This window comes from Pulveribacter sp. (assembly GCF_032079985.1).
GTDB lineage: Bacteria > Pseudomonadota > Gammaproteobacteria > Burkholderiales > Burkholderiaceae_C > Melaminivora.
The window spans coordinates 274,038-723,688 of record NZ_DAMATK010000002.1 but is presented as its reverse complement, the minus strand read 5'-3'; the positions used below and the strand labels follow the sequence as shown (position 1 = coordinate 723,688).

Genomic DNA, 449,651 nt, shown 5'->3' with positions numbered 1-449,651 from the left:
CTGACGGGCTCCCGCCGGCCCCACGCTTCGTCATGCCTTTGCCCGCCTCGCGCCTGCGCCACCTGTGCGCCTGGTCCCTCCTTGCCCTGCTGTTCGTCCTCGCCTGGGATGCGTCGGGCCTGGACGTGCCCCTGGCGCGCCTGGCCGGCACGCCCGAGGGCTTTGCCTGGCGCAGCCAGCCGATGTTCGTGCTGGCCCTGCACGAGGTGCCGCGCGCCATCAGCAGCGTGCTGCTGCTGGCGCTGCTGGTCGGCGCGGCCTGGCCCTGGGGGCCGCTGCGCCGCTGGCCGGCGGCCGACCGCTGGCAACTGGCCCTGTCCATCGCGCTGGCCATGGCCGCCGTCACGCTGCTCAAGCGGGCCAGCGCCACCAGCTGCCCCTGGGACCTGGCCGAGTTCGGCGGCGCCGTGCTCTATGTCTCGCACTGGGCCTGGGGCGTGCGCGATGGCGGCGGCGGGCACTGCTTTCCCGCCGGCCATGCCTCGGCCGCGTTTGCCTTCGTGGCCGGCTGGTTCGCCGTGCGCCGGGCCGCGCCGCGCTGGAGCACGCGCTGGCTGGCCGGAGCGCTGGCCGCGGGCCTGGTGCTGGGGCTGGCGCAGCAGCTGCGTGGCGCGCACTACATGAGCCACACGCTGTGGACGGCGTGGATCTGCTGGTCCGTGGGCCTGGCCACCGAGGTGCTGGCGCAGGGGCTGCACGCGCGGCGCAGCGCGCTGGCGCGCCTGAACGAAGCCTGAACGCCGCCTTCAGGTGTTTTTCAGGCGGCCCGCACACCATGCAGGGCCATGGCTTCTTCGCTCGTTTCCCTGCCTCTCTTTTCCGATTCCAAGCCTGCTGCCGCGCTGGCCGAAGGGCTGCGTCGCATCGATGCCTGGATGGCCCGGCCGATGTCGCCCCAGCAGATCGCGCTGCGCCTGGCGGTCTACCTGATGCTGGTGGCGAATGCGCCGCTGTGGCTGCAGCTGTCGCGCATCGGCGGCGCGCCCAGCCTGTACATGCGCTCTGCACTGGCACTGGCGGTGCTGCTGGTGTGCGGCACGGTGGCGATCCTGGCGCTCGCTGCCTGGACGCGGGGCATGCGCGGCCTGTGGTGGCTGGTGGCGGCCGTGGCGGCGCTGGCGCAGTACTACATGCTGACCTACAGCGTGGTGATGGACCCCGGCATGGCCGCCAACGTGCTGCAGACCGATGTGCACGAGGTAGCCGACCTGCTCAGTCTGCGCCTGCTGCTGACCGTGCTGGCCGTGCTGCTGCTGCCCACCTGGTGGCTGCTGCGCGTGCGCATTCCGGCCATGCGACCGCTGCGGCAGGTGGGACGTAACCTGGTGATGCTGGCCCTGGCCGCCGCCGTGGCCACGGCCACCGTGGCTGTGGGCTCGCGCGACCTGGCGCCGCTGATGCGCAACCACCCGCAGCTGCGCTACCTGATGAACCCGCTGGCGCCGCTGTATTCGACGGCGGTGTCGGCCCTGCGCCCAGTGTTTGCGCGCAGCAGCGTGCTGGTGCCCATGGGCGCTGGCGCGGCGCTGGGGCCCAGCCACGCCGCCGGCGCGCGGCCGCCGCTGCTGGTGCTGGTGGTGGGCGAGACGGCGCGGGCTGACCACTTCGGCATCAACGGCTACGGCCGTGACACCACGCCCGAGCTGGCGCGCCGCGGCGTGCTGTCCTGGGGCAACGTGCGCTCGTGCGGCACCAGCACGCTGGCCTCGCTGCCGTGCATGTTCTCACCGCTGGGCAAGGAAGCCTTCGAGGCGCGCAGTAGCGAGTACGAGAACCTGCTGGACGTGGTGCAGGCCGCGGGCATGGCCGTGCTGTGGGTGGACAACCAGTCCGGCTGCAAGGGCGTGTGCGAGCGCGTGCCGCACGCCCAGGCCGTGGACGGCCTGCAGCCCGAGCTGCGCAGCCGGCTGTGCGACGCCAGCGGCGAGTGCCGCGACGAGGCCCTGCTGGCCGGCCTGGACGAGCGCCTGGCGGCGCTGCCGGCGCAGCGACGCGCGCAGGGCGTGCTGCTGGTGCTGCACCAGATGGGCAGCCACGGCCCGGCGTACTACAAGCGCTCGGCCCCCGGCGCCAAGCGCTTCACGCCCGAGTGCCGCACCGAGGTGCTGTCCGACTGCGCCCATGGCGAGCTGGTCAACGCCTATGACAACACCATTGCTGCTACCGACGCCTTCCTGGGCCACACCATCGACTGGCTGGGCACGCGCTCGGGCGACTACGACACCGGGCTGCTGTACTTGAGCGACCACGGCGAGTCGCTGGGCGAGTACGGCCTGTTCCTGCACGGCATGCCCTACGGAGTGGCGCCGGACGGGCAAAAGCACGTGCCCATGGTGGCCTGGCTGGGGGCGCCGCTGGCGGCGCGGCAGTCGCTGTCGCTGGACTGCCTGCGCGCCGGGCTGGCCGAGCCTTTGAGCCACGACAACCTGTACCACACCGTGCTGGGCGCGCTGGACGTGCGCTCGCCCAGCTACCAGCCGGCGCTGGATGCCTGGGCGGGCTGCCGCCGCCCGGCGGCCTGATTGATGGTCAAAACGGCCTCCAGCGCTTGCTGGTCAAGCGCTGGCAGCTATTGTTTTGATAGTTCTCAGGCGGCCGGCTTCTTCTCGCGCGGCAGGCGGCCCATCAGGTAGAACTCCGGGTTGGGCTGCATGCCGGCAAAGCTGGCCATGCGGTTGGACAGGCCGAAGAACGCCGTGATGGCGGCGATGTCCCAGATGTCCTCATCGTCGAAACCGTGTGGGTACAGCGCCTCGAAGTCGGCGTCCTCGATCTCGTGCGCGCGCAGGCAGACCTTCATGGCGAAGTCCAGCATGGCCTTTTGGCGCGGCGGGATGTCGGCCTTGCGGTGATTCACGGCCACCTGGTCGGCCACCAGGGGGTTTTTCTCGTAGATGCGCAGGATGGCGCCGTGCGCCACCACGCAGTACAGGCACTGGTTGGCGGCGCTGGTGGCGGTGACGATCATCTCGCGCTCGCCCTTGGTCAGGCTGCCTTCCTCCTTGAGCATCAGCGCGTCGTGGTAGGCGAAGAAGGCGCGCCACTCCGCCGGCCGGCGCGCGAACGCCAGGAACACGTTGGGGATGAAGCCGGCCTTGTCCTGCACCTCCAGGATGCGGGCGCGGATGTCTTCGGGCAGGGTGTTCAGGTCGGGGAAGGGGTAGCGCTCGGCCATGGGGGTCTCCTCGTCAAGGCGTGTTGTTGGATGCGCCCAGCATAGCCGCGGGCCAGAGTGCGCGCTGCCCGGCCACGAAGGCGTCCATGGCCTCGCCCAGCGTGGCCAGGCCGGTGTTGCCGGGCTCCAGCTTCTGCAGCGCCAGCTGCGTGGCCTCCAGCGTGGACAGCTGGTGCGGCGCATGGGCCTTGCGGATGGCGTAGCGCGACGCGGGCACGCCGTGCAGCGCCAGGCGCGGCAGGCGCTGCAGCGCGGGGTTGGCCCAGAGCATCTTGCGGCTCTTGCGCCAGGTGGCGTCCAGCACCACCAGGCGCAGGCGCGCGGGCTCGGCCAGCCAGTCGGCCGGCAGCGGCGGCGCGGGGGCGGCGGGCAGCGGCCCGCCGGGCGGCGCGGGCGGGTACAGCAGCAGCGCGCGGCGCGGCGCGGCGCGGTCGGCGTCGTTCCACGGCTCGGCCAAGGCCTGCGCCAGTGCCTGCGGCTCGAACGCCTCGCCCACCAGCACGCGGCTGTGCGGCAGGCACAGGTGCAGCAGCCGCCCGGTGCCCTTGGCGTGGCCCACCTCCAGCGGGTGCATGAGGATCAGCACCTGCGCCTGGTGCCGCGCCGGGCGCGCGAGGGCGCACAGGCAGGCGCTGGCGGGGCGCTGGCAGCGCGGGCAGGTGGCGCGCCTGGGAGGGGCGCTGGTGGGATCCATGGGCAGGGCTGGAGCAGGGTTTTGCGCAGCGGGGTGCGCTTTCTGTTGATTCAAAAATGATAGCTGCCAGCGCTTGTCAATCAAGCGTTGGAGCCTGTTTTTATCAGAACTACTGGTAGCGCGACCGCGACGGTCGGGGCGCGCCGGCGGCATTGTCGGGCGTGCCGCCACTATCCTCGCGCCTTCCGCGCCGGAGTTGCTGGCGCCGAGCACAACAACCACATCCGAGGGCTCTTTCCATGCAACCTACCAAAACCGCGCTGGCGGTGGGCGCCGCCGTCGCCACCGCAGCCGTCGCCTACGCCGGCGCGACCTGGTACAGCGGCCGCCAGGCCGAGCAGGCCTACCACCAGGCCATCACCGACCTGAGCGCCTTCATCGGCCCGCAGGCGATCGCCGCGCAGGAGTACCGCCGGGGCTTCTTCTCGTCCGAAGGCCGGCTGACGCTGCAGTGGACACCCGCCACGCAGGACGGCGAGGACGAGGACCAGGCGGCGACGGCGCCGCCCGCGCCCGTGCGCCTGGTGGTGACCAGCCAGGTGCGCCACGGGCCGCTGGCCGGCGCCCGGCTGGCCGCCGCCGCGGTGGAGACACGCTTTGCTCTGGAGGGGCTGGACGAGCACACACGCCAGGCCCTCTCGAACATGCAGGGCCTCCAACTCACGGCCGTGCGCCACTTCGGCGGCGCCAGCGACCTGCGGCTGCGCCTGCCTGCGGGCGAGGTCGTGGTCGACGGGACCGCGCTGCGCTGGCAGGAGCTGACAGGCGAGGGCAGCCTGGACAGCAGCGGCAAGCGCGTGTCCGCCCGCATGGCGTGGCCCGAATGGTCGTTCGACTCGCTGTCCGCCACCGCAGCCGCCGGCGACGAAGAAGACCCCGAGGCCCGCCCCGAGCGCTTTGCCATCACCCTGCGGGGCATGACCAGCACGTTCGAGGGCGAGATGATCGACGGCCTGTGGGGCCTGGGCCCCGGCAAGGCCCGGCTGCAGGTGGGCAGCCTGCAAACGCGCAGCGCCGGCGCCGTGGATGCCCCGGTGCGCACGGTCCTGGACTTGCGCGAGCTTGAGGCGGAATCGGATATCGTGACCGACCAGGCCACGCTGGGGTACTCCACGCGCGCCCAGGTGGTGGGCAGCATCGGGCCGATCCAGTTCGACTCGCTGAAGCTGCACGAGCAGTACCAGCGGGTGGACATCGAAGCCCTGCGGGGGCTGATGCGTGCCTTTGCGCCGGGCCAGCAAGAGGCGGGCGAAGCGGGGGGCTACACGCTGGTGGATGCCGCGCCCCGCCTGATCGCCGCCCTGCCGTCGTACCGGATGCAGATCGAGGCCACCACGCAGGGCCAGACGGGGCGGCTGGAGTACGGCGCGCAGGTCAATAGCGCGCCCCCGGTCGAGCAACTGGCGGGCGGTGCCTGGCTGCCGGCGCTGCTGCAAGGCGGCGCACTGGATGCCAGCATGCAGCTGCCCAAGGCATGGGTAGGCCCGCTGATGGGCGCCACCGGCAGGCCTGCACCCAGCGACGAAGAACTGCAGCAGCTGTTGGCGGCCGCCGAGTCGTCGGGCTACGTGCGGCTGGAGGGCGAGCAGATCAGCGGCTCCCTGGCGCTGCAGGGCGGGCGGTGGACGCTCAACGGCAAGCCCTTCGCCGGCCCGCAGCTGCACTGAGTGCTACCCGGCCTGCCCCTGGAGAAAGGGGCAGGGCGAGCGGGGGCGGCTTTACAGCTGGCCCGCCCGTTGGCGGGCGATGGCGTCGGCCACGCCCGCGCCATAGGCCGGGTCGGCCTGGGTGCAGTGGGCGATGTGCTTGTCGATGATGTGCTGCGACACGCCGGCGATGTTGCGCGCGGTGTTCTCGCACAGCAGGCGCTGCTTTTCGAGCGTCATCAGGCGGAACAGGTCGCCTGGCTGGGTGAAGTAGTCGCTGTCGTCCTCACGGTAGTTCCAGCGGCTGGCGTCGCCATAAAGCTTCTCGACGGGCTCGGCGTACTCGGGCTGCTCCTGCCACGCGCCCCGGGTGTTGGGTTCATAGGCGATGGTGCGGCCGAAGTTGCCGTCCACGCGCATGGCGCCGTCGCGGTGGTAGTGGTTGACCGGGCAGCGCGGCGCGTTCACCGGGATCTGGTGGTGGTTCACGCCCAGGCGGTAGCGGGCCGCGTCGGCGTAAGAGAACAGGCGCGACTGCAGCATCCGGTCGGGCGAGGGGCCGATGCCGGGCACCAGGTTGCTGGGCGCGAACGATGCCTGCTCGACTTCGGCGTAGTAGTTGTCGGGGTTGCGGTTGAGCTCCATCACACCCACTTCTATGAGCGGGAAGTCCTTCTTGCTCCACACCTTGGTCAGGTCGAACGGGTGGAAGCGGTAGGTCTGCGCCTCTTCCTCGGTCATGATCTGTACGCACAGCTTCCACTTCGGAAAGTCGCCGCGGTCGATGGCCGCCAGCAGGTCGCGCTGGCTGCTTTCGCGATCCACCGCGACCACGGCGGCGGCCTCGGCGTCGGACAGATTCTCGATGCCCTGCTGGCAGACCCAGTGGAACTTCACGTAGTGGCGTTCGCCGGCGTGGTTGATGAGGCTGTAGGTGTGCGAGCCGAAACCGTGCATGTGGCGGTAACCGCGCGGAATGCCGCGGTCGCTCATGACGATGGTGATCTGGTGCAGCGCCTCGGGCAGGCCGGTCCAGAAGTCCCAGTTGTTCTCGGGTGAGCGCAGGTTGGTGTACGGATCGCGCTTGACGGCCTTGTTCAGGTCAGGGAACTTAAGCGGGTCGCGGAAGAAGAACACCGGCGTGTTGTTGCCCACCAGGTCCCAGTTGCCTTCCTCGGTGTACATCTTCACGGCGAAGCCGCGGATGTCGCGCTCGGCGTCCGCCGCGCCGCGCTCGCCGGCCACGGTGGAAAAGCGGGCGAACAGCTGCGTCTGCTTGCCGAGGTCGGAGAACACCTTGGCGCGGGTGTAGCGCGTGATGTCGCCGGTGACGGTGAAGGTGCCGTAGGCGCCCGAGCCCTTGGCGTGCATGCGCCGCTCGGGGATCACCTCGCGGTGGAAGTGGGCGAGCTTTTCCAGGTGCCACAGGTCCTGCAGCAGCATGGGGCCGCGCGGGCCGGCGGTCAGCGAGTCCTGGTTGTTGGCAACGGGCGCGCCGGCGGCGGTGGTGAGGCGGTGGCTCATGGGTGAACTCCTTTTGATGGTGGCCGATCCATTCAATAGCTATATTGCTATCAATGCGTTTTTATTATTGTTTTGAACTATTGAATGGGCAAGGGCTCGGCCATTGCTTTTATGCAAGGCGGCAATAGCTTGCGGGGATCAACCCACCAGGAGCTTTTGCACCAGGTCAGCGGCGGTGGAGGCGCCGTACTTGCGCATCAGCCGCGCGCGGTAGATCTCCACCGTGCGGTGGCTGATGTCCAGCGCACGGCCGATCTCCTTGCTGGTCATGCCGTCCAGCAGCCGGGCGGCCACTTCGCGCTCGCGCGCGGTGAGTTCGGCGCGCACCGGTCGCTCGGCGCTCAGGTCTTCGAAGGACCAGATGCCTGAGGCGTGCGGCTGTTCGCGGTTGAGCGCGCGGCCGGAGACGTGGCACCAGAAAATCTCGCCGCAGGCGCGCTTCATGAGGCGGTTGTCGGCGTAGTGGCCCTTGGCGTTCAGGATGGGCTCCATGCGCTTGCCCAGGCGCTCGTATTCGTCGGCCGATGGATAGAGGACGCGGAAGGACTGGCCGATGAGCAGCTCGCGCGAGGCGCCGAACATCTCGCACACGTGGCGGTTGCAGTCCACCATGATGCGGTTGCTCGAGATCACGAGGCCTACGGGAGCCATCTCGAAGGCCAGGCGGTAGTCGGCAATGTCCATGGATATGCTTAGGGAATACTACTTAGGATTGTACGTAGTATCGTAGCGCATCCGTTGCATACATCAGGAGACATTCAGTGAACAAGCTCTACCCTTCGGCCACCGAGGCGCTTGCGGGCGTCGTACAGGATGGCCAGATGCTGGCCGTCGGCGGCTTCGGCCTGTGCGGCATTCCCGAGGCGCTGATCGAAGCCCTCAAGGACAGTGGCGTCAAGGACCTCACGGTGGTGTCCAACAACGCCGGCGTGGACGGCTTCGGGCTGGGCAAGCTGCTGGAGACGCGCCAGATCAAGAAGATGATCAGCTCCTACGTGGGCGAGAACAAGGAGTTCGAGCGCCAGTTCCTGGCCGGCGAGCTGGAGCTGGAGTTCACCCCCCAGGGCACGCTGGCCGAGAAGCTGCGCGCCGGCGGCGCCGGTATCCCCGCCTTCTTCACCAAGACCGGCGTGGGCACCGTCGTGGCCGAGGGCAAGGAGCTGCGCGAGTTCGACGGCCAGACCTACGTGATGGAGCGCTCGCTGGTGCCCGACGTGTCCCTGGTCAAGGCCTGGCGCGCCGACAAGAGCGGCAATCTGCAGTTTCGCCTGACGGCGCGCAACTTCAACCCGGCCGCCGCCACCGCCGGCAAGGTCTGCATCGTCGAGGTCGAGGAGGTCGTCGAAACCGGCCAGATTGCGCCCGACGACGTGCATCTGCCCGGCATCTACGTGCACCGCATCGTGCACAACCCGCATCCCGAGAAGCGCATCGAAAAGCGCACGCTCACCGAGAAGAAGTAACAAGGAGACAGCAATGCCCTGGACCCAAGACCAGATGGCCGCGCGCGCGGCACAGGAACTCGAGGACGGCTTCTACGTGAACCTCGGCATCGGCATTCCCACGCTGGTGGCCAACCATACCGGCGACAAGGAGGTGTGGCTGCAGTCGGAAAACGGCATGCTGGGCATCGGCGCTTTTCCGACCGAGGACGAGGTGGACGCCGACCTGATCAACGCCGGCAAGCAGACCGTCACCACCATCCCCGGCTCGGCCATCTTCGGCTCGGACCAGTCGTTCGCCATGATCCGCGGCGGCAAGATCAACCTGTCCATCCTGGGCGCCATGCAGGTCAGCCAAAAGGGCGACCTGGCCAACTGGATGATCCCCGGCAAGATGGTCAAGGGCATGGGCGGCGCCATGGATCTGGTGGCCGGCGTGCCCCGCGTGATCGTGCTGATGGAGCACGTGGCGAAGAAGAAGGACGGCACGACCGACCTGAAGATACTGCCCGAGTGCTCGCTGCCGCTGACTGGCGTGGGCGTGGTCGACCGCATCATCACCGACCTGGGCGTGATGGACGTCACCCCCGAGGGCCTGAAGCTGGTGGAGCTGGCCCCGGGCGTGGAGTTCGACGAGATCCAGTCCAAGACGGGCGTGCCGCTGCTGCGCTGAGCACGCACCGGCGCCGCCAGTTACCAGAAGCCGGGCTTTGCCCGGCTTTTTGCCTTTTCATCGGACCGTGGCCGCGCGCAAAGGGCCGTATAGTCCGACACGGCAACACTTGATTACATTCTTTCGCACGCATGTTCGCTTCCGATTCCAGCCCTGACGGCGACGCTGCGCTGCAGCCACCCGAGGACAACAGCCACTACCTGCGTGCCGTCACCGACATGGCCGACCACTGCCACGTGACGACGCAGGAGGCCCTGTACACCGACCGCGGCATCAAGCTGGTGGACAAGGACGTGCGCGTGGACAGCGCCCTGTACGACCGCCTGGTGCGCTACAAGCTGCGCGGCCACATCGACGACCACCTGGCCGTGCAGGACATGGTCAGCGTGTCCTCGCTGGTACAGGAGGCTGCCGCCCAGTGCGAGCAGGACACGCTGGCCTATTTGCTGGTGCACACGCTGGACGCCATGGCCGTGGAGCGCCTGCTGGCCCCCGTGCGTTCGCTAGTGCTGCCGCACGCGCTGGCCTTCAAGCTCACCGTGATGCGCGAGCAGCACCGCGACCTGTACATCCACAGCGTGCGCATGATGCTGGTCAGCGTCTACCTGGGCCTGAAAAGCGGCATGAGCGAGCGCGAATGCGTGCACCTGGTCGCCGCGGCGCTGCTGCACGACATCGGCACGCTGCATCTGGACCCCATCTGGCATGACAGCGGCACGCGCGTGACCGGCGCCGGGCGCAAGGAGCTGATGGCCCATCCCATCACGGCGGCTCTCATCGTGCAGGCGCAGAACCTCTATCCGCGCAGCGTGCCCCAGGCCATCCTGGAGCACCATGAGTGCATGGACGGCAGCGGCTACCCGCGCGGGCTGCAGGGCGAGCAGATCTCACCCATGGGGCAGATCCTGCTGGTGGCCGAGGTCGCCTCCGCCTTCTTCGAGAAATACGCCAACGAGGCGGCCGCGCAGCGCCTGTCGCTCACCTTGCGCATGAGCCACCGCAAATTCCCCGCCGCCCTGGTGGCCTGCCTGCTGCCGGCGCTGAACATCCGCGCCGTGCAGGCCTCCCTGCAGGTCACGTCCGCCCAGGTGCATGCCCTGGTCGAGCTGCTGTCGCAGACGTTCGCCGACTGGCAGGCGCGCTGCGGCACGCTGGCGCCGGCGCTGCTGGCCGCCGGCAGCGGCCAGGCCTGTGCCTTCGTCACCCAGCGGCTGGCAACGCTGCAAAAGACGCTGTTCGAGGCCGGCTCTCACCCCCAGCAGCAGGCCGAGGCCCTGGCCTATCTGGAAGGCGACGAACAGGGCCTGGCTGAACTGGCCCTGCTCGGGCGCGAGGCGCTGTGGCAGCTGCAGAGCATCATCGACGCCACCCACAGCCGCTGGCCGCAACTGCACGAGGGCAGAGGCCCCGGGGACCAGGCCGTGGCGCAGTGGGGCGGGGCGTTCACGCAGCGCATGGCGCAGGCCGAACTGACCCAGGCCGCGTAGCAGCACACCCCAGCCTCGGGCTGGGGAGCCACGCAGTGGTTTGATACTGTATATTTAAACAGTATCGAGGCCACTGCCATGAATGCACTTCCCTCCAGCCTGCCCCTTCCGTCCCTGCCCGGCCTGTGGCGCGGCCAGGATTGTCTGGGCGCGCCGCAGCGCGTGGTGGCCAGCGGCCATGCCGCGCTGGACGCGGAGCTGCCCGCCGGCGGCTGGCCGCTGGGGGCGCTGACCGAAGTTTTGCTGGAGCCGGCCGCCCACGCCGAATGGGCGCTGGTGCTGCCCGCCCTGGCGGCGCGGCTGCAGGGCAGCGCCGGCCGCGCCGTGCTGGCGGCCCCGCCGCTGGAGCCCTTCACGCCCGCACTGCAGGCCGCCGGGGTGCCGGCCGGGCGGCTGTGCTGCATCTGGCCTCATGACGCAACTGCCGCCGCCTGGGCCTGCGAGCAGGCGCTGCGCTGCCGCGACGTCAGCGCCGTGCTGGCCTGGCTGCCCCAGGCGCCGCCGTCCGTGCTGCGCCGGCTGCAACTGGTGGCAGCGCAGCATCAGCAGCTGCTATGGGTGTTCCGCGGCAGCCGCCAGGACCGGCAGGCGGCATCGCCCGCGCCCCTGCGGTTGTGGCTGGAACGCGCGCAGCACCGCCACCTGCTGGTGCACCTGCTCAAGCGCCGCGGCCCGCCCATGGGGCGGCCGGTGGCGCTGCCCGCCAGCAGCGCGCTGCTGGCCGAGGTGCTGGCCGCCCAGGCCCGGCGGCGCCAGCAGCTGCAGCAGGACGCTGCCGTCCTGCAATCACCCGCACGTCCCGCAGCTCTCGCCCTGGTGGCCGATCGCCATGTGCTGGCTGGCCTGGCTGCTGCCCACGCCTGAGCCGGGCCTGCCGGCTGGCGCCCAGGCCTGGTGGGCGCTGCGCTTCACACCCCGGGCGGCGCTGCTGGAGGAGGCGCTGGTGCTGGAGGTCTCCAGCACCGCCCGCCTGTGGGGCGGCATGGCGGCGCTGCGCGCCCGGCTGCGCCAGGCCGCGCCCGAACACGAGGGCCCTCAACTCTGGGCCGAGGCGGCCACCGCCTGGCAGGCGCTGGCCCTGCTGCGTCTGCAGTGCGCCGGCCGGCCGCTGCCGAGGCGCCTGCCGCACGACCTACCGGTGGACACCCTCAGCGCCCTGCGCCCGCACGCCCAGGCCCTGGCGCACCTGGGCTGCCGCACCTGGGGCGCGCTGCGCGAACTGCCCCGCGCTGGGCTGGCGCGGCGCTTCGGTCAGCCCTGCCTGCAGGCGCTGGACGCCGCCTGGGGCGAGGCCGACCCGGGCTGGCAATGGCTGACCCTGCCCGAGCACTTCACCCTGCAGGTCGAGCTGCCGGCCCTGGCGGAGTCCGCCTCCGCGCTGCTGTGGACCGGCCAGCGCCTGCTGGACGCCCTGCAGGGCTGGCTGCAGGCGCGCCAGCAGGGCGTGCTGGAGCTGGAGCTGGCCTGGCACCACGACCTGCGCCGCGTCGACGGCGTGGTGCTGCCGCCCTGGCAGGCGCTGCGGCTGCGCACCGCCGAGCCGCTGCAGGACACGGCCCACCTGCGCCGTTTGCTGGCCGAGCACCTGGCCCACCAGCGCCTGGCCGCGCCCGTGGACCGGCTGGCCCTGCGCAGCCTGCAGACAGCCCCGCTGGCACCGGCCAGCCACAGCCTGCTGGCGCCGGCGCAGGGCGAGGGCGCCGCGGCCGGGGCCGAACCCTGGCACCAGCTGGTCGAGCGCCTGTCCGCCCGCCTGGGCGCCGCCAGCGTGCAGCTGCCCGTGGCCGGGGACGACCACCGGCCCGAGCGCATGCAGCGCTGGCAGCCAGCCCTGAGCCCAGCCGCCGCAAGCCGGGCAGGGCGGGGCGACGGCTCCGCGGCCGGCGCCGCCCGTGCCGCACTGTGGCCGCCCTGGCTGCTGCGCCCGCCCCGGCCGCTGGCCCAGCAGGGCGACCGCCCCTGCCTGCGCGGGCAGGCGCTGCGCCTGCTGGCCGGTCCCGAGCGGGTGGAGAGCGGCTGGTGGGAGGGCGCGGCCGAGCAGGGCGACGGCCAGGGTCTGGTGCGGCGCGACTACTTCGTGGCGCACAACGACGCGGCGGGCTGGGTCTGGATCTACCGCGACCGCGCCAGCGGCGGCTGGTTTTTGCACGGGGTGTACGCATGAGGCCCGCGCCGCCCCCGCTGCCCGCCTATGTCGAGCTGCACGCGCTGAGCTGCTTTTCCTTCCAGCGCGGGGCCTCGCACCCGCACGAGCTGGTGCAGCGCGCCCAGGCCCTGGGCTACGGCGCGCTGGCGCTGACGGATGAATGCTCCGTCGCCGGCCTGGTGCGCGCCCACGTCGCCGCGCGCGAGGCCGGGCTCAAGCTGATCGCCGGCAGCGAATTCCTGTGGGACGGCGTGCGCGTCGTGGCCCTGGCGCGCGACCTGCAGGGCTGGGGCGGACTGTGCGAATTCATCACCGCCGCCCGCGCCGGCGCCCGGCCGGGGCAGGGCGGCTACCGCGTGGACGCGCACTCGCCCTGGGCGCTGCTGGCCGGCTGCGAGATCTTGCTGGCCCCGCAGCGCGAGGCGCTGCCGGACGCTTCTGATTTGATAGCTGCCAGCGCTTGTCTGGAGCGCGTTGCAGCCGTTTTTGGCATGAAATGCTGGATCGCCGTGGAGCTGCACTTGGCCGGCGACGACGCCCTGTGGCTGCACACCCTGGAGCAGTCTGGCGCGCGCCTGGGCCTGCCGCTGGTGGCGGCCGGCGACGTGCAGCTGCACGCGCGCAGCCGCAAGCCCCTGCACGACGTGATGACCGCCGTGCGCCTGGGCCGCAGCGTGGCCGAGTGCGGCCGCGAGCTGGCCGCCCACGCCGAGAGGCGCCTGCGCCCGCGCAGCCAGCTGGCCGGCATCTACCCGCCCGCGCTGCTGGCCGCCACGCTGGAGGTGGCCGGGCGCTGCAACTTCAGCCTGCATGAGATCCGCTACCGCTACCCGAAGGAAAGCGTGCTGCCCGGCATGACCGCCGCGCAGACCCTGGCTTGGTTGACCCAGGAGGGCGCCCGCTCCCGCTATCCCACGGGCGTGCCCGAGAAGGTGCGCGAGACCATCGCGCGCGAGCTGGCGCTGATCGAGGAGTGCGGCTACGAGATGTACTTCCTGACCGTGCACGACATCGTGCGCTACGCGCGCAGCGAGGGCATCTTGTGCCAGGGACGCGGCTCGGCGGCCAACTCGGCCGTGTGCTACTGCCTGGGCATCACGGCGGTGGACCCGGAGCACTCGCAGCTGCTGTTCGAGCGCTTCATCAGCCGAGAGCGCGGCGAGCCGCCGGACATCGACGTGGACTTCGAGCACGAACGGCGCGAGAAGGTCATCCAGTACATCTACAGCCGCTACGGACGCGAGCGTGCCGCGCTGACGGCCGTGGTCATCAGCTACCGCTCACGCAGCGCACTGCGCGACGTGGGCAAGGCGCTGGGCGTGGCGCCGGCGCTGATCGACGCCTTTGCCAAGGACCACCACTGGTTTGACGACCTGCGCGCCGTGGAGCACCTGCAGGCGCTGGCGCAGCAGCTGGACCAGCCGCTGCCCCCGCGCCAGGCCACGCTGTGGCTGGAGCTGGCGCGCGAGCTGCGCGGCATGCCGCGCCACCTGAGCCAGCACGTGGGCGGCTTCGTGCTGACCGAGGACCGCCTGACCCGGCTGGTGCCCGTGCAGCCCGCCACCATGGAGCAGCGCTCCATCATCCAGTGGGACAAGGACGACCTGGACGAGGTCAAGCTGCTGAAGGTGGACGTGCTGGCCCTGGGCATGCTCACCGCCCTGCGCCGCGCGCTGGACGCCCGGGCGGCGCTGCGCGGCCCCCTCTGGGGCCTGGCCGACATCCCGCAGGAAGACCCCGCCACCTACCGCATGGTCTGCGCGGCCGACACCGTGGGCGTGTTCCAGATCGAGAGCCGCGCCCAGATGGGCATGCTGCCGCGCCTGCAGCCGCGCACGTTCTACGACCTGGTGGTGCAGGTGGCCATCGTGCGGCCCGGGCCCATCCAGGGCGGCATGGTGCACCCGTACCTGCAGGCGCGCACGCATCAGCGCGCCCTCGCCCGGGCCGGGCACAGCGGCCCGTATCCGCTGGAATTTCCGCAACTGGCGCACGTGCTGGAGCGCACCCTGGGCGTGCCCATCTTCCAGGAGCAGGTCATGCAGATCGCCATCGCCGCGGCCGGCTTCACGCCGGGCGAGGCCGACGAGCTGCGCCGCTCCATGGCCGCCTGGCGGCGCAAGGGCGGGGTACACCGCTTCGAGGACAAGCTCAAGAGCGGCATGGCCGAACGCGGCTATCCGCCGGAATTCGCCGAGCGGCTGTTCCAGCAGATCCTGGGCTTTGGCGAATACGGCTTTCCCGAAAGCCACGCCGCCAGCTTCGCGTCCCTCGTGTACGCCAGCGCCTGGCTCAAGTGCCACGAGCCGGCCTGCTTTCTGATGGGGCTGCTCAACGCCCAGCCCATGGGTTTTTATCCGCCGGCGCAACTGGTGCAGGACGCGCGCCGCCACGGCGTGCGCGTGCTGCCCGTGGACGTGCTGGCCAGCGATGTGGACAGCACGCTGGAGTTGCCCCTGGAGCCGCTGCCGCACGCTGCATCCGATGACCCCGCGGCGCCCCAGCCCGCCGTGCGCCTGGGTCTGCGCCTGGTCGCGCGCCTGCCCCTGCCGGCGGCCGAGCGGCTGGTGCAGGCGCGCCGCCAGGGCGGCCCTTTTTCCAGCACCGAAGACCTGGCCCTGCGCGCCGGGCTGGCGCGCACCGACCTGCAGGCCCTGGCCGCGGCCGACGCGCTGCGCGCCCTGTCGGGCCACCGGCGCCAGCAGATGTGGGACGCTGCCGCGCACCAGCCGCCCCCGCCGCTCTTGCGCAGCGCGCCGCTGCGCGAGGCCACCCTGGCCCTGCCCGCCGCGCCCGAGGGCGAGGACATCACCTTCGACTACGCCGCTACTGGCCTCACGCTGCGCCGCCACCCGCTGGCCCTGCTGCGCCCGCAGCTGGAACGCCTGCGCGTGCGCACGGCGCTGCAGCTGCGCGCCGTGCCGCACGGCCCGCTGGTGCGCGCCTGCGGCATCGTCACCGTGCGCCAGCGCCCGGGCTCGGCCAAGGGCACGATGTTCGTCACGCTCGAGGACGAGACCGGCCCGGTCAACGTCATCGTCTGGCCGCACATGGTGGAGCGCTGGCGCACACCCCTGCTGCAGTCCCGCCTGCTGGCCGTGCAGGGCCGCTGGCAGCGCCACCAGGAGCCGGATTCGGACACGCCAGTGTGCACACTGGTGGCCGAGCGCATGCGCGACTGCACGGCGCTGCTGGGGCGGCTGGCGCAGGCGCTGGATGGCAGCCGGGACTTTCATTGAGTTTGAAGGCAAATTGGCCTCAAACCCTTGCTGGGAGAGCGCGGGCAGCTATGCTTTTTGACAACCGCTGTGCGGCGGCACGCGGCGCGAAAGCACCGGCAAGCGCCAGGGCCGTGCCTTGCGCCGCGAAAGCCGCCGCGGGTAAGCTGGCCGCTGGACCACTCACCGAGGAACCTGATGGGCACCGAAGAAATCCGCGCCATTCTCACCATCTGCCTGCTGGCTTCGTATGCCGACGGCGACAAGCACGATCGCGAGCGCGAGCAGATCCGCCAGGTGGCCCAGGGCCTGGCGCAGGACCAGCAGGTCAACCTGCCCGGTCTGTACCAGGACGTGCTGATGCGCCGGGTGCAGTTGGCCGACGTGCTGCCCCGGCTGGCCAGCGAGCAGTCGCGCCAGCTGGCCTACGAGATGGCGGTCTGCGTCTGCGAGGCCGATGGCCAGATCAGTGCGCCGGAGCAGGCCTTTCTGGCGCAGCTGCGCGACGCCCTGGGACAGTCGACGTCCGCCGGATTCGCCGCGCAGGCCGATGCCTTGGCCACCGCACCGCTGCAGACACCCTCAGTCGCCGTGCCGGAGTGGGCGCCGGTGGGCCAGCCGGCGCCGCACCCGGGCGCCGCCGATGCGCTGGCGAGCGAGCCGGCCGCGCGCCGCACGGGCACGCTGCCTGCCGCCGAGATGGACCGCAAGATCCTCAACGCCTCCATCCTCAACGGCGCCATCGAACTGCTGCCCGAAAACCTGTCCACGCTGGCCATCATTCCGCTGCAGATGCGGCTGGTCTACCAGATCGGCCAGAGCTACGGCTACGAGCTGGACCGCGGCCACATCAAGGACCTGCTGGCGGCCTTGGGCGTGGGCCTGACGTCGCAATACCTGGAAGAGGCCGGGCGCAAACTGCTCGGCGGCCTGCTGGGCAAGGCCGGCAAGGGCCTGCTGGGCGGCCTGGGGCGCCAGGCGGTGAGCAGCGGCATGAGCTTTGCGTCCACCTACGCGCTCGGCCACGTGGCCAACCAGTACTACGCCGGCGGCCGCACCCTGAGCACGCAGATGCTGCGCGACGCCTATCAGCACGTGATGGCCGACGGCCGCCAGCTGCAGACCCGGTACCTGCCGCAGATGCAGGAGACGGCCCGGGGTTTGAACACCGCGAAGATCATGCAGATGGTGCGGGGCGGCTGAGGCTGATTCGAGCGCGCACGTAAAAAAAGCCCGCTATCTTTTGGATAGCGGGCTTTTTAATTTGGTGCCGGAGACATGAATCGAACACGCGACCTTCTCATTACGAATGAGCTGCTCTACCGACTGAGCTACACCGGCGAAGACTCAGATTATATACCGCCGTGGTAGCTCGTCACGCGTTCGACCTCGTTTTTCGAGCCCAGGATGACGCTCACGCGCTGGTGCAGCTGGGTGGGCTGCACATCCAGGATGCGCTCCTTGCCGTTGGTGGCGGCGCCGCCAGCCTGCTCGACCAGCCAGCCCATGGGGTTAGCCTCGTACATCAGGCGCAGTTTGCCGGGCTTGCCCGGCTCGCGCTTGTCCCAGGGGTACATGAAGATGCCGCCGCGCATCAGGATGCGGTGCACGTCGGCCACCATGCTGGCGATCCAGCGCATGTTGAAGTTCTTAGCCCTAGGGCCTTCCTCGCCGGCCAGGCACTCGTCGATGTAGCGGCGCACCGGCGCGTCCCAGTGGCGCATGTTGCTCATGTTGATGGCGAATTCCTTCGTGTCCTCGGGGATGCGCACGTTCTCGCGCGTGAGCACGAACGAGCCCTGCTCGCGGTCCAGCGTGAACATGGCCACGCCGTCGCCCACGGTGAGCACCAGCGTGGTCTGCGGGCCGTAGATGCAGTAGCCGGCCGCCACCTGGGCCGAGCCCGGCTGCAGGAAGTCGCCCACCTGCACGCCCGGGTGGTCTTCGGGCTTCTTCAGCACGCTGAAGATGGTGCCGATGCTGACGTTCACGTCGATGTTGGACGAGCCGTCCAGCGGGTCGAACAGCAGCAGGTATTCGCCCTGCGGATAGCGGTTGGGCACGACGTAGATGCCCTCCATCTCCTCGCTGGCCATGGCCGCCAGGTGGCCGCCCCATTCGTTGGCCTCGATCAGCGTCTCGTTGGCGATGATGTCCAGCTTCTTTTGCACCTCGCCCTGCACGTTCTCGGTGCTGGCGGAGCCCATCACGTCGCCCAGTTCACCCTTGTTCACGGCCAGAGCGATGCGCTTGCAGGCGCGCGCCACCACCTCCAGCAGCAGGCGCAGCTGCGGCGGGATGCGGCCGTGGTCGCGCTGCTGCTCGACGAGGTAGCGGGTCAGGCTGATGCGTTCGGTCATTGCGGTGGTCCTCCCTTGGGTCATTACTGGATGGTCAATCGGCCAGGGCGCGGGTCACGACCTCGCGCACGTCGTTCGACAGGGCGGCGTGGCCGGAGACGCGGGCGATCGCCTCGCGCGCGGCGCCGCGGTAGGGCTCGGCCAGCTTGCTCCAGCGGTCCAGCGAGCGGGCCAGGCGCGCGGCGACCTGCGGGTTGATCGCGTCCAGCGCCAGCACCTGCTCGGCCCAGAAGGCGTAGCCGGCGCCGTCGGCGCGATGAAAGCCGCCTGGGTTGCCGTTGCAGTAGCTGAAGATCACGCTGCGCGCCCGGTTGGGGTTCTTCAGCGAGAAGTCCGGGTGCTGCATGAGCGCGCGCACGGCGGGCAGGGCGCCGCCAGCGCGGTCGGGCGTGGCCGCCTGCAGTGCGAACCATTTGTCGATGACCAGCGCGTCGTCCTTGAACAGCGCATGGAAGCGCTGCAGCGCCGGCGCCGCCAGCGCGTGGCCGCTGCTGACCAGGGCCGCCAGGGCGTTGAAGCGGTCGGTCATGTTGCCGGCCGACTTGAAGCGCTGATAGGCCTTGCCGGGCCAGACGGGATCGCCGCTGGCCTGCGAGGCCAGGCACAGCATGGACAGCGCCGCGCCGGCCAGCGCGCGGCGGCCGGCGGACAGCGGGTCGGGCCGGTAGGCGCCGGTGTCCTGGTGCGTCTCGAAGGCCCATTCCCAGTCGGCCTGCAGGGCGGTGGCCAGTTCCAGGCGCAGCGCCTCGCGCACGGCGTGCACGCGCTGCGGGTCGACGACTTCCAGCTGCTCGGCGATGTAGGCCTCGGACGGCAGGCTCAGCACCAGTTCCTTGAAGGCCGCGTCCAGCTGCGGGTGGCGCAGAACGCCCCGCAGCGCCTGCACGATGGCGGGCGGCAGCAGTTGTTGGTCAAAACCGGCTCCGGCGCCCGTCCCATCTGCGCCAGCAGCTATTGCTTTGATAGCAACGCGTAGCAACAGGCGCTGGCCGGCCTCCCAGCGGTTGAACGGGTCGCTGTCGTGCGCGAGCAGCATCAGCAGGTCCTCGTCGCGGTACTCGCACTCCAGCACCACCGGCGCGCTGAACGCGCGCAGCAGCGAGGGCACGGGCGGCTGGGCGACGTTCACGAAGGTCAATGTCTGCTGCGCCTCGTGCAGCACAATGGTGCGCTCGGTGCCCCCGGGCTGCTCCTCGCCCTGCAGCTGCAGGGGGAGGGCGGCACCTTGCGGGTCCAGCAGGCCCAGGGCCACCGGGATGACGAAGGGCTGCTTGTCCGGCTGGCCGGGCGTGGCCGGGCAGCTTTGCGACAGCTGCAGGGTGTAGGTCTGCGCGGCGGCGTCATAGTGACCCACGGCCTGCACGCGCGGCGTGCCGGCCTGGCTGTACCAGCGCTTGAACTGTTCCAGACGGTTGCTGAGCTCGCTGCCGGGGTTGGCGTCGGCCATGGCGGCCGCGAAGTCGTCGCAGGTCACGGCCTGGCCGTCGTGGCGCTCGAAGTACAGCTTCATGCCGCGCGCGAAGCCTTCGCGCCCGACCAGGTTGTGCTGCATGCGCACCACCTCGGCACCCTTTTCGTAGATGGTGACGGTGTAGAAGTTGTTGATCTCGACGTAGCTGTCCGGGCGCACCGGGTGGGCCATGGGGCCGGCGTCCTCGGGGAACTGCACGGTGCGCAGCACGCGCACGTCCTCGATGCGCTTGACGGCGCGCGCCGACGGGCTGCCGGCCATGTCCATCGAGAACTCCTGGTCGCGGAAGACCGTCAGGCCTTCCTTGAGCGACAGCTGGAACCAGTCGCGGCAGGTGACGCGGTTGCCCGTCCAGTTGTGGAAGTACTCGTGGCCCACCACCGACTCGATGTTGGCGAAGTCCACGTCCGTGGCCGTCGCCTGGCTGGCCAGCACGTACTTGGTGTTGAAGACGTTCAGGCCCTTGTTCTCCATCGCGCCCATGTTGAAGTCGCTGGTAGCGACGATCATGAAGCGCTCCAGATCGAGCGGCAGGTTGAAGCGAGCCTCGTCCCAGGCGATCGAAGCCATCAGCGAGTTCATGGCGTGCTCGGTCTTGCCCAGGTCGCCGGCGCGCACGTAGATCTGCAGCAGGTGCTCCTGGCCGCCGCGGCTGGTGATCTTTTGCTCGCGCGCCACCAGCTTGCCGGCCACCAGGGCGAACAGGTAGCTGGGCTTCTTGTGCGGGTCCACCCAGCGGGCGAAGTGGCGGCCGTCCTCCAGCTCGCCGTGCTCCACCAGGTTGCCGTTGGACAGCAGCACCGGGTAGTCGGCCCGGGGAGCGCGCAGCAGCACGCTGAACGTGGCCATCACGTCCGGACGGTCCAGGAAGTAGGTGATGCGCCGAAAGCCCTCGGCCTCGCATTGGGTGAAGAACGTGCCCTGGCTGACATACAGGCCCGACAGCTGCGTGTTCTTGGCCGGCTGGCAGGTGGTGAAGATCTCCAGCTCAAAGGGCTCGGGGCCTTCGGGCAGGTTCTCCAGCACCAGCTGGCCATCCTCGATCTTGAATGAGCTGCCGGCGCCGTTGACCTGCACGCGCGCCAGGTTCAGCTCCTCGCCATCCAGGCGCAGAGGCTGGGCCGGCACGTCGGGGTTGCGGCGCAGGCGCATGCGGTTGAGCACGCGGGTCTTGGCCGGGTCCAGGTCGAACGTGAGGTCCACCGTGTCGATCCAGTACGGCGGCGCGGCATAGTCCAGGCGCCGGATGGCGGTGGCTTGTCCTTCTCTCATCATCATGGCAATAGCTTTCAACCATGCCGCACCGCGCCACAGGGGGCGGGCTGGCGGCATGAAGGGGTTACAGGCCCTGCTTGAGGGAGGCTTCGATGAACACGTCCAGGTCGCCGTCCAGCACCTTCTGCGTGGCGGAGACCTCGACGTTGGTGCGCAGGTCCTTGATGCGGCTGTTGTCCAGCACGTAGCTGCGGATCTGGTGGCCCCAGCCCACGTCGGTCTTGGTGTCCTCCAGCGCCTGCTGGGCCTGCATGCGCTTGCTCATCTCCAGCTCGTAAAGCTTTGAGCGCAGGCGCTGCCAGGCCACGTCGCGGTTGCTGTGCTGGCTGCGCCCGTCCTGACACTGCACGACGATGCCGGTGGGGATGTGCGTCAGGCGCACGGCCGAATCGGTCTTGTTGATGTGCTGGCCGCCCGCGCCGGAGGCGCGATAGGTGTCGGTGCGCACGTCGGCCGGGTTGATGTCGATCTCGATGGAGTCGTCGATCTCCGGGTAGACAAACAGCGATGCGAACGAGGTGTGGCGCCCGCCCGAGCTGTCGAACGGGCTCTTGCGCACCAGGCGGTGCACGCCGGTCTCGGTGCGCAGCAGGCCGTAGGCGTACTCACCCTCGATGTGGATGGTCGCGCCCTTGATGCCGGCGATGTCGCCGGGCGTTTCCTCGTCCACCGTGGCCTTGAAGCCCTTGCGCTCGGCGTACTTCAGGTACTGGCGCAGCAGCATGCCGGCCCAGTCGCAGGCCTCGGTGCCGCCGGCGCCGGCCTGGATGTCGATATAGCAGTTCAGCGGGTCGGCCTCGCGCCCGAACATGCGGCGGAATTCGAGCTCTTCGATCAGCGGCTGCAGCTTGGCCGTCTCGGCCTCGATGGTGGCCAGGCCGGCTTCATCGCCTTCCTCGCGGCTCATCTCATACAGCTCGCTGTTGTCGGCCAACTCCGCGGTGAGCTTTTGCAGCGTCAGCACCACGGCGTCGAGCGACTTCTTTTCCTTGCCCAGCTCCTGGGCCTTCTTCGGGTCGTTCCAGACGTCCGGGTCTTCCAGCGAGGCGTTTACCGTGCGCAGGCGTTCGTATTTGGCATCGTAGTCAAAGATACCTCCGTAACTCTTGCGTGCGCTCGGTCAGGTCTTCGAGGGTGTTGCCGATCTGGTTGATGTGTTCTGCTTCCATGGTGAATCCGTCCTGTGTGTGTTCTGCAAAGAAATAACAGGCGATTTTCTCATGGAGCCCGCGCCCCCCTCCGGGCAGGGGAAAGGCACAAAAATGATAGCTGCCGGCGCTTGCCTGGCAAGCGCTGCGGGCCGATTTGGCTTAAATCTGGGAGACGAAGTCCTCGATCAGCTTCGCCACCACCTGCGGCTGGTCGTGGTGCAGCATGTGGCCGGCGTCGTGCACCGTGGCCGTGCGCACGTCGCGCACGTGCGTCAGGCGCTGGTGGTAGTCGGCCAGGGTGTACTTGTCCTTCCACCACTGGCCCAGGCTGTCGCCCTCGGCCTGCACGGACAGCACGGGCGCTTCGATGGCAGCGTACAGCGCCAGGGCCTCGTCCACGCGGAACAGGTGCGGGTTGACGATCTTGTGGGCGTCGTCGCCCAGGATGGCCCAGCGGCCGTCGGCGCCGGGCGCGGCCCATTCCCGCGCCAGCCAGGCGGCCTTGCCGGCGGGCAGGCGGGGGTTGGTCTTCATCAGGCGCTGAGCCACGCCGTTCGCGTCGTCGTAGGTTTTCAGGGCCAGCTCGCCGCGCTCGTGCTGGCGGATTTCCTCCATCCACTGGGCGTAGCGGCGCGGGGCCTGGTCTGGCCGGGTGGCGGGCAGGCCGAAGCCCTCGAGGTTGACCAGGCGGCGGATGCGCGCGGGCCGGATGCCGGCGTAGAACATGGCCACGTTGCCGCCCATGCTGTGGCCCACCAGGTCCACGGGCTGCTCGCCGGCGTAGTGGTCCAGCAGCTGGTCCAGGTCGGCCAGATAGTCGGCGAAGGCGTAGTGGTCGCAGGGCGCGGCCGGGCGGGTGTGGCCGAAGCCGCGCCAGTCGGGGGCGATGACCTGGCGGCCGGCGGCGAAGGCGTCGCTGAAGGCGTCGGCCACGAACTGCCAGGACGCGCCCACGTCCATCCAGCCGTGCACCAGCACCAGCGGCGGCTGGCCGGTCCGGGGCGCGCCCCACAGGCGTACGTGGTAGTCAAGGTGGCGGATGCGCACGGTTTCGGTGCGCGCGGGGCGAAGAGGCTGGTACATGGCGCCGGATTATTTGCGCTGGGCGGGCGGTGCCCAGTCGTGCCTGGGACAGAAAGGGCGCGGCGCGGCCTGCACGCCGGCGCGCGCGTCCGTACACTCGGGCGCTGTTTTTTTGCCGGAGCCTGCTGCATGAATACCGTTCCCCTCGGCCACAGCGATTTGCGGGTCACCTCCATCTGCCTGGGCACCATGACCTTCGGCGAGCAGGTGGACGAGCGCGATGCCCACGCCATCCTGGACCGGGCGCTGGAGCGCGGGGTGAACTTTCTGGACACGGCGGAGATGTACGCCGTGCCCGCGCGCGAGGCCACCTATGGCGCCACCGAGACCATCCTGGGCCGCTGGTTCGCCGCGCGTCCCGGCGCGCGTCAGCGCGTGGTGCTGGCCAGCAAGGTGGCCGGCCCCTCGCGCGGCATGCCGTGGATCCGGCAAGGGCAGGGCATGACGGCGGCCGACATCGCCGCCTCGTGCGAGGCCAGCCTGCGCCGGCTGCAAACCGACGTGATCGACCTGTACCAGATCCACTGGCCCGAGCGGCACGTGCCGGCCTTCGGCCAGCTGTACTACGACCCGGCCAAGGAGACCAGCCAGACGCCCATCCATGAGCAGCTCGAAGCCCTGGCGCAACTGGTGCGCGCCGGCAAGGTGCGCCACATCGGCCTGTCCAACGAAACGCCCTGGGGTGTGCACGAGTTCGTGCGTCTGGCCGAGCAGCATGGCTTGCCGCGCGTGGTCTCGGTGCAAAACCCCTATGGGCTGCTCAACCGCAGCTGGGACAACGCCATGGACGAGAGCTGCCAGCGCCTGGGGGTGCCGCTGCTGGCGTATTCGCCGCTGGGCTTCGGCCTGCTGACGGGCAAGTACGACCAGCACGCGCCCGCCGACCCGGGTGCGCCGCAGGGCGCGCGCATCGCCCGCTACGAATCGGTGCGCAAGCAGCGCTGGGGCCGGCCGGAGGCGCTGGCCGCAGCCCGCCGCTACAACCAGCTGGCGCGCGACCATGGCCTGACACCCACGCAGCTGGCGCTGGCGTTTTGCTACCGCAGCTGGCGCGTGGCCAGCACCATCATCGGGGTAACCACGCTGGCCCAGCTGGACGAGAACCTGGACGCCTGGAGCGTGCAGCTGTCGCCCGAACTGCTGGCCGAGGTCGACGCCATCCGCTGGCAGCTGCGCGACCCGGCGCAGTGAGAATGGGAATGAAAAACGGCTCCAGCGCCCGCCAGACAAGCGCTGGCAGCTATCAAATTTGAAAAGTATCCATGGCGAAGAAGGACAAGTCCGCCCACGTCAGCGAGACGCCCGCCACGCAGCTGCTGCGCCAGCACGGCGTGGCGTTCACCGAGCACCCCTATGACTACGTGGAGCACGGCGGCTCGGCCGAGTCGGCGCGCCAGCTGGGGCTGGATGAGCACATGGTGGTCAAGACGCTGGTCATGCAGGACCAGGACGCGCGCCCGCTGATCGTGCTGATGCACGGCGACCGCACGGTGTCCACCAAGAACCTGGCGCGCCAGATCGGCGCCAAGAGCGTGCAGCCGTGCACGCCCGAAGTGGCCCAGCGCCACAGCGGCTACCAGGTGGGTGGCACCTCGCCGTTCGGCACGCGCAAGGCCATGCAGGTGTTCATCGAAGAGAGCATCCTGGCGCTGCCGCGCATCGCCATCAATGGCGGGCGGCGCGGCTTTCTGGTGCAGCTCGATCCGCAGGCCTGCGTGCAGCTGCTGGCTGCGCGGCCGGTGCAGTGCGCGCTGGCACAATGACCCGCCGCTTTTTTCAGACCCAAGCTCCTCCACCGTGAATTCCATCCTCCTCACCCTGGCCGCCACCGTGGCCGCCTACCTGCTGGGCTCGCTGTCGTTTGCCGTCATCGTCAGCCGGCTGATGGGCCTGAACGATCCGCGCACCTATGGCAGCAAGAACCCCGGCGCCACCAACGTGCTGCGCTCGGGCAACAAGGCGGCGGCGGTGGTCACGCTGCTGTTCGACGCGCTCAAGGGCTGGCTGCCGGTGGTGCTGGTGCGCTGGTACGGCCAGCCGTATGGCCTGGAGGAGGGCACCATGGCGCTGGTCGGCCTGGCCGCCTTCGTGGGCCATCTGTGGCCGGTGTTCTTCCGCTTCCAGGGCGGCAAGGGTGTGGCCACGGCCGCCGGCGTGCTGCTGGGCATCAGCGTCTGGCTGGGTCTGGCCACGCTGGCCACCTGGGTCATCATCGCGGCCTTCTTCCGCTACTCCTCGCTGGCCTCGCTGGTGGCGGCGGTGTTCGCGCCGTTCTTCTACGTGCTGGGCGCCGGCATGGCCTGGTACAGCGACGCGCGTGTGGGCCTGGCGATCGCCGTCATGTCCGGCCTGCTGGCCTGGCGGCACAAGGACAACATCGGCCGCCTGATCAAGGGCACGGAATCGCGCCTGGGTGCCAAGAAAAAATAGGTCGGCCTACAGCGTGTGGGTGCGCTGGGCCGCATACAGGCCCAGGCGCACCATGGTGCGGTGGTTCAGCTCCAGCGTGACGGCCGAGCGCGCCAGCGCCGCCTGGATGCGCGGGCCGCTGGCGCCCTGCGTCTGGTACAGCCGGGGCGCGGCCAGCGGCTCGCCGTGCGCGTCCAGCACGCTGGCCACCAAAGGGGCATTGGGGCGCTCGCTGCGGCGCAGCACCACGGCGGCCTCGCCGTTGTCCAGGCGCACGAAGGTGCCGGGCGGGCACAGGCCCACGGTGCGCACCAGCGTGTGGCTGACCTCGTCGCGGCCGTTGCCTTCCTCGCCCACGATGGCGCGCACGGAGTCGGTGGCGCTGCGTCCGGCGCGCGACTTGCGCGGGCTGATCATGGCGGCGTAGCGGTCAATGGTGCCCAGCACGCGCGCCAGGCGCTGGGCCGGCGGCAGGCTGACCAGGGGCGTCTGCTCGGGCAGCGGCGCGTGGTGCAGCGCCACCACCTGCAGCCACAGCGCGTCGCCGATGCCCAGGCGGCCCAGCAGCTCGCACCCCGCCTGGGGGTGCTGCGCCACGGCCTGCTGCTGCTCGGCCGTGAGGGGCTCGCGCTGCGCGGCCAGCTGGTCCTGCAGCGCCGTCATGCCGATGTTCATGGTGAAGGCGGCGCCCACCAGGCTGGCGCGCTCGTGCGCGGGCAGGGCCAGCTCGCCCGCCAGGATGTGGCACAGCGCAGCGCACACCAGCGCGTGCGAGCCGCTGTAGCCCACCGTGGAGGTGGTGGCCAGCTGGAACATCAGGTACAGCGCCGCGTCGATGTCGTGGGCCACCAGGTCGGCTAGCCAGCGGTCGCACTGGCGCAGCTTGGCAGGCAGGCCCTGCACGTCGGCCGGGCGCGCCAGCAGCGTGCAGGCGAGCGCCTCCAGGTCGGACCACTGGCCCAGCAGGTCTTCGTACTCGCTGTCCGGCGGATCGCCGGCGCGGGGCTTAGTCGCGGAAGTTGTCAAAGGTCAGCGGCAGGTCGGCCACTTCCTTGCGGATCAGGGCCATGGCGGCCTGCAGGTCGTCGCGCTTGGCGCCGGTCACGCGCACCTTCTCTTCCTGGATGGCGGCCTGCAGCTTGAGCTTGCTTTCCTTGATGAGCTTCTGGATTTTCTTGGCCTGCTCGGAGTCGATGCCGTTGCGCACCTTGACCACCTGCTTGAGCTTGTCGCCACCGATCTTGGTGGGTTTTTGCACGTCCAAAAAGCGCACGTCCACGCTGCGCTTGGTGAGCTTGCCGCGCAGGATGTCCTCGACCTGCTGCAGCTGGAATTCGGCGTCGCCGAACAGGATGATTTCCTTGTCCTTCAGCTCAACGGCGGCGGATGTGCCCTTGAAGTCGAAGCGCGTGCCGATCTCCTTGGCGGTGTTCTCCACGGCGTTCTTCACTTCGACGAAATTGGCTTCACAGACGGTATCAAAAGAGGGCATGGCGGCTCGGGGACAACGGTGGCGGGGCCCGCGCGGCAAAGGGGCGGGTGCGACAATCCGGTGAATGTTAGTCGAGAAAAACGTGTCCCTTCAGGGCAGCAACACCTTCGGCATCGCGGCGCGCGCGCAGGCGCTGGTGCGGGTGCGCTCGGTGCAGGACATCCAGGATGTGCTGGCCGATCCGCTGCTGGCGCGCCAGCCGAAATTCGTGCTGGGCGGGGGCAGCAACATCGTGCTCACGGGCGACGTGCAGCCGCTGGTGCTGAAGATGGAGATCAAGGGCCTGCGCCTGCTGCAGGAGACCGACAAGGCCTGGATCGTGGAGGCCGGCGCGGGAGAGTCCTGGCACGGCACGGTGGCCTGGACGCTGGCCCAGGGCTGGCCCGGGCTGGAGAACCTGGCGCTGATCCCCGGCACCGTGGGCGCCGCGCCGGTGCAGAACATCGGCGCCTACGGTGTGGAGCTGCAGGACCGCTTCCATTCGCTGCGCGCGGTCGACCTGGAGACGGGCGAGCCGTTCGAGCTGAACGCGTCGCAGTGCGCCTTCGGCTACCGCGACTCGGTGTTCAAGCACCGCGCTCCGGTGCCCGGCGGCATGGGCCTGGCCGGGCGCGCCGTCATCACGCACGTACGCTTCTGGCTATCCAAGGACTGGCGGCCCGAGCTGGGCTACCTGGACCTGGAGAAGAAGCGCCAGGAGTCGGGCGTGCAGCAGCCCAGCGCGCAGCAGATCTTCGAGTGGGTGTGCGAGGTGCGCCGCGCCAAGCTGCCCGACCCGGCCGTGGTGGGCAACGCCGGCAGCTTCTTCAAGAATCCCACCGTCACGCCCGAGCAGTGCCAGGACATCATCGCCCGCGAGCCCAAGGTGGTGCACTACGTGCTGCCCGACGGGCGCTTCAAGCTGGCCGCCGGCTGGCTGATCGACGCCTGTGGCTGGCGCGGCAAGAGCGTGGGCAAGGCGGGCGTGTACGACCGCCAGGCGCTGGTGCTGGTCAACCGCGGCACGCCCGAGGACAGCGTCACCGGCGGCGAGGTGATGACGCTGGCGCGCGCCATCCAGACCAGCGTGTACGAGCGCTTCGGCATCCGGCTGGAGCCGGAGCCGGTGGTCGTCTGAGACTCCTGTTTTGATAGCTGCCAGCGCTTGTCCAGCAAGCGCTGGAGGCCAAAAAGGCTTGAAACCCCGGGGTTACATGGACGCGGCCAGCATGGCGCGGTAGTCGTCGGCACTGGCCAGGCGCGGGTTGGTGGTGTGGCAGTGGTCGGCCATGGCGCCGCGGATCACATCGTCGAACAGGGACTCGGTCACGCCCAGGGCGGCCAGGCCGGTGGGCAGGCCCAGGCGGGCGGTCATGTCCTTGACGGCTTCGGCCACGTCGCCGCCGCTTGGCAAGCCCATGGCATGGGCCATGCGCTCCAGGCGGCGGTCCTTCTTCAGGCTGTCGGCCTCGGCGTTGAAGCGGATCACGGCGGGCAGGAAGACGGCGTTCAGCGTGCCGTGGTGCAGCCCGGGGTTCAGCCCGCCCAGGCTGTGGCTGAGCGAGTGCACGCAGCCCAACCCCTTTTGGAAGGCCATGGCGCCCTGCATGCTGGCGCTCATCATGTTCAGGCGGGCGTCCTTGTCGGAGCCGTCGCGCGTGGCGGCCTCGATGTGGTGCCAGCCGCGCTCCAGGCCGTCCAGCGCAATGCCGTCGGCCGGCGGATTGAAGGCGGCGGACATGAAGGTCTCCATGCAGTGCGCGATGGCGTCCATGCCGGTGGCGGCCGTCAGGCGCGGCGGCAGGCCCAGCGTCAGGCCGGGGTCGCAGATGGCGGTGCGCGGCACCAGGTGCCAGGAGTGAAAGCCCAGCTTGCGGTGGTCGTCCACGATGATGATGGCGCCGCGCGCGACCTCGCTGCCGGTGCCGCTGGTGGTGGGCACGGCGATCAGCGGCGCTACCGCCTGAGTGATGCGCGCCGAGCCGCCTTCGATGGTGGCGTAGGTGGTCAGCGGCCCCTCGTGCGTGGCGGCGATGGCGATGCCCTTGGCGCAGTCGATGGCGGAGCCGCCGCCCACGGCGATCAGGCCGTCGCAGCGCTGTTCGCGGTACAGCTGCACCGCGGCGCGCACGGCGGCCTCGGTCGGGTTGGAGGGGGTCTGGTCGAACACCGCGACGGGCAGGCCTTCCAGCGCATCGAGCGCCGGCTGCAGCACGCCGGCCGCGCGCACGCCCGGGTCGGTCACCACCAGGGGGCGGGTGATGCCCACGCGGGCGCATTCCTGCGTCAGCAGGCGCACGGCGCCGAATTCGAACTGGATCTGGGTGACGTAGTTGATGAAAGCCATGGCAGCGGAGAGAACGGGTTGCAATTACGATGAGCCGCAACCCTACAACCAGGAGGCACCCATGACCATGAAAAAAACCCTCGCCGTACTGGCTTTGGCCGTCGCCGGCGCGACAGGCGCCAACGCCCAGTGCCTGGACGACGCGCAGGTGGGCGCGCTGGCCGCGCGCTATGCGGACAAGGCGCCGGCGGCCAACTTCGCCGCGGCGCTGTCGGACGCCGACGGCGCCTGCACCAGGAAGCGCTTCAACGCCCAGCTGGCCACGCGGCTGGGCAAGGTCGTGGGATACAAGGCGGGCCTCACCAACCCGGCGGTGCAAAAGCGCTTCAACACCGACCAGCCGGTGTGGGGCGTGTTGTACGAGGGCATGGTGCAGCCCAGCGGCTTCGCCACGCCCGCGCGCTTTGGCGCCCGCCCGCTGTACGAGGCCGACATGCTGGTGCGCGTGAAGGACGCGGCGATCAACCATGCGCGCACGCCGTACGAGGTGCTGCAGCACATCGACCAGGTCATCCCCTTCATCGAGCTGCCCGACCTGATCGTGGAAAAGCCGGGCGAGCTCAACGGCGCCGGCGTGGCCGCCATCAACGTGGGCGCACGCCTGGGCGTGGCCGGCGAGCCCATCGCCGTGCCGGCCACCCGCGGCGAGCGCTACCGCCTGCTGGATGCGCTGGAGCGCATGGAGGTGCAGCTCACCAACCAAAATGGCGAGCTGCTGGCCAGCGGCAAGGGCGGCGACATCCTGGGCCACCCACTGAACGCCGTGGTGTGGCTCGCCCAGGCGCTGCAAAAGGAGAACATCACCCTCAAGGCCGGCGACCTGGTCAGCCTGGGCTCGTTCTCGCCGCTGCTGCCCCCGAAACCCGGCCTGGGCGTGACGGCCAACTACGTCGGCCTGCCCGGCGCCAAGCCGGTGCAGGTGAGCTTCCAGTGAGCGGCGGCGCGGCGAACAACCAACCGCCGGGCCTGGAGGCCCACGCGCGCCTGCTCACGCCGCAGATGCGCAGCGTGCTGGAGCGCATGGCCCGCCTGGGCCGCCCGCCGCTGCACACCCTGGCCCCGGCCGAGGCGCGCGCCGCCTACCAGGCCGGCGCCGAGGTGCTGGAAGTGCCGCGCGCCGAGCTGGCGCGCGTGCAGGACCTGCACATCCCCGCGCGCGACGGCGCCCGGCTGCCGGCGCGGCTGTATGCGCCCTCGGTTGAAGCCGGCCTGCCGCTCTTGCTGTACCTGCACGGCGGCGGTTTCACCATCGGCAGCGTGGCCACGCACGACGTGCTGTGCCGCGAGCTGGCGCGGCTGGCCGGCTGCATGGTGGTGTCGCTGGACTACCGCCTGGCGCCGGAGTACCGATTTCCCACCGCCGTGCACGACAGCTGGGACGCGTTGCAGTGGCTGGCCGCCCAGGCTGCGCCCTTGGGCGCGGACGCATCGCGCCTGGCAGTGGGCGGCGACAGCGCGGGCGGCACGCTGGCTGCCGTCAGCGCTCTGCTGGCGCGCGATGCGGGCCTGGCGCTGGCGCTGCAGCTGCTGATCTACCCCGGCACCACGGCCCGCCAGGACACGCCCTCGCACACCCGCTTCGCCCACGGCCTGGTGCTGGAGCGGCCGGCCATCGCCTGGTTCTTCGAGCAGTACGTGGGCCACGGGCCCGAGCGCGAGGACTGGCGCTTCGCCCCGCTGCTGGCGCCCGAGCTGGAAGGGGCGGCCCCCGCCTGGGTCGGCCTGGCCGAACTGGACCCGCTGGTGGATGAGGGCGTGGAATACGCCGACCGCCTGCGCGCCGCCGGCGTGCCGGTGGATATCGAGATCTACCGCGGCGTGACGCACGAGTTCATCAAGATGGGCCGGGCCCTGCCCGAGGCGCGCCAGTTCCACCAGGACGCGGCGCGCGCCCTGCGCCAGGCCTTCGCCGCCGACTGACTTTTCTTTTCCTTTCTCTTTAGTTATGCAACGCCAAGACTTCCGCTGCTTTCACCGCCTGCGCGTGCGCTGGGCCGAGGTGGACCCCCAGAAGATCGTCTTCAACGCCCATTACCTGACCTATGCCGACTGCGCCGTGACCGAGTACTGGCGCGCCCTGGCCTTGCCCTACGAGGCCAGCATGCACGTGCTGGGCGGCGAGGTCTATCTGAAGAAGGCCGGCGTGGAATACCACGCCTCGGCGCGGCTGGAGGACATCCTGGACGTGGGCATCCGCTGCACGCGCATCGGCAGCAGCTCCATGGTGTTCGGCGTGGGCATATTCGCCGGCGACCGGCTGCTGGTCAGCATCGAGCTGATCTACGTCTTCGCCGATCCGGCCACGCAGACCAAGCGCCCCGTGCCGCCGGCGCTGCGCGCCATCATCGAGCACTACGAGGCCGGCGGCACCATGGTGGAGCTGCGTACCGGCGACTGGGACACGCTGGGGCGCGATGCCACCGCCCTGCGCCTGGCCGTCTTCGTGCAGGAGCAGGGGATCGACCCGGCCATCGAGATCGACGACCAGGACGCGCTGGCCGTGCACGCCGTGGCCTACAACCGCCTGGGCCTGCCCGTGGCCACAGGCAGGCTGCTGCCCGCCGTGGATGGCCAGGGGCGCATTGGCCGCATGGCGGTGGACCGCGTGGTGCGCGGCCAGCGCTGGGGCCGTGCCGTGCTGGACGCGCTGATGCAGGCCGCCCGCGAGCGCGGCGACAGCCACGCCACGCTGCACGCCCAGCGCAGCGCCGAGGACTTCTACCGCCGCGCCGGCTTTGCCGTGCAGGGCGAGCCGTTCGAGGAAGCCGGCATCGCCCACATCACCATGTTGCGCGCCCTGCAGTAACTATGGTTTTGATAGCTGCCTGCGCTTGATGGGCGGGCGCTGGAGGCTGTTTTGCCCCTTATTTGGTCAGATGTCTTCCAGCAGTGCGTAGGGCAGGGCGGCCAGCGCCAGGGGCGCTCCGTCCACCACCAGCGGCTTGTCCGCCGCGGCAATCTGCATGGACACCAGCGCATCCACGCCGCCGGCCGGGCTGGCGGCGGCCTGCACCACCTGGCCCACGGGCTGCTCGGCATCGTCCTGCGCGAAGACCTCGGCGCCTACCTCCAAGGCCGACGGCGCGTGCACCAGGAAGGCACGGCGCTTGAGCGTGCCGCGGAATTGGCTGCGCGCCACCACCTCCTGGCCGGGGTAGCAGCCCTTCTTGAAGTTCACGCCACCCACCGATTCGTAGTTCAGCATCTGCGGCACGAAGGCCTCCACCACCGGGGCGCTGAGCGTAGCCACGCCGGTGCGCACCTCGCCCCACAGCCACAGCTCGGGCGCCAGCGGCGCGGCTTGCGGGGCCGGGCTGCCGGCGGGCGCCAGCCACAGCGCGCGCGGCTGGCCGTCGGCCGGGTACAGGGCGACCACGCTGGCGCCCTCCGCCTGTGCCAGCGTCCAGGGCGGGCTGCCTGCCGGCAGCAGGGCGGTGGCGGCGTCGCCGGCCAGGCCCAGCAGCTGGAAGTCGGCCGTGGCGTCGCTGAGCTTGGCCTTGGCCCGCAGCACGAACATGGACAGGCGCTTGAGCGTGGGGGCCAGCAGGTCGCGGCTGCACACCAGCAGCACCTCATCGGTGCTGCGCTTGAAGCCGATGAAGCTGGCCAGCATGCGGCCCTTGGGATTGAGCAGCGCGGCCAGGCGCGCGTGCTGCAGGTCCAGCAGGGCGAAGTCCTGCGTCAGCTGGCCGTGCAGAAAGGTGGCGGCATCCGCTCCCGCCACACGGATCACCCCCAGGTGGGGCAGCGGCGCGGCCCCGGCGGGCAGCAGCGCGGGGACAGGGGTCGAAGCGTTGGGCACGGGCTGGAAGGAGGTCATGGGTCAATTATCATGGCCGGCTCCCCCGCCTTCCGCCAACGCTGCCTTTCCCCCTGATACCTGTGCGCCGCCTGCTCGTCCTGCTGCTCGTCATCGTGATCGCCGCGGGCGCCGCCGCCGCCTGGTGGCTGAACGCGCCTCTGCCCCAGCGCGCCGGCAGCGCCCCCGCCGGCCAGCCGCTGGAGCTGGAGATCGAGCCCGGCACCACCCCGCGCGGCGTGGCCCGGGCGGCGGTGAAGGCGGGCCTGCAGACCAGCCCCGAGCTGCTGTACTGGTGGTTCCGCCTGTCCGGCAAGGACCGGGGCATCAAGGCCGGCAACTACGAAATCCCCGCCGGCACCTCACCCTACGCGCTGCTGCGAAAACTGGTGCGCGGCGAGGAGGCCCTGCGCGCCGTGACACTGGTGGAGGGCTGGACCTTCCGCCAGGTGCGCCAGGCCCTGGCCCGCGCCGAGCAGCTGCGCCCGGACACCGCCAGCCAGAGCGAGCAGGAGATCATGGCCGCCCTGGGCCGGCCCGGCGTGGCGGCGGAGGGGCGCTTCTTTCCCGATACCTACACGTACGCCAAGGGCAGCAGCGACTTAGGCTTGCTGCGCCGCGCCCTGCACGCCATGGACCGCCGCCTGGAGGCCGCCTGGGCCCAACGCGACCCGCGCACACCACTCAAATCCGCCGAGCAGGCGCTCATCCTGGCCAGCATCGTGGAAAAGGAAACCGGCCGCGCCGAGGACCGCGCGCAGATCGCCGGCGTGTTCAGCAACCGCCTGCGCGCGGGCATGCTGCTGCAGACCGACCCCACTGTCATCTACGGCCTGGGCGAGAAGTTCGACGGCAACCTGCGCCGGCGCGACCTGACCACCGACACGCCCTACAACACCTACACCCGCGCCGGCCTGCCGCCCACGCCGATTGCCATGCCCGGCAAGGCCTCGCTGCTGGCCGCCGTGCAGCCCGAGGACACACGCGCGCTGTACTTCGTTGCCCGGGGCGACGGCTCCAGCCACTTCAGCAATTCGCTGGACGAGCACAACCGGGCGGTGAACAAATACCAGCGAGGCCGGCCATGACGGCGGGCCTGTTCATCACGTTCGAGGGCATCGATGGCGCCGGCAAGTCCTCCCACATCGACGCACTGGCCCGCGCCTTTGCCGATGCCGGTCGCACCGTGGTCGTGACGCGCGAGCCCGGCGGCACGCCGCTGGCGGAAAAGCTGCGCGAGCTGCTGCTGCACGACGCCATGGACGCGCTGACCGAGACGCTGCTGGTGTTCGCCGCCCGGCGCGACCACCTGGCGCGGGTGATCGTCCCGGCCCTGGCGCGCGGCGAGGTGGTGCTGTGCGACCGCTTCACCGACGCCACCTTCGCCTACCAGGGCGCGGGGCGCGGCTACGACTGGCAGGTGCTATCGCAAATGGAGCAGCTAGCGCAGACCGGGCTTGGGCTGGAGCCTGATTTGATGCTCAATCCGCAGCTGACCTTGTGGTTCGACCTGCCGCCCGAGCTGGCGGCCCGGCGCCTGGCCGCGGCGCGCGCGCCCGACCGTTTCGAGGCCCAGCCGGTGGAGTTCTTCACCCGCGTGGCGCAGGGCTATGCCCGCCGCGCCGCCGAGGCCGGCCCGCGCTTCGCCCGCATCGACGCGGACCGCCCGCGGGAGCATGTGGCCGCGCAGATGCTGCAGCAGGTGGCCGCGCGCGGCTGGCTGGCCGGGCAGGGGGCGGCGGCATGAGCGGCCAGACAGCCATCGCGCCGTGGATCGCCCAGCAGCGCGACCAGCTGCTGGCCCAGCGCGGCCACGCCTGGCTGCTGCACGGCCCGGCCGGCCTGGGCCAGTACGAGCTGGCGCTGGAGCTGGTGCGCGCCTGGCTGTGCGACGCGCCCACGCCCCAGGGCGCCTGCGGCCAGTGCGCCAGCTGCCACGGCATCGCCGTGCGCACCCATGCCGATCTGTGCGTGCTGATGCCCGAGACGCAGATGCTGGAGCTGGGCTGGCCCCTGCCCGAAAAGGCCCAGGCCGACATCGACGACAAGAAGCGCAAGGCGAGCCGCGAGATCCGCGTGGAAGCCATGCGCGACGCCGTGGAGTTCGCCCAGCGCACCAGCGCACGGGGCCGCGGCAAAGCGGTGCTGGTCTATCCGGCCGAGCAGATGAACCACGTGACGGCCAATGCGCTGCTGAAGACGCTGGAGGAGCCGCCCGGCGACGTGCGTTTCGTGCTGGCCACGGGCGCGGCGCACCAGCTGCTGTCCACCATCCGCAGCCGCTGCCTGGCCCACACCATGGCCTGGCCCGAGAGCGGGCAGATGCTGCAGTGGCTGGCCGGGCAGGGCGTGGAGGATGGGGCCGCACAGGCCTGGCTGCGTGCCGCCGGCGAGCGCCCGCACGAGGCGCTGGCCCTGGCGCAGTCCGCGCGCAGCCCGGCTGCCTGGGCGCTGATCCCCAAGGCACTGGCGCGAGGCGATGCCTCGGCGCTGGCCGATTTCTCCGGGCCGCAGGCCGTGGAGGTGCTGCAAAAGCTCTGCCACGACCTGCTGGCGCGCGCCCTGGGCGCCGCGCCGCGCTACTTTGCCGCCGCCGACCTGCCGCCCGCGGCCAGCGTGGCCGCGCTCACGCGCTGGTGGCGGGCCCTGGTGCAGCACGCCCGCACGGCCGACCACCCTTTCAGCGCGGGGCTGATGCTGGACGCCCTGGCAGCGCAGGCGCGCCAGGCCATAAACTCGCGGCAGTAACCGATCCTGCCCCTTAGAGCCTGTTCAATGTCTTTTCATAGCGCCCGCAAGGCAGCAAACAGCCGCAATCAAGGCGCCCGCCGCAGCCCATGCCCGGTGCCTGGGCAAGGTGGGCAACGCGGAGTGCGGCTGTTTGCTGCCTTGCCCGAAGGGTTGCCCCGCAAAAGTGGCGCCTGCCGCGTTGCAAATCCTCGCCGGGCCACCAGCCCGGCTGCGGTTTGCGCCTTGCACTCGCCACTTTTGCGGGGCAACGGGCACTATGAAAAGACATTGAACAGGCTCTTACCCCCAAGCGTTGAAAGCCGCCGCCCATGAGCAGTCCCTCCACCGCGCCGCGCCCGAGCGTGATGCAGCTGAACATCAAGGAAAAGGCCGCGCTGTACGCGGCCTACATTCCTTTCTTCGAGGAGGGCGGCATCTTCGTGCCCACCCAGCGCGAATACCGCCTGGGCGACGATGTGTACGTGCTGCTGACCCTGCCCGATGATCCGCAGCGCTACCCCATCGCCGGGCGCGTGGCCTGGGTCACGCCGGCGCGGGCGGCCGGCAACCGGACGCAGGGCGTGGGCATACAGTTTCCCAAAGATGACAAGTCGCGCCAGCTGCGCCTGAAGATCGAGGAGATCCTGGGCAGCAGCCTGGGCTCGGACCGGGCCACGCAGACCATTTGATCCTTCGCCCCGCACCACGGGCCGACCGCGCGCCGGTCGGCCTTTCGTTTTTTTCGCCGCCACAGCCATGTTCGTCGATTCGCACTGTCACCTGAACTTTCCCGAGCTGCGCCAGGATCTGCCGCGCATCCGCCAGGCCATGGCCGAGGCGCAGGTGGATCGCGCCCTGTGCATCTGCACGACGATGGAAGAATTTGCCGACGTGCACGCTCTGGCCACCGGCCACGACAACTTCTGGGCCACCGTGGGCGTGCACCCCGACACCGAGGACATGACCGAGCCCACGGTGCAGGACTTGGTCGAACGCGCCCGCCTGCCGCGCGTGGTGGCCATCGGCGAGACGGGGCTGGACTACTACGGCATGGAAGACCGCAAGGGCGGGCGCAGCATTGCCGACCTGGAGTGGCAGCGCGAGCGTTTTCGTACTCACATCCGCGCCGCGCGCGAGGTGGGCATGCCGCTGGTCATCCACACCCGCAGCGCGTCGGATGACACGCTGGCCATCCTGCGGGAGGAGGGCGAGGACGGCACGAGCAACCGCGCCGGCGGCGTGTTTCACTGCTTCACCGAGACCGCCCAGGTGGCCCGCGCGGCGCTGGAGCTGGGCTACTACATCTCGTTTTCCGGCATCCTGACCTTCAAGAACGCGCAGGAGCTGCGCGATGTGGCCGCCTTCGTGCCCATGGACCGGCTCTTGATCGAGACCGACAGCCCCTACCTGGCGCCCGTGCCCTACCGCGGCAAGACCAACAGCCCGGCCTACGTGCCCTTCGTTGCGCAGCAGCTGGCGCAGATCAAGGGATTGGCGGTGGAGACGGTTGCAGATGCAACCAGCCGCAACTTCGAGCAACTCTTTTTATCGCGCGCGACGCAGGAGGCAGCATGAACACCGCGCGCCGCACCCTGCTGGCCGCCGCCCTGGCGCTGACCGCCGCCGGCTGCGCCCATGCTGGCGCCTATGACGACTTCTTCCGCGCCATCGAGCTGGACAACGGTGCGCAGGTGGCCTCGCTGCTGCGCCGCGGCTTCGATCCCAACACGCGCACCGCGAAGCGCGAGCCGGCCCTCGTCGTGGCCCTGCACAAGGACTCGGTGCAGGCAGCGGCCGTGCTGCTGCAATCGCGCGGGCTGGACGTGAACGCGCGCAACCCCAAGGGCGAGACGGCGCTGATGATGGCCGCCATACGCGGCAACCTGCCGGCCGCGCGCGCCTTGATCGCCCGCGATGCGGACGTGAACCAGCAGGGCTGGACGCCGCTGCACTACGCCGCCAGCAGCACCTCGGACGACGCACCCGCCATGGTCACGCTGCTGCTGGAGCACCACGCCTATATCGACGCCGCATCGCCCAACGGCACCACGCCGCTGATGATGGCCGTGCGCAACGGCCTGGCCGACACGGCGCGGCTGCTGGTGCGCGAGGGCGCCGACCCGACCCTGAGGAACGAGCGCGGCATGACGGCCGTGGACTTCGCCCGCCAGGCCGAGCGCGAGGACATGGTGGAGCTGGTGGCCCAGGCCATCCGGCGGCGCCAGCCCAGCCGGGGGAAATGGTAAAGCCACCGACTGAAAATATCAGTCAAATCGGCCTCAAACGCTTGAACAACAAGCGCTGACAGCTCTCTTTTTGATAGTAATCAGCCGGCCGGCCGCGCCTGCAGGCGGGCGTACAGGCCGCCCAGCGCCAGCAGTTCGCCGTGCGTGCCCTGCTCGGCGATGCGCCCGCGCTCCATGACGACCACGCGGTCGGCGTGCTCGATGGTGGACAGGCGGTGGGCGATCACCAGCGTGGTGCGCCCTCGCATCAGGCGCTGCAGGGCGTCCTGCACCAGGCGCTCGGACTCGGTGTCCAGCGCCGAGGTGGCCTCGTCCAGGATGAGGATGGGCGCGTCCTTGTACAGCGCGCGGGCGATCGCCAGGCGCTGGCGCTGCCCGCCCGACAGCTGGGTGGCGTTATGCCCCACCACGGTGTGCATGCCCTGCGCCAGCGTGGCCACGTGCTGCGCCAGGTTGGCGGCGGCCAGGCAGTCCTGCACGCGCTGCTCGTCCACCGGCATACCCAGAGCCACGTTGGCGGCGATGCTGTCGTTGAACATCACCACGTCCTGGCTGACCAGGGCGAACTGCGCGCGCAGCGAGGCCAGGTCCCAGTCGCGCACCGGCACGCCGTCCAGCAGCACGGCGCCGGAGGCCGGTTCCAGAAAGCGCGGCAGCAGGTTGACCAGCGTGGTCTTGCCCGCGCCTGAGGGCCCGACCAGGGCCACCACCTCGCCCGGGCGGATGGCCAGGCTCACGCCGGCCAGGGCCGGCGCGTGCGCGTCGGTGAAGGACACGTGCACGTCCTGCAGCTCGATCGCTCCTTGGGCGCGCTCGGCTCGGTGGCTGCCGCTGCTCTCGGGCTCGGCCTGGCTGAGCAGCGCCAGGCCCCGCTCCAGCGCCGCCACGCCGCGCGTGATGGGGTTGGCCACGTCCGCCATGCGGCGAATCGGCGCGATCAGCATCAGCATGGCCGCGATGAACGAGGCAAATCCGCCCACGGTCACGTCGCCCGCGCCGCTGGCGCGGCTTTGCCACAGGGCAATGCAGATCACGGCGGACAGGGCGCAGGCGGCCAGCAGCTGGGTGGTGGGCGTCATCGCCGCCGAGGAAATGGTGGACTTGATGGCCAGCTTGCGCAGTTGCTGGCTGAGCACGCCGAAGCGCCCGGCCTGCTGCTGCTGCGCGCCGTGCAGGCGCACCATGCGGTGGGCCAGCACGTTCTCCTCGACCACATAGGCCAGGTCGTCGGTGGCCTGCTGGCTGGTCTTGGTGATGCGGTACAGGCGGCGCGACAGGGTCTTCATGATCCAGGCCACGCCCGGCACCATGACGGCCACGATCAGCGTCAGCTGCCAGTTCAGATAGATCAGGTAGCCCAGCAGCGCCACCAGCGTGAAGCCGTCGCGCGACACGCCCATGAGCGCCTGCACCAGCGCCGTGAAGCCGGCCTGCACCTCGTACACCACCGTGTTGGAGAGGGCGCTGGCCGATTGCCGGCCGAACAGCTCCATGCGCGCCACCATCAGCCGCTCGAACAGGGCCGTGCGCAGGCGCAGCATGCCCTCGTTGGCGATGCGCGCCAGCGCGTACTGGCCGGTGAACTGCGCCACGCCGCGCACCAGGAAGACGCCGATGATGGTCACCGGCACCGCCCACAGCGGCAGCGACTGGTCGGTGAAGCCCTGGTCGAGCAGGGGCTTCAGCAGGGCAGGGATGAGCGGCTCGGTGGCGGCGCCCACCAGCGTGGCCAGCACCGCCAGGCCCCAGGCCAGTCGCTGGTGGCCAAAATACACGTGCAGGCGCTTCAGGCGCGCCAGCAGCGACGGCGCAGGCGCGGCAGGGGCCGGCGCGGCGCTATGATTCTTTTCTTGCATGAGGGGCGGATTCTACGGACCGGCGCCGGCACAGTTTGTCACGCCACAGGCGGCCTGATGTGTAACATGACGGGCTTCGTTGTCCGGCCCCTGGCCCTTGACGGTGCTTCATTCTTCATTCGATGGATGCCCTGACGCCCATGCGCATTGACCGCTTTCCCTCTTCCCCTTCCTCCCCCCGCAGTCCCTTGTCTTCCCTCTCCTCGGCCGTGACCCGCCGCGGCGCCGCCGTGGCAATGGGCAGCGCCTGCGCCCTGCCGGCGCTGGCGCAGTTCCGGGTGGAAATCACCGGCGTCGGCCTGACGCAGCTGCCCATCGCCATCGCGCCGCTGCGCGGCGAGGCGCAGGCACCGCAGAAGATCTCGGCCATCGTTCAGGCTGACCTGGAACGCAGCGGTGGCTTCGTCGGCGTGGATGCCTCGGGTGTGGCGCTGGACGAGTCCTCCCGCCCCGACCTGGCCCTGTGGCGCCAGCGCAAAGCCGATGCGCTCAGCTCCGGCAGCATCACGCGCTTAGCGGACGGCCGCTTCGATGTGCGCTTTCGCCTGTGGGACGTGGTCAAGGCGCAGGATCTGGGCGGCCAGAGCTTCGTCGTCACCCAGGCCGATCTGCGGCTGGTGGCGCACCGCATTGCCGATTTCATCTACGAGAAGCTGACCGGCGAGCGCGGCGTGTTCTCCACGCGCATTGCCTACGTGACCAAGGTCGGCGCGCGCTACAGCCTGTGGGTGGCCGATGCGGACGGAGAGAACGCCCAGTCCGCCCTGTCCAGCCCCGAACCCATCATCTCGCCGGCCTGGTCGCCCACGGGCGCGCAGGTGGCCTACGTGTCGTTCGAGTCGCGCAAGCCCGTGGTGTACGTGCACGACGTGGCCAGCGGCCGCCGGCGGCTGATCGCCAACTTCCGCGGCTCCAACAGCGCGCCGGCCTGGTCGCCCGATGGCAGCCAGCTGGCTGTGACGCTGAGCCGCGACGGCGGCTCGCAGCTGTACACCATCGACGCCGGCGGCGGCCAGCCGCGTCGGCTGATGCAAAGCAGCGGCATCGACACCGAGCCTGTCTTCTCCAGCGACGGGCGCAGCATTTACTTCGTGAGCGACCGCGGCGGCTCGCCGCAGATCTATCGCGTGAACGCCGGCGGGGGCAACGCCGAGCGCGTGACCTTCCAGGGGTCCTACAACATTTCTCCGTCCATCAGCCCGGACGGCCAGTGGTTGGCCTACATCTCGCGCGTCGGCGGTGGCTACAAACTTCACGTCATGGACCTGAAGTCAGGCACCGTGACGGCAGTGACGGATACCAACGCGGACGAAAATCCCAGCTTTGCGCCCAACAGCCGGCTGATCGTTTACGCCACCCAGCAGCAGGGCCGCGATGCCCTCATGACCACTACGCTGGACGGCAAGATCAAGGCCCGCCTGGCGGGGCGGGGCGGCGACATCCGCGAGCCCGACTGGGGACCGTTCCAGAAATAAACAACCAGAACATTCACACCCCTTCCGTTCCACCGAACTACTGCTCTTCAGGAGAGTCCACATGCTTCAATTCCCTTTCAAACGCGTTTCCGCTGCCCTGGCCATTGCCGCTCTGATGGCTGGCTGCAGCTCCGGCGTCAAGCTCGACGATGTGCCGGTGGAGGATCGCGGTGCCACGTCTACGGCTCCCGGCTCCGGCGCCAACTCCGGCTCCACCGGCCAGAGCGGCGTCGCTCCCGTGGATCTGACCCAGTCCGGCCGTGAAGGGGAAGGCCCCGTGGGCGTCGCCCGCGTCATCTACTTCGACTTCGACAGCTTCGTGGTCAAGCCTGAATTCCAGTCCGCACTGGACCAGCATGCTCGCTTCCTGAAGAGCTCGTCGGCCCGCAAGGTCATGATCGAGGGCCACACCGACGAGCGCGGCGGCCGCGAATACAACCTGGCCCTGGGCCAAAAGCGCGCTGAGGCAGTTCGCCGTTCGCTGGCGCTGCTGGGCGTGCCCGACACACAGATGGAAGCCGTGAGCTTCGGCAAGGAAAAGCCCGCTGCAGTGGGCCATAGCGAGGACGCGCACGCGCAAAACCGCCGCGCCGAGCTGTCGTACCGCTGATGGCAGCGCCCTGGCAAACCTCGCGGCGCCCGCGCGCCGCGGCCCTGGCCGCCGTTTTCGCGGCCACGCTGGCGTGGGCCGGGCCCAGTTACGCCCTGTTCGAGGATGACGAGGCGCGCCGCGCCATCCTGGAGCTGCGCCAGCGTGTCGACGCGCTGACGCAGGCCAGCCAGCGCGCGGGCGAGCGTTCCGGCGACGAGGTCTCGCAGCTGCGCCGCAGCCTGCTGGACCTGCAGTCGCAGATCGAGGCCCTGCGCACTGAACAGGCCATGCTGCGTGGCCAGAACGAACAGTTGATGCGCGACGTGGGCGAGCTGCAGCGGCGGCAAAAGGACATGGCCCAGGGCGTCGACGAGCGTCTGCGCCAGTTCGAGCCCACCAAGGTCACGGTGGATGGCCGGGAGTTCCAGGCCGATCCGGCGGAGAAGCGCGACTTCGAAGCCGCCCTGGCGATCTTCCGCGCCGGCCGCTTTGCCGATTCGGTGCCGGCGTTCGGGTCCTTCCTGCGGCAATACCCGCAGTCGGGCTACGCTCCATCGGCACGCTTTTGGCTGGGCAATGCCCAATACGCCACGCGCGACTACAAGGAGGCGATCAACAACTTCAAGGCCTTGCTTGCGGCTGCGCCTGATCATGCGCGCGCCCCGGAGGCAGCCCTGTCGATCGCCAATTGCCAGATCGAGCTGAAGGACACGCGCGCTGCGCGCAAGACGCTGGAAGACCTCATCCGCACCTACCCGCAGTCCGAGGCCGCAACCGCTGCCAAGGAGCGGCTGGCACGGCTGAAGTGAGTGGACTGGCCCTGCCCCTTCCCATCCTGTCCGACGAAGCGGATGCCGAGCGCCGCTTCGGCGGGCTGGCACGCCTGTACGGAGTAGCGGGCGCTGCTGCCATTCGCCGTGCTCACGTCGCCGTGGTCGGCATAGGCGGCGTGGGCTCCTGGGCGGCCGAGGCCTTGGCTCGCAGCGGCGTTGCACAACTGACGCTGATCGACCTGGACCACGTGGCGGAATCCAACGTCAACCGCCAGGTGCATGCCCTGTCCACCACGCTGGGCCAGTCCAAGGTACAGGCCATGGCCGAGCGCATTGCGCTCATCCACCCGGGCTGCCGGGTGCATGGTGTGGAGGACTTCGCCGAACCCGGCAACTGGCCGGCCATTCTGCCGCCGGGCGTGCAGGCCGTCATTGACGCCTGCGACCAGGTGAAGGCCAAGACGGCCATGGCCGCCTGGGCTTTGAAAACGCGTATGCCCTTCCTCACCGTAGGAGCTGCCGGCGGCAAGCGCCACGGCCACCGGGTGGAGGTGGGCGACCTGGCCGAAACCACCCATGACCCGCTGCTGGCCCAGCTACGCTACCGCCTGCGCCGCGAGCATGGCGCGGCACAAGGCGGCAAGCGCATCGGAGTGACCTGCGTCTTCAGCCGCGAAGCCGTGGCGCCGCCGCATGCCTCGTGCGAGCTGGACGCTGGCGATGGAACGCTGAACTGTCACGGCTACGGCTCCACCGTCGCTGTCACGGCTAGCTTCGGCCTGTGCGCGGCCGGCTGGCTGCTGGATCGCATCGCCCTGTCCGCCCCGGCGGCATAAAAAAGCAAGCTATACTCCAAGGCTTCGCTGGAGCTGCAGCGAGCCTTGTTAAATAGGCCGTGGGTCGTTAGCTCAGCCGGTAGAGCAGCGGACTTTTAATCCGTTGGTCGCAGGTTCGAATCCTGCACGACCCACCAACCATTCATTCAGATCAAGCACTTGCACCCTATGGGGCGCAAGTGCTTTTTGTTCGCGCCTCAGCCAAGCGTGGCGTTCTCCTTGCGGCTGCCGGGGACTTCGATCTGCATCTCAAGCAGCATCTGCGCCATGCCTTTGCCCATGGGATCGTTGCGTAGCGACGATGGGCCGCCCCCGTCGAGCGCCTGGTCCATGACGAAGTTCAGGGCGTGCAGCCCCGGGACTTCGTAGCGGTTGATCCGCCCCTTGACCAGGTGGCCCAACTGCGCACGGACCCTCGCCGCGCTCAAGGTCTCCTTCAGAAAACCGTAGTCCTGCGGATCGCGCGCGAAGATTGCCACGTTGGAGGTGTCGCCCTTGTCGCCCGAGCGCCCATGGGCCAGCTGCAGCAGCATTAAGGTCGAAGACTCCGCCGCGCACGATGGGCTGGCCATGCCCTCGCTGTCCACAGAGCGAACATAAGGCAGAGGCGGCGCGCCATCGCAGCGAATGGAGACGCCGTGCCGCTGCCCGCCAAGGATGACGGCAGGCGCTGCAAGTGCGCTCTTGGGGACCAGGCAGGTATACAGCCGCGACAGCGGCTCCACCACCGGTCTGCTGTTGGTGGTGAGGGCGCTGCCGCTGGTGGTTCCTGGTGCGAAGGAGACACCTGGACTGCGGGATTCCCGCGAAAAGAGCTCTAAAGCCTCCTTCGACGGGTGAGTGACTGAAAGCCGGGCAATGGCCTCCCTCAGCGAAGCATGGTTTTGCGCATGCGGCCCGTATGCGTCCTCGGCGCCGATCACCGTCGCGGCGGATTTCGTGAAATCGGCGTATCCACGTGCCTGAAGCAGGTGACTCGTCCTCTCCAGGAGGGCGTCGCTGGTGCGCCTTGCCTTTCTTACGGCGTCAACGCCGAAGACGCACACCTGGGCCGTGCAGCGGTAGCCCTGCTGGTAGCTGGCCGATAGCTTGTAGGTAGCGGGAGCCGGCGTGCCCAGGGCGCCGTGGACGCGGATGCGATCCTTGCCAGCCGCGCTCACGGTGACCTGCGTGAAGTCGCAGACCACGTCGGGCAGCACGTAATGGGCAGGGTCGCCGACTTCGTAGAGGACTTGCTCGCTTACGGCCATTGGATCGATCAAGCCGCCGGTGCCGGCAGGCTTGCTGAGCTCGAAGGAGCCGTCTGGATGGCAGATGGCGAAGGGGTAGCCGATGTTCTCCCAGTCGGGCACGCGCTCCCAGTCGGTAAAGATTCCTCCCGTGGCCTGCGCGCCGCACTCCAGCACGTGCCCGGCCAGCGATCCCGCGGCAAGCAGATCGAATTGATCCGCCCGCCAGCCGAACTCGTGCATCAGGATGCCCAGCGTGGCTGCACTGTCCACGATCCGCCCGGTGACCACGATGTCGGCGCCGAGTTCCAGGGCGCGGGCAATGGGTACCGCACCCAGATAGGCGTTGGCGCTGTCGATCGACGCCGGCATCTGCTCGCCCGTATAGAAGTCGGGCGTTTCTTGCGCACGAAGGCTTTCGACCAAGTGCATGCAGTCGTCGCCTTCCACATAGGCCACCCGCAGGAACAGGTTGTGCTCCCTCAGGTGCCGCTCGATCGCGGCAGCGCACGCGGCCGGATTCAAGCCGCCCGCGTTGGCCACCAGGCGTATGCCTTTCTCGGCGCAGGTGGGGGCGATCTGCGGCAGCACATAGTCCACGAACTCCGCTGCATATCCCAGCGCCGGATCACCGCGCCGGGCTTGCGAGAAGCCCGAAAGCGTCATCTCCGCCAAATAGTCGAACACCAGATATTGCATCCCCGGAACATGCATGAGCTGCGTGGGCCCCAGGATGCTGTCGCCAATGAAGGCGGATGCGCCGCCGATGATGACGGACTCGGATTTATGCTTCATTGCCATCAATCGAAAGAAACGCCCAGGGACTGGATGAGCTTGCCGTTGCTCTCCGACTCGCTGCGGATGAACTGACCGAATTGGGCCGGCGTGCTGCCGACAGGCTCGGTGCTGATCGAGGCCAGCTTCTTCACGAGTTCAGGGTCCTTTAGCACCTCGGCGGTAGTTGCAGCTAGGCGCTCCACGATGGGCTGGGGCGTTTTGGCAGGCGCGAGCAGGCCGGCCCAGGCGTAGGCCACCATGTCGGGGTAGCCGGCTTCGCGCATGGTCGGGATGTCGGGCAGTACCGGCGATCGGTTCTCGCCCGTCACGGCCAGGGCCTTTAGCTTGCCGCTCTTGATGTGCGGGCCCATCGCCGAGACGGCATCGAACATGAACCCGACCCGGTCGGATAGCAGGTCCGAGACGGCGTCCGTCGTGCCCTTGTAGGGAACATGCTGGGTGGCCGTCATGCCTGCAGCCCTGACGAAGCGCTCGCTCAGAATGTGGGCGGCCGAGCCCATGCCGCTGCTGGCGTAGGTGAGCGGCGCCGCGCTGTCGTTGCCCAGAGAGGCCAGCTGCCTCGGCGCGCCTGCCGCTGGCCTGGCAGTCACCAGCACCAGCGAGGTCTTGGTCAGCTGGGTGACCGGGGCCAGATCCGTTGGAGCGAAAGGCAACTTCTTGTACAGCGCGAAGTTGTTGGCATAGGCTCCTATGACGATCAGCAGGGAGTATCCATCGGGTGCAGCCTTGGCCACGATGTCGGTGCCGATGATGCTGTTGCCGCCCGGCTTGTTGTCGACGACGAAGGGCTGGCCGAGCTTGTCCGCGACTCGCCGCATGACCTCTCGCGCAATGATGTCCGTATTGCCGCCCGCGGAGTAGGGCACCACAACCCGCACCGGGCGCTGCGGGTAGGCCGCGTTGGCCTCTGCAGCCGCAGAGGGCGCCCAGGCTATTGCCAGGGCCGCTGCGGCAGCGCAGAGCAGCTTTTGGGGCGAGGGAAAACGGGCAAGGTCTTTCATCGTGTCTCCTTGGTTGGTGTCCGTTTCATTATGGGAAGCGGTCTTGTGGGCCGCTATGCCTGAAAATGGTTTATCGCGATAACCAATTGGAATCAGTCTGCTCACTTCATGAACATCAACGACCTGCTCTGGTTCAAATGCGTGGCAGACAAAGGCAGCGTTCACCGCGCGGCTGCCGAGCTGGGGATCAGCCAGCCGGCCCTCTCCAAGGCCATCCGGCGCATTGAGGTTGCCCTGGGCCTGACGCTGTTCGAGCGCAGCGCACGCGGCATGCTGCTCACGCAGGCGGGCGCCGTGCTTCACCGCCGCGCCCTCGAGCTATCGGACTGGTCGGCCGGCGTGGCCGCCGATGTGTCAGGGCTTAAGACGGGCGATGTCCGCATCCTGCGCGTAGGCGTCGTCCCGGCACTGCTGCACTCCCTGCTGCTGCCCGCTGCCCGAACCCTCATGCAGCAGAAAGCTGCGCGGCTCTCAATCCGTGTCCAGCTGAGCGACGCCCTGGCCCAGTTGCTGGAAAACGGCGAGATCGATTACGCGATTGCTGCCATGAATGACGGTTTCGCGAACCAGTTCAGTCACCAGGTTTTGGGCCTGCAGCGCAGCTACGTCGTGGGACGCAAGGGACATCCGCTGCTCAAGCGGCCCTTTGAAGCGGCTGAACTGGCGCGGCAGGGCTGGGTCATGTCTCCCAAGCACATCTTGCTGCGGCAGTGGATAGACAGGTTCCTGCAAGACACGGCCGGTATCGAGGTGCGGCCCATGGTGGAGGTCGACGCCACCCCGACGGTGCTGGCCCCTTTATTGGTATACACGGACCTGCTCACCGTGCTGACCGAGGATGCACTGCACTCCCCGGCGTGCCGCAAGCTGCGCGCTTTGCCCGTGCCCGCGCCGACCTGGGATCTCAACATTGCCTTACTCTGGCGCCGGACTGCGCCCTTCGGGCCGCTGATGGAGGAGTTCCGAACGCTGGTCACCCGGGCAGCACGCTTTTCAGGCGTGGACGCAAAAGGCCCGTAGCTACGGCAGCTGCGGATTGCGATAGTCGCGTATCAGGGCCACCGTGGCCTGCACCTCGGCACTGAATTGCGTGATCGCCTCCTCCAGCCGCGCGATGTAGGCCTCGTCCCGGGGGATGCGGCGCACGATCAGGCGAGCGTTGGTGGGGAAGGCCGGATTGAAGCTCACGAAGTCCCACCATTTGCGCCCCGTGATCCACATCGAACCTTGTATCTGCGCGGTGTAGCCCGGCGGCTCGGCGGGCAGGGCCAGATAGTCGGCGTGGGTACGCTCGCGTGGGCATTTGATCTCCACGCCGCCGTCATCATCCACCAGGCCATCGGGCGAAACCCCGCAGGGCAAGTGTTCATGCAGGCAGAAGCCTACTTCGGTGACGAAGTTGCCCGTCAGCGCCTCGTACTCAGCGCGTGCCACAGGTTCGCGCTCCACGCCGGTTTCCATGGCCAGCGTGGTGAAGGTGTCCAGCGGCTGTCCTGTGATGATCTCCAGCGCCAGCTGCGTGGCATAGGCCTTGCGTGTCAGGCCCCGACCGGCCGCCAGCACGTCGGCAAAGCGGCTGCCCGTGGCCTTGCCCAGGCGTAGGGTGGTCCATTCGGTGCTGCCTTGTGGCGCATTACTGACCTGCATCGGTATCGGCTGTGGCACGCTGTGCGATCGCCTTCAACTCGGCATGGCGCGTGGCCAGGGCCAGGCGATCGCCTTGCGCGGCGTTCTGCCAGAAGGCCTTGTAGCTGTCCAGGCCGGCCTGGGCGGCTTCCATGGCAGCGTCCAGCAGGCGTTGTGGCGGCTCGGGCATTCCGGGATCGTCGTCCTCGGGATCCAGGTAGGACTCCGGGTCCATGGCCATGGTGGGTACGACGAACTGCTGAAACAGCGCCGTGCGAAAGGCAATGGACTGCGCCTTGGTCACCGCCTTGTCGCCTGCGTCCATGGCCTCGCCGAAGCACTCGCTGAGCACGAAGGAGCCGTCCTCGGCCGCAAACCTGAAGGTGCCCTTGAGCGTGCAAAAGCGGATGGCCCGCCCGTCCTTGGGATCACCCCGGAAGCGCTCGTAAATGTTCAACTCCGAATACGAAGGCGTGACGGTGATGCCATGCTTGACCAGCAGGGGCGACAGCTCGTTCATCGCGGATTCGATGCCCCGGAAGCTGTAGCCCTGCTGCACGTTGCGCTGCAGCTTGGCGATACCCGTGGTAGCGATATCCTTCATCACGCCGAGGACTGCGTCCTGAATTCTGCTCATGCGGCATCTCTTGCGGTTGGACTGCGACAGGAGCAAACGTAGTGCTCAGGCAGCGCGACGCTTGTAGGCCAACCGGTATTGCGCGGGCAGGCCTGGGGCGGTGGCCGCGACAGCGCGGCCCGCTCCTACCCGGATGCTGGCGCTGGCCCGACCGCACACAGGTGGGCAATTGGCCACCCTTGGGCCATGTTTTCAAGGAGGTACGCCATGCAGATCAAGAGCATTCCCGGCTCCGAGCCCGCCGACACCCCGGAAGAAGCTACCGCCCAGGCGGACACGGCGGCCGAGGCCAACGAGGTACTGAGCGCCGAGCAGGACGTGGCCGATGGCGTGGACGACATTACCGCCCATCCGTTCGATGACATTCCCGTTGACGGCCCGCTGAATTTCGACGACGGCACCGACATGGCTCGTCCCCGGGGCGATACGCGCCGCACTGGCGGCACGTGGGACGACGAGGGTGCTGACAGCGGCGAGCTTGGCCCGCCTTCAGAGATCATGTCCGACCGGGTCGAGCCCAGCGACAAGCGTTAGCGACCTGCTTGCTGGCCTGTTTTGACCATCTGCATGGCCGAGCCAAGCAGCGCTGAAACCTCGGTCATGTTGCTGGGCACGATGAGCGTGGTGGTCGCGTCGGCGGCGACCTTGCTATAGGCCTCGACCGCCTTTTCGGCGACACGCAGCTGCACTGCCTGTTCGCCCGCAGGCTGGCGGATGGCGGCGGCGACGCGTTCGATGGCTTGCGCTGTAGCTGCCGCCACAGTCAGCAGGGCTGTGGCTTCGCCCTGGGCGTTGTTGATGGCGGCCTGTTTCTCGCCTTCTGAACGCGCGATGAACGCCTCGCGCTCGCCGGTGGCGATGTTGATCTGCTCCTGTCTGCGGCCCTCGGAGGCCGCGATGAGTGCGCGCTTTTCGCGCTCGGCGGTAATCTGGGCCTGCATGGCACGCAGGATCTCGGCCGGCGGCGTCAGGTCCTTGATCTCGTAACGCAGCACCTTCACGCCCCAATTCAAGGCTGCCTCGTCGATGGCAGAGACCACCTGGGCATTGATCATGTCGCGCTCCTCGAAGGTCTTGTCCAGCTCCAGACGGCCGATGACACTGCGCAGCGACGTCTGCGCCAGCTGCGTGACAGCCATGATGTAGTTGGACGAGCCGTAGCTGGCGCGCATGGGATCGGTCACCTGGAAGTAAAGGATGCCGTCCACCTGCAGCTGGGTGTTGTCCCGCGTGATGCAGACCTGGCTGGGCACGTCCAGCGGGATTTCCTTCAAGCTGTGCTTGTAGGCAATGCGGTCGATGAACGGAATGATGAACTTCGGCCCAGGCGACAACGTGCCGGCGTACTTGCCCAGGCGCTCCTTCACCCAGGCGTGCTGCTGCGGGACGATCTGCACCGAGCGGATGATGAAGATCACGGCGATCACGAACAGGACAATGGCGACTTCCATGGCGGCTTTCTCGCAAGTTAAAAAACAGGTCAGGGGGCGGACGCCTATAGCGGATCGACCAATAGCCGGTTGCCCACCAGCTCGGCCACCCGATGCGGCCCGGTGGAGGGGGTGATGCCGGCGCGGTGCACCGCCGTCCAGCTGGCGCCGCGGTAGCGCACGATGGCGGTGCCGTCGGGCAGCCAGGCGTCGATCTGCACTGTCTCGCCGACATCCAGATTGACGCTGCGGTCAGCGCGGGCTGAAGGTTCGCCCGGGCGGCTGCGGCGCATGAAGTACGCGGCCAGCACGGTGGTCGCGCCCACCACGGCGCTCACCAGCACCTGTATCGTTGCCGACAAGCCGGCGTGCGCGGCGAGGGCGCCGGCGGCCAGGCCGATGGCCAGCATCAGCAGATAAAAGGTGCCTGTGAGCAGCTCGGCCGCAACAACTGCACCGACCATAAGCCACCACACAGTGGATGCATCCAGGTTCACCAGGCCTCTCCTTGAGATGGTTGATATCGGGCGTGCACAGGTTTGCACGCGGTTACGGTGATTCTGTGCGAAATGTCCGGGGCTTCACAGCGCCGACAGGCATATTCCGTACACTTCGCGCCTTTCACGTTTTTCCACCCGCATGCCGGAGGCAGCGCATGAAGTTTCGCTTTCCCATCGTCATCATCGACGAGGACTACCGCTCCGAGAACACCTCCGGCTTGGGGATCCGCGCCCTGGCGCAGGCCATCGAGGCCGAGGGTTTTGAAGTCCTGGGAGTGACCAGCTATGGCGACCTGTCGCAGTTCGCCCAGCAGCAAAGCCGCGCCAGCGCCTTCATCCTGTCCATCGACGACGAAGAGTTCACGCTGGGCACGGGGCACGATCCCATCGTGCACAGCCTGCGCCACTTCATCGGCGAGGTGCGCCGCAAGAACACCGAAGTGCCGATCTACGTGCACGGCGAGACCAAGACCGCGCGCCACCTGCCCAATGACATCCTGCGCGAGCTGCACGGTTTCATCCACATGTTCGAGGACACGCCCGAATTCGTGGCACGCCACATCATCCGTGAGGCCAAGAGCTACCTGGAGGGCGTGCAGCCGCCGTTTTTCAAGGCGCTGCTGGACTACGCCGAAGACGGCTCCTACAGCTGGCACTGCCCCGGCCACTCGGGCGGCGTGGCCTTCCTGAAGAGCCCGGTAGGCCAGATGTACCACCAGTTTTATGGCGAGAACATGCTGCGCGCCGACGTCTGCAACGCGGTGGAGGAGCTGGGCCAGCTGCTGGACCACAACGGCGCCATCGGCGAGAGCGAGCGCAACGCCGCGCGCATCTTCAACGCCGACCATTGCTTCTTCGTGACCAACGGCACGTCCACGTCCAACAAGATGGTGTGGCACCACACCGTGGCGCCGGGCGACGTGGTGGTGGTGGACCGCAACTGCCACAAGTCCATCCTGCACAGCATCATCATGACCGGGGCCGTCCCCGTCTTCCTGAAGCCCACACGCAACCACTTCGGCATCATCGGGCCGATCCCGCAAAGCGAGTTCGAGCCCGCCACCATCCAGGCCAAGATCCGCGCCAACCCGCTGCTCAAGGGCGTGGACGCCAAGACCGTCAAGCCGCGTGTGCTGACGCTCACGCAGTCCACCTACGACGGCGTGCTCTACAACACCGAAACCATCAAGGGCATGCTCGACGGCTACGTCGAGAACCTGCACTTCGACGAGGCCTGGCTGCCGCACGCCGCCTTTCACCCGTTCTACGGCAGCTACCACGCCATGGGCAAGAAGCGCGCACGGCCCAAGCAGTCGGTGGTGTACGCCACGCAGTCCATCCACAAGCTGCTGGCCGGCATCAGCCAGGCCAGCCACGTGCTGGTGCAGGACAGCCAGACCACCAAGCTGGACCGCCACCTGTTCAACGAGGCGTACCTGATGCACACCTCGACCAGCCCGCAATACAGCATCATCGCCAGCTGCGATGTGGCCGCCGCCATGATGGAGCCGCCCGGCGGCACCGCGCTGGTCGAGGAGAGCCTGGTCGAGGCGCTGGACTTCCGCCGCGCCATGCGCAAGGTGGAGGACGAGTTCGGCAAGGACGACTGGTGGTTCACGGTCTGGGGGCCGGACAAGCTGGTGGACGAGGGCCTGGGCCGCGCCGAGGACTGGATCATCCGCGGCGACAGCAAGGGCAAGAAAAACAACCCGAGCAAGTGGCACGGCTTCGGCCCGCTGGCTGACGGCTTCAACATGCTGGACCCGATCAAGTCCACGATCGTCACGCCCGGCCTGAATCTGGACGGCAAGTTCGATAAGACCGGCATTCCCGCGTCCATCGTGACCAAGTACCTGGCCGAGCACGGCGTGGTGGTCGAGAAGACGGGCCTGTACAGCTTCTTCATCATGTTCACCATCGGCATCACCAAGGGCCGCTGGAACACGCTGCTGGCCGCGCTGCAGCAATTCAAGGACGACTACGAGAAGAATCAGCCCATGTGGCGCATCCTCCCGGAGTTCTGCGCCCAGCACAAACGCTATGAGCGCATGGGCCTCAAGGACCTGTGCCAGCACGTGCACCAGCTCTACGCCAAGTACGACATCGCCCGCCTGACGACGGAGATGTACCTGAGCGACCTGACGCCCGCCATGAAGCCCAGCGACGCCTACGCCCACATCGCGCAGCGCAGGACCGAGCGCGTGGCCATCGACGAGCTGGAGGGGCGCATCACCACCAGCCTGATCACGCCGTACCCGCCCGGCATCCCGCTGCTCATCCCCGGCGAGGTGTTCAACAAGAAGATCGTCGACTACCTCAAGTTCTCGCGCGAGTTCTCCAAGCTCTGCCCGGGCTTTGAGACAGACATCCACGGCCTGGTGGAGATCGAGGACGAGGAAGGCCACGTGCGCTACTACGCCGACTGCGTGGCCGCCGAGAAGACCGAGATCCCCAAGTCGCGCAGCAACGCCGGCAAGGGCAAGAAGCTGGTGCAGGTCGGCGACGACGGGCCCTACAGCCGCATCATCTGAGGGCGCCGCCCGCGCAAGCGCCGCAGCGCAGTCCATTCAGCCGCCGCCGGCCTTGCCGGGGCGGCTTTTTGCTACCTTGTTGATAGCTGTTCGCGCTTGTCGGGCAAGGGCTGGAGGCCGTTTTGCCTTGTATCTGCCGCCGTGCCCGAGCCGGGCGGCGCATCGGCCCGCACGCGCCAGAAACGCGCGAAGCGCGGCAGGCCGCTGCCGGCGTGCGTGCCGTTGTAGCGGTAGGTCACGGTCGTGCCCACCGGCGGCGGCGCGCGGCGCTGGGCGTCGCTCAGGCCGCTGCCCAGGCGCAGCGTCTGGCCGCCGGGCAGGCGGACCAGCAGCGCGCCGGTCATGCCCCGGTACTTGCCCCGGCCCGGTTCGTGGCCGATGACCACGGCCTCGGCGTCCTCATGCGATTTCAGCTTGAGCAGATCGTCGCTGCGCCCGCCGCGGTAGGGCGCATCGGCGCGGCGCAGCATCAGGCCCTCGGCGCCGGCGCGCTCGTGCGTGCGCAGCTGCGCCATCAGCTCGCCGTGGCTGGCGACGCGCCACTGCACAACGGCTTGCACCCAGGGCTGGCCCAGCGCGGCCACGTGGCGCTGCAGCGCTGGCAGCCGCGTGGTGAAGTCGCCCGGGTGGCCCGGCAGGTCGAACACCATGTAGCGCAGCGCACGCCATTGACTGTCCACCGGTACGGCCTGCGCCACGGCCGACTGCGCGGCGGCGAACTGGCCGCGCCCGGCCCACAGCTCGCCGTCCATCGGCACCGCGGGCCAGCCGGCCGTGAACCAGGCCGGGGCGCGGATCGGGAGCCCCTGGCGGCTGAGCAGCTGCTGCCCGTCCCACACGGCGCGCACGCCGTCGTATTTTTCGCTGACCCAGTAGGCGGACAGATCCACAGCCGGGTGGTAGTGCTGCGCCAGCGTCACCGCGGGCGCCTGCGCTCCTGCGCCCGGGGACCAGGCGCCCCAGACGCCCACGGCGGCCCAGCGGGCTATCAAAAACCATAGCTGCCAGCGCTTGACTGGCGGGCGCCGGAGGTGGAAAAGACCATAAAAAATCCCGCAGCCGCGGGGCGCGGTCTGCAGGAGAGGCGGGGAGGGCGGCATCGGCAGAGTCTGCACGGCCGCGCCGGTTCGCTCAGACCTGGTCGGCCGACAGGCCCGCCGTCTGGCTGAAGCCGCCGTCCACGTAGGTGATCTCGGCCGTCACACCGCTGGCCAGGTCGGACAGCAAAAAGGCCGCGACGTTGCCCACGTCCTCGATGGTCACGTTGCGGCGCAGCGGCGCGGCGTCGGCCACGCGGCCCAGCAGCTTGCCGAAGTCCTTGATGCCGCTGGCGGCCAGCGTCTTGATGGGGCCGGCGCTGATGCCGTTCACGCGGATGGCGCGGCCGTCCTCGGTGCGGCCCACGGCTTCAGCCAGGTAGCGCACGGATGCCTCCAGGCTGGCCTTGGCCAGGCCCATGGTGTTGTAGTTGGGAATGGAGCGCAGCGCGCCCAGGTACGACAGCGTCAGCAGCGCGGACTTGTCGTTCAGGTAGGGCAGGGCCGCCTTGGCCAGGGCCGGGAAGCTGTAGGCGCTGATGTCGTGCGCGATGCGAAAACCTTCGCGCGACAGGCCGTCCAGGAAGTTGCCGGCGATCGCCTCGCGCGGAGCGAAGCCGATGCTGTGCACGAAGCCGTCGAACTTGCCCCAGGTCTGGCCCAGCTGCGAGAACATGGCGTCGATCTGTGCGTCGTCGGCCACGTCGCAATCAAACACCATCGTGGAGTTGAACTCCGCGGCGAATTCGGTGATCCGGTCCTTGAAGCGCTCGCCCACGTAGCTGAAGGCCAGTTCGGCGCCCTGCTGGTGGCAGGCCCGGGCGATGCCATAGGCGATGGAACGGTTGGACAGCACGCCCGTGACGAGCAGCTTTTTGCCGGCGAGGAAACCCATTGTTGTTCTCTCCAGAAGGTGTGTTTCAGTGATGCAGAATTGTCGCATGCGGTATTGGCTGACCTGCTTCGTACTGATGACCTGCGGGCTGCTGTCCGCGCCCGCCGCGTGGAGTGCCCACGCCTACGCCATGTGGGGCCAGCCGCAGCTGCCGCCGGACTTTGCGTACCTGCCCTATGTGAACCCCGACGCGCCCAAGGGCGGTGAGCTGCGCCTGGTGAGCAACCTGCGCGTATCCACCTTCGACAAGTACAACCCGTTCACCATCCGTGGTAACGCGCCGGCCTACCTGGCCTCGCTGATGTTCGACACGCTGCTGACCGGCTCCATGGACGAGACGGCCACCGGCTATGGCCTGCTGGCCGAGGACGTGAGCGTGGCTGGCGACGGCCTGTCCGCCACCTTCCGCCTGCGGCCCGAGGCGCGTTTCCACGACGGCAAGCCGGTGCTGGCGGCCGACGTCAAGCACAGCTTCGACACACTGATGGGCCCCTTCACCTCGCCCGGCTACAAGACCATGCTGGCGGACGTGGCCGAGGTTCAGGTCCTGGACGAACGCACGGTGCGCTACCGCTTCAGGGCGCCCAACCGCGAGCTGCCCCTGACCGTGGGCGGACTGCCGGTATTCAGCCGCGAGTGGGGCCAGGGCAAGCCCTTCGACCAGGTGGTGATGGACATTCCCATCGGCAGCGGCCCGTATCGCATCGGCCCGGTGAACTTCGGCAAGGACATCACCTACGTGCGCGACCCCGATTACTGGGCGCGCGACCTGCCGGTGCGCCGTGGCACGGCCAACTTCGATCGCATCCTGGTCAAGATCTACAAGGACAGCACGGCGCGGCTGGAGGCGCTCAAGGCCGGCGAATTCGACCTGATGCGCTTTTTCAGTGCCGGCGACTGGGCGCGGCGCGTGAATGGCAAGAAGTTCGACACCGGCGAGCTGGTCAAGGGCGAGTTCGCCAACAAGCTGCCGCTGGGCTTTCAGAGCTTCGTGCTGAACACCCGCCGCCCCCTGTTGGCTGATCACCGCGTGCGCGAGGCGCTGGGCCTGGCGTTCGACTTCGAGTGGATGAGCCGGCGCCTGTTCTACGGCGCCTACCAGCGTGTGCGCGGCCTGTTCGGCAACACCATGTGCGAAACGCACGGCGAGCCCACGCCCGAGGAAGTCGCGCTGCTAGCGCCCTTTCGCGCGCAGCTGCCGGCCACCGTGTTCGGCCCGATGGCCGAGCCGCCCACCACCGACGGTGCCACCACGCTGCGGGACAACCTGCGCCGCGCGCAGGAACTGCTGAAGGACGCCGGCTGGGAATTCAAGGACGGCGCCTTGCGCAACGCGGCCGGCGAGCCCTTCGTGCTGGAATACATGGACAGCAACGAAGGCGGCATCCGCACCCTGTCGGCCTGGATGCGCAACCTGGAGAAGCTGGGCATCACGCTCAGGTTCCGCTCGGTGGACTTCGCGCTGTACCAGCAGCGACTGCAGAAGTTCGACTTCGACATCACCACCATCGCCTACCAGGGCACCAACAACCCGGGCCAGGAGTTCGCCGACCTGTTCGGCAGCCAGGCGGCCGACCAGGAGGACTCGGGCAACTTCCCCGGCGTGAAGAACCCGGCCGTGGACGCGGCCATTGCCGCCATGGTCTCGGCCAAGACCCTGGAGCAGATGCTGCCCGCCTGCCACGCGCTGGACCGCATCATTGCGCACGAGCATTATTTGATCCCGCAGTGGTCCGCCGGCACCCACCGCATGGCCTTCAATGCCTGGCGCCTGGCGCGGCCCGACGTGGTGCCGCCGTATTCGCCTGGCGAGATGTGGGCGGTGGAAACATGGTGGTCGAAAAAACCATAGCTGCCCGCGCATGCCTGGCGCGGGCTGGAGCCCGATTTGACTGAATATATTGTCTGCCCATGAAAGCCCTGGAGCACACCATACCGCCGCCGCTGGTGGGCATTGCCTGCGCGCTGCTGACCTGGGCGCTGGCCGCTGCCGTGCCGGCCTGGCGCGGGGACGGCGGCTGGCGCCTGCCGCTGGTCGCGGTGTGCCTGGCCTTGGGACTGGCGCTGGATGGGTGGGCCCTGCTGGTGTTCAGGCGCCACCGCACCACGCCCAACCCCTTTGCGCCCGAGCGCTCGCGCACGGTGGTGCAGAGCGGGCCGTACCGCTTCACGCGCAACCCCATGTACCTGGGCATGGCCGTGCTGCTGCTGGCGCTGTGCCTGTGGCTGGGCAGCGCGCTGTCGCTGCTGGCCATCGCCGTGTTCGTGGCCTATATCACGCGCTTTCAGATCCAGCCCGAGGAGCGGACGCTGGCGGACAAATTCGGCGCGCCGTACCAGGACTATTGCCGCCGCGTGCGGCGCTGGCTGTGACAATCGCCCCTCGCACGCTGGCCTGCCCGTTCTAAATGTTCGCCTACATCCTCAAACGCCTGCTGCTCATGCTGCCCACGCTGCTGGGCGTGCTGCTGCTGACCTTCGTGGTCATCCAGTTCGTGCCCGGCGGTCCGGTGGAGCAGTACCTGGCCGAAGCCAAGGCCGGCATGGGCGCCGGCGGCGGCGCACGGGAGGGCGGTGGCATGGCCTACCGCGGCGCGCAGGGCGTGGACCCGAAGCGCCTGGAGCAGATCAAGCAGCTCTACGGCTTCGACAAGCCGGCGCACGAGCGCTTCGTGCAGATGCTGGGCCAGTTCGCGCGCTTCGACCTCGGGCGCAGCTTCTTCCAGAACAAGGACGTGTGGCAGCTCATCAAGGAGAAGCTGCCTGTGTCCATCAGCTTGGGGCTGTGGACCTTCTTCATCAGCTACCTGGTCGCCGTGCCGCTGGGCGTGGCCAAGGCGGTGCGCGCGGGCTCGCGCTTCGACTTCGTTACCACGCTCGTCATCCTGGTGGGCTATGCCATCCCGGGCTTTGTGCTGGGCGTGGCGCTGTTGGTCATCTTCGGCGGGCAGCTGCAGTGGTTTCCGCTGCGCGGACTGACCTCGTCCAACTGGGACGAGCTGAGCTGGGGTGCGCGCATCGTGGATTACCTGTGGCACATCGCGCTGCCCGTGACGGCCATGGTCGCCGGCAGCTTCGCCGTCACGGCCATGCTCACGAAGAACGCCTTTCTGGAGGAGATCCGCAAGCAGTACGTGCTGACGGCGCGCGCCAAGGGCCTGTCCGAGCGCCAGGTGCTCTACAAGCACGTCTTCCGCAACGCATTGATCCCCATCGTTACCGGCTTTCCGGCCGCCTTCATCGGCGCCTTCTTCGCCGGCTCGCTGCTGATCGAGACGCTGTTCTCGCTGGACGGCCTGGGCCTGCTCAGCTACGAGAGCGTGATCCGCCGCGACTACCCCGTGGTGTTGGGCACTTTGTTCCTGTTCACCCTCATCGGGCTGGTGACCAAGCTCATCTCCGACCTGTGCTATGTGTGGGTGGACCCGCGGGTGAAGTTCGATTGACGAGGATGCCGAGCAAGCCTTCCCTGTCCCCCGCGCGCCGCGCTTGGCGGCGCTTTTGCGCCAACCGTCTGGGCCTGTGGAGCCTGGTGCTGTTCTGCACCCTGGTGGTGCTCAGCCTGGCCGCCGAAGTCATCAGCAGCGACCGGCCGCTGGTCGTGCGCTACGAGGGGCAGCTCTATTTCCCGCTGCTCCAGGACTACCCCGAGACCACTTTCGGCGGCGACTTTCCCACGCCGGCGGATTACCTCGACCCCTTCGTGCGCGAGCGCATCACGCAGGGGGGCAACTGGGCGCTGTACCCGCTGAACCATTACGGGCCCGGCACGCTGAACTATTTCAGCCCGGAGCCCAACCCCTCGCCGCCCTCGCGCGAGAACTGGCTGGGCACGGACGACCGGGGCCGTGACATGCTGGCGCAGCTCATCTACGGCTTTCGCGTCAGCGTGCTGTTTGCCCTGGCGCTGACGGCGGTGGGGGTGCTGCTGGGCGTGGCGGCGGGGGCGGTACAGGGCTTCTTCGGCGGCAAGACTGATCTGGCCTTTCAGCGCTTCATCGAGATATGGGGCTCCATGCCCGAGCTGTATTTGCTCATCATCTTCAGCGCCGTGTTCGCGCCCAGCATTGCGCTGCTGCTGGTGCTGCTCAGCCTGTTTGGCTGGATGGGACTGTCGGACTACGTGCGCGCCGAGTTTTTGCGCAACCGCCAGCTGGACTACGTCAAGGCCGCGCGCGCCCTGGGCGTGCCCAGCCGGCAGATCATCTGGCGCCACATCCTGCCCAACAGCATGACGCCGGTGGTCACCTTCCTGCCGTTTCGCATGGGCGCGGCCATCCTGGCGCTGACCTCTCTGGATTTTCTGGGCCTGGGCGTGCCGCCGGGCACTCCCAGCCTGGGCGAGCTGCTGAGCCAGGGCAAGAACAACATCGACGCATGGTGGATCTCGCTGTCCACCTTCGCGGTGCTGGTGACCACACTGCTGCTGCTCACCTTCATGGGTGACGCGCTGCGCGACGCCCTGGATCCCCGTAAACAATGAGCCCTGTCATCCCGCCATCTCCTGAGCACAGTTCAGCGCCGCTGCTGCAGGTGCGTGATCTGCGCGTCGCCTTCGGCGGCAAGCAGGTGGTGCATGGCGTCAGTTTCGACGTGCACGCGGGCGAGAAGCTGGCGCTGGTGGGCGAGTCGGGCTCGGGCAAGACGGTGACGGCGCTGTCGCTGCTGCGCCTGAGCGGCGATGCCCAGCTGTCCGGCAGTGCGCTGCTGCAGGGCCAGGGCGATCTGCTGCAGCTGTCCGAGCGGCAGTTGCGCGGCGTGCGTGGGGGCGACATCGCCATGGTCTTCCAGGAGCCCATGACGGCGCTCAACCCGCTCATGCCGGTGGGCGAGCAGGTGGCCGAGGTTTTGATGCTAAAACAGGCGCTAACCCGCTCCCAGTCAGCGCAGGCAGCTATCGAACTGCTAGCGTCCACGGGCATTCCCGAGCCCGCGCGCCGCGCCGCCAGCTTTGCCCACCAGCTGTCGGGCGGGCAGCGCCAGCGCGCCATGATCGCCATGGCCCTGGCCAGCCGGCCGCGCCTGCTGCTGGCCGATGAGCCCACCACGGCGCTGGACGTGACGCTGCGCGGGCAGATCCTGGAGCTGCTGTCCGATCTCCAGCGCCAGACGGGCATGGCCGTGCTGCTCATCACCCACGACCTGCAGCTGGTGCGCCGCTTCGCCGACCGTGTGGCCGTCATGGAGCACGGCCACCTGGTGGAGCAGGGCGCCGTGGGCGAGGTGTTCGCCGCGCCGCAGCACGACTACACGCGCCGGCTGATCCACAGCGCCCCGCAGCGCGATGTGCATGAGGAGCCCGAGGTGCCGGGCCAGCCACCCGCCGCGCAGGCGAGCGGCCTGCGCGTGGCTTACCCGGTGCCGCTGCCGGGCGTGCGCGGGTGGTTCCGCAAAGGCGAATTCGTCGCCGTGAAGGACGTGGCCCTGCGCCTGCCGCAGGCGCGTACCCTGGGCGTGGTGGGCGAATCCGGCTCGGGCAAGTCCACACTGGCGCAGGCGCTGCTGGGCCTGCTGCCGGCCAGCGGCGAGCTGCAGGTGGCCGGCCAGTCCTGGCAGCAGCCCGCGCAGCACAACGGTGCGCACAACCAGCAGCTGCGCCGCCAGGTGCAGGTGGTGTTCCAGGATCCGTTCTCCTCGCTGTCGCCGCGCCTGACCGTGGCCGAGATCGTCGGCGAAGGCCTGCGCGTGCACGAGCCGTCGTTGGCTGCTCCGCAGCAGCGCGAGCGCGTGCAGGCCATGCTGGTCGAGGTGGGCCTGACCGAGGCGCAGTTCCCCGGCCTGCTGGAGCGCTATCCACATGAATTCTCCGGCGGCCAGCGCCAGCGCCTGGCCATCGCCCGCGCCCTCATCGTCCAGCCGCGCCTGCTGGTGCTGGATGAGCCCACCAGCGCGCTGGACGTGACCATCCAGCAGCAGGTGCTGGCGCTGCTGCAGCGGCTGCAGCGGGAGCGGGCGCTGTCGTATCTGCTCATCACCCACGACGTGGCCGTGGTGGCCGCCATGGCGCACGAGGTGCTGGTGATGAAGGACGGCGAGGTGGTGGAGGCCGGCGACGTACGGCAGGTGCTGCAACAGCCGCGTCACCCTTATACCCAGCGCCTGGTGGCCGCGGCCACGCTACAGGCGGAGTCATCGCTCCCCCTTTCCCCCTAACCCCATGCCTCGCTTTGCCGCCAACCTGTCCATGCTCTACGCCGAGCATGACTTCCTGGACCGTTTCGCCGCCGCCGCTCGCGACGGCTTCGCCGGGGTCGAGTACCTCTTTCCCTACGATTGGCCGGCTCAGGCCATCGCCGAGCAACTGGCTGCGCACGGGTTGGCGCAGGTGCTGTTCAACGCGCCGCCGGGCGACTGGGCCGCCGGCGAGCGCGGCCTGGCCTGCCTGCCGGGGCGCGAGGCCGAGTTCCAGGACGGCATCGTCCGCGCGCTGGACTACGCCCGGCAGCTGAACTGCGAGCGCGTGCACGTCATGGCCGGCCTGGCACCGGCGGGTGTGCCCCACGAGCAGTTGCACCAGACCTACGTGCAGCGCCTGCGCTGGGCTGCGGCGCAGGCAGCCGCGCAGGGCGTTCGCCTGCTGATCGAACCCATCAACGGCCGCGACATGCCAGGCTACTTCCTGCAGCGGCAGGCCCAGGCGCACGCGCTTGTGCAGGAGATCGGCGCGCCCGACGTGCGGGTGCAGCTGGACCTGTACCACCTGCAGATCATGGAAGGCGACGTGACCACGGCGCTGCGCCGCGACCTGCCCACGGGCCGCGTTGGGCACCTGCAGATCGCCGGCGTGCCCGATCGCGGCGAGCCGGACCAGGGCGAACTGAACGGCCCCTACCTCTTCGGCGTGATCGACGAGCTGGCCACCGGCTGTGGCTGGGACGGCTGGGTGGGCTGCGAGTACCGCCCGCGCGACACCCGCCCCGGCGGCACCCAGCGCGGGCTGGCCTGGATGCGCCGCTGGTTGCAAGGCAAAAGCGGCTCTGGTCCGCTTCAATAAAGCGCGAGCAGCTATGCTTTAAGGAGCAGTGGTGGTTAGTGCAGCACCAGTACTGGCACGCTGCACAGGCGCAGCAGCGCCGTGGTGGTGCTGCCCACGATGAGCTGGCGGATGCGCGAGTGCCCGTAGGCGCCCAGCACCAGCAGCGCGTCGCTGCGCTCTTCCATGAGGGCAGGGATGGTCTCTTCGGGCGCGCCGGGAACGATTTGCGTGCCCACCTCGAAGCCCGCCGCGGTCAGCAGCGCCTGCGCCTCGTCCAGGCACTGGCGCGCCTGGGCCGTGGGCTCGCCGGCCATCGCCAGCAGGGCCGGCATGCCGCGCAGCAGCGGGCTGCGCGCCACGGCCTGCACGGCGCGGTGGGCGGTGGCGCTGCCGTCGTAGGCCACCACGAAGCTGCGCGGCGCGGTGAATTCGGTGCGCGTGACCACCAGGACGGGTTGGCGCACCTGGCGCACCACGCTTTCCACGCGATGGTCCAGGCGCAGCTTGCGCGCGCTGGTGGCGGGGCGGTTGCTGCCCAGTACGAACAGGCGGGCGCCGGGCTCGTGCTCCAGCAACACGTCGGTCAGCTCGCCGTGGCGCAGCAGCACCTGCAGCGCGGGCACCGATTCTTCGGGCACGCGGGTGCGCGCCTGCTCCAGCATGTGGCGCGCAGCCTGCTGGGCCAGCTGGGTGCGTTCCTCGTCCAGCGCGTTCAGGCGCTGCAGCAGCAGGTCCTGCGCGCCCATGCCGATCACGCCGCTGTAATCACCCACGGGGGGCAGGGGCTCGGGCTGCTGCAGGGCGTGCAGCAGCGCCAGCGGCGCGCCCAGCCGCTGCGTGGCCCAGATGGCGCCGTCCACCACGGCAGGGGTACTGGCCAGTCCGTCCAGGCAGGCGAAGACGGTGTTGGGCAAAGGGGCGGTGTTGTCGGTCATGGCGGCCTCGGCTCTCGGACGGTCAGGTTCGCCAGTGTGGCACCGGGGCGCGGGTGCGCCAAGCCGGCATGGCCCCGTCAGGGCCGGGGCGGCTCATCGGGCGGCGAGAACAGATCCCAGATGGCCATGAACAGCGCCGCGATCACCGGCCCGATGACGAAGCCGGTCAGCCCGAACAGCGCCATGCCGCCCAGGGTGGAGATCAGCACCACGTAGTCGGGCATCTTGGTGTCCTTGCCCACCAGCAGCGGGCGCAGCAGGTTGTCCACCAAGCCGATCACGCCCACGCCGTAGGCCGTGAGGATGAGGCCCTGCGTGGTCGCGCCGGTGGCCATGAAATAGATGGCCACCGGCCCCCAGATCAGCCCCGCCCCCACAGCGGGCAGCAGCGACAGAAAGGCCATCAGCACGCCCCACATCACCGGCCCCTGGATGCCCAGCAGCCAGAAGATCAGCCCGCCTAAAGCGCCCTGGGCCGCGGCCACGACGATGTTGCCCTTGACGGTGGCGCGGATCACGGTGGTGAACTTGCCCGACAGCTCGCGCTTGTGCTCGTCGTCCAGCGGGACAGCCCGGCGCAGCCGCGCGGCCAGGCGGGGGCCGTCGCGCAGCAGGAAGAACAGCAGGTACAGCATGACACCAAAGCTGACGATGAACTGCAGGGTGTTCTGCCCCACGTCCAGCGCCTTGGTGGCCAGGAACTGGCTGGCCTGTGCGCCGACGGAGGTCAGGCGCTCCTGCACCTCGGCCATGGAGGTCAGGTGCAGGCGGTCCAGCAGCGACAGCGCCCAGGCCGGCAGGGCAGACAGCACTTGCTGCACGTAAGCGCCGTAGTTCATCTGCCCGGAGCGCAGGCGCTCGTAGGTGACGCTGGCCTCCTGCACCAGCGACACTCCGATCAGCGCCACCGGCAGGATGACCATCACCAGGCACAGACACAGCGTCAGGAAGGCCGCCAGGTTGCGCCGCCGCGGCATGCGCGCCAATAGGCGCCGGTGCAGTGGGTTGAACAGGATGGCCAGCACCACGCCCCAGAAGACGGCACCATGGAAGGGCCACAGCACGGCGCCAAAGGCCAGCGTGACGGCGATGAGCAGCACGAGCAAAGTGCGGTTGTGGATGACAGGGGCGATCATGGGCGGTGCGAAGCCATAGGGAGGCCAGAATGTAAGCCAGCCGCACAGCTGCAAGCAGTGGCGACCGTCCCGGCTCTGCCAGACCATCGGTGGCACAATGATGCCCGCACCAAGGCCCTTCCCCTGCCACAGTCGCGTCCGCCAACCGGTTCAGCCGTGCCGCGGAAGGTTTGTCAACCAGCTAAAGCTTCCCCGGAGGGAAGCGGAGGTCAGCGCAGATATGAGCGAACCCACGTCCGTCTACCAAGCCTACCAGGGCAATACCTATCTCTTCGGCGGCAATGCGTCGTATGTCGAGGAGATGTACGAAAGCTATCTTGCCAACCCTGGCAGCGTGCCAGACTCCTGGCGGGAGTACTTTGATGCATTGCAGCATGTGCCCGCGGTGGACGGTAGCGACGCACGCGACGTGCCGCACCTTCCCGTCATCAACGCGTTTGCCGAACGCGCCAAACAGGGCGGTACACAGGTCGTGGTGGCCACCGGCGCTGACTCCGAACTGGGCAGGAAGCGTGTGGGCGTGCAGCAGCTCATCGCCGCTTACCGCAACGTCGGCGCCCGCTGGGCCGACCTCGATCCCCTCAAGCGCCAGGAGCGGCCCAGCATTCCCGAGCTGGAGCCGTCCTTCTACGGCTTCACGGACGCCGACCAAGAGACGGTGTTCAACGTCGGCAATACCTTCTTCGGCAAGGAAAGCCTGTCGCTGCGCGAGCTGATCAACGCGCTGCGCGAAACGTACTGCGGCACCATCGGCGCCGAGTACATGTACATCACGGACCAGAACCAGAAGCGCTGGTGGCAGCAAAAGCTGGAGTCCATCCGCACCAAGCCCCAGTTCGACGCCGAGAAGAAAAAGCGCATTCTGGAGCGCCTGACGGCTGCTGAAGGCCTGGAGCGCTTCCTGCATACCAAGTACGTGGGACAAAAGCGCTTCTCGCTGGAAGGCGGCGAGAGCTTCATCGCTGCCATGGACGAGCTGATCAGCTCGGCCGGCGCCCGCGGCGTGCAGGAGCTGGTGATCGGCATGGCCCACCGCGGCCGCCTGAACGTGCTGGTCAACACCCTGGGCAAGATGCCCAAGGACCTGTTCGCCGAGTTCGAGCACACCGCTCCCGAAGACCTGCCCGCCGGCGACGTGAAATACCACCAGGGCTTTTCCTCGGACGTGTCCACCTCCGGCGGTCCGGTGCACCTTTCCCTGGCCTTCAACCCCTCGCACCTGGAAATCGTCAACCCGGTGGTCGAGGGCTCGGTGCGCTCGCGCATGGACCGCCGCGGCGACCCCCAGGGCAAGCAGGTGCTGCCCGTGCTGGTGCACGGCGACGCGGCTTTCGCCGGCCAGGGCGTGAACCAGGAGACGCTGGCGCTGTCGGAGACGCGCGGCTACCACACCGGCGGCACGGTGCACATCATCATCAACAACCAGATCGGCTTCACCACCTCCGATCCCCGCGACCTGCGTTCCACGCTGTACTGCACCGACATCGTGAAGATGATCGAGTCGCCCGTGCTGCACGTGAACGGCGACGACCCCGAAGCCGTCTGCCTGGCGATGCAGCTGGCGCTCGAGTACCGCATGGAGTTCTCGCGCGATGTGGTGGTGGACATCGTGTGCTATCGCAAGCTGGGCCACAACGAGCAGGACACCCCCATGCTCACCCAGCCGCTGATGTACAAGAAGATCGCGCAGCACCCCGGCACCCGCAAACTCTATGCCGACAAGCTGGCCGCGCAGGGCCTGGGCGAGACGCTGGGCGACGACATGGCCAAGGCCTATCGCGCCGCCATGGAAGAAGGCAAGCACACGGTCGACCCGGTGCTGACCGACTTCAAGCGCAAGTACGCAGTGGACTGGAGCCCGTTCCTGAACAAGGCCTGGACCGATGCCGGCGATACGGCCATTCCGCTGGCCGAGTGGAAGCGCCTGGCCGAGCGCATCACTACCGTGCCCGAGACGGTGTCCCCGCACACTCTGGTCAAGAAGGTGCTGGACGACCGCGCCGCCATGGGCCGCGGTGAGGTCAACGTGGACTGGGGCATGGGCGAACACATGGCCTTCGCTTCGCTCGTGGCCTCCGGCTATCCCATCCGCCTGTCGGGCGAGGACAGCGGTCGTGGCACCTTCACGCACCGCCACGCCGTCATCCACGACCAAAAGCGCGAGAAGTGGGACGAAGGCACCTATGTGCCGCTGCAGAACGTGGCCGAGAACCAGGCACCGTTCGTCGTCATCGACTCCATCCTGTCCGAGGAGGCCGTGCTGGCCTTCGAGTACGGCTACGCGTCCAACGATCCCAACACCCTGGTGGTCTGGGAGGCGCAGTTCGGCGACTTTGCCAACGGCGCACAGGTCGTGATCGACCAGTTCATCGCCTCCGGCGAGGTCAAGTGGGGCCGCATTAATGGCCTCACGTTGATGCTGCCACACGGCTATGAAGGCCAGGGCCCGGAGCACAGCTCGGCCCGCCTGGAGCGCTTTATGCAGCTGGCCGCCGAGGCCAACATGCAGATCGTGCAGCCCACCACGGCCAGCCAGATCTTCCACGTGCTGCGCCGCCAGATGGTGCGCAACCTGAGGAAGCCTCTGGTCATCATGACGCCGAAGTCGCTGCTGCGGAACAAAGATGCGACCTCGCCCCTGGCCGAGTTCACCGAAGGCGCTTTCCGCACTGTGCTGGGCGAGCAGGACCAGGCCATCGCCAATAACGCGGCCAAGGTCAAGCGCGTCATCGCCTGTTCGGGCAAGGTCTATTACGACCTGGTGAAAAAGCGTGCCGAGAAGGAAGCCACCGATGTGGCCATCGTGCGCATCGAGCAGCTGTACCCCTTCCCGCACAAGGCCTTCGGCGCCGAGCTGAAAAAGTACCCCAAGGCCACCGAGATCGTGTGGTGCCAGGACGAGCCGCAGAACCAGGGCGCCTGGTTCTTCATCCAGCACAACATCCACGAGAACATGCAGGATGGCCAGAAACTGGGCTACGCCGGCCGCGCCGCCTCCGCCTCGCCGGCGGTGGGCTACGCGCATCTGCACCAGGACCAGCAAAAGGCCCTGGTGGAGGCCGCCTTCGCCAAGCTCAAGGGTTTTGTTCTGACCAAGTAAGGCCAAGCAACAACCACGCGCTCAGTACAAAACCCTGAACAGGAAGAATTTCAAAATGGCAATCGTAGAAGTCAAGGTCCCCCAGTTGTCCGAATCCGTGGCCGAGGCCACGCTGCTGCAATGGAAGAAAAAGCCCGGCGAAGCCGTGGCCGCCGACGAGATCCTGATCGAGATCGAGACGGACAAGGTGGTGTTGGAAGTGCCGGCTCCGGCGGCCGGCGTGCTCGCCGAGATCCTGCAAGCTGATGGCGCCACCGTTGTGGCCGAGCAGCCCATCGCCAAGATCGACACCGAGGCGGTGGCTGGCGCAACCGCTCCGGCCGCTGCCCCGGCGCCGGCTGCGGCTCCCACATCCGCCCCGGCAGCTGCCCCCGCCGCAGGCGGCGGCAAGGGCGACGTGGCCATGCCGGCCGCTGCCAAGATCCTGGCCGAGAACAATCTGTCCGCGTCCGACGTGCAGGGCACGGGCAAGGATGGCCGCGTGACCAAAGGCGACGCGCTGTCGGCCGTGGCAGGTGGCGTGAAGTCCACCGCCGCCGTCATTCCCACGGGCGTGCCCACCAAGGCGCTGCCGCAAGTGGCCGCACCCGCCTCGGCCACGCAGGATCTGGGCCAGCGCCCGGAGCAGCGCGTACCCATGAGCCGCCTGCGTGCCCGCATCGCCGAGCGCCTGCTGCAGTCGCAGTCCACCAACGCCATCCTGACCACCTTCAACGAGGTGAACATGGCTCCGGTGATGGAGCTGCGCAAGAAGTTCCAGGACGCGTTCACCAAGGAGCACGGCGTCAAGCTCGGCTTCATGTCCTTCTTTGTGAAGGCCGCCGTGCATGCGCTCAAGAAGTACCCGGTGATCAACGCATCGGTTGACGGCAACGACATCGTCTACCACGGCTACTTCGACATCGGCATTGCCGTGGGCTCTCCGCGTGGCCTGGTGGTGCCCATCCTGCGCAACGCCGACCAGATGAGCTTTGCCGATATCGAGAAGAAGATCGCGGAGTTCGGCAAGAAGGCCCAGGACGGCAAGCTGGGCATCGAGGACATGACCGGTGGCACGTTCTCGATCTCGAACGGCGGCACCTTCGGTTCGATGATGTCCACTCCCATCATCAACCCGCCGCAGTCGGCCATCCTCGGCGTGCACGCCACCAAGGACCGCGCCGTGGTCGAGAACGGCCAGGTCGTGGTGCGCCCGATGAACTACCTGGCCATGTCGTACGACCACCGCATCATCGACGGCCGCGAGGCCGTGCTGGGCCTGGTGGCCATGAAGGACGCGCTGGAAGATCCTTCGCGTCTCCTCTTCGATCTGTAAGGCGCACCGCACAGGGCGCTTGCATCTATCGCAAACCCACCCTCGGCCCGGCCTTGCGGTGGGTTTTTCCTTTCAGATACCAGATTTTCACAACACCATGAGCAAGCAATTCGACGTCATCGTCATCGGCGCCGGCCCCGGCGGCTACATCGCGGCCATCCGCGCGGCGCAACTGGGCATGCAGGTCGCCTGCATCGACGAGTGGAAGAACGCAGCTGGCGGTCCCGCGCCTGGCGGCACCTGTACCAACGTGGGCTGCATCCCGTCCAAGGCGCTGCTGCAATCCTCGGAGTATTTCGAACACGCCAACAAGCACTTCGCCGAGCATGGCATCACCGCCAAGGACGTGAAGATGGACGTGGCCACCATGATTGGCCGCAAGGACACCGTGGTGAAGCAGAACAACGACGGCATCCTGTACCTCTTCAAGAAGAACAAAGTCACGTTCTTCCACGGCCGTGGCGCGTTCTCCAAGGCGGTGGACGGCGGTTACGAGGTCCAGGTCAGCGGCGCCAGCAACGAGACACTGATGGCCAAGCAGATCATTGTCGCCACCGGCTCCAACGCCCGTGCGCTGCCCGGTGCCGAGTTCGATGAGGACACAATCCTGTCCAACGACGGCGCTCTGGCCCTGGGTAGCGTACCCAAGACGCTGGGCGTCATCGGCTCGGGCGTGATCGGCCTGGAGATGGGCAGCGTCTGGCGCCGCCTGGGCGCCCAGGTCACGGTGCTGGAGGGCCTGCCCACCTTCCTGGGCGCGGTGGACGAGCAGATCGCCAAGGAGGCCAAAAAGGCCTTCGACAAGCAGGGTCTGAAGATCGAACTGGGCGTGAAGATCAGCGAGGTCAAGAAGGGCAAGAAGGGCGTGAGCGTCGCCTACGCCAACGCCAAGGGCGAGGCCGTCACGCTCGACGTGGACAAGCTCATCGTCTCCATCGGCCGCGTGCCCAACACCACAGGCCTGAACCCCGAGGCCGTCGGCCTGAAACTGGACGAGCGCGGCGCCGTGGTGGTCGATGAGGAGTGCCGCACCAACCTGCCCGGCGTGTGGGCCGTGGGCGACGTGGTGCGCGGCCCCATGCTGGCGCACAAGGCCGAGGAAGAGGGCGTAGCCGTGGCCGAGCGCATTGCCGGCCAGCATGGGCACGTCAACTTCAACACTATCCCCTGGGTCATCTATACCAGCCCGGAGATCGCTTGGGTCGGCCGCACCGAGCAGCAGCTCAAAGCCGACGGCGTGAAGTACAAGGCCGGCACCTTCCCCTTCATGGCGAACGGCCGCGCACGCGCGCTGGGCGACACCACCGGCATGGTGAAGTTCCTGGCCGATGCACAGACCGACGAGATCCTGGGCGTGCACATGGTTGGCCCGATGGTCAGCGAGCTGATCGCCGAGGCCGTGGTGGCCATGGAATTCAAGGCCAGCAGCGAGGACATCGCGCGCATCTGCCACGCCCACCCCTCGCTGTCCGAGGCGACCAAGGAAGCGGCCCTGGCGGTGGACAAGCGCACGCTCAACTTCTGATCGCGGGTTTGTAATGAAAATAGCTGCCAACGCTTGCTGGACAAGCGCTGGCAGCTATTGTTTTTGAAGCAAGGAAGACTGGTGAACGTCAGGCAGACCTATGAGGCGGAGCTCGCCGCCAAGGGCTTCAAGAGCGACCCGGCGCAGCTGCGCGCCGTCGACGCCCTGGAGCGCTGCGCACAGGAGTGGGGCGCGTACCGGCAGCGGCGCTCCAACACGCTCAAGAAGCTGATCAACCGTCCGAGCATCCCCCGGGGGGTGTACATGTATGGCGGCGTGGGGCGCGGCAAGAGTTTTCTGATGGACTGCTTCTTCAACGCCGTGCCGCTCAAACGCAAGGTGCGCCTGCACTTTCACGAGTTCATGCGCGAGGTGCACCGCGAGCTGGCTTCGCTGCAGGGCCAGCAGAACCCGCTTCAAGTGCTGGGTGCGCGCATCGCCAAGCGCTACAAGCTGATCTGCTTTGACGAGTTCCACGTCGCGGACATCACCGACGCCATGATCCTGCACCGTCTGCTGGCAGCGCTGTTCGACAACGACGTGGGCTTTGTCACCACATCCAACTTCAGACCCGACGACCTGTACCCCGGCGGGCTGCACCGCGACCGCATCCTGCCGGCGATCGAACTGCTCAACGAGCGCATGGAAGTGGTGAACGTAGACAACGGCACCGACTACCGCCGCCGCACCCTGGAAAACGCCAGGCTCTACCACTGCCCCCTGGGCGCCGAGGCGGACGCGGCCATGGCCGCCACCTTCGACCTGCTGGCCGAGGTGCACGACGAGGACCCGGTGCTGCACATCGAGGCGCGACAGATCCGGGCCCTGCGCCGCGCCGGTGGGGTGGTCTGGTTCGACTTCCGCGAGCTGTGCATGGGCCCGCGCTCGCAGAACGACTACCTGGAGATCGCCTCACAGTTCCACACCGTGCTGCTGTCGGGCGTGCCGCACATGCCGGTGAACATGGCCTCGCCCGCACGGCGCTTCACCTGGCTGGTGGACGTGCTGTATGACCGGCGCGTGAAGCTCATCATCTCGGCAGCCGTGCCGCCAGAGCAGCTCTATACCGAAGGGCCGCTGGCGCATGAATTCCCGCGCACCGTCTCGCGCCTGAACGAGATGCAGTCCAAGGAATTCCTGGCGCTGGAGCGCCGCGTGGTGGATACCAGCCTGACCTGAGGAGCGCCATCCATGCTGCCTATGCGCACCCTTTGCCATCGCGCCCTGGCCTTGACTCTGGGCGGCCTGCTGCTGCCCGCCCTGGCGCAGGCTGACCCGGCTGCGGCAGCCCGGCGCGATGCGCAGCGCGCCCAGCTGCAGCGCGAGCGCCAGGCCATCGAGGCGCAGCTTGCCAAGGACGAGGCCGCCTGCTACCGGCGCTTTGCTGTCGAGGACTGCCTGCGCCGCGCCCGCGCCGAGGCGCGCGAGCGCGACGCCATCCGCTGGCGCCAGGAGCTGGAACTCAACGACGAGGAGCGGCGCGAGAAAGCCGAGCAGCGTCGGCGTTCCATCGACGAGCGCCAGCAGGCCCAGCCCGTGCCGGACGCGCCGGCTGCCGGGCAGCCCGCACGCGGCACGGCCTTCGATGCCGCCCAGCGCGCGCAGCAGGCGCGCGAGCGCGCCGGCCAGCAAAGCGGCCGGCAAGCGGAGCACGAGGCGCAGCGCCAACGCCGTGCGCAGGAGCAGGCCGAACAGGCGGAACGCTCGCGCGAGCGCTTTGAAGAAAGGCAGGAGAAGGCGCGCAAGCGCCGCGAGGCGCATGAGCGCGAGCGCGCCAATGCCGAAGCGGCCGGGCGGGCCGCGCCCCGGCCCTTGCCCGAGCCGGCCGCCGACCAGTGAAGCCGGCGACGGGCCGCGTTAGTCCGCGCCGGTGCCGTGCAGCGCTGCCAGGCGCGGCGGAGCTTTTTCTTCCACCAGCTGCTCCATGCGGACGATGGCCAGCGACAGGTTGTCGCCGCCGCCGCCCGAGCGCGCCCGCGCCTTTTCGATGAAAAACTCCGAGGCCTCCCGCGGTGTCAGTGACTGCAGCACGGCGGCGAATTCGTCGGGCGAGAAGTAGTGCCACACGCCGTCGCTGCAGGCCAGCAGCACGTCGCCTGGCTGCAGCTGCGGGATGAAGTGGGGTGTGGCCGGTGGATCGGCCTCCGTGCCCAGGCAGCCGACAAGGATGTTGGAGTGCGGATGCGTCAGCGCCTCGGTGTCGGTGATCTCGCCGCGGTCTACCAATGCCTGCACGTACGAATGGTCGCTGGTGCGGTGCACCAGCTGTCCGTTGCGGAAGTGGTACAGGCGCGAATCGCCCGCATGCACCCAGTGGCAATCGCCGCGCGGATTGATGAGGAAGGCGGCGATGGTGCTGTGCGGCTCCTGCTCGGCCGAGATGGCCGTCAGGCGGATGACGATGTGCGACTCCTGGACGATGTGCTTGAGCAGTGCAGCGGCGTCGTCCGTGTCGGGCGAATAGCGCTCGAACAGCTGTCGCGCCGTCAGCATGACCTGGTCGGAGGCCTTGCGCCCGCCGCTGCGCCCACCCATGCCGTCAGCCACCACGCCCAGCACGCAGCCGTTGTGCCGCGAGTGCACCAGCAGGGCCACTTGGTCCTGCTGGTATTCGCGGTCACCCCTGTGGATGCCGGTGGCGGCGATCAGGCGAAACGGCTTGGTCATGGCGCTGCGGTGTTGGCAAGCAAAAGGGTGGGTTTCACCAGAACTTCCACCAGGGGTTGTCCTTGGCGCGAAAGCCCTTGCCCAGTAGCGTGGTCTGCGGGTAGCTGGCCAACAGCACGCGGCGTGCGTCGTCACGCAGCTGCTCCATGCCCAGTGCGTCGTAGGAACGCACCAGGATGTACAGCGCCTCCTCGGTGGCCGGCACGTCCTTGTAGTCGGCAATGGCGCTCTGCGCGCGGCTGACGGCGGCCACGTAGGCGCCGCGCTCGAAGTAGTAGCGCGCTACGTGCACCTCGTACTGGGCCAGCGAGTTGACGATGTAGGTCATACGCAGGCGGGCATCGGGCGTGTAGCGCGAATCGGGAAAGCGCGTGACCAGTTCGCGGAAGGATTCAAACGAATCCTTGGCGGCCTTCTGGTCGCGCTCGGACAGGTCCTGGCGCGAAATCCAGGAAAACATGCCCAGGTTGTCATTGAAATTGACCAGGCCCTTCAGGTACAGGGCGTAGTCGTAGGCCGGGCTGGCCGGATGCAGCTTCATGAAGCGGTCCAGCGTGGCGATGGCCTGGGCTTTCTCTCCGCCCTTGTATTGGGCATAGGCCTTTTCCAACTGGGCTTGCTGGGCTAGCGGCGTTCCGGCGGCGCGGCCTTCCAGCTTCTCCAGCAACGGCACGGCCTTGTCATAGGCGCCGCCATTGAGCTCGTCGCGTGCCTCGGAGTAGATCTTGTCCGTGCTCCAGCCGGCGGTCTTGTCTTCGGTGGTGTTGGCGCACCCGCCCAGCAAGGCGGCGGCCAGCAGGGCGGGCAGCAGGAACGGGGAAAAACGCGGCATGGGATTGGGCGATGGATGAGGAGTAGGAAACCGGCGCCTCGCTACGGGGACGAGCCCGGTCTGGCGCAGCGCAGCAGACCATTGTATGTAACGGTGCCCCGTGCCGGGCACGGGCATGGGGGCGTTTTTACAATGTCCAGATGTTTGTCCACCTGCGCCTGCATACCGAATTCTCCGTTGTCGATGGCACCGTGCGCATCGATGAGATCGTCAAGGCGGCTGCCCGAGACGGCCAGCCGGCCATGGCCATCAGCGACCTAAACAACCTGTTTGGCGCCATCAAGTTCTACCGGCAAGGGCGCAGCAAGGGGGTCAAGCCCCTGCTGGGCGCCGAAGTCACGCTGGAGGGTGAACCCGGCCAGCCCGCGCCGCGCCTGCTGCTGCTGGCGCAGGGTCGCCAGGGCTACCTGAACCTGTGCGAGCTGCTGGCCCGCGCCTGGACCCGCAACGTGGTGCGCAACCAGCCGGTGTGCACCTGGCAGTGCCTGGAGGAGCTGGGCGGTGGTCTGATCGTCCTGTCCGGTGCCCAGGCCGGACCGGTGGGCCAGGCGCTCGTCAAGGGCAATCTGGAAGGAGCCGAAGCCATGGCGCAGCAGCTGGCGGCGCTCTTTCCTCGGCGCTTTTACATCGAGTTGCAGCGTGCCGGCCGCCCGGATGACGAGGCCCACGTCAGCGCTGCCGTGCAGTTGGCAGCGCGGTTGCAGCTGCCGGTGGTGGCGACGCACCCCATTCAGTTCACGGCGCCCGATGACTACGAGGCGCACGAGGCACGGGTGTGCATTGCCGAAGGCGAGATCCTGGCCAACCCGCGGCGTGTGCGCCGCTTCACGCGTGAGCAGCACTTCAAGACGGCCGCCCAGATGCAGGCGCTGTTCGCCGATGTGCCCTCGGCACTGTCCAACAGCGTGGAGATCGCGCGCCGCTGCAACCTGACCCTGGTGCTGGACAAGCCGCAGCTGCCCGACTTTCCCACCCCGGGCGGCATGCCCATCGACGGCTACTTCCGGCAGGCCTCGTTCGAGGGGCTGGAGGAGCGGTTGGTGCACCTGTTCCCCAACGAGGCTGAGCGCGAGCGACAGCGGCCCCGCTACGTGGAGCGGCTGGAGTTCGAGCTGGGCACCATCCTGAAGATGGGTTTCCCCGGCTATTTTCTGATCGTGGGCGACTTCATCCAGTGGGCCAAGGCCAATGGCTGCCCAGTGGGCCCGGGCCGTGGCTCGGGCGCCGGCTCGCTGGTGGCCTATGCGCTGAAGATCACGGATCTGGATCCGCTGCAGTACAACCTGCTGTTCGAACGCTTTCTGAATCCAGAGCGGGTGTCCATGCCCGACTTCGACATCGATTTCTGCCAGTCCAACCGCGACCGGGTCATCGAATACGTGAAGGACAAGTACGGCAAGAATGCCGTGAGCCAGATCGCCACCTTCGGCACCATGGCCGCCAAGGCTGCCATCCGCGACGTGGGCCGCGTGATGGACATGAGCTACACCTTCTGTGACGGCATCTCCAAGCTGGTGCCCGGCAAGCCCGGGCAGACCTACACGCTGGCCTATCCGCCCGAGCCCAAGAAGGAGGGCGACAAGAACAACTACGCCCTGGAGCTCGAACCCCTGCTGTACGAACGCGTGCGCAAGGAGGAGGACGTGCGCACCGTCATCGAAATGGCGCAAAAGCTCGAGGGCATGACGCGCAACATCGGCATGCACGCCGGCGGCGTGCTGATCGCGCCGGGCAAGCTGACGGACTTCTGCCCCCTGTACCAGCAGCCGGGCAGCGAGTCGGCCGTGAGCCAGTACGACAAGGACGACGTGGAGGCCATTGGCCTGGTCAAGTTCGACTTTCTGGGCCTGGCTACGCTGACAATCCTGGAGATTGCGCGTGAGCTGATCAAGAAGCGCCACAAGGGCCAGGAGGACTTCGCCTTCGAACGCGTCCCGCTGGACGACGCGCGCACCTACCGGCTGTTCTCCGAAGGCAAGACCGAGGCCGTGTTCCAGTTTGAAAGCCGCGGCATGCAGGGCATGCTGAAGGAGGCCCGGCCCAGTCGGCTAGAAGACCTGATCGCCCTGAACGCCCTGTACCGCCCGGGGCCCATGGACCTGATCCCCAGCTTCGTGAACCGCAAGCACGGTAAGGAAGAGGTGCTCTACCCGCACCCGCTGGTCGAGCCGGTGCTGGCCGAGACCTACGGCATCATGGTCTACCAGGAGCAGGTCATGCAGACTGCCCAGGTGCTGGGCGGCTACAGCCTGGGCGGCGCCGATATGCTGCGCCGCGCCATGGGCAAGAAAAAGCCCGAGGAGATGGCCAAGCACCGCGAGATCTTCCGCAAGGGCGCGGCCGAGAAGGGTATCGGCGAGGCCCAGGCCGACGAGGTCTTCGACCTGATGGAGAAGTTTGCGGGCTACGGCTTCAACAAGTCGCATGCCGCGGCCTACTCTCTGCTGGCCTACCACACGGGCTGGCTGAAGGTGCATTACACGGCAGAGTTCTACTGCGCCAACATGACCGTGGAAATGGACGACACGGACAAGCTCAAGGTGCTGTACGAGGATGCCGTCAAGCACTTCGGCATCACCTTCGAGCCGCCCGACGTGAACCGTGGCAACTACCGCTTCGAGCCAGTGACCGACAAGGTCATCCGTTATGGCCTGGGCGCTGTCAAGGGTACGGGCCAGGCTGCCATCGAGGCCATCATCGCCGCCCGGGAAGGGCAGGGCGTAGGTCCCCAGGGAAGCACCTGCGGTCCATTTACCAGCCTGTTCGACTTCTGCGTGCGCGTGGACCGCACCCGCATCAATAAGCGCACTGTGGAAGCCCTCATCAAGGCCGGGGCTTTTGACCGCCTGCATGCGGACCGCGCGGTGCTGGTCGCCTCTATTGACCGGGCCTTCGAATTCGCCAACGCGCAGCTGGCCAACGCCAACCAGGGTGGCCTGTTCGACATGATGGGCGAAGACGCCATCGGCTCCAGCACCCAGGAGCCCGATCTGGTGCAGGTGCCCGAGTGGGGCGTGAAGGAGCGTCTGACGCAGGAAAAAACTGCCATCGGCTTCTACCTTTCCGGCCATTTGTTCGACGAGGTCGAGGCCGAGGTGCGCCGCTTCGTGCGCACGCCGATCGCCGAGCTGGCCGACAGCCGCGAGCCGCAGGTCATGGCCGGCATCGTCAGCGACTGCCGCGTCATCAACGGCCAGCGCGGCAAGCTGGCACTGTTCAAGCTGGACGACAAGTCGGGTGCCATCGAGGCATCGGCTGACGAGGCCGTGATCGCCGCCGCCGGGCCCCTGCTGCGCGACGACGAGTTCGTGGTGCTGTCCGGGCGCCTGCAGCTGGACCACTTCAGCGGCGGCCTGCGGCTGAAGGTGCAGCAGGTCTGGAGCCTGGCGGACGCGCGGGCGCGCTTCGGCAAATACCTGCACGTGAGCAGCGCCCGGCGCCCGGACGTGGCAGCCATCGTGCGCGAGTTCCCGCCCAAGCGGGAGCACACCGAGCATGGCGAGGATCTGCTGCACGGCCTGCGCGTGCGCATCGCCGTGCATTGCGCGGCCGACGACGCCGCGGCAATGGCCGAGCTGCAGCTGGGCGAGGGCAGCCGTTTCTTTCCCTGCGACGCCGCTCTGGCCGCCTGGAACGCCCAGGCGGGCGGCGGTGCGAATGTGGTGTATGAGCTAGGCTGAAAATGCTTGAAAAGCGCCTCCGCGGCGCCAATTGTCGTGGGACCGCGCGCCAGTGCGGCTCGATAGAATGAATTTCATGGCAACCCAACCCCCTCCGCAGGCACCCACGCGGCCACTGGCCCCGTCCCGGGATGACGGCAGCGCGGCCGTGCTCGAACGCCGGCCCCTGAAGACGCAGCCGCCGCAGATGTACCAGGTGGTCATGCTCAATGACGACTACACCCCCATGGAGTTCGTGGTCGTGGTGCTGCAGGAATTCTTCAACAAGGACAGGGAGGCGGCCACGCAGATCATGCTCAGGATTCACCTGGACGGAAAAGGCATCTGCGGCGTGTTCACGCGCGATGTGGCTGCCACCAAGGTGGGACAGGTGCTGGATGCCGCGCGCCAGGCCGGCCACCCCCTGCAATGCCTGAGTGAACCTGTTGAATAAAAGGCCTTTGCCCCCGATCTACAGTCAATTCGCAACACGCAAGCACAAAGGAGTTCGCACATGATTGCCCAGGAACTGGAAGTCAGCTTGCACATGGCCTTCGTCGAGGCCCGCCAGCAGCGCCACGAGTTCATTACCGTGGAACATCTGCTGCTGGCGCTGCTGGATAACCCCAGCGCAGCCGAAGTGCTGCGCGCCTGCGCCGCCAACCTCGATGACCTGCGCGCATCGCTGAGTCATTTCATCAAGGACAACACGCCTCAGGTGGCGGGATCCGACGAGGTGGACACCCAGCCCACGCTGGGTTTCCAGCGCGTCATCCAGCGCGCCATCATGCACGTGCAGTCCACCGGCAACGGCAAGAAGGAAGTTACCGGCGCCAACGTGCTGGTGGCCATCTACGGCGAGAAGGATTCGCACGCCGTCTACTACCTGCACCAGCAGGGCGTCACCCGTCTGGACGTGGTGAATTTCATCGCCCACGGCATCCGCAAGGGCGAGCCGCAGGAGCCCGCCAAGCCCGAATCGCAGTCCGAAGGCGAGGAGAGCGCGCAGGGTGAGCGCAGCGAGAAGGCCTCGCCGCTGGAGCAGTACACGCAAAACCTGAACCAGGCGGCCAAGGACGGCAAGATCGACCCGCTGATCGGCCGCAACTACGAGGTCGAGCGCACCATTCAGATCCTGTGCCGCCGCCGCAAGAACAACCCGCTGCTGGTGGGTGAGGCCGGCGTGGGCAAGACGGCCATTGCCGAAGGCCTGGCCTGGCGCATCACCCAGGGCGATGTGCCGGAGATTCTGGCCGAGGCCACGGTGTATTCGCTGGACATGGGCGCCCTGCTGGCGGGCACCAAGTACCGCGGCGACTTCGAGCAGCGCCTCAAGGGCGTGCTCAAGAGCCTCAAGGACAAGCCCAACGCCATCCTGTTCATCGACGAGATCCACACGCTGATCGGCGCTGGCGCTGCCTCGGGCGGCACGCTGGACGCGTCCAACCTGCTCAAGCCGGCGCTGTCCAGCGGCCAGCTCAAGTGCATCGGCGCGACCACCTTCACCGAGTACCGCGGCATCTTCGAGAAGGATGCGGCGCTGTCACGGCGCTTCCAGAAGGTGGATGTGGTCGAGCCCACGGTGGCCGAGACGATCGACATCCTGAAGGGCCTCAAGAGCCGCTTCGAAGAACATCACAGCGTGAAGTACGCCGCCGCCGCGCTGCAGGCCGCTGCCGAGCTGAGCGCCAAGTACATCAACGACCGCCACCTGCCCGACAAGGCCATCGACGTGATCGACGAGGCCGGTGCGGCGCAGCGCATCCTGACGCCCTCCAAGCGCAAGAAGACCATCGGCAAGACCGAGATCGAGGAGATCGTGGCGAAGATCGCCCGCATCCCGCCCGCCAACGTCAGCAACGACGACCGCAGCAAGCTGCAGACGCTCGAACGTGACCTCAAGAGCGTCGTCTTCGGCCAGGACAAGGCGCTGGAGGTGCTGGCCGCCAGCGTGAAGATGGCGCGCTCGGGCCTGGGCAAGGGCGACAAGCCTATCGGCGCCTTCCTGTTCAGCGGCCCCACGGGCGTTGGCAAGACCGAGGCCGCCAAGCAGCTGGCCTACATCATGGGCGTGGACCTGATCCGCTTCGACATGTCGGAGTACATGGAGCGCCACGCCGTGAGCCGCCTGATCGGCGCGCCGCCGGGCTACGTGGGCTTCGACCAGGGCGGGCTGCTGACCGAGGCCGTCACCAAGAAGCCGCACTCGGTGCTGCTGCTCGACGAGATCGAGAAGGCCCACCCGGACATCTTCAACGTGCTGCTGCAGGTCATGGACCACGGCACGCTGACGGATAACAACGGGCGCAAGGCCGACTTCCGCAACGTCATCATCATCATGACGACGAACGCGGGCGCCGAGGCGCTGAACAAGTCGAGCATCGGCTTCACCAACGCGCGCCAGGCGGGCGACGAGATGGCCGACATCAAGCGCCTGTTCACGCCGGAGTTCCGCAACCGCCTGGATGCCATCGTGAGCTTCAAGGCCCTCGACGAGCAGATCATCCTGCGCGTGGTGGACAAGTTCCTGCTGCAATTAGAGCAGCAGCTGGCGGAGAAGAAGGTGGAAGTCACCTTCACCGACACGCTGCGCAAGCACCTGGCCAAGAAGGGCTTCGATCCGCTGATGGGCGCACGCCCGATGCAGCGCCTTATCCAGGACACCATCCGCAAGGCGCTGGCCGACGAGCTGCTGTTCGGCCGCCTGACGGACGGCGGCCGGCTGGCGGTGGACATCGAGTCCAAGACCGACGAGCAGGGTGCGGAGACGGCGGAGGTCCAGCTGGACATCCAGCCCTTGCCCAAGCGCGAGCGTGGCACCAAGTCCGAGCCGGCAGAACCGGAAGAGGCCACGGCCGACTGAAGCGCCGGCGCCTGAGCTACCAAAAAGCCGCAGCTTCTGCTGCGGCTTTTTTATGTGCCAAATCGGCCTCCACCGCTTGCCAGCCAAGCGCTGGCAGCTATCAAAACGGGAGTGAGTCGGTCATCGTTGCATCTGCGCGGCATGCGCTGCCCGCGCCCGCTGCCGCCGCCGCCACAGCCACCAGGCCAGCAGGCCTAGAAAGAGGGGCACCAGCCACAGGCGCAGCGCGACCAGCCACAGGGTGGCGTCTCCCTTGCGGGATGCGCGGCTGAAGACGTCCACCCATCCCAGCAGCGCGAAGCCGCTGGCAAGGACAAAGCCCTGCAGCGCCAGCAGCAGCGCCCAGCCGCCCCCGGGCTGCGGCCCCGGCGCCCGCTGCGCTGCTCGTTCGCGGCTAGAGCGCCAGGCCGCGGACAGTAGCGCACCCAGCAGCAGCGCGGGCAGGGCATTGAGGGCGATCAGCACCCACGGGCTGCCGCAGCCGTTGCCCAGCACGAAGTTCCCGATGGCCAGCGGAATGGCTGCCGCGCAGAGCGCCAGCGCCAGCAGCAGCGCCCGGCTAACGCGGCGCCGGGCCGGGCCTTCGGTCCACCAGCCCAGCAGCACCGGCGCGGCCAGCATGGCCAGCAGGCTGGCGCCGGTCACGGCTAGGAAGGCAGTGTTGGCGCCCTCCGTCCAGCCGGCCGTGCAGCTGCGCGGGCCTGCTGCCAGCACCTGGGACGGCGCGGCGCAGGCGCTGGCAATCCACCAACCCCATCGGCGCAGCATGTCCGCTCGGTACAGGGGCTTCATGGCGCTACCTGCTGCAGCAGCTCCCGCGTGGCAAAGCCGTCGGCCGGCAGGCCCAGGCTTTGCTGCAGCCGGCGCACGCCGGCGCGTGTCGCCGGGCCCAGCACGCCGTCGGCGCTGCCCACATCCATCCCGCGCGCGTTCAGCGCTTCCTGCAGGGTGGTGATCTCGGCGCGCGTCAGCGGCTTGATGTCGCGCGGCCAGGGCGCCTGCAGGCCGCCGCCGCCGTCGATCTGGCGCGCCAGCAGGGCCACGCCCAGGGCATAGTTGACGGAGTTGTTGTAGCGCAGCAGTGCGCGGAAGTTGGGCCCGACCAGCACGGCCGGCCCGCGTGCGCCAGCCGGTGTGAGGATGGAAGCGCCCTCCAGCGCCGGCAGCGGCGCGCCGCCCATGCCGCGCACGCCCTCGGCCGCCCAGTCGGCGCTGGACTGGCGCACCGTCAGCTCCGCCCGGGAATAGTCGAAGCCCTCGGGCAGGCGTACCTCGGCGCCCCAGGGCTGGCCGCGCTGCCAGCCAGAATGGGCCAGGAAGTTGGCCGTGGAGGCGGCCACGTCCGGCACGCTGGCCCAGATGTCGCGCCGGCCGTCGCCGTCGGCATCGACAGCGTGCGCCAGGAACACCGAAGGCAGGAACTGCGTATGTCCCATGGCGCCAGCCCAGGAGCCGATCAGTGCGCTGGCGGCGATCTCGCCCTGGTCCACGATGCGCAGCGCCGCCAGCAGCTCCGAGCGCGCCCAGTCGCGCCGGCGGCCGTCGTAGGCCAGCGTGGCCAGCGCGTCCACGGTGGAGAAGCTGCCGAAGTTGCGCCCGTAGTTGCTCTCCATGCCCCAGATGGCGGCGATGACGCTGGCTGGGACGCCGTAGCGCACTGCGGCGGCGTCCAGCGCCGTCGCGTGGGCCCGGTACTGCTCGCGGCCCTGAGCCACGCGCTGGGCGGAGACGGCGCTGTCCAGGTAGGCCCAGGGCGTGCGGGTGAATTCGGGCTGCGCCCGGTCGAGCTGCACCACCTGCGGCAGCCAGCGTGCCTTGCCCAGCGTGGCCTGCACGGTGGGGGCGCTGATGCCCGCCGCCAGCGCCTCGCGGGAAAACTCTTGCACCCAGGCCTGAAAGCCCGCCGCGCCCTGGGGCTGGCTGGGGGAGGGCGGCGGCGCCGGCTCGGCTACGGCCTGCGGCGTGGGCGCAGCCGCTGGCGCCGCCACCACAGCAGCAAGAGCAGGGGCGGGGGCAGGGGCAGGCGGCACCACGCGCGGGGCGGGAGCGGGCTGGGCGGCGGGTGCGGCCACCACGGCCGTGGGCGAGGTACTGGCGCAGCCGGCTAGCGCGGCCAGTGCGGCCAGTGCGGTAGGGGCGAGAAAACGGGAGGAACGCATGCGGTCCATTGTGAAGGCGCGGCCATGCATACTTGCCGTTTTGCGCTGCCGCGCAGCCGTTTCTGGCCGTCCTCCTTCTTCCATGCACACCTTTCTCTGGCACGACTACGAGACTTTCGGCGCCGATCCGCGCCGTGACCGCCCGGCGCAGTTCGCCGCCATCCGCACGGATGCCGACCTCAACGAAATCAGCGAGCCCCTGATGCTGTACTGCAAGCCGGCGCTGGACTACCTGCCCCAGCCGCAGGCCTGCCTGATCACGGGCATCACTCCGCAGCTGTGCCTGCAGCGCGGCGTGCCCGAGCCCGAGTTCGCCGCCCGCATCGAGGCCGAAATGGCCCTGGCCGGCACCATCGGCGTGGGCTACAACACCATCCGCTTCGACGACGAGGTGACGCGCTTCCTGTTCTGGCGCAACCTGATGGATCCCTACGCCCGCGAGTGGCAGAACCAGTGCGGCCGCTGGGACTTGCTGGACGTGGTGCGCCTGGCCTATGCCCTGCGCCCGGAGGGCATCACCTGGCCCACCGCGGCCGGCGGCAAGCCGAGCTTCCGCCTGGAGGACCTGACGCGAGCGAACGGCCTGGTGCACGAGGCGGCGCACGACGCACTGTCGGACGTGCGCGCCACGATCGCCCTGGCGCGCCTGCTGCGCCAGCACAACCCGCGCCTGTTCGACTTTGCCCTGGGTCTGCACAAGAAGGAGCGGGTGGCCGCCGAACTGCGCCTGCCTGCCAGCCCGCAGACGGCGCGGCCCTTCCTGCATGTGTCGGGCATGTTCCCTGCCGAGCGCGGCTGCCTGGCCCTGATGTGGCCGCTGGCCAGCCATCCCACCAACAGGAACGAGCTGCTGGCCTGGGACCTGGCGCGCGACCCCGCCGAGCTGGCCGGCCTGTCGGTGCAGGACATCCGCCTGCGCCTGTTCACCCGCACTGCCGACCTGCCTGAAGGTGTGACGCGCTTGCCGATCAAGTCCGTGCACCTGAACAAGTCGCCCATGGTGGTGGGCAACCTGAATACTCTCACGCCGCAGCTGGCTGAGCGCTGGGGCATGGACCTGTCCCAGGCAGCGCGTCATGCCGAGGTGGCACGTGCGCTGCCCGACCTGGGTGCCACCTGGGCAGCCGTGTTCGAGCGTCCGGCCGAGTCCGCCCCGGACGTGGATCTTGATCTGTACGGCGGCTTCATCGGCAATGAGGACCGGCGGCGCCTGGCCCACCTGCGCACCCTGGCGCCCGAGGCGCTGGCCCGCGCCCGCCCAGCCTTCGACGACCCCCGGCTGGACGAGCTGCTGTGGCGCTACCGCGCCCGCAACCATCCGCAGACGCTGGATGAGGACGAGCAAGCGCGCTGGCAGGCGCACCGCGCCGCCGTGCTGCTGGAGGGGCAGGGCGGCGGACTGACCTTCGACGCGCTGTTCGAGCAGCTGGACACGCTGGGAGAGCAGGCCGACGAGCGCGGCGAGGCCATCCTGGGTGCGCTCTACGACTGGGCCGAGGCCCTGGCGCCGGAGGTAGCGTAGCCCCCGCCGCCCTTGGCTGATCGCCGCACCATCGGTTGGCCTACAGCGCTGGCGTCGGCGCCCGGCCGACAATGCGCCGTCACCATTTCGCACAAGGACCACGCATGCCCCCCAGCGAGGCTCCACGCCCGCGCTCTGCGCCCACCTTGAAGGCGGCCGGCGCGCAGCGCCCCGGCAGCACGCTGGAGGCGCTGGTGCCCAGCCTGCGCTTCATGGTCGGTTTGGTCATCGCGGCGCTGGTGATTACCGGCCTGTACGCCGGGCGCACCATCCTGGTGCCGCTGGCGCTGGCTTTTTTGCTCAGCTTCGTGCTCGACCCGCTGGTGGTGCGCCTCAAGCGCCTGGGCCTGCCGCGGCTGCCGGCGGTGATTCTCGTTGTGTTGACCACGCTGGCCGTGCTGGGCGTGGGGGCGCTCTTCATCGGCAACGAGGCGCGCCAGCTCAGCGAGCAGCTGCCTTCCTATCAGACCACCATCCGCAAGAAGCTGCGCAGCCTGGCCAAGGAGCTGCGCGCGCCTGGCATGTTCGATGGTGCCAAGCGCACGCTGGATCTGGTGCAAAGCGAGGTCGAGGCCGCTACCCCCAAGCCCCCGGCCCCCGGATCCGGCGGCGGGCGCTCCGCCAGCGTGCAGCGGGTGGAAGTGCAGCCGCCCGTGCTCTCGCCCGCGCAGCAGGCCGCGGCGGCGGTCAGCGCGCTCAGCCGTCCGCTGACCGATGCCGGCCTGGTGCTGGTGTTCGTGGTCTTTATCCTGCTGGACCGGGTGGATCTGCGCGACCGGCTGCTGCGCCTGTGGGGCGCCAACCTGCACGGCGCCACCGACGCCATGGACGAGGCGGGCGAGCGCATCACGCGCTACCTGACCATGCAGCTGCTGGTCAACGTCAGTTACGGCATCCCCATGGCCATCGGGCTGTGGTTGATCGGCGTGCCGGGGGCCTTCCTGTGGGGGGCGCTGGCCGGGCTGATGCGCTTCGTGCCCTACGTGGGGGCCTTCGTGGCGGCAGCCTTTCCGCTGACCCTGGCGTTCGCCGTGCACCCGGGCTGGAGCCTGGTGCTGTGGACTATCGGCCTGATCATCACGCTGGAGCTGATCAGCAACAACGTCATCGAGCCCTGGCTGTACGGCGCCAGCACCGGGCTGTCGGTGCTGTCGTTGATCGTGGCTGCCACCTTCTGGGCCACGCTGTGGGGGCCGGTGGGGCTGATCATGGCCACGCCGCTGACGGTGTGCCTGCTGGTCATCGGCCGTTATCTGCCGCAGCTGGCCTTTCTGGATGTGCTGCTGGGCAGCCAGCCAGCGCTGGACGAACCCACGCGCATCTACCAGCGGCTGCTGGCAGGCGACGCCGACGAGGCCATCGAGCTGAGCGTAAACCAGATCGAAGCCCACAAGGGCTCGGTGGCTGCGTTCTATAGCCGCGTGGCCGTGCCGGTGCTGCGCATGGCCGCAGGCGACCACACCCGTGTGGCCACCCCCGAACACCGTCTGCGTCTGATCGAGGGCATGGACGCCGTGCTCGACGATCTGCAGGCCCAGTACGCGCCGCCCGCGTCTGCCCCTGCATCGTCCGCAATGCCGGTGCTGTGCATGGGCGGACAGTGGGAGGTCGACCAGCTGGGCGCTCGCATGCTGGCCCACTCATTGCAGCTGCAAGGCTGCCCGGCAGCGACGCACGCCCTGTCGGCGGCGGCCGTGACCGCCGAGACGCCGGTCGAAGACCCGCAGGAGGACGCCCCCCAGGTGGTGTGCGTGGTCTGGCTGCTGCCCGAGCCCGCCACGCTGGCGCGCCAGGCCTGCCGCCGTCTGCGCCGCCACTGGCCGGGTGTGCGTGTGGTGCTGGCGCTGTGGGGCGACGCCTCCGACGATGTCGAGGCCGGCACCGCGCCCCTGCCCGAAGAGCTGCACGCGCGCTACGGCGCCGATGCCGTCGCCCTGTCGCTGGCGGAGACTTTGGCCTGCGCCGTGCAGCTCCAGGGCGCGCCGGTAAGCGAGGCCTTCGAGTCCGCCCCCATCCCAGCCAACGATGAGGAGCGCCTGCAGGCGTTGCAGGCCAGCGGCGTGCAGTCCAGCGAAGCACTGCGGCGCGCCTGCCAACACGCCGCCACGCGCGCCGCCGACATCTTCGACATGCCGCTGGCCATGGTGTCGCTGGTCGGGCGGGACGAGCAGACGCCGCTATGCGTGTACGGCAGCCTGCCGCTGGCGACAGAGGGTGCGGCCGGCGAGCAAGACGACGTGCCCGCCGGCACCCCGCAGCCGCGCGCGCTGTCGCTGTGCGGGCACGTGGTCGCCGCCAGCCAGGCGCTGGTGGTGCACGACATCGCCCGCGACGCGCGCTTTGCCGGCAACCCGGCGCTGCGCGGCCAGCGCCTGCGCTTTTACGCCGGCGTGCCGCTGCGCGACGCCAAGGGGTTCGTGCTGGGTACGCTGTGCCTGCTGGACACCCGCCCGCGCCTGTTCGACGCGCGCGAGAAGCGGCTGCTACAGGCCATGGCCGACGACCTGATGGCCAGCTGGCGCGAACTGCAGCCCCAGCCCCAGCCCTCGGTCAGGCCGCAGCCGGGCGGGCCGGACACGGACGAGCCGTCCGCCACAGTGGGGCAGATCGTGCCGCAGTGACTGCGGCAAGGCGTTTGCGTTTACTTGGTGCCGAAGATCCGGTCGCCGGCATCGCCCAGGCCGGGCAGGATGTAGCCGTGGTCGTTCAGCTCCCGGTCGATGGCGGCGGTGTAGATGGGCACGTCCGGGTGCGCTGCCTGCAGCGTGGCCACGCCCTCGGGCGCGGCCAGCAGGCAGACGAACTTGATGGAGCGCGGTTGTAGCTGCTTGAGCCGCGCCACGGCGGCGGCGGCGGAGTTGCCGGTGGCCAGCATCGGGTCCACCACGATGATGTCGCGCTCGGCCATCTCCGAGGGCATCTTGAAGTAGTACTCCACCGGCTGCAGCGTGGCCGGGTCGCGGTACAGGCCGATGTGGCCGATGCGCGCGCCGGGCACCACGTTCAGCATGCCTTCCAGGAAGCCGTTGCCGGCGCGCAGGATGGACACCAGCACCAGCTTCTTGCCGTCGATGACCTTGCCGGTCATGGTCTCCAGCGGGGTCTCGACCTCGAAGTCCTGCAGCGGCATGTCGCGCGTCACCTCGTAGGCCATCAGCGTGGACAGCTCGCCCAGCAGGCGGCGGAAGCTGTTGGTGCTGGCGTCCTTACGGCGCATCAGCGTGAGCTTGTGCTGTACCAGAGGATGGTCGATGACGTGGACGTTGCTCATGGAAGAAGGGCCTCCGGCTCTATGCAAAAACCGTGATTTTTGCATGCCCTGCGTCCGCTGGCAGCTATCTTTTCGATAGCTCTGTGGTCACAGCTCGCTGAAACGCGTGAGTGGCGTCAGCGGGGGGAAATCCGGCGCGCGCCGCTCGCGCATGGCCGTGACGGCTTCGGCCACGTGGCGGTTGCTCCAGATGGCGCCCTGCAGCCAGCCCATCTGGCGCAGGCTGTCGGCCACGCCGTGGTCGCGCGCGTAGTGCAGCGCCTGCTTGGTGCCCCACAGGGCCACGGGCGGCTTGGCGGCGGCCTCGCGGGCGCAGGCCAGGGCGCCTTCGAGCAGCGCCTCGTGCGAGTCGAACAGCGCCGTCACCAGGCCGCACGCCTGGGCCTGCTCGGCGGGCAGGCGCCGGCCGGTGTAGGCCAGCTCCTTGAGCAGGCCCATGGGCATCAGCTTGGGCAGCCGCTGCAGCGAACCCACGTCCGCCACCATGCCGATGTTGATCTCCTGGATGCAGAAGAAGGCGTCGCGCGTGGCGTAGCGGATGCAGGCGGCGGCCACCATGTCCAGCGCGCCGCCGATGCAGCCGCCGTGGATGGCGGCGATGACCGGCATGCGCAGCTCCTCCAGCCGGGTGAAGGTGGCCTGCATGTCGGTCAGCAGGTCGAAGACGGCGGCGCGGCCTTCGGGGCTGCGGTCGTCCAGCACGATGGCGTCGCCGAAGGTCTCCAGCGCCATGCCGGCGCTGAAGTGCTTGCCGGTGCTGCTGATGACCAGGGCGCGGGCCTCGTTGCCGCGGTGCAGTGCGGCCAGCACCTCGTCCAGCTCGCGCCAGAACGTCGGGTGCATGGTGTTCAGGCTGCCCGGCTGGTTCAGCACCAGATGGGCGACATGGTCGGTGATGGTCAGGGTGAAGCAGGTGAGATGGTTCATGGCAAACGACTGTAGAAGGCCGCCACGATGCGGCAAGTCGCACCTGCGACCCTGGGTGAAAATGGCCTCCAGCGCAGCGTAGCAAAGCGCCACCAGCTATCAAAGTAGTAGTTGCCAGGGCGCCACGTCCGCAGCCCCGGCGGCGTACAGGCCTGACCTGGAGCAGGTGCGCCGGGCCATGGCAGGGCATACACTGGCCCGCTGCGGCGCAGGCCGCATTTTTTGTTGGCTCCAAGCAAAGGATTCGCAGCCATGGGCGCGCAATGGAAGGCAAAGGGCAAGGCGCTGGTCGCCGATGCCAAGGGCAGGCTTTTTGGGAAGCTGGTCAAGGAAATCATCGTCGCCGCCCGCGCGGGCGCGGACCCGGCCGGCAACTCGCGCCTGCGCCTGGCCGTGGAAGCGGCGCGCAAGGCGTCCATGCCCAAGGACACGCTGGAGCGGGCGATCAAGAAGGGCTCCGGCGTGGGCGGCGAGGCCGTGCACTACGAGCACGTGATCTACGAAGGCTTCGCGCCGCACCAGGTGCCGGTGATGGTGGAATGCCTGACCGACAACGTGAACCGCACGGCGCCCGAGATGCGCGTGTGCTTCCGCAAGGGCCAGATGAGCGCCGTGGCCTGGGACTTCGACCATGTGGGCATGATCGAGGGCGAGCCCTCGCAGCCGGATGCCGACCCGGAATTGGCCGCCATCGAAGCCGGTGCGCAGGACTTCGAGCCCGGCGAGGAAGAGGGCCAGACCCTGTTCCTGACCGACCCCACGGATTTGGACGCGGTCGCCAAGGCGCTGCCCGGGTTCGGTTTCAAGGTGCTGTCGGCCAAGTTGGGCTACAAGGCCAAGAACCCGGTGAGCATGGCCAGCCTGTCGCCCGAGGCGCAGGAAGAGGTGCAGGCCTTCCTGGCCGGCATCGAGAACAACGACGACGTGCAGAACGTGTTCGTGGGGCTGGTCGACTGATGCCCCGGCCCGACCAACAAAAAGCCGCTGCATCGCAGCGGCTTTTTTGATGGCCCGGCGGCCGTTGGCATGCTCACAAAACAATAGCTGCTCGCGATTGCTGGACAAGCGCTAGAGCCTGATTTGGCCTGAAATGCGTCAGCGCTTCTTGCCGCCGCCCAGCAGCCCGCCCAGCACGCCGCGCAGGATCTCGCGGCCCAGGCCCGTGCCCACGGTGCGGATGGCGGACTTGGCCATGGTCTGCACCAGCCCGTCCTTCTTGCCACCGCGCGGGCCGGTGGTGCCGAACAGCAGATCGTTCAGCGCGCCGCCGGCCCCGGCCGGGGCCGCGGCACCGGCCGCGCCGGGCGCCTGCGCGGCCGAGCTGGCGGCGCGCGCGCGCAGGATCTCATAGGCCGATTCGCGGTCCACCGGCGCGTCGTAGGTGCCGGCCACCAGCGAGCCCGTGATCAGCGCGCGGCGCTGGGCGTCGGTGATGGGGCCGATCTGGCTGCCCGGCGGGATGACGTAGGCGCGCTCGGTCTCGCTCGGGCGGCCCTTGGCGTCCAGCAGGCTGACCAGGGCCTCGCCCACGGCCAGCTCGGTGATGGCGGCCTCGATGTCCAGCCCCGCCTTGGGGCGCATGGTGGTGGCCGTGGCCTTGACGGCCTTCTGGTCGCGCGGGGTGAAAGCGCGCAGCGCGTGCTGCACGCGGTTGCCCAGCTGGGCCAGCACGCTGTCGGGGATGTCCAGCGGGTTCTGCGTGACGAAGTACACGCCCACGCCCTTGGAGCGCACCAGGCGCACCACCAGCTCGATGCGCTCGACCAGCACCTTGGGCGCGTCGGCGAACAGCAGGTGGGCCTCGTCGAAGAAGAACACCAGCTTGGGCTTGTCCGGGTCGCCGATCTCGGGCAGGCGCTCGAACAGCTCGGACAGCAGCCACAGCAAAAAGGTGGCGTACAGGCGCGGCGCGGCCATCAGCTTGTCGGCTGCCAGGATGTTGACGACGCCCATGCCGTCCTGTGTCTGCAGCAGGTCGTCGATGTTCAGCATGGGCTCGCCGAAGAACTGGTCGCCACCCTGCTGCTCGATGGCCAGCAGCGCGCGCTGGATGGCGCCGATGCTGGCCGTGCTGACGTTGCCGTACTCGGTGGTGAACTGCTTGGCGTTGTCGCCCACGTGCTGCACCATGGCGCGCAGGTCCTTCAGGTCCAGCAGCAGCAGGCCCTGGTCGTCGGCGATCTTAAACACCAGGTTCAGCACGCCCATCTGGGTCTCGTTCAGCGCCAGCATGCGCCCCAGCAGCAGCGGGCCCATGTCGGAGATGGTGGCGCGCACCGGGTGGCCCTGGGCGCCGAACACGTCCCACAGCGTGGTGGGGCAGGCCAGCGGTTCGGGCACGGCGATGCCGCGATCGGCCAGCACGGCGGCCATCTTCTCGCCCGTGCTGCCCTTTTGGCTGATGCCCGTGAGGTCGCCTTTCACGTCGGCCATGAACACCGGCACGCCGATGCGCGAGAACTGCTCGGCCAGCGCCTGCAGCGTAACGGTTTTGCCGGTGCCGGTGGCGCCGGTGATGAGCCCGTGGCGGTTGGCCAGGCCCGGCAGCAGCTGGCAGGTGGCGTGGGCGTTCTGGGCAAGGAGCAGGGGTGGGGGCATGGCGGGCTGGGGTAGGGTCGTCAAACGTAAAATCGCCCGCAAGGTTAAATCAATCCACATACGAGAAGGACAGCTGCAGTGGCAGGACACAGCAAATGGGCCAACATCCAGCACCGCAAGGGGCGCCAGGATGAAAAGCGCGGCAAGATCTGGACCCGCATCATTCGCGAGATCATGGTGGCCGCCCGCCAGGGCGGCGGCGACATCGCCGCCAACCCGCGCCTGCGCCTGGCCGTGGACAAGGCCAAGGCCGCCAACATGCCGGCCGACAACATCAAGCGCAACATCGACAAGGCCACGGGCAACCTGGAAGGCGTGACCTACGAGGAAATCCGCTACGAGGGCTATGGCATCGGCGGCGCCGCCATCATCGTGGACACCATGACCGACAACCGCGTGCGCACCGTGGCCGAGGTGCGCCACGCCTTCAGCAAGCACGGCGGCAACATGGGCACGGAAGGCTCGGTGGCCTTCCAGTTCAAGCACGTGGGCCAGCTGATCTTTGCCCCCGGCACCGATGAGGACAAGGTCATGGAGGTGGCGCTGGAGGCCGGCGCCGAGGACGTGATCACCGACGACGAGGGGGCCATCGAGGTGTTGACGGCGCCCGGCGACTTCGAGGCCGTGAAGGACGCGCTGGCCGCGGCCGGCCTGGAGCCCGAGCTGGCCGAGGTCACCATGCGCGCCGAGAACACCGTCGCGCTGGAGGGCGACGACGCCGCCCGCATGCAAAAGCTCCTGGACGTGATCGAAGACCTCGACGACGTTCAGGAGGTCTACCACAACGCCGAGCTGTGACCCCCTCATGAAGATTCTCGTCATCGGCGGCGGCGGCCGCGAGCATGCGCTGGCCTGGAAGATCGCCCAGTCGCCCAAGGCGTCCCGCGTCTACGTGGCGCCGGGCAATGGCGGCACGGCCCTCAGCCCCAAGCTGGAGAACGTGGCCCTGAACGACGTGCGCGCGCTGCGCGAGTGGGCGCAGGAGAACAAGATCGGCCTGACCGTGGTCGGCCCCGAGGCGCCGCTGGCCGCCGGCGTGGTGGACGAGTTCCGCGCCCACGGCCTGCGCATCTTCGGCCCGACGAAGGCCGCCGCGCAGCTGGAAAGCTCCAAGGCCTTCTCCAAGGCCTTCATGCACCGCCACGGCATTCCCACGGCCGACTACGACACCTTCACCGATGCCGCCGCGGCCCATGCCTTCATCGACCGCCTGGGCGCACCCATCGTCGTCAAGGCCGACGGTCTGGCCGCCGGCAAGGGCGTGGTGGTGGCCATGACCGCGGCCGAGGCGCACGAGGCCGTCGACTTCATGCTGCTGGACAACACGCTGGGCGTGAGCCACAACGAGGGCGGCGCCCGCGTGGTGATCGAGCAGTTCCTGGAGGGCGAGGAAGCCAGCTTCATCGTGCTGTGCGACGGCAAGGACGTGGTGGCCCTGGCCACCAGCCAGGACCACAAGCGCCTGAAGGACGGCGACGAAGGCCCCAACACCGGCGGCATGGGCGCGTATTCGCCGGCGCCGGTGGTCACCGCCGACGTGCACGCCCGCGCCATGCGCGAGGTCATCCTGCCCACCGTGCGCGGCATGGAAAAGGACGGCATCCCCTACACCGGCTTCCTGTACGCCGGCCTGATGATCGACGCCAGCGGCCACCCCAAGACGCTGGAGTTCAACTGCCGCATGGGCGACCCCGAGACGCAGCCCATCCTGATGCGCCTCAAAAGCGACCTGGTGGACCTGCTGGCCGCTGCCGTGGATGGCAAGCTGGAGCAGGTCGAGCTGCAATGGGACCGCCGCACCGCTCTTGGCGTGGTCATGGCCGCGCACGGCTACCCGCTGCAGCCGCGCAAGGGCGACGCCATCACCGGCCTGCCGCCCGAGGCCGACGACGCCATGGTCTTCCATGCCGGCACGCAGCTGGATGAGGACGGCACGCTGCGCGTGAGCGGCGGGCGCGTGCTGTGCGTCACGGCGCTGGCAGACAGCGTGCGCCAGGCCCAGCAGCGCGCCTACGACGTGGCGCGCGGCATCCACTTCGACGGCGCGCAGTATCGGCGCGACATCGGCCACCGGGCGGTGAGATGAGGTACATCCCCCTGAGCGGCTGCGCCGCTTCCCCCTTCTCTGGCGCTTTGCTTGGAAGGGGGACGACGCTGGCGGCCTGGCAAAGCCAGATCCGCGGCGTCCGCTGGTCTGGGGCGGCGTGGTCTCATGCACAACGCCCTGAATGACCGAGGACTGCAGCCATGAGTGAATTTCGTACCTACCTTTTGAGTCTGCAAAGCCGCATCACGGCGGCTATCGAGGCCATCGAAGGCGAAGGCGGCGCGCGCTTTCGCGCCGACGCCTGGCAGCGCCCGGCCGAGTCGCCGCTGCAGGGCGACGGCGTCACGCGCATCCTGGAGGGCGGGCGCGTGTTCGAGCGTGCCGGCTGCGGCTTCTCGCACGTCAGCGGCCCGCAGCTGCCGCCGTCGGCCACGCAGCACCGGCCCGAGCTGGCGGGCGCGCCGTTCGAGGCCATGGGCGTGTCCCTGGTCTTCCACCCGCGCAGCCCCATGGTGCCCACGGTGCACATGAACGTGCGCATGATCGCCGCCGGCCAGGCAGGCGGCGAGCCGGTGTGCTGGTTCGGCGGCGGCATGGACCTGACGCCGTACTACGGCTTCGACGAGGACGCGGTGCACTTCCACCGTACTTGCCGCGATGCGCTGGCGCCCTTCGGCGAGCAGCTCTACCCGCGCTTCAAGCAGTGGTGCGACGAGTACTTCTACCTGAAGCACCGCGATGAGCAGCGCGGCGTGGGCGGTGTCTTCTTCGACGACTTTTCCGAACTGGGCTTCGAGCGCAGCTTGGGCGTGACGCAAAGCGTGGGCGACGCTTTTCTGCCTGCCTACGAGCCCATCGTGCAGCGGCGCATGAACATGCCCTGGGGCGAGCGCGAGCGCGACTTCCAGCTGTACCGCCGCGGGCGCTACGTGGAGTTCAACCTGGTGTGGGACCGCGGCACGCACTTCGGCCTGCAGTCGGGCGGGCGCACGGAGTCCATCCTGCTGTCCATGCCGCCGCAGGTGGCCTGGAGCTACCGGCGCGAAGACCCGCCCGGCTCGCCCGAGGCGCAGCTCACCGAGCGCTTCCTGCAGCGCCGCGACTGGGTCTGACTCACTTTTTCATAGCTGCCTGCGCAGGCAGGACAAGGCCTACAGCACTATTTCGTGCTTAGGCTATATTGCCAACCATCTTTTTCTAGACAACCAGACCGCCCGATGACCACTTCCAAACAATCGGAATCCGCCGCCAAGCGGGACGTCTCCAAGCTCCAGCGCGCCATCGTCGATGGCCTGGAGGACGTCAAGGCGCAAGACATCCAGGTCTTCGACACCGAACACCTCTCGCCGCTGTTCGAGCGCGTGGTGGTGGCCACCGGCAGCTCCAACCGCCAGACCAAGGCGCTGGCCGCCAGCGTGCGCGACGCGGTGCGCGAGGCGGGATTTGCCAAGCCACGTACCGAGGGCGAAGACAACGGCGAGTGGATCATCGTGGACTGCGGCCCGGCCGTGGTGCACGTCATGCAGCCCGCTATCCGCCAGTACTACCGCCTGGAGGAAATCTGGGGCGACAAGCCCGTGCGCATGAAGCTGGGCGCGGCCAAGCCGCGCAAGACCACGGCGTCCGAGGACGCCTCGGCCCCGGCCAAGAAGGCCGCCGCGAAGAAGGCGCCGGCCAAGAAGGCGGCCGCCAAGACCACCGCTGCCGCGCCCGCCAAGGCGGCTGCCAAGGCCCCGGCGAAGAAAGCGCCAGCCAAGACTGCTGCCGCCAGCAAGACGGCTGCCGCGAAGACCCCGGCCGCCAAGAAGCCGGCGGCCAAGAAGGCAGCCGCCAAGGCGCCGGTCAAGACCGTGAAGGTGGGCCAGCCCGCTACCCGCAAGGCGGCACCGGCCAAGAAGGCCGCCGCCGCGCCCGTCAAGAAGGCAGCGCCGGCGAAGAAGGCCGCGGCCAAGAAGGCGCCGGCCCGGAAGGCCTGACCCGCTCGCTCCAGGCGATGAAGCTGCTGATCGTTGCCGTGGGCCAGCGCGTGCCCGACTGGGCGCAGACGGCCTACGACGACTATGCCAAGCGCTTCCCACCGGAGCTGAAAGTCGAGCTGAAGGCCGTCAAGACCGAACCGCGCGGCTCCAAGACGCTGGAAACCCTGTACGCCGCCGAGCGCGAACGCATCGAGGCGGCCATTCCGCGCGGCGCCCGCGTGGTGGCGCTGGACGAGCGCGGCACCAGCCTGACCACCAAGGCCCTGGCCGCGCGCCTGAAGGGCTGGCAGCTCGAGGGCGACGACGTGGCCCTGCTGATCGGCGGGCCGGACGGGCTGGACCCGGCCCTGCGCCAGGCGGCGCACGAGCGCATCCGCCTGTCCGACCTGACGCTGCCGCACGCCATGGTGCGGGTGCTGCTCATCGAGCAGCTGTACCGCGCCTGGTCGGTCAACGCCGGCCACCCCTATCACCGCGAATAGTCACCGCGGATCGTCGCGGCCACTCTCATTTTCATAGCTGCCGGCGCTTGATGGACGGGCGCTGAAGGCCGATTTCATTTAAAAAATGCCCGGCTTCATCTACCTCGCCTCGCAAAGCCCGCGCCGCAGCCAGCTGCTGACGCAGATCGGCGTGCGCCACGAACTGCTGCTGCCCAACGCGGCGGGCGACACGCCCGAGGACGCGGAAGGTCTGGAAGCCGTGCTGCCCGGCGAAGACCCGGCTGTCTACGTGCAGCGCGTCACCGCGCTGAAGCTGGACGCCGCCGTGGCGCGGCATGCGCGCCGGGGCCTGCCGGATGCGCCCATCCTGTGCTCCGACACCACGGTGGCGCTGCACGGCGCCATCCTGGGCAAGCCCGAGGACGGGCAGGGCGCCGCCCGCATGCTGGCCCAGCTGGCCGGGCAGGAGCACAGCGTGCTCACGGCCGTGGCGCTGTGGGCGGGCGGGCAGCGGCACGCGGCGCTGTCGGTGTCGCAGGTGCGCTTCGCGCCCATGGCCGCCGAACAGATCGCGGCCTATGTCGCCAGCGGCGAGCCGCTGGGCAAGGCTGGCGCCTATGGCATCCAGGGCCGGGCGGCGGCCTGGGTGCAGCACATGGCCGGCAGCTACTCCGGCATCATGGGCCTGCCCTTGTTCGAGACGGCCGAGCTGCTGCGCGCCGCCGGCGTGGCCTTCGAATAGGCCGCTACTAAAGGCCGCTACAGCGGGTGGCTGGCCAGCCGTCCGGTATCGGGGATGTGGATGGTGCGCCGCTCCATCTGGATCAGGCCGGCGTCGGCCAGCTCGTGCAGCACGCGCGAGAAATATTCAGGCGTGATGGACAGGCGCGAGGCAATGGTGGCTTTGCTCACCGGCAGAGAGATGCTGCGCGGCTGCGCCGCTCCGGCTGGTGCGCTGCAGCAGGACGGCATGTCATCCTCGGGCAGGGCGTTGAGCAGGTAGCCGATGACGCGCTGCGTGCCGCTGTGCAGGGTGTAGGCCTGCACGTCGTGCACCAGGCCGTGCAGGCGCCGCGATATGCCCGCCAGCATGCGCATGGCAAAGCGCGGCTCGCTCTCGATCTCGCGCACCACGGCAGCCTTGCCCACCGACAGCACCAGGCTGTCGGTGAGCGCCTGGGCGCTGACGATGTAGGGGCGCTCGGTGAACATCAGCGCCTCGGCAAAGCTGATGCCCGGGCCGGCCAGCTCGATGACCTTCTCCTGCCCGGCGGGAGAGAGGGCGTACAGCTTGATCTGTCCGGTGACGGTGACGTGGAACTCCTCGCATGGCAAGCCGACGCGAAACAGCGTTTCGCCGCGGGCGTACTCGCGCAGGCGGCAGCCGCTGGCCAGGCGCCGCAGTTCGGCCTGGGTCATTTCCTGGAACAGCGGTAGCGCGGCCAGGTAGCGCGGGATGTCGAATAGCGAGGTATCCATGCCTCCATTACAGGGAAAGCCCCGACAGCCCACCCTGACGGAGGTCAACGTCTCAATGCGACGTGCCCTCGCTGCGGGTGATCTTGTTCCAGACGTTGTATTTGCCCACCGGCTTCTTCATGGGCAGGCGCTTGACCTCGCGGAAGGTGGCAGCGTCATACACGACGATGGCGCCGTCCATCTCCCAGACGCTGGCCAGGGCGTAGCGGCCATCGCGGGTGAATTCGATGTGCGCCAGCGTCTTGCCCGGCTCGCGCACCTGGGCTACGGTCTGCAGCGTGCGCTTGTCGATGATGGTGAGCGTGTCCTTGCCCTGCGGGCTCATCATCGAGTCGGTCCAGGCATACGGCGTGGCCTCGTGGCTGCGCATGAAAAAGCCCGGGCCGGGCGTCTTCAGCGTGCGCACGTTATTCCAGGTCTTCATGTCGATCACGTCCACGGCCCCGCCGCCCAGGTTGGGGCTGGCCAGCACGGTGGTGCCGTTCCAGGCGAAGGTGATGCCCGAGCCCAGGTGCGGCATGCCGGCGATCGGCAGATCGGCCACCTTGGTGCGCGCGTCCAGGTTCACCACCTGGGCGCTGGCGCGCTCGTCGCCACCGCTCTTGGGGCGCGTGGCGCCCAGCACGTGGCGGTAGCTCTGGTCGAAGAAGAAGTCGTCCAGCGGCTCGCTCAGGGGCGTGCGGCGCACGCCAAGGTAGCCGGGTTTGGCAATGGCCTCGCCCATCTTGTAGTCGTGCACCAAGCCGTCGTGGATGGGCTCGGCCTTCGGGTCGTAGGAGATCTCCCAGATCTCGGGAATGTCCTTGAGCGCCACCACGAAGCTGCTGCGCGGCGTGGCGTCGTACACCGCCGACACGCGCGAACTGGCCTTGCCATCCAGCGTGGCAGCCGCGTAGGTCTTCACCAGGTTCAAGTCGGCGTCGAACAGCGCCAGCGTGTGCGGCAGGTAGTTGGCGGCCATGACCCAGCGGCCGTCGCCGCTCACCGCCACGTTGCGCATGTTCAGGCCGGCGCGCACCTCGGCCACCACGGCCAGGCGCCACAGGTCGTACTTGGTGATCCAGCCGTCGCGCGAGCCGAAGAACACATAGCGCCCGTCGGGCGTGAACTTCGGCCCGCCGTGCAGCGCGTAGCGGCTGGCAAAGCGGGTGATGACCTCGAAACGGTCGCCGTCCAGCAGCGAGATGTGGTGGTCGCCCCCTTCGACGACGACGAACAGGTTCATCGGGTCGGCGTTCCACTTCGGGCGCACCGGCTCGTCGGCTGGCAGCGGCGTGAAGCTGCGCGAAGCGCGGATGTCGTCCTCATCCCAGCGCGGCGCCGGCTCCACGGGGCTGCGCACCCAGGCGGCCAGGGCCTCGATCTCGGCCGCACCCAGCTGGTCGGCAAAGCCGGGCATCTGCGTGGCCGCGCGGCCATGCTGGATCACGCGCACCACCTCCGCCGGGCGGATGCGCTCCAGGCTCTCGGGCAGCAGGGCCGGGCCCATCAGGCCGGTGCGCTGCGCGCCGTGGCAGGAGGCGCAGTGCTGCTGGTAGAGAGCAGGGGCATCGGCCGCCTGGGCCTGGGCCAGCCAGGCGAGCGCGGCGGCGCAGAGGAGGCGGACGATCTTATGCATGGGCGATCTCGATGGTGCGGCGTGCGTCTTTCCTGGCGGACGCTTCGAACGGAGTGCTGGCAGCGCCCACCTCGGCGTCGCTCAGGTAGCAGCCCGGGTCTTCGAACCAGAAGTTGCCCGTGAGCTGCTGGGCGCGCACGCGGGTGTTGCCATTGCAGATGGACAGGTATTGGCACGATGCGCAGCGGCCCTGCACGGGGCGCGGGTGTTGCTTCAAACCCGCCATCAGCGGGTCGCTGGTGTCGTTCCAGATCTGCGAGAAGGGCCGCTCGCGCACGCTGCCCAGGTCGTGGTGCCACCACATGGTGTCGGGGTGTACGTGGCCCAGGTTGTCGATGTTGGCCACCATCTGCCCGCTGGCGTTGCCGCCCCAGGCCACCAGGCGCTGGCGCAGTGTTTCTTCCCACTGCGGCAGGTGCCGGCGCACCCAGTGCAGCAAATAGGGGCCGTCGGCGTCGTTGTTGCCGCTGACGTAGTCATCCAGGCTACCGGCCTGCGCGGCGGCCCAGGCACGGTCGAACAGCAGGTCCATGGCGGCGCGGGTGGCCTGGTGGTGCGCGTCCTTGTCGCGGTGGATGTTGCCGCGCCCGGCGTAATTCAGGTGCGAGAAGTAGAACTTGTGCGCGCCCACCTCCTGCATCAGGTCGAGCAGGGCGGGCAGGTCGTGGCCGTTCATGGCCGTCATGGTGTAGCGCAGGCCCACCTTCACGCCCACCCGATCCAGGTGGCCGATGGCGGCGAGGCTGCGGTCGAACGCACCGTCGAGCCGGCGGAATTGGTCGTGCGTGGCGCGCAGCCCGTCCAGGCTGATGCCCACGTAGTCGAAGCCCGCGCCTGCGATGCGCGCGGCCATGGGCGCGTCGATCAGCGTGCCGTTGGTCGACAGGCCGGTGTAAAAATCCATGTCGCGCGCACGCGCCGCGATCTCGAAGAGGTCGGGCCGCAGCAGCGGCTCGCCGCCCGAGAGGATGAGCGCCGGCACGCCGAAGGCCTTGAGGTCGTCCATCACCGTGAACACCTCCGAAAGCGACAGCTCGCCGGCGTAGTCGTGGTCGGCCGACAGGGCGTAGCAGTGCTTGCAGGTCAGGTTGCAGCGGCGGATCAGGTTCCAGATGACGACCGGGCCGCGCGCCTTGCGCTCGCGGGTCTGAGGGTAGGCGCCGGTGGCTTGGGCTTGCGCGAGTTCGCGCATGTACTGGCTGATGCGAAACATGGGTTAGTCCTTCAGGCGCAGGCCGGTCTTTTTCAGGATGGCCGTGGAGTACAGGATGTCGTGGCCGCGGCAGGCGCTGCCCAGCAGCGCGGCCACCTCGTCGGCCTGGCTGCGCACCGCCTCGCGGCTGGTGCCGTGCAGCATGGCGAACAGGTTGTAGGGCCAGCCCGGCAGGTGGCGCGGGCGGCGGTAGCAGTGCGAGACGAAGGGCAGGGCAGCCACGCGCGGGCCGAGCGCGGCGACGTGCTCGTCGCCCACGTCCCACACGCTCATGCCGTTGGCCGTGTAGCCCAGTCGGTAGTGGTTGGGCACGGCGCCGATGCGGCGGATCAGGCCGTCCTGCAGCATCTGCGCCAGGCGCTGGCGCACCTGCTCGCCGGGCACGCCCAGCATGGCGCCCACGGCCTCGTAGGGGCGGGCCACCAGCGGCAGGCCCCCCTGGGTGGCGGCGATCAGGGCGCGGTCGAAGGCGTTCAGCGCCATGGCTGCTCTTCGGTAAGCCGGAGCGCGGGCAGGCGCAGCTCGACGAAATATTCTTCTTCCTTGGGGAAGGCCAGGACGGCCAAGCCGGTGGCGGCCTCGATGCGCGCCAGGGCGGCCTGCGCCAGTGCGGGCGTCTCGGCGGCGACGACGAACCACATGTTCAGCGCGTGCGTGCGGCGGTAGTTGTGCGCCACCTCGGCAAAGGCGTTGACCTGAGCGGCCACGGCGTCGAAACGTTCCTCGGGCACGGCGATGGCGGCCAGCACGAACTGCCCGCCGGCGCGCTCGATCTGGAACAGCGGGCCGAAGCGCGTCAGCACGCCGCAGGCCAGCAGCTGGTGCAGGCGCTCCAGCACGCGCTCCTCGCTCCAGCCCAGCGCCTGGCCAACGGCGGCGAATGGCCGGTCGGTCAGCGGAAAGCCGCCGTGCAGGTGGTCGATGAGGCGGGCGTCCTCAGTGGTGAGCATGGCGGGTTCCGCGGCAGGTTTCAAGCAAAATCGGCCTGAAACGCTTACTGGGTAAGCGTTGGCCGCTATTGAAATGTGAGTGCATGGCGGTCCTCGGCGGCGGCGGGTGCGTGCTGCGCGAAGCGTCGCGCGCCGGTCTGCTTGAAGCGCTGGGTGGAAAACAGCACGGCGTGGGCGAAACCGTCGAGGCCGGCGGCGCGGCGCGCCTGGTGCACGCGTGCCAGCACCGAGCCGCGGTCGCGCCCGTGCACCATGCAGTACAGGCTGAAGGGCCAGCCCGGGGCGCGGGCGCGGCGGTAGGCCAGCGTCACCCCGTCCTGGTGCGCCAGCGCCCGGCCCAGCGCGTCGGCCTGGGCGTCGGGCACGTCGAACACCGTCATGGCGTTGGCGCCGTAGCCCAGCTCGTGGTGGCGCACCACCACGCCGAAGCGCGCCAGCGTGCCCTGCGCCGACCAGCGCCCGAGGGTCTCCAGCACGGCGGCGGTGTCCAAGCCCAGGCGCGCGGCCCAGTCGCCGTAGGGGCGCTCGTTCAGCGGCAGGCCCTGCTCGGCCAGCGCCGCCAGAGGCCAGTCGGCGGGGCCGAGCGCCGCAGCGGCGCTGCGCGTGGGACGGGCCTGCTGCGGGCCGTGGCCCAGGTCGAAGGCGGTGTCGATGCGGTAGGGCCGCAGCATGGGCAGGCGCAGCACGCGCAGGGCAGCGTCCTGCTCGATGGCCTGCAGCAGCGCCTCGACCTGCGCCGCATCGCGCCCGGTGGCGACGAACCACAGGTTGACCTGGTGCTCGCGGGCGTAGTTATGGTTCACGCCGGCGTGCGCGGACACCAGGTCCGCCACCTGCTGTAGCCGCTCGGGCGGCACGGCCATGGCCGCCAGCGTGGAGGCGCCGCCCGCGCCGGGCGCGAACACCGCGCCGATGCGGCTGAACGCGCCGGCCTGGTGCAGCCGGGCGTAGCGGCGCAGCACTTCGTCCTCATCCAGCGCCAGCGCCGCGCCCAGCGCCTGGAAGGGCCGCAGGCACAGCGGAAAGCCGCGCTGCCAGGTGTTGAGCAGCGCCATGTCGAGCGGGTGCTGCGCCGGCATTCAGAACCCCATGCGCTGCGCGCGCGCCGTGAAGAAGATGCCGCTGGGCGCATCCACCGCCAGGCTGGCCTGCAGCTGGCGCGTGTGCGTGTCGTAGACCTGCACGCGGTTGTCGTCGCGGCAGCTGATCCACAGCGATTCGCCGCGCGGGGTGAACTCCATGTGCAGCACGGCGCGGCCGGGCTCCAGGGTCTGCACCACCTGCCGGCTGGGGGTGTCGATGACCTGCACGCGGTGGTAGTCGGGCACGGAGAAGTTGACCCAGACCTGGCGCCCGTCCGGCCGCGCCATGACGAACACTGGCTGGCCGGCGACGGGGATGCGGCCGACCTCCTGCCAGGTGTCGGTGTCCACCACCAGCACCTCGTGCCGCCCGATGGCCGGCAGGTAGGCATGGCGCCCGGCCACGGCCCAGCCGCGCAGGTGCGGCATCTTGTACACGGGCAGGGGCTGCTGGCCACGGCCGTAGCCGGCCAGGATGCGGCGTGCGCGCGGTGCGTCGTCCCACAGGTCGACCATGGCCAGGCCATCCTCGCCGAACAGGCCGGCGATGTAGTGGCGCCCGCTGGGCGAGAGCAGCGCGTCGTAGGGCTGGCGGCCGATGCCGGGCAACTGCGTGATGCGCGGCTGGCGCGGGTCGCTGCAGTCGGCGATGCAGATGGCTTCGGCGTCGAACAGGCTGTAGATGAAGCGCCGCTGGGGCAGGTCGGCCAGGCCCACGACGCGCGAGCGCTCGCCGCTGGCGGTAAGCGCCGGCACGTCGGCCAGCAGCTCCAGGCTGTGAGCGTCGAAGATCTTGATGCCGCCGGGCTGGTAGTTCTGGGCCACCACCAGCGAGCCGTCGGCGCTGATGGCGCCGCCGATGGAGTTGCCGGCCTGTAGCACGCGGGCGGCGATGCGCTGGGCGAGCAGGTCCACCTGGGTGAGGCCGCCGTCGCGCCCGAACACGTAGGCAAAGCGCTCGTCGCGCGAGAACACCACGGAGGCATGCGACAGGTCGCCCAGGCCTTCGACGCGGCCTATGGCCTCGCGCCGGCTGGTGTCGACCAGGGTGAGCGCGCCGTGGGCGCGCTCGATGACCACGCCCAGGTCGCCCGTGCCACGCAGGGCCGTAGGGGCGGCGGCCGGCGTGGCCGGGTGGGAGGTCGCCAGCGCGCAGCCCGTGGCCAGCAGGGGCGCGGCGGCGGACAGGGACAGCAGGGCGCGCCGTTTCATGGAGTTCATGGGGCAGGGCTCCTGTTCGTTTCTTCGGGAAAGCCGCCGGCCAGCTGCTGGGCGATCCACAGCGCCTCGCTGCCCCGGAGCAGGGCGCTCCAGGGCGGCATGGGCGTGCCGGGAATGCCGTGGGTGATGACGGCGGCCAAGTATTCGGGCGGCTTGGCGGCCAGGGCCTCGCGGGTGAGCGCGGGCCCCAGGCCGCCGGTCAGGCGCATGCCATGGCACGAACCGCAGTCCTGGCGCACCATGCGCACCAGCTGCGCAGCGCGCCCGGGCGCCGGCTCGGGCGCGGCCGGCTGCGCTGCGGCGGCAGTCGCCAGCAGCGCGCAGGCCAGGGGCAGGAGGGCGGTCCGTACCATGTCAAGCTCCTGCCGCGTCAGTACACGTCGTGCTGCGTGTTGTAGACGTTGAAGTGGCCGGTGGGCGTGATCAGGCGCGGGTCCTTGATGACCTTCTTCAGCTTCAGCGTCTTGTCATCCACCACGACCAGGGCGCTTTCCTTGTCCTTGGCCGACCACACGGCGAACCACACCTCGTCGCCCGCCTTGTTGTACTCGGGCTGGGTCACGCGCTTGGCGCCGCCGTCGTTGGCCAGGCCGGCCCACTCGGCGATGGGCAGGGTCTGGTAGCCCTTGTCCAGGTTCTTGATGTCGAACACGACCACCGCCTGCGAGACCTTCGGGTCAGGATTCAAAGGTGCGTCGGACCACAGGTTGCCGGACTTGGGGTGCGTCTTGATGAACAGCGCGCCGCCGCCCGGGCCCTTAAGCTTGGCCACTTCCTTGAAGGCGTACTTCGGGTGCTTCTTGGGGTCGGTGCCGATCAGCGAGATGGTCTCGTCGCCCAGGTGGCCGGTGGCCCAGACGGGGCCGTAGGTGGGGTGGGTGAAATTGGCACCGCGCCCGGGGTGGGGGATCTTGCCGACTTCGGTCAGGCCCGCCAGCTTGCCGTCCTTGGCGTCGATGGCGGCGATCTTGTTGCTGTTGTTGGCAGCCACCATGAAGTAGCGCTTGCTCGAATCCCAGCCGCCGTCATGCAGGAAGGGGGCGGAGCCGATCTCGGTGGTCTTGAGCGCGTTCAGGTTGGAGTAGTCCACCAGCATGGTCTTGCCGGTTTCCTTCACGTTGACCAGAAATTCCGGCTTGTAGTGCGAGGCCACGATGGAGGCCACGCGCGGCTCGGGGTGGTATTCCTGCGTGCCCACCACGTTGCCGCGCGTGGAGACGATCTTCAGGGGCTCCAGCGTGGCGCCGTCCATGATGGTGTACTGGGGCGGCCAGTAGGCGCCGGCAATCGCCAGCTTGTCCTCGTAGCCCTTGAACTTGGAGGTGTCGACCGAGCGCGCCTCCAGGCCCACGCGGATCTCGGCCACGTTGTCGGGCTTTTCCATCCACAGGTCGATCATGTTGATCTTGGCGTCGCGCCCGATCACGAACAGGTAGCGTCCCGAGGCCGACATGCGCGAGATGTGCACCGCGTAGCCGGTCTTGACGATGTTGATGATCTCCTTGGTGTCGCCGTCGATCAGCGCCACTTCGCCGGTGTCGCGCAGCGTGGTGGAGAAGATGTTGTCCAGGTTGTAGCTGTTCATCTTCTTCTTGGGGCGCGCCTCCGGCGGCACGATCACCTTCCAGGTGTTCTTGGCATCCTGCAGGCTCCACTCGGGCGGTGTGGGAGGGTCCTGCTGGATGTAGCGGGCCATCATGTCCACCGTGGCCTCGTCCATCTCGCCCGAGGTCTGCCAGTTGGGCATGCCGGCCGGCGAGCCGTAGGCGATGAAGACCTTGAGGTAGTCCGTGCCCTTGGGCAGGGTGACGTCGGGGGTCAGCGGCTTGCCGGTGGCGCCCTTGCGCAGCACGCCGTGGCAGCCGGCGCAGCGCTCGAAGTAGATCTGGCGCGCGCGGTCGAACTCCGCCTGCGTCATCTTCGGCGCCTTGGGGTTGGTGCTCTGGTACATGGGCACGTCCGCCAGCGGCGAGGTGCCGGCCTGGTAGTTCAGCTCCGGCTTGGAGACATCCTTGTCATGCTGGGCCATGGCGCCGGCCGACACCAGGGCGGCGGCCGCCAGAGCGATCAGCCTGGCCTTCCTCATTGCGGTCATTGTGGTTCCTCTGCGTCTCTCGGATCAGCGCTTGGATGGGTGCGGGCACCTGCCCTGGCCCCTCGCGTGAGGTCGCTGTTCACCCCTCTTTTTGCGAGTGCATGCATGCTCGCGCCGCCCGCCGCCGGTGTCCTTGACCTGGTTCAAGGACGCACAAAGGGCAGGCCAGAACAATCCGGTCCAACCCCATGACGGCAGCAGCCGAGGAAAGGCAGGACATGAGCTTTGTGGAAGACGCACGCTGGTTCACCGCGGCGCCACCCGCCGCCCAGGCAGGCGTGCCCGGGCATGTGACGCTGGTGGGCGCGGGGCCGGGCGATCCGGAGCTGCTGACGCTGCGCGCCGTGAAGGCGCTGCGCAACGCCCGCCTGGTGCTGTACGACCACCTGGTAGGCAAGGAGGTACTGCAGTACGTGCCAGCGGATGCCGACCTGATCTACGTGGGCAAGGAGGCCGCGCACCACACCCTGCCGCAGGAGTCCATCATCGACCTGATGGTGCGCCTGGCGCGCAGCGGGCGCAGCCTGGTGCGCCTGAAGGGCGGCGACTGTTTCGTTTTCGGCCGCGGCGGCGAAGAAGCCATTGCGCTGGCCGAGCAGGGCATCGCCTTCGACATCGTGCCCGGCATCACCTCGGCCCAGGGCGCGGGCGCCTACGCCGGTATTCCGCTCACCCACCGCGACCACGCCGGCACGCTGGTCTTCGCCACCGGCCACCTGTGCGGGCGCGACGAGGTGGCGCTGGACTGGGCGGCCCTGGCCCGCCCGCGCCAGACGGTGGTCATCTACATGGGCCTGTCCACGCTGCCCATCATCAGCCGCGAGCTGCAGGCGCACGGCCTGCCCGCAGACACCCCGGCCGCGCTGGTGGAGCAGACCACGCTGCCCGGCCAGCGCTGCATCAGCGGCACGCTGGGCGGGCTGCCCGAGCTGGCCCGGGCGCACGGCATACGTCCGCCGGCGCTGATCGTGATCGGCCACGTGGTGGCCCTGCAGCAGCACATCGCCAGGGGTCTGCGCGCCCAGTTCGTATAGCGGTGGTGGATGCGGCTTTCAGGCATCATGAAAGCCTCATGCAACAAGACATTCTCATCAACTGGTCGCCCCAGGAAACGCGCGTCGCCGTGGTCGAAAACGGCGCCGTGCAGGAGCTGCACGTGGAGCGCACGCTGGAGCGCGGCCTGGTCGGCAACGTGTACCTGGGCAAGGTCTCGCGCGTGCTGCCGGGCATGCAGTCGGCCTTCATCGACATTGGCCTGGAGCGCGCGGCCTTCCTGCACGTGGCCGACGTGTGGCACCGCCAGGAGGGCGGCGAGGCCCCGATGTTCGCGCGCAAGGGCGAGCCGCCAGTGCCCATCGAGCGCCAGGTCTTCGAGGGCCAGCCGCTCATGGTGCAGGTCATCAAGGACCCCATCGGCAGCAAGGGCGCGCGCCTGTCCACGCAGATCAGCATCGCCGGGCGGTTGCTGGTCTTCCTGCCGCAGGATGATCACATTGGCGTGTCGCAGAAAATCCCCGCGGCCGAGCGCGATGCGCTGCGCGCGCGGCTGCAGGCGCTGGTGGGCGGCAAGGCCTCGGGCGGCGGGGGCGGCTTCATTCTGCGCACCAATGGCGAGGATGCCGGCGACGCCGAGCTGGCCGAGGACATCGCCTACCTGCGCAAGACCTGGGGCCGCATCCGCCAGGCGGCCACCAAGCTGCCGGCCGGCTCCCTGCTGCATCAGGACCTGAACCTGCTGCAGCGCGTGCTGCGCGACCTGGCGGGCGAGCAGACGCAGTCGATCCGCCTCGATTCGCGCGAGCAGTTCACGCTGCTGATGGAGTTCGGCGCCGAGTTCATGCCGGCCGCGGCGCCCAAGCTGCAGCTGTACAAGGGCGAGCGGCCGATCTTCGACCTGTACTCCATCGACGAGGAGATCGCCCTGGCCCTGGGCCGGCGCGTGCAGCTCAAGTCCGGCGGCTACCTGATCGTGGACCAGACCGAGGCCCTCACCACCATCGACGTGAACACCGGCGGCTACGTGGGCGCGCGCAATTTCGACGACACCATCTTCAAGACCAACCTGGAGGCGGCCGGCGCGATCGCGCGCCAGCTGCGCCTGCGCAATCTGGGCGGCATCGTGATCGCGGACTTCATCGACATGGTGCGCGAGGACCACCGCGCCGCCGTGCTGGCCGAGTTCAAGAAGCAGCTGGCGCGCGACCGGGTGAAGACCATGGTGGGAGGTTTCTCGCAACTGGGGCTGGTGGAGATGACGCGCAAGCGCACGCGCGAGTCGCTGGCCCATATGCTGTGCGAGCCGTGCCCCACCTGCGCCGGCGTGGGCGAGGTCAAGACGGCGCGCAGCGTCTGCTACGACATCCTGCGCGAGGTGCTGCGCGAGGCGCGGCAGTTCAACCCCATGGAATTCCGCGTGGTGGCCTCGCCCAAGGTGGTGGAGCTCTTCCTGGACGAGGAGAGCCAGCACCTGGCCGGGCTGTCGGATTTCATCGGCAAGCCGATCTCGCTGCAGGCCGAGAGCGGCATGGGACAGGAGCAGTACGACATCGTGCTGCTGTAGCGGCCGGGCTGCGCCCGGCGCTCATCAGGCGTCGATCTGCATGGCAGGGCGTGCCTGCACCCGCTCCAGCCAGGCCTGCACACGGGGATGGGCGGCCACGGGCGCGCCGAGGTGGGCGCTGTAGCCGATCACGGCGCTGACCACCAGGTCCACCAGTGAATAGTCCTGCCCCAGCATCCAGGGCGCCGCTTGCAGGTGCCCGTCCAATACGGCCAGGAGGGTGCTGAGACTGTCCAGCACCTGCGCTCGCTCCGTGTCGGGCGTTGCCGGCTCGCTCCCGTCAGAAACCTCCAGGCGCGGCAGCAGCGCGCAGTAGCTGACATAGGCCCACGTGCTCCACGACAGCGCCTGCAGGGCTTGGGGCGTGCCCGGCTGCGGCCACAGGCCACGCGCCACGCCGTAGGTATGGCCCAGCCAGAGGTGGATGGCCAGCGCCTCGAACAGGGGTGCGCCGTTGACGGTCAAGGTCGGGACCTTGCCGTTCGGGTTGAGGGCGCGGAACTGCGGCGTGTGCTGCTCGCCAGCACGGATGTCGATTTTCACGCGCTCGTGGGGGATGCCCAACTCGGCGAGGGCGTAGGCGATTGGCGTGGCGCTGGACATGGGGTGCCAGTACAGGACGATGGACATATATGAGACTCCTTGGCTTGCAGGCCGTTGGTTGAGGGAGCCGCGACTGTAGAAAGCATTGCGGACAGCTTTGGCCCTCAATGGGCGCTACAGTGGCGCCATGTTGTCCTCGTCCACCCGGCTGCTGCGGCTGCTGGCCCTGCTGTCCACCCGCCGCCACTGGCCGGGCGCCGACCTGGCCGAAAGCCTGCAGGTGCATCCGCGCACCCTGCGCCGCGACGTTGACCGGCTGCGCCAGCTCGGCTATCCCGTGCATGCCAGCAGCGGGGTTGCCGGCGGCTATGCCTTCAGGGCCGGACGTGACCTGCCGCCGCTGCTGCTGGACGACGAAGAGGCGCGTGCCGTCTCGATCGCGCTGCGCACGGCTACCGCGGCGGGTGGCATGGAGGAGCCCGCCCTGCGCGCGCTCGTCAAGCTCGAACACGCCATGCCCACCCGGCTGCGCCAGCAGATGGACGTGCTGCGCTCGGCCATCCTGCCGCTGGACGCCGCCGGGCCGGTGGTGGAGGCCGCCTTGCTGGTGGGTCTGGCCTCGGCTTGCCATGAACAGCTGCGAGTGGGATTCGCCTATACCGATGGGCAGGGACGGGGCAGCGAGCGCAGCGTGGAGCCGCATGGCCTGGTGCATGCGCAGCAGCGCTGGTATCTGGTCGCTTGGGACTGTGCCCGCGGCGACTGGCGCACCTTCCGCGTGGACCGCATCGAGGGCGCGCCCCGTATGGGTGGGCACTTTGCCCCGCGGCCTTCACCCGATGGCGGTGACCTGAAGGCGTACGTCGCACGGTCGCTGACGGCGCCGCTGGCGCAGGTGCCCGCGCGCATCGTGCTGCATGCGCCGCACGCGCAGCTGGCGCGGCGCATTCCCGCATCTGCCGGGACGCTGCGCCCGCTGGGCGACCACAGCTGCGAGCTGGAGTGCGCTACCCACGCACCCTGCACGCTGGTGTACTGGCTGATGGCGCTGGAGGTGGACTTCCAGGTGCTGGCACCCGACGACCTGGTGGACCGGGTGCGCGCCGCGGCTGAGCGGGCGCTGCGGGGCTGCACGGGCGTGCGTCCTGAAGCGCCCGTGCATCACTGAGATTTTTACTATTTAAATAGTAGCAGCCAGCGCTTGACGGGAGCGGGTTTGAGCCCGATTTAACCCTAAACCACGGTTAGAGCCGGCGCAGCCGCTCCAGCGCCGTGCGCAGCGTCTCGTCCTCCTTGGCGAAGCAAAAGCGCACGGTGCGCTGATCGAAGCCATCGCCGTAGAAGGCCGACACGGGAATGGCGGCCACGCCGGCCTCGTGCACCAGCCATTCGCAGAACTGCATCTCCGGCAGGTCGCTGATGGCGGAGTAGTCCACGCACTGGAAGTAGCTGCCGTTGCTGGGCAGCAGGCGCAGGCGCGATCCCTCCAGGCCCTGGCGGAACAGATCGCGCTTGGCCTGGTAGAAGCCGGCCAGCTGAAGGTAGGGCGCGGGGTTTTGCAGGTACTGGGCGATGCCGTGCTGCATGGGCGTGTTCACCGTGAACACGTTGAACTGGTGCACCTTGCGGAACTCGGCCGTCAGCGCCGCAGGGGCCGCCACGGCGCCCACTTTCCAGCCGGTGACGTGCAGCGTCTTGCCGAAGCTGGAGACGATGAAGCTGCGCTCGGCCAGGCCGTCAAAGCGCGCGGCGCTCTCGTGCTGCCGGCCGTCGAAGACCATGTGCTCGTACACCTCGTCGCTGATGAGCAGCACGCCCGTGGGCGCCAGCAGCTCCTGCAGGTGCAGCATTTCTTGCTGGCTCCAGATGGTGGCGCTAGGGTTGTGCGGCGTGTTGAGGATCAGCAGGCGGGTGCGCGGGCTGAGGGCGGCGGCGATCTGGTCGAAGTCCGGGCGGAAGCTGCCGGGCGTGAGCGGCACGCGCACGACGGTGGCACCGGCCATCTCGATGGCTGGCACATAGCAGTCGTAGCACGGCTCCAGCACGATGACCTCGTCGCCCGGCTGCACGCAGGCCAGCACGGCCGTGAGGATGGCCTGGGTGGCGCCGGCGGTGATGGTGATTTCGCTGTTGGCGCAATACCGGCGGGCGTGGAGTGCTTCAATTTTTGAAGCAACCGCAGCGCGCAGCGCGGGCACGCCAGGCATGGGCGGGTACTGGTTGTGGCCATCCTGCATGGCCCGCGACACGGCATCCACCAGCGCCGGATCGCAAGCGAAATCGGGAAAACCCTGCCCCAGGTTGACGGCCCCGCGCTCGGCCGCCAGGGCGGACATGACGGCAAAGATGGTGGTGCCCACGTTCGGCAGGCGGCTGGGAAAGCTGGGAGTGGTCATGGTGTACGGGTTAACAATCCGAAGGCCGCGGAGCAGGCCATGCAAGCAGACGCCGTGGAGCGGGCTTTGCCCGGCCTCCGGTGGCGTCCCACTGGGGAAGGCGCGCAGCAGCGTCTCAGGGGGATTCACAGCTCAGGGGATTCAGAGTTCATAGTCGTGCACGTGTCCGGTCATGGCGCGGCCAATCAGGTCGCGGCTCAGTCGGTCACTGAGCAACTCGGCAAAGCGGTACACGAAATTGCGCAGGTAGGCGCCGCGCTTGAAAGCGACGCGCGCCACGCTTTGGCCGAACAGGTGGCCCACCGGGCGCACCACCAGGTCGCCCAGCGGGTCGTCGCGCATGGCCATCTCGGCCACGATGCCTATGCCCAGGCCCAGGCGCACGTAGGTTTTGATGACGTCCGAGTCAATAGCCTCCAGCACGATGCGCGGCTGCAGCTTGCGCGTGGCGAACGCCTGGTCGATCTTGCCCCGGCCGGTGAACGAGGGGTGGTAGGTGATGAGGGACTCGTGCGCCAGGTCGTCCAGGCCGACCCGGTCCTTCTGCGCCAGCGGGTGGCCGGCGGGCAGCACCAGCACGTGCTGCCATTCGTAGCAGGGCAGGGTGACCAGGTCGGGGTAGTCGGCCAGCGACTCCGTGGCCATGCCGATCTCGGCCACCTCGTCGATGACCATCCGGGCCACCTCGTGCGGCGTGGCCTGGTGCAGGCTGATGTTCACCTTGGGGTACTGCTCGCGCAGCTTGGCCACTGGCAGCGGCAGCACGTAGCGCGCCTGGGTGTGGGTGGTGGCGATCGACAGCGTTCCGCTGTCCTGCTGGCTGTACTGCTCGCCAATGCGCTTGAGGTTGCCCACCTCACGCATGATGATCTCGATGCTCTTGAGCACGTGCAGGCCAGGCTCCGTGACACGCTTGAGGCGCTTGCCGTGGCGCGCGAAGATGTCCACGCCCAGCTCGTCTTCCAGCTCGATGATGGCCTTGGAGACACCCGGCTGCGAAGTGTGCAGCGCCTTGGCCGCTTCGGTCAGGTTGAGATTGCGGCGCGAGGCTTCCTGGACGAAGCGGAATTGGTGCAGGTTCATGACTCAATCGTTCTATAGAACCTGTTTATTATGTCTCAAAATTCTAAAGAAACAGCCTCCGCAGCGATGTCGGCCATGAGGGCAACCATGCGCTCGTCTTCGCCAATGGGCGGGCTGAGCGTGATGCGCAGGCCCGGATGGGCCGCGGCCAAGGCCTGCGCCATACCCGGCAGGTCTTCGCGTACGTGCCGGCCGGCGCCCAGAAAGAGGGGCACGATGGCGATGTGCGTCACCTTCAACGCAGCCAGCTCGGCTACGGCGGCGTCCAGCGGGGGCTCGCACAGCTCCAGATAGGCGCACCGGCAGGGCAGCTGCGGCTGGGCTGCCTGCAGGCGCGCACGTACGGCTTCCATGGGGGCGCGCCACAGCGGATCGCGCGAGCCATGGGCAAAGAGGATGACGCCGCCGACCATACTCATCTCCTGAGCACCAGCCAGCCAAATGCCGCCAGTGATAGTGCGCTGTAGATCAGCCCGGGCGCGGCCGCGGTGAGCCAGGGCGACCAGTGCTGCAGATTGCCGGCAAAGCCGAACAGGTTGTTCAGCAGAAAGAAGCTGATGCCGGCCATCACCCCGCCGAACACATAGCCGGCGATGCCGCCGGAGCGGAAGTGCAGGTAGGCGAACGGCAGCGACAGCACCACCATCACCAGGCAGCTCAAGGGGTAGAACACCTTGCGCCAGAACTCGATCTCGTAGCGCTGGGCCGACTGGCCATTAGCCTGCAGGTGCCGTACATACTGGAACAGCTCGATGGTGGCCATCTTGTCCGGCTTGAGCAGCGAGGCGCCGACCATGCTGGGGGTGATGCGCGTGCTCCAGCGCAGCTGGGCCTCGGTCGTGCGCTGCACACGCAGCTGGTCGTCCCGGCCGTGCTCGAAGAGGCTGCTGCGCACCTGCTGCAGGTTCCAGGCCTCGCCGCTGTCGTCGAAGTCGCCCAGCTCGGCCGACAGCGTGGCGGCCACACGGCCCTGCTCGTCGAACTCAAACACGCGTATGCCACGCATGCGCCCGTCCGTGCCCAGGGCCCGCACGTTGATGGCGCGTGAATGGCTGCCCTGGCGCTCCTTGAGCCACGCGCCGGTGGCGCCGGTGCTGAGCTGGCCCAGGTGGCGCGCGCCCACCAGCTGCGCCGCCCGTTCGCTGGCCGGTGCGATGTAGTCGCCCACGGCGAAGGTCAGCACCACGAAGGCACCGCCCAGCATCAGCAGCGTGCCAAGAGCGCGGCCCGGCCCCAGGCCGCTGGTGCGCATGATGGTGAACTCCGAGCTTTGCGCCAGCCGTGCCATCACGAAGATGGTGCCTATCAGCACGGTGATGGGGAGCAGCTCATATAAATGCTGCGGCAGGCTGAGGATGACGTACAGCAAAGCCTGCGAGAGCTGATAACCGCCGGGCCCGCTGCGCCCCACCCAGCGCAGCTCGTCCACCAGGTCGAAGAAGAAGAACAGCGCCAGGAAGGCCAGCGTCACGAAGCCGACGCTGACAGCAACTTCGCGGTAGATGAGACGGCGCAGCGTATTCATCGCCCGGCCACCTTGCGCAGCGCACCGCGCAGCGACCACTGGTTGTGACGCGCCGTCAGCAGCAACAGGCCCAGCGCCAGCATGCCGCCATGCAGGGTGCCCATGAAGGGCAGCAGGGCCAGGCGGCCGCTGGCGATCCAGCTTTGTCCCACGGTCATGAGGTTGTAGTAGATGATGAAAGCGAACAGGGCCAGCAGCATGCTGGTGCTGCGGCCGGCGCGCGGGTTGACCACGGCCAGCGCCAGCCCCAGCACGACGAAGTTGAGCACCGCCATCACCAGGCCGAGGCGCCAGGCCAGCTCTGCCCGGTAGGCGGGCTCGGGGTTCCTGGCCAGCTCAAGGGTGTCGCGCGTCTTCACGGCTGCCTCCTCCGGGCTGCCGCTGGAAGCCGGGCCGATGCGCGTGCCGTATTCGGCAAACTCGCTCAGGCGCATGCCGGGCTTGTCCAGCGCGGTTTCCAGCCGCTGGCCGTGGCTGAGCACGGCGATGCGCTCGCCCTGCTCGACCTTCAGCCGCGCGCCCTGGGCGGAGGTGACGGTCTCGCGCGTGGGCTCGGTGGTGGCGATGAAGACGTTGCTGGCGGCGTTGGCGCCGGGCGTGTCCTTGTCGATGAAGAACACGCGCGAGCCGCCGGCCGACTCCTGGAATTCGCCTGGCGCGATGCGGTCCACGTCGCTGCGCTGCTCGTACTGGGTCTTGAGGTCCTGGATCTGCCGGTTGGCCCAGGGCCAAGCCACCAGCGCCAGCGCGCCCACGGCCAGCATCACCGGCCAGGCAAAGCGCAGCAGTGGTGACAACAGGCTCACCAAGCCCTGGCCCGCGGAAAACCAGATCACCATTTCGCTGTCGCGGTACATGCGCGAGAGCACGCTGACCACGGAGACGAACAGGCTCAGGCTGAGGATGGTCGGCAATTGCCCGAGCACCGTGAAGCCCATCACCAGCAACACGTCAGTCGGCGCCACGCTGCCGCGCGAAGCCTGGCCCAGAGTGCGGATCAGCATCATGGTCATGACCACGGTGATCAGCACCACCAGGGTGGCGCCGAACGAGCGCGCCAGCTCCTTGCGAATGGACGAATCGAATAACATTGGTTCGAATGAAAACGCCGATTATGAACTTCGAACTCAAGACGCTTTCGCTGGCCGCTGCGTGCCGCTACAAGTGCGACCTGCTGGTGGTTTTGATCGCCGAAGGCTTCGCTGCCGAGCCGGACGAGCTGTCGTCACTGGTTGCCCGCGCGCTCAAAGAGCGCGACCTGGAAGCCAAGCCCGGCAAGCTGCTGCAGCTGTATGCGCCTGCTGGCGTGGCCGCGCGCCGCGTGGTCCTGGCCGGCTGCGGCGACGGTAGCCCCAAAGCCGTGCGCCAGGCCGTGCAGGCGCTGGGGCCTGCGCTGAAAACCCCCGGCGCCCGCCGCGTGGCCCTCGTGCTGCCCACCCAGGTCCTGGCGAAGGCCGTACGGGCGGCCGTATGCGCCGTGGCCGATGCCAGCTATGTCTACACCACGACCAAGAGCAAGGCCGAGCCCCGCGCATTGGAGCGCGTGACCATCGGCGTGACGGATGCCACCGCTGTGCGCGAGGACTTCGCGGCAGCGCAAGGCCTGGTGGCCGGCATCGAGTTCGCGCGCGAGTGGGCCAACCGCCCGGCCAACCACGCCACGCCCACGCTGCTGGGCAATGCGGCAAAGGCGCTGGCCAAGCTGCCCGGCATCCAGTGCACCGTCCATGGCCCGGCCGAAGTGGCAAAGCTGGGCATGGGCGCCTTCCTGGCGGTGGCCCAGGGTTCGGAGCAACCGCTGCGCTTCATCGAGCTGCGCTACAACGGTGCGGCCAAGGCGCAGGCCCCGGTGGTGCTGGTGGGCAAGGGCATCACCTTCGACACGGGCGGCATCTCCCTCAAGCCTGCTGGCGAAATGGACGAGATGAAGTTCGACATGGGCGGCGCGGCCAGCGTGCTGGGCGTGTTCCGTGCCCTGGCCGAGCTGAAGCCTGCCTTGAACGTGGTCGGCCTGATCCCGGCCTGCGAGAACATGCCCGACGGTCGCGCCGTAAAGCCGGGGGATGTGGTCACCAGCATGAGCGGCCAGACCATCGAGATACTCAACACCGACGCCGAGGGGCGGCTGGTGCTGTGCGATGCGTTGACGTACGCAGCCCGTTTCGAGCCGGCAGCGGTCATCGACGTGGCCACTCTGACGGGCGCCTGCGTGATTGCTCTGGGCGGCCTGCGCAGCGGCCTTTTCGCCACCGACGACGCACTGGCTGCTCAGCTGCAGGAAGCGGGGGAGGTGGCGCTCGACCCGTGCTGGCGCATGCCGCTGGACGACGATTACGCGGAAAGCCTCAAGAGCAACTTCGCGGACGTCGGCAACGTCGGCGGACGCCCGGCAGGTTCGATCACGGCGGCCAAGTTCCTGCAGCGCTTCGTCGGCGATATGCCCTGGGCGCACCTGGACATTGCCGGCACGGCCTGGAAGGGAGGAGCGGCAAAGGGCGCCACGGGGCGTCCTGTGGGCCTGCTCGTGCAATACCTGCTGGGCAGGGCCGCCAGCGCGACAAAGAAGCCGGCAGTGCGCGGGCGCTGAGGGCTGCGTCCATGACCGAGGTGGCTTTTCACTTCAACGCGCCGGACAAGCTGGAGTACGCCTGCCGTTTCGTCCGCAAGGCCTTGAGGCACGAGATGCGGGTGGCGGTCATGGGCGTACAGGAAGACCTGGAGCGCCTTGACCGCATGCTGTGGGATATGGCCCCCACGGATTTCGTGGCGCACTGCGTGGGCAGTGCTGCGGGCGAGCTTGTCCAGGCATCGCCAGCTGTGCTGACGGATGACTTGCAGCTTTGCCCACATCGGGAAGTGCTGCTCAACCTGGGCGAAACGGTGCCCGCGGCTTTTGTCGAATTCGGCAAGGTGATCGAGGTGGTGAGCCTGGACGATGGCGACCGGGCCGCGGCGCGAGGGCGCTGGCGCGAATATGCCGCACAGGGCTTTGATATCGTGCAGCACGACTTGGTGGTGCGGGAGGGCAGGCAATGAGCCAGCCACCACGTACTCCGCCGCGTTTTGTGCCCACGCTGACAGAAGTAGTGCAGGACCATGTGCCACCTGCACGCCAATCCCCGCCTGGCCCGCTTGTATCCGAGCAGCCAGCACCAGAGCCGGCTGTGGCGCCGATGGCGGCGGTGTCACCGGGCTTTGAGGAATATGTCGTACACCGCGTCATGCAGCGGGTGGATGGCATTTTGGAACGCCAACTGAGCGAGGCCATTTCGCTGGTCATCGAAGAGCAGACCCGCTCCGTGGTGCCGCGCCTGCGGGAAGAGGTGGAGTCAGTCGTGCGCCACGCCGTGTACGACGCGGTAGCGCAGGAACTGGCTTCGCCGGAACGCGGCAGTCATTGAGTCGATAACAGGGTATATCCCTGTGTGGTATCGGCGTGACTTTCTCGTGTTCCCTAGTGTTGCTCCAAACTGATTGCGATATGTTTCTCCGCGTTGTTAGACAACACTATTCCAGCGCTTTTTATTGGAGACACATATGCAATTGAAGTTGAAACTGACCGTGGCCGCTGCTATCGCAGCTGTTGCAGGTGTGGCCGCCGCTCAAGAAGTGGTGAAGATCGGCCACGTCGCGCCCGTATCCGGCGCGCAGGCGCACTACGGAAAGGACAACGAAAATGGCGCGCGCATGGCCATCGAGGACCTGAACAGCCAGAACCCGACGATCGGCGGCAAGAAGGTCAAGTTCGAACTGCTGGCCGAAGACGACGCAGCCGACCCCAAGCAAGGCACCGCCGCCGCCCAGAAGCTGTGCGATGCCAAGGTTGCTGGCGTGGTGGGTCACCTGAATTCCGGCACTACCATCCCCGCCGCCAAGGTGTACAACGACTGCGGCATTCCGCACGTCACCGGCGCTGCCACCAACCCGAACCTGACCAAGCCCGGCTACAAGACCACCTTCCGCATCATCGCCAACGACAACGCGCTGGGCGCTGGCTTGGCTGCCTATGCAGCCGAGACGCTGAAGCTCAAGACCGTGGCCATCGTGGACGACCGCACGGCCTATGGCCAGGGTGTGGCCAACGTGTTCAAGAAGGTGGCCGCCGAGAAGGGCATGAAGGTGGTGGACGAACAGTTCACGACCGACAAGGCGACAGACTTCATGGCCATTCTCACAGCCATCAAGTCCAAAAACCCTGATGCCATCTTCTATGGTGGCATGGACCCGCAGGCAGGCCCCATGCTGCGCCAGATGGAGCAGCTGGGCATGGCAAACGTGAAGTTCTTCGGCGGTGACGGCGTCTGCACGCAGGAAATCTCCAAACTGGCTGCCGGTGCCAAGACCCTGGGCAACGTGATCTGCGCCGAGGGTGGTGCCTCGTTGACCAAGATGCCCGGTGGTACTGCCTGGAAGGCCAGATACGATGCCAAGTATCCCAACCAGTTCCAGGTGTACAGCCCCTACACCTACGACGCGACCATGCTGCTGGCCGATGCCATGAAGCGTGCGGGCTCCTGGGATCCCAAGGTCTACATCCCTGAACTGCTCAAGTCGAACTACAAGGGTGTAACGGCCAATATCGCTTTTGAACCCAACGGCGAAATGAAGAACCCGGCCATCACCCTGTATTCGTACCCGGATGGCAAGAAGACGCCGATGAACTAAAAAAAGGGGCGAAGAAGTGGGCGGTTCTGAGAACCGTCACTTCTGCATCTTCTTAAACGAAAGGCAATGTGCGAATGGGCACATTGCCTTTTTTCATTGAAAGCGGGGAGAGCCGCTGGGCCGCTTAGTGGCTGCCTTGCTGGCTGTTGACGATGCGCTTGAGTGCTGCCGTATCCAGGATCCGTACGTGGCGCTGCTTGACCTCCACGATGCCCTCCTCGACGAACTTGGAGAACGTGCGGCTCACGGTTTCCAGTTTCAATCCGAGGTAGCTGCCGATCTCCTCGCGCGTCATGCGCAGCACCAGCTCCGACTGTGAAAATCCGCGGGTATGCAGGCGCTGCACCAGGTTCAGTAGGAAAGCTGCGAGTCGCTCTTCCGCGCGCATGCTGCCCAGCAGCAGCATGACACCATGCTCGCGCACGATCTCTCGGCTCATGATCTTGTGCACATGCTGCTGCAGTGCAGCCACTTCGCGCGACAGCTCCTCAATGCGGTCGAAAGGCATGACACAGACTTCAGCGTCTTCCAATGCCACCGCGTCGCAAGTGTGGTGATCGTTCACGATGCCGTCCAGCCCGATGATCTCGCCCGCCATCTGGAACCCGGTCACCTGGTCGCGCCCGTCTTCAGTGGCCACGCAGGTCTTGAAGAAGCCCGTGCGAATGGCAAACAGCGAAGTGAAGGGTTCTCCATTGCGGAACAAGGTGCCGCCACGCTTGACCTTGCGGCGCACGGCGACGACCTCGTCGATACGCTTGAGCTGCTGTTCGTCCAGGCCCACGGGCATGCACAGCTCGCGCAGGTTGCAGTTGGAACAGGCAACCTTGATGGAATGGAGTTGGGGGTGCGTGGAGGCCCGATTCATGGCGCTAGCTTACCTTTGAAGTAACGACGACTGCGAAAGCCGCAGAAAAGCGAAAGACATTGACTTGCGGTCAATTGTCTTTCCCCAGATGGCAGAGGCTCTTGATCGAGATCAAGGACGCGGGGGGCGTTTCTCGTGCACATTGGCTCGTACATCGCGAGGAATTTTGTCTGTATGACCGTTGTTACCACCGAGTTGTTGCGCCGCTTCGATGTTTCCGGACCTCGCTACACCTCCTATCCCACGGCTGATCGCTTCGTCGAGGCTTTTGGCGAACAAGAATATGTGCTGGCGCTGCAGCAGCGTCGGCTGGGGGCGGTGGGCAAGGCGACGCCTCTGTCGCTTTACGTCCATATCCCCTTCTGCGAGTCGCTCTGTTATTACTGTGCCTGCAACAAGATCATTACCCGCCATCCGGAACGTGCCGAGGTTTACCTGCGCTACCTGAGCCGGGAGATCGACCTGCATACGGCCCATTGCGGCGTGGGCCAGCACGTAAGTCAGCTGCACCTGGGCGGCGGCACGCCCACCTTCCTCTCCGATGACGGCCTGCGGGACCTGATGTCCATGATCCGGCGCAGCTTCACGCTGGTGCCGGGGGGCGAATACTCCATCGAGGTAGACCCGCGCACCGTGGACGAGCAACGCCTGGCGCTGCTGGCCGAACTGGGCTTCAATCGCCTGAGCTTTGGTGTGCAGGACTTCGATCCCGAGGTGCAGAAGGCCGTCCACCGCATACAGCCTGCGGAAAAGGTTTTCGCTCTTGTCGAAAGTGCCCGGCGCCTGGGTTTCGATTCGGTCAACGTGGACCTCATCTATGGCCTGCCGCGCCAGACGCCCGAGTCGTTCGAGCGTACGCTGACACAGGTCGCCCAACTACGCCCCGACCGCATTGCGCTGTATGCGTACGCCCACCTGCCGGAGCGTTTCAAGGCCCAGCGGCGCATCATCACTGCCGAGTTGCCCATGGCTTCGGCGAAGGTCTCCATGCTGGCGCAGGGCCTGGATATTTTCATGAATGCCGGTTATGTCTACGTTGGCATGGACCACTTTGCGTTGCCGGAGGACGCACTCGCCGTCGCCAAACGGCAGGGACGGCTGCATCGCAATTTTCAGGGCTACAGCACCCAGCCCGACTGCGATCTGATCGGTTTGGGGGTTTCCGCCATCGGCCGCGTGGGCGCTACCTATAGCCAAAACGTCAAGACGCTGGACGAGTACTACGACGCGATCAACCAGGGGCATCTGCCGGTGGTGCGCGGCCTCGCCCTGACAAAAGACGATTTGGTGCGTCGGGCCGTCATCATGGCGCTGATGTGCCAGGGTGAAGTGCTCTTTCAACCCATGGAAGAGTCCTGGCTGATCGATTTCCGCAGTTACTTCGAACCGGAGCTGGCACAGTTGCGCGAGATGGCCGCCCAGGGACTGGTCGAAGTCAGCGACGAGGCCGTCACGGTAACGCCGATGGGATGGTATTTCGTGCGAGGCGTGGCCATGGTGTTCGACAAATACCTTCAGGCTGACCGGAACCGAGCTCGTTTCTCGCGGATCATCTGACGGATGTTTGTATCGCTTGCCGCCACTGTTTTCTTGATGGGGTTGACGGGGGGCACGCACTGTCTGACCATGTGCGCTGCTCCCTGTGGGGCACTGACAGGAGCACGGCGGCCGCGGGCCGGAGTAGCGCCCGTACGCTGGGTGCCGCAGCGCCCGCTGGTAGCGCGCACCGCGACGTTTCATTTGGGCCGCCTGGCTGGCTATTCGGCAGCCGGCGCGATTGTGGCGCTGGCCATGGACCGCCTGGCCTGGCTGGGTCAGCACAGCACGGCCATCAAGCCTCTGTGGACATTGGCGCACGTGTTGGTGATCGCGTGGGGTCTGATGATGGTGCTACAGGCGCGACAGCCAGCCTGGATTGAGCGGGCAGGGCGCGCTGTGTGGAAGCGCGTGCAGCCATTGGTTGCGCGCCCGGGTGGCTTGTTCATTACCGGCATGGCGTGGGCGCTTCTGCCCTGTGGTCTGCTCTATACCGCGTTGCTTACGGCAGCACTGAGCGGTAGTGCGGCGCGAGGTGCACTGTGCATGCTTTTGTTCGGCCTGGCCAGCGGTGCATGGCTGGTGGGCGGCCCGCTTCTTTGGCAATGGCTGCGCAAGCGGTTCGATGGACTGCGCGACTCTTTGGGATCGCGTCTGGCGGGCCTGATCCTCTGTGTGCTCGGGGGTACAGCCCTTTGGATGGATGTGGTTCACAACCAGCCTGCACCCTGGTGTGTGACCTGATCGCGTAGCACCACTTCAGATGAAACCGAAATAGACATTTGCGGCGCGGCATGTAAGACCGCCTTTAAATGGTGATAATTCGTCACTGTCGGTGAAACAGGCACGGCGCACGCCCTGCCGCCTTGTCCGTGACTGAATCCGTCCTGATCGATATTGAAAAGCTCCGCGTGGGCATGTTTATCCAGCTCTCCGTGAACTGGATACGGCATCCTTTTGCCACCAACAGTTTTCGGATCACCACGATCGAGCAGATCCAGACCCTGCGTGGAGCAGGTATCCAGTCCGTGCGCTACGTCCCTTCCAAGAGCGTTGTGATGGAAGAAGACGCACGGCCGGATCAGGAATTGCCTGGGCTCGGGGGCAATGATGGGCTGGACAATGCCTTGCCAGTCGCACCGCAGCACGGCAATGCCGAGGTGATCGATCGGCATGCCGTCCCTCTGGACCGATGCTTTGCGCGGTATCACGAGGCCACACTGACCTATGACCGCCTAGCTGGCAGTGTGCTAGCCCAGCCGATGCATGCACGCGAACAGGCCGAAGGGCTCGTTCAATCCTGCGTGCAGGAGTTGCTCGGACAGGAACCCTGCGCCATTCGCTTGCTGACGTGCTGCGCCGACGACAGCATGGCAGCGCATGCCGTCAACGTCATGATTTTGTCGCTGCTGCTGGGACGTGTTCTTGGACAGGATACGCAGGACCTGCAACGTGTCGGCCTGGCTGCACTTCTGCACGACATCGGCAAGGTTGAGCTACCCCCGTATATTGCCCAGCCGGGAGCGCCGCTTGTGGCTTCCGACTTGCGGCGGTATCAGGCTCATGTGGGTGAGTCGGTCGCCATGGGCCAGCGCATGGGCTTGCCGAGCGACGTGCTGATTGCCATCGCGCATCACCACGAATTTGCTGATGGCAGCGGCTATCCTTTGCGGCTGGTGGAAGATGACCTGAGCAATGAGGGCCAAATCCTGGCTCTGGTGAACAGCTACGACCGCCTGTGCAACCCACTGCAGGGGCAACCCGCCCTGACGCCGCATGAGGCGGTTTCGCAGCTGTATGCCCAGCAGCGTGGTCGCTACAACAGTGCCATCCTGGGCGCCTTCATCCGCATGATGGGCGTGTATCCGCCGGGCTCCCTGGTGCAACTGGTGGATGGTCGCTACGCCCTGGTGGTGCGCGTGGATGCATTGCATCCGCTGCGGCCTCGGGTACAGGTCTATGACGAAGAAAAGCCGGAGCTTGAACTGGACCTTGTGTTGCATCCGCAGTTGGGTATTCATCGCAGCCTGAGGCCATCCCAATTGCCGCCGCAGGCGCTGAGGGCGCTGGCTCCGCAGGAGCGCATGTGCTACTACTTCGAGCCTGCGAGGAATACTTCAGACCCAACGAAGGGGCAAGAGTGAGTGGCCTGAAGCTCCCGCCTGGAGCCTGGCAAGCCGTTGTGCAGGAGCTGCAGCAGGCAGTCTGGCTGGTGGATGGCCGTTCGCTGGAGATTCTGTTTGCCAATGTGGCTGCGGTGCAATTGACCGGGCGCAGCGCCGAAGAGATGGTCGGCAGGCCCGTGCTTGAATTGGTCTCCTCGCCTGAGGACGAAATTTTCTGGAGCCGTCCATTACCCGAAATATCAATGGGCATCTGCTCGTGCACCGAGGTATGGAGTGCTCGCCGCAAGCGCTCCGTTGAGGTGGAGCGCCGAGTGCAGGCGGTGTATGCCGCTGCTGAGGGGGATGAGGGATGCGAGCATCCGCTGCTCCTGCTGTCCATGCAAGACCGTAGCGAGCAGGAAAGCTCGCGTCAGGAATACGAAGTGTTGCTGGGCGAATTGCGCGCTACGCTGGATTCGGCTGCGGACGGCCTGCTGGTATGTGACCTGCAAGGCGCCATCAGGGCGTTCAACCAGCGCTTCGCGCAGCTGTGGAGCTTGCCCGCGCCTATGCTTGCACGCCGGGACGACGCGGCGGTGTTTGCCCATATGCGCCAGCAGCTGGCCGACCCGGCGGCTTGCGATGAACAACTCGTCGCCCGTACGGACGGGCCCATGCAAGAGGCCGTCGACATCCTGCGCCTGGGTAATGGAGTCATTCTGGAGCAGCGCTCAGTACCGCAGCTGGCGCACGGGCGGCTCGCCGGGCGTGTCTATTCCTTCCGGGATATTTCCCGGCAAGCCGAGGTGCAGGCCAGCCTGCGTCTGGCCGCGCAGGTTTTCGAATCAAGCCTGGACGCCATCTTCATCGCCGACGAGCACCATCTCATCCTCCGCGTGAATCCGGGTTGCGAACAGCTGCTGGGTGCTCCGCGCTCGCCCCTGCCCGGCAGTGCGGTTACGGCGCTGTTGGACGCAGGCATGGATGAGGAAGCCTTCCTCGCGCAAGTGGCCCAGCGCTGGCGACGGGAAGGTTTCTGGGAGGGCGAGGTGATACTGCGCAAAACCGTCGGCGCCAGCGGCCCCCCGATACACCTGTCCTGGGTCGTGTTGCGTGACGAGGGTGGGACGGTGGTCCAGAGCATAGGCTTCATGCGTGACCTGACGCAGCAGCGCGCGGCGCAAAGGCGCATTGAGGAACTGGCTTTCACCGACGCGCTGACAGGCCTGCCCAACCGTCTGCGGTTGCACGAGCGGGTGCAGGAAGCCATCGATGCGGCGCAAGGTTCGGATGCCCAGTTTGCGCTGCTCTTTCTCGACCTGGACCGCTTCAAGATCGTCAACGATTCGTTGGGCCACCCGTTCGGAGATCGCGTACTCAAGCTGGTGGCCCAGCGGCTGCTGCGTTGCCTGCGGCAATCCGACATGCTGTGCCGGCTGGGTGGAGACGAATTCGTGGTCCACCTGGCCAATTCGGATGCTCAGATGGCTGAGAGTGTGGCACGCCGCGTCCTCGAGGAAATGCTGCAGCCTTTCCAACTCGATGAGATGAGCTTTTCCATCCAGGGGAGCATCGGCATTGCCATGCATCCGCAGGACGGACGCAGTCTGGACGATCTCATCAAGCATGCCGACACGGCGATGTACCGCACCAAGGAGCGCGGGCGAGGCAGCTATGGGTTCTATCAGCCCCAGATGAATTCCAACCTGCTGGCGCGCATGAAGATGGAGCACGCCATGCGCCAGGCCCTGGGGCAAGGCCACATGGCCGTGCACTACCAGCCGCAAGTCGACATGGCCAGCGGGCGCATCGTGGGTGCCGAGGCACTGCTGCGCTGGAACGACCCGCAACTGGGCGTGGTGTCGCCCGCCGCATTCATACCGCTGGCCGAGGAGTCCGGTTATATCGTCACCCTGGGCGCCTGGGTGATGGAGCAGGCTGCCCGCGAGGCCGCGTATTGGCAGGACAGTGAAACGCCGCTGGTGATCTCGGTCAACGTGTCAGCACTTGAGTTTCGCCAGCCGGGCTTCCTGCATCGCGTTGCCAGGCTGATCGAGCATCATGGCCTGCGGCCCCGCCAGCTGGAGCTGGAATTGACGGAAAGCGTGCTGCTGCAGGATGCGCAGGACAAGGAGGAGATGCTGGCCGCATTGGCCCGTATGGGCATCAGCCTGTCTATCGATGACTTCGGTACGGGCTACTCCAGCCTTGCCTACCTGAAGAACCTGCCCATACACCGATTGAAGGTGGACAAGTCCTTCGTCGATGGCCTTCCGGGCGAGGACGGCGAGCGTGCGATCGTCCAGGCCATCATCAAGATGGGTCAGGCGCTGGGCCTGGAAGTGGTAGCGGAAGGTGTCGAGGACAAGGTGCAGCGCGAGGCACTGAGCGCCATGGGCTGCATGTTCTATCAGGGGTACCTGTGCTCACCCGCCTTGCCAAAGCAGCAGTTGCGTGACCTGATGCTGCAGGACCGTTTGCACTAAGGCCGGGTAGCTAAGAAAAAGGTGTCTGCGAATGCCACCGGACCGGCATCCTGAACCGGGGGTTCAGGGGGGCGAGGGCAGCCAGGCATTGGGTTCATCTGACGCGAGATGATCACGCTTGCCAGGCAATGTACCAAGCCCGTGCTCAGTGAGCATTGGTTCAAGGAAATATAAAGCCCGGCAGCACCGCAGACGCTTTCATTGTACCGGCCACGTGGCGGGCCGGGCCGGTTGCTCGCAAATCCTTACGACACTCGCCCGTCGTCACCCAGAGCTTCGTCCAGGCGCAGCAGCAGCTGGGACAGGCGCTCCTCGCCTGCAGATTCCTGCGGTGCGCTGGCGAGTACCTCGGCGGGCTGAGCGTGCGCTGCCTGGGCGGCAGCGGCCTCGCGGTCGGCGACCTCGAAGGCGAGATTCAGCGCAGCCAGCACGGCGATGCGGTCACGGGCACGCACCTTGCCAGTGTCGCGGATCTGGGTCATGGCCGTATCCACGCGCTCCACGGCGTCCAGCAGGCGCGCCTCCTGGCCTTCGGGGCAGGCCAGCAGGTAGCTTTGCTGCAGGATCTGGACCTCGATCTGCTTCATGGGGTGTCGTCCTTGGGTTGCGAATTCGAAGGCAGGCGGTCCAGCAGCGACTCGACCCGTGAGCGGGCGGCCTGCAGGCGGGACTTGAGCGAGTCGCGCTCCTGCGTGAGCGCCATGACCTGCTGGGCCAGCAGCGCGTTGGTGCGCCTGAGCTGCTCGTGCTGCTGCAGGAGCCGTTCCACGCGCTCGGCGACCTGGTCGATGGTGGAGGGGACGGAGGGCGAAGGCGCTGACATAGGCCTGGGATTGTAGGGACCAGGCTGCGTCCCGGCATAAAATCGTGCCGTTGGTGCTCGCTGCGTGGTTCACATGCGGCAGTTCAACGGGAAGCAGGGAGGAGCCTCCGCCATGGAGTGCATCCGAGCCTGCGCTGCCCCCGCAACGGTCAGCGAACCAGCCGCCTTGGCGGCTGCCCTTTCACACACGAAGCCACTGGATGCCTTGAACAAGCGTCTGGGAAGGCGTTGGAAGGTGTTTCGCCAGCCCGGATACCGGCCAACACGGAGGTTGCACACCCTTTGGGGTGCGCAGCTGTTTCACCCAACGCCGGCGGGGATGCTGGCACGGGTTGTTTGCTGATTCTTGTCTTCCATGTCGATTTCCCTGTTCCGTGAAAGCGCGGCTGCATCGGGCTGCGTGCGCCTGCGTGCCAGTGCGCTCACCCTGGCCGTTCTCGCCGTCTGCTCCGCTCAGGCCCAGGACGGCGCCATCGTGGTGGCGCAAAACCTGCGCTCTCCCTCGCTGGACGATGTGGTGGTGACCGCCACCCGCACCGCCCAGCCGCTGACCGACATCGTGGCCGACGTCTCCATCGTGGATAGCGAAACCATCGCCCAGGCCGGCGCCACCGGCCTGGTGGACGTACTGGCGCGGCTGCCGGGCGTGGAGATCACGCGCAACGGCGGCGTGGGCAACTCGTCCAATGTGTTTCTGCGCGGCGCCGAGGGGCGCTTCACCGCCGTGTACATCGACGGCGTGCGCGTGGATTCGCAATCCACCGGTGGAGCCGTGTGGGAGCAGATCCCGCTGTCGCAGATCGACCGCATCGAGGTGCTGCGCGGCCCGGCTGCCGCCGTCTACGGCTCGGACGCCATGGGTGGCGTGATCCAGCTGTTCACCAAGAAGGGCGAGGGCCCGGCGGCGCCCTACGTGGGTGTGGGCCTGGGCTCGCACCAGCTGCGCCGGATCGAGGCCGGGGTCAGCGGCGCTGCGGGCGAGGGCGGCGCCTTCGACTATGCGCTGGGCATCAGCCACGAGCGCAGCGACGGCTATGACATCCGCGACAGCGCGGGCCATAACCCGGACCGTGATGGCTACCGCACCACGGCGGGCAACGCGCGCCTGGGCCTGAAGATCAACGCCGCGCACCGGATCGACGCCACGCTGCTGGCCAACGAGATGAAGTCCGGCTACGACGGCTCCAAGTACACCCCGGCCGACCCCGAGGACGACCAGAACGACAACCGCATGCACGCCGCCGGCCTCACCTGGTCGGCGCAGTGGTCGCAGGCCTTCAGCTCGCGCGTCTCGCTCACCGACTCGGTCAGCCGCTACGAGACTACGCCGTCGCACTACCTGACGCGCACGCACCTGCGCGGCTACCTGTGGCACAACGAGTACCGCCTGGGCGCGCACCTGTTCACCGCCGCGCTGGAGCGGCGCGAAGATCAGTTGACCAACGACCCCATTGACCGCGACCGCTCCCAGGACGCGCTGGCGCTGGGCTATGGCTTTCACGCGGGCAACCACACGCTGCAGCTGAACCTGCGCCATGACTCCGACAGCGAGTTCGGCAGCAAGAACACCGGCAGCGTGGCCTACGGCTATGCCATCACGCCCACGCTGCGCGCCACGGCCTCGGCCGGCACGGCCTTCCGGGCGCCCACGCTGTACCAGCGCTTCAGCCAGTATGGCGACGCCAGCCTGAAGCCGGAGACCGGCCGCAACATCGAGGTCGGCCTGCGCTACGCCAGCGGCGCCAGCCATGCGGGCGTGGTGGCCTATCGCAACCGGGTGAGCAACCTGATCATCTTCGACGGCACCGCCACCGCCTGTGGCCAGGACTTCGGCTGCTACAACAGCGTGGGCCGGGCCGAATACAAGGGTGTCACCCTCTCCGCCGGCCACCGCGTCGGCGGCGTGACGCTGCACGGCTCCATCGACCTGCAAAGCCCCAAGGACCTGGCGACGGGCAGGCAGCTGCAGCGCCGCGCCAAGCGCTACGCCACCTTCGGCGCCGACACGCAACTGGCCGGCTGGACGCTGGGCGCCGAGGTGCAGGCCTCCGGCCGCCGCTTCGATAACGCGGCCAACACCCAGGTGCTGGGCGGCTACACCCTCGTCAACCTGTACGCCAGCACCCGCGTGGCGCGCGACTTCACGCTGCTGGCCCGCGTGGACAACCTGGGAGACAAGGACTACCAGCTGGCGCGCACCTATGTCACACCCGGGCGCAGCCTGTACGTGGGCTTGAAGTGGGCCCCGCATTGAGACAGAAGGCCATGGCCCGCTGCCCCGCGTTGATCATCGCCGCGCCCGCTTCGGGCCAGGGCAAGACCACGGTGGCCGCCGCGCTGGCTCGCCTGCATGCGCGCCAGGGGCGGCGCGTGCGCGTCTTCAAGTGCGGACCGGACCATCTGGACCCGCACTGGCACGAACTGGCCAGCGGCGCGCTCGTGCACCCGCTGGACCTGTGGATGACGGGCGAGGACGACTGCCGCCGGCGCCTGCATGCCGCCGCGCAGCAGGCCGATCTGCTGATCATCGAAGGAGTGATGGGCCTGTTCGACGGCGAGCACAGCGTGGCGGAGCTGGCGCGGCGCTGTGGCATCCCGGTGCTGGCGGTGATCGACGCCAGCGCCATGGGCGGCACGTTCGGCGCGCTGGTGCACGGCCTGCGCAGCTACTGGCCTGATCTGCCCTGGGCCGGCGCCCTGGCCAACCGCGTGGCGGGTGAAGGCCATGCGCGCATGCTGCAGGAGGGCTTGAGCGACGCGACCGATTGGCTGGGAGCGCTGCCGGGCATCGGCAGTGGTGGCTCGGGCAGGGGTAAGCCTGGTGGGCTCCTGCCCGAGCGGCACCTGGGCCTGGTGGCGGCCCAGGAGCTACCCGACGCCCTGGCCCGGCTGGACGCGGCGGCCGACGCACTGGCCGCCACCCCGCTGGGCCGCATCGGCCCGCACGAGCTGCAGCGCTGGGCCGTGGACTTCGCCGCCGTGCCCGAAGCCGAGACCCCGGCGCCCACGCTGGCCGGGCGCACCGTGGCGGTGGCGCGCGACGAGGCCTTCTGTCTGGTTTATGCCGCCAACCTGGACACGCTGCGCGCCCTGGGTGCGCAGGTGGCGCTGTTCTCGCCGCTGCGCGGCGAACCGCTGCCCGACTGCGACGCGCTGTGGCTGCCCGGCGGCTATCCCGAACTGCACGCCTCCGCCCTGGCCGAGCGGCATGCGCTGCGCGCGCAGCTGCAGGCGCATGTGGACGCGGGCCGGCCAGTGTGGGCCGAAGGCGGGGGCCTGCTGGCGCTGCTGCAGTCCATCGCCATGCCGGACGGCAGCGAGCTGCCGCTGTGGGGCCTGCTGCCGGGCCGCGCCGCCTTGCAGCAACGCCTGGCGGCCATAGGCCCGCGCGAGCTGCGCCTGGACGGCTGCGAGCCGCTGCGCGGCCACAGTTTTCATTACGCCGTCGTGCAGGACGGCGCCATGCCGGTGCTCGCCCAGGCCACACGGCCCGGGGCCGGCACGGCGGCGCTGCAGGGGGCCGAGGCTGTGTACCGCTGCGGCAGCATCCGCGCCAGCTTCTTCCAGGCATGGTTCGCCTCCAGCCACCAGGCTGTGGCGCGGCTGCTGGGCGACGGACCGCAGGCCTAGACGAAAGGACGGACAAGAGCATGGACATCGCGCGCAGCGAACTCATCCTGGGCGGCCAAAAGAGCGGCAAGTCGCGCCGCGCCGAGCAGCTGGCCCGCGCCTGGCTTGGGCGCTCGCCCGGGCACGCCGCGCTGCTGATCGCCACCGCCCAGGCCCACGACGAGGAGATGCGCGCGCGCATCGTGCGCCACCAGCGCGAGCGCGCCGAACGCGTGCCCGGCCTGGCGCTGCTGGAGGAGCCACGCGACCTGGCCGCCGCCCTGGCGCAACGCGGAGCGCCCGGCACCCTAGTGGTGGTGGACTGCCTGACCCTGTGGCTGACCCACTGGCTGATGCCGGTGGCGCCGCAGGAATATGAGCCAAATCGGCCTCCAGCCCTTGCCTGGCAAGCGCAGGCAGCTCACTTTTTTGAAGCGCTGGCGCAATGCCCCGGCCCGGTGGTGCTGGTGGGCAACGAGATCGGCCTGGGCGTGATCCCGCTGGGGCGGGAGGTGCGCGCCTTCGTCGACGCGCTGGGCGTGGTGAATCAGCAGGCGGCCGCCGCCTGCCGGCGCGTGACGCTGATGGCGGCCGGCCTCCCGCTCACCCTGAAAGACGAGGCACTCCTATGACACGGCCCTGGCTGCGCTGGACGCGCCTGATCTGCACCGTCCTGGCGCTGGCGGGCGCCGCCTCGGCCGCTTCGGCCGCCATCGCCATCCAGGACGACCGAGGCCGCACGCTGCAGTTCGACGCGCCGCCGCAGCGCGTCGTCAGCCTCTTGCCCTCGCTGACCGAAAGCCTGTGCGAGATGCAGCAGTGCCACCGCCTGGTGGGGGTGGACCGCTACTCCAACTGGCCCCAGGCCGTGCGCGCCCTGCCGCAGGTGGGCGGCGGGCTGGACCCCAGCGTCGAGGCCGTCGTCGCCCTCCAGCCCGACGTGGTGCTGCTGTCGGTGAGCAGCCGGGTCAGCGACCGGCTCGAAGCCTTGGGGCTGAAGGTCGTCGCGCTAGAGCCCAAGAACCATGCCGACGTGCGCCGCGTGCTGGGCGTGCTGGGCGCGCTGTTCGCCGTGCCGCGCGAGCAGGGCGCAGACCGGCTGTGGCGCGTGATCGACGCGGCCGTGCAGGCGGCGGCCCAGTCGCTGCCGCCCAAGGCGCACGGCGCGCGGGTGTACTTCGAGGTCAGCCGCGGCCCCTACGTGGCCGGCCAGACCTCGTTCATCGGCGAGACGCTGGCGCGCCTGGGCGTGCGCAACGTGGTGCCGGCGGAGCTGGGGCCGTTCCCGCGCCTGAGCCCCGAATTCGTGCTGCGCGTGCAGCCCGACGTGATCATGGTGTCCAACCGCAGCGCCCAGCCGATGACGACCTATCCCGGCTGGAAGCACCTGGCAGCGGTCCAGGCCGGGCGGCTGTGCGTCTTCGGCCCGGAGCAGGGCGACGTCCTGGTGCGGCCCGGCCCGCGCATGGCCGAGGCCGCCCGCCTGATGGCCGATTGCCTGAACGGGGCCTTCCGATGAGCGCTGTGCTGCCGCCCACCACCGCCGTGCAGGACCAGCGCCGCCACCGCGGCGCCAGCCTGCTGGTGTGGCTGCTGGCGGCCAGCGCGCTGCTGGTGCTGCTGGGCGCCAGCGTGGGCAGCACCGGCTTCGAGAGCGTGCTGCACATGGGCCAGGACGCGCTGGCGCGCCAGATCGTCTGGGACATTCGCCTGCCGCGCACCCTGGGCGCCTGGCTGGCCGGCGCGCTGCTGGGGCTGGCCGGGGCGGTGTCGCAGGGCCTGTTTCGCAATCCGCTGGCCGACCCCTACCTGCTGGGCAGCGCCTCGGGCGCGGCCCTGGGCGGGGCGGTGGCCATGGCGCTGCTGGGCGTGTCGCCTGCCGCCGCCGGCTGGCTGGCGCGCCTGGGGTTGACCAGCGCGGCCTTCGCCGGCGCGGCCGGCGCCGTGCTGCTGACGCTGATGCTGGCGCGCGGCGTGCAGCACACGCTGCGCCTGCTGCTGGCCGGCGTGGTGGTGGGAGTGGTGCTGGGCGCCGCGCGCGACCTGATCCAGGTGGCGCATCCCAACATCCTGGAGGCCATGCAGGTCTTCACCATGGGCAGCTCGGCCTTCGTGGGCTGGCAGGCCTGCATTCTGATGGCCGCGGCCTGGCTGGTGTGCGCGCTGGCGGCCTGGGCGCTGTCGCGCCTGCTGGACGCGCTGATGCTGGGCGAGGCCACGGCCGCCAGCCTCGGCCTGCCGCTGGCGCCCATGCGCGCCGGCCTGATCGCCGCGCTGGCGCTGGCCACCGGCACTGCGGTGGCGCACACCGGGCTGATCGCCTTCGTGGGCCTGGCGGCGCCGCACCTGGTGCGCTCCATCGCCCGCGTCACCCACCCCTGGCAGGTGTGGCTGTCCAGCCTGATGGGCGGCGTGCTGCTGCTGGCTGCCGACGTGCTGGCGCGCTGGCTGATCGCCCCGCAGGAGCTGCCCGTGGGCGTGCTCACCGCGGCGCTGGGCGGCAGCTACCTGCTGTGGCTGATGCACCGCCGTACCTTTGGGGGAGGGGCAGGGCTATGAATTCCATAGCTATCAGCGCACGCCAGATCAGCGTCAGCGTGCAAAGCACCGCTTTGCTGCGCGGCATCGACCTGGACTTGCCCGCGGCGCGCTGGACCAGCATCGTCGGTCCCAACGGCGCCGGCAAGTCGACGCTGCTCAAATGCCTGGCCGGGCTGCTGCGCCACGCCCGCGTGCAGGGCGACGTGCGCCTGCTGGGCCGGCCGCTGGCCGGGCTGCCCGGACGCGAGCGCGCCCGCCAGCTGGCCTGGCTGGGCCAGAACGAGGCCGTGGCCGACGACCTGCCGGCGTACGACATCGCCATGCTGGGCCGCCTGCCGCACCGCGCCTGGATGGCCCCGCCCAGCGCCGCCGACCACGCTGCCGTGCAGGCCGCGCTGCGCACCACCCAGGCCTGGGACTGGCGCGCGCGGCCGCTGTCGCAGCTGTCGGGGGGCGAGCGCCAGCGCGTGCTGCTGGCCCGCGCCCTGGCCGTGCAGGCGCCCGTCACGCTGATGGACGAGCCCCTGGCCAACCTGGATCCGCCGCACCAGACCGACTGGCTGCACACCGTGCGCGCCCTGGTCGCCGGCGGCGCCACGGTGGTCAGCGTGCTGCACGAGATCTCGATTGCGCTGCAGGCCGACGACCTGCTGGTCATGGACAGCGGCCGCGTGCTGCACCACGGCACCTGCTGCGACCCTGCCACGCACGCGGCGTTGGAGCAGGTGTTCGGCCGGCGCATTCAAGTGCGCCGCATCGACGACCTCTGGATGGCGCTGCCCCGTGTTTGAGATGCGACAACACCCCTTGAGCCGCTTCGCGCCTTTCACGCTCCCGGGCGCTGCCGCTCGGAGGGGACGCAGCCCACGCTGCGGCGCGGCCCTTGCCCGGCAGCCCTGGCGTGGGGCGCGCCAGTTTCATACGTCGCCGGTGGCGCGCAGCCCTTTGGACGGCTGACAGTTTTCAGAAAGGACTTCCCATGCAGATCGAAACCCCGCCTAGCGCCAAGCCCTACGACAAGCCCGAGGGTGAGCGCCGCGGCCTGGTCATCGTCAACACCGGCGACGGCAAAGGCAAGAGCACGGCTGCCTTCGGCCTGGCCTTCCGCGCCACGGGCCGGGGCAAGGCGGTGAAGGTGTTCCAGTTCATGAAGGTGCCCAGCGCCCGCTTCGGCGAGCACCGCCTGGCCGAGCAGGTGGGCCTGCCGGTGGAGGGGCTGGGCGACGGCTTTTCCTGGAAGAGCCAGGACCTGGAGCATTCCGCCCAGCTGGCGCGCGACGGCTGGGCCAAGGCCCGGCAGGCCATCCTGTCGGGCGAGTACTTCCTGGTGGTGCTGGACGAAGTCACCTACCCGCTCATCTACGGCTGGCTGCCGCTGCAGGAGGTGCTGGACACGCTGGCCAGCCGCCCCCGCGACGTGCACGTGTGCCTGACCGGGCGGCGCTGCCCCGAGGAGATCGTTGCCGTCGCCGACACGGTCACGGAGATGAAAATGGTCAAGCACGCCTTTCAGGCCGGCGTGCCGGCCCAGCGCGGCATCGAGGACTGACCTGGAGCCACACACGTCGTGCATCTGCTCAGCCGCCACATCCCCACGCCCCTGGGCGACATGCTGGCCGTGGCCTCGCCGCAGGGCCTGTGCCTGCTGGAGTTCGTCGGCCAGCAGGGCGTGGAGCGCGAACTGGCCCAGGTGCAGGTGGCGCGCGGCGGCCTGCCGCCGCAGCACGGCAGCAGTGCGGTCCTGGAGCAGACGGCGCAGGAGCTGGGCGAATACTTCGCCGGGCAGCGCCAGCGCTTCGGCGTGCCGCTGGACCTGGTGGGCACGCCCTTTCAGTGCCGGGCCTGGCAGGCGCTGCTGGCTATTCCCTTCGGGCAGACGCGCAGCTACGCCGAACAGGCGCGCGCCATCGGCCAGCCCACGGCCACCCGCGCCGTGGCGGCGGCCAATGGCAGCAACAAGATCTCCATCGTCGTGCCCTGCCACCGGGTGATCGGCAGCGACGGCAGCCTGACGGGCTTCGGCGGCGGCCTGCCGCGCAAGCGGGCGCTGCTGGCGCTGGAGAACCCGGCCGGCCAACGCGACTGGCTGCTGGAAAGCCAATAGCAGTCAAATTGGCTTCCAGCCCTTGTGGGGAAAGCGCTGGCAGCTATCAATATTGATGTTTAAGGCTGACCGATGGGCCTGCCGGTGCGCCACTGTGGAGGAATCAGTCCATACAGCGGCGTGGGGTCGCGCACGAACAGGCGGGGCGTGGGTGGCGGCTGCATGCTCAGCACGGCGCCCTCGGGCGACAGCTGCATGGTGGCCAGCTGGCGCATCCAGGGCACGTTGACCATACCGTCCGGCGAAGGGCGCGAGTAGATCAGCTCCAGCATGCGGCGCGCCTCCTGGCTGCCACTGGCGGCGGCGATCTGGTACAGGCGGATGGCCTCGGTGTAGTTGGAGGGCACACCCTCGCCGCGGTGGTATCGACGTGCCTGCTCCAGCCACTCTTGCGCGTTGCGCTGGGCCGGTGGGTGGGCGGCGCTGGGCGTTTGTTGCTGGTCCAGGCGGGCGGCCAGCAGATCGGCATTGGCGGCGGCCGCAGGCGAACGCAGCGCCGCCTGGCGGAATTGCGCCAGTGCCTGCGGCAGCCGCCGGGCGGCCACGTCGGCCAGGCCCAGCTCGTTCATGGCGCTGGCGTTGCCGGCGCGGGCGGCGCGCTGCAGCAGGGCGGTGTGGCCGTCTTCCGGTGCCGGGGCATTGCTGGTTTGCGGGCCCGCCGTGCGCAGCGGCGCCTGGCGCTCGTGCACCCACCACTGCAGCAGCAGCGCCAGACCGGGGTCGGCCTTGTCCATGCGCTCGATCCACGGGCGCGCGGCGGCCGGGTCGGGCGGGCCCTGGCAGCCGTCGATCTGGCACCACGCCAGGCCGGCGCCGGCCAGCGGCTCGCCCAGAGCCTGGGCGCGCTCGAACCAGCGCAGCGCCTGGACCCGGTCCAGTGCCACCCCTTCGCCGTGCAGGTACAGCAGGCCCAGCACCCAGGCGCTGTGCGCAGCCGCTTTCTCGGCCGCGCTCCCCCGCTTTGCTGGCGCCGTGGCCACGCCGCGCAGGCGCTGCAGCCGGGCCTGGGCGGCGGCGTCGGGCTCGGGCGGCAGGCGCAGGGCCGGGGGGTGGGTGCTGCCGGCGGGCTCGATGCGCGCCGCGTTGGTGGGGCCCGACAGCTCGATGCTGGCTGCTGCAGCCGGGCTGCCGGAACTTAGCGGGACGTCTGCTACCACCGGACCGGCGGCCAGCAGCGTCTGCGCCGGTGCTGCCGTGCCGCCCAGCAGCAGGGCGACGGCGGCGATGAGCAGCAGCGCGTCCACCAGACGGCGTGCGCTGGGGCGGGCGCGGCGGTGTGCCATGGCCGTGTGCCGGTTCAGCGCGCGGCGGCGGGGGCAGCAGCGGCCGGCTGGGCAGGTGCGGGCGGCGGGGCCTTTTTGGGTACGACCTGCCAGCTCATCTCGCCGCGGGTGTAGTTGCCCTCACCCAGGGCTTGGTTGAAGGCGCGGTCGATGTCCTCCAGGCCGTGGTAGCCAGAGACGGTGACCAGTCCGGCGCCCTGCAGCGGTGCGGGCAGGCGAGGCATGGCGTCCGCGTCGGAAGCGAAGCAGGCCACGCGCTCCACGCCGGGGCTGGTCGCATCCATGATGAAGGCCGGGTTGGGCACCATCCAGTCAGGTAGGCGCACGGCCTGGTTGGCCGCCACCAGCGAGTGCGTGTTGACGTTGTTGGGCGTCAGCCGCATGACGTTGCCCGCCGGGTCGGAGAAATAGCAGTACAGGTGCGAGGTGCGCGAGACCGTGACGGAGGCGAAGACCTGCTCGCCCACTTCGAAGGTCGGCGGCACACCTGGCGGCAGCGTGTTCTCGATCTGCATGTCCAGGCGGCGCGGCTGCGCCTCGGTGCTGGACAGGGACAGCCCGTTGGCGGCGACCGCCGTGGTTGCGCTCTTGGCCATGGTGGACGTCGGGCCGGACGGACCCCAGCCCACGCGCTGCAGCGAGCCGTCGGGCGCCAGTGCGACGAAGTGGCGCATGGCGCGCTCGTAGGTGCTGAAGTCCAGCACGCCGGTGGGCACCAGCAGGTTGTCCACCTGGAACTGCGCCAGCGCCGTGCGCAGCGCGGGGGAATCCATGGCCAGCACGTCGGTGCCGGCCTGCAGGTAGCCCTGGGCGATGAGCGAGCTTTGCACCAGCCTGGCCTGGCCCACGCCGCCGCTTTCGGCGAACCAGTCGCGCATCTGGCGCTGGAAGTCGGGGTGCGTCTGGTCCAGCGTCAGGCACTGCCAGTAGGGCACGCGCGCCCACTTGCCCACCAGCTCGATGGTGGCCAGGTCGACCAGCGTGCGCATGGCGCCACCGGCGCCCAGGGCGTAGTCGCGCCCGACGTTGAAGTTCACGCCATAGCTGCCGATGCGCCCGGCCACGTCCAGGCCCTGGCTGCCGCTGCCGATGACCACCTCGTTGGCCGAGTCCAGACCGGGGATCAGGGTGCGCGTGCGGAAGTCGCCCAGGTGCATTTCCAGACCGATCACGGTGGCCGTGCGGCTGTTGCTGTAGCCGGTGTCCAGCCGGCTGGCGGAGGTCCCGGCGTCAAAGCGGTTGGTGACCACGTTCTGGTCCACGAAGGCGATGGCGCCCGACACGTACAGGGCCGGGCGCTGCAGCTGCATCAAATTGTTGTTCAGCAGGATGGTGGTCAGGTTCTGCACCGTGTCCTGGCGCACGATGTCCACCTCGTAGTCCACGTAGCGAAAGGCATTGGACAGGCGCGACATCTGCGACAGCGAGGTGATGATCATGTCCTTGACGGCCACCGGCACACGACTGGAGTAGTCCACCACCTGCTTGCTGGTGATCAGGGTGGTGGGCAGCTGGGCGGCGCGCAGCATGTGGTCCATGCACATCAGCGAGTCGGAAAAGCTCGACACCGAGCGCGTGGGCCGCACCACCGGGCGGTTGGTGGTGTAGGCGGCGCTTTGCAGCCGGCTGTCGCCGCGCGGGTCCATGGGCGTGCTGCAGCCGGTGACCAGCAGGGCGGCGGCCGCAAGCAGCCACGCGGTGCGGCCGGCGCGGCGGGTGGAAGGCTGGGCGCTGTTCATGGCATGACCCCTCGTTGTCGTTGTTGTCGTTATCTTTGGCAGACGCGGCATTGGGCCGCGCGGCCGCCTCTCACCAGCAAATGTTGACCAGGTCGCCGCGCAGCACGACCACCTGGTCGCCGCCGGTCTTCAGTCCGGTGTTGCCCGCACCCTTGGTGGCTGTCGCCGCGTTGGCTGCAGTTGCTACGTTGCTGCCCACGGACTGGGAGCACACGACCTTGGAGCCCTGCGTGTCCACGGCGTTGACCACGTCCTTGTCGGTATAGATGCCCGTGGTGTCGCCCGAGAAAGCCTTGGCCACGTAGCGAGTCAGGCGCGCTTGCTGCCATCCGGGCAGGCCGCCCATGTCGTAATTGATGTAGCCGGAGCGCGCCGCGGCGGGCATTGGCAGCATCTGCACGTTCACTTTCTTTTCCAGCGTGACGGGGTCTTCACCTGGGGCGGCCCAGGCCAGCGCGCCGGCCCCCAGCATCCAAGCCAGGGCGCCCAGCGTGCGCAGGCGGTTGTTGCGGTGGTGCATGGCCTTTCCTCCGATCAGTGGCATTCAGAGAAGCCGGCACCCGGCGCTGAGCGCCGAGTGCCGGCTTGTGCCGGACTCAGTTGCAGCGGCCGCCGGGGCAGGGATCGTCTGCGCAGGCGTCGTTGGACGAGATGTTCTGCACGGCCAGGGACCGGCTGCCCATTGCGGAGTTGTAAGCGCCGCCACCGCCGCTGAAGTTGGCTGTCTGGTTGGAAGCGGCGGCAACCACGACGTGGCCGTAGTTGGAGGCAATGTTTTGAATTGCCTTGGTGCCGGAGCCACTGGCCAGATTGCCCAGCGTGACGCTGTTGGCGTTCACGGTCTGGTTGGACGTTGCGCCGATCTCCACGGCACCGTTGTTGCTGGCCAGGTTCTGGCGGGCCAGAGCGTCGTTGCCTGCGGCTTCGTTGTTGACGACGGTATTGCCGAGGTTGGCGGTCTGGGTGGAATTGCCCCTTTGGAGAATCTCCACCGGCCCGGCGTTGGAGGCGATGTTCTGGCGTGCCGTGTTGTCGCCGCCAGCCTTGTTCGAGATGATCGAGCCAGAGGAGTTGGTCGTCTGGGTGCTGGCGCCGCTGATCATGATCGTGTTGGCGGCCTGCGTGTTGTTGTTATTGTTATTGTTATTGTTGTTGTGGGGCGTTACAGCCATGGCTGCAGTGGCGACAGTGCTCAGCGCAAAAAGTACAAGGGTTCTCATGATGTGTCTCCTGGATCGACTCGAAAAAACCGCTCACCGGCTGAAGCGCCGGATTGCGGCGGGCGGGGACAAGATCACTTGAGAAGCCGGCAACTGCAGTGGCGTTCGACAGCTCTCTTGTCTGGCTGCAGTGTCTGCACGGAGGCCGCGCGCAACCATGACCGCAAAGAGGTAATCGCTTGCCGGGGGGAGTTGCTGTTCGGAGAGGGCAAAGCACTTGCCTGCCGGAGAGGAAGAGGGGCCGATGGTTGACCAAGCCCATGCGGTTAAGAGGTAGTGTGGACTTGTAACGTTTGCAATCGCAGCCGAGGCATGTGTTTTTGTACAAGCTGTAAAAGAGAAACTTTTTCTCGAATGGTTCCGCAGGGGAATACCGCAGCATTCCCGCAACCTCCCAATTTTAGGTTTATCTCAAAATGTTACTTTAGTAAGTTCCACTTACCCATCACCTAAAGAGGTTGGTGGTCTTGTGTAATTCCCGTCACTGCAGGACCGCAGCAGTTGCCACAGGGCAGGCCTAATGCCCTGGGCGGCGCGGCACAACCCGGGAGACACCATGCAAAACAGCAGCGCAGAACCTCTTGCCAACCCTACCCAGGGTATCGGCGGGCTGAGGCCCCAGGGCCAGTTCGCCATGCATGAGAACCCCCCCTCGATGTGGCCCGACTTCCTCACCGGCCAGCTGGAAAAGCCCGTGCGCGTTCTGCTGGTGGATGACGACGCCCACATGCGCCGCGTCATCGCGCAGGAGCTGATGGCCGACGCCCGCACCCTGCTGGTGGCCCAGGCCACCAGCGTGCGCGAGGGGCGCAAGGCGATCAAGCAGCAGGACTTCGACGTCATGCTGGTGGACCTGCACCTGGGCGACGGCCAGGGCTTCGCCCTGATCGACTACATGAAGGCCACGCGGCCCTCGGCGCAGGCCATAGTTGTGTCCATCATGGAGTGCGACGACCAGGTCCTGCGCGCCTTCGAATTGGGTGCCGCCGGCTATCTGGTCAAGAATTCCTGGTTCGGCAACTACCCGCAGGCCGTGCTGCAGGTGGCCAATGGCGGGGCGTCCATCACGCCCAGCCTGGCGCGGCGGCTGCTGCAGCGCTTTGACAGCGGCCACGCCGGCGTGCAGCCTGCGCAGCGCGCCCCGGCCGAGACCGAGCGCCTGTCCCAGCGCGAGAAGGAAGTGTTGCGCATGGTTGCCAGCGGCTACACCAGCGCCGAGATCGGCACGCGGCTACTCATCAGCGGCCTGACGGTGAATTCGCACATCAAGAACATCTACCGCAAGCTGCAAGTGCGCACGCGCGCGCAGGCGGTGCGTTTTGCCTCGGTGCGTGGACTTTTCTGAGGCGCAGCAGCAGAGGGCAGCGCTGTGTTCTTTCTCCGCCCGCCGGCATTTGCGCTGGCGTGTGTCTCTTTGTGGTTTGCCCAGCTGGTGATCGGCGCTCTGCTGCTGCTATGGGGCGAGCAGTGGGAGGACGGCACCGTCTGGCGCTGGGAAATCGCCAGCCTGGTTGTCGCCCTGCTGCTGGGCGCGCTGCTGCTGGTGCAGCTGCCGCGCGCCCTGCGCTGGCGACCGCGGCGCAGCCGGCGTACGCACCCCGAAGTAGTGCAGGAACGCCAGCGCATTGCCCGTGACCTGCATGACCATGTGGGCTCGCAAATCGTGGCCGCCATGGCGCTGGTGGACGCGAAAGACCTCGCCGCTCGGCCACTGGCCCAGGCCCTGGAGCAATGCCTGCTGGATCTGCGCCTGCTGGTCGACTCGATGGACGGCGACGACGAGAGCCTGCCCGAGCGGTTGGCCCGCCTGCGCCACCGCGTGCAGCCCGCGCTGGACCGCAGCGGCATCGCCCTGCAGTGGCAGGTGGCGCCGGAGCCCGACGTGACCTGGCCCACCGGCCACGCGGCGCGCGAATGTCTGGCCATCGTGCAGGAAGCGATCAGCAACGCCATCCAGCACTCTGGCGCCACCGAGCTGCGGGTAGTCCTGCAAGGCAGTGGGGCGGCCTGGCGGCTTCAGGTGGCCGACAACGGCCGCGGCTTGGCGTCGCAGCCGTGGGTTGAGGGCGCAGGCCAGGGCTTGCAGAGCATGCACCGGCGCGCCGGGGCGCTGGGAGCGCAGCTGCAGCTGCTCAAGCCGGCGCAGGGGGGCTTGAGCGTGGAGCTGTCCATGGCGCCGCCACCAGCCTCTGTGCAGCATTAGAGCGCTCTTCTTTCGATAGCTGCCAGCGCAGGACTCTAAAGGGCTGAAGCCTTATTTGGCCTTAAATCCTTGGTCTACTTGTCGTCGGCGGAGGGCGCCAGCAACTTGGCGCAGTTGGCATCGTCCTCGGCCCCCGGCACGGTGATGGGCACCAGGGCCAGGGCCGCCGGGGCGATGGCGGCAGCGGCCACCGCGGCGCCGGCGCGCAGCACCAGCGGGCCGGGCTCCACGCCCACCTGGGGCTGGGCGAAGGTGCCGCGTACATACAACGGCGTGCGCAGCGAGAAGAACTTCCATTTCAGCGATTCGGGCTTGATGCGCAGGCTCATCTCCTCCTCGCCCAGGTCCAGCAGGCCGGTCACGTCGACGATGGCCTCCTCGGTGTTCAGGCGCACGCGGTGCGCATCGGCCATGCCGTCCTTGACGCGCAGGTCGGCCACGGCGCAGCGCAGCTTGATTTCCTTGTTCTCGCCGAACAGCTTGGAGACCACCACGCTGCCCAGATTGAGGGCCGCCAGGTCCAGCATCTCCTTGCTGAAGGTGCCGTCGCGGATGTACAGCCGTATGCCGCCGTCACTGCTGGCCAGCATGGCCGCGATGGAGTCGCCGCGGCCCGCCAGTTGCAGCGAGCCGTCCAGCCGGCCAAAGCTCTTCTTCATCAGCTCCACCTTGGGGAACAGTGCTGACAGCTGCAGGCCCTGAACCGAGCCCTTGAGCTGCGCCCGCAGCGGTTTGGCGCGCCCGTCCAGCAGCACGTCGGAGTCGATGCGGCCCTGCGCAACACCGAAGCGCAGGGGCGTCAGGTGCAGTTGGCGGTCGTCCAGCACGGCGCGCACGCTCAAGCGGTCCAAGGGAAGGGCTTCAGGGCGGACGATCTTTTCTCCGGCGAAGGCCAGGTCCAGGTCCATGGCGCCCCAGCGATCGGTGGCGAAGTGCGCATTAGGCAGCACCTTGCCGGGACGCTTGTCCGTGCCTTTTTCCCGCGGGCGCTTGCCGCTGGGCGCGCCCAGCACCGGGCCCAGGTCGGCCAGGCGCAGAAGCTTGGAGGTCATGTGCCCCTGCAGCTTGGGGCGCGGCTTGCCGGATGTGTACGTCACGCTGCCGTGCAGATCGCTATCGCCCACGGTGCCGTTGAAGTCGCGGTATTCCCACACCGCTTTTTCGGGTTCCAGGCTGCCCAGCAGCCGGCCCTTGATCTGCAGCGGCGGGGTGTTGGGCAGCACCAGGCCGGTCAGGGGGAACAGGTCGGCCATGCTGCGCGCGTGCACCTGTAGCTGCAGGTCCATGCCCGACAGGGCCGCCGGGTTGTCCAGCAGGCCTTCTGCTTGCACTTGCACGCTGCCCGAACGCGCAGACACGCGCAGGGGGTAGCGCAGCTTCTTCTCGCGCAGCGTCAGGACCGGGCCGCCCACGCCTTCGCCTTCGATCCTGGCCTTCCCATAGCTGCCTGTGAGCAGCACGTGCACGCCGTAGCGGCCGTCTTCGGACTGTTCGTCCCCGCGCGCCAGCGTATCCACCCGCGCGCGCAGGGCCAGGTCCTTCGCGCCGTCCACATAGCCCAGCCAGCCGCCTCGGATGATCAGCTGGTCCACGCGCAGGTCCCACGGGTTGTCGTGCTCGGACTTTTCCTGCCCCTGTTTGCGGTTGGCAAAGGTCCAGTTGTTGCTGCCGTCCTTGCGCCGAGCCAGAGCGATGTCTGGCGCCGTGAGTACCAGCGTGTCCAGCACCAGCGTGCGCGACAGCAGCGGCAGCAGCCGCATGGTGGCGCTGGCGCTGGCGATGGTGCCCATGCCCTGCGGCGGACGCGGAGGGGGAGCGGCCTGCGGGTCGTTGCTGGATTCCAGGGCCAGGGCGTGGGCGGCTTTGGTCTGGGCCTCGCTCGCCGCTGACCCGGGCAGGGCGGGCGGGGCGGTTGTTTCCTCGTCCGCCTTCTGGTCGGCAGGGGCGGGCTGGTCGCCCTGCGGCGCCGGCTTGGCCGGCAGGGCGGGCAGGTCGGGTGCGGACTGGTCGGGCGCCTGCACCACGATGAATCCCTCGGGATTGTCCAGCGACAGTTGCTGCGCCTGCACCGTCACGCCTGGCACCCAGCGGCGCCAGCCGGTCTCCAGCGGCTGGGGCCAGTGCCAGCGGGCGGACAGGTCACCCTCAATGGCAAAGCGGCGGCCCGTGGCCTCGCTCACCTTGTCGTTCACCCATGGTTTCACGCGGTTCCAGTCGAAGGTAGCCACCAGCACGACCGCCAGCGCCAGCAATGCCAGCAGGCCTGCGAGCACGGCCAGTACCCAGCGCAGGACGCGGGCATGGCGGTGTCGCTGCGGAGCACCGGGCTGGGAAGAGTCGGATGAATCGGCAGGTGTTCGCATGTGCGACCGCATGCTAGTGCCAACGCTTTGCACCATGCGTAGGCGCCGGCCGTTTGCCGCGCTTGTCCTACAGAGGGCAGATGGGGCGTTTTTGACAGGCAGGTACACGGGCCGTTGACCTACGTGTTGCGAGCATTTGTTGCATCAAGAATCGAAACATTCGGTTTATTAGCCACTCTCTCTCTCTCTTTTTTGCTTCCCTCTTCAATCCAAGGTCGCACCACATGCACACCGCCCAGGCACTGACACAAGAGACCATCTTCGGCGTGGCGGACGGCGCCACCTATACCGGCATGCTGTGCCTGGGTGGCGACGGCAAGCGCTACTTTTTCTCCCAGGCCCAGGTGGACGGGCGCCCCGTGTCGCTGCCGCGCGAGCACTTTCCGTCACGCGAAGACGCCCTTCGCGGCTTGGCGGACATTGCCACCGGCGCGCGCTCGGTTCCGCGCGACTGAGTCGTGCAGGATCGCACCACCATGGAGCAGCCCATCACCCGCATCCTGGAAGAAGGCTACCGGGGCTTTCTCATCCGCATTCCCGTGCCCGAGAGCGGAGGCCGCATCCTGCCCACTCCGGTGCAGGCCAGCGTGACCGCGGTCACCGACCACGCCGCGGCGCATCTGGACGCCGTACGCTGGGACGCGGTAGAGCAGTCTGAAGGCGACCTGCACACCTTGGCGCATATCAAGCACGCCATTGACGTGGCGCTGGACGGCAGCGAGCACCAGCCGCCACTGCCGGGAGTTTTTGAAAAAGGATTACAATAAAAAACGGCTCCAGCGCCCGCCAGACAAGCGCTGGTAGCTAGCAAAAGCGTAGCGCAGATGGCGGCGTTTCCTACAATGCCGGCCCTATGCACAACCCCCATGATCCGCGCGTGCTGCCCATGCGCGAAGGCGTCAGCCCCAGCTGCGTGGTGCTGCCCTCCATTGGCGCAGGCTTGCTGCTGGACTTTCTGAGCACCCGCCTGCCCGCCGTGCCACGCGCAGACTGGCTGCGCCGCATGGCGGCCGGCGAGGTGGTCGACGAGCACGGCGTGCCTGCTGGGGCCGGCACGCCCTTCACCCCCGGGTTGCGCTACTACTACTACCGCGAACTGGCGCACGAGGCGCCGCTGCCCTTTGATGAAGCGGTGCTGTTCCAGGACGAGCACATCGTCGTCGCAGACAAGCCGCACTTCATGCCCGTGGTGCCTGCCGGCCGGTATCTGCAGCAGACGCTGCTGGTGCGGCTGAGGAGGCGCCTGGGCCTGTCCGAGCTGTCGCCCGTGCACCGCATCGACGCCGGCACCGCCGGGCTGGTGCTGCTGTCGGTGCAGCGCGCCACGCGCGGGCGCTACCAGGCGCTGTTCCGTGACCGGGCGGTGCGCAAGGTCTATGAAGCCATCGCGCCCTGGCGGGCCGACCTGCCGCTGCCGCGCGTGCAGCAGACCCGGCTGGAGGAAAGCGGGCACTTCTTTCGCATGCACGAGGTGCCGGGCACGCCCAACGCTGTCACCAGCATCGAGGTGATCGAACACCTGGGCGGCTACGCCCGCTACCGGTTGGAGCCCGTGACCGGCCGTCGCCATCAGCTGCGCGTGCAGATGGCGGCCCTGGGCCTGCCGCTCGTGGGCGACACGCTGTACCCCGAGGTCAACGACCCGGCGCCAGGCGACTATTCCAACCCGCTGCAGTTGCTGGCCCAGACCCTGGCCTTCGACGATCCCGTCACAACCCAGCGCCGGCATTTCACCAGCGCGTTGCGGCTGCGGCCACTGGCCAGCCTGAGGCAGGCCTGAAGCAGCGGCCCAAACCCATGGCAGCCGCAGGGGTACGTGGGCTGCAGTGCAATGGCCCGCGCCCCGGATTGCCCAGTCGCCGGGCTGCCACTCAGCATTCCAACGCGAACAAAGTTGCCCCATGACCCAGCGCATCAATTCCCAGAAGCAGTCGCCCGAGCTGTTCGGCAAATTTCTGGAGTTCAGCAATTCCCTAGGCAAGTCCGCCATCGAGCCCGGAATACGCCATCTGGTAGAGATCCGGGCGTCCCAGATCAACAGCTGCGCCTTCTGCCTGGACATGCACATCAAGCAGGCCACCATCCACGGCGAGCGGCCGCTGCGGCTGCACCACCTGGTCATCTGGCGCGAATCGCCCCTGTTCACCCCGCGTGAGCGCGCCGCGCTGGCCTGGACGGAGGCGCTGACTCAACTAAGCCCGCACGGCGTGCCCGACGAAGCCTATGAACAGGCGCGCGTCCAGTTCGGCGAGAAAGAACTGTCCGACCTGACGTTCCAAATCATGGCCATCAACGCCTGGAACCGGCTGAATATCGCCTTCCGCGGCGAACCGGGTATGTTCGACAAGGCCTATGGATTGGATAAGGCCGGCCTGGCCTGAGACCGTCGGTCCAAACCAGGCCCGCCAAGGAGGTCCCATGACCCACCGCAGTGCCAGCCAGAAACGCCGCGCCTTCCGCGCGCTGCACCAGTCGGGCTGCTTCGTGCTGCCCAACCCCTGGGATGCCGGCAGCGCCAATGCCCTGGCGGCGCTGGGCTTCAAGGCGCTGGCGACCACCAGTTCGGGCTACGCCTGGTCCTGCGGCCGTGCGGACGGGCAGCTGTCCCGTGACGAGACCCTGGCGCATCTGCGCCACATGGCTGCAGCCACCGACCTGCCGATCAACGCCGATTTCGAAGGCGGCTTTGCGCAGACGCCCGAGGGCGTGGCCGAGAGCGTGCGCATGGCCATCGACACTGGCGTGGCCGGCCTTTCCATCGAAGACTCGACCGGTGACCCGCAAGCGCCTCTGCGCGACATGGCTGAGGCCGTGCAGCGCCTGCGCGCGGCGCGGGTCGCGATCGACGCAGCCGGTGGCGACACACTGCTGATCGGTCGGGCAGAGAACTTTTTCGTCGGCCGTCCCGATCTGGAGGACACAATTGCCCGTCTGCAGGCCTATGCGCAGGCCGGTGCGGACTGCCTGTACGCCCCGGGCATCCGAACGCGCGAGCAGATCAGTGCGGTGGTCGCGGCCGTGGCGCCCAAGCCGGTCAACGTGCTCATCGGCTGGCCGAGCGAGCTGACGCTGCAAGACCTGGCCGATCTCGGGGTGAGGCGCATCAGTGCCGGCGGTGCGCTGGCGCGTGCGGCATGGGGCGGCTTCATGCAGGCTGCTCGCACGCTCGCGGAGCAGGGGCGGTTCGATGGATTTGCGAACGCGCTGCCTGGGGCGGAGCTGAATGCGCTATTTGGCGGAAGGGTGGGGGCGCGCTGATACCTGGGCAGCCGCAGCTGCTTGCTCTAGCTAGCGAGGGGAGGGAATCCAGCGCCGGGGATGAGAAGCAGCTTGTCGCTGCGCCTGACCGGGGTCAGGCCATTGCTGGAGCGGGTGATGGGAATCGAACCCACGTTATTTGCTTGGGAAGCAAGAGTCCTACCATTGAACGACACCCGCGCGGCTGGAAGGAGACCGAAGGCGCGGATTGTAGCGCAGCCGCCAAGCCGCATGGGCAAGGGCGGAATGCAAGTGTTTTTGCCCTCCAGCCCTTGCTGGGCATGCGCCAGCAGCTATCAATACCGAAGCGCAGTGGTCACAGGCCGCCCAGGCACAGATACTTGAGCTCCACGTATTCCTCGATGCCGTGGCTCGACCCCTCGCGGCCCAGGCCAGACTGCTTGACGCCGCCAAAGGGGACCTGCTCGCTGGAGATCAGGCCCACGTTCACCCCCACCATGCCGGCCTCCAGCGCCTCGCCCACGCGGAAGATGCGCGCCATGTCGCGCGCATAGAAGTAGCTGGCCAGGCCGAACTCGGTGGCGTTGGCGGCAGCGACGGCTTCTTCCTCGGTCTTGAACTTGACGATGGGCGCCAGCGGGCCGAAGGTCTCCTCGCGCGCGAACAGCATGCCGGTGGTGGCGTCGGCCAGCACCGTGGGCTCGAAGAACTGGCCCGAGCCCAGGTCGCGCAGCGCCTTGCCGCCAGTGACGACGCGTGCGCCCTTGGAGACGGCGTCATCCAGGTGACGCTGTACCTTGTCCACCGCGGCCTTCTCGATCAGCGGGCCCAGCACCACGCCGTCCTCGAAGCCGTTGCCGACCTTGGCCTTCTTGACGCGAGCGGCGAACTTCTGCACGAACTCGTCATACACGCCTTCCTGTACGTAGAAGCGGTTGGTGCAGACGCAGGTCTGGCCGGCGTTGCGGTATTTGCTGGCAAACGCGCCTTCCACGGCGGCGTCCACGTCCGCGTCGTCGAAGACCAAAAAGGGCGCGTTGCCGCCCAGCTCCAGCGACAGCTTCTTGATTGTCGGCGCGCACTGCTCCATCAGGATGCGGCCGACCTCGGTGGAGCCGGTGAAGGACAGGTGGCGCACGTGCGCGCTCTGGCACAGCATCTTGCCCACGCCGGCCGCGTCGTCGCTGGTCACCACGTTCAGCACACCGGCCGGGATGCCGGCGCGCTGCGCCAGCTCGGCCGTGGCCAGGGCCGTCAGGGGCGTGAGCTCGGCCGGCTTGACGACCACCGTGCAACCGGCCGCGATGGCCGGCGCCACCTTGCGCGTGATCATGGCCAGGGGGAAGTTCCACGGCGTGATGGCGGCGCACACGCCGATGGGCTGGCGCAACACCAGCAGGCGGCAATCGTTCTGAAAGTGCGGCACCACCTCGCCGTTCACGCGCTTGGCCTCTTCGGCAAACCATTCGACGAAGCTGGCGCCATAGGCCACCTCACCGCGCGCCTCGGCCAGGGGCTTGCCGCCTTCGGCGGTGATCAGGCGGGCCAGGTCGTCCTGATGCTGCATGAGCAGCTCGAACCACTTGCGCAGCAGCTGGCTGCGCTCTTTGGCAGTGCGTGCGCTCCAGCCGGGCAGGGCTTCGCGGGCGGCGTCGATGGCGCTTTGCGTCTCGCGCGGGCCCAGGTTCGCCACGTCGGCCAGCTTGTGCCCGGTGGCCGGGTCGTGCACGGCCAGGCGCTGGCTGCCGGCGAACCACTGGCCGCCCAGCAGGGCGTCGGTCTTGAGCAGGCTGGGGTCGTCGAGGCGGGAAAGAGGCGAGGTCTGGGCATCCATGGCGTGGCTCCGCAAGCAGCAGGGGAGGGTGGGGAGAAGAACGCGCCAGCATAGCGCTGGGCGCCAAGGCTGCAGTCCCATCGCTGACAGGGGGCAAAACCTATAATTGCCGGTTGGCCGCGGCGGGCGCACGGCGCCGCCCGCCCCGAGCAAAAAACCCTTTCATACCCATGAGCACACGCACTTTTTCCGTTGCGGACATCCGCAAGACGTTCCTCGAGTTCTTCGCCGCCAAGGGGCACACGGTGGTGGCGTCCAGCCCGCTGGTGCCGGGCAACGATCCGACGCTGATGTTCACCAATTCAGGGATGGTGCAGTTCAAGGATGTGTTCCTGGGCACGGACAAGCGTCCCTACGTGCGCGCGGCCTCGGTGCAGACCTGCCTGCGCGCCGGCGGCAAGCACAACGACCTGGAGAACGTGGGCTACACCGCGCGCCACCACACCTTCTTCGAGATGCTGGGCAACTGGTCGTTCGGCGACTACTTCAAGCGCGAATCCATCCACTGGGGCTGGGAGCTGCTGACCCAGGTCTACGGCCTGCCGGCCGAGAAGCTGCTGGCCACGGTCTACCACGAGGACGACGAGGCCTACGACATCTGGACCAAGGAGATCGGCCTGCCGGCCGAGCGCGTGATCCGCATCGGCGACAACAAGGGCGGCAAGTACAAGAGCGACAACTTCTGGATGATGGCCGACACCGGCCCCTGCGGCCCGTGCTCGGAGATCTTCTACGACCACGGCCCGCACATCCCCGGCGGCCCCCCGGGCAGCCCCGAGGAGGACGGCGACCGCTTCATCGAGATCTGGAACCACGTGTTCATGCAGTTCGACATGAAGGAAGACGGCAGCGTGGTGCCGCTGCCCGCGCCCTGCGTGGACACCGGCATGGGCCTGGAGCGCCTGGCCGCCATCCTGCAGCACGTGCACAGCAACTACGAGATCGACCTGTTCGAGGCGCTGATCAAGGCCGCCGGCCGCGAGACCGGCACGGCCGACCTGGCCAACCCGTCGCTGAAGGTCATCGCCGACCACATCCGCGCCACCGCCTTCCTGGTGGCCGACGGCGTCATCCCCAGCAACGAGGGGCGCGGCTACGTGCAGCGGCGCATCATCCGCCGCGCCATCCGCCACGGCTACAAGCTGGGCTGCAAGAAGCCGTTCTTCCACAAGCTGGTGGCCGACCTGGTGGCGCAGATGGGCGACGCCTATCCCAAGCTGCGCGAGCAGCAGGAGCGCATCACCGAGGTGCTGCGCGTCGAGGAAGAGCGCTTCTTCGAGACCCTGGCGCACGGCATGGACATCCTGGACGCGGCGCTGGCCGGTGGCGCCGGAACGCTGGCGGGCGACGTGGCTTTCAAGCTGCACGACACCTACGGCTTCCCGCTGGACCTGACGCAGGACGTGGCGCGCGAGCGCGGCGTGGAGGTGGACAGCGCCGGCTTCGACGCCGCCATGGAGCGCCAGAAGACCCAGGCGCGCGCCGCCGGCAAGTTCAAGATGGACCGCGCGCTGGAGTACGTCGGCGCCGGCCACGACTTCACCGGCTACGAGCGCCTGGAGGAAAGCGCGCAGGTCCTTGCCCTGTACCACGAGGGCGCGCCTGTGCAGCAGCTCACCGAGGGCCAGAGCGGCGTGGTGGTGCTGTCGTCCACGCCGTTCTATGCCGAGTCCGGCGGCCAAGTGGGCGACCAGGGCGTGCTGGCGGCCGAAGGGGTGCAGTTCGGCGTGGTGGACACGCAGAAGATCCGCGCCGACGTCTTCGGTCACCACGGCACGCAGACACAAGGCACCTTGCGCGTGGGCGACACCGTCGCCGCGCGCGTGGACACGCAGCTGCGCGCCGCCACCGTGCGCAACCACAGCGCCACGCACCTGATGCACAAGGCGCTGCGCGAAGTGCTGGGCAGCCACGTGCAGCAAAAAGGCTCGCTGGTCAATGACGAGCGCACGCGCTTCGACTTCACACACAACGCGCCCCTGACCGACGCCCAGATCACCGAGATCGAACGCCTGGTGAACCAGGAAATCCTGGCCAACGAAGGCACGCAGGCGCGCGTGATGGATATCGAAAGCGCCCAGAAGACCGGCGCCATGATGCTGTTCGGCGAGAAGTACGGCGAGACCGTGCGTGTGCTGGACATCGGCACCAGCCGCGAGCTGTGCGGCGGTACGCACGTGGCACGCACCGGCGATATCGGCTTGTTCAAGATCGTGGCCGAAAGCGGCGTGGCCGCGGGTGTGCGCCGCGTGGAAGCCATCACCGGCGCCAATGCACTGGCCTACGTGCAGCAGCTCGAGGCCACGCTCGAATCGGCTGCTGCCACCCTGAAGGCCCCGCTGGCCGAGGTGCAGCCGCGCCTGGCCCAGGTGCTGGAGCAGGTGCGCAGCCTGGAAAAGGAACTGGCCGCACTCAAGAGCCGCATGGCCGCGTCGCAGGGCGACGAGCTGGTCAACCAGGCTGTCGATGTGAAGGGCTTGAAGGTGCTGGCCGCGCAGCTGCCCGGCGCCGATGCCAAGGCCCTGCGCGAGACCATGGACAAGCTCAAGGACAAGCTCAAGACCGCCGCCATCGTGCTGGCTGCCGTGGATGGCGACAAGGTGCAGCTGGCCGCCGGGGTGACGGCCGACAGCCTCGGCCGCGTCAAGGCCGGAGAGCTGGTGAACTTCGTTGCCGCCCAGGTGGGCGGCAAGGGCGGCGGCAAGCCCGACATGGCCATGGCCGGCGGCACCGACCCGTCGGCGCTGCCGCAGGCGCTGGCTTCGGTCGCCGCCTGGGTGCAGGAACGCGCCTGAGAAACGAATCAGGCCCGCATGGTGCGGGCCTGATGCCGGGTGAGGTCGGCGCCGCGGGCGGGGCCTAAAACAGCTCCACCTCGTCGTGCGCCACTTTCTGCCCCAGCGAGGCGCTGGCCACCAGGTCCTCGTAGTGGCGCACCTGGTTGCGCCCGTGCTCCTTGGCAAAGTACAGCGCCTGGTCGGCCCGGCCGATCACCTCCACCGGTGCGCCGCCCTGCGCGGCGGCAAAGCCGATGCTGACGGTGATGTGGCCGATCTGCGGGAACTCGTGCGCCTCGATCGTGGAGCGCAGGCGCTCCAGCGCCATGCGGGCCTGGGCCAGCGTGGCCGACCGCAGCAGCACCACGAATTCCTCCCCACCGAAGCGGAATATACGGTCCTGCGAGCGAAACAGGCTGCGCAGCCGGTTGGCCACCAGGATCAGCACCTCGTCGCCGTAGAGGTGGCCAAAGCGGTCGTTGACCAGCTTGAAGTGGTCGATGTCCACCACGGCCAGCCACTGGCCCGGCACTTCCGGGTCCTGGCGCGCATCCCAGCTCTCCACGCCGGGCTGGCGGGCGAACTGCTCGTCAAAGGTCTTGCGGTTGAGCAGCCCGGTGAGGGCATCGCGCTCGCTGTAGTCCAGCAGGCTCTGGTAGTTCTGGTAGACGAGATACACGCCGGCAATCACGTCGCGCTGGTGTCGCGTGAAGGCCTTGGGCTGGGTGATCTCCAGGCAGGCGTGGGCGCGCTCGCCCAGCCACACGGGCATCCACAACGTGTGCCCGTGCTCCTCGACGCGTCCGACGCTCTTGCCGCCGCTGGCGATGCACTTCGCCAGTTCGGGCAGCTCGGGCAGGGCGAAGGCGGCCGGGTCGGCCAGCGCCTCGTACTCGCTGGTGACGATGCTCCCGCCCTCGCTCCAGCTGCGCGGGCGCAGCCAGGTCTCGCCGTCATGGGTGAACATTTCCAGCGCCCGCACGCGCGTGTCACGCCCCTGCAGCAGCAGCGTGGACAGCACCGACACCTCCAGGCGCAGATGGTCGCGGTGGGCCGTCATTTCGGCCAGGTTGCGCAGCAGGGGTTTCATCAAGATTGCTTCAACAAGGACGTCAAAAAAGTCCTGCCACCGGCTCAGGGAGAGGGGCGGCGGCGGAACACCACGTCCCACACGCCGTGGCCCAGGCGCAGGCCGCGGTTTTCAAACTTGGTCAGGGGCCGGTAGTCGGGCTTGTGCGCGTAGCCTTCGGCGGTGTTGGCCAGCAGGCTCTCGGCCGACAGCACCTGCAGCATCTGCTCCGCATAAGGCTGCCAGTCGGTGGCGCAGTGCAGGTAGCCGCCGGGCTTGAGGCGGCTGGCCAGGCGGGCGATCAGCGGCGGCTGGATCAGCCGGCGCTTGTGGTGGCGCTTCTTGTGCCACGGGTCGGGAAAGAAGATGTGCACACCGTCCAGCATGTCCGGCGCCAGCATGTGCTCCAGCACCTCCACGGCGTCGTGCTGCAGGATGCGGATGTTGTCGATGCCGTGCTCGCCGATGCGCTTGAGCAGCGCGCCCACGCCGGGCTCGTGCACCTCGCAGCACAGGAAGTTTTCTTGTGGGCGCACCTGGGCGATGTGGGCCGTGGCCTCGCCCATGCCGAAGCCGATCTCCAGGATCAGCGGCGCCTGGCGGCCGAAGGCGGCGGCCGCGTCCAGCAGCCGGGGCTGGTAGTCGAGCACGTAGCGCGGGCCCAGTTCTTCCAGCGCGCGCGACTGGCCGCTGGTGGTGCGGCCGGCACGGCGCACGTAGCTCTTGATGCCCTTGGGATGGGCGACGTCGGCCGGGGCACCGGCGGGAGGCTGAGGAGACGACACGGAGAAAACAGGGGATGCGATCACGGGGCAGGATTGTAGATTCGCGCCCAGGCGAGCGCCCATAGGGCAAGCCCTTCGCCCTGCGTGGCGCCCGGTGGTGCGGCGGGCAGGCCCAGGGCCTGGGCGGCCTGGCCCAGGGCCGCCAGCGGCCGGGTTTCGTCGATGGCCGGCGCGCCGTGCTGCTTGGACAGCTTCTCGCCGTCTTCGCCGCGCACCAGCGGCGCGTGCAGGTAGCGCGGCGTGGGCAGGCCCAGGGCCGACTGCAGCAGGATCTGGCGGGGGGTGTTGTCGGTCAGGTCCTCGCCGCGCACGATGTGGGTGATGCCCTGCTCGGCATCGTCCACCACCACGGCCAGCTGGTAGGACCACAGGCCGTCGGCGCGGCGCAGCACGAAGTCACCCACTTGGGCGGCCACGTCCTGGTGCTGTGCGCCCAGGCGGCGGTCGTGCCAGCGCACGCCGTCCGTTGCTATCGAAAAAGTAGCTGCTGACGCTTGACTGGTAAGCGCCGGAGGCCGATTTGACTGATATTTTTCCGTATGGAACCGCCAGGCCCGCGCCGCCCGCCCGCCCAGGCCGGCGCGACAGGTGCCGGGATAGGGGCGCTCCACATGGCGCTGGTGCGCCAGGCCGCGGGCGGCCAGGGCAGCATCGATGTCGCGCCGGGTGCAGGCACAGGGATAAGCCAGGCCGCGCACGCGCAGCGTGTCCAGCGCCTGCTGATAGTGGTCGGTGCGGCGGGACTGGTACAGCGGCGGCTCGTCCGGGTGCAGGCCGCAGGCAGCCAGCTGGGCCAGAATGCGCTCGGCCGCGCCGGCCTGGCAGCGCGGCGGGTCCACGTCCTCGATGCGCACCAGCCAGCGCCCGCTGGACGCGCGTGCGTCCAGCCAGCTAGCCAGCGCGGCCACCAGCGAGCCGGCGTGCAGCGGACCGGTGGGAGAGGGGGCGAAGCGGCCGATGTAGCCCAAGGGTTCTTAAGCGGCGGCCAGGGCCAGGGACAGCCCGGAGACGAAGGCGTCCTCCAGCCGGTGCCCCAGGCACCAGTCGCCGCAGGCGCCCAGGCCGGTGGCGGCGTCCCAGACGAAGGGCTGGCCCAGGGGTGACTGGGTCTGCGCATGCGGCCAGCAGCGCACCTGGCTGTGTGTGGGCGCGGCGTGGATGCCCGTGATCTCGGCGAAGGCACGCGTGAGCTTGTCGCGGATGCGGGCCGGGTCGTCGTTCAGGTGCTCGGCGGACCACTGGGGCGAGGCCTGCACCGTCCAGCGCTCGATCTGCGCGCGCCCGGGCTTGCTGGACTCGCGCGCCAGCCAGGCCACGCGGTGGTGGGTGCTGCGCGCGGCGTTCCACTGCGGGCCCAGCGTGGTCAGGCCGGGGCGCACGGCCTGCGCGAAGGCCAGCATCAGCGTCCAGCAGGGGGCGATATGGGTGTCGGCCAGCGCCTCGCCCCAGGCCGGCGCCACGGCGCATTCGGCCAGCAGGGTCTGGGTGAGCGGGGCCGGCAGCGCGAACACCACGCCGTCAAAGCCTGCATAGGTGCGCGTGCCCCCGTCGACCGAGGCGGTGCGCAGCTGCCAGGCCAGGGGACGCATGGGGTCGTGCTCGATGTGGGTGACGGCGGTGTGCGTGTGCAGCCGGCCTTCGTTGACCAGGGGCTGGCCCCAGGCCTGAACCAGCGCGTCCATGGTGGGCGTGGCCACCCAGTGGGCTTCGCCGGGCGGCGGCGCGGCGGCGGCCACACGGCCCAGCGGGTCGAGCACGCGCACGGTGCTGGCGCTCCAGCGCCGGCACAGCCCGGGCATGGTGGCCAGCGCGCGCTCGAAACGCTCGTCGCGCACCGTGAAGTACTGCGCGCCGGCGTCGAAGCTGCCGTAGGCCGTGTCGAGCGAGCCGGTGCGCCCGCCGATGCGTGGCAGCTTTTCCAGCACCGTCACGTCGTGCCCCGCCTGCGCCAGCGTGCGTGCGCAGGCAACGCCGGCCATGCCGGCTCCCACCACGGCAAAGCGCCGCGGCCCGGCAGGCGTGGCGGTGGGTGACATGGTGGGCTGGTGGTCTGTCATGGCGGGCCTTCGCGCGGGGGATGGGGGCGCCCGGAGGGAGGCCGGGCGGGTGCCGGCCCTACTCTACACGTGCCCTGAGGCGTGGTGGGCGTGGTCGGCCTATGCCGGGTGGTTTTCCAGCAGCGCGCGGCGCGTCGTGCTGCTGCGCAGCTGCTGCAGCCACCACAGCAGGGCGCGGCCGTGGGTCTCGGGCTGGTTCTCACGCCACATGTAGGCCAGGCGCACGCGCCGCACCGGACGGGCCACGCGGCGCACGACGAGCTGGCCGCTGTCCAGATAGGGGCGCACCATGGCCTCGGGCAGAAAGCCGCAGCCCAGCCCCAGCAGCTGCGCCTGCACCTTGGCACGCAGGCTGTGCACCGTGAGTACGTCCTGGCCGGACAGCACGCCCAGCGTTACGGTGTTGTGCCGCCCCGAATCGGCCACGGCGACCAGGCGGTGCGCGCGCAGCGTGGCGTCGTTCAGCGGCTCGGGCAGCCCGGCCAGCGGGTGGTGGGGCGCCACGGCGAATACGAAGCGCGTCTCGCCCAGCGGCTCGGCCTGCAGGCCGGCGATGTTGGGCGAGGGCACGGCCACGCCGATGGCCAGGTCGGCCTGCCCCGTGATGAGGGCCTCGGCCGTGCCGCTCAGGATGCCTTCGCGCCACTTCAGCCGGGTGGGCGGTGACTGGGCGTAGAAGGCCTCCACCAGCTCCAGCAGCGTGGTCGGCGAGATCACGCCGTCCACCGACAGGGTCAGCTGCGCCTCCCAGCCGGTGGCGACGCGGCGCACGCGCTGGGCGATGGCGTCCATGTCCTCCAGCAGCCGCGTGCCGTCGCGCAGCAGGGCCAGGCCGGCCTCGGTGGGGCGCGCCTGGCGCGCGCCGCGGTCGAACAGCAGTACGTCCAGCGCATCCTCGATCTGGCGCACACGGTAGGTGAGGGCGCTGGGCACCAGGCCCAGCTGGCGCGCGGCGGCGGCGAAGCTGCCGGTGTCGGCGATGCTTTGCAACAGGGCCAGGTTGTCGGGCGTGAGGGCGCTGCGTGGAGTATTCATGGGCGTGCGCGGAGGTTCAACGGCTTTGAATGATGCCGTCAATTGCACAGCACCTACGCGCCGTGCCCGCGTCCTACCATGGAATGCTCTATCGCACGCCCCAAGGACCCTCTATGCAGACCCTTCGCCCCGCGCACGAGCGCGGCCAGGCCGACCACGGCTGGCTGCAGTCGCAGCACAGCTTTTCATTCGCCGAGTACTACGACCCGCAGCACATGGGCTGGGGCAACCTGCGCGTGATCAACGAGGATCGCGTGGCGCCGGGCATGGGCTTTGGCACGCATGGCCACCGCGACATGGAGATCATCAGCTACGTGCTGTCGGGCGAACTGGCGCACCGCGACAGCATGGGCAACGTGGAAACCATCCCTGCCGGCGACGTGCAGCGCATGAGCGCCGGCACGGGCGTGATGCACAGCGAGTTCAATCACGCCAAGGACCAGACCACGCACTTCCTGCAGATCTGGATCCTGCCGGACACGGCCGGCGTGACGCCCGGCTACGAGCAGGTCAGCCTAAAGGAAGAGGACAAGCGCGGCCGCCTGGCGTGCATCGTCGCCCCGCAAGGCCAGGGCGGTGCGCTGTCCATGCACGCCGACGCGCGGCTGTACGCCGGCCTGTTTGACGGTGCCGAGAGCGCGCGGCTGGTGCTGGCGCCGGCGCGCAAGGGCTATGTGCACGTGGTGCGCGGCCGCATCGAGGCCAACGGCACGCCCCTGCAGACGGGCGACGCGCTGCTGCTGGAAGGCGAGCCGGGCGTGACGCTGACGCGCGGCCGGGGCGCCGAGGTGCTGGTGTTCGACCTGGCACCCTGACGGGTTGCTATTGTTCTAATAGCTGCCGGCGCTTGACTGGCGGGCGCTACAGGCCTATTTGGCTTGCATCCGCTGCCACTGCCCCTGGATGCGCATCTCGTGCGGCATGAAGCGCGCCTTATAGCTCATCTTGGGGCTTTGCTCGATCCAGTAGCCCAGGTACACGTGGGGCAGGCCCAGCGTGCGGGCCTGCTGGATCTGCCACAGCACGCTGTAGGTGCCGTAGCTGGCGCCTTCTTCGGGCTCGTAGAAGGTGTAGACGGCGGACAGGCCGTCGTCCAGCACGTCCAGGATGGAGACCATCTTCAGCACGCCCGGCTCGCCGCCGTCGGCCGCCGGCTCGCGGAACTCCACCAGGCGCGAATTCACCCGGCTTTGCAGCAGGAACTGGGTGTACTGGTCGATGCTGTCGTGGTCCATGCCGCCGCCGGCGTGGCGAGCGTTCTGGTAGCGCAGGTACAGCTGGTAGTGCTCGGGCACGTAGCACAGGCGCAGCACGCGCGCCTGCAGGTGGGCGTGGCGGCGTTCGGCGCGGCGCTGGCTGCGGTCGGGCCGGAACTGCTCGGCCAGCACGCGCAGCGGCACGCAGGCCTGGCAGCCGTCGCAGTGCGGCCGGTACGTGAACATGCCGCTCCTGCGAAAGCCCTGGGCCACCAGGTCGGAGTACACGGTGTTCTGGATCAGGTGGCTGGGGGTGGCCACCTGCGAGCGCGCCTGGCGCCGCGGCAGATAGCTGCACGCATACGGCGCCGTGGCGTAGAACTGCAGGCTTTGCAGCGGGAGTTCGTTGAGTTGCGTCACGCGTCTTGCACAGGCAGAAGTTCGTTCCAGTATAGGGAGCTGAACTGCCACACGAAGTCGGACAGCGCGCTGGCCCGCGCCACATGGGCCAGGAAGGGCGCGCGCGGCATCTCGCGAGCGCCCAGCGAGGCCAGGTGGCGGGTGTTTTGCTGGCAGTCGATCAGCTCCACCCCGGCGCGCCGGCACAGGCACACCAGCGCGGCCAGGGCGATTTTCGAGGCATCGGTGGCGTGGGCGAACATGGATTCGCCAAACACCGCCCGGCCCAGCGCCACGCAGTACAGGCCGCCCACCAGGCGGCCGCCCACCCAGGTCTCCACGCTGTGCGCGTGGCCGGCGGCGTGCAGCGCCTCGTAGGCGGTCACCATCTCCGGCACGATCCAGGTGCCGCCCTGGCCCTCGCGCGGCGTGCCGGCGCAGGCGCCGATGACGGCGGAAAAGTCGCAGTCCACCCGTACCTCGCAGCCAGGCGCGGCGCGAAAGCGCTGCAGCGTCTTTCTCAAGGAGCGGTGCAGGCGGAACTGAGCCACCGGCAGCACCATGCGCGGCTCGGGGCTCCACCAGAGGATGGGCTGGCCCTCGCTGAACCACGGGAAGGTGCCCTGCCGGTAGGCCTGCACCAGGCGCGGCACGGACAGCGAGCCGCCGGCCGCCAGCAGGCCAGGGGCGGGCGACGAGTCGTCCCACGCCTGCTCAGGCGCGGGCAGAGGCTCGTGGACGTTCAGCCAGGGCAACGGGAAAGCCATGCCGGTCACTATTGAATAGATAGCTGCCAGCGCTTGTCTGGCGGGCGTTTAAGGGCAAAAAGACGCTGAATCAAAGCCCCAGCACCTTGGCCACGTAGTCCGCGTCCTTGTCGCCCCGGCCCGACAGGTTGACCAGGATGTGCTGGTCGTTGGCGAGCGTCGGCGCCACGCGCATGGCCCAGGCAACGGCATGGGCGCTCTCCAGCGCCGGGATGATGCCCTCCACGCGCGACAGACGCATGAAGGCCTCCAGCGTCTGCTGATCGTCGGCCACCTCGTAGCGCACCCGGCCCAGGTCCTTCAGGTAACTGTGCTGCGGACCGATGCCAGGGTAGTCCAGGCCGGAGGCGATGCTGTGCACGGCGGCCGGCACGCCCGGCGCGTCCTCCAGCACGTAGCACTTCATGCCGTGGATCTCGCCGGGCTTGCCCATGGTCAGCGTGGCGGCGTGGCGGCCTTGCTTGTCCGTGCCCTCGCCAGCGGGCTCGACACCCACCAGCTGCACGTTGGCGTCGTTCAGGAAGGCGGTGAACATGCCCATGGCGTTGGAGCCGCCGCCCACGCAGGCGGCCACGTAGTCGGGCAGGCGGCCGTGCTTGGCCTGGAACTGCTCGCGTGCCTCGCGGCCGATGATGCTCTGGAAGTCGCGCACCATCATCGGGAAGGGGTGCGGGCCGACCACCGAGCCGATGGCGTACAGGTAGTCAGTGGGGTTGTTCAGGTATTCCTCGAAGGCGCTGTCCACCGCCTCCTTGAGCGTGGCGGCGCCGCGCGTCACGGCCACCAGTTTGGCGCCCAGGATGCGCATTTTGGTGACGTTGGGGTGTTCCTTTTCGATGTCCACCTGGCCCATGTGGATCTCACAGGGAATGCCCACCAGCGCGCAGGCCGTGGCCAGCGCCACGCCGTGCTGGCCGGCGCCGGTCTCGGCAATGACCTTCTTCTTGCCCATGAACCTGGCCAGCAGCGCTTCGCCCAGGCAGTGGTTGATCTTGTGTGCGCCGGTGTGGTTGAGGTCTTCGCGCTTCAAGTGGATCTGCGCGCCGCCCAGCTGCTGGGACAGCCGCCGCGCGTGGAAGATGGGGCTGGGCCGGCCCACATAGTCGGCGAACAGCTGGGCCAGCTCGTCCTGGAAGTCGCGCCGCTGCGTGATCTCGGCGTAGGCGGCGTTGATGTCGTCCATGGCCTGCTTCAGGTGCGGCGGCACCAGCTGGCCGCCGTAAGGGCCGAAGAAGCCGTCGGCGTCGGGCATGGGGGCGAAGGAGGGCAGGCTGCTGGTCATGGTGCGAAGGCGAGTGGAGGAAAAAGAGTGGATCGAGGCGTTCAGTGGCCGGGCGTGGCCGTGGGCAGAGGGATGAATTCCTGGTCGTCACCCACGGGCAGCTTCATGCGCTGCTGGCGCCAGTCCTCGCGCGCCTGCGCCAGGCGTTCGCGCGACGAGGAGACGAAGTTCCAGAAGATATGCCGCTCGCCCACCGGCTCGCCCCCCAGCAGCATCACCGTCGCCTGGGTGCGTGCGGCGATCTGTACGGACTGGGCGGATTGAAGGACCAGCATCTGGCCCGTGCGCAACACCTGGCCGTCGACCTCGACTTCGCCTTCAGCCACGTACACGGCGCGCTCGGGGTATTCGGTGCCCAGGCTGTGGCGAGCGCCCGGCTGCATGGTCCAGTGCAGGTAGAACAGCGGCGAGTGCGTGCGCACGCGCGAATGCAGCCCGGCGATGGAGCCGGCGATCAGCCGCCCGGCGACGCCGTCCTCGTCGAACTCCGGCAGCTGCTCGGCGCCCTCGTAGTGGTAGAAGGCCGGCGCGGTTTCCTCCGCCTCGTCCGGCAAGGCCACCCAGGTCTGGATACCCTCCATGCGCGCACCGTGGGCGCGGGCGTACTCCAGGCGCTCGCTGTGCGTGATGCCGCTGCCGGCCACCATCCAATTGACCTGGCCGGGGCGGATCTCCTGCTCGAAGCCCAGGCTGTCGCGGTGCGTGATGGCGCCGCTGTAGAGGTAGGTGACGGTGGACAGCCCGATGTGCGGGTGCGGACGCACGTCCAGCTCGCGGGGAAAGCCGGGCGCCAGGTCCAGCGGGCCCATGTGGTCGAAGAAGATGAAGGGCCCGACCATGCGCTGGGCCCGGTAGGGCAGCACGCGGCCCACGAGGAAGCCGCCACCCAGGTCATGGGAGCGTCGGTCGATCAGCATGTGTTGCGGCATGGTGCTTTCCTCCTGATGGCCGGGCGGCCCCGCGCTGGGGCATACCGGCCGATTCTGCCCCTTGCGCGGGGCGGGAAAGTACGACGCTGCACAAAAAACAGGCAGCGGCAGAGATCGCCTTGCAAATCAAGCGCTTGCGCCCACCGTACAGCGGCTTGCGCAAGTTATGCACAGGTCTTTCCAGAGCTGGCGGGGACAACCCGCGCGCCGGTAGGGGCCGGCATTGGCGCCATAATTCCGCGCCGGCCTCTCCCGTGGGTCGCTCTTTTTTTGCAGACACCAGGAGTTCGCGCATGCATATGATCACTGCCGTCATCAAGCCCTTCAAGCTGGAGGAAGTGCGTGAAGCCCTGGCCGAATGCGGCGTGACAGGCCTGACGGTCACCGAGGTGAAGGGCTTTGGCCGCCAGAAGGGCCACACCGAGCTGTACCGCGGTGCGGAATACGTGGTGGACTTTTTGCCCAAGGTGAAGATCGAGGTGGCCGTACGCGGCGAGGACGTGGACCGCTGCGTGGACGCCATCGTCGCGGCCGCCCGCACGGGCAAGATCGGCGACGGCAAAATTTTTGTGACCGCCGTGGAGCGGGTGGTGCGCATCCGCACCGGCGAGCTGGACGACGCGGCGATCTGACCGGAGCGGCCGGTCCCGGCGGCCCAGCTCAGATGACGGCGCGCAGCCCGGACGCCGGCGGCTGGGTCCCGGCTTCCTGCACCAGTGCGGCGAGCAGGGTGTCGACGTCGTCGCCCGTACGCACCAGGCCCATCTGCCACTCGCCCATCAGGCCGCTGGCCACGCTGTGCTGCAGGAACTGCAGCAGCTGGGCGTAGTAGCCCCCCACGTCCAGGATGCCCACCGGCTTGTCGTGGTAGCCGAGCTGGCGCCAAGTCCAGACCTCGAACAGCTCTTCCAGCGTGCCGATGCCGCCCGGCAGGGCCAGGAAGGCATCGCTGCGCTCGGCCATCATGGCCTTGCGCTCGTGCATGGTAGTGACGATGTGCAGCTCGTCGCACAGGTGGTTGGCCAGTTCCTTGTCCACCAGCGACTGCGGGATCACGCCTACCACGCGGCCCCCGGCCTGGCGCGTGGCTTCGGCCACCGTGCCCATCAGGCCGCTGCGACCGCCGCCATAGACCAGCTGACCGCCGTGGCGCCCGATGAAGCGGCCCACCGCCGTGGCCGCCTCGGCAAAGCGCGGGTCGCTGCCGGGGCGTGAACCCAGGTAAACACAGACGGAAAAGGCGGCATCAGCCATGGGCAATCCTTTGGTAGAGGGCGGCGGCAAAGGTCGCGCCGCACAGCAGCAGGCTCACCAGCACGGCGGCGCTGCCCATGTCCTTGGCGCGGCGCGACAGCTCATGCCATTGCGGGCCGATGCGGTCCACCACCGACTCGATCCCCGAGTTGAGCAACTCCACGATCAGCACCAGCAGGACCGTGGCGCACAGCAGGCCCGTCTTCACCCAGTCGCCCTGGCCGAGCCAGCCGGCCAGGGGCAGCAGCACCACGGCCAGGCAGGCCTCCAGCCGAAAGGCCTTTTCGCCCCAGCCATCGGCCAGGCCGCGCAGCGAATGGCGACCCGCGTACAGCAGCCGCACGAGGCCCGTGCGGCGCTTGTGCACCGCGGCGGCGTCTTCGGCGGGGACAACGGGTTCAGACATTGCCGCTCTCCTTGGGCTTGCGCCGGATGGCTTCGTGGTGGATGAGACGGGTGCCGGCCAGCGCGTCGTGCAGGAACTGCCGCTCGGGATGCAGTCGGCTCAGCAGCGCCCAAACGGCCACCCAGCCCACCACCAGGACGAACAGCTCGCCACCGGAAAGGTGGAATGGCGCCAGCAGCGCCAATGGCGGCAGGAACCACAGCCAGCTCAGCACGTAGCGCGCCAGCGCCCGCGGCTGGCTGACGTTGCGCCCGGCCCGGTCCACCAGGCGGATGTGCCAGGTCTTCATAGCCAGCGTGTGCCCACGCGACCAGAACCAGGTGAAGTAGATGCCGAAAATCACGAACAGAAAGGCCTGCAGCGCGTGGCGGTTGTCCAGCGCGTGGCGCGTTTGCGTGAGGGTGCTGAACAGGTAGCCGGCGATGAACACCACGCCGAACATCAGCATGCCCTCGTACAGCCAGCAGGCCATGCGCCGGCGCAGGGGCGGTGCCTCGAGGTGGAGGGGCGCAACGCCGCCGGCAGGCAAAGAAGGCCCCTGGGGGCGGGAAGCAGACATCTCGGGGTGGGAGGCGATGAACACGAAGGAGGAGGGCGCGCCGGCTGCCTGCGTGAAGGTTACTGCGGCGGGTGGAGGGGCTCCATGTTGCCGCTCAGCGGCTCCTCCTGGGGCGCAGAGGCCGCCTCGTCGGCCAGGGGGATGGGGGGCAGCGCCTGCGGCTGGGCCGAGGGCGTTTCGACGGGCATGGTTTCTACCACAACCGGCGGCGGCACCGGCAGGGCCTGGGGCACGTGCAGCTCGGTGGGGCGGGGGATCTTGGGCGGGTTGGCCACGGCCGCAGGAGCGCTGATGGCGGCGGGCACGCGCACCAGTTTCTTGGGCGAGGGCCGCACGGCGGTGGCGGCGCCGGTCGGTCGCCGCACTGCCTTGGCAGCCAGGCGCTGCTTCTCTTCCTCGCTCAGGGCTTGGTAGGCCTCCCACTTGGCGCGCTTGCTGCCGGGGGCGAGGGCGGTTGTGGCGGCGTAGTTCAGCCGGGCCTGGCTGCGCTGCTGGGCGCTGAGGTTGGCCCAGTCGGTCAGCCGGGCCAGCATCTTTTCCTGCTCTTGCGGGGCCAGGGCATGGAACCCCGCAGCCAGCTTGAGCCAGTGCAGCTTTTGCGCCTCGCTCATCAGGCTCCAGCGACTGGCCAGCGGGTAGAGGGCCTCTTTTTGCGCCGTGGTCAAGGTGCTCCAGGGTGGGCCGACTTCGGGCTGGACGACGATGCGTGTCTCGCCTGGAGCTTTGTGCCTGCTGTCGAGCGCCTGCACGGGCACCGGCGTGCTGGGCGCCGTGCGTAGCCAGCCGACTGCGCGCCACCCCGTCACCGCAAGGCCGGCCAGCAGCAACGATGCCAGCACGAGGGCTGGCACCAGGCGGGGGGAGCGTTGCGGTGGGGAAGCTGTCATTCAGTGCGGGCTGGCGGCGCGGGCAAGATCAAGGATTTTGCCCGGAAGCCCGCAGGTACTGGACGAAGCCCGGGTCGGCGTAGGCCGAGGGGGGCAGGTCGTCGGCCAGCAGGGCGGTGTCGACCTCGGCCATCTCGGTGGCCAGCGTCTCGTCCTGCGAAATATTGATGAATACCAACCCAGCTAGCAGGGCGGTCAGCGGCACGGCCGAGACCAGCGCGCGCCACCAGGTGCCGCCCTCGCCACCTCCGCCGCCCAGCGCCGCCGCGCCGCCGCCCAGGTGCACGATGGAATCCTGCGCGACAGAGTGCGTGGCGTGGACGGCTGCCGGGCGCTTGCGCCGCTCCAGCGCCTGCATGCGCGCCGCGCGCAGGCGCTCGGCGACGTCGTAGGGCAGGTCGCTACTGGCTTCGGTCAGGCGCGCTGCGATGCGGCGGGCGAAGGCGTCCATTGCCAGGGAAGCGTCAGGGGTAGGTTCGGGAGGGCGGTTCATAGCACGATTCCTTTGGCCTTCAGGGCGCGGCTGAGGGTCTGTACGGCGCGAAAACAATGGGTCTTGACGCTGCCTTCGGAGCAGCCCATGGCTGCCGCAGTCTCGGCAACGTCCATCTCTTCCCAGTAACGCATCAAAAAAGCCTCGCGTTGACGCGCGGGCAATGCCTGTATCTCGGCCTCGATGCGCTGCAGCACCTGGGCGCGGCGCACGACGTCCTCTGCGCTCTGGACAGCTTCGCCTTCCGGCGCGCCGGCGTGCACTTCCAGGAGGTCGAAATCCCCGCCGTCCTCGTTGGGGCCCTCGAAGTCGCCCAGGTTGGTGAATACGGCATTGCGCGTTTTCTGGCGGCGAAACCAGTCCAGGGTGCTGTTGGTCAGGATGCGCTGGAACAGCATGGGCAATTCGCCCACGGGCTTGTCGCCGTAGTGCTCGGCCAGCTTGAGCATGCTGTCCTGGACGATGTCCAGCGCCGACTCCTCGTTGCGCACGTGGTACATCGTGCGCTTGAAGGCACGTTTGTCCACGCTCTTGAGGAAGTCGGATAGCTCTTGCTCGGTAGCCAAAGAAGAGGACCCCGGAGAAGGGGCGGGCAGCGAAAAGCGCCAGCCCGGCGTTTTGGAAAAAAGCCGGCCGCGCCAGGGGGCGGAAATCGGCCGATTATCGCATCGGCGCCACAAAAAAAATGCCGCTCACTCCTCACGGAACTATATTGCAGTGCAATAATCGCGCAATCCGACAAAGCAAACGGGTCCCGGTCCGGCGCAGCACTAACGCGCTCATGGCCGAGGCCTCAAGTCTCAAGGCAGCCTCACAAGGGCGCGACCGAGGGGCACCCAAGGTTTTTCGTTAGAGAAAATCGCAAAGGTTGATCATGGAAATCTCCAAGGCCGAACTCGCATCGGCAGCCGCTGCTTCCGGCGGCAATGCATTCCCCGCCTCTCCCGCTTCCGGCGCTACCCAGGATCTGATGGGCGCGGAAATCCTCGTCAAGGCCCTGCAGGCCGAGGGCGTGGAATACATGTGGGGTTACCCTGGCGGTGCGGTGCTCTACATCTACGACGCGCTGTACAAACAGGACACCATCCAGCACGTGCTGGTACGCCACGAGCAGGCCGCCGTGCACGCGGCAGACGGCTATGCGCGCGCCACGGGCGACGTGGGCGTGGCGCTGGTCACCTCCGGCCCGGGCCTGACCAATGCCGTGACCGGCATCGCCACGGCATACATGGATTCCATTCCCATGGTCATCATCTCCGGCCAGGTGCCTACACCCGCCATCGGGCTGGACGCCTTCCAGGAATGCGACACCGTGGGCATCACGCGGCCCATCGTCAAGCACAACTTCTTGGTCAAGGACGTGCGCGAGCTGGCCATGACGCTGAAGAAGGCCTTCCACGTCGCGCGCACCGGCCGCCCCGGACCGGTGGTGGTGGACATCCCGAAAGACGTGTCCTTCAAGAAGACGCCTTACCACGGCTACCCGGCCAGCGTGGAGATGCGCTCGTACAACCCGGTCAAGAAGGGCCACGCCGGTCAGATCCGCAAGGCATTGCAGCTGCTGCTGACGGCCAAGCGCCCCTATATCTACACGGGCGGCGGCATCTTGCTGGGCAATGCCTGCGCCGAGCTGCGCACGCTGGTGGACATGCTGGGCTACCCCGTCACGCACACGCTGATGGGCTTGGGCGCCTACCCCGCATCCGACCGCAAGTTCCTGGGCATGCTGGGCATGCACGGCACCATCGAGGCCAACAACGCCATGCAGAACTGCGACGTGCTGCTGGCCGTGGGCGCGCGCTTCGACGACCGGGTGATCGGCAATCCCAAACATTTCGCGCAGAACGACCGCAAGATCATCCACGTGGACATCGACCCTTCGTCGATCTCCAAGCGGGTGAAGGTGGACATTCCCATCGTCGGCGACGTGAAGGAAGTGCTGACCGAGCTGATCTCCATGATCCGCGAGACCGCCACGCGCCCCGACGCCGGCGCCCTGGCTGCCTGGTGGGACCAGATCGAGGCCTGGCGCAGCCGCGACTGCCTGAAATACGACCGCAGCAACACCGAGGTCATCAAGCCGCAGCACGTGGTCGAGACGCTGTGGAACATGACCAAGGATGTGGACACCTACGTCACCTCCGACGTGGGCCAGCACCAGATGTGGGCCGCGCAGTACTACCGCTTCGACGAGCCGCGCCGCTGGATCAACTCCGGCGGCCTGGGCACCATGGGCGTGGGCATTCCCTACGCCATGGGCATCAAGCTGGCCAAGCCTGATTCCGAAGTGTTCTGCATCACCGGCGAAGGTTCGGTGCAGATGAACATCCAGGAACTGTCCACCTGCCTGCAGTACAACACGCCGATCAAGGTGGTGTCGCTGAACAACCGCTACCTGGGCATGGTGCGCCAGTGGCAGGAGATCGAGTACTCCGGCCGCTACAGCCACAGCTACATGGACGCGCTACCCAATTTCGTGAAGCTGGCCGAAGCCTACGGCCACGTGGGCATGCTGATCGAGCGCCCGCAGGACGTGGAGCCGGCGCTGCGCGAGGCGCGCAAGCTCAAGGACCGCACGGTCTTCATGGATTTCCGCACCGACCCCACCGAGAACGTGTTCCCGATGGTGCAGGCGGGCAAGGGCATCACCGAGATGCTGCTGGGGTCGGAAGACCTTTAAGCACCAAATCGGCCTGTAGCGCTTGTCCATCAAGCGCTGGTAGCTATCTTTACGATAGCAAATTCTTCCATTGGCGAATCTATTGCCTGCCAAGCCTGGCGCTTACCGGCGTCAGGGGAGGGCAGCGAAAAGAGGAATCCGTCTTCATGAAACACATCATCGCCGTCCTGCTCGAGAACGAGCCCGGCGCGCTGTCGCGCGTCGTGGGCCTGTTCTCGGCGCGGGGCTACAACATCGAGTCGCTGACCGTGGCGCCCACCGAGGACCCGTCGCTGTCGCGCATGACCATCCAGACCACCGGTTCGGACGACGTCATCGAGCAGATCACCAAGCACCTGAACCGCCTCATCGAGGTGGTCAAGGTGGTGGACCTGACCGAGGGCTCCTACACCGAGCGCGAACTGATGATGGTCAAGGTGCGCGCCGTGGGCAAGGAGCGCGAGGAGATGAAGCGCATGGCCGACATCTTCCGCGGCCGCATCATCGACGTGACCGAAAAGAGCTACACCGTCGAGCTGACGGGCGACCAGTCCAAGAACGACGCCTTCCTGCAGGCCATCGACCGCACCGCCATCCTGGAAACCGTGCGCACGGGTGCCAGCGGCATCGGCCGCGGCGAGCGCATCCTGCGCGTGTAGGACAATTCCCGCTTTCCCCCGACCTCTACAGAATTTCAACCGGAGCAATTCAGACATGAAAGTTTTCTACGACAAGGACTGTGACCTCTCCCTGATCAAGGGCAAGACCGTGGCCATCATCGGCTACGGCTCGCAGGGCCACGCCCACGCGCAAAACCTCAACGACAGCGGCGTGAAGGTCGTGGTCGGCCTGCGCAAGGGCGGAGCCAGCTGGGACAAGGTGGGCAAGGCCGGCCTGACGGTCAAGGAAGTGAACGAGGCGGTCAAGGAAGCCGACGTAGTCATGATCCTGCTGCCCGACGAGCAGATCGGCGACGTCTACAAGAACAACGTCGAGCCGAACATCAAGCAGGGCGCTTCGCTGGCCTTCGCGCACGGCTTCAACGTGCACTACAACCAGGTCGTGCCGCGCGCCGACCTGGACGTGTGGATGGTTGCTCCCAAGGCCCCCGGCCACACTGTGCGCAACACCTACACCCAGGGCGGCGGCGTGCCGCACCTGGTGGCCGTGCACCAGGACAAGTCGGGCAAGGCGCGTGACCTGGCCCTGTCCTACGCGATGGCCAACGGTGGCGGCAAGGCCGGGATCATCGAGACCAGCTTCAAGGAAGAGACCGAGACCGACCTGTTCGGCGAGCAAGCCGTGCTGTGCGGCGGCGCCGTCGAGCTGATCAAGATGGGCTACGAGACGCTGGTGGAAGCCGGCTACGCCCCCGAGATGGCCTACTTCGAGTGCCTGCACGAGCTCAAGCTCATCGTGGACCTGATCTACGAAGGCGGCATTGCCAACATGAACTACTCGATCTCCAACAACGCGGAGTACGGCGAGTACGTGACGGGCCCCGAGGTCATCAACGAAGAGTCGCGCAAGGCCATGCGCAATGCGCTCAAGCGCATCCAGGACGGCGAGTACGCCAAGATGTTCATCCAGGAAGGCCGCCTGAACTATCCGTCGATGACGGCCCGCCGCCGCAACCTGGCCGACCACAGCATCGAGCAGGTCGGTGGCAAGCTGCGCGCCATGATGCCCTGGATCGCCAAGAACAAGCTGGTGGACCAAACCCGCAACTGATGCCCATGGCCTCCCCGCGCACACGCTGCGCGGGCGCCGCATCACCCCAGGCCACTTCGGTGGCCTTTTTTGCGTCCTGCGGCGGGGCTACACTGCAGGGCTTTTCCGCAACATGCGGATACTATTAAAACAATAGCTGCTCGCGCTTGACTGGCGGGCGTTGGAGGTCGATTTGATGCATGAAGGCAATCGCGGCGATTCGGAGCGCGGCGTGCTGGTGCGCAAGCGCCGCAAGGGCATCTACATCCTGCCCAACCTGTTCACGCTGGCGGCGCTGTTCGGCGGCTTTTTTGCCATCGTCATGGCGGTGGACGGGCGCTTCGACCTCGCCGCTGCCGGCATCTTCTGCGCCATGGTGCTGGACAGCCTGGACGGCCGCGTGGCGCGCATGACCAACACCCAGAGCGCCTTCGGCGAGCAGATGGATTCGCTCTCGGACATGGTGTCGTTCGGCGCCGCGCCGGCGCTGGTGGCCTATATGTGGGCGCTGCAGGGCCTGGGGCGCTGGGGCTGGTTCGCCGCGTTCGTCTACTGCGCGTGTGCGGCGCTGCGGCTGGCGCGCTTCAACGTCAACACCGGGGTGGTGGACAAGCGCTACTTCCAGGGCCTCCCGTCGCCCGCCGCCGCAGCGCTGGTGGCCGGCTTCATCTGGCTGATGACGGACGCCGGCGTGCGCCCGGGCGAGGACGGCTGGCTGGACTGGAGCACCGTGACCTGGATCACCTTCGCCTTCACGGTGTACGCCGGCCTGACCATGGTGACCAACGTGCCTTTCTACAGCTTCAAGGACGTGCGCATGAAGAAAAGCGTGCCGTTCGCCGCCGTGGTGCTGATCGCCCTGGGCATCGCCGTGATCAACATCGACCCGCCCAGCGTGCTGTTCGGCGTGTTCGTGCTCTACGGCCTGTCAGGCTACGCGGTGTACGCCTGGCGCAAGTCGCGCGGTCAGCACAGCAGCGTGATCAGCACCTCGACCGACGAGCCCGACGAGCGCGGGCTGCACGATTGATGGAGTGTGCTACATTGGCCGCCATGCATTTCCTGTCGCTAGGCCTACTACTGATGTCCAACGGGCAGGCAAAGTAGCGCGCGTCAGTATCCAACCCTACTTCTTCGGCCCGTTTGCACCAGCAACGGGCCGTTTTTGTATGCATGCAGGTTGCTGGTGGTTCTTCCAACCCCTTGATCTGAACCCCGCACCATGTTGAAAAACCCTGCCAGCAAGTACCGCGCCTTCGCTCCGGTGGCGCTCAAGGACCGTACCTGGCCCGACGCGCAGATCGAGCGTGCGCCGCGCTGGCTGTCCACCGACCTGCGCGACGGCAACCAGGCGCTGATCGAGCCCATGGATCTGCAGCGCAAGCTGCGCATGTTCGAGCTGCTGGTGCGCATCGGCTTCAAGGAGATCGAGGTGGGCTTTCCCGCCGCCTCGCAGGTGGAGTGGGACTTCGTGCGCCAGCTCATCGAAGAGGGCCGCATCCCCGAGGACGTGACCATCCAGGTCATGACGCCGGCGCGCGAGGAGCTGATCGAGCGCACCGTGCAATCGCTGCAGGGTGCGCGCCGGGCCATCGTGCACGTGTACAACGCCGTGGCGCCGGTCTGGCGCGAGGTGGTGTTCGGCATGACGGTGCCCGAGGTCATGGCGCTGGTCGACCGCCACGTGCGCCAGGTACGTGCCCTGACCGATGCACGGCCCGAAACCGAATGGGTGCTGCAATACTCGCCCGAGACCTTCAGCCTGGCCGAGCTCGACGTGTCGCTTGAAGCCTGCGAGACGGCCATCGCCGCCTGGGGCCCGGGTCGGCCCATCATCCTGAACCTGCCCACCACGGTGGAGGCAGCCACGCCCAACGTCTTCGCCGACCAGATCGAGTGGATGGCGCGGCGCTTCGCGGATCGTCCCGAGGTCTGCCTGTCCGTGCACCCGCATAACGACCGCGGCACCGGCACGGCCGCTGCCGAGCTGGCGCTGATGGCGGGTGCGCACCGGGTGGAGGGCTGCCTGTTCGGCAACGGCGAGCGCACGGGCAACCTGGACATCGTCAACGTCGCGCTCAACATGTACGTGCAGGGCGTCTCGCCCGGGCTGGATTTTTCGGACATCGACGCCATCCGTGCCGAGGTCGAGCACTGCAACCAGCTGCCCGTGCCGGCGCGCCACCCGTATGCGGGCGACCTGGTCTACACCTCGTTCTCCGGTTCGCACCAGGACGCCATCAAGAAGGCCTTCTCCGCCGGCCGCGAGGACGACGTGTGGGCCATTCCCTACCTGCCCATCGACCCCAAGGACCTGGGCCGCAGCTATGAGGCCGTGATCCGCGTCAACAGCCAGTCGGGCAAGGGCGGCATGGCCTACCTGCTGGAGACCGAGTACGGCGTGCAGCTGCCGCGCCGCCTGCAGATCGAGTTCAGTCAGGTGGTGCAGCGCGCCATGGATGTGCAGGGCAAGGAACTGTCCGCCGCCGACCTGTGGGCCATTTTCTGCAGCGAATACGCGCTGGACGACACGCCCGCCCTGCGCCAGCGGCGCATTGCCGCGCACGACGGGACCCGGGGTGCGGCGCAGACCGAGCTGGGCGGCACCATCCAGTGGCAGGGCCGCGAGCGCGCCCTGCAGGGCACCGGCAACGGGCCGGTGGACGCCTTCGTCAACGCCCTTAGCGCGGCCACGGGGCACGGCATCCGGGTACTGGACTACCAGGAACACGCCATCGGCGGCACCGGCCTGGTGGGCGGCGACGCACGTGCCGCGGCCTACGTGGAGCTGCGCGTGGACGACAGCCGCCAGGTCTTCGGCGTGGGCATGGACCACGACATCGTCAGCGCCGCCATCCGCGCCGTGACCTCGGGCTTGCTGCGGGCCGAGCGTTCGCAGCCTGTGGCGCAGCGCCCGGCCGAGCCGGCCCTGGTGGCGTAAATTAGCGCCCAACTATTTTTATTAATAAGCCCCTACACCATTCGCACGGAGAAACACCATGGCAGACAAGCTCATCATTTTCGACACCACTTTGCGCGACGGCGAGCAGTCGCCCGGCGCTTCCATGACACGCGACGAGAAGCTGCGCATCGCGCGCCAGCTCGAGCGCCTGAAGGTGGACGTGATCGAGGCCGGCTTTGCCGCCAGCTCCAACGGCGACTTCGAGTGCGTGCAGGCCATCGCCCGCGCGGTGAAGGATTCGACCATCTGCTCGCTCTCGCGCGCCAACGACCGCGACATCGCCCGCGCCGCTGAGGCGCTCAAGGACGCCAACCGTGCGCGCATCCACACCTTCATCGCCACCAGCGCGCTGCACATGGAAAAGAAGCTGCGCATGACGCCCGAGCAGGTGCTGGAGCAGGCGAAGCAGTCCGTGCGCTTCGCCCGCAACCTGCTGCAGGACATCGAGTTCAGCCCCGAGGACGGCTACCGCAGCGACCCGGACTTCCTGTGCCGCGTGATCGAGGCCGTGATTGCCGAGGGCGCCACCACCATCAACGTGCCTGACACCGTGGGCTATGCCATTCCCGAGCTGTACGGCAATTTCATCAAGAACCTGCGCGAGCGCATTCCCAACAGCGACAAGGCCGTCTGGAGCGTGCACTGCCACAACGACCTGGGCATGGCCGTGGCCAACTCGCTGGCCGGCGTGAAGATCGGCGGCGCGCGCCAGGTGGAGTGCACCATCAACGGCCTGGGCGAGCGCGCCGGCAACTGCTCGCTGGAGGAGGTGGTGATGGCCGTGAAGACGCGCCGCGACTACTTCGGCCTGGAGGTGGGCATCGACACCCAGCACATCGTGGCCGCCAGTCGCATGGTCAGCCAGACCACCGGCTTCGTGGTGCAGCCCAACAAGGCCGTGGTGGGCGCCAATGCCTTCGCGCACGCCAGCGGGATCCACCAGGACGGCGTGCTCAAGGCGCGCGACACCTACGAGATCATGCGCGCCGAGGATGTGGGCTGGAGCGCCAACAAGATCGTGCTGGGCAAGCTCTCGGGCCGCAACGCGTTCAAGCAGCGCCTGCAGGAGCTGGGCGTGGAGCTGGAAAGCGAAGGCGAGATCAACGCGGCCTTCACGCGCTTCAAGGAGCTGGCCGACCGCAAGAGCGAGATCTTCGACGAGGACATCCTGGCGCTGGTGAATGATGAAAGCCTGTCGGCCGAGAAGGAGCAATTCAGCTTCGTCTCGCTGGCCCAGCGCAGCGAAACCGGCGAGCGTCCGCATGCCGAGATCGTCTTCACCAGGGGCGGCAAGGAAGTGCGCAGCAGCGCCGAGGGCAACGGGCCGGTGGACGCATCGCTCAAGGCGATCGAGTCGCAGGTGCAAAGCGGCGCGGAGATGGTGCTGTACTCGGTCAACGCCATCAGCGGCTCCACCGAGAGCCAAGGCGAAGTCACGGTGCGCCTGCAAAGCGCCGGCCGCGTGGTCAACGGGGTGGGCGCCGATCCGGATATCGTCGTGGCTTCCGCCAAGGCCTATTTGAGTGCCCTGAACAAGCTGCAAAGCAAGGCCGAACGGGTTGCCGCACAGGGCTAAAAGGTAAACAGGGGGGATCTCATCCCCTTTCTTAGCCAAGCCGTGCAAGACATTGATCTTGCGCGGATTTTTTGGCTTAAGTACACTGCCACACGTTTTTTTACGTTTGGAGCACCCCCAATGCCCGCGCGCCTGACCCTTGCCTCCCGAGTGATTCAATTTGCGGCCCTGGCGGCACTCACTGCAGCCCTGGCGGCTCCGAATGCACAGGCGGCGCAGCGCAAGCAGGCCAAGAAGCCGGTGGCGACCGCGTCCGCGAAGCGCGCCACGGCGCCGTCTGCCGCGCGCGCGCCGCGCAAGGGCAAGGGGACGGCTTCGGCACCGCGCGTGGCCGCGCGCAGCGCCCGCGCTCCGGTGCGGGCCGCGGCGGTGGAGCCGCCGCGCCTGTCGTTCGGGCAGATCGCCGGGCTGCACAACGTCTCCGACCCGCTGGACCTCAAGTCCAGCGTGGCGCTGGTCATGGACCAGGACACCAAAGAGGTGCTGCTGAGCAAGAACGACCGCGCCGTATTGCCGATCGCCTCGCTCACCAAGCTGATGACCGGGCTGCTGATTTCCGAGGCAAAGCTGCCCATGGACGAGCCCATCACCATCACCCAAGACGACGTGGACACGGAAAAGCACAGTGGCTCGCGTCTGCGCGTAGGCACCACGCTGTCGCGTGGCGAGCTGCTGCACCTGGCTCTGATGTCCAGCGAGAACCGCGCTGCCCACGCCCTGGGCCGCACCTATCCCGGCGGCCTGGAGGCCTTCGTGGAGCGCATGAACGCCAAGGCCCGCCTGCTGGGCATGACGGACACGCGCTATGTGGAGCCTACCGGCCTGTCCAGTCAGAACCAGTCCAGTGCGCACGACCTGGCCACGCTGGTCAACGTAGCCCATGGCGACGCGCTGGTGCGCGAGCTGTCCACCTCGCCCGGCCACGAGGTGGCGGTGGGCAATCGTGTCCTGCAATACAACAACACCAACCGTCTGGTGAAGAGCCCGTCCTGGGATATCGGCCTGCAAAAGACCGGCTATATCTCCGAGGCCGGCCGTTGCCTGGTGATGCAGGCCCAGGTGTCCGGGCGCAAGCTGATCATGGTGTTCCTCGATTCGGCCGGCAAGTTCAGCCGCCTGGGCGACGCCGAGCGTGTGCGCTCGTGGGTGGAGGCTATGCCGCACGCCGCGTCGTCGGTGCTGACCGCGGGCACCCAGCCGCTGCTCAGCAGGCCCTGATAGAGCGGCGGCGGGCTTCCCCGCTAGAGCCTAAAAAAGAAGCCGCCCGGCCTGCAGGCCTAGCGGCTTTTTCATGTCGCTGGATGTGTCGATCTACTGTGCGGGCCTGTTCAGTACGGTGCGCAGGCCGGCCGTGTAGCCCAGCGCGCGCGAGATGTCCTGCGCCGCGGCCTGCAGCTTGGGTTGCCAGCCCTCGTCCAGACGGTCGGCGGGCGCGGAAATGGACAGGCCTGCCACCAGCTGACCCTGGTCGTCGAACACGCCGGCGGCCATGCAGCGCACGCCCAGCTCCAGCTCTTCGTTGTCGTGCGCGATGCCCTGCTGGCGCGCCCGGCCCAGCTCGCGCTCGAGCAGCGGCAGCTGGGTGATGCTGTTGCGCGTGTGGCCGGGCAGGCCGGTGCGCGTGGCGTAGGCCCGCACCCGCTGCGGATCGTCGGCCGCCAGGAACAGCTTGCCGGTGGAGGTCAGGTGCAGCGGCGCATGCCCGCCGATGGCGCGCACCACCTGCATGCCCGAGCGCTCGCTGTAGGTGCGCTCGATGTAGACGATCTCATCGCCCTGGCGCACGCTCAGGTTCACGGGCTGTTGGATCAGCTTGTGCAGCTGGCGCATGGGCGCCAAGGCGGCGTCGCGCACCGACAGGCGTGCCTTGACCAGGTTGCCCAGCTCCAGCAGGCGCATGCCCAGCCGGTAGCTGCCGGCCTCGGGACGGTCCACGAAGCGGCCGATGGTCAGGTCGTTCAGGATGCGGTGCGTGGTGGAGGGGTGCAGGCCGGTCTTTTCGCTGATCTCCTTGAGCGAGATGGCCTCCTCGCGCGAGGCCAGCACGTCGATCAGCTGGAACATGCGCTCCAGCACCTGGACACTGGGTTTGGGAGGCACGTCCGCAGGGCTTTTCTTCATTGGCTTTGGGTCTTGGCGAAAAGCGCCTGATTTTACGTAATGAAAAGAAAGGGCGCTCGCAGCGCCCTTGCTTGGTTTCCGCGGATGCGGAAACGGAGGGGGTCAGCTGCCGCGCGTGACCGCCGCGGGCGTGCCGCGGCCGTACTCGCTCCACTTGCCCAGCTCCCACTTGGCGATGGCATTGCGGTGCACCTCGTCCGGGCCGTCGGCAAAGCGCAGGGTGCGGGCGTTGGCGTAGGCATACGCCAGGGGGAAGTCGTCGCTGATGCCGCCGCCGCCGTGGGCCTGGATGGCCCAGTCGATGACCTGGCAGGCCATGCTCGGCGCGACCACCTTGATCATGGCGATCTCGGCCTTGGCGACCTTGTTGCCCACGGTGTCCATCATCCAGGCGGCCTTGAGCGTGAGCAGGCGCGCCATGTCGATGCGGCAGCGCGCCTCGGCGATGCGCTCCTGCGTGACGGTCTGCGCGGCGATCGGCTTGCCAAAGGCGACGCGGCTGCTGGCGCGCTTGCACATCAGCTCCAGCGCGCGCTCGGCCTGGCCGATCAGGCGCATGCAGTGGTGGATGCGTCCCGGGCCCAGGCGCCCCTGCGCGATCTCGAAGCCGCGGCCTTCGCCCAGCAGGATGTGGTCCACCGGCACGCGCACGTTGTCGAAAATGACTTCGGCGTGGCCGTGCGGCGCGTCGTCGTAGCCGAACACGTTGAGCGCGCGCACGATGGTGATGCCCGGAGTGTCGGCAGGCACCACGACCATGCTCTGCTGCGAGTGGCGGGGCGCCTCGGGATCGGTCTTGCCCATGGTGATGAAGACCTTGCAGCGCGGGTCGTTGGCGCCGCTGGTCCACCACTTGCGGCCGTTGATGACGTAGTGGTCGCCGTCGCGCTCGATGCGGGTGGCGATGTTGGTCGCGTCGCTGGAGGCGACGTCCGGCTCGGTCATGGCGAAGGCCGAGCGGATGCGGCCTTCCAGCAGGGGTTTCAGCCACTCGGCCTTGATGGCCTCTGACCCATAGCGGGCGATGGTCTCCATGTTGCCGGTGTCGGGCGCCGAGCAGTTGAAGACCTCGCTGGACCACAGCACGCGGCCCATGATCTCGGCCAGCGGGGCGTATTCCGCGTTGGTCAGACCGGCGCCGTGGTAGCCCGACGCCTCGGCCGTGTCCACCGGCAGGAACAGGTTCCACAGGCCGGCGGCCTGGGCCTTGGGCTTGAGGTTCTCGATGGTCTTGAGCGGCTGCCAACGGTTGCCGGCGGCGGTGTTGGCCGCCATCTCCTGCGCATAGGCCTGCTCGGCAGGGTAGATGTGCTCGTCCATGAACTGCGTCAGGCGTGCCTGCAGTTCCCGGGTCTTGGGCGAGTAGTCGAAGTCCATGGTGGTTCCTCTTGCGTTGGGATGGCGTGATGGGGTGGGTCAGCTGCGCTGGGCGAAGTGCCAGGCCAGTTCCGCCATGGGGCGGGCGGTGGCGCCAGCGGCCTTGGCCTGGGCGCTGGCGGCGATGCCGGCCTCCGCGCGCTTGGCGATGCCTTGCAGGATGGCGGCGATGCGGAACATGTTGTAGGCCAGGTAGAAGTTCCAGTCGGCGGCCAGCGCCTCTGCGTCGGCGATGCCGGTGCGCTGGCAGTAGCGCTGGATGTACTCGGCCTCGGACGGGATGCCCAGCACGCCCAAGTCCAGCCCGCCGATGCCGCGGCTCATCTCGTGCGGGATGTGCCAGCTCATGCAGTGGTAGGCGAAGTCGGCCAGCGGATGGCCCAGGGTGGACAGCTCCCAGTCCAGCACGGCGATCACGCGCGGCTCATCGGGGTGGAACATCAGGTTGTCCAGCCGATAGTCGCCGTGCACGATGGACACGCGGCTCTCGTCGCGTGCGCTGGCCGGCATGTGCGCGGGCAGCCAGTCCATCAGCCGGTCCATCTCGGGAATGGGCTGGGTAACGGAGGCCAGGTACTGCTTGCTCCAGCGGCCGATCTGGCGCTCGAAATAGTTGCCCGGCTTGCCGTAGCCACCCAGCCCGCGGGCGGCGAAGTCGACCTGGTGCAGCGCGGCGATGACGCGGTTCATCTCGTCGTAGTGCGCGGCGCGCTCGGCGGGCTGCATGCCGGGCAGGGCCTGGTCCCACAGCACGCGGCCCTGCAGGAACTCCATGATGTAGAAGGCCCGGCCGATGACGGATTCGTCCTCGCACAGCGCCAGCATCTGCGGCACGGGCACGGCGGTGCCGGCCAGGCCGCTCATCACGGCGTATTCGCGCTCGATGGCGTGGGCCGAGGGCAGCAGCTTGGCCACCGGCCCGGGCTTGGAGCGCATGACGTAGCTGCGCCCCGGCGTGACCAGCTTGTAGGTTGGGTTGGACTGCCCACCCTTGAACATCTCCACGCTGAGCGGCCCCTCGAAGCCGGGCACGTGCCGGGCCAGCCAGGCGCCCAGCGCGTCGGTGTCGAAGGCGTGCTGGCCGGCGACAGGGCGGGTGCCGATGAAGTGGTCGAAATTGCTCATGGGTGCAGGCGTGCTTTCTTTCAAAAATGTGAGCTGCTTGCGCTTGTGTGGCAGCGTTTTGCGCCTGTTTTGATGCGCAAAGCCTTGCAGATCAAGCGCTGGCAGCTATGTTTTTGTTTAAACCGACGACTCGGCCGCGTACAGCAAGGCAGGGCGGTCGCAGATCACCAGGCCCGCCGGCTCGATGCGGATGGTGCCCTCGCGCTCCATGCCCTTGAGCTCCTGGTTCACGCGCTGGCGCGAGGCGCCCAGCAGCTGCGCCAGCTCTTCCTGCGCCAGCTGCAGGCTGATGCGGATCTCGTCGCCATTGGCCAGGCTGGGCACACCGTAGCTGCGCACCAGGTGCAAAAGCTGCTTGGCCAGCCGGGCGCGCAGGGGCAGGGTGTTCAAGTCCTCCACCAGCCCGAACAGCACCCGGATGCGCCGCGCATGCAGGCGCAACAACGCGTCGTACAGCTCCACGTGCTGCGACAGGATCTTCTTGAAGTCGCCGCGCGCCACGCAGACGATGGTGGTGTCGCCATGCGCATAGGCATCGTGCGTTCGCTGCTCCCCGTCGAAGAACGCCACGTCGCCGAACCAGATGCCCGGCTCCACGTACGTCAGCGTGATCTGCTTGCCCGAGATCGACGTCGAGCTGACCCGCACCGCGCCGCGGGCGCAGGCGATCCACTCCTCGGGAGCATCGCCGCGCGCCGCGATCAGCGCGCCGTCCTTGAAGCGTTTGACGTAGGAGCATCTCAGGATGTCGTGCCGCAGCGACGGCGAAAGGGAGGAAAACCAGCGACCGGAATTGATCGCTTCACGTTCTTCGATCGTAAGAATGGGTTCGTTCATGGTCTGTCTTATGGGTGACTGAAAGGGCGGTCCATGTCGCCTGGGGGACGGGCGTGCGCGCCGCGGGCCCGCGGCCGCTACAATGGCGGATTGGACAACACCATACAAGGACGAGAAAGGCGCTTTCGGTTATGACACCGCGAACTACGACGGAGACCCCCACCAGCCTTTAACCGGCTGGCCGTTCGCGCCTGCACGAGACCCCAAGCCTTCTCTTCCCCCTCGAAAAGCGCGGACCGTGTTCCGCGCTTTTTGCTTGTTGGTGACCGGCAAAAACAGCGCACACCACATCCCGGACACCGACTGACAAGGAATACCCGACCATGATCCAGATCACGCTTCCCGATGGCTCGCAGCGCGACTTTCCCGGCCCCGTCACCGTGGCCGACGTTGCCGCTTCCATCGGCCCCGGCCTGGCCAAGGCCGCTCTGGCCGGCAAGGTGGGGCGCGGCGACGACGCCCGCGTGGTGGACACCAGCCACCTGATCACCGAAGACAGCCCGCTGGCCATCGTCACGGCCAAGGACGCCGACGGACTGGATGTCATCCGCCACTCCACGGCCCACCTGCTGGCCTATGCCGTCAAGGAGCTGTTCCCGGACGCGCAGGTCACCATCGGCCCGGTGATCGACAACGGCTTCTATTACGACTTTGCGTACAAGCGCCCCTTCACGCCCGAAGACCTGGCCGCCATTGAAAAGCGCATGGCCGAGCTGGCCGCCAAGGACGAGCCGGTGACGCGCCGCGTGCTGCCGCGCGACGAGGCGGTGGCGTACTTCAAGGGCCTGGGCGAGCACTACAAGGCCGAGATCATCGCCAGCATTCCGGCGAACGAGGATGTGAGCCTGTACCGCGAGGGCGGCTTCGAAGACCTGTGCCGCGGCCCCCACGTGCCCAGCACCGGCAAGCTCAAGCACTTCAAGCTGATGAAGGTGGCCGGCGCCTATTGGCGCGGCGACCACCGCAACGAGATGCTGCAGCGCATCTACGGCACGGCCTGGGCCAGCAAGGACGAGCTGCAGCAGTACCTGACCATGCTGGAGGAGGCCGAAAAGCGCGACCACCGCAGGCTGGGCCGCGAGCTGGATTTGTTCCACATCGACGAGCACTCGCCCGGCACCGTGTTCTGGCACCCCAAGGGCTGGCAGCTGTGGCAGCAGGTCGAGCAGTACATGCGCCGCGTGTACAACGACAACGGCTACCAGGAGGTCAAGGCCCCGCAGATCCTGGACAAGTCGCTGTGGGAGAAGACCGGGCACTGGGACAAGTACCGCGAGAACATGTTCATCACCGAAAGCGAAAAGCGCGACTACGCACTCAAGCCGATGAACTGCCCGGGCCACATCCTGATCTTCAAGCAGGGCATCAAGAGCTACCGCGACCTGCCGCTGCGCTACGGCGAGTTCGGCAACTGCCACCGCAACGAGCCCACGGGCGGGCTGCACGGCATCATGCGCGTGCGCGGCTTCACGCAGGACGACGGCCACATCTTCTGCACCGAAGACCAGATCCAGCCCGAGGTGCTGGCTTTCACGCGCCTGCTGCAGAAGGTCTACGCCGACTTCGGCTTCACCGACATCATCTACAAGGTCGCCACGCGGCCCGAGGCGCGCATCGGCTCCGACGAAAGCTGGGACAAGGCCGAGGCGGCGCTGATCCACAGCCTGGAGGCATCGGGCTGCGCCTACGAGTTGTCGCCGGGCGAGGGCGCCTTCTACGGCCCCAAGATCGAGTACACGCTGAAGGACGCCATCGGCCGACAGTGGCAGTGCGGCACCATCCAGGTGGACTTTTCCATGCCCGAGCGGCTGGAGGCCGAGTACGTCGGCGAGGACGGCGCGCGCCACCGCCCGGTCATGCTGCACCGCGCCATCGTCGGCAGCCTGGAACGCTTCATCGGCATCCTGATCGAGCAGCACGCCGGCGCCATGCCCACCTGGTTGGCGCCGGTGCAGGTGGCGGTGCTGAACATCACCGATGCGCAGCAGGATTACTGTCGCGAAATAGCCGCAAAGCTGCAAAAAGCATTGCCGAATCAAGGCCTTAGGGTGGTGACGGATCTGCGCAACGAAAAGATCACGTATAAAATACGCGAGCATTCGCTGCAAAAGCTGCCCTATATCCTCGTCGCCGGCGACAAGGAAAAGGCGGCCGCAACGGTGGCGGTGCGTGCCCGGGGTGGCAAAGACCTCGGTGTGATGTCCTTCGACGCATTCGTCGAACTGATCGCACGGGACATCGCCTCCAAAGCCTGATTCTTTTTGGGTCAAATATCGCTTGGAAGCGCACGGGTTGTGCGTAAGCAGCTATGCTTTTCGTAGCTTTTTTGATTAAGGGTGAGAACCATCGCTACCGAATTTCGTGACCGCCGCCACCGCGAGGAGCGCAAGCACCGCCTGAACCGGGAAATCATGGCGCCTGAAGTGCGCCTGTCCGGCCCCGAGAACGAGCCCCTGGGCATCGTCAGCTTGCAGGACGCCCTGCGCATGGCTGGCGAGCTGGATGTGGACTTGGTGGAAATTGCCGCCACGGCCAATCCGCCCGTCTGCCGCCTGATGGACTATGGCAAGTTCAAGTACCAGGAGCAGAAGAAGGCGGCCGAGGCCAAGGCCAAGCAGACGGTCATCGAAATCAAGGAAGTGAAGTTCCGCCCCGGCACCGACGACGGCGACTACAACATCAAGATGCGCAACATCCGCCGCTTCCTGGCGGACGGCGACAAGGTCAAGGTCACGCTGCGCTTTCGCGGCCGCGAGATCACGCACCAGGAGCTGGGCCTGGCCCTGCTCAACCGCCTGCGCGACGAGCTGGCCGACAGCATCCTGGTGGAGCAGTTCCCCAAGCTGGAAGGCCGCCAGATGATCATGATGATCGCCCCGGCGCGCAAGAAGCCGGCGCCGGGCGGCAAGCCCGCCGCCGAAGGCGCGCCGGCGGCGTAAACGACAGACAAACAGGGTCTGGCTGGCAGCTTCTTTGCAAGAAGGAACTGCCGGCTGGCGGGTGGGGCCTGAAAGGGCGCTACCACGCGGCGGGGTCACACCCGCCATGAAGAAGTGGCTCGGGGCCTGCAAGGGTGCACACAGTCGTGCAAACGCCTCACGAGCACAATCACAAGGAGCATTCACATGCCCAAAATGAAGACCAAGAGCAGCGCGAAGAAGCGTTTTCGCGTTCGTCCGGGTGGCACCGTCAAGCGCGGTCAAGCCTTCAAGCGTCACATCCTGACCAAGAAGACCACCAAGAACAAGCGCCACCTGCGTGGCATTGTGAACGTGCACGAAGGTGACATGGGCTCCATCGCCAAGATGCTGCCCATGGCCGGCCTGTAATTCACACTGACGAACAAGGAGAAAACACATGCCTCGCGTCAAACGTGGTGTAACGGCACGCGCCCGTCACAAGAAGGTTCTCGCACTGGCCAAGGGTTTCCGCGGCCGTCGTGGCAACGTCTACCGCATCGCCAAGCAGGCGGTGATGAAGGCGGGCCAGTACGCCTACCGTGACCGCCGCGCCAAGAAGCGCGTGTTCCGCCAACTGTGGATTGCCCGTATCAACGCCGCTGCCCGTGAACTGGGCCTGACCTACAGCCAGTTCACCAACGGCCTGAAGAAGGCAGCCATCGAGATCGACCGCAAGATGCTGGCCGACCTCGCGGTGCACGACAAGGCTGCCTTCGGCAGCATCGTGGAGCAAGTCAAGGCCAAGCTGGCCGCTTGAGTTGAGTCTACGAACCGGCCGCTATCGTTTGCATAGCTGCCGGCGCGCCAACAGCAAGGGCTAGGGCTTGAAAGGGCACTAGCCCTTGTTTTTTCGCAAAGAGCAACATGAACGAGTTGGATTCCCTGGTGACGAGTGCGCGCGAGTCGTTCGCGCGCTGTGCAACCCCGGCCGAGCTGGAAAACGCCAAGGCCCAGTTTCTGGGCAAGTCGGGCCGGCTGACCGAACTGATGAAGGGCATGGCGCAGCTCTCGCCGGAGGACAAGAAGACCCGCGGCGCCGCCATCAATGTGGCCAAGCAGGCCGTCGAGGCCGCCTTGGCCGAGCGCCGCCAGCAGCTCGCCGATGCAGAGCTGCAGCGCCAGCTCCAGGCCGAGGCGCTGGACGTGACGCTGCCCGGGCGCCGCCAGGGGCGCGGCGGGCTGCACCCTGTGTCGCTGACGCTCGAGCGCATTGAGCAGATCTTCGGCTCCATGGGTTTCGACGTGGCCGACGGCCCCGAGATCGAGACCGACTGGTTCAACTTCACAGCGCTGAACACGCCTGAGGACCACCCGGCGCGTTCCATGCACGACACCTTCTACGTCGATGGCGGCACGCCCGAGGCACCCCACCTGCTGCGCACGCACACCAGCCCGATGCAGGTGCGCTACGCCGTGCAGCACGTCAAGCGCTACCGCCACCTGATCGACGCCGGTCAGGTCATGCCCGAGATCCGCGTCATAGCCCCGGGCCGCACCTACCGCGTGGATTCGGACGCCACGCACTCGCCCATGTTCCACCAGTGCGAGGGCCTGTGGATCGGCGAGAACGTGAGCTTCAAGGACCTGAAGGTCGTGTTCACCGACTTCTGCCGCACCTTCTTCGAGAGCGACGACCTGGTGCTGCGGTTTCGGCCCAGCTTCTTCCCGTTCACCGAGCCCAGCGCCGAGATCGACATCCAGTTCCAGACCGGCCCGCTGGCCGGGCGCTGGCTGGAGGTGTCCGGCTCCGGCCAGGTGCACCCCAACGTGGTGCGCAACATGGGCCTGGACCCCGAGCGCTACATCGGCTTCGCCTTCGGCATGGGGCCGGACCGGCTGACCATGCTGCGCTACGGCGTGAACGACCTGCGCCTGTTCTTCGACGGCGACATCCGCTTCCTGTCGCAGTTCCAGTAAACGCCATTGCTGCGAAAAAGTGAGCTGCTGGCGCTTGATGTGCCTGTGTTTGCGATTATTTTCATCAAGCGCCAGCAGCTCCTGTTTTGAGAGCGAACGCCTAGAAAGAAGAAACGACCATGCAATTTCCCGAATCCTGGTTGCGCGAGTTCTGCAACCCGCCCCTGACCACGCAGGAACTGGCCGACACCCTGACCATGGCCGGCCTGGAGGTCGAGGAGCTGCGCCCCGTCGCCCCGCCGTTCACGAAGATCGTGGTGGGCGAGATCAAGGCCGCCGAGCAGCACCCCAACGCCGACCGCCTGCGCGTGTGCCAGGTGGACGTGGGCGCCCCTGAGCTGCTCAACATCGTCTGCGGCGCGCCTAACGCGCGCGTGGGCATCCGCGTGCCCTGCGCGCTGGTGGGCGCCGAGCTGCCCCCGGGCGAGGACGGCAAGCCCTTCACCATCAAGGTCGGCAAGCTGCGCGGCGTGGAGAGCCAGGGCATGCTGTGCTCGGCCCGCGAGCTGCAGCTGTCCGACGACCACGGCGGCCTGCTGGAGCTGGCGGGCGATGCGCCGCTGGGCCAGGACATCCGCCAGCACCTGCTGCTGGACGACACGCTGTTCACGCTCAAGCTCACGCCCAACCTGGCGCACGCCTTGAGCGTCTATGGCGTGGCGCGCGAGGTGGCCGCGCTGACCGGCGCGCCCCTGTTGCGCCCCGAATTCCCGAAGCTGGCCACGCAGGGCGAAGAACGCCTGCCGGTGCGCATCGACGCGAGCGACCTGTGTGGCCGCTTTTCCGGCCGCATCGTGCGCGGCGTGAACCCGCGCGCGCAAACCCCGCAGTGGATGGTCGACCGCCTGGCGCGCTGCGGCCAGCGCAGCGTGGCGCCGCTGGTGGACATCTCCAACTACGTCATGTTCGAGCTGGGCCGGCCCTCGCACATCTTCGACCTGGACAAGATCCACGGTGGCCTGGAGGTGCGCTGGGGCAGGGCGGGCGAGCAGCTCAAGCTGCTCAACGGCAACACCATCACGGTGGACGAGAAGGTCGGCGTGATCGCCGATTCCGCCCAGGTGGAGTCGCTGGCCGGCATCATGGGCGGCGACGCCACGGCCGTGGGCGATGACACGAAGAACATCTATGTCGAGGCCGCCTTCTGGTGGCCGGCAGCGATCGCCGGGCGCTCGCGCCGCTACAACTTCTCCACCGACGCCGGCCACCGGTTCGAGCGCGGCGTGGACCCGGAAGGCACGGTGGAGCACATCGAGCGCATCACCCAGCTCATCCTGGACATCTGCGGCACGGGCGAGACCACCGTCGGCCCCATCGACGACCAGCGCGTGAACATGCCTCAAGCAGAGCCCGTGCGTCTGCGCGTGGCGCGCGCGGCCAAGGTCATCGGCATGCCCCTGACCGATGCGCAGTGCGTTCAGGCGCTGGAGCGCCTGGGCCTGGCCGTCCAGCACGCCGATGGCGTGATCACCGTCACGCCGCCGTCCTACCGCTTCGACCTGCGCCTGGAGGAAGACCTGATCGAAGAGGTGGCCCGCCTGGTCGGTTACGAACAGCTGCCCACCACCCCGCCGCTGGCGCCGATCACCGCCCGCGTGCGGCCGGAGGCGCGTCGCAGCAGCTTTGCCGTGCGCCGCGAGCTGGCGGCCCTGGGCTACCAGGAAACGATCAATTTCAGCTTCGTCGAGGAAAGCTGGGAGCGCGAACTGGCCGGCAACGACGCGGCCATCAAGCTGCTCAATCCCATCGCCAGCCACCTGAGCGTGATGCGCTCGTCGCTGCTGGGCTCGCTCCTGCAGGTGCTGAAGTTCAATCTGGACCGCAAGGCCCCGCGCGTGCGCGTGTTCGAGATCGGCCGCGTGTTCGCCCGCGATGCCAGCGTGCCCGCCAGCGACAGCTCCGTGGAGGGCATCTCCCAGCCCATGCGCGTGGCCGGCCTGGCCTATGGCGCGGTGGACACGCTGCAGTGGGGCGCCAAGGACCGCGCCGCGGACTTCTTCGACGCCAAGGGCGACGTGCAGGCGTTGCTGGCGCCCCTGGTGCCGACCTTCGAGCCGGCCGAGCACCCGGCGCTGCACCCCGGCCGCTGCGCCCGCGTGCTGCTGGACGGCCAGCCCATTGGCTTCGTGGGCGAGCTGCATCCGCGCTGGCGCCAGTCCTGGGAGCTGCCTGCCGCACCCGTGTTGTTCGAACTGGCCTTGGACGCCGTGCTGCGCCGCCGCGTGCCGCAGTTTGAATCGGTCGGTCGCCGCCAGCCGGTGGAGCGCGACATCGCCGTTGTGGTGGCCGAGCGTGTCACGCACGCCCAAGTCATGCAGGCGGTGCACGGCGCGCTGTCGGCCAGCCTGCTGCGCTCGGCCGTGCTGTTCGACGTGTTCCGTCCCCAGCCCGAGCGCGCCGGCCAGCCCGGCGCCTTGGCCGTAGGCGAGAAGAGCCTGGCCATCCGCCTGACGCTGTCCAGCGACAGCGCCGCGCTGCAGGACGCCGAGATCGACGCCGCCGTGCAAAGCGTGGTCCAGGCCCTGGCCCAGCACACCGGAGCACGCCTGCGATGAATGCCATGCACGACAACGACACCGCAGAGCGCCGCCCGCTGCCGCTGATGGAGCTGGCCGTGCAGAGCCTCGAATCACCCGCGCTGACCAAGGCGCAGCTGGCCGAGCTGCTGTTCGAGCAGATCGGGCTGAACAAGCGCGAATCCAAGGACATGGTCGATGCCTTCTTCGACCTGATCGCGCAGCGCTTGGTGGATGGCGAGGACGTGAAGCTGTCGGGCTTCGGCAACTTCCAGATCCGCGTGAAGGCGCCGCGCCCGGGCCGCAATCCGCGCACCGGCGAATCCATCCCCATCGAGGCGCGACGCGTGGTGACCTTCCACGCCAGCAGCAAGCTCAAGGAGCAACTGCAGGACATGGTCGCCGGCAAGGTCTGACTTCCCCAGGGGCGCCCCTGCCACAGGTGCGCTACCCTTGAAGGCCCAGCGACCCTCTCTATTGATAGCCTGACCTCATGAGCACCGCGTTGCCCTCCATTCCCGCCAAGCGCTACTTCACTATCGGCGAAGTGGCACAGCTGTGCGGCGTCAAGCCGCACGTGCTGCGCTATTGGGAGCAGGAGTTCAGCCAGCTGCGCCCCATGAAGCGCCGCGGCAACCGGCGCTATTACCAGCACCACGAGGTGCTGATGATCCGCCGCATCCGCGAGCTGCTGTACGAGCAGGGCTTCACCATCAGCGGCGCGCGCAACCGCCTGACGGAGCTGGCCCAGGCAGCACGCATGCCTGCCGTGATCGACGAGGATGCCGGGAGGGGCGAAGACGCCGTGGGAGCCACGGTGGTGCCCCCCATCGTCCCCCTGGAGTTGGCCGACCAGGAAGCCCTGAAGCTGGCCGCCGGGGTCGATCCGGCGCTGCTGCGCAGGGAGCTGGAAGAAATTCGCGCGATTCTTTTCTGAGGCCGTTTTTTCTGCATATAATCTAGGTCTTGTCGGCGTGTAGCGCAGCCTGGTAGCGCACTTGCATGGGGTGCAAGGGGTCGCGAGTTCGAATCCCGCCACGCCGACCATTTTTTCGTAGAAATTGCTGATTCCTTTGGGAGTCAGCAATCAAAAGACCCAGGCGCGTAGCTCAGCTGGTTAGAGCACCACCTTGACATGGTGGGGGTCGTTGGTTCGAGTCCAATCGCGCCTACCAACTTTCCCGTTTGAAGGAAACCAGCCTTCAGGCAAAAAGGGATTGTTGGGGAATACTAAAGATTCAAAGCCGCCCATTACCGGGCGGCTTTTTTCTTTTGCGGGCATATTCTCGAAGCCTTCCGGGAAGACCGAGAAAGGCCGCGTAGCCCAAGGGTGATGCGTGCCTGTCATTCCCAGCCCGCCACGAATCAGTTTGATTCGATGCCGACGAAGCCCGCCTCCGGATAACGCGCACCGGCCACATTGCCCCGTGCAAACAAAGCATCCAGTTCGGCGATCTCCCCCGCGTCCAGCGTCACGGAGGCTGCGCGCACATTGCTCTCCAAATATGGAATGCGCCGGGTGCCCGGGATCGGGATCACGTGTGGCTGTTTGTTGAGCAGCCATGCCAGCGCGATCTGCGAGCTGCTGAGCCCCCGTGCTTGGGCAAACGCCGCCAGTGCCTGTACCAGCCGGCTGTTGCTGGCCCCAGCTTCGCCCGCGAAGCGCGGGTTGTTCTTGCGGAAGTCGTTGTCGGCCAGCTCGCTGGCCTTCACGGTGCCCGTCAAGAAAGCGCGGCCCAGCGGGCTGTAGGCCACGAAGGCCGTTCCCAGATCGGCGCAGGTCGCCAACATCCCGGCCTCCGGTTCGCGGCTCCACAGGGAATATTCGCTTTGCACGGCGGCCACCGGATGCACGGCATGGGCGCGTCGCAAGGTGTCCTCAGACACCTCGGACAGCCCGATCGCCCCGATCTTGCCCTCGGATACCAGCTCGCCCAGCGCGCCAGCTACGTCCTCGATGGGCACCTGCGGGTCGCGGCGGTGGCAGTAGTACAGGTCGATGCGCTCCACGCCCAGGCGGCGCAGAGACGCTTCGCAGGCCGCGCGGATGTACGCCGGCGAGTTGTCGATGCGCCGCTCGTACTGCCCCGCCGCGCGCACGATGCCGAACTTGGTGGCCAGCACCATCCGCCCGCGCCGGGCCGCACCGCCTTCGCGAATGAAGCGGCCCAGCAGCTCCTCGTTGTGGCCCAGGCCATAGGTGTCGGCCGTGTCGAACAGCGTCACGCCCAGTTCCAGCGCCCGCGCCAGCGTGCGCAGCGAGGCGACATCCTCGCTCGGTCCATAGAACTCGCTCATGCCCATGCAGCCCAGGCCCAAAGCGGAAACCACGGGGCCCGAAGTGCCCAGATTGCGTTGTTGCATCGAAAAAACCTCCTTGGCGACGGACAACCAGATAAAGGCGCCCGCGACCCCGGCGTGCGCGCCCGCAAAAACTCCATCATGCCGCGACGTGCGTTTGAGCCGGTGGTGCCGCCCGGTAATTCTGGCTTTCGCGACATACCGGAATCATCCGCTACGGAATCGCCCTCTGCCTATTCCAACGATTTTGAACGGCGCGTCCTGGCACATGAACGCCTGAACGGAATGTCCACTCGGATGGCTCCAATCGGCCAATACCGGCCTCCACGAACGGCAGTTGGTGGGAAGGCTGTCGCCGTATACATTCAGGAACCTTGAAGATCGTTGTCTGAAATTTCCAGACCCAAGACCTGCCCATGATCCTCGTCGGCCAATATGACAGCCCCGTCACGCGCCGTGTCGCCATCGCGCTGCATTGCTCAATGCGATTTCTCCAGCCAAGCGATCCAGAGGCCGGATCAGATACTGCGCTGGTTCACCCGCTTTGACAGTGCCTCGGCACTTTCCCGGCGCTCGCTGTACCGGTCCACCAAGTAATCGGCGCAGTCGCGCGTCAGCAGCGTGAACTTCACCAGTTCCTCCATCACATCGACCACGCGCTCGTAGTAGCTCGATGGCTTCATTCGGCCGCTGTCGTCGAATTCGAGGAAGGCTTTTGCGACCGACGACTGGTTGGGGATGGTGATCATGCGCAACCACCGGCCCAGCACCCGCATCTGGTTGACGGCATTGAACGATTGCGAACCGCCCGAGACTTCCATCACCGCCAGCGTCTTGCCTTGGGTGGGACGCACCGCCCCGACCGACAGCGGAATCCAGTCGATCTGCATCTTCAGGATGCCGGTCATCGCACCATGACGCTCGGGGGAAGTCCAGACCATGCCCTCTGCCCACTGAGCCAGCTCTCGCAGCTCTGCCACCTTGGGATGGCTGTCGGGTTCGGAGTCTGGCAGGGGCAGACCGCGCGGATCGTAGATGCGCGTCTCAGCTCCCAGCGAGCGCAGCAGCCTGGCGGCTTCCTGCGTCAGCAACCGGCTGTAGGAGCGCTCGCGCACCGAGCCGTAGAGCAGCAGAATGCGAGGCGCATGGGTGGAGCGCTGTGCAGGCACCAACCGCTCCAGATCAATCGGTGGCAACAGTTCGGCATTGACGTTGGGGAGATCAAGATTCATACCAGCCTCTAGATGAGTTCACGACTTTGACCACCAGCAGCATGACGGGCACCTCGATGAGAACGCCCACCACGGTGGCCAGCGCCGCTCCGGAGTGAAACCCGAACAGGCTGATAGCTGTGGCCACGGCCAGTTCGAAGAAGTTCGACGCACCGATGAGTGCTGAGGGGCAGGCAATCGCATGCTTCTCACCCACCACGCGATTGAGCCAGTAAGCCAGTGCGGAGTTGAAAAACACTTGGATCAGGATCGGCACGGCCAGCAGCGCAATCACCAGCGGCTGTCGTAGGATGGCCTCGCCCTGGAAGGCAAACAGCAGCACCAGCGTGAGCAGCAGTGCGGCGATGGACCAGGGCCCCATGCGCTGTAGCGCGGCATCGAGCGCGGCCTGACCCCGCATCAGCAGCGCCCGGCGCCACCACTGGGCCAGCACCACGGGCACGATGATGTACAGCGCCACCGACGTGAGCAGCGTGTCCCAGGGTACTGTGATGGCCGAAAGGCCCAGCAAGAAGGCCACCAGGGGCGCGAACGCCACGATCATGATGCTGTCGTTGAGCGCCACCTGGGACAGCGTGAACAGGGGGTCCCCCCCTGTAAGGCGGCTCCATACGAACACCATGGCCGTGCAGGGCGCGGCGGCCAGCAGGATCAGTCCTGCGATGTAGCTGTCGAGCTGGTCTGCCGGCAGGTACGGGGCAAACCACTGGCGGATGAACAGCCAGCCCAGAAAGGCCATGGTAAATGGCTTGACCAGCCAGTTCACGAACAGTGTGACCCCAATGCCGCGCACGTGGTGACGCACGTCGCCCAGGGCGGCAAAGTCCACCTTGAGCAGCATCGGAATGATCATCACCCAGATGAGCAGGCCTACGGGAATATTGACCCGGGCAACTTCCCACGCGCCGATCGTGCGGGCCGCTTCGGGAAACACCTGCCCAAGCCCGATGCCCACGACGATACACAGCACCACCCATACCGTCAGGTAGCGCTCGAACATACTCATGCCAGGTTTGTGCATCGTGGCCCTCAATCCGCAACCAGTTGGCGGGCGGTGGCTTGGAGCACGGCTTTGCCGAGCTTTTCCTCGGGCAGGCTGACCAGCAGACGCAGCCTGCGTTGCATCTCGTGCAGCGTCTGGCGAAAGGCTTCCAGCTTGTGCGCGTCGGCATGCTCGCTGGCGCTCGGGTCGGCGTAGGCCCAGTGGGCCGTAGCGGGGTGGCCCGGCCACACGGGGCAGACTTCGCCCGCCGCGTTGTCGCATACTGTGATGATCAGGTCCATTTGCGGCGCGCCGGGCGCTGCGAACTCGTCCCAGCTCTTGCTGCGCAGGCCTTCAGTGGAAATGCCGGCACTTCGCAGCACCTGCAAGCCCAAGGGATGGGGTTGTTGGTTGGCACGCGGACTGCTGCCAGCCGAGTAGGCCTTGAAGCGGCTTTGGCCCATGCTGTTGAGCAGAGCTTCGGCCAGGATGCTGCGCGCGGAGTTGTGTGTGCAAAGAAAGAGGACGTTCAGCGAGGGCAGGGTTTCGCTCATGGCGGACTCCAAGGTGCAAAGGGGGCTGTGGAGGCTGCGCGGCAGGCGTCGGCAGACGGTTCGATGGGGCCGGCATTGCTGCGCCGGGCCGCTGTTCAACAGGGGCAGGACGTGGACTTTTCAGGAAGGCACTCAGCGCCCTGGCAGCAGTTCTCCGTCAGATAGGCCAGCAACTCGCTCATGGTCTCGAAAGAGGCGCGATAGACGAGATTGCGGCCGTGGCGTTCCTGGCTGACCAGGCCGGCATGGGCTAGCTCCTTGAGGTGAAACGACAGGGTGTTGGGGGCCACTCCCAACTGTTCGGAGATCGCTCCAGGCGTGAGGCCATCTTGACCTGCCACGATGAGTGCCCGAAAGGCGCGCAGTCGCACTTCCTGGGCAAGGGCTGCAAGCGAGCGGACGACAGCTGATTCATTCATTAATCAATAATACAACGACTATTGAAATTTTGAATAGATGCCTGCTTTCCTTTGCCTCCGCCGGGCAAAGGAGCCCGAAATGATCTCAGTGGTGCAGCAAAGCCCTGGTCTTTCCCGGCGCATCTGCTGTGGGCCTCATTGTTAAAGGAGCCGCAATAAAAAAGGGCTAGCAGATGAGTACCTGCTAACCCTTTGAATGACTGGCGGAGAGGGCGGGATTCGAACCCGCGGTGGGCTATTAACCCACACACGCTTTCCAGGCGTGCGACTTAAACCGCTCATCCACCTCTCCGAAGCCCGCGATTGTAGCAGCAGTTATAGCCTCGCCCAGGCAACTAGCCCTGCCGAACACGCGATAGGCTCGCGGGATGTGGACGAACAACCCCTGGTGCGCCGACCTTGGAATGGCATGCGCCGCAGTGCTGGTGGCGCTAGTGATAGACCTGCGTTTTGGCGAGCCGCCGGCCTGGGGACATCCCGTCGTGTGGATGGGCCATGCCCTGCAGGCCTGGGGCAGGCGCATCGCGCCGGTGCAGGCGCGCACTCGTGACTACCAGTCTTTTTGCCTTGCAGCGCTTGCATGGTGCGCGCTGGCAGCTCTCGTTTTGATAGTGTACGGCGGCCTGCAGTGGCTGACGCTGCGCTGGCTGCCGCCCTGGCTGGCGGCACTGGCGCTTGGGGCTCTGCTCAAGCCCTTGCTGGCCTGGCGCATGCTGCACGGCGAGGTGCGTGCCGTGGAGGACGCGCTGGCCGGCTCGCTGGATGCCGGCCGCGCCCGGCTGGCCTGGCTGGTCAGCCGCGATACGGCGGCGCTGGATGCGGCCCAGGTGCGCGAGAGCGCCATCGAATCCCTGGCCGAGAACCTGTGCGACTCCGTCGTGGCACCGCTCTTTTGGTTCGCGCTGTTGGGCCTGCCGGGGGCGGCGCTGTACCGCTTCGCCAATACGGCGGACGCCATGTGGGGCTATCCCGGCTGGCGCGGTACCGGCGCCGCGCGGCGCCACTGGCAGTGGGCCGGCAAGTGGGCGGCGCGCGCCGACGACGTACTGAGCTGGCTGCCCGCGCGGCTGACGGCGGCGCTGCTGCTGCTGGCCGGGACCCGCCATGTGCCTCTGGCCGGCCTGCGGCGCGACGCACGAGCCACACCGTCGCCCAACGGCGGCTGGCCCATGGGCGCCATGGCCCGGCTGCTGGGCGTGCGCCTGGGCAAGCCGGGCGTCTACGTGCTCAACCCGCAGGGCCAACCGCCACGGGCGGCACACGTGGCGCTGGCTCTGGCTTATGCAGGAAAAGTGGTTCTAAGCCTTGCTGGGATTGCGGTGACAGCTATGATTTTTGCTTTACTGACCTGGATGCGCCCTTGAACGCCCCGCAGCACGGCGGCCCCGACGCCCTCGGCGTGCCGCCGCACGACTTCTCCACCAACGCCAATGCCTGCGGCCCCTGTCCCGCGGCCCTGGTCGCGCTGGCGCAGGCCGACCGCAGCCGCTACCCCGACCCAGCCTACACCGCGCTGACCGAGGCGCTGGCCGCCTTCCACGATGTGGATGCGCCGCGCATCGTGCTGGCCGCCAGCGCCAGCGAATTCATCCACCGCATCAGCGCCCTGGCCGCGCGCAGCGGCCTGCGCCGCGCCGTGCTGCCACAGCACGGCTATGGCGACTATGCCCGCGCTGCCACGGCCTGGGGATTGGCTTGCCAGACCGGACAGCACGCCGGCAAAGATGAAGCCCTGCACTGGGCCTGCGAGCCGGCCAGCCCGCTGGGCGGAGTGGACGCCCAGCTGCCGGGTTGGGCTGCCCGGCCCGGCGACTGGCAGGTGCTGGACCGCGCCTATGCCCCGCTGCTGCTGGAGCCGCAGGGCGCCGCCGCGCCCCCGCCTGCACACGTCTGGCAGCTGTGGTCGCCCAATAAGGCCCTGGGCCTGACGGGTGTGCGCGCCGCCTACGCCATCGCGCCGCCCGCCGCCGTGCAAGGCGGCGTGGCGCAGCGCCTGCGCGACCTGGCCCCATCTTGGCCTGTGGGGGCGGACGGCGTGGCCTTGCTGGGTGCGTGGCTGGGCTCCGAGGCCCAGCACTGGCTGGCGCAGACACTGCCCACGCTGCGGCAATGGAAGGCCGAGCAGCTGCAGCTGTGCGAGCGCCTGGGCTGGCAGGTGCTGCCCGGCAGCCTGGCCAACTTCTTCACCGCGCGGCTGGCGGCGGGCGAGGGCGCGCCGCTGCTGGCCGCGCTGCGCGCCCGCGGCGTCAAGCTGCGCGACTGCGCCTCCTTCGGCCTGCCGGGCCACGTGCGTCTGGGCGTGCTGCCACCGGCGTCGCAGCAGGCGCTGCAGCGCGCCTGGCGTGGCTACCATCTCGCGCATGACTGTTGACGACGACGAAGCCGTCCCGCTGCGGCGGGTGGATGTGCGCCGCTATGTCACCCCGCTGCGCGAGGGTGGCTCGATGCCGGCGGTGGTGGAGGCGGACGACCTGGGCCTGTACGTGCTCAAGTTCCGCGGCGCGGGGCAGGGCGTGCGCGCGCTGATGGCCGAGATCATCTGCGCCGGCCTGGCCCGCGCCCTGGGCCTGCCCGTGCCCGAGGTGGTGCTGGCCGAGCTGGACCCGGAACTGGCCCGCACCGAGCCCGACCCCGAGATCCAGGACCTGATCCGCGCCAGCGCCGGGCTGAACGTGGCGCTGGACTACCTGCCCGGCTCCGTCAACTTCGACCCCGCCGCCGATGCGGTGACGCCCGATTTCGCCTCGCGCCTGGTCTGGTTCGACGCCCTGGTCAGCAACGTGGACCGCACGGCCCGCAACACCAACCTGCTCATCTGGCACGGCCGGCCCTGGCTGATCGACCATGGCGCCGCGCTGACCTTCCACCATGCCTGGGACGGCGCCGTGGCTGACCCGGCCAAGCCGTTTGCCCCGATCGCCGACCACGTGCTGCTGCCGCGCGCCAGCGCCCTGGCGCAGGTGGACGCGCCGCTGGCCGCGCGCCTGACGCCCGCCGTGCTGCGGCCCGTGCTGGCCGCCGTGCCCGACAGCTTCCTGCTCCTGGCGGCGGGGCAGGGCGCCGCGGCCCTGGCGGATCCGGAGCTGCACCGCCAGGCCTACGTGCAGTACTTCCAGGCCCGCCTGGCCGAGCGCGGCCGCTGGCTGCAAGGAGCCATCGATGCCCGCGGCTGAGCTGTTCGACTACGCCATCGTGCGCGTGGTGCCGCGCGTGGAGCGCGAAGAATTCATCAACGTCGGCGCCATCGTCTCGTGCCAGCGCACGGGCTATCTGCAAGCCGCCGTGGAGCTGGACGAGGCCCGCCTGCACGCGCTCGACCCCTGGGCCGACGCGGCCCTGGTGCACCGCCACCTCAATGCCATCGCCGCCATCTGCGCCGGTCTGGAGCAGGGCGGCCCCATCGCCCGCCTGCCGCACCGCGCCCGCTTTCACTGGCTGACGGCGCGGCGCAGCAGCATCATCCAGACCTCGCCCGTGCACACCGGCCGCTGCCCCGACATGGCCGCCATGCTGGAGCACCTGATGCAGCGCATGGTGCGCCCGCTGCCGCTGCGCAACCCGCCCGCCCCGGCTGCCGACGAGGTGGCGCCATGACCGCCCGCTGCATCATGGTGCTGGGCACCAGCAGCGGCGCGGGCAAGAGCTGGCTGGCCACGGCGCTGTGCCGCTGGTATGCCAACCAGGGCCTGAAGGTGGCGCCCTTCAAGGCGCAGAACATGAGCAACAACGCTCGGGTGGTCGCCACGCCGGGCGGCGAATATGGCGAGATCGGCAGCGCGCAGTACTTCCAGGCCCTGGCAGCGCGTGCCGTGCCCGATGTGCGCATGAACCCGCTGCTGCTCAAGCCCGAGGCCGATACGCGCAGCCAGGTGGTGCTGCTGGGCCAGGTCGACCACCACCTGTCGCAGCTGCCCTGGCGCGGGCGCAGCCAGCGCGTGTGGCCGCAGCTGGCCCAGGCGCTGGACGCGTTGCGCGCCGAGAACGACGTGGTGGTTATCGAGGGCGCTGGCTCGCCGGCCGAGATCAATCTGCACGCCAGCGACGTGGTCAACATGCGCGTGGCGCGGCACGCCAGCGCGCGCTGCCTGCTGGTGGCCGACATCGACCGGGGTGGCGCCTTCGCCCACCTGTATGGCACCTGGGCGCTGCTGCCGGAGGGCGAACGCGCGCTGATCCACGGCTTCGTGCTGAACAAGTTCCGCGGCGACGCGGCCCTGCTGGCTCCGGCGCCGCAGCTGCTGCAGGAGCGCACCGGCGTGCCGGTGGTCGCCACCATCCCCATGCAGTACGACCACGGCCTGCCCGAGGAGGACGGACTGTACGAAGGCAGTCTGCGTGCCTCGGCCGCCGCTGGCCGGGTGCACACGCGCGTGGCCATCGTCGCCTACCCCCGCGCCAGCAACCTGGACGAGTTCGCCCCGCTGCAGTCCGCCGGCGGCGTGCGCGTGGTCTGGGCGCGCAGTCCGGCCGAGGTGGAGGGCGCCGACTGGGTCATCCTGCCCGGCAGCAAGTCCACCGCCGCCGATCTGGCCTGGCTGCGGGCGCAGGGCCTGGACAGCGCTATTGCCCGCCACGCTGCCGCCGGCGGCCGCGTGCTGGGCGTGTGCGGCGGCCTGCAGATGCTGGGCGAGGCGCTGATCGACACCGTGGGCGTGGATGGCAACGGCCCCGGCCTGGGCCTGCTACCGCTGGTCACCAGTTTTGAGGAAAGGAAAACCGTGCGCAGCACGCAGACGCGCTTCGGCGCCGTGGCGGGCCCCTGGCAGGCGCTGGCCGGCGTGCCCGTGCTGGGCTACGAGATCCACCACGGCCAGACCGCCCAGCACCCGGCCATGGCCGCCGGGGGCGACGTGGCGCGCGTGCTGATCCCGGGCCTGGCCTGGCAGAACGGCGCCGGCAACGTGCTGGGCGTGTACCTGCACGGCCTGTTCGAGAACGCCAGCGTGCTGCAGGCCCTGCTGGGCGGCAGCGCGCAGACGCTGGACGCGGCCTTCGAGCGCATGGCGGCCGGGGTAGGGCAGTGGTTCGACCCGGCGGCGCTGCGGCTCTAGGCTTTTCCAGAATTTAATAAAAACAGGCTCAAGCGTTTGATGGGCAAGCGCTGGCAGCTATTGTTTGGATAGCAAAGAAAGACCCATGAACATCATTCCCGACATTCCCTCCATCGCCGACGCGGCGCTCGCCGCGCGGCTGCAGTCCCTCATCGACCACAAGACCAAGCCGCTGGGCTCGCTGGGCCGGCTGGAGACGCTGGCCGTGCGCATCGGCCTCATCCTGGGCAGCGAGGCGCCGGTGCTGCAGGCGCCGCAGATGCTGGTGTGCGCGGCCGACCACGGGCTGGCGGCGCGCGGCGTGTCCGCCTACCCCAGCGACGTGACGTGGCAGATGGTGCACAACTTCGTCACCGGCGGCGCCGCCGTGAGCGTGCTGGCGCGCCAGCACGGCCTGGGCCTGACGGTGGTGGACTGCGGCGTGCGCCACGACTTCGCGCCATACCCCGGCCTGGTGGTGCGCAAGATCGCCCCGGGCACGCAGGACGCCAGCACCGGCCCCGCCATGACCGCGGTGCAGTGCGAGGGCGCCATCGCCAACGGCCGGGACATCGTGCGCGCCCTGCCCGGCAACGCCCTGCTGCTGGGCGAGATGGGCATCGGCAACACCTCCAGCGCATCGCTGCTGCTGGCGCGGCTGACCGGCGCCGACGTGGCCGAGTGCACCGGCCCGGGCACGGGGCTGGATGCCGCCGGCGTGGCGCGCAAGGTGGCCGTGCTGCGCGAGGCGCTGGCCGCGAACGCGGGCGCGCGCGAGCCGCTGGCCGCGCTGGCTGCCCTGGGCGGCTTCGAAATCGCCACGCTGGTGGGTGCCGTGCTGCAGGCCGCCAGCGAGCGGCGCGTCATCGTGGTCGATGGCTTCATAACCAGCGCGGCGGTGCTGGTGGCGGCGCGCCTGGCCCCGGCGGTGTTGGAGCGCTGCGTGTTCTCGCACCGCTCCGGCGAGCAGGGCCACGGGTGCATGCTGGAGGCGCTGCAGGCCGAACCGCTGCTTCATCTCGGCCTGCGCCTGGGCGAGGGCTCGGGCGCGGCGCTGGCGTGGCCGCTGCTGCTGTCGGCCTGCGCCATCTTGCGCGAGATGGCCACCTTCGAGTCGGCGGGGGTGGCGACGGGCGGCTGAGCGCCCAGCGCGCGCGTGGCTTCAGCCCACGCAGGTCTGGTTGCGTCCCTGCGCCTTGGCGCGGTACAGCGCGGCATCGGCGCGCGCGAGCATGGCGTCCACCGAATCGTGCGCCCCCTGCCACTGGGACAGCCCGATGCTGACCTTGCAGTCCAGCGGATGCCCGCTGGACAGCGCGGCGTGGATGCGCTGCGCCAATACGCCTGCTGCCGCAGCGTCGGCGGCAGGTAACAGCGCGACAAACTCCTCGCCGCCATAACGGCCCAGCCGATCGGTGCGGCGCAGCGATGCCTGCACGGTCTGCACGAAATGCACCAATACCCGGTCACCATGCTGATGGCCGTGGGTGTCGTTGACGGTCTTGAAATGGTCCAGGTCCAGCATCAGCAGGCTGAACGGTTGCGGCTGGCGCAGAGCCCGGGCGTGTTCCTCTTCGCAGAACGCCAGGATCGCCCTGCGGTTCAGCGCGCCGGTCAGGCCGTCGTGCGTGGCCATGTGCTCGAACTCGGTGCGCATGCGCTCGGTGGCCAGCAGCACGGCGCCGATGGACAGCAGCAGCACGGTGAACACGTAGGCGCCGATGTAGAACGTATGCACGCCCGACGGCTCCATCAGGTCGCCAGCAGCGCCGCGCGATACGACCGCCGTCTGCAGGCGCACCAGCAGGATGACCAGGTGCACCAGCAGTGTGCACTGCACCAGGTAGGTGGCCAGGCTGCGCGTGCCCCGGCGCCACAGCAGCGCCAGCGTCCAGGCGTGCAGCGCCGCGATGGCGGCGGTCACCACGACCAGGCGCGACGGATAGGACGGCCAGGACCACGTAAACCAGCCCAGCACTGCCACCAGCGCCGCCAGGATGAGCGCGAACGGACGCTCCATGCGGCGAACGCCCAGGAAGTGCCGGCAGCCCAGGTGGAACATCCCGAAGCCCGCCAGCACGCAGGCATTGGCCACCAGCAGCGCAAGCTGGCCCACGACCGGGGGCGGCACCAGGTACAGGATGGCGCCCATGATCCACACCGCCGGCATGGCAGCCCACTGCCGCAGTCCGTGGATGTCCCGCGGATACTGTCGCTGCATGAAACCCAGCACCGCGCCCATGATCAGCGCCATGACGTTGCCCATGACGATCAGGGAGCGCGGGTCGAGGGACGTCATGGGCGAGAAACGGGCTGAAGGGGCGGGGCGTGCCAGTGTACGGGCTGCCTGCAGCCGTGCCACGGCATTGCAGCACCCCGGCGCCCACCCGGCGCGGGCCCTGGTCAAACAGCTGCGCCAGCACGCCGCTCCCGTCGGCTGGGGCTGCGCCCGCTGGCGCTGGAGCGGGCGCAGCGCAAGCCACGGGGCATGCCTGACGCGCCACGGCACGGCCAGGCAGAGCACCGTCGGCTGCTGGCAAAAGAACGCAGCGATGCCGCTGCCGCTGGCGCTGGAAACTGGTCAAAACAGAACGGCCAGGCCGCTCAGCAGGGTGGCGGCGTCTTGGGCTCGTAGTCGCACCAGCGCGCGACGATGCATTCCCAGCAGCGCGGCTTGCGCGCCTGGCAGACGTAGCGCCCGTGCAGCAGCAGCCAGTGGTGCGAGTCGGGCAGGAACTCGGCCGGCACGCGCCTGAGCAGGCCTTGCTCCACCGCCAGCGGCGTGGCGCCGGGCGCCAGGCCGGTGCGGTTGGACACGCGCAGGATGTGCGTGTCCACGGCCACGGCGGCCTCGCCGAACGCCGTGTTCAGCACCACGTTGGCTGTCTTGCGGCCCACGCCGGGCAGGGCCTCCAGTTCTTCGCGCGTGCGCGGCACCTGGCCGCCGTGGCGCTCGATCAGCAGCTGGCAGGTGGCCAGCAGGTAGCGCGTCTTGTTGCGGTACAGGTTGATAGTGGACAGGTAGCCCTCCAGCGCCTCGTGCCCCAGCCGCAGCAGCGCCTGGGGCGTGTTGGCGACGGGAAACAGCCGCCGCGTGGCCTTGTTCACGCTCACGTCGGTGGCCTGGGCCGACAGCAGCACGGCGGCCAGCAACTCGAACACGGTGGTGTATTCCAGCTCGGTGGTGGGGTGGGGGTTGGCGGCCCGCAGGGCGGTGAAGAAGGGGACGACGGCGCTGTCTTTCATGGCGCCCCGATTGTGGCGTGCCGGCCCAGCCCGCAGGCAACCTGTGCAGCGATTGGCGACAATGCCGGCTGCACCTTCGCGCCAACCCCATCCTTGATCACCGCTCCTATGCCGATTGCCTTTGCCGACCGTCTGAACCACGTAGAAACCTCCGCCATCCGCGAGCTGTTCAAGCTGCTGGGCAAGCCCGGCATCATCAGCTTTGCCGGCGGCTTTCCCGACAGCGCCATGTTCGACGTGGGCGGCATCCGCGAGGCCACCAGCCGCGCCCTGGCCGAGGAGCCCGGCGGCGCGCTGCAGTACGGTGCCACCGAGGGCTACCAGCCGCTGCGCGAGCAGCTGTCGGCCTTCATGGCGGCCAAGGGCGCGCACGGCGTGGCGCCGGACAACCTGATCGTCACCACCGGCAGCCAGCAGGCGCTGGACCTGCTGGGCAAGACGCTCATCAGCCCGGGCGACAAGGTCATCGTGGAAGGCCCCACCTTCCTGGCCACCATCCAGTGCTTTCGCCTGTACGGCGCCGAGCTGATCAGCGCGCCCATCGACGGCCAGGGCGTGAAGACGGACGCGCTGGAGGCACTCATTGCCGAGCACAAGCCGAAGTTTGTCTACCTGATCCCCACCTTCGGCAACCCCAGCGGCGCGCTGCTGAGCGCCGAGCGCCGCAAGGCCGTGCTGGAGATGGCCGTGCGGCATCAGACGCTGATCGTCGAGGACGATCCATATGGCGACCTGTATTTCGGCGACGCGCCCCCGCCCAGCCTGCTCGGCCTGTCGGCCAGCGTGCCCGGCAGCCGCGAGCTGCTGGTGCACTGCGGCAGCTTGAGCAAGGTGCTGTCGCCCGGCCTGCGCGTGGGCTGGATGATTGCGCCGCCCGAGCTGCTGGCCAAGGCCACCATGTGCAAGCAGTTCTCCGACGCACACACCAGCACCTTTGCCCAGGCCACGGCGGCCCAGTACCTCAAGGCCGGCCGCATGCCGGCCACGCTGGCCCATGTGCGTCAGGTGTATGCCGAGCGCGCCCAGGCCATGGGCGATGCGCTGCGGCGCGAGCTGGGCGACGCGATTGATTTCGTGCCGCCCCAGGGGGGCCTGTTCATCTGGGCGCGCCTGACGGGTGCGGGCGGCAAGGTGGCGGACGGCAACGTTTTTGCCAAGCGCGCCATCGACAAGGGCGTGGCCTTCGTGCCCGGCACGCCGTTCTACTGCGCCCACCCCGACCACGCCACGCTGCGCCTTTCGTTCGCCACGGCCGACGTGGACAAGATCCGCGAGGGCGTGGCGCGCCTGGGCCAGGCGGTGTGAAGCCTTTGCTGCTCAGGGCGATATCTTGAACGCGCGCACGCTGCTGGGGTGCCTGGCGCTGCTTTGCAGCGCCGCAGTCAGCGCGCAGGCGTCTGGGCCGACCGCCGCACCCGGTCCTGGTTTCGACTGTCGGCAGGCGCAGAGGGTGGTGGAGCACTGGATCTGTGCCGATCACGCGCTGATGCAGGCAGACCAGCGGCTGAACGCCAGCTATCGGACCGCCTTGGCCAAGCCCGATGGCGATGCGGCGCGGGCCGCTGTGCGGGCCGGGCAGCTGCGCTGGCTTCGCCAGCGCAACCGCTGCGACAGCCCGGACTGCGTGGCAGCGGCCTACGCGCAGCGCACGGCAGAGCTGCAGACGGCCAACCATCGTGTCCGGGTGCTCGACGGGGAAGCTTTTGCTCCGGTGTTTTCCCGCGTGCTGCCCTACGTCAACGACACCCGTGCCGTTTCTGGCATTCTCCTGCGGCGCGCAGAGCCTACGGCGTTCGAGGTGGTGCTAACCATCGACCCGGACGACGCCGGGCCATGGCGCGAGGGCGGGCCGGGCGTGCGCATGGCATGCTGGCCCCCCGACCGGCAGGAGGGCTACGCATCGCGGTTCCAGTACGCGGCACACTCGTGGGGAGACGCCTTTCGGCCTGTCGAGCAGGCCGGGCGCCCGGGCTTTGTCCTGCTGCGCTTCGTGGTGGGCAGAGACCTGCCTCTGAACGAAGACATCCTATGCACCGTGGCCCTGACCGAATGGTTGCTGGACCAGCCCAGCCAGCTCCACCTGCTGCAATCTCCTCCGTGACGCCCACCCGCCACCCCACCATGTCCGATCCCATCCACACCCCCAACGACATCGTCCAGCGGCTGGAAGCCTTGGAGATCAAGGCCAGCTTCACCGAAGACCTCGTGGACCAGCTCAACCTGACCATCTACCGGCAGCAGCAGCACATTGACGAGCTGCTGCGCGCCGTGGCGCTGCTGCGCCAGCAGATGCCCGAGGGCGGCGGCAGCACGGCCGTGCGCGACCTGCGCGACGAGCTGCCGCCGCACTATTGACCCGATCTCGGACAAGAAGGAACGCACGCATGCAATACCGCACCCTGGGCCGCAGCCCGCTGCAGGTCTCCGCCCTGTGCCTGGGCACCATGATGTTCGGCGACCAGACGCAGGAGGCCGAGGCCGCCGCCATCATCGCCCAGGCGCGCGAGCAGGGCGTGAACTACATCGACACGGCCGACGTGTACACCAAGGGTGCGTCCGAGGCCATGCTGGGCGGCCTGCTCAAAGGCCAGCGCCACGACTGGGTGCTGGCCACCAAGCTGGGCAACAACATGTCGGACCGGCCCAACGAAGGCCGCTACTCGCGCAGCTGGATGCTGCGCGAGGTGGAGGCCAGCCTGCAGCGTCTGCAGACCGACCACGTGGACATCCTGTACCTGCACCGCGACTACGAGACCTCGGACCTGGAGGAGCCGCTGTTCGCCATCGAGGCGCTGCTGCGCGCCGGCAAGATCCGCTACTGGGGCGTGTCCAACTTCCGCGCCTGGCGCATCGCCGAGCTGGTGCACGGCGCACGCCGCATCGGCATGCCCGGCCCGGTGGTCTGTCAGCCGTACTACAACCTGCTCAACCGCATGCCCGAGGTCGAGATCCTGCCCGCCTGCCAGCACTACGGCATGGGCGTGACGCCCTACAGCCCGGTGGCGCGCGGCGTGCTGACCGGCAAATACCTGCCCGACCAGGCGCCGGACGCCGCATCGCGCGCCGGGCGCGGCGACAGGCGCATGGGCGAAACCGAGTTCCGCGAACAATCCTTGCAGATCGCCCAGCGCCTGCTGCGCCACGCGCAGGAGCGCGGTGTGACGCTGGCGCAGTTCGCCACCGCCTGGGTGCTGGCGCACCGGGGCGTCAGCTCCGTCATTGCCGGGCCGCGCACGCTGGCGCAGTGGCAGGACTACCTGCCGGCGCTCGACTACCAGGTCACGGCTGAGGACGAGGCCATGGTGGACAGCCTGGTCGCGCCCGGCCACCCCTCCACGCCGGGCTACACCGACCCGGCCTATCCGCTGCAGGCGCGCCGCGCCTGAAGCCGCAAGCACCATGTACCCCTACGTTTTCGCGCTGCACGTGCTGGCCGCCACCATCTGGACCGGCGGCCATCTGGTGCTGGCGCTGGCCGTGCTGCCCAAGGCGCTGCGCTCGCGCTCACCGCAGACGCTGCTGCAGTTTGAACAGGCCTACGAGCATGTGGGCATGGCGGCGCTGGCCATCCAGGTGGCCACCGGCCTGTGGATGGCGCTGCAGCTGGTCCCCGACTGGGGGCAGTGGTTCAGCCCCGATACCGCCATGGAGCGGGCCGTGTCGCTCAAGCTGGCCCTGCTGGCCGCCACGGCGCTGGTGGCGGCGCATGCGCGTGCGCGTGTCATCCCCAATTTGAGCGCGCAGACCCTGCCGCTGATGGCCTGGCACGTGGGCGCCGTCACGCTGCTGGGCGTGGGCTTTGTGCTGACGGGCGTGGCCTTCCGCTACGGCGGCATCGGCGGCTGATGGACATCCCCGGCCTGGACCCGGCGCGCCTGGCACTGCTGCTGCAGCGCGAGATGCCGTTTGGCAAGCATCAGGGCACGGTCATTGCCGACCTGCCGGCCAACTACCTGCACTGGTTCGCCCGCGAGGGCTTTCCACGCGGCGAGATCGGCCAGTTGCTGGCGCTGATGTACGAGCTGGACCACAACGGCTTGCGCGACCTGCTGGCGCCGCTGCGGGCCGGCGGAGAAAATCAAAAACCATAGCTGCCCGCGCTTGGCTACCAAGCGCTGGAGGCATAAAACACTCTCAAACCGAGGAAGGCGCCGCAGGGCGGTTTCTCTCAAGGATTCTCATGCGCAAGACATTTCAGCTGCACATCGACGGCAAGCACCCCGACCGCGTCCTGGACGCCACCAAGCACGCCATCCGCAAATACCTGCGCCGCGAGCGCGGCCGCCCGCTGCCCGAGGGCGCGGACCACTGGGCGTTCGATTGCAAGCTGGGCCCGAACCAGGAGAGCGCCGTGGAGGTGCCCGTGGGCGCGCTGATCCAGCGGGTCGACGCCCTGGCAAGGGAGGGCGCTACGCATTTCTACCTGGAGATCCTGGCCCGTGCAGGCCACTGGCAGGCGCCGCCCGCCAAGGACGCTCCGGCGCCTGACGAGGGCGCCTGAGCCCTTCCGTCAGTCGTTGGCCTCGTCCGCTGCGGCAGCGGCTGCTGCGGCGGCGCGCAGCTTGTCCTTCTTGCTGGGGCGCCTGCCCTTGATGCCGCCCGTGCCCTGGGGAGCTGCGGCCGGCGCCTGGGCAGCGGTTTCGGTGGGCTCGAAGCCTGCGACCTGTTCGCGTGGCAGGGCCAGGTGCTGGCGCTTTTCGATCAGGCGGAAATGCGCCTCGGCGTCGGCCGTCACCAAGCTCACGGCCACGCCCACCTCGCCCGCGCGGCCGGTGCGGCCGATGCGGTGCACGTAGTCCACAGCCGAGCGGGGCAGGTCGTAGTTGACCACGGCGGGCAGCTGCGCGATGTCGATGCCGCGCGCGGCCAGGTCGGTGGTCACCAGCACCTGCCAGCGATCGTCCTTGAAGTCCTGCAGCGCCCGGTTGCGCGCGCCCTGGCTCAGGCCGCCGTGCAAGGGCGTGGCGTAGATGCCGGCCTGGTAGAGCTTGGCGGCCACGTGATCGGCCGCGTACTGGGTGGCGACGAACACCAGCACCCGCGGCCAGCCGTTCTCCTGGATGAGGTGGCGCAGCAGCTGGGTGCGGCGGTTGGCTTCCACGGCGATGGCGCGCTGGGTGATGGCCGGCGCGTTGCCCGGCGTGTGGGGCACTTCCACGCGCGCCGGGTCATGCAGCAGGCCGTCCGCCAGCGCCTGCACGGCGGGCGGGAAGGTGGCCGAGAAGAACAGGTTCTGGCGCCGGGCCGGCAGCAGGGCCAGCACGCGCTGCAACTCGTCGGCAAAGCCCAGGTCGAGCAACCGGTCGGCCTCGTCCAGCACCAGGTGGGCCACGGCGGACAGATGCAGCGCGTTGTGCTGCACCAGGTCGAGCAGGCGGCCCGGCGTGGCCACCACGACGTCGGCGCCGCCGCGCAGGCCCATCATTTGCGGGTTGATGGAGACGCCGCCGAAGACGACGGCCACTTTCAAGGGCGCCTGCAGGTGCTGGGCCAGGCCGCGCAGCACCTCGCCCACCTGGGCGGCCAGCTCACGCGTGGGCACCAGCACCAGGGCGCGCACGCGGCGCGGGCCGCCGGTGGCGCCCGGTTGCAATTGCTGCAGCAGGGGCAAGGCGAAGGCGGCGGTCTTGCCCGAGCCGGTCTGCGCGGCGCCCAGCAGGTCGCGGCCTTGCAGGATCTCCGGTATGGCTGCTGCCTGGATGGGGGTGGGCGTGGTCAGGCCCAGCCGGCTGACGGCATGGACGAGGGCTGGAGACAAGCCAAGAGAGGAAAACGACATGGGCAGGGCGACAGACGAACCGCGCATTGTCCACTGCAGTGGCTGCTGCCGGCGGCGGGCCTGCTTTTTTGCGCTACCGTTTCGGCCATGAAATCCTTGCGCGACATGGGAGGCCTGAGCGGGCTGGTCTATTCCACCGACGCCGGCCGCATGTGCCCCGGCTGCCGCCAGCCGGTGGCGCAATGCAGTTGCCAGTCCAGCCAGCCCGTGCCCACGGGCGGCGGCATCGTGCGCGTCTCGCGCGAGACCAAGGGCCGCGGCGGCAAGGCCGTCACCGTAGTCCGAGGCGTGCTGGCGGATGCGGCGGCGCTGGAGCAGCTGGGCAAGCAGCTCAAGGCGGCCTGCGGCAGCGGCGGCACGGTGAAGGAGGGGGTGATCGAGGTGCAGGGCGACCACGTCGAGCGCGTCATGGCCGCGCTGCAAAAGCAGGGCTACCAGGTCAAGCGCTCGGGCGGCTGAGGCCGCCCTCGGCGTCAGCCGCCGGAGCAGCCGCAGGCCGACGTGGAGCCGCAGCCCTGGGCAGCGGTAGGCTCGAACTGCGGGAACAGCACGTTGTTTTCCAGGTGGATGTGGTTGACCAGGTCGTCGGCCAGCTGCGCCAGGCCCGAGTACAGGGCGCGCCAGGTGTTGCAGGCGCCTGGCGGCGGGTTCATGTCGGTGGTCAGGCGGGCGATGTGCTCCAGCGCCTCGCCATGGTCGTTGTGCTCGGAGCGCATCACGCCAATGGGCTGGGCTACGAAGTCGTTGCCGCCGCGCGCCAGCATGGGAAACAGGATGGCTTCTTCCTTGTGCATGTGCGAGAGCAGCTCCTGCTCCATGTCCTCCAGCACGTCGGCCAGGCCGGCCGGCACGTCGGGGTTGCCGCGGTGCACGGCCTCCACCCGGCGGGCCATGTGGATCAGTTCGGGCAACTGCTGGCGGTGCACCTCGTGGTAGCGCGAGATGATGTGCTGAACCAGCTCGGCTGGCGTGCCGGCCTCGGGCAGGGTGTCGGGGCGCTGCAAGGCCGAGAGCTCCTGCACCACGGCCTGCAGGTCCAGCCCCTTTTCGGCCGTGGCCTGGCGCAGGCTGACCTGGCCGCCACAGCAAAAGTCCAGCTTCAGGCGGCGAAACACCGCCGTGGCGCCGGGCAGCTGCACGGCGATCTGGCCGATGGCCTGGCTGGGGTCGAGGGTGGGAGCGGCTTCCGCAATGGCGGTCATGGCGTAGGGTCCTTAAAAGTACAAGTGGCGTGAATATTTTAGATCATTAAAATTCACTGCAGCTGAACCTTTTTACCCCGCAAGGGCGCCATCACCATGCGACTGACCCAATGGACCGATTACACGCTGCGCGTACTGATGTACTGCGCCGCCTGCCAGGAGCGGGCGCATCCGGTCACCATCACCGAGGTGGCGCAGGCGCACGGCATCTCCCGCAGCCACCTGACAAAGATCGTGCAGCAGCTGGCCGCCAAGGGCCTGCTGGACACCACGCGCGGGCGCGGCGGCGGCATGCGGCTGATGCGTCCGGCCAGCGAGATCAACATCGGTGCGGTGGTGCGCTCCACCGAGACCGATTTCGACATGGTCGAGTGCTTCAACGACGAGTACAACACCTGCCGTATGAGCATGCACTGCGGCCTGAGGAACCTGCTGGGGCAGGCCACTCAGGCCTATCTGGCAGTGCTGGACGCCGTTACCCTGGCCGACCTGGTTCCGCCCAAGGGCGAGACGGCGCAGGCCGTGCATTCGCTGCGCTTCATGCCCGGCTTGCCGGTGCCGGCCTGAGCGGCCCGTCCGGCGCATCCTCCAGCCACTCCCGCGCTGCGGCCATCACGCATTGGGTGAGGCGCGTCAGCGACTGCTGCGCGCTGCGCGGGTGCGCCCAGTACAGCGGCACGTCCAGGTGGGCGCCGGGCGCCAGCTCCACCAGTACGCCGCTGGCCAGCTGCCCGGCGATCAGCACCGTGGGGTGCATGCCCCAGCCCATGCCGACCTCGCAGGCGCGCACGTAGCCAAAGTTGGACGGCAGGAAGTGGCGTGGCGCGTGCGTGCGCGAGGCCAGGCCCTGGGCCTGAAGCCACTGGTCCTGCAGGCGGTCCTTGCGGTCGTAGGTCATGATGGGCGCGCGCCCCAGGGCGGCAGCGGTCACGCCGTCGCCGAAGTGCCGCGCCACGAAGTCCGGGCTGGCCGCGGCCACGTAGCGCATGGTGCCCAGCGCCCAGGTGTTGCAGCCGGCAATGGCCGTGCCCGTGGCCGTGACGGCAGCGATCACCTCGCCGTCGCGCAGGCGCTCTCCGGTGTGCTCCTGGTCGTCGATGCGCAGGTCCAGCAGCTCGTTGCCGCCGGCGGTGAAGGCGGCCATGGCGTCCATGAACCAGGTGGACAGGGAGTCCGCGTTCACCGCCAGCTGCAGCGTGGGTGCGGGCGCGGCGGCGTCGTCCGCCAGCAGCTCGGGGTTGGCGCGGCGCAGTTCGTTTTCCAGCAGCTGCACCTGCTCCAGGTGCAGACACAGGCGGCGCCCGGCCTCGGTGCCGGTGCAGGGTGTGCCGCGCAGCACCAGCACCTGGCCTGCGCGCTCCTCCAACTGCTTGACGCGCTGCGACACGGCCGAGGGCGTGACGTGCAGCCGCCGCGCCGCGCGCTCGAAGCTGCCCTCGCGCAGCACGGCCGCCAGGGCCTGCAGTCCGGTGTAGTCGAGCATTAAGCGTTCCTAACGGTCGTTCAGGATTTTGAAGTGTACGTAAACCGTGCGCCGGCCTACGATGGCCCGCATGTTCACCTCTGCCGCCGCCTCCTCGTCCTGGATCACGGGTTTCACCGTGTGCCTGTCGCTGATCGTTTCCATCGGCGCGCAGAACCTTTACGTGCTGCGCCAGGCCGTGCAGGGCGAGCACGTGCGCGCCTGCGTGGCCTGGTGCGTGGCCAGCGACGTGTTGCTGGTCACGGTGGGCGTGGCGGGCATGGCGCAGCTGCTGGGCAGCTCGCCCACGCTGGCGCAGTGGCTGCAGTGGGGCGGGGCGCTGTTTTTGCTGGGCTACGGGCTGTATGCCTGGCACCGGGCCTTCTTCGCGCCCGGCCAGGGGCTGCAGACCGGCGATGGGCGCGTGGCCCGCGGCCTGCTCGGCGTCATCAGTGGCCTGGCCGTCATCACGCTGCTGAATCCGCACGTGTACCTGGATACAGTAGTGCTCATCGGTTCCATCGGCGCGCGCCAGGACGGCTGGCTCAAGGCGGTGTTCGTACTGGGTGCTGCCTCGGCCAGTCTGACGTGGTTTCTGGTGCTGGCCTTTGCCGGGCGCCGGCTGCAGCGGCTGTTTGCCAACCCGCGTGCCTGGCAGGTGCTGGATGCCCTCACCGGCGCCATGATGTTCGTGCTGGCCTGGTGGGTCGGGCGCGCCGCCTGATAGGCAAAAGGCGCGGCGCTTCAGTCGCGCCGGCGCAGCAGCTCGTACAGGCCCAGCAGAAGCACCGAGCCGGCAGCCGCCGCGATCCAGCCCAGCCAGTCGCCGGGTGCGAACAGCCGCGCCGCCACGCCCACATAAGTGGCCAGCAGGGCGCCGCAAATGCCCAGCAGGGCGCTGAGGAACCAGCTGCGCGCCGGGCGCTGCGGAGGACTGAACAGGTGGCCAAGCAGGCCGAGGGCGAAGCCGATGGCTACCACGCCAAGAAAGGTCGTCATGGGCAAGCGCGAAGTACGAGCCTGGACTCTAAGGGCGTAAAGCGGCCGCGCGGCGCTGGTGCGCGTCGCGAACTGTCAACAACTTTGAAAACCCGCCTGCCGGCGGCCAGGCGCCGGGGCGTCAGGGCAGGGCGGAGGTATTGGCCAGGAGGGCTGGGACTTGCGCCTCGTCGGCGTCCATGGCCACCCGGCGGGCGCCGTTGAAGCGCCGCTGCCAGTAGCGCGAGCCCATGTCTTCGACTCGCACCTGCGCGCCGCTGCGCGGGGAGTGGATGAACTTGCCCTCGCCCAGGTAGATGCCGACGTGGCTGAAGGCGCGGCGCATGGTGTTGAAGAACACCAGGTCGCCGGGCTGCAGGTCTTTCTTGTCGATGACTTTGGTGGCGGCGGCCTGCTCGCTGGCGCGGCGCGGCAGGACCAGGCCCTTGGCCTGCTCGAACGCGGCGCGCACGAAGCCGCTGCAGTCAAAGCCGATTTCGGCGCTGGTGCCGCCGCGGCGGTAGGGCACGCCGACGAAGCCCATGGCCGTGGTGATGAGCTCGGAGGTGCGGTCCGCCACGTTGTGGCGAACGTCCTGCAGCTGGGTGATGAGGGTGGCCCGGTCGGCGCTGCTACGCTCCGCGTTATCGGCAGGAGAGGCGTAAGCGTTTGCGCAAACCAGTAACAACAAGCACAGCCAACGAGACATGGGGCGCGAGGGTAGCACGGGGCGCTCGTTTCACGGCCTGCAAGAATGTTGCAAAACGTTGAATCTTTTCAATGGCTTTTGCGGTGCGATGCAGGCAGTCTTCGGCTGGCGGGCGGCCTGCCGCAGCGCCTCCGCGCCCGGGGGAATACATGCGAAAAGTGCCTCTAACCCTTGCCAGTAAAGCGCTAGCAGCTCTTTTTTCAATAGCGATTGTGCAGACCTGGGCAGCCGATCAGCCTGGCGCCCCCTTGCCGGCGCCCCAGGACGGCCGGGTGAGCGTGGTGGCCCGCGGGCTGGAGAACCCCTGGGCCGTGGCCTTCCTGCCGCAGGGGCGCTTCCTGGTCACCGAGCGGCCGGGCCGCATGCGCATCGTCCAGCCCGACGGCCGCTTGGGGCCGCCCCTGTCCGGTCTGCCGAAAGTGGCGGCGGGCGGGCAGGGCGGCCTGCTGGACGTGGTGACGGACCGCGACTTCGCCCGCAGCCGGCGGGTGTTCTTCTGCTATGCCGAGCCCGGCGCCGACGCCCGCACCAACAGCACCGCCCTGGCCAGCGCCGTGCTGTCCGAGGACGAGAGCGCGCTGCAGCAGGTGAAGGTGCTGTTCAGCCAGCAGCCCAAGGTGGCCAGCCAGATGCACTTCGGCTGCCGCATCGTGCAGGCGCCGGACGGCAACCTGTTCCTGGCCCTGGGCGAGCGCTTTTCCCGCAAGGAGGATGCCCAGCGTCTGGACAACCACCTGGGCAAGGTGGTGCGCATCGCGCCCACCGGCGGCCCGGCCGACGGCAACCCTCTGGTGGGGCGCGCCGGTGCCCTGCCCGAGATCTGGAGCTGGGGCCACCGCAATCCGCAGGGCGCCGCCTGGGGCCCGGACGGTCGGCTGTGGGTCCATGAGCACGGCCCGCAGGGCGGTGACGAGATCAACCGCCCCGAGGCCGGGCGCAACTACGGCTGGCCGGTCGTTACCTATGGCGAGAACTACGGCGGCGGACATATCGGCGAGGGCACGCACAAGGCCGGCATGGAGTCGCCGCTGCACTGGTGGGTGCCGTCCATCGCACCCTCGGGCATGGCGTTTTTGACCAGCGACCGCTATGGGCCGGCGTGGCGCGGCAGCCTGTTCGTCGGCGCGCTCAAGGCGCAGCGGCTGCACCGCCTGCAGCTCGAAGGCGCCCGGGTGGTGCGCGACGAATATCTGCTGACGGCCTTGGGCGCGCGCATCCGCGACGTGCGCCAGGGGCCGGACGGCTGGCTGTACCTGCTCACGGACAGCGGCGACGGCCAGTTGCTGCGCCTGCTGCCCGCCGCGAGAGGACAATCGGCCGCAACCACGGCCCCGCCGACCGATTGACCGTTTGAACAGAGACCCTCCCATGCTGCTTGACGCCCTTGATTCCCAACTCGTGCTGGTGGACTACCAGGAGCGCCTGATGCCGGCCATCTTCGAAGGCCCGGCCGTGCTGGCCAACGCGCGCCGGCTGGCGCAGGTGGCGCAGCTGCTGGACGTGCCCGTCTGGGGCACGGAGCAAAACCCCTCGCGCCTGGGGCCCAACGACGCCGCACTGCGCGCCCTGTGCCAGCGCACCCTGGCCAAGATGCACTTCAGCGCCGCCGAGGAAGGCCTGTCCGAATGGCTGCGCCCGCCGGCCCGACCGCAGGGCGGCAACGCCCGCAGTCTGCCGCGCCACCTGCAAAAGCAGCGCGAGCAGGCACCGCAGGAGGGCCGCGCCAGCATCGTCATCGCCGGCTGCGAGGCCCACGTGTGCCTGCTGCAGACAGCACTGGATTTGCTCGAGGACGAATTCGAGGTCTGGGTGGTGACGGACGCCTGCGGCTCGCGCACCGAGCGCAGCCGCGACGCTGCCTTCGACCGCCTGGCCGGTGCCGGCGCCGAGCTGGTGACCACCGAGATGGTGGCCTTCGAGTGGCTGCGCGGCTGCGAGCACCCCGCCTTCAAGGACGTGCTGGCGCTGGTGAAATAGACAATACAGATTTTTTGGCCTCCAGCCCTTGCTGGACAAGCGCTGGAGGCTATGAAAACCATAGTAGCCCGCACTCGTCACCACTCCGTTGCCCGTCAGCTATCCGCAAGCGCCCTGTGAATAATTATGAATTTTGCATGACTGACCCGCCGCACAGGCCCGGCGCCCACGACCGCAAGCAAGCACCCAAGGAGACAACGCCATGACCACCGACGCCACCGGTTTTGCCGAGTTCCATCGCCGCTCCATCGAAGACCGCGACGCTTTCTGGGCCGAGCAGGCCCGCCTGATCGACTGGCAGCAGTCGCCCGAGGTGATCTGCGAGTACGACAACCCGCCGTTCGCCAAGTGGTTCGTGGGCGGCACCACCAATCTGTGCCACAACGCCGTCGACCGCCACGTGACGGCACGCGGCGCGCAGAACGCGCTGGTGGCGATCTCCACCGAAACCAACACCGAGCGTGCCTACACCTACGCCGAGCTGCACGCCGAGGTGCAGCGCATGGCGGCGGTGCTGCAGTCGCTGGGCGTCAAGCAGGGCGACCGGGTGCTGATCTACATGCCCATGGTGGCCGAGGCGGCGTTCGCCATGCTGGCCTGCGTGCGCATCGGGGCCATCCATTCGGTGGTGTTTGGCGGCTTTGCCTCGTCGTCGCTGGCCTCGCGCATCGAGGACGCCGAGCCCACCGTGATCGTCAGCGCCGACGCCGGTTCGCGCGGCGGGCGCGTCGTGGCCTACAAGCCGCTGCTGGACGAGGCCATCGAGCTGTCGGCGCACAAGCCTGCCGCCGTACTGCTGGTGAACCGCGGCCTGGCCCCGGCTGCCATGCGCGCCGGGCGCGACCACGACTGGGCGGCACTGCGCGAGCGGCACATAGATGCGCAGGTGCCCTGCGTCTGGGTCGAGTCCACCCACCCCAGCTACACGCTGTACACCAGCGGCACAACCGGCAAGCCCAAGGGCGTGCAACGCGACACGGGCGGCTACACGGTGGCGCTGGCCTCCAGCATGCGCACCATCTTCCCGGCCCAGCCCGGCGACACGTATTTCTGCACCAGCGACATCGGCTGGGTGGTGGGGCACAGTTACATCATCTATGCGCCCCTGATCGCGGGCATGACCACCATCCTGTATGAGGGCCTGCCGGTTCGGCCGGACGCCGGCATCTGGTGGAGCCTTGTCGAGAAGTACCAGATCACCCACATGTTCTCGGCACCCACGGCGGTGCGGGTGCTCAAAAAACAGGACCCCGAGTACCTGACGAAGTACGACATCAGCAGCCTGAAAGCTCTGTGGCTGGCTGGCGAGCCGCTGGACGAGCCCACGGCCACCTGGATCAGCGGCGCCCTGGGCGTTCCCATCATCGACAACTACTGGCAGACGGAGACCGGCTGGCCCATCCTCACGCTGTGCAACGGCGTCGAGCAGCAGCCCTCGCGCTTCGGCAGCCCGGGCAAGGCGGTGTACGGCTACGACGTCAAGCTGATCGACGAAGCCACGGGCCAGGAGCTGACCGAACCCCACCAGAAGGGCGTGGTGGCCATCGAAGGCCCGCTGCCCCCCGGCTGCCTGCAGACCGTGTGGCGCAATGACGAGCGCTTCGTCAACACCTACTGGAAGAGCATCCCCGGCCGGCTGATCTACAGCACCTTCGACTGGGGCGTGCGCGACGAGGACGGCTACTACTTCATCCTGGGCCGCACCGACGACGTGATCAACGTGGCCGGCCACCGCCTGGGAACGCGCGAGATTGAGGAATGCATCGCCGGCCACCCTGGCATCGCCGAAGTGGCGGTAGTGGGTGTGGCCGACCCGGTGAAGGGCCAGGTGGCCATGGCCTTCGCCGTGCCGCGCGACGCCGCCGCCGTGGCCGACGATGCGGGCCGCCAGGCGCTGGAGGCCGAGGTCATGAAGCAGGTGGACCACAACCTGGGCGCCGTGGCCCGGCCGGCGCGCGTGCTGTTCGTGGGCCTGCTGCCCAAGACCCGCAGCGGCAAGCTGCTGCGCCGCGCCCTGCAGGCCGTGGCCGAGCGGCGCGACCCGGGCGACCTGACGACGATGGAAGACCCGGCGGCGCTGCAGCAGATCCAGGCTCAGCTCGGCTGAGGCCATCTGCTGCCTCAAAAACAATAGCTGCCAGCGCTTGTCCAATAAGCGCTGGAGGCTGTTTTGAGCGATATTTCACCGGGCCCGCTCAGGGCCCGGTTGCCGTTTCCAGCCACTGCGCCGGAGCCTGCCACTGGCGCGCCCAGACGGTGAACTCATCCAGCGGCATGGGCCGGGCGATGCAGTAGCCCTGGGCCAGCGCGCAGCCCATGGCGAGCAGCATGCGGCCCTGTTCCACGGTCTCCACGCCCTCGGCGATGACCTCGCAGCCGAAGGAGCGGCTCAGCCCGATGACGCCCTGCACGATGGCGCGGTCACCCGCGTCGTTCAGCATGCCGGTCACGAAGCTGCGGTCCAGCTTGAGGTGGTCCACCGGCAGTCGGCGCAGGTAGGCCAGCGACGAGTAGCCGGTGCCAAAGTCGTCGAAGGCGATGCCAACGCCCTGCGCGCGCAGGCGCGCCAGTTCGCGCGCGGCGTGGTCGATGTCGTACAGGGCGGCGCTCTCCGTCAGCTCCAGCTGCAGCAGGTGCGCCGGCAGCCGCGGATGGCGTGCCAGGCGCTCCAGCATCCAGTCGGCAAAGCCTTCGCTGTGCAGGTGCTCGGGCGTGATGTTGACGCTGACCGGCAGCGGCTGGCCGGCGTGGGCCAGCTGGCCGATGAGGGCCAGGGCCTCGTCCACCACCCATTGCCCGAAGGCCTGCTGCAGCCCGTCGTGGCCGTCCAGCAGGGGCAGGAAGCGGATGGGCGGCAACAGGCCCTCGTCCGGGTGGTTCCAGCGCACCAGGGCCTCGGCGCCCACCACGGTGCCGCGGCACATGTCCACCTTGGGCTGCAGGTGCAGCACCAGTTCACCCGCGGCGATGGCCTGGGCCAGGCGGGCGCAGGCGCCCTGGCGGGCCTGATGCTCGCGTTCGTGCGCGGCGTCGAAGGCGTGGTAGCGGTTGCGCCCGGCCTGCTTGGCCGCGTACATGGCCTGGTCGGCATGGCGCAGCAGGGCATCGGCGTCGGCGCCGTCGTCGGGGTACAGGGTGTAGCCGATGCTGGCCGTGACCGCCACCCGCTCGCCATCCAGCGGATAGGGCGCGGACACGCTGTCCATCACTGCCTGCAGGCGCGATTCGCACTCCGCGCCGTCAGTCAGGGCCGGCAACAGCACGACGAATTCGTCGCCGCCCAGCCGCGCCACGCAGTCTCCGGGTCGCAGGGCGTGCTGCAGGCGCTGCGCCACCATGACCAGCAGCCGGTCGCCGGCGGCGTGGCCCAGGCGGTCGTTCACGGGCTTGAAGCCGTCCAGGTCCAGGTAACCCACGCCCAGGTGGGTGCCGTCCGCGTGGCTCTGGCGCATGCCCTCCTGCAGCCGCCGCTCCAGCAGCACCCGGTTGGGCAGGCCGGTGAGCGCGTCATAGTGGGCCATGCGCTCGAGCTGCTGCTCCTGCGTGCGCTGGCTGCTGACGTCGATGGACATGCCCACCATGCGCAGCGGCTCGCCGTGCTCGTTCCAGGCAACGATCTTGCCCAGGCTGCGCACCCAGCGTCTGCCCTGGGCGGTGGCGATGCCCTGCAGCGTCACGTCGAAGGGCACGGCCGGGTTGGCCTTGTGGCGCGACAGCTCGCGCACCACTTCCAGCATGTCCGCCTGGGTCAGCGCCAGGTTCCAGGCCACGGGGCCGGGCGGCTCCTGCGCAGGCAGGCCGAGCAGTTCGCGCCAGCGCGCATCGCCGCTGATGGTGCCCTCGGTCAGATCACAGTCCCACAGGCCCAGGGTGGCGGCGGCGATGGTCAGCGACAGCAGTTCTTCGCGCTCGCGCACGCGCTGCTCGGTCTGTTTGCGCTCGGTGATGTCGTGCAGCACGAACAGCCAGCAGTCCTCGCCGTTCAGTTCGATCGGACTGAGCGACTGCAGGATGGTGCGCCGCTCGCCCGAGGCGATGGTGATCTCCATCTCGTGGCCGACCAGCTCGCCACTGTCTCCGGCCGCAGCCATCATGGTGCGGCGCATCTGCGGCGTGCAGATGCCCAGCTCGATGGAGGATCTGCCCAGCGACTGCTCGCGCGTGTAGCCCACGGCCTGCTCCCAGGCCGGGTTGACGTCCAGGTACACGCCGTCACGGCGCCTGGAGAAACCCAGCGGCGAGGGCAGCAGGTGGAAGACCCGGGCCAGCCGTTCCTCGGACGCGCGCAGGCGCTCGGCGGCGCGGCGCACCTCGTCGATGTCCTGCAGGATGCCGCGGATGCGCACCACCTGCCCGCCTTCCACCACCGGCTCGCCACGGGCGCGCACCCACAGGTGGCGACCGTCGGCGCGCTGGATCTGCATCTCCGCCTGCCAGGTGCGGCGCTCGTGCAGGCAGCGGCGCAGCTCCTCGCGGACCTGCTCGCGCCATTCGGGCAGGACGAAGGTGTCCAGGTACCGGCGCGGCAGGGCCGAGCCCGGCTCCAGGCCGTGGATGTGAAAGCACACGTCCGACCAGTAACTCAGCCCCTTGCCGGGGACGTTCTCCCACACGCCCAGGCGGGCCATCCAGCCGGCCTCGCGCAGCAGGCGGTTGGCGGCCAGCAGCTCCTGGCGCACCTGCCGCTCCTGCGTCAGATCGTGGAAGACGAATACCAGGCACTCCTGGCCATCGATGTGCGCCGAGCGGCCCGACATCAGCCCCTCCACCGGCTCGCCGGCGCGGTGCACGGTCACCGGCAGGCCGCGCACCTCGCCGTCGGTGGTCAGGGCGTGCAGCAGGCGCTGGCGCTCCTCCTTGTCGTCCCAGATGCCCAGCTCCAGCGAGGTGCGCCCGAGGATGGAGCCGCGCGGCAGGCGGATCAGCCGCTCGAAAGCCGGGTTCACGTCGACGTAGCGCCCGCTGTCCAGGTGGGTGATGCCAGCCGCATCGGGCAGCGTCTGGTAGATGGTGGTGTATTTGGTTTCCGAGGCCTTCAGCGCCTCGCGCTGCTCCCGCTGCTCGGTGATGTCCAGGTCCATGCCCGCCAGGCGCAACACCCGGCCGCTGGCGTCGAGCTGCACCGCACGCCCGCGCGTGATGACCCAGCGCCAGCGGCCCTGCTCGTCGCGGATGCGGTATTCGGCCTGCACCGACGCCTCCTGGCCGGTCAGCACGCGCCGCAGGTAGGGCGCTAGGCGGCGCAGGTCCTCGGGGTGGTGGTGGTCGCGGCTCCAGCGGCGGCAATGGCGGCTGCGTGCCAGCATCTGGGCCAGCCTGCCGGCGCCCTCGTCCGGGCTGTCGGGCAGGCCGAAGCGGCGGTACAGGGTGCCGCCGTAGGACAGGCGCTGCTCACGCACGTCCCACTCCCAGCGCCCGCCGCCGGTGGCGCGCAGGGCGGCCACCAGTTCTTCCTCGCGCTGGGCCAGGGCCCGCAGCGTACGGGCGCGCACGTACAGCAGGCGCACGCCCCCACTGAGCAGGGCCACGTCGATCACATAGCCCCAGGGCAGGAGGCCGGCCAGCCAGTCCTGCCCTGGCAGCGGGCGCGGCAGACCGGGAAACGCCCAGGCGGACAAGGCCAGTGGCAGCGTGGCGGCCAGTCCGGCCACCGCCACCCAGCCGTTCACCAGCCTGCGCCGCAGCAGCCACCACCACAGGCCGCCCAGGGCCGCGCTGGCCGCCGCGGCCGCTGCCCCCGCCAGCGCAACGCCCAGGCCGGGCATGCCGCCGAACCCCAGGCCCGGCAGCGCCGCCACGGCCGCCGCCGCGCCGGCGACCGGCCCCCACAGAAAGGCCGCCGACGCCACCAGGGTGGGATGGATGAAGAGCGGGCCGGGCAGGCCCGAGTGGACGGCATGCAGCGCCAATAGCAGCGAAGCCGCACCGCAGGCCAGGCCCAGCGCCAGCCGTAGCCTGCGCCGCGGCTGCGCCAGCCAGCCCTGGGGCAGTGCCGCGGCGATGCCCAGCACCAGCAGATGCACCATGCCCGACAGCAGCAGCGCGCTGCTCATGCCGCGTCCCGCGCCCAGGCCGGCGGCTGCGCCAGGCCGGCGGGCTCCCGTGGCTGGAAGGAGGAGGGCGGCGCGGGCGGAGAGGGCAACATGTATCAGAGTGTATTGTGCCCTGGCTGCCCTGACGAGTGCTAACCGGGCGCCGGGCGGCGCCGGCCGATCAGACCGGTCGAGAGCATGGTGCCGCAGACGATGACGGCGCCGCAGCCGACCATCCAGGCGGTGACGCGCTCGTCCAGGAAGACGGCGCCGTAGAACACGGCGAACACCGGTGCGAGATAGGTCACGGCCAGGGCACGGCTGGCGCCAGCCCGCTCGATCAGGCGGAAGTACAGCAGGTAGGCGATGCCGGTGCACAGCACGGCGATGGCGGCCACCGCTGCCCAGGCGCGCAAGCTGGGCATGCGCGCGGGCCAAGCCCACAGGGTGGGCAGCGCCAGGGCCAGGGCAGCGCCGATCTGGCTGCCCGTGGCGCTGGCCATGGGCGGAACGCCCCGGAGGTGGCGCTGGGCAAAGCTGGCTGCCAGCCCATAGCAGGTCGAGGCAGCCAGGCAGGCCGCGACGGCCCAGCCGGCCTGCACTGACGCCCCACCTCCCGCGCCGGCCGGCGCGCGCCAGGCCAGCAGCGCCACACCGATGAAGCCCAGGGCCAGGCCGGCCCAGCGCAGCCCCCGGATGCGCTCACCCAGCCACAGCCAGGCGATCAGGGCACCGAACAGCGGCACTGCGGCGTTCAGGATGGACGTCAGACCCGTGGGGATGTGCAGCACCGCCCAGGCGAACAGCGCGAACGGGATGGCCGAGTTGATCACCCCCGCCAGCAGCACCACGCGCCAGTGCCGGCGCAGGGCCGGCCATTCGCCGCGGTGCACCAGCAGCGGCAGCAGGAACAGGGCGGCCAGCGTTACGCGCAGGCCAGCCGTGGGCAGCGGGCCGAACTCGGCCGCGCCCAGGCGCATGAAGAGAAAGGAAGCGCCCCACAGGCTGGACAGCAACACGAAATCACCCAGCCATGAGGACGCGGGCAGGGCGGGGGCGGCGAGGGGCGAGGCGGTGGAGCTCATGCAGGATGGGGTACGGCAGGCGACAGGAAGGCCGGCGCCGCGGCGCGGGCGTCCGGCGCGGCCTCCAGCTGCAGCAGCGCGGCCTTGCGCGGCAGGCCACCGGCATAGCCCGTCAGCGCGCCACCAGCGCCCACCACGCGGTGGCAGGGCACGATCACGCTCAACGGGTTGCGCCCGACAGCGGCGGCCACGGCCCGCACGGCGCGCGGTTGGCCCAGGGACAGGGCCAGCGCGCCGTAGCCCACGGTGGCGCCGCGCGGTATGGCCCGCAGCGCGTGCCAGACCGCCTGCTGGAAGGGCGTGCCCCCGGACAGGTCCAGCGGCAGCTCGAAGCGGGTGCGGCGCCCGGCCAGGTAGTCGGCCAGCTGCGCTGCGGCGGCGCACAGCACGGGCTGGGTGGGCTCGTGCGGCCAGGCGTCCGCGCCCTGCAACCGGTCCGGCAGATGGCGCTGGCCGTCAAACCACAGGCCGGCCAGGCCGACAGGGCTGGCCGCCAGATGGACGTCGCCCAGCACCGTGGCGACACGGCATTGCACGAGAGGCGAAGAAGGCAGTCGGGCGGGCATGGTGGTGACCTCCATTAAATGCGAAATTGGCCTTTTGCGCTTACCAGACAAGCGCTGGCAGCTATGGATTTGGTAGTGATGGGGCCACGCCCGACCAGGCGCGCAGGGCGCCGTAGCTGCGCCAGGGGCGCCAGGCCTCGGCCGCGGCCAGGGCGGAGCGGGCGGGCTGGGGCGTGCCGCGCACGCCCAGGGCGTTGTGCAGCGCAACGTCGCCTGCGGGAAAGGCGTCGGGCCAGCGCAGGGCGCGCATGGCGATGTACTGGGCCGTCCAGTCGCCGATGCCGGGCAGTTCGCGCAGCGCGGCCATGGTGGCGGGCACGTCGGCGCTGGCGTCCAGCACCAGCTGGCCGCTGGCAACCCCCTGCGCCAGGGCCAGGATGGCCGCCTGGCGCTGGCGCACGATGCCCAGCTGGCCCAGGTCGTCGGGCGAGGCCTGCGCCAGCACCGCGGCGCTGGGAAACAGCCAGCGCAGCTCGGGCCAGGGCGTGGCGATGGGCTCGCCGAAACGCTCCAGCACCCGCTGCGCCAGCGTGCGCGCGGCGGCCACGGTGACCTGCTGGCCCAGCACGGCCTGCACGGCCAGCTCAAAGCCGTCCATCGTGCCCGGTACGCGCAGGCCTTCGCCACCCTCGAAGAACGGCTGCAGTACGGCGTGGATGGCGGCCGGGTCGGCGTCCAGGTCCAGCAGGCCGCGCACCCGGCCGATCAGCTGGGGCAGAGCCGGCAGCAGGCCGTCGCTGGCCGCCAGCAGCACGCAATGGCGCGGCAGATCGAAGCGCAGCTCGATCCAGCCGGACGCACTGCGATGGCCGTTGGCCAGGCGCACGGTGCGGCGCAGCCGCTGCTCGGCGGCGGTGTTGCATACATCCTCCAGCCCATGCAGCTGGCGCGTGGCGAACCAGGCCAGCAGGCTGTGCGCGTCGTAGGGCGGGCGCAGGCCCAGCCGCACCGGGCGGGCGGCGCCGGCGCCCGTCGCGCCTTCGCGGCGCAGCTGGCTGGGCGCCAGGCCGTAGTGGCTGGCAAAAGCGTCGTTGAAGCGGCGCACGCTGGCGAAGCCGGCGGCCAGGGCCACCTCGGTCACCGGCAGCCGGGTGTCGGCCAGCAGCTGCTTGGCCGCCAGCAGGCGGCGCGTGTGCAGCCAGCGCTGCGGCGACACTCCCAGCGCCGCCTGGAAGATGCGCCGCAGGTGCCGGTCGCTCACGCCCAGGCGCGCGGCCAGCTGGGCCACCAGGGCGCGGCCGCCGGCCTCGCTCCAGGCCTCGGGGGCGTTCAGCAGGCGCAGGGCCTGCTGCACCAGGATGCTGGTGGCGTCCTGTACCGACCAGGCCAGCGCCTGGGGCGCCAGCTCCGGCCGGCAGCGCAGGCAGGGGCGAAAGCCGGCCGCCTCGGCCTGGGCCGCCATGGTGAAGAAGCGGCAGTGCTCGCGCCGCGGCGTGCGCACGGCGCAGACCGGGCGGCAGTAGATGCCGGTGGAGGTCACGCCGGTGAAAAAGCGCCCGTCGAAGCGCGCGTCCCGGGCCTTCAGGGCCAGGTAGCGGGCGTCGTCTTCATCCAGGTCCGGCGGGACGGGCAGGGCGTCGGTCATGGGTCCATGATAGGCATCCGGGGCGCGCTGGCTGGCCGTTTTCGGACCTGCGAACCGGGGCCCGCTACCTACAGGGCGCGGGCGGGCGGGCCCCTACAATCCGGCGCTTTGCAGCCTTCCAGGAGCCTCCCCGTGCAGCCTTCGCCGTCCATCTTCAAGGCCTATGACATCCGCGGCATCGTGCCTTCCACGCTGGACGAGGACGTGGCCCGCGCCCTGGGCCGGGCCTTTGGCATGGCAGCGCTGCGCGAAGGTGAGCGCGCGGTGGCCGTGGGCCGCGACGGGCGCGTGTCCGGCCCGGCGCTGGCCGGCGCGCTCATCCAGGGCCTGGTGGACGTGGGCCTGCAGGTCATCGACGTGGGCGCCGTGACCACCCCCATGCTGTATTTCGCCGCCAGCACACTGGCGACTTCCGGCATCCAGGTCACGGGCAGCCACAACCCCAAGGACTACAACGGCTTCAAGATGGTGCTGGCCGGCCGCGCCATCTATGGCGAGGAGATCCAGCAGCTGCGCCGCGCCATGGAGCAGCAGGACTGGCTGCTCAAGGAGGGTGGCGGCGTGCGCAGCGCCGACGTGCTGCCCGCCTATACCGAGCGCATCACCAGCGACGTGAAACTCGCCCGCCCCATGAAGATCGTGGTGGACAGCGGCAATGGCATCGCCGGTGCCTCCGCCCCGGGCATCTTCCGCGCTCTGGGTTGCGAGGTGGTGGAGCTGTTCTCCGAGGTCGATGGCGACTTTCCCAACCACCACCCCGACCCGAGCAAGCCCGAGAACCTGCGCGACGTTATACGCGCCTTGCAGGAGACCGACGCCGAGCTCGGCTTGGCCTTCGACGGCGATGGCGACCGCCTGGGCATCGTCACTAAGGAAGGCAACAACATCTTCCCGGACCGGCAGATGATGCTGTTCGCCCGCGACGTGCTTTCGCGCGTGCCCGGTGCGCCCATCATCTTTGACGTGAAGTGCACGCAGCGCCTGGCGCCGGCTATTTGCCAGGCCGGCGGCGAGCCCGTCATGTACAAGACCGGCCACTCGCTCATCAAGGCGCGCATGAAGGAGCTGGATTCGCCGCTGGGCGGCGAGATGAGCGGCCACATCTTCTTCAAGGAGCGCTGGTACGGCTTTGACGACGGCACCTACGCCGGCTGCCGGATGCTGGAGATCCTCAGTCGCCACAGCGACGCCAGCGCGGTCCTGGACAACCTGCCCACCAGCCACAGCACGCCCGAGCTGAACGTGCAGTGCGAGGAAGGCGAGCCGCACCGCCTGACGGCCCAGCTGCAGCAGCTGGCCGAGGGCGCCTTCGCCGCGCCGGCGCAGGTCAGCACCATCGACGGCCTGCGTGTGGACTGGCCGGACGGCTTCGGCCTGATCCGCGCCAGCAACACCACGCCGGTACTGGTACTGCGTTTCGAGGGCCAAACGAGCGAAGCGCTGGCCCGCATCGAGGCCGAGATGCGCGCCCTGCTGGAGCGCGTCAAGCCCGGCGCGCACATCGGCGGCGCGGCCCACTGACCTGCCGCGGCGCACTGCCTGCGCGCCGCTACCGTTCGTCCATGCAGCGATTCGCCCTCTGGCTCTACGCCCTGGCCACCTGCCTGGCCACGCCGCTGCTGCGCGCCAAGCTGCGCCGCCGGGCGCTGGCCGAACCGGCCTACGGCCAGCATGTGGACGAGCGCTTCGGCCACTACGGCCCGGCGCTGGACAGCGTGCAGCCGCAGGCCGAGGACGAGCGCTTCGTCTGGATTCATGCCGTGTCGTTGGGCGAGACGCGCGCCGCCGCCCTGCTGCTCAAGGAGCTGCGTCCGCTGCTGCCCGGCATGCGCCTGCTACTGACGCACGGCACCGCCACCGGCCGCGCCGAGGGCGCCGCCCTGCTGCAGCCAGGCGACGTGCAGCTGTGGCTGCCCTGGGACACACCGGGCGCCACGCGGCGCTTCGTGCGGCACTTCCGGCCGGCGATTGGCATCCTGATGGAGACGGAAGTCTGGCCCTGCCTGGCCGCCGCCTGCCGCCGCGCCGGCGTGCCGCTGGTGCTGGCCAATGCGCGGCTGAACGAGAAATCCCGCGCCGGCGCCCGCCGCCTGGCCTGGCTGGCGCGCCCGGCCTACGCCGGCTTGGCGGCCGCCTGGGCCCAGACCGAGGCGGACGCCGAGCGCCTGCGCAGCGTGGGCGCGCCCGTGGCCGCCGTGCTGGGCAACCTGAAGTTTGACGTGATGCCACCGCCCGCGCAGCAGGCGCAGGGCCGCACCTGGCGCGCTGCGGCTACCCGGCCCGTGGCGCTGCTTGCCAGCTCGCGCAAGGGCGAGGAGGCGTTGTGGCTGACTGCCTTGCAGTCAAATCGGCCTCCAGCGCAGGCTGGGCAAGCGCCAGCAGCTATCAAAACAGGAGCTATTGGCAAGCTGCAATGGCTGCTGGTGCCGCGCCACCCCCAGCGCTTCGACGAGGTCGAGCGCCTGTGCCGCGCCGCCGGCCTCACGGTCTCGCGCCGCAGCCGCTGGACGGGGGGGCCCGAGCCCGCCGACGTGTGGCTGGGCGACAGCATGGGCGAGATGGCGCTGTACTACGGCCTGGCCCACGTGGCGCTGCTGGGCGGCAGCTTCGAGCCGCTGGGTGGACAGAACCTGATCGAGGCCGCCGCCTGCGGCTGCCCGGTGGTGATGGGGCCGCACACCTTCAACTTTGCCGAGGCGGCGGAGCTGGCCCTGCAGGCCGGCGCCGCCGAGCGCGTGCCGGACATGGCCAGTGCCGTGCAGGCGGCCGCCGCGCTGGCGCTCGACGCGCCCGCCCAGGCGCGTGCGGCCGGGCGCTGCCTGGCTTTTGCCGAAGCCCACCGTGGCGGCGCCCTGGCCACGGCGCTGGCCATCGTGCAGCAGCTGCGCCGGCCCACGGAACGATGATTTGGTGGCCGGCGCGTGCCGGCTGGCCCACAATCGTCGCCATTGCCCAGGCCTGTTCAGGCCGCTGACCGAGACCCCGACCGCCATGATGGACAAGCATTACCTCACCCCTTTGTTTGCCCCCAGCTCGATCATCGTGCTGGCCGGCAGCAGCGATGCGGCCGACGGCCTGACGCCGCAGGCACGGGTACTGCGCGATGCGCTGCGCGCGCAGCGCTACACGGGCGAGCTCACTTTCCTGGGTGTGGACACCTCCGGCACGCTGGCCGACCTGGCCCAGACCCGGGCCGATCTGGCCATCCTGGCGCTGCCGCCGCAGGAGCTGGCCGCCGGCCTGGAACTGGCCGCGCGCGTCAACTGCCGCTGCGCGCTGGTGGTCAGCAGCGGGGTGGACGCCGAACTGGCCGCCCAGCTGCGCAAGATCGCCCGGCGCGAGGGCATGCACCTGCTGGGGCCCAACTCATCGGGCATCCAGCGCCCGTCGCTGCAGCTCAACGCCAGCGCCGCCGGGCCGCTGGCGCGCGATGGCTCGCTGGCGCTGCTGTGCCAGTCGGGGGCGCTCACCACCTCCATCCTGGACTGGGCGCGCAACAACGCAGTGGGCTTTTCCAGCGTGATCTCGCTGGGCCCGCACACCGACTTGGGCCTGAGCGAAGCGCTGGACTTCCTGGCCAACGACCCGCGCACGCAGAGCATCGTGGTCTACATGGAGGGCATACAGAACGCCCGCCGCTTCATGAGCGCGCTGCGCTCGGCCGCCTACGCCAAGCCGGTGGTGGTGCTCAAGGCCGGGCGCAAGCCGGCTGGCAACGAGGCGGCGCAGACGCACAGCGCCGCCATCGTGGGCAGCGACGACGTGTTTGACGCCGCCCTGCGCCGCGCCGGCGCCGTGCGCGTGCGCTCGTTCGTCGCGCTGTTTTCGGCCGCCAAGTGCCTGGCGTCACGCTACCGCCCGGTGGGCCGGCGCCTGGGGTTGATCACCAACGGCGGCGGCCCCGGCGTGCTGGCGGCCGACTGGGTCAACGAGATCGGCCTGGACCTGGGCCGCCTGTCGCCCGAGGCCGTGGCCAAGTTGGCGCCGCAGCTGCCGCCGCTGGCCTCGCTGGCCGACCTGATGGATCTGTCGGAAGAAGCTGGGCCTGCGCATTACCGCGCTGCACTGGAAGCAGCCTTTCGCGACCGCACGGTGGACGGTGTGCTGGCCATCTTTTCGCCCAAGGAGGGCATTGACCCCACGGCCGTTGCTGCCGAGCTGGCCGAGGCCAAGCGCCTGGCGCCCAAGCCGCTGCTGGCCTGCTGGATGGGCGATGCCTCGGTCGTGCCGGCGCGCGAGGTGCTGCGCGAGGCGCAGATTCCCAACTTCCGCACGCCCGAGGCGGCCGTGGGCGCCTTCGGCAACATCGCCAGCTTTTATCAAAACCAGCAGCTGCTGCAGCAGACCCCGGCGCCCCTGACGGCGATGGCCAAGCCCGACATCGAGGGCGCGCGCCTGGTCATCGAAACGGTGCTGGCCGAGCGCCGCAACGTGCTGACCGAGATGGAGTCCAAGACGCTGCTGGCGGCCTTTCACATTCCCGTGACGCGCACGGTGCTGGCGCGCAGCCCGCACGAGGCGGCGATGATCGCTACGCAGCTCGGCTTTCCGGTGGCCTTGAAGATCGACTCGCCCGATATCGCCCACAAGTCGGATGTGGGCGGGGTGGTGCTGAACGTGCACAGCGGCGCCGCCGCCCGCGACGCCTACGCCGACATGGTGCAGCGCGTGGCACGGCTGCACCCTGGCGCACGCATCAACGGTGTGACGGTGCAGAACATGGCGCGCGCGCGGCGCGGACGCGAGATCAACATCGGCCTGGTGACGGACGAGCCGTTCGGCCCGGTCATCACCTTCGGCGCCGGCGGCACCATGATCGAGCTGATCAACGACCGTGCCATGGAACTGCCTCCGCTCAACCAGTTCCTCGCGCGCCGGTTGATCGACCGCTCGCGTGTGGCCGAGACGCTGGGCGAGTGGCGCGGCGCCGCCGCCGTGGACCGAGTGGCACTGGAGCAGGCGCTGCTACGTGTGTCGGAGATGGTCTGCGCGCTGCCCCAGCTGCGCGAGATGGACATCAACCCATTGATCGTGGACGAATTGGGAGCGGTGGCCGTGGACGCGCGCATCGTGGTGGGCGAGAGCACGCAGGCCGGCGCGCGTGGTGAAGGCCAGTACGGCCATCTGTCCATCCTGCCGTACCCGGCGCGCTACGAGCAGGTTTGGCCGCTGCGCGGTGGTGGAGACTACGTGGTGCGTCCCATCCGGCCCGACGATGCGCAGATGGTGCAGCGCCTGGTGCGCGAGCTGTCGCCCGAGAGCCGCTACTTTCGCTTCGTGTCGCAAATCGCGGAGCTGCCGCCTTCGATGCTGTCGCGCTTTACGCTGATCGACTACGACCGTGAGATGGCTCTGGTGGCCGAGCACCGCGAGCGGGTGCTGGATGAGGAAGGTGAGGTAAGCCACAAGCAGCGCATCGTGGGGGTGTCGCGCTATGTGACGAATCCCGATCAGATGAGCTGCGAATTCGCGCTATTGGTGGCGGACGACTTTGCCGGTCAGGGACTGGGCTCGCGCTTGATGCTGAGCATCATGGAGGTAGCGCGCGAGCGGGGGCTGTCGGAAATCCAGGGCCTGGTGCTGGCCAACAACCCCAACATGCTCAAGCTGATGCGCCGCCTGGGCTTCGAGGTGCGCCCGTTCCCGGACGACCCCGAATTCCGTTTGGTGGTGCATCAGCTCTGAGCTCAGATCCTGCCCATGAGCAGCAGGACGATGAGGATGACGACCACCAGGCCGACGCCGCCGACAGGGCCATAGCCCCACGAGCGGCTGTAGCCCCAACTGGGCAGTACGCCGATCAGGATCAGGATCAGGACGATGAGCAGAATCAGTGAGAGCGACATAAGCCTTGGTTCCTTGTGGTTGTGATGGCAAATGGGCGGTTAGGCCCTTGCGGCGCGTCCTGCCTCCAGATGCAGGCTGCGTGCCGCATTTGTCGCAGCTGGCGCGCGGCGGCGGGGTAGGCGGGCGGCGCGCAGCAGAGTAAGGCGGCAGGCCGGCAGCTGCGACGGGCGGCTCTCCTACAGGACGCGGCTGGCCGCCGCCTTAGCGTTGCCGCTCCTCGAAACCCCACAGGAGCGTGACGCATGACCCGACCCCCTTCCGCCCAGGCCACCAGCGCCGAAGCTGCCGCACGCAACACCGATAGCGGCCCTGCCACGGTCCCCGAAGGCGCCAAGACGCCGGCCGCCACCAAAGCCGCGCAGACACAGCAGCTGGCCGCCGGCATGCCCACCAATCCGACCAAGCCCGCAGAGTACGGAGAGGCCAGCGGCCTCGCTCCCAGCACCGGAGCGACAGTGGAGGCGGACTCGCGCCTGCCGCTGGCCAGCGCGTTGTCGGAAGAAAACACCAATGACAAGACCGGGACGGTGGCCCCCGAGGGCCGCAACAACACCATCGACACCCTGGACCGGGTGCGTGTGGATTCCACCGGCCAGGTGCTGACCACGAACCAGGGCGTACCCATCTCGGATAACCAGAACACGCTGTCGGCCGGCGTGCGCGGGCCGGCGCTGCTCGAAGACTTCATCCTGCGCGAGAAACTCACCCACTTCGACCACGAGCGCATCCCCGAGCGCGTGGTGCACGCCCGGGGATCGGGTGCGCATGGCTACTTCGAGTGCACGGAGGCGATTACCGACATCACCCGCGCCGCGCCCTTTCAGCAGGTGGGTAAGAAGACGCCGGTGTTCGTGCGTTTTTCCACCGTGGTGGGCGAGCGCGGCTCCAAGGACACAGCGCGCGACGTGCGCGGCTTCGCCGTGAAGTTCTATACCGACGAGGGCAACTGGGACCTGGTGGGCAACAACATGCCGGTGTTTTTCATTCAGGACGCGATGAAGTTCCCCGACCTGGTGCACGCCGCCAAGCCCGAGCAGCACCACCAGATGCCCCAGGCCGCCAGCGCCCACGACACCTTCTGGGATTTCGTCTCGCTCATGCCCGAATCCACGCACATGCTGATGTGGCACATGTCGGATCGGGCGATACCGCGCAGCTACGCCACCATGCAGGGCTTTGGCGTGCACACCTTCCGCTGCGTGAACGCCGAAGGCAAGGCGACGCTGGTGAAGTTTCACTGGTTGCCCCTGGCGGGCACGCATTCGCTGGTGTGGGACGAGGCGGTGAAGATCTCCGGCGCCGACCCGGACTTCAACCGGCGCGACCTGTGGGAGCGCATCGACAGCGGCGCCTATCCACAGTGGGACCTGGCCGTGCAGCTGTTCACCGAGGAACAGGCAGAAGCTTTCAGCTTCGACGTGCTGGACTCCACCAAGATCATTCCCGAGGAGCTGGTGCCACTACGCGTCATCGGCCGCATGACGCTGGACCGCAACCCGGACAACTTTTTTGCCGAGACCGAGCAGGTGGCCTTTTGCATCGCCAACATCATCCCCGGCATCGACTTCACCAATGACCCGCTGCTGGCCGGGCGCATCCATTCGTACTTTGACACGCAGCTGCTGCGCCTGGGCGGACCGAACTTCCACGAGATTCCCATCAACGCTCCCGTCGTGCAGGTGCACAACAACCAGCGCGACGGCTTCCATCGCCAGGCCATACCACGCGGACGGGTGGCCTACGAGCCCAATTCGCTGGCCGGAGGGTGCCCCTTCCAGGCGGGCATGCAGGGTTTCATGACGGTGCCTGCGCGCGCAGAGAACCGCGAGGGCGCGGCCAAGATCCGCGCCAAGCCAGAGAAGTTCGCCGAGCACTATGCGCAGGCCCGCCTGTTCCTGGAAAGCCAGACGCTGGCGGAGCAGGCCCACATCGCCGCCGCCTTCCGCTTCGAGCTGAGCAAGGTGACCGTGCCCGCGGTGCGTGAGCGCATGGTGGCTTCGCTGCGCAACGTGTCCGAGGAACTCGCCGCACAGGTGGGCGAGGGCCTGGGCATGGACCCGCTGCCTGCGCCCCTGGCGCCGGCCATGGCCAATCCGCCCGAGCCTGAGGTCACGCGTTCGGAATTTCTGTCGCTGATGGCACGACCGGGCGATGGCTCCATTGCCGGGCGCAAGGTGGCGATCGTGGTAGGACCGGACACCGATGCCGCGTTGGCGCGCGAGCTGCAGCAGGCCTTGCTGGAGCGCGGTGCCGTGGGCCGCTTCGTGGGCGCGCGCATCGGGCCGGTGGCGGCGCAGGGGGGCGAGCTGGACGCCGATGCCTCGACTGAAAACTCGCCCGCTTTCCTGTTCGACGCTCTGGCCATCCCCGGCGCCAGCGAGCAGATGGCGCGCGATGCCCACGTGGACGAGTTCGTGCGCGACACCTACCGCCATTGCAAGCCCATCTTTGCCTCCGGAGCGGCGGCCGACTTGGTCAGGCGGGTGCTGCCACGGGACCTGGATACGGCGGTCGACCCGGCCTTGCTGCTGCAAGACGACAACGCAGGGCAAAAAGCGCTGCAGCGCTTCGTGGCCCTGTTGGGTGCGCCGCGCGACTTCTCGCGCGAGACCGATCCGCCGCGCGTTTGAGGCCTGATCGGGAAACCTCTGCCATGACAGACCCCAAAAAAGCCTCGCACCCGGTGCCCGCGTCCTCAGGGCGTAACCGCTTCGCGACCCATCGCACGCTCATCCTGGCGGCCATTGTCGTGGCCTTCCTGCTGCTGGCGATCTGGGTTCCGTGGTAGCCGGGGCTTACGCCGGACCCCTAGCACAAAGGCCGGCGCTGGGCGCCGGCCTTTTAAGCCTCTGGAGCGGGAGGAGGACAGGAGCGTGCGGTTAGCCCGCCAGGCCCTGCGCCAAAAAGGGCGTCTTGGCAGCCCCGGCAGCCCCGGCATCCTCGCGCTTCTTGAGCGCGGTGATGCGGGGGATCTGCGTGGACGGGTCCAGCACAAGGCGGCTTTCCTCGGCTGGAGACAGCTCTGCCTGCAGCCGTGCCACGCGGTCGCGGTACATCTGGGCCAGGGCGCTATGGTGCTCGGCAGCGTTTTCATGCTCCAGGGCGGCCATGCGGGCCTCGTCCATGCAGCGCTGCGCACGGCGCGTGTAGATGGTGGCGGGGTCGAAGAATCGCTTGAACATGGCCGGTCTCCTGGCAGATGGGGTATGGCTGGACATTACGTGTGCGCACGGCCAAGCGCACGTCAGACGACAGCGTTAGCGCCCGCCGGAAAGCGCACGGACGCGCCGTCGGCCCCGGCGCGGCGAGCAGGCCGCTGGCACACTGGAACACCGCTTTTTTTCCTCTCGGATTCATTCATGGCGAAATCCTCCTTTGTCCGCCCGCAGGGCGAGCGCCGGGCCCTGCTGTGGCTGGTGGCTCTGGGTTTCTTCATGCAGACGCTGGACGCCACCATCGTCAATACGGCGCTGCCGGCCATGGCGCGCGACCTGGGCGAGAGCCCGCTGCAGATGCACTCGGTCATCGTCGCCTATTCACTGGCGATGGCGGTCCTGATCCCGGCATCGGGCTGGCTGGCCGACCGTTTCGGCACGCGCAGGGTCTTCATGGCGGCCATCGCGTTGTTCGTGGCCGGTTCGGTGCTGTGCGCGCTGTCGCCGTCGCTGCCGCTGCTGGTGGGATCGCGCGTGGTGCAGGGCCTGGGCGGGGCGCTGCTGCTGCCCGTGGGCCGGCTGGCCGTGCTGCGCGCCTTTCCGCGCGACGAATTCATCCAGGCCATGAGCTTCGTGGCCATCCCCGGCTTGATCGGGCCGCTGATCGGCCCGACGCTGGGCGGCTGGATGGTGGAGTACGCCTCCTGGCACTGGATTTTCTGGGTCAACGTGCCGGTCGGGCTGCTCGGCCTGGTGGCGGCACGCCGTTACATGCGCGCCCAGGACGTGCAGGGCACGCGTCGCTTCGACGCGGTGGGCTACGGCCTGCTGGCCTTCGGCATGGCCGGGGTCTCGCTGGGCGTGGAGGGCATGGCCGGCGGCGGCGTGCGCCGGGCCTCGGCGCTGGTGCTGCTGGTCTTCGGCCTGGCCAGCCTCGCGGCCTACGGGCTGCACGCGCTGCGCAGCAGCAGCCCGCTGTTCGCCCCGGCGCTGTTTGGGGTGCGCACGCTGCGCGTGGGGCTGCTGGGCAACTTCTTCTCGCGCCTGGGCAGCTCGGCCATGCCCTTCATGATTCCGCTGGTGTTGCAGGTCAGCCTGGGCTACGCGCCTATGCAGGCCGGCATGATGATGCTGCCCACGGTGCTGGGCAGCATGGCGGTGAAGCCGCTGGTCACGCGCATCGTGCAGCGCTTCGGCTACCGTGAGGTACTGGTGGCCAACACCTTTGCGCTGGCGCTGCTGGTCATCAGTTTCGCCGTGGTTGCGCCCGGCTATCCGGTGGCGCTGATGGTGGCGCAGCTGGCGCTGTTCGGCGCGGTGAACTCGATGCAGTTCTCGGCCATGAACACCATCACGCTGAAGGACCTGGAGCCGGCGCATGCCAGCAGCGGCAACAGCCTGCTGTCGATGGTCCAGATGCTGGCCATGGGCATGGGCGTGGCACTGGCCGGCGCCGTGCTGGCCAGCATGCAGGCGCACTTTGGCGACGGCGCGGGCACGCTGAATGCCTTCCGCGTGACCTTCGCCTGCATGGGCCTGCTGACGCTGGCGGCCACGGCGCTGTTCTTCCAGCTGCCGCCGCACGAGCCGCCGCGCCCGCATCCGCTGGGGCCGATCGAGCAAAGTTGAGGCCACCGCGGTCAGACGGCCTTGTCCTACGCGGCGAGGGTCCGTTACAGCTCTGGCTGCCTGCAGGCGGCGCCCGTAGCATGCAGCCACATTTTTGACAGCTAGGAGAGGACGCATGGTCTTTCGCATCTCGATCGCCATGGTCGCGGCACTGGTACTGCTGGCGGGCATGGCGCCGGGGCCGTTCAACGATGCCATGCAGGCGGTGCTGGCGATGGTCGTGCGCGGCGCCGGGTGGATGTACCTGCTGGTGGTGTTTCTGGCGCTGCTGTTCCTGCTCTACGTAGCCTTCGGGCGCCTGGGACGGCTGCGCATCGGCGGCGAAGACGCCGAACCGGAGTTCTCGCGCACCAGCTGGCTGGCCATGCTGTTCGCTGCAGGCATGGGCATCGGGTTGGTGTTCTGGGGCGCGGCGGAGCCCGTCTCGCATTTCCTCAATCCGCCCGAGGGCCTGCAGCCACAAAGCCCGGCCGCGGCGCGGGCTGCGATGCGCTATGCGTTTTTCCACTGGGGCCTGCACCCCTGGGCCATCTACGCCCTCATCGGACTGGCGATGGCATGGTTCCAGTACAACCGCGGCGGGCGCGGCCTGGTCAGCGACATGCTGGAGCCCGTGATCGGCGCGCGCCACCACGGTGCGCTGGGCCATGCGGTGAACATTGCCGCCGTGGTGGCCACGGCCATCGGCGTGGCCACCACCCTGGGCTTCGGCACGATCCAGATCGCCGCCGGGTTGCACCGGGTGTTCGGCATTTCCCCGGGCAAGACCACGCAGCTGGTCACCATTGCCGTGGCCTTCGTGCTGTACATGGCCTCCAGCACCAGCGGCGTGGAGCGCGGCATCAAATGGCTGTCCAACTTCAACCTGGCCCTGGCCGGCCTTCTGATGCTGGCCGTGCTGCTCATCGGCCCCACGGGATTCATCTTCGATACCTTCACCACCACACTGGGTGCCTACATCAATCAGTTGGTGGTGATGAGCCTGCGCCTGTCGCCGTTCTCCGACAACACCTGGGTGCGCGACTGGACGGTGTTTTACTGGGCTTGGTGGATCGCCTGGGCGCCCTTCGTAGGCGCCTTCATCGCGCGCGTATCGCGCGGGCGCACGGTGCGCGAGTTCGTGGTGGGCGTGGTGCTGGCGCCCAGCCTGCTGGGCTTCGTATGGTTCTCGGTGTTCGGTGGAGCGGCACTGCAGGCGCTCATCTTTGGCGAGGTGGACCTGCTGCAGGCGCTGGCCGGCGGCTACGAGACGGTGCTGTTCGCGCTGTTCGATAGCCTGCCAGGCAGCAGCCTGCTGGCCCTGGTGGCGCTGGCGCTGCTGATCATCTTCTTCGTCACCTCGGCGGATTCGGCTGTGCTGGTGCTGGCCAGCATGTCCACCGACGAGGCGGGCGACCCGCCCTTGTACAAACGCGCCGTCTGGGGCGTGGCCGTGGCGCTGATCGCCGCCGCCCTCCTGCTGGCCGGCGGGCTGGATGCGCTGCAGAACCTGATCACCATCGCAGCGCTGCCTTTTGCGGTGATGATGGCTCTGGTCATGGTCAGCGTCTACCGCGAGCTGGACGGCGAGGACACCAGGCTGCGCCGCCGCGCCCAGCGCATGCGCCGCATGATGGAGCTGTGGATCGCCCGCGAGCGCGAGGCGCAGCGTGGTGGCGACGGCCGCCCCGGCACCAGCGAGCCGGTCAATCCCCCGCGTCTCCCATGAAGCCTCCGCTCTGGTGCGCCCACAGCCGGGCGTAGATGCCGCCCAATGCCAGCAATTGGGCGTGCGTGCCCTGCTCGACGATGCGGCCCTCGTCCAGCACGATCAGCCGGTCCATGGCGGCGATGGTGGACAGGCGGTGGGCGATGGCGATCACCGTCTTGCCGTGCATCAGATCCTGCAGACTGTGCTGAATGGCCAATTCGGCCTCGCTGTCCAGCGCGCTGGTGGCCTCATCCAACAGCAGGATGGGCGCGTCCTTGAGCAGCACCCGGGCGATGGCCACGCGCTGGCGCTGCCCACCCGAGAGCTTCACGCCGCGCTCGCCCACCTGGGCGTCGTAGCCGCTGCGGCCCTGCAGGTCGGTCAGCTGCTCGATGAACTCGGCCGCTTCGGCGCGGTCAGCGGCAGCGCGCATCTCCTGCTCGCTGGCGTCTGGCCGGCCGTACAGAATGTTTTCGCGCATTGAGCGGTGCAGCAGCGAGGTGTCCTGCGTGACCATGCCGATGGCCCCGCGCAGGCTGTCCTGCGTGACGTGGCGAATGTCCTGCCCATCGATCAGGATGCGTCCGCTGCCCACGTCCGACAGGCGCAGCAGCAGATTGACCAGTGTGGACTTGCCCGCGCCCGAGCGCCCGATCAGGCCGATGCGCTCGCCCGGGCGGATGGTCAGCTGCAGATGGTCGATGACCTGCCGCCCGCCGTCCTTATAGGCAAAGCTCACGTCGTCGAAGGTGATCTCGCCGCGGCTGACGACCAGCGGCCGGGCATCGGGCGCGTCGTTGATGCTGCGCGGGCGCGTCAGCGTCACGATGCCGTCCTGAATGGTGCCCACGTTCTCGAACAGGCCCGTCATCTGCCACATGATCCAGTGCGAGTAGCCCATCAGCCTCAGCGCCATGGCCAGCACCGCAGCCACCACGCCGGCGCTGGCCTGGCCCTGGGTCCACAGCCACAGGGCCGTGCCGCCCGAGCCCAGCAGCAGCAGGGTGATCATGAGGTGATTGGTGATCTCGAAGCGGCTGACCAGGCGCATCTGGGCATAGCCCGTGGCCTTGAAAGCCTCCATGGCGTTGCGTGCGTACTCGGCTTCGCGCCGGGTGTGGGCGAACAGCTTGACGGTGGTGATGTTGGTGTATGCGTCGGTCACCCGGCCGGTCATCATGGACCGCGCGTCGGCCTGGGCCTTGCCGATGGCGCCCAGCCGCGGCACGAAGTACCAGCAGGCGGCGCCATAGCCGGCCAGCCACAGGGCAAAGGGCAGCACCAGCCGCCACTCAAAGCTGGCCGCCAGCACCAGAATGCCGATCATGTAGACGCTCACGCCGACCAGCACGTCCACCACCATGAAGACCACTTCGCGCACCGACAACGCCGTCTGCATGACCTTGGTGGTGATGCGCCCGGCGAACTCGTCCGCGTAGAACGACATGCTTTGGCCCAGCATCAGCCGGTGGAACAGCCAGCGCAGCCGCATGGGGAAATTGATGGCCAGCACCTGGTGCATGACGGCTGTGTGCAGGGTCAGCAGCAGCGTGCTGGACAGCAGCACCGCCGCGATGGCCAGCACCGTGCTCAGCTGGGTCTGCCAGAAGTCCAGGGGCGAGACCACGGCCAGCCAGTCCACCACCCGCCCGAGGATGGCGAACAGCAGCGCCTCATAGATCGCCAGCAGGGCGGAGGTGAGGGTCAGCAGGGCGATCCAGCCGCGCATGCCCTGGGTGCAGCGCCATACGAAGGCGAAAAAGCCTTGCGGCGGCGACTGGGGTTCGGCGGCCGGATAGGGCGGCACGCGGCCCTCGAAGTAGCGAAACAACACGGGGCGGTTTTTTTGCATTGAACGGCCGCCCAATATATCGGGCGGCAGCGCGCCGCGTGCGGCGGCGGGTCGGCTTTGCTCCCCCTGGACAGCGCGCCCGAGGTCGGGGCCGCACGCCCGCGCTTAGGGCGTGAGCACGTTCTCAAGCCCCGATGAATGCGGCTATGCTGCAGACCACCATGCAAGCCCTCCCGCAGTTGCGCCACGAAGGTTGGCACCGCCTGCCCGGCCTCGTCGTGGCGTTGGCCGGCATCCTGGCCAGCTACGGCTGGTGGCAGTACCAGGAAGGCGTCATGCAGTCGCTGGCCAGCGTGCGCTTCGAGCGCCAGGCGATCGCTGCCGCCGATGCGCTGCAGCGCGGCGTGGAGACCAAGGGCGACCTGTTGGTGGGTCTGCGCGGCCTGCTCATGGTCACCCCGGACCTGCCGCGCGCCGATTTCGAGCGCGTGGCGCAGTCGCTGAAGCTGGACATGGGCCATGGCAGCGTGCTGAACCTGCACTTCACGCGGGCCGTGCCCGCCGCCGAGCGCTCCGCGTTCGAGGTCGGCGCCCGGGTCGATCCCCACGTGGACGGCAGCCTGCCGTCGCATTTCACCATCCACCCGGTGCTGGATGTGTCCGAGCACTTCGTGGTCGATTTCGTCTGGCCGGTGCAGGGCAACGAGCAGGTCCAGGGGCTGGACATCCAGTCCCAGCCCGCCAACGTGCAGGGCTACCTGGTGGCACGCGACACCGGCGCGCTGGTCGTCACGGCGCCCTTTTCCATGGCCCAGGAAGGCCCGGGAGGGGCGGCCATCAACATCCGGCTGCCAGTGTTCCTGCCGGCGCCGCCAGGCCAGCAGCCGCGCTTTCTGGGCGCCGTGGGGGCGCTGGTCAGCATCAGCGTCCTGGTGGAGGGCATGCGCGACCGGGGCTACCTGGACGGGCTGCTGCTGTCCGTGCACGACGTCGGGCTGGCCACGGGCGCGCAGCCGCAGCCACCCCAGCCGCTATACGTGGGCGACGATCTTTCCGTGGGCAGCGGGCACATCCGGCACGACGTGCAGGTGGGCGGGAGGCTGTGGCGCGTGGAGATCGCACGCACGCAGTCCTTCCTGACGCCGCAGGAAGAGCACCTGCCGGCCAGCATGGCGGCGGGGGCGCTGCTGGTGACGGCCCTGCTGACCGCCCTCGTGGCCTTGCTGGCGCGGCGGCGGGTACAGGCGCTGGCCCATGCGGAGCTGGCCTCACGCGCCGCACGCGAGAGCGAATCGCGCTTTCGCGCCGTGTTCAACCAGGCGGCCGTGGGCATGGCCCAGGTGCACTCCGCCCAGGGCGGCGTGGTGCGGGCCAACCAGCGCTTTTGCGAGCTGCTGGGCTACGACAGCGAGGAGATTGCCAGCCTGCACATGCAGGATGTCATCCACCCCGAAGACCTGCCCGGCAACCAGGCACTGCTGGCGCGCCTGATCGCCGGTGAAATCCCCGAATACCGGCTGGAGCAGCGTTTCCGCCGCAAGGACGGCAGCCAGGTTTGGGTGGATGTCACGGTCTCGGCCATGCGCGGCGGTGACGGCCCGGTGAGCTACCACATCGTGGTGGTTCAGGACATTAGCGAGCGGCGCAACACCGAGGACGAGCTGCACTACCTGGCCTACAACGACCTGCTGACCGGCCTGCCCAACCGCCGCCTGCTGATGGACCGCCTGGAACAGGCCCTGGTCATGAGCGCGCGACATCAGACCTGCGGCGCCGTGCTGCTGCTGGATCTGGACCAGTTCAAGACGCTGAACGAAACCCGCGGCCACGAGGCCGGCGACAAGCTGCTGCGCGGCGTGGCCGAGCGGCTGCGCCGCTGCGTGGGCAGCGGCGATACCCTGGCACGCCAGGGCGGCGACGAGTTCGTGGCCGTGCTGCGCGAGCTGGGCGGTACCTCCGAGGAAGCGGCCGCCCACGCGGAGGAGGTGGCGCAGCGCATGCTGGCGGCACTGCACGAGCCCTTCGAGCTGGACGGCGGCGAGCCGCACCACACCACGCTCAGCATCGGCGTGACGGTGTTTGGCAGCCAGGGTGAGGCCGCCGAGGACCTGATCAAGCACAGCGAGCTGGCCATGTACGAGGCGAAGGCAGCCGGGCGCAACACGCTGCGTTTCTTTGACCCGCAGATGCAGGCCGCCGTGGCCGCCCGCGTGCAGCTGGAGGCGGACATGCGCGTCGGCCTGGCCACCGGGCAGTTCGAGCTGTACTACCAGCCCAAGATGGCCGACGGCCGCATCCGCGGCGCCGAGGCGCTGCTGCGCTGGCGCCATCCGCAGCGCGGCTTCGTCTCGCCGGCCGAATTCATACCGCTGGCCGAGGATTGCGGCCTGATCCTGCAGCTGGGCCAGTGGGTGCTGCACACCGCCTGTGCCCAACTGGCCGCCTGGAGCGGCCACCCGCTGCTGGGCGAGCTGGCCTTGGCGGTGAACGTCAGCCCGCGCCAGTTCCATGAAAGTGGCTTTGTCGCCCAGGTGCTGCAGGCGCTGGCCGGCAGCGGCGCCGAGGCCCGCCGGCTGCGCCTGGAGCTGACCGAAGGCATGCTGCTGCAGGACATGGAAGACACCATCGCCAAGATGGTGCAGCTGCGCGGCTACGGCGTGGGCTTTGCGCTGGACGACTTCGGTACCGGCTACTCGTCGCTGGCCTACCTCAAGCGGCTGCCGCTGCACGAGCTGAAGATCGACCAGGGCTTCGTGCGCGACGTGCTGACCGACCCCAACGACGCGGCCATCGCCCGTACCATCATCGCCCTGGGCAGCAGCCTGGGCCTGGAGGTGGTCGCCGAAGGGGTGGAAACCGAGGCGCAGCGCGCCTTCCTGGAGCGCCACGGCTGCCGCGTCTGGCAGGGCTATTTGCTGGCGCCGCCGCTGCCGCGCGAGCGTTTCGAGGCGCTGGTCGCGGAGCGCGCCGCCCAAGCGGTCTGACGTGCTATCGCAAAAATAGCTGCCTGCGCTTGTCCAGCAAGGGCCAGGGCTGTTTTTGACCATTAATCCGCCGAGAGCTCCGGCGACGGGTGCCACGCAGCGGCACGGTTATCATTTCAGCCCCCTTCCGCGTCCCGCCGCTTCTGTTGTCCCTGTGCGCCTGAGCTCCATCAAACTTGCCGGCTTCAAGTCCTTCGCCGAACCCACCCAGTTCGTGCTGCCGGGCCAGCTCGTCGGCGTGGTCGGGCCCAACGGTTGTGGCAAGTCCAACATCATGGACGCTGTGCGCTGGGTGCTGGGCGAGTCGCGCGCCAGCGAGCTGCGCGGCGAGTCCATGCAGGACGTGATCTTCAACGGCACCACCAGCCGCAAGCCCGCCAGCCGGGCCAGCGTGGAGCTGGTCTTCGACAACCACGACCACCGCGCCGGCGGGCAGTGGAACCAGTTCACCGAAATCGCCGTCAAGCGCGTGCTCACGCGCGACGGCACTTCCAGCTACTACATCAACAACCAGCCCGTGCGCCGGCGCGACGTGCAGGACGTCTTCCTGGGCACCGGCCTGGGCCCGCGCGCCTACGCCATCATCGGCCAGGGGACGATCTCCCGCATCATCGAGTCGCGCCCCGAGGACCTGCGCCTGTTCCTGGAAGAGGCGGCCGGCGTGTCCAAGTACAAGGAACGCCGGCGCGAAACGGAAAACCGACTGGCCGGCACGCGTGAGAACCTGACCCGCGTCGAGGACATCCTGCGCGAGCTGGATGCCAACCTGGAGAAGCTGGAAAAGCAGGCCGAAGTCGCCGCCCGCTACAACCAGCTGAACGACCAGGCCACGCTGCGCCAGCAGCAGCAGTGGTTTTTGAAGCGCACCGAAGCGCAGGCCGAACAGGACCGCGTGCGCAGCGAAGGCCTGCAGGCCGTGAACGACCTGGAGGCACGCACCGCCGAGCTGCGCCATGTCGAGGCCGAGCTGGAAACCGTACGCCAGGCCCATTACAGCGCCGGCGACGCGGTCAACCAGGCCCAGGGGCGGCTGTACGAGGCCACCGCCGAGGTGGGCCGGCTGGAGGCCGAGATCCGCTACGTGGTGGAAGGCCGGCAGCGGGTGCAGCTGCGGCTGCAGCAGCTCGCCGAACAGATCGAGGAATGGGCCGCGCGCAAGGCCGAAGCCGAGGCCGAGGCCGAGCGGCTGGAGGCCGAGGGCTTCGACGCCGAGGAGCAGGCCGAGCTGCTGGCCGCCCAGGTCGAGGAGCAGGCCATGGCCCTGCCCGAACTGGAGGATGCCCTGCGCCAGGCGCGCGAGCGCAGCGAAAGCCAGCGCAGCGCCGTGGTGCAGATCCAGCAGCAGATCCAGGTGCTGGCCGCCGAGCAGCGCAGCATGGACGAACAGGCGCGCCAGCTGGCCGCGCGTGGCGAGCGCCTGCGCGCCGATCAGGGCGCCCTGGAAGCGCCGGATGAGGCCCGCCTGGACCACCTGCGCCAACAGTTGGCGGAAGCCGAGGAAGCCGCCGAAGTGGCCGAAGGCCGCCTGGCCGAGCTGCAGGACGCCGTGCCCCAGCTGGACGAAGAGCGCCGCGTGCGCCAGCAGGCGCTCAACGCCGAGACCGCGCGCCAGTCCGAGCTGGCCGCCCGGCTGTCGGCCCTGCAGGCGCTGCAGGAGCGCGTGAAGGTGGACGGCAAGCTCCAGCCCTGGCTGGCGCGCCACGGCCTGGACGGCCTACAGGGTCTGTGGAGTCGCATTCACATTGAGCCCGGCTGGGAAAGCGCGCTGGAGGCCGCCCTGCGTGAGCGCCTGGCCGCGCTGCCCGTGGGCCGACTGGAGAGCGTGCGCGGCTTTGCCGGCCCCGGCACGCACGAAGGGCCGCCGGCGCGCCTGGCCTTCTACAGCACACCTATCTCCGCACCCGCGGCGCTGGCCCCGGCCGGCGGGCTGCCGCGCCTGTCCGACCTGCTGCGCGTGCCCGACGCACCCTTGCGCGCAGTGCTGGCCGGCTGGCTGCACGGCTGCCATACGGCCGGCTCGCTGGACGAGGCCCTGGCCGCCCGCGCCGCTTTAAACCCGGGCGAGGTGATCTATGTCGCCTCCGGCCACGCGGTGCGCCCGCACAGCGTGGAATTCCATGCCCCCGACTCCGAACAGTCCGGCCTGCTGGCGCGCGCCCAGGAGATCGAGCACCTGCAAAAGGAGGTGCGCGCCCAGGCCTTGATCGCCGAAGAGGCCGGCACCGCCCTGGCACGGGCCGAAGGCTCTTTGGCCGACGCCTCGCAGCGCCTGGTGGGCGCGCGGCGCGAGGCCAGCGAGGCCCAGGGCCGCGCCCACGAATTGCAGATGCAGACCCTGCGCCTCACCCAGGCGCTGGAGCAGGCGCGCGCGCGCAGCCAACAGATCGGCGCCGACCTGCACGAGGTGCAGCAGCAACTGGCCGACCTGCACGAGCGCAAGGCCATGGCCGAGGCGCGCTTTGAAGAACTGGACATGCAGCTGGCCGACACCCAGGAGCGCCACGCGCAGTTGGGCGAGCGGGTGATCGAGGCCGAGCGTCGCGTCAATGAGTGCCGCGAGCAGCAGCGCCAGCTGGAGCGGCGCGCCCAGGAGGCCGAGTTCGCCCAGCGCAGCCTGGGCGCGCGCCGCGCCGAGCTGGCCCGTACCGTAGACACGGCCGCCCGCCAGACCCAGAGCCTGCACGAGGAGCGCGAACGCGCCAGCGCCGAGCAGGCCCGCCTGAGCGATGCCGCCGCCCAGGGCGGCTTGCAGCAGGCGCTGGAGGCAAAAATGGAGCGCGAGCGCGAGCTGGCCGCGCAGCGTAGCCAGTACGGTGAACTCACCGCCCGGCTGCGCGCCAGCGACGAGCGGCGCATGCAGGGCGAGCACACGCTGGAGCCGCTGCGCCAGCGCATCACCGAGCTGCAGCTCAAGGAGCAGGCAGCCCGGCTGGGCCTGGAGCAGTACGACTCGCTGCTGACGGACGCCCAGGCCGACCTGCAGGCGCTGGCCCAGTCCGTCGCCGAGGGCAACGTACGCCTGGCCGGCCTGCAGGGCGAGATCGACCGCCTGCAGCGCGAGATTGCCGCCTTGGGCGCCGTCAACCTGGCGGCGCTGGAGGAGCTCGGCCTGGCGCGCGAGCGCAAGGGCTTCCTCGACGCACAGATGCAGGACTTGCAGCTCGCCATGACCACACTGGAGGACGCCATCCGCAAGATCGATGGCGAGACACGCAGCCTGCTGTCGGGCACTTTCGAGGCCGTCAACGACCACTTCGGCCGCATGTTCCCCGAGCTGTTCGGCGGCGGCCAGGCGCGTCTGACCATGACCGGCGAGGAAATCCTCGACTCCGGCGTGCAGGTCATGGCCCAGCCGCCGGGCAAGAAGAACCAAACCATCCACCTGCTGTCCGGCGGCGAGAAGGCGCTCACCGCCATCGCCCTGGTGTTCGCCATCTTCCAGCTCAACCCGGCGCCCTTTTGCCTGCTGGACGAGGTGGACGCGCCGCTGGATGATGCCAACACCGAGCGCTATGCGCGCCTGGTGGCCAGCATGTCGCGCGGCACGCAATTCCTCTTCATCAGCCACAACAAGATCGCCATGGAGATGGCCGAGCAGCTGATCGGCGTGACCATGCAGGAGCAGGGCGTTTCGCGCATCGTGGCCGTGGACATGGAGTCCGCACTTTCCATGGCCGAGGCCTGAACCATTCACCGACCATGAGCAACTTCCAACTGGGTCTCATCATTGCTGGCGCCATCGTGCTGATCGTCGTGGTCGCGCACAACGCCTGGACGCACCATCGCAACGCGCCCCGTCGCGCCCGCCCATCGGACGGCTCCGCTCCGGCCGCCGACGACGGCACGCGCCACGAACCGGCCTTCGACGGCCCGCCGCTGGGCGAGGAGGGCGGGGGCGACCTGTCCGGCCACACCGTGGACCCGCGTGACGCGCTGCAACTGCCCGTGCCCCCGGCCGAGCGCCGCGGCGGGCTGGACGCGCTGGTCGACGCCATCGCCCCCATCACCGCCGAGCAACCCGTCTCGGGCGATGCCGCCCTGGCAGCCATGCCCACGACGCGCCGCGCCGGCAGCAAGCCGTTCGCCATCGAGGGCTGGAACGAATCCGCGCGCCAGTGGGAGACGCCCCGGCCCGGCCAGCGCTACCAGCTGCTGCAGGCCGGCGTGCAGCTGGCCAACCGCACCGGTGCGCTCAACGAGATCGAGTACTCCGAATTCGTCATGAAGACCCAGCAGTTCGCCGACGCGCTAAACGCCGCCGTGGACTTCCCCGACATGCTGCACGAGGTGGCGCGCGGGCGCGAACTCGACCAGTTCGCCAGCGACCACGACGCGCAGCTGACCTTCGTGCTGCGCGCCCGCCAGGCTGCTTGGAGCCCCGGCTACGTGCAGCAGAACGCCGCCCGCGTGGGCCTGATCCCCGGCGCCATGCCCGGGCGCATGGTGCTGCCTGCCGCCAGCGCCGGACTGCCGCCGGTGCTGACCCTGGCGTACGACGCGCAGGCCGCCATGTCCGACGACCCGGAGCAGTCCGCCCTGCGCGAGGTGTCCCTCAGCCTGGACGTGGCCCAGGTGGCGCGCGGCGAGCAGCCTTTCGCCCGCCTGCGCGAGGTGGCCCAGGAGCTGTGCGAGGCCATGGACGGTGTGCTGTGCGACCAGAACGGCATGCCTCTGCCGGCCATGGCCATCGACCCCATCGCCAGCGATCTCGAGCAGCTGTACGACCAGCTGGATGCGCGCGAGCTGTCGGCCGGCTCGGCCCTGGCGCGCCGTCTTTTCAGCTGAACGCGATGACCGGACAATCGGAGCTTTTTTCGGCCCCAGCGCCCAAGGGGCAAGCGCTGGCAGCTAGCAAAATCGTAGCGCTGCGCACGCAGCTGAACCGCTGGGCGCACGAGTACTACGTGCAGGACGCGCCCAGCGTGCCCGACGCCGAGTACGACCGCGCGTTCCAGCAGCTGCAGGCGCTGGAGGGTGCCTATCCCGACCTGGTCACGCCCGACTCGCCCACGCAGCGCGTCATCGGAGCCGTGATGGAGGGCCTGACGCCCGTGCGCCACCGCGTGCCCATGCTCAGCATCCGCACCGAGACCGATACCGAGGGCAGCGGCGCCGAAACCTTCGACGCCCGCGTGCGGCGCGAGCTGAAACTGCTCCCCGACGCCCCGCCCATCGAGTACGTGGCCGAGCCCAAGTTCGACGGCCTGGCCATGAGCCTGCGCTACGAAAGCGGCCGCCTGGTGCAGGCGGCCACGCGCGGCGACGGCGAGGTGGGCGAGGACGTCACGCACAACATCCGCACCATCCGCCAGATCCCGCTGACCCTGCCCCAAGGCGCGCCGCCGGTGCTGGAGGTGCGTGGCGAGGTCTACATGCGCCGGGCGGACTTCGAGCGCCTGAACGAGCGCCAGCGCGAGCGCGGCGACAAGACCTTCGTCAACCCGCGCAACGCCGCCGCCGGCGCCGTGCGCCAGCTCGACTCGAAAATAGCCGCGCAGCGCCGGCTGTCGTTCTTCGCCTATGGCCTGGGCGAAGTCACGGCGGCGGCCGAGGGCGGGCCCGAGTTCGCCTCGCACTACCAGCTGCTGCAGCAGCTGAAAAAGTGGGGTTTTCCGGTTTCTGACCTTGTACAGAAAGCGCTGGGCGCTCCTGAACTCATAGCGTATCACCAGCACGTCGGCGCCCTGCGCGACGCGCTGCCCTTCGACATCGACGGCGTGGTCTACAAGGTCGACAGCCTGCGGCTGCAGCGCCAGCTGGGCTTCGTCACGCGCGAGCCGCGCTGGGCCGTGGCGCACAAGTACCCGGCGCAGGAGATGCTCACACGCGTGGAGGGCATCGACATCCAGGTCGGGCGCACCGGCAAGCTGACCCCCGTGGCGCGGCTGGCGCCGGTGTTTGTCGGCGGTGTCACCGTCACCAACGCCACGCTGCACAACCTGTTCGAGATCCGCAAGAAGGGCGTGCGCGTGGGCGACCAGGTCATCGTGCGCCGCGCCGGCGACGTGATCCCCGAGGTGGTGGGCACCGTGCCGGCCGCGCTGGCGCCGGTGGCCCAGGCGCTGGCCGGCTCGGACGCGCTGGCCGACGCGGCCGCCGACGCCCAGGGCGAGGCGGCTGACGCCGGCCGCGCCGCGCCGCGGGTGCCCTACGTGCCCAACTTCCGCATGCCGCGCCAGTGCCCCGTGTGCGGCAGCGCCGTGGTGCGCGAAAAGGGCGAGGCCAACCACCGCTGCACGGGCGGCATCTTCTGCCCGGCACAGGCCAAGCAGGCGCTGCTGCACTTCGCGCAGCGCCGCGCCATGGACATCGAAGGCCTGGGCGAGAAGCTGGTGGACCAGCTGGTGGAAGGCCGCATCATCCGCGCGCTGCCCGACCTGTACCGGCTGGGCCTGTCCACCCTGGCGGCGCTCGATCGCATGGCCGACAAGTCGGCGCAGAACTTGCTGGCGGCGCTGGAGAAATCCAAGCACACCACGCTGGCGCGCTTTTTGTTCGCCCTGGGGGTCCGCCACGTGGGCGAGGCCACGGCCAAGGAGCTGGCGCGCCACTTCGGCACACTGGACGCCGTGATGGACGCCACGCCCGAGCAACTGCTGCAGGTGCCCGACGTCGGCCCCATCGTGGCCGACGCCATCCACGCCTTTTTTGCCGAGCCGCACAACCGCGAGGTGGTCGAGCAGCTGCGCGCCTGCGGCGTGACCTGGGAGGAGGGCGCGCCGCACGACGCCGCCGCCGTGCTGCCCCTGGCCGGCCAGACGGTGGTGCTGACCGGCACGCTGCCCACCCTGAGCCGCGAACAGGCCCAGGCGCTGCTGGAGGCCGCCGGCGCCAAGGTGGCCGGCTCGGTCAGCAAGAAGACCAGCTACGTCGTCGCCGGCGCGGATGCGGGCAGCAAGCTGGACAAGGCGCAGCAGCTGGGCATCACCGTGCTGGACGAGGCCGGCCTGCACGCGCTGCTGGCCGGCAGCCAGAGCGCCTGAAGCCGTGGCCCTGGCGCGTCGCACCCCCCGCGTGGGCCTGGCCCTGGGCAGCGGCTCGGCGCGGGGCTGGGCGCACATCGGCGTGCTGCAGGCGCTGGACGAGGCCGGCATACGGCCCGACATCGTCTGCGGCGCCTCCATCGGGGCGCTGGTGGGCGCGGCCTACGCGGCCGGCGAGCTGGAGCGCTTCGGCCAATGGGTGCAGAGCCTGGGCATGCGCCAGGTCTGGGGCTTCATGGACTTCAACCTCTCGGGCGGCATGCTCAAGGGTGAGAAGCTCATCGACTTCTGGCGCCGCAACTTCGCCGACTTCGACATCCAGGCCTCGCCCATCCCCTTTGGCGCCGTGGCCACCGACCTGCACTCGGGGGCCGAGGTCTGGCTGCGCGAAGGCTCCATCGCCGACGCCGTGCGCGCCTCCATCGCGCTGCCGGGCCTGTTCACCCCCGTGGCGCAGGAGGGCGGGCGGCTGCTGGTGGACGGCGGCATCGTCAACCCCGTGCCCACCTCGCTGGCGCGCGCCATGGGGGCGGACATCGTCATCGGCGTGGACCTGAACTCCGACATCTTGCACCGCCACCTGCAGCCGCTGGTGCTGGGGCCCGATGCCGAAGCCGCCGCGCCCGATGAGCCGCCGGCCGCCCAGGAAAGCAGCACCCCCGCCGACTGGCTGGGCCGCCTGAAGTTCTGGGACAACGGCCACGCCGGCAGCGCCCCCGGCCCGCAGGTGGCGCCCCTGCCGCGCAGCCCGTCGGTGCTGGACGTGGTCATGACCAGCGTGACCATCATGCAGATCCGCATCACCCGCAGCCGCATGGCGGGCGACCCGCCGGAGGTGGTCATCGCCCCCAGCCTGGCCCACCTGGGCGTGCTGGACTTCCACCGCGCAGCCGAGGCCATCCAGGAAGGCCGCCGCGCCGCCGAAGCCGCGCTGCCGCAGCTGCAACGCTTCATCCGTTGATATGGAATTGATAGCTGCCAGCGCTTGTCCCGCAAGGGCTGGAGGCCTTTTTTACGTGAAAACCTGCCGATGAAAGCCATCGACTTCCTGCGCCAGCGCGCCGCCGCCCTGCGCCCGCGCCTGGCCGCCTTGCTGCGGCGCCCGCAGCGTTGGCGCTCGCTGCACGGCCTGGCCTGGCTGGCGGCGGCGCTGGCCCTCGCCGGTGTGCTGTACCTGCTGGCGCTGTTCATCCTGACGCCCTCCATCAGCGACATCCGCAAGGCCAAGGCCGATCAGCCGGCGCAGCTGGTCTCCGAGGACGGGCGGCTGCTGGCCGAGTACAAGTGGGTCAACCGCGAATGGGTGCCTTTGGACCGCATCGCCCCGGCCGTGGTGGATGCGCTGATCGCCACCGAGGACCACCGCTTCTACGGCCACTGGGGCCTGGACTGGCGGCGCACGCTGGCCGCCGTGGTGCGCACCGCCGGTGGTGACCGCCAGGGCGGCTCCACCATCACCCAGCAGCTGGCGCGCAACCTCTACCCGGAGGAGATCGGCCGCGCGCCGACGCTGTCGCGCAAGCTCAAGGAGGCCGTGACGGCCTTCAAGATCGAGTGGAGCTACTCCAAGGACGAGATCCTGGAGACCTACCTCAACACCGTGCCGTTTCTCTACAACGCCTACGGCATCGAGATGGCCGCGCGCACCTACTTCGACAAGTCGGCCGACAAGCTGAACGTGCTGGAGAGCGCCACGCTGATCGGCATGCTCAAGGGCACGGCCTACTACAACCCCGTGCTCAACCCCGAGCGTGCCCAGGCCAGGCGCAACACGGTGCTGTCGCAGATGAAAAAGCGCGGCAAGCTGGAGGCGCAGGAGTACGACAAGCTGGTGCGCCGCCCGCTGCGCATCCGCTTCGAGCGCCAGAGCGAGATCGCCGGCCTGGCGCCGCACCTGGCGCAGCAGCTCAAGCGCCAGCTCATCGAATGGGCCGACCGGCGCGGCTACAGCCTGTATGCCGACGGCCTGGTCATCCGCACCACCATCGACGGGCGGCTGCAGGAGCTGGCCAACCAGTCGGTGCAGCAGCAGGGCAAGGCGCTGCAGCAGGTGGCCGACAAGGCCTGGGCCGCGCGCGGCGTGTGGACGGCCAAGAACCCGCTGGTGCAGCAGCTGGTGCGTGAATCGGCCACCTTTGCCAAGGCCGTGGCCGGCGGCGAGGGCGAGGACGCTGCCGCCAGCCGGCTGCTGGAGGACGCCGCCTTCCTGCGCGAGCTGCGCGCGGCCAAGACGCGGGTGCAGGTCGGCTTCATGGCGCTGGATCCGCGCAGCGGCGCGGTGCGCGCCTGGGTCGGCAGCCGCGACTATGCCCAGGACCCGTTCGACCACGTGCAGGCGGCGCGGCGCCAGCCGGGCTCCACCTTCAAGCCCTTCGTCTACGGCGCGGCCTTCGCCGCCGGCCGCTCGCCGCAGGACACGCTGCTGGACACGGCGGTGGAGATCCCCCTGGGCGGCGGCCAGGTCTGGCGCCCGCGCGACGGTAACGCGCCGCCCAGCGAGGAGCCCATGACACTGGCCGACGGCCTGGCGTATTCCAAGAACACCATCACGGCCCAGCTGATGAGCCAGGTCGGCCCGCAGCAGGTGGCCCAGCTGGCGCGCGCCATGGGCGTGCGCGAGTCGCCTCTGGAGGCCGTGCCCGCCCTGGCCCTGGGCACCAGCGCCGTCACCCTGAAGGAGATGGTGGCCGCCTACGGCACCATCGCCGGCGCCGGGCGCTACCGTGCGCCCCGAGTCATCACCCGGATCGAAGACGCCAGCGGCCGCGTGCTGGAGACCTTCGTCCCTGCCTCGCCCGAGCAGGCCCTGGGCGTGACGGCGGCCCAGCAGCTGCGCGACGCCCTGCGCGGCGCCGTGGACCACGGCACGGCCACGGCCATCCGCGGCCGCTACGGCATCCGCGCCGATGTGGCCGGCAAGACCGGCACCACGCAGGACAACACCGACGGCTGGTTCATCCTGATGCACCCGCAGCTGGTGGCGGGCAGCTGGGTGGGCTTCAACGACGGGCGCATCACACTGCGCAGCAACTACTGGGGCCAGGGCGCGCACAGCGCGCTGCCGGTGGTGGGCAGCGTGTTCCGGCAGGCGCTGCGCGGCAAGCTGATCGACGCCGGCGAGCGCTTCGTGCAGGAGGAAGACCCCAGCTGGTCCAGCCGCGCCGCCGGGGCCGTGGGCGCGCTGCGCAACTGGGTCTACGACCTGTTCGGCCGCCCCACCGGCGAGCAGGCGGGCCCGGCCGGCGCCCCGACTCCGGCACCTGAGCCGCCGCCGGCCCCAGCCAGCACGCCGCAGCCCGAACCAGTGCCCGAGGAGCGGCCCGAGATCACTGAGGCACCCCTGGTGCCGCTGGAGCAGGTGGCGCCGCGCCAGCCGTTACCGCCCGCGACCGACACGGCGCCGGTCTGGGTCACGGGCCCGGAAGAGGCGCCGCTGCAGGCGCCGGCAGGCGAGGGCGACGGCGAGCTGGGACCGCGCTAGGCCGGCGCCGGCGCAGCAGGATCAGCGGATGTCCATGCAGTGCATGCCGAACTGCCCGCTGCGGCGGTCGGCAAAGTAGCGCTCCAGCGTCGCCCGCACGGTGCGAAAGGCGATCTCGTCCCAGGGGATCTCGTCCTCGGCGAACAGGCGCGCCTCGATGGTTTCGTGGCCGGGGTTGAACTGCGCGCTGAGCAGCGTGGCCAGGTAGAACAGGTGCACCTGGCCCACCTGCGGCACGTTCACCAGCGTGAATAGCGGCCCCAGCACGATTTGCGCACCGGCTTCCTCGTCGGTCTCGCGCAGCGCGCCCTCGGCGGTAGTCTCGTCCAGCTCCATGAAGCCGGCGGGCAGCGTCCACTTGCCCCAGCGCGGCTCGATGTTGCGCTTGCACAGCAGCACGCGGCCGTCCAGTACCGGCACGGTGCCGACCACGTTCAAGGGGTTCTCGTAGTGGATGGTGCCGCAGGCCGGGCACACGGCGCGGGCGCGCGTGTCGCCGTCGTCGGGCACGCGGTACTCGACCGCCGCACCGCATTCGCGGCAGTGGCGGATGGGGCGGCGGGACAAGCTCATGCCACGGCGACGCGCAGCGTGCCCAGCCCGTCGATGCCGCCCTCCAGCACGTCGCCGCGCGCCACGGCTCCCACGCCCTCGGGCGTGCCGGTGAAGATCAGGTCACCGGGCTGCAGCGTCCAGCCGGCGGACAGGTGCTCGATGGTCTCGGCAATGCTCCAGATCAGCTGGCTGGTGCGGCTCGTCTGGCGCGGCTGGCCATTCACTTGAAGCCAGATGGCCGCGTCCTGCACGTTGCCGGCCTGCGCCGCCGGGGTGATGGGTCCGATGGGCGCGCTGGCGTCGAAACCCTTGGCGATGCACCAGGGCCGGCCCTGCTTCTTCATGTCGGCCTGCAGGTCGCGGCGCGTCATGTCCAGGCCCACAGCGTAGCCCCAGACGTGCTGCAACGCATCCTGCGCGGCGATGTTCGCGCCGCCGCGGCCGATGGCCACGACCAGCTCGATCTCGTGGTGCAGGTCGGCCGTGCGCGGCGGGTAGGGCAGGCGGCCCTCCTGCCCCGGGGGCACGGGCAGCACGGCGTCGGCCGGCTTCATGAAGAAGAAGGGTGCCTCGCGCCCGGTGAAGCCCATCTCTCGGGCGTGTTCGGCGTAGTTGCGGCCCACGCAGTAGATGCGGCGGACGGGGAACTGCTCGTCGCTGCCCGCCACGGGCACGGTGGCGAGGGGAGTGGGGGGAATGGCGTAGCGCATGGGTTCAGTCAAAGGCTTGCAGGGAAGCGCTGCAGTGTGCCACGCACTATGCTGCCCGGTTTGGCCCCTTTCCCCTCTCCCATCACCATGCCCCTGCAGCTGCCCTACGACTGGATCGCCCCCGACTGGCCCGCCCCGGCGCGCGTGCGCGCCTTTTGCACCACCCGCAGCGGCGGCGTCAGCGCCGCGCCGCTGGACAGCCTGAACCTGGGCCGCCTGGTGGGCGACGCGCCCGAGGCGGTCGCCGCCAACTGGACCATCGTGCAGGCGGTGATGGACGCGGACGGCAGCCCCGTCCACACGGTGCGCACCCGCCAGGTGCACGGCAGCCAGCTGCTGGCCGCCGACGCACGCACGCCCGAAGACCTGGAGGCCGACGCCTGCACCACCACCGAGCCGGGCGTGGCCTGCATCACCATGGCGGCCGACTGCCTGCCGGTGCTGCTGACCGACCGGGCCGGCACGCGCGTGGCCGCGGCCCACGCCGGCTGGCGCGGCCTGGCCGGCGGCGTGCTCGAAGAAGCCTTGAAGCCTTTTTGGCCTCCAGCGCCCGTGGATCAAGCGCCAGCAGCTATCAATAATGAAGCAGAAGTGATGGCCTGGATCGGCCCCGGCATCGGCCCGCCGGCCTTCGAAGTGGGCGCCGAGGTGCGCGAAGCCTTCATGGCCCACGACCCGGCCGCCGCAGGCTGCTTCAGCGCACTGGGCGGTGGCAAGTACCTGGCCGACCTGGCGGGGCTGGCGCGACAGCGGCTGCGCGCGGCCGGCGTCGCCGCCATTTATGGCAACGACAGTTCGCCCGCCTGGTGCACCTTCAGCCAGCCCTCACGGTTTTTCTCGCACCGGCGCGACAGCGCCGTCCTGGGGCGCAGCGGGCGCATGGCCGCCGGCATCTGGCTGGCCCACTGAGGGCGCAGCAGCTTCGGCGCCGGCGCGCCGTTCGCGCTCGCGCAGGGCGCGCTTGCGCCCCGGCGTGCCCAGGATGTAGAGCACGATGGACAGGGGCAGCAGCCCATACAGCGCAAAGGTGACGATCGCGCCCAGCACGGAGCCATTGGGCGCGCTGGCCTCAGCCACCGCCATCATCAGGGTGACATAGAGCCAGGCAATGGCGACCAGATACATGAGGGAATGATGAAAGTCAGGATTCGATGAAATGGACGGCAATGACCTGCCGCCCAGCCGGGACGGTGCGTTGCCGCGCTGCCGCCCCCTCGGTCACAATGCCCGACAGGCCACCGCACGCGGCGGCGGTGCGAAACCACAGGAGACAGCGACATGAATTTTGACGCAGGTTGGGCCGACGGCGCCCGTCACTGGCAAAACATGGTGGGCGAAGGCTGGAGCCGCATGCTGGCCACCCTGCAGGCGCCGGGCCTGGGCACCCTCGCCCCCGCCATGCAGCCGCACACCCCTGTGAGCTTCGACCGCGCCAAGCTGGAAGAACTGCAGCGCCAGTACCTGCAGGAGGTCAGCACCCTGTTCGCCCAGGGGCCGGCGGCCGCCGCAGGCGCCAGCGCCGACAAGCGCTTTGCCGGCGAGGACTGGGCGCACAACCCCCTAGCGGCGTATGCCGCTGCCATCTACGGGCTGCAGTCGCGCACCTTTTCCGCCCTGGCCGATGCGGTGCAGGCCGACGACAAGACGCGCGCGCGCATCCGCTTCGCGGTAGACCAGTGGCTGGCCGCCATGGCACCCAGCAACTTCCTGGCATTCAATCCGGAGGCGCAGCACAAGGCGCTGGAAACGCAGGGCGAGAGCATCGCCCGCGGCATGGCCAACCTGCTGCACGACATGCGCCAGGGGCACATCTCCATGACGGACGAGAGCCGCTTCCAGGTGGGCCGCAACGTGGCCACGACCGAGGGCGCGGTGGTGTTCGAGAACGAGCTGTTTCAGCTGCTCGAGTACAAGCCGCTCACGGACAAGGTGCACGAGCGGCCGTTTTTGATGGTGCCGCCGTGCATCAACAAGTACTACATCCTGGACCTGCAGCCGGCCAACTCGCTGATCCGCTACGCCGTCTCGCAGGGCCAGCGGACCTTCGTGGTCAGCTGGCGCAACCCCGACGAAACCCTGGCCGGCAAGACCTGGGACAACTACATCGAGGACGCCGTGATCACCGCCATCGAGGCGGTGCGCGAGATCGGCGGCACGCCGCAGATCAACGCGTTGGGCTTTTGCGTGGGCGGCACCATGCTGGCCAGCGCGCTGGCCGTTCTGGCCGCGCGCGGCCAGGAACCGGTGGCCAGCGCCACCTTTCTGACCACGCTGATCGACTTCAGCAACACCGGCATCCTGGACGTGTTCATCGACGAGGGCTTCGTGCGCCTGCGCGAGATGCAGATGGGCGCCGGCGGCCTGATGAAGGGCCAGGACATGGCCAGCACCTTCAGCTTCCTGCGGCCCAACGACCTGGTGTGGAACTACGTGGTGGGCAACTACCTGAAGGGCGAGACGCCACCGGCCTTTGACCTGCTGTACTGGAACAGCGACTGCACCAACCTGCCCGGGCCGTACTACGCCTGGTACCTGCGCAACTTCTACCTGGAAAACAGGCTGATCCAGCCCGGCGCGCTCACCGTGTGCGGAGAAAAGCTCGACCTGGGCCAGGTGAAGCTGCCGGTGTATATCTATGGCTCGCGCGAGGACCACATCGTGCCCATCGCCGCCGCCTACGCGTCCACCCAGACGCTGCCGGGCAAGAAGCGCTTCGTCATGGGCGCCTCCGGCCACATCGCCGGCGTCATCAATCCGCCGTCGGCTGGCAAACGGAGCCACTGGCTGCGCGAGGATGGCAAGTTCCCCGCCACGCTGCAAGACTGGCTGGCCGGCGCCACGCAGCAGCCCGGCAGCTGGTGGGAAGACTGGGCCACCTGGCTCAAGGGGCACGCCGGCAAGCAGGTGCCAGCACCCAAGGCCTACGGCCGCGGCCGCAAGTTCAAGGCCATCGAGCCGGCGCCGGGCCGCTACGTACAGCAAAAGGCCTGACCGGCCGTTTAGCTTCCTTTTCCTTCAACCCAGGAGCGACACACCATGGATCGCGACATCGTCATCGTTTCCGCCGTACGCACACCCGTGGGCAAGTTCGGTGGAGCTCTGTCCAAGACGCCTGCCACCGAGCTGGGCGCCACCGTCATCCGCGAGGCACTGGCGCGCGCCGGTGTGGCGCCCGACCAGGTGGGCGAGGTCATCATGGGCCAGGTGCTGGCGGCAGGCTGCGGCCAGAACCCCGCCCGCCAGGCCATGATGGCCGCCGGCGTTGCCAAGGAGACCCCGGCCCTGACCATCAACGCCGTCTGCGGCTCCGGCCTGAAAGCCGTCATGCTGGCGGCCCAGGCCGTGGCCACGGGTGACAGCGAGATCGTTGTGGCCGGCGGGCAGGAGAACATGAGCCTGTCGCCCCACGTGCTGAACGGCTCGCGCGAGGGCCAGCGCATGGGCGACTGGAAGCTGGCCGACACCATGATCGTGGACGGCCTGTGGGACGTCTACAACGGCTACCACATGGGCATCACAGCCGAGAACGTGGCCAAGCAGCACGGCATCACTCGCGAGATGCAGGACGCCCTGGCCCTGGCCAGCCAGCAAAAGGCCGTCGCGGCCCAGGACGCGGGCCGCTTCAAGGACGAGATCGTGGGCGTGCGCGTGCCGCAGAAAAGGGGCGACCCGCTCACGGTCGACCAGGACGAATACCCGAACCGCAAGACCAGCGCCGAGGCCCTGGCCGGCCTGCGTCCGGCCTTCGACAAGTCCGGCTCGGTCACGGCGGGCAACGCCTCGGGCATCAACGACGGCGCGGCCGCCGTGGTGGTCATGAGCGCTGCCAAGGCCCAGGCGCTGGGCCTGGAGCCGCTGGCGCGCATCCGCGCCTACGCCACCTCCGGCCTGGACCCGGCGACCATGGGCATGGGCCCGGTGCCTGCCTCGCGCAAGGCGCTGGCGCGCGCCGGCTGGCAGCCGCAGGACGTGGACCTGTTCGAGTTGAACGAGGCCTTTGCCGCGCAGGCCTGCGCCGTCAACCAGGTGCTGGGCGTCGACCCGGCCCGCGTCAACGTCAACGGCGGCGCGATTGCCCTAGGCCACCCCATCGGCGCCTCGGGCTGCCGGGTGCTGGTCACGCTGCTGCACGAGATGCGCCGCCGGGAGGCCAAAAAAGGCCTGGCCGCACTGTGCATCGGTGGCGGCATGGGCGTTGCCCTGGCCGTGGAACGCTAACAAAGCCGCATCCTCGGTATTTACGCGAGCAGGGGAGCGCCCCGAGTCTGGTTAGAGTGGCCAGGCCAACCATAGTCACAACAAGGAGAGCAGCATGAGCCAGAAAGTAGCGTACGTCACCGGGGGCATGGGGGGCATAGGCACCGCCATCTGCCAGCGCCTGCACCGCGAAGGGTTCAAGGTGATAGCGGGGTGCGGTCCCACGCGGGACTACCAGAAGTGGCTGGATGAGCAGAAGGCCCTGGGTTTCACGTTCTACGCCTCTGCGGGCAATGTGGGCGACTGGGATTCCACCGTGGCCGCCTTCGACAAGGCCAAGGCAGAGCACGGCAACATCGACGTGCTGGTGAACAACGCCGGCATCACGCGCGACCGCATGTTCCTGAAAATGTCGCGCGAAGACTGGGACGCAGTCATCGAGACCAACCTCAACTCCATGTTCAACGTGACCAAGCAGGTCGTGGGCGGCATGGTGGAAAAGGGCTGGGGCCGCATCATCAACATCTCCAGCGTGAACGGCGAGAAGGGCCAGGCCGGCCAGACCAACTATTCGGCCGCCAAGGCCGGCATGCACGGCTTCACCATGGCGCTGGCCCAGGAACTGGCGACCAAGGGCGTGACGGTGAACACCGTGGCACCGGGCTACATCGGCACCGATATGGTCAAGGCCATCCGCCCGGACGTGCTGGAGAAAATCGTCGCCACCGTGCCCGTCAAACGCCTGGGCGAGCCCAGCGAGATCGCTTCCATCATTGCCTGGCTGGCCAGCGACGAGGGCGGCTACACCACCGGGGCGGAGTTCTCCGTCAACGGCGGGCTGCACATGAATTGACGATCCGGCAATCGCAGACAACGAAAAAACCCGCGACCAGCGGGTTTTTTCATGGGAAAGCAAGAGGGGCAGGGGAGGGTCTGGCGGGTCTGCGCCCTGTTCAGACCAAGCGCCGGCAGGGGGCCGGTCGGGCCGCTTACAGGCGAACGGGTGCGCGCTTGCGGTCGCGTTCGTCTTCGGGCCAGGCGGACAGGATGCTGCTGTTCATAAGGGTTTACCTCCGTTGATGAGAGAACAACGCGCCGTCCTTGCCCGGCGTTGACAGCGTGTGCCAACAAAATGTGTGGTGTCGTGCCCGATCGTAAGAAACTACTGTTTTGATAGCTATCCGCGCTTGTTGCACAAGGGCTGAAGCCGTTTCTTACGCTTGACCCTGTAGCGCTTCCAGGGCCTCGCCCAATTCCAGCCAGCGCTCTTCCAGCTGCTCGATCTCATCGCTGCAGGCCTTCAGCCGCCGGCCGCAGTCGGCGATCTCGGCGGGCGGCAGGGGGGTGGCCAGGCGCTGCTCCAATTCCTCCTTCTCGGCGGACAGCTGGGCCAGCCGGGCGTCGATCTTCTCCAGCTCGCGGCGCAGAGGGCGGGTCTTCTCAGCCAGCTGCTGGCGGGCCTGGGCGCTGGCCTTGCGCTGCTCGCGCCCGCTGGCAGCCGGCGCGCGCTCGGCGGCGCTGTCCCCGGCGGGTCCGGCCTCGGCCGCGCGGGCGGCTTCGCGCAGGCGGCGCGACTCCTCCAGCAGGTAGCGCTGGTAGTCGTCCAGGTCGCCGTCGAAGGGCCCGACCTGGCCGCGGCCGACCAGCCAGAAGTCCTCGCAGACCGAGCGCAGCAGCGCCCGGTCGTGGCTGACCAGCATGACGGTGCCGTCGAAGTCCTGCAGCGCCATGGCCAGGGCCTCGCGTGTGGCCAGGTCCAGGTGGTTGGTGGGCTCGTCCAGCAGCAGCAGATTGGGCCGCTGCCAGACGATCATGGCCAGCACCAGGCGGGCCTTCTCGCCGCCGCTCATGCTGCCCACGGCCTGGCGCACCATGTCGCCGCTGAAGTTGAAGCTGCCGAGGTAGTTGCGCAGCTCTTGCTCACGCGAAGCGGCCGCGTCGGCGCCGGTATCGCGCGCCAGCCGCACCATGTGCTCCAGCGGGTTCTCGCCCGGGCGCAGCACGTCCAGCTCCTGCTGGGCGAAGTAGCCGATCGTCAGGCCCTTGCCCTCGGTGACCTTGCCAGCCAGCGGCGCCATCTCGCGTGCGATGGTCTTGACCAGCGTGGACTTGCCCTGGCCGTTGGCGCCCAGGATGCCGATGCGCTGCCCCGCCAACACCGAGCGGCTGACCCCGCGCAGGATGACGGTCTGCGCGCCGTCCTCCTGGACGTAGCCGAAGGACGCATCCGTGATCGCCAGCATGGGGTTGGGCAGGCTGGCCGGTTCACGGAAGGTAAAGGTGAAGTCGGCGCTGGCCAGCACCGGTGCCAGCCGCTCCATGCGCTCGATTTGCTTGACGCGGCTTTGCGCCTGCCGGGCCTTGGTGGCCTTGGCCTTGAATCGGTCGATGAAGCTTTGCAGGTGGGCGATCTTTTCCTGCTGGCGCTCATAGGCGGCCTGCTGCAGCACCAGCTGCTGGGCGCGCAGCTCCTCGAAGCGGCTGTAGTTGCCGCCGTAGCGGGTCAGCTGGGCGTTCTCGATGTGCAGCGTGACGCCGGTGACGGCGTCCAGGAACTCGCGGTCGTGGCTGATGACGATCAGCGTGCCGGCGTAGCGCTTGAGCCAGGCCTCCAGCCAGACCAGCGCGTCCAGGTCCAGGTGGTTGGTGGGCTCGTCCAGCAGCAGCAGGTCGGACGGGCTCATCAGCGCGCGCGCCAGCTGCAGCCGCATGCGCCAGCCGCCCGAGAAGCTGTTGACCGGCTGCTCCAGCTGCGCCGGCGCAAAGCCCAGGCCCAGGATCAGCGCCTGGGCGCGCGCCAGCGCATCGTGCGAGCCGGCATCAGCCAGGTCGGCGTGCAGCTGGGCGATGGCCATGCCGTCGCCTTCGTGCTGCGCGGCGGCGAGCTGCTGCTGCAGCCGGGCCAGGCGCTCGTCGCCGGCCAGCACGAAGGCGCTGGCGCTCTCGTCGGTCTCGGGCATCTCCTGCGCCACCTGGGCCATGCACCACTGCGGCGGGATGAAGAACTCGCCCCCGTCCTCGTGCAGATGGCCGGCCAGCAGGGCGAACAGGGAGGATTTGCCGGCGCCGTTGCGCCCGACCAGACCGACGTGCTCGCCGGGGTTGATGGTGGCGGACACGCCATCCAGCACGACCCTGGCGCCGCGGCGCAGGGTCACATTCTTCAAGGTGATCATCAGCTAGGGGAAAAGTCTTGCAGCGCGCGGCGCGTGACCAGCAGCACCTGGTCGTCGCCGGCGCTGGTGTCCAGCCACACCACGGGCAGGGCAGGAAAGGCGGCCTCGAAGTGGGGCCGCTCGTTGCCGATCTCCAGCACCAGCACGGCGTCCTCGCTCATGCAGGCCGCGGCGCCGGCCAGCAGGTCGCGCACGAAGTCCATGCCGTCGTTGCCGCCGGCCAGGGCGAGGCGCGGCTCGGCGCGGTATTCAGCAGGCAGGGCCGCCATGCTGCGCTCGTTCACGTAGGGCGGGTTGCACAGGATCAGGTCCCACGGGCCTGGCACCTGGGCCAGGCCGTCGCTGACCACCAGCGCGACACGCTCCTGCAGACCGTGGCGGTCGACGTTGATGCGCGCCACGGCCAGGGCGTCCGGGGACAGGTCGGCGCCGGTCACCTGCACCTCGGGCCAGGCCAGGGCGGCCAGCACGGCCAGGCTGCCGTTGCCGGTGCACAGGTCCAGCACCTGGCGTGTGTGCTCGCCCAGCCAGGGGTCGATGCTGCCGTCGGCCAGCAGTTCGGCGATGAAGCTGCGCGGCACGATGGCCCGCTCATCCACGTAAAAGGGCACGCCCTGCAGCCAGGCCTCGCGCGTCAGGTAGGCGGCGGGCTTGCGGGTGGCAATGCGTTCTTCAAAAAGTGTAGCTGCCCGCGCTTGGCTGGCGGGCGTTACAGGCTGATTTGCCACTGAATCGGGACCGTCGTCCAGCGGGCTGTCCAAAGGCAGGCCCAGGGACCACAGCGCCAGCCAGGCGGCCTCGTCGCGGGCGTTGGCCGTGCCGTGACCAAAGGCGACGCCGGCCTCGGCCAGGCGCCGCTCGCCGCTGGCCACCAGTTCGCCCACGGTGGCGCCTGACACGCGGGACGCGCCCGTCATGCAGCGGCCTGGGCGTTCAGGCGCTCCAGGGTGCGACGGTAAATGTTCTTCAGCGGCTCGATGTCGGCCAGGCGGATGTGCTCGTCGATCTTGTGGATGCTGGCGTTGGGCGGGCCGACCTCGACCACCTGCGGGCAGATCTGCGCCACGAAACGGCCGTCGCTGGTGCCGCCGGTGGTGGACAGCTCGGCCGTGAGGCCGGTCTCGTCGTGGATGGCGCCGCGCACGGCCTCCACCAGCGTGCCGGCGGGCGTCAGAAAGGGCTGGCCGCCCAGCGTCCAGGCCAGTTCGTAGTCCAGGCCATGGCGGTCCAGCACGGCGTGCACCTGCTGCTGCAGGCCCTCGGCCGTGCACTCGGTGCTGAAGCGGAAGTTGAAATCGACCACCACCTGGCCCGGGATGACGTTGGTGGCGCCGGTGCCGGCGTGCACGTTGCTGATCTGCCAGCTGGTGGGCGGGAAGAAGGCATTGCCCTCGTCCCAGCGGATGGCGGCCAGCTCGGCCAGGGCCGGCAGCGCCTGGTGGATGGGATTGCGTGCCAGCTGCGGGTAGGCGATGTGGCCCTGCACGCCGCGCACGGTGAGCCGGCCCGACAGCGTGCCGCGGCGGCCGTTCTTGACCATGTCGCCGGTCTGCTGCACGGCGGTGGGCTCGCCCACCAGGCACCAGTCCAGGCGCTCGCCGCGCGTGCGCAGGCGCTCTACCACCACACACGTGCCGTCGGTGGCGGGGCCTTCCTCGTCGCTGGTCAGCAGCAGGGCGATGGCGATGGCTGGCTCGGGCGTGGCGGCCAGAAACTCCTGCACCGCCACGACGAAGGCGGCGATAGAGGTCTTCATGTCGCTGGCGCCGCGGCCATACAACAGGCCGTCACGCTCGGTGGGGGTGAAGGGCGGGCTGCCCCACTGCTCCAGCGGACCGGTGGGCACCACGTCGGTGTGGCCCACGAAAACTATGGTTTTGATAGCTGCTTGCGCAGTATTGGCGGGCGCTGGAGCCCGTTTTGACCATAAATTGCAGACCTCGCCACTGTCCATGCGCTCATTGGCAAAGCCCAGCGGCGCCAGGCGCTCGGCCAGCAGATCCAGGCAGCCAGCGTCCTCGGGAGTGGTGGAAGGGCGGGCGATCAGTTCGCGGGCCAGTTGCAGCGTGAGGGTCATGAAAGGGGCAGGGCAGGGTCAGGCAGGCTTGACGTCGAGCACGATCTCGGTGAACGAAGGCACGTCGTCTTCCGGCGCCTGGTCGGCCTGGACCCGGGCCTGCGCGTCGCGCGAGGCCTGGGCGAAGTCGTTTTGCAGGCGCCACATCAGGTTGGTGGGCGAGTCGGCGTAGGCCAGGCCTTCCTTGCGCTCGATGCGGCCGTCCAGGATCAGGCGGGCCAGCGACTCCTCGAAGGTCTGCGAGCCTTCGGCCATGGATTTCTCCAGCGCCTCGCGCACGCCGGAGAAGTCACCCTTCTCGATCATGTCGGCCACCAGCTTGGTGTTGAGCATGACCTCGGCGGCCGGCACGCGCTCGCCGCTGGTGGTGCGCACCAGGCGCTGCGAGACGATGGCGTTCAGGGCCGAGGCCAGATCGCCCAGCATGGTGGGGCGCACCTCGACGGGGTAGAACGACAGGATGCGGTTGAGCGCGTGGTAGCTGTTGTTGCCGTGCAGCGTGGCCAGGCAGAGGTGGCCAGACTGGGCGTAGGCAATGGCGGCGGACATGGTCTCGCGGTCGCGGATCTCGCCGATCAGGATCACGTCCGGCGCCTGGCGCAGGGCGTTCTTCAGCGCCGTCTGCAGCGACTGGGTGTCCGAGCCGATCTCGCGCTGGTTGACGATGGAACGCTTGTTCTTGAACTGGTACTCGATGGGGTCTTCCACCGTCAGGATGTGACCGGTGAGCTTCTCGTTGCGCTCGTCGATCATGGCCGCCAGCGACGTGCTCTTGCCCGAGCCGGTGGCGCCCACCACCAGGATCAGGCCGCGCTTTTGCATGATCAGCTCGCCCAGCACTGGCGGCAGGCCCAGGGTGGACAGCTGCGGGATCTGCTGCGTGATGAAGCGCACCACCACGGCGAAGCTGCCGCGCTGGCGCATGGCGCTGATACGAAAACGCCCCACGCCAGACAGCGGCACGCCCATGTTCAGCTCGCCCGTTTCGCGCAGTTCCTCGATGCGCTCGGGCGGCACCACTTCGGCCAGCAGATTCAAGGGTGCCTCGACGGGCAGCAGCTGGTTGTTGATGGGCACGCACTCGCCGTTGATCTTGATGAGTGCCGGCGCGTTGGCCGACAGATAAACGTCCGAGGCCTTCTTCTCGGCCATCAGGCGCAGGATTTTCTCCATCGTGCTCATGCGTTGTCCCCTCCTCGGCTTTTGTTTGTCAGTCGCGCAGCAATTCGTTCAGGCTGGTGGTGGAACGCGTCTTGGCGTCCACCTTCTTGACGATCACGGCGGCATACAGGTTATAGCGCCCGCCATCCTTGGGCAGGCTGCCGCTGACCACCACCGAGCCGGCCGGCACGCGGCCGTAGTGGATCTCGCCCGTGGCGCGGTCGTAGATGGGCGTGCTCTGCCCGATGTACACGCCCATGCTGATGACGGAGTTCTCCTCGACGATCACGCCCTCGACGATCTCCGAGCGGGCGCCGATGAAGCAGTTGTCCTCGATGATGGTCGGGCCGGCCTGCAGCGGCTCCAGCACGCCCCCGAGGCCCACGCCGCCGGACAGGTGCACATGCTTGCCTACCTGCGCGCAGGAGCCCACGGTGGCCCAGGTGTCCACCATGGTGCCCTCGTCCACGTAGGCGCCGATGTTCACGTAGCTGGGCATCAGGATGGCCCCGCGCGCGACGAAGCTGCCGCGCCGCGCTACCGCCGGCGGCACCACGCGCACGCCGGTAGCTGCCAGCTCCTCGGCCGACATGCCGCTGAACTTGGGCGGAACCTTGTCGAAGAAGGCCAGGTCGCCGGCCTGCATGAGGGCGTTGTCGTTCAAGCGGAAGGACAGCAGCACGGCCTTCTTGATCCACTGGTGTACCGTCCAGCGGCCCACGCCCTCGCGGGTGGCCACGCGCAGGGTGCCGCTGTCCAGGTCGGCGATGACCTGCGCGACGGCGTCCGTCACTTCCTTGGGCGCGTTACCGGGCGCCAGGCTGGCACGGTTGTCCCATGCGTTGTCGATCAGGGTCTGCAGAGGCTGGCTCATGGGAGGGAAGAAGGATGGAGAGGGAAAAAGGAAGGATTCGGTACCGGAGGGCAGCAGGCGCATCAGCGGGGTGCGCCGGCAAAGCGGGCGATGCGCCGGGCGGCCTCCAGGCATTCGTCCACACCCGCCACCAGGGCCATGCGCACGCGCTGCGCGCCGGGGTTTTGGCCCTGGACTTCGCGCGCCAGGTAGCTGCCGGGCAGCACCGTCACATTGTATTGAGCGAGCAATTCGCGGGCGAAGTCGGTATCGCTCAGGCCCATGGCTTCGGGCACGCCGGCCCACAGGTAAAAGCCTGCGTCGGGCAGGCGCACGTCCAACACCTGCGCCAGCACCGGAGTGACCTGCTCGAACTTCTGGCGGTACAGCTCGCGGTTGGCCTGCACGTGGGCCTCGTCGCCCCAAGCGGCGATGCTGGCGGTCTGCACGGCCGGGCTCATGGCGCCACCGTGGTAAGTGCGGTAGAGCAAAAAGGCCTGGATCAGGCGTGCGTCGCCGGCCACGAAGCCGCTGCGCAGCCCGGGCACGTTGCTGCGTTTGGACAGGCTGGTGAAGGCCACCAGATTGCGAAAGTCATGCCGGCCCAAGCGCGCCGCAGCTTCCAGGCCGCCCAGGGGCGGCTCGCCCTGGAAGTAGATCTCGCTGTAGCACTCGTCGGAGGCGATCACGAAGCCGTGTCGGTCGCTCAGTGCAAAGAGCTTTTCCCACTCGGACAGCGGCATGACAGCGCCCGTCGGGTTGCCGGGCGAGCACACGAACAGCAGTTGCGTGCGCCGCCAGACCTCCTCGGGCACGCCGTCCCAGTCCACGGCGAAGTTGCGCGCCGGGACGCTGGGCGCGTAATAGGGCTGCGCTCCCGCCAGCAGCGTGGCGCCTTCGTAGATTTGGTAGAACGGGTTGGGGCAGACCACCGTGGCACCGGCGCGGCCCGGATCGACTACGGTCTGGGTAAAGGAAAACAGCGCCTCGCGCGAGCCATTGACGGGCAGCACCTGCGTGGCCGCGTCCAGCGCCAGGCGATAGCGGCGCTGCAGCCAGCCGGTGAAGGCCTGGCGCAGGGCCGGCTCGCCCGACGTGGACGGATAGGAGGCCAGGCCGTCCAACCCGTCGCACAGGGCCTGCTGGATGAAGGCCGGCGTGGCATGGCGCGGCTCGCCTATGCCCAGGCTGATGGGTGCATGGTCGGGCGAGGGCGTGACCCCCGCGAAAAGCTGCCGCAGCCGCTCGAAGGGGTAGGGCTGCAGGAGAGAGAGCCGGGGGTTCATGGGGCGCGATTATCGGGGATGGCCGAGGCGGCCGCGGCCCGTAGCGTGGCGCGGATGCACGGGTAAACCGCCGTATTTCGGCCATTGCGCTGTAAGCATTTCAATTGTTACGATGAGTATCATCTATCGCTTACAGCCGGTCGCGTGCCGCGTGCCGCACAACGATGGGAGACCCAAGACGATGCGCCATGTTTTCTTCTTGCGCCCGGGCGTATGGCTGATGCGCCGCCTGGCCTTCGGTGCCAAGGTGGGATTGCTGGGTGTCGTCGCCGCGCTGGCGATGCTGGCGCTGGCCGCGCTGCCCGGCCTGGCGCCCGGCTGGCTGTGGCCGGCCTGTCTGGCTCTGGTGCTGCTGGTAGCGTATCTGGCCATGGCGCTGGCGGCCAGCGTGGCGCCCGGCCTGGCTCGGCTGGATGAGGTCATGCAGCGCGCCGCCCAAGGCGACCTGTGCGCCCGCGCCGGCCTGACCGGCGGCGACGAGCTGGGCCGGCTCGGATCGCAGCTGGACCGCATGGTGCTGACCCTCTCGGCCATGGTGGCGGACGTGCGCAGCAACGCGGCGCTGGTGGCCCACGCCGGCCAAAGCCTGGCGCACGACAACGGCGAGCTGTCCGAGCGCACCGAGCAGCAGGCCGCCAACCTGGAGCAGACCGCCGCCAGCGTGGAGCAGCTGTCCAGCGCCGTGAACAACAACGCCCAGGCGGCTGGCCTGGCCGACCGGCAGGCGGCACAGGTCAGCCAGGCGGCGGAGACCGGCACGCAGTCCATGGCCCGGGCGGTGCAGGCCGTGCAGGCCATCCAGGGCGACGCGCGCCGCATGGGCGAGATCATCGGCGTGATCGACGCGATCGCCTTCCAGACCAACATCCTGGCGCTGAATGCGGCCGTCGAGGCAGCGCGCGCAGGGGAGCAGGGCCGCGGCTTTGCGGTGGTGGCCGGCGAGGTGCGCACCCTGGCCGGCCGCTCGGCCGAAGCAGCGCGCGAGATCCGCCAGCTCATCCAGGCTTCGGTGCAGCAGGTGGAGGCCAGCGCCGGGCTGATCCGCTCGGCTGGCGAGGACATCGCCACCATGACCGCGGGCATACGCGCCGTGGCCGCCAGCGTCAGCGAAATCTCGCATTCGGTGGCAGAACAGGGCTCGGGTCTGCGCGAGGTCAGCACCGCCGTCCAGCAACTGGACCAGATCACCCAGCGCAACGCCCACATGGTGGGCGAGAGCCTGCGCCAGGCCCAGGCGCTGGAAAGCCGTGCCGGCACCCTGTCGCGGGCAGTGCTGGCCTTTCGCCTGCAACAGGGCACGGCCGAGGAGGCGATGGCCCTGGTGCAGCGCGCCGCGCAGCTGCACCGCGGCGGCGGGCACGGGGACTTTCTGGCCACCCTCACCGACCCGGCCCAGCCCTTCCACGACCGCGACATGTACGTCTTCGCGCTGGATGCAGCAGGCACCTATCGCGCCTTCGGCGGCAATCCGGCGAAGGTGGGTACGCGCGTGCAGGGCATTCCCGGCGTGGACGGCGACGCGCTGCTGCAGTCCATCGTCGCGCAGGCAGAGCGCTCGCCCGGCTGGGTGGAGTACGGCATCACCCACCCGGTCACGGGAAAGGTGCAGACCAAGATGTCTTTCGTGCAGCGGGTGGGCGACTGGTACCTTGGCTGCGGCGTCTACAAGAGCCTGGCCGCCACCAGCTGACGGGCGGTCAGCCGGCGCGCCGCGCGCGCGCCCGGGCCAGCGCCGCGGCAATGGCGGCGCTGCGCTCCACACCAGGGGATGTCTCGGCCGCTTCGGCAGGTAGGGAGATTTTCTCGGCCTCGAGCCGATCGCACCGCACTTGGTAACGCGCACGGGCATGACTGGCTTGCTGCGGCGACCAGGCGGCCCAGCCGGTGGCGCCGGCGCTCGCCTCCTGCATCTGGATGCAGTCCACCGGGCAGACGGGCAGGCACAGCTCGCAGCCCGTGCAGTGCGCGGCGATCACGGTGTGCATGCGCTTGGACAGGCCAAGGATGGCATCCGTCGGGCAGGCCTTGATGCACAGCGTGCAGCCTATGCACCAGTCCTCGTCGATCACGGCCAGCGCGCGCGGCAATTCCTGCCCGCATTCCTCGTCCAGGGGCAGCACCGGCCGGCCGGTCAGAGCCGCCAGGCGCGCCACGCCTTCGGCGCCGCCGGGCGGGCAGCGGTTGATAGCCGCGTCACCTGTGGCTACGGCCTGGGCATAGGCGGCGCAGTCGGGGTAGCCGCAGCGGGTGCATTGGGTCTGCGGCAGGGCGGCGTCGATCAGCGCCGCCAGCGGCGCCACGCGCCCCGGTTGCGAGGCGGGCATAACTAACGCCTGTCCTGTCAGGCAGCGCGCGTGCCGCGCATCTGCCGTGAGGCGGAGCGGGGCGCGGCGGCAGGGGCGTTGTGCCCCAGGATGAAATCCCGCACGCGCGGATAGACGATCTCGCGCCAGCGCCGGCCGCTGAAGATGCCGTAGTGCCCGGCGCCCTTGACCTCCAGGTGCTCGCGGCTGTCCGTGGTGATGCCGGTGCACAGGTCGTGCGCGGCCTCGGTCTGGCCGCTGCCGGAGATGTCGTCCAGCTCGCCCTCGACGGTCAGCAGGGCGGTGCCGCGGATGTCCTGCGGCCGCACGCGCTCCAGCTCGCCGCTCTCCGATCGCACGTCCCAGGTGCCCTTGACCAGGTCGAAATCCTGGAACACGGTGCGGATGGTCTCCAGGTAGTAGTGCGCATCCATGTCCAGCACGGCGTTGTATTCGTCGTAGAACTTGCGGTGCGCCTCGGCGCTGGCGTCGTCGCCCTTGACCAGGTTCTTGAAATAGTCGTAGTGGCTGGTGGCGTGGCGGTCCGGGTTCATGGCCACGAAGCCGGTGTGCTGCAAGAAGCCCGGGTACACGCGCCGGCCGGCGCCGGGGAAGTTGTCCGGCACGCGGTAGATGACGTTGTTCTCGAACCACTCGTAGCTGCGCTGCGTGGCCAAGTTGTTCACGGCCGTGGGTGCACGGCGCGCGTCGATGGGCCCGCCCATCATGGTCATGGACAGCGGCGTGGTCTCGCCCCGGCTGGCCATCAGCGAGATGGCCGCCAGCACCGGCACCGTGGGCTGGCAGACGCTCATCACGTGGCAGTTGCCGTAGCGCGCCTGCAGGTGGCGGATGAACTCCTGCACGTAGTTGACGTAGTCGTCCAGATGGAAGTCACCCTCGGCCAGCGGCACCATGCGGGCATTCTTCCAGTCGGTGATGTAGACCTTGTGGCCGCCGAGCAAGGTGCGCACTGTCTCGCGCAGCAGCGTGGCGTAATGGCCAGACAGCGGCGCCACGACCAGCACCACGGGCTGGCCCTTGAGGGTGGCCAGCGTGCCGGAGTCGTCGGAGAAGCGTTTGAAGCGGCGCAGCTCGCAAAACGGCTTGTCCAACTCCACGCGCTCGTGAATGGCGACTTCCACACCGTCCACGGGCACCGTGCGGATGCCGAACTCGGGCTTTTCGTAGTCCTTGCCCAGGCGGTACAGCAACTCATAGCCGGCGGACATGCGTTGCGCCAGCTGCGTCTGGCCGAAAGGATTGACGGGGTTGCTGTAGAACTTGGCGGTGGCCTGTGCCAGGTCGGCGAAGGGCTCCATCAAGCTGCGTTGGGTTTCGTAGAGGGTGTACAGCATGGGGCGAGTAAGAATTTGTTGCAGTGCAATATAACAATAAGCGACAGACCTTGCCGAGCGTGCTTCTACGCATCCATGTCACGTGTAGGACAGGGCGATGCCCGGCCTTCAGCCAGCCAATCCGCTATTGTTATAAGAGCTGCCAACGCATGTCTGGCGGGCCTTTGAGGCTATTTCACGCTGGATTCTGTAGCAGCCAGGCCTCGAAGGCTTCGCGGGCGCTGTTGCGCAGCGCCCGGTGGAACACCACCTTGTCCGCCAAGTACAGGCAATGGCGCATCACCGTGAAGGGATTGAAACTGCCCTGCGGATGCGTGTCTTCGTAGAACTGCCGGTAGCGCTTGACGGTGCCCAGGGTTTCGCTCAGCAGGGCGTTGAAACGTGCCCGCGTCATGCCCGGCGCCCAGCCGCGGATCTCCTCGACGAACAGGTCCACGCGGTCGGCATCGAACTTGTAGCCGGTGAAGAAATGCCGCGCGATGCGCAAAAAGGTGAAGGCATCCAGCTCGCTACCGGCGTGGCCGGCCTCGGGGCCGTCCAGCTCGGCGTCGGCCCGGCGCAGCTCGGCCTCGGTGGCGTCTCGGATCTGGCGGAACTCCCGGTCGGCCAGCTCGAACAGGGCGGACAGCACGTTGATGCGCCGCTTCAGCTCGGGCGGGATGGATTTCTTGTACTTGATCCGGTGGTCCAGCACGCTCCAGGCGTCCTGGATGATGGTGCGAACCTGCAACTCGAAGGGCGCGCCGGCATGCCCGTCGCCCGGTCCTGCGCCAGCGCGCAGGCGCAGGTCCAGGTGCAGGCCCTTGTAGCCGAAGGACGATTCCGTCGCCTGTACCGCGCTGACCTTGTCGGTCACGTCGATGACCTCGAAGTGCGCCCGCGCAATGTCGGCTACGCGCGCCAGCTCGTCCTCGTACAGACATACCACGCGCACGCCGATCAGGTCGGTGATGCAATGCTGGATTTCGTAGGGCGCGCCCGACTCCTCCAGCGCCGCCCGGTACTTGCGGGCGAACTTGCGCAGGCACTCGTCGCGGTCCTTGACCCGGCCTTCCACCTTGGCCACCTCGACATCGCCGGCCTGCACCAGCAGCGCCTGCAGCCGCGCCACGTGCAGGGCGCAGGCCAGCTCCAGCGCCGTGCGCTCACGTTGGTACCAGGCGTGGAAGGCGGTTTCCTCGAGCGTCAATGGCGAAGTAGTGGACATGTGTGAATTGCGCAATGCGCGCCGATGGTAGTGCAGCCGCCCTTGCCGCTGGCCGCATGGTGTGCGACGCTCACGGCGTTCATGCATTTTCCCGCGCCAGACGATACGGCCGTCCCCCCTTCTGACAGCCGCGGCTATGTCGGCCTGGCCGCCGGCGTGCTGCTGACGGCGCTGCTCCTGGCCTTCGTGGGGTTGTTCTGGAGCGCCCAGGAGCAAGCCCGCACCGCCCGGCGCCAGCAGGTGTTCGATACCTCGGTGCTCCAGACCCTGGCCGCACTCAAGCACCGTCTGGCCACGTTCGAAACCATGCTGCGGGGCCTGCGCGGCTACCACGACGGCTCCCAGAGCATCGGCGTGGCCGAGTTCGAAGCGTATTACGAGGGACTGGCCCTGCCCGCCAACCTGCCCGGCCTGCAGATGCTGGCGCTGCTGGACGCCCCCGGCGCGGATGCCGAGCCCGCCGCGGCCACCCTGGTCCAGCCTGCCAGCGCCCGAGCCAATCTGGAGCGCGACTCCCTGGGCCGTGCCCCGGGCCGCGACGCGCTGCAACGCGCACGCGACAGCGGCCGGCTGGCGCTGTCCGGCCTGCTGCGGCCGGCCGGCGACTCGTCCCCGCTGATGATGGCCCTGGCGCTGTACACGCCAGGTGCAGAGCCGGCGGCGCCGGCGCAGCGGCGCAAGCGCCTGAAGGGCTGGGCAGTAGCCCAGCTCGACTTGGCCCAGGTGGTCTCCGAACTGCAGCCCGAGCTGCTGCAGGACGTCGCTTTGGCCATCCACGACGGCCCGGCCGTGGCCGGCAGCGCGCCGCTGTTCGCCTCGCATCCGGGCTATTCGCCTGCCAGTCTCAATGCGGCCCTGGAGGCCGTGGTTGCGCTCGACGTGGGCGGGCGGCGCTGGACGCTGGTGCTGTACCCGTTGCCGCCCTTCGAGCAGCGCTTCGAGGGCTCCGGCCACCACGCCATGGCACTGCTGGGCATGGCCTTCAGTGTGCTGGCAGGCTGGTTTCTGGCCGTGCAGATCAACGGGCGCCGCCGCGCCGTAGCGCTGGCGCACGCCATGACGCATGAACTGCGCCAGGCCCGCGACGCACTGGAGGACACCCTGAACGCCGTGCCCGACCTGCTGCTGGAGGTGGACCAGGAGGGACGCATCCTGCACCTGCGCTCTTCCCGCACCGACCTGGCCGGCATGCCGCAGGCGCAGATCGGCCACACCCTGGCCGAGGTGCTGCCGGCGCGCTCCGCGTCGGAGTTCATGGCCGCGCTGCGGGAAGCGCGCGAACAGGGCTATTCCGAGGGCCGGCAGTACAGCGTGCCCCTGCCGGGCGGGCGGCGCTGGTTCGAGCTGTCGGTGGCGCGCAAGGGCCCGGCCGCCGGGCCGGACCACTACATCGCGTTGGCACGCGACGTGACCCGCCGCCACGACGCCGAGGCCGCCATGCACAGCCTGGCGCACTACGACACGCTCACCGGCCTGCCCAACCGCCGCCTGCTGCTGGAGCGCATGCGGCACGCCCTGCAGGTCTGCCGCGATCAGGGCACGCACGGGGTGCTGCTGTACCTGGACCTGGACCATTTCAAGCAGATCAACGACGCTCGCGGCCACGGCGTGGGCGACAGCCTGCTGCTGCAGACGGGCCAGCGCCTGCTGGGCCTGGCCAGCGGCCAGGACACGGTGGCGCGCCTGGGAGGCGACGAATTCGTCTGGCTGGTGCCCGGCCTGGCCGGCCTGCCGACGCAGGCGCGCGCCCAGGCCGAGAAGCTGGCAGGGCGCCTGAGCCAGGCCGTGGCCCAACCCTACGAGGTCGAGGGCCTGCGCTACAGCGCCAGCGCCAGCGTGGGCGCGGCCCTGTTCCCGCAGCCCGGCCAGGGCGTGGTCGACCTGCTGCGCGAGGCCGACACGGCCATGTACCGGGCCAAGGAACAGGGCCGGGCCCAGGTGTGCTTCTTCGAGCCCGGCATGCACGACCAGGCCCAGGAGCGCCTGGCGCTGGCGCAGGACCTGCAAAGCGCCGTGGCCGACGGCGCCCTGCAGGTCTACGCCCAGCCGCAGGTGAATGGGGCCGGGCGGCTGACCGGCGCCGAGCTGCTGCTGCGCTGGCACGACCCGCGCCGCGGCGCCGTGCCGCCCGAGCGCTTCATCGCCGCGGCCGAGGAGAGCGGGCTGATCTCCCGCATGGGCTCGGACGTGCTGCGCCAGGCCTGCGACACGCTGGCACTGCTGGCGCGCCGGGGGCGGCGGCTGGCCATCTCGGTCAACGTCAGTCCGCGGCAGTTCCGCCAGCCGGACTTCGTGCAGCAGGTGCGCGCTGCCCTGCAGGGCAGCGGCGCACCGGCGCAGCAGCTCACCCTGGAGGTCACCGAAGGCCTGCTGCTGGAGAACTGGCAGGCCACGGCCGAGCGCATGCACGAGCTGGTGGCGCTGGGCGTGCGCCTGTCCATCGACGACTTCGGCACCGGCTACTCCAGCCTGGCCTATCTGAAGAAGCTGCCGTTGTACGAGCTGAAGATCGACCGCAGCTTCGTGCAGGACGTGCCGCAGGACGACAACGACGCGGCCATCGTGCGCGCCATCGTCGCCGTGGCGCACCACCTGCGCCTGCAGGTGGTGGCCGAAGGGGTGGAAACGCAGGCCCAGGCCGACTTCCTGCGCCAGCACGGCTGCGATGCGCTGCAGGGCTACCTGTATGGGCGGCCCATGCCGCTGGCGCAGTGGCTGCAGGGCCTGGAAGACCGCGCGGACTGAGCCCGGTCAGCCGGCGGCGACGGCCGCGCCGGGCTTGGTGCGCGCCAGCTGCATGACCTGGCGCGCCGGCAGGGCCTTCAGGCGGTGCTCGCTCCACACCTGGCGCCAGCGGCGCGCCCCGGGCAGGCCGGCGCGCAGGCCCAGCATGTGGCGCGCGATCGCGTACCAGTGCGTGCCATGCTGCGCGGCCTCGCGCTCCATGTAGGCCACCATGTCTTCCTCGACCTGCTCGCGCGTCAGGGCGCTGGCGGGCTGGCCGAAGAACTGCTCGTCCCAGCGCGCCAGCCACCAGGGGTTGTGGTAGGCCTCGCGCCCGACCATCACGCCGTCGACCTGCGCCAGCTGCTCGTGCACCGCCTCGTCGCTGGCGAAGCCGCCGTTGACGGCGATGGTCAGCTGGGGAAAGTCGCGCTTGAGCTGCGCCACCACCTCATAGCGCAGCGGCGGGATCTCGCGGTTTTCCTTCGGGCTCAGGCCCTTGAGCCAGGCGTTGCGGGCGTGGGCGATGAATACGCTGCAGCCGGCCTCGGCCACCGTGCCCACGAAGTCGCGCACGAAGCCGTAGTCCTCCACCCGGTCGATGCCGATGCGGTGCTTGACGGTGACGGGGATCTGCACCGCATCGCGCATGGCCTTGACGCAGTCGGCCACCAGCTGCGGCTCGTTCATCAGGCAGGCGCCGAAGGCGCCGCGCTGCACGCGCTCGCTGGGGCAACCGCAGTTCAGGTTGACCTCGTCATAGCCCCAGTCCTGCGCCAGGCGCGCGCACTGCGCCAAGTCCTGCGGCTCGCTGCCGCCCAGCTGCAGCGCCACGGGATGCTCGGCGGCGTCAAAGCGCAGGTGCCGCGCCACGTCGCCGTGGATCAGCGCGCCGGTGGTCACCATCTCGGTGTAGAGCAGGGCGTGGCGGCTCAGCAGCCGGTGCAGGTAGCGGCAGTGGCGGTCCGTCCAGTCCATCATGGGCGCGACGGACATGCGCCAGAACGCCGGGGCAGGGGAGGAAGAGGCGGCTTGCACGGTGGGCGTGGAATATGGGTGTTTTTGGCCTCCAGCGCTTATTTGTAAAGCGCTGGCAGCTATCAAATCAGGAGTAAGCGCGCTCAGCGCCGGGCGTACAGGGCCTCGATGGCGGCGCCGTAGTGGGCCACCAGATTGTTGCGCTTGAGCTTGAGCGTGGGGGTCATGAAGCCGTTTTCAATCGTCCACGGCTCGCGCACCAGGTGCACGGCGCGCGGCACGGCGTAGCGCGCAAAGCCGGCGGCGCTGCGCTCGATGCGCGCCAGCGCGGCGCGCAGCACCTGGGGGTCAGCTAGGCTCTCGGGGGCGTCCGCGTCCAGGCCCAGCTGACCGGTCAGCTGGCGCCATTCGTCGTTGTTGACCACGGCCAGGGCGGCAATGAAGGGGCGGTTCTCGCCCACCACCAGGGCCTGGCCGAACAGCGGGTCGCCCGTGATGGCCAGCTCCAGGTCGGCCGGCGGCACCTTCTCGCCAGTGGAGGTGACGATGATTTCCTTGATGCGCCCCAGGATGCGGATGCGGCCCTGCACGATCTCGGCCTGGTCGCCGGTGGACAGCCAGCCTTTGGCATCCAGCACGCGCGCCGTGTCCTCGGGCCGCTTCCAGTAGCCCTTCATGACGATGGGCCCGCGCACCTGCAGCTCGCGGTTGTCGCCGATGCGCACCTCAACGCCCGGCAGGGCGCGGCCGACGGTGGAGGGATCGTTGTCGTCCAGCGTGTTGCAGCTGACCACGGGCGTGGTCTCGGTCATGCCGTAGCCCTGCACCAGCGGCAGGCCCAGGCCCAGGAAGCAGCGGGCGATGGTCGGCGACAGCGGCGCGCCCCCGCTCACGGCCACGCGCAGCCGCCCGCCGAACTGCGCCAGCAGCGGCGCGGCCACCAGGGCGCGCAGCAGCGGCCAGGGCAAGGCGCGCGCCCAGCCGCCCGCGCCTTCGTCGACCGGCGCCGGCAGGCCCTGGGCGGCGCAAAAGCGGCGCCAGCCCGCGGCCTGCGCGGCCTCGAACAGTTGCATCCTCCAGGGCGAGCCCGACAGCTTTTCCAGCACCTTGGCGTGCACGCGCTCGTAGATGCGCGGCACCGACACCAGCACCGTCGGGCGCACCTGCTTCAGGTCGTCGGCCAGCAGCGCCACCGAGCGGGCGTAGGCCACGCAGCTGCCGGCGGCCATCGCCAGGTAGTAGCCGGCCGTGCGCTCGAAGGTGTGCGACAGCGGCAGGAAGGACAAAAACACGTCCTGCGGTGTGGGGACGATGCGCGCCAGCACGGCGTTCACGTCAGCCATCACATTGGCGTGGGTCAGCATCACGCCCTTGGGCTTGCCGGTGGTGCCGCTGGTGTAGACGATGGCGGCAAGGTCTTCAGGCGCCGGCGCCGGTGGCAGGGGCGTGCCAGGCGCGGCGTGCGCCAGCCAGTCGGCCAGGGCGGCGACGGGCACGCCGTCGCCAGCGGCCGGCAGCCCGCCAGCGGGCGGTTCGGTGACGACCACGCCCTGCAGGTGCGGCAGAGCCTGGCCGGTGGCGCGCACGCGCTCCCACTGCGCATGCTCGGCCACCACCAGCATGGAGACCTCGGCGTCGGCCAGGATGTAGGCGATGCTGCCCGGGTTGTCGATGGCGTGCAGCGGCACGGGCACGCAGCCGGTGGCCAGCAGCGCCTGGTCCAGGCTCATGGCGTCCAGCCCGTTGGGCAGCAGGATGGCGACCCGTGCGCCGGCGGGCAGGCCGCTGGCGGCGATTGCCCGGCTCCACTGCTGCACGCGCTCGCCGGCCTGCGCCCAGGTCACGCTGAGCCACCGGCCGGCGGCCTCGTCCCACTGCCGGTAGGCCTCGCCTTCAGGGGTGGCGCGCACGCGCAGGGCCAGCAGTTCGGGCAGCGTCCGGGCGGCGCTCAGGTCGGGGGCAAAAGCAGTCATGTGGCGCAAGAAAAAGCCGCTGGATGGGCGTCCGGCGGCACTGGGGAAAACCCGAAATGATAGCGACCGGCCCTCGGCCAGCCTTTTTTCAGCCCGCGGCTTCCAGCCCGTTGGCGAAGTGCCGCTCCATGGCCTGCACCGTGCCCTGCACGTCGCGCGCACGCAGGGCGGCCATGAGGGCCTCGTGCTCGGCCAGCGACTCTTCGATGCGGCCCTGGCGCAGCAGCGAGTTGTGGCGGTTGAGCTTCATGACCTTGCGCAGGTCGGTCACCACCTGGCTGCGCCAGCGGTTGTCGGCCATCTCCAGAAGGCGCATGTGGATGCGCTCGTTGATGGCAAAGAAGCGTTCCCGGTCGCCGGTGGCGCCGGCCAGCTCGGCGTGCAGGCCGTCCAGCTCGCGCAGCTGCGCCGGTGTGGCATGGGCGGCCACGGCGGCGGCGGCGTCGCGCTCCAGCAGCGACAGCAGGTGGTAGACGTCGCGCAGGTCTTTTTCGCTCATCTCGGTGACGTAGGCGCCGCGGCGCACCTTCATGGTCACCAGGCCCTCGGCGGCCAGCACCTTCAGCGCCTCGCGCAGGGGCGTGCGGCTGATGCCGAACTCCTCGGCGATCTTCAGCTCGTCGATCCAGCTGCCCGGCTCCAGTTCGCGCCGGAAGATGCGCTGGCGCAATTGCTCCGCCACCTGTTCGTACAGGGCGCGGGGAGTGAGGGAGACAGCGGACATGGTGCGCGAAATGTAGCGCATAAAAACTAAGAATTAATAATTATGGTTCGGGTAAACTCTGGTGATCTGCGAACGGCGGTACAGCCGGCACGCGCCCCATTGCTACCTTTGCGAAAGCATCACGCCCCATGAGCCAGCCTCCCGCACCCTCATTCGCGCCCGCCAGCCTGCAGGATTGGGCCAAGTCCGCCGCCAAGTCCGCCCCGGGCGGCGACGTGCAGGCTCTGAACTGGATCACGCCGGACGGCATCACCGTGAAGCCGCTGTACACCGCCGAGGACACGGCCGGCCTGCCCTACGCCAACACGCTGCCGGGCTTCGAGCCCTACCTGCGCGGCCCGCAGGCCACCATGTACGCCGTGCGGCCCTGGACCATCCGCCAGTACGCGGGCTTCTCGACGGCCGAGGAATCCAACGCCTTCTATCGCAAGGCCCTGGCCGCGGGCGGGCAGGGCGTGTCGGTGGCCTTCGACCTGGCCACGCACCGCGGCTATGACAGCGACCACCCGCGCGTGACGGGCGACGTGGGCAAGGCCGGCGTGGCGATCGACAGCGTGGAGGACATGAAGATCCTGTTCGACGGCATTCCGCTGGACAAGGTCTCCGTCTCAATGACCATGAACGGCGCCGTGCTGCCGGTGCTGGCCGGCTACGTGGTGGCGGCCGAGGAGCAGGGCGTTTCTCAGGAGCAGCTCTCGGGGACCATCCAGAACGACATCCTCAAGGAGTTCATGGTCCGCAACACCTATATCTACCCTCCGAAGCCGTCGATGCGCATCATCGGCGACATCATCGAGTACACGAGCAAGAACATGCCCAAGTTCAACTCGATCTCGATCTCGGGCTACCACATGCAGGAAGCAGGGGCCAACCAGGCGCTGGAGCTGGCCTTCACGCTGGCCGACGGCAAGGAATACGTGAAGACGGCGATTGCCAAGGGCATGGACGTGGACGACTTCGCCGGGCGGCTGTCGTTCTTCTGGGCCATCGGCATGAACTTCTACCTGGAGATCGCCAAGATGCGCGCCGCGCGCCTGCTGTGGTGCCGGATCATGAAAGGCTTTGACGCCAAGAAGCCCAAGAGCCTGATGCTGCGCACGCACTGCCAGACCAGCGGCTGGTCGCTCACCGAGCAGGACCCCTACAACAACGTGGTGCGCACCACCATCGAGGCCATGGCGGCCGTCTTCGGCGGCACGCAGAGCCTGCACACCAACGCGCTGGACGAGGCCATCGCCCTGCCCACCGAGTTTTCCGCCCGCATCGCGCGCAATACCCAGCTGATCATTCAGGAAGAAAGCCACATCACCAACGTCATCGACCCCTGGGCCGGCTCCTACATGATGGAAAAGCTGACCCAGGACATGGCCGACGCCGCCTGGAAGATCATCGAGGAGGTCGAGGCCATGGGCGGCATGACGGCCGCCGTGGATTCGGGCTGGGCCAAGCTGAAGATCGAGGCGGCCGCCGCGGAGAAGCAGGCGCGCATCGACTCCGGCAAGGAGGTCATCGTCGGCGTGAACAAGTACAAGCTGGCCAAGGAAGACCCCGTCGACATCCTGGAGGTGGACAACGTCAAGGTGCGCGACAGCCAGATCGCGCGCCTGAACGATATCAAGCAAAAACGCGATCAAACCCGCGTCAGCCAAGCGCTGGCTGCTCTCACTTCTGCAGCAGAGTCGGGCCAGGGCAACCTGCTGGACCTGGCCATTCAGGCCGTCCGCGCCCGCGCCACGGTGGGCGAGGTGTCCGACGCGCTGGAGCAAGTCTTTGGGCGCCACCGCGCCGATACGCAAAAGGTGACCGGTGTGTACGCAGCCGCTTATGACTCGGCCGAGGGCTGGGAAAAACTCAAGGGCGAGATCGACTCCTTCGCCGAGCAGCAGGGCCGCCGCCCGCGCGTGATGATCGCCAAGCTGGGCCAGGACGGCCACGACCGCGGTGCCAAGGTGGTGGCCACGGCCTTCGCCGACCTAGGCTTCGACGTGGACATGGGTCCGCTCTTCCAGACGCCCGAAGAATGCGCCCGCCAGGCCATCGAGAACGACGTGCACGCCGTGGGCGTCTCCACGCTGGCTGCCGGGCACAAGACGCTGGTGCCGGCCATCATCGAATCGCTCAAGGAGCAGGGCGCCGACGACATCATCGTCTTCGTCGGCGGCGTGATTCCCCAGCAGGACTACGACTATCTGTACAGCGCCGGCGTGAAGGGCATCTACGGCCCCGGCACGCCCATCCCGGCCAGCGCCAAGGACGTGCTGGAGCAGATCCGCAAGGCCACGGCGTGACGCCTGACGTGCTGCTTCAGGGCATCGTGGCGGGCAGCGGCGCCGTACAGCGCCGCGCCATCGCCAAGGCCATCACGCTGCTCGAATCCACCCGCGCCGACCACCGGGCGCAGGGCGACGAGCTGCTCACCGCGCTGCTGCCGCACACGGGGCGGGCCCTGCGGCTGGGCATCAGCGGCGTGCCGGGCGTGGGCAAGAGCACCTTCATCGAGGCGCTGGGCCTGCACCTGATCGCGCAGGGGCTGAAGGTGGCGGTGCTGGCCATTGACCCGTCGTCCACCGTCTCGGGCGGTGCCATCCTGGGCGACAAGACGCGCATGGAGCACCTGTCGGTGCACCCCGATGCCTACATCCGCCCCAGCCCGTCCAGCGGCACGCTGGGCGGCGTGGCCGAGAAGACGCGTGAATCCATGCTGGTGTGCGAGGCCGCAGGCTACGACGTGGTCATTGTCGAAACCGTGGGCGTGGGCCAGAGCGAGATCGCGGTGCAGGGCATGACGGACATGTTCGTGGTGCTGCAGCTACCCAACGCCGGCGACGATCTGCAGGCCATCAAGAAGGGCGTGATGGAGCTGGCCGACCTGGTGGTCATCAACAAGGCCGACATCGACCCGCACGCCGCCATGCGCGCGCAGGCGCAGATCACCTCCAGCCTGCGGCTGCTGATGCTGCACGGCAATCCCGACCACGACTGGAAGGCCGGGCTGGTATGGCGGCCCAAGGTCATCACCATCAGCGCGCTGCAAAGCCAGGGAGTGGACGAGTTCTGGGCCGCTGTTACCGACTTTCGCGCGCAGCAGACCGCCAACGGCCGCCTGGCCGCGCGGCGCGAGCGCCAGGCGCTGGCCTGGATGTGGGAGCGCATCGACGCCGGCCTGAAACAGGCCTTTCGCGCGCACCCGCGGGTGCGCCAGCTGCTGCCCGGCCTGCAGGCCGACGTGGCGGCGGGGCGCATCGCGGCCAGCACAGCAGCACGAAATCTGCTCGCAGCCCAGGCAGGGCAAGCGCAAGCAGCTATCAGTTAAATAGCATTCAACCGAAGAGAGCAAGCATGCAAACCATCCTCGACCAACTGGAGAAAAAGCGCGAACTCGCCCGCCTGGGCGGGGGCCAGAAGCGCATCGACGCCCAGCACAAGAAGGGCAAGCTGACGGCGCGCGAGCGCATCGAGCTGCTGCTCGATGACGGCACGTTCGAGGAATGGGACATGTTCGTCGAGCACCGCTGCACCGACTTCGGCATGGAGGGCACCAAGATCCCCGGGGACGGCGTGGTCACGGGCTACGGCATGATCAACGGCCGCCTGGTGTTCGTCTTCAGCCAGGACTTCACCGTCTTCGGCGGCGCCCTGAGCGAAACCCACGCCGAGAAGATCTGCAAGGTCATGGACCAGGCCATGAAGGTGGGCGCACCGGTCATCGGCCTGAACGACTCGGGCGGCGCGCGCATCCAGGAGGGCGTGGCCAGCCTGGGCGGCTACGCCGACGTGTTCCAGCGCAACGTGCTGGCCAGCGGGGTGGTGCCGCAGATCAGCATGATCATGGGCCCCTGCGCCGGCGGCGCCGTGTATTCGCCGGCCATGACGGACTTCATCTTCATGGTCAAGGACAGCTCGTACATGTTCGTGACCGGCCCGGACGTGGTGAAGACCGTGACGCACGAGGAGGTGACGGCCGAGGAGCTGGGCGGCGCCATCACCCACACCACCAAGAGCGGCGTGGCCGACATGGCCTTCGAGAACGACGTGGAGGCGCTGATGATGCTGCGCCGCCTGTACAACTACCTGCCGCTGAACAACCGCGAAAAGGCGCCCGTGCGCCCGAGCAACGACCCGGCCGACCGCGCCGACATGAGCCTGGACACCCTGGTGCCGGCCAATCCCAACCAGCCGTACGACATGAAGGAGCTGATCGTCAAGACGGTGGACGACGGCGACTTCTTCGAGCTGCAGCCCGACTACGCCAAGAACATCATCATCGGCTTCGCCCGCATGGAAGGGCAGACCGTGGGCATCGTCGCCAACCAGCCGCTGGTGCTGGCCGGCTGCCTGGACATCAAGAGCAGCATCAAGGCCGCGCGCTTCGTGCGTTTTTGCGACGCCTTCAACATCCCCGTGGTCACCTTCGTGGACGTGCCCGGCTTCATGCCCGGTACGTCGCAGGAGTACGGCGGCATCATCAAGCACGGCGCCAAGCTGCTCTTTGCCTACGCCGAGTGCACGGTGCCGAAGATCACCGTCATCACCCGCAAGGCCTATGGCGGCGCGTACGACGTGATGAGCTCCAAGCACCTGCGCGGCGACGTGAACCTGGCCTGGCCCAACGCCGAGATCGCCGTGATGGGCGCCAAGGGCGCTGTGGAGATCATCTTCCGCGAGGACAAGAACGACCCCGTGAAGCTGGCCGCCCGCGAAGCCGAATACAAGGAGCGCTTTGCCAACCCGTTCGTGGCCGGCGCGCGCGGCTTCATCGACGACGTGATCCTGCCGCACGAGACGCGCAAGCGCATCTGCCGCAGCCTGGTCATGCTGCGCGAGAAGAAACTCGAGAACCCGTGGCGCAAGCACGGGAACATTCCGCTGTAAGCACCAGAAGAACAAGAACGAGCAACCGGAGTTCACCCAACCATGTTCACCAAAATCCTGATTGCCAACCGCGGCGAAATTGCCTGCCGCGTGATCGCCACGGCGAAAAAGATGGGCATTGCCACCGTCGCCGTCTACTCCGACACCGACAAGGAAGCCCGCCACGTCAAGCTGGCCGACGAGGCCGTGCGCATCGGCGCCGCGCCCAGCCGCGAGTCCTACCTGCTGGCCGACAAGATCATCGAGGCCGCCAAGCAGACCGGCGCGCAGGCCATCCACCCCGGCTATGGTTTCCTGTCGGAAAACGAAGCCTTCGCCCAGCGCTGCGAGGATGAGGGCATTGCCTTCATCGGCCCCAAGGCGCATTCGATTGCCGCGATGGGCGACAAGATCGCATCCAAGAAGCTGGCCAACGAGGCCAAGGTCAACACCATCCCCGGCTACAACGACGCGATCTCCGGACCCGAGCAGGCCGTGGAGATCGCCAAGGGCATCGGCTACCCGGTGATGATCAAGGCCAGCGCCGGCGGCGGCGGCAAGGGCCTGCGCGTGGCCTTCAACGACAAGGAGGCGTACGAGGGCTTTGCCAGTTGCCAGAACGAGGCGCGCAACAGCTTCGGCGACGACCGCGTGTTCATAGAGAAGTTCGTGCAGGAGCCGCGCCACATCGAGATCCAGGTGCTGGGCGACAGCCACGGCAACGTGATCTACCTGAACGAGCGCGAATGCTCCATCCAGCGCCGCCACCAGAAGGTCATTGAAGAGGCACCAAGCCCCTTCATCAGCGACGCCACGCGCAAGGCCATGGGCGAGCAGGCCGTGGCGCTGGCCAAGGCGGTCAAGTACCAATCCGCCGGCACGGTGGAGTTCGTGGTCGGCAAGGACCAGGACTTCTACTTCCTCGAAATGAACACCCGCCTGCAGGTGGAGCACCCGGTGACCGAGTGCATCACCGGCCTGGACCTGGTGGAACTGATGATCCGCGTTGCCGCGGGCGAGAAGCTGCCTTTGAGCCAGGCCGACGTCAAGCGCGAGGGCTGGGCCATGGAGTGCCGCATCAACGCCGAGGACCCGTTCCGCAACTTCCTGCCCTCCACCGGCCGGCTGGTGCGCTTCGCCCCGCCCGAGGAGACGATGTTCCAGGCCGACACGGACAAGCGCTGGGGCGTGCGCGTGGACACGGGCGTGTACGAGGGCGGCGAGATCCCGATGTACTACGACTCGATGATCGCCAAGCTCATCGTGCACGGCCAGGACCGCGACGACGCCATCCAGAAGATGCGCGCCGCGCTCAACGGCTTCGTGATCCGCGGCATCTCCAGCAACATTCCCTTCCAGGCGGCGCTGCTGGCGCACCCCAAATTCGTCAACGGCCAGTTCAACACCGGCTTCATCGCCGAGCACTACGCCCATGGCTTCTCCGCCGAGGACGTGCCGCACGACGACCCAGATTTCCTGGTGGCGCTGGCCGCTTTCATGCACCGGCGCTACCGCGCCCGCGCCTCGGGCATCAGCGGCCAGCTGGCCGGCCATGGCGTGAAGGTGGGCGAGGAGTTCGTCGTCGTCACCCTAGGCCACGAGGGCCAGAACGTGCAGCATCCGGTGTCGGTGACGGATTTCGACACCCAGTCCGGCGCCAGCGTGGTGCACGTGGGCGGCAAGGACTACCGCATCAGCAGCACCGCCACGCTGGGGCAGATCCGCGTGCAGGGCGCCTGCAATGGCCAGGGCTTCACGGCGCAGGTCGAACGCGGCGCGGGCAAGAACCCGCTGGCGCTGCGCATCGCGCACAACGGCACGCAGGTCGAGGCGCTGGTGCTGTCGCCCCTGGGCGCGCAGCTGTACGAGCTGATGCCGTACAAGGCGCCGCCGGACCTGTCCAAGTTCCTGCTCTCGCCCATGCCGGGCCTGCTGGTGCAGGTGGCCGTGGAGCCCGGCCAGAAGGTGCAGGCGGGCGAGCGCCTGGCCGTCATCGAAGCGATGAAGATGGAGAACGTGCTGTTTGCCGCGCAGGACGGCGTGGTCGGCAAGATCGTGGCCGGCAAGGGCGAGTCACTCAGCGTGGACCAGGTGATCCTGGAATTTGAATGAAATCGGCCTCCAGCGCTTGCCAGGCAAGCGCTGGCAGCTATCAAATAAGGAGTAACCAGTGAACGTCGAGACACGCCCCTTCAAGGTGCTGGGCATCCAGCAGGTGGCCATCGGGGGCCCCGACAAGACGGCCATGCGGCGGCTATGGGTGGACATGCTGGGCCTGGAGCAGACCGGCAGCTTCACCAGCGAGCGCGAGAACGTGGACGAGGACATCCTGACCATGGGGCAGGGTGCCCACAAGGTCGAGGTGGACCTGATGCAGCCGCTGGACATCGACAAGAAGCCGGCCGTGCACACCACGCCGCTCAACCACATCGGCCTGTGGATCGACGATCTGCCGAAGGCGGTGGAGTGGCTCACTGCCAAGGGTGTGCGCTTCGCGCCGGGCGGCATCCGCAAGGGCGCAGCGGGGTATGACATCACCTTCCTGCATCCCAAGAGCAACGAGGAGTTTCCGATTGCGGGCGAAGGCGTGTTGATCGAGCTGGTGCAGGCGCCGCCGGAGGTGATCGCCACGCTGGGCTGAATTTCAGCCGTTGCAATCCACAAGGCCCAGGTCTTCGACCTGGGCTTTTTTTTCGTCCATCCCAAGCAGCCTGCCCTGGTTTCGTCGCCCAAGTTAAAAGCGAATTGAAGGCTGATGAGGACTGTTCGGCGCTGCAGCCGTGGTTGCTGAGTGCGAATGGCAAGTCGCCAATAAGTTGCCGGAAAAACCTTCTTTTTGTCGCCAACAGCTGCCTAGTGCCGGCAAAAATAACTGGAAAAGCCATCTTTTGACGACAGGAAATCCGTCCTGCCTTTTTCACAATCAGCCCTTTCATTCAGCATGTGCAAATGGCCAGAATTGCCGGCCATGACCACTGCCACCCTGCAATTCATTCCTCCCGTCAGCCCTTCGCAGACGCCGTCCGGCACACGCTGGAGCGTTGACGCCGTGCAGTCCCTGTTGGATCTACCCTTCATGGAGCTGCTGTGGCGCGCACAGACCGTGCATCGCCAGCACTGGCCGGCCGGCGACGTGGAACTGGCCACGCTGCTGTCGGTGAAAACCGGCGGCTGCCCGGAAAACTGCGGCTACTGCCCCCAGGCCGCTGCCTTCGACACCGGGGTGCAGGCGCACAAGCTGATGGACGTGGCCGAGGTCACGGCCGCCGCCCAGGCTGCCAAGGATGCTGGCGCCACGCGCTTTTGCATGGGCGCCGCCTGGCGCGCGCCCAAGGACCGCGACATCGAGAAAATGGCCGCGCTGATTGCCGCCGTGAAGGGCCTGGGCCTGCAGACCTGCGCCACGCTGGGCATGCTGGCGCCGCAGCAGGCCGAGGCACTCAGGGACGCCGGCCTGGACTATTACAACCACAACCTGGACACCGCCCCCGAGTACTACCAGGACGTGGTCAGCACCCGCCAATACCAGGACCGGCTGGACACCCTGGCCCACGTGCGCGCAGCCGGCATCAAGGTCTGCGCCGGCGGCATCATCGGCATGGGTGAGGCGCCGGTGCACCGCGCCGGGCTGATCGCGCAGCTGGCCAACCTCGATCCGTACCCGGAGTCCGTGCCCATCAACAGCCTGGTGCGCGTGCCCGGCACGCCGCTGGCGGACAGCGAGGCGGTGGATCCGCTGGACTTTGTGCGCGTCATTGCCGCGGCCCGCATCACCATGCCGCGCGCCCGCGTCCGCCTGTCGGCAGGCCGTCAGCAGATGGGCGAGGCCGTGCAGGCGCTGTGCTTTCTGGCCGGTGCCAATTCCATCTTCTACGGCGACAAGCTGCTGGTGACGGGCAATCCCGAGGCGCAGGACGACGCGCGGCTGCTGGCCCGGCTGGGCCTCAACGCCCATCCTGCAGCATCCGCCTTGCAGGTGTGAGGGACACAGCGGCCTTGGCGTAGCCGCGCCAGGGCGCGTTGCCCTCGGGCAGGCGCGCGTCGATGTTGCCCAGGTGCCAGTGGGCGCTGCTCTGCAGGCCCTGCAGCTCGTCCCAGCGCAATGGCACTGAGATGCCCAAGCCGGGCCGCGCCCGCACCGACCACGCGCTCACCGTGGTGGCGCCAAAGCCGTTGCGCAGCCAGTCCACAAAGATGCGGCCCACACGGTTGCGCGGCCCGGCCTTGGCCACAAAGCGCTGCGGCAGCGTGCGCGCCAGGTGCTGCACCACCGCTTGCGAGAACTCGCGCACCGTGTCCCAGTCGTGCAGCCGCTTGATGGGCGTGATCACATGCAAGCCCTTGCCGCCGCTGGTTTTCAGAAAGGCGGGCAGACCCAGCTCCTCCAGCAGCACCCGCACCAGTTCGGCGCCTTCCAGCACCTGTTCCCAGGCCACGCCCTCGCCCGGGTCCAGGTCGAAGGCCAGGCGGTCGGGCCGGTCGATGCGGTCTCGGCGGGCGTTCCAGGTGTGCAGCTCCACCACGTTCATCTGCGCTGCCTGGGCCAGGCCCGCGGCGTCGGGCACCTCCAGCAGCGGCGGATGGCCCTCATAGAGGCGCGGATCCAGCTCGCGCAGGCCGGGGAGGGCGCCCTTGTAGAGGTGCCGCTGGAAGATGCGGGACCCCTGCACGCCGGCCGGGGTGCGCACCACCGACACCGGGCGCTGCGCCAGATGCTCCATCATCAAAGGCGCCACCTGCGCGTAGTAGCGCACCAGGTCGAGTTTGGTGGCGCCCGTCGAGGGGTCGATGACGCGGCTGGGGTGGGTGACGCGCAGCTCGCCCACCTGCTCTGCGCCCCTGCCGGCGCGCGCAGGTTTGCTTGAGCCGGATGCCGCGGCGTGTGTGGGCTGCGGAGCAGGGCGCTCGGGCACGATGGCGGCGGCGGGCTTGTCCTCGCGCAGACCATGGAACACCGCATGGCGCACGCGCCTGTCGCGCGTCCAGCCGGCGAAGGCCACCTCGGCCATCAGCTCGGGCCGCACCCAGTGCGGGCGGCCGGCGACATGGGTGCGGTGCGCGAAGGGCGGCTCGGGAACCTCCAGCACCTGCAGCCGGGTGGCCAACTCCTGCAGGGACTGGCGGGTGAACCCCGTGCCTACGTTGCCGGCATAGCGCAGCGCGCCGGTTTCCTCATCGTGCACGCCCAGCAGCAGCGAGCCCAGGCCGGTGCGGGTGCCCTTGGGATCGGTGTAGCCGACGATAACGAACTCCTGCCGCTGGCCGCACTTGAGCTTGACCCAATCCGCAGATCGCGCGGACACGTAGGGCGCATCGCGGCGCTTGCCGATCACCCCTTCAAAGCCCAGCTTGCAGGACGATGCGAAGAGCTGGGCTGCGGGCGCGTCGAACGCTTCGCTCAGGCGCACGTGGTGCTCGTCGGCCTGTGCCAGTGCCTGCTCCAGGGCTGCGCGCCGCTGCACCAGTGGCAGTGCGCGCAGATCCCGGCCGTCCAGGAAGAGCAGGTCGAACGCGTAATAGACGACCTCGGCCGCTCCCTTGGCGTCGAAGGCGTTCTGCAGCGCCTGGAAGTCCGGCACGCCATGGCCGTCCTGCACCACGATCTCGCCGTCGAGCCAGGCAGACGCCAATCCCAGATGCGCGATGGCCTGCGCCAGGTGTGGCATGCGGGCCGTCCAGTCCTTGCCGGCGCGGGTGAGCAGCTTCACGTCCTGGCCATCAATGCGCGCCAGAATGCGATAGCCGTCGAACTTCAGTTCGTACAGCCAGTCCGCACGTGGCGTAGGGGGTTGATCCACCAGCGTGGCCAACTGCGGTGCGATGAAGTCGGGCAGGGCGGAGAGCTTCGCTGCGCGGCGTGAAGCGGGCTTGGGGAATGCCCGCACTGGCTGGCCGTGCACATCGGGCAAGGAGCCGACGCTGTCGGGCAACGCATCCACCACGCTGTAGTCAGAAGCGGCCCGCTCCAGCCCATCGCGTTCCTTGATGAGCAGCCAAGCGGGCTTGTTGCCGCCCCGGCCGCCCATGCGTACCAGCGTCCAGCGCCCCTGCAGCTTGTGGCCGTGCAGGACGAATTTGAGTTTGCCGCTGCGCAGGCCTTGCTCGGGCTCGTCCAGGGGTTCCCACGTGCCCTTGTCCCAGACGATGACGCGCCCACCACCGTACTGCCCCTTGGGGATCTCGCCCTCGAAGGTGTTGTAGGAGATCGGGTGGTCTTCTACCTGCACCGCCATGCGCTTGTCCGCCGAGTCGTAGCTGGGGCCCTTGGGCACGGCCCAGCTTTTCATGGTGCCGCCCAGTTCCAGGCGAAAGTCATAGTGCAGCCGCGTCGCCCAGTGCTTTTGCACGACGAAGCGCAGGGTGCCATGGCTGGGCGTGCCACCCTCCTGCGGCTCGGGCGTGATGGTGAAGTCGCGCTTTTGCCGGTAGGTGGACAGCGGATCGTCCTTACGCCGGGCCATAGCAACACTGGGCCTGCATGGTCAGGCCGCCTTGCGCTTGGCGCGCGATGATGCGGCGGTGGCTTTCTTGCCCGCGGCGGCCCGGCGCGCACCCGTCTTGGACGGGGCAGGGGATTTGCCTGAGGCGGCCTTGCGAGGCGGCTTCGCCGTCTCCTCTTCAGGCGCCTCCTTGTGGCGGCCCTGCAGGCTGCGGCGCAGCAGGCGGGTCAGGTCGACCACGTTGGATTCGGCATCGTCGGCCTGCAACGCTTCTTCCTCTACCACCTCGACCTCGCCCTCGCGCGCCTTGGTCTCGACCAGCTTGCGGATTTCCTCCGAAAAGGAATTGCGGAACTGGTCCGCGTCCCACTTCTGCGTCATGTCATCGACGAGCTGCAGTGCCATCTTCATCTCGGCCTCGCGCAGGCCTGCGGCCTTCTCGCCGGCGGGCGGCAGATTCAGCTCGTCGGACGAGCGCACCTCGCCGCCCCAGCGCATCAGGTTCAGCACCAGCGAGCGCCCGCAGGGCATCAGCATCGCCAGGTGCTGCTTGGTGTGGATGACGACCCGCGCCACGGCCACGCGGTTGCTCTTGCGCAGCGCCTCGCGCAGCAGCGCATACACCTTTTCGCCGCGCTTGACCGGAGCGATGTAGTACGGGCGCTCCAGATAGACGAAGGGGATCTCGTCGGCGTCGACGAAGGCCTCCAGCTCGATGGTCTGCGTGGTGCGCGGGTAGGCCGATTCGATCTCGTCGTCGGTCAGCACCACATAGCGGTCATGCCCGTACTCGACACCACGCACGATGTCTTGGGACGCGACCTCTTTGCCGGTCTTCTTGTTCACACGCTTGTAGCCCACTGGGTCCATGGTGCGGCGGTCCAGCCAGTCGAAGTCGATGCCGCTGCTGCGGGTGGCCGAGTACAGCGCCACGGGAATGTTGACCAGGCCGAAGCTGATGGCGCCTTTCCACATAGAGCGCGGCACGCGGCCTTTCGCCGCCTCCTTGCTTATCGCTGTACCTGCACCAGCCCTGGCTGCCATGGTGAATCCTCCGCGTCACGAATCGAGACGAGGCCCGGCCGCTGATGGTCGGATCGGGTCTGCCCATGCGCGGCAAGTTAGCGCGGCAATATCCCAGAGACCGTAGGACGATTCCAGACGAAGGCACTGCTGAAGCGCTGATCAGAATGCTTAGGTCTCAAATATTTAACATAATATACATCGTATCTACTACGGTTGGCGCTGTGCTGCGGGCGCTATTCGCTGTGGCTGGCTGGCCGTCCGCGCTGCGCTTGCGTACAGCCAGCCAGCCACTGCGCCGGCGCTTGCCCTTGACTGCTCGCCAGACCGCCGAGGCGCTGCGCGCATTGTTTCTCAAGCACGAGCGGACGACAGCTGTTGCCTGATCCTGGCGCTACGCGGCAGGCACGGCGCCTGGGCGTGCCGCGCGAATCCTCCCGATGACCTGATTGCCGCTGGCATAGCCACTGCGGGCGCGCTGGCGGCCTGATGCCCCCCTGGCATGGGGCACGCTGCGCGGGACAGCGGCCACATGGGGCGATGCCCCATACCCCTACACTCCGGCCATGGTCAAAGCAATGGCGGAATGGATGGCGCTGCATCCGTGGATCGCAGCGGCAGCGCTGGTGATCCTGGGGGCCATAGCCTGGGCGGCGCTGCGTCGGCTATGGGGTTCGAGACACCGGCCGGCAACGGCACTACGGTTGCGGTCACAGCGGGAACAGGCGCGGTTTGATCCCCGGTCGACGGACTACCAGCCGCGCCAGTATCGACGGGCGAAGCGGCGCGAGCGGTAGACGGCGGCGGCGGCAGCACGTAGGGATTGAAGGGGCGCGACTGCATCCAGTCGCGGCAAGCCTTGTCCCCCACCTCGGGCAGCCGCGAGCCATCGCCCGCGAAGCACGTGCATTCACCCCGAATGCACAGCGCGCCGGCGATGGTGGGCATGTGCACGACATGCCGCAGGTGGTCATAAGCCGGCGCCGTCCAGGGACGATCCGACAGGCGCGGGGCGAAATCAACGCGCTCATCAGGCGGGCCGCCGACGACCACGGGCGCAGTCGCTGGCGGGGCCTGAGGCGGCGCTGCTGCCGGCACAGGAGGCACCGCTGGCGCGGGCGCAGCGGCCACGGAGGCCGCAGGCGCCACCTTGGCCTGAATCATCTTCCAGGCTTTCCAGCCTAGGAAGCCGGTAAGGCCCAGGGCCGCAACCATGACCACCAGCATCCATGGCACGGAGCGCACAGGCTTGACGTGCATGGAGGCGCTTTTGTACTTGGCAAAAACGCGCTTCGGGAGCCGGTAGCGCTTCTTGATCGGGGCGTTTTTCCAGCCGGTGCGGCAGTTGTCGGCGCACTCGGGCCACTCGTACCACCAGCGGCCCAGGATGCCCAGGTCGCGCAGGTGCACGTGACGGCCGACGAGGGCGCGGACGTTGGAATCGACGAGGTTGGGCCCCTGGGTGATGACGTAGACATCCAGGCCACGGTGACGGTGGGTTTCCAGGGCTGCAACGTGGTCGGGCACCTTCTGGCCGGGGCCACGGGGCCGCCACACACGTTGCACCTCGTCAATGATGATGACGGCGCCATCAGGCACCACTTCGGGCCAGCGCTCGGGCTCGTCAAGCACCTCATGGGGTATCGCGAGCTCGGGAATACCGTTCACGTAGAGCTGCCTGCCCTGCCCCAACTCTTCGAGCATGGCGACAAGGGCGGCGCTCTTGCCGGTGCCGGGGGCGCCAGTGATCAGCGTGATCATGTCGCCTGCCCTGCCCCGCCCGTCGTCTGCAGCGCGAAGCGCTTCATCACCATCCAGGCGAGACCAGAAACGATTCCCCCGCTGGTGATGGCCATGGCTTCGAAGAAGCCGGACATTGCCAAGAGCTGGAGAACTTCGGGCAGCAATCCGGTGAATGCACCTTTGGCTGCATTCAGGGCGCCAGACAGGGCCGTATCGGCCCCTTCATACGTGGTGTAACCGAAGCCCAGGGCCACGAGGACGCGCGACACCAGGGGCCAAGAGATTTTGGCGAGCCATTCGGCGATGCCTTCCATTTAATCCCCCCTTCGGGTGAGGCCCATGAACGCCAGGACGGCGGACAGGTAGGCGAAGCCAATCAGTATCGGGCGGATGCCGGTTGCGAAGTCGCAAAGCAAGTCCCATCGGAAAGCCATTTGCTTTCCCATGATGACGAATTCCTTTGGAGCGGGACAACTACCGTTAGCAGGGCCGAAACCCTCCTCGCGGTTGATTGCAAGAGGAACCGTGCTTTGTTGCAGTGGCGTCGGGGTCAAGGTGCCGAGTTTTTGGCAGGCGACAATATCCGGGTGTTTTTCGCAGAGGGATTGCTGATCTTCGGGCTTTGGCTTGTCGTTTTCGCCTGGTTCGTTTTCTTCACCTTGGGACGGGTCATTATTATTCGATGGGCGATTAACGGGCTCCAAATCGACACGCCAGGGGTTATCTGGTTCTGGCGAGGGATTAATACGAATTCCGGGCCTTATGTACGGCTGATTTTGCGGCGATGGCTCGCCGTTAGGGTTGTAATCCGGGTTAGGCAATGGGTCACCCATTGGGATAAACCTGGGGCGATGCGACGGAGAAGGCCCGGGCTCGGGATTTACCCAAGGGCCGGGCGTCGGCTCAACGGGTAAAGGCGTCGGATATGGTAGCTCGCTAGGAACGGATTCCGGCATGGGCGTACCTGATAATCCATCCTCAAATTGAGGCTGTTGAACTGCTGGACTTAAGCAACCGGCAGGTGTGGCCTGCCATCCTGCTGGACAGCTTTGACCAGTACTGGCCCTTTCCCTGCTAACGTTACCAAAATTCTGCGGAGCCCAATTGGGATAGTTCTTATAACCGTGAAGACAGTTAGCACTATTCTCCGAGACTATCTCAGCGCGAAGAAACGGATAAGCATCGGTATTAGTCACGAGGGCTGCATGTGCAGCTCTACATGCAGCATCAGCAGAGGGATAGCTATTGCCGTTATACGTCCAATAAAACTCATATTGCTCCCCCTGCTCGGCCACTTGTCGCCAGACCTTTTCGACTTCATCCCAAACATAATTCGCAACGCCCAACCAAGTAGCAATACCTAATGCAGCCCTTAAAGCGGGATTGGCGAATATTACGCCAGCAGCAACGCGGGGGGCATTTGCAGCAAGACGGTAGGAAACCGGCATTGTTACTAGCCGGCCAGGGACCGGAACCCTAAGCCCATTGGGCTGATGAACGGTTCGACCGAACCAGCTATCGTTAGCGGATGTGGCATACCCGTACCCGCCGCCAGTGCGAGAAAACCCGGCAGGGTCAGCGGGGTATGCATAGCCAGCATGAGCAGCACCGCACAGGATGGCCAGAGCGGCGACTACCAGCGCCCGCAGATCAGCCATGCTGCCCCCAGGACGCCGACGAACGCGGCGAAGAATTCAGGTGTTGCCATCGTCTTTATCCCCTACGTGCCAGACGGTGCGGGCAATGAACACGACCGCATAGACGGCGAGCCAGACGCCAGCGACTGACCACCCGAGGGACAGCCCGTCTTCAACGCCGAGCAGGTTGCACGGCTGGGCCTGATAGGCCGCCGTGACGGTAATAGGAGCGCCGCCGCCCACTGGACGGAGCGCGTAGGAAATGCCGCTGTCAGACAGCGCGGCCAGCTCAACCACATGGGCCGAGCCGCCATGCTGAACAACAGCGCCGAGCTGCGACGATGCCGCAGCCTGGGCCGCCTGCGTGGCGGTGCCGTAGCAGGCGGCGCCTACTTGGAACGCCATGGGCCTATCCCTGCGGAGCGCATGAAGCGCACCGCGAACAGCGCCACGCGCGCCGATAGCACCGCAGCCGACACGATGGCCGCATTGAGGCCCATTTCGGCCAGCAGCGGCGCTATGGCGGGCATGCCTTACAGGCCCTTGCGAATGAACTTGAAGGCGTACACGGCCACGACAGCGGCCAACACGATGCCGGCCACGGTCAGCGCGTCGGCGCTCAGGTCATCGAGGGCGGTTTGCACGTTGGCCGGCACGGCGGCGTAGGCGCTGCCAGCGGTTGCAGCCAGGGCGGCGGGGATCAGGGCCAGACGGGCCTTCACAGACTTGGTCATTTCAGTTCCTTTCGAGGTTATGACCGGTGCGGGATTGCACCCGGCAGGGCACGGCGCTTCACAGCGGTGGCACCCTGGCGGCTGGAATCACGCGGGGACATGGGGACGGTCTCCAAGCCACGAGAACGGCCCGGATGGATCAACGCGGCGCGGCGTGTGCCGCACTCGGATAAAGCTGCGAAAACCAGCGCCTGTTGGTGCGAACTCAGAGAGCAGAAGCTCGCCCGTTTCGTCATTTCGATAGCCGCCTCCCGGCGCAGGTCGCCAGCGCTCGCAGACCGAAGCATTGCCCTGCACATACGCAGGCCACAGAACCCAGCGGCGGCAGCTGCGGCCAACATCGTCCAGGCCTCCACAGCCATGAATGCGTGCACCATGCGGATAGCTCCCAACGGTTTTGCTCTCCACCTTGGAGGCGTATTTCATGAGGTAGGCGACGGGGGCGCGGGCCTTCAGGCGGTTGCTCATGCCGTGCGGCCACATGGGCGGCTCAACGTGCACGAGGCCGCGGCGGTCGGTGCGGCGCCATGCGGTATCGGGCTTGGGCGGGGTCAGGCCACCGGCCAGCCAAATCACAACGTGGTAGTGAATGACGCCGCGCTGCTGAAGCTCGGCCACCCAGGCGTAGCGGACGGTTTTGGAGCCGGTGCGGGCGTAGTGCCAGCGGCGCAGGCCGTCCAGATACCGGCTGATGTGCTCGGGGCGCCAAGCGCTGTTGTCGCCGCGATAGGTGAGGGTCTGCATCCAGACCTGTTGGTTGCGCGGGCCGGCGTTGTGCAGGGCTTTGGCGGCAACGCCCAGGGACTTACGCAGGCGGGTTACGCGGCTGGCGTGGCGGTCAATCTCAATGACGTTTTCCGCCCAAGCAACGACCGCCGGGGCGGTCGTGCAAGTTGTTGATACTGAGACAAGCCCAGCCTTCGCGCTTCGCGCTGCGGCTTCTCGCGCGGTGCGCTCGGTAGAGCGCGCGCGCAGCCACTCAACGGCCTGCGCGCGGCGCGCTGCGCCGGCTGCTGCGGGGGTGGGCGTGCCGCGCATGGTCAGCAACCCCAGCCGATGACATGGCCAGCCCACGCGCGCAGCTTGGCGTCTGCCAAGTCAACGCGGCGCAGGTAGTCGGGGTGACGGTGGGGGCGCTCCAGCAGCTCGGCCAATCCGAGCTTGAGGGCGTAGAGGCGTTCGGCCTGGGCGGACACTTAGGCGCCCTCCCCGGCCACAGGCATTCCGCCCGCCATGTAGACCACATCCAGGCCGCCAATCTCGGGATCACGCGACAGCGTGACGGTGATGGCGTCCAGGGTGCGGGGGTGCTCGCCCTGCTGTTCGTCCAGCAGGGCCAGCAGCGCCGAGTGCACGGCGACGAGGCGCGCGGCGTGCATGGCTTCTTGCATGGCCGTCAGGCAGCGCGGGAGGCTGCGGGGGCGGCGACGGCGGCGGGCTTGAGGGGCACAAGCCGGGGGGACAGTGTCAGATCGCCGTTACGGTTGACGTACACGCTTTCGGGCGCGAGGGTGTAATCTCCGACGGGGTAGAACAGCGCGGCGCCCTGCTCGTTTTTGTCCAGGATGATCTCGACTTTTTCCGGGTACGGGTTGGGCTTGCCGCTGCGGTCGTAGGTGTGCATCCAGACCGTCTGGAAGTTCAGGGAATAGGCCTTGCCAGTGGCTTTGGCGTTGCCGCTTTGGTTGCGGACTTCCGTCGACGTTACGGAAACTTTGATCATGGTTACTCCGATGGGATGCGTTTACAAACCGTAAACGAACCGGAGTCTGTGTTAACTAGGTGTAAACATGAAATACGCACTTTCGCTTATTGACAAGGCATCGAAAATATGCGGGGGTGATGCTGCGCTATCGCGGCGCCTGAAAATTAGCAGGGCTGCCGTTTCGCTGATGAGGTCAGGAGAGAGGGCCGTAACCCCTGAAATTGCCGCAGAGCTGGCAGACATTGCCGGCGAGGATGCACGGCAAGCAGTGATTGACGCGGTAATAGAGCGCAACCAGGGAACAGAGAAAGGCCCTGTACTGCGGCAGATTTTGGGAAAGGCCCTAGCCGCTGGCGTGGCGGCAATGTCGGTTTTTTTCTACAGCGGAGACTCAATATCCGCTACCAAAACGATAGCAACGAAAGTTGACGCGCTATACATCGTATTTAATACAAATCATTAGAGCGAACCTCGACGCAGGACCGCTACCATGCCTCCATGACCTCCCAAAGACCTGTCCCTCCCACCCAGCCCATCCACTTCGGCCACGCCGGCCGCGTCTGCCTGGTCACTGGCGGCGCGCAAGGCATTGGCGAAGCCTGCGCCCGGCGCTTTGCGCGGGAGGACGCCCGCGTCGTCATCGCCGACGTGGACGACAGGCGCGGCCAGGCGCTGGCGCGGGAGCTGGGCGGGATGTTCGTGCACTGCGACGTGGGCGATAAAGCCCAGGTCGACGAGGCCGTGGCCCAGGTGCTGGCGGCGCATGGGCGCATCGACGTGCTGATCAACAACGCCGGCATCTTCCGCGCCTGCGACTTCCTGGACGTGAGCGAGGAAGATTTCGACGCCGTGCTGCGCGTCAATCTCAAGGGCTCGTTCCTCATGGGCCAGCGCGTGGCCCGTGCCATGGCCGATTCGGGCGGCGGCAGCATTGTGAACATGAGTTCGGTCAACGGCGTGCTGGCGATTCCCAGCATCGCCAGCTACAACGTCAGCAAGGGCGGCGTGAACCAGCTCACGCGGGTCATGGCGCTGGCGCTGGCCGACCGGGGCATCCGCGTGAACGCCGTAGCGCCCGGCACCATCGCCACCGAGCTGGCGGCCCAGGCCGTGCTCACCAGCGACGACGCGCGCGCCCGCATCCTGAGCCGCACGCCCATGAAGCGCCTGGGCGAGCCGGCCGAGATCGCCGACGTGGTGGCCTGGCTGGCCAGCGACGCGGCCAGCTACGTGACTGGGGAGATCGTCACCGTGGACGGCGGGCGTATGACGCTGAATTACACGGTGCCGGTGTGAGCGGCCGATAATCGCCGCCATGCGATTCCTTCACACCATGCTGCGCGTGGGCAACCTCCAGCGCTCCATCGACTTCTACACCCAGGTGCTGGGCATGCAACTGCTGCGCACGTCCGAAAACCCCGAGTACAAGTACTCGCTGGCCTTCCTGGGCTTCGACGGCGGCAACCCTGGCCAGGCCGAGATCGAGCTGACCTACAACTGGGGCACCGAGAGCTACGACATGGGCACCGGCTACGGCCACATCGCCCTGGGCGTGCCCGATGCCTATGCTGCCTGCGAGCGCATCCGCGCGGCCGGCGGCAACATCACGCGCGAGCCCGGCCCCGTCAAGGGCGGCACGACGGTGATCGCCTTCGTGACGGACCCAGACGGCTACAAGATCGAGCTGATCGAGCGCAAGAGCGATACCGGCGCCGGCGCCGGCCTGCGCTGAAGTCCTCTCCGTTTCACTATCATTTCAGTAGCATCCAGCGCTTGATGGACAAGCGCTGGAGCCTGATTTTACTGATATTTCAGACCCAGGTGCAGGCGCCCTCTTCCGCCCCCATGGCGTTGCGCCTGAAGCCCGCGAACAGCTCGCGGCCCAGGCCGTGTGCGCTGTCGATGGCCTGATCGCGGCTGATCTGCGCCGGCTGGCGGGCCTCCCACTCGACTGGGTCGATCAGCACCTGCAGCGTGCCGGCCACCGAGTCCAGCCGGACCAGGTCGCCGTCGCGCACCTTGGCGATGGGCCCGCCGTCCAGCGCCTCGGGCACCAGGTGGATGGCCGCCGGTACCTTGCCTGAGGCGCCGCTCATGCGCCCGTCCGTCACCAGCGCCACGCGGTAGCCCTTGCCCTGCAGCACGGCCAGCGGCGGCGTCAGCTTGTGCAGCTCAGGCATGCCGTTGGCGCGCGGGCCCTGCCAGCGCACCACGCAGACCACGTCGCCGTCCAGCGATCCGCTGTGAAAAGCCTCCAGCAGCGCCGCCTGCGAGTCGAACACGCGCGCCGGCGCCTCGATCACGTGCCGGTCCTCGGGCACCGCAGACACCTTGATCACGCTGCGCCCCAGGTTGCCCGTCAGCACCTTCAGCCCTCCGGTGGCGCTGAACGGGTCCGAGGCCGGTCGCAGCACGCTGTCGTCGGCGCTGGCGCCGATCGGCGTCCAGTGCAGGCGGTGGTTCTCGTCTCCTTCGGGCAGCCGGGTGTATTCGCGGATGCCACCGGGGCGCACGGTGAGCACGTCTTCGTGCATCAGGCCGGCGTCCAGCAGTTCGCGGATGACGTAGCCCGGGCCGCCGGCGGCCTGGAACTGGTTCACGTCGGCGCTGCCGTTGGGATACACCCGCGCCAGCAGCGGCACCACTTCCGACAGCTCGGAAAAATCCGCCCAGTCGATGACGATGCCGGCCGAGCGCGCCACAGCCACCCAGTGGATCAAATGGTTGGTGGAGCCGCCCGTGGCCAGCAGGGCCACCATGGCGTTGACGATGGCGCGCTCGTCCACCACCTGGCCGATGGGCGGGCACGGCGCGGGCTGCTGCCCTGCTCTGCCCAGCACGGTGCGCGCCGCTTCGCGCGTCAGCTCCTGGCGCAGCGGCCGGCCGGGGTTGACGAAGGCCGTGCCGGGCACGTGCAGGCCCATGGCCTCCAGCAGCATCTGGTTGCTGTTGGCCGTGCCGTAGAAGGTGCAGGTGCCGGGTGCGTGGTAGGCGGACATCTCCGCCTCCAGCAGCTCGGCGCGGCCGACCAGGCCCTGGGCCGCCTGCTCGCGCACCTTGGCCTTGGCGTTGTTGGACAGGCCCGAGGTCATGGGCCCGGCCGGCACGAACACCGTGGGCAGGTGGCCGAAATGCAGCGCCCCGATCAGCAGGCCCGGCACGATCTTGTCGCACACGCCCAGCATCAGTGCGCCGTCGAACACGTCGTGGCTCAGCGACACGGCGGTGGCCATGGCGATGACGTCGCGCGAGAACAAGGACAGATCCATGGCCGGGGTGCCCTGCGTCACGCCGTCGCACATGGCCGGCACGCCGCCGGCCACCTGGGCCGTGGCGCCCAGGCGGTGGGCCTCGTCCTTGATCAGGTCGGGGTAGTGCTGCAGCGGCGCGTGGGCCGACAGCATGTCGTTGTAGGCGGTGACGATGCCGATGTGCGGCGCGCGCTCGACGACGATGCGCAGCTTGTCGTTGCTGGGCATGCCGGCCACCGAGTGCGCGATGTTGGCGCAGCCCAGGCGGTCCATGCCGCGCTCGCGCCGGCCATAGGCGGCGATGAGGTCGAGGTAGGCGGCGCGGCTGGGCGCGCTGCGCTCGCGGATGCGGCGGGTCACGGTTTCAATCGTGGGGTGCAAGGTCACTGGAGAGCCCTCCCTGGCAGAAATGACCGCGTGGCGGCCCACTTGCGCAAGCCGCCACGCCAGGCCGGCGCTGTGCCGGCCGCGAAGCCCATGGTACGCCGCTGCTTATTTGCCGGCGCGGATGCGGGTGAGTTCGTCCTGCGTCTGGCTCCACAGGTCCTGGCCGACGCTGGCAGCCACGCTGGCGTGCACGGCCGAGAGCTTGTCGCGCATGCGCGCCACTTCGGCGGGCGGCAGCTCGTTGACGGCCATGCCCTTTTGCTTCAGGTCGGCCAGGGCCTTGGCGGCTTCGGCGCGTGTGTCCTCGCGCTCGAAGTCGCGGCTCTTGATGGCGGCGTCCTTCAGCACCTTCTGCTCGGCCGGGGTGAGCTGGTCCCACCACTTCTTGCTCACCGTGACGATCCACGGGCTGTAGACGTGGTTGGTGACCGTCAGGTACTTCTGCACCTCGTAGAACTTGCTGGACAGCACCGTGTTGTAGGGGTTCTCCTGGCCATCCACGGCCTTGGTCTCCAGCGCCGTGAACAGCTCGGAGAACGGCAGCGGCACGGCGTTGGCGCCCAGCGCCTTGAAGCTGTCCAGGAAGACGTTGTTCTGCATCACGCGCAGCTTGATGCCGTTCATGTCCTCCAGCTTGGCCACGGGCCGCTGGTTGTTGGTCAAATTGCGAAAGCCGTTCTCCCAGTACACCAGGCCGACCATGCCCTTGGGCTCCAGCGTGGCCTTCACCTTCTCGCCCACGGGGCCGTCCAGCAGCGCGTCGGCTTCCTTCACGTTGGTGATGAGGAACGGCGTGTCCCACAACGCCATCTGCGGCGCGATGCCCACCAGCGTGGCGGTGGAGCCGACCATCATCTCCTGCGCGCCGCCGATCAGCGCCTGCTGCATCTGCGTGTCCGAGCCCAGCGAGGCGTTGCCGATGGCGCGGATCTTCATCTTGCCGCCGGTGGCTTTTTCCACCTCCTTGGCGAAGAAGCGCACGGCGCGGCCCTGGTTGGAGTCATCGACCAGACCATAGCCGAAGCGCACGATGCGTGGCTTGAAGTCCTGCGCCTGCACGGCGCCAGCGGCGATGAGGGCGGCCAGCGCGCCGGCGAGAGCGAATTTGATACGCATGGTGTGTCTCCTTGAAGTGAGTGGTGAAGAAGAAAGATTTGGAGTGTTTTTGGCCTTCAGCCCTTGTGTATCAAGCGTTGGCAGCTATCATTTTTGACTCAATACATCCACTTGAGCGGCGCCGTGACGATCTGCGGGAAGACCACCAGCAGCATGGCCAGCAGCACGTAGGCGATGAGGAAGGGCGACGTGCCCTTGATCACGGTTTCCATGCGGATGCGCCCCACCCCGGCCACCACGTTCTGCACCGTGCCCACGGGCGGCGTGATCAGACCGATGCAGCCCACGTAGACAAACATGAAGCCGAAGTACACCGGGTCGATGCCGGCCTTGGCGGCCAGCGGCGCGCACACCGGGCCGAAGATCAGGATGGTGGGCGTCAGGTCCATGGCCGTGCCCACGACCAGCAGGAACAGCATCATCAGCGCCATGAACAGCATGGGCGAGCCCAGCACGCCGGCGAAGGTGTCGGCCAGCAGGTTGGGCAGGTCGGCCAGGGTGATCATGTAGGCCGTGACCGTGGCGGCGCCGCACAGGAACATGACCACCGCCGTGGTCTTGGCCGCGCCCAGGAAAACGGCGTACAGGCCTGCCAGGTTCAGCTCGCGGTACACCAGCATGGACACCAGCAGCGCATACACCGCCGCCACCACTGCCGCCTCGGTCGGCGTGAAGATGCCGCCGCGCAGGCCGCCCAGGATGATGACGGGCATCATCAGCGCCCAGAAGCTGTGCGCCAGCGCCTTCATGCGCGCGCCCCACGGCACGCGCGCGCCCTGCGCCAGCTGGTGCTTGCGGGCGATCCAGCGCCAGGCGCAGATCAGGAAGGCGCCCATGATCAGGCCCGGCACCAGGCCCGACAGGAACAGCTTGCTGATGGAGGTGTTGGTCGTCACGCCGTAGATCACGAACGGCATGGACGGCGGAATGATGGGCGCGATGATGCCGCCCGAGGCCAGCAGGCCCGCGCCATAGCTGTCCGGGTACTTCTGCTCGCGCATCATGGGCAGCAGGATGGTGGCGAGGGCCGCCGTGTCGGCAATCGCCGAGCCGCTCATGGACGCCAGCAGCACGGCGGCGCCGATGGCCACGTACCCCAGCCCGCCGCGGATGTGGCCAACGAAGGCGCTGGCCAGGTCGATGATGCGCCGCGACAGGCCGCCGGCGTTCATCAGCTCGCCGGCCAGGATGAAGAACGGCACGGCCAGCAGCGGGAAGTTGTCAAAACCCGCCTGCAGGTTCTGCGCCAGCAGCTGGGTATCGAAGAAGTCCAGGTGCCACATCAGCGCCACACCGGTCAGCACCAGCGCATGCGCGATCGGCATGCCTATGACCATGCCGCCGATCAGCACCGACAGGAAGATGAGGGTCACCACCATGGCTGCGCGCTCCGGCCGGTTACTCGATGTCCAGGGCGTCCGCCGGCGGCTGCGCCGGACTGCCGCGGCGCAGGTCACGCACCAGCACGGCCAGCAGGCCCACGGCCAGCACCAGCGTGGCCGCCGCGCCCAGCGCCAGCGGGTAGCCCAGCACCGTGCTGAAGCTCTGCAGGCCCGCACCCACCTGCTGCCAGGAACCCCACAGCAGCAGGCCCATGCACAGCAGGATCAAGAGCTGCGACAACCAGAACAGCACCCGGCGCGTGCCTGGGCCGACGCGCGAGGTCACCAGGTCGAAACCCAGGTGGCTGCCCTCCACGGCCGCGACGATGGTGCCCACCGCCACCAGCCAGACGAACAGCAGGCGCGAGATTTCCTCGTACGACACGATGCTGGTGCCGAAGCCGTAGCGCAGCACCACGTTGACGAATACGGCGACCACCATGCCGGCCAGGGCCAGCACCATGAAGTGCTCGGCCAGGCGCTGCGCCAGCGGCTTGGTGCGCGCTGCGGCCGGGTCGTTGTGGGGGGCGGCCGGGGTCATGGGGCGTCTCCTGCGGGGGCCGTGAGGGGGAAAGAGGTGCGGGCACCGGTCCAGGCGGCGATCTCCAGCGCCAGGTCCTGCACCGGGCGCAGGGCATCCAGCGTCAGCACCAGCGGCTCGGCCTGCGGCGGCTCCAGCGTGGCGAACTGGTTGGCGACCAGAGCGGGCGAGAAGAAGTGGTCGGCTCGCGCCTCTACGCGCGCCAGGGCCGGCTGGTAGCCGAGCGACAGGTAGACGAAGCCCAGCCCGGGGCGGGCCGCGCGCAGCCGCTCGCGGTAGCTGCGGCGCAGTGCCGAGCAGGTCAACACCAGGCCTTCGCTGCTTTCGCCTTCGGCCAACAGTTGCGCCAGGCGGTCGAGCCAGCCGGCGCGGTCGGCGTCCGTGAGGGGGACGCCGGCGCGCATCTTGGCCACGCTTTCGGGGGCGTGGTGGGCGTCGCCCTCGTGCAGCGGCCAGCCCAGCGCCTGGGCGCAGGCCGCACCCACACTGGACTTGCCGCAGCCGGACACGCCCATAACCACGATGGCAGAGATCGGAGACTGCAAGATAGCGCTATCCATCAAAATTCAAAAAATGGCACTCCGCAATGGAGTGCCGATCAACGGCCCTTCACGGGCCCGCAGATGCCTTTTTCGCTGGTAGGCGACAGGCGTAATGCCGCTGCAAGCGGCCCGCCACGCCTCCGATACTAGGAAACCCGCTAAGAGGTAGCGCTATCCTACGAGACAATCGACGGCGTTTCCTCCGGATTTACCCGCAACCCGCCTCCATTCAGATCCCAGTGAACCGCCGCCCCCGCCGCTCCAGCGGCCGCACCACCTTGGCCGACGTCGCCGGCGCCGCCGGCGTCAGCCCGATCACGGCCTCGCGCGCCCTGCGCGGCGAGCGCAGTGTGGACCCCACCCTGTCCGCCCGCGTGCACGAAGCCGCCGAGCGCCTGGGCTACGTGCCCGACCCGGCCGCCCGCGCCCTGGCCTCGCAGCGCAGCAGCCAGGTGCTGGTGCTGGTGCCGCTGCTGTCCAACGCGCTGTTCGTGGATCTGCTGGAGGCCGTGCACCGCACCCTGTTCCCCGAGGGCTACCTGCCGCTCATTGGCGTGACGCACTACGACAGCGCCGAGGAAGAGCTGCTGCTGCGCACCTACCTGCCCCACCGCCCCGCCGGCCTGCTGGTCACGGGCTTTGACCGCAGCGACGCGGCGCGCCAGCTCATCGCCCGCAGCGGCGTACCGTGCGTGCATTTGATGGAGACCATCCATGCGCCGGGCATGGCCTGCGTGGGCTTTTCGCAGGCCGACGCCGGTACCGCCATCACCCGTCATCTGCTGGAGCGCGGGCGCCGGCGCATCGCCTTTTGCGCTGCGCAACTGGACCCGCGCGTGCTGCAGCGCGCCGAGGGCTACCGGCGCACGCTGCGCGCCGCCGGGTTGTACGACCCGAAGCTGGAATTGCTCAGCCCCGAACGCTCGTCGATCGCCCTGGGCGCGCGCCTGCTTGAGGAGACGCTGCAGCGCCACCCCGACGTGGACGCCATCTTCTTTTGCAACGACGACATCGCCCAGGGCGGCCTGCTGGCGGCCAACCGGCTGGGCCTGGCCGTGCCGGGGCGCATCGCCATCGCCGGCTTCAACGACCTGGCCGGCAGCGACCAGATGGTGCCGCCGCTGACCACCATCCGCACGCCGCGTGCAGAGGTGGGCCGCGCCGGCGCGGCCATGCTGCTCGGCCTGATGCGCGGCACGCTGGCCGCGCCGGCCTGCGAGGAGCTGGACTACGAGCTGATCGTGCGCGAGAGCACATGAATGAAAAAAGGCCCGGCATGTACCGGGCCTTTCAACGCATGGTGCGAATCCGCGCTCAGGGTTGCAGCGTCACTTCCACCCGGCGGGCCTCGGCGTTGCTGCCGCTGGCCTGGGTGACTTCGGGTTTGCGCAGCTCGACCTTGTCCTCGGCCACGCCCAGCGCCACCAGCGCGTCGCGCACGGCGATGGCGCGCTGCTTGGCCAGTTCGGCGTTCACGGCGGCGTCGCCCGTGGCGTCGTGGTAGCCGGACACGGCGGCCGTCTTGCCCTCTGCCGTCACACCGCGCACCACGTCGGCCAGTGCCTCGTTGGCGCCAGCGGCCAGCTCGGCCTTGCCGGTGGCGAAGTAGAACTTGACCACGCCGTTCTCGACCACAACCGAGGCCTCATCGGCCACCGCCACTGCGGCGGCCGGCACTGCCGCTGCGCCGGTGTCGACCACGGCAGCCGGCGCCGGCTGGGCGGGCGCGCGGGCCATGCCGCGCTGGTAGACCACCACGCCCACGACGGTGGAGACCACCAGCGCGATCAGGGCGAAGAGGAAGCCGAGTGCGAAGCGCTGCTGGCTGTCGTCATCGGAGCTGTTGAAGGACATGCTGAAAACTCCCGTGAAGTGAATAATGAAATGCGTCGGACAAAACCCGTCGATTGTAGATTCCCGCACCCGCCCGCCATGTCCACCCACGCCAGCGCCACCCGCGACCCCGCCGCCATGCTCGAATGCACCTTGCGCGAGTGGGGCGGGCACCAGGATTTGTGGATCTTCGGCTACGGCTCGCTCATCTGGCGCCCCGAATTCCCCTTCGCCGAAAGCCGCCCCGCCACCGTGCACGGCTGGCACCGGGCGCTGAAGATGTGGAGCCGCGTAAACCGCGGCACGCCCGAATGCCCGGGCCTGGTCTTCGGCATGCTGCCCGGCGGCAGCTGCCGCGGCGTGGCCTTTCGCGTCGAGCGCAGGCAGGTGCCGGCGATGTTCCCAGCCCTGTGGCAGCGCGAGATGGTGCTGGGCGTGTACGACCCGCGCTGGCTGGCCTGCCGCACGCCCGGCGGCACCGTGCGGGCGCTGGCGTTCACCCTCTCACGCAACAGCCCCAGCCACACCGGCGTGCTGCCCGATGCCCAGTACCGCAGCATCTTCCGCCAGGCGCGCGGCATCTACGGCAGCACGCTGGACTACGCCGAGACCACCCACGCCGAGCTGATGCGCATGGGCATCCACGACCGTGCGCTGGCGCGGCTGCTGGCCATTGCCCGCAGCGCCGCGGACGCCGCCTGAGCCGCCTGCACGCGCCCGGCGCCTGCACAATGGCGGCATGAACCGCCCCGCCTCCGCCCTGTCCTCCTCCATCGCCGACCTGCGCAAGAGCTACGAGCGCGCCGAGCTGGGCGAGGACGCCTCCCACGCCGACCCCCTGCGCCAGTTCGACCAATGGCTGGGCGAGGCCGTCGCCGCCCAGGTACCCGAGCCCAACGCCATGACGCTGGCCACCGTCTCCGGCGACCTGCGCCCCAGCACCCGCGTCGTGCTGATCAAGGGCTACGACGAGAGCGGCATCGTCTGGTACACCAACTACGACAGCCGCAAGGGCCGCGAGCTGGCCGGCAACCCGTACGCCGCGCTGCAGTTCCACTGGGTGGAGCTGGAGCGCGTGGTGCGCATCGAGGGCGTGGTGCAGAAAGTGGATGCCGCCGAGAGCGACGCCTACTTCAACAGCCGCCCGCTGGACTCGCGCATCGGCGCCTGGGCCAGCCCGCAAAGCCAGGTCATCGCCTCGCGTTCGGTGCTGGTGGCGGGCGCCGCCAAGTACGGCGCGCAGTTCCTGCTGCAGCCGCCGCGCCCGCCGCACTGGGGCGGCTTTCGGCTGGTACCGGACCGCTGGGAGTTCTGGCAGGGCCGCAAGAGCCGCCTGCACGACCGGCTGCGCTACCGGCTGGACGGCGGACTGTGGGTGCGCGAGCGGCTCGCGCCATAAATAGGGACAACCCCCTGAGCGGCTGCGCCGCTTCCCCCTTCTCTCACGCTTCGCGTGGGAAGGGGGACGCAGCCGGCGCTGCGGGGCGGCCCTTGCGCGGCTGCCCTGGTATGGGGCGCGCCGGTATCGAACCGGGGTCAGCCGGCCAGGTAGTGGGCGGCCAGCAGGACCACGGGCAGGGTGAACAGGGCCAGGGCGGTGGAGATCGCGATCGCTGACGACACCTCCTCCTGCATCACCCCGTAGCGCTGGGTGAACAGCAGCACGTTGGCGCCCACGGGCAGGGCGGCGGCGGTGAACATCACGGCGATGCCCTGCCCCGACAGGCCGAAGAGCCGCGCCATGGCGAACAGCAGCGCGGGCATGACCAGGTCCTTGGCCACGGCGATGCGCAGCGCGCCGCGCCAGTGCCGGCCGATGCGCGTATAGGCCAGCGAAATGCCCACCAGCAGCAGCGCCATAGGCCCCAGGGCGGAACCCATGACCTGCAGCGCGCGGTCCACCGGGCCGGGCAGCGCCAGCCCGGTCTGCGCGAACAGCAGGCCGGCCAGGATGGGCAGCGGCACCGGGTGCACGATGCTGTTGCGCACCGCCTGCCACACGGTGCGCGCCATCGAATGCGGCGCCCCGCCCTCCTCCTGCTGCTGCGCCGCGCGCTGCTCGCGCGCCTGCAGCAGCTCGAACACCAGCGTGGCGGCCGTCAGCAGCACCAGGGCATGCAGCGAGATCAGCGTGAACAGCGTCACCAGCCCCTGCGGCCCGTAGACCAGGCCGACGAAAGGCACGCCGATCATCACCGTGTTGCTGAACATGTGCGCCAGGGCGCGCGCCGCCGTCGCCGTGGTCAGGCCGCCCAGCACCAGCGTGGCGATAAAAAGCAGCCCGGCCGCGCCGAAGTACAGCGCCACGGGGGTGAAGTCCAGCTCCTGCAGGCGCACCTCGCCCATGGTGCGAAACAGCAGCGCCGGGGTGAGCACCAGGAAGACGATGTTGGACAGGTCGGGAATGGCGCTGGCGCGCACCCAGCCGACGCGGGCAATGGCAAAGCCCAGGCCGATGCACAGGATGACGGGGGCCAGAGGGGAAAGGACGGAGAAGAACAAGATGCGCGAAAAGGCAGGAGTGCGGACGGCGGCGCCAGCGGCGCCGGGCCGGCAGTGTAGGCCCGCGGCGCCTGCCACGGCGGCCGCGGGTTTTTTCTTTTCGCTATCGATTCGTGAGCTGCCGGCGCTTGCCAGACAAGCGCTGCAGGCCGATTTGACTCACAAATGGCGGCGGCGGGCTCAGAACTCCACGCGCACGCCCAGCGTCAGGTTGCGCCCGGCCAGGGGCGCCGCGTCCTTGATGAACGAGGTGTGGGCGTAGGCCAGCCGGCCGGTCAGGTTGCGCCCCTTCAGGTACACCTGCCAGGGCGTGCCGGCGCTGGTGCGGCCGTTGTAGGCCAGGCCCAGGTTCAGCATGCCGTAACCGGGCGTGGCGCTCTCGAACTGCGCCACCCGGCCCTGGCGGGCCACCTGCAGCCATTCCACCTCCCCCTCCCAGGACTGCCAGTTCGCGTCCAGGCGCAGGCCCACCCGCGCGGGCGGGATGCGCGGCAGCCGCCCGCCGCCGTCCAGGCGCGCGTGCACGCGGTCGGCCAGCAGCGTCACGCCCACGTGTCGCGTGAGGGCGTGGCGCACGCGGCCTTCGATGCCGGTGAACGTGGCATCGGCCTGGCTGTACTGCAGCAGTTGCAGCCCCTCCACCTCGTCCAGGGTGCGGCCGTAGATGTAGTGGCGGATGCGGTTGCGATACACGCTCAGGTCGAAGGTGGTGGCGCCGCTGGTCTTGCGCAGGGTCAGGTTGACGTTGCGCGAGACCTCGGCGCGCAGGTCGGCGTCGCCGCGCTCGTAGGTGGCGGTGGCCATGTGCAGGCCGCGCGCGTACAGCTCCTCGGCCGATGGGGCGCGGCTGGCGCGCGTCAGGCTCGCGCCCAGCGCGTAGCCCGGCGTAAAGCGCCACACCGCGCCCAATGACGCGGAGGTGCCGTTGTGGCTGCGGCGGGTGCCGCTGTCCAGCGCCTGGGCGGTCTGCCGGTCGTGGCGCAGCGCGGCCTCGATGCGCCAGTCGCCGATGCGGTATTCCTCCAGCAGGAACAGGCCCGTGCTGCGGGTGCGCGTGGGCTGCACGTAGGCCTCCTCGCCCACGGCGCTGAACTTGCGCTCGGCCGTCTGCACGCCCAGCAGCCCGCGCCAGCCGGCGATGGGCTGGTGCTGCAGCTCCACGCGCAGGTCGTGCGCCTTGTTCCTGAAGGTGGTGGCCACGGTGCCGTCCTCGACCTCGTCGTGCACGTAGTCGGTGGTGCCGGCGCGCAGGCGCAGTGCGGAGACGCCGGCGAACGGGTCGCGCAGCTCGCCGCGGATTTCCACGCGCTCGCTGCGCAGGTCCACCACCGGCACGTCCGCGTGGTCGTGGTCGTGGTCGTGCTCGTGGCCTTCCTCGCCGTGGTCGTGATCGTGGCCGCCGCAGTGCAGGTGGTCGCCGTGGGTGTGGCAGTCCTCGAAGCCGTGGCTGTGCCCGGGCAGGCCGTAGCGGGCGTTCTGCCGCGTCACGGCCAGGCCCAGGTAGCCGCGGCTGCCGACCCACGACAGGCCCACGCTGCCGGTGCTGGTGTCGTTGAAGCTGCCGGGCACGCGGGCGCCGCCTTCCCAGCCTTTGCCCACGCGGTAGTCACTGCTGCTGCGGCCGGCCGCTTCGGCGTGCACCGCGATGTGGCCCGCGCCACCGGTGATGGCGAAGGCGCCCGCCTTTTCGTGCGCGGCGCTGCCGGCACGCAGCTCGGCGCTGCCCTCGTAGCCCTTCTCGGGGATGGCCGTGGGCACCTTGCCGTCCAGCACGTTGACCACGCCGCCTACCGCACCGGCGCCATAGACCAGCGCAGAGGGGCCGCGCAGCACCTCGACCTGGGTAGCCAGCAGCGGCTCGGCGACCACGGCGTGGTCCGGGCTGACGGTGGAGGCATCGTGCACCTCGGCGCCGTCGGCCAGAACCTTCACGCGCGGCCCGTCCATGCCGCGGATGACCGGGCGGCTGGCGCCCGCGCCGAAGTGGCTGGCGGCGATGCCGGGCTCGCCATCCAGGCTGCCCCCCAGCGTGGCTTCGCGGCGGCGCACCAGCGCGTCGCCCTCGATGATGGAAGCGGGCTGGGTCATCTCGGACACGCCCAGCTGCAGCCCGCTGGCGGACACGGTGACTTCGGGCAGGCGGGCCGCGGGCTCCTGGGCCTGGGCGGCGGGCATCAGCGCCAGCAGCGCCGCGCAGGCCACCGGGCGGCGCGCATGCGGTGCGCGCAGGGGAAAGAAGAAAAACGTCGTCGTCATGACAAATCCGATGGGTTACCCGCGCGCGGCGCACCGGCGCGCAGCAGCGCGCCGTGCCGGCCGGCACGGGAAAAATACGAGTCAAAACAGCCCCCAGCCCTTGACTGGCAAGCGCTGGCAGCTATCGAAAGAGAAGTGTTTGAACAGGGGACGCCGAAAACGGCGTCAGCCTGCGATGGGCGGCGCGCGGGCCTGAAACGGCGCCAGCCGCCGCAGCGCCGGCGCCGCGGCGGGCGCCCAGGCCGGTGCCTGCCGGGGCAGCGCCTGCGCCAGCGGCAGCGCGCAGGCCGACCACGGGCCGCTCAGCGTCTGCTGGTCCAGCACCTGGCAATCGGCGTGGCCATGCCCGGCGAACAGCGCGTGCAGCGTGTCCCGCACCGGCTGCCCGGCCGCATGCACGGAGCCCGGCCCGTGCACCACCTGGTGCATGCGCCCCAAGAGGGGCACCACCGCCAGGGCCAGCAGCAGCCACAGCACGGCCAGGCGGCGGCGCAGCGGCAGAGAGGCAACGGGGCGGGTGGACACGGGCAGGCGGGTGGGCGGAGGGAGCGGGGATTGTCGCAAAGATCCCGGGTGTCATCGGCGCTTGCTACGGCAGCTTCAAAGCGGCATGGCGCTACAGAAACAAGAGCTGCCAGCGCTTTTCAGCAAAGGGCTGGAGCCGTATTTGATGCTCATCTGACCAGCCACCAGCCGGCCAGCCCACACAGCGGCACCACCAGCCAGGGTGGCATGCGCAACCAGGCCAGGGCCGCCAGCGCCAGCAGGGCCAGCAGCCCGTCCGCCGGCGCATGGATGGCGCTGCCCCACACGGGACCGCACAGCGCGGCCAGCAACAGTCCCACCACGGCGGCGTTCACCCCGGACAGCGCGGCGCGCACGCGGGCCAGGCGGCGCCAGCGCTCCCACCACGGCAGGGCACCGGCCACCAGCAAAAAGGCCGGCAGGAAGATGGCCACCAGGCACACCACCGCGCCCCCCCAGCCGCCCGCCCCGTGGCGCGCCACCGCGCCCAGGAAGGCGGCCAGGGTGAACAGCGGCCCCGGCACCGCCTGCGCCAGGCCGTAGCCTGCCAGGAAGTCATCCTCGCCCACCCAGCCGGTGGCGACCACCTCGGCCTGCAGCAGCGGCAGCACCACATGGCCGCCCCCAAACACCAGGGCGCCGGCGCGGTAGAAGGCATCTGCCAGCACCAGCCAGCCCTGCGGCCAGATGTGCACTGCCAAGGGCAGCACCACCAGCAGCACGGCAAAGGTGCCCAGCAGCACCGCACCCACGCCCCGGTGGCCGCCGGCGGCGGGCTGCGGCGACGCAGGCGCATCGGCGGAGCGGCCCCACAGCGCCAGGCCGGCAGCGGCCGCCACTGCCAGCGCGCCCATCTGTCCGCCTACGCCGGGCCAGCCCAGGGCCAGCGCGCAAGCCAGTGCCATCAACGCCAAACGCACCGGGCCGCGGCACAGGCTGCGCGCCATGCCCCACACGGCCTGCGCCACCACCGCCACGGCGGCCACCTTCAGGCCATGCAGCACGCCGGACGGCCACCAGTTGGCCCCCGTTGCCGTTGCCAGTCCCAGGCCCAGCAGCGCCATGGCCAGGGCCGAGGGCAGTGTGAAGCCGACCCACGCCGCCAGCGCCCCGGCGGCGCCCGCCTGGCGCAGGCCCAGGGCCATGCCCACCTGGCTGCTGGCCGGGCCGGGCAGAAACTGGCACAGCGCCACCAGGTCGGCATAGGCGGCCTCGTCCAGCCAGCGGCGGCGCACCACGAATTCCGCGCGGAAGTAGCCCAGGTGGGCCACCGGCCCGCCGAAGGACGTCAGGCCCAGGCGCAGGAAGATGCCCAGCACCTGCCAGGCGCTGGCGCGCGCCGCGTCGGCGGGCGAGGAGGTGGAAGGCATGAAGGTGCGGCGCTCGTGGAATGCGAAGCGCCGAGTATCGCCAGGGTGCCCGCCAGGCAGCCCTCAGGCCCCGGGCTTGAGGTGGCGTGCGAAGGTCTTGCGGAACTTGTCCACCTTGGGTGCCACGACGAACGCGCAGTAGCCCTGCTCGGGGTTGTTGGCGTAGTAGTCGCCGTGGTAGTCCTCGGCGGGCCAGTAGCTCTGCAGCGGCTGCACCTCGGTAACGAGGGGGGCGCCGAAGACCTTGTCTTGCCCCATCTGACGCAGCATGTCCTCTGCCACTTCCCGGTGCGCCGGATCGGACCAGTAGATGCCGCTGCGGTACTGCGTGCCCACGTCGTTGCCCTGGCGGTTCAGCGTGGTCGGGTCGTGCGTGGCGAAGAAGATCTCCAGGATCTCGCGCACGTCGATCTCGTTCGGGTCGAACGTGACGCGCACCACCTCGGCGTGGCCGGTGCGGCCAGTGCACACCTGCTCGTAGGTCGGGCGCTCCACATGGCCGTTGGCGTAACCGCTTTGCACCTCAGTCACGCCGCGCACGCGGTCGAAGACGGCCTCGGTACACCAGAAGCAGCCGCCGCCCAGGGTGATGGTCTGCAGGGAAGAAGAGGAAGGAGAGGAGGGAGAGGAAGAAGACATGGTGTGATGGGCCTGGGCGGAAGTGGCAACCGCGCCATGATAGGAAAGACCCGTGCCGCCCGTGCCGGACAAGTCCGCGTTGACGCGACTGGCGGAAGCGGATAGATTACTAACCAGTCAGTCATTAACTCCATGCCCATCCCATCGTCTCCCCTTCCTGACGCCCCGACAACGCGGCGCGGCCGCCGCAAGGAAGCCCGCCCCGGCGAGCTGCTGGCCGCGGCGCTGGACCTGTTCGTCGAAAAAGGCTTCGCCGCTACGCGGGTGGACGAGGTGGCGGCGCGCGCCGGGGTGTCCAAGGGCACGCTGTTCCTGTACTTTCCCAGCAAGGAGGAGCTGTTCAAGGCCGTGGTGCGCGAGAACATCTCTGGCCGCTTCGCCGAGTGGGGCCAGGAGCTGGAGAGCTTTACCGGCACCAGCGACGAGCTGCTGCGCTACTGCTTTCACAGCTGGTGGGAACGCGTGGGCGCGACCAAGGCCTCGGGCCTGGGCAAGCTGATGCTGAGCGAAGCCAACAACTTCCCCGAACTGGCGCGCTTTTATCGCCAGGAGGTGGTCGAGCCGGGCCACGCGCTGGTGCGCCGCATCCTGCAGCGCGGCATGGACCGGGGCGAGTTCCGCACCGTGGACCTGGAGCAGGCCGTCTACCTGGTGCTGGCGCCCCTGATGTTTTTGATGCTGGCCCGGCCCACCATGGGCCTGTGCATCCCCTGCCCCGAGCGCTTCGACCCGGCCCAATACATCGAGATGCAGGCCGACAACGTGCTGCAAGGCCTGCTGGTACGGGCGGCCTAAAATGCCGGGTTTACCTGAACCTTCCCGTGTCCCGTCTCCGGAGTCTTTCATGAACCTGCCCTTGAACACGTTTGCCGACGTCCACGATGCCACCGCGCAGGCGCGCTTCAACATGATTGAGCAGCAGATCCGCCCCTGGAACGTGCTGGACGAGGCCACGCTGGAGACCCTGGCCGCCGTGCGCCGCGAGGAATTCGTGCCGCCCGCGCTGCAGGGCTTGGCCTTTGCCGACGTGGAGCTGCCCCTGTCCAGCCCGGTGGACCAGGCCGAGCGCCTGGGCCAGGTCATGCTGGCCCCGCGCGTGGAGGCCCGCATGCTGCAGGACCTGCAGATCCAGCCCACCGACCGGGTGCTGGAGATCGGCGCCGGCTCGGGCTACATGGCCGCCCTGCTGGCACACCGCGCCGAGCACGTGGTGTCGCTGGAGATCGTGCCCGAGCTGGTCGAATTCGCCCGCGAGAACCTGCGCAGCGCCGGGGTGCGCAACGCCGACGTGCGCCAGGCCGATGGGGCGCTGGACCCCATCAACGACGGCCCGTTCGACGTGGTCGTGCTCAGCGGCTCGGTAGCCGAGGTGCCGCACCGCCTGCTGGCGCTGCTGCGCGAAGGCGGCCGACTGGGCGCCATCGTCGGCCTGGAGCCCATGATGCGCGCCACCATCGTGCGCCGCACCGGCGACCGCTTCGAGACCGACAAACCCTGGGACGCCATCGTGCCGCGCCTGCGCCACTTCCCCGAGCCGTCCATCTTCCGGTTCTGAAACCCCCTGCCCTGCCGGACATCCGCACCATGATCGAATCCCTGCGCCCCGCCGAACTGGACGACTGGCTCAAGCGTCAGCAGGGCGGGCGCCCGCTGGTGCTGGACGTGCGCGAGCCCTGGGAGCGCCAGACGGCCAGCGTGGCCGCGCAGGGCTTCGAGCTGGTCGCCATCCCCATGGGCGAGATTCCAGCGCGGCTGCAGGAGCTGGACCCCGAGCGGCCCGTGGCCTGCCTGTGCCACCACGGCGCGCGCAGCATGCACGTGGCGGCCTGGCTGGCGCAGCAGGGCTTTGCCGAGGTGGCCAACCTCTCGGGCGGCATTGAGGCCTGGTCGCTGGAGCGCGACCCCGGCGTGCCGCGCTACTGACCGGCTCCCCTCCTCTTTCTCTTCCCCAAATCGAACGGTGTCGGCAATGAAGGCCCTGCAGCGCTGGACCCTGGCAACCGTGGCCGCATGCGCCGCATGGACGGCGGGCCCGGCCCAGGCCCAGAGCCTGCTGGCCCTGACGCAGCAGGCGCGCGGCCACGACGCGCCCCTGCAGGCCGCGCAGGCCCAGTACGCCGCAGCCCAAAGCCGTGCCGAGCAGGCCCGCGCCGGACTGCTGCCCAGCGCCGCGCTCACCGGCAGCGCCAGCTACGCGCGCACCGACGTGACCCGCCCGCCCATCGACCTGCATGCGCCCACGCAGACGCTGGGTGTGGTGGCCTCGCAGCCTCTGTACCGCCCCGCCAACGCCATCGCGCTGCGCCAGGGCGAGCGCGGGGCCGAGCTGGCCCGGGTGCAGCTGGACGCGGCCGAGCAGGAGCTGCTGCTGCGCGTCAGCCAGCGCTACTTCGACGTATTGGCCGCGCAGGACACGCTGGCCGCATTGCGCGCGCAAAAGGCCGCCGTGGCCGAGCAGCTGGCCGCAGCGCAACGCAACTTCGAGGTCGGCACGGCCACCATCACCGACACCCGCGAGGCCCAGGCGCGCCACGACCTGGTCAGCGCCCAGGAGATCGCGGCCGAGAACGAGCTGCAGGTGCGCCGCCTGGCCCTGGACGAGACCGTGGGCCGCGCCGGCACTGCTCCCCTGCCTCTGGCGCAGCCGGTATTGCTGGCAGCAACGGTGCCGGACGACCTGCAGGCCTGGGCCCGCACCGCCGAGGACAGCCAGCCGCTGGTGCGCCAGGCCATGCTGGCGCTGGACGTGGCCCGGCTGGAGACGGCCAAGGCCGAGACCGGCCACCTGCCCACCGTGGACCTGCAGGCCGGCTACACCGTGCAGCGCACGCCCAACGGCACTGTCACGATGCCAGGCGTGCATTCGCGCGCCAATGTCGCCAGCGTGGGCGTAGCTTTGAACCTGCCGCTGTTCGCCGGCTTCGCGGTGCAAAACCGCGTGAAAGAGACCCTGTCGCTCGAGGACAAGGCCCGCGCCGACCTGGACAACGCGCGCCGCGGCGCCGCGCAGGCGGCCCGCACGGCCTTCCTGGGCCTACAGTCGGGCCGCGCCCAGGTACAGGCGCTGCAGGCCGCGCTGGCCTCCAGCCAGAGCGCACTGGAGGCGAGTCTGCTGGGCTACGACGCCGGCGTGCGCGTCAACATCGACGTGCTGAACGCGCAGAGCCAGCTCTACCAAACCCAGCGCGAACTGGCCCTGGCGCGCTATGCCGTGCTCATGGGTCAGCTGCGCTTGAAATACGCCGCGGGCACGCTGGAGCTGGCCGACGTGGCCGCGCTGGACGCCCTGCTGGCCCGCTAAAGATGCATGGTCTTTTTGGCCTCCAGCGCTTGACTGGCAAGCGCTGGCAGCTCCTTTTTCAGGAGCAAGATCGGGAGCAGATCAGTCCAGCAGCTTCTGCAGGAACTGCGCCTGGCCCATGGCCGGGTCCAGCGTGTAGCCGGCAAAGCCCTCGCGCGTATAGGCGCGCAGCGCCGGCTGGTTGCCCTGCAGCACCTCCAGCGTGAGCTTGCAGGCGCCGCGCTCGCGGGCGATGCGCTCCACCAGCGCCAGCATCTGCTGCGTCACGCGCCGGCCGCGCCAGGCCGGCAGCACCGCCAGGTCGTGGATATTGACCAGCGGCCGGCAGGCAAAGGTGGAAAAGCCCTCGAAACAGTTGACCAGCCCGACGGGCTGCTCCGTACCGTCCTCGTCCCGCGCCCAGGCAATGACGCTGAAGGCCTGCGGTCGCGCCTGCAGGGCCTGCGCCAGCTGCGCGCACACGTGTCCCGGCAGCGGCGTACCGCCACCGGCCGGATCGCGCGCATAGGCGTCCAGCAGGGCCACCAGCGCCTGGGCGTCGCGTGGATCGGCGTAGTTGACGCGGCGCACCGTGAGGGTGGCCGCCGTGGAGGCAAGGGCCTGGTCGGTCATGGGGGTTTCGCTTCGTCGTGTTGTTGTGTTGGGTGGTGCGGCAGCCATCAGCCGGCGCGGGCCGCATCGGCCAGGCGCTGGGCGCAGCGGTTGGCCTGCTGGCCGTCGCGCGCCTCGACCATCACGCGCAGCAGCGGCTCGGTGCCGCTGGCGCGCACCAGCACGCGGCCGTCCTGGCCCAGCTCGCCCTGCACGGCCCGTGTGGCCTCGGCCAGCATGGCGTTGGTCTTCCAGTCCTGCTGCGGCGCCAGGCGCACGTTCAGTAGCACCTGGGGGAACAGCGCCACGTCCTGCACCAACGCGGCCAGGGGCTGGCCGCTGCGCACGCAGGCCTGCAGCACCTGCAGGGCGCTGACCAGGCCGTCGCCGGTGGTGTGGCGATCCAGCGCCAGCAGGTGGCCCGAACCCTCGCCACCCAGCAGCCAGCGGCGCTGCTGCAGCTCTTCCAGCACGTAGCGGTCGCCTACCTTGGCGCGCACGAACTGCACGCCGCGCTGCAGCAGGGCCTGCTCCACCGCCATGTTGGTCATCAGGGTGCCGACCACGCCGGGCACGGTCTCGCCGCGCGCCAGGCGGTCGGCGGCCATCAGGTACAGCAGTTGGTCACCGTTGTACAGGCGGCCGGCGGCGTCCACCATCTGCAGGCGGTCGGCGTCGCCGTCCAGTGCAATGCCGAAATCGGCACGGTTGGCGCGCACGGCGCGCACCAGAGCCTCCGGATGGGTGGCGCCGACCTGGTGATTGATGTTGGTGCCGTCCGGCGCGCAGCCGATGGCCACCACGTCGGCGCCCAGCTCGTGGAAGACCTTGGGAGCGATGTGATACGCGGCGCCGTGGGCGGCATCCACCACGATGCGCAGGCCACGCAGCGTCAGGTCGTGGTCGAAGGTGCTCTTGCAGAACTCGATGTAGCGGCCGGCGGCGTCGTCCAGGCGCCGGGCACGGCCCAGCGCGGCCGAGTCGGCCCAGACGGGTGGCTGTTCCATGGCCTGCTCCACCGCCTCTTCCCAGGCGTCGGGCAGCTTGCTGCCCTGGGCATTGAAGAACTTGATGCCGTTGTCCGGGAAGGGGTTGTGGCTGGCACTGATGACCACGCCCAGGCTGGCGCGCTGCGCACGCGTCAGGTAAGCCACGCCGGGCGTGGGCAGTGGGCCCAGCAGCACCACGTCGGCGCCGGCGGAGTTCAGGCCGGATTCCAGCGCGCTCTCCAGCACGTAGCCGGAGATGCGGGTGTCCTTGCCGATCAGCACCGTGGGCCGCTCCTCGGCGCCGCGCAGTACACGGCCCACGGCATGGCCCAGGCGCAGTACGAAGTCGGGGGTGATGGGCGGCTGGCCCACGGTGCCGCGGATGCCGTCCGTGCCGAAGTATTTGCGTGTCATGGGTGCTCGATGATGGCTTGGCTGGTCGCGCCGGATGCGCGGTCAGAAAGAAAGAGAAACGGCAGGCGGCTGACGCTGGGCCTGCATGGCCTGCCAGACGGCCAGGGCGGCGACGGTTTCCCGCACGTCATGCACGCGCACGATGTGCGCGCCCTGCTCCACCGCCATCACGGCGGCGGCCACGCTGGGGGCCAGGCGCTCGTCCACGGCCAGGCCCGTCACGCTGCCCAGCGAGGACTTGCGCGACCAGCCCGCCAGCAGCGGATAGCCCGCGGCCAGCAGCTCGCGCTGACGCGCAAGCAGGGCGAAGTTCTGCTCCACCGTCTTGCCGAAGCCGATGCCGTAGTCCAGCACGATGCGGCCCTTCTCGACTCCTAGCCCTTGCAGGGCCTGCGCAGAGTGCTGCAAAAACTCTAGCACCTGCGGCACGGCGTCGCCCTCCAGGGGCGACAGCTGCATGCTGGCCGGCTCGCCGTGCATGTGCATCAGGCACACGCCGCAGCGGCCGTGGCGCGCCACCACCTCGGCGGCCCCGGGTTGGCGCAGGGCCCAGATGTCGTTGATGATGTCCGCGCCCAGGTCCAGCGCGGCCTGCATCACCTGCGCCTTGTACGTGTCGACGGACACCGGCACGCCCAGGCGCACGGCGCCCTGCACGACGGGCAGCACGCGGTCGAGCTCCTCCTGCAGCGGCACGGGCGGGCTGCCGGGGCGGGTGGATTCGCCGCCGATATCCAGGATGTCCGCGCCGTCCTTGAGCAGCTGCTCGCAGTGGCGCAGCGCTGCTGCAGCGCCGGCATGGTGGCCGCCGTCGGAGAACGAATCGGGCGTGGCGTTGACGATGCCCATCACACGCGGGCGCGCGAGCTGGAGGGCGAAGCGGCTGGTCTGCCAGATCATGGTTGGGTGGTAGGAAGTAGGCACGAAAAAACGGGGCGCCAGGCCCCGTTGGTGTTCTGCACGGCCGGCGGTGTCAAGCCGCCGAGGGTGCAGGGTCCGGCTTGACGGCCGGCGTGCCGCCGGGGCCGTCGTCCCCAGAGGGCGGGCGGCGCGGCGTCCAGTCCTTGGGCGGACGGGGCTCGCGACCGGCCATGATGTCGTCCAGCTGCTCGGCGTCGATGGTTTCCCACTCGAGCATGGCCTTGGCCATAGCGTGCATCTTGTCCTGGTTCTCCTCGATCAGGCGGCGTGCCAGGGTGTACTGCTCGTCGATGATGCGGCGCACTTCCAGGTCCACCTTCTGCATGGTGTCCTCGGACAGGTTGGTGGTCTTGGTCACCGAGCGGCCCAGGAACACCTCGCCCTCGTTCTCGGCATAGACCATGGGGCCCAGTGCCTCGCTCATGCCATAGCGCATGACCATGTCACGGGCGATGGACGTAGCGCGCTCGAAGTCGTTGCTGGCGCCGGTGGTCATCTGGTTCATGAACACTTCTTCGGCGATCCGCCCGCCGAACAGCATGGCGATCTGGTTCAGCATGTACTCCTTGTCATAGGAGTAGCGGTCCTTCTCGGGCAGGCTCATGGTCACGCCCAGGGCACGGCCGCGCGGGATGATGGTGACCTTGTGCACCGGATCGCACTTGGGCAGCAGCTTGCCGATCAGCGCGTGGCCCGCCTCGTGGTAGGCGGTGTTGCGGCGCTCTTCCTCGGGCATGACCATGGTCTTGCGCTCGGGGCCCATGATGATCTTGTCCTTGGCCTTCTCGAAGTCCTGCATCTCCACCACGCGGGCATTGCGGCGGGCGGCCATCAGGGCAGCCTCGTTGCACAGGTTGGCCAAGTCCGCGCCGCTCATGCCGGGTGTGCCGCGGGCGATGATCGCCGGGTTCACGTCCTGCCCTGCGGGGATCTTGCGCATGTGCACGTTCAGGATCTGCTCGCGGCCGCGGATGTCGGGCAGCGTCACGTAGACCTGGCGGTCGAAGCGGCCCGGGCGCAGCAGGGCAGCGTCCAGGATGTCGGGGCGGTTGGTGGCGGCGACCACGATCACGCCAAGGTTGGTCTCGAAGCCGTCCATCTCGACCAGCATCTGGTTCAGCGTCTGTTCGCGCTCGTCGTTGCCGCCGCCCAGGCCCGCGCCACGCTGGCGACCCACAGCGTCGATTTCGTCGATGAAGATGATGCAGGGGGCGTTCTTCTTGGCGTTCTCGAACATGTCGCGCACGCGGGCCGCGCCCACGCCGACGAACATCTCCACGAAGTCGGAGCCCGAGATGCTGAAGAACGGCACCTTGGCCTCGCCCGCAATGGACTTGGCCAGCAGCGTCTTGCCGGTGCCCGGAGGGCCGACCAGCAGCAGGCCACGCGGGATGCGCCCGCCCAGCTTCTGGAACTTGTTCGGGTCCTTCAGGAAGTCCACGACCTCCTTGACCTCTTCCTTGGCCTCGTCGCAGCCCGCCACGTCGGCAAACGTGACGGTGTTGTTGTTCTCGTCGAGCATGCGCGCCTTGGACTTGCCGAAGCTGAACGCCCCGCCCTTGCCGCCGCCCTGCATCTGCCGCATGAAGTACACCCACACGCCGATCAAGAGCAGCATGGGGCCCCAGCTGACCAGCAGCGTCATGAGCAGCGAGCCTTCTTCGCGCGGCTTGACGTCGAACTTGACGTTGTTGTTGATCAGGTCGCCCACCAGGCCGCGGTCGAGGTAGGTGGCGGTGGTGCGCACCTTGCGCTCATCGTTGGTCAGGGCCACGATTTCGGTGCCGCCGGGGCCCTCCTGAATGGTGGCGCTCTTGATGCGGCCGCCACGCACGTCCTCCAGGAAGGCGGAGTAACCGATGGTGCCCGCGCTCGCGCCGGCCCGGGTGTCAAACTGTTTGAACACCGTGAACAGCACCATGGCGATGACCAGCCAGACGGCGACTTTTGAAAACCACTGATTGTTCAAGCGGAACTCCAGAGACTGAAAGAAGGCGGACGGCCCGTGGCCATGCAAACCTGCATGGCCTGCCGTCCAGGCGCATTTGGGGGGCATTTTAGGTGTTTCAACCGGGGCCGGGCCTGCTTAAACCCCGGGCCCGCCCATGGTCACCCGCTGCTTTAGCGCGGGGCTTTGAGGCGCAGGCCCACCACGAAGGTCTCGGCCGAGCGGTCACGCGAGGCCTTGGGCTTGATGGCCTTGACCACCTGGAAGCGGTCCTTGAACCGCTGTACCAGCTGCGAATAGCCGCTGCCATGGAACAGCTTGGCCACCAGCGCGCCCTCGGGGCGCAGGTGCTGGCCGGCAAAGTCCAGTGCCAGCTCGATCAGGTGCTCCACGCGCGCGGCATCCACCGATTCCACCCCCGACAGGTTGGGCGCCATGTCCGAGACCACCACGTCCACCGCCCGCCCCTGCAGCGCTTGCTGCAGCTGCTCAAGCACCGCCTCGTCCCGAAAGTCCCCCTGGATGAAGGTCACGCCCTCGATGGGCTCCATGGGCAGGATGTCCAGCGCGATCATGGTGCCGTCCAGTTGGCCAGCGGCCGCGCCTGCGGGCGCCAGGCGCCGGCGCACGTACTGGCTCCAGGCGCCGGGGGAACTGCCCAGGTCCACCACCACCTGGCCCGGACGGATCAGGCCCAGCTGCTCATCGATCTCCTTGAGTTTGTAGGCGGCGCGGGCGCGGTAGCCCTCCTTTTGCGCCAGCTTGACCCAGGGGTCGTTGATGTGGTCGTGCAGCCACGTCTTGTTCACCTTCTTGCTTTTGGGCTGGGCTTTCATACGTTGAAGAATAATACGGGTATGCCCCAGATCGAACTGACCACCGCCGAGCGGCGCGAACACCGCGCCAACGCGCACCACCTCCAGCCTGTCGTGCTCGTTGGCGCCGACGGCCTGACGCCTGCCGTGCGCAAGGAGATCGACGCGGCCTTGAACGCTCACGGGCTGATCAAGGTGCGCGTCTTCGGCGACGACCGGGCGGCGCGTGAGGCCATGTACCAGCAGCTGGCCGATGACCTGAACGCCGCGCCCATCCAGCACATCGGCAAGCTGCTGGTGCTGTGGCGCCCTGTTCCCGCCAAGGCCCGCGCCGTGGACGAGGACCGCAAGCCCGGCCCGCGCGACGTGAAGGTGCTCAAGTTCGGCCGCCCCGGCCAGCGCCCCGAGGTCAAGCAGCTGCGTGTGCTGGGCAACCAGCGCCTGACCAGCGGCGGCCAGATCAAGCGCGCCAAGCCCAAGCAGACGTCCGTGAAGAAGCGCCAGGGCGACTGATGGCCGCCCCCGCGGCGCCTGCGCGCCACGTCATCTGCATGAAATGGGGCCGCAAGTACGGCCCCGAGTACGTCAACCGCCTGTACGCCATGGTGCGCCGGCACCTGGGCGGCGACTTCAACTTCGTCTGCCTGACCGACGACGCCGCCGGCATCCGTCCGGAGGTGCAGTGCCTGCCCATCCCGCCCCTGGATCTGCCCGCGGGCATTCCGGAGCGCGGCTGGAACAAGCTGGCCACCTTCAGCGCCGACCTGCATGGCCTGCGCGGCACGGCGCTGTTCCTGGACGTGGACGTGGTGGTGGTCGGGCCGCTGGACGAGTTCTTCACCCGTCCGGGCGACTTCCTGATCATCCACGACTACAAGCGGCCCTGGCGCATCACCGGCAACTCGTCGGTGTACCGCTTCGAGCTGGGTGCGCATGCCGACGTGCTGGAGTACTTCCGCAGCCACGTGCAGGAGGTGCGCGAGCGCTTTCGTAACGAGCAGGCCTACCTGTCGGACGTGCTGCACCGCCAGGGCAAGCTGGCCTACTGGCCGCAGGAGTGGTGCCCCAGCTTCAAGTACCACAGCATCCCGCGCTGGCCGACCAACTACTGGAAGCCGCCCGTCGTGCCGCCGGGTGCGCGCATCGTGGTCTTCCACGGCGAATGCAACCCGCCGGACGCGCTGGCCGGACGGCGCAACCGGCGCTTTCGCCACATCCAGCCAGCGACCTGGGTGGCCGAGCACTGGCACGAGTGAATGAAAAAGAGGGCCTCGGCCCTCTTTTTTGTTGCCCGCGCCCTGGCTTTCAGCGCCGCGCCGCCACCTTCAGCAGCACGGCCAGCGCGCACAGCCACTGCACGCCGTACATCACGCTGCCCGCGCCGTGCCACACCGGCAGGTTCTGCCGGGCCACGATGCGCGGGGCCACGCCGAACTGCAGCAGCAGCGCCAGCAACATGCCCAGCACTATGAAAACAGTAGCTGCTTGCGCCCATTCCTCGGGCTTTTCAGCATGTTTTCGCTTGGAAAACACCAGCAGGCAAGCGCCAGCTGCTATCGAAATATAGGTCTGCGCCTCGAACAGCCGAGCCGCCATCTGGCCGGCCAGGGCCGGCGTGGGCAGGTGGGCGAATAGCAGCGGCACGGCCACGAAGCCGATCGCCGACAGGCTGCCCCACCACAGGGCGGCCGCCAGCAGGGGCACGCGCTCGTACATGCGGCTGCGGGCCTCAGGCGTAGCGCACGGCCACGATTTCGTAGTGGCGCACGCCGCCGGGGGCCTGCACCTCGGCGGTGTCGCCCTCTTCCTTGCCGATCAGCGCGCGGGCAATCGGGCTGCCGACGTTGATCAGGCCCAGCTTCAGGTCAGCCTCGTCCTCGCCGACGATCTGGTAGGTCACGGTCTCGCCGCTGTCCTCATCCTCCAGCTCCACCGTGGCGCCGAAAACCACGCGACCGCCCGCATCCAGCTGCGCGGGGTCGATGACCTGGGCGGCAGAGAGCTTGCCCTCGACCTCCAGGATGCGGCCCTCGATGAAGCCCTGGCGGTCCTTGGCGGCCTCGTATTCGGCGTTCTCGCTCAGGTCGCCCTGTGCACGGGCCTCGGCGATGGCGGCGATCACGGCCGGGCGGTCCTGGGTCTTCAGGCGCTGCAGCTCGGCCTTGAGCAGTTCAGCGCCACGCTTGGTGATGGGAATGGTGGCCATAGTGGTTCAGGTCTCCGTTGCGGACACAAAAAGCAAACCGCCGCGCGTTGCCGCGCGGCGGTGTCATGTCAGCGGGTGATTATGCCGCCTTTGCGGCGGCGTGCATCAGGCTGCGGACAGTTGCGCGTGCATCTCCTGGATGGAGATGACGCCCAGCTGGTCCATGAACTTCATGCCCTCCACCGCGGCCTCGGCGCCGAAGATGGTGGTGAAGGTGGTCACGCGCGCAGCCAGCGAGCTGGTGCGAATGGCGCGCGAGTCGGCGATGGCGTTGCGGCGCTCCTCCACCGTGTTGATGACCATGGCGATTTCCTCGTTCTTGATCATGTCCACGATGTGCGGGCGGCCCTCGGTCACCTTGTTCACCACCTGCACCGGCACGCCGGCCTCGGTGATGGCGGCGGCCGTGCCCTTGGTGGCCAGCAGCTCGAAGCCCATGGCCACCAGGTCGCGGGCAATCGCAACCGCGCGCGGCTTGTCGGCGTTCTTCACGGTGAGGAACACCTTGCCCGAGGTGGGCAGGCGCGTGCCGGCACCCAGCTGGCTCTTGACGAAGGCCTCGCCGAAGGTCTTGCCCACGCCCATGACCTCGCCGGTGGACTTCATCTCGGGGCCGAGGATGGTGTCCACGCCGGGGAACTTCACGAACGGGAAGACGGCTTCCTTGACGCTGAAGTACGGCGGCGTCACCTCCTTGGTCACTCCCTGCTGGGCCAGCGTCTGGCCGGCCATGCAGCGCGCCGCCACCTTGGCCAGCTGGATGCCCGTGGCCTTGCTGACGAAGGGCACCGTGCGCGAGGCACGCGGGTTTACTTCGAGCACATAGATCACGTCGCCGGTATCGGTTTCCTGGATGGCGAACTGCACATTCATCAGGCCGACCACGTTCAGGCCCGCGGCCATGGCGGCGGTCTGGCGCTTGATCTCGGCCACGGTCTCGGCCTTCAGGTAATACGGCGGCAGCGAGCAGGCCGAATCGCCCGAGTGCACGCCGGCCTGCTCGATGTGCTCCATCACGCCGCCGATGAACACGGCGCCGGTGCTGTCGCGCACGCAGTCCACGTCGCACTCGATGGCGTTGGACAGAAAGTGGTCCAGCAGCACGGGCGAGTCGTTGGAGACCTTGACGGCCTCGCGCATGTAGCGCTCCAGGTCGCGCTGCTCGTGCACGATCTCCATGGCGCGACCGCCCAGCACGTAGCTGGGGCGCACCACCAACGGGTAGCCCAGGCCGGCGGCCTTTTCCAGCGCCTCGGCTTCGGTGCGGGCGGTGGCGTTGGGCGGCTGGCGCAGGCCCAGGTCATTGAGGAGCTTCTGGAAGCGCTCGCGGTCCTCGGCGGCGTCGATCATGTCCGGGCTGGTGCCGATGATGGGCACGCCCTCGCGCTCCAGGCCCAGGGCCAACTTCAGGGGCGTTTGGCCGCCGTACTGGACGATCACGCCCTCGGGCTTCTCGGTGGCCACGATCTCCAGCACGTCTTCCAGCGTCAGCGGCTCGAAGTACAGGCGGTCGGAGGTGTCGTAGTCGGTGGAGACGGTCTCCGGATTGCAGTTAACCATGATGGTTTCGTAGCCATCCTCGCGCATCGCCAGCGCCGCGTGCACACAGCAGTAGTCAAACTCGATGCCCTGGCCGATGCGGTTGGGGCCGCCGCCCAGCACCATGATCTTCTTCTTGTCCGTGGGCGCGGCCTCGCACTCTTCCTCGTAGGTGGAGTACATGTAGGCGGTGTTGGTCGGGAACTCGGCCGCGCAGGTGTCCACGCGCTTGTAGACCGGACGCACCTTGAGCGCGCGGCGTGCCTCGCGCACGGCCTTCTCATCGGTCTTGAGCAGCTTGGCCAGGCGGCGATCGGAGAAGCCCTTGCGCTTCAGCGTGCGCAGCGTGGCCGCGTCCAGGCTGGCCAGGGCGCCCTCGCCCTTCTCGGCGGTCAGCTGGTCCAGGTCGAGTTCGATCTTCACGATCTCCTCGATCTGCACCAGGAACCACTTGTCGATCTTGGTGAGGTCGTGCACCTCGTCCACCGACAGGCCCATGGCGAAGGCGTCGCCCACGTACCAGATGCGCTCGGGGCCGGGCTCGCCCAGCTCCTTCTCGAGCAGCTCGCGGTCCTGGGTCTTCTCGTTCATGCCGTCCACGCCCACTTCCAGGCCGCGCAGGGCCTTCTGGAAGGATTCCTGGAAGGTGCGGCCCATGGCCATGACTTCGCCCACGCTCTTCATCTGCGTGGTCATGCGCGAGTCGGCGGCAGGGAATTTCTCGAAGGCGAAGCGCGGGATCTTGGTGACCACGTAATCGATCGTGGGCTCGAACGACGCTGGCGTGGCGCCGCCAGTGATCTCGTTTTTCAGCTCGTCCAGCGTGTAGCCCACGGCCAGCTTGGCTGCCACCTTGGCGATCGGGAAGCCCGTGGCCTTGGAGGCCAGCGCCGAGGAGCGCGACACACGCGGGTTCATCTCGATCACGATCATGCGGCCGTCGGCGGGGTTGACGGCGAACTGCACGTTGGAGCCGCCCGTGTCCACGCCGATCTCGCGCAGCACCGCCAGGCTGGCGTTGCGCATGATCTGGTATTCCTTGTCGGTCAGCGTCTGCGCCGGCGCCACGGTGATGGAGTCGCCCGTGTGCACGCCCATGGGGTCCAGGTTCTCGATGGAGCACACGATGATGCAGTTGTCCGCCTTGTCGCGGATGACCTCCATCTCGAACTCCTTCCAGCCCAGCAGCGACTCCTCGATCAGCAGCTCGCTGGTGGGCGAGGCCTCCAGACCGCGCTTGGCAATGGTCTCGAACTCCTCGGAGTTGTAGGCAATGCCGCCGCCCGTGCCGCCCAGCGTGAAGCTGGGACGGATGACGGTGGGAAAGCCCACGCGCTTTTGCACGGCCCAGGCTTCGTCCATGGTGTGGGCGATGCCCGAACGCGCCGACTCCAGGCCGATGCGCGTCATGGCGTCCTTGAACTTCAGGCGGTCCTCGGCCTTGTCGATGGCCTCGGGCTTGGCGCCGATCAGCTCGACGCGGTATTTGTTCAGCACGCCGTTCTTCCACAGGTCCAGCGCGCAGTTCAGCGCGGTCTGGCCGCCCATGGTGGGCAGGATGGCGTCGGGACGCTCCTTGGCGATGATCTTCTCGACCGTCTGCCAGGTGATGGGCTCAATGTAGGTGACGTCGGCCGTGGCCGGGTCGGTCATGATCGTCGCGGGATTGCTGTTGATCAGGATGACGCGGTAACCCTCTTCGCGCAACGCCTTGCAGGCCTGCACGCCGGAGTAGTCGAACTCGCAGGCTTGGCCAATGATGATGGGGCCGGCGCCGATGATGAGAATGCTTTTGATGTCTGTGCGTTTTGGCATGGTGTTGCTTTTAGTCGGTCGCGGCGGAGGGGCCTGAGGGGCGGCGCACTTCCAGGCGCGCCAGCAGCGCCTGGGCGCGCTCGGCGGGCAGGTTCTTCTGCATCAGCTGGATCAGGCCATCGCCCTCCACCAGGGGGCGCAGCACCTCGGCCTCGGCGTCGTAGAAGACCACGTCCCACTCGGCCAGGCCCTGCGCGAAGGTCTCGTCGTCCCACGTCTTGCCCTTGGCGACCAGCGTTACCAGGGGCATGGCCTTGTTCTCGACGAAGGACTTCTTGTACGGCTTTTGCTGCCAGCGCTCGGTGAACCACTCGCGGTGCGGGGACGGCAGCGTGAGGATGCGCTTGTGGATGGCCTTTTCCAGCGCCGCGGCCGGGAAGCTGAAGAGTTTCATAGGAAGTCGCGGACTCTCAGGCAGCCTTGGCGCCGGTGCGCGCCGTCCGCATCAGATCGGTGAAGCGGTCGAACAGGTGAGCGACGTCCTGCGGTCCGGACGAGGCCTCCGGGTGGCCCTGGAAGCAGAACGCCGGCTTGTCACGGTAGGCAAAGCCCTGCAGCGTGCCATCGAACAGGCTGACGTGGGTGGCGCGCAGGTGGCTGGGCAGCGTCTCCATGTCCACCGCGAAGCCGTGGTTCTGACTGGTGATGGCCACGCTGCCGTTGTCCAGGTCCTTCACGGGATGGTTGCCACCGTGGTGGCTGTTGTCCATCTTGAAGGTGCTGGCGCCGGCCGCCAAGGCCATGATCTGGTGGCCCAGGCAGATGCCGAAGGTGGGCGTGCCGCTGTCCACGATCTGACGCACGGCTTCGATGGCGTAGTCGCAGGCAGCCGGGTCACCGGGGCCGTTGGACAGGAATACGCCATCGGGATTCATGGCCAGCACCTCGGCCGCCGGTGTCTGGGCCGGCACCACCGTGAGCTTGCAGCCGCGCTCGGCCAGCATGCGCAGGATGCTGTACTTCACGCCGAAGTCGTAGGCCACGACGTTGAACTGCGCCTCTTCCTGGGTGCCGTAGCCGCGGCCCAGTTCCCATTCGGTCTGGGTCCAGCCGTAGGGTTTGGGCGTGCTGACGACCTTGGCCAGGTCCAGGCCCTTCATGTCGGGCGCGGCCTTGGCGGCGGCAAGGGCGGTGTCGATACGGTCCTGCGTCACGCTCTCGCCGTCGGCCAGGCCAACGATGGCGCCGTTTTGCGCGCCCTTGTCACGCAGCAGCCGCGTGAGGCGGCGCGTATCGATGTCGGCGATGGCGACAGTGCCGTTGCGCGAGAGGTAATCGGACAGGGTTTCCGTGCAGCGGAAGTTGCTGGCAATCAGGGGCAGATCCCTGATGACGAGGCCGGCGGCCTGGACTTTGTCAGACTCGATGTCCTCGGGATTGACGCCGTAGTTGCCGATGTGCGGATACGTGAGCGTCACGATCTGCTGGCAATAGCTGGGGTCGGTGAGGATTTCCTGGTAGCCGGTCATCGAGGTGTTGAAGACCACCTCGCCGACGGTGGTGCCGGAGGCACCGATCGAGTTGCCGATAAAGACCGTGCCGTCTGCAAGCGCCAGGATGGCGGGGGGGAAGGATCCCTTGAGAGACAAAAGCACTGGGTTCTCCGAAAGATTGCGGGTCGCCCGGTAGCCTGCTGGACGATGAGTCCTGCAGGCTGTTGCTTATGAGGGATTGCTTTTCGTGCGGCCGGGCGACTGTTTGGCGGGAAAGCCCTTTATTGTAGCGCGGCGCTGGCGTCTTTACCGGCGCCGGGCCGAGCGCACGCCGGGCACGGAAGCCACGATGGCAAGCACTTTGCTCAGCCGCCCGGCGTCGGAAATCTCCACCGTGAAAGTCATCCAGGCGGTGCCGCGCACGGACTGGGTCTGCACGCCGATGACGTTGGTCTTTTCGCGTGCGAACACCTCCGAGATGTCGCGCAGCAAGCCCTGCCGGTCGGAGGCTTCCACGGCCACGTCCACCGGATAGACACTGGCCAGCCCAGGCCCTGCGGCCGGCTGGCCCCACTGCACCTCGATCACCCGCTCGGCGCTGCGCGCGGCCATTTCGCGGAAGTTGCTGCAGTCGCTGCGGTGCACGCTCACGCCCTTGCCGCGCGTGACGAAGCCGCTGATGGGATCGGGCGGCGCCGGCCGGCAACATTTGGCCAACTGGGTCATGAGCGAATCCACGCCCACCACCAACACCCCGCCCTTGCTCGAGCCGTCAGGTGTACGCGGCTTCTTGAGGGCCAGCTCCGGCAGCGCGGCCGGCTCGGCCGGCGGGCGCAGCAGCAGTTCGATGCTGCGCAGCGAGAACTCGTCCTTGCCCACCACCTCAAACAGCGCGTCGGCCGTCTTGAATCCCAGCTGCACCGCCAGATCGTCCAGCTTCACGGCCGTCTTGCCTTCGCGCTGCAGCAGCTTTTCCACCAGCTCGCGACCGCGCGCGATGGTGGCGTGCGTGGCCTGGGCGTTGAACCAGGCCCGCACCTTGGCCTTGGCCCGGTTGCTGGTCAGGTAACCCAGCTCGGGGTTGAGCCAGTCACGCGAAGGGCGGCCCTCCTTGACGGTGCTGATCTCCACGGTCTGGCCGTTGTGCAGCACGGTGTTGAGCGGCACCATGGCTCCGTCCACGCGGGCGCCTCGGCAGCGGTGGCCCAGGTTGGTGTGCACGGCGTAGGCAAAATCCAGCGGCGTGGCGCCCTGGGGCAACTCGACCACCGCAGCGCCGGGCGTCAGCACGTAGATGCGGTCGTCGAACAGGCCGCTGCTGGCGGCGCCCGACAGGTCGCGCTCCCAGGCCAGCAGCTGGCGCAGCACGGCGATCTTCGCGTCGTACTCGCTGCTGGCGGACACGCCGGCATAGCCTTTGGTGCCCGCCTCCTTGTAGGCCCAGTGGGCGGCCACGCCGTTCTCGGCGTGTTCGTTCATGGCCTGGGTGCGAATCTGGATCTCGATGGCCTTGCCCGCGTCGTCGCGCACCACGGTGTGCAGCGACTGGTAGCCGTTGGGCTTGGGGCGGGCGATGTAGTCGTCGAATTCCGCCTCGATCGGGTTGAACTGGCTGTGCACCCAGCTCAGCGCGGCGTAGCAGTCCCTGACGTTGGGCACGATGACGCGCAGCGCCCGGATGTCAAACACCCGGTCGAAGTTCAGCGACTTGCCGCGCATCTTCTTGTAGATGCTGTAGATGTGCTTGGGCCGGCCCTTGACGGTGGCACTGATGCTGTGCGCTCGCAGCTCGGACTCCACCCGCGCGCGCAGTTGCTCCATGTGGTGCTCGCGCTCGGTGCGCTTTTCGTCGAGCAGCCGGGCGATTTCCTTGTAGGTCTCGGGCTCCAGGAAGCGAAAGGCCAGGTCCTCCAGCTCCCACTTCATCTGCCAGATCCCTAAGCGGTTGGCCAGCGGCGCGAAGACCTGCAGCGCCTCGCGCGCCATGGCCGGCGACACCGGCCGCTTTGCCGAGGCGTGGTAGCGCAGCGTCTGCAGGCGCGAGGCCAGGCGCAGCATGACCACACGCAGATCGCGCGAGAAGGCCAGCAGCATCTTGCGCACGTTCTCTGTCTGCGTGGCCAGCGTATCCACCTGCTGGCCGCTGACTTGCGCGTTGCGCGCCTGCTGCTGCACGCGCATGAGCTTGGTGGTCTCCACCGCCAGCTCGGCCAGGTTGTCGCCAAAGGCCTTGGCGATGACCTCTTGCGGACGGTTCAGGTGCGCGCTGGTATAGACCAGATAGGCCGCGGCCTGCATGGTTTCGGAGCCGCCCAGGTTGCGCAGGATGGCGCAGACCCCCTCGGCGTGCGCCAGCGTGTTTTCGCCCGTCTCCAGCGTCTCGCCGATCAGGAGCGGCTCGGCGAACAGGCGCGCGCGCTCCAGCGAGCCCACCTGCTCCGGCGGCACTTGCGCAGTGGCGGCGATGAGCTGCGGCACGCCCTCCTGTCCGGCAGCCGCGCCTGGGGGAACGGCGTTGGCGGCCTTCATGGCTCGCCCGTCCCGCCGTCGCCCAGCAGGAACTGAGTCACCACCGCCACCTGCGCCGGGTCGACCAGCGTGGGCGCATGCCCCACGCCCTCGAACTGCACCAGCCGGGCGCACGGGCCGCGCTGCTGCATGGCCTGCGCCGTCTGCGGGGACAACAGGTCCGACTGCGCGCCGCGCAGCAGCAGCACCTGCGCCGTGATCTGGTCATACAGCTGCCACAGCAGCTGCTCGCCTGCTTCCGCCAGCTCCGGCGTCATTGCGCGGAAAGACACGGCGATGGCCGGGTCGTAGTGCAGCATGAAGCCGCCCTGCGGCGCCGGACGCAGCATGGGGCGCGACAGTTGCAGCCATTGCTCGCGCGTGTGCGGGCCGAAGCCCTGCGAGTCCTTCCACAGGGCGTCGGCCGCCTGCTCCAAAGAGGTGTAGTGCGCCGGCACGCCCAGGTACTGGCCAATGCGCGCCAGCGCCTGCGGTTCGATCGCCGGGCCCACGTCGTTAAGCACCAGGCGGCGCACGGGCGCCGGCAGCGGCAGGCCAGGCTGGCCGGCCAGCACCAGCCCGATCAGCCCGCCCATGCTGGTGCCCACCCAGTCCAGCGTCTGGATGGGGGATTCGGCGTGCAGCTGCGCCAGCAGAGCCAGCATGTCGGCGGCGTATTGCGGGATCTGGTAGCCGGCCGGGTCGGCCAGCCAGTCGCTGTGGCCGCGACCCGCCACGTCCGGGCAGATGACGCGGGCATGACCGGCCAGTGCGCGCGCCAGCGTGTCGAAGTCGCGACCCTGGCGCGACAGGCCGTGGGCGCAGACGATGACGTGGCCTTCTGCAGCAGGCCCACCCGCTCCGTCCCAGTCCCAGAAAGCCATGCGGTGCGCCCCGCTGGAGGGGGCGATGGCGGCGGCCGGGCCGGGGCACGATACGTATTTCAGCCTAGGTTCAATCATGGAAACAGTACCGTCCAGCAGCGCTCGATAATCCCTTCGCTGCATCGTAATTCATTCGGAGATCCCTACATGCTCAACGGCAAGACTGCCCTCGTCACAGGTTCCACCAGCGGTATCGGCTTGGGCATTGCCCAGGCCCTCGCGCGCCAGGGCGCCAACATCGTGCTCAACGGCTTCGGCGACGTCGACGGCCCCCGCGCCCAGGTGCTGGCCGCGGGCGAACACGCCGGCGTGCGCGTGGCCTACCACGGCGCTGACATGAGCCGCCCGGCCGAGATCGCGGACATGCTCCAGTACTCTTCAGCGCAGTTCGGCCGCGTGGACATTCTGGTCAACAACGCCGGCATCCAGCACGTGGCCAGCGTGCAGGACTTCCCGCCAGAAAAGTGGGACGCCATCATCGCCATCAACCTGACCAGCGCCTTTCACACCACGCGCCTGGCGCTGCCGGGCATGCTCGCCGCAGGCTGGGGGCGCATCATCAACGTGGCCTCGGTACATGGGCTGGTCGGTTCGGCGCAAAAATCCGCCTACGTGGCGGCCAAGCACGGCATCGTCGGCCTGACCAAGGTGACGGCGCTGGAGACGGCCCCCACCGGCGTGACCTGCAATGCCATCTGCCCCGGCTGGGTGCTGACGCCGCTGGTGCAAAAGCAGGTGGATGCCAAGGCCGCCGAGCACGGCCTGTCCAACGAGGAGGCCATCAAGCTGCTGCTGGGCGAGAAGGAGCCCTCCATGCAGTTCACCACGCCCGAGGAGCTGGGCGAGCTGGCGGTGTTCTTCTGCTCGCCCGCCGGCAACAACGTGCGCGGCGTGGCCTGGAACATGGACGGTGCCTGGGCCGCCCAGTAAGCAGCCCGAAAAAACAAGAGCGCCGGCAAGGTGCTCTTGTTTTGATAGCTGCCAGCGCTTGCCAGTCAAGCGCTGGAGGCCAAAAACACCTCAAATCCCGGCCCGCTAGCGCAGTTGCACCGAGCCGGACACCGTGACCACCACCTGCGCCTCGCCGGCCTCCACCGGCACCGGCGCCGCATTGTCGAAGGCCGCGCCCTTGGCCTGCATGGCCATCATGCGCGGGCGCGGCCCCGGGGACATCTCCTGGCTGTTCACACCCACCTCGCGCAGCGTGTAGCCCGAGAAACCGAAACCCCGGGCCAGCTCGCTGGCGCGCGCCTTGAAGGCCTCGATGGCTTCCGTCTGTGCCTGCGTCTCCACCTTCTGGCGTGCCTCGCGCGATAGATCGAACGCCATCTGGCTGATGGCCAGGCTGCGGATCTTGGCGGCCGTGCCGGTGATGCGCGCAAAGTCGCGCCCGGACAGCACCAGTTGCGTCCGACCCTGCCAGCCGTTGATGCGCCCGTCCTTGCCATAGCGCGGTTGCAGGCCGAAGTCGCCTGTGCGCACTTCCATCTGCTGCGGCGAAGCACCGCCGCGCGCCTGTGTCAACGCCTCATCCAGCGCCTGCTGCAGCTGCGCCTGCACCTGGGCGGCGTCCTCCCCCTCTTTGGTGGTGGACAGGGTGAGCACCAGCAGGTCCTGCTGCACTTCCACGCTGCCGCTGGCCGACAGCTGCAGCACGTTGCGTGGCACCTCCGGTGCAGAGGACTGGGCAAAAGAGGCCGCAGCGCTTGCCAGCAAAGCGCTGGCAGCTACGATCCTAATAGCAGATTGCATGGTTTTTCCTTTCTTTATCGCAATATCCGGCAGCTGAATGCGCTGTCCGCCGACACGCACCGTAGCCCCGTTGTGGCAGCCCAAAAGTGAAGGCGCGGTAATGTCGTTGCGAGGCGCCGCAAAACTTGTAACACTTAGTCAGGACCGTTGGTAAAACGCGGCAATCGGCGGCCAAGCTGGTCAGAATCGCCGCTGTTACAAATTGGACTTGGGGAATGAATATGGCTTCGACGACCAACCGCACCGACAAGGTTCTCGTGGTGGATGACGACGCGCGCATCCGCGATCTGCTGCGCCGCTATCTGACCCAGGAGGGCTTCGAGGTGATGGTTGCGGAAGACGGCAAGGCACTCAACCGCATCCTGCTGCGCGAAACCGTGGATCTGATCGTGCTGGACCTGATGATGCCCGGCGAGGATGGTCTGTCCATCTGCCGTCGCCTGCGCGCGGCCAACGACCGCACGCCTATCATCATGCTCACCGCCAAGGGCGAGGACGTGGACCGCATCGTCGGCCTGGAGGTCGGCGCGGACGACTACCTGGGCAAGCCCTTCAACCCGCGCGAGCTGCTGGCGCGCATCCACGCCGTGCTGCGCCGCCGCCCGCCGCAAGAGGCACCGGGCGCACCCTCGGGCGACAACGAGGTGGTCACCTTCGGCCCCTTCACCTTCGACCTGGGCACCCGTGCGCTGCAAAGGAACGGCGAGGAGCTGCCGCTGACCACCGGCGAATTCGCCATGCTCAAGGCCCTGGTGCGCCACCCGCGCCAGCCGCTGTCGCGCGAAAAGCTGGCCCTGCTGGCACGCGGACGCGAGTTCGAGCCCTTCGACCGCAGCCTGGACGTGCAGATCTCGCGCCTGCGCAAGCTGGTGGAGGTGGACGCCGCCCAGCCGCGCTACATCCAGACTGTCTGGGGTGTAGGCTACGTGTTCGTGCCGGACGGCGCAAACTGACGCGGACCCACGCGGTTCGCCCGCGCTGCCGCGCGACGGCAGGCGGCCCGCAACAGGCGGGCGCGGTGTCCCAGGCACGCCCCCCGCCACCTGCACTGAACCCGGAGCGGCCCTGCAAGCCAACGCCAGCCTTTCATGCCTTCTTCTTCCGACGTTCCCCACGACGCGACCAGCCCTGCCCCTCTGGAGGCGCCGTCCGCACGGCACGCGGCGCGCGCGCGCGTGGGCCTGAACCTGTTCTGGCGCACCTTCTTCCTGCTGTCGCTGCTGCTGGTGGGCAGCATCCTGGCCTGGCTGCAAACGCTGCGCGCGCTGGAGTTCGAGCCGCGCACGCTGCAGTCGGCGCAGCAGATCGCCTCACTTGTCAATCTGAGCCGCGCGGCGCTGATCCACGCGGACGCCATCGCCCGCGTGTCACTGCTCAAAACCATGGCCGACCAGGAGGGCGTGCGCATCCTGCCGCGCGAGCCGGGCGACCGCTTCGAGCAACTGGCGCCCTCGGCCCTGGGCTCGCGCCTGACCGACGAGCTGACCCAGCGGCTGGGCCCCGGCACCATCCTGGCGAGCAACGTCAACGGCGAGCCGGGCCTGTGGGTCGGCTTCACCATCAACGGCGACCCCAACTGGCTGCTGATGGACCGCTCGCGCCTGAGCACGGCCAGCGGCAAGACCTGGCTGATCTGGCTGATCACGGCCGGCGCGCTGTCGCTGGCCGGCGCTGCGGTCATCGCCCGGCTGATCAACCGCCCGCTCAAGCAGCTGTCGTACGCGGCCAACCGCGTGCGCGACGGCGACTTCGCTGCCAGCCAGCTGGACGAGGGCGTGGTGACCAACGAGATCCGCGAGGTCAACATCGGCTTCAACCGCATGGCGCAAAAGCTCGCCAAGCTGGAGCAGGACCGCGCCGTCATGCTGGCCGGCATCTCCCACGACCTGCGCACACCCCTGGCGCGCCTGCGCCTGGAGACCGAAATGAGCGTGGTGGACGATGTGGCCCGCCAGCACATGGTGGCCGACATCGTGCAGCTGGACGCCACCATCGACAAATTCCTGGACTACGCGCGCCCGGACGGCGTGGTGCTCAACCCGGTCAACCTGCACGCCGTGGTTTCGTCCTGCGTTTACGCCGTGCAGGACCACCGGGAGCTGGCCATCACCATGAACGTGCCGGAGGACCTGAACGTGCTGGCCGACGAGGTGGAGCTGGCGCGCGTGATCTCCAACCTGCTGGAAAACGCCCGCCGCTACGGCAAGGACGTGGAAACCGGCATCACCACGGTGGACATCGCGGCCAAGGCGCGTGAGAAATGGGTGCTGCTGAAACTGCGCGACCACGGCCCGGGCGCGCCGTCCGAGCAGCTGGCCAACCTGACCAAGCCGTTCTTCCGCGGCGACTCGGCCCGCACGGCCGCGGCCGGGGCCGGCCTGGGCCTGTCCATCGTCGACAAGACGGTGCAGCGGCTGGGCGGCATCTTCGCGTTGGCCAACTCGGCTTCCGGCGGCCTGGTGGCCCACGTGCAGCTGCAGCGCGCGCTCGACCTGCCGGGCGGCAAGGACCCGGAGCAGCGCCTGCAGCGCCCGCAGGTCAAGCGCCACCTGCCGCCCAGGTCGCACAAGGCGACGCGGCCGCTGTAGCCGGGCTGCCCGGTCAGGCCCGGCGCAGCAGCACCACGGCACGCGCCTCCATGGCCGCGCCCTGCCCCACCGGCCCCAGCCGCTCGGCCGTCTTGGCCTTCACGTTCACCTGGCCGGGCGCCAGCTCCAGCACGTCGGCAATGCGCTCGCGCATGGCCGCGATGTGCGGCGCCAGGCGCGGCGCCTGGGCGATGACGGTGGTGTCGATGTTCACCACGGCGTAGCCCTCGGCAGCCACGCGGCGCCCCACCTCGGCCAGCAGCACGCTGGAGTCGGCACCGCGAAAGCGCGCGTCGGTGTCGGGGAAATGGCTGCCGATGTCGCCCAGCGCCGCGGCGCCCAGCAGCGCGTCGGTGATGGCGTGCAGCAGCACGTCGGCGTCCGAATGGCCCATCAGTCCGGTGCGGTGCGGAATGTCCACCCCGCCAATGACCAGCCGCCGCCCGGGCACCAGGGCGTGCACGTCCCAGCCCTCGCCAATCCTGAAATCCATCTGAGTCGCGCTTTCTGTTCGATTCATTCGTGGTGCATTGCGCCCCGGTCAACGGACCGGGCGCGAGAAGAAGACGGCGGCATCCGCCCCCGTGGCCGCCTCGCCGCCGGAGCCGGCGAAGCGCGCCACGGTGGCGCCGTGCAGACGCTGGGCCAGCACGGCCTCGGCCAGGGCGAAGTCTTCGGGGTAGGTGACCTTGAAGTTCTGCGCGCTGCCGGGTACCAGGCGCGGACGCATGCCCATGGCCTCCATGGCGCTGGCCTCGTCGGTGGCGGCGGCGCCCATGTGCTCCAGGGCCTCGCGCAGCGCGCCCAGGCGGAACATCTGCGGCGTCTGGGCCAGCCACTTGTCGCTGCGGTCCACGGTGGCGGCCACGCGCACGCCCGAAGGGCCGTCGGTGACGGTCTTGAGGGTGTCGGCCAGCTTGTGCCCCAGCAGGCCGCCCACGCCGTCGTGCTGGCAGGCATCGATCAGCGCGTCGATTTGCGCCGTGGTCACCAGGCAGCGCGCGGCGTCGTGCACCAGCACCCAGTCGGCGTCGTGCGCGCCGCGCTCGGCCAGCGCCTTCAGGCCGCCCAGCACGGTGTCCGCCCGCGTGGCGCCGCCGCAGGGCACGGCGAAGAACAGCGGGTGGCGATGCTGGTCGAAAAACGTATCGCCCGGCGCCACGGCCACCAGCGTGCCGGCCAGCCGCGCCACGCCGAAGAAAGCCGCCAGCGTGTGCAGCACCAGGGGCTGGCCGGCCACACGCTGATACTGCTTGGGCAGGGACTGCACGGCGCGTGGCGCCAGCGCGCGGCTGCCCGTGCCGGCGCAGGGCACCAGGCCCCACAGGCGCGCGGGCGGGACTGCCGCGGGCGCGGCAGTCTGGCGCAACAGCGCGCCAAAGGCGGACGACTCGATCATGGGCGGCATTCTAGAATCGCCCCTCGCCGCGCAAAGCCTGCACCGCCGCGGCGCCTCTCGCATGGACCTTCTTCCCAAAATCCCCCCCGGAAAACGCCACGCCCTGCCCCGCCCGCCCGGCAGCGCCGACGCCCTGCTGCTGGCCCGCCTGGGCGAGCGCGAAAAAGCCGCCGGCCGCATCACCGCCATCGTCACGGCGGACGCCACCGATGCACAGCGGCTGATCGATGAGCTGGCCTTCTTCGCGCCCGCGCTGCGCTGCGCCCTGTTCCCCGACTGGGAGACGCTGCCCTATGACAGCTTCTCGCCCCACCAGGACCTGATCAGCGAGCGCCTGGCCACGCTCTGGCGCATCTCGCAGGGCGAGGCGGACGTGGTGCTGGTGCCCGCCACCACCGCGCTGTACCGGCTGGCGCCGCAGTCCTTCCTTGCGGCCTACACCTTCCACTTCAAGACCGGCCAGAAGCTGGACGAGGCACGCCTGCGCGCCCAGCTGACGCTGGCCGGCTATCAGAACGTGTCGCAGGTGGTTAGCCATGGCGAATATGCCGTGCGCGGCGGCCTGATCGACCTGTTCCCCATGGGCTCCAGCGTGCCCTACCGGGTGGATTTGTTCGACGACGAGATCGACTCCATCCGCACCTTCGACCCCGACAGCCAGCGCAGCCTGTATCCCGTGCCGGAGATCCGCCTGCTGCCGGGCCGCGAATTCCCCATGGACGACGCGGCGCGCTCGCGCTTTCGTCAGCGCTGGCGCGAGCTGCTGGAGGGCGACCCGACCCGCAGCCGCATCTATAAGGACATGGGCGCGGGCATCGCCACGGCCGGCATCGAGTACTACCTGCCGCTGTTCTTCGAAGATACGGCCACCGTCTTCGACTACCTGGGCCCGCAGGCCACGGTGGTGCTGCACGGCGACCTGGAGGCCGCCTTCCAGCGCTTTTGGCAGGACACGCGCGAGCGCTACCGCCTGATCCAGGGCGACCCGGACCATCCCGCCCTGCCGCCCGAGACGCTGTTTCTGTCGGCCGACCAGTTCTACGGCCAGGCCAAGGCGCACGCCCAGCTGGCGCTGCGCCCCGGCGTGCAGGACGTGGCCGACAGCGCGCACTTCCAGCCGCTGCCCGAGCTGTCCGTGGTGCGCGGCGCCGACGACCCTCTGGCGCGGCTGCAGTCGCACATCGCTACCGGCCAGCGGCGCACCCTGTTGCTGGCCGAGAGCGCCGGCCGGCGCGAAAGCCTGCTGGACTTTCTGCGCGCCTCGGGCCTGAACCCGCCGGCGTTCGACTCCCTGGCCGAGTTCCAGTCCACCGCCGAGGAGCGCGTGGGCATCGCCACCGGCGCGCTGGCCCAGGGCTTCGCCTGGATCGACGGCGGCATCGACTTCGTCACCGAGACCGAGCTGTTCGCCACCGCCGGCACCACGCGCCGGCGCAAGAAGCAGGAGCAGGCCAGCGACGTCGAAGCGCTGATCAAGGACCTGTCCGAGCTGAAGGTGGGCGACCCGGTGGTGCACACCCAACACGGCATCGGCCGCTACCGTGGCCTGGTGAACATGGATGTGGGCCAGAAGAACTCCGACGGCACGCCTGCGCTGCAGGAGTTCCTCCACCTGGAATACGCCGACAAGGCCGTGCTGTACGTGCCCGTGAGCCAGCTGCAGCTGATCGGCCGCTACACCGGCGTGTCGCCCGACGAGGCGCCGCTGCACAAGCTGGGCAGCGGCCAGTGGGACAAGGCGCGGCGCAAGGCGGCCGAGCAGGTGCGCGACACCGCCGCCGAGCTGCTCAACATCTACGCCCGCCGCGCCGCGCGCCAGGGCCACGCCTTCCGCTATCCGGCGCAGGACTACGAAGAGTTCGCCAACGACTTCGGCTTCGAGGAGACGGCCGACCAGAAGGCCGCCATCCACGCCGTGGTGCAGGACATGATCAGCCCCCAGCCCATGGACCGCCTGGTCTGCGGCGACGTGGGCTTCGGCAAGACCGAGGTCGCCCTGCGCGCCGCCTTCGTGGCCGTGGCGGGCGGCAAGCAGGTGGCCTTCCTGGCCCCCACCACGCTGCTGGCCGAGCAGCACTACCGCACCCTGGCCGACCGCTTCAGCAAATGGCCGGTCAAGGTCGCCGAGGTCTCGCGCTTTCGCTCGGGCAAGGAGATCACCGCGGCCGTCAAGGGCATTGCCGACGGCACGGTGGACATCGTCGTGGGCACGCACAAGCTGCTGTCCCAGTCCACGCAGTTCAAGAACCTGGGCCTGCTCATCATCGACGAGGAGCATCGCTTCGGCGTGCGCCACAAGGAGGCCATGAAGGCGCTGCGCGCCGAGGTGGACGTCCTGACGCTCACCGCCACGCCGATTCCGCGCACCATGGGCATGGCGCTGGAGGGGCTGCGCGACCTGAGCGTGATCGCCACCGCCCCGCAGCGGCGGCTGGCCATCAAGACCTTCGTGCGCAGCGAGAACAACGGCGTGATCCGCGAAGCCGTGCTGCGCGAATTGAAGCGCGGCGGCCAGTGCTACTTCCTGCACAACGAGGTCGAGACCATCGAGAACCGCCGCCAGGCGCTGGAGAAGATCCTGCCCGAGGCGCGCATCGCCATCGCCCACGGCCAGATGCCCGAGCGCGAGCTGGAGCGCGTCATGCGCGACTTCGTGGCGCAGCGCTTCAACGTGCTGCTGTGCTCGACCATCATCGAGACGGGGATCGACGTGCCCAGCGCCAACACCATCGTCATCAGCCGCGCCGACCGCTTCGGTCTGGCGCAGCTGCACCAGCTGCGCGGGCGCGTGGGCCGCAGTCACCACCAGGCCTATGCCTACCTGATGGTGCCCGACATGGAGAGCCTGACCAAGCAGGCCAGCCAGCGCCTGGAGGCCATCCAGCAAATGGAAGAGCTGGGCAGCGGCTTCTACCTGGCCATGCACGACCTGGAGATCCGCGGCGCCGGCGAGGTGCTGGGCGAGAACCAGAGCGGCAACATGCTGGAGGTGGGCTTCCAGCTCTACAACGAGATGCTGTCCGAGGCCGTGCGCAGCCTGAAGGCCGGCAAGGAGCCCGACCTGCTGTCGCCCATGCAGGCCGCCACCGACATCAACCTGCACGCGCCCGCCCTGCTGCCCGAGGACTATTGCGGCGACGTGCACCTGCGCCTGTCGTTCTACAAGAAGCTGGCCACGGCCAAGACCGGCGAGCAGATCGACGCGCTGCTGGAAGAGCTGGTGGACCGCTTCGGCAAGCTGCCGCCGCAGGCGCAGGCGCTGATCGACGTGCACCGCCTGCGCGTCTTGAGCCAGTCCTACGGCGTGGTCAAGGTGGATGCGGCGCCGGGCGTCATCACCATCACCTTCAAGCCCCAGCCGCCGGTGGACCCGATGGCCATCATCCATCTGATCCAGAAGAACAAGCACATCAAGCTGGCGGGCAACGAAAAGCTGCGCATCGAGCGCGAACTGCCCGAGGCGTCGGCCCGCGCCCAGATGGTGCGCGACGTGCTGCGCAGCCTGGGCAAGCCGCTGACCGAGGCCGTGCCAGCCTAGTTGCAATGAAATATGAACCCAGCCCTTACTGGATAAGCGCAAGCAGCTATCAAAAGCGCAGCGCCAGGCAGGGATCCGGGGTGTGCGAACGAGGCACTGGCCATGCTGTTTGAAGCCGCCCTGGCCGTGCTGGCCCTGGCGCTGGCCCTGGCGGCGCGGCCCTGGCGGCTGCTGGCCAGCCGCAAGCCCCTGGCGCATGAAACCCACGGCGCGCCGGCCGCGCTGTGGACGCCGCTGCTGGCCACGCTGGCCGTCCTGCCCTGGGCCTGGGCCCTGCCCACGCTGCACCGCATGCCGCTGCAGCTGCAGTGGTCCGGCGCCTGCCTGGTGCTGTTGATGCTGGGCTGGCCGCTGGCCGTGCCCACGCTGTTGGCCGTGGGGGCGCTGGCCTGCGCCTTCTCGCCCGGCCTGGCCTGGCCCGAGGCATTGGGCCTGGCCGTCTGGGCGGGCGTGGTGCCCGCCACGCTGGCACTGCTGCTGGGCGCCCTTGTGCGCCGGCTGATGGGCGAGCGCACCCTGGGCGGCGCGCGCGCCTTCGTCTACGTGCTGGGCCGGGGTTTTCTGGGCACGGCGGCGTGCATGTTCATCGCCGGCACGCTTGCCCAGTGGACGGGACATGTGCTGCCCGGCGTGGGCGAAGGCCTGTCGCTGGTGGCGCGCTGGCTCATGGCCTGGGGCGACGCCTTCGTGACTGGCATGCTGTGCGCCGTGTTCGTGGCCTTCAAGCCGCAGTGGCTGGCGACCTGGTCGGACGACATCTACCTGCGCCGGCCCTGAGGGACAATCCAGGGCCCTGCCGGCGCGCCCGGCCGCCTTCCCTTTCCTTCTTCCTTCTCTTCTTTTCGCTTCTCTCCCGTCCATGTCCGCTACCGCTTCCGAATTCGCTCCCGGCCTCGTCGTGCAGGGCTTCCAGCCGCCGCTGCGCCTGGCCGACTACAAGCTCATCGCCTTCGACATGGACTCCACCTTGATCAGCATCGAGTGCGTAGACGAGATCGCCGACGCCGCCGGCAAGAAGGCCGAGGTGGCGGCCATCACCGAGGCGGCCATGCAGGGCGTGATCACCGACTACAAGGAAAGCCTGCGCCAGCGTGTGGCGCTGCTCCAGGGCGTGGAACTGGCCCACCTGGAGCATGTGTTCACCGAGCGCCTGCGCTTCAACCCCGGCGCGCGGGAGCTGATCGACGCCGCCAAGGCCGCCGGCCTGGCCACGTTGCTGGTCTCGGGCGGCTTCACGTTCTTCTCCGATCGCGTGAAGGCGCACCTGGGCATCCAGTTCGCCCGCGCCAACGTGCTGGAGATCGAGGGCGGCCGCCTCACCGGCCGCATGGTCGACCAGCCCTGGGGCGACATCTGCGACGGCGCGGAAAAGCGCCGCACGCTGCTGGAGGTGGCCTCGCTCATGGGCATCGACCCGCGCCAGGCCATCGCCGTGGGCGACGGCGCCAACGACCTGCCCATGATGGGCGCGGCCGGCCTGTCGGTGGCCTACCACGCCAAGCCGGCCGTGCGCGCCCAGGCCCAGGTGGCCATCAACAGCGGCGGGCTGGACCGGCTGCTGGAAGTGCTGCGCTGACCGCGCGGCCGGGCGCTACTGTATTCATAGCTGCCTGCGCTTGCAGAGCAAGCGTCTGGCCTGCTTTTGGCCTAAATCCGTCCAGATAAGTCTTTTATTTCATATATGGTTATGAAAATAAAAACTTCGGGGCAGTCTTTTCCCGCGCTTACACTGCAGCCCTGGCATTCGCCCTCTTGTCACGGCAGACGCAGTCTGCTAGCTCATTTCAAGAAAAGGAATTGTTCCCCATGCTGAAGAAATCCCTCACGGCCCTCGCCCTGGCCGCCGCCGCCCTGGCCGCCCACGCCGCCGACGTGCTGAAAGTGGCCGCCACGGCCGTGCCCCACGCCGAGATCCTGAACTTCGTGAAGCCCCAGCTCAAGGCCCAGGGCGTGGACCTGCAGGTCAAGGAATTCAGCGACTACGTGCAGCCCAACGCCGCCGTCGAGGACAAGCAGCTGGACGCCAACTTCTTCCAGCACCAGCCCTACCTGGACAGCTACAACAAGGACCGCAAGAGCAGCCTGGTGATGGTCCCCAACGGCAAGGTGCACGTGGAGCCCTTCGGTGCCTATTCCAGCAAGATCAAGAACGTGAAGGACCTGAAGGACGGCGCCACCATCGCCATCCCCAACGACCCCTCCAACGGCGGCCGCGCCCTGATCCTGCTGGCCAAGCAGGGCCTGATCGAACTGAAGGACCCCAAGAGCCTGACGCCCACGCCGCTGGACGTGGCCAAGAACCCGAAGAAGCTCAAGTTCAAGGAGCTGGAGGCGCCCCTGCTGCCGCGCGCCCTGGCCGACGTGGACCTGGCCCTGATCAACACCAACTACGCCATCGAGGCCAAGCTCAATCCCACCAAGGATGCGCTGTTCATCGAAGGCTCCGACTCGCCCTACACCAACATCGTGGCCGCCCGCGCCGACCGGGCCAACGATCCGGTCATCGCCAAGCTGGTGAACGCGCTGCACACGCCCGAGGTGAAGAAGTTCATCGAGGAAAAGTACAAGGGCGCCGTCGTCCCGGCGTTCTGACCACGGCGCGCGTTTCGTACCGCGCCCAACCACAAAGCGCTGCCCGCGGGCAGCGCTTTTTTGCGTCCGGCCTCACACCAATGCGGGGAAATTGTCAGTATTGGTAACGCGCGGCTGCTATGCTTGGCGGGTTCATCGCCCCCCGGGCCCTTGAAGGAGTCTTGCCCATGCTGTCCACCCACGCCCAGCGTTCCACATCCGCCACCGCCAACGCAGCGGAATACCTCACCTTCCGCCTGGGCCAGGAGGAGTACGGCATCGACATCCTGCGCGTGCAGGAAATCCGCTCCTACGAGCAGCCCACCCGCATGGCGCACGCGCCGGAGTTCATCAAGGGCGTGATCGATCTGCGCGGCGTGATCGTGCCCATCGTGGACCTGCGCCTGAAGCTGCAGTGCGAGACGGCCGAATACACCGACTTCACCGTGGTCATCATCCTGAACGTGGGCGGCACGGTGCTGGGCGCCGTGGTGGACGCCGTGGCCGACGTGGTGGCCCTGCCGGCCGAGGCCATCAAGCCCGCGCCGCAGTTCCAGGGCCGTGTGGACTCGTCCTTCGTGCGCGGCATCGCCACCGTGGGCGAGCGCATGCTGATCGTGGTGGACATCGAGTCGCTGCTCAGCAGCTCGGAGATGGGCCTGGTCAAGTCCGCCGCCAGCGCCTGAGCCGCCCTCAATCAAAAAAGCCGGGCTGCCCTTGAAGGCAGCCCGGCTTTTTTTATGTCTTTTCGGCCTCCAGCGCTTATCTGGCAAGCGCTGGCAGCTATCTATTCAATAGCAAAAACAATCAAGCCTGCGCCTTGCCGTAGTTGGCCACGCCGTCGGTCAGCTCCTTGTGCGCGGCCTCCAGGCCTTCCCAGCCCAGCACCTTGACCCACTTGCCTTCTTCCAGGTCCTTGTAGTGCTCGAAGAAATGGGTGATGGCCTTGAGCTGCATGGGGTTCACGTCCTGCAGGCTCTTGATGCCCTCCCAGGCCTTGAGGATCTTGGCCGTGGGCACGGCCAGCACCTTGCCGTCCACGCCGGACTCGTCTTCCATCTTCAGGATGCCCAGCGCGCGGCAGGGCACGACCACGCCGGGCTGCAGCGGATAGGGGGTCAGCACCAGCACGTCCACCGGGTCGCCGTCGCCCGACAGGGTCTGCGGCACGTAACCGTAGTTGCAGGGGTAGTGCATGGCGACGCTGATGAAACGGTCCACGAACACCGCGCCCGAGTCCTTGTCCACTTCGTACTTGATGGGATCGGCCTCCGCGGGGATCTCGATCACCACGTTGAAGGATTCGGGCAGCTTGGAGCCGGGCTTGACTAGGTTCAGCGACATGATGGTTGTTGGGGATTCAGGGAAGAAAACAGGCCGCCTGCAGCGCGGTGGCTGCGGCGGCGCAGGGGCGAATTTTAGGCCCATGCCCTTGCGCCGAACTTGCGGCCCTGCCGGCGGCGTCTTTTCCCCGCGCGCAGGCGACTGCACAGTGCGGGCAGCTGCCGCACAATCGCACCCATGCAACTGCACTACATCGCCAACGCGGGCATCGCCTCCACCTCGGGCCGCACCATCCCTGTGGTCGACCCCTCCGACGGCCAGCCCTTCGATGAAATCCAGCGCGGCACCGCCGAGGACATCGACGCCGCCGTGCGCGCGGCGCGCCAGTGCTTCGACAGCGTCTACAGCCGCATGGCGCCGGTCGAGCGCGGCCGGCTGCTGGCCCGCCTGTCGGCCCTGGTGGCCGAGCATGCCGACGAGCTGGCGGCCCTGGAGCAGCGCGACTGCGGCAAGCCCACGCGCCAGGCGCGCGCCGATGCCCTGGCCCTGGCGCGCTACTTCGAGTTCTACGCCGGCGCCTGCGACAAGCTACATGGCGAGACCATTCCCTATGCCGACGGCTACAGCGTGCTGACCTGGCGCGAGCCCCACGGCGTCACGGGCCACATCGTGCCGTGGAACTACCCCATGCAGATCTTCGGGCGCTGCGTGGGCGCGGCCCTGGCCGCGGGCAACGTCTGCGTCGTGAAGCCCGCCGAGGACGCCTGCCTGTCCCTGCTGCGCGTGGCCGAACTGGCCGCCGAGGCCGGCTTTCCCGCCGGGGCGCTGAACATCGTCACCGGCTACGGCCACGAGGTGGGCGACGCCCTGGCGCGCCACCCGGGCATCCAGCACATCAGCTTCACCGGCAGCCCCAACGTGGGCACGCTGATCCAGCAGACCGCCGCCGAGCGCCACTGCCCCGTGACACTGGAGCTGGGCGGCAAGAGCCCGCAGATCGTCTTTGCCGACGCCGACCTGGACGCGGCCGTGCCCACCCTGGTCAACGCCATCATCCAGAACGCCGGCCAGACGTGCTCGGCCGGCTCGCGCGTGCTGATCGACTCCGTGATCTACGAGCCGCTGCTGGAGCGGCTGGGCCGCGCCTTCGAGGCCCTGCGCGTGGGCCCGGCCGCCATGGACCTGGACCTGGGCCCGCTGATCCGCCAGAGCCAGCAGCAGCGCGTGTGGGACTTTCTGTCCGACGCGCAGGTCGCCGGCATCCCGCTGGTGGCCCAGGGCACGGTGGTCGAGGAAGCGCCCGACACCGGCTTCTACCAGGCCCCCGCCCTGCTGCGCGACGTGCCGCCCGACCACCGCCTGGCGCAGGAAGAAGTCTTCGGCCCGGTGCTGGCCGCCATGTCGTTCGAGGACGAGGACCACGCCGTGCAGCTGGCCAACGGCACGCCCTACGGCCTGGTGGCCGGCGTGTGGACGCGCGACGGCGCGCGCCAGCTGCGCATGGCCCGGCGCGTGGCCGCCGGCCAGGTGTTCATCAACAACTACGGCGCGGCCGGCGGCGTGGAGCTGCCCTTCGGTGGCGTGAAGTCCAGCGGCCACGGGCGCGAAAAGGGCTTCGAGGCGCTGTACGGCTTCACCACGCTCAAGACCGTGGCCATCCGCCACGGCTGAAGGCCGCTCCTCCTCTGTCTGTTTCTCTTTTGCCGGCGCCTGCGTGCGCCGGCTGCCTTTGCGCCGTTCCATGCCTTTGTCCGCCCCCGCCCCCCGCACCGCCCGCCACGTCCGCCGCGTCACCTACCAGGGTTTCGAGCGCGAGGACGGCCTGTGGGACATCGAGGGGGAATTGCACGACAGCAAGACCTACGAGCGGCCCTCGCTGCAAGCCCCCGGCGGGGTGCATCCGGCGGGCGTGCCCATCCACCACATGTGGCTGCGCGTGACGGTGGACCGCCAGCTGGTGGTGCAGGCCATCGAATCGGCCATGGACGCCCACCCGCTGGGCGGCTGCACGGCGGCGCAGCGGGCGCTGCAGGCCATGGTGGGCAGCAGCATGGCGCGCGGCTGGCGCCAGGCCATCCAGACGCACCTGGGTGGCGTGGCCGGCTGCACGCACCTGCGCGAACTGCTGTTCAACCTGGCCACCGCCGCCTTCCAGTCCGTGCAGGGCGCCTTCCAGAGCACGGGCGACGAGCCACCGCGCCACCTGGGCCAATGCACCGGCTGGGACTTCGCCGGCGAGGGCGTGCGCCTGCACTACCCGCAGTTCTACCAGGGCGCGGTGGTTGCGGCCGACTCCTGAAAAGATAGCTGCCAGCGCTTGTCCAGCAAGGGCTGGAGGCACTTTTTATATAAAACCCGTGGCGTGGCCGCGCGTCAGCCCAGCACGTCCTTGAGCGCCGCCTCGTACAGGCCGGTCAGCTCGTCCATCACCTCCAGCAGCCGTTCGCTGGTGGTGGCCACGTCCTCCAGGCCACGCATGTCGGGCGCGCGCTTCAAGGCCGCGTCGAAGAACACCCACTGCGCCTGGCCCAGCTCCAGCGCCGAGCGGATGGCCGGCGTGCTGATGGGCGCGGCCGTCAGCTGCGCCAGCGCGGCCTGAAACTCGGCCGAGTCCTGCGCCATCTGCCCACGCACCCCGCCGCCGCCCAGCCCGGCCGCCGCCAGGCCGTAGTCGCGTGCAAGCCGCTGCGACAGCATGCGCTGCCGTCCGGCGGTGTTGACCAGCCTGGCCGAAGGTGCCGGGGCCAGCTGCTCCAGCGCCTGCGTGGCCTTGTCGGCCGTGGCCAGCATGTAGTCGGCCTGCTTGCTGGCGGTCAGGTAGGTGTCCTTGGCGGGCGCCTGGGCCAGCAGCGCGTCCAGCTGCCCGGCGCTCTTGCGCACCTCGGCCAGCAGACGCGCCACCTCGGGCGGCCAGCCCTGCTCGTCCAGGTCCTGCAGGCCCGAGCGGATCTGCTTGCGTGCCAGCTCCAGCACCTCGCGCGAGCGCAGGGGCGCCACCTGCAGGTACAGCTGGCCGTAGGCCTTCACCGCGCGCTGCGACAGCGCGCGAAAGCGCGCCGTGCGGTTGATGGCCGTGGCCAGCGCCAGGCGCGCCTGGGCCGACAGCGGCAGCGCCGGCGCCAGCAGCACGGCCGCGGCGGCACGCAGGGCGTTGCGCCGGCTGCGCCGGCAGGAAGCGGCGCCGGGCGCCGGGCTGGGTCGGAAGGAGGAGCAAGGCATGGGCGAAATTCTCCGAGCCGCCCGGGCCGCGGCACCTGACCTGCCTCAAATGCTGGCCGCGCGTCGCCTTGATACGCATCAAGCAGCTAAGCCGCACGGGCCGCCGTGGACAAGGCGATGGGGCACAATTTGCCCATGGCTGAACGTGTCATCCCTATCGTGGACCGGCGGGCGGCGGTGCTCGCGCCCGAGTCGCTGGCCCTGGCCGGCCTGCCCCCGGCCAGCGGCACGCTGCTGGACACGCGCGGCCGGCCGCTGCGCGACCTGCGCATCAGCGTCACGGACCGGTGCAACTTCCGCTGCAGCTACTGCATGCCCAAGGAAGTGTTCGACAAGGACTACCGCTACCTGCCGCACAGCGACCTGCTGAGCTTCGAGGAGATCACGCGCGTGGCACGGCTGTTCCTGGCCCACGGCGTGCGCAAGATCCGCCTGACGGGCGGCGAGCCCCTGCTGCGCAAGGACCTGGAGCGGCTGGTGGCCCAGCTGTCGGGCCTGCGCACGGTGGATGGCCGCGCCCCGGACCTGACGCTCACCACCAACGGCTCGCTGCTGGCGCGCAAGGCGCGGGCGCTGAAGGATGCCGGCCTGTCGCGCGTCACCGTCAGCCTGGACAGCCTGCAGGACGAGGTGTTTCGCCGCATGAACGACATGGATTTCCCCGTGGGCGAGGTGCTGGCCGGTATCGAGGCCGCCCGCGCGGTCGGCCTTGCGCACATCAAGGTCAACATGGTGGTCAAGCGGGGCACCAACGACCACGAGATTCTGCCCATGGCGCGGCACTTCCGCGGCACGGGCATCACCCTGCGCTTTATCGAATACATGGATGTGGGCGCCACCAACGGCTGGCGCATGGACGAGGTGCTGCCGTCGGCGCAGGTGATCGAGCGCCTGCAGGCCGAGCTGCCGCTGGTGCCCCTGGCCGCCACCTCGCCCGGCGAGACCGCCAAGCGCTGGGGCTACGCCGACGCCCATGGCCGCCACGATCCGAGCCTGGGCGAGGTGGGAGTCATCAGCAGCGTCACCCAGGCCTTTTGCGGCGACTGCAACCGCGCCCGTCTGTCAATGGAGGGACGGCTGTACCTGTGTCTGTTCGCCACCCAGGGCTGGGACCTGCGCAGCCTGCTGCGCGGCGGCGCCGACGACGAGCAGGTGGAGGCGGCCATCGCCGGCATCTGGGGCCAGCGCAGCGACCGCTATTCCGAGCTGCGCGCCAGCCTGCCCGCCGACACCGGCGTGGCCGCGCGCCGCATCGAGATGAGCTACATCGGCGGCTGATGCAGCCGGCCGCCATCCAAGACATTACCGCCCTGGTGCTGGCCGGCGGCCGCGGCACGCGCATGGGCGGCGTGGACAAAGGCCTGCAGCCCTTTCGCGGCCAGCCCCTGGCGCTGCATGCCGCGCGGCGCGTACAGCCGCAGGTGGCGGGGGTGATGCTGAATGCCAACCGGCATCTGGACAGGTATGGCGCCTGGGGCCTACCGGTTTGGCCGGACGCGCAGGGCGAATTTGCCGGCCCCCTGGCCGGCTTTGCCGCCGGGTTGGGGCATTGCCTCACGCCATGGCTGCTCGCCGTGCCGTGCGATACACCGCTGTTTCCTGCCGACCTGGCCGCGCACTTGGCCAGCGCGGCGCATGAGGCCCGCGCGCCCATCGCCATGGCCGCGGCGCCCGACGCCACGGACGGCGCGGACCCGCCGCAGCTGCGCACCCACGCCGTGTTCTGCCTGATGCACGTGTCGCTGCTGGATGACCTGCAGGCCTTTCTGCACGCCGGCGGGCGGCGCGTGCAGCAGTGGAGCGCACGCCATGGCTGCGCCACAGCGGCCTTCGACCGGCCGGGCGACGCGCCCGGCGCCTTCGCCAACGCCAACACGCTGGAGCAGCTGCGAGCGCTGGAAAGTCTGGCGCTTGGCTGACGGGCTTCGCGCCGCGTGGCCGATAAGGTCGGCCGCACGCCCACTCAAAATCAACAAGGACCAAACCATGGCCTATACGCCCACCCATCTGGAAACACCGCCGAGCCGCGAGGACGTGGACCGGCGCAAGGGCTTGGCGGTGCTGGAATTCGGCACGTCCTGGTGCGGGCACTGCCGTGGCGCCCAGCCCTTGATCGAACAGTTGCTCAAGGATCAGCCCCAGGTCGAGCACATCAAGGTAGAGGATGGCCCCGGCCGTCCGCTGGGGCGCAGCTACCGCGTGAAGCTGTGGCCCACGCTGGTCTTTTTGAAGGACGGCCAGGAGGTCGCTCGCGTGGTGCGCCCGGAGACAGCGCAGGCGCTGGACGACGCCTTGGCGCAGCTCATCCCACTTTAGGCCGCAGCCAGCGCCTGCTCGACGCCCCGGTTCGCCAGCGCGTCGGCGCGTTCGTTGCCGGGGTCGCCCGCGTGGCCGCGCACCCAATGCCAGTCGATGGCGTGGCCGGCATCGTGTGCCAGACCGTCCAGCTGGCGCCATAGCTCGGCGTTCTTGACCGGCTGACCGGCGGCGGTGCGCCAGCCCTTTTTTTTCCAGCCGTGGATCCAGGACGTGATGCCCTGGCGCACGTACTGGCTGTCCAGGTACAGCTGCACCCGACAGGGCCGCTTGAGCGCCGCCAGCGCCTGAATGACGGCCATCAGTTCCATGCGGTTGTTGGTGGTGTTCAGCTCGCCGCCAAACATCTCCTTTTCCAGCGCACCCGCGCGCAGCACCACGCCCCAGCCGCCGGGGCCGGGGTTGCCCTTGCAGGCGCCATCGGTATAGATCACCACCTCGGTCAAGAAAGACTCCAAACAATCAATCACAGGAAGAAAAATGCATGCCCTGCTGCTGCGCCACCTGGGCCTGCGCGGCCAGGGGCGCAGCGGCCGTGCGCCAGCCGGGCTGCAGCAACCGCATGCCACGCACACGCTTGATCGCCACGGTGACGTAGCCGGCGCCCAGGATGGGCCACCAGCGCGCGCCCAGGCTGTCCATCCATTCGTAGCGCTGCAGCCAGCGTTCGCTGGCCACGGCGGGGCGAAAGCACCCGAAGCTCACGCTCTCCAGCTCGAAATCCAAGAGCTCCAGCCAATCGCGCAACCTGCCCGGGGCAATGAACTCGCCCACGTCCGGCAGAAAGAGGCGCCCGCCCGCGCCCAGACGCTGGTACAGCCGGGCACGCTTTTGGTTGAAGCCCCACAGGCTCCAGGGGTTCAACCCGCCGATGACTACGCGGCCCTCGGGCACCAGCACACGCTGCACCTCGCGCAGGGCGGCGTGCGGATCCACGCTCAGCTCCAGGGTATGGGGCATGAGCACCAGGTCCAAGCTGGCCACGGCGAAGGGCAGCATCACGGGCTCGGCGAGCAACGCGGCCGAAGTGCCGGCAAGGCTGCCCTCCTGCCCGCCCAGCGCCAGCCAGCGGTGCGGCATGCGGTTGGCGCGCAGACCGTCCACGCCGGGCATGCCCAGCTGCAACGCATGAAAACCGAAGAGATCGGCCACCAGTTCGTCATAGCGCGCCTGCTCCCAGGCCAGCAGATGGCGCCCGGGGGGGGTATCGAACCAGTGATGCAAACCTATAATTTCGCCGCTCATGAAGTTGCTGCCGCTGCCCGCCTTTGCCGACAACTACATCTGGATGCTGCAAGGCGCCCGGAGCGCCGTCGTTGTGGATCCCGGAGATGCTGCGCCTGTGCTGCAGGCTCTGCGCAACACCGGGCTGCCACTGGAGGCGATTTTAGTCACCCACCACCACGGCGATCACACCGGCGGGGTGGCCGAGCTGCGCCAGGCCACGGGCGCCGCCGTCTACGGCCCGGCTGCCGAGGACACCCCCCTGCCGGCCACCCGCGTGCGCGGCGGTGATGCCGTCACGGTACTGGGCCTGCGCTTTGCCGTAATCGACGTGCCGGGCCACACGGCCGGCCACATTGCCTACTACTGCGAGGACGCCCCCGGCGGGCCGCTGCTGTTTTGCGGCGACACGCTGTTTTCCGCCGGATGCGGACGGGTGTTCGAGGGCCAGCCGGCGCAGATGCTGGCCTCGCTGGAACGCCTGGCGGCGCTGGCGGACGACACCCGCGTCTGCTGCGCGCATGAGTACACCCTGTCCAACCTGAAATTTGCCCAGGCGGTGGAACCTTCCAGCGCCGCGGTGCTCCAGCACATCCTGCACTGCCGCAGCCTGCGCGAGCAGGGCCAGCCCACCCTGCCCTCGCAGCTGGCGCTGGAGCGGCAGATCAACCCTTTCCTGCGCACCCATGTGCCAGCCGTGGCCGAGGCGGCCCGGGGCTTCGACCCCGGAGTCGATATGGCATCGCCCGTGTCCGTCTTCGCGGCACTGCGCCAATGGAAGAACGAGTTCTGATGAGATTCCTGCACCTGTTGATGCTCGCCAGCCTGCTGTGGCTGACGGGCTGCGCCACCACCGGCACTCCCAGCGAAACCACCACTCCTACCGAGCCGGCGGCCCACACCCCGCTCTACCCTTCGGGCCCCCTGAGTCCCATCGCCACGGGCGCCGCAGGCTCCATGGCGGTAGCCGGCATCGACGCGCCATCCGACCTGTGGGATCGCATCCGCCGCGGCTTTGCCATGCCCGACCTGCTGGGCGAGCAGGTGGCCGACCGCGAGCAGTGGTATGCCAGCCGCCCCGACTACATGCAGCGCATGACCGAGCGCTCGCGCAAGTACCTGTTCCACATTGTCGAGGAGCTGGAGCGCCGCGGCATGCCCACCGAGCTGGCGCTGCTGCCCTACATCGAGAGCGCCTTCAACCCGCAGGCCGTCTCCAGCGCCAAGGCCGCCGGCATGTGGCAGTTCATGCCGGCCACCGGCACCTATTTCGACTTGAAGCAGAACGCCTTCCGCGACGACCGGCGCGACGTGCTGGCCTCCACCCGCGCGGCGCTGGACTACCTGCAAAAGCTCTATGGCATGTTCGGCGACTGGCACCTGGCCCTGGCCGCCTACAACTGGGGCGAGGGCAGCGTGGCACGTGCCATCGCCAAGAATGAAAAGCAGGGCCTGGGCACCACCTACCCCGAGCTGAATATGCCTGCCGAAACGCGCATGTATGTGCCCAAGCTGCAGGCCGTGAAGAACATCGTGGCCAACCCCGAGCGGTTTGGCGCTGATCTGCCGCTGATCGAGAACCACCCTTACTTCCAGAGCGTGGAGATCACCCGCGACATCGACGTGTCCCTGGTGGCCAGCCTGGCCGGCATTCGCGAGGAGGACTTCCGCGCGCTCAACCCCTCGCTGCACCGCCCTGTCATCCTGGCCGCCGGCATGCCGCAGATCCTGCTGCCCTGGGACAACGCCCAGGTCTTCCGGCGCAACCTGCAAGCCCACAGCGAGGGCCAGTACGCCAGCTGGACGGTCTGGTCCGTGCCCACCAATATGTCCGTGTCCGCCGCCGCGCAACGCGCCGGCATGAGCGAGGCCGACCTGCGCCAGATCAACGGCATCCCGCCGCGCATGATGATCAAGGCCGGCTCGGCCCTGATGGTGCCGCGCGCCGCCACCACGCGCCAGGACGTGTCCAGCCATCTGGCGGACAACGGCCAGATCGCCTTCACGCCCGAGGTCGTCACGCGCCGCACCACCGTGCGCGCCGGCAAGCGCGGCGAAACGGTGGCCAGCATTGCCAAGCGCTACAAGGTCAGCGCCGCCGACGTGGCCGACTGGAACGATGTGAAGACCTCCAGCCGCTTCAAGGCCGGCGAGGCCGTGGTGATGTACCTGCCCGTGCGCCTGGCCTCCACGTCGCTGGCGCGCACCAGCAGCAAGCAGCCCGCCGCCAAGGCCGGCTCCCGCAAGGCGGCCAAGGGCGGTACGGCCGTCAGGACGGCAACCGCCGCCCCGCGCGCCGCGGGCAAGACGCGCGTGCGCTCGCGTTAACGCTCCCGGCCCTGCCTACAGCCGCAGGGTATGCATGCCCAGCAGGCCCAGCACGCCGATCAGGATCAGGTACAGCGCCACGATCACGTTCAGCAGGCGCGGCATGATCAGGATCAGGATGCCGGCGATGAGGGCCACCAGGGGCCCGATGCTCAGGTTGAGTGTCATGGTGAAAAGCGCTTTCTTGTGTCAGGTGGGCGCCCCGCGGCGCAGGCGGCCACTGTAGCCGCGCCGCGCACCGCTGGCGCTACACCTGCTCGAGCTTTTCACGGGCGCGGCGCGCCCAGGTGTCGCTGAAGGTCTTCTCCAGCAAGATGCGGGTCTGCGCGGTGGCGCCGGGTTGCATGCGCTCCACGGCGCGCAGGGCCGTGGCCGGGCCGTGTGCAGGCATCAGGCCGTCGGGCGAAAGGGTGTCGCGCACCTTTTCGAAAGCCGCCAGGTAGGCGCTGCGGTCGCCCAGCAGCCAGGCCTTGGGCACCAGGCGCGACAGGTCCGCCGGGCTGGCTGTCTGCAGCCAGCGCAGCGCGCGCACCATGGCGGTGGCCAGCGCCTGAGCCTGGGCCGGCTGGCGCTGGGCAAAGTTCTGCGGGACGAACAGGCAGCCGCCGGGCATGGTGCCTCCATACAGCTGGGCCGAGCTGGCCAGCGAGCGCGTGTCCGCCAGCACGCGCACGTTGGCGCGCTGCTCCAGCAGCGTGAGCACCGGATCGGCATGGCACAGGGCATGCACGCGCGACTGGCGCAGCGCCTCCACCGCGCCCGCGCCGTCGCCCACCGGCACGAAATTCACCCGGCCGGGGTCCAGCCCCGCGCCCTGCAGCCACAGGCTGGCCAGGTAGTGCGTGGACGAGCCCGGCGCCGTGACGCCTACGCGCAGGTCGCGCACGCGAGCCAGCGCGTCGCCCGAGCCCCAGCGCGCCTGCGCCATCAGCGCTAGCTGCGGCGCGCGCGCCAGCAGCACCAGGCTGCGCCAATCGTTGCCCCGCAGCTGGCCGCGCACCACGTGCTCGTAGCCGGCGCAGCACATGTCTGCCTCGCCCACCATGAACGACTGCACCGCCTGCGCGCCCGAGGGCTGGGGGACGATCTGCACGTCCAGCCCCTCTGCCTCGAAGTAGCCCAGCACCTGCGCCACCAGCACCGGCAGCTGGTACAGCGAGCCCTGCGCACCCACGGCGATGCGCAGCGCAGGCGCTGGCGGCTGCGGCGGCTGGGCAGCCACGGCGGGCAGAGCGGCCAGGGTGCCCAGGTGGGACCAGTGGCGCAGCCACTGGCGACGGGAAGGATCGAAGACAGACATGCAGGGGTTTCAGAACACGCCGCAGCACGGAATGCTGCAATGCAGCAATGGTGCCTCAACCACGCTGTCCGGCCGGCTCGGGACAACCCTTGCACAAACTACGTATCGCCCAGCAGCTGCAGCGTGGCGGGGTCATGCCGACCTTCGAAGAACACCTGCAGCGCCTGCGCGAATTCGGGATGCTGCGGCGCCACCTCGGCAAACAGCGTGAGGCACGAGCGCAGTTTCATCGCGTCCACCTCGCCCAGCATCTGCTGCGCCGTGCGCTGCGGATAGGCCAACAGCGCCTGCACGCACTGCACCAGCCGCGGGCCGAGTAGCGGGTGGGCAGCGTAGGCCCGGGCCTCGGCGCGGTCCGCCAGGCCGTAGAACTGCGCCGTGCTGCTGCGACCCAGGCCGCGCAACTGGGGCAGTACGTACCAGATCCAGTGCGTGCGCTTGTGTCCCGCGCGCAGTTCGGCCAGCGCCTGGGCGTAGTCGCGCGCCTGCGCCTGCACGAAGCGCTCCAGCGACGCGTCCTTTGGTGGATCGGCAGGATGGTCCATGGTCAAAACAGCCTCCAGGCCTTGCCAGAAAAGTGCCGGCAGCTATCAAAATTATTTGCCAGGCACCAGGCGCCCGGCCTCCTTGTGCCCTACGTCCTTCAAAAAGGCCCACACCGCCTGCGTGCGCGCCAGGTGCTTGGACTCGGCCGGCATGCTCATCCAGAAGGTGCGCACGAAGCGCGCCTCGGCCGGAAGCACCCGCGCCAGCACCGGGTCGCGGTCGGCCAGGAAGGCCGGCAGCACGGCCAGGCCCGCGCCGGCGCGCACGGCCTCGTACTGGGCGATGACGCTGGTGCTGCGCAGCGCGAAGCGTTCGGGCGGCCACAGCTGGTCCAAAAACTGCAGCTCCTTGGTGAACAGCAGGTCATCCACGTAGCTGACGAAGTCGTGGTGGCGCAGGTCCTCGCGCCGCGCCACCAGCGGGCGGCGCGCCAGGTATTCGCGCTGGCCGTACAGGTGCAGCGTGTAGTCGGCCAATTTGGTGACCAGCACCGAGCCGCGCTTGGGCCGCTCCAGCGAAATCACGATGTCCGCCTCGCGCCGCGACAGGTGCAGCATGCGCGGCACGGCCAGCAGGTCAATGGACAGGTGCGGGTGCTGGCGCGCCAGGTGCGCCAGGTGCGGCGCCAGGATCAACGTGCCGAAGCCCTCCGTCACGCCCACCCGCACCAAGCCGCTGGGGCCGCCGGCGGCGGCGTTGGCGGGCGACGCGCGCTCCACGCCCAGCACGGCAGCCTCCATGGCCTCCACGGCCGGCAGCAGCTGGCGGCCGGCCTCGGTCAGCCGGTGGCCGGCCGCATCGCGGGCGAACAGGGGCGCGCCCATCTGCTTTTCCAGCGCCTGGATGCGCCGGGCCACGGTGGTGTGCTCCACGCCCGAGCGGCGCGCGGCAGCGGCCAGGGTGCCGGTACGGGCCAGCTCCAGGAAGTAGCGCAGGTTGTCCCAGTCCATGGTGCCTCAGTACCGGTTGTGCAAATTTGCAAAGCCAAGGTGCGCGATTATCTATTGCCCCTGTAATTTTGCACGCCTACCATAGACGCCGTTTTGCATCACCCTTCCCACCCCTCTTTCAAGGAGACACGCGCCATGGACGCATCCACCACCCAGAACGTGCAGGCCCCGACGGTCAAGCTGCTGATCGACGGCAAGCTGGTCGAATCCAAGACCACCCAGTGGCGCAACGTGGTCAACCCCGCCACGCAGGAAGTGCTGGCGCGCGTGCCCTTCGCCACGCCCGAGGAAGTCAACGCCGCCGTGGCCAACGCCAAGGAAGCCTTCAAGACCTGGCGCAAGACCCCCATCGGTACCCGCTCGCGCATCTTTTTGAAGCTGCAGCAGCTGATCCGCGAGAACATGAAGGAGCTGGCTGCCCTGCTGACGGCCGAGCAGGGCAAGACCCTGCCCGACGCCGAAGGCGACGTGTTCCGCGGCCTGGAGGTGGTGGAGCACGCCGCCGGCATCGGCAACCTGCAGCTGGGCGAGCTGGCCAACAACGTGGCCAACGGCGTCGACACCTACACCGTCATGCAGCCGCTGGGCGTGTGCGCCGGCATCACGCCGTTCAACTTCCCCGCCATGATCCCGCTGTGGATGTTCCCCATGGCGATCGCCACGGGCAACACCTTCGTGCTCAAGCCCTCCGAGCAGGACCCCATGGTCACCATGCGCCTGTGCGAGCTGGCCCTTGAAGCCGGCGTGCCCCCCGGTGTGCTGAACGTGGTGCACGGCGGCGAGGACGTGGTCAACGCCATCTGCGACCACCCCGACATCAAGGCCATCAGCTTCGTCGGCTCCACCAAGGTGGGCACGCATGTCTACAACCGCGCCAGCCTGGCCGGCAAGCGCGTGCAATGCATGATGGGCGCGAAGAACCACGCCATCGTCATGCCCGACGCGAACAAGGAGCAGTCGCTCAACGCCGTGCTGGGCGCCGCCTTCGGCGCGGCCGGCCAGCGCTGCATGGCGATTTCGGTGCTGGTGCTGGTGGGCGAGGCCCGCAAGTGGATCCCCGAGATCGTCGAGAAGACCAAGGGCCTGAAGGTGTCCGCCGGCACCACGCCGGGCGCGGACCTGGGCCCGCTGATCTCGTGCCAGGCGCGCGAGCGGGTCGAGGGCCTGATCGAGCGCGGCGTGCAGGAAGGCGCCAAGCTGGAGCTGGACGGCCGCAACCCACAGGTGCAAGGCTTCGAGAAGGGCAACTTCGTCGGCCCGACGATCTTCAGCGGCGTCAAGCCCGGCATGAGCATCTATGACCAGGAAGTCTTCGGCCCGGTGCTGGCCATCGTCGAAGCCGACGACCTGGAGCAGGCCATCGAGTTCATCAACGCCAACCCCAACGGCAACGGCACAGCCATTTTCACGCAGAGCGGCGCGGCAGCGCGCATGTTCCAGGAAGAGATCGACGTCGGCCAGGTCGGCATCAACCTGCCGGTGCCGGTGCCGGTCCCGCTGTTCTCCTTCACGGGCAGCCGCGCGTCCAAGCTGGGCGACCTGGGCCCCTACGGCAAGCAGGTCGTGCTGTTCTACACGCAGACCAAGACCGTCACCGCACGCTGGTTCGACGACAGCACGCTGCACCATGGCGTGAACACGACGATTAGTCTGAAGTGACATCCCCCTGAGGCGCTGTCGCGCCTTCCCCCTTCTCTCGAATCGCTGCGCGATTCGGGAAGGGGGACGCCACCGGCGCTGCGGGGCGGCCCTTGCGCGGTGGCTGCTGGCATGGGGCGCGCCCCGCGCCAACGTTTGAAGCCAAATCGGCCTCCAGCGCTTACTGGACAAGCGCTGGCAGCTATAAAAACATGAGTATCCGAGGAGACCTTCGCGCATGAACTTTGACCTGACCGAAGACCAGCGCGCCTTTGCCAATACCGCGCGGCAGTTTGCGCAGGCGGAGCTGGCACCGCACGCCGCGCACTGGGACGCCGAGGGCATCTTCCCGCGCGAGGCAATTGCCAAGGCCGGCGAGCTGGGCTTTTGCGGCCTGTACGCGCCCGAGAACGCCGGCGGCCTGGCCCTGCCGCGCCTCGACGCCACGCTGGTGTTCGAGGAAATGGCCGCCGTGGACCCGAGCACCACGGCCTTCATCACCATCCACAACATGGCCACCTGGATGCTGGGCACCTGGGCCACGGATGAAGTGCGTGCCGAATGGGGCGAGGCACTGACCAGCGGGCACAAGCTGGCCAGCTACTGCCTGACTGAGCCCGGCGCCGGCTCGGACGCCGCGTCGCTCAAGACCCGCGCCGAACGGGTGGGCCACGAATACGTCATCAACGGCGCCAAGGCCTTCATCAGTGGCGCCGGCTCCACCGACGTGCTGGTGCTCATGGCCCGTACGGGCGACGCGCAGTCGGGTGCCGGCGGCATCAGCGCCTTCGCCGTGCCGGCGAATCTTCCCGGCGTCGAATACGGCAAGAAGGAAGAAAAGATGGGCTGGAACAGCCAGCCCACGCGCACCATCAGCTTTGACAACGTGCGCATCCCCGCCAGCCACCTGCTGGGCCGCGAGGGCGAGGGTTTCAAGATCGCCATGAAGGGCCTGGACGGCGGGCGCATCAACATCGCCACCTGCTCCGTCGGCGCCGCGCAAGGCGCGCTGACCCACGCGCAGCGCTACATGGGCGAGCGCAAGCAGTTCGGCAAGCCGATCGCCAGCTTTCAGGCGCTGCAGTTCAAGCTGGCGGACATGGCGACCGAGCTGGTCGCCGCGCGCCAGATGGTGCGCCTGGCCGCCAGCAAACTGGACGCCGGCGCGCGCGATGCATCCACCTACTGCGCCATGGCCAAGCGCTTTGCTACCGATGCGGGCTTCACCGTCGTGAACGAAGCGCTGCAGCTGCACGGCGGCTACGGCTACATCCGCGAATACCCGCTGGAGCGCCTGCTGCGCGACGCCCGCGTGCACCAGATCCTGGAGGGCACGAACGAGATCATGCGCGTCATCATCGGCCGGCGCATGCTGGACGGCGACGCGCCGGACGCGATCCGCTAGCCGTCAAAAACCATAGCTGCCAGCGCTTGATGGACGGGCGCTAGCGGCCATTTTGACCCACAAACCCGCCATGCCCGCCCGCCCCCTGTCCGACGAAGCGCTGCACCTGATCGCCGCCGTGCGCGAGGCGCTGGCCGAGCAGCTGGACGCGCGCGTCGACGTGCAGGAGCGGCCCCTGTTCGGCTGCCACGCCTTCATGGTGGACGACAAGCTGTGCCTGGGCGTGAAGGGCGACGAGCTGCTGGTGCGCCTGCCGCCCGCGCAGCACGGCGCCGTGGCCGAAACGCCCGGCGTGCGCGAGCTGGACCCGCGCGGCGGCATGGCCGGCTACTTCTGGCTGGAGCCCGCCGCCTACGCCACGCGCGCCCAGTGGCAGCACTGGATCGCCGCCGCCCTGGCCTTCAACCCGCAGGCCAAGGCCACGCCCCGGCGCGCCGCGCGCGCCCGTGCGGCGCCGCCGTAGTTTCTTTTTCTTCCAAGCCTTTTTGGCCGCCAGCGCGCATGCAGCAATCGCTAGCAGCTATCAAAAACATAGTTTCATCCCGTCATTCACACCCAAGGAGACAACACCATGCAAATCGCCTTCATCGGACTGGGCCACATGGGCGGCCCCATGGCCGTCAACTTGCACAAGGCCGGCCACAGCGTCAAGGCCTTCGACCTGAGCCAGGACGCCCTGGCCAAGGCCAAAGCCGAGGGCCTGCAGATCGCCGCCAGCGCGCAAGACGCCGTGCAGGGCGCCGAGGCCGTCATCTCCATGCTGCCGGCCAGCCAGCACGTAGAAGGCCTGTTTCTGGGCAAGGACGGCCAGGGCGGGCTGCTGCAGCACATCGCCCGTGGCACGCTGGTCATCGACAGCTCGACCATCGCCGCCGCCACCAGCCAAAAGGTGGCCCAGGCCGCCGAGGCCGCCGGCATCGCCTTCATCGACGCGCCCGTCTCCGGCGGCACGGGCGGTGCCATCGCCGGCACGCTGACCTTCATGGTCGGCGGCAGCGAGGCCGACCTGGAGCGCGCCCGCCCGCTGCTGGAGAAGATGGGCGCCAACATCTTCCACGCCGGCAGCGTGGGCGCCGGCCAGACGGCCAAGATCTGCAACAACATGCTGCTGGGCATCCTGATGATCGGCACGAGCGAAGCCATGGCACTGGGCGTGGCCAACGGACTCGACCCGAAAGTGCTGGCCGAAATCATGCGCCGCAGCTCGGGTGGCAACTGGGCGCTGGAGAAATACAACCCGTATCCCGGCGTGCACGAGAACGCGCCGGCGAGCAAGGGTTATGCGGGCGGGTTTGGCACGGACCTGATGCTGAAGGACCTGGGGCTGGCGCAGGAGAACGCAATGGCGATGAAGGCGAGTACGCCGCTGGGGGGGTTGGCTCGGGCGTTGTATGCGGCGCATAGCCTTGGTGGGCATGGGGGCGAGGACTTTTCGAGCGTGATCAAGATGGTGCAGAAGAAGGGGTGAGTTGCTGACGTAGCGGCTTTCCCAAAACGCGCGGGCGCTGTAGCATGTCGTTACAGCGCCCGTCGTTTTTTCTTCCGGAGAATTTTAGGTTTGCCTAAAGGGTTCTTCGTCCGGTCTTCTTCCGCAACGACACGACGCGAGTTTTGTTATACGACCGAGACAGGCAGCTTGGGCGTCGTCTAATTCTAGTTAGTCCCATCACCCGCTATATGCAGGCCATTATTTCTTCCAGGGTTTTGCCTTTCTCAAAGGTTTCTCCTTTGGGGTTTAGGCTGGCCGCTGGGCTTCGCCTGCATGCGCTGCGCAGGTTTCAAGCCTTTTTGGCCTCTAGCGCTTGCACAGCAAGCGCCACCAGCTATCATTCTTGCAGCGCTGTGCCGCTTCCGTGGCCCAGCGCTTTTTCGTGGGCTCCGCTCGTCTTCAAGTCTGGGCGCTCCCTTTTGGCCTTCGGGTCTAACCATTCGTCGCAGCCGACCGCCTACGGCGGCGGCTGGACTCAGGGCGTTAGCCTGCTTTTTATTCTTGCTCATTTCAGCCCATGAATATTCAAACGCAATTTACCCTCGCAAGCGTTTATCCGCTGGGTGTTTGGCGTTCGCTCGGGCTTCGCCTGCGTGGGTTGCGCCAGTTTCAAGCCTTTTTGGCCTCTAGCCCTTGTGCAGCAAGCGCTAGCAGCTCTGCTTTTCGTAGTTCGTGGCCTGTGCGGTCACTTTCGTTTTTGCGCTTTGGGTCTAACCCGGCGCTCAAGCCGACCCGCATACTGCGGGCGGCTTATCTTTTTCGTTAGGTTCTCGCAGCCCCTCAAGTAATCAAGGATTCGAAAATGGGAAAAATAAAAAATCCAGCAACGATTTCGAGCGAATTCGGTATAGATGTCGCGGTTTTGGACAAGCTTGGGGTTGTAAACGTACTGCTGAATACAGACACCTTGGTCTTTATAGATCCACTGTTATTGAAAGAAAGTGCTCACAAGGAGATTAGTGAAGAGGCCCATCAATCATATAGAGAGCGCTTTGAGAAAATCATCAAACTTTTGTCCGCATCTAAAGCTATAGATGATGTTCCATGGCGTAATGCAAAAAGACTTTTCCGTTTCTCAGAAATTAGCTGGACTTGTTTGGGCTACGGAACTACTGTTAAGGGATCTGGATTTGGAAAGGATTTAATCTCTAGCACACTGGATACTGCTTCTCAGATTGTCGCGCTCGGTGTGGATGATATAGATCTTTTTATGGCTTTAGCTTTATTCGAAGAAGGTATTGGGCCTGATCGAATCAGCGACATGACAACCAACATTATTTTGCCGGACTTGATTTCGTTTTCTGAGCGAGTCAATCAAACACTTAAAATACCTACCAAACAATTTAAGGTAGGAGATAAGAACTATAATTTAGTAGTTAATCCTTACTCAGATCAACCCTTAATCTTTGTGCCAAACGATATAGTACGTGATTTACCGATAGCTTGCGATTGGAGTGATATATCGAGAGTTGTCAGAGAAAATGAAGACCTTAGAGAGCGGGTTAATAATCACGTTGGTGAAATTTGGGCAACAATGACTAAAAAGGATAAGCAGAGACTCAAAAAATCCGCTCTCAGAAGCAAAGAAGCTTTTCAGCAGGTCATGGATATGATTCGTGAGGTGGAACCCAAACCATATGACTTTAAAAGTGACAGAAACGGTGAGTCATTTTGGACTGAGTTACTTAAGAGTATTCCCGAGGACTACCCATACGACCTTTCTAAATATGCCGGCAGAAAACTAAGCACTGAGGAAGCAGTAGAGATAGTTAATAAAATACTAAGTCAGTTCCAAGATTTGGTTGAGAACAAGGGATTATGGAAAGAGCTTTGGGATGAAAATGGAAAACCTAGAAAGGAGAAAGCTTCGCAGCGGCTTTTCTTTGCTGTTGCTTATAGTTATTGCAAGGCTAACAATATTGATTTAACACCAGAAGCAGATTCCGGCAATGGGCCTGTAGACTTCAAGCTCTCTCAGGGCTTTGACTTTAAATTGGTGGTCGAAGTTAAATTGTCCAATAATGGTAGCCTGGTCCATGGATATGAAAAGCAATTAGAAATATACAAGAAAGCTGACGACACAGATTTAGGTGTATTTCTAATTATCGACGTTGGCGGCATTGGAAAAAAATACGGTATAGTGCAGAAAATTAGAAATGACTTCATAAAAGAGCATGGTAAAGCATCCGATATATGGTATGTCGATGGAAATAAAAAAGCGTCTGCAAGCAAAAGAACCTAACAAATTGCTGCACACGGAAAAATTACTCGCTACGCTCCTAATTTTCCGGCGAGCAAAGCGTTAGTATTTGAGGGAAAGATGTCAGCTAGCTCAAAACTAAGTCGTGCACTTCAATCACTTGATGATGCTGAAAGAATAATTAAACGCACCAAAAATGCGTCCACGGATTCTGATCTTCAATATCAACTTCGAAGATCACTTCGTGAAATCGAGGAAGCCAAGCAAGAAATCGAGCGCGCTCGTCGTGAAGTGCGTGATTTAGAGTAGTAATTAAAGGTCTAACCCGGCGCTCAAGCCGACCCGCCTTCGGCGGTCGGCTTAGCTTGTTCGTTAGGCCCTCACGAACGACCCGATGAATTCGAACATTATTCTCCTGACAGATCTGAGCTACGAGATCGGACTCATTGGAGTTGCCGAATACAAAGAAAGAATGGGTATTGCCGCATGGCTTTCCGACTTCAATGAAGAGATGCGCGACCCACGCCTCGGCAACGACGAGAAGGACGCTCCACGTCAGCGAGCAGAGCGTGTTGAAGAGAACGGGAGCGGAGGCGGTGCTCGTTCACGTGGCGAGCAAGAGGAACTCGATGATGGACCTCCTTACATGCAACTTCTGGCGCTCAACACATGGATGTTCACTGTTGGCGACGTCGATTGTTATCCTTCCGTTCCACACGGGCATTTCAAGAGAAAGACGAATGAGTGGCCAAAGCTAAATCCATATATCGGTCGAGTATTCAGCACGATGCACACGGAGGACATAAGTGCACGCCTGACGAGAGCCGAGATGAAGGCCCTTTGGAATGACGAGAGTTTCGTGGAGCACTGCCGTCAGCAAGTACTGTGGTACAGCGATTTCGCTCCCCGTTATGCGTTTTCCAGCGCTCGCAGGGGAAAGTTCCTCTTCCCACGGTGGCGCTAGAGATGCCTAACAATTCGTCCAAGCCGACGCTGCTTCGCAGCGCGGCTTAACTCAGGCGTTAGGCCATCAAGAAGAACCGCTATGTCGCTCCTACGTCAGATACAAGACGCGGCAATTGACTCGTCCGTTGATCTGCCCACACTTTTGCGCAAGTGCAAGGTGTTGGCCGCACGTCTTGGAAACGAAGACTTCAAGCAATGGATCGACAACGAGCTTTCTGGCTACGACAAGAAGGAAGACCTTCCTGAGTACCGAATTCTTAACGTCAACTCCAAGGGGCACTTCGGCGGTCCGTTTGGATCGGGTCTTCGCAACGCAGACATTCCACTGATGTGCCTTCCCGAAGACTTCCGGGAAAGCCTCGGTCACTCTTACATGATGCAGCCTGTGGCAGCAGTGGCATCGTTGGTATCGAGTGGCAAGTCTGGAACACTGCAAGAGCCGTGGAATCCAGACCTGGTCGCGCACTTCGGCAACAGAATCTACGAGCGGATGGTTTGCATGCAAGCATGGAAGGTGATTCCAGCATCCGCAATCGTCGCGGCACTGGACACCGTTCGAACCCGAGTTCTGAACTTTGTGCTTGAAATTGAGGCCCAAAACCCCGCCGCTGGAGAAGCCATGTCAAACGAGAAACCGGTGCCGCAGGAGACGGTCCAACACATCTTCAACACTTACATCACTGGAGATGTTCAGAACTTGTCATCCGGTAGCACCAACGTTTCTCAGAACGCCAAGATGCAGAAGGGTGCTGATCAAGAGGTGTTCGCCAAGCTTCTTGATGCAATCATGCGCGCGAGCATGCCTGCAGCTGTGCAGGCGGCAGCCAGTGGTGCGGTCGAAGACCTACGGTCCACAAGCGGAACAGCCGAGTTCAAAGAAAAGTATCACCGCTTCATGGGCATACTTGCTGACCATATGCAAGTACTTGGACCGGTCGTTGCGCCATTCCTTCCGCCGCTTGCCGCGATGGTGGCCTAACCCCTCCATCGAGGGGATGCCCAACCGGCTACGCTGGTCGGTCACCCCTCATGTCAAACGTTAGGCCTCTCATGAAAACCCGCGCAGAACTCTCGCCCTGCAATAGCTACCGATACGCTTTATGGCGTGAATGGTCTGAGGAGCCTCCTGTCTTGTTCGTCATGCTGAACCCTTCTACAGCAGACGCATCCCAAGACGATCCCACCATTCGCCGCTGCATTAGCTTCGCTCAGCAGTGGGGGCATGGTGGTCTTATCGTTGCCAACCTGTTCGCTTGGCGCTCGCCGTACCCCACCCATCTGAGAAGTGCTAAAGATCCGATTGGTCCCAGCAACGACGAGTGGCTGAAGAAGCTGGCTAAACAGAGTAGCGTGGTGGTTGGCGCATGGGGAAACCATGGCACATACATGCAGCGCGGGAAAGCTGTTGCTTCGTTGTTTCCAGGGCTGCAATGCCTCGGGCTTACAAAGCAGGGCCAACCTAGGCATCCGCTCTATGTGTCAGCTTCCACGCAGCCAAAGCCAATGCAGGCAACTGATGTGTAAATCTATCAATTGCGCACCTGCGACCAGCCTAACCAATTGGTCAAGCCGACGCCCACAAGCTCCGCTTGTGGGTGCCCTCCGTGCTCCGCACTGCGGCGCGGCTTACCGCGAGCGTTATATGCTCAATTTGCATTCTCAAATAATATTCAGAAGCGGATTTCTATAAGTTGGTATCAGATAGAAAAATTGCATGGAGACATGCTTTACCGGTGATGATTGGATTGCTTGGTATTGTGTGCGCAATCTACGTAACATTTTTTGTGGGTTGTTCCCATCTGGACTGTGTTAATTCTAGTTATCGTTGGCACGTAGTTTCGCTGGTTGCAGCCTGTTTCTGTCTGCTTGCTTATGATTTGTATGTCTTGATACGTTTGTTATCAAAAAAGCACCTAAATACTAAGTTCGCCAGTGTCTTCAAGCTGTGTGTTCTTGTTCTGCATGCGGTCCTGTTCTTCTCAGTCTTTGTTGTTTTTGATTATGTATCAGGCCGCATATAACAGGTCGTTCAAGCCGACAGCCCTACGCTCCACAATTGGCTGTGCATGTGCTTCGCACACTATTGCACAACCAATTGTTCCGCTACGGTCTGCGGCTTAACTCCAGTGTTAGAACAGATGAAGTTCATTGTGATTTCTGGCTGGCTACTGATTGGAGCCTCAATCATGACCGGGTTCTACTATGTTTACCTTGGAATCGTGGCTCTCAAACATTTACGTGGAGCCACAGACATTGAAAAAACCGTTGGCTGGACACTTTGGTGGTTTTTAGAGGCGGATCGCTGTGACGAAGTCGGCAAAAAATTATGCAGGCGCGGAAGCACTGTTTTCGTGGTTGCATGGTGCCTTGCCGCTCCCGGGTACTACTTGGTTTTTCGCGGCTAATATGTTGTGTCCTAACCCGGCGGTCAAGCGGATCCGCCTTCGGCGTCCCGCTTACCTAGTCCGTTAGGGCCAGGTGCGTGTTTCCTGGCCGTCCGCCGCTTCACGCTGCCGCACGGACCCCGGCGGCTGCGTGTGAACAGCGGCTGCGCCCGCTGGATACCGTAAATTTCCACGAGGCGGTGGAAGCCAGAAGGGTGTCGGGCATGGATTGCAGTTTCGTTATGGGCACAACTATTCTGCTAGAGAAACGGCTGCATCCAACCAAAACGCTATATTGATCAGTAGTAATAACGGCAAGCAATCACCACCAGCGCCTCCCCGTCCACGCAATACACCAGCCTGTTCGTATCGTCGATGCGCCGTGACCAGAAGCCGGACAGGTTTTCTTTCAACGGCTCAGGTTTGCCGATACCGGCGAAAGGATGGCGCATGCAATCCTGGATCAGCAGATTAATGCGCTTCAAGGTCTTTTTGTCTTGGCTCTGCCAATAGGCATAGTCCTCCCATGCCGCGAGCGTCCAAGTCAGCCGCGCCAGCCTTTCAGGCGGCTCAATCGGCATCGACCAGATCCCGCTCTTGTGCCTGGCCTGCCCGTAACTGGGCAATCGAACGCGCCAGATGCGCAGCGTTGGCGGGCGACTTGAGCAAATGCACCGTTTCCATCAGGCTGTTGAAGGTGTCCAACGACATGATCACGGCATCGGGCGCGTCACGCCGGGCGATGACCGTGTAGTCGGCATCCTCGATCACCTGGTCGATCACTGTTTTGAAGCTATTACGAGCTTCGGAAAAATTCAATACACGCATGACCAGCCTCCTTGAGTTGTCTTGTCGGTTGTACAAGTCGGCCTCATGCAACGCCACCGCTCACGCAGTGAACTGCAGCCGCGCCAGCCTCGCATACGCCCCGCCCCGCGCCACCAGCTCCGCGTGGCGCCCTTCCTCCACCACCCTCCCCTGCTCCAGCACCACGATCCGATCGGCGTGCTGCACTGTCGCCAGCCGGTGCGCAATCACCAGCGTGATGCGGCTACCCGCGCGCTGCGCCAGCGCGGCGTCCAACGCCTGCTGCACGGCCCGCTCGCTGTGCGCATCCAGTGCGCTGGTGGCCTCGTCCAGCAGCAGCACCGGCGCATCCTTGAGCAGCGCCCGCGCGATGGCGATTCGCTGGCGCTGGCCGCCCGACAGGCGCACGCCGCGCTCGCCCAGGAAGGTGTCGTAGCCCTCGGGCAGCGCCTCGATGAAGTCGTGGGCGAAGGCGGCGCGGGCGGCGGCTATGACCTCCTCGCGGCTGGCGCCCGGCCGGGCGTAGCGGATGTTGTCCAGCGCGCTGCTGGAGAAGATCACCGCGTCCTGCGGCACGGTGGCGATGCGCTCGCGCAGCGCGTGCAGGTCCCACTGGCGGATGTCCTGTCCGCCCAGGACGATGCGCCCCGCGCTCACGTCGTAGAAGCGCTGCAGCAGCTGGAACACGGTGGACTTGCCCGCGCCGCTGGCGCCGACCAGCGCCACGGTCTCGCCGGGCGCCACGCGCAGGGTGAAGTCGCTCAACGCGGGCCGCTCCGGACGCGACGGGTAGTGGAACGTCACGCCGTCGAAGGCCAGCGCCAGCGGCGCGTCTGACGCAGAGCCCAATGGAAGCGCCGTGCCGTGGGCACGTTCGGGCGAGCGGATGTCCGGCTCGGTGGCCAGCAGTTCCATCAGCCGCTCCATGGCGCCGGCCGCGCGCAGCAGGTCGCCGTACACCTCGCCCAGCACGGCCACGGCGCCGGCCAGAAACAGTGCGTAGACCACCGTCTGCCCAAGGCTGCCGGCGCTCATCTGCCCGGCCAGCACGGCCTCGGCGCCGCGGTACAGGCCCCACAGCAGCAGCGCGGCGTTGGCGATGATGATGAAGGCCACCAGCAGCGCCCGCGCGCCGCTCCTGCGCACGGCGGTGCGAAAGGCGACCTCGGCCGCTGTGGCAAAGCGCGCGGCCTCGCGCCCCTCGGCGGTGAAGCCCTGCACGACGGGAACGGCCGCCAGCACCTCGGCGGCGATGGCGCTGGCGTCGGCCACGCGGTCCTGGCTGGCGCGCGACAGTCGCCGCACGCTGCGCCCGATCCACAGCGTGGGCAGCACGACGACCAGCACGGCGGCCAGCGCCACCAGCATGACCATCGGATTGGTCCACACCAGCATCACCAGCGCGCCCACGCCCAGCACCGCGTTGCGCAGGCCCATCGAGAACGACGAGCCGATCACCGTCTGCACCAGCGTGGCGTCGGCCGTCAGGCGCGACAGCACCTCGCCGGTCTGCGTGGTTTCAAAAAACGCCGGGCTTTGCCGCAGCACCTGCGCGTACACGCGGCTGCGCAGGTCGGCGGTGACGCGCTCGCCCAGCCAGCTCATGGCGTAATAGCGCCCGGCCGAGAACACGCCCACGGCCACCGCCACGCCGAACAGCAGCGCGAAGTGCGCACGCAGGGCGCCCGCGTCGCCGCCACCGGGCAGGCCCTGGTCGATCAGCTGGCGCAGCGCCATCGGAAAGGCCAGCGTGGCCGCGGCGGCCAGCAACAGCAGGACCAGCGCGGCGGCGATGGGCCAGCGGTACGGGCGCAGAAAGGGCAGCAGCGCACGCAGGGCGCGCGGCTGGCCGCGCTGGGGGCGGGTGGCGGGTTCCATTTTTTCTTTCGGGCGTAGGCGGGTCGTTTGCTGAAAAGGGCGCGACGCCCATTCTCTGCCGCCATCCGCCTGCATCACCCCCAGGCTGGGCCCTGCTGCGGATGCCCGCAGCGCGCTGCTTCAGCGGCCCAGGCAGCCCGCCGCGCTGGCGTGCAGGCAGATGGCGGCGGCGGCGGCCACGTTCAGCGACTCCTCGCCGCCCGGCTGGGCGATGCGGATGTGCTGGCTGGCGCGCTGCTCCAGCAGTGGCGACACGCCCTGCCCTTCGTGCCCCATGACCCAGGCGCAGGGCCAGGGCAGTTCGGCGCGGTGCAGCAGGTCGCCCTGGTGCGAGCTGGTGACCAGGAGCGGCGCCTGCAGCGCATCCAGCAGCACCGGCACCTCCAGCCCTTCGACCAGCTGCAGCGCGAAGTGGGCGCCCATGCCGGCACGCAGCACCTTGGGCGACCACAGCGCGGCCGTGCCCTTGATGGCGGCGATCTGCGTGAAGCCGAAGGCGGCCGCGCTGCGCAGGACGGAGCCGACGTTGCCGGCGTCCTGCAGCCGGTCCAGCACCACGGTGGGGGCGCGCGGCTGCAGCGCGGCGGGCTCGCTCCAGTCCAGCAGAAAACCCATGCCGGCGGGCGATTCGAGCGCGCTAATGCCGGCCCACAGGGCATCCGGCAAAACTATGTTTTTGATAGCTGCTTGCGCATACTGGGCGGGCGCCAGAGGCCAAAAAGACTCAGAAAACACCGCCACGGCCGGCTGCCGGCCGCGCGCCAGTGCGGCGCCACACAGGTGGTCGCCCTCGACCCACACACGGCCCTGGCGGCGGTAGGCGGTCGTGCCCTGGGCCAGGCGGCGCAGGTCTTTCACGAAGGCGTTGCCGGCGGACTGGATGAAGGTGGGTGCGTGGGCGGCGGTCATGCGGGTATCGTGGACTTGGCGGCCAGCGCGCGGGCGACGGGGGCGAACGAGCGGCGGTGCTCGGGGCAGGCGCCGTGCTCGGCCAGCGCGGCCAGGTGGCGGGCGGTGCTGTAGCCCTTGTGCTCGGAGAAGCCGTAGTGCGGCCAGTCGGCGTGCAGCTGCTGGCACCAGCGGTCGCGCGTGACCTTGGCCAGGATGGAGGCGGCCGAGATGGCCTGCACCAGCGCGTCGCCCTGCACGATGGCCTCGGCCGGCACGCTCAGCACGGGCAGGCGGTTGCCGTCCACCAGCACGCGGGTGGGTTTCAGTCGCAGGCCCTGCACGGCGCGGGCCATGGCCAGCATCGTGGCCTGCAGGATGTTGAGTTCGTCGATCTCCTGCACGCTGGCCTGTGCCACGCTGACGCACAGCGCGTGGGCGCAGATCTCGTCGTACAGGCGCTCGCGCCGGGCGGCGGTCAGGGCCTTGGAATCGGCCAGGCCGGCGATGGGCCGGGCGTCGTCCAGGATGACGGCGGCGGCCACCACCGGCCCGGCCAGCGGGCCGCGGCCGGCCTCGTCCACGCCGGCCATGAGGCCGGGCGCGTGCCAGTTCAGCGTGGCCTGCACGCCGTCAGGCCTGCAGAAGGTTCTGGATGGCATGGGCGGCAAGGCGCGGGGTGTCGCGCAGCAGGCTTTCGTGCAGCGCGGTGAAGCGCTGCTGCAGCGCGGCAATGCGCGCGGGCTGGTGGTGGTAGGCGTCCAGCCAGTCGGTGACGGCGACCGCCAGCGCCTGCGGGCTGGCCGCGTCCTGCAGCAGCTCGGGTACGACGAAGTCGCGGCACAGGATGTTGGGCAGACCCACCCAGGGCTGCAGCTGCTTCGCGCGCATCAGGCGCCAGCTGACCGGGTGCATGTGGTAGCCGATGACCATGGGGCGCTTAAACAGCGCCGCCTCCAGCGTGGCGGTGCCGCTGGCGATCAGCGTCACGTCGCAGGCGGCCAGCACGGCGTGGGACTGGCCGGTGACGATGACCAGCCGGTCCAGCAGGCCGCATTCGCGCGCCACCTGCTCGATGCGGGCACGCAGCGCCGGCACGGCGGGAACTACTATTTTGATAGCTGGTCGCGCTTGCTGGATAAGCGCTGCAGCCTGAAAAAAGGGTTTGGCGATGTAGGCCACCTCGGCCGAGCGGCTGCCCGGCAGGATGGCCAGCACCTCGCCCTGTTCGTCCAGGCCCAGCGCGCGGCGCGCGGCCAGCCGGTCGGGCTGCAGCGGGATGACGCGGGCCAGCGGGTGGCCGACGTAGGTGGCGGCGATGCCGTGGCGCGCCAGCAGCTCGGGCTCGAACGGGAAGATGCACAGCACGTGGTCGCAGCTGGCGCGGATGGTCTCCACCCGCTTGGCGCGCCAGGCCCAGATGGAGGGGCAGACGAAATGCACGGTCTTCACGCCCTGGGCACGCAGGCGCGCCTCCAGGCCCAGGTTGAAGTCGGGCGCGTCCACGCCGATGAAGACGTCGGGCCGGTCGGTGGTCAGCAGGCGCGTGCCCAGCGCCTTGCGGATGCGCACCAGGCCCAGCAGGCGGCGCACCAGCTCGACGCTGTAGCCGTGCACGGCCAGGCGCTCGCTGGGCCACCAGGCGTCAAAGCCGCGCTCCTGCATGCGTGGCCCGCCTATGCCCATGCTGGCTACGTCGGGCCACTGCACACGCAGGCCGTCCAGCAGCAGGCCGGCCAGCAGGTCGCCGGACGTCTCGCCGGCCACCATGGCAACGCGTGGTGGGGTTTGCATGCTGCCCTGCCCGCCCGAGTGGATTGATCAGCGCACGATGCCGCGGCGCGACTGCGCGGCGAAGTCGCGCAGCTGGCGCACGTCGGCGGCGCCCTCGGCGCTGTCCTGCGCCAGCGCGTCCAGCGCCTGCAGCGCCGCCTGCAGGGTCAGGCCCTGGCGGTACAGCAGGCGGTAGGCCTGCTTGAGGGCGCCGATGCGCGCCGCGGAAAAGCCCCGGCGGCGCAGGCCCTCGGTGTTCAGCCCGCGTGCGGCCAGCGGGTTGCCGTCCACCATGGTGAAGGGCGGCACGTCCTGCGAGACGTGGCTGGCAAAGCCGGCCATGGCGTGCGCGCCGATGCGGCAGAACTGGTGCACGCCCGTCAGGCCACCCAGGATGACGTGGTCGCCCACGTGGACGTGGCCGGCCAGCGTGGCGTTGTTGGCCAGCACGGTGTGGTTGCCCACGGTGCAGTCGTGCGCGATGTGCACGTAGGCCATGACCCAGTTGTCGTCGCCCAGCGTGGTGACGCCCGCGTCCTGCACCGTGCCGGTGTTGAAGGTGCAGAACTCGCGGATGGTGTTGCGGTCGCCGATGACCAGGCGCGTGGGCTCGCCGGCGTATTTCTTGTCCTGCGGGGCGGCGCCCAGCGAGGCGAACTGGAAGATGCGGTTGTCTTCACCGATCTGGGTGTGGCCCTCGATCACGCAGTGCGCGCCGACGCTGGTGCGCGCGCCGATGGCCACGTGAGGCCCGATGACGGCGTAGGGCCCGACCGAGACGCCATCACCCAGCCGTGCGGCCGCGTGAACGATGGCGGTGGGATGGATGCTGGAGGAACTCACGCGGCGCCCTGCCCTGGCTGCGGCTGCGGCAACAACGCCTCAGGCCACCGTCCGCATGGTGCACATGATCTCGGCTTCGCAGGCCACGCTGTCGCCCACGCGGGCCACGCCCTTGAATTTATAGATGCCGCCTTTGATGCGGTCCAGCTCGACGTCGAGGATGAGCTGGTCGCCCGGCTCCACCGGGCGCTTGAAGCGCGCGCCGTCGATGCCGACGAAATAGAACACTTTGTCGGCGCCTGGCGCCTCGCCCATCATGTCGAACGACAGCAGGCCGGCCGCCTGGGCCAGCGCCTCGAGCATCAGCACGCCCGGCATGACGGGGCGCGCCGGAAAGTGTCCGGTGAAGAAGGGCTCGTTGATGGTGACGTTCTTGATCGCCTGGATGCGCTTGCCGCGCTCGAGCTCGGCCACGCGGTCCACCAGCAGGAAGGGATAGCGGTGCGGCAGGAGCTTGAGAATCTGATGGATATCCATTGTTGTGTGAGCGGCCTAGCCGTCTTTGCGAGTCTGTTCGAGAGCCTTGATGCGTTCACGCAGCTTGTACAGCTGGCGCAGCGTGGCGGCGTTCTTTTCCCAGCGGGCATTGTCGTCCATGGGAAACACGCCCGTGTACTGCCCCGGTCGGGAGATGGAGTGCGTGACCACCGTGTTGGTGGAAATGTGCACATTGTCCGCCAACTCCAGGTGCCCGACGATGGAAGCGGCCCCGGCGATGGTGCAGTGCGCGCCGATCTTCGTGCTGCCCGCCACGGCCGAGCAGCCGGCCATGGCCGTGTGCCGGCCGACGTGCACGTTGTGCGCCAGCTGGATCAGGTTGTCCAGCTTCACGCCATCCTCGATCACCGTGTCGCCCAGGGCGCCGCGGTCGATGCAGGTGTTGGCGCCGATCTCCACGTCGTCGCCGATGCGCACGGCGCCCAGCTGCTCGATCTTGACCCACTGACCGGCCTCGTGCGCGAAGCCGAAGCCGTCGGCGCCGATCACCACGCCCGGATGCACGATACAGCGCTCGCCCAGCATGCAGCGCTCGCCCACGGTGACGCGCGACTTGAGCTGCGTGTGCGCCCCGATGACGGCGCCCCGCTCGACCACGCACAGCGGACCGATGTAGGCCGTCGGGTGCACCTGCGCCTGCGGATGCACCACGGCGCTGGGGTGGACGCCCACGTCTTCACCCTGGCGGTGCGCGCGGGCCCACAGCTGCGTCACGCGCGCGAAGTACACATAGGGGTCGGCTGCCACGATGCAGGCGCCGCGCGCCAGCGCTACCGCCCGCATTGCCGGGCCCACAATGACGCAGGCCGCCTGCGAGGCGGCCAGTTGCGACTGGTAGCGCGGGTTGCTCAGGAAGGACAGCGCGTCGCTGCCGGCGGTCTGAAGCGGGGCAATGGCATGAATCTCGTCCTCACGGCTGCCGCCTTCGAGCTCGCCACCCAGCGCATCGACGATGGCCCCAAGCCGCAAGCTCACACGCCACCCGTTCTGGCAGATCCGGCCACGGGCCGGTTACTTGCCACCGTTCGCCGGCGCCGCGTTCATGGCCTTGATGACCTTGTCGGTGATGTCGTGCTTGGGGTTGATGTAGACGGCTTCCTGCAGGATGACGTCGTACTTCTCGGACTCGGCCACCTGCTTGACGATGCGGTTGGCGCGCTCCAGCACCTGGCTCAGCTCTTCGTTCTTGCGGGCGCTCAGGTCTTCCTGGAACTCGCGGCGCTTGCGCTGGAAGTCGCGGTCCTGGTCGACCAACTGGCGCTGGCGCGACACGCGCTGGCTCTCTGCCATGGTGGGGGCCTCGCGCTCGAACTTCTCGGTGGCGGACTTCAGGGCGCTGCCCTGGTCGACCAGTTCCTTCTCGCGGCGCGAGAACTCCTGCTCCAGCTTGGCCTGGGCCGCCTTGGCGGAGTTGGCTTCGCGGAAGACCCGGTCGGTGTTGACGAAGCCGGCCTTGAATTCTTGCGCCTGCACGGGGGCGGCGATGGCCATGGCGCCCACCAGGATGGCCAGGGGGAAATGACGAGCAAACGATTTCATTAGAAGGACGTTCCGATCTGGAATTGCAGTTTCTGGATTCTATCGCCGGCGAATTTACGCACCGGCTGCGCATAGGCGATGCGCAGCGGGCCCAGCGGAGAGATCCAGCTCAAGCCGATGCCGGCGGAAGCGCGCATCTCGCTCAGCTCCCACTTCTCATCTTCGCCATAGACGTTGCCGGCATCGACGAAGGTGAACCAGCGCAGCGTGCGGTCGTTGCCGGCACCGGGGAAGGGGGCGATGAGTTCGGCGTTGAGGGTGATCTTCTTGGGACCACCCAGCGAGGCGCCGGTCACGTCGCGCGGGCCCAGGGTGCCCTGGTCGAAGCCGCGCACCGAGCCCAGGCCGCCCGAGTAGAAGTTCTTGAACACCGGGAAGGGCCGGCCGTTCATGCCCTTGCCCAAGCCTATTTCGCCGTTGAAGGCGATGGTGAACTGCTTGTTCAGGGGCACGTACTGCTGGTACTGGTAGTTGGCCCGCACGTAGCGTGCGTCGCCCGCCACGGACCATTCGGAGTTCAGGCGCTGGTAGCGGCCCGAGTTGGGCGCCAGCGCGCTGTCGCGATCGTCGCGTGACCAGCCAATGGTCAGCGGCACGGACACGCTGGTGCTGCCGAACTTCTCGGCGTACGACAGATAGGACGCCGGGATGTTGGTGCCCGCCTTGATGCGCGTTTGCTCGGCACCGCCGCCGAAGAACACCGTGTCGGTCTCGCTGAACGGCACGCCAAAGCGCACGCTGGCTCCGGCCGTGACCAGCTCGTAGTTGCCGCCCTGGTCTTCGTAGGGCTTGGCAGTGCGGTAGTACAGGTCCAGGGTGCGCGAGACGCCGTCCTGCGTGAAGTACGGGTCGGTGGTGGAGAACACCAGCGTGCGGCGGTACTTGCTGGTGTTCACGTCCACGCCCAGGTAGTTGCCCGAGCCGAAGACGTTTTCCTGTTTGATGCCGAACGACAGCGAGATCTTTTCGGCGCTGGAAAAGCCCGCGCCCAGCTGCAGCGAGCCGGTGGGCTTTTCCTGCACGTTCACCACCAGGTCCACCTGGTCGGGCGAGCCGGGCACTTCCTGCGTCTCGACGTTCACCTCGGTGAAGTAGCCCAAGCGGTCCACGCGGTCGCGCGAGAGCTTGATCTTGTCGCCGTCGTACCAGGAGGCCTCGAACTGGCGGAATTCGCGGCGCACCACTTCGTCACGCGTGCGGTTGTTGCCCGAGACGTTGATGCGGCGCACGTAGGCGCGGCGCGAAGGCTCGGCGCGCAGCACCAGGGCCACGCGGTTGTGCTCGCGGTCGACCTCGGGCACGGACTCCACGCGGGCGAAGGCGAAGCCGAAGTTGCCGAAGTGGTCGGTAAAGGCCTTGGTGGTCTCTGCCACACGGTCGGCGTTGTAGGGCTCCCCAGGGCGGATGGTGACCAGCGACTTGAACTCGTCCTCGCGGTCCAGGTAGTTGCCTTCCAGCTTGACGCCGGAGACCACGTAGCTGGGCCCCTCCGTCACGTTGACGGTAATGGAGATGTCCTGCTTGTCCGGCGAGATGGCGACCTGTGTGGAGTCGATGCGAAACTCCAGATAGCCGCGCGCCAAGTAGTACGAGCGCAGCGTCTCCAGGTCGGCGTTGAGCTTGGCGCGCGAGTAGCGGTTGCTCTTGGTGTACCAGCTCAGCCAGCCTCCGGTGTCCTGGTCGAACAGGCCCTTGAGCGTGGATTCGCTGAACGCCTGGTTGCCCAGGATGCGGATTTCCTTGATCTTGGCCGGCTCGCCCTCGGTCACCGTAAAGGTCACGTTGACGCGGTTGCGCTCGATGGGCGTGACGGTGGTCACCACCTCGGCGCCGTACAGGCTGCGGTTGATGTACTGGCGCTTCAATTCCTGCTCGGCGCGGTCGGCCAGGGCCTTGTCGAAGGGGCGTCCCTCGGTCAGGCCGACGTCACGCATGGCCTTCTTGAGCGTGTCCTTGTCGAACTCCTTGGTGCCGGCGAAGTCCACATCGGCGACCGTCGGACGCTCTTCCACGACCACCACCAGCACGTTGCCGGAGGCTTCAAGGCGCACGTCCTTGAACAGGCCCAGGGCGAACAGTGCGCGGATGGCGGCGGCGCCCTTCTCGTCGTTGTACTCGTCGCCCACGCGCATGGGCAGCGAGGCGAAGATGGTGCCCGGCTCCACCCGCTGCAGGCCCTCCACGCGGATGTCCTGCACCTTGAAGGGCTCCAGCGCCCAGGCGGCGTTGGCGGCAAGGGCAAGGGCCGCTACGGCCGTTGCAGTGCGAACGCCCAGGCGATTGATGGTTTTTCTCATGAGTGGAGTGAAGCTGGCGCCGGCGCCGCGCTGATGGTTGCAGCGGCTGCGGCGAAAGGGTTAGCCAATAAGCCGGGTGATGTCGTTGAAGAGAGCGATGGTCATCATCAGCAGGAGCACCGCCACGCCGCCGCGCTGCAGGCGCTCCATCCAGGCCTCGGGCACGGCGCGGCCGGTCATCCCCTCCCAAAGATAATACATCAGGTGTCCCCCATCGAGGACCGGCAGCGGCAGCAGGTTCAGCACCCCCAGGCTGACGCTGATGAGGGCCAGGAAGGCCAGGTATTGCGCCAGTCCCATGCTGGCCGAGCGGCCTGCGTAGTCGGCAATGGTCAGCGGCCCGCTGAGGTTCTTGATGGACGCCTGGCCGATGACCATGCGGCCCATCATGCGCAGCGTCAGCACCGACACCTCCCAGGTGCGGCGCGCCCCGAGGGCGAAGCCCTCCAGCGGACCGTAGCGCACCTGCAGCATCTCCGGCGGCGCGCCCACATAGGCACCGATGCGACCGATGGGCCGGCCGGCCTCGTCGGCCACGTCCGGCGTGACGGGCAGCTCCAGCGTGCGGCCGTCGCGCTCGATGCGCCACGACTGGGCCACGGCACTGCCGTCCTGCACGGCACCGCGGATGGTCTCGCGCAGCTGCGCGCCGTCCACGATGTCGACGGTGCCCACGCGCAGCACCAGGTCGCCCTCGCGCAGGCCGGCGCGCTGCGCGGCGCCGCCATCGACCAGGCCGCTCAGCACCGGGCGCGTCCACGGCCCGGCGATGCCGATGGCGCGGAACAGCGTGGCATCAGCCTGGCTGGCGTCCATGGCGGACAGGGGCAGCAGCACCTGGCGCTCCGCCCCGCCGGGACGCGACTGCACGGTCAGGCGCACGTCCTCGCCGTCCAGCGCGCCGCGGGCCAGGGCCCAGCGCAGGTCTTCGAAGGAGCGCACGGGCGTCGCCTCATCGTCGCCCTGCGCCTGGGCCAGCACCAGCTCGCCGCCGTGCAGGCCGGCCTGGCTGGCCACGGAGCCGGCCACAGGGCTGGCCAGGATGGGGCGCGGCTCCTGCACGCCGCTCCAGTTGACGACGGCGTACAGCAGCACCGCCAGCGCCAGGTTGGCCAGCGGGCCGGCGGCGACGATGGCGGCGCGCTTGCGCAGGCTCTGGTTGTTGAAGGCCAGGTGGCGCTCTGCCTCGGGCACGGGGGCCTCGCGCTCGTCGAGCATGCGCACGTAGCCGCCCAGGGGAAAGGCGCCGATGACGAATTCGGTGGGCGAGCCCTTGGGCTGCCAGCGCACCAGCGGCTTACCGAAGCCCACGGAAAAGCGCAGCACCTTGACGCCGCAGGCCACGGCCACGCGGTAGTGGCCGTATTCGTGCACGGCGATCAACAGGCCCAGCGCGACGATGAAGGCGACGATAGTCAGCAGCACGGAGAGGCTCCTTCAAAAACCATAGCTGCTAGCGCTTGCGCATCAAGGCTTTCAGCATGAAAAACACCGAAAACCCGCAGCAGACAAGCGCAAGCAGCTCACTTATTGGAAGCGCTGCACCAGTTCGCCGGCGACGGCGCGCGTCTGTGCGTCCAGCGCCAGCAAGCCCTGCAGCGAATCCGCGTTGGAGGGCGCGACGGCCTCCAAAGTTGCCAGGTTGAGGGCGTGGATCTGGTCGAAGCGGATGCGCTCGGCCAGAAAGGCGTCGACGGCCACTTCGTTGGCGGCGTTCAGCACCGCCGTGGTGCCAGGCGCGGCGGCCAGTGCCTGCCAGGACAGGTGCAGGCCGGGAAAGCGCACCGCGTCGGCCTCCTCAAAGGTCAGCGCGGCCAGCTGGGCGAAATCCAGCGGCGCGGCGCCGCTCTCCACCCGCTCGGGCCAGGCCAGGCCGCAGGCAATCGGCACGCGCATGTCCGGCGTGCCCAGCTGGGCGATGATGGACGAGTCCACGAACTGCACCATGGAGTGGATGATCTGCTGCGGGTGGATGACCACCTTGATCTGCTCGGGCGCCAGGTCGAACAGCCAGCGCGCTTCGATCACCTCCAGCGCCTTGTTCATCATGGTGGCCGAGTCGATGGAGATCTTGCGGCCCATGGAGAAATTGGGGTGCGCGCAGGCCTCGCCCGGCGTCACGTCGCGCAGCGTGCCCAGCGCGCGCGTGCGAAACGGCCCGCCCGAGGCGGTCAGCAGCACGTGCTGCACGCGCCGCGGCCAGGTGGCGGCGTCTTCGGGCAGGCTCTGGAAGATGGCCGAGTGCTCGCTGTCGATGGGCAGCAGCGTGGCGCCGCCCTCCTTCACGGCGCGCATGAAGACCTCGCCGCCGACCACCAGCGCCTCCTTGTTGGCCAGCAGCAGCCGCTTGCCCGCGCGCGCGGCGGCCAGGCAGGGTGCCAGACCGGCGGCACCGACGATGGCCGCCATGACGGCATCCACCTCGTCATGCGATGCTATGGTTTCAAGAGCGTCTGGCGCTTGCAGCACCTGCGTTGCAAGGCCATTTGCCTTGATTTTTTCGGCCAGCTGTTGCGCGTGCGGCGCACTGGCCATGACGGCATAGCGCGGCCTGTGGGCGGCGCACTGGGCCAGCAGCAAGTCCACCTGGGTGGCCGCGCTCAGGGCAAAAATCTCGTAGCGGCCGGGGTGACGGGCCACCACGTCCAGCGTGTTCTTGCCGATGGAGCCCGTGGAGCCGAGCACCGTGATTCGTTGTGTCATGCGGAAAAAGAGGCCAGGTGGCTGAGCATCAGGGCCAGCGGCAGCGTGGGCAGCAGCGCGTCGATGCGGTCCAGCACGCCGCCATGGCCGGGCAGCAGCTGGCTGGAGTCCTTGGCGCCGGCGCTGCGCTTGACCAGCGATTCCACCAGGTCGCCCACCACGCTCATGGCGGCCATGAACATGGCGCCCAGCAGCAGCAGCCACCAGCCAGCGCGCGCCAGCAGGGTATAGAAGCTCGGAACGGCCGCGCCACGCGAGCCATCCAGCCACACCCAACCGACGGCCAGCAGCACCACGCCCGCCATGCCGCCCCACACACCCTCCCAGCTCTTGCCGGGGCTGATGGAGGGGGCCAGCTTGCCTTTGGTGAAGCGCAGCCCGAAGCTGCGGCCGGCGAAATACGCAAAGGTGTCGGCCGCCCATACCAGGGTCAGCACCGACAGCAGGAAGTTGATGCCGATGGTGCGCGCCTGGGCCACGGCCAGCCAGGCCAGCCACAGCGCGGCCAGCCCGCCGGCCAGGCGCAGCGTCCGGGGGATGCGCGGCCAGCCGGCCACGCCGGCGCGCAGCAGCGCCGCGCCGCCCAGCACCCAGGCAGCTCCGCCGGCAATCCACAGGCCGAAGAGCGGCCGCTGCAGCCAGCCGGCCGCCCAGCTGGCGCCGCAGGCCGCCAGGCACAGCAGGCCCAGAGCCACGCTGGCGCCCTGCCCGAGGCCGTTGAGGCGGCCCCATTCCCACGCAGCGGCGGCCATCATGACCAGCGCGACGACCGCGAACGGCACGGGCGAGGGGTACAGCAGCGCCGGCAGCAGGATGGCCATCAGGACGAGGGCGGTGATGACGCGTTGCTTGAGCATCGTGGAAGACCCCCTTGGATGTTGGGCGCGCCGACAGTCCGCCGGTCAGGCGCGCAGCGGCTCGGTCTGCCGCTCGGGCGCCTGCTGCTGTTGGACTTGTTCGGACGTGCGGCCGAAGCGGCGCTCGCGCGCGCAGTAGCTGGCAATCGCCTCGTCCAGCGCCGCCTCGTCGAAGTCGGGCCACAGGCGGTCGCTGAAGAAGAACTCGCTGTAGGCGGCCTGCCAGAGCAAAAAGTTGCTGATGCGCATCTCACCGCCGGTGCGGATGACGAGATCCGGGTCAGGCACGTGGGCCAGGCCCATGGCGGCGTGCAGGCTGGCCTCGGTGATGGGTTCGCCGCGCGCGGCCAGCTGGGCGGCGGCCTGGGTGATGTCCCAGCGGCCGCCGTAGTTGAAGCACACGTTGAGCACCAGCCGGGTGTTGCCCGTGGTGAGGTTCTCAGCCTGCTCCAGGCCCTTGCGCACGTTCTCGGATAGGCCCGCCTTCTCGCCCACGAAGCGCACGCAGACGCCGTCGCGGCTGAGCTCGGGCACCTCGCGCGCGAGCGCCTTGCCCAGCAGGCCCATCAGGCCCGAGACCTCGTCCTGCGGGCGGTTCCAGTTCTCGGAGGAAAAGGCGAACACTGTCAGCACGCCCACGCCGCGCGCCACGCAGGCGCGCACGCAGCGGCGCAGCGACTCCACGCCCTGGGCATGGCCAGCCAGGCGCGGCAGAAAGCGCTGGCGCGCCCAGCGGCCGTTGCCGTCCATGACGATGGCGATGTGATGCGGAACGGCGGCAGCGGCGGGCGGCATTGCAAAAAGGCGGGTATGCGCGGAGAAATCAGGCGTTGTGCAGCAGTGCGAGCCGCTCAGATCGCCATGATCTCCTGCTCCTTGGCGGCCGCCAGCGCGTCGATCTCGGCAATGAACTTGTCGGTGATCTTCTGCACGTCGGCTTCGGAGCGCTTTTGGTCGTCCTCGGAGACCAGCTTGTCCTTGACCAGCTTCTTGACACCCTCGTTGGCATCGCGGCGCAGGTTGCGCACGGCCACCTTGGCGCCTTCGGCCTCGTTGCGCACCAGCTTGGTCATCTCCTTGCGGCGCTCTTCGCTCATGGGCGGCATCGGCACGCGGATCAGGTCGCCCATGGAGGCCGGGTTCAGGCCCAGGTCGCTCTCGCGGATGGCCTTCTCGATCTTGGCACCCATGTTCTTCTCCCAGGGCTGCACGCTGATGGTGCGCGCGTCCAGCAGCGACACATTGGCCACCTGCGACAGCGGCACCATGGAGCCGTAGTACTCGACGTGGATGGTGTCCAGCAGCTGCGGATTGGCGCGGCCCGTGCGGATGCGGGACAGGCTGTTTTTGAAGGCGGCGATGGACTGCTCCATCTTGCCCTCGGCGTTCTTCTTGATGTCGGCGATGGTCATGGGAATTCCTTCAACACGTGCGGGCGTCGCCCCTTTTCGCAGGCGCGGCGCGGCAAAGCGGTCAAGCGTACACCAAGGTGCCCTCGTCTTCGCCCATCACCACGCGCTTGAGCGCGCCGGGTTTGACGATGGAGAACACACGGATGGGCAGCTTCTGGTCGCGGCACAGGGCAAATGCGGTCGCATCCATGATGCCCAGGTTGCGCACCATGGCCTCGTCGAAGGTGAGGCGCGCGTAGCGCGTGGCCGTGGGGTCCTTCATGGGGTCCGCGGTATACACGCCATCGACCTTGGTGGCCTTGAGCACCAGCTCGGCACCGATCTCCGCGCCGCGCAGGGCAGCGGCGGTGTCGGTGGTGAAGAAGGGGTTGCCGGTGCCGGCGGCGAACACCACCACCTTGCCCTCTTCCAGATACTGCAGCGCCTTGGGGCGCACGTAGGGCTCGACCACCTGCTGGATGTCGATGGCAGACATGACGCGCGCAGTCACGCCCTGCTTGTCCATGGCATCGGCCAGGGCCAGGGCATTCATGACCGTGGCCAGCATGCCCATGTAGTCGGCCGTGGCGCGGTCCATGCCCTCGGAGCCGCCGGCCACGCCACGAAAGATGTTGCCCCCGCCGATGACCACGGCCACCTGCACGCCCAGGCGCGTGACCTCCACGACCTCGCCCACCATGCGCTCGATGGTGGCGCGGTTGATGCCGAAGGCGTCGTCGCCCATGAGGGCCTCGCCAGACAACTTGAGCAGGATGCGCTTGTGGGCTGGCTGAGAGGCGGTCATGGGCAATTCTCCGTAAGGCAAAAGTGGGGGGTCAGGAAAGGCAGGGGTGCGGCAGGCTGGCGATCAGCCGGCCTTAGCGGCGGCGACCTGCGCAGCCACTTCGGCGGCGAAGTCGTCGGTCTTCTTCTCGATGCCCTCGCCCACCACGTACAGGGTGAAGCCCTTCACGGTGGTGTTCTTTTCCTTGAGCATCTGAGCCACGGTCTGCTTGCCGTCGGCGGCCTTCACGAAGACCTGGTCGGACAGGGACACTTCCTTGAGGTACTTCTGCACCGAGCCTTCGACCATCTTGGCGGCGATGTCGGCAGGCTTGCCGGACTCGGCAGCCTTGGCTGCAGCGACGGAGCGCTCCTTCTCGATCAGCTCGGCCGGCACTTCGGCCGACGTCACGGACACAGGCTTCATGGCGGCCACGTGCATGGCCACGTCCTTGGCGGCGTTGGCGTCACCTTCGTACTCGACCACCACGCCGATGCGCGTGCCGTGCAGGTAGGAAGCCAGCTGCGTGCCGCTGAAGTGCTTGAAGCGGCGGAAGGACATGTTTTCGCCGATCTTGCCGATCAGGCCCTTGCGCACGTCTTCCAGGGTGGGACCGAAGCCGTCTTGGCTATACGCCAGCTGGCCCAGGGCGTCGATGTCGGCGGGATTGTGCTCGGCCACCAGCTTGGCAGCGGCGTTGGCCATGGCGATGAAGCTGTCGTTCTTGGAGACGAAGTCCGTCTCGCTGTTGACTTCGATCAGCGCGCCCGTGGTGCCCTCGATGCTGGCAGCCACCACGCCTTCGGCGGTAACGCGCGAGGCGGCCTTGCCGGCCTTGGTGCCCAGCTTGACGCGCAGCAGCTCTTCGGCCTTGGCCATGTCGCCGTCGGCCTCGGTCAGAGCCTTCTTGCACTCCATCATGGGGGCGTCGGTCTTGGCGCGCAGCTCGGCGACCATGCTTGCGGTAATAGCAGCCATCGGTATCTCTCCTGTGTCAGTTCGGTTCTTTGCAAAAAAGGGAAGCTAAAAAAAAGGGGGCTCACCAGGGGCCCCGCTTTTTCTGCGACGCGTCGCGTGCGGTCCGGGCTGGTTAGGCGGCGGATTCCTGCACTTCCACGAATTCGTCGCTACCCTCGGCGGCGACGGTCTTGACCAGGTCGGTCTCGGCGTTCGCGCGGCCTTCCAGGATGGCGTCAGCGATGCCGCGGGCATACAGCGTCACGGCCTTGGCCGAGTCGTCGTTGCCGGGGATCACGTAGTCGATGCCCTCGGGCGAGTGGTTGGAGTCCACCACACCGATCAGCGGAATGCCCAGCTTCTTGGCCTCGGCCACGGCGATCTTGTGGAAGCCCACGTCAATCACGAAGATGGCGTCGGGCAGGGCGTTCATGTCCTGAATGCCGCCGATGTCCTTTTCCAGCTTTTCCAGCTCGCGCGCGAACATCAGCTGTTCCTTCTTGCTCATGGACTCCAGGCCGGCTTCCTGCTGGGCCTTCATGTCCTTCAGGCGCTTGATGGACGTCTTGACGGTCTTGAAGTTGGTCAGCATGCCGCCCAGCCAGCGCTGGTCGACATAAGGCACGCCGGCGCGCTGCGCCTGCTCGGCCAGGATCTCGCGGGCCTGGCGCTTGGTGCCCACCATCAGGATGGTGCCGCGGTTGGCGGACAGCTGGCGCACGAACTTCTGCGCCTCCTGGAACATCGGCAGCGACTTTTCCAGGTTGATGATGTGAATCTTGTTGCGATGGCCAAAGATATAGGGGGCCATCTTGGGGTTCCAGAAGCGGGTTTGGTGGCCGAAGTGGACACCTGCTTCCAGCATTTCGCGCATGGTCACGGACATGAATGTGCTCCGAAGGTTGGGTCTAAAATCCAGCCCCAATCATTGCGGCCCGCGCCCCTTGCAGGGACTGCCGGCGCAACACCTCGAAAGGGCTGGTTTGCTACTTGCTTTGCCGCTGCCGCCACCCCGCGATCAGGAAGGCTTGGGCTCTCGGCAAAACCGCGGGATTCTACCATAGACAGCCTGCACGGACCGGCAGCGCCCCGGCAGACAGCCCTCTCCCGAGCCTTACAAAAACTCAAAAATCATAGCTGCCAGCGCTTGTCCAGTAAGGGCTGGGGCTGCATTTCGCTTCAATCTTCATGCACATCATCATTGTCGGCGCCGGCATCGTCGGCACCGCCACCGCCTATGAACTGGCCTACGACGGCCACCAAGTCACGGTCGTGGAGCAGCGCGCCGCCGCCGCCGAGCAGGCCAGCTTTGCCAGCGCTGGCCTGCTGGCGCCGTCGCTGCTCATCCCCTGGGCCGCACCGGGCGCCGACGGACGGCTGTCGCGCCGGCTGCTCGGCAACCGCGCGGCGCTGCGCCTGGTGCGCGGCGCAGGCACCGGGGGCATGGTCTGGCTGTGGCGCTGGATGCAGGCCGGCCGCCACGCGCGTGCCGGCGAGCGCCTGTCGGCTCTCGCCGCGCTGGGCCAGGCCAGCCTGGCGCGCACGCGCACCATCGCCCACGAGCTGGACGTGGACATCGAATCCAGCCGGGGCACGCTGATGCTGCTGCGCAACCGCGCTGATCTGCAGCTGGCGCAACCTGCGCTGGAGGCCCTGACCGCCGCCGGCATGCAGGTGCGCGAGGTGGATGCCGACACCGCACGCCTGATCGAGCCTGGCCTGGCGCCGGAGGTACCCTTGGCCGGCGCACTGCACGCCCCGGATGGCGAAGCCGCCAACTGCCGGCTGTTCGCCCAACTGCTGCGCCAGGCCGCGCAGGAACGCGGCGCGCGCTTCTTCTTCAACACCCCCGTGCAATCGCTGGCCACTGGACGTCCTGGCGTGCAACTCGCGGGCCAGAATGAGCCTCTGACAGCTGACGCCGTAGTGCTGTGCGCCGGCATGGCCAGCGCGGCGCTGCTGCGTCCCCTAAGCGTGCGCCTGCCCTTGGCGGGCATGCACGGCTATTCGGTGACTGCGCCTCTGCGCGAAGAGAGCCATGCGCCCCAGGGCGCCGTCATCGACCCGCAGCACCGTGTGACCATCACGCGTCAGGGCCAGCGGGTGCGTGTGTCCGGGGGCGCCGAGATGGCCGCCGCTGGCGGGGCGCATGACGAGGCCACGCTGCGCACGCTCTACCTGGCGCTGTCGGGCTGGTTCCCCGGCGGCGCGCTGGTGTCTTCGCCCCAGGTGCAGGTCTGGCGCGGCGCCCGCCCTACCCTGCCCGATGGCGCGCCCCTCATCGGTGCGGGGCCGACGCCCGGCTTGTGGCTCAACATCGGTCACGGCGCCTGCGGCTGGGCCCATGCCTGCGGCAGCGCGCGGATGCTGGCCGACCAACTGGCCGGACGCGATCCGGGCCTGAACGCCGAGCCGTTCGCCCTGGCCCGCTTCTGACTTTTCCAGCACTGCACGGCGCCGCACAATGGCTGGCATGCTGCGTCTAGACCTTTCTACCGCCTACCCGCTCTTCAGCAGCGAGGCCACCCGGCACATCGAGTCCGTGGCAGCCACCAAGCTGCCGCCACACACGCTCATGCAGCGCGCCGGCCTGGCCACAGCCCGGCTGGCAAGGGCACTGGCCCCCCACGCCCGCACGATCTGGATCGCCTGTGGCAGTGGTAACAACGGCGGCGATGGTCTGCAGGCGGCCGCCGCGCTGCGGGTAGCGGGCCGGCACGTGGTCGTCAGCTGCCTGGCCAGCGACGCACAGCAGTTGCCCCAGGACGCCCGCCAGGCTTGGCTGCTGGCGCGCGAGGCAGGCGTGGAATTTGCGCAGCACCCGCCTGACCTGGGCCCGCAGGACCTGTGCGTGGACGCCCTTCTCGGCCTAGGGCTGACCTGCCGCCCGCACGGTCATTCACCCGATCCACGCCTGCTGCAATGGCTGGCGGTCCTGCAGTCGAGCGCCGCGCACGTGCTGAGTGTGGACCTGCCGTCGGGCCTGCTGGCCGACACCGGTCAGTTCGCGCCAGGACTGGCCCCCAAGACCCCGGTCGCCTCCGCGCGCCATACCCTGGCGCTGCTCACGCTCAAACCAGGGCTGTTTACCGCCCTTGGGCGCGACGCGGCCGGCAGTGTGTGGTTTGACGACCTGGGCGTGGACACGGCCAACTTGCGGCCCGCGGCCTGGCTGGCCGGAGCACCGGCGCCCTCAACCCGACTGCATGCCAGCCACAAAGGCAGCTATGGAGACGTTGCCATCGTCGGCGGTGAAGGCATGGGCCGGCGCGGCATGGGCATGACGGGCGCCGCCCTGCTGGCGGCCAGCGCGGCCCTGCACGCCGGGGCCGGGCGTGTCCTGGTGGCTCCGCTGGACGATGCCGCCAGCGCGGGCGCCGTGACCGCCCTGCAGCCGGAATGCATGCCGCGCCGCTTCGAGGCACTGGCGCTGGAAGGCGGGCTGACCGTTGTCGCCGGCTGTGGTGGTGGCGTCGCCATCACAGCAGTGCTGGCGCCCATCCTGCAGCAGGCAGCGCGGCTGGTGCTGGACGCCGATGCCCTCAATGTCATTGCCGCCGACCGCACGCTGGCGCAACTGCTGAGCGAGCGCGCTCACCATCCTGACCGTTCGACCGTACTCACCCCGCATCCTCTCGAAGCCGCACGCCTGCTGGGAACCGGCACCGAGGCCGTGCAAGCCGATCGCCTTTGTGCCGCTGGTGAACTGGCCGACCGTTTCGGCTGCGCCGTGGTGCTCAAAGGCTCTGGCAGCGTGGTTGCAGCCCCAGGGTGCACTCCCCGTATCAACCCGACAGGCAATGCGCGCCTGGCCTCCGCTGGCACCGGTGACGTGCTGGCCGGCCTGCTGGGCGCGCGCCTCGCCGCAGCACCTGCAACACTAGACGCCGCATTCGGTGCCGCTTGCCGCGCCTGCTGGGAGCACGGAGCAGTAGCCGACCGCTGGCCAGATCACACAGCCCTCACCGCCCTTGGGCTCGCCCGCGCACTCACCGCCTGACTGGCTTTTGTCTGACAGCGCAGGCCGAGGCTATGGTTTTCAATCAGCTTGAAACCGTACCTGATTCAATAGCCCTGACGCCCGAGGTCACCGCCATGAAACGCCCTCTGCACTCCAGCACTCCCGCACTGGCAGCTTTCGTGATCACCGTGCTGCTGGCCTTGCTTGCGGGAGGCATGACCTTGCTACCCCACCAGACCACACAAGTGGCGGATTCGCAGGTACACACTCAGATCGAACAATTGGTGCCTGCGGGTTTCTTTGACTGATCAGGCAGCAATTCACGCCCCTCGAGCGGTCTTGATGCTCGATCGTCAAGCAGCGTTCTGAACCGCATCTTTCACTGCTCGCGGCAAGAAAAGAGGGGAACAGACGGTCTTACGCACCTGCGTCGCCTCATCCCAATGGATAAAGTGCGATGGGGAACGCAGGGCCGGTGCGAAATCGGTGCGAATTTCAGGACACCACAGCACACTGCAGGACAAGAAAAAACCGCCACACACCTTGAGTCTCAGTGTGTGGCGGTGTCTTGAATGGTGGAGCTGGCGGGAATTGAACCCGCGTCCGCAAGCCTTTACCGGGCAGATCTACATGTTTAGCGTTCTGTTTTGAGTCTCGCACCCCACATCGCGCAGACGCACGCTATGCAGGATGCCAGTACCCTTGAATCTCGCACCATGCCAAGGTACCCGGCACGGTGCCAGCTGATGTGAATTCCCTTGCAGCCGGGAGGCCTTGCGGCCCCCTTGCCCAGCCCATCAGCGTGCTGTTGCAAGGCTCACCGGTATTTAAGCGGCGAGTGCGAAACGTTCGTCGTTTGCAGTTGGTTTATTGAATGGAGATTTACGAGCGTCACTCAAGCTCGACATGCACCACTCCGATTCCGAACCCACGTCGAAACCAGGACAGCCCCAGAGCCTGTTATTTTAAGACAGATCCAGTAGTTTCAAGAGGTCCAGGGGAAAATCTATCGTTGCGTCAGCCCCCCAGGCGGTGACGGTCGCATCCTGGCCAAGGTAACCGTACAGGGCAGCCACCGTACCCATGCCGGCCGCCTGACCAGCCAGGATATCCCGGTGATCGTCCCCGACGTAGATGCAGGCCTGTGGCGGCATTCCAAGTCGCGTCGCGGCCTCTAGAAGTGGGGCAGGATGCGGCTTGGAGTGAGGCGTGGTATCGCCACTGACCACGACCGACGCACCGTCGAACAAACGCAGCCTCTGCACTATGAGATCAGTGAACCGGCTGGCCTTGTTGGTCACCACCCCCCAGCGCACCGAGTTGCGCTGCAGCACGGACAGCAGCTCATCAACTTGGGCGAACACTTCGGTCTGTTCATGGATGCAGCGCTGGTAATTGTCGAAGAACTCCTCGCGCAGCACTGGGAATGCCTCATCGTCGGGCTTGATGCCGAATGCTATCGAAAGCATGCCACGCGCACCTGCGCCCGCCATGGAGCGGTAGGCTGAGAGTGGCAGGGGTGCCAAGTCCCGCGCCACGCGCAGCTGATTGGCTGCACAACCCAGGTCTGGCGCACTGTCGATCAGCGTGCCATCCAGATCGAACAGAACGGCCCGTACTTCAGACCACCTTGCCCCGCTCATGCCTCGGGGCGCCGTGTCGCGAACAGATAGTTCACGCTGGTATCGGCACTGAGCCAATAGCGGCCACTCAGCGGGTTGTGCTCCATGCCACGCGTATGAATGACGTCCAGGCCTGCCTGCCGGCAAGCGGCAGCCAATTCGCTGGGCTGGATGAATTTGGCATATTCATGCGTGCCCCGCGGCAGCATTCTCAGCATGTATTCCGCCGCCACAATGGCTAAGGCGAATGACTTCGCGTTGCGGTTGATGGTTGAAAAGAACACCCAGCCACCGGGCTTGACGAGGCGCGAACATGCCTCGACCACTGAATGCGGGTCGGGCACGTGCTCGAGCATTTCCATGCAGGTCACTGTGTCGAAGGAAGACGGCGCTTCCCGCGCCAGCTCTTCCACGCTGACCTCGCGATAGCGCACCCGCGGTGTTCCCGCCTCGAGGGCATGCAAACGCGCCACCTTCAGTGCCTTCGATGCCAGATCGATACCCAGAACATCTGCCCCCTTGCGGGCCATGGAGTCCGCGAGAATGCCGCCACCACACCCCACGTCCAGCACGCACTGACCTGACAGCGAAGTAATCTGGTTGATCCACTCCAGGCGCAGCGGGTTGATCTGGTGTAAGGGGCGGAATTCGCTGTCAGGATCCCACCAACGATGGGCCAGCTCGGAGAATTTGGCCAGCTCGGCCGGGTCGGCATTGAGGTGCTCGGTCATGCTGCCATTGTCCCCTCGAAATACGGCAGGCGAAAAAAAGCCCCGGCAACGGGGCTTTTTTTATGCGCATGAAGCGAATTAGTTGGCGCGGGTGCCGACCACTTCGATTTCAACGCGGCGGTTCTTGGCGCGGCCTTCGGCAGTGCGGTTGTCAGCCACAGGCTGCTTCTCGCCCTTGCCTTCGGTGTACACGCGGTTCTTTTCGATGCCCTTGGAGACCAGGTAGGCCTTCACAGCTTCGGCACGGCGCACGGACAGCTTCTGGTTGTAGGCATCGGTACCGATGGAGTCGGTGTGACCCACGGCAATGATGACTTCCAGGTTGATGTTCTTCACCTTGGAGACCAGGTCGTCCAGCTTAGCCTTGCCTTCAGGCTTGAGCACGGACTTGTCGAAGTCGAAGAACGCGTCGGCGGCGTAGGTCACCTTGCTGGCCGCAGCGGGCGCGGGAGCGGGTGCAGGTGCCGGAGCGGCGGCCGGAGCGGGAGCAGCTGCCGGAGCAGGTGCAGGAGCAGCCTTCACCAGAGCACCATCGCAGCCTTCGGCGGCGGTGGCAGGCGTCCAGTTGGCATCGCGCCAGCACAGTTCGTTCGTGCCGTTCTTCCAGACCAGCTCGCCGGTGCCGTTTTGCCAGTTGTCGACCACGTTACCGCCGTCGGCTGCCTTCACTTGGGCGCCAGCCGAGGTTGCAATCACGGCAGAGGCCAACAACATCGCCACTTTGTTCAGTTTCTTCATGGTTCTCCTCTTGGGGAATAAGCCGCAGCCGCGCTGCGAATGATGGACGCCGCCAGTGACCGCCACCGACGAAAACGTTGAAACGATTGTGCCATACGTAACAAGGGCAGCGCGACCTGGGCGAGGCGCGAACCGTAGGACAAAAGCGCAATCCCGGAGATATGTTGCGCTGCTACGACAAGCCCTTGCACCTAAAATGACCGCTCGCCCGCTTGCCGTCCCTTGCCTTTTCTCGCCGCCATGATTCAGTTTGCCAAAGAGACTCTGCCCATCAGCCTGGAAGAGGAGATGCGCCGCAGCTATCTCGATTACGCCATGAGCGTGATCGTGGGCCGCGCCCTGCCCGATGCGCGTGACGGCCTCAAGCCCGTGCACCGGCGCGTGCTGTACGCCATGCACGAGCTCAACAACGATTGGAACCGGCCGTACAAGAAATCGGCCCGTATCGTCGGCGACGTGATCGGTAAATACCACCCGCACGGCGACAGCGCGGTGTACGACACGATCGTGCGCATGGCGCAGGATTTCTCGCTGCGCCACATGCTGGTGGACGGCCAAGGCAACTTCGGCTCGGTCGACGGCGACAACGCCGCGGCCATGCGCTACACCGAAATCCGCCTGGCAAAAATTGCGCACGAAATGCTGGCCGACATCGACAAAGAGACGGTCGATTTCGGGCCCAACTACGACGGCAGCGAGAAGGAGCCGCTGGTGCTGCCCAGCCGCCTGCCCAACCTGCTGGTCAACGGCTCGGCCGGCATTGCGGTGGGCATGGCCACCAACATTCCACCGCACAACCTGAACGAGGTGGTGGACGCTTGTTTGCACTTGCTGCGCCACCCTGAAGCTTCCATCGACGAGCTGATGGAGATCATCCCGGCGCCCGACTTCCCCACGGCCGGCATCATCTACGGCATCAACGGCGTGAAGGAAGGCTACCGCACGGGCCGCGGCCGGGTGGTGATGCGTGCCAAGGTGCACTTCGAGGACATCGACCGCGGCCAGCGCCAGGCCATCATCGTTGACGAGCTGCCCTACCAGGTCAATAAAAAGACGCTGCAGGAGCGCATGGCCGAGCTGGTGCACGAGAAGAAGCTCGAGGGCATCAGCCACATCCAGGACGAGTCCGACAAGTCCGGCATGCGCCTGGTGATCGAGCTCAAGCGCGGCGAAGTGCCCGAGGTGGTGCTGAACAACCTGTACAAGCAGACGCAGCTGCAGGACACCTTCGGCATGAACATGGTGGCGCTGATCGACGGCCAACCGCGCCTGTGCAACCTGAAGGATCTGGTTGAGGTCTTCCTGCAGCACCGCCGCGAGGTGGTCACGCGGCGCACGGTGTTCGAGCTGCGCAAGGCGCGCGAGCGCGGCCACGTGCTTGAAGGCCTGGCCGTGGCCCTGGCCAATATCGACGAATTCATCCGCATCATCCGCGAGTCGCCCACGCCCCCCGTGGCCAAGGCCGAGCTGATGAACCGCTCCTGGGACAGCCAGCTGGTGCGCGAGATGCTGACGCGCACGCGCGAGGACGGCGGCGTGGTCAACGCCGACGACTACCGCCCCGAGGGGCTGGAGCGCGAGTACGGCATGCAAGCCGGCGGCCTGTACCGCCTGTCCGACACGCAGGCCCAGGAAATCCTGCAGATGCGCCTGCAGCGCCTGACCGGCCTGGAGCAGGACAAGATTGTGGCCGAGTACAAGGAGGTCATGGCCCACATCGAGGACCTGCTCGACATCCTGGCCCGCCCCGGCCGCGTGTCCACCATCATTGGCGAGGAGCTCACTGCCCTCAAGGCCGAGTTCGGCCAGACCCGCCTGGGCGCGCGCCGCAGCCTGATCGAGCACAGCGCGCAGGACCTGTCCACCGAGGACCTGATCACGCCTACCGACATGGTGGTCACGCTCAGCCACACGGGCTACATCAAGAGCCAGCCGCTGTCCGAATACCGCTCGCAGCGGCGCGGTGGGCGCGGCAAGCAGGCCACGGCCACCAAGGAAGACGACTGGATCGACCAGCTCTTCATCGCCAATACGCACGACTGGATCCTGTGCTTTTCCAACCGCGGCCGCCTGTACTGGCTGAAGGTCTGGGAGGCGCCCTCGGGCTCGCGCGGCTCCCGCGGGCGGCCCATCGTCAACATGTTCCCGCTGGCCGATGGCGAGAAGATCAACGTCGTGCTGCCGCTGACGGGCGCCATGCGCACCTTTCCGGCCGATCACTACGTATTCATGGCCACCAGCATGGGCACGGTCAAGAAGACGCAGCTGTCGGAGTTCTCCAACCCGCGCAAGGGCGGCATCATCGCCGTCGGCCTGGATGAGGGCGACTACCTCATCGGCGCCGCGCTGACGGACGGCCAGCACGACGTGATGCTGTTCTCCGACGGCGGCAAGGCCGTGCGCTTCGACGAGAACGACGTGCGCGCCATGGGCCGCAACGCGCGCGGCGTCAAGGGCATGACACTGGAGGAAGGCCAGAGCGTCATCGCTATGCTGGTGGCCGAGGACGAGTCGCAAAGCGTGCTGACTGCCACCGAAAACGGCTACGGCAAGCGCACCAGCATCACCGAATACACCCGCCACGGCCGCGGCACCAAGGGCATGATCGCCATCCAGCAGTCCGGCCGCAACGGCCGGGTGGTGGCGGCCACGCTGGTGCGGGCGGATGACGAGATCATGCTGATCACCGACACCGGCGTGCTGGTGCGCACCCGCGTGTCCGAGATCCGCGAGCTGGGCCGCGCCACGCAGGGCGTGACGCTGATCGCGCTGGACGACGGCGCGCGCCTGTCCGGCCTGCAGCGCATCGTCGAGAACGACGCCCATGCCGCCGATCCGGCCGCTCCGGACGAGGTCGCTCCCGATGCCGGCCCGGCGCAGGAGTGACCGCCCCGCCCCCGCCACTTCGCTACTGAAACCATAGCTGCCAGCGCTTGCCCAGCAAGCGCTGGAGCCCGATTTTGCTTGAAACCATGAACCGTCCCTACAACTTCTCCGCAGGCCCCGCCGCCATCCCCGAAGAAGTGCTGCAGCGCGCTGCCGCCGAGATGCTCGACTGGCACGGCAGCGGCATGGGCGTCATGGAGATGAGCCACCGCGGCAAGGAGTTCATCGCCATCTGCGAGCAGGCCGAAGCCGACCTGCGCGAGCTGCTGGCCGTGCCCTCGCACTTCCACATCCTGTTCATGCAGGGCGGCGGCCTGGCCGAGAACGCCATCGTCCCGCTCAACCTGTCGCGCGCCGCCGCGGTGGACTTCGTCGTCACCGGCAGCTGGAGCGCGAAATCGCGCAAGGAAGCCCTCAAGTACGCGGCCGAGGTGCACACCGCCGCCAGCGGGGAGGACGGCGGCTTCACCGCCATCCCCGATCCGGCCGGCTGGCAGCTCAGCCGCGGCGCCAGCTACGTGCACCTGTGCAGCAACGAGACCATCCACGGCGTCGAATTTCAGGAACTGCCCGACCTGGCCGCCCTGGGCAGCGACACGCCGCTGGTCATCGACTTCTCCTCGCACGTCGCCTCACGCCCCGTAGACTGGTCGCGCGTCGGCCTGGCCTTCGGCGGCGCGCAGAAGAACCTGGGCCCCGCCGGCCTGACTCTGGTGGTGGTGCGCGACGACCTGCTGGGCCACGCGCTGCCCGCCTGCCCCAGCGCGTTCGATTACCGAATCGTGGCCGACAACAAGTCCATGTTCAACACGCCGCCGACCTGGGGCATCTACGTCGCCGGCCTCACCTTCCAGTGGCTCAAGAGCCAGCGCGAGGGCGACGCCACCGGGGTGGCCGCCATGGAGCTGCGCAACCGTGCCAAGGCCGAGCGCTTCTACGGCTACGTGGACCAGTCGCAGCTGTACGTGAACAAGGTGGCGCCGCCGGCCCGCTCGCGCATGAACATCCCCTTCTTCCTGCGCGACGAGTCGCGCAACGATGCCTTCCTGGCCGGCGCCCGCGAGCGCGGCCTGCTGCAGCTCAAGGGCCACAAGTCCGTGGGCGGCATGCGTGCCAGCCTGTACAACGCCATGCCCATGGCCGGCGTCGAGGCGCTCATCGCCTACATGCGAGAATTTGAGCAGCACCACGCCTGAGGCGCGCCCGCCACGCCCGCTCCACGCCCCGGCAGGTCTGTGCGCCTGCCCTGCCCTCCTGTCTGCCTGATGTCCCAACAACCCACCTCCACGCCCGACCTCTCCAGCCTGCGCACGCAGATCGACAGCATCGACCAGCAACTGCTGAGCCTGCTCAACCAGCGTGCCAAGGTGGCCGAACAGGTGGGCGAGGTCAAGAAGCGCGACGGCACGCCCTACTTCCGGCCCGACCGCGTTGCCCAGGTGATCGAGAAGATCACCACCAGCAACCCCGGCCCGCTCAAGGGCGCGCACGTGGCCGCCATCTGGCGCGAGATCATGTCGGCCTGCCTGGCGCTGGAGTCTCCCCAGCGCGTGGCCGTGTTGGGCCCGGAGGGCACGTTCTGCGAGCAGGCGGCCATCGAGTACTTCGGCGGCGCGGCCGACCTGATGTACTGCAACAGCTTCGACGAAGTCTTTCACGCCACGGCCGCCGGCAGCGCCCAGTACGGCGTGGTGGGTGTGGAAAATTCCAACGAGGGCGTGGTCACCCGCTCGCTGGACATGTTCCTGCACACGCCCTGCCACGTGGTGGGCGAGGTCAGCCTGCTGGTGCGCCACAACCTGCTGCGCACCAGCCCCTCAGCGGAAGGCATCGAGGCCGTGCTGGCCCACCCGCAGGCGCTGGCCCAGTGCCACGCCTGGCTGTCCAAGCACCTGCCGCACGCCGAGCGCCGCCCGGTGTCCAGCAATGCCGAAGGCGCCCGCCTGGCCGCCACCAACCCGGCCTGGGCCGGTATCTCCAGCGAGCGCGCGGCCCAGCAGTACGGCCTGCACGTGGTGGCCCATGCCATCCAGGACGACGCCTACAACCGCACGCGCTTTGCCGTCATCTGCCTGCGCCACACGCTGGCCACGCCGGCGCCCACGGGGCGCGACTGCACCAGCCTGATCATTTCCGTGCCCAACCGCCCCGGCGCCGTGCACGATCTGCTGGTGCCGCTGAAGAAACACGGCGTGTCCATGACGCGCTTCGAATCGCGCCCGGCCCGCACCGGCCAGTGGGAGTACTACTTCTACATCGACATCGAAGGCCATCCGGCTGAAGGCCACGTGGCCAGCGCTCTGGCCGAGCTGCAGCAGCTCGCCGCCTTCTACAAGGTGCTGGGCACCTACCCGGTGTCGGCGTGATGGCAGGCACGGCCATGTTCGAGCAACTGGGACTGATCGGCTGCGGCCTGATGGGCGGCTCCTTCGCGCTGGCGATGAAGCGCGCCGGGCTCGTGCAGCGCGTGGTGGGCTACAGCAAGTCGCCCTCCACCACCGACCGCGCGCGCCAGCTGGGCGTGATCGACGTGGAGGCGCCCTCGGCCCTGTTGGCCGCGGCCGGCGCCGACATCGTGCTGTTGGCCGTGCCGGTGGCCGCCACCGAGGCCACGCTCAAGGCCATCAAGCACCTGGTCACGCCGAAGATGCTGGTGATGGACGTGGGCTCCACCAAAACCGACGTGGTGCAGGGGGCGCAGCGCGCGCTGCGCGACCAGTTTGGGTCCTTCGTGCCGGCCCACCCGATCACGGGGCGCGAGGTGGCGGGTGTGGAGCATGCCGATGCACAGCTGTACCAGGGCGCCAAGGTCATCCTGACGCCCACCGAGCGCACCCTCACCGTGCACTTGCGCCGCGCCGAGGCGCTGTGGAGCGCCCTGGGCTGCGACGTGCGCAGCATGGCGCCGGAGACGCACGACGCGGCGTTCGCCGCAGTCAGCCACCTGCCGCACCTGCTGGCTTTCGCCATGATGGGCAGCATCAACGGCCAGCCCCAGGCCGACGTACTGCTGGACATGGCCGGCCCGGGCTTTCGCGACTTCACCCGCATCGCCGCCAGCGACCCGCAACTGTGGCGCGACGTGCTGCGCGCCAACCGCACCGAGGTGCTGACCCAGTCGCAACACTTCAAGCAGGCGCTGCAAGCGCTGGAGGCGGCCATGCAGGCCGACACCGACCAGCCGCTGGAAGACCTGATCACGCTGGCCAGCAGCACCCGCGCCAACTGGCGCATGGGCAACGGCGGCCGGCCTTCCCGGGAGGGCTGATGTATTCCACCGCATTCCTTGACCTGCCGCCGCTGCAGCAGGCTGGCGGCAGCGTGCAGCTGCCGGGCTCCAAGAGCATCTCCAACCGCGTGCTGCTGCTGGCCGCCCTGAGCGAGGGCACGACCGAGGTGCACGACCTGCTGGCCTCGGACGACACGCGCGTCATGCTGGACGCGCTGCGCGCGCTGGGCTGCGGCGTGCAGGAGGCGGGCGGCGGCGTGGCGCGCATCACCGGCCTGGGCGGGCGCCAACCGAAGTCTCCGGCCAAACTTTTCCTGGGCAACGCCGGCACCGCCATGCGCCCGCTCACCGCGGCGTTGGCGCTGCTGGGCGGCGAGTACGAGCTGTCGGGCATCCCGCGCATGCACGAGCGACCCATTGGCGATCTGGTCGACGCCCTGCGCCAGCTGGGCTGCCGCATCGACTGCGTGGGGAGCGAAGGCTACCCGCCGCTGCGCATCGCGCAGGGCGACGGCCTGCCGCCGCTGCGGCTGGACGCGCCCATTCGCGTGCGCGGCGACGTGTCCAGCCAGTTCCTCACCGCTTTGCTGCTGGCACTGCCGCTGGTGGCCAGGGAGCAGGAGGTGGTGATCGAGGTGGTGGGCGAGCTGATTTCCCGGCCTTATATCCACATCACCCTGGAGCTGCTGGCGCGTTTCGGCATCGCCGTGCGCCACGAAGCCTGGCAGCGCTTCGTCATCCCGGCGGGCAGCCAGTACCGCTCGCCCGGGCAGATCCACGTCGAGGCGGACGCTTCATCTGCTAGCTATTTCATAGCTGCCGGCGCAATAACAGCGGGCGTTGGTGGCGAAAAACCCTTGAAGATTCTGGGCGTGGGGCTGGACTCCATCCAGGGCGACATCCGCTTCATCGAGGCCGCGCAGGCCATGGGAGCCCAGGTAACGGGCGGGCCGGGCTGGCTGGAGGTCTGCCGCGGCGCGTGGCCTCTCAAGGCCATCGACCTGGACTGCAACCACATCCCCGACGCCGCCATGACGCTGGCCGTCATGGCGCTGTACGCCGACGGCGTGACCACACTGCGCAACATCGCCAGCTGGCGCGTCAAGGAGACCGACCGCATCGCTGCCATGGCGTGCGAGCTGCGCAAGCTCGGCGCGACGGTGCAGGAAGGCGCAGACTGGCTGAGCGTCGCCCCCCTGCCACAGGCCGACTGGCGCGCCGCCAGCATCCACACCTACGACGACCACCGCGTGGCCATGTGCTTCTCGCTGGCGGCCTTCAACCCGGCCGGCCTGCCCGTGCGCATCGAAGACCCGCGCTGCGTGGGCAAGACCTTCCCCGACTATTTCGAGGCGCTGTTCGCCGTGGCGCAGACACCGCAGGAACGCATTCCCGTGATCTGCATCGACGGCCCCACGGCCTCGGGCAAGGGCACGGTGGCTGCCGCCGTGGCGCAGCAGCTGGGCTACCACTTCCTGGATTCGGGCGCCATGTACCGCACCACGGCGCTGGCTGCCATGCGCGCCGGCATCGCCATCGAGCCGGGGCAGGAGCAGCGCCTGGCCGCGCTGGCCCGCGGCCTGCCGGTGCGCTTCAAGGATGGGCGCATCTGGCTGGACGACGGCGACATCACCGACGCCATCCGCGCCGAAGAGGTGGGCATGAACGCCTCGCGCGTGTCGGCCCTGCCGGCAGTGCGCCAGGCACTGGTGGCGCTGCAACTGGCCTTTCGCCGCCTGCCTGGCCTGGTGGCGGACGGGCGCGACATGGGCACGGTGATCTTCCCCGGCGCGCCGCTGAAGGTCTTCCTCACGGCCAGCGCCGCCGTACGGGCCGAGCGGCGCCATAAACAATTGATTTCCAAGGGCATTTCCGCTACAATTTCCGACCTTCGCGCGGACCTGGAGGCGCGCGACGCACGGGATGCAAGCCGCAGCGTCGCCCCCTTGGTGCCCGCCGAAGATGCCCTGGTGCTGGACAACTCCCTGCTCACGATCGACGAGGCCGTGGCCCAGGTGGTTGCCTGGTGGCAGGCACGCCAGCCGTTCTGACCTTTAGGTTGCACGACTGTTTTTTGGTCCGCCCGGCTCCCTTCGCGCCTCCAGCAGCGCCCGGCCGTGCGGTTCTTTCACCCTCAACCCCGCGGCGCGATGCCGCAATACCCCCGCTGGCAGTCATAGCAACACGGGCAATGGTGCCCGTGGAAACCTGACAGCGGACAAGGAACCACATGTCTGAATCTTTTGCCGCCCTGTTCGAAGAGTCGCTGCAACGCACGGAAATGCGTCCTGGCGAAGTCATCACTGCTGAAGTGGTGCGCGTCGAGCACAACTTCGTGGTCGTGAATGCCGGCCTGAAGTCCGAAGCCTACGTGCCGATCGACGAATTCAAGAACGACCAGGGCGAGATCGAAGTCCAGGTGGGCGACTTTGTGTCGGTCGCCATCGGCTCGATCGAAAACGGCTACGGCGACACCATCCTGTCGCGCGACACCGCCAAGCGCCTGGCCTCCTGGCTGGCCCTGGAAAAGGCCCTGGAGTCCGGCGAATTCGTCACCGGCACCACCACCGGCAAGGTCAAGGGTGGCCTGACGGTGCTGGTCAACGGCATCCGCGCCTTCCTGCCCGGCTCGCTGATCGACACGCGCCCCGTCAAGGACCTGACCCCCTACGAGAACAAGACCCTGGAATTCAAGGTCATCAAGCTCGACCGCAAGCGCAACAACGTGGTGCTCTCCCGCCGCGCCGTGGTGGAAGCCTCCATGGGCGAAGAGCGCGCCAAGCTGATGGAAACGCTGAAGGAAGGCGCCATCGTCAACGGCGTGGTCAAGAACATCACCGAGTACGGTGCGTTCGTGGACCTGGGCGGCATCGACGGCCTGCTGCACATCACCGACATGGCATGGCGCCGTGTCCGCCACCCCTCCGAGGTGGTGCAGGCTGGTCAGGAAATCACGGCCAAGATCCTCAAGTTCGACACCGAGAAGAACCGCGTCTCGCTGGGCCTCAAGCAAATGGGCGACGACCCGTGGCTGGGCGTGTCGCGCCGCTACCCCTCGGGCACGCGTCTGTTCGGCAAGGTCACGAACATCGCCGACTACGGCGCGTTCGTCGAGCTGGAGCCCGGCATCGAAGGCCTGGTGCACGTCTCCGAGATGGACTGGACCAACAAGAACGTGGCCCCCTCCAAGCTGGTCAGCCTGGGCGACGAGGTCGAAGTCATGGTGCTGGACATCGACGAAGACAAGCGCCGCATCAGCCTGGGCATGAAGCAGTGCAAGGCCAACCCCTGGCAGGAATTCGCGCAGAACACCAAGCGCGGCGACCGCGTCAAGGGCCCGATCAAGTCCATCACCGACTTCGGCGTGTTCGTGGGCCTGGCTGCCGGCATCGACGGCCTGGTGCACCTGTCCGACCTGTCCTGGAACGAGCCCGGCGAAGCCGCCGTGCGCAACTACAAGAAGGGCCAGGAAGTCGAAGCCATCGTGCTGGCCGTGGACGTGGACCGCGAGCGCATCTCGCTGGGCATCAAGCAGCTCGACCAGGACCCCTTCACCACCTTCGTGACGGTGAACGACAAGGGCCAGATCGTGTCCGGCAAGGTCAAGACGGTTGACGCGCGCGGCGCCGAGATCGATCTGGGCCAGGACATCGTCGGCTACCTGCGTGCCTCGGAAATCTCCCGCGACCGCGTGGAAGATGCCCGCAACGTGCTCAAGGAAGGCGACGAAGTCAGCGCCGTGGTGGTCAATGTGGACCGCAAGACGCGCAACATCCAGCTGTCCATCAAGCAAAAGGACATGGCTGACGAGCAAGGCGCCATGGCCCACCTGTCGGCCCAGTCGGCCAAGGAAAACGCCGGCACGACCAGCCTGGGCGCCCTGCTGCGCGCCAAGCTGGACAACTCCGACAAGTAAGCCATACGGCGACAGCGGCGGGCCCCTGGCGGGCCTGTCCGCAGGCCGGCGCTTCGGCGTCGGCCCCCAGCAGCGGGCGCCTCGGGCGCCCGCTCCTTCTTCAACAGCCCAAAGGCCACAGCCATGACCCGATCCGACCTTGTCGAGGAGCTTGCGGCGCGCTTCGCCCAGCTCACCCAGCGCGATGCCGAGTTCGCCGTCAAGACCATCCTGGATGCCGTGAGCGACGCGTTGGTGCGCGGCCACCGCATCGAGATCCGCGGCTTCGGCAGCTTCTCGGTCAACCACCGTCCACCCCGCATGGGCCGCAACCCCCGCACCGGCCAGGCCGTGCAGATCCCGGAAAAGCGCGTACCCCACTTCAAGCCCGGCAAGGCCTTGCGCGAGGCCGTGGACCAGCGCAACCCGGTCTGAGCCTCCTTCCACTATCAAAGCAATAGCTGCCAGCGCTTGCCGGGAAAGGGCTGGAGGCAGATTTGGCTTGTATCGCGTGACAACCCGCCCATGCACCCCAACGGCCCTGCGTACACGTAGAATGGCCCGGCCAATCGGGACGTGACGCATGAAATACCTGCTGTGGCTGCTCAAGGCAGCCATTTTTTTCACCCTGTTCGCCTTTGCGCTGAACAACCAGCAAAGCGCCACCGTGCATTTCTTCTTTGGCACGCAGTGGACGGCGCCGCTGGTGCTGGTGGTGCTGAGCGCCTTCGCGCTGGGTTTGATCGTGGGCGTGCTGGGCATGGTGCCGCGCTGGTGGCACCACCGCAACGCTGCGCGCCGCACGCCGGCCGGTCCACCCACCGCCGCGACCCCTGCGCCCGCCACACTGCCTCCCTCGGAAACCGAAGCTGCCCTGGCCCAGTCGCCCCTCCATGGAATTTGACCTGAGCTGGATCGTCCTGGGCCTGCCCATCGCCTTCGGCCTGGGCTGGCTGGCCTCGCGGCTGGACATGCGCCAGCTGCGCGAGGACAGCCGCCGCGCGCCCAAGGCTTACTTCAAGGGCCTGAACTACCTGCTCAACGAACAGCAGGACCAGGCTATCGACGCCTTCATCGAGGCCGTGCAGAACGACCCGGACACCACCGAACTGCACTTCGCCCTGGGCAACCTGTTCCGCCGCCGTGGCGAATACAACCGCGCCGTACGCGTGCACGAGCACCTGCTTTCGCGCGGCGATTTGAGCCGTACCGACCGCGAGCGCGCCCAGCACGCGCTGGCGCTGGATTTTCTGAAGGCCGGCCTGCTGGACCGTGCGGAAGACGCCCTGCGCCGCCTGGAAGGCACGGCCTTCGAGGCCCAAGCCCGCATGGCACTGCTGGCCATCTACGAGCGCTCGCGCGACTGGCCCCAGGCGAGCGACATCGCCCAGCGTATGCAGGCCGCGCACCAGGGCGACTTCAGCACCCGCCAGGCGCACTACCTGTGCGAGCAAGCCCTGACCCATGCTTCCCACGGCGAGCTGGATGCCGCGCGCACGCTGCTGGAACGGGCCGTCGACACCGCGCCCCAGGCCGCCCGCGCCCGCATCGAGCTGGCCCGCCTGCACCAGCGCATGGGTAACGCGGATGCCGCGCTGCAGGCCCTGACCAGCCTGGCCGACGCCACCCCCGCAGCCCTGCCCTTGGCCGCATCCCTGCTGGTGGAGGTAGCCGGCCAAGCCGGCAAGGCGCCGCAGGCCCATGCCCTGCTGGTGCACCACTACGAGCAGATGCCGGCGCTGGATCTGCTGGAGGCCATCGTTGCCCTCGAAACCGCTGGGCCCCAGGGCAGCGCCGTGGCACGCGGCTGGTACGTGCGCCACCTGGAGCATGAACCTTCGCTGGTGGCGGCCACGCGCTGGCTGGCCGGCGAGCAACTGGCCCAGCCCGAGGTCCAGCCCCAGGTGCAGCGCGCGCTGGAGCATGCCAGCAAACCGCTGACGCGCTACCGCTGCGCCGCGTGCGGCTTCGAGGCGCGCCAGCACTTCTGGCAATGCCCAGGCTGCCAGACCTGGGACAGCTACCCCGCCCGGCGGGTGGAAGAACTCTAGGGCGCCACTCGCCCGTCTAGGAGGTACCCGATGCGCAAGACCCTCTCTGCAGCGTTGGCCACCCTCTTCCTGGCCCTGCCGGCAGCCGCGCAGCCCGCCACGCCGGGCATCATCGAAGCCAATCAGGCCACTGAAGCGCAGCTCGACGGCGTCAACGGCCTGGGGCCTGCCACCACCCGGCGCATTCTGGCAGCGCGCGGCGAGCGACCCTTCGACGGATGGCGCGACCTGATCGCCCGCGTCAAGGGCATCGGCCCGGCGTCGGCGGCACGCCTGTCGCAGCAGGGCCTGCGGGTAGCCGGGCAGCCCTACGGCGCCGCGCCTGAGCCCGCTCCCCCAGCCGGTCGCTGAGCTGCTCGGCAGTGCCTGCCATGAATGGCCGGTAAGCGCGGCCCAAAGCCCGGCGGCAGCTCGGTTTTTCATAGCACGGCCGCCAGGGACTTACCCCTAAAATGGGCTGCTGATGTCTTTGGTTTTCCTTATCCTGCTGCCCTTCGTCGCAAGCCTGCTGGCCGCCGTGCTGCCGGCCAACGCGCGCAATACGGAGTCCACGCTGGCGGGAGTGGTGGCGCTGTTTTGCACTGTGCAGACGGCCCTGGCGTTTCCAGGCATTCAGGATGGAGGCGTGCTGCGCGAGGACATCGACTGGCTGCCCGCGCTGGGCCTGCAGCTGTCCATCCGTATGGACGGCTTCGCGTGGATGTTCGCCATGCTGATCTTCGGCATCGGCACGCTGGTGGTGTTGTACGCACGCTATTACATGTCGCCGGACGACCCGGTGCCGCGCTTTTTCTCCTTCTTCCTGGCTTTCATGGGCGCCATGGCCGGGGTGGTGCTTTCGGGCAACCTGGTGCTGCTGGTGTTCTTCTGGGAGCTCACCAGCCTGTTCTCCTTCCTGCTGATCGGCTACTGGCACCACCGGCAGGATGCGCGGCGCGGCGCGCGCATGGCGCTGACGGTGACGGCCACGGGCGGCCTATGCCTGCTGGCCGGCGTGCTGGTTCTGGGCCACATCGTGGGCAGCTACGACATGGACCACGTGCTGAAGTCAGCCGAACTGGTGCGCGGCCACCCCTTGTATCTGACGGTGCTGGTGCTGGTGCTGCTGGGTGCCTTCACCAAGAGCGCGCAGTTTCCCTTCCACTTCTGGCTGCCGCACGCCATGGCCGCACCCACGCCGGTATCCGCCTATCTGCACTCGGCCACCATGGTCAAGGCGGGCGTATTCCTGCTGGCGCGGCTGTGGCCCGTACTGGGCGACACCGACGCCTGGTTCTGGCTGGTGGGCGGCGCGGGCGTGTGCACGCTGCTGGTGGGCGGCTACGCGGCCATCTTCCAGAACGACCTGAAGGGGCTGCTGGCTTATTCCACCATCTCGCACCTGGGCCTGATCGTGCTGCTGCTGGGGCTCAACAGCCGGCTGGCGGCCGTCGCGGCCGTGTTCCACATCATGAACCACGCAACGTTCAAGGCCTCGCTGTTCATGGCCGCGGGCATCGTGGACCACGAAAGCGGCACGCGCGATATCCGCCGCCTGTCGGGCCTGCGCGTGATGATGCCCATCACCGCCACGCTGGCCGCCGTGGCCAGCGCGGCCATGGCGGGCGTGCCGCTGCTCAACGGCTTTCTGTCCAAGGAGATGTTTTTTGCCGAAACGGTTTACCTGAACGCCTCGCCGCTGGTGGCCACGCTGCTGCCGGCCGCGGCCACCGTGGCCGGCATGTTCAGCGTGGCCTATTCGCTGCGCTTCGTGCTGGACGTGTTCGGCGGTCCGCCGGCGCGCGACCTGCCGCACGAGCCGCACGAGCCGCCGCACTGGATGCGCGTGCCCGTCGAGCTGCTGGTGCTGATCTGCCTAGTGGTGGGCATCTTCCCCGCCTGGGCCGTGGGCAGCTACCTGAACGCTGCCGCACTGCCCGTAGTGGGCGACCTGCCACCCTTCAGCCTGGCGCTGTGGCACGGGGTGAACACCCCGTTCGTCATGAGCCTGGTGGCGCTGGCGGGCGGCACGGTGCTGTACCTGTTCGTGCGCCGCCAGCGCAGCGCGGGCCTGATGGACGTGCCCCCGCTGATGTACCGCATCGACGGCAAGCGCATCTTCGAGCACGTTCTGGCGCTGCTGTCCAATGCCAGCCGCACGGCCCGCCGCGCACTGTCCACCAGTCGGCTGCAGTGGCAGATGCTGTGGCTGGTGCTGGCCACACTGGTGGCCGGCGCCCTGCCCGTGCTGCTGGCCAGCGGCACGGGCGGCGAGGGCCGCACGCTGCTGCCGGTGTCCGCCTCTTTCGTGCTGCTGTGGACGATAGGGGCCGTGTGCGCTCTGGCAGCGGCCTGGCAGGCCAAGTACCACCGGCTGGCGGCACTCGTTTTCATGGGGGGCGCCGGGCTGTGCGTGTGCATCACCTTCCTGTGGTTCTCCGCGCCCGACCTGGCGCTGACCCAGCTGTCGGTAGAGGTGGTGACCACCATCCTGATCCTGCTCGGCCTGCGCTGGCTTCCCCGGCGCGACGCCAGCCTGCCCGCGGCCGACCCCAGCGCCCTGCAGGCGCGCCTGCGCCGCCTGCGCGACTTGGGCCTGGCGCTGGCGGCCGGCGGCGGCATGGCCTGGCTGGCCATGGCCATGATGAATCGGCCGTTCGCCGCCAGCACCTCCACCTTCTTCCTGCAACGCGCGCTGTCCGAGGGCGGCGGCACCAATGTGGTCAACGTCATGCTGGTGGACTTCCGCGGCTTCGACACCTTCGGCGAAATCGTGGTGCTGGGCATCGTGGCGCTGACGGTGTATGCGCTGCTGCGGCGCTTTCGTCCCGCCGGCGAAGCCATGGACCTGCCCGAGCAGCAACGCTACCTGCCCGCCGACCTGCAGACCGACCTGCTGAACCCGCGCGGCGCCGCCGACACAGCCATCGGCTACCTGATGGTGCCGGCCGTGCTGGTGCGTCTGCTGCTGCCCTTCACGGCGCTGGTGGCCGTCTACCTGTTCATGCGCGGGCACGACAAGCCGGGCGGCGGCTTCGTGGCCGGCCTGGTGTTCTCCGTCGGCCTGGTGCTGCAGTACATCGTCTCCGGCACCGCTTGGGTGGAAGCGCACATGCGCCTGTTCCCACGCCGCTGGATCGCCGCCGGCATGCTGCTGGCCCTGGGCACCGGCCTGGGCTCAGTGGTGCTGGGCTACCCCTTCCTGACCAGCCACATGGCGCACCTGCACCTGCCACTGGTGGGCGACGTGCACCTGGCCAGCGCCATCTTCTTCGACGCCGGCGTGTTCGCCCTGGTCGTGGGGGCAACGCTGCTGATCCTCACCGCCATCGCCCACCAATCGGTGCGCAGCCACCGCTGGCATGCGCGCCTGCTGGAGGAGGAACAGCTGGCCCTGTCGGCCGTCGTCAGCTACGACGACGAGCCCGCACACGCACCCAAGGGAGCACGCTGATGGAACTCATACTGGCGCTGGCCATCGGCGTGCTCACCGGCTCGGGCGTGTGGCTGCTGCTGCGCCCGCGCACCTTCCAGATCATCATGGGCCTGTCGCTGCTGTCGTACGCCGTGAACCTGTTCATCTTCAGCATGGGCCGCCTCGGCCTGGCCGTGGGCAAGGAGCCGGTCCTCATCCCCGGCGTGCCGCAAAACCTGCAGAACTACGCCGACCCGCTGCCCCAGGCGCTGGTGCTCACCGCCATCGTCATCGGCTTTGCCATGACGGCGCTGTTCCTGGTGGTGCTGCTGGCCTCGCGCGGCATCAGCGGCACCGACCATGTGGACGGCACCCAGGCCCCGGGCAGCCAGGAAATGCCATGAGCCTGTTGCTATCCGAGCTGGCCGGCCGCTTCATGCCACACCTGATGCTGGCGCCGATCGCGCTGCCGCTGTTCACCGCCACGCTCACGCTGCTGATGCGCGAAGAACGCCAGCGCGTCAAGCTGGCGCTGAACATCGCCTCCACGGCGCTGGGCCTGCTGATCGCCGTGGCGCTGCTGCGCTGGACGCACCAGGCCAGCTCTCCTGCCGGCATGGGCGTGTACCTGCAGGGCAACTGGGCGGCGCCGTTCGGCATCGTGCTGGTGCTGGACCGCCTGAGCGCGCTGATGCTGGTGCTGACCAGCGCCATCGCCCTGTGCGCCATCGTCTTCGCCGGCACGCGCTGGCACCGCGCGGGCGTGCACTTCCACACGCTGTACCAGCTGCAGCTGATGGGCCTGGCGGGTGCCTTCCTGACCGGCGACCTGTTCAACCTGTTCGTGTTCTTCGAGATCATGCTGGCCGCCTCCTACGGGCTGCTGCTGCATGGCTCGGGGCGGGCGCGCGTGCAGTCGGGCCTGCACTACATCGCCATCAACCTGGCCGCATCCTCGCTGTTCCTGGTCGGCGCCTCCATGCTGTACGGCATCACCGGCACGCTGAACATGGCCGATCTGGCGCGCTGCGTGCCGCTGGTCGCCGCGCAGGACTTGGGCTTGCTGCACGCGGCTGCCGGCATCCTGGCGACCGCCTTCCTGATCAAGGCCGCCGTGTGGCCGCTGAACTTCTGGCTGGTGCCCGCCTACAGCGCCGCCACGGCCCCCGTGGGTGCGCTGTTCGCCGTGATGACCAAGGTCGGCATCTATACCCTGCTGCGCCTGTGGACGCTGATGTTCGGCAGCGAGGCCGGCGCCTCCGCCCTGTTCGGTGGCGCCTGGCTGGTGGGCGCTGGCATGGTGACCATGGCCTTCGGTGCCATCGGCATGATGGCCTCGCAGCGGGCGACGCAGCAGGCGGGTTTTGCGGCGCTGCTGTCCTCCGGCACGGTGCTGGCGGCGGCCGGCTTCGGCCAGAACCAGCTCACGGCCGCCATGCTGTACTACCTGCCTGGCTCCACCATGGCGATTGCCGCGCTGTTCCTGCTGGCCGACCTGATCGAGCGCTGGCGCACCGACGGCACGGCGCTGAGCGCCGACGATGGCGAGGAAGCCCCTTTCCTCACGCCCGAGCTGGTGCCGGGCTCCGGCCTGAACCTGGACGACGAGGAAGAAGTGCTGGTCGGCCGCGCCATTCCCGCCGCCGCCGCGCTGCTGGGCCTGGCCTGGTTGATGTGCACCCTGGTCATCGCCGGCATGCCGCCGCTGTCGGGCTTCGTGGGCAAGTTCGCCATGCTGACGGCCCTGCTCAACCCGCTGGGCCTGGGCTCGTCCGCCGGAGTGCGGCCCGGCGCGGCCGGCTGGGCGCTGCTGGCGCTGCTGATCGGCACGGGGCTGCTGTCGCTCATGGCCCTGACGCGCGCCGGCATACGCCACTTCTGGACCACCTCGGAACGGCTGGCGCCGCGCCTGCATGTGCTCGAGGGCCTGCCCGTGGCCGCGCTGCTGTCGGCCTGCGTGGCGCTCACCCTGGGCGCCGAGCCCGTGATGCGCTTCACCCAGGCGGCGGCCAATTCCCTGCACGCGCCGGACACCTACATCCGTGCCGTGCTGCAGACGCAGCCCGTGCCCAGCCCCACGGCCGCGCCCGTCCCGTCCGTCACGCCGGGAGCGGCCCAATGATCAAGAAGCTGCTGCCCGCCCCGCTGGTCTCGCTGGGCCTGTTCATCGTCTGGCTGGTGCTCAACCACTCCACCAGCGCCGGCCACCTGCTCCTGGCGGCGCTGCTGGCCGTGGCGCTGCCGCTGGTGTTCGCCTCGCTGCGGCCGCAATCGGTGCGCGTGAGCCGGCCGCTGACCATCCTGCGACTGTGCTTCATCGTGATGGTGGATACGACCGAGTCCAACATCGCCGTGCTGCGTGCGCTCCTGCGTCCGGGCCCGCCGCGCCACGCCTCGGACTTCGTGACCATCCCGCTGGAGCTGCGCGACCCCAACGCCCTGGCTGTGCTGGCGATGATCGTGTGCATCACGCCCGGTACCTCCTGGGCCGAGCTGTCGCTGGACCGTTCGCTGCTCATGCTGCACGTGCTGGAGGTGCACGACGCCGAAGCCATCGTGCAGCACGTAAAGACCCGCTACGAGCGACCGCTGATGGAGATTTTCGAGTCATGACCAGCCCCGTCCTGTCCTGGGCGCTGCCCGCCGCCATGCTGGTGCTGGCACTGGCCATGGTGCTGTGCCTGGCGCGCGTGGCCTGGGGCCCGAACGCGCAGGACCGCATCCTGGCACTGGACTGCATGTACCTGAACGGCATGCTGTTCATGCTGCTGCTGGGCATGTACTACAGCAGCACCAACTACTTCGAGGCGGCCATGCTGATCGCCCTGCTGGGCTTCGTCAGCTCCACCGCGCTGGCCAAGTTCCTGCTGCGCGGGGAGGTGATCGAATGACGCCCGCGACTCCCCTGCCCCTGTGGCTGGACATCGCCATTTCGGCGCTGGTGCTGGCCGGGGCCTTCGTGGCCTTCATGGGCTCGTTCGGACTGCTGCGCCTCAAGAGCTACTTCGAGCGCGTGCACGCCCCGTCCATCATCGCCACGCTGGGCTGCTGGCTCACCATGCACGCCACGCTGATCTACTTTTCGGTCACGGACAAGCTGGCCCTGCACGCGCTGCTGATCGCCCTGTTCATCGCCGTGACGGTGCCCGTCACCACCATCTTCCTGATGCGCGCGGCGCTGTTCCGGGCCCGGCGCATGGGCGAGAAGGTGCCGCCCAGCCTGAGCCGCACCACGCACATCTACGAGGGCGAGCAGGACTCCTGAGCCCACTGACGCAGCACTATCAAAAGAGTAGCTGCCAGCGCTTGATGCATAAGGGTTTGAGGCCGATTTGACCCCAAACCCCTGCAAAACACTTCAGGCCGCCCCGAAGCCCCCGCCGCCCGGCGTCTGGATCTCGAACACATCGCCCGGCTCCATGCTCACCTGGGCGATGTGCTGCAGCGCCTCCACCCGCCCGCCCGCGCGCACCACGCGGTTCACGCCCGGCGCGCCGGCTTCGCCCCCGGCCATGCCGAAGGCTCCGTGCACCCGGCCGTTGGACAGGATGCTGGCCGTCATGGGCGCCAGGAAGCGCACACGCCGCACGCCGCCGTCGCCGCCCGCCCAGCGCCCCCCGCCGCCCGAACCCTTGCGGATGGCAAAGCTCTCCAACAGCACGGGAAAGCGGAACTCCAGCACCTCCGGATCGGTCAGGCGCGAGTTGGTCATGTGCGTCTGCACCACGCTGGTGCCGGCAAAGCCGCCCACCAGCGCGCCGACGTCGTCGAACTCACCGCCCGCACCGCTGCCGCCGGAGATGGTCTCGTAGTACTGGTAGCGCTCGTCACCGAAGGTGAAGTTGTTCATCGTGCACTGGCTGGCCGCCGACACGCCCAGGGCACCCAGCAGCGCGTTGGTGATGCATGACGACGTCTCCACGTTGCCCGCCACCACCGAGGCCGGCGGATTCGGATTGAGCATGCAACCCGGCGGGATGATGACCTCCAGCGGCTTGAGGCAGCCGGCGTTCAGCGGAATGTCGTCATCCACCAGCGAGCGGAACACATAGAGCACGGCCGCCATGCACACCGCCGTGGGCGCATTGAAGTTGTTGGCCTGCTGGGCGCTGGTGCCGGTGAAGTCGATCACGGCGCTGCGCTGCGCCGCATCGATGCGCACCGCCACGGTGATCTGCGCGCCGTTGTCCAGCGGCAGCGTGAAGCGGCCATCCGACAGGCGTGCGGCCAGGCGCGTGATGGCGCGGCGCACCGATTCCTCGGCGTTGTCCTGCACGTGCTGCATGTAGGCCTGCACCACGGGCAGGCCGAACTGCTGGACCATGCGCTGCAGTTCCTGCACACCCTTTTCGTTGGCGGCGATCTGCGCCTTCAGGTCGGCCAGGTTCTGCTGCGGGTTGCGGCTGGGATACTCGCCGCCCTGCAGCAGGGCGATGATGCGCTCCTCCTGCAGCACGCCGGCCTCCACCAGCTTCACGTTGTCCAGCTGCACGCCTTCTTCTTCGATGCGGGTGGAAAACGGCGGCATGGAGCCCGGCGTGACCCCGCCCACGTCGGCATGGTGGCCGCGGCTGCCCACGTAGAAGGTGGGTTCGGCCGCATCGCCGATGTAGACCGGCGTGATGACGGTGATGTCCGGCAGGTGTGTGCCACCGTGGTAGGGGTCGTTCAGCACAAAGACATCGCCGCGCTGCATGCGGCCACGGTTGCGCTCGATCACGGTGCGGATGCTCTCGCCCATGGACCCCAAGTGCACCGGCATGTGCGGCGCGTTGGCGATCAGCAGGCCCTGGCCGTCAAACAGCGCGCACGAGAAGTCCAGCCGCTCCTTGATGTTGACGGAGTAGGCCGTGTTCTGCAGCTGCAAGCCCATCTGCTCGGCGATGTTCATGAACAGGTTGTTGAACACTTCCAGCAGCACCGGGTCCACCGTGGTGCCGGCGGCCTGGCGCGCCGGGCGCGGCGCGTGCCGGGTCAGCAGCAGGTGATCCAGCGCGGTCAAGCGGGCGCGCCAGCCCGGCTCGACCACGGTGGTGGCGTTCTTCTCGGCAATGATGGCCGGGCCGTCGATCTCGTCGCCGGGCCGCAGCTCGTCCCGCACCACCAGGGCCGCGTCGTGCCAGGCGGGGGTGCCATCGATGCCGGTGGTGAACACGCGCACCGTCTCGCGCCGCGGCACCTCGCGCGGCGGGTGCAGTTCATGCGTGCGCTCGGAGGCCACGTCGGCGGCCAGCACGGCCTCGACCGACACCGCCTCCACCACCAAAGCCTTGCCCTGCATCAGAAAGGCAAAACGCTGGCGGTAGGCCGCCTCGAACGCCGCCGTCACGGCGGCCAGATCGCCAAAGGGAACGACCAGGGCCGAGTCCGTGCCTTCGTAGCGCAGGTGCACGCGCCGGCGCACGTCCACCACGCCGGAGGCCACCTGCTCGCTGGCCACTTGCGCCTGCGCGGCCTCGGCCAGCGCGTCCAGCGCGGCGGCAATTTGCGGCATGGCCGAATCGTGCAGCCGCAGCTCCAGCGCCTGCTCGCGCATCACGCTCTGGTCGGCCAGGCCCATGCCGTAGGCTGACAGCACGCCCGCCAGCGGGTGCACCAGCACCTGCGGCATGGCCAGCGCATCGGCCACCAGGCAGGCGTGCTGCCCGCCCGCGCCGCCAAAGCACTGCAGCGTGTAGCGCGTCACGTCGTAGCCGCGCGCCACCGAGATCTTCTTGATGGCATTGGCCATCTGCTGCACGGCGATCTGGATGAAGCCGTGGGCCACGTCCTCGCCGCTGCGGCCGGTCTGCGCGGCCAGCGCGGCGAAGCGCTCCTGCACCACCAGGCCGTCCAGCGCCTCGTCGGCCGCCGGGCCGAACACCCGCGGGAAATACGCCGGCTGGATCTTGCCGACCATGACGTTGGCATCCGTCACCGCCAGCGGCCCGCCGCGGCGGTAGCTGGCCGGGCCGGGGTGCGCGCCAGCGCTGTGCGGCCCGACGCGAAAGCGCGCCCCATCGAATGCCAGGATGGAGCCGCCGCCCGCTGCCACCGTGTGGATGCTCATCATGGGCGCACGCATGCGCACGCCCGCCACCTGGGTCTCGAACTCGCGCTCGAACTCGCCCGCGAAGTGGCTGACATCGGTGGACGTTCCGCCCATGTCGAAGCCGATCACGCGCACGTCCTGGCCCGCTTCGCCGAAGGCCATCTGCGCCGTGCGCGCCATGCCGACGATGCCGCCGGCCGGGCCGGACAGGATGGCGTCCTTGCCCTGGAAGTGGTGCGCCTCGGTCAGACCGCCCGAGGACTGCATGAAAAACAAAGGCACGCCGGGCATCTCGGCCTCCACCTGCTCCACATAGCGCCGCAGGATGGGCGACAGGTAGGCATCGACCACCGTGGTGTCGCCGCGGCTGACGAACTTCATCAGCGGGCTGGTGGTGTGCGAGACGCTGACCTGCGTAAAGCCTGCTTCGCGCGCCAGGCGCGCGGCCGCCTCCTCGTGCTGGGTGTAACGCCAGCCATGCATGAAGACGATGGCCACGCTGCGCAGGCCCGCGTCGTGGGCGGCCCACAGGCGCTCGCGCAGGTGGTCTTCCTCCAGCGGCTGCAGCACCTCGCCATGCGCGCCGATGCGCTCCTGCGCCTCGATCACGCGCTCGTACAGCAGCTCGGGCAGGACGATGTGGCGGTCGAACAGGCGCGGGCGGTTCTGGTATGCGATGCGCAGCGCGTCGCGAAAGCCGCGCGTGGTGACCAGCAGCGTGGGTTCGCCCTTGCGCTCCAGCAGCGCATTGGTAGCCACCGTGGTGCCCATCTTCACGCACTCCACCTGCTGCGGCGTGACGGGCGCACCCGGGGGCAGGCCCAACAGGTGGCGGATGCCGGCCACCGCCGCGTCGCGGTACTGCTCGGGGTTGTGCGACAGCAGCTTGTGCGTGACCAGCTCCCCATGGGGGCCGCGGCCCACGATGTCCGTGAAGGTGCCGCCCCGGTCCACCCAGAACTGCCAGAATTTCGATGCCATGCGCAAAGCTCCTCAGGGAATGGCCGGCCCGCCACCGGTGCCGCACCGGCGAAACCGCCACAATTTACCGATAATTTATAGGCAAATCATGCATCACCCCTACGGGACAATTACCAGCCCCGCGCCGCTGCTGGACGTGACGCTGGAGCGCACCCTGCATGTCTGGGTGCAGCGTTTCTCGCAGCCACAGTGGCGCGGCCGGCACCTGCAGGGCTGGCTGTTCGAGGGCGCCGCGGCCCGCCGCGAGGCCGAGCGCCAGCTGGCGGCCGTCGGCGTGCAGGCGCAGCTGCACAGCGCCTACAAGCCTCTGGTGCAGCACTTCATCGACCAGGTGGACAGCACGCAGCTGGCCGCCGCACATGTGCACTACCCGCGCGCGGCCGCGGGCGAGCAGCGTCGCTTCGCCCTGGAGGCCTACCCCCTGGGCAGCCTGCTGCCCGAAGGCGGCGTGCAGCTGTCGCAGCGCGCGGACGACCAGCCGTGGTACGACGTGCAGCTGCACCTGAAAGACGGCCGCAGCCTGCACCAGCGCGTGTACGCGCCCAACCGCCGCCACACGGATGCAGCCGGCGACGCCGTGCTCTCGCCCACGGGCTGGCTGCGCGTGGGAACCGCGCCGGGCCTTGCCGACCTGATCGACGAGGCCGTCACCACCGACTACGAGCAGGCCTTCGCCCTGGCCATGCAGGCCGTGCGCAGCCAGCCCTGGCCGCAGCAGGAGCCGTACTTCGAGCGGCTGGACATCCGCATCGACCTGCCCGGCTACGAGCAGCCACTGGACTGGGCCGGCGAGACCGTGAGCACGCTGGAGGCGCTGCACGAGGAGCTGTACTTCTCGCTGCTGGAATTTTTCCAGCAGCACAGCGGCCGGCCCACCGGCGACCGGCGCCTGCAACCCGGCCAGATCGTGCCGGACGTGCGCGGCGGTGCCGACGCCGTGCGCGTGCACGTGGCACTGCGCGCCTTCGACGCACCGGCGCAGGATGCGCTGGCCGCGCCCACGGAGGACAACCAGCCTCTGCACCTGCTGGCCACCGCCCCTTCGCCCGAGCGCATCGTGCAGACCCTGCACGCCTGGCCGGCCGAGCGCTTCAGCGCGCCCACGCGCCAGGGCCGCACGGTCTGGGGCCAGTACCACGCGGGCAGCCAGCACCCGGTCTTCATCAGCGCGGGCCAGCACGCCAACGAGACCTCGGGCGTCGTCGGCGCGCTGCGCGCCGCGCAGGCGCTGCAGGCGCAGCCCGGCGCGCACTTCGCCCTGGTCGCGCTGGAGAACCCCGACGGCTACGCCCTGCATCGCGAGCTGTGCACGCATCACCGCGATCACATGCACCACGCCGCGCGCTATACCGCCCTGGGCGACGACGTGGAATACCGCGACCGCGAGCCGCTGCTGGAGCGCCTGGTGCGCCAGGAGGCGCTGGCCCGCTCGGGCGCGCGGCTGCACGTCAACCTGCACGGCTACCCCGCGCACGAGTGGACGCGCCCCCTGTCGGGCTACGTGCCGCGCGGCTTCGGGCAGTGGATGCTGCCCAAGGGTTTCTTCCTGATCCTGCGCCACCATGTCGGCTGGCAGCAGCCCGCCCGCGCGCTGCTGGAGGCCGTGTGCCAACGGCTGGCCGACGTGCCCGGGCTGGCCGAGTTCAACGCGCGCCAGCGCGCACTGTATGAACTGCACGCCGGGCCCATGCCCTTCGAGGTGCTGCACGGCATCGCCTGCATGCAGTCGGAAACCACGCACGACGCGCCGGTCACGCTGATCACCGAGTTCCCCGACGAGACGGTGCACGGCGCTGCCTTCCAGTTCGCGCACACCGTGCAGAGGGAAACGGCGCTGGCGGCGGTGCACGAGTGGCAGCGCATCATGGACGCGCACCAGGGCTGAGGCCTGGCCAGCCCCGCGGTAGCGCGCGGACAAGAAGCTGGCAGCGGCGTACGATGGACCTTCCTTTTTTCGTGCTTCAACCCACTTTCCAAGGAGAACGCCATGGCCACCAAGCTCGCCGTCATCTATTACTCCACCTATGGCACCAACTACCAGATGGCCCAGATCGCGGCCGAAGCGGCCAAGGCCGCTGGCGCCGAAGTGCGTCTGCTGAAGGCGGCGGAAACGGCGCCGGCCGCGGTGGTGGCCGGCCAGGAAGCCTGGAAGGCCCAGCAGGACAAGATGGCCGACGTGCCCACCGCCACGGCGCAGGACATGGAGTGGGCCGATGCGTACCTGATCTCCGCCCCCACCCGCTTCGGCATCATGGCCAGCCAGATGCGCGCCTTCATCGACACGCTGGGCGGCGTCTGGGCCAAGGGCGGCCTGGCGAACAAAGCCATCTCGGCCATGACCTCGGCGCAGAATGCCCACGGCGGGCAGGAAACGACGCTGCTGTCCTTCTACGCCACGGCCATGCACTGGGGCGCCATCGTGGTCGCCCCCGGCTACACCGACCCGGTGATCTTCAAGACCGGCGGCAACCCCTACGGCTATTCGCACAAGCAGGGCGACGAGTTCACTGACGACGTGAAGGCGGCCATCGGCCACCAGGCGCGGCGCCTCGTCGAAGTGGCCGGCAAGATCCGCTAGCCACCACCCTCAGCCGTGCCGCATGCATCATTTTTGATAGCTGCTTGCGCTTGACTGGCGCGGCTTGCAGCCGATTTTTGCTCTAAACCGCGCCGCCTGCAGGCGGTTTCAGTGCGCAGGCGCGGCCGGCGGCGCGCCGGCACTCTCCACCACGGCGATGCGCCGGCGCAGGGCCTGCGCCAGGGCCGCATCGCCCGCCGCCCGGGCTTGCTGCTCGCCGGCCAGCAGCCATGCCAGCACCGGACGGCGCCAGCCCTGCTCCGACGCGGTATCGGCCGCCAGGGCCAGCAGCCGCGGCGTGGCGCGGCCGGCCTGCACGGCGGCGCCCGCGGCCACCAGGCGGGCCAGTGGATCGGCCACGGCGGCGATCGCGGCCTCGCCGCCAGCCGCTGCCGCGCGCTGCGCCGGGGGCAGCAGCGCTGCCTCGGACGGCCGGCCGGCCAGGTAGTCGGCATAGGCCAGCAGCTCGGGGTCGCCCACGTCAGCGCGCAGCGCCTCGAAGGCCGGGCAGCCGGTGGCCTGCAGGCTGGCCACCTCGGCCGCGCAGCGCATCAGCTCCAGCCGCGCCAGCAGCTCGGGGCGGCCGGTGCGCGAGACCTCGGCGCGCGCGCGCGTCCACTCCAGCGCCGCCACGCGGCTGTCGCCGGACAAATAGGCCTGGGTAGCGCGCTCGGCAGCGTCGTGCGCGTCCATGCGCCACTGCGGCGGGGGGGGCTTGCCGGCGCAGCCGGCGGCCAGGGCGATCAGCAGGACGAGAGGTGCGGCAAGGCGGGTCATGGCAGCTTGAGCTCCGTGTCGCGGGCAAAGGGCCACTTGCGGTTGATCTCGTTCACCAGGCCTTCGACCTTGCGCAGGCTGGCTTCGACCTCGGCGCGCAGCGCGCCCAGGTCGGTGGTGGCCTCGCGGGCGTTGGCACCCACGGCCTGGGCCTCGGCCAGCACGGCGTCCACCTTGACCAGGCTGCCGCGCGCATCGGCCAGCAGGCCGTTGAGCTGCAGCACGGCGGCGCGCACCTCGGGCACCAGGCCGGCGTCCTGGCCGCTGCCGAAGACCTGCTTGTCGGCCTTGGCGGCGATGCCGTCCAGGCGCGCCAGCAGCTGGTTGGTGCGCTCCAGCGTTGCCAGGATCTTGCGCGCCTCGCCGTCGCCGCCGGCCAGCACGGACAGCGCCCCGCCCGGGCCGTTCAGCCGCTCGGTCAGCGTGCGCACATTGCCCAGCGCGCCGCCCAGGGCGGAGTCGCTGGCCGTGAGATGGTTGAGGTTTTCCAGCAGCTCGCGCGCGTCGGCCATCAGGCGCGGGATCTCGGCCGTGGCGTCGCCGCGCAGCACCGGGCGCACGGCGCCGTCCTCCAGCGGCGGGTCGGTCATCACGCCGCTGTAGGCCTTGATGGTGGTGCCGCCGACGATGCCGCGCACCAGCGTGAACACGCTGGATGTGCGCAGCCAGTGCGCGTCGCGCTGCGCCACGTCCACGACGATGCGCACCTCGCCGCCCTCGGCCAGGCCCAGGGAGCGCACGCGGCCGATGGGAAAGCCGGAGAAGGTCATGTCCATGCCCACGGACACGCCCTCGGAGTCGTCGGCCGTCAGCACCAGGCGCTGCGTGGGCTCGAAGGCGCCGCGGGCATACAGCAGGTAAAACCCCGAGCCCACGACGAGCACCAGGGTGAACAGCAGCAGCGCCGTCGCCTTGGCGCGCAGGTGGGCTACGGGGCGCAGCAGTTCGTCGCCGGGCAGCGCCTGGTGCGCGTGGGGCGGTTGCGGAGGAGTGGGCTCGGTCATCGCAAAAAAGGTCAGTAGTAGTTGCTCATCAGCGAGATCACCTCGATGAGCAGCAGCACGGCGAACATGCGCGCCAGCCCGCCCAGCTCGGAATCGGGCTGCTGGGCGCGCCGGGCGTCACCGCTCTCGTACAGCCCGGAGGCCAGCGGAATGAGGGCCACGGCCATGCTGAAGAACAGCGTCTTGAGCGCGAACACCAGCGTGATCTGCGGCGCGAACACATGGCCGAACATGCGCGTGTAGGCGGCGATGCCGGCGGTGGTGAAGCCGTACACGCCCAGGTAGGCCATGACCAGCGCCACCACGCACGACAGCGCCGCCAGCGTGATGCTGGCGTAGATGCCGGCCACCACGCGTGGCATCACCTCCATGCGCACCGGGTCGGCGCCGCGCTGCTGCAGCGCCTGCAGGTGCCCGCTTTGGCGCATCAGCGCCAGCTGCGTGCCGGCAGGAATGGTGGCGCGCATGGCCACGAACAGGGCGGCGGTGAGCGGGATCAGCTCCAGCACCAGCACGCGGATGACCATCTCCAGCGCATAGCGCGACAGGCCGTAGCTGAAGGCCGTCACCACCACGATGCGGGTGATGACCAGCGCCAGCAGCGCCGCCAGCACCGTGAAGCCCAGCAGGATGGGTGCCGTGCCCTGGTACATGTGGCGCGCCAGCCGCCAGCGCGTGCCGCGCGAGTAGCTGGAGGGCGACAGCATCAGCACCAGCACCACCGCGCCCAGGTAGAAGATGCGCGACCAGGCCAGCGCCCAGCGCCGGGCCGTGCGCATCAGACGCTCGTGCAGGTGCAGCGGGTGGCGCAGTGCAGTCATGCACGCATCATAGGGGAGCGGCGCGGCACTGAGAATGAAACAGGCCTGTAACGCCCGCCAGTCAAGCGCTGGCAGCTAGCTTTTACATAGCAAAACAGTCCGCTCTGCCGCGGCCCGCGCATCAGACGTGCCGCCGGGCCGCGGGCGCCGGGGCCGGCACGGGCTCGGCGTCGGCGCGCTCGTGCAGCGCCTCGATCACGTGGCACTGCCCGCCCGTGCCGTCGCAGCGGCTGCGCAGGTGCTGCAGCTCGCGCTCCAGCACATGCAGCTCGGACAGGCGGGTGCGCACGTGCTCCAGGTGCCCGTCCAGCGTGGCGCAGGCGGCGTGGTCGGCGCCTTCGTCATGCACCCTGCGCGCATCGAGCTGCAGCAGGGTGCGCACCTCGTCCAGCGACATGTCCATGGCCCGGCACAGCCGCACGAAGCGCAGGCGGTGCACCTCCTCGTCGCTATACAGGCGGTAGCGGTTCTCGGCCCGCGCCTGGCCGCGCAGCAGGCCTTCCTTCTCGTAGTAGCGGATGTTGGCCGGCGGCACGCCCGACAGGCGGGCGGCATCGCCGATGCGGTGGCGGGGGCTTTGTGTGTCCATGCTTGACATTGAAGTGACTTCAAGGTTTCCAATGATCGCATGAACCCGCGACAACACGCCCACGCACATCCCCACGGCGCGCATGCGCACCCACACGACCACGGCCCCGCTCACGCCCAGGCCCATGCACCGGCCTGTGGCTCTTGCGCCGCCGACGGCGACGATGGCCATGACCACGGCGCCCTGCCCGGTTGGCCGCGCATCGCCGCCGCCCTGGTGCTGGCCGCCGGCGCCGAAGCTGCGCACTGGCTGCAGCAGGACGTACTGGGCATGGCGCTGGCCGTGGTGGCCATCGCCCTGTCCGGCCTGGGCGTGTACCGCTCCGGGCTCAAGGACCTGGCGCGGCTGCGCCTGGGCATCAACGCGCTGATGGCCGTGGCCGTCACCGGCGCAGTGCTGATCGGCCAGTGGCCCGAGGCGGCCATGGTCATGGCCCTGTACGTCGCCGCCGAGCGCATCGAGCACGGCGCCATGGACCGCGCCCGCAACGCCATCCGCGGCCTGCTCGACCTGGCGCCCGAGGCCGCCGACGTGGTGCAGGACGGCGGCGGCACCACCCGCGTGCCGGTCGCCCAGGTGGCCCTGGGCGCGCTGGTGCGCATCGCCCCCGGCGCGCGCGTGCCGCTGGACGGCAGCGTCACGCGCGGCACGAGCGCGGTCAACCAGGCCCCCATCACCGGCGAGAGCCAGCTGGCCGACAAGGGCCCGGGCGACCCGCTGTACGCCGGCAGCGTGAACCAGCACGGCGAGCTGTTCATGCAGGTGACGGCGCTGCCCACCAGCACGCTGCTGGCGCGCATCGTCCACGCCGTGGAGCAGGCACAGGCCAGCCGCGCGCCCGCACAGCGCTTCGTGGACCGCTTTGCCGCCGTCTACACGCCCCTGGTCTTCGTGGCGGCGCTGGCTTTGGGCCTGCTGGCGCCCGTGGTGATGGGCTGGAGCTGGCACCAGTCCGCCTACCAGGCCCTGGCCCTGCTGGTCATCGCCTGCCCCTGCGCGCTGGTGATCTCCACGCCCGTCACCGTGGTCAGCGCCCTCACGGCGGCGGCGCGCCGCGGCATCCTGATCAAGGGCGGCAGCGCGCTGGAGGCGGCGCGCGGTCTGCGCTCCATCGCCCTGGACAAGACCGGCACGCTGACCACCGGCCACCCCACGCTGGTGCACTGGCAGACCGTGGGCAGCGCCGATGCGCAGGCCGCCGCGGCCGTCGCCTGGCAGCTGGCCAGCCGCTCCGACCACCCGGTCTCGCGCGCCATCGCCGCCGGCCTGCCGCCTGGCCGGCCGGACGGCGCCGCCGACGTGCACGCCCTGCCCGGACGCGGCGTTCAGGCGGTTATCGACGGCCGTCGCTGGGTGCTGGGCAATCTGCGCCTGGTGCGCGAGATGGGCCTGGAGAACCCGGCACTCACCGAGCAGCTGGCCGCGCACGAGCAGCAGGGCCGCACCGTCACCCTGCTGGCCAGCGACCAGGCCGTGCACGCCCTGTTCGCGGTGGCCGATCCGCTGCGCGCCCACGCCCCCGAGGCTCTGGCGCAGCTCAAGGCCTTGGGCGTGCAGCCCGTGGTGCTGAGCGGCGACAACCCCGCCACCGTGCAGGCGCTGGCGCGCGCCGCCGGCATAGCGGACGCGCGCGGCGGCTTGCTGCCCGAGGACAAGCTGCAAGCCCTGGCCGATCTGCAGGTCCGTCACGGACCCACCGCCATGGCCGGCGACGGCATCAACGACGCGCCGGCCCTGGCCCGCGCCGACGTCGGCTTTGCCATGGGCGGAGCGCACAGCACCGGCATGGCCATGGAAACGGCCGACGTGGTGCTGATGAACGACGACCTGCGCCGCATCCCCGACACTGTGGTGCTGGCCCGCCGCGCGCACCGCGTGCTGTGGCAGAACATCCTCCTGGCGCTGGGCGTGAAGGCGGTGTTCTTCGCCCTGGCCCTGATGGGCCTGGCCACCATGTGGATGGCCGTGGTGGCCGACATGGGCGTCAGCCTGGCCGTAGTGGCCAACGGCCTGCGCCTGCGCGGCGGCGCCGGCACCCCGCCCCCGCGCGAAGGAGACGCACGATGAAACCCCAGGACACGATCACCAAGATGCAAAAGAACCTGCCCGGCAGCGCCGCCGGCCGCCAGCGCCAGCACGCCGCCTTCGAGCACCTGCTGGCCGCCTTCGCCGCCAGCAGCGCCGAGCCGCCGGCCCAGCGCTGGCACTACCTGGAGGCGGCCCACGTGCTGGGACAAAACCGCTTCACGCTGCACTGGCGCGCGCACTGGCACATGCTGCGCTACGCCCGCCAGCTGGGCGACGCGTTCGAGACGCGCGGCCAGTGGGCACGCCTGGCATTGACCGTCGTCGGCCATGTCGTGCGCCGGCTGCCCCAGGGCAACACCGGGCGGGCCATCGTGCCGGCGCTGCAGTCCATGGTGCCGTCGGCGCCGGTGCGCGAGCGCATCGCCCAGGCCATGGCGGCCGTGGCGCCGCACAGTGCCGAGGCGCTGGCGCAGCGACAGGCGCCGCCACCGGCGCGGCAGGGCTGAGGGCGGCGCAAGGGTTTTTTCATTCAAATCAGCCTCAAACCCTTATCCATCAAGCGCCAGCAGCTATTTTAGTAATAGCACTTCGACACCCGGGCGCGCGGTCCTTCTTGATGCATCTCAAGGCGCTGCGGCGCGTCCGGTGCTGCAATCGCTGACGCCGCCCGCCACCCCGGCGTCCACTCTGCCGCCATGACATCCACCGCCCTCGCCGCCCTCGCCGCTCCCGCCGTGACCGCCCACACCCGCACCGAAGACGCCGTGGCCATCGCCGCGGGGGTGACGATGATCTCCGTCGGCGTGGCCTTCCTGGCCAGCGCCGGGCTGCTCACCGGCGGCATGGCGGGGCTGGCCTTCCTGCTGCACTACGCCACGGGCATAGGCTTTGGCAAGCTGTTCTTCGTGCTCAACCTGCCGTTTTACTGGCTGGCGCTGCGCCGCATGGGGCTGGCGTTCACGCTCAAGACCTTTGCCGCGGTGGCCCTGCTGTCGGTGCTGGCGGACCTGCAGACGCGCTTTCTGCAGATCAACCAGCTGCAGCCGCTGTACGCCGCGCTCACCGGCGGGCTGATCATGGGCATGGGTTTCCTGGTGCTGTTTCGCCACCGCTGCAGCCTGGGCGGGGTGGGCATCCTGGCCCTGTACCTGCAGGACCGGCACGGCTGGCGCGCCGGCAAGGTGCAGATGGCCGTGGACTGCTGCATCGTCGCCGCCGCGCTTTTCACCGTGGAGCCGACGCGCGTGCTGTGGTCCATCGTCGGCGCCGTGGCGCTGAACCTGGTGCTGGCCATGAACCACCGCCCGGGCCGCTACATGGCCGCCTGACACGCGCTGGCGAGGAGCCCTCTCGCAGCGCTGCGTATCATTCCCTTCCATGCCCCGGCGCCTCACCTTCCTCCTCATGGCCTTGCTGCTGGTCCTGCGCGGCCTGCTGGGCGACGCCATGGCGATGGGCATGGCGCCAGTGCCTGCGCCGCAGTCCGCCAGCGCCCCGATGGGCCAGAGCGAGCACGGCGAACACGCCGCAGCGGCGGCCGAGGCGCATTGCGCCGGTTCGGCGCAGGCACCCGGCTGCAGCGAGGCCCAGGCGGGCAGCGCCTGCGCCGCCTGCAACCTGTGCCACCCCGGGCCCTGGGCCGCGCCCGCGCTGGCGCCCATTGCCGCCGAGGCCGCCACGCCGCCGCCCGCGCACGGCAGCCGCTTTGCCAGCGCCCAGCGGGCACGCGCCATCAAGCCGCCCATAGGCTGACCCGCTCAGCCTGTTCCTGCGCGCCCCGGCCCACGCAGGCCGCCGCGCACCCGGGCGCTGCTGCGCGCGCCGCCCGGCCCTTTTGCCACGCCTTTCTCGGATTCCATGAAAACTCTCAAATTGATAGCTTCCAGCGCTTTGCTGGCGGGCGCCAGCGCCGTTTTTGCCCATGAAGGACCGGCCCATCCTTCGGCCGCCGCCCTGGCCGTGCAGCAGCCGTGGGGCGTCGCCGGCGCGGCGCAGGACGCGCAGCGCACCATCGTGCTGCAGATGACCGACGACATGCGCTTTGCGCCTTCCCACTTCACCGTGCGCCAGGGCGAGACGGTGCGCCTGCGCGTGGAAAACCGGGGCCAGCTGATGCACGAGATCGTCCTGGGTACGCCTGCCTCGCTGGACGAGCACGCTGCCATGATGCTCAAGCACCCCGGCATGGAGCACGCCGCGCCCCACATGGCCCACGTCGCGCCCGGCGCGACGGGCGATCTGGTCTGGCGCTTCAACCGCGTCGGCAGCTTCGACTTCGCCTGCCTGATCGCCGGTCACTTCCAGGCCGGCATGCGCGGCACCTTCACCGTCACGCCGTGACCCGCTTTCGACGACTGCATCCGACTCAAGGAGCCCACGCCATGAACCTCCCCGCCCTCACCCGCCGCCAATGCCTGACGGGCGCCGCCGCCCTGCTGGCCGCGGCCGCACTGCCCGCCCTGGCCGCCGCGCCCACCGCCACCACCCTGCCGCCCATGGAGGTCTGGAAAGACCCCAACTGCGGCTGCTGCAAGGACTGGATCGTCCTGATGGAGCAGGCCGGCTTTGCCGTCACCGTGCACGAGACCGGCAACGCCGCCGTGCGTGCCAAGCTGGGCCTGCCCACGCGCCTGGGCTCATGCCACACGGCGCTGGTCGGCGGCTACCTGCTGGAGGGCCACGTGCCCGCGGCCGACGTGAAGAAGCTGCTGGCGCAAAAGCCCAAGGCGCTGGGCATCACCGTGCCCGGCATGCCCGTGGGCAGCCCCGGCATGGACGGCCCCGAATACGGCGGCCGCAAGGACCCCTACGACGTGCTGCTGGTCACCAAGAACCTGATGAACAGCGACGTCTCCACGCGCGTCTTCACCAGCTATCGCTGACGAAAGGCCGGCCGGCGCGGCCCTCCATAATGGCCGCGCCATGCAACACAGCCCCCACGCCAGCGCGCCGGCCGGCGCCATCACCGACGTCCCCGGCATCGAGGCCGGCCACTTCACCGACACGCGCCGGCCCACGGGCTGCAGCGTGGTCATTGCCCGCGAGGGCGCCGTGGCCGGCGTGGACGTGCGTGGCGCCGCCCCCGGTACGCGCGAGACCGACCTGCTGGCGCCCGGCAATCTGGTGAACGAAGTCCACGCCATCGTGCTGGCCGGCGGCAGCGCCTGGGGGCTGGACGCCGCCACCGGCGCCGTGCGCTGGCTGGAAGAGCACGGCGTGGGCCTGGACGTGGGCGTCACCCGCCTGCCCTTAGTGCCGGCCGCCGTACTGTTCGACCTGCCGGTGGGCGACGCCCGCATCCGCCCCGATGCAAACGCCGGCTACGCCGCCGCCAGCGCCGCCGCCACCGGCCAGCCGCTGGCCGAGGGCAACGTGGGCGCCGGCGCCGGCGCCGTGGTCGGCAAGATGTTCGGCATGCAGCACGCCATGAAGGGGGGCATAGGGACGGCGTCCGTGCGCGTGGCCGGGGTGACGGTGGGCGCCCTGGTGGCCTGCAACGCCGTGGGCGACGTGGTCGACCCGGACACCGGCCGGCCCCTGGCCGGCGCCCGCACGGCAGAGGGCGATGCGTTGCGCGATACGCGGCGCGCCCTGCTGCGCGGCGAGCCGCCGCACCCGCTGCTGGCCGGCAGCAACACCACCATCGGCGTGATCGCCACCGACGCGCGGCTGACCAAGGTGCAGGCCCAGCGCCTGGCCGTGGCCGGCCACGACGGGCTGGCGCGCAGCATCAACCCGGTGCACACCATGAGCGACGGCGACACGCTGTTCGCCCTGGCCACCGGCCGCGCCGCCCAGCATCCCGGCATGATGGTGCTGGCCACCATGGCCGCCGAGGCCGTGGCGCGCGCCACCGTGCGCGCCGTGCTGGCGGCCCGCAGCCTGCACCTGCCGGGTGGGCCGCTGCTCCCCGCCTGCGCCGACCTGCGGCGCGCGGGCTGAACGTAAAACCTTGAAGTGAATTAGCGCTGCCGCGCCCGGGCGCCACGCGGTTGGGCAGCGGGTGCCGGCGCGCCCTCCAGCATGCGGAACGAGCCTTCGCCCGAGAGCTTGTCGATCATGCGGCGCGTCATGGACTGTGTGCTGCCGTCCAGCCCGGTGAACAGGAACAGGGTGTTGTGCGGGCTGGCCCAGGTCAGCTGGGTCTGCACCGCCCCCTGCTGGCTCACGATCTCCACCCACTGGCCGATCTGCAGCGCGCCCTTGGCGTCGGCAGCAGGCACATCGGGCTTGGGCTCCTGCGCCAGGGCCTGCATTTCAGACTGCGTGGGCAGCTCGTCCTGCGCAGCCAGCGGTGCGGCCAGGCTGTCTGTCGGCAGCTCGGCGAGCGGCGCGGCGGCCGCCTCGGCCGCTTCGGCCTCGGCCCGTGCCTGCTCCTGCGCGCGCGCTGCCTCGGCCTGCCGCTGCTGCTCGTCGTGCCAGTCCTGTGCCAGCCGCTGCAGGCCCAGCAGGCGCTCCTCCAGAGCCTGTATGCCCTCGGCCGGGTGGTTGATGCTCATCAGCCCTTCGCGCAGCGTGGGCAGCGCAGCGGCCAGGGCCTGGCCCAGCCGCTCGGGCTCGGCGCGCAGCTGCGACTCCTGGCCGACGGCCAACAGCAACGGCACCAGGGCCAGATAGCCGCCCGGGTCGTCCCCGGTCGCCTCCGCACCCTCCGGGGTCTGCGCCAGCGCCACCACGGCAGCCCATGGGCCGGTGACGAAGGCCAGCAGGTCTGCCGGAGCGCCGCCCGCATCGGGCAGGCGGCGGAAGTCGGCGGACAGGCGTTCGGCCAGCAGATCGCGCTGTTCGCGCAGCTGGCGTTCGCGCTCCTTGGCCTCGCGGCGCTCACGGCGGTGGCGCTCCTGCGTCTCCCAGGCCTTCTCGAGGGCGCGCAGCACCCGCTCGAACGGCGCGGAGCTTTCGATGCGCGCCGTCGCCAGATGGCCCACCACTTCGTTGACCAGGCGCATGAAGCGTCCGAACGAGGGCGAGTCTTCGCGGTCGAAAGCCAGGCTGCGCTGCGTCAGTTCGTCCAGCAGGCGGCGCGCGGGGTGCTGCTCGTCGCTGAAGAAGCGCGTGTCGTGGCGCACCAGCTCGCGCAGCGCGGGCGCCAGGCTCTGGATGGCCCGCTGCATGGAAGGCAGCAGGCGCGAGTCTTGAGCGATGTTGTCCATCATGCGGCTGACCACGTCCTGCGCGGCGCGCTCGGGCGAGGGCTGCGGCACGGGCATGGGCACCGCCGGCATGGGCGCAGAGGCCGGTATCAGCGCCGAGGTGTTGACCCACTCCCCACCAGCCGGGGCACCGGCCAGCCGGCCCACCAGCTGCTCGAGCTGCGCCAGGTCCTGCATGGCGTCGGCAGCCTCCTGCGTGACGTAGCCGCCGTGTGGTGGCACAGCCATGTAGCCGCTGGGCACAGCGCCCCCGCGCACGGGGTCGAAGGCGTGCGGGTCGCCCATACCGGCCAGCATCTGGCGCAGCATGCCGACGGTGAGCAGCGCCTCTTCGGCGGCAGGTGCCAGCGGCATGCCGCCGGACGCCGCTGCGCCCCAGCCGGAGCCGTGCACCGGAGCGCCATAGTGGCTGGACAGGCCGCTGTGCATGGAAGAAGGTGCGTAGCCGCCCCCCACGCCCATCTGCGTGCTGGTGCCATAGCCCGTGCGCGACGCACCGGCCATGCCGGCGACGGCGTAGCCCACGGGCTCCACGCCCTGCTCGCGCAGGCCGCGGGCGGTGCGCTGGTAGACGTCCACCAGTTGCTGGCCCAGCTGTTCGCGCATCTGGGCCATCCACTGCTGGCGCACCTCGGCCGACACGCCGGTGTCGGCCACCACCTGCTGCAGTGCGCGGATGTAGTTCTCGGGCCGCAGTGGGTTGCGCTCGGCCTGGACGCTGCCCAGGCCCTGAGCCGAGCTGACCAATGCGTTCAGCTCGGCCAACGCCGCCTCCGTGGCCAGCGCAGCCACCTGCTGGGCGCGCGCCATCTCCACCTGGGCCAGCACCTCGGTATCGTCCATCAGTGCCAATTCGCCGAAGTCGATGCCCGTGTCGCTGGGCGCGGCCCCCTTGGCGCGCGGCTGCGCCGGGCCTTCGGCAAAGGCTTCCAGCAGCGCCATCGGGTAACCCTTGACCAGCTGCGCCTCATGCTGGTGCAGCAGGCGCAGCGCATCGCCCGCCTGGTTGCGCCGCTGGATATCACGGCTGGAGGCCTCCTCCTCGCTCAGCGCACTGCGGGTGCGCGTCACCAGCTGCTCCATCAGCGTTTCGCCGTCGCGTATTGCATTGACGACGCATGCGCGAAAAACCGTTCTGGCGCGAGACGCTGGCAGGGGCATGGCTCGTGGGAAAAGAAGGGAGGGGGCGGCAAGCCGCCCGATACTACTACCGCAGGTGCGTCACTTGAGCGCCTTGTAGCGCATGCGCTTGGGCGCGGCGCCTTCCTCTCCCAGGCGCTTCTTCTTGTCGGCCTCGTATTCCTGGTAGTTGCCGTCGAAGAACACCCACTGGCTGTCGCCCTCGGCGGCCAGGATGTGCGTGGCGATGCGGTCCAGGAACCAGCGGTCGTGGCTGATGACCATCACCGTGCCGGCGTATTCCAGCAGGGCGTCTTCCAGCGCGCGCAGGGTTTCCACGTCCAGGTCGTTCGAGGGCTCGTCCAGCATCAGCACGTTGCCGCCCTGGATCAGCGTCTTGGCCAGGTGCAGGCGGCCGCGCTCGCCCCCGGAGAGGTTGCCGACCTTTTTCTGCTGGTCCTGGCCGTTGAAGTTGAATCGCCCGGCGTAGGCACGCGAGGCCATGGTGAACTTGCCCACGTTGATCATGTCCAGCCCGCCGGAGATGTCCTCCCACACGGTCTTGTCGTCGGCGAGTTCGTCGCGGTGCTGGTCCACGAAGGCCATCTTCACCGTCTGGCCGATCTCCACCGTGCCGGAATCGGGCTGCTCGCGGCCGGCGATCAGCTTGAACAGCGTGGACTTGCCGGCGCCGTTGGGGCCAATGATGCCGACGATGGCGCCCGCCGGGATGTTCATGGACAGGTTGTCGATCAGCAGCCGGTCGCCGAAGGCCTTGGAGACGTTCTTGAACTCGATGACCTTAGAGCCCAGGCGCTCGGCCACGGGGATGAAGATCTCCTGCGTCTCGTTGCGCTTTTGGTATTCGTAGTCGCTCAGCTCCTCGAAGCGGGCGATACGCGCCTTGGATTTGGCCTGGCGGCCCTTGGCGTTCTGGCGCACCCACTCCAGTTCCTTCTTCAGGGCCTTGGCGCGGGCTTCCTCGCCCTTTTGTTCGGCTTCCAGGCGGTTGCCCTTCTGGATCAGCCAGTCGGAGTAGTTGCCCTTGTAGGGAATACCGTGGCCGCGGTCCAGCTCCAGGATCCACTCAGCGGCGTTGTCCAGGAAATAGCGGTCGTGGGTGATGGCCACCACGGTGCCGGAGAAGCGGTGCAGGAACTGCTCCAGCCAGTCCACCGACTCGGCGTCCAGGTGGTTGGTGGGCTCGTCCAGCAGCAGCATGTCGGGCTTGGACAGCAGCAGCTTGCACAGGGCCACGCGGCGCTTTTCGCCACCGGACAGGTGGCCGACCACGGCGTCCCAGGGCGGCAGGCGCAGCGCATCGGCGGCGATCTCCAGCTGGTGCTCGGAGTCGGTGCCGGCGGCGGCGATGATGGCCTCCAGCTCGCCCTGTTCCTTGGCCAGAGCATCGAAATCGGCATCCTCCTCGGCGTAGGCGGCGTACACCTCTTCCAGCCGGGCCTTGGCATTGTTCACCTCGGCCATGGCTTCCTCGACGGCCTGGCGCACCGTGTGCTCGGGGTTGAGTTGGGGCTCCTGCGGCAGATAGCCGATGGACAGGCCGGCCATGGGAATGGCCTCGCCTTCGAACTCCTTGTCCACGCCGGCCATGATCTTCAGCAGCGACGACTTGCCCGAGCCGTTCAGGCCCAGCACGCCGATCTTGGCGCCAGGAAAGAATGACAGGGAGATGTCCTTCAAGATCTGCCGCTTCGGGGGCACGGTCTTGCTGACACGGTTCATCGAGAAAACGTACTGGGCCATGGAGTCTTAATCTGAAAAAAATAGCAAAAAAGGGGCGCCAGCCAAGGCGCGCGCAACCATTGATTATCGGCGCATGCGACAATGGCGACCGCCACGGGCTCCAGTCACCCTGGCAGCAGCAGTCAAGCTGGGGACGAAGGAAGCATCGCCTTCCGGGCTCCCGCTCTTGCAATCATCGGTTCCTTTTGTACTGGTCCGGCAACACCTCGCCGGCGACGGACCGATACCCAGCGCCCAGGACGGGCGCATCCAACAACGATGACATTTGACGAACTGAAGCTCTCGCCGGCCATTTTGCGTGCCGTGCAGGAACAGGGCTACGACAGCCCTACTCCCATCCAGGCCCAGGCCATACCCGCCGTTCTGGCAGGCCACGACCTGCTGGCCGGCGCGCAGACCGGCACCGGCAAGACGGCGGCCTTCGCGCTGCCCATGTTGCAGCGCCTGGAGGCCGGCAGCCCCGCCACCAGCCGCTTCGGCGGCCGCGGCGTGCGTGCCCTGGTGCTCACCCCCACACGCGAACTCGCTGCCCAGGTCGAGGAATCCGTGCGCGCCTACGGCAAGCACTTGGACATCAAGTCCACCGTGATCTTCGGCGGCGTGGGCATGAATCCGCAGATCGAGCGCCTCAAGCGCGGCGTGGACATCCTGGTGGCCACCCCCGGCCGGCTGCTGGATCTGCAGCAGCAGGGCTTCCTGGACCTGTCCACCGTTGAGGTGCTGGTGCTGGACGAGGCCGACCGCATGCTGGATATGGGCTTCATCCATGATGTGAAGAAGGTGCTGGCGCTGCTGCCCGCCTCCAAGCAGAGCCTGCTGTTTTCTGCCACCTTCAGCGACGAGATCCGCGAGCTGGCCGGCGGCCTGCTGAAAAACCCGCAGAGCATCCAGGTCACGCCGCGCAACACCACGGTGCAGCGCATCAGCCAGGTCATCCACCCGGTGGGCCGCGCCAAGAAAAAGCAGGTGCTGCTGCACATCATCCAGCAGCACGACTGGAGCCAGGTGCTGGTCTTCACGCGCACCAAGTTCGGCGCCAACAACGTGGCCGACTACCTGACCAAGAACGGCGTGACGGCCATGGCGCTGCACGGCAACAAGAGCCAGAGCGCCCGCACTCAGGCGTTGGAAGGCTTCAAGACCGGCCAGATCCGCGCCCTGGTGGCCACCGACATCGCCGCACGCGGCATCGACATCGACGACCTGCCGCACGTCGTCAACTACGAGATCCCCAACGTGCCCGAGGACTACGTGCACCGCATCGGCCGCACCGGCCGCGCCGGGCGCGAGGGCCACGCCGTGAGCCTGGTCTGCATGGATGAAGAAGGCTTCATGATGGAGATCGAGCGCTTCACCAAGCAGGAAATTCCCGTGCAGGTGATCGACGGCTTTGGCCCTGACGAAGGTGAGAAGGCCGAGCCCATCGCCATGGGCCGCCAGACCATCTGGGGCGGCGCCGGCAAGCCTCCAGGACGCGACGTGATGCAGGCCGCTGCCAAGGCCGCACGCCAGGAAATGATGGAGCGCATCCGCACCAACAAGGCAGCCACGGGCGGCGGCGGTGGCCAGCGCGGCCGCCAGGGCGGCGCCGGTGATGGTCAGCCGCGCAAGGAAGGTGCCGAAGGCGGTGGCCGCGGTCGGCATGGCGGCGCCAGCGCCGGCCAGGGCGGCCGTCCGGCAGGCCGCGGCCAGCAGCCGCAGCAAAACGCGGGCGGCGGCCGCCGCCGCGGCGGTGGCGGTATGGGCGGCGCTGGTGGTGGCAATGGTGGCGGCGGTCCGCGCCGGCACGACGACAGCCAGCCGCGCGGCGAGAACGCCCACATGCTGACGCAGACCGGCCACTCGCTCATGCCCCGGCGCGCCGGCGGCGGCGGCCAGCCCGACCCCATGCGCACCAGCGTTGACATGATGGCCGGCAGCGGCCGCCGTGGCGGCGGCTACCGCAGCGGTGGTGGCGGCTCGCGCGGTCCGCGCGGCGGTGGCGGCGGCTACGGCCGCTGACGCGCCGGCAGGCCACCCCCTACGTACACTCTGAGAGCCCGGCTTCGGCCGGGCTTTTTTCTGGCACTGACTCGCGCCCGTGGCCGGCTAACATCGGCGCAAGAAACACTCAAGCTCGCCCGTCATGATGAACCAGACCCCCACTGGCCGCCGTGCAGCCGCGCCCGCCCGCTCTTTGCCACACCCGGTGCGCCTGCCGATGCTGGCGCTGTCGGCCCTGCTGCTGGCCGCCTGCTCCAGCACGCCCTTGCCGCCCTGGCCCTCGCAAACCACCGACACCGGCATGCCCCGGCAGGGCCGCGTGGTGCCGCCGCCGCTGGGTGCAACCGTGCCGAGCGATGCGGCGCAGCCTTCTTCCGTCACCGTGACACCCGTGGAGCCCGCGCCCGCCCTGCCCACGCAGGCCGCACCGACCCCGCTGTCGGCCGTGGATGCGCGCTTTGCCGATCCTTCCGTGCGCTACGACACGCCGGGCCTGGCCGAGGGGCGCCGCGCCTTCACCACCAATGCCGAACTGGGCCAGTGGTTGGGCCGGCTGGGCGCCGGCGCACCCGGCAGCCGTACCAAGGCACAGGTGCTGAACTTCGGCCGCTCGCAGCGCGGCACGCCGCTGTCGGCCCTGGTGCTGACCCGCGCCGATGGCACCGACGTGGCCGCGCTGGAGGCCAGCGGCCGGCCCACCGTGCTGCTGATGGGCCAGCAGCATGGCGACGAGCCCGCCAGCGCCGAGGCGCTGCTGATCATGGCGCGCGAGCTGGCCGGCGGCGGCCTGCTGGAGCCCATGCTGGACGCGATCAACGTCATCGTCGTGCCGCGTGCCAATCCGGACGGCGCCGAGTCCGGCCAGCACCTGACGGCCAGCGGCACCGATCTGGACCAGGACCACCTGGCTTTGCGCACGCCCGAGGCCCAGGCACTGGCGCGGCTGGTGCGCAACTTCCGCCCGATCGCCATCATCGACGCGCACGAATACCCGGTGCAGAGCCTGCTGGTCGAGCGCGCCGGTGTGCTGCCGCGCGCCGACCTGCTGCTGCAGCCGGCCACCACGGCCAACCTGCCGGAGTTCATGACCAAGGCGGCGATGGAGTGGTACCACGACCCCATGGTCAAAGCGCTGACGGGCGCCGGGCTCACGCAGGACTGGTACTTCACGCCCGAGCAGGCCGATGGCGGCGCCCTGCGCCTGGCCATGGCCGGCACGGCCGCCGACAGCGCGCGCAACGTGAACGGGCTAAAGAACGCCGTCAGCCTGCGCATCGACAGCCGCGGCGCCGACCTGGACCGCCGCCAGATCCAGCGGCGCGTGCACGCGCACGTCACCGCGCTGACCAGCGCGCTGCGCAGCACGGTGGAAAAGGCCTCCAGCCTGGAGTCGGTGCGCTCGTACGAGGCGCGCGAGATCGCCTCGCAGGCCTGCCGGGGCGACCTGGTGGTGCGCGCGCAGGGCACGCCGCTGCAGCGCGAACTGATCGGCATCGACCCGCAGACCGGCGCCGACCGGCCTCTGCACCTGCAGTGGGACTCCACCCTGCAGCTGCAGACCACGCTGCGCCGCGCCCGCCCCTGCGGCTACTGGCTGGCCGCCAGCGCCGGCGACGCCGTGCAGCGGCTGCGCTGGCTGGGCGTGCTGGTGCTGCGCGTGGCCGAGCCTGGCGCCGTGCTGGCCGACCTGTACGAGCCGGCCGGCGGCAATCGCGGCGAGGGCCTGAAGCTGACCACCCGCCGCGCCAGCATCGACGTGCCCGAGGGCAGCTACTACGTGCCCATGAACCAGACCCTGGCCAACCTGGCCGCCGCCGCCCTGGAGCCCGACACCCGCGGCAGCTACTACGCCCACCAGCTCCTCCCCGGGCTGCAGGACGCGGCGCGCGTCATGGCCAACCCGCCGCTGGTCTTTGAAGAGATGGATTGAACGGGAAAAAAGCGGTGGCAGCTATCAAATGGATAGCTGCTGCCGCTTTATCCATGGGGGCTAGAGGCAGATTTGTTCAAAAAATCTGCCACCATCTTCAGACCGGCTTGTGCGTGGCCTGCAGCTGCGCCACCAGCTCCGGCACCAGCGCATCGGCCCCGCCCTGCTCCACCGCCCGAGCGAAGGTGGCCTGCACGGCCTGGGCAATGGTGAGCGCGGCCTGGCCGTCCTGCGCCATGGTGGTGTAGTAGCCCATGTCCTTCAGGGCGTTGCCCATGGCAAAGCGCAGCGCCGAGGCGTCCTGCGCCAGCAGGTAGGGGCGCAGCCGCTCCAGCGCCACGCCGGCGCCGCCCCCCTTGGCCAGCACGTCTACGAACACCTCCGGGGCCACGCCGCCGCCCAGGGCGCAGGCAGCGGCCTCGGCGATCAGCGCCACGCTGCCCAGAGAGACATAGTTGTGCAGCAGCTTCATGCGGTGGCCGGTGCCGGCGGCGCCGGTGTGCACGATGTTCTCGGCAAAACACTCCAGGATGGGCCGGCAGCGGGCCAGCACCGCCGCATCGCCGCCCACCAGCAGGTTCAGCCGACCCTCGCGCGCCTCGCGCGGGGTGCGTGTCATGGGGGCATCCAGAAACTGCATGCCGACCGCCTGGCAGGCCTGGGCCACCCGCTCGGTGGACGACGGGATGGCGGTGGAGCAGTCCACCACCACGGCGCCGGCCGGCAGCGCGGCCAGGGCGCCCTGCTCGCCCAGCAGCACGGCCTCCACCTGTGGCGAGCCGGTCACGCACAGGATCAGCATGTCGCACTGACGCGCCAGGGCCGGCACGCTGGCCGCCGTGGCCACGCCCAGCGCCAGCAGTTCGTCCAGCGGCTGGTTGCCGGGGTGCTCGAGCACCGTGAGCGTCTGGCCCTTCCTGGCCAGGTTCAGCGCAATGCCGTGGCCCATCAGGCCGACGCCGACCAGGCCGATGCGGGGGGTGTCTTGCATGGGTGTCTCCTTCATGGTGTGGACCGGTACACGAGCGCCTTCAGCGAGCGCTCTTCATGGACGTCGGCGAACGCGGCCGGATTGGGCAGCCGGCGCTCGAAGGCGAGGCCCGGTGCGAGCTCCTGCACCAGGCCATGCACGAAATCCGGACCGAGTTCGGGCGCGTTCAGGCACAGCAGCGCGCTGCCACCTGGCGCGAGCAGATCCGGCAGCCGGCGCACGGTGCGCGGGTAGTCCTTGGCGGCGACGAAACTGCCCTTCTGGTAGCTGGGCGGATCGGCGATGACCAGGTCGTACGGCCCACCGCGCGTGATCCGGCCCCACGAGGCAAAGATGTCATGCGCCAGAAAGCTTGCCCCGCCCCCCAGCCCGTTCAGCTGGTGGTTCTGCTGTCCCGTGGCAATTGCGCCGCGCCCCATGTCCACGTTCACCACCTGCGCCGCGCCGCCCGCCAGCGCGGCGACCGAGAAGGCGCAGGTGTAGGCGAAGAGGTTGAGCACGCGCGCCCCCCGCCCTTCGCGCGCCTTGAATTCCAGCGCCCACTCGCGCACCCAGCGGCGGCCTTCGGCCATGTCGAGAAACAACCCGTGGTTCTGCCCGCGCAGCACGTGCACGCGAAAGCGCAGGCCGCCTTCGGTGACGATGTGCGGATCGGGCACGCTGCCGGCCATCAGCCGCGTATCGCTGCGGCCCTGCAGGCGCAGCGCCTCACCGCGGTGCTGGAAGACCCAGGCGAGGGGCTGGCCCGGCGCCAGCTGCGCCCAGCGCGCGTGCAGCGCCTCGCCGATGGCGCCCAGCTGCCCGTCATCCACCGGGGCGAAGCTGGTGAGCACGAAAACGGGCGGATACGCATCGAGCGTCCAGTGCTCGCAGCCGGGATGCAGTCCGCCCCGGCCGTGGAAGATGCGGCATGCGTCCTGCGGCAGGGGCATGGCGGCGATGGTGTCGAGCAGGGGCTGCATGGAGGCCGAAGGGTTGGAAGCATGGCCGAATCGGCCTGCGGCGCCCATTCTGCCAGCGCGGTCCGCTCTCTTTTTTGGGGGGTGCGGTTTTTTGCAGGCTCGTGTCGACTGCCACCGGCAGGAACTGCCGCGGGCAGGACGTTCGAGGCTCTTGAATTTCAAGCGAAGTTGGCCTCTAGCGCTCGCCGGACAAGCGCGAGCAGCTATCAATTTTGAAAAACTTGAGACCCCTTCCTAGTCCGCCGCTTCGGGCGCGCACAGGCTCTTGCTGTAGAAGCCGGAGGGGTCGAAGCAGCACACGCGCTTCTTCCCCGAAGCCAGCATGTCGCAGGCGTTCTCGATCCGGGTTTTGCGCGTCGCGGCCTGCTTGGCGGATTCGATCCAGTGAATCCAGTCGACCCGGGCCAGCCTGGTGGTGGCGTCCCACACGGCCCTGGCTTGCGGGGAAGCGGCCAGCGCCTGCTGCAGGTCAGGCGGCAGCGCCGGCTCCGGCTCCTTCGCTACGGCGGCGATCTCCAGCTCGACCGTATCCCCCGGCGCCGCACCGCAGGCATCCAGCAGTGCCTGGCTGACTTTCATCCAGTGGCTCAGCTGGCCGTCCGGCTCCAGCGTGGCCTGGAAAGCGTGGCCGTTGATCGTCCCCTGCACGCTCGTCCTGCCGCGCCGCGGGAGCTTTTCGCTGGCCGACTTCGGCAGGATCAGAAATGCCCACGGCTCCTCCCGGGCCGCTGCGGCGGAGCGAAACAGGGGGGCTGTGAAGCGCGACTTGGTCGTGTCTTGGGGCATGGTCCCTACCGCTCTTCTCTGTGATGGAGCAAGAAAAAAGCGGCGCAGCCCTTGCGGAGCATGCGCGGCCAGCTACGGTTTCGATAGCGTTTACCTGCGTTGCGGCGGCACGTCCGTGCAACTGCCGTGCGCCACCTCCGCCGCCATGCCGATGCTCTCGCCCAGCGTGGGGTGCGGGTGGATGGTCTTGCCGATGTCCACGCTGTCCGCGCCCATCTCGATGGCCAGGGCGATCTCGCCGATCATGTCGCCGGCGTGCGTGCCGACGATGCCGCCGCCCAGGATGCGGCCATGGCCGTGCGCCTCGGGCGAGTCGTCGAACAGCAGCTTGGTAAAGCCCTCGTCGCGGCCGTTGGCAATCGCCCGGCCCGACGCTGCCCAGGGGAACAGGCCTTTTTTCACCTTGATGCCCTGCGCCTTGGCTTCGGTCTCGGTCAGGCCCACCCAGGCGACCTCGGGGTCGGTGTAGGCCACGCTGGGAATCACGCGGGCGTTGAAGGCGGCCGCGGCCAGTTCCTTGTTGCCCTGCAGTTCGCCGGCGATGACCTCGGCCGCCACGTGCGCCTCATGCACCGCCTTGTGCGCCAGCATGGGCTGGCCGACGATGTCGCCGATGGCGAAGATGTGCGGCACGTTGGTGCGCATCTGGATGTCGACGTTGATGAAGCCGCGGTCTGTCACGGCTACGCCGGCCTTCTCGGCGCCGATCTTCTTGCCGTTGGGCGTGCGTCCCACGGCCTGCAGGACCAGGTCGTAGGTCTGCGGCTCGGGCGCCGCGCCGCCCTCTTGCGCCGGCGCGAAGCTGACCTTGATGCCCTCCGGCGTGGCCTCGGCGCCCACGGTCTTGGTCTTCAGCATGATGTTGTCGAAGCGGTGGGCATTCATCTTCTGCCACACCTTGACCAGGTCGCGGTCGGCGCCCTGCATCAGGCCGTCCAGCATCTCGACCACGTCCAGGCGCGCGCCCAGCGTGGAATACACCGTGCCCATCTCCAGGCCGATAATGCCGCCGCCCAGGATCAGCATGCGCTTGGGAACCTCCTTGAGCGCCAGGGCGCCGGTGGAGTCGACCACGCGCGGGTCGTCGGGCATGAAAGGCAGGCGCACGGCCTGGCTGCCGGCCGCGATGATGGCGCGCTGGAAGGCTATTGTCTTCTTGCTGCCCGTCCTGTCCTGGCCGTCACCGCCGGTTTCCTCCACCTCCAGGTGGTGGGCCCCGACGAAGCTGCCGTAGCCGCGCACGGTGGTCACCTTGCGCATCTTGGCCATCTGCGCCAGGCCACCGGTCAGCTTGCCGACGACCTTGTCCTTGTGCCCGCGCAGCTGGTCGATGTTCACCTGCGGGGCGCCGAAGTCGATGCCCGCGGCCTTCAGGTGGCTGACTTCGTCCATCACGGCCGCCACGTGCAGCAGCGCCTTGGACGGAATGCAGCCCACGTTCAGGCACACACCGCCCAGCGTGGCGTAACGCTCGACCAGAACGACCTTGAGCCCGAGGTCGGCGGCGCGGAAGGCGGCCGAATAGCCGCCCGGGCCGCCGCCCAGCACCAGCACGTCGCACTCCAGGTCGGCGCTGCCGGTGAAGCTGGATGCTTCGGTTTTAGGAGCTGCCGGCGCTTGTGCAGCGGGCGCTGGAGCCTGTTTTTGCTCCGAAGGCGCGGGGGACGGGGCCGGTGCGGGCGCCGGCGCCGCGGCCGATTCCTCGGCCTCCAGCGTCAGCAGCACGCTGCCTTGCTTGACCTTGTCGCCCAGCTTGACCTTCAGTTCCTTGACCGTGCCGGCGTGGCTGGAGGGAATCTCCATGGAGGCCTTGTCGGACTCCACGGTGACCAGGCTTTGCTCGGCACGGATGGTGTCGCCGGGCTGGACCAGCACCTCGATCACGGCCACTTCGTCAAAGTCGCCGATGTCGGGCACCTGGATGTCGATGGTTGCCATCTTTTTCCAATCAGTTGGGGACAGAGCAAAGCGCTGCTTGGGTCTGTCTCACAAGGTTTAGAGAAGGATGCGGCGGTAGTCCGCCAGCACCTGGCCCAGATAAGCGTTGAAGCGCGCGGCGGCGGCGCCGTCGATCACGCGGTGGTCGTACGACAAGGACAGCGGCAGCACCAGGCGCGGCACGAACTTTTCCTTGTCTTCGTTCCACACCGGCTTCATGGCGCTGCGCGACAGGCCCAGGATGGCCACCTCCGGCGCGTTGATGATGGGCGTGAAGTGCGTGCCGCCAATGCCGCCCAGCGACGAGATGGAGAAGCACCCGCCCTGCATGTCGCCCATGCCCAGCTTGCCCTCGCGGGCCTTCTTGGCCAGCTCGCCCATCTCCTGGCTGATTTGCAGGATGCCCTTTTGGTCCGCGTCCTTGAGCACCGGCACCACCAGGCCATTGGGCGTGTCCGCCGCGAAACCGATGTGGTAGTACTGCTTGTAGACCAGCGCGTCGCCGTCCAGAGACGCGTTGAACTCGGGGAATTTCTTCAGCGCGGCAACCACGGCCTTGATGACGAAGGCCAGCATGGTCACCTTGACCGGGCTCTTGGCCTTCTCGCCTTCCTTGTTGGTCTGCACGCGGAAGGCTTCCAGCTCGGTGATGTCCGCCTCGTCGTTGTTGGTGACGTGCGGGATCATGACCCAGTTGCGCGACAGGTTGGCGCCGCTGATCTTCTTGATGCGGGACAGCTCCTTGCGCTCCACCGGGCCGAACTTGGCGAAGTCCACCTTGGGCCAGGGCAGCAGGTCCAGGCCCGCGCCGGCGCCCGCGCCACCCTTGGCAGCGCCGCTGGCCTGGGCCTGCGTCTGCACGCTGCCGGCCATGACCGAGCGGGTGAAGGACTGCACGTCCTCCTGCGTGATGCGGCCCTTGGGCCCCGTGCCCTTGACCTCCGCCAGCGGCACGCCCAGCTCGCGCGCGAACTTGCGCACCGACGGACTGGCGTGCGGCAGGCCGACGACGGGCGCGCCGGGTTCGTGGGCCGGCACGGGCTGCGCGGCTTGCGGCGCTGGCGCCGGTGCCGGTGCATCGGCCGCCTTGTTCGCGGCCTGCGCGGGCGGCTGCGCCGCGGCGGGCGGGGACACCGCGGGCGACTGCACCTGCGCCGCCGGCGCCGCGCCGCGGGTGGCCTGGCCGTGCACGATGGCCACCAGATCGCCCACGTTGAGCTTGTCGCCGATGGCCACGCGCAGTTCCTTGACCACGCCCTCGGCGGAGGACGGAATCTCCATGGACGCCTTGTCGGACTCCACCGTGAACAGCGACTGCTCCAGCGTCACCGTGTCGCCCACGGCGACCAGCATCTCGATCACGGCAACGTCCTTGAAGTCGCCGATGTCGGGCACGCGCACCTCCAGCAACTCGGGCGCGGCAGAAGGGGCCGGCGCGGCAGCCGGTTGGGGCGCCGGGGCAGGGGCCTGGGCAGGAGCGGCATTTGCTTCCTTTTCAGGAGCTGCCGGCGCTTGTGCGGCGGGCGTTTTCGCCTGTTTTGGCTCTGATTGTTCTGCGTCGCCGGATTCCAGCGTCACGATGACGGAGCCCTGTTTCACCTTGTCGCCCAGCTGGACCTTCACCTCCTTGACCACGCCGGCGTGGCTGGAGGGGATCTCCATGGAGGCCTTGTCGGATTCGACGGTGATCAGCGACTGCTCGGCCTGGACCGTGTCGCCGGGCTTGACCAGCAGCTCGATCACGCCCACTTCGTCGAAATCCCCGATGTCCGGGACCTTGATGTCTACCAATGCCATGTCAGTCTCCCGTTCTTCAGGCGTGCAGCGGGTTGATCTTGTCGGCCTTGATGCCGTACTTGGCAATGGCCTCGGCCGCCTTGGAGGCAGGCACGATGCCGTCGTCGGCCAGGGCCTTGAGCGCCGCCACCACGATGTAGTGGCGGTTGACCTCGAAATGCTCGCGCAGCTTGTAGCGGAAGTCCGAGCGGCCGAAGCCGTCCGTGCCCAGCACCTGGTAGGAGCGGCCCTTGGGGATGAAGGGGCGGATCTGCTCGGCGAAGGCTTTCATGTAGTCGGTGGACGCGACCACCGGTCCGGTGGAGCGCGACAGCTGCTGCTCCACGAACGACTGGCGGCGCTCCTCGGTCGGGTGCAGCAGGTTCCAGCGCTCGGCGTCCTGGCCCTCGCGGGTCAGCTCGTTGAAGCTCGGGCAGCTCCACACGCCGGCGGCCACGCCCCACTCCTCGGCCAGCAGCTGCTGCGCGGCCAGCGACTCGCGCAGGATGGAGCCGCTGCCCAGCAGCTGCACCGTGGGCGCGTCCTTGTCCAGCGCCGGCGCCTGGCTGCACAGGTACATGCCCTTGAGAATCTGCTCCTCGGTGCCCGGCTGCAGGCCCGGCATGGGGTAGTTCTCGTTGAGCAGCGTGATGTAGTAGTACACGTTCTCCTGGCGCTCGACCATGCGCTTCAGGCCCTCCTGCATGATCACCGCCACCTCATGCGCGAAGGTCGGGTCGTAGCTCACGCAGTTGGGGATGGTATTGGCCAGGATGTGGCTGTGGCCGTCCTCGTGCTGCAGGCCCTCGCCGTTGAGCGTGGTGCGCCCGGACGTGCCGCCCAGGATGAAGCCGCGCGCCTGCATGTCGCCTGCGGCCCAGGCGAAGTCGCCGAAGCGCTGGAAGCCGAACATGGAGTAGTACACGTAGAACGGAATCATGATGCGGTTGTTCGTCGAGTACGACGTCGCCGCGGCGATCCACGAGCACATGCCGCCCGCCTCGTTGATGCCCTCCTGCAGGATCTGGCCGGCCTTGTCCTCCTTGTAGTACATGACCTGGTCGCGGTCCACAGGCGTGTACTGCTGGCCGCGCGGGTTGTAGATGCCGATCTGGCGGAACAGCCCTTCCATGCCGAAGGTGCGCGCCTCGTCCACCAGGATGGGCACGACGCGCGGGCCCAGCGCCTTGTCGCGCAGCAGCTGCGTGAGAAAGCGCACGTAGGCCTGCGTGGTGCTGATTTCGCGGCCTTCGGCCGTGGGCTCGATGACGGCCTTGAAGGTTTCCAGCGACGGCACGGTGAAGCTCTCGTCAGCCTTCTCGCGGCGGTGCGGCAGGTAGCCGCCCAGGGCCTTGCGGCGCTCGTGCAGGTACTTCATCTCCGGCGTGTCGTCGGCCGGCTTGTAGTAGGGCAGCTTGTCCAGCTCGCTGTCGGGCACCGGGATGTTGAAGCGGTCGCGGATGTACTTGATGTCCTCGTCGGCCAGCTTCTTGGTCTGGTGCACGGTGTTCTTGGCCTCGCCGGCCTTGCCCATGCCGTAGCCCTTGACGGTCTTGACCAGCAGCACCGTGGGCTGGCCCTGGTGCTCGTTGGCGGCGTGGAAGGCGGCGTAGACCTTCTCCGGGTCGTGGCCGCCGCGGCGCAGCTCCCAGATCTCGTCGTCGGTCATGTGCTCGACGAGTTTGGCCGTCTCGGGGTAGCGGCCGAAGAAGTGCTTGCGCAGGTAGGCGCCGTCCATGGCGCGGTAGGTCTGGTAGTCCCCGTCCAGCGTTTCCATCATCAGCTGCTTGAGTTTGCCGCTGGTGTCGCGGCGCAGCAGCTCGTCCCAGCCCTTGCCCCAGAGCAGCTTGATGACGTGCCAGCCCGCGCCGCGGAAATCGCCCTCCAGCTCCTGGATGATCTTGCCGTTGCCACGCACCGGGCCATCCAGGCGCTGCAGGTTGCAGTTGATGACGAAGATCAGGTTGTCCAGGTTCTCGCGCGCGGCCAAGCCGATGGCGCCCTTGCTCTCGGGCTCGTCCATCTCGCCATCGCCCAGGAAGATCCAGACCTTGCGGTTGGCCGTGTCGGCGATGCCGCGCGCGTGCAGGTATTTGAGGAAGCGCGCCTGGTAGATGGCCATCATCGGCCCCAGGCCCATGGACACCGTGGGAAACTGCCAGAAGCCCGGCATCAGCTTGGGGTGCGGGTAGCTGGACAGTCCCTTGCCATCCACTTCCTGGCGGAAGTTCTCCAGCTGCTCCTCGGTGATGCGGCCTTCCAGGTAGGCGCGGGCGTAGATGCCGGGCGCGCTGTGGCCCTGGAAGTAGATGCAGTCGCCGCCGTGCTTTTCGCTCTCGGCGTGCCAGAAATGGTTGAAGCCGGCACCCCACATGGAGGCCAGCGAGGCAAAGGAGCCGATGTGCCCGCCCAGATCGCCGCCGTCGTGCGGATGCAGCCGGTTGGCACGCACCACCATGGCCATGGCGTTCCAGCGCATGAAGGCGCGCAGGCGCTTTTCGATGTGAATGTTGCCGGGGCAGCGGGCCTCCTGCTCGGGCTCGATGGTGTTCACGTAGCCGGTGTTGGCCGAGAACGGCAGGTCGAGGCTGTTTTGCCGCGCGTGCTCCAGCAGCTGCTCCAGCAGGAAGTGGGCACGCTCGGGCCCCTCCCTGCCAATGACGGCGGACAGCGCGTCCAGCCACTCTCGGGTTTCTTGCTGATCGATGTCAGCCGGGGCCAGGTTCTTGGTGGGGTCGGACATGCCCAGTCTCCTTTGATTCGATGGCTGCATGAGGGGATATTCGCCGAAGTTTCGCACAGTTTTTCGTCATTTCAAATGGTGCGGACATATTTCTTATTATGGAATTTTGCTGCATGCGCACAATATTTCTCCTCGTGAAATCAGCTTTTGGCGCCCCCTTAAACTCTACGCCCATGCCCTCCCCCGCCGCCGCGCCCGCCACCCAGGTCTCCACCGTCAAAAAGCCCGCGCGCTGGTGGCGCTCGTGGTGGCGCAGCCTGTCGCCCACGCGCCAGGACCGCTTTGCCGCCCTGGCCCCGCTGGCGGCGGTGCTCATGTTCTTGACGGCCATCGCCGTGTCTTTCTGGTATTTGCGCACCGAAGAGGTGGAACGCGAAAAAGAAGCCCTCAGGCGCGACGTGGAATACGCCCAGCAGCGCGTGCGCCTGCGCCTGCTGGAGCGCCAGGAACAGATCATGCGGCTGGCGCGCGATCTGTCCAACCAGGAGCTGGAGCGCAGCGAATTCGTCACCCGCGCCGAAAGCCTCATCAGCCAGTACCCGGAGTTGCAGGCCATCACCTGGATCGACGAGCGCCGCCGCATCCGCGCCACGCACGCCGCGCCCACGGTGACCAGCAGCCAGCTGCGCATGAACGGCGAAGTCGTGCGCGCCGGCGACACGGCCGACCTCTTCGGCCTGGCGCGCGACACGCTGCAGCCGGTGTATTCACAGCCCACTGCCGCCAATGGCGACGCCATGCCGCTGCTACAGCTGCAGGTGCCGCTGGCGCCCGAGGGCAAGTTCGGCGGCGTGGTGCTGGCCGAATACTCCATCGACAGTCTCCTGCGCTACGGCACGCCCACCGAGGTGCTTGCGCGCTACGCCGTCACGCTGCTGGACGGCAGTAACCACGTGCTGGCCGGCACGCCCCTGCCGCCGCGCGCCAGCGGCCTGCTGCCCTGGACTACCAAGGCCAACGCCTATCAGATACCCGTATCGCCCGTAGGCAACGGCCTGGTGCTGCGCGCACAGGCCTGGCGCACCTCGCTGGGCATGGTGGGCAGCGGCCTGTTCTGGCTGGTGGGCACGCTCAGCGTGATGACGGCCTGGATGCTGATCGCCACCTGGCGCCACACGCGCCGGCGCATGCAGGCGCAGCAGGCGCTGATCGCCGAAACCAACTTCCGCCGCGCGATGGAAAACTCCATCCTCACCGGCATGCGCGCGCTCGATCTGCAGGGCCGCATCACCTACGTGAACGCGGCCTTCTGCCAGATGACGGGCTGGAGCGAGGCGGAGCTAGTGGGCCAGCTGCCGCCCTACAGCTACTGGCCCGAGGATGAGCACGAAACTCTGCACGCCAAGCTGCGCGAAGAGCTGTCGGGCAAGGTCGCTCCCGGGGGCTTTCAGGTGCGCGTGCGACGCAAGAACGGCAACCTGTTCGACGCCCGCCTCTACGTCTCGCCGCTGGTGGATGCGCGCGGACAGCAGACCGGCTGGATGACGTCCATGACCGACATCACCGAACCCAACCGCGTGCGCGAACAGCTCACCGCCTCGCACGAGCGCTTCACCATCGTGCTGGAAGCCCTGGACGCCTCCGTGTCGGTGGCGCCGCTGGGCAGCCAGGAATTGCTGTTCGCCAACCGCCTGTATCGTCAGTGGTTCGGCTCGCAGACCGCCGGTCACTTGCAGCTGGTGGCGCAGGCTGGCGGCCTGCCCATGCATCGCTCGGACGAGGCCTCGCACGACGAGGACGGCCTGATGGGCCTGCCCACCGATTCACTGACCAGCGCGCGTGCCGAGAATGCCGAGATCTACCTGCCCGACCTGGGCAAATGGCTGGAGGTGCGCTCGCGCTACCTGAACTGGGTGGATGGGCGCCTGGCGCAGATGGTGATTGCCACCGACATCACGCCGCGGCGCCTGGCCGAGGAGCAGGCCGCGCGCCAGGCCGAGCGGGCGCAGTCCGTCAGCCGTCTGATCACCATGGGCGAGATGGCCTCCAGCGTGGCACATGAGCTGAACCAGCCGCTGACGGCCATCAGCAACTACTGCAGCGGCATGATTTCGCGCATCGAGCGCAACCAGATCACCGAAGAGGCGCTGTTGGCCGCCCTGCAAAAGACCGCCCACCAGGCGCAGCGCGCCGGCCAGATCATCCAGCGCATCCGCGACTTCGTGAAGAAGAGCGAGCCCAACCGCCAGCTGGCCGACGTGCAGGAGATCGTGGGCGAGGCGGTGGAGCTGGCCGGCATCGAGCTGCGCCGGCACAACGTGCGCCTGTCGCACTACGTGGCCGCGCGGCTGCCCCAGGTGATGGCCGACACCATCCTCATCGAACAAGTACTGATCAACCTGATGAAGAACGGCGCCGAGGCCATCGCCAATGCCGACCGTCCGCCCGCCCAGCGCAGCGTGGAGCTGCGCGTGGTGCCGCGGCAGGTGGAGGACCAGGAGGTCATTGAGTTCACCGTGCAGGACACCGGCCGCGGCCTGGCACCCGAGGTGCTGGCCCACCTGTTCGAGGCGTTCTATTCCACCAAGAGCGAGGGCATGGGCATCGGCCTGAACCTGTGCCGCAGCATCGTCGAATCGCACCAAGGCCGGATGCATGCGGAGAACATCTACAATGGTCCGGAGGTCACGGGCTGCCGGTTTTCCTTCTGGTTGCCGCTGGCATAGGCCTTCTGGCACTATCGATTCAATAGCAACGTCAACGCCGCTTCAAGGACTTTTTGCATGAGCCTGACTCCAAAAAAAGGCACCGTTTACGTCGTCGATGATGACGAAGCCGTCCGTGATTCTTTGCAGTGGCTGCTGGAGGGCAAGGACTACCGGGTGCGCTGCTTCGACTCCGCCGAGTCCTTCCTGTCGCGCTACGACCCGCGTGAGATCGCCTGCCTGATCGTGGACATCCGCATGGGCGGCATGACGGGCCTGGAGCTGCAGGACCGCCTGGTCGAGCGCAAGTCGCCCCTGCCCATCGTCTTCATCACCGGCCACGGCGACGTGCCCATGGCCGTCAATACCATGAAGAAGGGCGCGCTGGACTTCATCCAGAAGCCCTTCAACGAAGAAGAGCTGCTGGGCCTGGTCGAGCGCATGCTGGACCACGCCCGCGAATCCTTCGCCGGTCACCAGCAGGCCGCCAGCCGCGACGCGCTGCTGTCCAAGCTGACCAGCCGCGAGGCCCAGGTGCTGGAGCGCATCGTCGCCGGCCGCTTGAACAAGCAGATCGCCGACGATCTGGGCATCAGCATCAAGACCGTGGAGGCGCACCGCGCCAACATCATGGAAAAGCTGGGCGCCAACACCGTGGCCGACCTGCTCAAGATCGCCCTGGGGCCCACGGCGGCCAAGCACTGATCGCTCTCATTTCAATAGCTGCCTGCGCAAGCTGCATAAGCGCCAGGCAGCTTTTTCATTGGTAAAACCTTTTCGAGCAACGCCATGACTGCCCAACTCATCGACGGCAACGCCCTGTCGCGCCAGCTGCGCGGCGAAGTCCGCGAGCGCACCAGCGCCCTGAAAAGCCGCGGCATCACCCCCGGACTGGCAGTGGTGCTGGTGGGCGACAACCCGGCCAGCCAGGTCTATGTGCGCAACAAGGTCAAGGCCTGCGAGGACGCGGGCTTCCATTCGGTGCTGGAAAAGTACGAGGCCACGATGACAGAGGCCGAGCTTCTGGCGCGCATCGACGCGTTGAACAACGACCCGGCCATCCACGGCATCCTGGTGCAACTGCCGCTGTCTGCGCACATCGACGACCACAAGGTGATCGAAGCCATCTCCCCCGCCAAGGACGTGGACGGCTTTCACGTCGCCAGCGCCGGCGCCCTGCTGGTGGGCGAGGCCGGCTTCAAGGCCTGCACGCCCTACGGCTGCATGAAGATGCTCGAATCCATCGGCATGAAGGACCTGCGTGGCAAGCACGCCGTGGTCATCGGCCGCTCCAACATCGTGGGCAAGCCCATGGCGCTGATGCTGCTGGCGGCCAACGCCACCGTCACCGTGTGCCACAGCGGCACGGCCGACCTGGGCGCGATGACGCGCCAGGCCGACGTGGTCGTCGCCGCCGTGGGCAAGCGCAACGTGCTGACGGCCGACATGGTCAAGCCCGGTGCCGTGGTGATTGACGTCGGCATGAACCGCGACGACGAAGGCAAGCTGTGCGGCGACGTGGATTTCAACGGCGTGAGCCAAGTCGCCGGCTGGATCACCCCCGTGCCTGGCGGCGTCGGCCCCATGACCATCACCATGCTGCTGGTCAACACGCTCGAAGCTGCGGAGCGCCTCGCCGCTGCACAGGCTTGAAACTTCAGCGCAGCGACGCCACTCTTCAAAGCCATGAGCAATCCACTTCTCGACTTCTCCGGCCACATTCCCTTTGACCGCATCACACCGGCCGACGTCGCTCCCGCCGTGGATGAGCTGCTGCGTCGCTCGGAAAGTGCGCTGGCCACCGTCACCGCACCCGACTTTCCCGCGCAGTGGAATGCCATCGCCCGCGTGCTGGACGTGGCTACCGAGGAGCTGGGCCGGTCCTGGGGCGCCGTCAGCCACCTGTCCAGCGTGGCCGACACGCCCGAGCTGCGCGCTGCCTACAACGAGGCCCTGCCCCGCGTCACCGAGTTCTGGACGCGCCTGGGCGCCGACGAGCGGCTGTACGCCAAGTACAAGGCCATCGACCCGGCCACGCTCAACCCCGAGCAGCAGCGCGCCCACGCCAACGCCATGCGCAACTTTGTGCTGTCCGGCGCCGAGCTGCAGGGTACGGACAAGGAGCGCTTCGCCGCCATCCAGGAGCGCCTGGCCGAACTGGCGCAAAAATTCAGCGAGAACGCGCTGGACGCCACCGACGCCTACGCCTACTACGCCACCCTGGATGAGCTGGACGGCGTGCCCGAGGACGTGGTGCAGGCCGCGCGCCAGGCCGCTGAAGCCGAAGGGCGCGAGGGCTACAAGCTCACCCTGAAGATGCCCTGCTACCTGCCGGTCATGCAGTTCGCAAAGAACCGTAGGCTGCGCGAGCGGCTGTACCGAGCCTACGCAACGCGCGCTTCCGACCAGGCCCAGGGCGACGCCGCGCGCTTCGACAACAGCCAGGTCATGGGCGAGATTCTGACCCTGCGCCAGGAGGAAGCGAAACTGCTGGGCTACGCCAACTTCGGCGAGGTCTCGCTGGTGCCCAAGATGGCCGAATCGCCCGCCCAGGTCATCGCCTTCCTGCGCGACCTGGCGCAGCGCGCCCGGCCCTATGCCGAGCAGGACGTGGCCGACCTGCGCGCCTTTGCCGCCGAGCAGCTGGGCCTGCACGACCCCGAGGCGTGGGACTGGCCCTTCATCTCCGAGCGGCTCAAGGAAGCCCGCTACGCCTTCAGCGAGCAAGAGGTGAAGGAGTACTTCACCGCGCCGAAGGTGCTGGCCGGCCTGTTCAAGATCATCGAGACGCTGTTCGAAGTGGAGATCCGCCGCGATGAGGCGCCCGTGTGGAACCCGGCCGTGGAGTTCTACCGCCTGGAGCGTGGCGGCGAACTGATCGGCCAGTTCTACCTGGACGCACCCGCGCGCGTCGGCAAGCGCGGCGGCGCCTGGATGGACGATGCGCTGACGCGCTGGCTGCGCCCGGATACCGAGCAGCTGCAGACCCCCATCGCCTGCCTGGTGTGCAACTTCGCCAGCGGTGTGGAGGGCAAGCCTGCGCTGCTCACGCACGACGACGTGATCACGCTGTTCCACGAGTTCGGCCACGGCCTGCACCACCTGCTGACGCAGGTGAAGGAGCGTGACGTGTCGGGCATCGGCGGCGTGGAATGGGACGCCGTGGAGCTGCCCAGCCAGTTTATGGAGAACTTTTGCTGGGAGTGGAGCGTGCTGCGCCACATGACGGCCCACGTGGACAGCGGCGAGCCGCTGCCCCGTCCGCTGTACGACAAGATGCTGGCGGCGCGCAACTTCCAGGCCGGCATGCAGACGCTGCGCCAGGTCGAGTTCGCCCTGTTCGACATGCTGCTGCACACCGACGCACATCCGGCCGAGCAGCTGCCCGCTCTGCTGGCCGCCGTGCGCGAGGAGGTCGCCGTGCTCCAGCCACCGGCCTTCAGCCGCACGGCCCATACCTTCAGCCACATCTTCGCCGGCGGCTACGCCGCGGGCTACTACAGCTACAAGTGGGCCGAGGTGCTGTCCGCCGATGCCTATGCGGCCTTCGAGGAAACGGCCGGCGAAGGCGGCCAGCCCAGCGCCGAAACCGGCCGCCGCTACCGCCAGGCCATCCTGGAAGTGGGCGGCAGCCGCCCGGCCATGGAATCGTTCAAGGCTTTCCGCGGCCGCGAGCCCCGCATCGACGCGCTGCTGCGTCACCAAGGCATGGCATGACCACGACTACCCGTGGCGCTTGACCGGTGCTTGCGCATGGACGTTGATATGAAAAAGTGAGCTGCTAGCGCTTGTGCAACAAGGGTTTGCAGGCAATTTGAACGTCAATCCCTTATCCACCAAGCGCGAACAGCTATGTTTTTTGAAGAACAAGCTAACCGAGGAGACCCCATGACCGCCATCCGCCGCGCCGCCACTGCCGCCGCCCTCGCCTGCACGACGGCGCTGGCGCTCCTGCCTGCCGCCGCGCAGGCGCAGCAGGTCTTTCGCATCGTCGGACCGGACGGCAAGGTCACCTTCTCCGACCGCGCGCCCGACAACACGGCTGCCGCGTCCGGCAACCAGGTCACCGGCACCCTGCGCAGCGCCGGCGGGGTGGATACCAATGCCCTGCCCTACGCCCTGCGCCAGGTGGTTTCGCGCTATCCCGTCACGCTCTACAGCGCCAGCGACTGCTCTCCCTGCGCCAGCGCCCGCGCCCTGCTGATGCAGCGCGGCGTGCCTTTTGCCGAGCGCACGGTCAACACCAACGAGGACATCGAGGCCCTCAAGCGCCTGTCCGGCGAGACCGGCCTGCCCTTTGCCACCATCGGCACGCAGCAGCTCAAGGGCTTCTCCGACGTGGAGTGGTCGCAGTACCTGGATGCGGCCGGCTACCCCGCCCAGTCCCAGCTGCCCGCCAGCTACCGCCGCGCCCCGGCCACGCCGCTGGTGGCCCAGGTCGCCAAGCCGGCGGCGGCGCAGGCGTCTGCCCAGGAAGCCGCCCCGCCCGCCGCCCGCCCGGCGGCACCGGCACGCAGCACCACCAACCCGGCCGGCATCATCTTCTAAAGGCCGTTCGGGCCGGCCGCTCAGAACCCCAGGGTACGCACGCCCTGGCTGGTGCCCAGCAGGCACACGCTGGCCTTCTGGTGCGCGAAGACGCCCACGGTGACCACGCCGGGCCACTGGTTCACCTCGCTCTCGAAGGCCAGCGGGTCGGTGATGACCAGACCGGTCACGTCCAGGATGTGCTGGCCGTTGTCCGTCACCAGGGGCTGGCCGTCCTTCTGGCGGAGAACGGCCGTACCGCCCAGCTGCTCGAAGCGGCGGGTGATCTGCGCCGCGGCCATGGGGATCACTTCCACGGGCAGCGGGAAGGCGCCCAGCGCCTTGACCAGCTTGGACTCGTCGGCGATGCACACAAAGCGGTCGGCCAGCGCCGCCACGATCTTTTCGCGCGTCAGCGCCGCACCCCCGCCCTTGACCATGTAACCGTGCTCGTCGATCTCGTCAGCACCATCGATGTAGACGGGCAGCGAACGCACTTCGCCCGCCTCCAGCACCGGAATGCCCAGGGCGCGCAGCCGCTGGGTGCTGGCCTCGGAGCTGGAGACGGCGCCGCGGATGCGCTCCTTCATGCCGGCCAACGCGTCGATGAACTTGTTGACCGTGGAGCCCGTGCCCACGCCGACGATGCTGCCGTCTTCGACGTAATGCAGCGCGGCCTGGCCGACGAGGGTCTTGAGAGCGTCTTGGGAGAGAGGAGTTTGAGGTGTCGTCATGGGCGAAAATCGCAAGCAGTTCACCCGGATTATCCCCATGTCTCTTTTGCCCTATGCGCTGGCGCGCCCTTTCCTTTTCGGCCTGGACCCCGAGGCGGCACACGACCTGACCCTGGGCATGCTCGCCCGTGGCCAGGGCACGCTGGCCCAGGCCGCCTGGAGCCAGGAGGCCGTGGCCGACCCGGTGCAGCTGGCCGGCCTCACCTTTCCCAACCGCGTAGGCCTGGCCGCCGGGCTGGACAAGAACGCCCGCTGCATCGACGCCCTGGCCGCCATGGGCTTTGGCTTCGTCGAGGTCGGCACCGTCACGCCGCGCCCGCAGCCGGGCAACCCCAAGCCGCGCATGTTCCGTCTGCCCGAGGCGCGCGCCCTCATCAACCGCCTGGGCTTCAACAACGACGGGCTGGAAGCCTTCATCGCCAACGTGCAGCGCTCGCGCGTGCGCGCCCAAAAGAGCCAACCGCTGCTGCTGGGCCTGAACATCGGCAAGAACGCCAGCACCCCCATCGAGCAGGCCACGAGCGACTACCTCATCGGCCTGAACGGCGTGTATCCGTATGCGGATTACGTCACGGTGAACATCAGCTCGCCCAACACCCAGAACCTGCGCGCGCTGCAGAGCGATGAGGCGCTGGACGCCCTGCTGTCGGCCATCGCTGCCGAACGCGAGCGGCTGGCCACAGCGCAGGGCAGGCGCGTGCCCATCTTCGTGAAGATCGCACCCGACCTGCAGCCCGAGCAGGTCGAGGTGATCGCCGCCACCCTCACCCGCCACGGCATGGACGGCGTGATCGCCACCAACACAACCGTAGCCCGCGACGCGGTGCAGGGCCTGCGCCACGCCGGCGAGACCGGTGGCCTGAGCGGCGCCCCGGTGCGCGAGGCCAGCAACAGCGTTATCCGCCAGCTGCGCGCCGCGCTGGGTCCGGCGTTTCCCATCATCGGCGTGGGCGGCGTCCTGAGCGCGCAGGACGCGGTGGACAAGATCCGCGCCGGCGCAGACGTGGTTCAGATCTACACCGGCCTGATCTACGAAGGCCCTGCGCTGGTGGTCCAGGCGGCACGCGCCCTCAAGGCGCTGCGCTGAGAAAAACAGCGGCAAAGAAAAAGGGCCGCGTGCAGCGGCCCTTTTTTCATGCAGCCCTCGATCAGCGTCGCATGCGAGCCATCAAAGGCATCAGCATGCCAGCCAGACGGATCAGCCGGCGCGGCCCGGCCAGCACCGCCACGCCGGCAACGGCGGCCACAAAGGCCGGGTGCAGCTTGGCAAACGTCAGCAGCCGCGCGGGCAGTGCCGCATCCGGATCGATCCCCTGTCGCGCCTGCACGATGGCGCGCGTTTGGCGGTAGGCCTCGCGCCGCGCGCGCAGGCGCTCGCGCTGCACCAGGATGCGGTCCAGCACCTGCTGCTGCTCGGGCGTGGGGGTGGGGAACGGTTTAGCGCTCATGGCTTACAGCTTTCCCTTGACGAGTTTCCAGTCGTTGCCCAGCTCGCGGCGCGTGAAGGCAAAGGCGTTGCCCAGCCCGCGCGCCAGCGACACCACCGTCAGCAGCACCGCCACGCAGGCCACCAGCCACCCGCCGGCCAGAAGCCAAGCGACCAAGGTCCGCTGCGGCGAGTCCCAGAACTGCACCAGCACCGCCAGCGACAGCAGCAACAGCGCCAGCACCGCCAGGGCGCCGAACAGGATGAGCATGACGATCATCTGCGCCAGACGGCGCTTCAAGTCGTCCAGCTCCAGTCGCGCCAGGGTGATGCGGTCTTCCGCAGCAATCGCGCCCTCGATGGCGGCGGCGCGCCAGCGCGCCACCCAGCCTTCCAGGCCCAGCAGGGATAGCCAGTTCATGGGCTCCTTCCTTCAGCGGGTTGTAGCGACGGCTTTAGCGGCGGGCCAGCAAAAAGCCCACCAGCGCACCCACGGCAACAGCGGCCGTGGCCACGCGCCACGGCTCGTCGTGGGCGTAGCGGTCGGCGGCGCGGGCGGCCTCACGGGCCTGCACGGCTGCATCCTGCGCGGCGCGCACGGCGGTGTCGCGCACGGTGTCGATGCCATCGTCCAGACGCTGGCGCAGCTGCTTGATCTGCGGAACGCTATCGAAATCCTTGCTGGCCAAGAGGCTACGCAGGTCACCCACCAGGCGCTCGAGTTCGTCCTGGGTCTTGGAGATGGAGTCGGATACGGAGGTCATAGCAGCCTTTCTTTGTTGTGCTCAACAGTAGAACCGCCCCCACTGCCAAACGGTGTAGGCGGGCGCCGCCAATCTTAGGCCCTGTTGTCCGCCAGCAGTCCTGTCACGTGCTCCCCGATGGCCAGCGCGCTGGTGAGGCCCGGGGATTCGATGCCGAACAGGTTGACCAGGCCCGCCACGCCGTGGTCGCGCGGGCCCTGGATCAGGAAGTCGGCAGCCGGCTCGCCGGGGCCATGAATCTTTGGGCGGATGCCGGCATAGCCCGGCAGCAGGCTGCCGTCCGGCAGTCCGGGCCAATAGCGGCGCACCTCGGCGTAAAAGCCCTCGGCGCGCCGCGGATCCACCGCCAGGTCGTCCGGACCATCGACCCACTGCACGTCCGGTCCGAAGCGCGCCTGTCCGCCCAGGTCCAGCGTCAGGTGCACGCCCAGGCCCGCGGCCTGCGGTACGGGGTAGATCAGGTGGCTGAAGGGCGCGCGGCCGGCCAGGCTGAAGTAGCTGCCCTTGGCGAAGGCTGCGTGCGGCACGTGCTGCGGCTGCAGCATGGCAAAGCGCGCCGCCAGCTGCGGTGCCTGCAGACCGGCCGCGTTGACGACGCTGCGCGCAGCCAGCAGCGTGCCGTCGGCAGCTTCCAAAACGATAGCTGCTTGCGCTTGTTCGGCGCGGCTTACAGCCGAATTGAGTGCCAAAAGGCCGCCCGCGTTCTCCAGGTCGCCCTGCAGCGACAGCATGAGGGCGTGGCTGTCCACGATGCCGGTGCTGGGCGACAGCAGCGCGGCGTGGCACTGCAGCGCGGGCTCCAGCTGCTGTGCCCGCGCGTGGCCCAGCCATTGCAGGTCGTGCACACCGCTGGCCTGCGCCCGTGCCTGGATGGCCTGCAGCGCCTGTTCCTGATCCGGTGAAGTAGCGACGATGAGCTTGCCGCAGCGCCGGTGCGGCAGGCCGCGCTCGGCCAGGTAGTCGTACAGCAGCGCCTTGCCGCGCACGCACAGCCGGCCTTTCAGCGAGCCCGGTGGGTAGTAGATCCCGGCGTGGATGACCTCACTGTTGCGCGAGCTGGTCTGGGTGCCGATGGCGTTCTCGGCCTCCAGCACCAGCACTTCACGCCCGGCCAGGGCCAGCGCGCGCGCCACGGCCAGCCCCACCACGCCCGCGCCGATGACGACGCAATCCACCTGGTCCATGCAGCCCCCTCGCCGCACGGCGGTGCGGCCATGAAAAAAGGGCCGGGAATCGCTTCCGGGCCCTTGGTTTCAAAGAAGTTTGGTGGGTGATACATGGATCGAACATGTGACCCCTGCCGTGTGAAGGCAGTGCTCTACCGCTGAGCTAATCACCCCTGGCCACGGCATGCGCCATGACCAAAAACTGGTGGGTGATACATGGATCGAACATGTGACCCCTGCCGTGTGAAGGCAGTGCTC

The 449,651-nt window shown here is 68.4% G+C and carries 408 protein-coding genes, 8 tRNA genes, 1 other RNA gene and 1 riboswitch (1 of these 418 only partly in view); of the genes, 218 read left to right on the top strand and 199 right to left on the bottom strand.

What is annotated here, in order from left to right:
- The first annotated feature begins 32 nt into the window (after positions 1-32).
- Positions 33-737 (top strand): phosphatase PAP2 family protein, encoded by a 705-nt coding sequence (locus RT282_RS09645; protein WP_313313462.1) that lies wholly within the window; start codon positions 33-35, stop codon positions 735-737.
- A 138-nt stretch (positions 738-875) separates the two neighbouring features.
- Positions 876-2,522, top strand: a complete 1,647-nt coding sequence (locus RT282_RS09640; RefSeq protein ID WP_313314046.1) for a phosphoethanolamine transferase — start codon at positions 876-878, stop codon at positions 2,520-2,522.
- A gap of 65 nt (positions 2,523-2,587) precedes the next feature.
- Here RT282_RS09640 and RT282_RS09635 read toward each other — a convergent pair whose 3' ends face one another.
- Both RT282_RS09635 and RT282_RS09630 read right to left on the bottom strand, forming a co-directional pair.
- On the bottom strand, positions 2,588-3,175 hold the full coding sequence (locus tag RT282_RS09635) for a peroxidase-related enzyme (protein WP_313313461.1): 588 nt from the start codon (positions 3,173-3,175) through the stop codon (positions 2,588-2,590).
- A 13-nt stretch (positions 3,176-3,188) separates the two neighbouring features.
- Positions 3,189-3,869 carry a tRNA-uridine aminocarboxypropyltransferase gene (locus tag RT282_RS09630; protein WP_313313460.1) on the bottom strand — a complete coding sequence of 227 codons (681 nt, stop codon included), beginning with the start codon at positions 3,867-3,869 and terminating at the stop codon, positions 3,189-3,191.
- A 239-nt stretch (positions 3,870-4,108) separates the two neighbouring features.
- Here RT282_RS09630 and RT282_RS09625 point away from each other — a divergent pair, with 239 nt between their 5' ends.
- Positions 4,109-5,536 (top strand): DUF945 family protein, encoded by a 1,428-nt coding sequence (locus RT282_RS09625; protein WP_313313458.1) that lies wholly within the window; start codon positions 4,109-4,111, stop codon positions 5,534-5,536.
- 51 nt (positions 5,537-5,587) lie between these two features.
- Here RT282_RS09625 and RT282_RS09620 read toward each other — a convergent pair whose 3' ends face one another.
- Both RT282_RS09620 and RT282_RS09615 read right to left on the bottom strand, forming a co-directional pair.
- The gene (locus RT282_RS09620; RefSeq protein WP_313313456.1) at positions 5,588-7,039 is read right to left on the bottom strand and encodes a catalase; all 1,452 of its coding nucleotides are present in this window, start codon (positions 7,037-7,039) and stop codon (positions 5,588-5,590) included.
- 138 nt (positions 7,040-7,177) lie between these two features.
- A complete protein-coding gene (locus RT282_RS09615; protein ID WP_312306718.1) occupies positions 7,178-7,723 on the bottom strand; it encodes a PAS and helix-turn-helix domain-containing protein in 546 nt (181 codons plus the stop codon).
- Between the two features lie 77 nt (positions 7,724-7,800).
- Here RT282_RS09615 and RT282_RS09610 point away from each other — a divergent pair, with 77 nt between their 5' ends.
- The 7 genes from RT282_RS09610 to RT282_RS09580 all read left to right on the top strand — a co-directional run bounded on the left by RT282_RS09610 (position 7,801) and on the right by RT282_RS09580 (position 17,208).
- A complete protein-coding gene (locus tag RT282_RS09610; RefSeq protein WP_312306717.1) occupies positions 7,801-8,502 on the top strand; it encodes a CoA transferase subunit A in 702 nt (233 codons plus the stop codon).
- Positions 8,503-8,515: 13 nt separating this feature from the next.
- A complete protein-coding gene (locus RT282_RS09605; protein ID WP_313313454.1) occupies positions 8,516-9,154 on the top strand; it encodes a 3-oxoacid CoA-transferase subunit B in 639 nt (212 codons plus the stop codon).
- Positions 9,155-9,285: 131 nt separating this feature from the next.
- On the top strand, positions 9,286-10,641 hold the full coding sequence (locus RT282_RS09600; RefSeq protein ID WP_313313453.1) for an HD domain-containing phosphohydrolase: 1,356 nt from the start codon (positions 9,286-9,288) through the stop codon (positions 10,639-10,641).
- Positions 10,642-10,719: 78 nt separating this feature from the next.
- Positions 10,720-11,505: a translesion DNA synthesis-associated protein ImuA gene (gene imuA, locus RT282_RS09595; protein WP_313313451.1), complete on the top strand. Its 786-nt coding sequence runs from the start codon at positions 10,720-10,722 to the stop codon at positions 11,503-11,505.
- Positions 11,471-12,805, top strand: coding sequence for a DNA polymerase Y family protein (locus tag RT282_RS09590; RefSeq protein WP_313313450.1), 1,335 nt, complete (start codon positions 11,471-11,473; stop codon positions 12,803-12,805). The genes imuA and RT282_RS09590 overlap by 35 nt, the downstream gene beginning before the upstream one ends.
- The gene (locus tag RT282_RS09585; RefSeq protein WP_313313449.1) at positions 12,802-16,026 is read left to right on the top strand and encodes an error-prone DNA polymerase; all 3,225 of its coding nucleotides are present in this window, start codon (positions 12,802-12,804) and stop codon (positions 16,024-16,026) included. Before RT282_RS09590 ends, RT282_RS09585 begins: the two co-directional genes overlap by 4 nt.
- 177 nt (positions 16,027-16,203) lie before the next feature.
- Positions 16,204-17,208 (top strand): TerB family tellurite resistance protein, encoded by a 1,005-nt coding sequence (locus RT282_RS09580; RefSeq protein ID WP_313313448.1) that lies wholly within the window; start codon positions 16,204-16,206, stop codon positions 17,206-17,208.
- Between the two features lie 62 nt (positions 17,209-17,270).
- On the opposite strand, the gene RT282_RS09575 is transcribed toward RT282_RS09580, so the two are convergent.
- The 5 genes from RT282_RS09575 to RT282_RS09555 all read right to left on the bottom strand — a co-directional run bounded on the left by RT282_RS09575 (position 17,271) and on the right by RT282_RS09555 (position 23,345).
- Positions 17,271-17,346 (bottom strand) — tRNA-Thr (locus RT282_RS09575).
- An 11-nt stretch (positions 17,347-17,357) separates the two neighbouring features.
- The gene (locus RT282_RS09570) at positions 17,358-18,365 is read right to left on the bottom strand and encodes a class 1 fructose-bisphosphatase (RefSeq protein WP_313313447.1); all 1,008 of its coding nucleotides are present in this window, start codon (positions 18,363-18,365) and stop codon (positions 17,358-17,360) included.
- A gap of 34 nt (positions 18,366-18,399) precedes the next feature.
- Positions 18,400-21,108, bottom strand: a complete 2,709-nt coding sequence (pepN, locus tag RT282_RS09565; protein WP_313314044.1) for an aminopeptidase N — start codon at positions 21,106-21,108, stop codon at positions 18,400-18,402.
- A gap of 67 nt (positions 21,109-21,175) precedes the next feature.
- Positions 21,176-22,280, bottom strand: a protein-coding gene (gene prfB / locus RT282_RS09560) for a peptide chain release factor 2 (protein ID WP_313313445.1) whose coding sequence is annotated in 2 segments (ribosomal slippage) — positions 21,176-22,198 and positions 22,200-22,280 — 1,104 coding nt in all. Because the reading frame shifts where the segments join, the coding sequence is not laid out codon by codon here.
- Positions 22,281-22,421: 141 nt separating this feature from the next.
- Entirely contained in the window at positions 22,422-23,345 is a 924-nt protein-coding gene (locus RT282_RS09555; protein ID WP_313313444.1) for an alpha/beta hydrolase, read from the bottom strand.
- Between the two features lie 129 nt (positions 23,346-23,474).
- Here RT282_RS09555 and RT282_RS09550 point away from each other — a divergent pair, with 129 nt between their 5' ends.
- The 3 genes from RT282_RS09550 (at position 23,475) to plsY (ending at position 25,775) form a co-directional block, all read left to right on the top strand.
- Positions 23,475-24,536: an aldo/keto reductase gene (locus RT282_RS09550; protein ID WP_313313443.1), complete on the top strand. Its 1,062-nt coding sequence runs from the start codon at positions 23,475-23,477 to the stop codon at positions 24,534-24,536.
- A 71-nt stretch (positions 24,537-24,607) separates the two neighbouring features.
- On the top strand, positions 24,608-25,108 hold the full coding sequence (gene ybaK, locus RT282_RS09545) for a Cys-tRNA(Pro) deacylase (protein ID WP_313313442.1): 501 nt from the start codon (positions 24,608-24,610) through the stop codon (positions 25,106-25,108).
- A 34-nt stretch (positions 25,109-25,142) separates the two neighbouring features.
- On the top strand, positions 25,143-25,775 hold the full coding sequence (gene plsY / locus RT282_RS09540; RefSeq protein ID WP_312304770.1) for a glycerol-3-phosphate 1-O-acyltransferase PlsY: 633 nt from the start codon (positions 25,143-25,145) through the stop codon (positions 25,773-25,775).
- A gap of 6 nt (positions 25,776-25,781) precedes the next feature.
- Here plsY and RT282_RS09535 read toward each other — a convergent pair whose 3' ends face one another.
- Together RT282_RS09535 and RT282_RS09530 are read right to left on the bottom strand one after the other, a co-directional pair.
- The gene (locus RT282_RS09535) at positions 25,782-26,780 is read right to left on the bottom strand and encodes an HD domain-containing phosphohydrolase (RefSeq protein ID WP_313313441.1); all 999 of its coding nucleotides are present in this window, start codon (positions 26,778-26,780) and stop codon (positions 25,782-25,784) included.
- Positions 26,761-27,246: a YajQ family cyclic di-GMP-binding protein gene (locus RT282_RS09530; protein WP_312304766.1), complete on the bottom strand. Its 486-nt coding sequence runs from the start codon at positions 27,244-27,246 to the stop codon at positions 26,761-26,763. The genes RT282_RS09535 and RT282_RS09530 overlap by 20 nt, the downstream gene beginning before the upstream one ends.
- A 64-nt stretch (positions 27,247-27,310) precedes the next feature.
- Between RT282_RS09530 and murB the strand changes: the two genes are divergently transcribed.
- Positions 27,311-28,363: a UDP-N-acetylmuramate dehydrogenase gene (murB, locus tag RT282_RS09525; protein ID WP_313313440.1), complete on the top strand. Its 1,053-nt coding sequence runs from the start codon at positions 27,311-27,313 to the stop codon at positions 28,361-28,363.
- 72 nt (positions 28,364-28,435) lie between these two features.
- Here murB and RT282_RS09520 read toward each other — a convergent pair whose 3' ends face one another.
- On the bottom strand, positions 28,436-29,572 hold the full coding sequence (locus RT282_RS09520) for an iron-containing alcohol dehydrogenase (protein ID WP_313313439.1): 1,137 nt from the start codon (positions 29,570-29,572) through the stop codon (positions 28,436-28,438).
- A 61-nt stretch (positions 29,573-29,633) separates the two neighbouring features.
- On the opposite strand from RT282_RS09520, the gene RT282_RS09515 reads away from it, so the two are divergent.
- From RT282_RS09515 to RT282_RS09505, 3 genes are all read left to right on the top strand, one after another.
- A complete protein-coding gene (locus tag RT282_RS09515; protein WP_313313438.1) occupies positions 29,634-30,506 on the top strand; it encodes a fumarylacetoacetate hydrolase in 873 nt (290 codons plus the stop codon).
- 65 nt (positions 30,507-30,571) lie between these two features.
- The gene (locus RT282_RS09510; protein WP_313314041.1) at positions 30,572-31,492 is read left to right on the top strand and encodes an alpha/beta hydrolase; all 921 of its coding nucleotides are present in this window, start codon (positions 30,572-30,574) and stop codon (positions 31,490-31,492) included.
- 25 nt (positions 31,493-31,517) lie between these two features.
- Entirely contained in the window at positions 31,518-32,378 is an 861-nt protein-coding gene (locus tag RT282_RS09505) for a YbgC/FadM family acyl-CoA thioesterase (RefSeq protein WP_313313436.1), read from the top strand.
- Between the two features lie 66 nt (positions 32,379-32,444).
- On the opposite strand, the gene RT282_RS09500 is transcribed toward RT282_RS09505, so the two are convergent.
- Positions 32,445-33,392 (bottom strand): folate-binding protein, encoded by a 948-nt coding sequence (locus tag RT282_RS09500; protein ID WP_313313435.1) that lies wholly within the window; start codon positions 33,390-33,392, stop codon positions 32,445-32,447.
- Positions 33,393-33,454: 62 nt separating this feature from the next.
- Between RT282_RS09500 and mltG the strand changes: the two genes are divergently transcribed.
- From mltG to RT282_RS09470, 6 genes are all read left to right on the top strand, one after another.
- Positions 33,455-34,459 carry an endolytic transglycosylase MltG gene (gene mltG, locus RT282_RS09495; RefSeq protein ID WP_313313434.1) on the top strand — a complete coding sequence of 335 codons (1,005 nt, stop codon included), beginning with the start codon at positions 33,455-33,457 and terminating at the stop codon, positions 34,457-34,459.
- Positions 34,456-35,118, top strand: a complete 663-nt coding sequence (gene tmk / locus RT282_RS09490) for a dTMP kinase (RefSeq protein ID WP_312304748.1) — start codon at positions 34,456-34,458, stop codon at positions 35,116-35,118. Before mltG ends, tmk begins: the two co-directional genes overlap by 4 nt.
- Positions 35,115-36,119 (top strand): DNA polymerase III subunit delta', encoded by a 1,005-nt coding sequence (locus RT282_RS09485; RefSeq protein WP_313313430.1) that lies wholly within the window; start codon positions 35,115-35,117, stop codon positions 36,117-36,119. The genes tmk and RT282_RS09485 overlap by 4 nt, the downstream gene beginning before the upstream one ends.
- 311 nt (positions 36,120-36,430) lie before the next feature.
- Positions 36,431-36,790, top strand: a complete 360-nt coding sequence (locus RT282_RS09480) for a PilZ domain-containing protein (protein WP_313313428.1) — start codon at positions 36,431-36,433, stop codon at positions 36,788-36,790.
- Positions 36,791-36,857: 67 nt separating this feature from the next.
- Positions 36,858-37,676, top strand: coding sequence for a TatD family hydrolase (locus RT282_RS09475; protein ID WP_313313425.1), 819 nt, complete (start codon positions 36,858-36,860; stop codon positions 37,674-37,676).
- Entirely contained in the window at positions 37,673-38,347 is a 675-nt protein-coding gene (locus RT282_RS09470) for an ankyrin repeat domain-containing protein (protein ID WP_313313424.1), read from the top strand. Before RT282_RS09475 ends, RT282_RS09470 begins: the two co-directional genes overlap by 4 nt.
- Before the next feature lie 80 nt (positions 38,348-38,427).
- Here RT282_RS09470 and msbA read toward each other — a convergent pair whose 3' ends face one another.
- Positions 38,428-40,203 (bottom strand): lipid A export permease/ATP-binding protein MsbA, encoded by a 1,776-nt coding sequence (gene msbA / locus RT282_RS09465; protein ID WP_313313423.1) that lies wholly within the window; start codon positions 40,201-40,203, stop codon positions 38,428-38,430.
- A 140-nt stretch (positions 40,204-40,343) separates the two neighbouring features.
- On the opposite strand from msbA, the gene tolB reads away from it, so the two are divergent.
- The 5 genes from tolB to RT282_RS09440 all read left to right on the top strand — a co-directional run bounded on the left by tolB (position 40,344) and on the right by RT282_RS09440 (position 44,016).
- Positions 40,344-41,678 carry a Tol-Pal system beta propeller repeat protein TolB gene (tolB, locus tag RT282_RS09460; RefSeq protein WP_313314031.1) on the top strand — a complete coding sequence of 445 codons (1,335 nt, stop codon included), beginning with the start codon at positions 40,344-40,346 and terminating at the stop codon, positions 41,676-41,678.
- Positions 41,679-41,739: 61 nt separating this feature from the next.
- Complete coding sequence (pal, locus tag RT282_RS09455) at positions 41,740-42,288, top strand: peptidoglycan-associated lipoprotein Pal (RefSeq protein WP_313313421.1); 549 nt, start codon at positions 41,740-41,742, stop codon at positions 42,286-42,288.
- On the top strand, positions 42,288-43,079 hold the full coding sequence (ybgF, locus tag RT282_RS09450) for a tol-pal system protein YbgF (protein ID WP_313313419.1): 792 nt from the start codon (positions 42,288-42,290) through the stop codon (positions 43,077-43,079). Before pal ends, ybgF begins: the two co-directional genes overlap by 1 nt.
- Positions 43,076-43,879, top strand: a complete 804-nt coding sequence (locus RT282_RS09445) for a tRNA threonylcarbamoyladenosine dehydratase (protein ID WP_313313418.1) — start codon at positions 43,076-43,078, stop codon at positions 43,877-43,879. Before ybgF ends, RT282_RS09445 begins: the two co-directional genes overlap by 4 nt.
- A gap of 61 nt (positions 43,880-43,940) precedes the next feature.
- A tRNA-Lys gene (locus tag RT282_RS09440) sits at positions 43,941-44,016 on the top strand.
- A 60-nt stretch (positions 44,017-44,076) separates the two neighbouring features.
- Here the strand turns inward: RT282_RS09440 and RT282_RS09435 are convergent.
- Both RT282_RS09435 and RT282_RS09430 read right to left on the bottom strand, forming a co-directional pair.
- On the bottom strand, positions 44,077-45,903 hold the full coding sequence (locus RT282_RS09435; protein ID WP_313313416.1) for an acyclic terpene utilization AtuA family protein: 1,827 nt from the start codon (positions 45,901-45,903) through the stop codon (positions 44,077-44,079).
- 5 nt (positions 45,904-45,908) lie between these two features.
- The gene (locus RT282_RS09430) at positions 45,909-46,907 is read right to left on the bottom strand and encodes a tripartite tricarboxylate transporter substrate binding protein (RefSeq protein ID WP_312304726.1); all 999 of its coding nucleotides are present in this window, start codon (positions 46,905-46,907) and stop codon (positions 45,909-45,911) included.
- A 108-nt stretch (positions 46,908-47,015) separates the two neighbouring features.
- Between RT282_RS09430 and RT282_RS09425 the strand changes: the two genes are divergently transcribed.
- Positions 47,016-47,927, top strand: a complete 912-nt coding sequence (locus RT282_RS09425; RefSeq protein WP_313313415.1) for a LysR family transcriptional regulator — start codon at positions 47,016-47,018, stop codon at positions 47,925-47,927.
- On the opposite strand, the gene RT282_RS09420 is transcribed toward RT282_RS09425, so the two are convergent.
- Positions 47,928-48,554 carry a YqaJ viral recombinase family protein gene (locus tag RT282_RS09420; protein WP_313313413.1) on the bottom strand — a complete coding sequence of 209 codons (627 nt, stop codon included), beginning with the start codon at positions 48,552-48,554 and terminating at the stop codon, positions 47,928-47,930.
- On the bottom strand, positions 48,541-49,170 hold the full coding sequence (locus RT282_RS09415; RefSeq protein WP_313313412.1) for an ERF family protein: 630 nt from the start codon (positions 49,168-49,170) through the stop codon (positions 48,541-48,543). The genes RT282_RS09420 and RT282_RS09415 overlap by 14 nt, the downstream gene beginning before the upstream one ends.
- Positions 49,171-49,377: 207 nt before the next feature.
- Here RT282_RS09415 and RT282_RS09410 point away from each other — a divergent pair, with 207 nt between their 5' ends.
- A complete protein-coding gene (locus RT282_RS09410) occupies positions 49,378-49,704 on the top strand; it encodes a serine/threonine protein kinase (RefSeq protein ID WP_312304271.1) in 327 nt (108 codons plus the stop codon).
- Here RT282_RS09410 and RT282_RS09405 read toward each other — a convergent pair.
- Both RT282_RS09405 and RT282_RS09400 read right to left on the bottom strand, forming a co-directional pair.
- Positions 49,701-50,621 carry a stomatin-like protein gene (locus tag RT282_RS09405; protein ID WP_312304269.1) on the bottom strand — a complete coding sequence of 307 codons (921 nt, stop codon included), beginning with the start codon at positions 50,619-50,621 and terminating at the stop codon, positions 49,701-49,703. The two genes, RT282_RS09410 and RT282_RS09405, sit on opposite strands and share 4 nt — an antisense overlap.
- A gap of 44 nt (positions 50,622-50,665) precedes the next feature.
- Positions 50,666-51,097: an NfeD family protein gene (locus RT282_RS09400; protein ID WP_313313411.1), complete on the bottom strand. Its 432-nt coding sequence runs from the start codon at positions 51,095-51,097 to the stop codon at positions 50,666-50,668.
- 158 nt (positions 51,098-51,255) lie between these two features.
- On the opposite strand from RT282_RS09400, the gene RT282_RS09395 reads away from it, so the two are divergent.
- A complete protein-coding gene (locus RT282_RS09395; RefSeq protein ID WP_313313410.1) occupies positions 51,256-53,631 on the top strand; it encodes an arginine/lysine/ornithine decarboxylase in 2,376 nt (791 codons plus the stop codon).
- Between the two features lie 71 nt (positions 53,632-53,702).
- On the opposite strand, the gene RT282_RS09390 is transcribed toward RT282_RS09395, so the two are convergent.
- Together RT282_RS09390 and fabI are read right to left on the bottom strand one after the other, a co-directional pair.
- The gene (locus RT282_RS09390) at positions 53,703-54,623 is read right to left on the bottom strand and encodes a DNA ligase (protein WP_313313408.1); all 921 of its coding nucleotides are present in this window, start codon (positions 54,621-54,623) and stop codon (positions 53,703-53,705) included.
- Positions 54,624-54,762: 139 nt separating this feature from the next.
- Positions 54,763-55,563, bottom strand: a complete 801-nt coding sequence (fabI, locus tag RT282_RS09385; RefSeq protein WP_313313407.1) for an enoyl-ACP reductase FabI — start codon at positions 55,561-55,563, stop codon at positions 54,763-54,765.
- A 46-nt stretch (positions 55,564-55,609) separates the two neighbouring features.
- On the opposite strand from fabI, the gene RT282_RS09380 reads away from it, so the two are divergent.
- From RT282_RS09380 to otnI, 6 genes are read left to right on the top strand one after another with little or no spacing between them, the layout of a single operon-like run.
- Complete coding sequence (locus tag RT282_RS09380) at positions 55,610-57,415, top strand: extracellular solute-binding protein (protein WP_313313406.1); 1,806 nt, start codon at positions 55,610-55,612, stop codon at positions 57,413-57,415.
- A gap of 59 nt (positions 57,416-57,474) precedes the next feature.
- Entirely contained in the window at positions 57,475-57,936 is a 462-nt protein-coding gene (locus tag RT282_RS09375) for an isoprenylcysteine carboxylmethyltransferase family protein (protein WP_313313405.1), read from the top strand.
- 35 nt (positions 57,937-57,971) lie between these two features.
- Positions 57,972-59,009 carry an ABC transporter permease subunit gene (locus RT282_RS09370; protein ID WP_313313404.1) on the top strand — a complete coding sequence of 346 codons (1,038 nt, stop codon included), beginning with the start codon at positions 57,972-57,974 and terminating at the stop codon, positions 59,007-59,009.
- A 5-nt stretch (positions 59,010-59,014) separates the two neighbouring features.
- Positions 59,015-60,046 (top strand): ABC transporter permease, encoded by a 1,032-nt coding sequence (locus tag RT282_RS09365; protein WP_313313403.1) that lies wholly within the window; start codon positions 59,015-59,017, stop codon positions 60,044-60,046.
- A complete protein-coding gene (locus RT282_RS09360; RefSeq protein WP_313313402.1) occupies positions 60,043-61,716 on the top strand; it encodes a dipeptide ABC transporter ATP-binding protein in 1,674 nt (557 codons plus the stop codon). The genes RT282_RS09365 and RT282_RS09360 overlap by 4 nt, the downstream gene beginning before the upstream one ends.
- 4 nt (positions 61,717-61,720) lie before the next feature.
- Positions 61,721-62,557, top strand: a complete 837-nt coding sequence (gene otnI, locus RT282_RS09355) for a 2-oxo-tetronate isomerase (protein ID WP_313313400.1) — start codon at positions 61,721-61,723, stop codon at positions 62,555-62,557.
- A 35-nt stretch (positions 62,558-62,592) separates the two neighbouring features.
- Here otnI and RT282_RS09350 read toward each other — a convergent pair whose 3' ends face one another.
- Both RT282_RS09350 and RT282_RS09345 read right to left on the bottom strand, forming a co-directional pair.
- Positions 62,593-63,474: a universal stress protein gene (locus tag RT282_RS09350; protein ID WP_312304248.1), complete on the bottom strand. Its 882-nt coding sequence runs from the start codon at positions 63,472-63,474 to the stop codon at positions 62,593-62,595.
- Positions 63,475-63,551: 77 nt separating this feature from the next.
- Entirely contained in the window at positions 63,552-64,610 is a 1,059-nt protein-coding gene (locus tag RT282_RS09345) for an AI-2E family transporter (RefSeq protein ID WP_313313399.1), read from the bottom strand.
- 220 nt (positions 64,611-64,830) lie between these two features.
- Between RT282_RS09345 and RT282_RS09340 the strand changes: the two genes are divergently transcribed.
- From RT282_RS09340 to RT282_RS09320, 5 genes are all read left to right on the top strand, one after another.
- Positions 64,831-67,710, top strand: a complete 2,880-nt coding sequence (locus RT282_RS09340; protein ID WP_313313398.1) for a 2-oxoglutarate dehydrogenase E1 component — start codon at positions 64,831-64,833, stop codon at positions 67,708-67,710.
- Positions 67,711-67,765: 55 nt separating this feature from the next.
- On the top strand, positions 67,766-69,025 hold the full coding sequence (gene odhB / locus RT282_RS09335) for a 2-oxoglutarate dehydrogenase complex dihydrolipoyllysine-residue succinyltransferase (protein WP_313313396.1): 1,260 nt from the start codon (positions 67,766-67,768) through the stop codon (positions 69,023-69,025).
- Positions 69,026-69,122: 97 nt separating this feature from the next.
- Positions 69,123-70,550, top strand: coding sequence for a dihydrolipoyl dehydrogenase (gene lpdA / locus RT282_RS09330; protein ID WP_313313395.1), 1,428 nt, complete (start codon positions 69,123-69,125; stop codon positions 70,548-70,550).
- A gap of 81 nt (positions 70,551-70,631) precedes the next feature.
- Positions 70,632-71,729, top strand: a complete 1,098-nt coding sequence (zapE, locus tag RT282_RS09325; RefSeq protein WP_313313394.1) for a cell division protein ZapE — start codon at positions 70,632-70,634, stop codon at positions 71,727-71,729.
- A 12-nt stretch (positions 71,730-71,741) separates the two neighbouring features.
- Positions 71,742-72,389 (top strand): hypothetical protein, encoded by a 648-nt coding sequence (locus tag RT282_RS09320; protein WP_313313393.1) that lies wholly within the window; start codon positions 71,742-71,744, stop codon positions 72,387-72,389.
- A gap of 18 nt (positions 72,390-72,407) precedes the next feature.
- Here the strand turns inward: RT282_RS09320 and RT282_RS09315 are convergent, their stop codons facing one another.
- Positions 72,408-73,217, bottom strand: coding sequence for a protein phosphatase 2C domain-containing protein (locus RT282_RS09315; RefSeq protein WP_313313392.1), 810 nt, complete (start codon positions 73,215-73,217; stop codon positions 72,408-72,410).
- 34 nt (positions 73,218-73,251) lie between these two features.
- Positions 73,252-74,049: an outer membrane protein assembly factor BamD gene (locus RT282_RS09310; protein WP_312304232.1), complete on the bottom strand. Its 798-nt coding sequence runs from the start codon at positions 74,047-74,049 to the stop codon at positions 73,252-73,254.
- A gap of 140 nt (positions 74,050-74,189) precedes the next feature.
- Here RT282_RS09310 and dnaE point away from each other — a divergent pair, with 140 nt between their 5' ends.
- From dnaE to clpA, 3 genes are all read left to right on the top strand, one after another.
- Entirely contained in the window at positions 74,190-77,729 is a 3,540-nt protein-coding gene (dnaE, locus tag RT282_RS09305; RefSeq protein WP_313313390.1) for a DNA polymerase III subunit alpha, read from the top strand.
- Between the two features lie 67 nt (positions 77,730-77,796).
- The gene (gene clpS, locus RT282_RS09300) at positions 77,797-78,162 is read left to right on the top strand and encodes an ATP-dependent Clp protease adapter ClpS (protein WP_313313388.1); all 366 of its coding nucleotides are present in this window, start codon (positions 77,797-77,799) and stop codon (positions 78,160-78,162) included.
- A gap of 60 nt (positions 78,163-78,222) precedes the next feature.
- Positions 78,223-80,571, top strand: coding sequence for an ATP-dependent Clp protease ATP-binding subunit ClpA (gene clpA, locus RT282_RS09295; RefSeq protein WP_313313387.1), 2,349 nt, complete (start codon positions 78,223-78,225; stop codon positions 80,569-80,571).
- 120 nt (positions 80,572-80,691) lie between these two features.
- Here the strand turns inward: clpA and RT282_RS09290 are convergent, their stop codons facing one another.
- Positions 80,692-81,363 carry a hypothetical protein gene (locus tag RT282_RS09290; protein WP_313313386.1) on the bottom strand — a complete coding sequence of 224 codons (672 nt, stop codon included), beginning with the start codon at positions 81,361-81,363 and terminating at the stop codon, positions 80,692-80,694.
- Entirely contained in the window at positions 81,360-82,730 is a 1,371-nt protein-coding gene (locus RT282_RS09285) for a lytic murein transglycosylase (protein ID WP_313313385.1), read from the bottom strand. The genes RT282_RS09290 and RT282_RS09285 overlap by 4 nt, the downstream gene beginning before the upstream one ends.
- Before the next feature lie 82 nt (positions 82,731-82,812).
- On the opposite strand from RT282_RS09285, the gene sbcB reads away from it, so the two are divergent.
- Together sbcB and RT282_RS09275 are read left to right on the top strand one after the other, a co-directional pair.
- Complete coding sequence (sbcB, locus tag RT282_RS09280; RefSeq protein WP_313313384.1) at positions 82,813-84,252, top strand: exodeoxyribonuclease I; 1,440 nt, start codon at positions 82,813-82,815, stop codon at positions 84,250-84,252.
- 104 nt (positions 84,253-84,356) lie between these two features.
- The gene (locus RT282_RS09275) at positions 84,357-86,873 is read left to right on the top strand and encodes an AI-2E family transporter (RefSeq protein ID WP_313313382.1); all 2,517 of its coding nucleotides are present in this window, start codon (positions 84,357-84,359) and stop codon (positions 86,871-86,873) included.
- A 20-nt stretch (positions 86,874-86,893) separates the two neighbouring features.
- On the opposite strand, the gene upp is transcribed toward RT282_RS09275, so the two are convergent.
- A complete protein-coding gene (gene upp, locus RT282_RS09270) occupies positions 86,894-87,523 on the bottom strand; it encodes a uracil phosphoribosyltransferase (RefSeq protein WP_312759300.1) in 630 nt (209 codons plus the stop codon).
- 87 nt (positions 87,524-87,610) lie between these two features.
- Entirely contained in the window at positions 87,611-88,450 is an 840-nt protein-coding gene (locus RT282_RS09265; protein WP_313313381.1) for an enoyl-CoA hydratase-related protein, read from the bottom strand.
- Between the two features lie 252 nt (positions 88,451-88,702).
- On the opposite strand from RT282_RS09265, the gene RT282_RS09260 reads away from it, so the two are divergent.
- Complete coding sequence (locus RT282_RS09260) at positions 88,703-89,407, top strand: YebC/PmpR family DNA-binding transcriptional regulator (RefSeq protein ID WP_313313379.1); 705 nt, start codon at positions 88,703-88,705, stop codon at positions 89,405-89,407.
- A 138-nt stretch (positions 89,408-89,545) separates the two neighbouring features.
- Here the strand turns inward: RT282_RS09260 and RT282_RS09255 are convergent, their stop codons facing one another.
- Positions 89,546-91,048, bottom strand: coding sequence for a helicase HerA-like domain-containing protein (locus RT282_RS09255; protein WP_313313377.1), 1,503 nt, complete (start codon positions 91,046-91,048; stop codon positions 89,546-89,548).
- A 78-nt stretch (positions 91,049-91,126) separates the two neighbouring features.
- Between RT282_RS09255 and RT282_RS09250 the strand changes: the two genes are divergently transcribed.
- The 6 genes from RT282_RS09250 (at position 91,127) to RT282_RS09225 (ending at position 96,259) form a co-directional block, all read left to right on the top strand.
- Positions 91,127-91,846 carry a YebC/PmpR family DNA-binding transcriptional regulator gene (locus RT282_RS09250; RefSeq protein ID WP_313313375.1) on the top strand — a complete coding sequence of 240 codons (720 nt, stop codon included), beginning with the start codon at positions 91,127-91,129 and terminating at the stop codon, positions 91,844-91,846.
- 7 nt (positions 91,847-91,853) lie between these two features.
- Positions 91,854-93,134: a phosphoribosylamine--glycine ligase gene (gene purD, locus RT282_RS09245; protein ID WP_313313373.1), complete on the top strand. Its 1,281-nt coding sequence runs from the start codon at positions 91,854-91,856 to the stop codon at positions 93,132-93,134.
- 161 nt (positions 93,135-93,295) lie between these two features.
- The gene (gene hemF / locus RT282_RS09240) at positions 93,296-94,207 is read left to right on the top strand and encodes an oxygen-dependent coproporphyrinogen oxidase (protein WP_313313371.1); all 912 of its coding nucleotides are present in this window, start codon (positions 93,296-93,298) and stop codon (positions 94,205-94,207) included.
- A gap of 105 nt (positions 94,208-94,312) precedes the next feature.
- Positions 94,313-95,071, top strand: coding sequence for a ribosome silencing factor (gene rsfS, locus RT282_RS09235; RefSeq protein WP_313313370.1), 759 nt, complete (start codon positions 94,313-94,315; stop codon positions 95,069-95,071).
- Between the two features lie 17 nt (positions 95,072-95,088).
- Positions 95,089-95,556 carry a 23S rRNA (pseudouridine(1915)-N(3))-methyltransferase RlmH gene (rlmH, locus tag RT282_RS09230; RefSeq protein WP_312306957.1) on the top strand — a complete coding sequence of 156 codons (468 nt, stop codon included), beginning with the start codon at positions 95,089-95,091 and terminating at the stop codon, positions 95,554-95,556.
- 85 nt (positions 95,557-95,641) lie between these two features.
- Positions 95,642-96,259 (top strand): Maf family protein, encoded by a 618-nt coding sequence (locus RT282_RS09225; RefSeq protein WP_313313368.1) that lies wholly within the window; start codon positions 95,642-95,644, stop codon positions 96,257-96,259.
- A 17-nt stretch (positions 96,260-96,276) separates the two neighbouring features.
- On the opposite strand, the gene RT282_RS09220 is transcribed toward RT282_RS09225, so the two are convergent.
- The 9 genes from RT282_RS09220 to RT282_RS09180 form a co-directional block, all read right to left on the bottom strand.
- A complete protein-coding gene (locus tag RT282_RS09220; RefSeq protein ID WP_313313367.1) occupies positions 96,277-96,996 on the bottom strand; it encodes a Crp/Fnr family transcriptional regulator in 720 nt (239 codons plus the stop codon).
- Between the two features lie 52 nt (positions 96,997-97,048).
- Positions 97,049-98,614, bottom strand: a complete 1,566-nt coding sequence (locus RT282_RS09215) for a cytochrome D1 domain-containing protein (RefSeq protein WP_313313366.1) — start codon at positions 98,612-98,614, stop codon at positions 97,049-97,051.
- Entirely contained in the window at positions 98,607-99,827 is a 1,221-nt protein-coding gene (nirJ, locus tag RT282_RS09210; protein WP_313313365.1) for a heme d1 biosynthesis radical SAM protein NirJ, read from the bottom strand. Before nirJ ends, RT282_RS09215 begins: the two co-directional genes overlap by 8 nt.
- 3 nt (positions 99,828-99,830) lie before the next feature.
- A complete protein-coding gene (locus tag RT282_RS09205; protein WP_313313364.1) occupies positions 99,831-100,310 on the bottom strand; it encodes an Lrp/AsnC family transcriptional regulator in 480 nt (159 codons plus the stop codon).
- Entirely contained in the window at positions 100,301-100,777 is a 477-nt protein-coding gene (locus RT282_RS09200) for an Lrp/AsnC family transcriptional regulator (RefSeq protein WP_313313362.1), read from the bottom strand. The genes RT282_RS09205 and RT282_RS09200 overlap by 10 nt, the downstream gene beginning before the upstream one ends.
- 65 nt (positions 100,778-100,842) lie before the next feature.
- Entirely contained in the window at positions 100,843-101,856 is a 1,014-nt protein-coding gene (locus RT282_RS09195) for an Lrp/AsnC family transcriptional regulator (RefSeq protein WP_313313361.1), read from the bottom strand.
- The gene (locus RT282_RS09190) at positions 101,857-103,071 is read right to left on the bottom strand and encodes a cytochrome D1 domain-containing protein (protein ID WP_313314029.1); all 1,215 of its coding nucleotides are present in this window, start codon (positions 103,069-103,071) and stop codon (positions 101,857-101,859) included.
- A 5-nt stretch (positions 103,072-103,076) separates the two neighbouring features.
- Positions 103,077-103,433, bottom strand: coding sequence for a cytochrome c (locus RT282_RS09185; protein WP_313313360.1), 357 nt, complete (start codon positions 103,431-103,433; stop codon positions 103,077-103,079).
- Between the two features lie 17 nt (positions 103,434-103,450).
- A complete protein-coding gene (locus RT282_RS09180) occupies positions 103,451-105,175 on the bottom strand; it encodes a cytochrome D1 domain-containing protein (RefSeq protein WP_313313358.1) in 1,725 nt (574 codons plus the stop codon).
- A gap of 218 nt (positions 105,176-105,393) precedes the next feature.
- Here RT282_RS09180 and cobA point away from each other — a divergent pair, with 218 nt between their 5' ends.
- Together cobA and rng are read left to right on the top strand one after the other, a co-directional pair.
- Complete coding sequence (cobA, locus tag RT282_RS09175) at positions 105,394-106,209, top strand: uroporphyrinogen-III C-methyltransferase (protein ID WP_313314024.1); 816 nt, start codon at positions 105,394-105,396, stop codon at positions 106,207-106,209.
- A gap of 38 nt (positions 106,210-106,247) precedes the next feature.
- Positions 106,248-107,735 carry a ribonuclease G gene (rng, locus tag RT282_RS09170; RefSeq protein ID WP_313313357.1) on the top strand — a complete coding sequence of 496 codons (1,488 nt, stop codon included), beginning with the start codon at positions 106,248-106,250 and terminating at the stop codon, positions 107,733-107,735.
- Positions 107,736-107,759: 24 nt separating this feature from the next.
- On the opposite strand, the gene RT282_RS09165 is transcribed toward rng, so the two are convergent.
- Entirely contained in the window at positions 107,760-108,365 is a 606-nt protein-coding gene (locus tag RT282_RS09165) for a glutathione S-transferase family protein (protein ID WP_313313356.1), read from the bottom strand.
- A gap of 100 nt (positions 108,366-108,465) precedes the next feature.
- On the opposite strand from RT282_RS09165, the gene RT282_RS09160 reads away from it, so the two are divergent.
- The gene (locus RT282_RS09160; protein WP_313313355.1) at positions 108,466-109,446 is read left to right on the top strand and encodes a YafY family protein; all 981 of its coding nucleotides are present in this window, start codon (positions 108,466-108,468) and stop codon (positions 109,444-109,446) included.
- 76 nt (positions 109,447-109,522) lie between these two features.
- On the opposite strand, the gene RT282_RS09155 is transcribed toward RT282_RS09160, so the two are convergent.
- The 5 genes from RT282_RS09155 to lptF form a co-directional block, all read right to left on the bottom strand.
- On the bottom strand, positions 109,523-110,674 hold the full coding sequence (locus RT282_RS09155) for a pyridoxal phosphate-dependent aminotransferase (protein ID WP_313313354.1): 1,152 nt from the start codon (positions 110,672-110,674) through the stop codon (positions 109,523-109,525).
- Positions 110,675-110,815: 141 nt separating this feature from the next.
- The gene (locus RT282_RS09150; protein WP_312758206.1) at positions 110,816-111,757 is read right to left on the bottom strand and encodes a CysB family HTH-type transcriptional regulator; all 942 of its coding nucleotides are present in this window, start codon (positions 111,755-111,757) and stop codon (positions 110,816-110,818) included.
- 35 nt (positions 111,758-111,792) lie between these two features.
- The gene (locus tag RT282_RS09145; RefSeq protein ID WP_409519467.1) at positions 111,793-112,176 is read right to left on the bottom strand and encodes a sirohydrochlorin chelatase; all 384 of its coding nucleotides are present in this window, start codon (positions 112,174-112,176) and stop codon (positions 111,793-111,795) included.
- On the bottom strand, positions 112,173-113,282 hold the full coding sequence (gene lptG / locus RT282_RS09140) for an LPS export ABC transporter permease LptG (RefSeq protein ID WP_313313353.1): 1,110 nt from the start codon (positions 113,280-113,282) through the stop codon (positions 112,173-112,175). Before lptG ends, RT282_RS09145 begins: the two co-directional genes overlap by 4 nt.
- Positions 113,279-114,373 (bottom strand): LPS export ABC transporter permease LptF, encoded by a 1,095-nt coding sequence (gene lptF, locus RT282_RS09135; RefSeq protein WP_313313352.1) that lies wholly within the window; start codon positions 114,371-114,373, stop codon positions 113,279-113,281. The genes lptG and lptF overlap by 4 nt, the downstream gene beginning before the upstream one ends.
- Positions 114,374-114,396: 23 nt before the next feature.
- On the opposite strand from lptF, the gene RT282_RS09130 reads away from it, so the two are divergent.
- The 4 genes from RT282_RS09130 to RT282_RS09115 all read left to right on the top strand — a co-directional run bounded on the left by RT282_RS09130 (position 114,397) and on the right by RT282_RS09115 (position 117,947).
- Positions 114,397-115,869, top strand: a complete 1,473-nt coding sequence (locus RT282_RS09130) for a leucyl aminopeptidase (RefSeq protein WP_313314020.1) — start codon at positions 114,397-114,399, stop codon at positions 115,867-115,869.
- 11 nt (positions 115,870-115,880) lie between these two features.
- On the top strand, positions 115,881-116,318 hold the full coding sequence (locus RT282_RS09125) for a DNA polymerase III subunit chi (RefSeq protein WP_313313351.1): 438 nt from the start codon (positions 115,881-115,883) through the stop codon (positions 116,316-116,318).
- Positions 116,319-116,455: 137 nt separating this feature from the next.
- Positions 116,456-116,683, top strand: a complete 228-nt coding sequence (locus RT282_RS09120) for a hypothetical protein (RefSeq protein WP_312758249.1) — start codon at positions 116,456-116,458, stop codon at positions 116,681-116,683.
- A 136-nt stretch (positions 116,684-116,819) separates the two neighbouring features.
- Positions 116,820-117,947 carry a branched-chain amino acid ABC transporter substrate-binding protein gene (locus tag RT282_RS09115; protein ID WP_313313350.1) on the top strand — a complete coding sequence of 376 codons (1,128 nt, stop codon included), beginning with the start codon at positions 116,820-116,822 and terminating at the stop codon, positions 117,945-117,947.
- Positions 117,948-118,071: 124 nt separating this feature from the next.
- On the opposite strand, the gene fnr is transcribed toward RT282_RS09115, so the two are convergent.
- On the bottom strand, positions 118,072-118,815 hold the full coding sequence (gene fnr, locus RT282_RS09110) for a fumarate/nitrate reduction transcriptional regulator Fnr (RefSeq protein WP_312758222.1): 744 nt from the start codon (positions 118,813-118,815) through the stop codon (positions 118,072-118,074).
- A gap of 174 nt (positions 118,816-118,989) precedes the next feature.
- On the opposite strand from fnr, the gene hemN reads away from it, so the two are divergent.
- From hemN to RT282_RS09090, 4 genes are all read left to right on the top strand, one after another.
- Positions 118,990-120,372 (top strand): oxygen-independent coproporphyrinogen III oxidase, encoded by a 1,383-nt coding sequence (gene hemN / locus RT282_RS09105; protein WP_313313348.1) that lies wholly within the window; start codon positions 118,990-118,992, stop codon positions 120,370-120,372.
- Positions 120,373-120,375: 3 nt separating this feature from the next.
- Positions 120,376-121,095: a sulfite exporter TauE/SafE family protein gene (locus RT282_RS09100; protein ID WP_313313346.1), complete on the top strand. Its 720-nt coding sequence runs from the start codon at positions 120,376-120,378 to the stop codon at positions 121,093-121,095.
- A 128-nt stretch (positions 121,096-121,223) separates the two neighbouring features.
- Positions 121,224-122,495 carry an HD domain-containing phosphohydrolase gene (locus tag RT282_RS09095; RefSeq protein ID WP_313313345.1) on the top strand — a complete coding sequence of 424 codons (1,272 nt, stop codon included), beginning with the start codon at positions 121,224-121,226 and terminating at the stop codon, positions 122,493-122,495.
- A gap of 5 nt (positions 122,496-122,500) precedes the next feature.
- Positions 122,501-124,942 (top strand): EAL domain-containing protein, encoded by a 2,442-nt coding sequence (locus RT282_RS09090; RefSeq protein WP_409519477.1) that lies wholly within the window; start codon positions 122,501-122,503, stop codon positions 124,940-124,942.
- A gap of 245 nt (positions 124,943-125,187) precedes the next feature.
- Here RT282_RS09090 and RT282_RS09085 read toward each other — a convergent pair whose 3' ends face one another.
- Complete coding sequence (locus RT282_RS09085; protein WP_313313343.1) at positions 125,188-125,529, bottom strand: cell division protein ZapA; 342 nt, start codon at positions 125,527-125,529, stop codon at positions 125,188-125,190.
- Complete coding sequence (locus tag RT282_RS09080; RefSeq protein ID WP_313313342.1) at positions 125,526-125,765, bottom strand: DUF904 domain-containing protein; 240 nt, start codon at positions 125,763-125,765, stop codon at positions 125,526-125,528. The genes RT282_RS09085 and RT282_RS09080 overlap by 4 nt, the downstream gene beginning before the upstream one ends.
- A gap of 34 nt (positions 125,766-125,799) precedes the next feature.
- Positions 125,800-126,044: riboswitch (cobalamin riboswitch) on the top strand.
- Positions 126,045-126,120: 76 nt separating this feature from the next.
- Here RT282_RS09080 and RT282_RS09075 point away from each other — a divergent pair.
- The 8 genes from RT282_RS09075 to RT282_RS09040 all read left to right on the top strand — a co-directional run bounded on the left by RT282_RS09075 (position 126,121) and on the right by RT282_RS09040 (position 134,019).
- Entirely contained in the window at positions 126,121-128,019 is a 1,899-nt protein-coding gene (locus RT282_RS09075; RefSeq protein ID WP_313313340.1) for a TonB-dependent receptor domain-containing protein, read from the top strand.
- A gap of 11 nt (positions 128,020-128,030) precedes the next feature.
- Complete coding sequence (locus RT282_RS09070) at positions 128,031-129,395, top strand: cobyrinate a,c-diamide synthase (protein ID WP_313313339.1); 1,365 nt, start codon at positions 128,031-128,033, stop codon at positions 129,393-129,395.
- A gap of 20 nt (positions 129,396-129,415) precedes the next feature.
- Complete coding sequence (locus RT282_RS09065; protein ID WP_313313338.1) at positions 129,416-130,006, top strand: bifunctional adenosylcobinamide kinase/adenosylcobinamide-phosphate guanylyltransferase; 591 nt, start codon at positions 129,416-129,418, stop codon at positions 130,004-130,006.
- A complete protein-coding gene (locus RT282_RS09060) occupies positions 130,003-130,893 on the top strand; it encodes a helical backbone metal receptor (RefSeq protein WP_313313337.1) in 891 nt (296 codons plus the stop codon). Before RT282_RS09065 ends, RT282_RS09060 begins: the two co-directional genes overlap by 4 nt.
- Positions 130,890-131,933 carry an iron ABC transporter permease gene (locus RT282_RS09055; protein WP_313313336.1) on the top strand — a complete coding sequence of 348 codons (1,044 nt, stop codon included), beginning with the start codon at positions 130,890-130,892 and terminating at the stop codon, positions 131,931-131,933. Before RT282_RS09060 ends, RT282_RS09055 begins: the two co-directional genes overlap by 4 nt.
- Entirely contained in the window at positions 131,930-132,706 is a 777-nt protein-coding gene (locus RT282_RS09050) for an ABC transporter ATP-binding protein (protein ID WP_313313334.1), read from the top strand. Before RT282_RS09055 ends, RT282_RS09050 begins: the two co-directional genes overlap by 4 nt.
- A 188-nt stretch (positions 132,707-132,894) precedes the next feature.
- Complete coding sequence (gene cobO, locus RT282_RS09045; RefSeq protein WP_313313333.1) at positions 132,895-133,464, top strand: cob(I)yrinic acid a,c-diamide adenosyltransferase; 570 nt, start codon at positions 132,895-132,897, stop codon at positions 133,462-133,464.
- Between the two features lie 18 nt (positions 133,465-133,482).
- On the top strand, positions 133,483-134,019 hold the full coding sequence (locus RT282_RS09040) for a methylated-DNA--[protein]-cysteine S-methyltransferase (RefSeq protein ID WP_313313331.1): 537 nt from the start codon (positions 133,483-133,485) through the stop codon (positions 134,017-134,019).
- Positions 134,020-134,078: 59 nt separating this feature from the next.
- On the opposite strand, the gene RT282_RS09035 is transcribed toward RT282_RS09040, so the two are convergent.
- The 4 genes from RT282_RS09035 to RT282_RS09020 all read right to left on the bottom strand — a co-directional run bounded on the left by RT282_RS09035 (position 134,079) and on the right by RT282_RS09020 (position 138,261).
- On the bottom strand, positions 134,079-135,302 hold the full coding sequence (locus tag RT282_RS09035) for a hypothetical protein (protein ID WP_313313330.1): 1,224 nt from the start codon (positions 135,300-135,302) through the stop codon (positions 134,079-134,081).
- A gap of 14 nt (positions 135,303-135,316) precedes the next feature.
- Positions 135,317-137,041, bottom strand: coding sequence for a DUF4384 domain-containing protein (locus RT282_RS09030; protein WP_313313328.1), 1,725 nt, complete (start codon positions 137,039-137,041; stop codon positions 135,317-135,319).
- A gap of 70 nt (positions 137,042-137,111) precedes the next feature.
- Positions 137,112-137,561: a hypothetical protein gene (locus RT282_RS09025; protein WP_312306302.1), complete on the bottom strand. Its 450-nt coding sequence runs from the start codon at positions 137,559-137,561 to the stop codon at positions 137,112-137,114.
- 76 nt (positions 137,562-137,637) lie between these two features.
- On the bottom strand, positions 137,638-138,261 hold the full coding sequence (locus RT282_RS09020; protein ID WP_313313327.1) for a hypothetical protein: 624 nt from the start codon (positions 138,259-138,261) through the stop codon (positions 137,638-137,640).
- A gap of 634 nt (positions 138,262-138,895) precedes the next feature.
- Here RT282_RS09020 and RT282_RS09015 point away from each other — a divergent pair.
- Both RT282_RS09015 and RT282_RS09010 read left to right on the top strand, forming a co-directional pair.
- Complete coding sequence (locus RT282_RS09015; protein WP_313314017.1) at positions 138,896-139,606, top strand: response regulator transcription factor; 711 nt, start codon at positions 138,896-138,898, stop codon at positions 139,604-139,606.
- A gap of 69 nt (positions 139,607-139,675) precedes the next feature.
- A complete protein-coding gene (locus RT282_RS09010) occupies positions 139,676-140,464 on the top strand; it encodes an ATP-binding protein (protein ID WP_313313326.1) in 789 nt (262 codons plus the stop codon).
- Between the two features lie 74 nt (positions 140,465-140,538).
- On the opposite strand, the gene RT282_RS09005 is transcribed toward RT282_RS09010, so the two are convergent.
- On the bottom strand, positions 140,539-142,827 hold the full coding sequence (locus RT282_RS09005) for an AsmA family protein (protein ID WP_313313325.1): 2,289 nt from the start codon (positions 142,825-142,827) through the stop codon (positions 140,539-140,541).
- A gap of 224 nt (positions 142,828-143,051) precedes the next feature.
- Between RT282_RS09005 and RT282_RS09000 the strand changes: the two genes are divergently transcribed.
- The 5 genes from RT282_RS09000 to RT282_RS08980 all read left to right on the top strand — a co-directional run bounded on the left by RT282_RS09000 (position 143,052) and on the right by RT282_RS08980 (position 146,085).
- A complete protein-coding gene (locus tag RT282_RS09000; RefSeq protein WP_313313324.1) occupies positions 143,052-143,282 on the top strand; it encodes a hypothetical protein in 231 nt (76 codons plus the stop codon).
- 21 nt (positions 143,283-143,303) lie between these two features.
- Positions 143,304-143,594 carry a hypothetical protein gene (locus RT282_RS08995; protein WP_313313323.1) on the top strand — a complete coding sequence of 97 codons (291 nt, stop codon included), beginning with the start codon at positions 143,304-143,306 and terminating at the stop codon, positions 143,592-143,594.
- Between the two features lie 86 nt (positions 143,595-143,680).
- Positions 143,681-144,607 (top strand): pseudouridine synthase, encoded by a 927-nt coding sequence (locus RT282_RS08990; RefSeq protein WP_313313322.1) that lies wholly within the window; start codon positions 143,681-143,683, stop codon positions 144,605-144,607.
- Between the two features lie 121 nt (positions 144,608-144,728).
- Positions 144,729-145,208, top strand: coding sequence for a carboxymuconolactone decarboxylase family protein (locus tag RT282_RS08985; protein ID WP_313313320.1), 480 nt, complete (start codon positions 144,729-144,731; stop codon positions 145,206-145,208).
- Between the two features lie 37 nt (positions 145,209-145,245).
- Entirely contained in the window at positions 145,246-146,085 is an 840-nt protein-coding gene (locus tag RT282_RS08980) for an isocitrate lyase/phosphoenolpyruvate mutase family protein (protein ID WP_313313319.1), read from the top strand.
- A gap of 106 nt (positions 146,086-146,191) precedes the next feature.
- Here RT282_RS08980 and RT282_RS08975 read toward each other — a convergent pair.
- Positions 146,192-146,265, bottom strand: a tRNA-Gly gene (locus RT282_RS08975).
- Between the two features lie 136 nt (positions 146,266-146,401).
- Positions 146,402-147,880 carry an NAD-dependent succinate-semialdehyde dehydrogenase gene (locus RT282_RS08970; RefSeq protein WP_313313317.1) on the bottom strand — a complete coding sequence of 493 codons (1,479 nt, stop codon included), beginning with the start codon at positions 147,878-147,880 and terminating at the stop codon, positions 146,402-146,404.
- 170 nt (positions 147,881-148,050) lie between these two features.
- On the opposite strand from RT282_RS08970, the gene alaS reads away from it, so the two are divergent.
- Positions 148,051-150,675 carry an alanine--tRNA ligase gene (gene alaS / locus RT282_RS08965; protein ID WP_313313316.1) on the top strand — a complete coding sequence of 875 codons (2,625 nt, stop codon included), beginning with the start codon at positions 148,051-148,053 and terminating at the stop codon, positions 150,673-150,675.
- 64 nt (positions 150,676-150,739) lie between these two features.
- Here alaS and RT282_RS08960 read toward each other — a convergent pair whose 3' ends face one another.
- From RT282_RS08960 to RT282_RS08940, 5 genes are all read right to left on the bottom strand, one after another.
- Positions 150,740-151,747, bottom strand: coding sequence for a GGDEF domain-containing protein (locus tag RT282_RS08960; protein WP_313313315.1), 1,008 nt, complete (start codon positions 151,745-151,747; stop codon positions 150,740-150,742).
- Between the two features lie 44 nt (positions 151,748-151,791).
- Complete coding sequence (gene trmB, locus RT282_RS08955; protein ID WP_313313314.1) at positions 151,792-152,574, bottom strand: tRNA (guanosine(46)-N7)-methyltransferase TrmB; 783 nt, start codon at positions 152,572-152,574, stop codon at positions 151,792-151,794.
- Positions 152,532-153,479: a tRNA glutamyl-Q(34) synthetase GluQRS gene (gene gluQRS, locus RT282_RS08950; RefSeq protein WP_313313313.1), complete on the bottom strand. Its 948-nt coding sequence runs from the start codon at positions 153,477-153,479 to the stop codon at positions 152,532-152,534. Before gluQRS ends, trmB begins: the two co-directional genes overlap by 43 nt.
- A gap of 6 nt (positions 153,480-153,485) precedes the next feature.
- A complete protein-coding gene (locus RT282_RS08945; RefSeq protein ID WP_313313312.1) occupies positions 153,486-154,568 on the bottom strand; it encodes an NAD(P)/FAD-dependent oxidoreductase in 1,083 nt (360 codons plus the stop codon).
- Between the two features lie 99 nt (positions 154,569-154,667).
- On the bottom strand, positions 154,668-155,603 hold the full coding sequence (locus tag RT282_RS08940; protein ID WP_313313311.1) for a LysR family transcriptional regulator: 936 nt from the start codon (positions 155,601-155,603) through the stop codon (positions 154,668-154,670).
- 113 nt (positions 155,604-155,716) lie between these two features.
- Here RT282_RS08940 and RT282_RS08935 point away from each other — a divergent pair, with 113 nt between their 5' ends.
- On the top strand, positions 155,717-156,418 hold the full coding sequence (locus tag RT282_RS08935; protein WP_313313309.1) for a pirin family protein: 702 nt from the start codon (positions 155,717-155,719) through the stop codon (positions 156,416-156,418).
- A 54-nt stretch (positions 156,419-156,472) separates the two neighbouring features.
- On the opposite strand, the gene RT282_RS08930 is transcribed toward RT282_RS08935, so the two are convergent.
- From RT282_RS08930 to RT282_RS08915, 4 genes are all read right to left on the bottom strand, one after another.
- The gene (locus RT282_RS08930; protein ID WP_313313307.1) at positions 156,473-157,219 is read right to left on the bottom strand and encodes an arginyltransferase; all 747 of its coding nucleotides are present in this window, start codon (positions 157,217-157,219) and stop codon (positions 156,473-156,475) included.
- Positions 157,216-157,965 (bottom strand): leucyl/phenylalanyl-tRNA--protein transferase, encoded by a 750-nt coding sequence (gene aat / locus RT282_RS08925; RefSeq protein WP_313313306.1) that lies wholly within the window; start codon positions 157,963-157,965, stop codon positions 157,216-157,218. Before aat ends, RT282_RS08930 begins: the two co-directional genes overlap by 4 nt.
- A 70-nt stretch (positions 157,966-158,035) precedes the next feature.
- Entirely contained in the window at positions 158,036-159,247 is a 1,212-nt protein-coding gene (gene trpB / locus RT282_RS08920; protein ID WP_313313304.1) for a tryptophan synthase subunit beta, read from the bottom strand.
- Positions 159,248-159,288: 41 nt separating this feature from the next.
- Positions 159,289-160,176: a pirin family protein gene (locus RT282_RS08915; protein ID WP_313313303.1), complete on the bottom strand. Its 888-nt coding sequence runs from the start codon at positions 160,174-160,176 to the stop codon at positions 159,289-159,291.
- 293 nt (positions 160,177-160,469) lie between these two features.
- Here RT282_RS08915 and RT282_RS08910 point away from each other — a divergent pair, with 293 nt between their 5' ends.
- Complete coding sequence (locus tag RT282_RS08910) at positions 160,470-160,808, top strand: P-II family nitrogen regulator (protein ID WP_313080136.1); 339 nt, start codon at positions 160,470-160,472, stop codon at positions 160,806-160,808.
- Positions 160,809-160,836: 28 nt separating this feature from the next.
- Here the strand turns inward: RT282_RS08910 and RT282_RS08905 are convergent, their stop codons facing one another.
- The 6 genes from RT282_RS08905 to RT282_RS08880 are packed head-to-tail and all read right to left on the bottom strand — an operon-like array spanning position 160,837 to position 164,341.
- Positions 160,837-161,430 carry a TIGR00730 family Rossman fold protein gene (locus RT282_RS08905; RefSeq protein WP_313313301.1) on the bottom strand — a complete coding sequence of 198 codons (594 nt, stop codon included), beginning with the start codon at positions 161,428-161,430 and terminating at the stop codon, positions 160,837-160,839.
- Positions 161,423-161,836: a diacylglycerol kinase gene (locus RT282_RS08900; RefSeq protein WP_312760178.1), complete on the bottom strand. Its 414-nt coding sequence runs from the start codon at positions 161,834-161,836 to the stop codon at positions 161,423-161,425. The genes RT282_RS08905 and RT282_RS08900 overlap by 8 nt, the downstream gene beginning before the upstream one ends.
- The gene (locus tag RT282_RS08895) at positions 161,829-162,395 is read right to left on the bottom strand and encodes an RDD family protein (RefSeq protein ID WP_313313300.1); all 567 of its coding nucleotides are present in this window, start codon (positions 162,393-162,395) and stop codon (positions 161,829-161,831) included. Before RT282_RS08895 ends, RT282_RS08900 begins: the two co-directional genes overlap by 8 nt.
- A 59-nt stretch (positions 162,396-162,454) precedes the next feature.
- Positions 162,455-163,282, bottom strand: coding sequence for a DUF3106 domain-containing protein (locus RT282_RS08890; RefSeq protein ID WP_313313299.1), 828 nt, complete (start codon positions 163,280-163,282; stop codon positions 162,455-162,457).
- 28 nt (positions 163,283-163,310) lie between these two features.
- Entirely contained in the window at positions 163,311-163,775 is a 465-nt protein-coding gene (locus tag RT282_RS08885) for a DUF3619 family protein (protein WP_313313297.1), read from the bottom strand.
- Complete coding sequence (locus RT282_RS08880) at positions 163,772-164,341, bottom strand: RNA polymerase sigma factor (protein WP_313313295.1); 570 nt, start codon at positions 164,339-164,341, stop codon at positions 163,772-163,774. Before RT282_RS08880 ends, RT282_RS08885 begins: the two co-directional genes overlap by 4 nt.
- A gap of 308 nt (positions 164,342-164,649) precedes the next feature.
- On the opposite strand from RT282_RS08880, the gene RT282_RS08875 reads away from it, so the two are divergent.
- The 7 genes from RT282_RS08875 (at position 164,650) to RT282_RS08845 (ending at position 173,900) form a co-directional block, all read left to right on the top strand.
- Positions 164,650-166,455 carry an acetolactate synthase 3 catalytic subunit gene (locus tag RT282_RS08875; RefSeq protein WP_313313293.1) on the top strand — a complete coding sequence of 602 codons (1,806 nt, stop codon included), beginning with the start codon at positions 164,650-164,652 and terminating at the stop codon, positions 166,453-166,455.
- Positions 166,456-166,601: 146 nt separating this feature from the next.
- Entirely contained in the window at positions 166,602-167,093 is a 492-nt protein-coding gene (ilvN, locus tag RT282_RS08870; protein WP_120969133.1) for an acetolactate synthase small subunit, read from the top strand.
- Positions 167,094-167,097: 4 nt separating this feature from the next.
- Positions 167,098-168,165, top strand: coding sequence for a ketol-acid reductoisomerase (gene ilvC, locus RT282_RS08865; RefSeq protein WP_409456804.1), 1,068 nt, complete (start codon positions 167,098-167,100; stop codon positions 168,163-168,165).
- Between the two features lie 175 nt (positions 168,166-168,340).
- Positions 168,341-169,174 carry a CDP-diacylglycerol--serine O-phosphatidyltransferase gene (gene pssA / locus RT282_RS08860; RefSeq protein WP_312305312.1) on the top strand — a complete coding sequence of 278 codons (834 nt, stop codon included), beginning with the start codon at positions 168,341-168,343 and terminating at the stop codon, positions 169,172-169,174.
- 192 nt (positions 169,175-169,366) lie between these two features.
- Entirely contained in the window at positions 169,367-171,085 is a 1,719-nt protein-coding gene (gene leuA, locus RT282_RS08855) for a 2-isopropylmalate synthase (protein ID WP_313313290.1), read from the top strand.
- A gap of 58 nt (positions 171,086-171,143) precedes the next feature.
- Complete coding sequence (locus RT282_RS08850) at positions 171,144-172,682, top strand: 2-isopropylmalate synthase (RefSeq protein WP_313313288.1); 1,539 nt, start codon at positions 171,144-171,146, stop codon at positions 172,680-172,682.
- 120 nt (positions 172,683-172,802) lie between these two features.
- A complete protein-coding gene (locus tag RT282_RS08845; RefSeq protein ID WP_313313286.1) occupies positions 172,803-173,900 on the top strand; it encodes a serine hydrolase in 1,098 nt (365 codons plus the stop codon).
- A 93-nt stretch (positions 173,901-173,993) separates the two neighbouring features.
- Here RT282_RS08845 and RT282_RS08840 read toward each other — a convergent pair whose 3' ends face one another.
- From RT282_RS08840 to RT282_RS08825, 4 genes are all read right to left on the bottom strand, one after another.
- On the bottom strand, positions 173,994-174,803 hold the full coding sequence (locus RT282_RS08840; RefSeq protein WP_313313284.1) for an IclR family transcriptional regulator: 810 nt from the start codon (positions 174,801-174,803) through the stop codon (positions 173,994-173,996).
- Positions 174,804-174,905: 102 nt separating this feature from the next.
- A complete protein-coding gene (locus RT282_RS08835) occupies positions 174,906-176,180 on the bottom strand; it encodes an acyl-CoA dehydrogenase family protein (protein WP_313313282.1) in 1,275 nt (424 codons plus the stop codon).
- A gap of 39 nt (positions 176,181-176,219) precedes the next feature.
- On the bottom strand, positions 176,220-177,305 hold the full coding sequence (locus tag RT282_RS08830) for a phosphotransferase (protein WP_313313279.1): 1,086 nt from the start codon (positions 177,303-177,305) through the stop codon (positions 176,220-176,222).
- Positions 177,306-177,422: 117 nt separating this feature from the next.
- Positions 177,423-178,142 carry a Crp/Fnr family transcriptional regulator gene (locus tag RT282_RS08825; protein ID WP_312758298.1) on the bottom strand — a complete coding sequence of 240 codons (720 nt, stop codon included), beginning with the start codon at positions 178,140-178,142 and terminating at the stop codon, positions 177,423-177,425.
- A gap of 323 nt (positions 178,143-178,465) precedes the next feature.
- Between RT282_RS08825 and thrS the strand changes: the two genes are divergently transcribed.
- From thrS to RT282_RS08775, 10 genes are all read left to right on the top strand, one after another.
- The gene (gene thrS, locus RT282_RS08820; RefSeq protein WP_313313278.1) at positions 178,466-180,397 is read left to right on the top strand and encodes a threonine--tRNA ligase; all 1,932 of its coding nucleotides are present in this window, start codon (positions 178,466-178,468) and stop codon (positions 180,395-180,397) included.
- An 81-nt stretch (positions 180,398-180,478) separates the two neighbouring features.
- Complete coding sequence (gene infC, locus RT282_RS08815) at positions 180,479-181,081, top strand: translation initiation factor IF-3 (protein ID WP_312758295.1); 603 nt, start codon at positions 180,479-180,481, stop codon at positions 181,079-181,081.
- A gap of 186 nt (positions 181,082-181,267) precedes the next feature.
- On the top strand, positions 181,268-181,471 hold the full coding sequence (rpmI, locus tag RT282_RS08810; protein ID WP_312305291.1) for a 50S ribosomal protein L35: 204 nt from the start codon (positions 181,268-181,270) through the stop codon (positions 181,469-181,471).
- A 28-nt stretch (positions 181,472-181,499) separates the two neighbouring features.
- Entirely contained in the window at positions 181,500-181,859 is a 360-nt protein-coding gene (gene rplT / locus RT282_RS08805; RefSeq protein WP_312305290.1) for a 50S ribosomal protein L20, read from the top strand.
- A 107-nt stretch (positions 181,860-181,966) separates the two neighbouring features.
- Positions 181,967-183,019 (top strand): phenylalanine--tRNA ligase subunit alpha, encoded by a 1,053-nt coding sequence (gene pheS, locus RT282_RS08800; protein ID WP_313313277.1) that lies wholly within the window; start codon positions 181,967-181,969, stop codon positions 183,017-183,019.
- A gap of 119 nt (positions 183,020-183,138) precedes the next feature.
- Positions 183,139-185,574 (top strand): phenylalanine--tRNA ligase subunit beta, encoded by a 2,436-nt coding sequence (pheT, locus tag RT282_RS08795; protein ID WP_313313276.1) that lies wholly within the window; start codon positions 183,139-183,141, stop codon positions 185,572-185,574.
- 47 nt (positions 185,575-185,621) lie between these two features.
- Positions 185,622-185,951: an integration host factor subunit alpha gene (locus RT282_RS08790; RefSeq protein WP_312305334.1), complete on the top strand. Its 330-nt coding sequence runs from the start codon at positions 185,622-185,624 to the stop codon at positions 185,949-185,951.
- A 77-nt stretch (positions 185,952-186,028) separates the two neighbouring features.
- A complete protein-coding gene (locus RT282_RS08785) occupies positions 186,029-186,472 on the top strand; it encodes a MerR family transcriptional regulator (protein ID WP_312305285.1) in 444 nt (147 codons plus the stop codon).
- A gap of 33 nt (positions 186,473-186,505) precedes the next feature.
- Positions 186,506-186,582, top strand: a tRNA-Pro gene (locus RT282_RS08780).
- 51 nt (positions 186,583-186,633) lie between these two features.
- Positions 186,634-186,710: transfer RNA gene (locus tag RT282_RS08775), tRNA-Val, on the top strand.
- 190 nt (positions 186,711-186,900) lie between these two features.
- Here the strand turns inward: RT282_RS08775 and RT282_RS08770 are convergent.
- The 6 genes from RT282_RS08770 to RT282_RS08745 form a co-directional block, all read right to left on the bottom strand.
- On the bottom strand, positions 186,901-187,899 hold the full coding sequence (locus tag RT282_RS08770) for an aldo/keto reductase (protein WP_313313273.1): 999 nt from the start codon (positions 187,897-187,899) through the stop codon (positions 186,901-186,903).
- A 455-nt stretch (positions 187,900-188,354) separates the two neighbouring features.
- Positions 188,355-189,068 (bottom strand): arsenical resistance protein ArsH, encoded by a 714-nt coding sequence (gene arsH / locus RT282_RS08765; RefSeq protein WP_313313271.1) that lies wholly within the window; start codon positions 189,066-189,068, stop codon positions 188,355-188,357.
- Positions 189,058-190,089: an ACR3 family arsenite efflux transporter gene (gene arsB, locus RT282_RS08760; RefSeq protein WP_313313268.1), complete on the bottom strand. Its 1,032-nt coding sequence runs from the start codon at positions 190,087-190,089 to the stop codon at positions 189,058-189,060. The genes arsH and arsB overlap by 11 nt, the downstream gene beginning before the upstream one ends.
- Before the next feature lie 8 nt (positions 190,090-190,097).
- Positions 190,098-190,604 carry an arsenate reductase ArsC gene (locus RT282_RS08755; protein WP_312304367.1) on the bottom strand — a complete coding sequence of 169 codons (507 nt, stop codon included), beginning with the start codon at positions 190,602-190,604 and terminating at the stop codon, positions 190,098-190,100.
- A 95-nt stretch (positions 190,605-190,699) separates the two neighbouring features.
- Positions 190,700-191,023 carry a metalloregulator ArsR/SmtB family transcription factor gene (locus tag RT282_RS08750; protein WP_312304368.1) on the bottom strand — a complete coding sequence of 108 codons (324 nt, stop codon included), beginning with the start codon at positions 191,021-191,023 and terminating at the stop codon, positions 190,700-190,702.
- Between the two features lie 201 nt (positions 191,024-191,224).
- A tRNA-Ser gene (locus tag RT282_RS08745) sits at positions 191,225-191,315 on the bottom strand.
- A gap of 76 nt (positions 191,316-191,391) precedes the next feature.
- Between RT282_RS08745 and cbiB the strand changes: the two genes are divergently transcribed.
- The 6 genes from cbiB (at position 191,392) to cobT (ending at position 197,194) form a co-directional block, all read left to right on the top strand.
- Complete coding sequence (gene cbiB / locus RT282_RS08740) at positions 191,392-192,387, top strand: adenosylcobinamide-phosphate synthase CbiB (protein WP_409519466.1); 996 nt, start codon at positions 191,392-191,394, stop codon at positions 192,385-192,387.
- Positions 192,384-193,394 (top strand): aminotransferase class I/II-fold pyridoxal phosphate-dependent enzyme, encoded by a 1,011-nt coding sequence (locus RT282_RS08735; RefSeq protein ID WP_313313265.1) that lies wholly within the window; start codon positions 192,384-192,386, stop codon positions 193,392-193,394. The genes cbiB and RT282_RS08735 overlap by 4 nt, the downstream gene beginning before the upstream one ends.
- Positions 193,384-194,196, top strand: a complete 813-nt coding sequence (locus RT282_RS08730) for a HipA family kinase (protein WP_409519465.1) — start codon at positions 193,384-193,386, stop codon at positions 194,194-194,196. Before RT282_RS08735 ends, RT282_RS08730 begins: the two co-directional genes overlap by 11 nt.
- Positions 194,183-194,617, top strand: coding sequence for a DUF3037 domain-containing protein (locus RT282_RS08725; protein ID WP_312304376.1), 435 nt, complete (start codon positions 194,183-194,185; stop codon positions 194,615-194,617). Before RT282_RS08730 ends, RT282_RS08725 begins: the two co-directional genes overlap by 14 nt.
- Positions 194,614-196,074, top strand: a complete 1,461-nt coding sequence (locus RT282_RS08720; RefSeq protein WP_313313264.1) for a cobyric acid synthase — start codon at positions 194,614-194,616, stop codon at positions 196,072-196,074. Before RT282_RS08725 ends, RT282_RS08720 begins: the two co-directional genes overlap by 4 nt.
- 85 nt (positions 196,075-196,159) lie before the next feature.
- Positions 196,160-197,194, top strand: a complete 1,035-nt coding sequence (cobT, locus tag RT282_RS08715) for a nicotinate-nucleotide--dimethylbenzimidazole phosphoribosyltransferase (protein ID WP_313313263.1) — start codon at positions 196,160-196,162, stop codon at positions 197,192-197,194.
- A 21-nt stretch (positions 197,195-197,215) separates the two neighbouring features.
- Here cobT and RT282_RS08710 read toward each other — a convergent pair whose 3' ends face one another.
- Both RT282_RS08710 and nth read right to left on the bottom strand, forming a co-directional pair.
- Positions 197,216-198,352, bottom strand: a complete 1,137-nt coding sequence (locus RT282_RS08710) for a GGDEF domain-containing protein (protein ID WP_313313262.1) — start codon at positions 198,350-198,352, stop codon at positions 197,216-197,218.
- A gap of 305 nt (positions 198,353-198,657) precedes the next feature.
- The gene (nth, locus tag RT282_RS08705) at positions 198,658-199,299 is read right to left on the bottom strand and encodes an endonuclease III (RefSeq protein WP_313313261.1); all 642 of its coding nucleotides are present in this window, start codon (positions 199,297-199,299) and stop codon (positions 198,658-198,660) included.
- A gap of 114 nt (positions 199,300-199,413) precedes the next feature.
- Between nth and RT282_RS08700 the strand changes: the two genes are divergently transcribed.
- The 7 genes from RT282_RS08700 (at position 199,414) to RT282_RS08670 (ending at position 203,800) form a co-directional block, all read left to right on the top strand.
- A complete protein-coding gene (locus RT282_RS08700; protein ID WP_313314012.1) occupies positions 199,414-200,604 on the top strand; it encodes a PLP-dependent aminotransferase family protein in 1,191 nt (396 codons plus the stop codon).
- Positions 200,605-200,629: 25 nt separating this feature from the next.
- Positions 200,630-201,400, top strand: coding sequence for a lysozyme inhibitor LprI family protein (locus tag RT282_RS08695; protein WP_313313260.1), 771 nt, complete (start codon positions 200,630-200,632; stop codon positions 201,398-201,400).
- Positions 201,401-201,420: 20 nt separating this feature from the next.
- Entirely contained in the window at positions 201,421-201,654 is a 234-nt protein-coding gene (locus RT282_RS08690) for a SlyX family protein (protein ID WP_313314010.1), read from the top strand.
- A gap of 29 nt (positions 201,655-201,683) precedes the next feature.
- Entirely contained in the window at positions 201,684-202,685 is a 1,002-nt protein-coding gene (locus RT282_RS08685; RefSeq protein WP_313313259.1) for an aldo/keto reductase, read from the top strand.
- Between the two features lie 13 nt (positions 202,686-202,698).
- Positions 202,699-203,145 carry a CopD family protein gene (locus RT282_RS08680; RefSeq protein WP_313313257.1) on the top strand — a complete coding sequence of 149 codons (447 nt, stop codon included), beginning with the start codon at positions 202,699-202,701 and terminating at the stop codon, positions 203,143-203,145.
- Between the two features lie 14 nt (positions 203,146-203,159).
- Entirely contained in the window at positions 203,160-203,390 is a 231-nt protein-coding gene (locus tag RT282_RS08675) for a DUF3820 family protein (protein ID WP_313314007.1), read from the top strand.
- 89 nt (positions 203,391-203,479) lie between these two features.
- Complete coding sequence (locus RT282_RS08670) at positions 203,480-203,800, top strand: DUF6172 family protein (protein ID WP_313313256.1); 321 nt, start codon at positions 203,480-203,482, stop codon at positions 203,798-203,800.
- Between the two features lie 9 nt (positions 203,801-203,809).
- Here RT282_RS08670 and RT282_RS08665 read toward each other — a convergent pair whose 3' ends face one another.
- The gene (locus RT282_RS08665) at positions 203,810-205,078 is read right to left on the bottom strand and encodes a DEAD/DEAH box helicase (protein WP_313314004.1); all 1,269 of its coding nucleotides are present in this window, start codon (positions 205,076-205,078) and stop codon (positions 203,810-203,812) included.
- Between the two features lie 87 nt (positions 205,079-205,165).
- Here RT282_RS08665 and RT282_RS08660 point away from each other — a divergent pair, with 87 nt between their 5' ends.
- A complete protein-coding gene (locus RT282_RS08660; protein WP_313313254.1) occupies positions 205,166-205,537 on the top strand; it encodes a translation initiation factor Sui1 in 372 nt (123 codons plus the stop codon).
- Between the two features lie 14 nt (positions 205,538-205,551).
- Here RT282_RS08660 and ytfE read toward each other — a convergent pair whose 3' ends face one another.
- The gene (gene ytfE, locus RT282_RS08655; RefSeq protein ID WP_313313252.1) at positions 205,552-206,280 is read right to left on the bottom strand and encodes an iron-sulfur cluster repair protein YtfE; all 729 of its coding nucleotides are present in this window, start codon (positions 206,278-206,280) and stop codon (positions 205,552-205,554) included.
- Between the two features lie 96 nt (positions 206,281-206,376).
- On the opposite strand from ytfE, the gene RT282_RS08650 reads away from it, so the two are divergent.
- On the top strand, positions 206,377-206,847 hold the full coding sequence (locus RT282_RS08650; protein ID WP_313313250.1) for an Rrf2 family transcriptional regulator: 471 nt from the start codon (positions 206,377-206,379) through the stop codon (positions 206,845-206,847).
- On the opposite strand, the gene RT282_RS08645 is transcribed toward RT282_RS08650, so the two are convergent.
- The gene (locus RT282_RS08645) at positions 206,819-207,763 is read right to left on the bottom strand and encodes an HTH-type transcriptional regulator ArgP (RefSeq protein ID WP_313313249.1); all 945 of its coding nucleotides are present in this window, start codon (positions 207,761-207,763) and stop codon (positions 206,819-206,821) included. The genes RT282_RS08650 and RT282_RS08645 overlap by 29 nt on opposite strands.
- 70 nt (positions 207,764-207,833) lie before the next feature.
- Between RT282_RS08645 and RT282_RS08640 the strand changes: the two genes are divergently transcribed.
- Positions 207,834-208,466 carry a LysE/ArgO family amino acid transporter gene (locus RT282_RS08640; RefSeq protein WP_313313247.1) on the top strand — a complete coding sequence of 211 codons (633 nt, stop codon included), beginning with the start codon at positions 207,834-207,836 and terminating at the stop codon, positions 208,464-208,466.
- Between the two features lie 20 nt (positions 208,467-208,486).
- On the opposite strand, the gene RT282_RS08635 is transcribed toward RT282_RS08640, so the two are convergent.
- A complete protein-coding gene (locus RT282_RS08635) occupies positions 208,487-208,741 on the bottom strand; it encodes a GlsB/YeaQ/YmgE family stress response membrane protein (protein WP_312304415.1) in 255 nt (84 codons plus the stop codon).
- Between the two features lie 121 nt (positions 208,742-208,862).
- The gene (locus RT282_RS08630) at positions 208,863-209,429 is read right to left on the bottom strand and encodes a C40 family peptidase (protein ID WP_313313245.1); all 567 of its coding nucleotides are present in this window, start codon (positions 209,427-209,429) and stop codon (positions 208,863-208,865) included.
- A 149-nt stretch (positions 209,430-209,578) separates the two neighbouring features.
- Between RT282_RS08630 and RT282_RS08625 the strand changes: the two genes are divergently transcribed.
- From RT282_RS08625 to RT282_RS08615, 3 genes are all read left to right on the top strand, one after another.
- On the top strand, positions 209,579-210,775 hold the full coding sequence (locus tag RT282_RS08625) for a PQQ-dependent sugar dehydrogenase (protein WP_313313243.1): 1,197 nt from the start codon (positions 209,579-209,581) through the stop codon (positions 210,773-210,775).
- Between the two features lie 22 nt (positions 210,776-210,797).
- Positions 210,798-211,406 (top strand): isochorismatase family protein, encoded by a 609-nt coding sequence (locus tag RT282_RS08620; protein ID WP_312304421.1) that lies wholly within the window; start codon positions 210,798-210,800, stop codon positions 211,404-211,406.
- 202 nt (positions 211,407-211,608) lie between these two features.
- The gene (locus RT282_RS08615; protein WP_313313241.1) at positions 211,609-213,513 is read left to right on the top strand and encodes a propionate--CoA ligase; all 1,905 of its coding nucleotides are present in this window, start codon (positions 211,609-211,611) and stop codon (positions 213,511-213,513) included.
- 88 nt (positions 213,514-213,601) lie between these two features.
- Here RT282_RS08615 and RT282_RS08610 read toward each other — a convergent pair whose 3' ends face one another.
- The 4 genes from RT282_RS08610 to RT282_RS08595 form a co-directional block, all read right to left on the bottom strand.
- Positions 213,602-217,459 (bottom strand): EAL domain-containing protein, encoded by a 3,858-nt coding sequence (locus tag RT282_RS08610; RefSeq protein ID WP_313313239.1) that lies wholly within the window; start codon positions 217,457-217,459, stop codon positions 213,602-213,604.
- Positions 217,460-217,590: 131 nt separating this feature from the next.
- Positions 217,591-218,523: a DMT family transporter gene (locus RT282_RS08605; RefSeq protein WP_313313237.1), complete on the bottom strand. Its 933-nt coding sequence runs from the start codon at positions 218,521-218,523 to the stop codon at positions 217,591-217,593.
- The gene (locus RT282_RS08600) at positions 218,520-219,089 is read right to left on the bottom strand and encodes a methylated-DNA--[protein]-cysteine S-methyltransferase (protein WP_313313236.1); all 570 of its coding nucleotides are present in this window, start codon (positions 219,087-219,089) and stop codon (positions 218,520-218,522) included. The genes RT282_RS08605 and RT282_RS08600 overlap by 4 nt, the downstream gene beginning before the upstream one ends.
- 61 nt (positions 219,090-219,150) lie before the next feature.
- Positions 219,151-220,674: a DNA-3-methyladenine glycosylase 2 family protein gene (locus RT282_RS08595; protein WP_313313235.1), complete on the bottom strand. Its 1,524-nt coding sequence runs from the start codon at positions 220,672-220,674 to the stop codon at positions 219,151-219,153.
- Positions 220,675-220,806: 132 nt separating this feature from the next.
- Here RT282_RS08595 and RT282_RS08590 point away from each other — a divergent pair, with 132 nt between their 5' ends.
- The 3 genes from RT282_RS08590 (at position 220,807) to RT282_RS08580 (ending at position 226,359) form a co-directional block, all read left to right on the top strand.
- Positions 220,807-222,195, top strand: coding sequence for a phosphomannomutase/phosphoglucomutase (locus RT282_RS08590; protein ID WP_313313233.1), 1,389 nt, complete (start codon positions 220,807-220,809; stop codon positions 222,193-222,195).
- A 41-nt stretch (positions 222,196-222,236) separates the two neighbouring features.
- Complete coding sequence (locus RT282_RS08585) at positions 222,237-223,580, top strand: 3-deoxy-D-manno-octulosonic acid transferase (RefSeq protein ID WP_313313231.1); 1,344 nt, start codon at positions 222,237-222,239, stop codon at positions 223,578-223,580.
- Positions 223,581-223,665: 85 nt separating this feature from the next.
- A complete protein-coding gene (locus tag RT282_RS08580) occupies positions 223,666-226,359 on the top strand; it encodes a bifunctional acetate--CoA ligase family protein/GNAT family N-acetyltransferase (RefSeq protein ID WP_313313230.1) in 2,694 nt (897 codons plus the stop codon).
- Positions 226,360-226,361: 2 nt separating this feature from the next.
- On the opposite strand, the gene RT282_RS08575 is transcribed toward RT282_RS08580, so the two are convergent.
- Complete coding sequence (locus RT282_RS08575; RefSeq protein WP_312303028.1) at positions 226,362-226,520, bottom strand: DUF3309 family protein; 159 nt, start codon at positions 226,518-226,520, stop codon at positions 226,362-226,364.
- A 243-nt stretch (positions 226,521-226,763) separates the two neighbouring features.
- Between RT282_RS08575 and RT282_RS08570 the strand changes: the two genes are divergently transcribed.
- Together RT282_RS08570 and RT282_RS08565 are read left to right on the top strand one after the other, a co-directional pair.
- Positions 226,764-229,151 (top strand): catalase, encoded by a 2,388-nt coding sequence (locus tag RT282_RS08570; protein ID WP_313313229.1) that lies wholly within the window; start codon positions 226,764-226,766, stop codon positions 229,149-229,151.
- A gap of 23 nt (positions 229,152-229,174) precedes the next feature.
- On the top strand, positions 229,175-229,309 hold the full coding sequence (locus RT282_RS08565) for a hypothetical protein (RefSeq protein WP_312303024.1): 135 nt from the start codon (positions 229,175-229,177) through the stop codon (positions 229,307-229,309).
- A gap of 91 nt (positions 229,310-229,400) precedes the next feature.
- On the opposite strand, the gene RT282_RS08560 is transcribed toward RT282_RS08565, so the two are convergent.
- Positions 229,401-229,703 carry a hypothetical protein gene (locus tag RT282_RS08560; RefSeq protein WP_313313227.1) on the bottom strand — a complete coding sequence of 101 codons (303 nt, stop codon included), beginning with the start codon at positions 229,701-229,703 and terminating at the stop codon, positions 229,401-229,403.
- A 177-nt stretch (positions 229,704-229,880) separates the two neighbouring features.
- On the opposite strand from RT282_RS08560, the gene mdtD reads away from it, so the two are divergent.
- Positions 229,881-231,305: a multidrug transporter subunit MdtD gene (mdtD, locus tag RT282_RS08555; RefSeq protein ID WP_313313226.1), complete on the top strand. Its 1,425-nt coding sequence runs from the start codon at positions 229,881-229,883 to the stop codon at positions 231,303-231,305.
- Between the two features lie 115 nt (positions 231,306-231,420).
- Positions 231,421-233,013, top strand: a complete 1,593-nt coding sequence (locus RT282_RS08550; RefSeq protein WP_313313224.1) for a BCCT family transporter — start codon at positions 231,421-231,423, stop codon at positions 233,011-233,013.
- Here RT282_RS08550 and RT282_RS08545 read toward each other — a convergent pair.
- A complete protein-coding gene (locus RT282_RS08545; RefSeq protein ID WP_313314001.1) occupies positions 232,991-234,826 on the bottom strand; it encodes an ABC transporter ATP-binding protein in 1,836 nt (611 codons plus the stop codon). The genes RT282_RS08550 and RT282_RS08545 overlap by 23 nt on opposite strands.
- 182 nt (positions 234,827-235,008) lie before the next feature.
- Between RT282_RS08545 and RT282_RS08540 the strand changes: the two genes are divergently transcribed.
- The 6 genes from RT282_RS08540 (at position 235,009) to RT282_RS08515 (ending at position 248,235) form a co-directional block, all read left to right on the top strand.
- Positions 235,009-237,771 carry an EAL domain-containing protein gene (locus RT282_RS08540; RefSeq protein WP_313313223.1) on the top strand — a complete coding sequence of 921 codons (2,763 nt, stop codon included), beginning with the start codon at positions 235,009-235,011 and terminating at the stop codon, positions 237,769-237,771.
- Between the two features lie 154 nt (positions 237,772-237,925).
- Positions 237,926-241,456 (top strand): chromosome segregation protein SMC, encoded by a 3,531-nt coding sequence (smc, locus tag RT282_RS08535; RefSeq protein ID WP_313313222.1) that lies wholly within the window; start codon positions 237,926-237,928, stop codon positions 241,454-241,456.
- Between the two features lie 14 nt (positions 241,457-241,470).
- Positions 241,471-242,556, top strand: coding sequence for a cell division protein FtsZ (locus RT282_RS08530; protein ID WP_312303008.1), 1,086 nt, complete (start codon positions 241,471-241,473; stop codon positions 242,554-242,556).
- Between the two features lie 5 nt (positions 242,557-242,561).
- Entirely contained in the window at positions 242,562-244,754 is a 2,193-nt protein-coding gene (ligA, locus tag RT282_RS08525) for an NAD-dependent DNA ligase LigA (protein WP_313313220.1), read from the top strand.
- A 4-nt stretch (positions 244,755-244,758) separates the two neighbouring features.
- Positions 244,759-245,715, top strand: coding sequence for a patatin-like phospholipase family protein (locus RT282_RS08520; protein ID WP_313313219.1), 957 nt, complete (start codon positions 244,759-244,761; stop codon positions 245,713-245,715).
- 69 nt (positions 245,716-245,784) lie between these two features.
- On the top strand, positions 245,785-248,235 hold the full coding sequence (locus RT282_RS08515; RefSeq protein WP_313313217.1) for a transglycosylase domain-containing protein: 2,451 nt from the start codon (positions 245,785-245,787) through the stop codon (positions 248,233-248,235).
- Positions 248,236-248,256: 21 nt separating this feature from the next.
- On the opposite strand, the gene RT282_RS08510 is transcribed toward RT282_RS08515, so the two are convergent.
- Positions 248,257-248,808: an NUDIX hydrolase gene (locus RT282_RS08510; protein ID WP_312760399.1), complete on the bottom strand. Its 552-nt coding sequence runs from the start codon at positions 248,806-248,808 to the stop codon at positions 248,257-248,259.
- Positions 248,805-249,500: a fumarylacetoacetate hydrolase family protein gene (locus RT282_RS08505; RefSeq protein ID WP_313313215.1), complete on the bottom strand. Its 696-nt coding sequence runs from the start codon at positions 249,498-249,500 to the stop codon at positions 248,805-248,807. The genes RT282_RS08510 and RT282_RS08505 overlap by 4 nt, the downstream gene beginning before the upstream one ends.
- A gap of 87 nt (positions 249,501-249,587) precedes the next feature.
- On the opposite strand from RT282_RS08505, the gene pgeF reads away from it, so the two are divergent.
- On the top strand, positions 249,588-250,409 hold the full coding sequence (gene pgeF / locus RT282_RS08500; RefSeq protein ID WP_313313213.1) for a peptidoglycan editing factor PgeF: 822 nt from the start codon (positions 249,588-249,590) through the stop codon (positions 250,407-250,409).
- On the opposite strand, the gene RT282_RS08495 is transcribed toward pgeF, so the two are convergent.
- Positions 250,326-250,625 (bottom strand): hypothetical protein, encoded by a 300-nt coding sequence (locus RT282_RS08495; RefSeq protein WP_313079368.1) that lies wholly within the window; start codon positions 250,623-250,625, stop codon positions 250,326-250,328. The genes pgeF and RT282_RS08495 overlap by 84 nt on opposite strands.
- 153 nt (positions 250,626-250,778) lie before the next feature.
- Here RT282_RS08495 and phaC point away from each other — a divergent pair, with 153 nt between their 5' ends.
- The 3 genes from phaC to phbB all read left to right on the top strand — a co-directional run bounded on the left by phaC (position 250,779) and on the right by phbB (position 254,550).
- Positions 250,779-252,491: a class I poly(R)-hydroxyalkanoic acid synthase gene (gene phaC, locus RT282_RS08490; protein WP_313313212.1), complete on the top strand. Its 1,713-nt coding sequence runs from the start codon at positions 250,779-250,781 to the stop codon at positions 252,489-252,491.
- 45 nt (positions 252,492-252,536) lie between these two features.
- Positions 252,537-253,718, top strand: coding sequence for an acetyl-CoA C-acetyltransferase (locus RT282_RS08485; RefSeq protein ID WP_313313210.1), 1,182 nt, complete (start codon positions 252,537-252,539; stop codon positions 253,716-253,718).
- 94 nt (positions 253,719-253,812) lie between these two features.
- Complete coding sequence (phbB, locus tag RT282_RS08480) at positions 253,813-254,550, top strand: acetoacetyl-CoA reductase (protein ID WP_312759940.1); 738 nt, start codon at positions 253,813-253,815, stop codon at positions 254,548-254,550.
- A 361-nt stretch (positions 254,551-254,911) separates the two neighbouring features.
- Here the strand turns inward: phbB and RT282_RS08475 are convergent, their stop codons facing one another.
- From RT282_RS08475 to dapC, 6 genes are all read right to left on the bottom strand, one after another.
- Positions 254,912-256,873, bottom strand: a complete 1,962-nt coding sequence (locus RT282_RS08475) for an ATP-binding cassette domain-containing protein (RefSeq protein WP_312759942.1) — start codon at positions 256,871-256,873, stop codon at positions 254,912-254,914.
- On the bottom strand, positions 256,873-257,790 hold the full coding sequence (prmB, locus tag RT282_RS08470) for a 50S ribosomal protein L3 N(5)-glutamine methyltransferase (protein ID WP_313313207.1): 918 nt from the start codon (positions 257,788-257,790) through the stop codon (positions 256,873-256,875). Before prmB ends, RT282_RS08475 begins: the two co-directional genes overlap by 1 nt.
- The gene (dapE, locus tag RT282_RS08465; RefSeq protein WP_313313205.1) at positions 257,787-258,950 is read right to left on the bottom strand and encodes a succinyl-diaminopimelate desuccinylase; all 1,164 of its coding nucleotides are present in this window, start codon (positions 258,948-258,950) and stop codon (positions 257,787-257,789) included. The genes prmB and dapE overlap by 4 nt, the downstream gene beginning before the upstream one ends.
- A gap of 18 nt (positions 258,951-258,968) precedes the next feature.
- Positions 258,969-260,132: a PilT/PilU family type 4a pilus ATPase gene (locus RT282_RS08460; protein WP_313313203.1), complete on the bottom strand. Its 1,164-nt coding sequence runs from the start codon at positions 260,130-260,132 to the stop codon at positions 258,969-258,971.
- A gap of 28 nt (positions 260,133-260,160) precedes the next feature.
- The gene (gene dapD, locus RT282_RS08455; protein ID WP_312302978.1) at positions 260,161-260,985 is read right to left on the bottom strand and encodes a 2,3,4,5-tetrahydropyridine-2,6-dicarboxylate N-succinyltransferase; all 825 of its coding nucleotides are present in this window, start codon (positions 260,983-260,985) and stop codon (positions 260,161-260,163) included.
- 62 nt (positions 260,986-261,047) lie between these two features.
- The gene (gene dapC / locus RT282_RS08450; protein WP_313313202.1) at positions 261,048-262,250 is read right to left on the bottom strand and encodes a succinyldiaminopimelate transaminase; all 1,203 of its coding nucleotides are present in this window, start codon (positions 262,248-262,250) and stop codon (positions 261,048-261,050) included.
- A 181-nt stretch (positions 262,251-262,431) separates the two neighbouring features.
- On the opposite strand from dapC, the gene RT282_RS08445 reads away from it, so the two are divergent.
- Positions 262,432-263,940, top strand: coding sequence for a methyl-accepting chemotaxis protein (locus RT282_RS08445; RefSeq protein ID WP_313313200.1), 1,509 nt, complete (start codon positions 262,432-262,434; stop codon positions 263,938-263,940).
- A 7-nt stretch (positions 263,941-263,947) separates the two neighbouring features.
- On the opposite strand, the gene RT282_RS08440 is transcribed toward RT282_RS08445, so the two are convergent.
- The 3 genes from RT282_RS08440 to RT282_RS08430 form a co-directional block, all read right to left on the bottom strand.
- Positions 263,948-264,574, bottom strand: coding sequence for an RnfABCDGE type electron transport complex subunit B (locus RT282_RS08440; RefSeq protein ID WP_313079389.1), 627 nt, complete (start codon positions 264,572-264,574; stop codon positions 263,948-263,950).
- Between the two features lie 17 nt (positions 264,575-264,591).
- A complete protein-coding gene (locus tag RT282_RS08435) occupies positions 264,592-265,911 on the bottom strand; it encodes a polyhydroxyalkanoate depolymerase (RefSeq protein WP_313313198.1) in 1,320 nt (439 codons plus the stop codon).
- 175 nt (positions 265,912-266,086) lie between these two features.
- Entirely contained in the window at positions 266,087-267,118 is a 1,032-nt protein-coding gene (locus tag RT282_RS08430; protein ID WP_313313197.1) for a RelA/SpoT domain-containing protein, read from the bottom strand.
- Between the two features lie 81 nt (positions 267,119-267,199).
- Between RT282_RS08430 and RT282_RS08425 the strand changes: the two genes are divergently transcribed.
- Positions 267,200-269,863 (top strand): EAL domain-containing protein, encoded by a 2,664-nt coding sequence (locus RT282_RS08425; protein WP_313313196.1) that lies wholly within the window; start codon positions 267,200-267,202, stop codon positions 269,861-269,863.
- A gap of 6 nt (positions 269,864-269,869) precedes the next feature.
- On the opposite strand, the gene dusA is transcribed toward RT282_RS08425, so the two are convergent.
- The 3 genes from dusA to RT282_RS08410 form a co-directional block, all read right to left on the bottom strand.
- On the bottom strand, positions 269,870-270,880 hold the full coding sequence (dusA, locus tag RT282_RS08420) for a tRNA dihydrouridine(20/20a) synthase DusA (protein ID WP_313313194.1): 1,011 nt from the start codon (positions 270,878-270,880) through the stop codon (positions 269,870-269,872).
- 83 nt (positions 270,881-270,963) lie between these two features.
- Entirely contained in the window at positions 270,964-272,793 is a 1,830-nt protein-coding gene (locus RT282_RS08415; RefSeq protein ID WP_313313192.1) for a long-chain fatty acid--CoA ligase, read from the bottom strand.
- 88 nt (positions 272,794-272,881) lie between these two features.
- Entirely contained in the window at positions 272,882-273,517 is a 636-nt protein-coding gene (locus RT282_RS08410; protein ID WP_313313191.1) for a GntR family transcriptional regulator, read from the bottom strand.
- 128 nt (positions 273,518-273,645) lie between these two features.
- On the opposite strand from RT282_RS08410, the gene scpA reads away from it, so the two are divergent.
- The 6 genes from scpA to bioB all read left to right on the top strand — a co-directional run bounded on the left by scpA (position 273,646) and on the right by bioB (position 282,350).
- A complete protein-coding gene (scpA, locus tag RT282_RS08405; RefSeq protein ID WP_313313190.1) occupies positions 273,646-275,805 on the top strand; it encodes a methylmalonyl-CoA mutase in 2,160 nt (719 codons plus the stop codon).
- A complete protein-coding gene (gene meaB, locus RT282_RS08400; protein WP_313313188.1) occupies positions 275,802-276,830 on the top strand; it encodes a methylmalonyl Co-A mutase-associated GTPase MeaB in 1,029 nt (342 codons plus the stop codon). Before scpA ends, meaB begins: the two co-directional genes overlap by 4 nt.
- A gap of 26 nt (positions 276,831-276,856) precedes the next feature.
- Complete coding sequence (locus tag RT282_RS08395; protein ID WP_312302953.1) at positions 276,857-278,389, top strand: acyl-CoA carboxylase subunit beta; 1,533 nt, start codon at positions 276,857-276,859, stop codon at positions 278,387-278,389.
- Between the two features lie 42 nt (positions 278,390-278,431).
- On the top strand, positions 278,432-280,480 hold the full coding sequence (locus RT282_RS08390) for an acetyl/propionyl/methylcrotonyl-CoA carboxylase subunit alpha (protein ID WP_313313186.1): 2,049 nt from the start codon (positions 278,432-278,434) through the stop codon (positions 280,478-280,480).
- Positions 280,481-280,538: 58 nt separating this feature from the next.
- Positions 280,539-281,009 carry a VOC family protein gene (locus RT282_RS08385; protein ID WP_313313185.1) on the top strand — a complete coding sequence of 157 codons (471 nt, stop codon included), beginning with the start codon at positions 280,539-280,541 and terminating at the stop codon, positions 281,007-281,009.
- 327 nt (positions 281,010-281,336) lie between these two features.
- A complete protein-coding gene (bioB, locus tag RT282_RS08380; RefSeq protein WP_313313184.1) occupies positions 281,337-282,350 on the top strand; it encodes a biotin synthase BioB in 1,014 nt (337 codons plus the stop codon).
- On the opposite strand, the gene ligD is transcribed toward bioB, so the two are convergent.
- The 12 genes from ligD to RT282_RS08320 form a co-directional block, all read right to left on the bottom strand.
- Positions 282,313-284,829: a DNA ligase D gene (gene ligD, locus RT282_RS08375; protein ID WP_313313183.1), complete on the bottom strand. Its 2,517-nt coding sequence runs from the start codon at positions 284,827-284,829 to the stop codon at positions 282,313-282,315. The genes bioB and ligD overlap by 38 nt on opposite strands.
- Positions 284,830-284,850: 21 nt before the next feature.
- Positions 284,851-285,783, bottom strand: coding sequence for a Ku protein (locus RT282_RS08370; RefSeq protein WP_313313182.1), 933 nt, complete (start codon positions 285,781-285,783; stop codon positions 284,851-284,853).
- A gap of 618 nt (positions 285,784-286,401) precedes the next feature.
- Positions 286,402-287,592, bottom strand: a complete 1,191-nt coding sequence (locus RT282_RS08365; protein ID WP_313313180.1) for a zonular occludens toxin domain-containing protein — start codon at positions 287,590-287,592, stop codon at positions 286,402-286,404.
- Entirely contained in the window at positions 287,589-287,888 is a 300-nt protein-coding gene (locus RT282_RS08360; RefSeq protein ID WP_313313179.1) for a DUF2523 domain-containing protein, read from the bottom strand. The genes RT282_RS08365 and RT282_RS08360 overlap by 4 nt, the downstream gene beginning before the upstream one ends.
- Complete coding sequence (locus RT282_RS08355) at positions 287,889-289,022, bottom strand: IgG-binding virulence factor TspB family protein (protein WP_313313177.1); 1,134 nt, start codon at positions 289,020-289,022, stop codon at positions 287,889-287,891.
- A 246-nt stretch (positions 289,023-289,268) separates the two neighbouring features.
- Positions 289,269-289,616, bottom strand: a complete 348-nt coding sequence (locus RT282_RS08350; RefSeq protein ID WP_313313175.1) for a hypothetical protein — start codon at positions 289,614-289,616, stop codon at positions 289,269-289,271.
- Complete coding sequence (locus RT282_RS08345) at positions 289,601-289,741, bottom strand: hypothetical protein (RefSeq protein ID WP_313313174.1); 141 nt, start codon at positions 289,739-289,741, stop codon at positions 289,601-289,603. The genes RT282_RS08350 and RT282_RS08345 overlap by 16 nt, the downstream gene beginning before the upstream one ends.
- A gap of 3 nt (positions 289,742-289,744) precedes the next feature.
- Positions 289,745-289,945, bottom strand: a complete 201-nt coding sequence (locus RT282_RS08340; protein WP_313313172.1) for a major capsid protein — start codon at positions 289,943-289,945, stop codon at positions 289,745-289,747.
- 87 nt (positions 289,946-290,032) lie between these two features.
- Complete coding sequence (locus RT282_RS08335) at positions 290,033-290,983, bottom strand: hypothetical protein (RefSeq protein WP_313313171.1); 951 nt, start codon at positions 290,981-290,983, stop codon at positions 290,033-290,035.
- A 2-nt stretch (positions 290,984-290,985) separates the two neighbouring features.
- Complete coding sequence (locus RT282_RS08330) at positions 290,986-291,141, bottom strand: hypothetical protein (RefSeq protein ID WP_313313169.1); 156 nt, start codon at positions 291,139-291,141, stop codon at positions 290,986-290,988.
- Positions 291,142-291,336 carry a hypothetical protein gene (locus RT282_RS08325; RefSeq protein WP_313313168.1) on the bottom strand — a complete coding sequence of 65 codons (195 nt, stop codon included), beginning with the start codon at positions 291,334-291,336 and terminating at the stop codon, positions 291,142-291,144.
- Positions 291,337-291,341: 5 nt separating this feature from the next.
- Positions 291,342-291,668 carry a single-stranded DNA-binding protein gene (locus RT282_RS08320; RefSeq protein WP_313313167.1) on the bottom strand — a complete coding sequence of 109 codons (327 nt, stop codon included), beginning with the start codon at positions 291,666-291,668 and terminating at the stop codon, positions 291,342-291,344.
- 67 nt (positions 291,669-291,735) lie between these two features.
- Here RT282_RS08320 and RT282_RS08315 point away from each other — a divergent pair, with 67 nt between their 5' ends.
- Genes RT282_RS08315 through gloA form a run of 3 tightly spaced genes read left to right on the top strand, consistent with a single transcriptional unit; the run spans position 291,736 to position 293,382 of the window.
- Positions 291,736-292,113 (top strand): hypothetical protein, encoded by a 378-nt coding sequence (locus tag RT282_RS08315; protein ID WP_313313166.1) that lies wholly within the window; start codon positions 291,736-291,738, stop codon positions 292,111-292,113.
- 35 nt (positions 292,114-292,148) lie between these two features.
- Complete coding sequence (locus RT282_RS08310) at positions 292,149-292,946, top strand: SDR family oxidoreductase (RefSeq protein ID WP_313313164.1); 798 nt, start codon at positions 292,149-292,151, stop codon at positions 292,944-292,946.
- A gap of 19 nt (positions 292,947-292,965) precedes the next feature.
- Entirely contained in the window at positions 292,966-293,382 is a 417-nt protein-coding gene (gloA, locus tag RT282_RS08305; protein WP_313313162.1) for a lactoylglutathione lyase, read from the top strand.
- A 79-nt stretch (positions 293,383-293,461) separates the two neighbouring features.
- Here gloA and edd read toward each other — a convergent pair whose 3' ends face one another.
- The 5 genes from edd to RT282_RS08280 form a co-directional block, all read right to left on the bottom strand.
- Entirely contained in the window at positions 293,462-295,288 is a 1,827-nt protein-coding gene (gene edd / locus RT282_RS08300) for a phosphogluconate dehydratase (RefSeq protein WP_312305243.1), read from the bottom strand.
- 105 nt (positions 295,289-295,393) lie between these two features.
- Entirely contained in the window at positions 295,394-296,404 is a 1,011-nt protein-coding gene (locus tag RT282_RS08295; protein WP_312305242.1) for a TRAP transporter substrate-binding protein, read from the bottom strand.
- Between the two features lie 98 nt (positions 296,405-296,502).
- Positions 296,503-297,783, bottom strand: a complete 1,281-nt coding sequence (locus RT282_RS08290) for a TRAP transporter large permease subunit (protein ID WP_312305240.1) — start codon at positions 297,781-297,783, stop codon at positions 296,503-296,505.
- A gap of 19 nt (positions 297,784-297,802) precedes the next feature.
- On the bottom strand, positions 297,803-298,327 hold the full coding sequence (locus RT282_RS08285) for a TRAP transporter small permease subunit (protein WP_409456803.1): 525 nt from the start codon (positions 298,325-298,327) through the stop codon (positions 297,803-297,805).
- Positions 298,324-298,887, bottom strand: coding sequence for a gluconokinase (locus tag RT282_RS08280; protein ID WP_312305238.1), 564 nt, complete (start codon positions 298,885-298,887; stop codon positions 298,324-298,326). The genes RT282_RS08285 and RT282_RS08280 overlap by 4 nt, the downstream gene beginning before the upstream one ends.
- A gap of 215 nt (positions 298,888-299,102) precedes the next feature.
- Between RT282_RS08280 and RT282_RS08275 the strand changes: the two genes are divergently transcribed.
- Positions 299,103-300,128 carry a LacI family DNA-binding transcriptional regulator gene (locus tag RT282_RS08275; RefSeq protein ID WP_312305250.1) on the top strand — a complete coding sequence of 342 codons (1,026 nt, stop codon included), beginning with the start codon at positions 299,103-299,105 and terminating at the stop codon, positions 300,126-300,128.
- A 55-nt stretch (positions 300,129-300,183) separates the two neighbouring features.
- Here RT282_RS08275 and RT282_RS08270 read toward each other — a convergent pair whose 3' ends face one another.
- The gene (locus RT282_RS08270) at positions 300,184-300,723 is read right to left on the bottom strand and encodes an OmpA family protein (protein ID WP_312305237.1); all 540 of its coding nucleotides are present in this window, start codon (positions 300,721-300,723) and stop codon (positions 300,184-300,186) included.
- A 78-nt stretch (positions 300,724-300,801) separates the two neighbouring features.
- On the opposite strand from RT282_RS08270, the gene RT282_RS08265 reads away from it, so the two are divergent.
- Entirely contained in the window at positions 300,802-301,404 is a 603-nt protein-coding gene (locus tag RT282_RS08265; RefSeq protein WP_312305235.1) for a gamma-glutamylcyclotransferase, read from the top strand.
- 22 nt (positions 301,405-301,426) lie between these two features.
- Positions 301,427-302,101, top strand: a complete 675-nt coding sequence (gene pdxH, locus RT282_RS08260; protein WP_312305249.1) for a pyridoxamine 5'-phosphate oxidase — start codon at positions 301,427-301,429, stop codon at positions 302,099-302,101.
- 137 nt (positions 302,102-302,238) lie between these two features.
- Here pdxH and RT282_RS08255 read toward each other — a convergent pair whose 3' ends face one another.
- The 5 genes from RT282_RS08255 to msrA form a co-directional block, all read right to left on the bottom strand.
- Entirely contained in the window at positions 302,239-303,204 is a 966-nt protein-coding gene (locus RT282_RS08255; RefSeq protein WP_313313161.1) for an AEC family transporter, read from the bottom strand.
- A gap of 180 nt (positions 303,205-303,384) precedes the next feature.
- Positions 303,385-305,460 (bottom strand): TonB-dependent receptor domain-containing protein, encoded by a 2,076-nt coding sequence (locus tag RT282_RS08250; protein WP_409519464.1) that lies wholly within the window; start codon positions 305,458-305,460, stop codon positions 303,385-303,387.
- A gap of 165 nt (positions 305,461-305,625) precedes the next feature.
- Positions 305,626-305,985 carry a hypothetical protein gene (locus RT282_RS08245; RefSeq protein ID WP_313313159.1) on the bottom strand — a complete coding sequence of 120 codons (360 nt, stop codon included), beginning with the start codon at positions 305,983-305,985 and terminating at the stop codon, positions 305,626-305,628.
- Between the two features lie 149 nt (positions 305,986-306,134).
- Positions 306,135-307,355, bottom strand: a complete 1,221-nt coding sequence (gene chrA, locus RT282_RS08240) for a chromate efflux transporter (RefSeq protein WP_313313158.1) — start codon at positions 307,353-307,355, stop codon at positions 306,135-306,137.
- A 63-nt stretch (positions 307,356-307,418) separates the two neighbouring features.
- Positions 307,419-307,994, bottom strand: a complete 576-nt coding sequence (gene msrA, locus RT282_RS08235) for a peptide-methionine (S)-S-oxide reductase MsrA (protein ID WP_313313157.1) — start codon at positions 307,992-307,994, stop codon at positions 307,419-307,421.
- 132 nt (positions 307,995-308,126) lie between these two features.
- On the opposite strand from msrA, the gene RT282_RS08230 reads away from it, so the two are divergent.
- The 4 genes from RT282_RS08230 to RT282_RS08215 are packed head-to-tail and all read left to right on the top strand — an operon-like array spanning position 308,127 to position 311,295.
- The gene (locus RT282_RS08230) at positions 308,127-308,789 is read left to right on the top strand and encodes a TetR/AcrR family transcriptional regulator (protein ID WP_312305227.1); all 663 of its coding nucleotides are present in this window, start codon (positions 308,127-308,129) and stop codon (positions 308,787-308,789) included.
- Positions 308,790-308,838: 49 nt separating this feature from the next.
- Complete coding sequence (locus RT282_RS08225) at positions 308,839-309,549, top strand: protein-L-isoaspartate O-methyltransferase (RefSeq protein ID WP_313313156.1); 711 nt, start codon at positions 308,839-308,841, stop codon at positions 309,547-309,549.
- Between the two features lie 29 nt (positions 309,550-309,578).
- Complete coding sequence (locus RT282_RS08220; RefSeq protein WP_313313155.1) at positions 309,579-309,917, top strand: rhodanese-like domain-containing protein; 339 nt, start codon at positions 309,579-309,581, stop codon at positions 309,915-309,917.
- A 46-nt stretch (positions 309,918-309,963) separates the two neighbouring features.
- Positions 309,964-311,295: a TolC family outer membrane protein gene (locus RT282_RS08215; protein ID WP_313313995.1), complete on the top strand. Its 1,332-nt coding sequence runs from the start codon at positions 309,964-309,966 to the stop codon at positions 311,293-311,295.
- Between the two features lie 81 nt (positions 311,296-311,376).
- On the opposite strand, the gene RT282_RS08210 is transcribed toward RT282_RS08215, so the two are convergent.
- From RT282_RS08210 to RT282_RS08190, 5 genes are all read right to left on the bottom strand, one after another.
- Complete coding sequence (locus RT282_RS08210; protein ID WP_313313154.1) at positions 311,377-311,907, bottom strand: GNAT family N-acetyltransferase; 531 nt, start codon at positions 311,905-311,907, stop codon at positions 311,377-311,379.
- Positions 311,908-311,954: 47 nt separating this feature from the next.
- A complete protein-coding gene (gene glmM / locus RT282_RS08205; protein WP_313313153.1) occupies positions 311,955-313,289 on the bottom strand; it encodes a phosphoglucosamine mutase in 1,335 nt (444 codons plus the stop codon).
- 42 nt (positions 313,290-313,331) lie between these two features.
- A complete protein-coding gene (folP, locus tag RT282_RS08200) occupies positions 313,332-314,189 on the bottom strand; it encodes a dihydropteroate synthase (protein ID WP_312305217.1) in 858 nt (285 codons plus the stop codon).
- 73 nt (positions 314,190-314,262) lie between these two features.
- Positions 314,263-316,179 (bottom strand): ATP-dependent zinc metalloprotease FtsH, encoded by a 1,917-nt coding sequence (gene ftsH, locus RT282_RS08195; protein ID WP_312305215.1) that lies wholly within the window; start codon positions 316,177-316,179, stop codon positions 314,263-314,265.
- Between the two features lie 152 nt (positions 316,180-316,331).
- On the bottom strand, positions 316,332-316,994 hold the full coding sequence (locus tag RT282_RS08190) for an RlmE family RNA methyltransferase (protein WP_312305214.1): 663 nt from the start codon (positions 316,992-316,994) through the stop codon (positions 316,332-316,334).
- Positions 316,995-317,015: 21 nt separating this feature from the next.
- On the opposite strand from RT282_RS08190, the gene RT282_RS08185 reads away from it, so the two are divergent.
- A complete protein-coding gene (locus tag RT282_RS08185) occupies positions 317,016-317,486 on the top strand; it encodes a YhbY family RNA-binding protein (RefSeq protein ID WP_312305211.1) in 471 nt (156 codons plus the stop codon).
- Positions 317,486-318,229, top strand: a complete 744-nt coding sequence (locus RT282_RS08180; RefSeq protein WP_312305208.1) for a glycosyltransferase — start codon at positions 317,486-317,488, stop codon at positions 318,227-318,229. The genes RT282_RS08185 and RT282_RS08180 overlap by 1 nt, the downstream gene beginning before the upstream one ends.
- A 49-nt stretch (positions 318,230-318,278) precedes the next feature.
- On the opposite strand, the gene RT282_RS08175 is transcribed toward RT282_RS08180, so the two are convergent.
- The 7 genes from RT282_RS08175 to RT282_RS08145 all read right to left on the bottom strand — a co-directional run bounded on the left by RT282_RS08175 (position 318,279) and on the right by RT282_RS08145 (position 327,436).
- Entirely contained in the window at positions 318,279-318,689 is a 411-nt protein-coding gene (locus RT282_RS08175; protein WP_312305206.1) for a DUF4149 domain-containing protein, read from the bottom strand.
- A 13-nt stretch (positions 318,690-318,702) separates the two neighbouring features.
- Positions 318,703-319,179, bottom strand: a complete 477-nt coding sequence (gene greA, locus RT282_RS08170; protein ID WP_312305205.1) for a transcription elongation factor GreA — start codon at positions 319,177-319,179, stop codon at positions 318,703-318,705.
- Positions 319,180-319,284: 105 nt separating this feature from the next.
- Positions 319,285-322,533: a carbamoyl-phosphate synthase large subunit gene (gene carB, locus RT282_RS08165; RefSeq protein WP_313313151.1), complete on the bottom strand. Its 3,249-nt coding sequence runs from the start codon at positions 322,531-322,533 to the stop codon at positions 319,285-319,287.
- Positions 322,534-322,543: 10 nt separating this feature from the next.
- On the bottom strand, positions 322,544-322,927 hold the full coding sequence (locus tag RT282_RS08160; RefSeq protein WP_312757858.1) for a hypothetical protein: 384 nt from the start codon (positions 322,925-322,927) through the stop codon (positions 322,544-322,546).
- 16 nt (positions 322,928-322,943) lie between these two features.
- Positions 322,944-324,128, bottom strand: coding sequence for a glutamine-hydrolyzing carbamoyl-phosphate synthase small subunit (gene carA / locus RT282_RS08155; RefSeq protein WP_313313150.1), 1,185 nt, complete (start codon positions 324,126-324,128; stop codon positions 322,944-322,946).
- Between the two features lie 144 nt (positions 324,129-324,272).
- On the bottom strand, positions 324,273-326,495 hold the full coding sequence (locus RT282_RS08150) for a bifunctional (p)ppGpp synthetase/guanosine-3',5'-bis(diphosphate) 3'-pyrophosphohydrolase (RefSeq protein WP_313313149.1): 2,223 nt from the start codon (positions 326,493-326,495) through the stop codon (positions 324,273-324,275).
- A complete protein-coding gene (locus RT282_RS08145; protein WP_313313148.1) occupies positions 326,492-327,436 on the bottom strand; it encodes an alpha/beta hydrolase in 945 nt (314 codons plus the stop codon). Before RT282_RS08145 ends, RT282_RS08150 begins: the two co-directional genes overlap by 4 nt.
- Positions 327,437-327,505: 69 nt before the next feature.
- Here RT282_RS08145 and RT282_RS08140 point away from each other — a divergent pair, with 69 nt between their 5' ends.
- Positions 327,506-328,288: a 3-hydroxybutyrate dehydrogenase gene (locus RT282_RS08140; protein WP_312305275.1), complete on the top strand. Its 783-nt coding sequence runs from the start codon at positions 327,506-327,508 to the stop codon at positions 328,286-328,288.
- 105 nt (positions 328,289-328,393) lie between these two features.
- On the opposite strand, the gene RT282_RS08135 is transcribed toward RT282_RS08140, so the two are convergent.
- Complete coding sequence (locus RT282_RS08135) at positions 328,394-329,110, bottom strand: SIMPL domain-containing protein (protein WP_313313147.1); 717 nt, start codon at positions 329,108-329,110, stop codon at positions 328,394-328,396.
- A gap of 215 nt (positions 329,111-329,325) precedes the next feature.
- On the opposite strand from RT282_RS08135, the gene ompR reads away from it, so the two are divergent.
- Together ompR and RT282_RS08125 are read left to right on the top strand one after the other, a co-directional pair.
- Positions 329,326-330,063 (top strand): two-component system response regulator OmpR, encoded by a 738-nt coding sequence (ompR, locus tag RT282_RS08130; RefSeq protein WP_312305272.1) that lies wholly within the window; start codon positions 329,326-329,328, stop codon positions 330,061-330,063.
- 135 nt (positions 330,064-330,198) lie between these two features.
- The gene (locus RT282_RS08125) at positions 330,199-331,698 is read left to right on the top strand and encodes an ATP-binding protein (protein WP_312305271.1); all 1,500 of its coding nucleotides are present in this window, start codon (positions 330,199-330,201) and stop codon (positions 331,696-331,698) included.
- A gap of 13 nt (positions 331,699-331,711) precedes the next feature.
- Here RT282_RS08125 and ispF read toward each other — a convergent pair whose 3' ends face one another.
- On the bottom strand, positions 331,712-332,191 hold the full coding sequence (gene ispF / locus RT282_RS08120) for a 2-C-methyl-D-erythritol 2,4-cyclodiphosphate synthase (RefSeq protein WP_313313145.1): 480 nt from the start codon (positions 332,189-332,191) through the stop codon (positions 331,712-331,714).
- A gap of 48 nt (positions 332,192-332,239) precedes the next feature.
- On the bottom strand, positions 332,240-333,097 hold the full coding sequence (gene ispD / locus RT282_RS08115; protein WP_313313144.1) for a 2-C-methyl-D-erythritol 4-phosphate cytidylyltransferase: 858 nt from the start codon (positions 333,095-333,097) through the stop codon (positions 332,240-332,242).
- 61 nt (positions 333,098-333,158) lie between these two features.
- Between ispD and mfd the strand changes: the two genes are divergently transcribed.
- The 5 genes from mfd to RT282_RS08090 all read left to right on the top strand — a co-directional run bounded on the left by mfd (position 333,159) and on the right by RT282_RS08090 (position 339,892).
- Positions 333,159-336,635, top strand: a complete 3,477-nt coding sequence (mfd, locus tag RT282_RS08110) for a transcription-repair coupling factor (protein ID WP_313313142.1) — start codon at positions 333,159-333,161, stop codon at positions 336,633-336,635.
- Between the two features lie 102 nt (positions 336,636-336,737).
- Positions 336,738-337,412, top strand: a complete 675-nt coding sequence (locus tag RT282_RS08105; protein WP_313313141.1) for a hypothetical protein — start codon at positions 336,738-336,740, stop codon at positions 337,410-337,412.
- Positions 337,413-337,494: 82 nt separating this feature from the next.
- The gene (gene serB, locus RT282_RS08100) at positions 337,495-338,211 is read left to right on the top strand and encodes a phosphoserine phosphatase SerB (protein WP_313082844.1); all 717 of its coding nucleotides are present in this window, start codon (positions 337,495-337,497) and stop codon (positions 338,209-338,211) included.
- A 230-nt stretch (positions 338,212-338,441) separates the two neighbouring features.
- Positions 338,442-339,227 (top strand): MetQ/NlpA family ABC transporter substrate-binding protein, encoded by a 786-nt coding sequence (locus tag RT282_RS08095; RefSeq protein ID WP_313313140.1) that lies wholly within the window; start codon positions 338,442-338,444, stop codon positions 339,225-339,227.
- A 167-nt stretch (positions 339,228-339,394) separates the two neighbouring features.
- Complete coding sequence (locus tag RT282_RS08090) at positions 339,395-339,892, top strand: chemotaxis protein CheW (RefSeq protein WP_312759044.1); 498 nt, start codon at positions 339,395-339,397, stop codon at positions 339,890-339,892.
- A 121-nt stretch (positions 339,893-340,013) separates the two neighbouring features.
- On the opposite strand, the gene ppa is transcribed toward RT282_RS08090, so the two are convergent.
- The gene (gene ppa / locus RT282_RS08085) at positions 340,014-340,550 is read right to left on the bottom strand and encodes an inorganic diphosphatase (RefSeq protein WP_313313139.1); all 537 of its coding nucleotides are present in this window, start codon (positions 340,548-340,550) and stop codon (positions 340,014-340,016) included.
- Between the two features lie 177 nt (positions 340,551-340,727).
- Between ppa and RT282_RS08080 the strand changes: the two genes are divergently transcribed.
- Complete coding sequence (locus RT282_RS08080; RefSeq protein WP_312305258.1) at positions 340,728-342,161, top strand: aldehyde dehydrogenase family protein; 1,434 nt, start codon at positions 340,728-340,730, stop codon at positions 342,159-342,161.
- Between the two features lie 70 nt (positions 342,162-342,231).
- Positions 342,232-342,789 (top strand): DUF2889 domain-containing protein, encoded by a 558-nt coding sequence (locus RT282_RS08075; RefSeq protein ID WP_313313137.1) that lies wholly within the window; start codon positions 342,232-342,234, stop codon positions 342,787-342,789.
- A 74-nt stretch (positions 342,790-342,863) separates the two neighbouring features.
- Here RT282_RS08075 and RT282_RS08070 read toward each other — a convergent pair whose 3' ends face one another.
- The gene (locus RT282_RS08070) at positions 342,864-343,709 is read right to left on the bottom strand and encodes a type IV pili methyl-accepting chemotaxis transducer N-terminal domain-containing protein (protein WP_313313136.1); all 846 of its coding nucleotides are present in this window, start codon (positions 343,707-343,709) and stop codon (positions 342,864-342,866) included.
- Between the two features lie 135 nt (positions 343,710-343,844).
- On the opposite strand from RT282_RS08070, the gene moaA reads away from it, so the two are divergent.
- The 3 genes from moaA (at position 343,845) to RT282_RS08055 (ending at position 346,025) form a co-directional block, all read left to right on the top strand.
- Positions 343,845-344,987 carry a GTP 3',8-cyclase MoaA gene (moaA, locus tag RT282_RS08065; protein ID WP_313313135.1) on the top strand — a complete coding sequence of 381 codons (1,143 nt, stop codon included), beginning with the start codon at positions 343,845-343,847 and terminating at the stop codon, positions 344,985-344,987.
- Positions 344,987-345,628, top strand: a complete 642-nt coding sequence (gene mobA, locus RT282_RS08060; protein WP_313313133.1) for a molybdenum cofactor guanylyltransferase MobA — start codon at positions 344,987-344,989, stop codon at positions 345,626-345,628. The genes moaA and mobA overlap by 1 nt, the downstream gene beginning before the upstream one ends.
- Before the next feature lie 67 nt (positions 345,629-345,695).
- A complete protein-coding gene (locus RT282_RS08055; protein ID WP_313313131.1) occupies positions 345,696-346,025 on the top strand; it encodes a thioredoxin family protein in 330 nt (109 codons plus the stop codon).
- Here the strand turns inward: RT282_RS08055 and rnhA are convergent.
- Complete coding sequence (rnhA, locus tag RT282_RS08050) at positions 346,022-346,471, bottom strand: ribonuclease HI (protein WP_313313129.1); 450 nt, start codon at positions 346,469-346,471, stop codon at positions 346,022-346,024. The genes RT282_RS08055 and rnhA overlap by 4 nt on opposite strands.
- Positions 346,472-346,487: 16 nt before the next feature.
- Positions 346,488-347,270 (bottom strand): class I SAM-dependent methyltransferase, encoded by a 783-nt coding sequence (locus RT282_RS08045; RefSeq protein ID WP_313313128.1) that lies wholly within the window; start codon positions 347,268-347,270, stop codon positions 346,488-346,490.
- Here RT282_RS08045 and gloB point away from each other — a divergent pair.
- Together gloB and RT282_RS08035 are read left to right on the top strand one after the other, a co-directional pair.
- A complete protein-coding gene (gloB, locus tag RT282_RS08040) occupies positions 347,269-348,042 on the top strand; it encodes a hydroxyacylglutathione hydrolase (protein ID WP_313313126.1) in 774 nt (257 codons plus the stop codon). The genes RT282_RS08045 and gloB overlap by 2 nt on opposite strands.
- Positions 348,042-349,577, top strand: a complete 1,536-nt coding sequence (locus RT282_RS08035; protein ID WP_313313124.1) for a transglycosylase SLT domain-containing protein — start codon at positions 348,042-348,044, stop codon at positions 349,575-349,577. Before gloB ends, RT282_RS08035 begins: the two co-directional genes overlap by 1 nt.
- Positions 349,578-349,592: 15 nt before the next feature.
- Here RT282_RS08035 and RT282_RS08030 read toward each other — a convergent pair whose 3' ends face one another.
- The 4 genes from RT282_RS08030 to RT282_RS08015 form a co-directional block, all read right to left on the bottom strand.
- A complete protein-coding gene (locus tag RT282_RS08030) occupies positions 349,593-349,745 on the bottom strand; it encodes a DUF3096 domain-containing protein (RefSeq protein WP_312306804.1) in 153 nt (50 codons plus the stop codon).
- Between the two features lie 79 nt (positions 349,746-349,824).
- The gene (locus RT282_RS08025) at positions 349,825-350,877 is read right to left on the bottom strand and encodes an ABC transporter substrate-binding protein (protein ID WP_313313121.1); all 1,053 of its coding nucleotides are present in this window, start codon (positions 350,875-350,877) and stop codon (positions 349,825-349,827) included.
- 98 nt (positions 350,878-350,975) lie between these two features.
- A complete protein-coding gene (locus RT282_RS08020; protein WP_313313119.1) occupies positions 350,976-351,422 on the bottom strand; it encodes a DUF1810 domain-containing protein in 447 nt (148 codons plus the stop codon).
- Positions 351,423-351,473: 51 nt separating this feature from the next.
- Positions 351,474-352,373 (bottom strand): LysR family transcriptional regulator, encoded by a 900-nt coding sequence (locus tag RT282_RS08015; protein WP_313313117.1) that lies wholly within the window; start codon positions 352,371-352,373, stop codon positions 351,474-351,476.
- Between the two features lie 135 nt (positions 352,374-352,508).
- Between RT282_RS08015 and RT282_RS08010 the strand changes: the two genes are divergently transcribed.
- The 11 genes from RT282_RS08010 (at position 352,509) to RT282_RS07960 (ending at position 362,476) form a co-directional block, all read left to right on the top strand.
- On the top strand, positions 352,509-354,032 hold the full coding sequence (locus tag RT282_RS08010) for a CoA-acylating methylmalonate-semialdehyde dehydrogenase (protein ID WP_313313115.1): 1,524 nt from the start codon (positions 352,509-352,511) through the stop codon (positions 354,030-354,032).
- 217 nt (positions 354,033-354,249) lie between these two features.
- On the top strand, positions 354,250-355,416 hold the full coding sequence (locus RT282_RS08005; protein WP_313313114.1) for an acyl-CoA dehydrogenase family protein: 1,167 nt from the start codon (positions 354,250-354,252) through the stop codon (positions 355,414-355,416).
- 70 nt (positions 355,417-355,486) lie between these two features.
- A complete protein-coding gene (locus RT282_RS08000; protein WP_313313113.1) occupies positions 355,487-355,879 on the top strand; it encodes a TfoX/Sxy family protein in 393 nt (130 codons plus the stop codon).
- A gap of 108 nt (positions 355,880-355,987) precedes the next feature.
- Entirely contained in the window at positions 355,988-356,884 is an 897-nt protein-coding gene (gene mmsB / locus RT282_RS07995; protein ID WP_313313112.1) for a 3-hydroxyisobutyrate dehydrogenase, read from the top strand.
- Between the two features lie 209 nt (positions 356,885-357,093).
- Positions 357,094-357,426 (top strand): DUF1010 domain-containing protein, encoded by a 333-nt coding sequence (locus RT282_RS07990; protein WP_313313111.1) that lies wholly within the window; start codon positions 357,094-357,096, stop codon positions 357,424-357,426.
- Positions 357,423-357,671 carry a DUF1010 domain-containing protein gene (locus RT282_RS07985; protein ID WP_313313110.1) on the top strand — a complete coding sequence of 83 codons (249 nt, stop codon included), beginning with the start codon at positions 357,423-357,425 and terminating at the stop codon, positions 357,669-357,671. The genes RT282_RS07990 and RT282_RS07985 overlap by 4 nt, the downstream gene beginning before the upstream one ends.
- Positions 357,672-357,707: 36 nt before the next feature.
- Positions 357,708-359,147 carry a hypothetical protein gene (locus tag RT282_RS07980; protein WP_313313109.1) on the top strand — a complete coding sequence of 480 codons (1,440 nt, stop codon included), beginning with the start codon at positions 357,708-357,710 and terminating at the stop codon, positions 359,145-359,147.
- Positions 359,148-359,499: 352 nt separating this feature from the next.
- Entirely contained in the window at positions 359,500-360,069 is a 570-nt protein-coding gene (locus RT282_RS07975; protein ID WP_313313107.1) for a hypothetical protein, read from the top strand.
- Positions 360,070-360,150: 81 nt separating this feature from the next.
- On the top strand, positions 360,151-361,050 hold the full coding sequence (locus tag RT282_RS07970; RefSeq protein WP_313313106.1) for a hypothetical protein: 900 nt from the start codon (positions 360,151-360,153) through the stop codon (positions 361,048-361,050).
- Positions 361,051-361,100: 50 nt separating this feature from the next.
- Entirely contained in the window at positions 361,101-361,595 is a 495-nt protein-coding gene (locus RT282_RS07965) for a DUF1643 domain-containing protein (protein ID WP_313313105.1), read from the top strand.
- Between the two features lie 662 nt (positions 361,596-362,257).
- Complete coding sequence (locus RT282_RS07960; RefSeq protein ID WP_313313104.1) at positions 362,258-362,476, top strand: hypothetical protein; 219 nt, start codon at positions 362,258-362,260, stop codon at positions 362,474-362,476.
- 278 nt (positions 362,477-362,754) lie between these two features.
- On the opposite strand, the gene RT282_RS07955 is transcribed toward RT282_RS07960, so the two are convergent.
- From RT282_RS07955 to rpsB, 19 genes are all read right to left on the bottom strand, one after another.
- Positions 362,755-363,036, bottom strand: a complete 282-nt coding sequence (locus RT282_RS07955) for a Txe/YoeB family addiction module toxin (protein WP_313313102.1) — start codon at positions 363,034-363,036, stop codon at positions 362,755-362,757.
- The gene (locus tag RT282_RS07950) at positions 363,026-363,283 is read right to left on the bottom strand and encodes a type II toxin-antitoxin system prevent-host-death family antitoxin (RefSeq protein WP_313313101.1); all 258 of its coding nucleotides are present in this window, start codon (positions 363,281-363,283) and stop codon (positions 363,026-363,028) included. The genes RT282_RS07955 and RT282_RS07950 overlap by 11 nt, the downstream gene beginning before the upstream one ends.
- A 60-nt stretch (positions 363,284-363,343) precedes the next feature.
- Complete coding sequence (locus RT282_RS07945; RefSeq protein ID WP_313313100.1) at positions 363,344-365,140, bottom strand: ABC transporter transmembrane domain-containing protein; 1,797 nt, start codon at positions 365,138-365,140, stop codon at positions 363,344-363,346.
- A 120-nt stretch (positions 365,141-365,260) separates the two neighbouring features.
- Positions 365,261-366,049: an RNA methyltransferase gene (locus RT282_RS07940; RefSeq protein WP_313313098.1), complete on the bottom strand. Its 789-nt coding sequence runs from the start codon at positions 366,047-366,049 to the stop codon at positions 365,261-365,263.
- Positions 366,046-366,690 carry a ribonuclease HII gene (rnhB, locus tag RT282_RS07935; RefSeq protein ID WP_313313097.1) on the bottom strand — a complete coding sequence of 215 codons (645 nt, stop codon included), beginning with the start codon at positions 366,688-366,690 and terminating at the stop codon, positions 366,046-366,048. Before rnhB ends, RT282_RS07940 begins: the two co-directional genes overlap by 4 nt.
- The gene (gene lpxB / locus RT282_RS07930; RefSeq protein WP_313313095.1) at positions 366,662-367,822 is read right to left on the bottom strand and encodes a lipid-A-disaccharide synthase; all 1,161 of its coding nucleotides are present in this window, start codon (positions 367,820-367,822) and stop codon (positions 366,662-366,664) included. Before lpxB ends, rnhB begins: the two co-directional genes overlap by 29 nt.
- Before the next feature lie 27 nt (positions 367,823-367,849).
- Positions 367,850-368,644, bottom strand: coding sequence for an acyl-ACP--UDP-N-acetylglucosamine O-acyltransferase (lpxA, locus tag RT282_RS07925; protein ID WP_313313094.1), 795 nt, complete (start codon positions 368,642-368,644; stop codon positions 367,850-367,852).
- A 39-nt stretch (positions 368,645-368,683) separates the two neighbouring features.
- Positions 368,684-369,121 carry a 3-hydroxyacyl-ACP dehydratase FabZ gene (gene fabZ / locus RT282_RS07920; RefSeq protein WP_106846491.1) on the bottom strand — a complete coding sequence of 146 codons (438 nt, stop codon included), beginning with the start codon at positions 369,119-369,121 and terminating at the stop codon, positions 368,684-368,686.
- 15 nt (positions 369,122-369,136) lie between these two features.
- Positions 369,137-370,117, bottom strand: coding sequence for a UDP-3-O-(3-hydroxymyristoyl)glucosamine N-acyltransferase (lpxD, locus tag RT282_RS07915; RefSeq protein WP_313313092.1), 981 nt, complete (start codon positions 370,115-370,117; stop codon positions 369,137-369,139).
- 36 nt (positions 370,118-370,153) lie between these two features.
- On the bottom strand, positions 370,154-370,681 hold the full coding sequence (locus tag RT282_RS07910) for an OmpH family outer membrane protein (RefSeq protein ID WP_313080380.1): 528 nt from the start codon (positions 370,679-370,681) through the stop codon (positions 370,154-370,156).
- The gene (gene bamA, locus RT282_RS07905) at positions 370,681-372,978 is read right to left on the bottom strand and encodes an outer membrane protein assembly factor BamA (protein WP_312305623.1); all 2,298 of its coding nucleotides are present in this window, start codon (positions 372,976-372,978) and stop codon (positions 370,681-370,683) included. The genes RT282_RS07910 and bamA overlap by 1 nt, the downstream gene beginning before the upstream one ends.
- A gap of 60 nt (positions 372,979-373,038) precedes the next feature.
- Complete coding sequence (gene rseP, locus RT282_RS07900) at positions 373,039-374,403, bottom strand: RIP metalloprotease RseP (RefSeq protein ID WP_313313090.1); 1,365 nt, start codon at positions 374,401-374,403, stop codon at positions 373,039-373,041.
- Between the two features lie 102 nt (positions 374,404-374,505).
- Positions 374,506-375,681 (bottom strand): 1-deoxy-D-xylulose-5-phosphate reductoisomerase, encoded by a 1,176-nt coding sequence (gene ispC, locus RT282_RS07895; protein ID WP_313313088.1) that lies wholly within the window; start codon positions 375,679-375,681, stop codon positions 374,506-374,508.
- The gene (locus RT282_RS07890; RefSeq protein WP_313313086.1) at positions 375,678-376,538 is read right to left on the bottom strand and encodes a phosphatidate cytidylyltransferase; all 861 of its coding nucleotides are present in this window, start codon (positions 376,536-376,538) and stop codon (positions 375,678-375,680) included. The genes ispC and RT282_RS07890 overlap by 4 nt, the downstream gene beginning before the upstream one ends.
- 45 nt (positions 376,539-376,583) lie before the next feature.
- Entirely contained in the window at positions 376,584-377,333 is a 750-nt protein-coding gene (gene uppS / locus RT282_RS07885) for a polyprenyl diphosphate synthase (protein ID WP_312305613.1), read from the bottom strand.
- A 56-nt stretch (positions 377,334-377,389) separates the two neighbouring features.
- Positions 377,390-377,950, bottom strand: a complete 561-nt coding sequence (frr, locus tag RT282_RS07880) for a ribosome recycling factor (RefSeq protein ID WP_312305610.1) — start codon at positions 377,948-377,950, stop codon at positions 377,390-377,392.
- A gap of 61 nt (positions 377,951-378,011) precedes the next feature.
- On the bottom strand, positions 378,012-378,734 hold the full coding sequence (gene pyrH / locus RT282_RS07875; protein ID WP_312305607.1) for a UMP kinase: 723 nt from the start codon (positions 378,732-378,734) through the stop codon (positions 378,012-378,014).
- A 63-nt stretch (positions 378,735-378,797) separates the two neighbouring features.
- Positions 378,798-379,691, bottom strand: coding sequence for a translation elongation factor Ts (gene tsf, locus RT282_RS07870; protein WP_312305605.1), 894 nt, complete (start codon positions 379,689-379,691; stop codon positions 378,798-378,800).
- A 112-nt stretch (positions 379,692-379,803) separates the two neighbouring features.
- Positions 379,804-380,556, bottom strand: coding sequence for a 30S ribosomal protein S2 (rpsB, locus tag RT282_RS07865; RefSeq protein ID WP_312305603.1), 753 nt, complete (start codon positions 380,554-380,556; stop codon positions 379,804-379,806).
- 302 nt (positions 380,557-380,858) lie between these two features.
- Here rpsB and RT282_RS07860 point away from each other — a divergent pair, with 302 nt between their 5' ends.
- The 3 genes from RT282_RS07860 (at position 380,859) to RT282_RS07850 (ending at position 383,939) form a co-directional block, all read left to right on the top strand.
- Positions 380,859-382,106, top strand: coding sequence for an FAD-dependent oxidoreductase (locus tag RT282_RS07860; RefSeq protein ID WP_313313085.1), 1,248 nt, complete (start codon positions 380,859-380,861; stop codon positions 382,104-382,106).
- 37 nt (positions 382,107-382,143) lie between these two features.
- Positions 382,144-383,670 (top strand): NAD(P)H-hydrate dehydratase, encoded by a 1,527-nt coding sequence (locus RT282_RS07855; RefSeq protein WP_313313084.1) that lies wholly within the window; start codon positions 382,144-382,146, stop codon positions 383,668-383,670.
- A 95-nt stretch (positions 383,671-383,765) separates the two neighbouring features.
- Positions 383,766-383,939 carry a hypothetical protein gene (locus RT282_RS07850; protein WP_312305596.1) on the top strand — a complete coding sequence of 58 codons (174 nt, stop codon included), beginning with the start codon at positions 383,766-383,768 and terminating at the stop codon, positions 383,937-383,939.
- A gap of 265 nt (positions 383,940-384,204) precedes the next feature.
- Here the strand turns inward: RT282_RS07850 and ssrA are convergent.
- The 4 genes from ssrA to ompA all read right to left on the bottom strand — a co-directional run bounded on the left by ssrA (position 384,205) and on the right by ompA (position 386,722).
- Positions 384,205-384,583: a transfer-messenger RNA gene (gene ssrA / locus RT282_RS07845) on the bottom strand.
- Positions 384,584-384,596: 13 nt separating this feature from the next.
- Entirely contained in the window at positions 384,597-385,274 is a 678-nt protein-coding gene (locus RT282_RS07840) for an HAD-IA family hydrolase (RefSeq protein ID WP_313313083.1), read from the bottom strand.
- Entirely contained in the window at positions 385,271-385,984 is a 714-nt protein-coding gene (gene ubiG / locus RT282_RS07835) for a bifunctional 2-polyprenyl-6-hydroxyphenol methylase/3-demethylubiquinol 3-O-methyltransferase UbiG (RefSeq protein WP_313313082.1), read from the bottom strand. The genes RT282_RS07840 and ubiG overlap by 4 nt, the downstream gene beginning before the upstream one ends.
- Before the next feature lie 78 nt (positions 385,985-386,062).
- Positions 386,063-386,722, bottom strand: a complete 660-nt coding sequence (gene ompA, locus RT282_RS07830; protein WP_312305195.1) for an outer membrane protein OmpA — start codon at positions 386,720-386,722, stop codon at positions 386,063-386,065.
- Positions 386,723-386,962: 240 nt separating this feature from the next.
- Between ompA and gyrA the strand changes: the two genes are divergently transcribed.
- The 16 genes from gyrA to mnhG all read left to right on the top strand — a co-directional run bounded on the left by gyrA (position 386,963) and on the right by mnhG (position 405,442).
- Positions 386,963-389,608 (top strand): DNA gyrase subunit A, encoded by a 2,646-nt coding sequence (gene gyrA, locus RT282_RS07825; RefSeq protein ID WP_313313080.1) that lies wholly within the window; start codon positions 386,963-386,965, stop codon positions 389,606-389,608.
- 86 nt (positions 389,609-389,694) lie between these two features.
- Positions 389,695-390,804, top strand: a complete 1,110-nt coding sequence (gene serC, locus RT282_RS07820) for a 3-phosphoserine/phosphohydroxythreonine transaminase (RefSeq protein WP_313313079.1) — start codon at positions 389,695-389,697, stop codon at positions 390,802-390,804.
- Between the two features lie 69 nt (positions 390,805-390,873).
- Positions 390,874-391,974 carry a prephenate dehydratase gene (pheA, locus tag RT282_RS07815; RefSeq protein ID WP_313080592.1) on the top strand — a complete coding sequence of 367 codons (1,101 nt, stop codon included), beginning with the start codon at positions 390,874-390,876 and terminating at the stop codon, positions 391,972-391,974.
- Between the two features lie 14 nt (positions 391,975-391,988).
- The gene (locus RT282_RS07810) at positions 391,989-392,876 is read left to right on the top strand and encodes a prephenate dehydrogenase/arogenate dehydrogenase family protein (RefSeq protein ID WP_313313078.1); all 888 of its coding nucleotides are present in this window, start codon (positions 391,989-391,991) and stop codon (positions 392,874-392,876) included.
- The gene (locus RT282_RS07805; RefSeq protein ID WP_313313077.1) at positions 392,876-394,888 is read left to right on the top strand and encodes a bifunctional 3-phosphoshikimate 1-carboxyvinyltransferase/cytidylate kinase; all 2,013 of its coding nucleotides are present in this window, start codon (positions 392,876-392,878) and stop codon (positions 394,886-394,888) included. Before RT282_RS07810 ends, RT282_RS07805 begins: the two co-directional genes overlap by 1 nt.
- A gap of 179 nt (positions 394,889-395,067) precedes the next feature.
- A complete protein-coding gene (rpsA, locus tag RT282_RS07800; RefSeq protein WP_313313075.1) occupies positions 395,068-396,753 on the top strand; it encodes a 30S ribosomal protein S1 in 1,686 nt (561 codons plus the stop codon).
- A 123-nt stretch (positions 396,754-396,876) separates the two neighbouring features.
- A complete protein-coding gene (locus tag RT282_RS07795; RefSeq protein WP_312305798.1) occupies positions 396,877-397,167 on the top strand; it encodes an integration host factor subunit beta in 291 nt (96 codons plus the stop codon).
- 148 nt (positions 397,168-397,315) lie between these two features.
- A complete protein-coding gene (locus RT282_RS07790; RefSeq protein ID WP_313313074.1) occupies positions 397,316-397,636 on the top strand; it encodes a LapA family protein in 321 nt (106 codons plus the stop codon).
- Positions 397,626-398,783, top strand: a complete 1,158-nt coding sequence (gene lapB / locus RT282_RS07785) for a lipopolysaccharide assembly protein LapB (RefSeq protein ID WP_312759814.1) — start codon at positions 397,626-397,628, stop codon at positions 398,781-398,783. Before RT282_RS07790 ends, lapB begins: the two co-directional genes overlap by 11 nt.
- A gap of 30 nt (positions 398,784-398,813) precedes the next feature.
- Positions 398,814-399,134: a helix-hairpin-helix domain-containing protein gene (locus RT282_RS07780; protein WP_313313072.1), complete on the top strand. Its 321-nt coding sequence runs from the start codon at positions 398,814-398,816 to the stop codon at positions 399,132-399,134.
- A 112-nt stretch (positions 399,135-399,246) separates the two neighbouring features.
- Complete coding sequence (locus RT282_RS07775) at positions 399,247-402,216, top strand: monovalent cation/H+ antiporter subunit A (RefSeq protein ID WP_313313071.1); 2,970 nt, start codon at positions 399,247-399,249, stop codon at positions 402,214-402,216.
- Complete coding sequence (locus RT282_RS07770; protein ID WP_312305811.1) at positions 402,216-402,581, top strand: Na+/H+ antiporter subunit C; 366 nt, start codon at positions 402,216-402,218, stop codon at positions 402,579-402,581. The genes RT282_RS07775 and RT282_RS07770 overlap by 1 nt, the downstream gene beginning before the upstream one ends.
- Positions 402,578-404,299: a monovalent cation/H+ antiporter subunit D gene (locus tag RT282_RS07765; RefSeq protein ID WP_313313070.1), complete on the top strand. Its 1,722-nt coding sequence runs from the start codon at positions 402,578-402,580 to the stop codon at positions 404,297-404,299. The genes RT282_RS07770 and RT282_RS07765 overlap by 4 nt, the downstream gene beginning before the upstream one ends.
- Positions 404,296-404,790, top strand: coding sequence for a Na+/H+ antiporter subunit E (locus RT282_RS07760; protein ID WP_313313069.1), 495 nt, complete (start codon positions 404,296-404,298; stop codon positions 404,788-404,790). The genes RT282_RS07765 and RT282_RS07760 overlap by 4 nt, the downstream gene beginning before the upstream one ends.
- On the top strand, positions 404,787-405,068 hold the full coding sequence (locus tag RT282_RS07755; RefSeq protein ID WP_312305819.1) for a K+/H+ antiporter subunit F: 282 nt from the start codon (positions 404,787-404,789) through the stop codon (positions 405,066-405,068). Before RT282_RS07760 ends, RT282_RS07755 begins: the two co-directional genes overlap by 4 nt.
- Positions 405,065-405,442: a monovalent cation/H(+) antiporter subunit G gene (gene mnhG / locus RT282_RS07750; protein WP_312760408.1), complete on the top strand. Its 378-nt coding sequence runs from the start codon at positions 405,065-405,067 to the stop codon at positions 405,440-405,442. The genes RT282_RS07755 and mnhG overlap by 4 nt, the downstream gene beginning before the upstream one ends.
- A gap of 93 nt (positions 405,443-405,535) precedes the next feature.
- Here mnhG and RT282_RS07745 read toward each other — a convergent pair whose 3' ends face one another.
- On the bottom strand, positions 405,536-409,189 hold the full coding sequence (locus RT282_RS07745) for a hydantoinase B/oxoprolinase family protein (protein WP_313313067.1): 3,654 nt from the start codon (positions 409,187-409,189) through the stop codon (positions 405,536-405,538).
- Between the two features lie 88 nt (positions 409,190-409,277).
- On the opposite strand from RT282_RS07745, the gene RT282_RS07740 reads away from it, so the two are divergent.
- Both RT282_RS07740 and wrbA read left to right on the top strand, forming a co-directional pair.
- Positions 409,278-411,074 (top strand): peptidase M14, encoded by a 1,797-nt coding sequence (locus RT282_RS07740; protein ID WP_313313065.1) that lies wholly within the window; start codon positions 409,278-409,280, stop codon positions 411,072-411,074.
- A gap of 102 nt (positions 411,075-411,176) precedes the next feature.
- Positions 411,177-411,767 (top strand): NAD(P)H:quinone oxidoreductase, encoded by a 591-nt coding sequence (wrbA, locus tag RT282_RS07735; protein WP_313313063.1) that lies wholly within the window; start codon positions 411,177-411,179, stop codon positions 411,765-411,767.
- A 108-nt stretch (positions 411,768-411,875) separates the two neighbouring features.
- Here the strand turns inward: wrbA and RT282_RS07730 are convergent, their stop codons facing one another.
- The 4 genes from RT282_RS07730 to RT282_RS07715 form a co-directional block, all read right to left on the bottom strand.
- Positions 411,876-412,544, bottom strand: a complete 669-nt coding sequence (locus tag RT282_RS07730; RefSeq protein ID WP_313313061.1) for a hypothetical protein — start codon at positions 412,542-412,544, stop codon at positions 411,876-411,878.
- Positions 412,541-413,548, bottom strand: coding sequence for an MlaD family protein (locus RT282_RS07725; RefSeq protein ID WP_313313059.1), 1,008 nt, complete (start codon positions 413,546-413,548; stop codon positions 412,541-412,543). The genes RT282_RS07730 and RT282_RS07725 overlap by 4 nt, the downstream gene beginning before the upstream one ends.
- 11 nt (positions 413,549-413,559) lie before the next feature.
- On the bottom strand, positions 413,560-414,369 hold the full coding sequence (locus tag RT282_RS07720) for an ABC transporter permease (protein WP_312759310.1): 810 nt from the start codon (positions 414,367-414,369) through the stop codon (positions 413,560-413,562).
- A gap of 121 nt (positions 414,370-414,490) precedes the next feature.
- Entirely contained in the window at positions 414,491-414,958 is a 468-nt protein-coding gene (locus tag RT282_RS07715) for a MerR family transcriptional regulator (protein WP_313313057.1), read from the bottom strand.
- A 39-nt stretch (positions 414,959-414,997) separates the two neighbouring features.
- Between RT282_RS07715 and RT282_RS07710 the strand changes: the two genes are divergently transcribed.
- The 7 genes from RT282_RS07710 to RT282_RS07680 all read left to right on the top strand — a co-directional run bounded on the left by RT282_RS07710 (position 414,998) and on the right by RT282_RS07680 (position 420,928).
- A complete protein-coding gene (locus tag RT282_RS07710) occupies positions 414,998-417,025 on the top strand; it encodes a heavy metal translocating P-type ATPase (RefSeq protein WP_313313056.1) in 2,028 nt (675 codons plus the stop codon).
- Positions 417,022-417,492: a DUF3703 domain-containing protein gene (locus RT282_RS07705; RefSeq protein ID WP_312759314.1), complete on the top strand. Its 471-nt coding sequence runs from the start codon at positions 417,022-417,024 to the stop codon at positions 417,490-417,492. Before RT282_RS07710 ends, RT282_RS07705 begins: the two co-directional genes overlap by 4 nt.
- A 189-nt stretch (positions 417,493-417,681) precedes the next feature.
- Positions 417,682-418,314, top strand: coding sequence for a YitT family protein (locus RT282_RS07700; RefSeq protein WP_313313054.1), 633 nt, complete (start codon positions 417,682-417,684; stop codon positions 418,312-418,314).
- Between the two features lie 49 nt (positions 418,315-418,363).
- On the top strand, positions 418,364-418,738 hold the full coding sequence (locus tag RT282_RS07695; RefSeq protein ID WP_313313052.1) for a hypothetical protein: 375 nt from the start codon (positions 418,364-418,366) through the stop codon (positions 418,736-418,738).
- 105 nt (positions 418,739-418,843) lie between these two features.
- The gene (locus RT282_RS07690; RefSeq protein ID WP_313313050.1) at positions 418,844-419,326 is read left to right on the top strand and encodes a cupredoxin family protein; all 483 of its coding nucleotides are present in this window, start codon (positions 418,844-418,846) and stop codon (positions 419,324-419,326) included.
- 41 nt (positions 419,327-419,367) lie between these two features.
- On the top strand, positions 419,368-419,868 hold the full coding sequence (locus RT282_RS07685) for a DUF411 domain-containing protein (RefSeq protein ID WP_313313048.1): 501 nt from the start codon (positions 419,368-419,370) through the stop codon (positions 419,866-419,868).
- A 40-nt stretch (positions 419,869-419,908) separates the two neighbouring features.
- Entirely contained in the window at positions 419,909-420,928 is a 1,020-nt protein-coding gene (locus RT282_RS07680) for a P1 family peptidase (RefSeq protein WP_313313046.1), read from the top strand.
- Positions 420,929-420,948: 20 nt separating this feature from the next.
- Here the strand turns inward: RT282_RS07680 and RT282_RS07675 are convergent, their stop codons facing one another.
- Both RT282_RS07675 and ettA read right to left on the bottom strand, forming a co-directional pair.
- Entirely contained in the window at positions 420,949-423,300 is a 2,352-nt protein-coding gene (locus tag RT282_RS07675; RefSeq protein WP_313313044.1) for a DUF1631 family protein, read from the bottom strand.
- Between the two features lie 60 nt (positions 423,301-423,360).
- On the bottom strand, positions 423,361-425,022 hold the full coding sequence (gene ettA, locus RT282_RS07670) for an energy-dependent translational throttle protein EttA (RefSeq protein WP_312304907.1): 1,662 nt from the start codon (positions 425,020-425,022) through the stop codon (positions 423,361-423,363).
- Positions 425,023-425,280: 258 nt separating this feature from the next.
- On the opposite strand from ettA, the gene RT282_RS07665 reads away from it, so the two are divergent.
- Positions 425,281-427,023 carry a DEAD/DEAH box helicase gene (locus RT282_RS07665; protein WP_313313043.1) on the top strand — a complete coding sequence of 581 codons (1,743 nt, stop codon included), beginning with the start codon at positions 425,281-425,283 and terminating at the stop codon, positions 427,021-427,023.
- A gap of 127 nt (positions 427,024-427,150) precedes the next feature.
- Positions 427,151-428,935: a M14 family metallopeptidase gene (locus tag RT282_RS07660; protein ID WP_409519476.1), complete on the top strand. Its 1,785-nt coding sequence runs from the start codon at positions 427,151-427,153 to the stop codon at positions 428,933-428,935.
- A gap of 97 nt (positions 428,936-429,032) precedes the next feature.
- Here the strand turns inward: RT282_RS07660 and RT282_RS07655 are convergent, their stop codons facing one another.
- The 6 genes from RT282_RS07655 to aceE all read right to left on the bottom strand — a co-directional run bounded on the left by RT282_RS07655 (position 429,033) and on the right by aceE (position 438,131).
- On the bottom strand, positions 429,033-429,926 hold the full coding sequence (locus tag RT282_RS07655; protein WP_313313041.1) for an NAD(P)-dependent oxidoreductase: 894 nt from the start codon (positions 429,924-429,926) through the stop codon (positions 429,033-429,035).
- Between the two features lie 11 nt (positions 429,927-429,937).
- Positions 429,938-430,888, bottom strand: a complete 951-nt coding sequence (locus RT282_RS07650; RefSeq protein ID WP_313313040.1) for a class I SAM-dependent methyltransferase — start codon at positions 430,886-430,888, stop codon at positions 429,938-429,940.
- 234 nt (positions 430,889-431,122) lie between these two features.
- Complete coding sequence (locus RT282_RS07645) at positions 431,123-431,674, bottom strand: YdeI/OmpD-associated family protein (RefSeq protein WP_313313038.1); 552 nt, start codon at positions 431,672-431,674, stop codon at positions 431,123-431,125.
- A 90-nt stretch (positions 431,675-431,764) separates the two neighbouring features.
- On the bottom strand, positions 431,765-433,612 hold the full coding sequence (gene lpdA / locus RT282_RS07640) for a dihydrolipoyl dehydrogenase (protein ID WP_313313036.1): 1,848 nt from the start codon (positions 433,610-433,612) through the stop codon (positions 431,765-431,767).
- 57 nt (positions 433,613-433,669) lie between these two features.
- Entirely contained in the window at positions 433,670-435,409 is a 1,740-nt protein-coding gene (gene aceF / locus RT282_RS07635; protein WP_313313034.1) for a dihydrolipoyllysine-residue acetyltransferase, read from the bottom strand.
- Positions 435,410-435,425: 16 nt separating this feature from the next.
- Positions 435,426-438,131 carry a pyruvate dehydrogenase (acetyl-transferring), homodimeric type gene (gene aceE, locus RT282_RS07630; RefSeq protein WP_312304884.1) on the bottom strand — a complete coding sequence of 902 codons (2,706 nt, stop codon included), beginning with the start codon at positions 438,129-438,131 and terminating at the stop codon, positions 435,426-435,428.
- Positions 438,132-438,304: 173 nt separating this feature from the next.
- On the opposite strand from aceE, the gene RT282_RS07625 reads away from it, so the two are divergent.
- The 5 genes from RT282_RS07625 (at position 438,305) to RT282_RS07605 (ending at position 445,324) form a co-directional block, all read left to right on the top strand.
- The gene (locus tag RT282_RS07625) at positions 438,305-440,797 is read left to right on the top strand and encodes a PAS domain S-box protein (protein ID WP_313313032.1); all 2,493 of its coding nucleotides are present in this window, start codon (positions 438,305-438,307) and stop codon (positions 440,795-440,797) included.
- A gap of 57 nt (positions 440,798-440,854) precedes the next feature.
- Positions 440,855-441,481: a response regulator transcription factor gene (locus RT282_RS07620; protein WP_106846545.1), complete on the top strand. Its 627-nt coding sequence runs from the start codon at positions 440,855-440,857 to the stop codon at positions 441,479-441,481.
- Positions 441,482-441,565: 84 nt separating this feature from the next.
- Entirely contained in the window at positions 441,566-442,429 is an 864-nt protein-coding gene (folD, locus tag RT282_RS07615) for a bifunctional methylenetetrahydrofolate dehydrogenase/methenyltetrahydrofolate cyclohydrolase FolD (RefSeq protein WP_313313030.1), read from the top strand.
- A 33-nt stretch (positions 442,430-442,462) separates the two neighbouring features.
- Positions 442,463-444,493, top strand: coding sequence for a M3 family metallopeptidase (locus RT282_RS07610; protein WP_313313028.1), 2,031 nt, complete (start codon positions 442,463-442,465; stop codon positions 444,491-444,493).
- A 171-nt stretch (positions 444,494-444,664) separates the two neighbouring features.
- Positions 444,665-445,324: a glutaredoxin family protein gene (locus RT282_RS07605; RefSeq protein WP_313313026.1), complete on the top strand. Its 660-nt coding sequence runs from the start codon at positions 444,665-444,667 to the stop codon at positions 445,322-445,324.
- A gap of 20 nt (positions 445,325-445,344) precedes the next feature.
- On the opposite strand, the gene rpiA is transcribed toward RT282_RS07605, so the two are convergent.
- Positions 445,345-446,037, bottom strand: coding sequence for a ribose-5-phosphate isomerase RpiA (gene rpiA / locus RT282_RS07600; RefSeq protein WP_313313025.1), 693 nt, complete (start codon positions 446,035-446,037; stop codon positions 445,345-445,347).
- Positions 446,038-446,074: 37 nt separating this feature from the next.
- Between rpiA and RT282_RS07595 the strand changes: the two genes are divergently transcribed.
- Positions 446,075-447,124: a quinone-dependent dihydroorotate dehydrogenase gene (locus RT282_RS07595; protein WP_313313023.1), complete on the top strand. Its 1,050-nt coding sequence runs from the start codon at positions 446,075-446,077 to the stop codon at positions 447,122-447,124.
- A gap of 61 nt (positions 447,125-447,185) precedes the next feature.
- Here RT282_RS07595 and RT282_RS07590 read toward each other — a convergent pair whose 3' ends face one another.
- The 6 genes from RT282_RS07590 to RT282_RS07565 all read right to left on the bottom strand — a co-directional run.
- The gene (locus RT282_RS07590) at positions 447,186-447,485 is read right to left on the bottom strand and encodes a hypothetical protein (RefSeq protein WP_313313021.1); all 300 of its coding nucleotides are present in this window, start codon (positions 447,483-447,485) and stop codon (positions 447,186-447,188) included.
- A 3-nt stretch (positions 447,486-447,488) separates the two neighbouring features.
- Complete coding sequence (locus RT282_RS07585) at positions 447,489-447,884, bottom strand: phage holin family protein (RefSeq protein ID WP_312307317.1); 396 nt, start codon at positions 447,882-447,884, stop codon at positions 447,489-447,491.
- A 34-nt stretch (positions 447,885-447,918) separates the two neighbouring features.
- Positions 447,919-448,227, bottom strand: coding sequence for a DUF883 domain-containing protein (locus RT282_RS07580; protein ID WP_312307316.1), 309 nt, complete (start codon positions 448,225-448,227; stop codon positions 447,919-447,921).
- Between the two features lie 74 nt (positions 448,228-448,301).
- Positions 448,302-449,411 (bottom strand): NAD(P)/FAD-dependent oxidoreductase, encoded by a 1,110-nt coding sequence (locus RT282_RS07575; protein WP_313313020.1) that lies wholly within the window; start codon positions 449,409-449,411, stop codon positions 448,302-448,304.
- Between the two features lie 80 nt (positions 449,412-449,491).
- Positions 449,492-449,566, bottom strand: a tRNA-Val gene (locus tag RT282_RS07570).
- Between the two features lie 30 nt (positions 449,567-449,596).
- Positions 449,597-449,651 (bottom strand) — tRNA-Val (locus tag RT282_RS07565); it runs 120 nt beyond the window's last position.

What these genes read in the sequence shown, in the direction of transcription:
- RT282_RS08850 (WP_313313288.1), top strand. Translation starts at nt 171,144, where the DNA reads ATGGCAGACAAGCTCATCATTTTCGACACCACTTTGCGCGACGGCGAG.
- RT282_RS08310 (WP_313313164.1), top strand. Translation starts at nt 292,149, where the DNA reads ATGACCTCCCAAAGACCTGTCCCTCCCACCCAGCCCATCCACTTCGGC.
- lapB (WP_312759814.1), top strand. Translation starts at nt 397,626, where the DNA reads ATGGAATTTGACCTGAGCTGGATCGTCCTGGGCCTGCCCATCGCCTTC.
- pyrH (WP_312305607.1), bottom strand. Translation starts at nt 378,734, where the DNA reads ATGACCGCCTCTCAGCCAGCCCACAAGCGCATCCTGCTCAAGTTGTCT.
- RT282_RS08430 (WP_313313197.1), bottom strand. Translation starts at nt 267,118, where the DNA reads ATGTCCACTACTTCGCCATTGACGCTCGAGGAAACCGCCTTCCACGCC.
- RT282_RS08395 (WP_312302953.1), top strand. Translation starts at nt 276,857, where the DNA reads ATGCAAACCATCCTCGACCAACTGGAGAAAAAGCGCGAACTCGCCCGC.
- rng (WP_313313357.1), top strand. Translation starts at nt 106,248, where the DNA reads ATGCAACAAGACATTCTCATCAACTGGTCGCCCCAGGAAACGCGCGTC.
- leuA (WP_313313290.1), top strand. Translation starts at nt 169,367, where the DNA reads ATGTTGAAAAACCCTGCCAGCAAGTACCGCGCCTTCGCTCCGGTGGCG.
- nth (WP_313313261.1), bottom strand. Translation starts at nt 199,299, where the DNA reads ATGAAAGACAGCGCCGTCGTCCCCTTCTTCACCGCCCTGCGGGCCGCC.
- RT282_RS09640 (WP_313314046.1), top strand. Translation starts at nt 876, where the DNA reads ATGGCCCGGCCGATGTCGCCCCAGCAGATCGCGCTGCGCCTGGCGGTC.
- RT282_RS09580 (WP_313313448.1), top strand. Translation starts at nt 16,204, where the DNA reads ATGGGCACCGAAGAAATCCGCGCCATTCTCACCATCTGCCTGCTGGCT.
- mfd (WP_313313142.1), top strand. Translation starts at nt 333,159, where the DNA reads ATGGACCTTCTTCCCAAAATCCCCCCCGGAAAACGCCACGCCCTGCCC.
- RT282_RS07625 (WP_313313032.1), top strand. Translation starts at nt 438,305, where the DNA reads ATGCCCTCCCCCGCCGCCGCGCCCGCCACCCAGGTCTCCACCGTCAAA.
- RT282_RS09120 (WP_312758249.1), top strand. Translation starts at nt 116,456, where the DNA reads ATGGCGGCGGTGTCACCGGGCTTTGAGGAATATGTCGTACACCGCGTC.
- RT282_RS08010 (WP_313313115.1), top strand. Translation starts at nt 352,509, where the DNA reads ATGGACGCATCCACCACCCAGAACGTGCAGGCCCCGACGGTCAAGCTG.
- RT282_RS07610 (WP_313313028.1), top strand. Translation starts at nt 442,463, where the DNA reads ATGAGCAATCCACTTCTCGACTTCTCCGGCCACATTCCCTTTGACCGC.
- ispD (WP_313313144.1), bottom strand. Translation starts at nt 333,097, where the DNA reads ATGATCGAGTCGTCCGCCTTTGGCGCGCTGTTGCGCCAGACTGCCGCG.
- RT282_RS09160 (WP_313313355.1), top strand. Translation starts at nt 108,466, where the DNA reads ATGTTGTCCTCGTCCACCCGGCTGCTGCGGCTGCTGGCCCTGCTGTCC.
- rplT (WP_312305290.1), top strand. Translation starts at nt 181,500, where the DNA reads ATGCCTCGCGTCAAACGTGGTGTAACGGCACGCGCCCGTCACAAGAAG.
- RT282_RS08995 (WP_313313323.1), top strand. Translation starts at nt 143,304, where the DNA reads ATGGAGCAGCCCATCACCCGCATCCTGGAAGAAGGCTACCGGGGCTTT.
- thrS (WP_313313278.1), top strand. Translation starts at nt 178,466, where the DNA reads ATGATCCAGATCACGCTTCCCGATGGCTCGCAGCGCGACTTTCCCGGC.
- ligD (WP_313313183.1), bottom strand. Translation starts at nt 284,829, where the DNA reads ATGGCCCGGCGTAAGGACGATCCGCTGTCCACCTACCGGCAAAAGCGC.
- RT282_RS09085 (WP_313313343.1), bottom strand. Translation starts at nt 125,529, where the DNA reads ATGAAGCAGATCGAGGTCCAGATCCTGCAGCAAAGCTACCTGCTGGCC.
- gloA (WP_313313162.1), top strand. Translation starts at nt 292,966, where the DNA reads ATGCGATTCCTTCACACCATGCTGCGCGTGGGCAACCTCCAGCGCTCC.
- RT282_RS08540 (WP_313313223.1), top strand. Translation starts at nt 235,009, where the DNA reads ATGCAAGCCCTCCCGCAGTTGCGCCACGAAGGTTGGCACCGCCTGCCC.
- RT282_RS07855 (WP_313313084.1), top strand. Translation starts at nt 382,144, where the DNA reads ATGCTGCGTCTAGACCTTTCTACCGCCTACCCGCTCTTCAGCAGCGAG.
- RT282_RS07910 (WP_313080380.1), bottom strand. Translation starts at nt 370,681, where the DNA reads ATGAAATCGTTTGCTCGTCATTTCCCCCTGGCCATCCTGGTGGGCGCC.
- msbA (WP_313313423.1), bottom strand. Translation starts at nt 40,203, where the DNA reads ATGCAAGAAAAGAATCATAGCGCCGCGCCGGCCCCTGCCGCGCCTGCG.
- RT282_RS07775 (WP_313313071.1), top strand. Translation starts at nt 399,247, where the DNA reads ATGTCTTTGGTTTTCCTTATCCTGCTGCCCTTCGTCGCAAGCCTGCTG.
- RT282_RS08360 (WP_313313179.1), bottom strand. Translation starts at nt 287,888, where the DNA reads ATGGAAGGCATCGCCGAATGGCTCGCCAAAATCTCTTGGCCCCTGGTG.
- RT282_RS08755 (WP_312304367.1), bottom strand. Translation starts at nt 190,604, where the DNA reads ATGAGCGAAACCCTGCCCTCGCTGAACGTCCTCTTTCTTTGCACACAC.
- phaC (WP_313313212.1), top strand. Translation starts at nt 250,779, where the DNA reads ATGAATTTTGACGCAGGTTGGGCCGACGGCGCCCGTCACTGGCAAAAC.
- RT282_RS08265 (WP_312305235.1), top strand. Translation starts at nt 300,802, where the DNA reads ATGTCCACCCACGCCAGCGCCACCCGCGACCCCGCCGCCATGCTCGAA.
- ybaK (WP_313313442.1), top strand. Translation starts at nt 24,608, where the DNA reads ATGGCGAAGAAGGACAAGTCCGCCCACGTCAGCGAGACGCCCGCCACG.
- lpdA (WP_313313395.1), top strand. Translation starts at nt 69,123, where the DNA reads ATGAGCAAGCAATTCGACGTCATCGTCATCGGCGCCGGCCCCGGCGGC.
- RT282_RS08370 (WP_313313182.1), bottom strand. Translation starts at nt 285,783, where the DNA reads ATGTGGAAAGGCGCCATCAGCTTCGGCCTGGTCAACATTCCCGTGGCG.
- RT282_RS08985 (WP_313313320.1), top strand. Translation starts at nt 144,729, where the DNA reads ATGACCCAGCGCATCAATTCCCAGAAGCAGTCGCCCGAGCTGTTCGGC.
- RT282_RS08345 (WP_313313174.1), bottom strand. Translation starts at nt 289,741, where the DNA reads ATGCCCGCCATAGCGCCGCTGCTGGCCGAAATGGGCCTCAATGCGGCC.
- RT282_RS08440 (WP_313079389.1), bottom strand. Translation starts at nt 264,574, where the DNA reads ATGCCCGCCTCGCAACCGGGGCGCGTGGCGCCGCTGGCGGCGCTGATC.
- RT282_RS09475 (WP_313313425.1), top strand. Translation starts at nt 36,858, where the DNA reads ATGTTCGTCGATTCGCACTGTCACCTGAACTTTCCCGAGCTGCGCCAG.
- RT282_RS07655 (WP_313313041.1), bottom strand. Translation starts at nt 429,926, where the DNA reads ATGCAAGACACCCCCCGCATCGGCCTGGTCGGCGTCGGCCTGATGGGC.
- greA (WP_312305205.1), bottom strand. Translation starts at nt 319,179, where the DNA reads ATGGCCACCATTCCCATCACCAAGCGTGGCGCTGAACTGCTCAAGGCC.
- ilvN (WP_120969133.1), top strand. Translation starts at nt 166,602, where the DNA reads ATGAAACACATCATCGCCGTCCTGCTCGAGAACGAGCCCGGCGCGCTG.
- RT282_RS09530 (WP_312304766.1), bottom strand. Translation starts at nt 27,246, where the DNA reads ATGCCCTCTTTTGATACCGTCTGTGAAGCCAATTTCGTCGAAGTGAAG.
- arsB (WP_313313268.1), bottom strand. Translation starts at nt 190,089, where the DNA reads ATGCACAAACCTGGCATGAGTATGTTCGAGCGCTACCTGACGGTATGG.
- RT282_RS08335 (WP_313313171.1), bottom strand. Translation starts at nt 290,983, where the DNA reads ATGCGCGGCACGCCCACCCCCGCAGCAGCCGGCGCAGCGCGCCGCGCG.
- RT282_RS08910 (WP_313080136.1), top strand. Translation starts at nt 160,470, where the DNA reads ATGCATATGATCACTGCCGTCATCAAGCCCTTCAAGCTGGAGGAAGTG.
- RT282_RS09430 (WP_312304726.1), bottom strand. Translation starts at nt 46,907, where the DNA reads ATGAAAGACCTTGCCCGTTTTCCCTCGCCCCAAAAGCTGCTCTGCGCT.
- RT282_RS09215 (WP_313313366.1), bottom strand. Translation starts at nt 98,614, where the DNA reads ATGCATAAGATCGTCCGCCTCCTCTGCGCCGCCGCGCTCGCCTGGCTG.
- ettA (WP_312304907.1), bottom strand. Translation starts at nt 425,022, where the DNA reads ATGGCCCAGTACGTTTTCTCGATGAACCGTGTCAGCAAGACCGTGCCC.
- RT282_RS07990 (WP_313313111.1), top strand. Translation starts at nt 357,094, where the DNA reads ATGCAGGCCATTATTTCTTCCAGGGTTTTGCCTTTCTCAAAGGTTTCT.
- RT282_RS08565 (WP_312303024.1), top strand. Translation starts at nt 229,175, where the DNA reads ATGACAGACCCCAAAAAAGCCTCGCACCCGGTGCCCGCGTCCTCAGGG.
- RT282_RS09370 (WP_313313404.1), top strand. Translation starts at nt 57,972, where the DNA reads ATGTTCGCCTACATCCTCAAACGCCTGCTGCTCATGCTGCCCACGCTG.
- folP (WP_312305217.1), bottom strand. Translation starts at nt 314,189, where the DNA reads ATGATCTGGCAGACCAGCCGCTTCGCCCTCCAGCTCGCGCGCCCGCGT.
- RT282_RS09220 (WP_313313367.1), bottom strand. Translation starts at nt 96,996, where the DNA reads ATGGATACCTCGCTATTCGACATCCCGCGCTACCTGGCCGCGCTACCG.
- RT282_RS09065 (WP_313313338.1), top strand. Translation starts at nt 129,416, where the DNA reads ATGGACATCGCGCGCAGCGAACTCATCCTGGGCGGCCAAAAGAGCGGC.
- RT282_RS07795 (WP_312305798.1), top strand. Translation starts at nt 396,877, where the DNA reads ATGACCCGATCCGACCTTGTCGAGGAGCTTGCGGCGCGCTTCGCCCAG.
- tmk (WP_312304748.1), top strand. Translation starts at nt 34,456, where the DNA reads ATGACGGCGGGCCTGTTCATCACGTTCGAGGGCATCGATGGCGCCGGC.
- ybgF (WP_313313419.1), top strand. Translation starts at nt 42,288, where the DNA reads ATGGCAGCGCCCTGGCAAACCTCGCGGCGCCCGCGCGCCGCGGCCCTG.
- RT282_RS08075 (WP_313313137.1), top strand. Translation starts at nt 342,232, where the DNA reads ATGCCTTTGTCCGCCCCCGCCCCCCGCACCGCCCGCCACGTCCGCCGC.
- RT282_RS07585 (WP_312307317.1), bottom strand. Translation starts at nt 447,884, where the DNA reads ATGAACTGGCTATCCCTGCTGGGCCTGGAAGGCTGGGTGGCGCGCTGG.
- RT282_RS08660 (WP_313313254.1), top strand. Translation starts at nt 205,166, where the DNA reads ATGAAATCCTTGCGCGACATGGGAGGCCTGAGCGGGCTGGTCTATTCC.
- RT282_RS08215 (WP_313313995.1), top strand. Translation starts at nt 309,964, where the DNA reads ATGAAGGCCCTGCAGCGCTGGACCCTGGCAACCGTGGCCGCATGCGCC.
- RT282_RS08645 (WP_313313249.1), bottom strand. Translation starts at nt 207,763, where the DNA reads ATGCTCGACTACACCGGACTGCAGGCCCTGGCGGCCGTGCTGCGCGAG.
- RT282_RS07760 (WP_313313069.1), top strand. Translation starts at nt 404,296, where the DNA reads ATGATCAAGAAGCTGCTGCCCGCCCCGCTGGTCTCGCTGGGCCTGTTC.
- pgeF (WP_313313213.1), top strand. Translation starts at nt 249,588, where the DNA reads ATGCCCCTGCAGCTGCCCTACGACTGGATCGCCCCCGACTGGCCCGCC.
- RT282_RS08640 (WP_313313247.1), top strand. Translation starts at nt 207,834, where the DNA reads ATGTTCACCTCTGCCGCCGCCTCCTCGTCCTGGATCACGGGTTTCACC.
- aat (WP_313313306.1), bottom strand. Translation starts at nt 157,965, where the DNA reads ATGGCTTTCCCGTTGCCCTGGCTGAACGTCCACGAGCCTCTGCCCGCG.
- RT282_RS08415 (WP_313313192.1), bottom strand. Translation starts at nt 272,793, where the DNA reads ATGACTGCTTTTGCCCCCGACCTGAGCGCCGCCCGGACGCTGCCCGAA.
- RT282_RS07955 (WP_313313102.1), bottom strand. Translation starts at nt 363,036, where the DNA reads ATGCCGATTGAGCCGCCTGAAAGGCTGGCGCGGCTGACTTGGACGCTC.
- RT282_RS08280 (WP_312305238.1), bottom strand. Translation starts at nt 298,887, where the DNA reads ATGGATAGCGCTATCTTGCAGTCTCCGATCTCTGCCATCGTGGTTATG.
- RT282_RS08625 (WP_313313243.1), top strand. Translation starts at nt 209,579, where the DNA reads ATGCGAAAAGTGCCTCTAACCCTTGCCAGTAAAGCGCTAGCAGCTCTT.
- hemF (WP_313313371.1), top strand. Translation starts at nt 93,296, where the DNA reads ATGAGTGAATTTCGTACCTACCTTTTGAGTCTGCAAAGCCGCATCACG.
- lpdA (WP_313313036.1), bottom strand. Translation starts at nt 433,612, where the DNA reads ATGGCAACCATCGACATCCAGGTGCCCGACATCGGCGACTTTGACGAA.
- RT282_RS07725 (WP_313313059.1), bottom strand. Translation starts at nt 413,548, where the DNA reads ATGACCGAGCCCACTCCTCCGCAACCGCCCCACGCGCACCAGGCGCTG.
- RT282_RS09185 (WP_313313360.1), bottom strand. Translation starts at nt 103,433, where the DNA reads ATGGTACGGACCGCCCTCCTGCCCCTGGCCTGCGCGCTGCTGGCGACT.
- RT282_RS09165 (WP_313313356.1), bottom strand. Translation starts at nt 108,365, where the DNA reads ATGTCCATCGTCCTGTACTGGCACCCCATGTCCAGCGCCACGCCAATC.
- RT282_RS09615 (WP_312306718.1), bottom strand. Translation starts at nt 7,723, where the DNA reads ATGGACATTGCCGACTACCGCCTGGCCTTCGAGATGGCTCCCGTAGGC.
- glmM (WP_313313153.1), bottom strand. Translation starts at nt 313,289, where the DNA reads ATGACACGCAAATACTTCGGCACGGACGGCATCCGCGGCACCGTGGGC.
- RT282_RS07660 (WP_409519476.1), top strand. Translation starts at nt 427,151, where the DNA reads ATGAACCAGACCCCCACTGGCCGCCGTGCAGCCGCGCCCGCCCGCTCT.
- gloB (WP_313313126.1), top strand. Translation starts at nt 347,269, where the DNA reads ATGAAGTTGCTGCCGCTGCCCGCCTTTGCCGACAACTACATCTGGATG.
- RT282_RS08510 (WP_312760399.1), bottom strand. Translation starts at nt 248,808, where the DNA reads ATGAGCTTGTCCCGCCGCCCCATCCGCCACTGCCGCGAATGCGGTGCG.
- ispC (WP_313313088.1), bottom strand. Translation starts at nt 375,681, where the DNA reads ATGACACAACGAATCACGGTGCTCGGCTCCACGGGCTCCATCGGCAAG.
- RT282_RS08730 (WP_409519465.1), top strand. Translation starts at nt 193,384, where the DNA reads ATGACTGTTGACGACGACGAAGCCGTCCCGCTGCGGCGGGTGGATGTG.
- RT282_RS07700 (WP_313313054.1), top strand. Translation starts at nt 417,682, where the DNA reads ATGACATCCACCGCCCTCGCCGCCCTCGCCGCTCCCGCCGTGACCGCC.
- RT282_RS08570 (WP_313313229.1), top strand. Translation starts at nt 226,764, where the DNA reads ATGACCCGACCCCCTTCCGCCCAGGCCACCAGCGCCGAAGCTGCCGCA.
- RT282_RS09255 (WP_313313377.1), bottom strand. Translation starts at nt 91,048, where the DNA reads ATGCCCCCACCCCTGCTCCTTGCCCAGAACGCCCACGCCACCTGCCAG.
- RT282_RS09510 (WP_313314041.1), top strand. Translation starts at nt 30,572, where the DNA reads ATGCGCAGCGTGCTGGAGCGCATGGCCCGCCTGGGCCGCCCGCCGCTG.
- RT282_RS08365 (WP_313313180.1), bottom strand. Translation starts at nt 287,592, where the DNA reads ATGATCACGCTGATCACTGGCGCCCCCGGCACCGGCAAGAGCGCCGCC.
- odhB (WP_313313396.1), top strand. Translation starts at nt 67,766, where the DNA reads ATGGCAATCGTAGAAGTCAAGGTCCCCCAGTTGTCCGAATCCGTGGCC.
- RT282_RS08960 (WP_313313315.1), bottom strand. Translation starts at nt 151,747, where the DNA reads ATGAAACCCCTGCTGCGCAACCTGGCCGAAATGACGGCCCACCGCGAC.
- pssA (WP_312305312.1), top strand. Translation starts at nt 168,341, where the DNA reads ATGCATGAAGGCAATCGCGGCGATTCGGAGCGCGGCGTGCTGGTGCGC.
- RT282_RS08175 (WP_312305206.1), bottom strand. Translation starts at nt 318,689, where the DNA reads ATGTACGAGCGCGTGCCCCTGCTGGCGGCCGCCCTGTGGTGGGGCAGC.
- RT282_RS08560 (WP_313313227.1), bottom strand. Translation starts at nt 229,703, where the DNA reads ATGTTCAAGCGATTCTTCGACCCCGCCACCATCTACACGCGCCGTGCG.
- arsH (WP_313313271.1), bottom strand. Translation starts at nt 189,068, where the DNA reads ATGAATCTTGATCTCCCCAACGTCAATGCCGAACTGTTGCCACCGATT.
- RT282_RS08725 (WP_312304376.1), top strand. Translation starts at nt 194,183, where the DNA reads ATGCCCGCGGCTGAGCTGTTCGACTACGCCATCGTGCGCGTGGTGCCG.
- RT282_RS08425 (WP_313313196.1), top strand. Translation starts at nt 267,200, where the DNA reads ATGCATTTTCCCGCGCCAGACGATACGGCCGTCCCCCCTTCTGACAGC.
- RT282_RS08945 (WP_313313312.1), bottom strand. Translation starts at nt 154,568, where the DNA reads ATGACAGACCACCAGCCCACCATGTCACCCACCGCCACGCCTGCCGGG.
- RT282_RS08055 (WP_313313131.1), top strand. Translation starts at nt 345,696, where the DNA reads ATGGCCTATACGCCCACCCATCTGGAAACACCGCCGAGCCGCGAGGAC.
- RT282_RS08620 (WP_312304421.1), top strand. Translation starts at nt 210,798, where the DNA reads ATGCTGCTTGACGCCCTTGATTCCCAACTCGTGCTGGTGGACTACCAG.
- hemN (WP_313313348.1), top strand. Translation starts at nt 118,990, where the DNA reads ATGACCGTTGTTACCACCGAGTTGTTGCGCCGCTTCGATGTTTCCGGA.
- RT282_RS08445 (WP_313313200.1), top strand. Translation starts at nt 262,432, where the DNA reads ATGCGCCATGTTTTCTTCTTGCGCCCGGGCGTATGGCTGATGCGCCGC.
- RT282_RS08160 (WP_312757858.1), bottom strand. Translation starts at nt 322,927, where the DNA reads ATGAAACTCTTCAGCTTCCCGGCCGCGGCGCTGGAAAAGGCCATCCAC.
- wrbA (WP_313313063.1), top strand. Translation starts at nt 411,177, where the DNA reads ATGGCCACCAAGCTCGCCGTCATCTATTACTCCACCTATGGCACCAAC.
- RT282_RS08830 (WP_313313279.1), bottom strand. Translation starts at nt 177,305, where the DNA reads ATGAGCAATTTCGACCACTTCATCGGCACCCGCCCTGTCGCCGGCCAG.
- RT282_RS08690 (WP_313314010.1), top strand. Translation starts at nt 201,421, where the DNA reads ATGTCCGATCCCATCCACACCCCCAACGACATCGTCCAGCGGCTGGAA.
- upp (WP_312759300.1), bottom strand. Translation starts at nt 87,523, where the DNA reads ATGAGCAACGTCCACGTCATCGACCATCCTCTGGTACAGCACAAGCTC.
- RT282_RS08475 (WP_312759942.1), bottom strand. Translation starts at nt 256,873, where the DNA reads ATGATCACCTTGAAGAATGTGACCCTGCGCCGCGGCGCCAGGGTCGTG.
- RT282_RS08600 (WP_313313236.1), bottom strand. Translation starts at nt 219,089, where the DNA reads ATGCCCGCCCGACTGCCTTCTTCGCCTCTCGTGCAATGCCGTGTCGCC.
- cobT (WP_313313263.1), top strand. Translation starts at nt 196,160, where the DNA reads ATGAACATCATTCCCGACATTCCCTCCATCGCCGACGCGGCGCTCGCC.
- RT282_RS07595 (WP_313313023.1), top strand. Translation starts at nt 446,075, where the DNA reads ATGTCTCTTTTGCCCTATGCGCTGGCGCGCCCTTTCCTTTTCGGCCTG.
- RT282_RS08720 (WP_313313264.1), top strand. Translation starts at nt 194,614, where the DNA reads ATGACCGCCCGCTGCATCATGGTGCTGGGCACCAGCAGCGGCGCGGGC.
- RT282_RS07740 (WP_313313065.1), top strand. Translation starts at nt 409,278, where the DNA reads ATGCATCACCCCTACGGGACAATTACCAGCCCCGCGCCGCTGCTGGAC.
- RT282_RS08315 (WP_313313166.1), top strand. Translation starts at nt 291,736, where the DNA reads ATGAAATACGCACTTTCGCTTATTGACAAGGCATCGAAAATATGCGGG.
- nirJ (WP_313313365.1), bottom strand. Translation starts at nt 99,827, where the DNA reads ATGTTTCGCATCAGCCAGTACATGCGCGAACTCGCGCAAGCCCAAGCC.
- RT282_RS09360 (WP_313313402.1), top strand. Translation starts at nt 60,043, where the DNA reads ATGAGCCCTGTCATCCCGCCATCTCCTGAGCACAGTTCAGCGCCGCTG.
- RT282_RS09555 (WP_313313444.1), bottom strand. Translation starts at nt 23,345, where the DNA reads ATGTACCAGCCTCTTCGCCCCGCGCGCACCGAAACCGTGCGCATCCGC.
- RT282_RS09375 (WP_313313405.1), top strand. Translation starts at nt 57,475, where the DNA reads ATGAAAGCCCTGGAGCACACCATACCGCCGCCGCTGGTGGGCATTGCC.
- dapE (WP_313313205.1), bottom strand. Translation starts at nt 258,950, where the DNA reads ATGACCCTCACGCTGCAACTGGCCCGCGAACTGATCGCCCGCCCTTCC.
- RT282_RS08495 (WP_313079368.1), bottom strand. Translation starts at nt 250,625, where the DNA reads ATGTATCTGGTCGCCATTGCCTGGCTCTATGTCACCCTGATGATGGCG.
- RT282_RS09155 (WP_313313354.1), bottom strand. Translation starts at nt 110,674, where the DNA reads ATGACCACTCCCAGCTTTCCCAGCCGCCTGCCGAACGTGGGCACCACC.
- RT282_RS09320 (WP_313313393.1), top strand. Translation starts at nt 71,742, where the DNA reads ATGCTGCCTATGCGCACCCTTTGCCATCGCGCCCTGGCCTTGACTCTG.
- RT282_RS07945 (WP_313313100.1), bottom strand. Translation starts at nt 365,140, where the DNA reads ATGGAACCCGCCACCCGCCCCCAGCGCGGCCAGCCGCGCGCCCTGCGT.
- cobO (WP_313313333.1), top strand. Translation starts at nt 132,895, where the DNA reads ATGCAGATCGAAACCCCGCCTAGCGCCAAGCCCTACGACAAGCCCGAG.
- RT282_RS07965 (WP_313313105.1), top strand. Translation starts at nt 361,101, where the DNA reads ATGTCAAACGTTAGGCCTCTCATGAAAACCCGCGCAGAACTCTCGCCC.
- RT282_RS08140 (WP_312305275.1), top strand. Translation starts at nt 327,506, where the DNA reads ATGCTCAACGGCAAGACTGCCCTCGTCACAGGTTCCACCAGCGGTATC.
- RT282_RS09600 (WP_313313453.1), top strand. Translation starts at nt 9,286, where the DNA reads ATGTTCGCTTCCGATTCCAGCCCTGACGGCGACGCTGCGCTGCAGCCA.
- RT282_RS08135 (WP_313313147.1), bottom strand. Translation starts at nt 329,110, where the DNA reads ATGCAATCTGCTATTAGGATCGTAGCTGCCAGCGCTTTGCTGGCAAGC.
- RT282_RS09225 (WP_313313368.1), top strand. Translation starts at nt 95,642, where the DNA reads ATGCCCGGCTTCATCTACCTCGCCTCGCAAAGCCCGCGCCGCAGCCAG.
- RT282_RS08290 (WP_312305240.1), bottom strand. Translation starts at nt 297,783, where the DNA reads ATGGTGGTGACCCTCATCTTCCTGTCGGTGCTGATCGGCGGCATGGTC.
- RT282_RS08090 (WP_312759044.1), top strand. Translation starts at nt 339,395, where the DNA reads ATGCTGTCCACCCACGCCCAGCGTTCCACATCCGCCACCGCCAACGCA.
- RT282_RS09265 (WP_313313381.1), bottom strand. Translation starts at nt 88,450, where the DNA reads ATGAACCATCTCACCTGCTTCACCCTGACCATCACCGACCATGTCGCC.
- RT282_RS08410 (WP_313313191.1), bottom strand. Translation starts at nt 273,517, where the DNA reads ATGTCCGCTGTCTCCCTCACTCCCCGCGCCCTGTACGAACAGGTGGCG.
- RT282_RS09630 (WP_313313460.1), bottom strand. Translation starts at nt 3,869, where the DNA reads ATGGATCCCACCAGCGCCCCTCCCAGGCGCGCCACCTGCCCGCGCTGC.
- RT282_RS09480 (WP_313313428.1), top strand. Translation starts at nt 36,431, where the DNA reads ATGAGCAGTCCCTCCACCGCGCCGCGCCCGAGCGTGATGCAGCTGAAC.
- RT282_RS07755 (WP_312305819.1), top strand. Translation starts at nt 404,787, where the DNA reads ATGACCAGCCCCGTCCTGTCCTGGGCGCTGCCCGCCGCCATGCTGGTG.
- RT282_RS07675 (WP_313313044.1), bottom strand. Translation starts at nt 423,300, where the DNA reads ATGCCCCTGCCAGCGTCTCGCGCCAGAACGGTTTTTCGCGCATGCGTC.
- rsfS (WP_313313370.1), top strand. Translation starts at nt 94,313, where the DNA reads ATGACCACTTCCAAACAATCGGAATCCGCCGCCAAGCGGGACGTCTCC.
- serC (WP_313313079.1), top strand. Translation starts at nt 389,695, where the DNA reads ATGAACCGTCCCTACAACTTCTCCGCAGGCCCCGCCGCCATCCCCGAA.
- RT282_RS07710 (WP_313313056.1), top strand. Translation starts at nt 414,998, where the DNA reads ATGAACCCGCGACAACACGCCCACGCACATCCCCACGGCGCGCATGCG.
- RT282_RS08650 (WP_313313250.1), top strand. Translation starts at nt 206,377, where the DNA reads ATGCGACTGACCCAATGGACCGATTACACGCTGCGCGTACTGATGTAC.
- RT282_RS09055 (WP_313313336.1), top strand. Translation starts at nt 130,890, where the DNA reads ATGAGCGCTGTGCTGCCGCCCACCACCGCCGTGCAGGACCAGCGCCGC.
- ligA (WP_313313220.1), top strand. Translation starts at nt 242,562, where the DNA reads ATGACCGGACAATCGGAGCTTTTTTCGGCCCCAGCGCCCAAGGGGCAA.
- fnr (WP_312758222.1), bottom strand. Translation starts at nt 118,815, where the DNA reads ATGAATCGGGCCTCCACGCACCCCCAACTCCATTCCATCAAGGTTGCC.
- dnaE (WP_313313390.1), top strand. Translation starts at nt 74,190, where the DNA reads ATGTTTGTCCACCTGCGCCTGCATACCGAATTCTCCGTTGTCGATGGC.
- RT282_RS08580 (WP_313313230.1), top strand. Translation starts at nt 223,666, where the DNA reads ATGATGGACAAGCATTACCTCACCCCTTTGTTTGCCCCCAGCTCGATC.
- aceE (WP_312304884.1), bottom strand. Translation starts at nt 438,131, where the DNA reads ATGTCCGACCCCACCAAGAACCTGGCCCCGGCTGACATCGATCAGCAA.
- RT282_RS08435 (WP_313313198.1), bottom strand. Translation starts at nt 265,911, where the DNA reads ATGCTGTACACCCTCTACGAAACCCAACGCAGCTTGATGGAGCCCTTC.
- RT282_RS09205 (WP_313313364.1), bottom strand. Translation starts at nt 100,310, where the DNA reads ATGGCGCTGAACGCCTTCGACCGCGCCCTGATCGCCGCCACCCAGGGG.
- RT282_RS09505 (WP_313313436.1), top strand. Translation starts at nt 31,518, where the DNA reads ATGCAACGCCAAGACTTCCGCTGCTTTCACCGCCTGCGCGTGCGCTGG.
- RT282_RS07680 (WP_313313046.1), top strand. Translation starts at nt 419,909, where the DNA reads ATGCAACACAGCCCCCACGCCAGCGCGCCGGCCGGCGCCATCACCGAC.
- dapD (WP_312302978.1), bottom strand. Translation starts at nt 260,985, where the DNA reads ATGAGCCAGCCTCTGCAGACCCTGATCGACAACGCATGGGACAACCGT.
- RT282_RS08665 (WP_313314004.1), bottom strand. Translation starts at nt 205,078, where the DNA reads ATGTCGTTTTCCTCTCTTGGCTTGTCTCCAGCCCTCGTCCATGCCGTC.
- RT282_RS08615 (WP_313313241.1), top strand. Translation starts at nt 211,609, where the DNA reads ATGACCACCGACGCCACCGGTTTTGCCGAGTTCCATCGCCGCTCCATC.
- lptG (WP_313313353.1), bottom strand. Translation starts at nt 113,282, where the DNA reads ATGAATACGCTGCGCCGTCTCATCTACCGCGAAGTTGCTGTCAGCGTC.
- RT282_RS09340 (WP_313313398.1), top strand. Translation starts at nt 64,831, where the DNA reads ATGAGCGAACCCACGTCCGTCTACCAAGCCTACCAGGGCAATACCTAT.
- RT282_RS09060 (WP_313313337.1), top strand. Translation starts at nt 130,003, where the DNA reads ATGACACGGCCCTGGCTGCGCTGGACGCGCCTGATCTGCACCGTCCTG.
- RT282_RS07645 (WP_313313038.1), bottom strand. Translation starts at nt 431,674, where the DNA reads ATGCCCCAAGACACGACCAAGTCGCGCTTCACAGCCCCCCTGTTTCGC.
- RT282_RS07860 (WP_313313085.1), top strand. Translation starts at nt 380,859, where the DNA reads ATGCACATCATCATTGTCGGCGCCGGCATCGTCGGCACCGCCACCGCC.
- RT282_RS09030 (WP_313313328.1), bottom strand. Translation starts at nt 137,041, where the DNA reads ATGAACAGCGCCCAGCCTTCCACCCGCCGCGCCGGCCGCACCGCGTGG.
- RT282_RS08015 (WP_313313117.1), bottom strand. Translation starts at nt 352,373, where the DNA reads ATGGACTGGGACAACCTGCGCTACTTCCTGGAGCTGGCCCGTACCGGC.
- RT282_RS08270 (WP_312305237.1), bottom strand. Translation starts at nt 300,723, where the DNA reads ATGTCCTTCAACAGCTCCGATGACGACAGCCAGCAGCGCTTCGCACTC.
- RT282_RS08530 (WP_312303008.1), top strand. Translation starts at nt 241,471, where the DNA reads ATGAGCAACTTCCAACTGGGTCTCATCATTGCTGGCGCCATCGTGCTG.
- RT282_RS08020 (WP_313313119.1), bottom strand. Translation starts at nt 351,422, where the DNA reads ATGGACCATCCTGCCGATCCACCAAAGGACGCGTCGCTGGAGCGCTTC.
- murB (WP_313313440.1), top strand. Translation starts at nt 27,311, where the DNA reads ATGTTAGTCGAGAAAAACGTGTCCCTTCAGGGCAGCAACACCTTCGGC.
- RT282_RS08875 (WP_313313293.1), top strand. Translation starts at nt 164,650, where the DNA reads ATGGAAATCTCCAAGGCCGAACTCGCATCGGCAGCCGCTGCTTCCGGC.
- RT282_RS09570 (WP_313313447.1), bottom strand. Translation starts at nt 18,365, where the DNA reads ATGACCGAACGCATCAGCCTGACCCGCTACCTCGTCGAGCAGCAGCGC.
- RT282_RS07840 (WP_313313083.1), bottom strand. Translation starts at nt 385,274, where the DNA reads ATGAGCGGGGCAAGGTGGTCTGAAGTACGGGCCGTTCTGTTCGATCTG.
- RT282_RS08125 (WP_312305271.1), top strand. Translation starts at nt 330,199, where the DNA reads ATGCCTTCTTCTTCCGACGTTCCCCACGACGCGACCAGCCCTGCCCCT.
- RT282_RS08095 (WP_313313140.1), top strand. Translation starts at nt 338,442, where the DNA reads ATGCTGAAGAAATCCCTCACGGCCCTCGCCCTGGCCGCCGCCGCCCTG.
- RT282_RS07960 (WP_313313104.1), top strand. Translation starts at nt 362,258, where the DNA reads ATGACCGGGTTCTACTATGTTTACCTTGGAATCGTGGCTCTCAAACAT.
- RT282_RS09015 (WP_313314017.1), top strand. Translation starts at nt 138,896, where the DNA reads ATGCATGAGAACCCCCCCTCGATGTGGCCCGACTTCCTCACCGGCCAG.
- mnhG (WP_312760408.1), top strand. Translation starts at nt 405,065, where the DNA reads ATGACGCCCGCGACTCCCCTGCCCCTGTGGCTGGACATCGCCATTTCG.
- RT282_RS08350 (WP_313313175.1), bottom strand. Translation starts at nt 289,616, where the DNA reads ATGGCGTTCCAAGTAGGCGCCGCCTGCTACGGCACCGCCACGCAGGCG.
- RT282_RS08000 (WP_313313113.1), top strand. Translation starts at nt 355,487, where the DNA reads ATGCCCGCCCGCCCCCTGTCCGACGAAGCGCTGCACCTGATCGCCGCC.
- moaA (WP_313313135.1), top strand. Translation starts at nt 343,845, where the DNA reads ATGGCTGAACGTGTCATCCCTATCGTGGACCGGCGGGCGGCGGTGCTC.
- RT282_RS09260 (WP_313313379.1), top strand. Translation starts at nt 88,703, where the DNA reads ATGGGCGCGCAATGGAAGGCAAAGGGCAAGGCGCTGGTCGCCGATGCC.
- RT282_RS08325 (WP_313313168.1), bottom strand. Translation starts at nt 291,336, where the DNA reads ATGCAAGAAGCCATGCACGCCGCGCGCCTCGTCGCCGTGCACTCGGCG.
- purD (WP_313313373.1), top strand. Translation starts at nt 91,854, where the DNA reads ATGAAGATTCTCGTCATCGGCGGCGGCGGCCGCGAGCATGCGCTGGCC.
- RT282_RS08190 (WP_312305214.1), bottom strand. Translation starts at nt 316,994, where the DNA reads ATGAAAGCCCAGCCCAAAAGCAAGAAGGTGAACAAGACGTGGCTGCAC.
- frr (WP_312305610.1), bottom strand. Translation starts at nt 377,950, where the DNA reads ATGACCATCGCCGACATCAAGAAGAACGCCGAGGGCAAGATGGAGCAG.
- RT282_RS08460 (WP_313313203.1), bottom strand. Translation starts at nt 260,132, where the DNA reads ATGAGCACGATGGAGAAAATCCTGCGCCTGATGGCCGAGAAGAAGGCC.
- RT282_RS08550 (WP_313313224.1), top strand. Translation starts at nt 231,421, where the DNA reads ATGGTCTTTCGCATCTCGATCGCCATGGTCGCGGCACTGGTACTGCTG.
- RT282_RS09395 (WP_313313410.1), top strand. Translation starts at nt 51,256, where the DNA reads ATGAAGTTTCGCTTTCCCATCGTCATCATCGACGAGGACTACCGCTCC.
- lptF (WP_313313352.1), bottom strand. Translation starts at nt 114,373, where the DNA reads ATGTTATTCGATTCGTCCATTCGCAAGGAGCTGGCGCGCTCGTTCGGC.
- RT282_RS08905 (WP_313313301.1), bottom strand. Translation starts at nt 161,430, where the DNA reads ATGGCTGATGCCGCCTTTTCCGTCTGTGTTTACCTGGGTTCACGCCCC.
- RT282_RS09275 (WP_313313382.1), top strand. Translation starts at nt 84,357, where the DNA reads ATGCCCCCCAGCGAGGCTCCACGCCCGCGCTCTGCGCCCACCTTGAAG.
- ppa (WP_313313139.1), bottom strand. Translation starts at nt 340,550, where the DNA reads ATGTCGCTGAACCTAGTCAAGCCCGGCTCCAAGCTGCCCGAATCCTTC.
- mmsB (WP_313313112.1), top strand. Translation starts at nt 355,988, where the DNA reads ATGCAAATCGCCTTCATCGGACTGGGCCACATGGGCGGCCCCATGGCC.
- RT282_RS08895 (WP_313313300.1), bottom strand. Translation starts at nt 162,395, where the DNA reads ATGTCTGCTTCCCGCCCCCAGGGGCCTTCTTTGCCTGCCGGCGGCGTT.
- uppS (WP_312305613.1), bottom strand. Translation starts at nt 377,333, where the DNA reads ATGCCGCCCGCCGCTGCCGCCGTTCCGCATCACATCGCCATCGTCATG.
- RT282_RS07890 (WP_313313086.1), bottom strand. Translation starts at nt 376,538, where the DNA reads ATGCTCAAGCAACGCGTCATCACCGCCCTCGTCCTGATGGCCATCCTG.
- rpmI (WP_312305291.1), top strand. Translation starts at nt 181,268, where the DNA reads ATGCCCAAAATGAAGACCAAGAGCAGCGCGAAGAAGCGTTTTCGCGTT.
- ompR (WP_312305272.1), top strand. Translation starts at nt 329,326, where the DNA reads ATGAATATGGCTTCGACGACCAACCGCACCGACAAGGTTCTCGTGGTG.
- RT282_RS07705 (WP_312759314.1), top strand. Translation starts at nt 417,022, where the DNA reads ATGAAACCCCAGGACACGATCACCAAGATGCAAAAGAACCTGCCCGGC.
- RT282_RS09150 (WP_312758206.1), bottom strand. Translation starts at nt 111,757, where the DNA reads ATGAACCTGCACCAATTCCGCTTCGTCCAGGAAGCCTCGCGCCGCAAT.
- cobA (WP_313314024.1), top strand. Translation starts at nt 105,394, where the DNA reads ATGAGCTTTGTGGAAGACGCACGCTGGTTCACCGCGGCGCCACCCGCC.
- RT282_RS09515 (WP_313313438.1), top strand. Translation starts at nt 29,634, where the DNA reads ATGACCATGAAAAAAACCCTCGCCGTACTGGCTTTGGCCGTCGCCGGC.
- RT282_RS09000 (WP_313313324.1), top strand. Translation starts at nt 143,052, where the DNA reads ATGCACACCGCCCAGGCACTGACACAAGAGACCATCTTCGGCGTGGCG.
- RT282_RS07685 (WP_313313048.1), top strand. Translation starts at nt 419,368, where the DNA reads ATGAACCTCCCCGCCCTCACCCGCCGCCAATGCCTGACGGGCGCCGCC.
- RT282_RS08990 (WP_313313322.1), top strand. Translation starts at nt 143,681, where the DNA reads ATGCACAACCCCCATGATCCGCGCGTGCTGCCCATGCGCGAAGGCGTC.
- RT282_RS08320 (WP_313313167.1), bottom strand. Translation starts at nt 291,668, where the DNA reads ATGATCAAAGTTTCCGTAACGTCGACGGAAGTCCGCAACCAAAGCGGC.
- RT282_RS07810 (WP_313313078.1), top strand. Translation starts at nt 391,989, where the DNA reads ATGTTCGAGCAACTGGGACTGATCGGCTGCGGCCTGATGGGCGGCTCC.
- RT282_RS07780 (WP_313313072.1), top strand. Translation starts at nt 398,814, where the DNA reads ATGCGCAAGACCCTCTCTGCAGCGTTGGCCACCCTCTTCCTGGCCCTG.
- RT282_RS09350 (WP_312304248.1), bottom strand. Translation starts at nt 63,474, where the DNA reads ATGACCGACAACACCGCCCCTTTGCCCAACACCGTCTTCGCCTGCCTG.
- RT282_RS07975 (WP_313313107.1), top strand. Translation starts at nt 359,500, where the DNA reads ATGAATTCGAACATTATTCTCCTGACAGATCTGAGCTACGAGATCGGA.
- RT282_RS08295 (WP_312305242.1), bottom strand. Translation starts at nt 296,404, where the DNA reads ATGCGTATCAAATTCGCTCTCGCCGGCGCGCTGGCCGCCCTCATCGCC.
- gyrA (WP_313313080.1), top strand. Translation starts at nt 386,963, where the DNA reads ATGATTCAGTTTGCCAAAGAGACTCTGCCCATCAGCCTGGAAGAGGAG.
- RT282_RS08045 (WP_313313128.1), bottom strand. Translation starts at nt 347,270, where the DNA reads ATGAGCGGCGAAATTATAGGTTTGCATCACTGGTTCGATACCCCCCCC.
- RT282_RS09315 (WP_313313392.1), bottom strand. Translation starts at nt 73,217, where the DNA reads ATGACCAAGCCGTTTCGCCTGATCGCCGCCACCGGCATCCACAGGGGT.
- RT282_RS07695 (WP_313313052.1), top strand. Translation starts at nt 418,364, where the DNA reads ATGCCCCGGCGCCTCACCTTCCTCCTCATGGCCTTGCTGCTGGTCCTG.
- RT282_RS09125 (WP_313313351.1), top strand. Translation starts at nt 115,881, where the DNA reads ATGACCGAGGTGGCTTTTCACTTCAACGCGCCGGACAAGCTGGAGTAC.
- rpiA (WP_313313025.1), bottom strand. Translation starts at nt 446,037, where the DNA reads ATGACGACACCTCAAACTCCTCTCTCCCAAGACGCTCTCAAGACCCTC.
- RT282_RS09070 (WP_313313339.1), top strand. Translation starts at nt 128,031, where the DNA reads ATGGCCCGCTGCCCCGCGTTGATCATCGCCGCGCCCGCTTCGGGCCAG.
- clpA (WP_313313387.1), top strand. Translation starts at nt 78,223, where the DNA reads ATGATTGCCCAGGAACTGGAAGTCAGCTTGCACATGGCCTTCGTCGAG.
- RT282_RS09470 (WP_313313424.1), top strand. Translation starts at nt 37,673, where the DNA reads ATGAACACCGCGCGCCGCACCCTGCTGGCCGCCGCCCTGGCGCTGACC.
- RT282_RS08515 (WP_313313217.1), top strand. Translation starts at nt 245,785, where the DNA reads ATGAAAGCCATCGACTTCCTGCGCCAGCGCGCCGCCGCCCTGCGCCCG.
- RT282_RS07720 (WP_312759310.1), bottom strand. Translation starts at nt 414,369, where the DNA reads ATGACTGCACTGCGCCACCCGCTGCACCTGCACGAGCGTCTGATGCGC.
- RT282_RS07715 (WP_313313057.1), bottom strand. Translation starts at nt 414,958, where the DNA reads ATGGACACACAAAGCCCCCGCCACCGCATCGGCGATGCCGCCCGCCTG.
- aceF (WP_313313034.1), bottom strand. Translation starts at nt 435,409, where the DNA reads ATGGCATTGGTAGACATCAAGGTCCCGGACATCGGGGATTTCGACGAA.
- bamA (WP_312305623.1), bottom strand. Translation starts at nt 372,978, where the DNA reads ATGAGAAAAACCATCAATCGCCTGGGCGTTCGCACTGCAACGGCCGTA.
- RT282_RS08685 (WP_313313259.1), top strand. Translation starts at nt 201,684, where the DNA reads ATGCAATACCGCACCCTGGGCCGCAGCCCGCTGCAGGTCTCCGCCCTG.
- fabI (WP_313313407.1), bottom strand. Translation starts at nt 55,563, where the DNA reads ATGGGTTTCCTCGCCGGCAAAAAGCTGCTCGTCACGGGCGTGCTGTCC.
- RT282_RS08585 (WP_313313231.1), top strand. Translation starts at nt 222,237, where the DNA reads ATGCAGCGATTCGCCCTCTGGCTCTACGCCCTGGCCACCTGCCTGGCC.
- RT282_RS08825 (WP_312758298.1), bottom strand. Translation starts at nt 178,142, where the DNA reads ATGAACGAACCCATTCTTACGATCGAAGAACGTGAAGCGATCAATTCC.
- pepN (WP_313314044.1), bottom strand. Translation starts at nt 21,108, where the DNA reads ATGAGAGAAGGACAAGCCACCGCCATCCGGCGCCTGGACTATGCCGCG.
- RT282_RS09195 (WP_313313361.1), bottom strand. Translation starts at nt 101,856, where the DNA reads ATGCCGGCGCAGCACCCGCTCGACATGGCGCTGCTCAACACCTGGCAG.
- RT282_RS08935 (WP_313313309.1), top strand. Translation starts at nt 155,717, where the DNA reads ATGCAGACCCTTCGCCCCGCGCACGAGCGCGGCCAGGCCGACCACGGC.
- RT282_RS08505 (WP_313313215.1), bottom strand. Translation starts at nt 249,500, where the DNA reads ATGCGCTACGCCATTCCCCCCACTCCCCTCGCCACCGTGCCCGTGGCG.
- RT282_RS08750 (WP_312304368.1), bottom strand. Translation starts at nt 191,023, where the DNA reads ATGAATGAATCAGCTGTCGTCCGCTCGCTTGCAGCCCTTGCCCAGGAA.
- RT282_RS09520 (WP_313313439.1), bottom strand. Translation starts at nt 29,572, where the DNA reads ATGGCTTTCATCAACTACGTCACCCAGATCCAGTTCGAATTCGGCGCC.
- tolB (WP_313314031.1), top strand. Translation starts at nt 40,344, where the DNA reads ATGCGCATTGACCGCTTTCCCTCTTCCCCTTCCTCCCCCCGCAGTCCC.
- RT282_RS07970 (WP_313313106.1), top strand. Translation starts at nt 360,151, where the DNA reads ATGTCGCTCCTACGTCAGATACAAGACGCGGCAATTGACTCGTCCGTT.
- RT282_RS09200 (WP_313313362.1), bottom strand. Translation starts at nt 100,777, where the DNA reads ATGCTCACCACTGAGGACGCCCGCCTCATCGACCACCTGCACGGCGGC.
- prmB (WP_313313207.1), bottom strand. Translation starts at nt 257,790, where the DNA reads ATGACGGGCGCGTCCCGCGTGTCAGGCGCCACCGTGGGCGAACTGGTG.
- RT282_RS07745 (WP_313313067.1), bottom strand. Translation starts at nt 409,189, where the DNA reads ATGGCATCGAAATTCTGGCAGTTCTGGGTGGACCGGGGCGGCACCTTC.
- RT282_RS08835 (WP_313313282.1), bottom strand. Translation starts at nt 176,180, where the DNA reads ATGGACTTCGACTACTCGCCCAAGACCCGGGAACTGCAGGCACGCCTG.
- rpsA (WP_313313075.1), top strand. Translation starts at nt 395,068, where the DNA reads ATGTCTGAATCTTTTGCCGCCCTGTTCGAAGAGTCGCTGCAACGCACG.
- RT282_RS08080 (WP_312305258.1), top strand. Translation starts at nt 340,728, where the DNA reads ATGCAACTGCACTACATCGCCAACGCGGGCATCGCCTCCACCTCGGGC.
- RT282_RS09620 (WP_313313456.1), bottom strand. Translation starts at nt 7,039, where the DNA reads ATGAGCCACCGCCTCACCACCGCCGCCGGCGCGCCCGTTGCCAACAAC.
- RT282_RS09625 (WP_313313458.1), top strand. Translation starts at nt 4,109, where the DNA reads ATGCAACCTACCAAAACCGCGCTGGCGGTGGGCGCCGCCGTCGCCACC.
- bioB (WP_313313184.1), top strand. Translation starts at nt 281,337, where the DNA reads ATGACCACTGCCACCCTGCAATTCATTCCTCCCGTCAGCCCTTCGCAG.
- RT282_RS08635 (WP_312304415.1), bottom strand. Translation starts at nt 208,741, where the DNA reads ATGACGACCTTTCTTGGCGTGGTAGCCATCGGCTTCGCCCTCGGCCTG.
- RT282_RS08185 (WP_312305211.1), top strand. Translation starts at nt 317,016, where the DNA reads ATGCCCCAGATCGAACTGACCACCGCCGAGCGGCGCGAACACCGCGCC.
- RT282_RS08770 (WP_313313273.1), bottom strand. Translation starts at nt 187,899, where the DNA reads ATGCAACAACGCAATCTGGGCACTTCGGGCCCCGTGGTTTCCGCTTTG.
- RT282_RS09025 (WP_312306302.1), bottom strand. Translation starts at nt 137,561, where the DNA reads ATGCACCACCGCAACAACCGCCTGCGCACGCTGGGCGCCCTGGCTTGG.
- RT282_RS08485 (WP_313313210.1), top strand. Translation starts at nt 252,537, where the DNA reads ATGGATCGCGACATCGTCATCGTTTCCGCCGTACGCACACCCGTGGGC.
- RT282_RS07985 (WP_313313110.1), top strand. Translation starts at nt 357,423, where the DNA reads ATGAATATTCAAACGCAATTTACCCTCGCAAGCGTTTATCCGCTGGGT.
- RT282_RS09180 (WP_313313358.1), bottom strand. Translation starts at nt 105,175, where the DNA reads ATGACCGCAATGAGGAAGGCCAGGCTGATCGCTCTGGCGGCCGCCGCC.
- RT282_RS08630 (WP_313313245.1), bottom strand. Translation starts at nt 209,429, where the DNA reads ATGTCTCGTTGGCTGTGCTTGTTGTTACTGGTTTGCGCAAACGCTTAC.
- RT282_RS07690 (WP_313313050.1), top strand. Translation starts at nt 418,844, where the DNA reads ATGAAAACTCTCAAATTGATAGCTTCCAGCGCTTTGCTGGCGGGCGCC.
- otnI (WP_313313400.1), top strand. Translation starts at nt 61,721, where the DNA reads ATGCCTCGCTTTGCCGCCAACCTGTCCATGCTCTACGCCGAGCATGAC.
- RT282_RS07580 (WP_312307316.1), bottom strand. Translation starts at nt 448,227, where the DNA reads ATGACCTCCGTATCCGACTCCATCTCCAAGACCCAGGACGAACTCGAG.
- RT282_RS08210 (WP_313313154.1), bottom strand. Translation starts at nt 311,907, where the DNA reads ATGACCGACCAGGCCCTTGCCTCCACGGCGGCCACCCTCACGGTGCGC.
- RT282_RS09115 (WP_313313350.1), top strand. Translation starts at nt 116,820, where the DNA reads ATGCAATTGAAGTTGAAACTGACCGTGGCCGCTGCTATCGCAGCTGTT.
- RT282_RS07850 (WP_312305596.1), top strand. Translation starts at nt 383,766, where the DNA reads ATGAAACGCCCTCTGCACTCCAGCACTCCCGCACTGGCAGCTTTCGTG.
- RT282_RS08785 (WP_312305285.1), top strand. Translation starts at nt 186,029, where the DNA reads ATGAGCACCGCGTTGCCCTCCATTCCCGCCAAGCGCTACTTCACTATC.
- RT282_RS09435 (WP_313313416.1), bottom strand. Translation starts at nt 45,903, where the DNA reads ATGAAGCATAAATCCGAGTCCGTCATCATCGGCGGCGCATCCGCCTTC.
- pheT (WP_313313276.1), top strand. Translation starts at nt 183,139, where the DNA reads ATGCAATTTCCCGAATCCTGGTTGCGCGAGTTCTGCAACCCGCCCCTG.
- RT282_RS08575 (WP_312303028.1), bottom strand. Translation starts at nt 226,520, where the DNA reads ATGTCGCTCTCACTGATTCTGCTCATCGTCCTGATCCTGATCCTGATC.
- RT282_RS08790 (WP_312305334.1), top strand. Translation starts at nt 185,622, where the DNA reads ATGGAGCTGGCCGTGCAGAGCCTCGAATCACCCGCGCTGACCAAGGCG.
- RT282_RS09145 (WP_409519467.1), bottom strand. Translation starts at nt 112,176, where the DNA reads ATGAGTATGGTCGGCGGCGTCATCCTCTTTGCCCATGGCTCGCGCGAT.
- pal (WP_313313421.1), top strand. Translation starts at nt 41,740, where the DNA reads ATGCTTCAATTCCCTTTCAAACGCGTTTCCGCTGCCCTGGCCATTGCC.
- RT282_RS09345 (WP_313313399.1), bottom strand. Translation starts at nt 64,610, where the DNA reads ATGATCGCCCCTGTCATCCACAACCGCACTTTGCTCGTGCTGCTCATC.
- RT282_RS08980 (WP_313313319.1), top strand. Translation starts at nt 145,246, where the DNA reads ATGACCCACCGCAGTGCCAGCCAGAAACGCCGCGCCTTCCGCGCGCTG.
- chrA (WP_313313158.1), bottom strand. Translation starts at nt 307,355, where the DNA reads ATGCCTTCCACCTCCTCGCCCGCCGACGCGGCGCGCGCCAGCGCCTGG.
- RT282_RS09485 (WP_313313430.1), top strand. Translation starts at nt 35,115, where the DNA reads ATGAGCGGCCAGACAGCCATCGCGCCGTGGATCGCCCAGCAGCGCGAC.
- rlmH (WP_312306957.1), top strand. Translation starts at nt 95,089, where the DNA reads ATGAAGCTGCTGATCGTTGCCGTGGGCCAGCGCGTGCCCGACTGGGCG.
- RT282_RS08595 (WP_313313235.1), bottom strand. Translation starts at nt 220,674, where the DNA reads ATGACCGACGCCCTGCCCGTCCCGCCGGACCTGGATGAAGACGACGCC.
- RT282_RS07940 (WP_313313098.1), bottom strand. Translation starts at nt 366,049, where the DNA reads ATGACCGCCGCCCACGCACCCACCTTCATCCAGTCCGCCGGCAACGCC.
- RT282_RS09415 (WP_313313412.1), bottom strand. Translation starts at nt 49,170, where the DNA reads ATGAGCAGAATTCAGGACGCAGTCCTCGGCGTGATGAAGGATATCGCT.
- RT282_RS08355 (WP_313313177.1), bottom strand. Translation starts at nt 289,022, where the DNA reads ATGCCGGTTTCCTACCGTCTTGCTGCAAATGCCCCCCGCGTTGCTGCT.
- RT282_RS09285 (WP_313313385.1), bottom strand. Translation starts at nt 82,730, where the DNA reads ATGCGTTCCTCCCGTTTTCTCGCCCCTACCGCACTGGCCGCACTGGCC.
- RT282_RS08145 (WP_313313148.1), bottom strand. Translation starts at nt 327,436, where the DNA reads ATGATTGAACCTAGGCTGAAATACGTATCGTGCCCCGGCCCGGCCGCC.
- RT282_RS09405 (WP_312304269.1), bottom strand. Translation starts at nt 50,621, where the DNA reads ATGGAAGTCGCCATTGTCCTGTTCGTGATCGCCGTGATCTTCATCATC.
- RT282_RS09190 (WP_313314029.1), bottom strand. Translation starts at nt 103,071, where the DNA reads ATGAAACGGCGCGCCCTGCTGTCCCTGTCCGCCGCCGCGCCCCTGCTG.
- imuA (WP_313313451.1), top strand. Translation starts at nt 10,720, where the DNA reads ATGAATGCACTTCCCTCCAGCCTGCCCCTTCCGTCCCTGCCCGGCCTG.
- RT282_RS08285 (WP_409456803.1), bottom strand. Translation starts at nt 298,327, where the DNA reads ATGACCCCGGCCGCCCCCCACAACGACCCGGCCGCAGCGCGCACCAAG.
- RT282_RS09100 (WP_313313346.1), top strand. Translation starts at nt 120,376, where the DNA reads ATGTTTGTATCGCTTGCCGCCACTGTTTTCTTGATGGGGTTGACGGGG.
- RT282_RS08890 (WP_313313299.1), bottom strand. Translation starts at nt 163,282, where the DNA reads ATGACAGCTTCCCCACCGCAACGCTCCCCCCGCCTGGTGCCAGCCCTC.
- ispF (WP_313313145.1), bottom strand. Translation starts at nt 332,191, where the DNA reads ATGGATTTCAGGATTGGCGAGGGCTGGGACGTGCACGCCCTGGTGCCC.
- lpxB (WP_313313095.1), bottom strand. Translation starts at nt 367,822, where the DNA reads ATGCAAACCCCACCACGCGTTGCCATGGTGGCCGGCGAGACGTCCGGC.
- RT282_RS08900 (WP_312760178.1), bottom strand. Translation starts at nt 161,836, where the DNA reads ATGTCTGAACCCGTTGTCCCCGCCGAAGACGCCGCCGCGGTGCACAAG.
- RT282_RS09410 (WP_312304271.1), top strand. Translation starts at nt 49,378, where the DNA reads ATGCAGATCAAGAGCATTCCCGGCTCCGAGCCCGCCGACACCCCGGAA.
- RT282_RS08610 (WP_313313239.1), bottom strand. Translation starts at nt 217,459, where the DNA reads ATGAGCAGCGCGCTGCTGCTGTCGGGCATGGTGCATCTGCTGGTGCTG.
- RT282_RS07665 (WP_313313043.1), top strand. Translation starts at nt 425,281, where the DNA reads ATGACATTTGACGAACTGAAGCTCTCGCCGGCCATTTTGCGTGCCGTG.
- RT282_RS08340 (WP_313313172.1), bottom strand. Translation starts at nt 289,945, where the DNA reads ATGACCAAGTCTGTGAAGGCCCGTCTGGCCCTGATCCCCGCCGCCCTG.
- RT282_RS09550 (WP_313313443.1), top strand. Translation starts at nt 23,475, where the DNA reads ATGAATACCGTTCCCCTCGGCCACAGCGATTTGCGGGTCACCTCCATC.
- RT282_RS08180 (WP_312305208.1), top strand. Translation starts at nt 317,486, where the DNA reads ATGGCCGCCCCCGCGGCGCCTGCGCGCCACGTCATCTGCATGAAATGG.
- RT282_RS07765 (WP_313313070.1), top strand. Translation starts at nt 402,578, where the DNA reads ATGAGCCTGTTGCTATCCGAGCTGGCCGGCCGCTTCATGCCACACCTG.
- cbiB (WP_409519466.1), top strand. Translation starts at nt 191,392, where the DNA reads ATGTGGACGAACAACCCCTGGTGCGCCGACCTTGGAATGGCATGCGCC.
- RT282_RS08230 (WP_312305227.1), top strand. Translation starts at nt 308,127, where the DNA reads ATGCCCATCCCATCGTCTCCCCTTCCTGACGCCCCGACAACGCGGCGC.
- RT282_RS09020 (WP_313313327.1), bottom strand. Translation starts at nt 138,261, where the DNA reads ATGAGAACCCTTGTACTTTTTGCGCTGAGCACTGTCGCCACTGCAGCC.
- RT282_RS09380 (WP_313313406.1), top strand. Translation starts at nt 55,610, where the DNA reads ATGCGGTATTGGCTGACCTGCTTCGTACTGATGACCTGCGGGCTGCTG.
- RT282_RS09035 (WP_313313330.1), bottom strand. Translation starts at nt 135,302, where the DNA reads ATGGCACACCGCCGCGCCCGCCCCAGCGCACGCCGTCTGGTGGACGCG.
- RT282_RS09005 (WP_313313325.1), bottom strand. Translation starts at nt 142,827, where the DNA reads ATGCGAACACCTGCCGATTCATCCGACTCTTCCCAGCCCGGTGCTCCG.
- RT282_RS09425 (WP_313313415.1), top strand. Translation starts at nt 47,016, where the DNA reads ATGAACATCAACGACCTGCTCTGGTTCAAATGCGTGGCAGACAAAGGC.
- msrA (WP_313313157.1), bottom strand. Translation starts at nt 307,994, where the DNA reads ATGTCTTCTTCCTCTCCCTCCTCTCCTTCCTCTTCTTCCCTGCAGACC.
- RT282_RS09310 (WP_312304232.1), bottom strand. Translation starts at nt 74,049, where the DNA reads ATGCCGCGTTTTTCCCCGTTCCTGCTGCCCGCCCTGCTGGCCGCCGCC.
- sbcB (WP_313313384.1), top strand. Translation starts at nt 82,813, where the DNA reads ATGCACACCTTTCTCTGGCACGACTACGAGACTTTCGGCGCCGATCCG.
- RT282_RS08070 (WP_313313136.1), bottom strand. Translation starts at nt 343,709, where the DNA reads ATGCCTTGCTCCTCCTTCCGACCCAGCCCGGCGCCCGGCGCCGCTTCC.
- RT282_RS08710 (WP_313313262.1), bottom strand. Translation starts at nt 198,352, where the DNA reads ATGACGTCCCTCGACCCGCGCTCCCTGATCGTCATGGGCAACGTCATG.
- RT282_RS08940 (WP_313313311.1), bottom strand. Translation starts at nt 155,603, where the DNA reads ATGAATACTCCACGCAGCGCCCTCACGCCCGACAACCTGGCCCTGTTG.
- carB (WP_313313151.1), bottom strand. Translation starts at nt 322,533, where the DNA reads ATGCCAAAACGCACAGACATCAAAAGCATTCTCATCATCGGCGCCGGC.
- RT282_RS09080 (WP_313313342.1), bottom strand. Translation starts at nt 125,765, where the DNA reads ATGTCAGCGCCTTCGCCCTCCGTCCCCTCCACCATCGACCAGGTCGCC.
- mobA (WP_313313133.1), top strand. Translation starts at nt 344,987, where the DNA reads ATGCAGCCGGCCGCCATCCAAGACATTACCGCCCTGGTGCTGGCCGGC.
- dapC (WP_313313202.1), bottom strand. Translation starts at nt 262,250, where the DNA reads ATGAACCCCCGGCTCTCTCTCCTGCAGCCCTACCCCTTCGAGCGGCTG.
- RT282_RS07575 (WP_313313020.1), bottom strand. Translation starts at nt 449,411, where the DNA reads ATGGACCAGGTGGATTGCGTCGTCATCGGCGCGGGCGTGGTGGGGCTG.
- ytfE (WP_313313252.1), bottom strand. Translation starts at nt 206,280, where the DNA reads ATGACCGCCATTGCGGAAGCCGCTCCCACCCTCGACCCCAGCCAGGCC.
- RT282_RS08390 (WP_313313186.1), top strand. Translation starts at nt 278,432, where the DNA reads ATGTTCACCAAAATCCTGATTGCCAACCGCGGCGAAATTGCCTGCCGC.
- fabZ (WP_106846491.1), bottom strand. Translation starts at nt 369,121, where the DNA reads ATGGATATCCATCAGATTCTCAAGCTCCTGCCGCACCGCTATCCCTTC.
- RT282_RS08225 (WP_313313156.1), top strand. Translation starts at nt 308,839, where the DNA reads ATGAACCTGCCCTTGAACACGTTTGCCGACGTCCACGATGCCACCGCG.
- RT282_RS08030 (WP_312306804.1), bottom strand. Translation starts at nt 349,745, where the DNA reads ATGACACTCAACCTGAGCATCGGGCCCCTGGTGGCCCTCATCGCCGGC.
- RT282_RS08670 (WP_313313256.1), top strand. Translation starts at nt 203,480, where the DNA reads ATGCGCAAGACATTTCAGCTGCACATCGACGGCAAGCACCCCGACCGC.
- scpA (WP_313313190.1), top strand. Translation starts at nt 273,646, where the DNA reads ATGAGCCAGCCTCCCGCACCCTCATTCGCGCCCGCCAGCCTGCAGGAT.
- RT282_RS09500 (WP_313313435.1), bottom strand. Translation starts at nt 33,392, where the DNA reads ATGACCTCCTTCCAGCCCGTGCCCAACGCTTCGACCCCTGTCCCCGCG.
- RT282_RS07605 (WP_313313026.1), top strand. Translation starts at nt 444,665, where the DNA reads ATGACCGCCATCCGCCGCGCCGCCACTGCCGCCGCCCTCGCCTGCACG.
- pheS (WP_313313277.1), top strand. Translation starts at nt 181,967, where the DNA reads ATGAACGAGTTGGATTCCCTGGTGACGAGTGCGCGCGAGTCGTTCGCG.
- rpsB (WP_312305603.1), bottom strand. Translation starts at nt 380,556, where the DNA reads ATGTCCGTGACCATGCGCGAAATGCTGGAAGCAGGTGTCCACTTCGGC.
- clpS (WP_313313388.1), top strand. Translation starts at nt 77,797, where the DNA reads ATGAATTTCATGGCAACCCAACCCCCTCCGCAGGCACCCACGCGGCCA.
- rnhB (WP_313313097.1), bottom strand. Translation starts at nt 366,690, where the DNA reads ATGCCATCCAGAACCTTCTGCAGGCCTGACGGCGTGCAGGCCACGCTG.
- trmB (WP_313313314.1), bottom strand. Translation starts at nt 152,574, where the DNA reads ATGGGCGCTCGCCTGGGCGCGAATCTACAATCCTGCCCCGTGATCGCA.
- RT282_RS08150 (WP_313313149.1), bottom strand. Translation starts at nt 326,495, where the DNA reads ATGAAGGCCGCCAACGCCGTTCCCCCAGGCGCGGCTGCCGGACAGGAG.
- RT282_RS08005 (WP_313313114.1), top strand. Translation starts at nt 354,250, where the DNA reads ATGAACTTTGACCTGACCGAAGACCAGCGCGCCTTTGCCAATACCGCG.
- RT282_RS09635 (WP_313313461.1), bottom strand. Translation starts at nt 3,175, where the DNA reads ATGGCCGAGCGCTACCCCTTCCCCGACCTGAACACCCTGCCCGAAGAC.
- RT282_RS08220 (WP_313313155.1), top strand. Translation starts at nt 309,579, where the DNA reads ATGATCGAATCCCTGCGCCCCGCCGAACTGGACGACTGGCTCAAGCGT.
- RT282_RS07790 (WP_313313074.1), top strand. Translation starts at nt 397,316, where the DNA reads ATGAAATACCTGCTGTGGCTGCTCAAGGCAGCCATTTTTTTCACCCTG.
- RT282_RS07620 (WP_106846545.1), top strand. Translation starts at nt 440,855, where the DNA reads ATGAGCCTGACTCCAAAAAAAGGCACCGTTTACGTCGTCGATGATGAC.
- phbB (WP_312759940.1), top strand. Translation starts at nt 253,813, where the DNA reads ATGAGCCAGAAAGTAGCGTACGTCACCGGGGGCATGGGGGGCATAGGC.
- ompA (WP_312305195.1), bottom strand. Translation starts at nt 386,722, where the DNA reads ATGAAGAAACTGAACAAAGTGGCGATGTTGTTGGCCTCTGCCGTGATT.
- folD (WP_313313030.1), top strand. Translation starts at nt 441,566, where the DNA reads ATGACTGCCCAACTCATCGACGGCAACGCCCTGTCGCGCCAGCTGCGC.
- RT282_RS09645 (WP_313313462.1), top strand. Translation starts at nt 33, where the DNA reads ATGCCTTTGCCCGCCTCGCGCCTGCGCCACCTGTGCGCCTGGTCCCTC.
- RT282_RS09590 (WP_313313450.1), top strand. Translation starts at nt 11,471, where the DNA reads ATGTGCTGGCTGGCCTGGCTGCTGCCCACGCCTGAGCCGGGCCTGCCG.
- RT282_RS07650 (WP_313313040.1), bottom strand. Translation starts at nt 430,888, where the DNA reads ATGCAGCCCCTGCTCGACACCATCGCCGCCATGCCCCTGCCGCAGGAC.
- RT282_RS09290 (WP_313313386.1), bottom strand. Translation starts at nt 81,363, where the DNA reads ATGAAGCCCCTGTACCGAGCGGACATGCTGCGCCGATGGGGTTGGTGG.
- RT282_RS07590 (WP_313313021.1), bottom strand. Translation starts at nt 447,485, where the DNA reads ATGAGCGCTAAACCGTTCCCCACCCCCACGCCCGAGCAGCAGCAGGTG.
- serB (WP_313082844.1), top strand. Translation starts at nt 337,495, where the DNA reads ATGTCCGCTACCGCTTCCGAATTCGCTCCCGGCCTCGTCGTGCAGGGC.
- RT282_RS09605 (WP_313313454.1), top strand. Translation starts at nt 8,516, where the DNA reads ATGCCCTGGACCCAAGACCAGATGGCCGCGCGCGCGGCACAGGAACTC.
- trpB (WP_313313304.1), bottom strand. Translation starts at nt 159,247, where the DNA reads ATGACCAGCAGCCTGCCCTCCTTCGCCCCCATGCCCGACGCCGACGGC.
- RT282_RS07730 (WP_313313061.1), bottom strand. Translation starts at nt 412,544, where the DNA reads ATGACCCGCCTTGCCGCACCTCTCGTCCTGCTGATCGCCCTGGCCGCC.
- RT282_RS09050 (WP_313313334.1), top strand. Translation starts at nt 131,930, where the DNA reads ATGAATTCCATAGCTATCAGCGCACGCCAGATCAGCGTCAGCGTGCAA.
- RT282_RS08885 (WP_313313297.1), bottom strand. Translation starts at nt 163,775, where the DNA reads ATGAACCGCCCTCCCGAACCTACCCCTGACGCTTCCCTGGCAATGGAC.
- RT282_RS09130 (WP_313314020.1), top strand. Translation starts at nt 114,397, where the DNA reads ATGAACTTCGAACTCAAGACGCTTTCGCTGGCCGCTGCGTGCCGCTAC.
- ubiG (WP_313313082.1), bottom strand. Translation starts at nt 385,984, where the DNA reads ATGACCGAGCACCTCAATGCCGACCCGGCCGAGCTGGCCAAATTCTCC.
- RT282_RS09075 (WP_313313340.1), top strand. Translation starts at nt 126,121, where the DNA reads ATGTCGATTTCCCTGTTCCGTGAAAGCGCGGCTGCATCGGGCTGCGTG.
- RT282_RS08915 (WP_313313303.1), bottom strand. Translation starts at nt 160,176, where the DNA reads ATGCCGCAACACATGCTGATCGACCGACGCTCCCATGACCTGGGTGGC.
- RT282_RS08680 (WP_313313257.1), top strand. Translation starts at nt 202,699, where the DNA reads ATGTACCCCTACGTTTTCGCGCTGCACGTGCTGGCCGCCACCATCTGG.
- RT282_RS07950 (WP_313313101.1), bottom strand. Translation starts at nt 363,283, where the DNA reads ATGCGTGTATTGAATTTTTCCGAAGCTCGTAATAGCTTCAAAACAGTG.
- RT282_RS07980 (WP_313313109.1), top strand. Translation starts at nt 357,708, where the DNA reads ATGGGAAAAATAAAAAATCCAGCAACGATTTCGAGCGAATTCGGTATA.
- RT282_RS08840 (WP_313313284.1), bottom strand. Translation starts at nt 174,803, where the DNA reads ATGAAGAAAAGCCCTGCGGACGTGCCTCCCAAACCCAGTGTCCAGGTG.
- RT282_RS08970 (WP_313313317.1), bottom strand. Translation starts at nt 147,880, where the DNA reads ATGGATGCCCAGACCTCGCCTCTTTCCCGCCTCGACGACCCCAGCCTG.
- RT282_RS08250 (WP_409519464.1), bottom strand. Translation starts at nt 305,460, where the DNA reads ATGACGACGACGTTTTTCTTCTTTCCCCTGCGCGCACCGCATGCGCGC.
- RT282_RS08605 (WP_313313237.1), bottom strand. Translation starts at nt 218,523, where the DNA reads ATGAGCTCCACCGCCTCGCCCCTCGCCGCCCCCGCCCTGCCCGCGTCC.
- tsf (WP_312305605.1), bottom strand. Translation starts at nt 379,691, where the DNA reads ATGGCTGCTATTACCGCAAGCATGGTCGCCGAGCTGCGCGCCAAGACC.
- RT282_RS09585 (WP_313313449.1), top strand. Translation starts at nt 12,802, where the DNA reads ATGAGGCCCGCGCCGCCCCCGCTGCCCGCCTATGTCGAGCTGCACGCG.
- RT282_RS08105 (WP_313313141.1), top strand. Translation starts at nt 336,738, where the DNA reads ATGCTGTTTGAAGCCGCCCTGGCCGTGCTGGCCCTGGCGCTGGCCCTG.
- mdtD (WP_313313226.1), top strand. Translation starts at nt 229,881, where the DNA reads ATGGCGAAATCCTCCTTTGTCCGCCCGCAGGGCGAGCGCCGGGCCCTG.
- RT282_RS08035 (WP_313313124.1), top strand. Translation starts at nt 348,042, where the DNA reads ATGAGATTCCTGCACCTGTTGATGCTCGCCAGCCTGCTGTGGCTGACG.
- RT282_RS07805 (WP_313313077.1), top strand. Translation starts at nt 392,876, where the DNA reads ATGTATTCCACCGCATTCCTTGACCTGCCGCCGCTGCAGCAGGCTGGC.
- alaS (WP_313313316.1), top strand. Translation starts at nt 148,051, where the DNA reads ATGAGCACACGCACTTTTTCCGTTGCGGACATCCGCAAGACGTTCCTC.
- RT282_RS08025 (WP_313313121.1), bottom strand. Translation starts at nt 350,877, where the DNA reads ATGTCTGTCTTCGATCCTTCCCGTCGCCAGTGGCTGCGCCACTGGTCC.
- pheA (WP_313080592.1), top strand. Translation starts at nt 390,874, where the DNA reads ATGTCCCAACAACCCACCTCCACGCCCGACCTCTCCAGCCTGCGCACG.
- RT282_RS08845 (WP_313313286.1), top strand. Translation starts at nt 172,803, where the DNA reads ATGCCCGCGCGCCTGACCCTTGCCTCCCGAGTGATTCAATTTGCGGCC.
- RT282_RS09420 (WP_313313413.1), bottom strand. Translation starts at nt 48,554, where the DNA reads ATGCAGGTCAGTAATGCGCCACAAGGCAGCACCGAATGGACCACCCTA.
- RT282_RS07770 (WP_312305811.1), top strand. Translation starts at nt 402,216, where the DNA reads ATGGAACTCATACTGGCGCTGGCCATCGGCGTGCTCACCGGCTCGGGC.
- RT282_RS09365 (WP_313313403.1), top strand. Translation starts at nt 59,015, where the DNA reads ATGCCGAGCAAGCCTTCCCTGTCCCCCGCGCGCCGCGCTTGGCGGCGC.